The organism is Lysobacter sp. A421, from assembly GCF_054052145.1.
This window is the reverse complement of sequence record NZ_JBSVRL010000002.1, coordinates 115344-576716: the sequence shown is the minus strand read 5'-3', so window position 1 is coordinate 576716 and position 461373 is coordinate 115344. Positions and strand designations below refer to the sequence as shown.

The following is a 461373-nucleotide window of genomic DNA, read 5'->3' as shown; positions in this document are numbered from 1 at the left end:
AGTTGTAGAAGTGCCCGCGGTAGCGCGGTATCGATTCCAGCGTGCCCAGGGTGTTGGCACTGCGATCCATCACCACCCCGACCGGCACATAACCAAGATCAAAGGCTCCCAGGTTGGCCAGCAGCGACAGGCCGATGTTGGTCGGCGAGGTCCGTCGCGCCACCAGCAACGAAGGATGCTCTTGCACGTTGTCCGGTGGCAGCCAGTGGTCGTCGGCGGTGACATGGGTGGAGAAGAACGCCCAGGTCCGCCGTGCCAGGCGGCGCAGGAAGCGCGTCTGCTCCTGCGACAACACGGCCACCTCGTCGCGTCGCGGCCGCCCCAGCCACCACATCAGCATCGGCGACAGCAACCACAAGCCCAGTACCAGCGATGCCACCGGCAAAGCCGCCGGTTGCAGCACCAGCACCGCCAGCGCAACGGCGACCGCGAACACCGGGGCGAACCACATCATGCGCACGGTGGTTACCCAGCCATCGCCCAGCGAGCGATCCACCTCGGCGGACGGACTCCATTGCAACAACCGGCGTCGCGACAACCCGGTGCGCCATAGCGTGCGGGCAATCGCATCCAGGCTGAAGAATGCCTCGTAGGGCAAGCAGGCCACTGTCAGTGGCGCATGGGCGAAGTTGCGCAAGCCATTGCCGGCCACGTGACGCAAGTGCGCAAACCACGGCAGGTCGGGCGCCCGGCTGGCCAGCTCGATAAGCGAGGCCAGCAGCGGCGGCACCACGACGATCAGCAACACCCACAATGTCCACGCCACCGCGTTGGGTCCCAACAGCCAACCCAGTACCAGCAACGCCGTCATCGCCGCTGGCACCAGGCTGCGTCGCAGGTTGTCGACCAGTTTTCCGCGCGACAGCATCGACAGCGGATTGCGCCCGATGCGCCCGTCACCCCGACGCATCCAGGGACAGATCCAGGGCAGCAGCTGCCAGTCGCCGCGGATCCAGCGATGCCGCCGCTTCACATCGGCCGCATAGCGCGCGGGATAGTCCTCGTAAAGCTGCACATCGCTGACCAGGCCGGCACGCGAGTAACAGCCCTCCAGCAGGTCATGACTCAGGACCCGGTTGTCCGGGATCCGGCCGGCCAGCGCCGTATCGAACGCGTCGATGTCGTAGATGCCCTTGCCGACAAACGAGCCTTCACTGAAAAGATCCTGGTAGACGTCCGACACCGCCCGCGTATACGGATCGATGCCCGGCTCGCTGCCAAACAATCGCGCGTACCAGGACCGCGCCTGCCCACTCATGCTGATGCCCACGCGTGGCTGCAGGATGCCGTAGCCGCGGGTCACCACGCCGCGCTTGCCGTCGAACTGGGCGCGGTTGAGCGGGTGGGCCAGGGTCCCGACCAGCTTGCGCGCGGCGTCACGCGGCAAGCCGGTGTCGGTGTCCAGGGTAATCACGTAGCGCACGTTGCCCAACGCCGCGGTGTTGCCCACCACGCTGATGAAGCACTCGCGCGCGCCGCCGCGCAGGTAGGCATTCAGGGCCGCCAGCTTGCCGCGCTTGCGCTCATGGCCCATCCACCGACGTTCGCGCGGATTCCACTGCCGCGGCCGGTGGAACAGGAAGAAGATGTCGTCGTCACCATCGGCGTAACGCTCATTGAGCGATGCGATTTCATCGCGCGCGGCCTGCAGCAAGGCGGCGTCCTGTGGCAGCGTCTGCTGGTCGGCGTCGAAGAAGTCGGTCAACAACGCAAAGTGCAAATTGGGGTCGCGATTGGCGAGGAAACGCACTTCCAGTGCCTCGGCAAGATCCGCCAGCTGGGCCAGGTTGCCAAACATCGTCGGCACCGCCACCAGGGTTCGTGCCGAAGTCGGAATGCCCCGCGAGTAATCCAGCCGCGGCAGCATGGTCGGGGTCGCCAGCAAGGTGGAGGCCCAGTTGACCAGGGCGACGCCCAGCTCGCTGAAGGCAATCACGCACAACACACCGACCAGCCACGCAAAGCCGATGCCCGGCAATGCCGACTGCGCCTCCAGCACCAGCCCGTTGGTGAAGAATGCAACGATCAGAGCAATCGGCAAGGTGTACGCCAACAGCGGTACCCGGCGGGCCGTCTTGCGCATCGAACCGCGCACGCCGTAGCGAGCAGACAGCGCCGCCTCCAGTGACGGACGCCCGTCATCGACCAGGTAATAGCCGACATGGGCCTGGATGTCGTCGGCATCGGTTTGTGCCGCCTGGGCGCGGGCAAGTTGCAACGCTTTTTGGGCCACGTCGATCTCATCCAGCCCGCCGCGTCGCGCGATCTGCTCGGTGATGTGCCGATAGCGGTCGCGGGTGGCAAAGTCCATCAGCCCATAGGTGCCGTTGGGATCCTTGCGCAAGGTGCGCTCCACCACGCTCATCGTCTCGACGAACTCCTGCCAGTCCAGTCGTGACAGGAATCGCAGGCTGCCAATGGCGTTGCTCACCGACACCTGGTCGGCGGCCTGGTTCTGGTTCTCCACCTGCACCATCTGCTCGATGGTCTGGTCACTGTCGGCCGCCCACTGCTCCACCCAGGTCAGTGCGAGTGCCAACGCGGAGCTGCGCCCCTGCAGACGACGGGCGAGCTCGGCCACGAAGGGCGTGGCCAGCGGCGGGTCGGAGCGCGCCATGTCGGCGATCACCAGCATCAGGCTCTTGGGATCGGACGCGGCGATCTCGGTCAGCCGGTCCGCCCACAGATCGGCGAGGTTACGGTCGCTACGGTCGGCCATGATGCCGGCGCTGACCCGCCGCAGGCTTTCAATCAGCGCCAGGCGCAGCATGATGGGGACTGCCCACAACTCGCCCAGCGTGAGCGGGGTTACCGACTGATAGGCCGCCACGAAACGGCTCAGGCTCTCCGCGTCGATCAGGCCGTCGCTGTGCGAGACCGCATTGAGCGCGATGTCGTACACGCGAGGCAGGCCGGCCGAGGCGCCACTGCCCAGTCGCGGCAATTCACGGCTGTAGCCCCGGGGCAGATGCCGTCGCGCCAACGCGATCTGTTCCTGGATCAGGTAGATGTTGTCGAGCAACCAGTCGCCGGCGGGCGTCAGCCGGCGGCTTGCCTGGGCCGCCTCGGTAAGCGTGTCGCAGGTACGCTCGAGTATCTGCTGGTTGGCGGTCAGCCGCTCCAGCAGCAAGTCGGCGTGGTGCTGCTCACTGAGCTGGTGGCTGGCCGCCAATTCGCGGCCATGACGCTCCATACGTTCGGCACTGAACAACTGCCCGCGCAGCGGTGGCTCGCCAGACGCAACCGGCGCGGCTCGGAAACGGCGCGTGATGACATCCAGCACGCCTCGTCCCTTGCTCGCCAACGGGCGTTGATCCGTCATTGACCTGCATGTCCCGGCAACCCGCGCCAATCACGCGTCCGGTCATGCTGGCACCAGCGGCACCAAGGCTTCGTGAAACGGGCAAGCCGTCATCCCTGTCTCCCGTCTTCCCCTGTCTCCCGTCTTCCCCTGTCTCCCGTCTTCCCCTCTCTCCCGTCATCCCCTCTCCCGTCATCCCCGCGAAAGCGGGGATCCAGCGACCTTGCTGTTCACGCGCCTGACGTCCTTGGGTTCCCGCCTTCGCGGGAACGACGACAGTTGCCTAGACATCCCCCTTCAGGGGCGCAGGGCTTCGCTCAGGATCGCCTTGAGCTGATCACACAAGCGGCCCTTTTTCATCGCGTCGGCTATTGGCTCAGCCGCACTTGGAGTAGCCGCAATTCAAGCAGGTCGCGCAGCCATCCATGATCACCACGGCCTTGGCGCTGCACTTGTGGCACATCGATGCGGTGGGCGGGAATGACACCCCGCCATCGCCGGTGACAGAGACGTCTTCGGCACGCGCCGGGGCGCTGATGCGCGGTTCGGGAAACAGCTCGCCGCTGTGGTCATCGCGTGCCGGGACGTCGTTGAGCGCGTCTGGTCCCGCGTTTGCGCTCAGGTCAGAGTTTTTTTTTGAGTCGAGCGCGGCGTAGGCGGCGCGCTTCTCGGCGATCATCGCGCGTTGCTCGTCACTCATTTCCGGGTCGTGCAGCAGGCCGATCGATTTCAGGTGTTCCTCGACGATGCAACCCAACTCGGCGACCAGTGATGGCATGTAGACGCCGCCGGCCTTGAAGTAGCCGCCCTTGGGATCGAACACCGCCTTCATCTCGTCGACCAGGAAGGTCACGTCGCCGCCCTTGCGGAACACCGCGGACATGATCCGGGTCAGCGCCACGATCCACTGGAAGTGGTCCATGTTCTTGGAGTTGATGAAGATCTCGAACGGGCGGCGTTGCTCGTGCTCGCTGCCGGCGTTGAGGACGATGTCGTTGATGGTCACGTACAACGCGTGCTCGAACAGCGGCGTCTTGAGCTTGTAGGTCGAGCCGATGAGGGTCTCGGGACGCTCGATCTTCTCGTGCATCTGGATGACATTGGTGCCTGGCTTTGCGGCGCTGGCCGCCTCGCGAGCGGCGGCATCGGACTTCACCACCTCCTGCGCCTTCTCATCGGCGGTGACGACGCTGTAACCGGTGATTTTATGTTCGATCTTCATGGCCATCGGCCAACTCCTGGTGCGTTGCTGCCTGATTCGGGTACATCCGGCCCGGCCTCCCGCGAGGAGAGACCGGGCGCGGCTTATCGTTTCTTTGCTGTGGTTCTGGGTGCTGCGGTCTTCTTGCTCGCGACGGCTTTGGTGGCTGGCGCTTTGCTGGCGACGACTTTCCTGGTTGTGGCTTTCTTCGCAGGCGCCTTCTTGGCGACGGACTTCTTGACGACAGCCTTCCTGGTCGCCGACTTCTTTGCGACCGGCTTGCTGGCCGACGATTTCTTTGCGACTGCCTTCTTGACGGTCGCCTTCTTGACGGCGGACTTCTTGACGACAGCCTTCTTGGCCACGGCCTTTTTTGCGACCGGTTTGCTGGTCGTCTTCGCGGTCGCCTTCTTCGCGGTTACCTTCCTGGCTGGCGCCTTTTTTGACGCTGCCTTCTTCGGGGCCGCTTTTTTACCCGCGGTGGACCTGCGTGCCAGCGCCTCCTTCTTTGCCTCGGCGCTGGCCTTGGCCAACTTCTTCTTGGTGTTGTCCACGCCACTGCTGGCGGCCTTGCGTACGCGGCTGGCGCTGCTACGGACCTTCGCCACGGCCGCCTCGGCCGTAGTGGCTACCGTGGCGGCAAGATTGCCGGCGGTTTCCCTTGCGGTGTCGGCTGCCTGGGAAAGGGTTTTCGTCACTCCATTACCGTTGCTCATGTGCCCTCCTGACGGGCGTCTTGCTGGCTTGTCGGGTAACCCAGTGGAACCTCGTGTTGCCACGCGATCGTATACCCGGGACGGGTGCAAGACACCATGAATTCGTGTCGCGTCCCGTCAACCAGCCAGCATCCCTAACAACCCGCTAGAACTTGCCGTAATACCCTTCCTTCAAGGCATCGAACAGGTTGGCGGCGGAGTGCATTTCGCCGTCGTATTCAATTTCCTGGTTGCCCTTGGCCTCCACCACGGTTCCGTCTTCCAGCTCGAAACGGTAGGTCGTGCTCTCCAGGTCGGCCTCCTTGACCAGCACACCCTGGAAGGCGGCCGGGTTGAAGCGGAACGTGGTGCAGCCCTTCAGGCCCTGCGCGTGGGCGTAGGTGTAGATCTCCTTGAAGTCCTCGTACGGATAATCGGTCGGGACGTTGGCGGTCTTGGAGATCGAGCTGTCGACCCACTTCTGCGCGGCGGCCTGGACGTCGACGTGCTGCTTGGGAGTGACGTCGTCGGCAGCGATGAAGTAGTCCGGCAGCCGCGTTTCCGGCTCGTCGGAGAACGGCATCGCGGCCGGGTTCACCAACGCGCGGTAGGCCAGCAGTTCGAACGAGAACACGTCGACCTTCTCCTTGGACTTCTTGCCCTCGCGGATCACGTTGCGGCTGTAGTGATGGGCGAAGCTGGGCTCGATGCCGTTGGAGGCGTTGTTGGCCAGCGACAGCGAGATGGTGCCGGTCGGGGCAATCGAGCTGTGATGGGTGAACCGCGAACCGACCTCGGCCAGCTCGGCCACCAGCTCCGGGGCGACTTCGGCGACGCGCTGCATGTAGCGGCTGTACTTGGCGTGCAGGACCTTGCCGGTGACTTGCTGGCCGATTTTCCAGCCGTCGCCCACCATTTCCGGACGCTTGCGCAACATCTCCGCGTCGACCTTGAAGGTCTCATCCATGATTGGCGCCGGACCCTTCTCCTTCGCCAGCTCCAGGCCCATCTCCCAACCAGCCACCGCCATCTCGCGGGCGATCTGCTCGGTGAATTCGCACGACTGCTGCGAGCCGTATTTCATCTGCAGCATGGTCACCGTCGAGCCCAGGCCAAGGAAGCCCATGCCGTGGCGGCGCTTGCGCAGGATCTCGTTGCGCTGCTGCTCCAGCGGCAGGCCATTGATCTCGACCACGTTGTCGAGCATGCGGGTGAACACGCGCACGACCTCCTTGTACTCGTCCCAGTCGAACACCGCCTGGTCGGTGAACGCGTTGCGCACGAACTTGGTCAGGTTGACCGAGCCCAGCAGGCAGGCACCGTAGGCGGGAAGTGGCTGCTCGCCGCAAGGATTGGTCGCGCGGATGTCCTCGCACCACCAGTTGTTGTTCATCTCGTTGACGCGGTCGATCAGGATGAAGCCCGGCTCGGCGTAGTCATAGGTGGACACCATGATCATGTCCCACAGATGGCGGGCCTTGATGTGGCCGTAGATCTTGCAGGCCACCAGACCGTCGTCGCGGACGACATAGTTGCGGTGGGTCGGCCACTCGCGCCACACCACCTGCGCGGCGTCGTCCAGGTCGACTTCGGTCTTTTCCTTGACATGGACGGGGAACACCAGCGGCCAGTCGGCGTCATCGGCCACCGCTTCCATGAAGCCATCTGTGATCAGCAGCGACAGATTGAACTGGCGCAGCCGACCGTCCTCGCGCTTGGCACGGATGAAGTCCTTCACGTCCGGGTGGGACACGTCGAAGGTGCCCATCTGCGCGCCGCGGCGACCGCCGGCGGACGAAACCGTGAAGCACATCTTGTCGTAGATATCCATGAACGACATCGGCCCCGACGTGTACGCACCGGCACCGGCAACGAACGCGCCACGCGGCCGCAGGGTCGAGAACTCGTATCCGATGCCGCAACCGGCTTTCAGGGTCAGTCCGGCCTCGTGGACCTTCTCCAGGATGCCGTCCATCGAGTCTTCGATCGTACCCGACACGGTGCAGTTGATCGTGCTGGTCGCCGGCTTGTGCTCAAGCGCGCCGGCATTGGAGGTGATGCGGCCAGCCGGGATCGCCCCGCGGCGCAGCGCCCAGGTGAACCGCTCGTTCCAGTAGTGCTGCAACTCGGCGGTCGGCTCGGTCCCGGCCAGGGCCTTGGCCACGCGCCGGTAGGTGGCGTCGATGTCGGCATCGACCGCCACGCCATCCTTGGTCATCAGCCGGTATTTCTTGTCCCAGATATCCAGGGACGCCGGCTGCATCGGAATGTCCTTTCTGGCCACGTCCCTGCCTGCCTGGTCGTTGTTGGGGGTATCGATATTCACTGCCTCGAGGCGCACCGTACTCATGCTTGCCTTGTCTCCTGGTGATGGTCGCCGTTGCGGGCGCTCGCACTTGCGATCGTGGGCCCGACAGGCAACGCCACCGAGCCCGCGGCAACCCTGCCAGCGGTGCATATTGATGGAATTTCCTGTCGGGTGCTGAACATGGCTAACCCCTAATGCTTGGGTTGCTGGCGCTGGGTAAACCACAACATGTTGTGTCCCAGGCGGAGGTTCAAGCTACCTCTGGACTGGCGCCAAGTCAACGCTTCTCCTGCGCCGCCGAACCCTGTAATGGGCCACTGGCAAGCCGGGCCTGTCACCCCCGGGAGCCGGACTTTATCGAAGATTCAATGCGATTGCGTCACACTTGTCCGCTTGCTGCCGATATCGTGTTTGAGGGAACCTGCATGCGGACCATGGCGACTTCGACAAAGACCCTGCTCGCGCTCGCCCTGGCGGCGTGTTTCGGCGGGTTTGTGGCCACCGCGGTCATGCTTGGCGCGCGTGCCCCGGCGCTTGCGTCACCCGTGGCGCCGGCGCCGATGGCAACGCCAACGGTCGCAGCGTTGCCAACCGCGGTCGCCGGCCAGCCCCTGCCTTCGCTGGCACCGATGCTGGCACAGGTGACCCCGGCCGTGGTCAGCGTGCAGACCAAACACCGGGTTCGCATCCGCAGTCCGTTTGCGAACGACCCGCTGTTCCAGCGGATGTTCCCGCATGTCCCGCGTGAGCGGATCGAGCGGTCGCTGGGTTCCGGGGTCATCGTCGATGCGGCGCGCGGACTGGTGCTGACCAATCACCATGTGATCGAGGGTGCCGAACAGGTCACCGTAACGCTCGCCGACGGCCGCACCTTGGAGGCGGAGTTCGTCGGCTCCGACCCGGATACCGACGTGGCGGTGATGAAGATCCCCGCACAAGACCTGCAGCAGGTCGCGCTGGCCGATTCGGCCGACTTGCGGGTCGGCGATTTCGTGGTCGCGGTTGGCAACCCGTTTGGTATCGGCCAGACCGTCACCTCCGGGATCGTCTCCGCGGTCGGGCGCAGTGGCTTGCGGGGCCTGGGCTACCAGAACTTCATCCAGACCGATGCCTCCATCAATCCGGGCAACTCCGGCGGCGCACTGGTCAACCTGCGCGGCGAGCTGGTCGGCATCAACACCGCCAGTTTCAACCCGCGCGGCAGCATGGCCGGCAACATCGGCCTCGGGTTTGCGATCCCGGCCAACCTGGCCCGCAACGTGATGAACCAGCTGGTCACCACCGGTGAGGTGCGCCGCGGCACTTTCGGCGTGGACGCGCAGGACGTCGACGCGCGGCTGGCCAAGGCGCTGCACCTGGAGGACGCGCGTGGCGCGCTGGTGACGCGGGTGTTCGAGGACTCGGCGGCGGCGACGGCAGGGCTGCAACCCGGCGACGTGATCGTGTCCGCCAACGACGAGCGAATCGACAGCCGCGATGCGCTGCGCAATTTCGAGGGCTTGCAGGCAATCGGCAGCCAGGTGGTGCTGGGCATCCATCGCGACGGCAAGCCGTTGCAGGTGACCGCGACCCTGCGTGAACAGCCGACCACGTTGACCGGACTGGACCTGGACCCGCGCTTGGGCGGCGCGGTATTCAGCGAACTGCCCGAGCGACTGCGTCAGTCGGGCATATCCGGAGTGCGGGTCGAGTCGGTGGCCGGTGGCAGTCGGGCGGCAAGCAACGGCCTGCGCGTGGGCGACGTCGTGGTCGCCAGCGGCGGCGGAGAATTCGACAACCTGTCCGGCTTCCGCGCGGGCTTCACACCGACTCCGGCACAGTTGGTGCTGCAGATCGTGCGCGGCAATCGACGCGGCGTCCTGCCGATGCAGTGACCCGACACCACCCCAACCCTGGAGCACCCGAATGAGCACCACCGACACCACACCGAACCCCGGCCTGTCATCGCAGAACCTCAAGAGCCATCTGGGCGAAGCCGGAAGCCACCTGAAGCAGGCAGCGCGCGACAGCGGCGAAGCCATCAAGGGTGCCGCGAGTGCTGCGGGCGACGAGCTCAAGCTCGGCCGGGCCCAGATCAAGTCGGAAATGGCCGATAGCGCCCTGGCGGGTATCGCCGCCGCGGAACAGGCGGGCGACGCGATGCGCGAGCAGGCCGACGTGCTGATGGACAAGGGACGTGACCTGATCGACAGCGCCGCGGAGTTGATCCGCGAACGCCCGATCGCCTCATTTGGTGCTGCCTTTGCCGCCGGCTGGATTATCTCCAAGCTTGGCCGCAGCAACGACAGGTAGCCCCGGGGCATGTCCGGAACCGCCGCGCCAGACGACCAGCAATCGTCCATTGACGCCGCTACCCGCGAATCGATGCGGGAGCGGCTTCACACGCGCGCCGCCAAGGACGAGGCACGCGCGGACGATGCCGGATCGGACCAGAGCAAGTCGGATCATGTCGACTCCGATCAGGTCGACCCCGACCTGCTGGAGGCGATCCGCCAGCTCGGCCTCACCGGGCGGGCCAGCCTCGACGCTGCCGGCGCTACTGCCAAGTCGCTCCGCTCGCTGGTGGCCGCAGACGTCTCGCTGGCACGCAGCGCGTTGGGCCGGGCGCTGGCATTTACCGGCGTCGCCATCGCCTTTGGCGGCTCGGCGTGGCTGCTGCTGATGACTACGCTGGTGGTCGTGCTCAAGGGGCCGGTGGGCATGTCGTGGGCGGTGGCGCTGTTGATTTCGGCACTATTCAGCGTGGCAGTCACCGCGATCGCCGCGTGGATGGCCATGCGCTATTTCGAACATACCCGGCTGCAGGCGACACGACGGCAGTTGGCACGGCTGGGGATCGGTGAACTGGCCGATTTCGCCCCCGGTCCCGAATCACCAGACTCGGCGCGCGAGGTCGCCCGACAGCGGCTCCACGAGCAACCCGACGGTAAACCGGCAAAAGACGAACAAGGCGTGTCTGTGACGCCGCCATGACCCCGTCGATGGCACCACACTGACGGGATAACCATGCAGGGGATTGCAGCGTCATGAGCTTCAACAAACTCATCACCAAGGTCGCCCAGGCCGAGAACGCCCTGGAGGCGAACGAGCGCCGCGTCGGCGCCGACTTGCGCCAGCTGAGGGACAGCTGGAAGTCGGCGTGGACACCCGGACGGATCGTGATTGCCGGACTGGCCGGCGGGTTCCTGGTGGGTCGCGGCGAACCATTTCGCAGTGCCGCCCGCAATGGTGGCGTGGTGCGGATCGTGTCGTTGTTGACCGGCCTGTTCGCCAGCACCACCGCGAGCGCTGCCAGCCAGACGGCCGAGGAAGCCGAACAGACGGCGCAGCGGGCAGTCGGTGTCGCGGCCGGAACCACCCCGGGTCCGGACCCTGCCGCTGCCGCAAGCGAGCGGCTCGCCCACGACTTCCTGGAGCGCGCCGCGGCGGCGGCGCGACAGGCCGGCGGCGCGACCGGGCCATGACCACCCCGACACCGGCGCCAGGTTCGCCGGAGCCAGCCACCGGCTCGACGGTGGTCGGCGCCCAGCCCGATCCGGCCGAACCCTCACTGTCGTCCGTGCGGCCACGCGCATCGGCCGCCCTGATGATCCTGGCCATCCTCGCGGTCGGCTTCACCTTGTGGGCGGCGCAAACGGTGATATTGCCGATCCTGCTGGCGGTATTTTTCGCACTGATCGGCAACCCGATCATTCGCGGCTTGCGCAGGCTCTACATCCCGCGCGCGCTGGGGGCGCTGCTGGTCCTGGTGGGCGGCATGGCCGGCACCGCCGCGCTGGGCGTCCAGTTGGTCGAGCCGGCGTCCGAATGGGCCCGGCAGGTCCCGCGCGAGCTGCGCCAACTGGCACCCAAGCTGCGCGAGATGACCAAGCCGATGCAGGCCGCCAACGAGGCTGCCGCCGATATCGCCCGGGCCGCCGACACCGGTGAGCCGGTGCGCGTGGTCCGCACCGAAGTCAACAATCCCTACAAGGCCCTGACGACGACGCCGTTGATGCTGGCATCGGGGCTGGCGGTGGTGCTGCTGACATTCTTCTTTATGGTCTACGGCGAGAACCTGCAACGCAATGCGATGTCATTGCTGCCCACGCGCCAGCAAAAGCGGGTCAGCGTGGAGATCATGCAATCCATCGAACGGGAAATCTCGCGCTATGTGCTGACCATCAGCTTGATCAACATCGCCGTTGGGCTGGCGCTGGCTGGCGTGTTGTACCTGCTGCAGGTGCCGCTGGCCGAAGCGCTGCTGTGGGGGACAATGGCCACCGTGCTCAACTTCGCCCCCTACGTCGGTCCGCTGATCGGCATCATCATCATGCTGATGATGGGGTTCGTCGCCTTTGACGAGTTGTGGATGTCGTTGCTGCCGGCCGGCATCTACCTGTTCCTGCATACCCTGGAAGGCCAGATCCTGACGCCGGTCGTGCTCGGCCGGCAGATGCGGCTGTCGCCCCTGGTATTGATCCTTGCGCTGATGGTCTTTGGTTCGCTGTGGGGGATCATCGGCTTGCTGCTGGCGGTACCGCTGCTGGTATGCGTGAAGATCGTGCTGGCGCGGATCGATGGCCTGGAAGGCTGGGCGAAGTTGCTTGAATAGCTTCCCGGTCCACGCCATTACCCTTGATCTCGACGACACGATCTGGCCGGTCATGCCGGCAATCGTCGGTGCCGAACTCGCGCTCGACGCGTGGCTGGTGGAGCACGCACCACGCGCCGCCCGCATGTGGCCGCTGGACGAGCGCCAACGACTGCGCCAGGTCGCCAACACCGAACGGCCGCACCTGACCCATGACATGACTGCCCAGCGCCAGTGGATGCTGGAAAGAATGCTGGTGCTGGCAGGCGAGGATGTCGACCTGGCCACCGATGCGTATACCGCCTACTTTGCCGCGCGTTGCGACGTCGACCACTATGCCGACAGCGTGCCGGCGCTGGAGCGACTGGCGGCCAAACTGCCCCTGGCCGCGCTCAGCAACGGCAATGCCTGTTTGCACACGATCGGGCTGATGCACCTGTTCGCGTTCCAGCTGGGCGCAAGCGAGCACGGCGCGGCCAAGCCGGCAGCGAGCATCTTCCACGCCGCCTGCGACCAGCTTGGCGTCGCGGCACAATACGTATTGCATGTCGGTGACGATCCCCGGATGGACGTCGTTGGCGCCCACCGCGCCGGTCTGCGTACCTGCTGGATCAATCGCCCCGATGCCTCCGGCAAGACCCGGTCCTGGCAGCGCAGCGACATCCGGCCCGACCTCGAATTTTCCACCCTTGCCGCATTGGCCGACTGGCTCGACGCGACGCACCACCAGGACCCCATTTCCCCATGAGCACAACCACCGGTTTCATCAACGCCGACACGGCCATCGACACCCTCCCGCTGCATGTCATCGACCGCAGTCAGCTGACCGGTTGGCTGTCGACGCAATCGGCGCCGACCGGTAGCTGGGTGGCGGCCAAGGGTTTCGACGCAGCACCCGGCACGGTGCTGGTGTTGCCGGGGACCGATGGCACGATCGTCGGGGCGGTGGCGGGCATCGGCGACCCACTGGATCCGGCCAGCTATGGCCACCTGCCACTCGGGTTGCCGATACGCACGTTCCACCTTGCCGGGGAGCATGAGCCCGCCGTGCTGGCCGCATTGCAGCTGGGCTGGGGGCTGGGCGCCTACCGTTTCAACCGCTACAAGCAGCCCCTGCGCCAACCGGCGCTGTTGCAGGTCGACGGCGATGCCCAGGTGCATGACGCACTGGCCGCCTGCGTGCGGGTGCGCGACCTGGTCAACACGCCGTCCGAGCACATGGGCCCGGACCAGCTGGAGCAGGTCGCCTGCGAGATCGCCGAGCGCCACGGCGCGGCCATCGAGGTGGTCAGCGGCGAGGATTTGCTGGAGCAGAACTTCCCCGCGATCCACGCCGTCGGCCGCGCCAGCCACCGCGCGCCACGGTTGATCGCGCTGCGCTGGGGCGACCAGTCGCATCCGCACGTGGCCCTGGTCGGCAAGGGCGTGTGCTTCGACACCGGCGGGCTGGACCTGAAGGCTTCCGCCGGCATGCGCAACATGAAGAAAGACATGGGCGGCGCGGCGCATGCCATTGCACTGGCCGAATGGATCATGGTGCGCAAGCTGCCCCTGCGGATCACCCTGCTGGTGGCGGCGGTGGAAAACGCCATTGGCCCCGATGCCTTCCGCCCCGGCGAGGTGATCAGCACCCGCACCGGCATCAACGTGGAAATCGACAACACCGATGCCGAAGGCCGGCTGATCCTCGGCGACGCGCTCGCTTACGCCGGCGAGCAATCGCCGGAGTTGCTGATCGACTTCGCGACCCTCACCGGTGCCGCCCGCGTGGCGCTTGGGCCCGACCTGCCGGCGCTGTACAGCAACGATGACGAGCTCGCCAACGCCTGGCTGCAGGCCGGCCAGCAGCAACGTGACCCGCTGTGGCGGATGCCGTTGTGGCGCCCGTACTGGCGCTACCTGACCAGTGACATCGCCGACATCGCCAACGCCGGCCCGTCCAGAATGGCCGGCAGCGTGACCGCCGCGCTGTACCTGGAGCGCTTCGTCCCCGCCGGGCAGAAGTGGGCCCACCTGGACGTCTACAGCTGGAACGACGCCGACCGTCCCGGCCACCCGCCGGGTGGTGAGGCCCAGGGTCTGCGTGCCGCGTTCGCGATGTTGCAGGCGCGCGCCGGGCACTGATCGGCCGGGCGTTATAGCCAGCCCTTCTGCCGCGCCGACCGGTATGCCTCGATGCGGTTGCCGGCGCCGAGTTTGCCGATCGCCTCGGACAGATAGTTGCGCACGGTGCCGTGCGAGAGCTGCAGTTGCGCGGCGATGTCGGTGGCCGGCATGCCCTCGCCGGCCAACCGCAGCACCTGGCGCTCACGATCGTTGAGCGGGTCGGCGTCGGTCCACGCATCCAGCGCCAGTTGCGGGTCGATCGCGCGGCCGCCGCGATGCACCGTGCGCAGCGCCTGGGCCAGGTCCTCGGCCGGCGCGTCCTTCAGCAGATATCCCGCCACGCCGGCGTCCAGCGCCCGACGCAGGAATCCGGCACGGCCAAACGTGGTCACGATCACCACCCTCACCGGCAGCCCGTGGCGCTGGATGCGCTGGGCCAGCTCCAGCCCGGTCAGGCCCGGCATCTCGATATCGGTGACCAGCACGTCCGGCTGCAGTCGCTGCAACTCGCGCCAGGCGCTCTCGCCATCGGCGGCCGCACCGAGCACCTCGATGTCGGGCTCCAGCCCGAGCAGGGCCGACAACGCGCCGCGCACCATCGCCTGGTCCTCGGCCAGCAGAATGCGGATCATGGGTTGGGCCCGCGGTGGGGCATCGTGGCTTTCATGGCCGTGGCATCTCCTTTCCTGTCGCGGCCAGTCATGTCGTGCCTGGTCATGTTGCGCCCAGACCCACCGCCGCGCGGAACGTATCGGCCGTATCGGACGGGGCGATGCCGTCGTCGCCGTGCGGTCCCGCAACGCTGGTATGCACCGGCTTCATCGGAACGCGGATCCGCAGGCGCGTGCCGTGGCCCTTGGATGATTCCACGTCCAGCGTGCCACCCAGCGCCGAGGCCCGCTCGCGCATGCCGCTCAATCCGTTGCCTTCACGCACGACGCCACCGCGGCCGTTGTCGGTGATGTCCAGCTGCACACTGCCATCGACCAGCGCAAACCGGACCTGCGCCTGGCTGGCATGGGCGTGGCGGGCAATGTTGGTGACCGCCTCGCGCAGCACCAGCGACAGCCCGCGCTCGATCTCCAGCGGCAGGCCGGGCGGCGCGTCGTAGTCCAGATGCACCGCCGAGGATTCCAGCAGCAGGCGCGCCGAAGCCAGCTCCGCGGCCAGGTCGGTGGCGCGGATGCCGGTGACCGCGCTGCGCACTTCGGCCAGCGCATGGCGGGCAATGCGTTCGGCTTCCTCCACCTCACGCCGCGAGGCCGCGCTGTCGCGGTCGGCCAGCTTGCGCGACAGCTCCAGCTTCAGGGTGATCAGCGACAAAGTGTGGCCGAGCAGGTCGTGCAGATCGCGGCCGATGCGCTCGCGCTCGGCGGTCGCGGCCAGCCGGCGCACCTCGTCGTGCGACAGCTTCAGTGCGGCGTCCTTCTCCTGGCTGATGTGTTCAACGTTGACGATGACACCGATGATGACGGTCAGTACCGGGATCCAGACCATCACCCCCAGCGGATAACCGATCCACCACGCCAGCGCCCAGAACGCGGCATTCAGCAGCAGCAACTGACCCAGGTAGCCCAGCATCGTCCGGGTGCTGCCGTGCAGCATCACGCAGCCGAAGATGAAGTAGCTCAGCCCCGACGGATACACCGGTAACAACACCATGCTCAGCGCGATCATGCCCAGCGCCGGGCGGTACGCGGTGCGCCGTGGCATCAGCAGAGCCAGCGCGAACAGCAGCAGGAACAGCGGGTACGAGGCCAGCGTCAGCGCCGCCCACTGCCAGCTGAAACCGCCACCAAAAAGCGGCGTCAGGAACACCCACACCGACCACAGCAGGTGGACCGCATGCAGCCACGGCGATCTGCAGCGCCGCAACGCGGTTGCCACCTGCGAATCCGGCGCGGGCGACAGCCAGTTGGGCAGAGCTTTCCACATCACGAAGGCTTCCGGTTGATCACGGCCCATGATCCCGCATCAGCCGATCCGCCGCAGCCGGCGCTGTGCAAGCCCGAAGAACACCGTGGTCACGCCCGCCAGTACCGCCACATGCAGCAGCAATCCGCTACCTGAGTCCATGCCAATCACCTTCAGCGCGACCTGGGCCAGATGCCAGGACGGCCACACCGGCGCGATGACGCCCATCACCGGCGGCAGCATCGACAGCGGCATCCATAATCCGGACATGAACGCCATGGGCAGGTAGATCAGATTGAGCACGGCCGGCGAACCCTGCCCGCCCACCGTGCCTATGTACAGGCCCAGCGCGCAGAACGGCAGCACGCCGATCACGTTGACGATAAACAACAACAACCACTGTGACGCCGCCAGCGACACCTTGCCCAGCGTCGCCGCGAGTACGGCCAGCAGCAGCGAAACCATCACCGAGAACAGCATCGCCATCACCATCTTGGCGAACAGGTACGCGCCCGGCGGCATCGGCAACGCGCGTTTGTAGGCGATGAAACCTCGATCGCGCTCCATCGCCACCGTCACCCCGAAGCCGAACAGTCCGGTGCCCATGACACCGAACACGCCGTAGGTAGCGAGTAGATACCGCGTCGCCTGTCCGCCGTCGCTGCGGTTGAGCACCACCCCGAACAGCAGGTAGAACAGCGCCGGGAACAGCAGCAGCGGCAGCACGAACGACGGCGTGCGCAGCATGCGGCGGAACTCGCAGTGCGCTTCCAGCAGGTAGCTGCGCCAGGGTGGATGCGGGAGCTCGGCGAACGGCGTGGTGGATGCAGGGGGGTTCATCATGCGGCCTCGGCAGTGGATAACGACGCGGCGTGACCCGCGTCGCGGGTGAGATGGATGAAGGCTTCGGCAAGTCCGGCGCGCTGGACTTCCAGCCCGCCCAGCGCCGGGTCATCGGCCAGCAGCCGGCGCACCACGGCCTCGGCGTCATCGGTGACAATCTCGATGTGCGCGTCCCGGCGTTGCGCGCTGCGTACCTGCGGCCAGCCGGCAATGCGCGCGGCGTCCAGCGCCGACAGGCAGCGGATGCGCCGTTGCGCGACATGCGTGCGGATCTCGTCCATGCCGCCGGTGGCGATCACCCTGCCGCGATGCAGCACCGCCACGCGATCGGCCAGGGCCTCGGCTTCTTCCAGATAGTGGGTGGTCAGCAATACGGCGCAGCCACTTTCGACCATCGTGCGGATCGCCTGCCACAGCATCTGCCTCGCCTCGATGTCCAGCCCGGTGGTGGGTTCGTCGAGAAACAGCAACTGCGGATTGCCGCACACCGCCAGCGCAAACTGGACCCGGCGTTGCTGGCCGCCGGACAAGCGCCCGTAACGTCGCTTCAGCAGGCCATCCAGTCCAGCCAGCGCCACGCACTCGGCGACGCTGCGCGGCTGCGGGTAATAGCTGCGGGTGAGGTCAAGCAGTTCACGGACCGTGCTGGTGTCGGGAATGCCGGCCGACTGCAGCATCACCCCGATGTGCCGGCGCGCGGCGAGCCGGTGCGGCGACTGCCCGAACAGCGCGACCTCGCCGGCATCGGCCGACAACAACCCCAGCAGCAGGGCGATCGCGGTGGTCTTGCCGGCGCCGTTCGCCCCCAGCAGGGCCAGCACCTGGCCGCCGTGCAAGGTCAGGTCGACACCATCGAGTGCGAGCACCTTGCCGTAGTGCTTGCGCACGCCACGCAGGCTGGCGAGTTCCATCCGGGGATCATCCATCGTGTGCATCTCGGTTGCGGAATGCAGCCACGATAGGCAGCGCGCGGCGGCACCGGCAGTCCCGACCATCACCGGTTTCACATGACAACCGTCACGTGACGCTGTGCCGGTGGGCGTTTAGGCTGTTCCTGATGAATACCAACGCCGAACTGCTGAAGGAACTCCGCATCGACCGCCAAGCCGCACCGCCGCCATCACGGCGCGGCTTGTGGGTGGCGCTGGCGATCATTGCGCTGGCGGCATTGGCCATCGGCGCATGGCTGCTGAGCCGCGACAGCGGGATCGAAGTACAGACTGCGCCGGTGGTGGCGATAGGCAGCGGCGGTGCCTCCAGCTCGGTGCTCGATGCCAGCGGCTACGTGGTCGCCCGGCGCATGGCGACGGTATCGTCCAAGATCACCGGCAAAGTGCGTGAGGTGTTGATCGAGGAAGGCCAGCATGTCGAGGCCGGTGAGGTGCTGGCGACGCTGGATCCGGTCGATGCCGCTGCCCAGCGCGAGCTCGCCACCGCCCAGCTTGGCGCGGCGCGCAGCCAGATTGCTGGCGCCCGGGCCCGTCTGCGCGAAGCCGAAGCCAGTGCAACGCGCCTGGGTCCGCTGGTCAAACAGCAGTTGGTATCGCAAGCGCAGTACGACCAGGCGGTGGCCGAGCGCGATGCCTTGCGCGCGCAACTGCTGACCGCCCAGCGCCAGGCGCAGGTTGCCGTCGACCAGCTCGCCATCGCCGACAACGGCGTCGACAACACCGTGGTGCGCGCGCCGTTTGCCGGGGTGGTGATCGCCAAGGCGGCCCAGCCCGGCGAGATGATCTCTCCGCTGTCAGCCGGTGGCGGCTTCACCCGTACCGGCATCGGCACGATCGTGGACATGGATTCGCTGGAGGTCGAGGTCGACGTCGGCGAGGCCTACATCGGCCGGGTCAAGCCGGGGATGCCGGTCGAGGCGACGCTGAATGCGTACTCGGACTGGAAGATTCCCGGCGAGGTGATCGCAATCGTGCCCACCGCCGACCGCGGCAAGGCTACGGTGAAAGTGCGGGTCGCCCTGCACGAGCAGGACGAACGGATCGTGCCGGAGATGGGCGTGCGGGTGAGCTTCCTGGAGGCGCCCGACCCCGCTTCGGAGCAACCGGAAGGCGTACGCGTGCCGGCGGCGGCGATTGTGGAACGCGACGGCCAGGACGTGGCGTTCGTGCTCGACCCCGACGACACGGTTGTGCAGCGCAGATTGGAAACCGGGCGGGCGATGGGCGACGACCGCCAGGTGATATCGGGCCTGAGTGCCGGAGAGACCGTCGTGCTTGACCCGCCGGAGGCGTTGCAGGACGGCGCGAAAGTACGCATGGCCGAACAAGACAACTAGAACCAAGACAGCTACATCGGCGATACCCGCCGACAACCCATCGAGGAAAACGCAATGTCACCCCTGGTCAGCATTCGCAACCTCACCAAGACCTACCAGCGTGGTCCCGAGAAGATCCAGGTGCTGCACGGCCTCGACCTGGACATCCCGAAAGGCGATTTCGTCGCCTTGATGGGTCCATCGGGATCGGGCAAGACCACCTTGCTCAACCTGATCGGCGGGCTCGACAACCCCAGTTCGGGCGAGATCGAGATCGAAGGCGAGCGCATCGACCGGATGAGCGCCGGGCAGCTGTCCAACTGGCGCAGCCGCCACGTCGGTTTCGTGTTCCAGTTCTACAACCTGATGCCGATGCTGACCGCGCAGAAGAACGTCGAGCTGCCACTGTTGCTGACCCACCTGGGCAGCGCTCAACGCAAGCGCAACGCCGATATCGCGCTGCAGCTGGTCGGTCTGGCCGATCGCAAGACGCACAAGCCAAACGAGTTGTCCGGCGGCCAGCAGCAGCGCGTGGCGATTGCACGGGCCATTGTCTCCGACCCGACCTTCCTGATCTGCGACGAGCCGACCGGCGACCTGGACCGCCATTCAGCCGAGGAGATCCTGCAGCTGCTGCAGATGCTCAACCGCGAGCACGGCAAGACCATCATCATGGTCACCCACGACCCCAAGGCCGCCGAGTACGCCAGCCACACGATCCACCTGGACAAGGGTGAGCTGGTCGACGCACCGGCGATGGCGCACTGAGGCGGCCATGAAATACCTCTCGCTGATCTGGGCCCAGTTGTTCCGCAGCAAGACCCGCACCTTGTTGACGCTGCTATCGGTGATCGCCGCCTTCATGCTGTTCGGGATGCTCGATTCGGTGCGCGTGGCATTCAACTCCGGCGGCAGCGTGGACGGTGCCAACCGGCTGATCGTCGCCTCGCGCCTGTCGATCACCCAGACCCTGCCGACCCGCCTGCTGCCGCAGATCGAGGCGGTGCCGGGCGTGCAGGAGGTGACCTACGCGATGTGGTTTGGAGGCATCTACCGCGACCCGAAGAACTTCTTCCCGAACTTCTCGGTGGCCGACAACTACTTCGATGTCTACAGCGACTTCGAGGTGCCGCCGGAGCAGCTGAAGGCGTTCCGCGCCAACCGCACCGGGGCCGCCGTGGGCGAGGCGCTGGCCAACAGGTTCGACTGGAAGCTGGGCGATACCATCCCGTTGCAGGCGACGATCTTTCCGCGTGATGGCAGCAATGACTGGCCATTGCAGGTCAGCGCGATCTACCGCGCCAGGGACCGCGAGAACACGGGGGCCGAAAACCAGTTGATGATGCACTGGAAGTATTTCGACGAGGCCAACGACTACATCAAGAGCCAGGTGAGTTTTTTCACCGTGCAGATCGGCAACCCCGCGCAGTCCTCGCGGATCGCACAGGCGATCGATGCGCTGTCGGCCAACTCCGACCATGAGACCAAGAGCCAGACCGAGTCCGCGTTCCAGCAGGCGTTCGCGAAACAGTTCGCCGACATCGGCCTGATCGTCAGCGCGATCATGGGCGCGGTGTTCTTCACCTTGTTGCTGCTGACCGGCAACACCATGGCCCAGGCGGTACGCGAGCGCGTACCGGAGCTGGCCACGCTGAAAACCCTGGGCTTCACCGATGGCACCGTGCTGACCCTGGTGATGGTGGAGTCGGTGCTGCTGGTGGTATTGGGCGGCTTGATCGGGCTGGGGCTGGCGTCGGCAATCATGCCCGGTCTCGCCGCCGCCAGCGGCGGCATGATCTCGCTGCCGCAGGTACCCGCGCAGACCTGGTTGGTCGGCTTGGGATTGATGGTCGCGATCGGCATCGTCGTCGGCCTGTTGCCGGCATTGCGGGCGAAGCGGCTGAAGATCGTCGACGCGCTCGCGGGACGCTGACATGGCTCGGACCGGCCTGCCCACTCCAATGAACAACGCCTCGGGGATCGGACCATGAACAAGCAATGGCTGTGGAATCTGTTGTCGATCCTGTTGCTGCTGGTCGGGCTGGCCGTGTGGACCATGCTGCCCTGGTACGCCGTGCTCGCGGTAGCGGTGCTGCTGGGGCTGTGGCTGTCGTTCACCCATGCCGGCCGGCTCGCACTGGCGGCGGCGCGGATCGGCATCGCCAGCCTGCCGCAGCGCTGGGGGGCCTCCTCGGTGATCATCATCGGCATCGCCGGCGTGGTCGGCGTGCTGGTCGCGATGCTGGCGATGGGCGAGGGCTTCAAGGCCACTCTGGATGCGACCGGCAGCGACAACACCGCGATCATCCTGCGCGGCGGCTCGCAAGCGGAAACCAACTCGATTATCCTGCGCGAGCAGGTGCCACTGGTCGCCAACCTGCCCGGCATCCAGCAGGGCGCCGACGGCAAGCCGCTGTTGTCGGCGGAACTGTCACAGGTGGTGGCGTTGCCGTCACGCGCCGATGGCAGCGATGCCAACGCGCAGTTCCGCGGAGTCGGCGAAGAGGCCTGGGAGGTGCGCGACGGCATCCGCATCATCGAGGGCCGCAAGTTCGGCGCCGGCCTGCATGAGCTGATGGTCGGCCAGGGCGCGCAGTCGCAGTTCGCCGGCCTGGAGGTCGGCAACACGCTGGATTTCGCCAACCAGGAGTGGACCATCGTCGGCACGTTCGCCTCCGGCGATGCCCACGACTCGGAGCTGTGGGGCGATGCGGAAACCATCGCCACGGCCTACCGGCGCAACGCGTTCCAGTCGATCACCGTGCGCACCGAAGGCAAGGCCGGTTTCGAGCAGCTCAAGGCCGCAATGGATGCCGACCCACGGCTGAAGCTGGACGTCGAAACCACCCACGATTACTACGCCAAGCAATCCGGACAGCTGACCAAGCTGATCAGCATCCTGGGCACCGCGATCGGCGCGATCATGGCCATTGGCGCGGTCTTCGGCGCCCTCAACACCATGTACGCGGCCGTCGCCGGACGCGCGCGCGAGATCGCGACCATGCGCGCGATCGGCTTCCGCAGCCTGCCGGTGGTGATGGCGGTGATGCTGGAGACCATGCTGCTCGCCCTGCTGGGCGGGGTGTTGGGCGGCCTGATCGCCTGGCTGGTGTTCAACGGCTACACGGTGTCAACGCTGGGCAACAACTTCAGCCAGGTGGTGTTCCAGTTCAAGGTCTCTCCGGAACTGCTGTGGACCGGCTTGAAGTGGGCGCTGGGCATCGGCCTGGTGGGCGGGCTGTTCCCGGCATTGCGGGCGGCGCGGTTGCCGGTGACGGAGGCTCTGCGGGGAGCCTGAAGCAAACGCACTGTCGAAGCCCACTTGACCCAAAACAACACGGGCACCCGACGGCGCCCGTGTTGTCTGGTGACTTGCGCTATCACGTCGGCTCGTTTTCAGTCGGCCCAGCTGCCAACAACGGTCGACTGCGGCAGCACCACGCTGGACAGCTGCGCGTCGTTGCCCAGCAGGTAGATCGCGTCGGCAAGGATCGCCGCGGACTCCTGCAGCAGCGGGTCGGGACGATCTTCGGCCGCCTTCTCGCGCGCGGTGTCCTTGATGATGTCGCGCTCGTTGGCGGTCAGGCCGTCGTCAGCGGAAGCCAGCGCCAGCGGATCCAGCGCCAGGCCCAGCTCCTTGCGGGTGTCCTGGCGTTGCTGTCGTCGCGCCTCGTTGGCATCACGCTCGGTCCGACGCTCCTGCTCGTTCAAGGAGATCGAGGTCTTGTCGGCTTCCTTGCGGAACCTGGCGACATCCTCGTTCCACCACGTGAACTCCAGGCTCTCGACAATCCGTTCGGCATGCAGGGTCTCAAGCTTCGGCAACAAGGGCTGGAAGTTGCCGTAGCTGACGTGCGGCACGCCGGCGATCCGGGTCCAGGGCAACGCGTTGTCGTAGGTGCTCTCGCCGTATTCGCTGGCATCGACCGAGGCGGGGAAGTTGATGTCCGGCACCACGCCCTTGTTCTGGGTCGAGCTGCCATCGGGCAGGAAGAACTGGGCGACGGTCAGCTTGACCTGGCCGAAGCGCTCTTCCTCGGTCGCCGGCCAGCGGTCCAGGTCGACCAGGTTCTGCACGGTGCCCTTGCCGAAGGTGGTCTCACCGATCACCAGGCCGCGGCCGTAGTCCTGGATCGCACCGGCGAAGATCTCCGAGGCCGATGCGGAACCCCGATTGACCAGCACCGCAAACGGGCCATCCCACGCCACGCCGCGATCCTCGTCACCATTGACACTGACCCGACCGCCGGACTCGCGCACCTGCACCACCGGTCCTTGATCGATGAACAAACCGGTCAACTCGATCGCCTCGTTCAATGACCCGCCACCGTTGTTGCGCAGGTCCAGAACCACACCATCCACGCCATCGGCCTCCAGTTCGGCCAGCAGCTTGGCAACGTCGCGCGTGGCGGAGGCATAGTCGTCCTTGTTCAGCCGGCGACCTTCAAAGTCCTGGTAGAAACCGGGCAGCTCGATGACGCCGATCCGCTGGTCCGGGACGTCGCCCTCGCCTTCGATTTCCAACACTTTCGACTTCGCCGCCTGGTCCTCCAGCCGCACCTTGTCGCGGGTGATCAGCACCCGTACCGGCTTGCTGTCCAGCCCGGCCTCGGCCGGGATGATGTCCAGGCGCACCTGGGAGTCCTTGGGCCCACGAATCAGCTCGACCACGTTGTCGATGCGCCAGCCGATCACGTCTTCCATCGGACCCTCTTCGTCCTGGCCGACACCAACCACGCGGTCACCAGGCGCCAGGATGGCGGATTTGTCGGCCGGCCCACCGGGCACGATCTCGCGGATTGCAACGATGTCGTCCTGCTTTTGCAGCACCGCGCCGATGCCTTCCAGCGACAGTGACATCGACAGGTTGAAGTTCTCCGCCGAGCGCGGCGTGAAGTAACTGGTGTGCGGGTCAATCGCACTGGTATAGCTGTTGAGGAAGGTCTGGAACACGTCCTGACCCTCCAACTGGGTGATGTTCTCGGCCAGGTTGCCGTAACGCTTGTCCAGCGTCTCGCGGATCTTGTCGGCCTCCTTTCCTGCCAGCTTCAAGCGCAGCCAGTCGTTGCGAACCGATTGCTTCCACAGTTGATCCAGCTCGGCCGCGTCGGCCGCCCAAGGCGCATCCTCACGGTCGTAATGGAAACGGTCATCGCCGGAGAAATCGAACATGTCCTGCTTCAACAATGCGCGGGCATAGGCGACCCGTTCCATCACGCGCTTGCCATAGAGATCAAAGATCTCGTATGCCGGCTGCATCTGGCCACTCTTGATGGCGTCGTCAAGCTCGGTGCGGTACTGGTCAAAACTGGAAATATCGGCCTGGGTGAAAAACTGCTTGCCGCCGTCGAGCGCTTCCAGGTAGCGCGTGTACATGTCGGCCGACAACGCATCGTCAAGCGGCTGTGGCCGATAGGCGTAACGGCTGTCGGACAACAAGCCGTAGACCAGCTTGGCCGCCGTGGCCTGGTCGGGGGTCACGTTGTCTGGCAGGTCCATGCTCAGGCTGGGTTTTTCCGCGGCGACCTGGGTCACTGGCGGCGCTACCGGCATGGGCGCGACGGATGGGGAAGTGGTGTCGGCATGCCCCAACATCGCCAGGGGCGCGGTCAGCAGCAACGCAAGCAGGGGAGTGTTGATCATGGAATAGGGCTGGGCGGCCAATAGTGAAGGGGGGATAGGCCTGGCGCGGGGCCATGGAACTCAGGTTGCAAATATCTTGGACAAGTCGACAGTGCCTAAAGTTGCTGCCGCTGTCACGACATCGGCCCGGGAAAACCCCGAAACAGGCGCAATCAACCCCTTCAATGATGGTTTTGGTTCAGTTTGATCGCGTTTGGCTGCCCGGCAGGTGCGCCGGGTGGGAACCCGATACCGCCATCAGGCCACACCGGCCTCCGCCGCCGAACGGTCCGCATGGTAGGACGAGCGCACCAGCGGGCCGGAGGCGACGTGACTGAAGCCCAGTTCCATGCCGAATACTTCCAGTTGCTTGAATTCATCCGGCGTCCAGTAGCGCATCACCGGGTGGTGATGGGCGCTGGGCTGCAGGTACTGGCCGATGGTGATCATGTCGACGTCGTGCGCACGCAGATCACGCAAGGTCTCCTGCACCTGCTCCATGGTCTCGCCCAGGCCGAGCATGATCCCGGACTTGGTCGCGACGTCGGGATGTTGTGCCTTGAACTTCTTCAGCAGTGTCAACGACCACTGGTAGTCGGCGCCCGGACGGACGTTGCGATACAGATGCGGCACCGTTTCCAGATTGTGGTTGAACACATCGGGCGGGTGACTGGCCAGGATCTCCAAAGCACGGTCCATCCGGCCCTTGCCGCGGAAGTCCGGGGTCAGGATCTCGATCTTGGTGCGCGGACTGAACTCGCGGATGGCCACGATGCAGTCAACAAAATGGCTGGCGCCACCGTCACGCAGGTCGTCGCGGTCGACCGAAGTCACCACGACGTATTTCAGGCCCATGTCCTTGACCGTCTGCGCCAGGTGCAGCGGCTCGGCCGGGTCCGGGGGCTGGGGGCGGCCGTGGGCGACGTCGCAGAAGCTGCAGCGACGGGTGCAGACCTCGCCCAGGATCATGAAGGTTGCGGTGCCATGGCTGAAGCACTCGTGGATATTGGGGCAGCTGGCTTCCTCGCAGACCGTGATCAAGCGGTTCTCGCGCAACTTCTCCTTGAGCTTGGCGACCGCATTTCCGGACGGAATCCGGACCCTGATCCAGGATGGCTTGCGCAATACCGGCGCGTCGGCAAACTGCACCGGTGAGCGGCCGATCTTGTCGCCGGCCACTTGCTTCACGCCGGGTTGCAGCGGTGTGAGCTGCGGCGGCGCCGGGGCGTCATTGGCAACAACGGCCAGCGGAATGGATTTTGCGGCGCCTGTGCTGGCGGAGTCGGTCATGGCGATACAGTGCTCTTGATGTTGGCCGCCGGCGCCATCTCCACCGGGGGACTGGATGAAGGCGGGAGAAACTCATTCGCGGCGGCTTCGACCGCCAGTCCAAACTGGCTCGCCAGGTGTCCGACCAGCGCCGGCTTGACCGCTTCAAGTCCCGAAGGACCGCCAAAGTCTACCATCGAGGCCACCTGCAACCCCGCGTAACCACAGGGGTTTATGCGCTGGAATGGCGACAGGTCCATGTCGACATTGAGCGCCAGCCCGTGGAAGGTGCAGCCGCGTCGCACCCGGATACCCAGTGCGGCGATCTTGGCGCCGGCCACATAGACCCCGGGCGCGCCTGCGCGGCGAACCGCGGTGATGTTCCAATCGGCCAGGGTGTCGATGACCGACTGCTCGATCCGGCACACGTACTCGCGCACCCCGATCTTCAGCCGGCGCAGGTCCAGCAGCGGATACAACACCAACTGCCCGGGACCGTGGTAGGTCACCTGGCCGCCGCGGTCGACATGGATCACCGGGATGTCGCCCGCGGCCAGCACGTGCTCGGGCTTGCCGGCCTGGCCGAGGGTGAATACCGGCTCATGTTCGACCAGCCACAGCTCATCGGCGGTGTCGCCATCGCGCGCGTCGGTAAAGGCCTGCATCGCGCGCCAGACCGGCTCGTAGGGTTGGCGGCCCGCCAGGTCACGCAGCTTGGCGGCAGGCCGCAGGAGCGGCGGATCCTGCGTGGCAACTACAGCGTCCACTTTACTTCCGGGTGGTCGCGCAGCACCTGATGGGCGAGATCGTATTGCGCGCGGCTGTCCGCCAGAAACACGATCCGCACCGAGACGTACTTGCCGTTGGACGAGTGTTTCCAGTCGATGCGTTCGCTGCGCACTTCGATACCGGCATCGAGCAAGCGTTGCGGCAGTTCCTGCTCCAGTCCGATATCGGCCGCGCCCATGGCGCTGAGCTGGAATTCACCGGGAAACTGGAACCCGTGTTCGGGATTGTCAGAGGTTATGTCCATCGGTCAATTATGGGTACGGCCCGCCGCCAACCCAAGCTGTCAGCGGGAACGCTGTGTCATGAGCGCCTACTCAGACCGATTCCCACCACATCAGCAGCTCGTGCCACAGGCGCTTGAAGAAGCCGCCTTCTTCGATCGCGGCCAGCGCGACCAGCGGCCGCTCGGCAATGACCTTCCCGTCCAGCGTGACCTTCACGCTGCCGATCGCCTGGCCCTTGGCAATCGGCGCGACCAGGGTCTTGGGTACATCCATGGTCGGCTTGAGCTGCTCGTACTTGCCCCGCGGCAAGGTGACCAGCAACGGCTCGGCCACCCCAAGCTGGACCTCGTCGGCGGTGCCCTTCCAGACCTTCTGGGTCGCAATCGAGGTGTCCGCGTCATACAGCTTGTGCGTCTCGTAGAAGCGGAATCCCCAGTTGAGCAGGGCCTGGCTGTCATCGGCGCGCTGCTTTTCCGAGCTTGAGCCAAGCACCACCGAAACCAGCCGCTGGTCACCGCGCTTGGCCGAGGCCATCAGGCAGTAGCCGGCGGCCGAGGTGTGCCCGGTCTTGATGCCATCCACGCTCTTGTCGCGCCACAACAGCACGTTGCGGTTGGGCTGGGTGATCGGACCGACAGTGAATTCCTTGATCTTGTTGTAGGCGTAGGTCTCCGGGAAATTCAACGCCAGCGCCCGGCCCAGCAACGCCAGGTCGCGGGCCGTGGACACGTGGCCTTCGTCGGTCAGACCGGTGGCATTGACGAAACGGGTGTTTTTCATGCCGATGCGCTCGGCGTACTGGTTCATCAGCGCGGCAAACGCATCTTCACTGCCGGCGACATGCTCGGCCAGCGCAATCGCGGCATCGTTGCCCGACTGCACCACCATGCCCTTCTCCATCTCCAGCAGCGGCGCCGACTGGTTGACCTGGAAACCCGAGTAACTGCCATCGGTGCCCGCACCACCCTTGCGCCAGGCGTTCTCGGTCATCCTCACCTGATCGTCGGCCTTGACCTTGCCGCCGGCCATTTCGGCGGCGATCACATAGCTGGTCATGACCTTGGTGATGCTGGCCGGCGGCAACGGGACGTCGATATTTTCTCCCGCCAACACATTGCCGCTGGCCGCGTCCATCACGATCCATGCCTCTCCCACCACCTCGGGCGGCGGCGGCACCGGCAGCGATTCGCTGGCCGGCGCGAGCGCCGCCGGCTTTGGCAGCGCGGGCGTCTGGGCAAAGGCCAGACCGACGGCAAAGGTGGCCAGTGCGGCAAGACTGATCGATCGAAAGACGGTTGGGGACTTCATCGTTGAACTGCTCCGGGTCGACGCGCGGCCGATGTGTATCGGGATATCTTTATCGGGACATCTGGAAGGAAGGGGTAATCATTCGATGACGCGTTGCGGTGCGCCAAAGCCCAGGCCGGCAATGCGGCTGGCCAACGCCGGTGCGGCATCGGCGTGCAGCGGGCCGACGCGCAGGCGCCAGACACGCTGACCATTGGCCTTGGCGTCCTGAAGGCTGGCATCGGCGATACCGGCCCCGCGCAACATTGCCAACGCGCGATCGGCATTGTCACGCCCGGCAAAACTTGCGACCTGCAAGGTCACGCTCTCGTCAGACACGCGCGCATCGGACGCGGTAGCGCCAGCGGCCACGGCATTGGCCACCTCCGCGGCGGCCTGGGCCGGACTGGCAGGGTGGTCGGTCACCGGGCTGGCTGTGGTGGCGGCGCGATCGGGCTTTCCCGGCCGTCCGGTGGCGACGCGTACCCGGCGCTGCTGCATCCAGGTATCGAATTCCTCGGCCGTCATGGTCCTGCCGTCCTGGTTCATGTCGAAACGCCATTGCTGCGCCGTCGAACCAGGCGCCGCGACGGTGCCGGCGGTAGAGGCAGCGGCCACCGCCGGAGCTGTCGCCGGGCTTTCCGCCGCACCGGCAGCGGGGCTCGGTTTACCGGTGGCAATCCTCACCCCCGGTGGCAGCTTGACCGCACCGGCGGCCGCAACCGGCAACGACGCCACCAGCTTGTCCATCGAACTGGCCGGCGCCGCTGGCGTGGCCGCGGCAACGGCGGCTGTGTCATTGGTGGCGGGGGCGTCGCCGGCGTAGGTCGAGCCACCCTCGCCGGGCTGCAGCGCGCGCACTTCCACTCGCCCGGTGCCGGCCTGGGTGATGCCCAGCTTGAGCGCGGCGGCATAGCTCAGGTCGATCACCCGGCCTTCGTGGAACGGTCCGCGGTCATTGACCCGCACCACCACCGTCTTGCCGTTGTCCAGGTTGGTGACCTGGGCAAAGCTGGGCAGCGGCAGGGTCTTGTGGGCAGCGGTGAAGGCGTACATGTCGTACACCTCCATGTTGGAAGTGCGCCGGCCATGGAACTTGTTGCCGTAGTAGGAGGCCTTGCCACGCTCGACATAGCCCTCGCTGTCGTCCATGACGTGGTATTTCTTGCCCAGCACGCTGTAGGTCGACCGGTTGCCGTAACGCGACCGGTCCACGGCCACCACTGTGGGCTCGGGGATCAACGAGACGTCGATATCCACATCGGGTGCGGAATCGGCGATGTGCGGCGCGTAAAGGCCGCCGGCGGTGTAATCGCCGCGCTTGCTCAGGTCCTCCTTGGCAGCAGGGTAGGGAGACTTTCGCTTGCTGCTGGTGCCGCGGTCCTGGTCGGCGGCCGCACCGGGCGCGGTGGCCGGCTTTTCAGGGGCACTGGCGCAGGACGCCAGACCGATGACCAGGATCGCGACCAGCAGCCGCTTCATGCGCCCGGCTGGCCCGTGCCGGCGACCGGGATCTCACGTCCGGCAATGGCCTCCGACAGCTGATAAACGGCCATCGCGTAATGCTTGGAGATGTTGTAGCGGGTGATCGCGTAGAAGTTCTGGAACCCGAACCAGTACTCCCTGCCATCCACGCCATCCAGGTTCAGCAGGGTCGCAGTGTCCGCCCCCGCCCCGGTCACCGGAACCGCCGGCGTGTACCCGCGCGCGGCCAGCTGGTCCAGCGTATAGCGCGGCTCCAGCCCTTCGGGTTCGAAGTCCTGCGCATCGCCGGCACGGATCGCACGCACGGTGATCGGCTCCCCGCGCTGCCAGCCGCCCTTTTCCACGAAGTAATTGGCGACCGATGCAAACACGTCGTCCAGGTCATTGAACAGGTCGATCTTGCCATCGCCGTTGCCATCAACGGCGTAGTCGCGGTAGCTGGACGGCATGAACTGGCCCCAGCCCATCGCCCCGGCATAGCTGCCTTTCTTGGTGGTGATGTCGAAACCCGCCTCCTTGCCCAGCGCGAACAGCTGCGCCAGCTCGTCGCGGAAGAACGCCTCGCGGGTATTCTCACGCTCGATCTTGCCGGGCAGGTTGGTGCGGGGGTAGGCGAATCCCAGCGTGTACAGCGCATCGATCACCGGGTAGCTGCCGGCATTGCCGCCATAGCTGGTTTCCACGCCCAGGATGGCCACGATGATCTCGGGCGGGACGCCGTACTCGGCCTCGACCTTTGCCAGCGCATCACGGTGCTTGGCCAGGAACGCCCGACCCTGGTCGATCCGGCCCTGGGTGATGAAGATCGGCCGATAGCCGCTCCATGGCTTGGCCTCTGCCGGGCGCGTCATCGCGGTGATGATGCTGTCGCGGATCTCCGCCTGGCCCAGCACCGTGGTGATGTAATCGGCATCAACGTCGTACTTGGCCGCTGCGGTGCGCACGAAGACCGGCACCGCCTGTTCGATCGGCTGCGCATTGGACACCACCGGCGTCGATGTCGGTGGCGTCGGCGCCACCGGCTCGGCCATCTGGGGCGGCTCAGATTGAGGAGTCGGCGGCGGCGTCTGCGTGGCGCAGGCCACCAGCACGAGCGGGAGCGCACATAGCAGGGCGCGACTGGCGAGTTGGCGTGTCATCGCGGCGAGATTACCACGCACGCGAAAGTCCCAGAACCGTTGAAGACGTATCACGACGCCATGAGTCAGGTGGGGTTGTCTCAACGCCCGTGCACCGGTCGATGCGCGCGCACTGCCATCACCACGCCCATGCCCGCCAGCAAGGACACCGCCGAGGTGCCGCCGTAACTCAGCAGCGGCATCGGCACCCCCACCACCGGCATCAACCCGGCCACCATGCCGCCGTTGACCACCACATAGACGCAGAATGCCAGGCCAAGCGATCCGGCCAGCAGTCGCGAATACCCATCGCGCGCCTGGGCGGCAATCCACAGGCAGCGCCCCACCACGAACATGTACAACGTCAACGTCACTGCCACGCCGATCCAGCCGAATTCCTCGCTGAGCACGGCGAAAATGAAGTCGGTGGTGTGCTCGGGAATATAGTTGAGGTGGGCCTGGGTACCCTCACCCCAGCCCTTTCCGGTGAAGCCACCGCCGCCGATCGCGATCTTGCTCTGGATGATGTTCCAGCCGGCGCCCAGCGGGTCGCTCTCGGGATCGAGAAACACCAGGATGCGGTCTTTCTGGTAAGGCTTGAGCAACCAGAACCACGCCGCCGGCGCGCTGGCGGCAACCGCACCAAAGCCGGCACCGAACCACCACCACGACAGTCCTGCCAGGTACAGCACGAACGCACCGCTGATGCCCACCAGCATGGCGGTGCCGAAGTCCGGCTGCAGCAGTATCAGTCCGGTCGGCACGATGATGATCGCGGCCGCGACCAGCACCACGGAGAACCGCGGCGGCAGCGGCTGACGGTTGAGATACCACGCCACCATCATCGGCAATGCCAGCTTCAGCAGCTCGGCGGGCTGGAAGTAGAACAGCCCCAGGTTGATCCAGTGAGCCCCGTGGCGGCCCTGACCGATAAACAGCACCACTAGCAGCGGCACCAATGCGATGCCATAGGCCAACGGGGTCCAGTTGCGCAGCTGGATGGGCGGCAACCGGGAAAGCAGCCACAGCGCACCCAGCCCCACCGCAAACCGTGAACCCTGCGCCACCACCAGAGCAGTCGACTGGCCACCGGCGCTGTAGAGCACCGCCAGACCAATCGCCATCAGCGCCAGCAACGCCCCCAGCAATAGCCAGTCGAGCGTGCGCACGCCGCGCCGCAGCAGGTCGAACAACCAGCGCAGGATCACGCTCATGGCGTAGCTGGCTCCTCGGCGGTGGCGGTCGCTGATGGATCCAGCGGCGCATCGGTTGCCGGCTCGGTCGCGCTGTCGTCCAGCGGCGCCAGGCCATCCGGCATCTTGCCCAACAACCAGGCATCAAAGCCGGCACGCGCGATCGGCGCAGCGGCGCTGCCACCGTAGCCGCCGTGCTCGACCACCACCGCGATCGCGATCGTCGGCTCTTCCGCCGGTGCGTATCCAATGAACAACGCGGTATGACGCAGGTGGTAAGGCAGCGAGTGCGGATCACGGCTGATGTTGCCCTTGCGGCTGGAGCGCTGGGCGGTGCCGGTCTTGCCGGCGATGGTGTACGGCGCGCCGCGGCCGGTCGCGCGGGCCGTGCCGCGGGGTCCGTTGACGGTGGCCACCATCCCTTCCTGTACCGCACGCAGATGCCCGGGGTTGTCGGTGATCGGTGAGCTGGGTGTCTCCGCCAGCGGCTGCCAGGGGGCGCCGTAGCGGTCGCGCCGGGCCTGCAGCAGTCGCAGCTCGTGCAGGTCGCCGCCGTTCGCAATCGCCGCGGTGGCACGCACCAGTTGCAGCGCACTGGCAATCCAGTAGCCCTGGCCGATGCCGGAGATCACCGTCTCGCCGGGGTACCACGGCTCGGTACTGATTGATCGCTTGTAATCGCGCGACGGCACCACCCCGTCGGTCTCTCCCGCCAGGTCGATACCGGTCTTCTCGCCGAACCCGTAGCGATGCATGTATTGGGCGAACATATCGATGCCCATGTCCAGGGCAAGCTTGTAGTAGTAGGTGTTGACCGATTGCGAGATCGAATCGCGCAGATCGACCCAACCGTGGCCGCCGCGGTGCGAATCGCGATAACCACGGCTCTGTCCCGGAATGTGGAACTCGCCGCTGGAAAAGGTCTTGTCGTCGGGGGTGCGAAGACCGCTGTCGACCCCGGCCAGCGCCACCATCGGCTTGACCGTCGATCCCGGCGGGCCACCACCCAGCACGTTGCGGTTGAACAGTGGCCGCGACGGATTGTTGATCAGCCCGTTGTAGTCGGTATGGGAGATGCCGTTGACAAACAGATTGCTGTCGTACGACGGCAGGCTGACCATTGCCAGCACCTGGCCGGTCCTGGGATCGATCGCCACCGCCGAGCCGTCGGCATCGCCAAATGCCGCCACGATGGCCCGTTGCAGGTCCACGTCGATCGACAGCTGCAAGTCCGCCCCAGGGGTCGCCGCCACCCGCCCGACCACCCGCATCGGTCGACCATCGACATTGGTCTCGACCTTCTCGTACCCCACCTTGCCGCGCAACGCCTGCTCGTAGAAACGCTCCACCCCGGTCTTGCCGGTATGGCTGAACAACATGCCCGCCTCGCCCATGGTCTGCCGGTCCTCGACATCGACCCGGCCGACATAACCGATCACGTGGGCCAGCAACTCGCCGTACAGGTAACGGCGATTGAGGTATGACACCACCTCGATTCCCGGATAACGCCAGCGGTCGACCGCGAACCGGGCGACCTCTTCCGGCGTGACGCGCAGTTTCAGGGGGATCGCCTTGAACCCACGGGTGACCTTGCGCGCCTGCAGGAACTCCTCGATGTCCTGCGGCGACAGCTCGACGATGCCCGCCAACTCCGGTAGCCACTTGTCGGGGTCGCCGGCCTCGCCGGGAGTGACCTCCAGGCGGAATGCCGGCACGTTGTCGGCCAGGATCCGGCCGTCGCGGTCGTAGATCAGGCCACGCCCGGGCACCACCGGCTGCAGCTTGATCCGGTTCTGCTCCGAGCGTGTCGCGTAGTCTTCGTACTGCCAGACCTGCAGGCTGAAATACCCCAGTGCCAACCCGCCCAGCGCCAGCACCACGCCGGCGAACGCAACCCCGGCGCGCCGGCGGAACTGCCCGGATTCCGCCGCCGGATTCTTGACCACCTTGCGCAAACGGCGCATGCCCTAGCTCCTGCGCCAGCTGCCCAGGCGCAGCGCGTCCAGCAGCAGGAACACCGGGCCCCACAACAACATCCCGGTCAACGAGGCGAGCCAGAACATCATCGGCAATGGCTGGATGCCGAGTGCTACGTGGATGCCGGCGGCAACCACGCGGTCGTTCAGCAACAACCCGCCGATCGCCAACGCCTGCTGCCACAACGGGAAGAACCGTATCCGGGCGCGGAAGCGTTGCAGGATGAACGCAATCACCACCAGACGCAGGGCGTGCTCGCCCAGCAGGCTGCCAAAACTGATATCGGCCAGCAGCCCTACGACAAAGGCAAAGCCCAGTCCCAGCCGCTCGGGGTCTTCGATGACCCAGTAAGCGACCACCAGCGCCAGCCAGAAGGGTCGTAGCGGCAGCAGCGAAGGCGGCAACGGAAGCAGGCCCGCCAGCAAGCCGGCCACCACGCTGAGCGGCAGCAACCAGGCCGGACGCGAGCGCCTCACGGCAGCACCTGCGCAGGTGTTTCAGACGGCTCGGGTGCGTCGGCCGCGTCCGTCGCGTCGGTCGAATCGCCGTTGCCAGTCACCGGGATGTCAGTCGTCGGGATGTCAGTCACCGGTGCCGGTACCAGGCGCAACAGCAGCACGTCGCGCCCGCGATCAAGCTGGGCCGCCGGGCGTATCTCACCCAGCAGGAATGCCCGGCTGTGATCCGGGTGCAGCGACAGGATGGTCCCCACCGGGAAGCCCGGAGGAAACCGTCCGCCCAGTCCGGAGGTCACCAACTGGTCGCCGACCCGGATATCGCTGGACAGGGGAATGCTCGGCACCCGCAGCAGGTCGCTGCGGCCATCGCCGTAGGCCACCAGCCGCACGCCGTTACGCGCCACCGCCACCGGCACCGCATGGGACGGATCGGTCAGCAGCAACACGGTCGAATGGATCGGCGTGACCGCGATGACCTGTCCCACCAGGCCGCCGGCATCGATCACGCTCTGGCCAACGTGGATGCCGTCGTTGCTGCCGGCATCCAGTACCAGCCGCTGCCGGGTCGGATCCAGGTCGACATCCAGGATCGGCGCCAGCTGCACATCCAGGCTCCCACTATCGGCCGCATCCAGCAGGCCACGCAGGCGATGGTTGTCGGATGCGAGCGTCTGCAGGCGCGCGATCCGGGCGCTGTTGACCAGCAGTTGATTGCGCAGACGCTGATTCTCGGAGCCCAACTGGGCCAGCGTGCCGGCGTCATCGTAGAGCTTCCTCACCATCCGTCCCGGCCAGCCGGCCACGGCCCACAAGGGCTGCGCCAACGCCGACGCCTGGTAGCGCGCCTGGTGCAGCCAGCCGCCACGGTGGTCCAGCACGATCAACGCCACCGCCAGGGTCAGATACGCCAGCAACCACAGCGTGCCGGCGACTTCACCAGGACGGTTGGGGGTGGTGGGGCTGGCGTAGGAAGGCACTGATGCTTAATCGGGAACCGTCTTGCTCGTGAAGGGGTCAGTCGGGTGCGAAGAACTCGTTGCCGTGCATGTCGACCAACTCCAGGGCCCGTCCACCACCGCGGGCGACACAGGTCAGTGGATCATCGGCGACCTGCACGTGCAGGCCGGTTTCCTCGCTGACCATGCGGTCGAAGCCGGCCAGCAACGCGCCACCGCCGGTCAGCACGATGCCGCGTTCGGCGACATCCGCGCCCAACTCCGGCGGGGTCTGCTCCAGCGCCAGCTTGATCGCGGTGACGATGCCGGCCAGCGGCTCGCGCAGCGCATCGAGCACCTCGTTGGAGGTGATGGTGATCATCTTCGGCACGCCCTCGGCCAGGTTGCGGCCGGTGATCTCCATGCTGGCGTTCTCTTCCTGCGGGTACGCGCAACCCAGGGTTTCCTTGACCCGCTCGGCGGTCGCCTCACCGATCAAGGTGCCGTAGGTGCGGCGCACGTAGGCGATGATCGACTCGTCGAAACGGTCACCACCAATGCGCACCGACGCCGCGTAGACGACGCCGTTGAGTGCGATCACCGCGACCTCGGTGGTACCGCCGCCGATGTCCACCACCATCGAGCCGCGCGCCTCGGTCACCGGCATGCCGGCGCCGATCGCCGCCGCCATCGGCTCTTCGATCAGGTACACCTCGCGTGCACCGGCCTCCTCGGCCGATTCCTTGATCGCGCGGCGCTCGACCTGGGTCGAGCCGCACGGCACGCACACCAGCACCCGCGGGCTGGGCCGCAGGAAGCGCGACTTGTGCACCTTGCGGATGAAATGCTTGAGCATTTCCTCGGTATAGGTGAAGTCGGCGATGACGCCGTCCTTCATCGGCCGGATTGTGGTGATGTGCCCGGGCGTCCGGCCCAGCATCATCTTGGCCTCGGTACCCACGGCCACCACGGTGCGGTTACCGCCAACAATCCGGTCCTGGCGCACCGCGACCACCGATGGTTCGTTGAGGACGATGCCCTGCCCACGTACGTAGATCAGGGTGTTGGCCGTGCCCAGATCGATGGACAGGTCGTTGGAGAACATGCCGCGAAACTTCTTGAACATCGTCGATTGGGCCGTGAAATGGGGTGCCGGGGCGGTCGGCTAGCGTAGCAACCGCCCCCTTGCCGGGCAAGGAGAAATGGCGCTCTCCGGCGCTTTGTACCTGTTTTGGTCATTCCGCCCGAAGCCACCCCGGCCACCGCCGATGGCTCGTTTGACTGGTCGACGGCCGTAGCAGCCGCTACGCTATCGGGCGGCGTGGCCTCCGTCGGGCCCGCCAACCCCCATTTTCATCCTGCCTGGCCACGACGGCCGGCAATTGCGGAGTGTGATTATCGATGTCTGCCCTGATCTGCGGCTCGCTGGCCTACGACACCATCATGGTGTTCCCCGATCAGTTCAAGAACCACATCCTGCCGGACAAGGTGCACATCCTGAACGTCTCGTTCCTGGTGCCGCGGATGCGCCGCGAGTTCGGTGGTTGCGCCGGCAACATCGCCTACAACCTCAAGCTGCTCGGTGGCGACCCGATCCCGATGGCCACCGTCGGCCAGGATTTCGGGCCCTATCGCGGCTGGTTCGAGCAGCAGCAGATCCGGCTTGACCAGGTCAAGGTGATCGACGAGCTGTTCACCCCGCAGGCGTTCATCACCACCGATCTGGACAACAACCAGATCACCGCATTCCACCCCGGCGCGATGATGCGCTCGCACGAGAACCACGTGCGCGACGTGGCCGGCGTGACCATCGGCATCGTCAGTCCCGATGGCTACGACGGCATGATCCAGAACGCGCGGGAATTCGCCGAGGGCGGCATTCCCTTCATCTTCGATCCCGGCCAGGCGATGCCGCTGTTCAATGGCGAGGAGTTGCGCAACTTCATCGAGCTGGCCGACTACGTCACCGTCAACGACTACGAATCCAACCTGCTGCAGGAGCGCACCGGATGGAGCGAGCAGCAGATCGCCGGCAAGGTGAAGGCCTACATCGCCACCCGTGGGCCGAAGGGCGCGGTGATCCACGCCGACGGCGCCAGCATGGATATCCCACCCGCGCATGAGCGCCGCATCACCGACCCGACCGGCTGTGGCGACGCGTTCCGCGCCGGGCTGATCTTCGGTATCGAGAAGGGTTATGACTGGGAGACCATCGGCCGGATCGGCAACCTGATGGGCGCACTCAAGGTCGAGCACCCCGGCACCCAGAACCAGCGCTTCGACGCGGCCGGATTCGCCGGGCAGTTCCGCCAGCAATTTGGCTACGCGTTCTGATCGATTACGTTCTGATCGAGCACGCTCTGATCGAGCACGTTCTGATCGAGCGCGTGCCGGTCAGTTCCAGTCCGGCAGCCGGGCCGGATCCAGGCCGCCGACTTCGAACACGGCAGTCCGCGTCCCGCCGGCCTTGACCGGGAACTCGATCGAGATCACTTCGGCGGTTTTCGCCAGCTTCCACAGTGCGGCCTCGTCCTCGATGAACATCGCAATCGCGTCATCGGTGTCGGGCCGGCTGGCGGCCATGCGTCGCGGTTCGTCATCATCGACCGTGACCGTGACCCGGCAACCCCCGTAGCAATCGAAATCACCCGCCTCCAGCACCATATAGCTGCTGTCGCCCCACTCGGGGTGATCGCGGAAGATCAGTCGCACCGGCCGTGCCGTCGCCCCATCGGTCTCGACGTTGTCCTTGGCATAGATCGCCGCTGACAGTTGCTGCTTGGCGCCGACCAGTTGGCTCTGGTATGCCCACAGCGCCTCGGTGCGTCGTGCCTCGCGTGCCGCATGCGCCTTCTCCGCCGCCTCGGCATGCTGGGCCTTGATCCGCGCCGCCGCCGCGCTATCGGGATACTCGGCAAACAGCACGTCGCCATGGGCCTTGGCCAGATCCCAATTGCCGGCGACGAACTGCTCGTCGAACTGCGCCGCCATGGCTTCGGCCTGCTGCTCTGCCGCGGCGGCTTGCTGGGCGCGCACGGCTTCCGGATCAGGCGCGGGCTGGCACGCCGACAGCGCGATGGTCGCTGCCAGCAACAACGCCGATGTGATCTTGCTCATTGCGCGACTCCTTGGTGTTCATTGGGACCAGATTGCCGTAAGCCGCCGCCACCTGGCCAGTGGTCCGGACGGCCCAGACAACACGACCGCCTCGGAGGCGGTCGTGTTGTTCTTGATGGACTATGCCGCGCGCATCAATCGACCGGCGTCTCCACCGTGTCATCGCCCTTGGCTTCGGCAATCACCGCATCCACCGAGCCGGTGGTGATCGGGTGGTAGCCCGGCCGCGCCTCGGCCAGAATCTGTTCAGCCATCGCCAGGCCTTCGGGCGTTTTCACCAGCGCCGCGTAGGTCGGCATGATCAGCTTGCGGCGGCCGACCCGGGCCAGGAACTCGGCAATCGCCTCATTGGCTTCCGGATAGCCGCTACGCACGGTCAACGGATACCAGCGCATCGCGATCTCGCCGTTGGCGGTGCCGGTGAACTCGTAGGCCTCGTCCAGCGCCACCAGTTGCTCGTGGTCCAGCGTTTCCGGCAGGCCCTCGATGAAGTGCAGCCATTCCTGGGTGCTCCACTTTGCGGTCGCGTCGGTGGCCGGCAGCTCGCCGCTGTCCAGCCAGGCCTTGCGTGCCTCGTCCACGGCGTCGAACTGCGGTGACTCGGTCACCGGCGCCGACTCGGGAATGCCCTGACCGTAGATCCACTCGTCCAGCTCGGCCTCGGTGACCTTGCCGGGGTGCTTGGCCAGCAGGTTGTCCTTGGCGTACTGGATGAAGGTGGTGGTCGGGATCGACTGGAACGCGAAGTGGTCGAAGTACCCGCGCAGGAACGGATCGAAATCCTCGCGGCCGAAGCGGTGCTCCAGGAACATCATGAACCACGCGCCCTTGTCGTACGCCACGGCGGTCAGCGTATCGCCGGCCTTGACGTGCACGTCGGGACGGATCGCCAGCGACTGCGCCTGCGGTTCCATGTGGCCGATGGTCTTGCGCAACTCGTTCTGCGCGATCGCCGCTTCCATGTTGGCGAAGTCCTTGCCGTACAACGACTCGATGATGCGGTTCTCGACGTAACTGGTGATGCCCTCGTTCATCCACTGGTCTTTCGGGCTGGAGAAGGTGACCAGGTTGCCCGCCCAGCTGTGGGCCAGCTCATGCGCGATCAGCGACACCAGCGACTTGTCGCCGACGATCACGGTCGGGGTGGCGAAGGTCAGGCGCGGGTTCTCCATGCCGCCATACGGGAATGACGGCGGCAGCACGAGGATGTCGTAGCGGCCCCAGCGGTACGGGCCATACAGCGCCTCGGTCGCCTCGATCATCTTCTCGGTATCGGCGAACTCGGCCGAGGCCTTGTCGACCATTGCCGGCTCGGCCCACACGCCGCTGCGCTCGGAGATCGGCTTGAACACCAGGTCACCTGCGGCGATCGCGAGCAGGTAGGACGGGATCGCTTGCGGCATCGCGAACGTGTAGTCGCCGTCACGCTCGGCGTCGGGATCGTTGTCGGCGCTCATCAGCACCATCACGTCCTCCGGGCTGGTCACGTGCGCGGTATAGGTGAAGCGCACCCGCGGGGTGTCCTGCAGCGGCACCCAGGAGCGCGCGTGGATCTGCTGCGACTGGCTGAACATGAACGGCTGCTCGCCGCCCTCGGTCATCGCCGGGGTCAGCCACTGCAGGCCCGAAGCCTGCGGCGCGGTGTGATAGGTGACGCGGATGCGCTCGCTGCGATCCGGGGCCTGGATGGTCAACTTGCTGCCCAGGCGCTTGTCGGCGTCGGCCAGCTCGAACTTCAGGTCGACCCATTTGTCGTCACTGCGCTCGCCGACCACTTTCTCGATGGTCAGGTCGCGGGTATCGAGCACCAGCTCGGTCGCGTCCGGATCCACCCAGTCCAACTGATAGGTCGCGCTGCCACTGATCTGCTTGTCGTTGAAGTCGACATCCAGGGCCAGCGCGAGGTCCTTGATCCGGACCTTGTCAGGCTCGGCATAGGACAGCGAGTCGTACTCGGCACCCGGCGCGGTCACCGCGTCGGCATCGGGTTGGGCGGCGGTATCGGCGCCCGGCGCGGCGTCGCGCGAGCAACCAGCCATTACCACGGCGGCAGCAAAACACAGGGTCAGGATCGAGGAACGCATTGGCGGGCCCACGGTTACAAATAAGTCCCCGAGTGTAGCGTCGACCGATAGCCGGTGCGAAGTGCCGGTTTGGCTAGACCTTGTAGCCGGTATGCACCGCGACGATGCCCGCCGACAGGTTGCGGTAGTCGCATCGCGCAAAACCGGCTGCGGCCATCATCGCCTTCAACTCGTCCTGCGGCGGGTGCTTGCGGATGCTCTCGGCCAGGTACCGGTAACTGTCCGCATCGTTGGCAAACAACTTGCCCAGCCGCGGCAATACCTTGAACGAGTGGAAGTCGTAGATCGGCTTGAACCAGTCGAACTTCACTTCAGAGAACTCCAGCACCCGCGCCTGCCCGCCGACCTTCAGCACCCGGTGCATCTCGGCCAGCGCCGCATCCTTGTTGGTGACGTTGCGCAGGCCGAACGCGATCGTGACCAGATCGAAACTGGCATCGGGAAACGGCAGCTTCTCGGCGTTCATCTGCACGTATTCGAAACCGGCGACCTTGCCCTTGTCGGTCATGCGGTCGCGGCCGACGCGCAGCATCTCGCCGTTGATGTCGCCCAGCACGATCGAACCGGCATCGCCGACGCGATCCTTCAACAGCAACGCGATATCGCCGGTGCCGCCGGCCAGGTCAAGCACCCGGTCGCCACGGCGAACCTGCGCGGTGGCAACGAAGTAGCGCTTCCAGACCCGGTGGATACCCATCGACATCAGGTCGTTCATCAGGTCGTAGTTGCCGGCGACCGAGGAAAACACCTCCCCGACCAGCTTCTGCTTGTCCCCGGTGGGGACGTCGCGGAAACCAAAGTGGGTGGTGCCGGGAGCGCTGTCTGGCGGCGTTGCGGAGCCTGGGTCGTGCCGGGTCGGATCGTTCATGCGCCGATTATCGCACCGCCCACCGGCAGTGTCGCCGGCCACCCAATACCGGCGCCACGACGCCCTCACCCCTGCACGGACGCGCACTCACTTCAGCCGACCGTCCTCGACATCCGGCGCCACCACGACGACGATCAACCCGTCCACTCCTTACGGCCCATCCGAATGATCGCCACCCCCGACTACCACGCCCTGCTCGCCACCGCCGTCGCCGAAGCCCGCCAGGGACTGGCCGAAGGCGGCATCCCGATCGGCGCCGCGCTGTACCACGCCGACGGCCGCCTGCTCGGCTGCGGCCACAACCGCCGCGTCCAGGAAAACGACCCCTCGATCCACGGCGAGACCGACGCCTTCCGCAAGGCCGGCCGCCAGCGCAGCTACCGCGACACCATCATGGTCACCACCCTCGCCCCGTGCTGGTACTGCAGCGGCCTGGTGCGGCAATTCAACATTGGCACCGTGGTAGTCGGCGAATCGGAGACGTTCAGCGGCGGCATCGACTGGCTGCGCGAAGCCGGCGTCAAGGTCATCGACCTCGCCGACCGGGAATGCATCGAGATGATGCAGGGGTATATCGCGGAAAATCCGGAGGTGTGGAACGAGGATATTGGGGAGGGGTGATTGTTGAATGGCTGCTTCCGACCAGAAAAGGGCCTTGGAGAACGGCGAGATGAGCGCATGGCCTCTCCAGCCGTGTTGAATCACAGGCATTGGGTAGTGATCTGTGGCGAGGCAGCTATTCAGGCGCACGGGAAGCGATTCGGATGTTGGCACAAGGCTGACGGCGCTATATAGGGAACCCTAAAGCGTCGGGCGGTCTCGAAGCAGCGAATCGTTGCTGGTTCTGCGCGTTATGTAATCGAGCACGCCGAGCCACGGTCTCGACGCCGCGGGGTCCGACCAACCCCTCGAGTTGCGTGCGGCCGACCTCGGTCAGCGCAATCGCCGCACCCTCGCCATACAGGCAGTCACCGTGCGTTTGCCCATCCGGACCACCGTCTCTCCAGCAATACGCAGTCGCCACCAACTGCCCATTGGCATCGAACCATCGCGATGTACCGTCCGTTACAGCCTGCCACCCTAATCGATTGGCTAGGCCCGGATCGAGCGTCAGCTCAAAGCGCGGCAGTGACGCAAGGCCTGGCCGAGTAACAGCACGGACCGGAAAACCAGAGTGGGGCAGGCGCTCGAACAGCGACACCGGGTCCGCATCGGGAGGGAGCCTAGTCCCAAGAAGGCGCATTCGACTCCACTCGTAGGCCGTGAAACTGGATCGCCCCTGGAAGTAGGTCAGCTCCGCCAGGATGGTTTCGGTACCTCCTGCAGCAGTAATATCTTCCTCCACCTGAGCTAACCAAGGCTCTTCCTCCGCGGTGAAGCCGCGCGGCAGTGCTGGTCGGACCACAAAATTCGGCCTTCGATCGATAGCACTCCGCATCCACTCCAGAGAAATCGCGAAGTCGCCGAGCAGCGAATCGACTTCCTCGGTGTCAATTCGGCCGGCGCCGTCCAATTCACCGGCCACACGTCGCAACGCGCGCAATCCAACAACGAAATGTGGGGTGAAGTATTGCAGCTGCAAACCAAGGTTCTGAAGGGTTCCCCGGAGCTCAGCAGCGCCTGCCGAACCAAATGCCTGGACACCACCCCAGCCATCTATCAATTGCTGAACTCGATGGCGAATGTGATCCTCGGTTACCTCGGCGATTGACGCGATCTTCTCGATCAGGTCGGTGAAAGGTGCGCACCACGCCGCAGCGTCCGATACGAGAGGCGCACCGAAAGGTTGTTCGCGAAGCGTTTCAACGCGTTCGGTCACCTCTAGCGGAGGAAGAGCAAGTCCATAAAACGCCGGCACTGCGCTGCGTCTAACGCGGAGTTCCAACCTCCAATGCTCGGCTAGCTTACTCGCGAGAATGCGCACTCCGAAGTCGTCATGATTTGCCAGGTCGCCAATTCGCGAGGCAAATTCTTCCTGAAGCCTAGGGCTGTCTGTAGACCGAAGCAGTTGAAGCCCTTTGATGATCGAATCGCCAGAACCGCTCAGCAAAGAATTGATCAGGATCCCAAAGGCGGCCGGGTCAGAAGCCGAGAGAGATAGCGCCCCGCGCCCCGCTTGCCACTGAAGTTCCGAAACGGGCAGCGAGATGACCTTATGAAAAAGCTTGGCGATCAGTGCCGCATCCGACAATCCATCTTCATGATCGACATCCCGGCCTAGAGCGTAATCACGAGTGTGTGGCAGCTGGTCTTGTACTGACGCCCACATGGCAGACCAATTTGGAGCAGGCTCGAGAAGTGGCCAGATGTCATCGAGGTCCCAAAGTAGCGAGTTGGTCGCCTCGTCTCCGGCGGCCAGGCTCGAGGCCAGATTTGCATAAGCCAACTCGTAGACGCTCTCCCCCTCTAATTGCAGACGGGCATGGAAGTAGCGTTGTCGTCCGCCACCCATCATCCACGACCAACTGAAACTGCGGTCGGCATCGGGCTGGTATTCATTCGTCAAACGAATGGCGACCTCTCGCTGCCCTTCCGCCAAGGCTCGGTCGACGAGAGCGAATCTGGCTCGATTGTCCTCCTGAACCTTTGGATGGCGATCAAATACTTCCAGTGCAAGGTTGAAATCTGAGCCAGGCACCAGTCGTCGAAACGCCGATCCGGCTTCGAAGCTGACGGCGCCCGAAGCTGCATCAGCGTCCACCTTATCCGCCAGTCCCCGCATGTCTAGCGCGTCGTCGTATGGCATGGGGGAGTTGCCGTCACTTCTGGGCAACGGCGTGTCGCCGGCAGTACGGACTCTCGCGGCTTCGACGATGGTCAGGTCTGCGCCGCGCAGGGAAAGCGCGGACTTCAACGAATCAACGAGCGTCGGCCGAACATCAACCTGAGCGTGAACCGCGATACTGTCGAGCAGCAATCTCCCGGTATCGTCCAGAATCTTAGGGCCCGCGGTCTGAATTGCCTCGTGAATGAAGTTGCCCTCCTCGGATGCCCGGTAGAAGGCAGCCCGGTGGAATGGCATGCAAAGCGAAAGCCATGTCTCAACGCACGGAATGACGAGCCGTGGATCGCGCCGGATCATGCCCGTCATCAACGCGTCCACGATTTCAGGCATTTCGATCAGATCTGCGCCGAGCAACGCGTCGGCGACACTCGAGCCGAGTTGCGCGCTGTCCATGGCAGCCTCGAGAATCAGGCCATGCGCGATCCGGCCCGCCGCATCGCGTCCCTCCGTCGAGGCCATGCCAATCGCCTGTCGCGCAAGCACGCGGACTCGCTCAGAGCGTCGACCTGGGTCCGCCTGGTTGGCCTTCCCCAGTAAACTCATCCAGAACGCGTACTGCGGGTCTTTTTTTGCACGCAGCGCATATCCCAAGGTATGCGCTCGCTGCTCCGCCAGAAGGGCTTGGCCGCGTGCCTGACGGCCTACGCATGCAAAGGCCTCGGCGAGACGCGCGGTGCTCTCCAAGAATTGACCGGGCGTCCCTTGGTCGCGGCGCTCGAGCAAACCATCCAGTCGCCGCTCCGCGTCATCCGCGTTCTGGCCCAGATTCGCGACGGCCTTAGCGATCATCATCTCGAGAGAGAAAGTTCGATCCCGGACCATCGGGCGATCCTCGAGAATCCGGTCTACTGCTTCTATGGCTCGCGCGAATTCGTCGCGGTTGATACGTGCTGCAGTCTTCAGAAGTGAGTTCAGTACTTCGGGTGCCGCCCTGTCCAGTTGGCCGATCACGAAATACTCGCCACCCCCGCCCGGAACTGTGCGACAAACGTAGCGCATGAAAGCTGCACATTCCTGCGCAACTTCACCAGCCTGCATGCCTTGCGGATCGCGCCTGCTTCGGGCGGCCAGGATGCCCGCGTGCTCCGCAAATTGCTGAAGCGGAACGAGCTGAGGCTTGCTCGATGGGGAAGATGTGGGTACAGCCTCATTGAGTAGGGTTACCAGTTCCGCATGCTCAATGACCGCCCGGGGGATGTCCCTGGAAAGTCCATAGTCTGTTGAGTCGTCCATTTCGGCGATGGCTGGAACCGCCAACCCGGCCGCCAAGGATTGCGCACTCCCCACGGCACCGCTGCGCGCAGCCATTAGTGACACGCCGCGTCTCAATCCGCGAGGTAACTCGGCCAACTCAGCAGCATCTGTTGCGACGTCATCAATCTCGGCAATCGCAGAAGTCGCACGCTCTTGCGCGCACCTGACCGCTAGCAGCCGCATAGTCGGGCGAACAGATGGATCCAACTCATAGGCTTCGATCACCACGTCAATATCCGCCGAGGGATCTACGGTGACCGTTGCAAGCGCTGCCTCCCAACGGATCGACCAGCCCAAGTCGTCTGGACCATTGAACTGATCGCGTTCGCGCCGAACCATCTCAACAATTCGGTTGATACCAGCCATGATCTCGCTGGGGCTGCGAAAATCGACAGCCCGTGCAGCCCACCTCTGCAGCTCAGGCTGCCGGTTCATCGGACTGCTCATCGAAGAATCCGAGCCTAGATCGTGCAATGGCTCGATGCGCTCGAACAACGTCCTTGCGCGCTCAATGTTTCCTTGGTCCTGCCAAGCATCCACGACATCGTAGCCGTCGCCCCCGGTCTCGTCTAAGAGCTCTTCTGCCTCATCGACCTGACCCAACGCGATTAGGGCTTTGATGGTCTCGTGGTCGTCTTCGAACGCAAAAGCCCTCCGAGAGATTTCGTCGGACGCAAGAATCAGGTTGAAGGCAGCCGTTGCGTCCCTTACGTCCTTGAGGGAACTGAAGGCCAACCTGATATCGTCTCGAATGTCGGACGCCGACCGACCAGCCAGATACTGCTCGCGAAAGAATGCGGGGGTCGCAGCCGCGAGCACTTCCGCGTGTTCGCCTACCCTCATCAGATAGCGCAATCTCAGGAAGCGTTGCGGCGAATCAGGACCCGCTCGCTCGACAACCTCGACAAGCCGACGGTAGAGGCGCGAAGAAGATCCGGTATCCGGCTCGCCGAACCTGAATCGAGGGACGCGAGCGACATACAACCGAAAGCTGTTATGGAAAATCGACCAGTCACCTTGAGAACGCTTCAGAAGGTGGCGCGCGGCGCGCCATACCCTTTCAAGCGCCGCCCGTGAGTAGAGGTGCTCGAGGAGGCTCAAGTCCAGCGGCGCCTCGGAAAGTGCAACGAGACCCAAGATGTCCATGACCTCATCATCGTCAGTGAGCCCGCGCAGAGCAGACGCGTAGTACGCTTCGATATCCCCCGCATACTCGAACCCATCCCTCAGGATGGAGTTTCTGGCTTGCTCGCTTTCCGCCGAAAGCAAAGCCTGAATCAGGTAGTGCGTGGCGAGCGGATGACCGTGGGCGAGCTCGCGAAGGCGCGATCTCGGCATCGACTCCGGCAATCCCATGGCGTCTGCCATTGACGAAATCGCGGCCTGCGAAAGCTGGGCCATGTCCACGCGTCTTGCCGCCGTATCGGCCTGGTCCCGGACCGCAGGCAGGATCCCGGGAAGATCTAGACGCTGGGTGCCGAGCAGAAAGATGACCCCCTGCGGAACCGAGGCTGGCAGCGGGAGTTCGGAAAGAAACGATCGCTCAGGACGCTCTTCGCGCGGGACGTGATCCAGGCCGTCTACCACGACGAGGGTTCGAACACCCGTCTCCTGAAATCGCTGACCGGCCGCCGCCAGCAGGGCTTCGAATTCCTCCCGACGGTCCTGCGGCGACTCTCGCCGAAACCGCACGCCCGGTAAGCCAGTCCGCCTCAATCCAACGATCAGATCCTCATGAAAGTCGGCCGCTTCGGCGCGTCCGATTCCTTGAGCAGCTCCGGGCACGAATGCGAGGTAGCGGACAACAGTCAGTTGCGGCTCGGATTCCAGCGCGATCTGGAGCAGAGTCGATTTTCCCGAACCCGGGGGACCGACGAGCGACAGGTAGCCCGAGGGGCTTGCGGCCAGCGCTTGTCTCAATTGGATTTCCGAGGCCGGATTGCGCTGCACGGCAATGCCGATCGGGAACTGATGGCGATGACGCGTCTCAGTGTCGCGCCAGCCTATCTCCCTGAGGAATTCCTCCCGCGTCCATCGGTCCTGCTCGGGAACGCGTGCGACCAGCTTCGGCAATCGTTGCGCGATCAAGTCTACCTGTGGTCGCGACTGGGCCGTAATGCCGTAGCGCGTTGCAAAGTCTGCCTGATTGCCGTGAATCAGCTCCAATCGGCGAAAGAATTCTTCGAATTCGGGCTCTGCAAGACTGGATGCCGTCCAGAGGTGTTCGACAATCGGCCACCATGGCGAGGTCCGCCACTCGGCCATGCTCCAAGACGGATTCAACTGCCAGTGCGAGACAAACTGCCGCGTTGATCCAGCCCCACCTCCTACGTCGTCATTGTCCGCTGCCACATCTGACACCACCACCCTGATGCGAACGTTCTGTCCCGGGCAACTGCCTCTGAGTTCGTCCCATGCGACCACCAAACCGGGGAGCAGTCCGCTCGCACCCGTAAGTAGGGTGCGGATGCGAAAGGTTCGAGGGTCTCGTGAGGTCTTGAACTGATGACCCACAACGTCACCGTCATACCCCAACACAACGTCATCAGCGATTCCCGCACAACGATCTGCAAGGCCAACCCAGCGTAGGTCTCCGCGGTCCAGTCCGTGATAGATGGCGGCGGCCGCGGCGTCGTACTGCCGCGTATAGCCACGCTGTGCGCGTCTTTCGCCTTCCCCCGGCGGTGTCGGCGAACGTTGGGGCCCCGGATAAGCGCCGGGCAGGTCAGGGTCCGTCGGGTTGAGCGTACTCATGGCCATGATAGTAATCGAGGTTCCGGGCCGCACTCGAGGCCTCGGTTGTGTGCCCGCATCTTGACCCCATCAACGGCTACCATTTGGGGATGCGAGAACAGAAGCCGTTTGCTTGCCTCCAGGCTGTGATTGACGACTCGGGTAGCGACAAGGGCGACCGGAGGTTGTTCATGGCCGGCTTTGTTTCTACCGCCGAGAACTGGGCATTGTTTTCCGACGCATGGGCGGCCGAGCTGCGGGCCGGGAAGCCCATTAGCTACTTTAAGATGCGTGAGGCAAACAGCAGGAATGGGGAGTTCGATGGTTGGACACACGCTGAGGTCAGCGAAAAGCTAGCTAGCCTGAAGGCGGTCATCGACTACTTTGAGCCCATGTCGTTTCATAATTCAATGAGTCGTTCGACTGATTGGGAAGCATTCAGGGCGATCGCTCCGCGCGGCTTAGGAAATGCACATTTTTCCTGCACTTTCGGCATTGTTTCCTCCGTATCCCGCTTCTTCGCTACCCAGATGCATCCGAACAAGATTGAGTTCATCTTCGACACTCAGGCAGAAATCGAAGATGAGGTTGATCTGTTTTTTGAGTACATGGCGGAGAGCATTCCCAACAAAGCACGCGCACTGATCGCGCGCAAACCGAGATACGAGGACGACAAAACATTCGCTCCGCTTCAAGCTGCTGACATGCTCGCCTGGCACCTCCGCAGAAGCCATGAGGATCACGGCTCTTGGATGAAAGAGTCTGACGATCTCACTCCCATTAGCAGTAGTGCTCACCTCGACTGCGGTGATCTCGACATGGTTCTCCCGAGTACTCACAAAGGAGTGGCAGAGCAGATGGACGGAGTAGATGGCCTGAAATCGAAAGGGGAGTGGCAGCGGATGAAGAAGGACGTGCGGAGATTGCAGGCGACGGGCTACGTACCGCCGGCGAACTCGTCTCGCGACGTTCACTTCCGCGCTTTTATGCGTTGGCAGCGAGCTCGTGCGTTCAAGAACTGGTTGCGCCGATTCTTTGGACGCTAGGTCGAGGTTTGGTCTTCTCCTCAAGCCGAGCCAAGCCCGTGACCGAACTTCGTCGAGCGTCCGCCTGGGGTCGGGAGCAGCCACTTAACCAACGTCGGCTCCCGGCAAGAAGCCGTCACCAGCCACGCGCGGTGTCCTCTCGCTCACGACATCGGTTCGGGTTCACGCAACTCGCCGATCTTCGGCGGCAGCGGGATGAACTCATCGTTGTCGAGGTCGGGCAGCTTCATGCGCCCGGCTTTCCAGTCCTCACGCGCCTGGTCGATACGCTCCTTCGACGAGGACACGAAATTCCAGTCGATGTAGCGCGGCCCCACCGGCTCGCCGCCCAGGGCCATGACCACGGCGTCGTCGAGGGCGGCAATGGTGACGGCCTTGCCGGGGGTGAGCACTGCCATGGCGCCGGGCTCGATCCGCTGGCCGTCCACTTCAACCTCGCCTCTGGCGACGTAGACCGCTCGCTCGGGATATTCGGCGGGCAGCGACACGCGCGAGCCCGCACGCAGCTGCCAGTGCACGTAAAACTGCGGTGAGTCGATCCGAACCGGCGACACCACGCCGGCAAGTTGGCCCGCGATCAGGCGCCCGACCACGCCCTCGCCGTCGAACACCGGCAGCGCGTCACTGGCGTAGTGCCAGAAGCCCGGGTCCATCTCCTCGCGTTCGTCCGGCAGCGCCACCCACGCCTGGATGCCATCGATCGGCCCGCCCTCGCGGCGCAGCCGCTCGAAGCGTTCGGAGTGGGTGATGCCGCTGCCGGCGGTCATCCAGTTGACCTCGCCCGGGCGCACCGCCTGCTCCGAGCCGACGCTGTCGCGGTGCATGATCTCGCCGTCGAACAGATAGGTGATGGTCGACAGGCCGATGTGCGGATGCGGGCGCACGTCGGCCTCGCGCGGCAGGCCCGGCGGCAGGTCCTTCGGGCCCATGCGGTCGAAGAAGATGTAGGGGCCGACCATGCGGCGTTTGGCGAACGGCAGTACGCGGCCGACCTCGAAGCTGCCGAGGTCGCGGCGGCGCTGCTGGATGACGAGTTCGATCATCGAAAGACTCCGGTCTGGGACCGCACGGGTCCACGATGGCCCAACTATCGCACCGACTGCACGCAGGCGGCCTCAGGCACCGCGCGGCAACACCGTCAGGACATGCGCGACGAACTCGTGGAACGCCTTGAGGTAGTTGCCCAGGAACTCCGCCGTCGACGCGTCGGCAATCTCGCCGGCATCGTTGATCATCCCGTCCCTGAACTGGATGTAGGCCTCGGGCGAGTTCATCTGCGGCGAGTTGAGGAAGCCAAGGATGCTGCGCAGATGTTGCTGGCCCACCGCGGTGCCGATCGCGCCTGGCGAGGTGCCGATCACACCCGACGGGATATTGGCAAAGGAGTTGGTGCCCCACGGCCGGCTGGCCCAGTCGATGGCGTTCTTGAGTCCGCCGGGGATGGAGCGGTTGTACTCCGGCGTCACGATCAGGATCGCGTCGGAGCCCTCGATCGCCTGCTTGAACTTGCGGCCGGGCTCGGGATAGTCGGCGTCGTAGTCGTAACTGTAGATCGGCAGATCCCTGTAGGAGATCTCCTCAAACCTGAGTTGCTCCGGCGCCAGCTTGATCAACGCGTTGGCGAGCTTCCGGTTGATCGACTCTGTGGCGATGCTGCCAATCAGGTATCCCACCTTGTAGGTTTTCATCATCTGCTCCCGGGTCAAAGGTCAACGTCGCGAGGATGACCCTGTGCGGTTAAGGGAGCATGAAACCGACAGGCAAGTCGTCAATCGGCATCGAGCGCATTCTGCAAGGCTTGCAGGCGCTGTAGTCGCTTCCTGCCGCGACCGCACCACCACCATGCAAACGTGGCGAAGCCCAGCGTGACCGGGGCGTTGACCAGCAACGACGCCATCGCCTGTCGCAGTGACATGCCGGAACCGCCGTCGTCGGCAGGGACCACTAAACCCTGCATCAACACGCCGAACAGCACGCACCAGAGCGCGACCGCCAGCCAGACGTTGACTCGCCAGTAGAGCCGCGAGGTCCGGATGCGGTCGCGCTCCAGCGCAAGCAACGCGCGCACGTTCAGGCCGCTGTCACGGACCTGGCGCCGACGAATCCACAGCGACCAGCCTTGGACACCGAGCACACATGCGATCACCACCAACGATCCGGTCGGCGAGAACAGCGGTCGTTCCACCAACAACGTCGCCCAGACACACATGCCGATTACAACGGTCGTCAGCAGCACTTCCGCGCCCATCATCCAGCGCAGGCGGCGCCCTCGCCGCACGACCTCCCGGCGCAGTCCCTCGACATCGATCTTCGCCGTCGCCTGCGCGCGCCAATCGGCAGCCAGGACGTTCCATCCGTCGCTCACCGGCGCGGTCACGCCGGATCCGTCGCGGCTGTCGGCACCGGTACTCATGCACTGTCTCCCAGCCACTCGGCCAGTTGTTTGCGGGCGCGACCGAGGCGCTGGGCCACGGTGTTTTCCTCCAGTCCAAGCGACTGGCCGATCTCACGTTGCGAGAAGCCCTCCAATGCCAACACGACGACCTGCCGCTGGCCCAGCGCAAGTCGTCGCACTGCGGCCAGCAAGGCGTCGCGGCGTTGCTGCACTTCAGTGTGTTGCTGGGGGTTGGCGGCGGGGTCGGGATGGTGTTCGTCGAGCTCGTTCTCGTTCAACCGGCAATACTTGCCCAGGTGATCCACCGCGCGGTTGTGCGCGACCCTGGCCGCGAACGTGCGCAGTGATGCTTCGCCGCGCCAGCGTGGCAGTGCCCGCCACAATGCCAGGCTGATTTCCTGCAGCAGGTCCTCACGGCGCGCGGGTTCGAACTCGTAGCTGGCGGCGATGCGCGACAGCATGGGACCGTGCTGACGGAGCACCTCGTCGATATCGGTCGCCGCCGGCGCGGAGTCAATCAAGTTGGGGACGGTCGAATACATCGCGATAGCTCGTGTAGCCGACCAACGTGGCAAAGGGCAGCAGGACCAGCAGCAACAGTGGTAGCCACAGAACTGCACCAATCAGCGCAGCCACCAGCAAGGTCAGCAGCGCCACCGGTCGCCAGTAACGCGCCACGCAGCGCAGACTTTCACCCAACGCCCGGCCGACCCCAATGCCATCGAGCAACACCCGCGGCATCAGGAACATCAGCAGCGCGGACGGGAGCGTTCCCGACGCAAAGATGCAACCGAGTTCAGCGCGGTCGAAGTGCAGGTTGGCGATGTCGCCCGCGGCCAGCGCGAGTGACTGATCGACGCCACCCAATGTTGCTGCGACCAGCAACTGGAAGGCGAACACTGCCGCCGACAGCAGCGCCACCCACAGCATCGGCGCCAACCGCGACAGCCACACCCCGCTTGCCGCCACGGGCGCAAAGTGTCCGCCCCGCGCCTTGTGATGTATCAACGCGAACACCCAGGCGCTGGCCAACGGCGTCAGCAGCTTGGACGCCACGATGCCGACGCCCGGCGCCAACTGGATCAGCCCTTCCACCGCAATGGGCAGCAACGACAGCAGGAACATCCGGACCGGCGCCCGACGGAACAGACGCCAGGCGTCGGCAAGCCAAGTCATCAGGATCCGAAATGCGGGGCGGGTGCGGGCAGCTGCGAACGGGACAGTGGCATCCATGTGGCGTTTCCGTTTGGGTCTGGATGGTTAGTCGCCCACCGCTCGGAAAACCTGACAGCTAAAGAATGTACCGACTCAAATCCGGATCCTGCACCAGCTCGCCCAGGTGCTCGTCAACATACGCACTATCGATGGTGACGGCCTGTCCATCGCGGTCGGGGGCTTCGTAGCTGAGGGTGTCGAGCAGGCGTTCGAGCACGGTGTGCAGGCGGCGGGCGCCGATGTTTTCCTGGCGGTCGTTGACGGTCGCGGCGATCTCGGCGATGCGCTCCACCGCATCGTCGGTGAACACGACGCTGACGCCTTCGGTCTTCATCAGCTCGACGTACTGGACGGTCAGCGCAGCCTTGGGTTCGGTCAGGATGCGGATGAAGTCGGCCTTGGTCAGCGCCGACAGTTCGACCCGGATCGGGAACCGGCCCTGCAGCTCGGGGATCAGGTCGGACGGCTTGGCCATGTGGAACGCGCCCGACGCGATGAACAAGATGTGGTCGGTCTTCACCGAGCCGTACTTGGTGCTGACCGTGGAGCCTTCCACCAGCGGCAGCAGGTCGCGCTGCACGCCTTCGCGGGAGACGTCACCGCCACCGACGTTCTCGCCGCGCTTGGCGACCTTGTCGATCTCGTCGATGAACACGATGCCGTGCTGCTCGCAGGCCTCGATCGCGGCCTCGCGGACTTCGTCCTCATTGACCAGCTTGCCGGCCTCTTCCTCGATCAGCTGCGGACGGGCGGCCTTGATGGTCAGGGTTTTCTTGTTGGTCTTGCCGCCCGACACCTGCGAAAACATCTGCCGCAGTTGCTGACCCATCTCCTCCATGCCCGGCGGGGCGAGGATGTCGACGCCGACATTCATCGCGGTCTCGATGTCGATCTCGCGCTCGTCCAATTCACCGGCACGCAGCTGGCGACGCAGCTTGATCCGGGTCTCCGATTCCTGCGCCGACGGTTCGGCGGCGGCGACCTGCGGATCGAAACCGATGCCACCACCCAGACCCTTGGTGCGCTTGGGCAGCAAGGCATCCAGGATGCGATCCTCGGCGCGTTCTTCGGCCTTGGTGCGGACCTTGTGCTTGGCCTGCTCGCGGTACAGCTTGACCGCGGTGTCGGCGAGGTCGCGGATGATCTGTTCGACGTCCTTGCCGACGTAACCGACCTCGGTGAAGCGGGTCGCCTCGACCTTCACGAACGGCGCGTTGGCGAGCGTCGCCAGCCGCCGCGCGATCTCGGTCTTGCCGACGCCGGTGGGGCCGATCATCAGGATGTTCTTGGGCATGACCTCGTTGCGCAGCTCCTCGTCGAGCTGGCTGCGGCGCCAGCGGTTGCGCAGCGCGATGGCAACCGCACGCTTGGCGTCCTGCTGACCGACGATGTGGGTGTCCAGCGCCTGCACGATCTCGCGCGGGGTCATGGTGGCGTTGGTATTGTCCAGTTTCATGCTCACAGTTCCTCCACCACGACGTTGCGGTTGGTGTAGATGCACACGCCGCCGGCGATGTTGATCGCCTCGACCGCGATTGTCCTGGCATCCATTTCGGTATGCGCCATCAACGCGCGCGCGGCCGACAACGCGTACATGCCACCGGAGCCGATGGCGACGATGCCGTCGTCCGGCTCGATGACGTCACCGGTGCCGCTGATGACCAGCGAGGCCTCCTTGTCGGCGACCGTCAGCAGCGCTTCGAGCTTGCCGAAGCGGCGTTCGGTGCGCCAATCCTTGGCCATCTCGACCGCGGCGCGGGTCAGCTGGCCGTGCTTTTCGAGTTTCGCCTCGAAGACTTCGAACAATGTGAACGCGTCGGCAGCGGCGCCGGCAAAACCGGCAATGACCTGGCCGTCGCGGCCGAGCCGTCGGACCTTGCGGGCGTTGGATTTCATCACCGTGTTGCCAAGCGTCACCTGGCCGTCGCCGGCAATCGCGACGCGGCCGTTGCGGCGCACCGAGATGATGGTGGTGGCGTGGAACACATTGGGGTTCTGGCTGGGGTCCATACAGGCCTCCGTGGGTGTCAACCAGAGGTGGGGATGGGTCCGGCGGGAGGCAAGGGTGAAGGCGACGAGAGCGGCGGTTCCGGTTGCGGTTGGCGCAATCACGGCTTTCGTTTTGCGCGGGGGTGGGCGGAATCGTAGACCTTGGCCAGGTGCTGGAAATCCAGGTGGGTGTAGATCTGGGTGGTGGCTATGTCGGCGTGGCCGAGCAGTTCCTGCACGCCACGCAGGTCCCCGGATGACTCCAGGATGTGGCTGGCGAAGCTGTGCCGCAGCATGTGCGGGTGGACACGCTTGAACACACCCTGGCGCTGGGCCAGTTGCCGCAGCCGGTATTGCACCGCGCGCGGGGTGATCGGGCCATTGCGTCCGGGAAACACCGGGCTGTCGCTGCCGGCGCCGGTGGAGCCGTGCCATTCGGCCAGCGCCGCACGGGCGTAGGAGCCCAACGGCACGCTGCGCTGCTTGCTGCCCTTGCCCAGCACGGTGACCAGTCCGTCGTCCAGGTCGAGGTCACGCCAGCGCAACGCGCACAACTCGCTCAGACGCAGGCCGGACGAATAGAACAACTCCAGCATGGCCCGGTCGCGCAGTCCCAGCGGCACATCGGTCGGCACTTCGACCAGAACTTTTACCTCGTCGGCATCGAGCACTTCGGGCAGCTTCCGTGGGGCCTTCGGTGCGCGGATTGCGGCGGCGGGGTTGGCCTCGACACGGCCATGCTTGAGCAACCAGGCATAGAAGCTCCGACACGCCGACAAGCGACGCTGCAGGCTTTTGGGCGACAGCCCACGGCGATGCTCGGCGGCGATGAAGCCGCGCAACGGCTCGGTGCGCACATCCAACACCGCCAGCCCCTGCGCGTCCGCCCATTGCGTCAATGCGGTCAAGTCGCGTCGGTAGGCATCCAGGGTGTGCGGCGACATCCGCCGTTCAACCGCCAGATGGGACAGGAAGTCGTCGATTGGAGAGGTTATGGGCATGGAGCGAACGTCACTGGATCCCCGCCTTCGCGGGGATGACGGTGGGTGGTGGGCGGCGGGCGAATGGAAGGGTTATGACCACGGCGCGAACGTCCATGGATCCCCGCCTTCGCGGGGATGACGGTTGGGAGCGGGGATGACGGTGGGTAGAGGAATGGCGGTGGGTAGAGGAATGACAGTGGGTAGAGGAATGACGGTGGGCGACGGAGGGGGCAGCGCTACGGAGCGAACGTCACTGGGTCCCCGCTTTCGCGGGGATGACGGGAGGGGTGGAGGGGATGACGGTGGACGGTGGGCAGCCACCCCGTCAATGAAGCAGCGACGCGGCGTCCTGTCGGGGGTTTGCGGAAAGCAGGCCAGGGATGGCCTGCGGCGGCGAGTCAGGCCATGGATGGCCTGACCGAGCCGAGTAGCAAACCCCCGGCAGGGCGCCGCCCCTACCGGAGCCGAGAGACCGCTTTTGCGGCCGCTCTTGCAAGCGCGGATGCGGGCGCAATTACTCTCCCGATCGCAGCCATTGTCCCCGTCCCCGTCCCCGTTGCGGTTGCGGTTGCGGTTGCGGGCAGGGTCGCCGTCACCGGCGTGGTTGACGTTGTAGTGACTACCGCGCATACCTCGCCAGCGCCGTTTCCAGCGCCTCGCCCATCATTCGCAGGAACAAGGTACCCATCCCCGGGAAGAACCGGTTCGGGTCGCGGCTGCCCACGGCGACCAGCCCCAGGTTGGGCAGCGGCAGCAACGCGGTGGAATGCACCTGTTCGGCCTGCGCGCCGTACAACAACGCGTGTTTGTCCGGCTGCAGCCGCCCGCACAACGGCTCGCCGTCGTCCAGGCAATCGCGGAACGCCTGCAGACGGGCATCATCGCGCGGCACCACTTGCAGCCACTCGTCCTCGTCCAGCCCCTCAACGGGCTCGAACAACACCAGCCGCACCAGATCGCCGTTGAAGTCCTCGGCCAGGCTGGCGGCCATCGCGCGCACTGTGTCGGCGGCGCTGTCCTGGCGCATCAGCGCCAACGCCAACTGGTGGGTCCGCACTGCCAGCCGCTCGTTCTCCTGCGCGTTGCCAAACAGCTCACGCAGCCGCTTGGACAACTCCCGGTTCTTGTCGCGCAGCACCTCCAGCTGGTAACTGGCCAACGATGCGGCGGAGCCTTCCTCGCGCGGCACCACCAAGGTCAGCGACAAGTCGGGAAACTGCTGCAGGAAGGTGGGATGACGACGCAGCCAAGCGGCAACATCGTGGGCACCCAGTTTCTCGGTGGTCTCGCTCATGCGGTCCATTCTCCTTCAAATACGAATTTTGCCGGGCCGGCCAGCAGCATCGGCGCGTCATCTTCCGGCCATGCAACGCGCAACTCGCCACCGGGCAGGACCACCCGGACGTCACGGTCGACCCGGCCCCGGCGGACCAGGATCGCCACCGCCGCACAGGCGCCGCTGCCACATGCCAGCGTCTCGCCGACGCCGCGCTCGTACACGCGCAGCCGGATATGGTCACGCGCGACCACCTGGACAAAGCCGACGTTGACCGACTCCGGGAAAGCGGCGCTTTGCTGCAGGTTGCGACCCATGGCCTCAAGCGGCGCGGCGTCGATCTGCTCGACCTCGATCAAGGCATGCGGGTTGCCCAGCGATACCGCGCCTACCTCGATGATCGAGCCGCGCACCGGCAGCACGTAAGCATCGCGCGCCGCGCTGAAGCCATGCAGCGGGATCCGGACCGGATCGAACTGCGGCACTCCCATTGCGACCCGGAAACCGCCGTCGTCCAATCGCTCGGCCACATGCGTGCCGGCCGGGCTGTCCATCGCGAAGTCGGCACCCGCCGACGCCGCGCCGTCACGCACCAGCCAGGCCGCGATGCAGCGCGCACCGTTACCGCATTGCTGCGACGTCGAGCCGTCGGCATTCCAGATCCGGTAGCTGGCCACCGAACCCGGTTCGCGGGCCGGCTCGACGGTCAGGACCTGGTCGCAGCCGACACCCGTGTGGCGGTCGGCCAGTGCGCGACACAACGACGGGCTGGGCGCAGAAACTTCACCACGCAGGTCCAACACGACGAAATCATTGCCGGCGCCGTGCATCTTGCTGAAACGCAAGGCCGGTGCCGCCACCGATGTCGCCGGCTCAGCCATTCCCGTCGTCATTGGCGTCATCGGCGGCGTCCACGTCGGCGGAAGGGGCGTCGGTTGATTCGGTGTCGGTGTCGGTGTCGGTATCGATGTCGGTCGAGGAATCGGGAACCGTGGCCGGGTCGATCGGCACCGGATCGACGGGCATGTCATCCACTGGCGAACCAACGTCCACCGGCGGGGTGTCGGTCTGCAGCGGGTCGGCATCGGTGTCCGCAGGCTCGGCCGGAACCGCATCGGGCATCACCAGCGGGCCCTTGTTGCCACAGCCGCTCAGCACCAACAGCGACACCGTCAGCGCGCCAGCAAGCCACATCATTTTTTGTGTGTTCATCGGCGCAGTGTAGCGGTGGGGGCCGTGGCTGCGAAGCTCATCGGATTGGCGGTTCAGGCCGCAACCACAACCAACCCGCCACCAGCGCCATGACCCCGGTGCCGGTGCCGGCCATCCACCACTGCGGCGCGGTCAGGAACATCACCACCGCACACACCGCCATCGACAGGCTCGCCCACCACTTCGCCCGGCGCGCGACGGTCCCGCCGCGTTGCCAGTCCACGATCATGGGCCCAAACAGGGCATGGGCCAGCAACCAGCGGTACAGGCGGGCAGACCCGCGGGCGGCCGCATAAGCCGACAGCAGCACAAACGGGACCGTGGGCAGACCGGGCACGACCACCCCGACCAGACCCAGGCCCAGGCTGAGGTAGGCGACCAGCCACCAGGCCCAACGCAGCCGGCTGGCTACCGGGGCGGAAGGGGCAAGCGGGAGTGCCGGGGCGGGCGGGTCCGGGATTGGCGCACGGTCAGGCATGGCCCATTGTCGGCGAATCGACGCCCCGGTGCCGATCCTCGACCCGGTCTTCTACCCCGGCCCTCGACCACGCTGGCGCAGCCACGCCAGCAGCGGCTCAGGAAGCCGGCGCGGCAACCTCCAACTGGTCCAGCGCGAACGCGTACATCTCGGCCAGCTCCCGATAGCGCCGGAACCGTCCCGACTTGCCGCCGTGGCCGGCATCCATGTTGGTCCGGAACAGCACCGGAGCGTCACCGGTCGCCAGGTCGCGCAGCCGGGCGACGTACTTCGCCGGCTCCCAATACTGCACCTGCGAGTCCCACAGCCCGGTACCGATGAACATCGCCGGATAGTCCTGGTCGACCAGGTTGTCGTAAGGCGAGTAGGCCAGGATGTAATCGTAAAAAACCTTGTCTTCCGGGTTGCCCCACTGGTCGTACTCGTTGGTGGTCAGCGGGATGCTCGGGTCCAGCATGGTGGTGACGACGTCGACAAACGGTACCTGCGACAGGATCACCTTGTAGCTGTCGGGCGCCTGGTTGGCGATCGCGCCCATCAGCAAGCCGCCGGCGCTGCCGCCGTACGCGGCCACCCGGTCGCTGGCCGCATAGCCCTGCTCGACCAGGTACCGGGTCACGTCGATGAAGTCGTTGAAGGTGTTTTGCTTGTTCAGCAGCTTGCCGTCGTCGTACCACTTGCGGCCCAGCTCCTGACCGCCGCGGACGTGGGCGATCGCGTAGACCATGCCGCGGTCCAGCAGGCTCACCACCGGCAGGTTGAAGGCCGGGTCCATCGAGTAGCCGTAGCTGCCATACGCGTACTGCAGCAGCGCCGCCTCACCGTTTTTCTGGAAGCCCTTTTTGTAGACCAGCGATACCGGTACTTTCACGCCATCGTGGGCCGGTGCCCAGACGCGCTCGGTCACGTACTGGTCCGGGTCGTAGCCGATCACCGGCTGGCGCTTGAGCAGCTTGCGCTCGCCGGTGCGGGTGTTGAGCTCGTAGGTGGTCGCCGGCGTGGTCAGCGAGGTGTAGCTGTAGCGCAACCAGTCGGTGTCGGGTTCGGAATTGACCGCCAGGCCCATCGAGTAGGCCGGTTCATCGGCCTGGACATACTCCGCGTCGGCATTCGACTGGCCGGCCTCGCCGCGCAGCAGCCGGACCCGCTCCAGGCCACCGGAGCGCTCGGCCACCGCAGTGAACCCGTCGAACAGCTCGAAGCCCTCGATGAATACGTCTTCGTCGTGGCCGATCCACTCCTGCCACTGGGCACGCGAGCTGGCATGGCTGGGTGCGGTCATCAGCTTGAAGTTGTCGGCCACCTGCCCGTCCGCATCCGGCGCGTTGGTGCGGATTACCCAGCGCCCACCGTGGTGGTCGGCGTCGTACTCGACATCGCGCTGGCGTGGCGCCAGCACCACGAACTCGCGCGGGTCGCTGGCCGGCGCGCAACGCGACTCGCTGGACACCGTGCTTTCCACGCCGATGCAGATGTACTGATCGTCGCGGGTGCGGCCGATGCCCATGTAGAAGGTGTCATCGGACTCCTCGTACACCAGCACGTCGTCGCTGACCGGGGTGCCGAGCACGTGTTTCCGGACCCGCACCGTGAGCAGGGTGTCCGGGTCGTTCTCGACGTAGAACAGGGTCTGGTTGTCGTCGGCCCAGACAATGTTCGCCGCCACCCCCGCGATGACATCATCGAAGACCTTGCCGGTCTCCAGGTCCTTGATCCGGATCACGTACTGGCGGCGTCCGATGTCGTCCTCGGCCCAGGCCAGCAGGCGGTTGTCCTGGCTGACCTCCCAGTCGCCGACACTGAAATAGTCCTTGCCGGCGGCCATCGCGTTGACGTCCAGCAAGACCTCTTCGGCGGCGTCCATCGAACCGTGGCGGCGCGCATGCACCGGATAGTCCTGTCCGGTCTCGTACCGGGTGTAATACCACCAGCCACGCTCGCGATACGGCACCGAGCTGTCGTCCTGCTTGATGCGCCCGACGATCTCCTCGTACAGGGTGTCCTGGACGCCCTGCAGCGGCGCCATCACCGTGTCGACGTAGCTGTTCTCGGCGTTGAGGTAGGCCAGCATCTCCGGGTTGCTGCGGCTGTCATCACGCAACCAGTAGTACTCGTCCTGGCGCTCGGCACCATGCGGCGCGGTGACGACGTGGGCTTTGGCGGCGACGTCGGGAGGTGTCGGCAGGGTCTGGGCGAGGGTCGGGCTGGAGAGGGTCATCAAGGCGGCAAGCAGCAAAGTGGGATTCATGGGATGGGGGCCGGAGGTGGGAAGTACAACGGGCTACGGGGCGTCGCTCCTGAAAAAAAGGCCGGGCATGCCCGGCCTTTGCGCATTCAGTCCGCCAACTGGTTCCAAAGGAACGTATACGCCAGCGCGCTCATGTGCGCGGCCTGCTTGTTGTTGGCCGAGCCGCCATGACCGCCTTCGATGTTCTCGTAATAGCGCACGTCCTTGTCGGCCTCCAGCATCCTGGCCATCATCTTGCGCGCGTGGCCGGGGTGGACGCGGTCGTCGCGGGTCGAGGTGGTGAACAGGGTTGGCGGGTAGTCCTTGTCGGCATCAAACAAGTGGTATGGCGAGAAGGTCTTGATGAACGCCCACTCCTCCGGCTTGTCCGGATCGCCGTACTCGGCCATCCACGACGCCCCGGCCAGCAGCTTGTGGTAACGCTTCATGTCCAGCAGCGGCACCTGCACCACGATGGCGCCAAACAGCTCCGGATACTGGGTCAGCATGTTGCCCACCAGCAGGCCGCCGTTGCTGCCGCCCTGGGTACCGAGCTTGTCGGGCGAGGTGATCTTGCGTGCGACCAGGTCCTGGGCGACTGCGGCAAAGTCTTCATAGGCCTTGTGCCGGTTGGCCTTGAGCGCGGCCTGGTGCCACTGCGGGCCGTACTCGCCGCCGCCACGGATGTTCGCGACCGCGTACACGCCGCCCTTCTCCAGCCACGCCGTGCCAACGCTGCCCGAATAACCGGGCAGCATCGATATCTCGAAGCCGCCATAGCCATACAGCAGGGTCGGTGTGGTGCCATCGAGCACCAGATCCTTCGGCTTGACGATGAAGTACGGGACCTGTGTGCCGTCCTTGCTGGTGGCAAAGAACTGCTCGACCTGGTGGCTGGAAGCATCGAAGAACGCCGGCATGGTCTTCAGCACCTGCGGCGCCTGGCCGACCTCGGCGATGGCAAGCGTCTCCGGGCTGAGGTAGCCGTCGGCGGTGATCCAGACCTTGTCGTTGTCGTCGGGGTCGACTGCCCACACGTTGACGCTGCCCTCGGGCTGGCCGACGAAGGCGCTGCGGGTCCATTCGCCCTGGCCGTCTTCCGGCGGGGTCAACACGCTGAGCTGGTTGCGCACGTCATCGAGCACGTTCAACACCAGATGGTTGGCGGTCACGGCCGAGCCGGCCAGCGACGTGGTCTCGCTGGGCTCGAACAGCGCGGTGAAGTCGCGTCCACCGGCCATGAAGTCGTCGAAATTGGCCGCAATCAGGCTACCGGCCGGCCAGGTCTTGCCACCGGCCTCGTACGGCTTGCGCAACTCCAGCACCAGCCAGTCCTTGTGGACCGACTTGTTGGCCGAGTTGGGTGCATCAATTTTGGTCAGCTCGCCGTCTTCACGCAGGTACAACTCGTCGTTGTAGAACGCCAGGGTGCGGCTGACGAAATCGCGCTCGAAACCCGGGGTGTCGTCGTGGGCGGCGGCGATGTACATGTCGTCGGCCTTGCCCTCGTAGACCACGACTGCCTCGGACATCGGGGTACCGCGGGCCCACTGCTTGACCACGCGCGGGTAGCCGGACTCGGTCACCGTGGGCGCGCCATCCGCGTCGGGGCCAAAGTCGGTAAACACGTAGACATGGTCGCGGTCGATCCAGCCCAGTCCGCCCTTGGCCTCGTCGCGGAAGAAGCCGTCGGTGACCCAGGACTGGGTGGACAGGTCGAACTCGCGGGTGACATCGGCGTCGGCGCCGCCGCGCGACAGCGCAATCAGGCAGCGCTCATAGGCCGGCTTCAGGCAGTCTGCGCCGTGCCAGACCCAGTTCTCGCCCTCGGCCTTGTTCAGCGCGTCCAGGTCGATGACGGTTTCCCACTGCGGCGCGTCCTTGCGGTATTCGTCCAGCGTGGTGCGACGCCAGATGCCGCGCTCGTGCCCGGCGTCCTTCCAGAAGTTGTAGTAATAGTCGCCAATCTTGCTGACGAACGGGATCTTCGCCTCCGAGTCGAGGATCGCGAGGATCTTCGCCTCCAGTTGCTTGAATTCCGGCGTGCTGGCGAGCTCGGCTTCGGTCACGGCGTTGCGGGCCTTGACCCAATCAAGCGCCTTCTCCCCTTCGACGTTCTCAAGCCAGAGATAGGGATCGGACACGGCGGACTCCTGGGCGTGGGCAGCACCCGCGGCAACGGTCAGGCCGGCAACGAGGATGACGGCCTGGCAGGCCTGCGACAGCGTGGACATGGGCGCTCCATTATCTGGGACGAAAAATGAAAACACGAAGCCCGCACGCTAGCACGGCGGCGCGATGCCGGCCGCGTGCACCAAGTCACCCGTGCCGTACCCTCGCAGCGAGTCGCGGGCGGCGGACCTGGCGCACCAACCACCACCCGCTCAGCGGCATCACCAGCAACCACAACGGCAGCCAGCCGATCATCTCGCTGGAACCGCGCGCCGCCGGCAGCAACACCAGCAAGGTCGCGCCGATCGCGCTGGCGTAGCGCAGCACGTCCTCGATACGTGGATCAATCGGATGGATGGAAACTCGGTCGGAACGGTTCATGGCGCGGCTCCTGATGGGTGGAGCCACAGCATTGCGCCGCACGTTCTCACCGGCTGCGACCGCATGGATGACGTTGCCGCCGCACGCCTGGACAAGGCTCAGTAGCCGGCGGCGTCAAGCACCTTGTCGGCTTCGGCGCGACCGATCTCGATAAGCTCGCGCGCACGCCAGAACTCGTAGAACTCACAGGCATCGCGCGGTATCCGTATCACCAGTTCGGGCGGGTCCAGCGCCATCTGCACACGCGCGATCTGTGCCTGCGTGGTGTCCAGCGAGCGCGCCATCAGCTCGATGAAGCCGTACTGGGATCCGGTGTCCATGGACGCGCCGGCATCGTTGCCGTTGCGGTGGAAACGACGCTCGATCCAGTCGAGCAGGCCCCCGTGCGCAGGGCTCTCATCGCCGATGCGCGGTTCGGGTGCGTCCGGCTCCGCAGGTCTGCCGGGCGGGTTGCTCGGCCAGCTGTTCATGTCAACCGCGATCAATCGGTGCGCACCCGACAGGCGGGTCGCCGCGATCGGCAGTGGTGCCAGCAGGCCACCATCGACCAACTCGCGGCCGTCTACACGGTGCGGGGTGAACACGCCGGGGATCGCGATCGAGGCGCGCACCGCATCCCACAGGTCACCGTCACGCAGCCAGACTTCGCGCTGGCGCGGCAAGTCGACCGCAACCGCGGTGAAGTCGATCGGCAGGTCCTCGATCCGGATGTCGCCGGTGCGTTTCCGCAACGCCGCCATCAAGCGCGTGCCTTCAAACAGCGCCGGCTGGCCAAACACCGGATCGAGCAGGCGCAACATGTCGGTCCGGCTCATCGACAGCACCCATTCGCGGAACACGTCGAGCTGCCCGGCGGCAAACAAACCACCAACCAACGCACCGCTGGATGAGCCGGCCACCGCGACGATGTTGAGACCGCGCTTTTGCAGTGACTCGATCACGCCGATCTGCGCGAACCCGCGCGCGCCACCGGCACCGAGCACCAGGGCGACCGGTTCGTCGCGCCCGATCCGGGGGGCGTCTGCGCCGGCCATCAGCAACCCGCAACCGGATCGAGCGAGAGTCTTGAAGGTCGAATGGCTGGGAGATCTTCGATACAGGCCATGACAAGGGGCGCGGTGGCGGATCGAGGTGACCCTGGGTCAAGGATGCCACGGACCCGACGATGGCCGGCCGCTGCGAACCCGACGCATCGCCAGCCGTTCTCACCCGCGGCCGCTCGCGTATCCGCCGTGCGGCCGGCACACTTGTCACCGGCGAACAGGAGGACACGTCATGAACACGCGGCTGTACATCGGTTACCTGTGTATCGCGCTCGGCTTCGCCTTCATCATGCTGCTCGGCTACGGCGTCATCGATCCGATCGGCATGGATATGGAAGCGGGTACCGGATCGATTGGCGCGCTACTGCGGGGACTACTGCCCAGCGCGCTGGTGGCGGCGGTCGCCGTCGTGCTCGGCCTGTACCTGGTGAGGAGCGCGCGCAAACCGTAACCCGGCACGCAGTGGGTTGGCATGCATTGGCGTGCATGGATAATGCCCGTGCGGCCGGTGATCTCCGGCCGTTTTCCATTGCCAAACCGGAGTTCCAGATGCGTTCCTTGATCCTGACCGCGGCGTTTGCTGCGGTCATTGCCGCCCCCACCGCCGCTGCCGCCGACCAGACCACCGAGGACTACGGCTGGCGTGGCACGGGTGAGTTGGGCCTGGCCCTTTCCAGCGGCAACACCGACACCCAGACCCTGACCGGCAAGCTCGGCCTGACCCGCGAGAATGCCTTGTGGGAGCACGAGATTGGATTGGCGCTGTTGTATGGCGAGCAGGACGACATCGAAAGCGCGTCCCGCTACGAGGCGTTCAGCAAGACCGGCCGCCGCGTTGGCGAGCGCAGCCAGTGGTTTGGCTCGGCGCGTACCGAACGCGACCACTTCGCCGCCTACGAGTACCAATCGGCCGCCGCGATCAGCTACAGCCACGAGGTGATCAAGGAGGAGGGATCGCAACTGAGCTTCGAAGTCGGCCCGGGCTACCGCTGGTCCAAGCTCCAGGGGGTGCGCGTTCACGAGAACGGCGCCATCGTGCGCGGCTATATGGACTTCAAGCACCAGTTCAATCCATCGACCTCGATCTACGACACCCTGTTGATCGAGGCCGGGCAGAACAATACCTTCGCCCGCAACGACGTGGGGGTGTTGGTCAAGATGAACGCTTCGCTGGCCCTGAAGGCCGGGTTGGAAGTACGCCACAACACCGATGTGCTGCCGGGCATCAAGAAAACCGACACCCTGACCACGGTCAATATCGTCTACGGGTTCTGACCGGGCACACGGAAATCAGCGGGGGTCGCGCTCGTAGTTGCCCATCGCGAGCGACAACAAGGCGCGCGCCTGCTCCCGCAACACCGGTGGCTCAATGATCTCGGCGTCGCTGCCGTAATGCAGCACATCCATCAGCAGCTCGCGCCCGGAACTGAAGGGCACCTTCAGTTCATAGCGTCCGTCATTGAGGAACCGGCCCTGCTGCTGCGAGTGCCAATGCTCATCGGCCACCCAGCGCGCGGCCTTGGCGCTGAACACGATCGTCGCCCAGCCTTTCGGGGTGCCGGAGAAAATGCCGTAGCTGGAGGCCAACTGGCGATCGAGCTCCTCGTCCGGAACGTCATGCACCGCGCCGTCGAGCTGGCGGGCGTTGCTGATGCGGTCGACCGCGAAGCTGCGCAATGCATCGCGGTCGTGGTCCCAGGCATCCAGGTACCAGTTGTCGCGATAGTGGGTCATGCGTTGCGGGGACACCGTGCGCCGGGTGGCCTGGTCGGTGGAGCGGGCGCGGTACTCGAAGGCCAGCTGCTTGCGGTCCAGCACCGCAGTGGCGACGTGGCGGAACGCGGTTTCGTCCAGTCGCCGGGTGCGGTGCGGGATCACGCGGATGCGCTCGATCGGCACCCGCCGGCCGCCGGCATGGTCGTCGAGCAACTTCTCGATACGGTGTTGCAACGGCGCCAGTGCGTTCGACAACACCCCGCCGCCGCTGCGCAGCATCAACTGCTGGGCCGCCAACAACGAGTGAAGCTCGTCGGAGTTCAGCCACAGGCCGGGCAACTCGAAACGATCACCCTCGTCGGGGTCGTAACGGAACCCGGCCTCGCCGTTGCCGATCACCGGCGCCATCAACTGGTCGCGCAGGTAGGCGAGGTCGCGATAGACCGTCGCCCGTGAACATTCCAGCTCCTCCTGCAGACGCTGCACCGTCACCGGATAGCGCGCGGAAGTCAGGATCCGGTGCAGGGCGTGAATGCGTTCGATACGTTCCATGGCGCAAGCATCGCACCGGGCCAGAGCGACCGCCACTATTGCCCCCGCGGCAGCGGCACGTAGGTCGGGCTTCAGCCCGACACCGCCAACCCCACATCACCCCCAATGTCGGGTTAAAACCCGACCTACAGGCAAAACAAACGACACACACGGCCGTAGGTCGGGCTTCAGCCCGACACCGCCAACTCCCGCATCACCCCCAATGTCGGGTTAAAACCCGACCTACAGGCAAAAACAAACGACACACACGGCCGTAGGTCGGGCTTCAGCCCGACACCGCCAACTCCCGCATCACCCCCAATGTCGGGTTAAAACCCGACCTACGGGCAAAAACAAACGACACACACGGCCGTAGGTCGGGCTTCAGCCCGACACCGCCAACTCTCGTATCACCGTCGATGTCGGGTTGAAACCCGACCTACGACCACCGCGTAGAAGAAGCCCGCACCCCGCGCGAACCGATCCGCACCGAGCCCATCCCCGACCGCAACGCCTATTGCCAGCTGAACCGACGTAGTTGGGTCGGTAGGTGATCATTGCCATAATGGGCGTTCCTCCCCGATCCATGGCCGACCATGCTTGGCACCTTGGGGCTGGTCCTGCTCACCGGCCCATTCATCACCCTGCCCACAGCGGCGGTTGCCGACCCGGCGCTGATGGCGCTTGGCAGCGACCCGGCGCAGCTGCGGCTGTTCTGCTATTCGACCCGCTGTGGCGATGAAGAATGGCAGCGCGCGGCCGCCCGGCTTGGCGATCACCTGACATTCGACAGCAAGCGCGGCGGGCAGCTGAGCTTGCCCGGCAGTGGCCCGTGGATCGGGCTGAGCGCACCGGCACGCCCGCGTGATGCCAAGGCGAGCTACGCCAATGACTGGCGCATCGGCACCCGCTACCACCTGCAGGCGCTGCGCAACGGCCCGACCCAACTGGGCGTGCAGCTGGGCGCCGCCTACCGGCTTGCGCCGCTCCACGACGATGGCATCAACCTGTCCGGCCCGGTGCTGCGTGGCGAGCTCGACCTCGGCTACCAGATCACCGAGCGCGCGCGATGGAACCAGACCATCCAGTTTGAAACCGGGCAAGGGGTGACGTTCGTCAAGCAGTCGGTTGGCCTGGATGTCGCCTTGTGGCCGTTCTGGACCCTGGAAGGCGACTTCCAGATCCGCCATAACGATGCCGGTGTCACCGGCACCGAATCGGCGGAGTCGTCGCTGCAGTTGCGGCGACGGTTCTAGTCAGCCCCGCGTTTAGTCAACCCCGCTAGTCAGCCACGCTAGTCAGCCCCGCGTCGCGGGCGATGACAAGGCTTGCGCCAGCAATTCGCCGGCGCCCTGATCGAGCAACGCCCTGGCGACCTTCGCCCCCAGCGCCTCGGGCGCATCGGCGCTGCCTTCCGCATCGGCACGCACCGCGCCGCCACTGGCTGCAGAGCCGACCAGCCCGTGCAATCGCAAACGCTCCCCGTCAAGCGTGGCCAGACCGGCGACGGGCACGTGGCAGCTGCCGTCCAGGGCGCGGTTCATCGCCCGCTCGGCCTCCACGCAGGTGCGGGTGTGGGCGTGGTCCAGTGCCGCGCAAAGCGCCGCTGTTGCGGCATCGTCGTCGCGGCATTCGATCGCGATCGCCCCCTGCGCCGGTGCCGGCAGCCAGTCCGGCGCCTGCAACCGCGACCGGATCCGGGCATCGAAGCCGAGCCGTTGCAGGCCGGCGCAAGCGAGCACGATCGCGTCGTAATCACCGCCATCGAGCTTGGCCAGCCGGGTGTTGACGTTGCCGCGCAGGTCGCGCAGCTGCAGGTCCGGGCGCAGCGCGCGCAACTGCGCCTGCCGCCGCAACGACGAGGTGCCAACCACTGCGCCCTCGGGCAGGCCGGCAATGTCGTCGAAACGGTTGCTGATGAAGGCGTCGGCGTAGTCGGCGCGCGGCAGGATCGCCGGCAACGCAAAGCCCGGCTCCAGCGCCATCGGCACATCCTTCAGCGAATGCACCGCGCAGTCGGCTTCGCCGCGCTGCATCGCAATTTCAAGCTCCTTCAGGAACAGCCCCTTGCCACCGATCGCGGCCAGCGAGCGGTCCAGCACCTCGTCGCCGCGGGTACTCATCGGCACCAGTTGGACGCGGATTCCGGGATGCGCCGCGCGCAGGGCGTCGGCGACGTGTTCGCTCTGCCACAGGGCGAGGGGGCTCTTGCGGGTGGCGATACGCAGGGTAGTCATGCGGTCATTATCGCCGTTAAAGCTGCTTCAGCACTTCGCGCACCGCGCTCGCGCAGCGCCGACTGACTTCCAGCGGCTCGGCCACCTTCCCGAGCAGTACCGTTACCTGTCCGTCCGGGCTGCGGCGCAACTCGGTGACCAGGTGACGGGAAACCAGGCAATTGCGATGGATGCGCAGGAAGCGCTCACCGAACTCATCCTCCAGCGACTTCAACGACGCCTCGATCAGGTCTTCGCCACGCGCGTGGTGGACCACGACGTACTTCTCGTCGGCGTACAGGTAACGCACGTCCTCGACCGGGATCAACCGCAGGCTGCCGCGCAGGCGCGCACAAAGATGACTGCGCGGGCCACCGGGATGATCACCGCTACGCTCGCGTCCGGCGGCAAAGGTACGCACCCTCTCCAGCGCGGCGGCCAGGCGCTCGGCGCGGACCGGCTTGACCAGGTAGTCGATCGCCTCGGCCTCGAATGCCGACAGCGCGTGGATGTCGTAGGCGGTACAGAACACGACCGCCGGACGCGGCTCGAAGGCCGCCAGGTGACGCGCCACTTCCAGTCCGTCGATGCCGGGCATGGCGATATCCAGCAACACCAGATCGGGGGAATGCCCGGCGCAGGCGTGCAGGGCCTCGGCGCCGTCACAGGCTACGGCGACCACCTCGATGCCGTCCATGTCCTTCAGCAGTCCGCGCAAGCGATCGCGCGCCAGTGGTTCGTCGTCGACGATGACTACTTTCATCGGCCTGTCCCTGTATCCGTATGGTCGTGTGAGCTTCGCCGCGTCGCCGTTCTAGCTGGCGGCAAAGCGCGCCGCCAGCCAGTCGCCAAGGTCGCGGATCTGCTCGGCGCAAACCTGATGGGCCATCGGGTAGGCGTGCCAATCGACCTTGAACCCCAGCGCGCGCAGCCGTGCGGCACTGGCTTGGCCTGCCGCGAACGGCACCACCGGGTCGAACTGGCCGTGGGCCATGAACAGCGGTTGGGTGGGCGCTGCGGCGGGCACCGACTGTTCCAGGCCGGCCAGCGCCGCAGTCGACAACGGCAGGTAGGTCGACAACGCGACCAGCCCGGCCAGCGGCTCGCTGCGCCGCAGCCCCGCGGCCAGCGCGACCGCGCCGCCCTGCGAGAACCCGGCCAGCACGACCCGGTCGGGCGCGATGCCACGCTCGAGCTCGCGGGCGATCAAGGCCTCGACCTGCGCCACCGACTGGGTGACCCCGGTCTCGTCGGCGCGGTCGGTCATCTTGTCGGCGTCGAGGCTGACGATGTCGTACCAGGCCCGCATCGACATGCCGTTGTTGATCGTGACCGCGCGCACCGGCGCGTGCGGAAACACGAAGCGCAGCCCCGGCCAGTCCTTGCGGACCAGCTCGGGAACGATCGGCGCGAAGTCGTTGCCGTCCGCGCCCAGGCCATGCAGCCAGATGACGGCCCAGCTCGGGTCGGGGGCGGTTTCAAGCTCGACGGTCTCGAGCAGCGTCGCGGTGCCGTTTGCCGGGGGGTTGTTTGTCGCTGTGTCGTTCATCCCGGCATTGTCGCCGTTGTGTACTGGCGGGGCCAGCGGCAGTGAAGAAGGAGGCTCAGGGCGCGTGGGAGAACCGGACGCGGGTGGAAATGGCGACCTCGTCCGGGATGATGCCGGTGTCAGCCCAGTCACCGCCGCCGACCCCGAACGCCAGGCGCTCGACCTTCGCGCTGCCCGACAGCACCGGCGCCTCGCCCGGCGCCCAGGTGAACGTGAGCGTGACCGGTTTGCCCACGCCGCGCAGGCTGAGCGTGCCATCGGCGGCGTACTCGTTGCCACCCAGGCTACGGAAACCCTCGGCGGTGTAGCGCGCCTGCGCAAACTTCGCGACGTTGAAAAAATCCGTGCTCCGCAACGTGTCGTTGCGCTCGGGGTTCTGGGTGTCCGCCCCGGCCAGTGGAATCAGCACGTCGAGCCGTGCGTCCTGTGGCGCGGCCGGGTCGAAGCTGAGGGTGGTACGGAAGCCGGGGAACTGGCCGGTGAAGATCTCGCCCTGGTACTCGCTGGCGAAGGTCAGCGCACCCGAAGACTGGACATAGTCCGCGGCGTTGGCGGAACCGGCAGCGAGGCCGGCAGTGGCGAGGGAAAGGAGCAACAGGGAATGCTTGAAGGTCATGTCAGTGGTCCAGGTCAGTTGTTCAAAACAGAGGTAGAAGCAGGAAGGGTCTGCTTGCCGCCCGGGGTGCGCGGCAACATGCGCAACAACGTGTCATCGCGTTGCACGAAGTGGTGGTACAGGGCCGCGCCGGCGTGCAGGGCCACCAGCAGCACCAGCAGCCAGAATCCCCACTGGTGCACGTTGCCGGCCAACTCGGCCAACCCGGTATCGCGTCCGGCGATCGGGGGCAGATTGAATTGCTTGAACCACTGCAACGGGTAACCGGAGGCGGAGTTGAACAGCCATCCGCTCAGCGGCATCGCGAACAGCAGCACGTAGAGCCCGACATGGGTCAGCGATGCGATCCGCTCCTGCCAGGCCGGCGTGCCAGTCACCGGCCTGGGCGCACGGGCCAACAGGCGCCATGCCAGTCGCACTACCATCAGCGCCAGCAGGGTGAGTCCCAGCGATTTGTGCAGCGCATAGGCGTTGATCTTCGCCGGCGTGTTGGGCATGTCGACCATCGACAGCCCCCGCCACGCCAGCCAGACGATCAGCACCAGCGTGGTCCAGTGCAGCAGTTGGCTCACCGGCGACCAGCGGTGGGGACGGCGCTTGCCGGTACTGTCCTTGAGGCTCATCCCGGCCGGCCTCATTGCAACGGCGGCAGGTCGAAGACGAGGATCTCGGCACCCTCGCCGCGCTCGATCAGCACCTGCGACTCGTCGGCGTACAGCAACGCATCACCGGCGGAGACGTCGTGGCCATTCACCACCGCACTGCCGCGGGCCATGTGCACGTAGCCCAGGCGGCCCGGTGCCAGCTCCAGTACGGCCGCTTCGCCGGCATCGAACAGACCCGAATACATCCGCGCGTCCTGGTGGATCAGCACCGAACCGTCGGCGCTGTCCGGGCTGGCCAACAGCCGCAGGCGGCCGCGCTTCTCGGCCTCCGGGAACGTCTTCTGCTCATAGCCGGGCTGAATGCCGCGCACGGAGGGGATGATCCAGATCTGCAGGAAGTGCGTGGTCTTGCCCTGCTCGTGGTTGTACTCGGAGTGGGTGACGCCGGTGCCGGCGCTCATCCGCTGCACCTCGCCCGGCACGATGGTGGCGCCGGTGCCCATGGAGTCACGGTGGGCCAGCGTGCCATCAAGGACGTAACTGATGATCTCCATGTCCTGGTGCGGATGGGTGCCGAAGCCCTTGCCACCCTGCACCCGGTCTTCGTTGATGACCCGCAGCGGGCCCCAGTGCATGTGGTTCGGGTCGTGGTAACCGGCGAACGAGAAGCTGTGGTGGGAGTCAAGCCAGCCGTGGTTGGCGTGGCCGCGTTCCGAAGCGGGGCGCAAGGTGATCATGTCGGCGGTCTCCGTGTTCAAGGGGCGACGATGCGTCGCCGGATGGAAACAGCTTGATTGATATCAAGATCAGGATAAATTACAAGTTTCATATCTGTACGTTCTATATTTGGCACAATTCCAGAACGACCGCCGCCCCGCGAGTTGCACTGACGGGTATCGTTGCGGGCTCGCCAATCGCAGCCCGCCCACCGAATGTCTCTTCCTCCGCAGCTATCCGCCAACACCTCCGCCGACGCTCCCACCGCCGGCGAGCCGCGGCTTCAACATGCCTTGAAGCCCCGCCAGCTGATCATGATGGGCCTGGGCACCGCGATCGGCGCGGGCCTGTTCCTCGGGTCGGGCGTGGGTGTGCAGGCAGCAGGGCCGGCGGTGCTGGTCTCCTATCTGATCGCCGGCGCGCTGGTGATCATCGTGATGCACGCGCTGGGCGAGATGGCCGCCGCGCGTCCGTCCAGCGGCGCGTTCTCGGTCTATGCCGCCGACGCGATGGGGCCGACCGCGGGAGCCACCGTCGGCTGGTTGTGGTGGCTGCAGATCGTGGTCGTGGTCGCGGCCGAATCGGTCGGCGCCGCCGGACTGCTGGCCACGGTCTGGCCGTCGTTGCCGGTGCCGTGGCTGTCGCTGTTGTTCATGGCGATATTCACCGCGATCAACCTGCTGGGCGTGCGCAACTTCGGCGAGTTCGAGTTCTGGTTCGCGATCATCAAGGTGATCGCGATCCTCGCCTTCATCGCCATCGGCGCGGCACTGCTGCTCGGACTCCTGCCAGCGGCACCCTCGCCGGGGCTATCCAACTTCACCGCTCACGGCGGCTTCGCGCCCAAGGGTCTGGCCGGGATTGGCGCGGCCTTGCTGGTCGTGGTGTTCGCGTTCGGCGGCACCGAGATCGTCGCCATCGCGGCGGCGGAATCCGAGCAGCCAGGACGCAGCCTCGCCCGCGCAATCCGCACCGTCGCATGGCGCATCCTGGTGTTCTACATCGGCTCAATCGCGGTGATCATCGCGGTGGTGCCGTGGACCAGCGACGCATTGAAGTCGCCGTTCGCGGCGGTGCTGCAGGTCGCCGCGATCCCGGGCGCCGCCACCGCGATCACCCTGGTCGCGGTGATCGCGCTGCTGTCGGCGCTCAACGCCAACCTCTATGGCGCCTCGCGGATGATCTTCTCGCTGGCCGAGCGCGGCGAGGCGCCTCGCGGCCTGGCCCGGGTGAACCGGCGCATGGTGCCGCTGATCGCGGTGCTGGCGAGCGTCACATTCGGGTTCTTCGCCACCCTGCTGGAGCTGTGGTTTCCCGAGCGGGTGCTGCCTGCGCTGCTCAACCTGGTCGGTTCGACCTGCCTGATGGTGTGGACGATCACCCTGGTCTCGCAGCTGATCCTGCGCCGTCGCGCGGACCGGGCCGGCGCACCGTTGCCGTTCCGCATGCGCGGCTTCCCGTACGTGACCTGGCTGGGTCTGGCGATCCTTGCATTGATCTTCGCGCTGACGCTGCTGTCGCCCGACTCGCGGCTGCAACTGCTATCCACGATCGTGCTGACGCTGGCCATCGCCGCGGCCTGCAAGGTCGCGCGGCGGGCGCGAAGAATCAGAACGCGTTGATACCGGTCAGCTCGCGGCCGATCACCAGCTGGTGGATGGTCTCGGTGCCCTCGTAGGTGATCACCGATTCCAGGTTCAGCGCGTGCCGGATTGCCGCGTGCTCGGTGGTGATCCCCGCCGCACCCAGCAGGTCACGGCACTCGCGGGCGATGTCGATCGCCATCCGGCAGTTGTTCCATTTGGCCAGGCTCACCTGCGCCGGCGCCATGCTGCCGGCATCCTTCAACCGACCCAGCTGCACCACCATCAATTGCGCCATGGTGATCCGGCGCGCCATGTCAGCCAGCTTCAGCTGGGCCGATTGCGTCGCCGCCACCGGGCGGTCGAACAGGATGCGTTCCCTGGAGTAGTTCAGCGCCTCGTCCAGGCACGCGATCGCCGCGCCGATCGGACCCCAGGTGATCCCGTAACGGGCCTGGGTCAGGCAGCCCAGCGGACCGCGCAGGCCTTTCACGTTCGGCAATCGATTGGCCTCGGGCACACGCACGTTGTCGAAGAACAGCGAGCTGGTCACCGACGCGCGCAGGCTCATCTTGTGCTTGATCTCCTGGGCGGCAAAACCGGCCATGCCCTTCTCGACCACGAAGCCCTGGATGCCGTCGTCGGTCTGCGCCCAGACGATTGCGATGTCGGCCAGGTTGCCGTTGGTGATCCACATCTTGGCGCCGTTGAGCACCCAGTCGCCGCCGTCTTTTCTGGCGTGGGTCTTCATGCTGGCCGGGTCGGAGCCGCCGTGCGGCTCGGTCAGGCCGAAGCAGCCGATGACCTTGCCGGCGGCCATGTCGGGCAGCCAGCGCAGGCGCTGCTCCTCGCTGCCGTAAGCGTAGATCGGGTACATGCACAGCGAGCTCTGCACCGACACGAAACTGCGGATGCCGCTGTCGCCGCGCTCCAGCTCCTGGCAGATCAGGCCGTAACTGACCGCGTTCAGGCCACCGCCGCCGTATTGTTCCGGCAACGTCGCGCCCAGCAGGCCGAGTTCGGCGATCTCCGGCAGCAGCTCTTTCGGGAAACGGCCTTCATCGAACGCATCGCCGATGATCGGCAGCACCCGCTCATCGGTGAACCGCGCCACCGTGTCCTGCACGGCACGCTCCTCATCGGTCAACAGCGAGCGGACGTCGTACAGGTCGTAGGGATGCAATGCCATGGTTGGTCTGGTCTCTTGGAAGATCGGAAGGAATTTCAGGCAAGCAGGGCCGCTGCGGCACGCTCGCCCGAGGTGATTGCAGCTTCCATGCCGGGCTGGTCGAGCACGGTCTGCTCGCCGGCGAAATGGATGCGGCCAATCGGCTGTGCATGCCAGCGCATCGTGTCGGCAAACCGCCCCGGCGCGATCTCGGCAAACGCGCCCATCGCCAGCGGATCATTACCCCAGCTGCGGCTCGCCAGCGGTTCGAGCGCACCGGCACTGGCCGGTCGCAACCGCTCTATGCCGGCAATGGCCCAAGCCATCCGCGCCTGCGGGTCGAGCAGGTCGGCCTGTTCGGCGGCGCCGCCGTTGAGCCAGACGATCAGGCGTTCGATGCCGCCCGCGCCGGCACCGCCGGGACCAGGAACCGCGAACATCCGCTGCAACGGGCCGTCGCCCCACATCGTCAGCGGAAATCCGTCGTCGTCCCAGAACGCGCGCGTAGGTTGCAAATGGATGGTGGTGACCGCGTTGCTGCGGCGCGCGGCCCAGACTGCCGATTGCGCTTCGGGCGGCGCGGGGTTGATACGGATCCCGCCGAGCGTCCCGCTGGGCAGTGCCAGCACGACCCCTCCGGCCTGGAAGCGTCGCCCATCGGACGCGGTCACCTCCACTGCGCCACGCGCGGAATCGATTGCCACCACCCGGGTGCGGAGCCTCACCTCCCTGCCCAGCGCCGCCGCCATCGCTTCGGGCAGCGCCTGGCTGCCGCCCGCTATCCAACCGGTGCCGCGCTGGCCATGCCGGCGCAGCGCGTCACGACGCAACGCATCCAGCGCGCTGATGGTGGCCAGCGAGCTGTAACTGTCGCCCACTTCCATCCATTCAATCGCCTGGGCGGACCAGCCCTGGGCGGCGAGGTATGCCGACAAGGGCACGTCCAGGGACAGCCGGGCCGGGTCACGCCATGCGTCGACAGCGGGCAATGCCGCGCCGCCCATCGCCGCGCCCAGCAATGCCGGCGGCGCAAGCTCCCGCTCACGCCCCCGAAGCGTATTGAAGCGGCTGTCGGCCCATCCGGACACGTCCAGCACGTCGTCACCGAACGCCAGCGCGACCCCGCCCGCACCGGGCGGACCCATCGACGGCGGCACGATTTCGACCCCGACCCGCCGCGCATGTGCACGCACGCGCCCATAACCGGTCCCGACCTCGACGCCACCGACTTCAAACCTCAGCCCATTGCGCGTCACCGTGTGCAGCCGGCCACCGATGCGGTCGCCGGCCTCCAGCACGGTGACGGTGGCACCGCCGCGTTCCAGCGCGTGCGCGGCCGCCAGCCCGGCAAGGCCGGCGCCGACCACGATCACGTCGGTGCGACGCGCCAACCTCACTCCAGCGCCACCGCACCCGGACAGGCCGAGCGCGGCGGCCCCGGCCAGGCCCTTTATGAAGTCCCGCCTGATCATCCGGTCAGAACCGATAGCTCACTTCCACGCCATACATGCGTGGCAGCGACGGGGTGATACCGAAGTCGACCGCGTGGTTGAAACCGGTTCCCGTCAATGGCGCCACGTTCGGTGTGTACCAGATCACCTCCTGGTCGATAGTCCGCTGGACGTCTTCCGGCGCGCGGTCGTTGAAGGCGTTGGTCACGTAGGCGGCGACCTGCAGCTTCTCGCTCAGGTCCAGGGCAAAGCGCATGTTGGTGCGCACCGACGGCGCGATGCTGGCCAGGTTGTCCACCTGCACGTAGCGGCGGCCCTCGTAGGTACTGTCGATGTTGGCGGTCCAGCCCCAGCCATTGGCCAGCGCACCTTCGTACAGGAAGCCGAGCGTTGCCTTGTGCTTGGGCACGCGCGGCAACTGGTTGCCGGCGGCGTTGGCGGCAGGATCGTCCAGGGTTGGGGCCGGGCTGTCACTGAACAGGTCGGCCTGGTTCTGGCTGATGAAGTTGATGATCTCGGCGTCGGTATAGGAGTAGTTGAACGAGGCCAGCCAACCGGGGGCGAACGCCCACTGGCCTTCCAGCTCCAGCCCGCGGATGCGGGATTCCCCGATGTTGGTGGTGAAGCTGGTGGCGAGCATGCTGTCATTGAGGCGCGGCACCACCTGGGTTTCGGTCAACTGCTGGTTGGTCCAGTCAATCCAGTAGACGTTCGCGTTCAGGCGCAGGGTATTGTCGAGCCAGTCGCTTTTCAGCCCCAGCTCGTAGTTCCAGGCCTCTTCCTCGTCGAAGGTTTCCAGCCCGCGGGCGATCAGGGTGTCGCGACCCGCTTCGGCCAGGTCGGCGCGCTGCACGTCGACGTTGAACCCGCCTGGTTTGGTGCCCTTGGACACCAGACCGTAGACGTTGACGTTGTCTGCTGCCTGGTAGCCCAGCGTGGCGCGTGGGGTGAAGCTCTCGAAGGTCTCGCTCAATGCATAGGGCCGGGAGTACACGATGTCGACCGGGGTGTAGCTCGGCGGCGGATAGCCGGTGAGCACGCGGGTGTCCACGCCGCCCTGGCTGATCTCGTCCGACGCATAGCGGCCTTCCAGCGACGCGGTCCAGCGCTCGTCGATGCGCCAGTTGAGCATGCCGTAGACGGCCTTGTTGATCGTCTCGTCGCTGGGGTTGGTAGAGACCGGGGATACCGACACCGGGCCTCCGATGGTGAATCCGGTCAGGTCGCCCAACCAGCCCGGCCGGCCCTGCTGGGCGTAGTAGTACACGCCGAACAGGCCCGACACCGGCAGGCTCTCGTCGCTGCTGAGGCGGAAGTCCTGGGACCAGTCGGAGTTGCGGGTGTTGGTGAAGCTCTCGAATGCACCGCCGTAGCCACGGTCCGCGCTGTAGTCCTGGTCGAAGCCTTCGTAGATATCGGACTCGTTGTAGGCGCTGGTGGAGGTGAATTTCCACCCGTTGTCGAAGTGGTAATCGGCGACCAGGCTGGTGCGCAGCAGGTCGCCCTTGCGGCCGGCGAAGTACCCGGCGGCCTGCAGCTCCGGCGTGTTGATCCCGTAGCTGTCCGGCGCCGGCATGTCGCCGCAGTAGTAGCCGCGGCGGCGGCTTTCCAGGACCGGGTAGACCCCGAACATCAGGTCGCCGCTGAACTCGGGAAGGAAGCAGTTGAGGTTCTCGCTGCCGATGCGGGCGATCGCGAAATGCTGGTCACGCGTCTCCTGCTTGCTGACGCGCGCGGTGATGTCCAGCTTGTCGGTTGGCGACCAGGCGATGGCACCCATCACGCTCAGCGATTCGGTGCCGCCCAGGTCCTTGTCGCCGGACACCTCGTTGAAATAGATACCGTCGTTGCCGCGCTTGTTGACGCTGATGTCATAGCCGAAAGAGCCGTCGTCGTTGCCGCCCGAATAGAACAGGCCCATCTTCTCCTGGCCGTGGTTTCCGGCGCCCAGGGTGACCTTTCCGCCGCGCACGGTGCCGGGCCGGGCGGTGATGAAGTTGACCGCGCCGGAGAAGGTCCGGCGCCCGAAGGCGGCGGACTGCGGCCCGCGGATCACCTCCACACGCTGGATGTTCTCCAGCCCGTAGCTGGAGATATCGCCCTCGACGTAGACACCGTCGATGAAGAACGACGCGTTGGGCTCACCCTGGATGTTCGACATGCCACGGATCACCGGGCGGTCGAACCCGCGCCCGTAGCCGGAGCGGAAGGAAAAGCTGGGGGTCAGTGCGGCGATGTCGGTGACGTCGTCCAGGCCTTTCTTCTCGATGGTGTCGCTGGAGATCGCGGTGATTGGCAGCGGCATTTTCTGCAACGGTTCGGCGATCCCCCGGGCGGTGACGGTCACCGACTCCAGGGTCATCGGAGCATCCTGCTCCTCTGCCGCGGGGACGGCGACATCCTGCGCCGACGCGTAGGAAGTGGCCATCATCAGCAACACCGAGGCGATGCAGGAGCTGAGCAGATGCGTGGTGGGTCTAATCATCGGAATACCTTGTGGTGTCGGGGCCGTGTCGTACGGCGAAAGTAGTGGCGTGCCTGCGTTGGGGGAGGCTTGCTTTACTCGCCGACCCGGGAATCCGGGCCGCCGTCCTTCGTTTGGTGCAGTTGCCGGGCGCCACCTTCGGCACTTCCCAGGTCAAGCCCGCGCACCCCAATCTGGGCTGGCCAGCAGCGAACACATTTTCGAAGCATCGGATCACCTGCTGATTGTTTCCCGGGGTGTCGAACATCTCGTTCCCGCCATGCATTGCTTGACCCTCACAGCTGGATGACATATAGCTATATCATTAGTTCATGATTGTCCAGTCATTTGCATCGTATCCCATATCCGGTGGAGCTTTGCGAATCGGAATAGTCGTCCTGGCCCCGGAGTTTTCCGGCGGTTCTGATGCCGATTGATCGGCTACCGTTGAACCCTCACGTGATCGTGGAGAGCAGCACTGATGAGCCAACAACCGCCCCCGAGCTGGCACCACGTCGGCCGCCACGCGGTATTCCCGCAGGCCGGCCACGACGACACCGCCCGCTTTGACTTCCTGGCCAACATGAACGGCTATCTCGCCACCCGGCTGAGCCCGAAAGTGCGGGTCGCCTACGACAAACGGGTCAAGCCAGCTTTCGAGAAAAGCCACGACCGCCCACCCGCCACCCGGCATGAAGTGCGCAAGGCGATGTCGAGCGACAGCACCTACCAGACCTGGAGCGCGCTGCGCCGCAACACCATGGAGATGCGTCAGCAGGCCGGCCGTGGCCTGGTGTTGCGCCAACTCCGCCCGCTGGTCGAGAAGGCACGCGAACTCAACCAGGGCTCGGCCAACCTGCAACTGGACCCGACCGTCAAAGTGCCCCGCTACGCCAGCGCGGTGGACATCCACTGCATGCCCGGCGGTTATCACACCGAGGTGGTCGCCGACGACATCTCGGCCGGCGCGAACTACGACGCCGGCATCTTCGCCACCACCGGCGGCATGCTCGGGCGATACAACGACGGCGGCGGCCAGGCATTGGCGCAATGGCTGAAGGAAGAACACCCGGACTTCAAGCCGCGTCGGATCCTCGACCTGGGATGCACCGTCGGCCACAACGTCGTGCCGTTGGCGCAGGCGTTTCCCGAGGCCGAGGTGATCGCCGTCGACGTGGCCGCGCCGATGCTGCGTTACGCCCACGCCCGCGCACGCTCGATGGGCGTGGACAACCTCGTATTCCGCCAGGCCGACGCCGAATCGCTGGACTACCCGGACGGCCACTTCGACCTGATCAGCACCGCCATGTTCTTCCACGAGAGCTCGGCCAAGGCGATGCCGCGCAAGCTGCGCGAGATCCACCGCCTGCTTGCCGACGGCGGCCTCACCGCCAACCTCGAGCAGCCGCAGTACCACGGCATGGATCCCTACGAGCAGTTCGTCCGCGACTGGGACACCTACAACAACAACGAGCCGTTCTGGGGCGTCATGCACGAATACGACCTGCGCGCGATGATGGCTGCCGCCGGCTTCGATGACAGCCGTTATCTCGAGACCAGCGTGCGCGGCGTGGTCGACCACAGCATCTTTCCGGAAGCCGCCAGCGACGGCGAGGACTACGGGCGCGCCGCGTTGTGGACGATGTTCGGAGCGTGGAAATGAGCGACATCGACGCCATCGACCCGATCGCCCTGGCCGGCTCCCGCGCCAGGGGCAAACGGCCGTACTTCTTCAAGGATCCCGACGTGGAGCGTGTGCTGTCGATCGCGATGGTGATCGCGATGGAGCACGCGGTGACCCATCAGCGGCTGGACGCGCTGGAGCGGCTGATAGAAGCCAAGGGCCTGCTGACCCGCGCGGAGATCGACGCCTTCGTCCCCGACGCGAAGGCCGAGGATGAGCGCGGCACATGGATGCAGGAATATATCGCCCGGGTACTGCGGATCGTGCAGCAGGAGACCGAGGCGCTGGAAAGCGGTGCTATGGACGTGCCGATGGAAGAAGTAATGGACGAGCTCCGCTAGAGGCGGCACCGACTGGCGCCTTCAATACACCACGCTCAAAGGAAAGCACCCCATGCCCGACATGCAACGTCACATGCCCTCCCTCGCACGCCACGAAGGCGTCTGGGACGGTGTTTACCGCTACTACGACGCCGAAGGCAACAAGTACGACGAGCACCGCTCGCGCCTGATCTGCCGTTTCACCGGCGATGAAAAGATCCCCTACCACCAGACCAACCAGTACAGCTGGGCCGACGGCAAGACCGAGGTCCGCGATTTCCCGACCCGCTACCAGTTCGGCCGCATCATCTTTGACAACGAGCTGATCTACGGCTGGTGCGCGGAACTGCCCGAGGACGACCACCACCGCAGCCTGATGCTGTATTGGGAGCGCGTGAGCGATCCGGGCGTGTGGCTGTACGAGATGATCCAGCTCTCCGACTGCGGCCGCTACCGCAACCGCGTTTGGCACTGGTTCCGCGATGGAAAGCTGTTCCAGCGCACCCTGATCGACGAGGAATTCGTCACCCGGGACTGGCGCAAGATTACCGGCCACTCTTTCGCCGGCGAGGCCGTGGACGCCTGACCGATACGTAGCGGCACCACCCTGTCCCTGGCACCACGACGATGGCGTGGTGCCCCTGAGTAGAGATCAAACATGACACCTGGAATGATCAAGTTGAAATCCCTGGCCCCTGCGCCGTTGAAACTCCTGACGCTGGCCCTTCTCTTTTCCACCGCGGGTACGCATGCCGCAACGCTGGTCGAAAAAGATGGCAGCTACGATCAAGTGCCATTGGAAAAAGACAAGGTTGTGATCAAGGTTGTGCAGAACCTGACGCGCAACCTGCAGGACTTCCCCACTGTAAGTGAAGGCCTTGCAAACAACCTGGAGCAGATGACGGCTCTGACGCAGCGGGCTTGTACCGTGGGCAAGAAACCGGATTTCATCCTGTTCAATGAATTTCCGTTGACCGGTTATTCAGATGGGATACGGGAAGAGAAACTAAAATTCACCATCAAGATCCCGGGCCCGGAAACCGCCGCATTGGGCAAGCTCGCCAAGGAATGCGACACCTACATCATCTTCGGCAGTTACGCCCGGGACGATGCGTGGCCGGGTCATATCCTGAGCTTGAATACGGTGATTGGCCGCGACGGCGAGGTGGCGGAAAAGTTCTGGAAAACACGCAACGTCAAGAACTTCATGCCGGACATAGAGATCCCCACCACCACCATTGAGAACGTCTACGACAGGTATGTCGCGATGTACGGTGAAGAAGCACTGTTTCCGGTGCTGCGGACCGAATACGGCAACATTGCCGTGAGCACGGTACAGCGGGACACGATGGTGTACTCGGCTTTTGCCATGCGTGGGGTCGAGATCATGTTTCGGACATCCACGCTGTTCTCCAAGCTGGATGTCATGGCCACCGCGAATTTCAACAACTTCTATTCCGCCATGTCGAACATCACTTTCCCGGCAGACAGCGAATGGGCAAAACACGGTGGTGGCTCTGTCATCGTGAGCCCGGCTGGCGAAGTACTGGCGGAAGATCCGAGCAATGATGAAGCAATCATTGAAGCTGAGATTGATATCGCCGCGCTGCGCAAAGGCCGCAGGATTCCTCACTATCCGATGGATGTGACGCGGCCGGTATTGGAGCAGTACCAGCAGGCATACCCGCTGAACCATCTGGACGTGCCGGTTGATCAACTGCCTGACGACGGCCCGGCAATGAAAGTCCTCCTGGACAAGGTAAGTCGCTGGAAGGCGGAATAACGGGATCCCGGTGGCCTACGTGGGGTTCCCCGACGTAGGCCACGGTTTCGCACCGCCGGAAGACCGCAAGGCGTTCAACGCCGTGACGACTTCATCGGCTGCTCCAGCGAGCGTGGAGCCCCAGCTCGGCCAACACCTCGGCAGTCGATCCGCCCAGCTCGTCCAGACGCGGATCGATCCGGCCCGGCTCGTTGGCAAAGCGGATCGGGATGCCCAGGTGCTTGCCGCCGTCGGGTGCGGTCCAGATCATTTCGCGCGCCTGGGTGTGCGGGTCGTTGAAGGCTTCGGTGAGGGTTTTCGCCGGGGCCCAGCAAACGTCCAGCGGCTCCAGGAATTCGCTCCACTGCGCCAGCGTGCGGGTGGCGAAAATTTCGCCAAGGAACGCCTTGACCGGGTCCTGGCCCGGTCCGGGTGGCAGGCGGCACAGCGGGGCGAGATCGGGCCGACCGAGCGCACCCAGCAGGTTGTCGGCAAACTTGTGCTCCGCGCCGCCCAGCGCCAGCCAGCGGTCGTCGCTGCAGCGGTACAGCCGGTACATCGCGTTGCCGCCCCAGCTGCGTTCGTCCTTGACCACCGGGTCGCGATCCTCGGCGAACGGAGGACCGAGCACGTTCGGCAGCCACGCCATCAGCGCGTCCTGCATCGACAGGTCGATGTGGTCGCCCTCACCGGTTTTCTCGCGGCGGTACAGGGCCATCAGAATGCCGCTCAGCGCCATCAACGAGCCGGCCATGTCGGCCACCGGCATGTGTGGCGAGGCGGGCTGGCCGTCCTGGCCGAGGTTGAGGCTGACCACGCCGCTGTCGGCCTGCATCGCCAGGTCGTGCGCCGGGCGCTGTACCTTGGGCCCGGTCTGGCCATAAGCGCTGATCGAGCAATAGACGATGCGCGGATTGAGCGCGTGGCAGCGCTGGTAATCGATCCCCAGCCGCTTGGCGACGCCGGGGCGGAACGCCTCGACCACGACGTCGGCGCGTTCGACCAGCTTCGCAAATGCCTGTTGGCCGGCCTCGCTCTTGAGGTCGAGCACGATGCAGCGCTTGCCGCGATGGGTGTTGCGGAACCAGGTCGATGCGCCGGCCTGTTTCAGCCCCACTTCGCGCACCGGTTCGCCACTGGGCGGCTCGACCTTGATCACGTCCGCGCCATGGTCCGCCATCATCATGGTCAGATGCGGGCCGGGCAGGAACAGCGACAGGTCGAGCACGCGCACGCCTTCGAGTTTCATCTTGCGACTCCGGTGGAAACGGTAGATCACGCGGCTCGGGGGGCTCTGGGAAACTTGGATTTTTCCCCGTCATTCCCGCGAAAGCGGGAACCCAGCGTGGTTGCTTTCAATTACTTGAAGTCGCTGGATCTTACGATCCCCGGCCCGCGCGCATAGCGCTTGGGCGTTCGATCGGACGCGAGCCAGTGGCTCGCAAACGTCCGACCTCACCCCCGCTTTCGCGGGGACGACGGCAGTTATTCAGACCTTCCCTTGCGGGCCCATCAAACCACGCCTTGCGCTGCCAGCCGCGCACGCTGGCCGGCGCTGTAGCCCAACTCGGTCAGCAGCTCGGACGCGTCGGCGCTCAGTGGCGGGCAGGCGGCGCCTTCCAGCCTCTGGCCGTTCAACTTGATCGGACTGCGGAGCATGCGTTGCGCGCCCTGCGGGTGATCGACGGACTGCAGCATGCCGATGCGTTCGACGTAGGGATTGTCGAGCGCCTTGGCGACGTCGAGCACCGGCGCGATCGGAATCTGGCCGGCAAAACGCCTGACCCAGTACGCGGTGTCGTGCTGCATCAACGCCTCGTCCACCAGCGACGTCAGCGCCTCGCGGTGCTCGCGCCGCGCCGGGAAACCGGCAAAACGCGGATCGATGCCCAGTTGCGGACGCTCGATGCCGGCGATGAAGGTCTGCCAGAACTTCTCCAGCATGCACATCACCATCACCCAGCCGTCGGCAGTCCGGTACACCTGACACGGCACGGTGGACGGGTGCGCGCTGCGCTCCAGCCGGGTCGTCTCGTGGCCCTCGTTGAGGTACCAGGTGGCCGGGTAGCTGAGCTGGTGCAGGGCGACATCGAACAGGCTGACATCGACATCCCGACCTTCGCCGGTGCGCATCGCGCCGACCAGCGCGGCCAGCAGACCCATCGCCATCGTGGTGCCGGTCATGAAGTCGACCATCGATAAACCGAACCGCGACGGCGGCTGGCCGGGCTCGCCGGTCAGCGCCATGAAGCCGGCCTCGGCCTGCATCAGGTAGTCGTAACCCGGCCACGCCGCGCGCTCGTTGTCACGCCCGTAAGCCGACAGGTGGGCACAGACGATCTTCGGGTTGAGCTTGCCCAGGGTGGCGTAGTCCAGGCCGAGCTTGGCCGGCTGGTCGCCACGCAGGTTGTTGAGCACGGCGTCGGCGGTGCCGACCAGCTTCCCGAACACTTCGCGGCCTTCAGCGCTTTTCAGGTCCAGCCGCAACGAACGCTTGTTGAGGTTGAAGGTCTGGAAAAACTGGCTGTCACCGTCGCCGAGGAAGTAAGGCCCGGTCGCCCGCGACACGTCGCCACCCGGCGGCGACTCGATCTTGATCACTTCCGCGCCCAGATCGGCCAGGTGCATCGAACCATACGGTCCGGCGCCGTACTGCTCCACGGCGAGGATGCGAACGCCCTTCAGGGGAAGCTCACTCATGCTGCTGACTCCGGACTAGATGGCGTTGCGTGCGACAAGCTGTTTGGAAATGATGATCTTCTGCATCTCGTTGGTGCCCTCGCCGATGCACATCAACATCGCATCGCGGTGGAAGCGCTCGATCTCGTACTCGGTGGAGTAGCTGTAGCCGCCGAAGATGCGCATGCCTTCCTGCGCGCAGTACGCGCCGGTCTCGGTGGCGAACAGCTTCGCCATGCCGGCTTCCATGTCGCAGCGCTGGCCGCTGTCGTAGGCACGCGCGGCGCTTTGGATCAACAGCTTGGAGGCTTCCACGCGCGTGGCCATCTCGCCCAGCTTGAGCTGGATCGCCTGGTGCTCGCAGATTGGCTTGCCAAAGGTCTTCCGTTCCTGGGCGTAACGCACCGACAGGCGCAGTGCGCCCTCGGCGATGCCGGCACCGCGCGCGGCAATATTGATGCGGCCCAGCTCCAGCCCGCCGACGGTCTGCTTGAAGCCGTGACCTTCCTCGCCACCGAGCAGGCGATCGACCGGCACCTTGTAGTCCTCGAACACCAGCTCGCAGGTGTCGATGGCGCGGTAGCCGGACTTCTTCATCTTGTTGGCGACGATGAAGCCATCGCCCTTCTCGGCGATCAGCATGCTCATGCCGCGATGGCGCGGCTGCGCGTCCGGGTCGGTCTTGACCAGCAGCAGGATCATGTCGCCGTGCAGCGAGTTGGTGATCCAGGTCTTCGCGCCGTTGACGACGTAATGGTCGCCGTCACGCTTGGCGACGGTGCGGATCGCCTGCAGATCGGTACCGGCGTTGGGCTCGGTCAGACCGAGGCCGCCGCGCAGCTCACCGGTCGCCATCAGCGGCAGGTAGTGGCGCTTCTGCGCCTCTGTGCCGCAACGCTCGATCGCCGAGGCCATGATCAGGTGCGAGTTGAAGATGCCGGTCGGCGCCATCCACACCGAGGCGATTCGGGTGACGATCTTGGCGTAGATGCCCGCCGGCAGGCCGAGGCCGCCATACTCCTGGGAGATGGTCGCGCCGAACAGGCCGAGATCCTTCATCTCTTCCACGAGCGCATGCGGGTACTTGTCTTCCTGGTCGTATTCCATCGCGATCGGGGCGACGGACTTCTCCACCCAGGTATCGATGGTGTCGAGCAGGGTGCGCTCATCCTCGGCGCTCCACTCGGGCACATCGGCGACGGTATTGGCTTCTGCATTCATGGCATGGGACTCAGTAGTTGACCTTGTCTTCGACCGAATGGCCTTCGCGCGCGATCAGCATCGTGCGGCTGAAGGTGCAGACCAGAACGCCGTCCTGGTTCAGCCCATCGGTCTTGCAAGTGACGATGCCGGCGCCGGGCCGCGACTTGGACTCGCGTTTCTCCAGCACGGTCGATTCGGCGTACAGGGTGTCGCCGACGAACAGCGGGTGGGTCAGCTTGATCTCCGACCAGCCCAGGTTGGCCACCGCCTTCTGGCTGACGTCGGTGACACTCATGCCGACCATCAAGGCGACGGTGAACGGCGAGCAGACGATGATCTTTCCGAACTCCGACGCCTTCGCATACTCCTTGTCGAAGTGCATCGGATGGGTGTTCATCGTCAGCAGCGTGAACCAGGTGTTGTCGGTCTCGGTGATCGTGCGACCCGGACGGTGCTCGTAGGTATCACCGATCCGGAACTCCTCGAAGAAGCGTCCGAAGGTTTCGCGGTAGCGGTTTTCACCGACTTTCTTGGCTGTCTGGACCATGGGGGTGTTCCTTGTTTTTGGAATTGTTGAAGTGGTGATGACGGCATGCCGGTCGGCGGCGCTCGTCCATGAAGGTGGAGCGCGGTGATGCCCCGGGCGCAATAACGGGTCAGCCCGGGCGCGCGCCGTGCACACCCAGCGCGATTGCACGCTCGGCGGCGATCTCGATCGGGCGATCGACCAGCTTGCCGTCGAGCTGGATCGCCTCGCCGCGGTTGGCCTGCAGGGCGGCCACCACGCGCCTGGCACGTTCCAGTTCAGCGACGGTCGGCAGGTAGCGCTGCTGGATCGGGTCTACCTGGGCGGGGTGGATCGCGGCCTTGGCGGTGAAGCCCAGCGCGATCACGCGATCGGTCTCGGCCACCAGCGCGGGCTCGTCCTTGATGTCCAGGAACGGCACGTCGATGCAGCCGATGCCGGCCTCGGCGGCGATCACCGCGAGCTGCACGCGGGGGTGGAAGAAGCTCTCCCAGCTCGCGCGGCCGCGCAGGGCGACGATGAAATCAAAGCCGCCGAACATCAGTGACTGCAGGCGCGGCGTGGCGGCGGCGATCTCGCGTGCATCCAGCAGCCCGCGCGGGGTTTCGATCTGCGCGATCAACGCGGTGGCGCGACCGGCCAGCGCGGCATCGGCCTGCAGCAGTTCGGCGGCGCTTTCGACCTTGGGCAACATCACGAACGCCGGCGTGAGGCCCGAGGCCTGCAGCGCGCCCAGATCCTTCTGCCCCAGTTCGGTGGATAGCGGATTCAGGCGCAGGCCGATTTCGCTGTACGACGCCGGGACATCAGCAAGGAACGCAAACGCCGAGGCACGCGCTCTGTCCTTGTCGCCCGGTGCGACCGCGTCCTCCAGATCGATACAGACCTGATCGGCACCGGTGGCAATCGCCTTGGCATAGCGCTCCGGGCGCGAACCAGGAACGAACATCAGGCAACGGCGCGGATTGGCGGCCAGGGTCGCGACCTCGCTCATTTCGCGGCGACCTCGCTGACAAAATGCTCGGCGATACCGCGCCGGGTCGCGTACCAGACGCCCTGTTTCTCGCCGACGTACTTGAAGAATTTCTGCAACGCGCCGATCCGTCCCGGTCGGCCGATGATCCGCAGGTGCAGGCCCAGCGACATCATCCGCGGCGCATCACCGCCCTCTTCGTACAGGGTGTCGAAGCTGTCGATCGCGTAGTCCAGCCAGTGCTTGGGCAGGTAGGACGGCGCCAGCCACATCTTCATGTCGTTGGTGTCCAACTGGTAGGGCACGATCACCATCGGCGTGTCGGAGCCGTCCACCGGCGCCCAGAACGGCGCGTCGGCCGAGTAGTCGTCCATGTGGTAGAGGAAGCCTTCCTCCTGCAGCAGCCGGCGGGTATCGGCGGTGTGCAGGTAGCGCGACAGCCAGCCGACCGGACGGGTGCCGGTGGTCTTCTCGATGCTGTCGGCGGCCTTGCGGATGAACTCGCGCTCGGCGGCCTCGTCAAGGCGGAACTGGTGGATCCAGCGCCAGCCGTGCGAGCAGGTCTCGTGGCGGCTGCCGTGCAGGTAGGCGGCGATCTCCGGCGCTCGCTCCAACGACAGCGCGGCGGCGGTGTAGGTCGCGGTGACGTCGTACTTGTCCAGCAGCGCGGCGATGCGCGCATGGCCCTCTTTCACGCCGTAGCGATAGTTGGACTCGTTGCCGTAGTTGCGGATCGGCTTGGTCAGCGAGACCGACAGCTCGTCCACCGGTTCGGTGATCTTGTCGCCTTCACCGACGTTGTACTCGGAGCCTTCCTCGACGTTGACCACCACCGACAGCGCCAGTCGCGCATCGTTGGGCCAGGCATAAGTTGTTGCGGACATCGAACCCTCCGGTTCTGCGGTGCGGGAATCTCGGCCCGCACGAAATGAAAATGCGTTTCCGGTGAAACTTTGTGGTCAGTGGGTCTCTTCACCGCCGGAGACGTTCATCGCCTCGCCGGTGACGTAGGCGCCGTCGTCGGAGCACAGGAACGCGCAGGCCGCCGCGGTATCGCCCGGCAGCCCTGGACGCCCCAGCGGGATGCGCGCGCGCATCTGGGCCAGGTACTCATCGACACTTTGGCCGCGCAGCTTGGCGAAGTACTCGTTCTGCCACGCGCCCAGGCCGGTGGTGACGTGGTTGGGGCAGATCGCGTTGGCGGTGATGCCGTGCTCGCCCAGTTCGATCGCGCTGACCCGGGTCAGCCCGACCACGCCGTGCTTGGATGCGCAGTACGCGCCGGCATGCGGAACGCCGGACTTGGCGGCCTGTGAGGCAATGTTGACGATCCGGCCGCCGCGGCCCTTGGCGATCATCGCGCGCGCCGCGTGCTTGGTGCACAGGAAAGTACCGCGCAGGTTGACCCCGAGTACCGCGTCCCATTCGTCCGCCTCGACATCGACCAGCGACTTCATCAGGTAGCCGATGCCCGCGTTGTTGACCAGGATATCGATGCCGCCGAAACGCTCGACGGTCCTGGCGATTACCGCCTCGACCTGGCTCTCCTCCAGCACGTCCAGCGCCATCGCGACGCAATCGCCGCCGGCCTCCCGGATCGCCGCCGCGGTGCGCGCCATCTCTTCGTCGGTGCCGACCGCATCGACCGGCATCTGCTCGCCGCGGCCCTTGCCGATATCGGTGATCACCACCGTGCAACCCTCCGCGGCGAGGCGTCGGGCGATGCCCTCGCCGAGGCCGCCGGCACGGCCGGCACCGGTGATCAGGGCGACCTTGCCCTTGAGTTCGCTGTAGCGCGGTGGCGCCAACGGGGAGGATTCAACGGTCATGACGGCCTCAGATCGATTCGGTGAGGATGAACATCGGGTTGTCGGCAAACTGCTGGAACCGCGCCGCGCCCGCCTGCACCGCCGGCGCGGACAGATCGGCGGCGAACGCCGCCATGTCGGGTACCCGCATGACCTCAATGTATTCGTACGGCGGCTTGCCGTCGCCGATCAGCAGACCCTTGGCCCGCAACGTCTCGAAGCTGTCCACCGACGCCAGGGCGTTGACCGTTGGCAGGTCGTGCTCGCGCGCCCACTGCTCGAAGTCCGCGGCGCTGGCGCCGGGCTTGAGGTTGAAAAGAACGATCACGGTATTCATGGCTTCCTCCAAGGCAATCGACTGTGGCACACTTTGTCCGGACAAAGTGTAGGCATGCCCTCCGTCGGCGGTCAACGCCAACGATCGACATTCGTCCCACCGGGCATCCCTGTTCCCCATGAACCAACCTGCAGAGGTACACCAATGAAGCGCTACTACCCGTGGCTGATGGCGGTAATGGGGATGCTGGTCCTGCTGACGTCCAACGGCCTGGTCGTGACCGGCCTGACCGCATTCGACGAGTCGCTGCTGGACGAGTTCGGCTGGTCCCGCAGCCAGTTGAAGTTGCGCGACGTGATCACCCTGGTGATGGCTGGCTGGCTGGGGCCGTTCATCGGCGCGATCATCGACAAGGCCGGGCCGCGCCGCCTGATCCTGGCCGGCATCGCGTTGCTGGGTGCCATGTACCTCGCCTACAGCTTCGTGCAGTCGCTGACCCACCTGTACATGATCCACGTGGGCATGGGCGTGGTGCTGGTGGCCGCCGGGTTGAACGTAGCGGTGATCTATGTGTCGCAGTGGTTCAGCGTCCAGCGGGGCACCGCCATCGGCATTGCATTGGTCGGCACCAGCCTGGGCGGGATGATCTTCCCGCCGCTGGCCGTGCAACTGCTGAAGACCATGGACTGGCGTACCGCCTTCATGTGGGAAATGGCGATCCCGGCCACCTTCCTGGTCATCGCCTACTTCCTGGTGCACAGCCCGAAAGAGCTCGACATCAAGCCCTGGGGCGCCGACAAGGTGGCCGCAAAAGCCGCCTCGGACGCCGCCGCAAACATCGTCACCCTGCCTGACCTGACCTACGGGCAGGCGTTGCGCACGCGTACGTTCTGGGCGTTGGCGACCGTCGCGATGACCACGTTCTTCTCGATCATGGCCGTGTCACAGAACCTGTTCCTGCACATGCGCGATCTCGAGTTCACGCCGGTCCAGGCGGGCTCGGCGCTGAGCCTGATGTTCGGCCTGGCGATGGTCGGCAAGTTCCTGTTCGGCATGTTGGCTGACATCCTGTCGGCCAAAGTCGTTTTCATGGTGAACCTGGTGATCATGGCCGCGGGCGCGGCATTGCTTGCCACCATGCGGCCCGATCTGATCTGGTACTCGCTGATGCTGTTCGGACTCGGCTGGGGCGGCCTGTACACCATGATCCAGCTGCTGGCGGTCAATGCTTTCGGGCTGACCGCGGCCGGCAAGATCCTCGGCACCGTGACCCTGCTGGATGCCTCCACCGCGGGACTGGGTATCTGGATGGCCGCCAAGATCTTCGACGTTACCGGCAGCTACAAGCCGGCCTTCCAACTGGTGTTTATCCTCATCGCCGTGGCCCTGGTCATGTCCACTCTGGTGCGCGACGAGCGCGCCCGCCTGGCTCGCCTCGCCTCGTGACCCGTTGATCCAGGGAGAACTCCGATGCCTGTAATGGAAACCTCCGACCTCACCGCGCGCCAATACTGGGCGCAGGTCAAGGCCAACCGCAACCGCGCCAGGTTCGGCTTCGGCCAGCGTCCGGCGATCGTCAACATCGACGTGCAGCGTGCCTACACCGACATGGACGCGTTCAAGACCGCGTACCAGACCGATCCACGCCAGATCGAACACATCAACACGTTGTCGTCCCTGTGTCGCGAGCGCGGCCTGCCGGTCATCTGGACCTATGTCGCCTATGCCGGGAACGGCGAGGACGCCGGGGTCTGGGGCACGCGCACCAACACGCCGGACTCGCTGCAGAACATCAAGCACGGCTCCGAGCGCGCCCAGCTCGATCCGCGCGCCGACGTGCAGCCAGGCGACATCGTCATGCACAAGCTGATGGCCAGCCCATTCTTCGAGACCAACCTGTGGTCGCTGCTGACCTTCCACCGCATCGACACCCTGATCATCACCGGCGGCTCGACGTCGGGCTGCGTGCGCGCCTGCTCGGTGGACAGCCTCTCGCGCGGTTTCCGCACCATCGTGGTCGAGGAGTGCGTGGCCGACAAGCACGAGATCCCGCACTTCGCCAACCTTGCCGACATCATGCTCAAGTACGCCGATGTGGAGCCGGTGGCCGAGGTGGAGGCCCAGCTGCGCAAGGTCGCGCCATGAGTACCCGCGATCCGGCCCACAAGGCCGACCCCGGTCTGTACGACTACTGGCCCTACGACAGCCGGCCGAAGATCCAGTGGCCGGGTGACGCGAAGGTCGCACTGTGGATCGCGCCCAACATCGAGTTCTACGAGCTGGCGCCGCCGCCCAATCCGCAGCGCAAGCCATGGCCGCGGCCGCAGCCGGACGTGCTGGGCTACGCGACGCGCGACTACGGCAACCGGGTCGGCCACCAGCGCATGATGCGGGTGATGGACAAGTACGGCCTGCGCGGCTCGGTGTCGCTGTCGGCGGCAACCCTGATCCATCACCCCGAGGTGATCGAGCTGGCCGCCGAGCGCGACTGGGAGTTCTTCAGCCACGGCATCTACAACACCCGCTACACCTACGGCCTGGACGAGGCGCAGGAGCGGGCGATGATCGAGGAGTCGATGGCGCTGATCGCCAAACACACCGGCCAGCACTGCGACGGTTACCTGGCCCCGGCGCTGTCGCACTCCAACGCCACCATCGACCTGTTCGCCGAGGCCGGCGGCCAGTACACCTGCGATCTGTTCCATGACGACCAGCCGACCCCGGTACGCACCCGCAGCGGCAAGCGGTTTGTCTCGGTGCCGTACTCGCTGGAGCTCAACGACACCATCACTTACGTGGTCAACAAGATCGAGCCACGCCGCTACGGGCAAATGATCAAGGACGCCTTCGACCGCCTGTATGAAGAGGGCGCGCAGAGTGGCACCGTGATGTGCGTACCGCTGCACGCCTACCAGGTCAGCCACCCGCACCGGCTGCGCGCCTTCGAGGAGGCGATGGACTACATCAGCAAGCACACCGGGGTATGGAAGGCGACCGGCCGCGAGATCGCCGCACACTATCTCGAGCATCACTACGACGAGGCGCTGGCATCGATCGACGCGGTGGCGCAGGAGCAGACGGAATGAGCCTTGGCCCGGAATACCTGGAGTACCCGCGCCGCCGTCACGGCATGGACCACGACCGCTACGCATGGTCGATGCTGGCCCAGCGCGCGCCGGTCGCGTGGCCGGACGGGAAGCCGCTGGCGCTGTGGGTGAACCTGAGCCTGGAGCACTTTCCGCTGAACCCGACCGGCGAAGGCTTCAAGGCGCCCGGCAGCATGACCATGCCCTACCCGGACCTGCGCCATTACACCCTGCGCGACTACGGCAACCGGGTCGGCGTGTTCCGGGTACTGCACGCGCTGAAGTCCCATGGCCTGGCCGCCAGTGTCGCGGTCAATGGCGAGTTGGCCGAGCGCTACCCGGCGCTGCTGCGCCGCGTACAGGCGACCGGAGCCGAGCTGCTCGGCCACGGCTGGAACATGGACTGCGTGCATTACGGCGGCCTGGATGAGGCGCGCGAGCGCGAGTGGATCCAGCGCAGCCTGGCCGCACTGACGCCCTACGCCGCCGGGCCGATCCGCGGCTGGCTGTCGCCGGCCCGCTCGCAATCCGGACGCACACCGGAGCTGCTGCGCGCAGCCGGCATCGAGTGGTGCGCGGACTGGGTCAACGACGAGCTGCCCTATGCCTTCAACACCGATCACGGCCCGCTGTCGATCCTGCCGCTGTCGCTGGAGCTTGAGGACCGCTTCATCGTCGGCGACAACCTGCATGCCGAGTCCGGGTACGCCGACCAGATCATCGACGCCTGCGAGTTCCTGCTGGCCGAAGCCCGCGAGACCGGCCACGGCCGGATGCTGGCGCTCAACATCCATCCGTGGGTGATGGGCCAGCCGCACCGGATCAAGCACCTGGAGCGCGTGTTTGCACACCTGGCAGCGCAGGCCGGATCAATCTGGAACGCGCCGCCCTCGGCCATCCTCGCAGCGGCGTCACCACAAGCAATGGAACCGTCATGACCCCGGAAGACCTGCTCGCCGCCTACGGCCCCCGCGAATCGATGGAGTACGACATCGTCGTGGTCGGCGCCGGCCCGGCCGGGCTGGCCACTGCGATCCACCTGCGCCAGCTCGCCGCCAGCAAGGGCAGTGAGGTGTCGGTGTGCGTTCTGGAGAAAGGCTCCGAACCCGGCGCGCACATCCTGTCGGGCGCGATCATGGATACCCGCGCGCTGGATGAATTGTTCCCGGACTGGAAGCAGCGCGGCGCGCCGCTGCGCCAGCCGGTGACCCGCGATGAGTTCCTGTTCCTGAGCGAGACCGGAGCGCAGGCGACGCCCGGCTTCCTGCTGCCGGATTGCTTCGACAACCACGGCAACTACATCATCAGCCTCGGTGAGTTCACCCGCTGGCTGGCCGCCCAGGCCGAGGCGCTCGGGGTGGAGATCTTCCCCGGCTTCGCCGCCGCCGAAGTGCTCTACAACGACGCCGGCGCGGTGCTCGGCGTGGCCACCGGCGACATGGGCCTGGACAAGGACCGCGAGCCCGGCCCCCAGTTCCAGCGCGGCATGGAGCTGCACGCCAGGTACACGATCTTCGCCGAGGGATCGCGCGGCCATCTGGGGCGCGAGCTGATCGCCCGTTTCAAGCTGGACAAGGACTGCGACCCGCAGAGCTTCGGCCTGGGCATCAAGGAGCTGTGGCAGGTCGATCCGTCCCGGCACGAGCCCGGTCTGGTGGTACACACCGCCGGCTGGCCACTGGACTCGGATACCTACGGCGGCTCGTTCGTGTACCACGCGGACGACAACAAGGTCGTGGTCGGCTTCGTGGTCGGGCTGGACTACACCAACCCGTGGTTGAGCCCGTTCCAGGAGTTCCAGCGCTTCAAGACCCATCCCTCGATCCGCAAGCACCTGGAAGGCGGCAAGCGCATTTCCTACGGCGCACGCACCATCACCGCGGGCGGCCTGATGTCGCTGCCCAAAACCATATTCCCCGGTGGCGCGCTGGTCGGTTGCGAGGCCGGCTACCTCAACGCCAGCCGGATCAAGGGCAGCCACGCCGCGCTCAAGACCGGCATGCTCGTCGCCCAGGCCGCGTTCGACGCGCTCGCTGCAGGCCGCGCGCAGGACGAACTGGTCGCCTACCCGGCCGCGTTCGAAGCCAGCTGGCTGCACGACGAACTCAAGCAATCGAAAAACTTCAAACAGTGGTTCAAGAAGGGCCGCCTGATCGCCACCCTGATGACCGGCATCGAGCAGTGGTTGCTACCCAGGCTGGGCGTCCGCAACCCGCCGTGGACCCTGCGCCATTCCAGGGCCGACCACGACTGCCTGGACCCGGCCGACCAGCGCGGGAAGATCGATTATCCCAAGCCCGACGGCGTGCTGACTTTCGACCGCCTCAGCTCGGTGTTCCTGAGCAGCACCCACCACGACGAGAGCCAGCCGGCGCACCTGACGCTGAAGGATCCGGCCGTGCCGGTGACCGTCAACCTGGCCAAGTACGCCGGCCCGGAAGCGCGCTACTGCCCGGCGGGCGTGTATGAGTTCGTTGGCGAGCCCGGCGAGGAACGCCTGCAGATCAACTTCGCCAACTGTGTGCACTGCAAGACCTGCGACATCAAGGACCCGAGCCAGAACATCGTCTGGGTTGCGCCGCTCGGCGGCGACGGTCCCAACTACGCCCAGATGTGACCGACGCGGCCGTCACCGGCTCGCGCGATCGTCCCCTTCACCCCACACCGAGAGCCCCATGACCTCAATCACCAGCCCCGGCGCGCGTTTCCGCCGCGCCCTGACCGAAGAGAAGCCGCTGCAGATCGTCGGCACCATCAACGCCAACCACGCCCTGCTGGCCCAACGTGCCGGTTACCGCGCGATCTACCTGTCCGGTGGTGGTGTCGCCGCCGGCTCGCTGGGCATGCCGGACCTGGGCATCAACACCCTGGACGACGTGCTCACCGACGTGCGCCGGATCACCGACGTGTGCGAGCTGCCGTTGCTGGTCGACATCGACACCGGCTTTGGCTCCAGCGCGTTCAACATCGCGCGCACCATCAAGTCTCTGATCAAGGCAGGCGGCGCCGCCTGCCATATCGAAGACCAGGTCGGCGCGAAACGTTGCGGCCACCGTCCGGGCAAGGAGATCGTCTCCAAGGGCGAGATGGTTGACCGCGTCAAGGCCGCGGTCGATGCGAAAACCGACCCGGATTTCTTCCTGATCGCACGCACCGACGCCATCGCGTCGCACGGCGTGGATGACGCGATCGAGCGCGCGATTGCTTTCGTGGAAGCCGGCGCCGACGGCATCTTCGCCGAGGCGGCCTACGACCTGCCGACCTACCAGCGATTCGTCGATGCGGTGAAGGTGCCGGTGCTGGCCAACCTGACCGAGTTCGGCCAGACCCCGCTGTTCACCCGCGACGAGCTGGCCTCGGTCGGCGTGGCGATGCAGCTGTACCCGCTGTCCGCGTTCCGCGCCATGAACAAGGCCGCCGAAGCGGTGTACACCGCAATCCGCCGCGACGGCCACCAGAAGAACGTGGTCGAGCTCATGCAGACCCGCGAGGAGTTGTACGAGCGCATCGGTTACCACGAGTTCGAGCGCCGCCTGGACAAGGTGTTCAGCGACGCCAGGTAACCCCGTCAGGGGTCGATGACAGACAGCAAGGCCGTGCTCCCGCGAGCACGGCCTTTTTTTGTTGCCCGATGCCAGCCGCGGCCTAGGGGTTGAACCACCATGGCGAGCTGTCGCCGTCGTGGATCAGCAATGCGCGGGCACGCACGAACCGGCGGATGGATGCCGTACCCATGCGCGAGCCGCCCATCCCCGACAGCTTGAAACTCTGCTTCTCGGCGGTCTGCACCATCCCGGTCAGGCAGGCGTCGTTGATGCTGACGCCGCCGGCCTGGAGCCGCCTGGCCACCCGTTCGGCCCGCTCCAGGTCGCCGCTGAACACGGCCGCGGAAAGCCCGAACTCGGTCGCGTTTGCACGGGCAATCGCCTCTTCCTCGTCAGCCACCACCATCACCGGCAGGATCGCGGCGAAGGATTCCTCACGCAGCACCTTCATCTCGTCGGTGACGTCCGTCAGCACCGTTGGCGGGCACCACATGCCGCCGTGGTCGACGAGCTCGCCCCCGGTCAGTGCCCGTGCGCCCCTTTCCTTCGCGTCGGCCAGTTGCTCACGCACGATCGCCACCTGGCTCTCGGAGATGATCGGGCCGATCTCGCCGTCCCTGGGGTCCGGGTACGCCAGCCGCAAGCGACCGGCCTGCTCGACCAGTGCCGCGATGAACGCCTCGGCCACCGGCTGCTCGACGTAGACCCGCTCGATCGACATGCAGCTCTGGCCGCCGTTGACGAAGCTGCCCCACGCCAGCGAACGGGCCGCGCGTACCGGGTCCGCGTCCGACAGCACCAGTGCCGCATCCTTGCCGCCCAGTTCCAGCGAGGCCGGGATGAAGCGGCGCGCGCACGCTTCGCCAACTTTGCGTCCGGTGGCCACGCTGCCGGTAAAGCAAATCTGGTCGACCGCGTCGATCACCGCCTGGCCGACGTGCCCCGGCCCGGTCACCAGGCCGAACACGCCGGCGAGCTCGGGCACGTCGTCCAGCGCCGCCTGCAACACCGGCACGAAGCGCGAGGTGACTTCGCTGGGCTTGGCCAGGATCGCGCAGCCGGCGACCAGCGCAGGCACCGCATCGATCAGGGTCAGCATCAGCGGGAAGTTCCACGGGCTGATCACGCCGGCCAGCTCGAAAGGTACCCACGTCTGGCGCGAGCGGATAAACCCGATCGCCTCGCGTACCGGCTCCGGCTCGGCCAGGCACGACGGTCCCTGCACGCTCCAGCGGCGCATCGCCGCCACGGTGCCGTCGACCTCGATCAGCGATTCGTGCCAGCGGCCGGTGTCGGCCAGCAAGGCCTCGATCATCGGCTCGCGGCGTCGCTCGATCGCATCGGCCAGGCGGGCCAGCGCGTCGCAGCGCGATTGCACGGATCGTGCGGCCCAGTCCTGCTGCGCCCGGCGCAGAGCGACGGCGAGCGCGGCAACGGCGGCGACCGGAGTTACCGGCAAGTGCGCGTCGATCTGGCCCGTACGCGGGTTGCGCAGCGGCAACAGGGTGGTCGAATCAATCATCCCCGAGCACTCCGGCGTCTTTAAGGTGGTCGATGACCGCAACCTGCCGACGGGCGAAGTCGGCGCGCTCCGGGATCACCGGCTGGCCGGCATCGAGCAATGCGTTGGGCGCCAGCGGTGCCAGGGCCAGCCCTTGGGCGATCACCTCGCGCGGCAATCGCGACAGGGTGTGACCCATGCCGGGGCGCTGCCTGCGCCGGCGCAACGCGGTGATGTCCAGTTCCGTATTGGCGGCCATCGACTCGCCGGGGCCGGCCGCGGCCAGCACCCGGCCCTGGTCGTCGACGATCTTGGACATCCCGTCCGCACTGCCCATCGGTATGTCCACGCCGCTGATGCCGGCGGTGTTGGCCGAGACCACATAGGCCAGGTTCTCCACCGCCCGTGCGCGCTTGGCAATGTCCTTGGGAGTGAGCTCCGGGCTGCCGACCTCGCTGGTGGAATGCAGGAATACTTCGGCTCCGCGCAGCGCCAGTGCCCGCGCAATCTCCGGATAGAGAATCTCCTCCGAGGCCACGCAGGCCAGCCGGCCGATCGCGGTGCGCGCGACCGGGAACACACCGTCGATGCCGTAGATGTCCAGGTACCTGTCCCACACGTCGTACGGCGATGGCGCGTACAGCGAGACCAGCCGACGGTAGCGCAGCACCTGGTTGCCCGCGTCGTCGATCACCACGCTGGACTGGAAGTACAGGCCGGGGAAGTTGGGATCCTGCTCGTAGGCGTTACCGGCCAGGTAGACGCCGTTGTCCTGCGCGATCCTGGCCAGTTGCCCGTACTCGGCGCCGTGCATCTCGAAACCGGCCTTGGCCACCCAGCCGGGAATGGTGTCCCCGAGCGGGTAGCTGGTGGCGAAGTACTCCGGCAGGACCACCAGCTTCAGGTCGGGACCGATGAAGGCCTTGCTGGCGCGGACCTGGCGGCCGATGCGCTCGATGTTGGCGGCGATCAGGCCGCGTGCATCGTCGACCGACGCGGCGGCATTGATCGCATGGCAGGTGCTCTGCAGGGCCAGCGCGCGATAGGCGATGTTGGCGGCGGTACTCATCGTGTTCCTCCTTCGAATCGGGGTGCCCGCCGGTCCAGGAAGGCGCGGGCGCCTTCCACGAAATCCTCGCTGGCGAACGCCGCCTGGAATGCATCCTCGGCGTGGTCGGCGGTGATGCTGGCGTCGCCGCCCAGATGACCCAGCACCTGTTTGATGCCGCGACGGGCCTGGCCGGACGTGGCCCGCAGCGCCTCAAGGCACGACGCCACCACGGCGTCCAACTCGCTGTCGGCGACGGTTTCGTTCAGCAACCCCCACTGCAGCGCGGTCGCTGCGTCCAGCAGCCGCCCGGTCAGGAGCAGCGCGCGCGCGCGCGCCATCCCGACCGCGTTGACCAGCCGCCGCGTGTCATCGGCGCTGTAGACCAGGCCGAGCTTGGCGGGGGTGATCGCGAAACGGCTCCGGTCGCTGGCCAGCCGCAGGTCGCAGGCCAGCGCAAGCCCGAGTCCGCCGCCGATGCAGACGCCATCGATCACGGCAATGGTGGTCTGCGGCAGGCGCTGCAATTTCAGCTGGGTGCGCTGGACCTGGGCATTGTTGGCGGCAAACGCGGCCGGCTCGGCGAGCAGGCGTCCGAGCTCTTCGATGTCCGCGCCGGCACTGAACGCGCCAGGCACCCCCGAAAGCACCAACAGGTGCGCCGGGCTTTCGGCGACCCGGTCGAGAGCGGCTTCAAGTGAAGCCCAGTGCCGGGTCGCCAGCGCGTTGCGCTTGTCCGCACGGTGGATCCCGATCCGGGCGACGCCTGCTTCGATCCTGACAGCGACCGCATCATCCATCTCCGCATCCCCGTGCGGGGTCGTTGTATCGTCGCCAGTATTGTTCATCGCACCACCCATTTTGATCTATTGTTATAGCATTCCTACCTGGACCGGTGAAGCCACATGCCGAGCGACGCGTTAGCGCAACTGCTGGATGCAAGTGCGCGCAAGTTGTTGCGCAGCGACATCCCTGCCCCGCTGTACCACCAGATCTTCGTGCTGTTGCGCGACCGGATCCTCAACGGCGAAGTGCCGACCGGGGCGCGGATCCCGACCGAATTCGAGTTGGCCGAAGCGTTCGGGGTGTCCCGGATCACGGTCAAACGGGCGCTGGACGAACTGGCGTCCGACGGTCTGGTCGAACGCCGGCGCGGCCGTGGTACCCACGTCGTCCACCGTTCCCAGCCCAAGCCATTGCACAGCCCGCTCAATGGCCTGCTGGAAAGCCTGGAAGACCTGGTGGAGCAGACCCGGGTGAAGGTCCTGCAATTCAGGCGCACGGTTCCATCGGCGCCGATCCGCAGCGAGTTCGGGCTGGCATCCGATGACCTGCTCGCCTACGCCATTCGCCTGCGGTTGCGCGGCGACACCCCGTTCGGCCACTACACCAGCTGGACCCGCACCGACCACCCCGATTACAACGCCGCCAGCCTGGCCAACACCTCGCGCCTGAAGCTGTACGGCCAGATCGGCATCCGGATCCGGCGCGTCGACCAGGTGTTGTCGGCCGTCAATGCCGATGCGGTCACCGCGATGCACCTGAAGGTCGCACCCGCCACCGCCCTGTTGTCGCTGGATCGCCGGTCCTATGACGGTGACGGACAGCTTATCGACCTGCTCAACATCCTGTACCGCCCCGACCAGTTCTCCTACCAGATGACCCTCGACGTGGACGGGGAAAAACCGGCGTACTGAACAGGGCTTTGCCGTACTTACCTCCCATATTGTCCGGACAAATATTGACTCCCATCTCCTATTGATATATCGATAGAGCTAATCGAGATGTTCAACGTCAATTAGCGGTATGGAGGTGTTGGTGAACGATCAAATCTACCTGCGTGCACTGGTGGTGGCAGTCGCGGCGGCCCTGAGCATGCCCGTCCAGGCCCAGCAGGCAGCGGAGGAGGCGGCGAGCCAGGCCGTCCAGCTCGACAACGTCACCGTCACCGCCCAGCGCCGCGAAGAACAGGTCCAGGACACCCCGGTGGTGATCAGCGTGTTCAACGCCGAAGACCTGAAGCGCAAGCAGGTCTCCCGGGTGGACGACCTGAAGTTCCACGTTCCCAACATCACCATTGACCAGAACACCTCGACCAGCTCGGGCGCGAAGATCTTCCTGCGCGGCGTCGGTCAGGACGAGTCGATGTTCACCGCCGACCCCGCGGTGGCGATCTACATCGACGACGTCTACATCCCGCGCCAGAACGGTTCGATGTTCGACCTCTACGACGTGGAACGCATCGAGGTCCTGCGCGGGCCGCAAGGGACCCTGTACGGCCGCAACGCCACCGGCGGCGCGATCCGCTACATCACCCGCAAGCCCAAGGGCGATGAGCGGCTCGAGGTGGACGGCACGCTCGGCAATTTCGGCCGGGCCGACATGCGGTTCATGTACAACACCCGCCTCGGCGAGACCATCGACTTCTCCGCTGCGGCCCTGACCCGCAATCGCGACGGCTTCATCCACGAGCAGGTCAGCGGCAAGGACGTCAACGACAGCAAGGTCACCGCCGGACGCGTCGGCTTCTCGATGCCGGTGGCGGAAAACTCCTACGCATCGCTCAACATCGATCGCCTGCGCGAGCGCTCCTCACCCACCTACGCGGTGCCGGTGGCCTTGGTGGATGGCCAGACCGTGCCCCGGCTGGAGAACCTGTACACCACCCGCAGCGACCTGGTGGGCGGCATCAACGATCTGGACCAGTTCGGGGCCGCCTTTACCTTCGAGACCTACTACGACAAGTTCCTGTGGCGCCATATCGCCCACTACCGGAGCATGGACAGCACCATCCATGTCGACGTCGACGGCACCGACCAGCTGCTTTACCACCTGTTCCAGGACCAGGAACAGAGCCAGTACGGCTATGAAAGCCAGCTGATCTCCCAAGGCGACGGTCCGCTCACCTGGGTGGCTGGCGTGTTCGGTTTCCGGGAGCAGAACGAGCAGCCGACCCGCAACGACATCTTCGGCATCGGCGGCGTCTATGACATCGCCCAGGACACCACGGCGCTGGCGGCCTACGCCCAGGCGACCTACGCGGTCAGCGACCGCTTGAACCTGACTGCCGGCGGCCGCTTCAGCAACGAGAAGAAGGACCTCTCGGTACTGGCACGCGACCCCGCAGGCAACGAGACCTTCCGCGTGACCCGCAACGGCCGCTGGTCCAAGCCGGACTGGAAGCTGATGGCCGACTACGACCTCGGCGCCAACGTCATGGCCTTTGCCACGGTATCCACCGGCTTCAAGAGCGGCGGCTTCAATGGACGCGGCACCACGCCGGAGACGATCACCCCGTTCGACGAGGAGACCGTCCGCTCCTACGAAACGGGTATCAAGAGCACCCTGCTCGACAACCGGGTGCGCCTGAACGCCACCTACTACCGCAACGACTACGGCGGCCTGCAGTTGTCGGCAATCGATCCCAACGGCATCTACGTCACCACCAACGCCACCGGCGCGCTCATCCAGGGTGTCGAAGTGGAGGTGCAGGCCCAGCTGACCGACAACTGGAACGTCAACGCCAACATCGGCACGATCGACGCCGAGTACCGGGACTACGCCGAGATCAACCGGGAGACCTTCGAGGGCCGCGACCTGAAGCAGGCGCCGGAGATGCAGTGGCAGATCGGCACCACGTACGTCCAGCCGATCGCCGATGCGCAGCTGATATTCAACGTTCAGGTCGTGCGCACCGACATGTTCTACCAGAACCAGGATTTGTCGGAGCTGGTGAAGACCCCGGCCAATACCCAGGCAAACGCGCGCATCGCCTACGAGCCGGACCATGGAAACTGGTCGGTCGCCGCGTGGGGCCGCAACCTCACCGACCAGCAGATTTCGGCCGGCGGCTTCGATATCCCCGGACTGGGCGTGGCGGTGATCTATCCCACCCTTCCCCGCACCTATGGCGTCGATTTCAAGTACCGCTTCTGGTAACTCGCGCGCGTCTTCCACCAAGGGGCCTGCCAATGCAGGCCTTTTTGGTATATAGATATATCATTAGGGCCTAATCAACGGAGTGGATACGCGTGTCAGCAACTTTGGCCGAAAAGATCATCGCCCGCGCCTGTCATCGCGACAGCGTGCATCCCGGGGAAATCGTCACCGCGTCGATCGACCTGTTGATGATGCATGACTCCGGCGGGCCCCGCCGGGTCGCCTCGCGGCTGGAGTCGCTGGGGGCGAAGGTCTGGGACGCCGACAAAGTGGTGGTGGTCAGCGACCACTTCGTGCCCGCCACCGACCTGGAAAGCGCGGAGATCCTGGCCCTGACCCGGCGTTGGGCGCAGCAGCAGGGCGTGCGCCACTACGACATGGTCGGCATCTGCCACGTGGTGCTGCAGGAAGGCGGCCACGTGCAGCCGGGCATGTTCTGCGTCGGCGGCGATTCGCACTCGCCCAGCGGCGGCGCCTACGGCGCGTTCATGGTGGGCGTCGGCGCGACCGACATCACCGGCGCGCTGGTCACCGGCGAGTTATGGGTGAAGGTCCCGCAGACCGTGCGGGTGAACTGGGATGGCGCCCTGTCCAGCGGCGTCAGCGCCAAGGACATCATGCTGTTCCTGTGCGCCACGCTGGGCATGGGCAACGAGAACCAGGTGTTCGAATACGGCGGCGCGGCGGTGCGGGCGATGTCGATGTCCGAGCGCATGGTGTTGTGCAACATGTCCGCCGAGCTGGGCGCGGAGACCGGCATCATCGCTGCCGATGCGACCACGATGGCCGCGCTCGTCGAAGCCGGCCAGCCGTTTGATGGCGACATCACACAATGGCAGGGCGACGCCGACGCCACCTGTCTGGCCGAGCATCACTATGACGCCGCCTCGCTCGCGCCGCAGATTGCCGCCCCGCACAGCCCGGCCAACAGCCGTGCAGTCACCGAGTACGACACCACCCGCATCGACCAGGCCTATATTGGCGCCTGCACCGGCGCGAAACTGTCCGACCTGCGGATGGCCGCCGAAGTGCTGAAAGGCCGCAAGGTTGCCCGCGGCACCCGTCTGCTGATCGCGCCCGCCTCGGTCGCGATGACCGCCCAGGCCGCCGCCGACGGCACCCTGGCTACCCTGACCGAAGCCGGCGCGATCCTGCTGCCGACCGGCTGCGGCGCGTGCGCCGGCATGGGCGCGGGGATGCTTGCCGCCGGCGAGGTCTGCCTGTCCACCACCGCGCGCAACTTCAAGGGCCGCATGGGCTCGGCGCAGGCGCAGGTCTACCTGGGCTCGCCCTACAGCGTCGCCGCCGGCGCGGTGAAGGGTGTGATCTGCGACCCGCGTGAACTGCTGATGGAGCCCGCATGATCAACCACCCTACTCGCGGCGCCGGCGGCACCCCGACCAGCAACATGGTCCGGCGTGGCCGCACGTTCGTGTTCGGCGACAACATCGACACCGACCTGCTCGCGCCCGGCCCGTACATGCGCGAATCGGTCGCCGTGCTCGCCCGCCACTGCCTGGAAGCGATCGACCCGGATTTCGCCCGCGAGGTGCAGCCCGGCGACATCGTGGTTGGCGGCGACTCCTTCGGCATCGGCTCCTCGCGCGAGCAGGCCGTGCAATCGCTGGTCCACCTGGGCGTAGGCGCGATCATCGCCAAGTCCTTCGCGCGAATCTTCTACCGCAATGCACTCAACCTCGGCCTGCCCGCGCTGGCGTGTCCCGACCTGCAGGCCGGACGCGGCGACGAGCTGGAAGTGCGGCCGGTCGAAGGGCTGGTGATCAACCACACCAGCGGCCAGCAGTACGCTTGCGAGAAGATCCCGCCGGAGCTGATGGACATCGTCAGCGTGGGCGGCCTGATGCCGTGGCTGCAACGCAAGCTCGCAGCCGAAGCCAGACCTGTGGATGACACCGCGGCACCAACGCGAGCCCCCCGCGCATGACCAACAACCACCTGCGCCAAGGCATCCTGCACGCGACCCTGATCACCCCCGACCTGCATGCCACCTGCGCCGCCTACGCCGAGCAGCTCGGCCTGGCGGTCGGCAAGCGCGACACGCTGGACGCCGCCACCGCCGACGTCCTCGGCCTGCCCGACCTGCGCGACCAACCACTCACATGGCTGGCCAACGATGCCGGCGAAGCGATCCTGCGCGTGATCGAAGACACGACATCAATCGTCGGCGAACCGATGTTCCGCCACGGCTGGCTGTCGCTGGAAGTGCTGGTCGGCGACATCGACGCCCTCGCCGGCGGCCTGCGCGCACCGTTCCGCGTGCTCGGCGCCCCGGCCGACCTGGAACTGAGCCCCGCTATCCGCGCCAGCCAGGTCATCGGCCCCTGCGGCGAGATGCTCTACCTCACCCAGATCAAGGCCCCGGTGCCACCGTTCGACCTGCCGATGACCGACGACCGTATCGCCCGTCCCTTCATCGGCGTCATGTCCACCCCGGACCGCACCGCCTCCCAGGCCGCCTGGGCCGCATTGGCGGGAGCAAACGGCTGGGCATTCGACACCAGGATCACCGTCCTCAACCGCGCCTTCGGCCGCGAGCTGGAAGGCCGCTACCCCGTCGCCGTCGTCCCGCTGACCGGGCAATGCCTGGTCGAGATCGACCAGGTCGATCTGCCGCAAGCGCCCACCCGGTCAACGAACGAACGCAGCGCCGGGTTGCACAGCGTCGCGTTGCGGTTGCCGGGGTTGGGCGGCGACAACGTGCCAGCGGGTTGGGAGCTGGTGGGCGAAATCCAAAACTCCACTGGCAACCGCCACCTCGGCCTGCGCGGCCCGGCGGGCGAGCATATCGAGCTGACAGAATTCTCTGGATCCTGAATTCAACGGGTCCGCAAACCAACTTCGGTCAAATTAATTATCAGACACTGCCTTCAGTCTCGATGACGAGAATGCGGGCTTGGCCGATCGGATGTGCAACGTGCTCGGTACCCACCGACGCATAGAAAATATCGCCTGTTTCGAGGACCGTTGACTGCTCGATGCCATTCTCGCGGTAATGCATTTCAACACGGCCATCCAGAACAGCAAAAACCTCTTGCCCGTCATTGATGTGCCATTTGTAGGGTTGGTCGGTCCAATGAAGGCGTGTCGTGACCCCATTCATATTGGCGATATCAAGAGAACCCCAAGGCCGACTGGCGATGAACTCCCTGCTGCGGATGATCTTCATGTTCTATTGCTAGAGGCCAGCGGCCAATTCACGGGTGAGTTGCGCGGCTGGTATCTCCCTGCATCCACTCGCATTCTGACCAGACCACAGAGGTGAGAAATCACCGGAGCCTCGGCTTTCGGCCTTGGCGCGCAAAGGAGCAATGGCGGCGGTAGCCAAAGGGAAATCGGGTGTAGTGACACTGTTAGGACCAAGCTCGTTTATGACGCGGTTCACGATGCCTCGGGCGGGTCGACCGGAGAAAAGGTTGGTGACCGCCGTATTCCATATTCCTTGTAATAAAGCGAAAGCGTAGCTCGCCACGCTGCTTCGCGCTCGGCACTGGGTCTGGGCGGCGTGTGGCAGAAAAAATTCACGTTAAAAGGCTTGTCTGTTTGGATCTTGATTGCTGCCAGCTCATCGCGCATGGCATCAAGACTGAGCATGGCACAGGGCAGCGAGCCCAGCCCACCAGCGTTAGACACGGCCACTGCCAGTGCACTACCTTGCACGCCCGCCATAGGTGCTTGAATGATCGGTAGCTCTATACCCAGGAGTTGTTGAAGGGTCATTGTTGGAACTCCAGTTTCTGAACAGCGTCCCTTGGAGTGCTAATTCACCCGACAATGCGCTGTGAGTTACAAATCACGACAAACCGCCTCGATGTTGTTGCCATCCGGGTCCAGTACGAAAGCTGCGTAGTAACCGGGCGGGTAGCCTTGGTTGGTTTCTCGAAGCGCCGGAGGCCCGTTGTCTTTGCCGCCGGCGCTGAGCGCCGCCGTATAAAAGGCATCGACGGCGTCACGGCTTTCCCCAATGAACGCCGTGTGCTGTTTGGTACTGTGAGGATGGAATCGGTCGATCCAGAACACCGGGTACTCAACACCGTAACCTACAGCGTCGGCACCTGTTGCTTGGGGAAGCTGCACGACTCTGCGAAGGCCGAGAGCGGCAAGAGCAGCATCATAGAAGACAGCGGAGCGACTGACCTCAGCAACTCCAATTCCGGTGTGGTCAATCATGCCAAAAACCTCCTTTGCAGCCTGACGTCTGAACTAAGCCGTAGGAACTATCGGTTCGGCTTGAACGACTTGAGCCGCAGATATTCCCGGTCACGCCCAATCACCCGGATTTCGGGTCAGCGGTACTGCGTCCGGGGCAGGTGTGCGAAAACCGTATCATCTATCGCTTCTCGACGGACAAGGGCGGGAAGGATCACTGATCGGACCTGGGCTTTTCATGTCAGCTGTTCGTCTTGATGAAGTCGATGAACGCACGAAGCGGCGCCGGCACCAGCCGCCGCCCGGGGTAATAGAGGAAGGGCCCAGGGAAGGCCAGCCACCACGGCTCCAGCACGGGTTCCAGCGCGCCGCTGTCCAGGTGCGGGCGGATCCAGTCCTCGAACAGCGCGACGATGCCGGTGCCGGCGATCGCGGCGTCGACGGCCAGGTCGGATGCGCCGCCCATGCGCACCACCAGCGGTCCGGTGGGTTCCACCCGCACGGTTTCGCCATCCTTCTCGAACTCCCACGCGGGCATGTTGCCGCTGGCGAAACGGCCACGCAGGCAGGCGTGGGCCAGCAGGTCGCGCGGATGTGTCGGGCGCCCACGGCGATCGAGATACGCCGGCGCGGCCGCAGCGGCGAAGCGCTGTACGCGCGGCCCGATCGGCACCGCGATCATGTCCTGCTCCAGCCGCTCGTCGTAGCGGATGCCCGCGTCGCAACCGGCCGCCAGCACATCGACGAAGCTCTCGTCGGTAAGCACTTCCAGGCGGATGTCGGGATAAGCGGCGAGAAACGGCGGCACGATCGCGGGCAGCACCAGGCGCGAGGCGCTCATCGGCACGTTGAGGCGCAGCGTGCCGGCCGGGCGTTCGCGAAAGTTGTTGACCACGTCCAGTGCGTCCGCCACCTCGGCCAAGGCGGGCCGCAGCCGTTCCAGCAAATTTTTGCCGGCTTCGGTGGGTGCCACGCTGCGCGTGGTGCGATGGAGCAGGCGCACGCCGAGCTGCGCTTCGAGCCGGCGCACCGCCTCGCTCAGGGCGGAGGCGCTGCCGCCGCTCAGTCGCGCGCCCTCGCGAAAGCCGCCAGCGCTTGCCACGGTCACGAACGCGTTCAGGTCGGCCAGCTCCGCTTTCACAACTTTCTCTGCTGCAGCTTTTGGTTGTGCGGAAATCAGCACAAGTCGTGCGGATTGTGCCCTCTTATCGGACGATCCGACAGGTCCTACGCTGGAACTCCACCTCGACAGGAGTTTCCCCATGTCCGCCATCCAGCAATCCGGCACGTTCACGCTTGGCGATCGTCGCGTCCACCGAATGGGCTACGGCACCATGCAACTGGCGGGCCCCGGCGTGTTCGGCCCGCCGCGGGATCGTGATGCGGCGCTCGCCGTGCTGCGCGCCGCCGTCGAAAGCGGCGTGAACCACATCGACACCAGCGACTTCTACGGTCCGCACATTACCAATCAGCTGATCCGCGAAGCCTTGCACCCGTATCGCGACGACGCGGTCATCGTCACCAAGATCGGGGCACGCCGCGACGACGGGGGCGGCTGGTTACCTGCCTTTTCGCGCGAGGAGTTGACCGCGGCGGTACACGAGAATCTGCGCAACCTGGGGCTGGATGTGCTCGATGTGGTCAACCTGCGCATCATGTTCGATACGCACGGGCCAGCGGAGGGCTCGATCGCGCCGATGCTCGAGATTCTGGCGGATCTGCAGCGCCAGGGACTGGTGCGTCACATCGGCCTGAGCAATGTAACGCCGACGCAGATCGCCGAAGGCCGCGGCATATGCCGCATAGCCTGTGTGCAGAACCAGTACAACCTGGTGCACCGCGACGACGACACGCTGATCGACGATCTCGCGGGCGATGGCGTGGCGTACGTGCCGTTTTTCCCGCTCGGCGGGTTCAGCCCACTGCAGTCGACCACGCTGTCGGAGATCGCCGCGCGCCTGGGCGCCACACCAATGCAGGTGGCGCTGGCGTGGTTGCTGCGGCGCTCGCCGAACATCCTGCTGATTCCCGGCACGTCGTCGGTGGCGCATCTGCACGAAAACATCGCCGCGGCAGACATCGTGTTGTTCGATGATGTACTGCGTGAGCTGGATGGCGTGGCAACGGCCGTCTGATCCCGCCGAAACAGTACCAGATGCGATGCTTTTGGATGCCGCCGAAGGACGAGAGTGAAGACGCCAGGAACTGGAAGCGAGGCAACCCACCGAAGCCGCGCCAACCGGGCGAACGCACCCGAAACCGCCCCACCGCAGAACTATCAACAGCAACCGCCTAACGTTTGAGATGAGAGGCATGACCCGGCTTGCCGGGGCATGTCCTCTCGATTGAAGGGTTAGGCATCAGGTGCTTCGTGGCCTGATTTGGAGTACGCGCGCTCGACCCTGGCAATTCGAAGCGCATAGTGCGCATACCAATCTCGTTTGCCTGTTTCTTGTGCGATCTTGTGTTCCGCGTGAGCCTTCCACCTCGATATTGATTCGAGAGTCTGCCAGTAAGAGACTGTGATACCGAACCCTGAGCTCGCGCGCGCACTCTCAGCACCGAGGAAGCCGGACTGTTGTGCGGCCAGTTCAACCATTCGATCAGCCATTGCATCGTAGCCTCTGTCGCCCATGGTTCTGAGCGACGAAAAGATTACGGAATAATAAGGTGGTTTCGGTAACTTCGCAAAGTCTTGATACACGAGGACCCCTATTGAATGAGGATGTATTCTGGAGGAGGTGATACGCGGAGGAAACGCCTGAATTAAGCCGCCCCGCAACGCGCTGGCCGTGAGCTGACAGTGCAACACAGCAACAGAAGAAGTTGGTCGCCCGCAGCGGCGTCTTCCAGGCTGAATCGGCGACGAAACTCCGAGTCACTGTTGGCAATGCACCTGGCGATGCTTTAATTTGCTGATTCCGCATCAGGCAGCTCAAAGAGCGGCTCAGATTGTTCATGATCAATACCTACCAGTTGGAACATGGTCATTGGCCATTTCTCAGCGAAGGTGGACGATCACTCTCACACGATCAGTCAGCAATTACTCGCCAGATTCGGACATTGCAACTCCGGGCGCTAACGCCTGAGTCAAGCCCAACACCCAAGTTAAGCCGACCCGCGTAGTGGAGCGGAACAAATGACCGGGGAAACGCTATGGCTTCCAGACCCCCGCCGACCGCATGCACAAACTCTCAGGGGTGTTGCATTTGGAGTGTTAATTCACCCCTCAGCCAACGGTGGAAACTCCGCATGACGGGGCAAGGTGTCCGCGAACTCCGCCCAAGCAAGATGCTCGGCATGCCAATAGTGAAACTGCGGGGTGAGTGAGGCCGGATCGTCAAGGCTGCCGATGGTGATGTCCACCAGGCCTGGGATGTAAGTTGCGGCAAAAGAGATCTGCGTACCGCAGGTCTCGCAGAAGCCCCGCTTCCCTTCTTGCGAGGAGGCATAGAGCTTGGGCTGGCCTTGAGCGAAGACTACTTGCGGCTCCTCAAACATGGCCCACGCGACGGCGGGCGCTGCATTGGCCCGCCTGCACATGGAGCAATGACAGATTGCCGTCATAACGGGCTCACCGGTGATCCGGTACCGGATGGTGCCGCACTGACAGCCACCTTCAAACTTTGTGTCCGACATGTTGATTGCTCCGTATGAGGGCTAACGCTCAAGTTAAGCCGAATTGCAGCGCGTAGCCAACGACATGGCAAGCTCTATCGGGCATGTTGTTGGCGTAGCGATGCAATTGCGGCTTGAACGCATTGTCAGGCGGCATTTGCTGCAGTCTTTGGCCAGGTCCACGCGTACCAGACTACAAGAGCTGTCAGAAGCGCCTCTAGTGCGGCGAAGAACTTGTAAAAGTACCAGTCTGCCTGGAGTGCAAGTAGAGCCATCATTAGCGTGTAGATAACTCCAAATGTGACGTTCAAAACTTGACTAGTTCTTGGGTTGAGCACGGAAGACAAGAACACAAGCAGGCACGGGATGGCTAAAAGCACCGAAGTGGCTACTAAGGCGCCCTGAGTGACGGTGCCGAAGAGTCCATTTCCTTGCAGCATTCCCTCGAGTTTTCCGGGAACGTAGAGTTCGAAGTAGTCGCAGTAGAGATAGCAAAAGACAGTCGACGCCCATAGCAGGCTCAGCTTAAGCTTCGTGTGGAGCTTGAAATCGGTGAGCTGTGACAAGGCGGTCTCCGAGTAAAAGGTCTGTGAGGTGCCTATCGGCTTCACGACTCTCGCCACTGCAATAGACAACAACGAGTGTCTCGCGTCCCCGTGACGATTGGGATGACGCCTAACGCCTATTCGACCCCTAAACGGGGCGTTGCAAGCAGTATGCCCGAATATTCCTGGGGGTCTACAGGACACAATCAGCGTCAGATCAACGAGTTACGCCCCACCCCACCACCTCCCTCATATCGCCGGACATTGTGCTATCCGTCATAGCGCCGACCTTTACCCTGTTACACCAAAGACAACACGGTGTGACCGTTGCGCTCGCTACAGGGAAATATCCCGATCCCTCGTTGCCGGCATCGGCCACCACGCGAACATTCCGCACAGCACGGCCATCACGGTGGGGTAATACAGGCCCGCGGGAATGACGAATGAAAGCGGGGGGAAGACGAACGAAAGCGGGGAAGACGACAAGCGTTCAGACATTCCTCACGAGGACGGTTTCGGTGGCAATGCCACCACGCCAGCCGCCGCCAGTGCGGTCAACTCGGCGGCATCCAGGCCGAGCAGGTCGCCAAGCACGTCGTTGGTGTGTTCGCCCAGTCCGGGCGCGGCGTGACCGTATTGCACCGGGGTGGCCGAAAACCGCACCGGATTGGCGACGCCGGGAACGTGGCCGGCGGTCGGGTGCGGCAGGTCGATGCGCAGGCCGCGCGCGCGCACTTGCGGGTCGTCGAACACCTGGTCAATGCGGTTGACCGGCGCGCACGGCACGGTGGCGCGTTCCAGTTCCGCCAGCCATTGCGCACTGGGCCGGGTGGCGAGGCGTTGTTCGAGGTACGGCACCAGCCGGTCGCGGTTGGCGACGCGGGCGGCGTTGGTGGCGTAGCGCGGGTCGGCCGCCAGTTCGGGGTCGCCGAGCACCGCGCAGAAGCGCGCGAACTGGCCGTCGTTGCCGACCGCGAGCATGAAGTAGCCGTCCGCGCTGGGCATGACCTGGTACGGGACGATGTTCGGGTGCGCGCTGCCCTGCCGCTGCGGCACCTCGCCGCCGACCAGGTAGTTCATGGCCTGGTTGGCCAGCCACGCGACCTGGGTGTCGAGCAGCGCGAGGTCGATGTGCTGGCCTGCGCCGTGACGCTCGGCGTGGCGCAACGCGGCGAGGATCGCCGACACCGCGTACATGCCGGTCATCAGGTCGGTAGCGGCGACGCCGACTTTCTGCGGTACGCCGCCGGGCTTGCCTTCGGGTTCGCCGGTGATGCTCATCAGGCCGCCGATCGCCTGGATCGCGGCGTCGTAGCCGGCCCGTTGCGCGTAGGGGCCGGTCTGGCCGAAGCCGGTGATCGAGCAGTACACCAGCTTCGGATTGATCGCCTTCAGGCTGGCGTAGTCCAGCCCGTATTTGGCCAGCCCGCCAACTTTGTAGTTCTCCACCAGCACGTCGCAGTGGCGGGCGAGTTCGCGGATCAGCGCCTGCCCGCGCTCGCCGGTGAAGTCGATCGCGACCGAGCGCTTGCCGCGGTTCGCACACAGGTAGTACGCGGATTCGGCGGTCGCCGCGCCGTCGACATCGTGCAACCACGGCGGGCCCCAGCCTCTGGTGTCGTCACCGCCCTGGGGACGCTCGACCTTGATCACCTCGGCACCGAAATCGGCCAGCACCTGGGTCGCCCACGGGCCGGCGAGGATGCGCGACAGGTCCAGTACCCGCACGCCATCCAGCGGCCTCATCGCGGCCACCAGTCACGGCAGGCCGTCGGCAACGAGGGCTGCCAGCCAATCGCCTGCTGGAACTGTTCGGCCAGCGCGATCAGGCGGAACTCGTCGCCGATGTTGCCGACCAGCTGCAAGCCCAACGGCAGTTCTCCGTCGGCCACGGCCAGCGGCACCGACAGGGCCGGGTTGCCGGCGAAGTTGGCGTAGGCAGTCAGGTCGGCCTGGTTCGCCGGAGCCGGCGTGCCGAACGCGAACGCGCGCTGCAGCGTGGTCGGCATCACCAGCACGTCGCACTGCGCCAGCCATTGCTGCAATTGCACCTGGGCCTGGTCGAGCACGAGCGACGCGGCGACCAGATCGCTGGCGGACTTGCCTTCGGCGTAGGCCATCAGCTTTTGCAGCAGGGGGGAGAACCGCTCGCGGTGATGCTGCCAGTCGTGTTCATGTTCGATCAGCATTTCCGCCTCACAGACCAGCAGGCCGGCGCGGCGCGAGTGGCCGGGTGCGAGGGTCGGCGCGGGCAGCTCGATGTGCTGGTGACCCAGTGCAAGCAGGGTGTCGAGGCCGGCGGCGAAGGCCTCGGCGATGCCGGCCTCGCACTCGATGGTGTCGCCGAAATCGATCACGCCCAGCCGCAGCGGGCCGGTCGATGCGGGCGCGAACGCAATCGCCCGCGACTGCGCGCTGGCCGGATCAAACCCGGCCAGCACCGGCAGCAGCCGGCGCAGGTCGCGGGCCGAGCGGGCCAGCGGGCCGACGTGGTCGAGCCGACGGCTAAGGGCCACGCTGCCACGGGTGCTGACCGCGCCCCAGCTCGGCTTCAGGCCGACCACGCCGCAGTAGCTGGCAGGGATTCGCACCGAGCCCATGCTGTCGGTGCCCAACGCCGCGCTGCACAGCCCGGCCGCCACCGCCGCGCCGCTGCCGCCGCTGGAACCGCCCGGGGTGAAGCCGGGACGGTGGGGGTTGTGGCAGGCGCCGTAGTGCGGGTTGTCGTTGTCCGCGCCCAGCGCCGCTTCGTGCATGTTGAGCTTGCCGACGATCACCGCGCCGGCCGCGCGCAGGCGGGCGACGGCGGGGCTGTCTTCGCTGGCGGGCGCGTTGTCGCGGCGCGTGGCCATGCCGGCGGTGGTGGTGAACCCGGCCACGTCGAGGTTGTCCTTGATCGCGATCGGCACGCCTTCCAGCGCGCGCGCGGTGCCGGCCTTGCGGCGCGCGTCCGACGCCGCTGCCGCTGCCCGCGCCGCTTCGGCATCGACGGCGAGGTAGCTGTTCAACACCGCCTGGCTGGCGGCAATCGCATCCAACTGCTGCTCCAGCAGGTCGGTGCAGGACAGCTCGCCACGATCCAGTCGCGCCAGCTGCGAACTCATGTCTTCGCCCAGCAGGCCCGGGTCGGCGTGGCTCATGTCGGCTGGCTCATGCGGGAGGATTTCATCGGGGCTCCGATGATCTCAAAGTCACTGGATTCCCGCCTTCGCGGGAATGACGAGCGAGGGCGCGGGAATGACGAACGAGGGTGCGGGAATGACTAACCGGGATATTCATGGGCGGGTTACGCGAAACGCTTGTCGATCAGACGCACCGGCTTCTGGCGGGTTTCCATGCCGGTCAACGGTGCCAGCGCGCCCGGCTCGGCCAGCACGATGCTGACGTCCACGCCCAGCCGCATGCGCAGCAACGCGGCAAACGCGGCGGCCAGTTTGGCATCGTTGCAGTCGCCCTTGACCTCGACATGCACGGCCAGGTCGTCGCGGCCGGTCGCGTCGCGGGTGGTGACGCAGATGAACTCGCCGGCGAACCCGGCGTGCTCTTCCAGGATCGGCGCCATCGCCTGCGGGAACACGTTGATGCCGCGGATCTTGACCATGTTGTCACTGCGCCCGAGGAAGCCCTCGATCCGGCGCAGGTTGATGCCCAGCGACGACGGCGTGGTCAGCACGCGGGTCACGTCGTGGGTGTTGAAGCGGATGATCGGGTAGATGTCGTCCTTGTACAGGCAGGTAACCACCATGTCGCCGGGCTCGCCATCGGCGACCACCGCGCCGTCGTCGACGCCGAGGATCTCGACGTACTGCGCGTCCTCCATCAGGTACAGGCCGTCCTGGTCCGGGCCCTGGCCGGCGATCGCACCGGTGTCGCCAACGCCGTACCAGTCGTACAGCTGCGCGCCGCCCCAGGCCGCCGACAGCGACTCGCGCGACTCGCGGCCCAGATGGCCGCAAATCATCCGCACCGGGATATCGCGGCCTGGCTCCAGGCCCTGCTCGCGGGCGACGTCGGCGAGCTTCTTGATGTAGTCGGCAAAGCCGACGATGACGGTCGCGCCCATGTCGCGCATCAGGTTGACCTGCTGGGCGGAGCGCATCTCGATACCGGTACCGGCCGAGCAGAACAGCGCCTGGGTGAAGTGGTTGACCGCCTCGCGCACGTAATGACCACCGTTGATCATGCCGTGGCCGTACACCGAGTGGACGACGTCGCCGGCCTTCATGCCCTGCCAGCGGTACAGACGCGCCAGCAGCAGGTTCTGGATCTCCCGGCTTTTCGGGCTGAACATCAGCGGCTGCGGCCGGCCGGTGGTGCCGCTGGTGGTGTGGAACACCATCGGCGTGTCACCGGCGGCGGTGCCGTCACGCCAGCCGTGGAAGTCGCCCAGCGGCGGGCAGGCTTCCACCGACGCCATGATCTCGTGCTTGCCGAATACCGGCAGCTTGCCGATGTCGGCCAGTCCCTTGATGTCGCCGGCCTGGATGCCCTGCGCGCCCCACAGGCGCTGGTAGAACGGGATCTGCCAGGCACGCGCGACGCAGCGCTGGAACATCGTGTCCTGCTGCGCGAACAGCTCGTCGCGGCTGAGGCTCTGGAAGCGTTCGGCAAACGCCTGGTCCAGCGGGAACTGCGAGAGCAGTTCGCGGACGTCAAAGGTCTCGAAATAGGTCGGGGTCGTGGTCATGGCATCTCAACAATCGGAAAAGGGGCGATCAGTGCGGTGGCGGCCGGACAGCGGTCAACCGGGCGCGATCAGGCAATCGACCAGACGGCGCACGTCGTCGAGCGCCTCCAACCGGTCGAGCAGGGACAGCAGCTCGGCGCGACGTGCGGCGTCGAACGGCCGCGCGGCGTGGTCGAGGCAATGGTGGAACTTGGCCAGTTGCTGCTCGCGCGACAACGGCCGCTGCGGCGAGCCAAGCGCGGCATCGCGGTGGTTGTGCAACTGCGCGCCGGTGCGGAGTGTGACGACCAGGCTCTGTGGTACCAGCGCGTTGGGGTCGTCGCAGGCGTTGGGCACCACCTGCAGCTTGCCGGCAAATGCGGCGCGACGCGGATCGCCCAGCTTGGCGGCGGCGTAGGTGTCCAGACCAACCCGCCCATCGATCATCAGGCTCGCCACGAGGTAAGGCAGGCACAGGCGTGCATAGCTCGGCGTCAGCCCGTCCACGTAAGGGCGGGCGACCAGTCGCCGGACCAGCGGTGGCGCTTGCAGCTGGATACTTTCGATGTCGTCGAGTTCAAGACCTTCGCGCTCGCGCAGTTCGCCCAGCATGTCCAGGCAGGCATGCGCGGCGCCGCCGGTCGGGAACACCTTGTGGCTGATCTGCTCGACCTGCGATTGTCCGGCGGCCAATGCCGCCAGCGCGGGCGCGGTGTCGTAGGCGCCTTCGATCAAGGGCAGGTAGCCGAACGGGCCTTCGAGCCAGTCGCGCGGCGCGGGGAAGCCGTGGCTCGCCAGCGCCCATGCGGTGCTCGCGGCACGCCCGTTGAGGCCGATCTGCAGGGCCAACGTCGGCGAGCCTTCGACATGCGCCTGCATGGTGCCCGACAGGTGGCTGTAGGTCAGTCCCAGCGCCCGCTGCAACGTTTCCGCATCGGCCTGGTGGAGGTGGGCGATGCCGGCCGCCGCGCCCAACGCACCGCACATCGCGGGACGGAAGAAGCGCATCGGCGCGCGGCCGCTGATGCCGATCAGGGTGGCGACATCGACCGCAATCGCGACCGCGGTGATCAGGCGCTTGCCGTCGATCCCGCCGTGCTGTTCGGCGGCCGCCACCAGGGTCGACAGGATCACCGCCATCGGATGCACGACTGCGGGCATGTGCACGCAGTCGAACTCCTGGTTGTGGATCTGGAAGCCGTTGACCAGCGCGGCGCTGGCGGTGGGCAGTGGCTCACCGGTCACCCAGACCCGCGCTTCGTTGCCGCTGCCCAACGCGGCGGCAGCCGCACGCACGTCGGTGGTCAGCGGCACCTGCGGACCGGAGCCGGCAATGCCGACGGCGACCGAGTCCATGATGAACTTCTTCGTCGCGGCGATCGCGGCAGGCGACAGGTCCTTATAACGCAGCGTGGCGGCGTGGGCAATCAGCGGTTCGGTCAGCCGTGGCATCGGGTTAGGTGCTGTCGTGGTCATCGTTTCACTCCGGCCAGCGCGACGCGCAGGGGCTCCAGCGACGCGGCGGTTGGCAGCGCGCGCACGGCATCAAACAACGCAGCCGCCACCTCAGGCGATACCCCACCCCATTCGGCCAACGCCAGCGCCTTGGCGCCGATCGCGGCGTCCTTCATCGGGCACTCCGGGTCGCCCCAGGCATCGGTGCGGGCTGCATGCAGGCGTCGGCCATCGGTCAGCAACACGGTTGCGGTAGCGCCGTAATGATCGGGGAAGCGGGCACTGCAGGCGGGGTCCTCGCTTACCGATACGCGCTCGCGCATGGCGCCGATGGCCGGGTCGTTGAAGGTATGCGGAAGGTAATGCGACAACTGCGGCCGGCCCAGGCAGGCGATGGCGGCGACCGCATGCTGCAGGCTGAACTTGGCCTCCAGCTCGGTGGCCGGATGCGGCCGATCGCAGAACCGCAAGGCCTCGGCGTAGGTGGTGATCTGGATGCTCGCAAACGCCTCCACGGGCAAATCGCCGGCCTGGCGCAGGGCATCGAGCATCGCATCGACGGCGGGGTGCGCGTGCCGGCAGGCGGGCCAGGGTTTCAGGCTGGTGGTGTGGATCAGCCAGTCCGGCTCGGCGGCCAGCACCAGTTCCGGCCGTGCGTCGGGTGCGGTGGCGGCGAACAGGCCCTGCTCGCCTTCGAGGATCGCGCGCGGTCCACGCAAGCCGGCTGCCGCAAGTTGCGCAGCCAGCCAACCGCTGCGCGCGGCCTCGGCGTTGTGGATCGATTTGGTCGGCACCGGTTCGTGGCGCATCTGCCACAACCCGCCGGTGCGGCTGCCGGCAGTGCCCAGTGCGTCGGCGGTCGCTTCTGCGTCCAGGCCCAGCACCGATGCCGCCGCCGCGGCCGCGCCGAACGCGCCAGCAGTGGAGGTCGGATGCCAGTAGCGGTAATGCCCGCGCCCCAGTGCGCGGCCTATGCGGATGGTGGCCTCGTAGCCGCGTACCACTGCGTCGAGGAACTGTTGCGGCGAAGCGTCGCTGGCCTGGCTGGCCGCCAACGCGACCGGGATCACCACCGGGCCGGGGTGCAGGATCGCGCCTCGGTGCACGTCGTCCATTTCCAGCACGTTGCCCAGTGCGGCATTGATCAGCAGCGCGGAGGCCGGATCATGCTGGCCGGCCGAGATCGCGGTCGCATCGCCCATAGGCAAGGTGTCGACCAGCCCGGCCAGTTGCCCTGCCAGTGGCGAGCGCAGCGCGCCCAGGCTGCAGCCCAGCCAATCGAGCACCAGCGCGGCGGCACGATGGCGCGCGGCGGGGTCGACCGGCCGCAGCAGGTGCACGGCCAGTGCGGCGGTCAAGCTGGAAGCCTGCCGGGTCATCGCGCGTCAACCAACACGGGCACCTCACTGCATGGGATGGGGCTGGATGGGCTTGCACCGCAGCAACGCCGGTTTTGGTCGTCGCTGCATGGCAGGCCGTTATCAGCAGGGTATCGGACTTTGTCCGGACATATCATATGATCACGATTCCGCAGACCGCAAACGCCATGTGGCTGTCTCGCAACCCACCCCCACGATAAAGCTTGAACAACCCCGTGCCCGAACTGCTCAATGCCAGCACCATCTTCGACTATCTGCGCCCCGGCGCGGAGGTGTACACGCCCGGTTGCGCTGGCCATTCGCTGTTGTTCGAGTCCTGGTTGCGGCAGGCCCCGGAGCGCTGTGCGCAATTGCGCTTCACCGGCGTGCACATCCCCACCGTCAACCGGTTCGACTTCGCCGGACTGCACCCGCAGGCACGCCAGCGCACGATCTTCCTGAGCAGCGAACTGCGCGAATCCTGGCTGGCGGGCCGGGTCGATTACCTGCCGATGAGCTATTCGGCCACCTGGCAATGGCTGGCCGAGGACGCGCGCTTCGATGTCGCCCTGATCCAGGTCGCGCCGCCGGACGACGACGGTCAGTGCTCGCTCGGGATCGCCTGCGACTTCACTCCCGCCGCCTGGCCGCGCGCGACGAAGGTGTTGGCCCATATCAATCCGCGCATGCCGCGCACGCACGGGCCATCGATTCCATGGTCGCGCATCGATGCGGCGATCGAGCACGACAGCCCGTTGCTGGAAGTCCCCGACTCGCCGGCCGACCCGGTGATGGACGCGGTGGCCGAGCGGGTTGCGGAACGGGTGCCGGACCGCGCGTGCCTGCAGCTCGGCCTGGGCCGCCTGCAGTCGGCGGTACTGCGCGCGCTGCGCGGCCGTCGGGGCCTGCGACTGCATACCGGGATGGTCTCTGATGGACTGCTCGGATTGATCGAGGCCGATGCACTAGCACCCGCGCCCGACGCGGTGGTCGCCGGCGTCGCGCTGGGCAGCCAGGCGTTGTATGACGCGGTGGCCGGACGGGTTCAGTTCCGCGACGTCGGCCACACCCATGACCACGGCGTGTTGCGCGCCATCCCGCGGATGACGGCGATCAACGGCGCGCTGTCGGTCGACCTGCTGGGACAGGTCAACGGCGACTGCCTCAACGGCCGCCAGATCAGCGGTGTCGGCGGCCTGCCGGACTTCCTGCGCGGCGCGCGGCAGGCACCCGACGGACGCGGCATCATCGCGCTGCCGGCAGCCACGCCCAAGGGCCAAAGCCGGATTGTGTCAATGTTGCCTGCGGGTCCGGCCAGCGTGGCGCGGATCGACGCCGACTGCATCGTGACCGAGCATGGGGTAGCGGACGTGCGGCACCTGGACATGCACGCCCGCGCCCGCGCCATCATCGCGATCGCGGATCCTGCTCACCGCGAATCGCTGGAACGCGACTGGCACGACATCGCACAACGACTTTGACACGTACCTCTGCAGCCCGAACACCTGAAGGACTTTCCGGAATGACCGCAAACGCGAAGCAACGCAGCAAGCCCCGTTATGCCGAACTCGGTGATCTGCTGCAGGCGGGCATCGAACGTGGCGACTACCCGGTGGGCAGCCTGCTGCCTACCGAGCTGGAGTTGTGCGAGCGCTTCCAGGTCAGCCGGCATACCGCACGCGCCGCATTGACGCAGTTGATCACCGCCAAGCTGGTGCAGCGTCGACCGGGTTCGGGCACCCGCGTCATCGCTCAACGCGAGGCGATGCGTTACGAGCACGAGATCGACACCGTCGACTTGCTGATGCAGTACGGCAACACGACCCGGCTCAAGGTACTCACCGGCATCCGCGAGATTGCCGACGCGGCGATGGCGGCGCGGCTGGAGATCAGCAAGGGCAAGGAGTATCTGCACCTGGTGGGCCTGCGACTGGAGGAACCCAACCGCGAGCCGATTGCCGTCACCGAAATGCTCGTCCCCGTGCGCACCGGGGTGCCGGCCGACAAGCTGCTCGACCCGGCCACCGCAGCGCGCGCCGTGGCCAGCTTCCTGGACCCCGCGCGTCTGTCGCGGGTGGAGCAGGTGTTCGATGCGGCCTCATTCAGTGCCGACGAGGCCAAGTTGCTCGGGGTCAAACGCAGCGAGCCGGCGATGCGCGTGCAACGCCATTACCGCGACCCCACCGGACGACTGCTGATGCTGGCCATCAGCAAACATCCGCCGGGTCGCTTCGCCTACTCGATGGTGCTGTCGCGCAACCACCGCTGAGCGATTACCGCAGTTGTCTACTTGCGGAACAACAGCTTCAACACCGCCGGGCGCAATGCCATGCGCATCAGCTGGCGAAACTCGGCCGGGCTCAGACTGGTCGTGCACGGCAGCATTCCGGCGACGCCCTTCATCACCAGCAGGCCGTCCTGTGCATCGACCTCGTTGATGCGCACGTCCAGCTTCATCGCCGGGGTGACCACCTTCATGCCGGCACCTGCGCGCTTTGGTTTGCCGCCTCGCTCGCAGCCTGCCAGGACGTAAGCGCGACGATGCCGCGCCCCGCCGCGCGACCGGAGATCATCGCCTCGGTCAGGTAGGAGCCGTTCTGGTACAGGTCGGAGAACATCGAGCCCAGCTCGCCGGCCTCGTACAAACGCGGGATCGGTTTGCGGTCGTGGCCGAGCACCTCGGAATGGATATTGCGACGTGCGCCACCGCCGGTGCAGACGATCACCGGATCGACCTTGACCGCGTAGAACGGGCCTTGCGCGATCGGGTACAGCGTGTCCGGATTGCGGCTGAAATCGTTATCGCGTTGCTGCTCACAGGCGGCGTTGTAGCGCTCCACTGTCTGCTTCAACTTGGCCGGGTCGCGACCGATCTTCGCTGCCAGTTCCTCGATGGTGTCGGCCTGCTCGATCCAGCCCTTGGCGATCTCGGCGCTGTTGTCGTCGCTCCAACGGTAACCGCCGACCACCGGGTTCCAGCTCATCACCTCGACCACCAGCTTGTTGTGCTGGCAGGTCACGGCGTCAAAAATCATGTGCACCGGCTGGGCGCGGTAATGCGGGGTATCAACCCAGTGACCGTGCTTCTTTTCCTTGTAGTGGGTGAGCTGCAGTTCGGCGGTCTCGTTGTAGAACCGCACGGTCTCCGCGTCGATCTCGATCCAGCTGAAGCTCTGCCAGAAGAACGTGCGCAGGAACGCGCTGTCGAAACCCGGCGGCTTGAAGCCCGGCCAGATGCCACCGGACTGGCCCTGGTTGCGCAGGTGCCACAGGTCGGCGCCGGCCTTCTGCAGGATCTTGATGCCGTCGCCAGTGTTGTGCGGCGTGCCCAGCGGATGCGCCTCGGCCAGGCCGAAATAATTGCGTTGCATGTCCGCGTTGGCCTCGAAACCGCCGACCGCCATCACCACGCCGCGGTTGGCGCGGATCGCCTGGCGCTGGCCGTCAATCTCGACGATGACGCCGAAGACTTCCAGCGTGTCGGGATCCTGCACCAGGTCCTTGAGCGGGGTTTCGTAGGCGATCTGGATGCGCGGACGCAAACGGACGTTCTCGCGGAACGCCAGATACACGCCCGAAGGGATCGGCAGGATGGTGGCGGTGCAGTGCACGGCCTCGCGCGCGCCGAACTCGGGGAACTCCAGCACCGCATCGCGCTCGCTGAAACCGGTGCCGTGGATGTACTGGGCACCGGCCTGGGCGGCCCGCTCCTGGATCCACGGTTCCAGCGCGACCATCGCTTCCGACCACGGCACCAGCATGTCCTCCGGGATCGGGTTGGCGGTGCTCATCTTGCGCTGGTATTCGGCCAGCACCTCGGCGTTTTTCGAGATCAGCAGCGACTGGCCGGCCACCCGGCTGTTGCCGCCGGACTCGGCTTCCGGCGCCTTTTCAATGATCAGGATGCTCAGCGCCGGGTCGAGGTCATGCGCCTCGATCGCCGCGCACATCCCGGCCAGGCCGGAGCCGGCGATCACCAGATCGAATGTCTGGTCCCACTGCGTAACGGAAGACAGGCTGGCCATGGGATTCCTCATTGAATGGAGGGTCCGACTATCGCCAGCCGCCACCGCGAGCGCCAACCAATTCGCGGGCCATCCACAACCATGAGTTGTAATGTATTAGCCTTGGGCGATGGACCTTCGCCAGCTTCGTTACTTCCTCGCCGTCGTCGAACACGGCAGCTTCACCCGCGCCGCGGCGATGACCGGACGTACCCAGCAGGCCCTCAGCAAGGGCATCCAGGCGCTGGAGCAGCAACTCGGCGCGCGCCTGTTCGAGCGCGGCGCGCGCGAGGCGCGGCCAACCTCGGTAGGCCGCCTGTTGCTGGACCACGCGCGCGCTGCGGATGAAGCCGTGCGCAGTTTCGAGGACCGCCTGCAGGAGCTGCAGACCGGTGCCGAGGGCGAAGTCCGGATCGGCACCGGGCCGACCGCGGCGGGTTCGCTGGTGGCACCGGCAGTGCTGGCGCTACGCCAGCAGTGGCCGAAGATCGGCGTGCGGGTCAGCGGCGGGGTGCTGCCCGAACTGCTGCCGGCCCTGCTGGCACGCGAGATCGACGTGGTGATCGCGCTGGACACCATGAACCAGACCGACCCGCGCCTGCACCGCGACCTGCTGGTCCAGGACGAGTACCGGATCATGGCCAGCGCGCGGCATCCGCTCGCCGGCCGCACCGGCATCGTTGCCGCGGAACTGCTCGAACACCCGTGGGTGATGGGCCGACGGCTGGGCGCGGTGGAAGTCGAATTCCGCCAGCGTTTCGCCGATGCCGGCCTCGCCCCGCCGCCGCAGCCGGTGGAGTCCGCGTCGCTGGATTTTCTGCGTGGGCTGGTGCGCGAAGGCGGCTATCTCACCCTGCTGCCCGCACGCCTGGTCCACGCCGAGCTGGTATCGGGCGAATGGGTCTGCTTGAAAGCCCCCGGATTCCGCTGGCAGCGCCCGCTGATGATCTACACCCGCGACGGAGAACCGCAGTCAGCACCCCTCGCGCGACTGCTGCAGGCACTGCGCAACGCCGCCACGGACGTGCGCGCGTTGGACGAATAGGCCGCCTACCCCAGCACACCCGGATTCATCAGGCCCTTCGGATCGAGCTGGGCCTTGATCGCGTCCAGCATCGCCAGTGCGGCCGGGTCGCGGCCTTCGCGGTAGGTGTAGAACTTGCCGATCTGGAAGTTCGCGGCACCATGCGCGCGCATGGTGTCGGCGATCTTGCGCTTGAGCGCGTCGGCCGCGGCGCGGGCTTCCAGGTGCTCGCCGGGGCAGCCGATCTTGGCGCGATGGTCGGCATCGACGGTGCGCACGTGGAAGGCGTTGTGCGAGTCGGGCCAGTAAATGCACGGCTCGATCAAGGTGGCCTGCGCGCCGACGGTGGTCATCAGCGTGCCGATGAACAGCCCGTGCTTGTCCATCCCGGCCTTCTCGGCGGCGAACAGGTCCTGCAGCGCATCAAACAGTTCGGTGCTGCGCGAGTGCGGGACGATGGCGTGGATCGGTGCCCAGCGCTCGCCGGCGGAACCGAGCATCGAGTTCTTCGCCGCGAACGGGTTGGCCGCCATCACCTTCGGCACGCTGTTCTCCACCTCGTGGCCGAACGCCGCCACCGCCTTGCGGGCGGCCTCCACGCGCGCGGCGATCTCACCGGCCGAGTCGGCTTCCAACGTGATGTGCAACGTAAACAGTTCCGGATCGAGGAAGTCGCGGCCCTTGGTGACCAGCTTCAGGCCCTGCATCAGCCCGCCCTTGCGGATCACGTTGCCCAGCGTCTTGACGTCGGAGCCGAGGCTGGCCCGGCGCATGCGGATCTGCGACAGGCTGGGATCGAACGCGGCGACTTCCGACGCCAGGCCGGCGCGGGCCAGCGCGCCCATCGCACCCATCAGGCCGGCGGCGTCCTGGAACTGCCAGGACAGGTAGTCGATGTGTTTGTGCTTTGGCAGCAGCCGCAGGCTCGCGCGCACCTTGATGCCGAGCAGGCCGCAGTCACCGAGGAACACGCCGGTCAGGTCCGGGCCGTGCCAGCGGAAGAACGGCGCGGCATTGCCGGACGCGGCCGAGCCGGTGCGCAGGAGGTCGCCGTTGGCTGTGACCACCTCCACACCCAGCACCGCGTCGGCCGATGAGCCATAACGGCCCGAGCCATGGAACACGCTGCCCTGCGACAACGCCCCGCCGACGGTGGCGTGCGAGCCGGACATCGGGCCGAAGTACGGCGTGCGCACGCCCTTCGCATCCAGCGCCTGCCGCAGCGCTTCCCAGGTGACGCCGGCCTCGACCACCACATAGGCGTCCTCGACGTTGATCTCCACCACCTGGTTCAGGCCGGTGGTGTCAACCAGCACCGTCGGTTGCCGGGTGGCCAGATAGCCGCCGGTGTAGCTCATGCCGCCACCGCGGGCGATCAGCGTAACCCCGGCCGCTGTCAGCTCCGCCACCGCGACGGCAAGTTGCTGCGCGTCGGTGGGGCGCAGTACGGCCAACAGGGGCTCGCCCTGCGAATAGACATCGGTGCCGAAGTATTCCAGCTCGACCGGGTCGGTGATGACACCGTCACCCCAGCGGGATTGCAACTGGGCGATGACGTTTTCGGGGGAGAGTGTGGTGCTCATGGGGGTGCCCTCGGATGTGAAGCCGGCCAACGCACTGTGCGCTCGCGGCGGCAGTGGTCAGGAATTAATCAGGGCAGCTGCACGGCCCATATAGTCGTCAGAGGCTGCGGAAGTCCCCGCTCCCAGCGGGACTCCCAGCGCGGCCAGTCTGGTCGCCAGTCCGGGCCAGGTGGCCTCGCGGAACATCGGCTCGCAACGCGCCCCCAACCGCAACAACTCGACCACGTTGTCGTTGACCTGGCTCGAGACCGGCGCGGCGACCAGGCGCCGGGCAGCCGCCGACGGGACCAGCCACGGCCACAGCAGATGCCGTTCGCGCTCCCACTGCCAGGCTTCATCCAGATGGCCGCCCGCACGCAGCACCCGCGGATCGGGCAGCTGCGCCAACAGGGTCACGGCTTCGTCCGCCTCCAGCAGCCACGGCCGGTGCAGCACGATCCGCTGCAGGCGCGCACCCAACTTGACCGCCAATGCCGGCACGTAGCCGGCCGCCGCGCCGTGGCTTTCGATCGTGATCGGCAATCCGCCATCCGCAGCTTCCAGCGCCACCAGGATCGCGGTGACCATGGTCTCCACGCCAAGGTGCGCATCCACCTCCGATGAGGCGCCGTGGCCGGGCAGTTCCGGCGCCACCACGGCCGCCGTGCCCGCGTCCAGCGCACGCGGCGACAACGGCCGCTCGCCCGGCGAGTGCAGCACCAGCCTCAACGATTCAACCCCGGTGCGCGACCACACGGCGACGTCGCCCACCGCGCAGGTAACGATGCGGCGCGACCAGTCGGTGCCGCCAGGTACGCCGACGTCGCTGCGCGTCAGGTCGGCCGCCGCTTCACCGGCCAGAACGCCGGCAAACAGCGTGTCCATGCGCGTATGCATGCCTGCGATGCCATTCTCCTCGACCTCCACCTGCACGTTGTCCGGCAGCACCGGCAGGCGCGGCAGGTGGGCGAGCAGTGGATCGCCGTGGCGGAACACCAGCAAGGAGGGCGGCTGCAGCTTGGACAGAAAGCCGTGCTCGACATGCCGGAACGCCGCGCCGTAACCGGCGCGGTACGCATCGCCGACCTCGAGCACATCCATCACCGCCTCGTGGGTACTGGCAGTGGTGTGCGGATCGATCGCCATCCCCGCCTGGGCGCTGCCGTCGTACCAGGGGAAAAAGTACTTCTGCTCACGCATCCGCGACCACAGCCAGCGCAGGTGCGAGCCGTCCCACGCCGGCTCGAACGGCGGCAGGTAGCGGTCACCATAGATCGCGCCTTCCTCCTGCGTGAAGGCCGCATAGCCATCCACCACCAGCGCGCTGACCCGGTCCGGATATGCCGCCGCAACCTGGGCGGCTACCAGGCCGCCGGTGTGCATGCCGAACACGGCGAAACGCGCGATCCCCAGCGCGTCCAGCACCTCCACCGTGGCCTGTCCGAGATCGGCGATGGACGGTTTCGCAACCGCGAGCGGATCAGAGTAGCCAAACCCCGGGGTGTCCGGCGCGATCACCGTGTAGCGGCCGGCGAAGCGCACGATCATGTCCAGCCACATCCGCGAGTTCTGCGGTGATTGGTGCAGCAGCACCAGCGCCGGGCCGCTGCCGGCATGGCGCAGGTGTACGTGGCGCTCGCCGATGCGGACGAAGCGGCGCTGTACTGGCGTACTCATGGCGCCACCCGCACCAGCGCCACAACCTGCCGTATCTGCTCATGATCTGGGGGGGTAGCCATGCACCACTTCCTGGTCGTTACGGGACGATCACGCAATCGCGTCCGTTCCCGCAGCGCGCTCCCTACCGCTGCCGAAAGAGGAATCAGTGCGGTAAAAAGCCGGCGTTAATTGTCCGGACATTTGTCAATGTACCCGGATTATCTTCGCTCGCCAACGGTGACGTCTCGATGGCCCAGCAGTCTGGCTGATCGGTGGGATCCGGACGCCAATCCTTTCCAGCAGGTCGGTGGACACGGGCAAGGGCGCGAGCAACCAAGACATTTCCGAACGGCACCAAGCCGCGTTGGATCAATCACACGGGCTTGGCAGTTCAGTTGGTGGGCCCACCAGGACTCGAACCTGGAACCAACGAATTATGAGTTCGCTGCTCTAACCATTGAGCTATAGGCCCGCATCGCGGAGTGCAATTGTAGCCTGCGGAAAAGCGAAGCCCCGCACTTGGCGGGGCTTCGGGTAGCACGGGGACCGAGTTACGTTTTGGCGCGGCTTACTCGATGTCGAGGAAGCTGCGCAGTTGCTCGGAGCGGGTCGGATGACGCAACTTGCGCAACGCCTTCGCCTCGATCTGGCGGATCCGCTCGCGGGTGACATCGAACTGCTTGCCGACTTCCTCGAGGGTGTGGTCGGTGTTCATGTCGATGCCGAAGCGCATGCGCAGCACCTTGGCCTCACGCGGGGTCAGGCCGGACAGCACGTCGCGGACGGTTTCGGTCAAGTTGATGTTGACCGTCGCCTCCACCGGGGACTCCACGTTGGTGTCCTCGATGAAATCGCCCAGATGGGAGTCCTCGTCGTCGCCGATCGGGGTTTCCATGGAGATCGGTTCCTTGGCGATCTTCATCACCTTGCGAACCTTGTCCTCGGGCATCTCCATTTCTGCGGCCAACTCTTCCGGCGTCGCCTCGCGGCCGTACTGCTGGAGCATCTGGCGCGAGATCCGGTTGAGCTTGTTGATCGTCTCGATCATGTGCACCGGGATGCGGATGGTGCGTGCCTGGTCGGCAATCGAGCGCGTGATCGCCTGGCGGATCCACCAGGTGGCGTAGGTCGAGAACTTGAAGCCGCGACGATGCTCGAACTTGTCCACTGCCTTCATCAGGCCGATGTTGCCTTCCTGGATCAGGTCAAGGAACTGCAGGCCGCGGTTGGTGTACTTCTTGGCGATCGAGATCACCAGGCGCAGGTTGGCCTCGACCATCTCGCGCTTGGCCTTGCGGGCCCGGGTCTCGCCATAGGCCATGGTGCGGCTGATGTCGCGCAGGTCGCCCAGGGTCATGCGCATCGCCAGCTCGGTGGCAATGGTGGCCTCCTGCTCGGCGATGATCTGGTCCTTGACGTCACGCAGGCCGGAGGCCCACTTCTGCTTGCGCTTGAGCAGCTCGTCGACCCACTCCAGGTTGGTCTGGTTGCCATCCCAGGAGCGGATGAAGTCCTTGCGCGGCATCTTGGCGACGCGGGTCGACAAGTCCAGGATCCGGCGCTCGTGGCGCTTGATCTCGGCCTGGGTGTCGCGCATGTTCTGCACCAGCGCATCGATCAGCGGCAACGGCAGCTTGAGGGTGACGAACACTTCGGCCATGTCCTCGCGCAGCTTGGTCACGGACTTGTGGCTCGGGCCGTGCTTGGCGTAGGCCTTCTCGAACTTGGCGTACAGCCCGCTCAGGTACTCGAAGCGACTGGTGACCTCGGCCGGATTCGGGCCGGTCGGGCCGTCATCGGCGACGTCCTCGTCATCCTCGTCCTCGTCGTCATCTTCGTCGGCATCGTCATCACTGCCCTTTTCGGCCTGCCTGGCCGCTTCCCTTGCTTCCTTGGCGGCCTGCTTTGCGGCCCGCGCCTCTTCCCTTGCGGCCCTGGCGTCCAGCTCCTCTTGCCGTTCTTCCGGGCTGATCGACATCGCCTCACGCGGCGGCGGGGCCACGGTCGGGTCGTTGAGCTGATCCAGGAAGCCAACCAGCAGCTCGGCCAGGCGCTTCTTGCCCGCCTTGTGCAGCTCGTAATCCTGCAGGATCAACTCGATCGTGCCCGGGAACAGGCCGGCCGAAGCCTGGACCTGGTTCAGGCCATCTTCGATGCGTTTGGCGATCTCGATCTCGCCCTCGCGGGTCAGCAGGTCGACCGTGCCCATCTCGCGCATGTACATGCGCACCGGGTCGGTGGTGCGACCACCTTCGGCGTCGAGACTGGTCAATGCGGCCGCAGCTTCCTCGGCGGTGCTTTCGTCCACCTCGCGGGCACTGGCGCTGCTGTCGCCAATCGACAGCGTGTCGGCATCGGGTGCAACTTCGTGCACTTCGATGCCCATACCGTTGATCATCGCGATGACGTCTTCGATCTGCTCTGCATCGACGATATCGTCGGGCAGGTGGTCGTTGACCTCCGCGTAGGTCAGGTAGCCTTGTTCCAGGCCCTTGCTGATCAGCGATTTGATATCGGACTGGGGAGCCTGACGTTCGTTTGCCATACGGCTGCGCCACCATGTAATGGGGAGGAAGGAACCTTCTATTATACCAGTGTCTGCCGCCACCGCCTGAAAGCAAGCTGTGGCAGGGGATGGCGCCGGGGATCAGGCCCGAAGGAGGAAGCTGACCGGGCCATCATTGACCAGACCTATCACCATATGGGCACCGAAGCGGCCGGTTTCCACCCCTGCAGGGTGCCCGGCCCGGCAGGTTTGCAGCAATTGGTTGAACACCGGTTCAGCCAGATCGGGCGCTGCGGCGGTGCTGAAGCCCGGCCGCATGCCACTGGAGGTATCCGCGGCCAGGGTGAACTGGCTGACCAGCAACAATCCACCCCCGGTATTGCCCAGGCTCAGGTTCATGCGGCCCTGCTGGTCGGCAAACACCCGGTAGCCAAGCAGCCGCTCCGCCATCCGCGCGACCTGCGCGCCGCCGTCCCCGGGTTCAATGCCGACCAGCGCCAGCAAGCCCGGGCCGATGGCCCCGATCAACTCACCGTCGACGTGGACGCTGGCCTGGGTGACGCGCTGGATGAGGGCAAGCATCGGCACACGATACCGACCGTGACGTGGCCGGGGTAGCTACACTGCCGCCGATGACGACTTTTGTTGCCCACTTGCTTTACCTGATGGCCGCCGCGCTGACCCGGCTGCCATGGCGGTGGCTGTATCGGCTGGGTGACGCGTTGGCGGCGCGAAGCCTGCGCGCCAACAGCTGCGCAGCGCGGGTGACCGCATGCAACCTGGCCTTGGCCTACCCCGAGTTGCTACCCGCTCAGCGCGACCAGCTGCGTCAATCGATCCTGCGCAATACGGCACGGCAACTGGTCGAGACGCTGCGGCTGTGGACCCGCCCGCATGCGGAGAACCTCGCCCTGATCAGAGAGATACACGGGGCGGAACACCTGGATGCCGCACTCGCGACCGGCAAGGGCGTCATCATCGCCGCGCCGCATCACGGCAACTGGGAGCTGTTGAACCAGTGGCTCGCCTCGCGCACGCCGTTGGCGATCCTGTACGCGCCGCCGGACTCGGCGATTGGCGAGGCGTTCCTGCAACGGGTGCGCGCCGATGACGGGGCTGCCGCGCGGGTTACCCAGGTCCGCGCCGAAGGGGCGGGGGTGCGCCAGTTGTTCAAGCGGCTGGCCCGTGGCGGCGTGGTCGGCATCCTGCCCGACCAGCAGCCCAAGCTGGGCGACGGTGAGTTCGGCCCGTTCTTCGGCGTCGAGGCCCTGACCATGACCCTGCTCGGCCGGCTCGCCGCACGCAGCGGCGCCACGGTGGTGGTCGCCTGGTGCGAACGGATCGACGGTGGCACCGGCAACGAGGGGCCCCGGTTCGCCCTGCATATCGTGCCGGCGCCCGCCGCAGTGGCCGACCCCGACCCCAAAGTCAGTGTCACTGCGCTCAACGCCGCCATCGAGCGCGTTGCACGGCGCGACCCGGCGCAGTACCAATGGACCTACAAACGTTTCTCGCGGCAGCCATCCGGTAGCGGCGAGGAGAATCCGTACTGGCCGGAGTGCTACCGGCGCTAGCGTAGGCCGGCGCCACCACGGCCAACCAGGGGAATCCCGATGCACAGGCACTCACGATGAGCCACGACCCGGCGACCGGACCGGTCGAACCCGTTGATTCTCCTGATCGGCCCGGGCGACCGGACGTGTCCGCGTGGCAGCCATTACCGCCGCGCTCGCGGGCGTTGTTCCTGCTCGGCACGGTGCCCGCGCTCGCGCTGGCGGGATTGGCCCCCTTCGCGGTGATCGCCGCCGTTATCGAGTTGTCCTTGGCTGCGACGATCGCCACCGCGGCGCTGGGGGCCGCCCTGGGCGGCGGATTCGGCCTGTGGCTGGGCTTGAAGCAGTACCGCCACACGTTCTGGCGACTCGATGAAAACGGCTTGGCGCTGCGCCGTGGAAGACTGTGGCAACACGAGACCCGGGTGCCGGCGAGCCGGGTCCAGCACCTGGACATCAAGCGCGGTCCGCTGCAACGCCGCCGCCAGCTGGCGACACTGGTCGTCCACACCGCCGGGACCCGCCACAGCGCGATGACCGTGCCCAACCTGGACGCGGACGATGCCGAACGGCTGCGTGACCGTCTCGGCCATCAGATCGACGACGGCGACGATGACTGACGCCGAGCCAGGCCACGCCCCGGCGGAGACCTCGCTGGACAACGCCAGCGACGTCGAGCACCGGCTGCACCCGATGTCGTGGTTGTTCGTGCTGCTGGCACAGCTCAGGCAATTCATCGTGCCGCTGCTGGCCCTGCTGGTATTCGGCGGTGGCGGCTCCAGCGGCTACGGCGACAGCGCGTGGTGGCCATTGATCGGCGTCGGCGCGCTGGCGCTGGTGTCGCTGTGGCACTACTTCACCTACCGCTACCGCGTCGGCGAGGATGCGTTGGTGGTGCGCAGTGGCCTGCTCGAGCGCAGCCTGCGGGTGATCCCGTTTTCCCGCATCCACAATGTCGCCTTGCAGCAATCACTGCTGCATCGGTTTTTCGGCGTCGCCGAGGTACGGCTTGAATCGGCCGGCGGCACCAAGCCCGAGGCCGAGATGCGTGTGCTCAAGCTCGACGATGCGTTGGCGCTTGAGGCACTGGTGCGCCGCCGTGCCCGCTCCGGCGCCGGCACAATCGCGCCCACAGCTACAACGGCCCGCGCCACGTTGCTGGAGCTGCCAATGGGTGAGGTGTTGCGGCTGGGACTGGTGTCCAACCGCGGGCTGATCCTGCTGGCGGCGGCATTCGGCGGTATCACCCAGTTCAACGGTGAGCTGGTGCCACGCGTGTTCGAGCAATGGGGCGAGACGTTGTTTGGCTGGGCCGGCGAGCGCCATTTTGGCGCGGCCGAGTTTGCACTCGCCGCGGTCAGTCTGGTGCTGCTGGTGGTGCTGCTGTTGCGGCTGCTGTCGGTCGCCCTGGCGTTGCTGCAGTACTACGGCTTCCGGCTCAGCGAGCAGGATCGCCGGCTGACCGTCGAACGCGGCCTGCTGGGCCGCTGGCGCACCAGCGCATCACGCCGCCGGATCCAGGCGGGAATCCTGCACGAGGGGTTGATGCACCGCTGGCTGGGGCGGCAATCGTTGAAGGTCGACACCGCCGTGGCCGAGCAGCAAAACCGGTCGCGTGCGTTGCGCGATATCGCGCCCATTGCCACACCGCGACAATGCGCCGACCTGATCCACAACCTGCTGCCGCGCGGGCAGTGGGACCAGCTCGACTGGCAGCCGGTGCCGGTGATCAGCTGGCTGCGTCGATGGCTGCCGTCATTGCCGCTGACATTGCTGGCCGCTGCGCTGCTGGGATGGGAATTTGGCCTCTGGGGCCTGCTCGCGCTGGCGTGGCTGCCGTGGGCCGCCTTCAAGGCACGAAGGCGTGCGGCGTGGGCCGCCTGGGCGCTGGGCGACGAGCTGGTCGCGGTGCGCGAGGGTTGGCTGGACCGGCATTGGCGGTTTGCCGAGATCGACAAACTGCAGGCGCTGCTGTTGTCGCGCAATCCGCTGGACCGCTATTGCGGTACCGCTTCGGTGTGGCTGGACACCGCCGGTGCCGGCGCGACGTCGCTGCCATTGCGGATCCGGTTCGTGCCCGAAGCGCAGGCGGTGGCGATTTACCAGCGACTGTCCGGCGAGTTGGCGCATCGACGACTGCGCTGGTGACACTGAGGTTGTGACTCAGCCGCCACGCAAACGCGCCAGCCCTCACCAACTGCGGTTGTGATTCAGCCGCCGCGCAAGCGCGCCAGCCCATCACGGTAGAACGCTTCAACCTGCGCCAGCTTGGCCTCGATCCGGAACTTATCCATCGGGTAATCGATCCGCTGCTGGCCCTGCGCGCACATTCGTTGCAGGCTGCCGGCCAATGCGCCTGCATCGTCAATCGGCACCAGCGCGGACCGCAGTTGCGCGGACAGGTGCTGGGCACCCTGGCTGGCCGTCGCGACGATCGGCAGGCCCGCTTCCATCGCTTCCAGCAACACCAGTCCGAAGGGTTCACGCCGGGCGGCACTGACGAAACCGTCAAACGCGGACAGCCAGTCTTCCGGCCGCTCCGCGAAGCCGGGCATCAACACCTCGGCGCCCGCCTGTTTGCGCACCGCATCCCAGGCGCTGCCCTGGCCGACGATGGCCAGGCGCGCGTTCGGCAAACCAGCGCACTGGAACGCCTCCACCAGCACATCCAACCCCTTGCCCGGCTCGACCCGACCCAAGGCGCCAATCAGGAAAGTGTCGTCGCTGATGCCGTGCTCGGCGCGCAACCGGGCGCGTGCGCCGGCGGCAGGCGGGCGCGGCAGGGTCCAGTTGTCGACCTGGACCGTGCGCTCCCGCAGCCCATCGGGGATATCGGCCAGTTGCCACGGCGCGATCGCAATCAGGCCATCCAGCGGCGCGTGTTGGCGCGTTTTGTAGCGGATGTGCAGGGTCGCGACGCGCAGGCAGCCGCCGACGTCCAGGCCATGCAGCGCGCGCGATCCCGCGCTCAGGTGGGCGTGGGCGACGTCGGGCCGCAAGCGCCGCAGCAGCCGCCGCGCCTGCAGTGACGGCAACAGGTTCCCGACCACTTCGACCTTGACCCGCGGGTCCACCCGATGGGCGATGGCATCGGCGCGCCCGTCGGCACCATCGCGACGCAGGACCAGCGTCACCTCGTGCTGCGCGGACTGCGCGGCGGCCAGCTCCAGCGCGTGGCGCTCGCTGCCGGCAAAGCGGCTGGTCAGCAGCAGGTGGACGATGCGCATTATTGCGGCCCCCAGTACTTCAGGCGACGACGGATCTTGGTCTTTCGCCACAGGTTCAGCGGCTTGCGGCGCAGGCGGGCAACGCCGCCCTGGGCCAGGAAGTCGTCGACCGCGTCCAGTGTGCGTTCGCTGGAGCACCCATCCGGGTAAGGATGGAGGCGCTCGGCAAAGGCGCGGATCGCCGCCAGCAGCTCCGGCGGTCGTGACAATGCCCGTTCGATCGCCGGCTCGAACTGCGCCGGGTCGTTGATATCGATCAGCTGCGGCCCCGGCCGACGGTTGCGGAAGGTCACCACCGGCTTGCCGGTCAGCAGGAACTCGCTGAGCGCCGAGGAGGTGTCCGAGCACATCATGTCGACCTGCGGAAACAGCTCGAGGATGTTGTCGTTGTCGGCGAAACGCAGGTTCTCGTTCTCCAGCGCCCGGTACTTCGCGATGACCTGCGGGTCGGTCTTGGGATGCAGGCTGACAATCCAGCGCCAACGCCCGTCGCGCGACAGCCGCCGGACCTGGTCGTAAAGGATCGGCGCTGCACTCCAGGACGGCGAAAAGGTGGAGTGGTAGAGGATCACCGGAGGCTCGCGCACGGGTGGCAGCGGTCCCTCGATGGCCTTCAGGAACGGGTCGAGCTTCGGCCAGCCGGTCTCGGTGACCTTGAAGTAGCCCAGCTTGTCGGCGAGCGCCTGGAACGCCCGCGTGTCATCCGGGCCGGTCGTGCAGTACAGGTCGAAGAACGCGCGGATGTAGATGTGTCGCGGCTTGCCGGCATCGAAGCCGTGGAAGGTCTGGACCTTCACCCCGGGGAAGAAGTGCGGCAGGGCGTTGCTCGAAGTGAATATGGCGATCGGGTTCCAGTCGCGCACCTCGGCAACGCTGCTGAGCAGGCGCTCGCCTTCCACCAGCTCGTCGGCGCCGGTGCCGTCACTGTCGAAGAACCACGCCGCCTCGCCGCCACGGGCACGGATGGCGTCCTGCAAGGGGCGCAGGATGGCCAGGGCGTAGCGGACGGACCCGTACAGCAGATAGCGTTTCGACATCAGGACTCCCTTGCCTCTTCCACCAGACGCTGCCGGAACGCCAGATCCATCGCTTGGAATCGAGAACGCGCGCGTGCGCCCATCGCCTCGCGCTCACTGGCGGGCAGCGCCAACAGACGGTCTACCGCCGTGTCCACGCCCTCGACGTCCACGTAGTAGCGCTTCGCCAAGCCCAGTTGACCGACCCGGGCCGGCGCGATCAACAGGCCATGGCCGGGCTCGATCAGCTCGTTCATCGGCTCGCCGTCAACCGTCAACGTCACCGCACCCACGCTCATCGCCTCGGCCAGGCAGTGCCCGAACCCTTCGGCCTCCGACGGAGAGATATGGAATGGATAGGTATTTTGCAGGCGCCGCAGCTCGCCGTCTTCGATGTGGCCGATGCGGTGCTCGATATTGTCGGCAGCCGGGCCGGGGCGGGCGGTTTTCCTGCCTTGCACCACGACCAGTTTCGGCCAGTCCGGACGCCGCCTCCATGCCTCGAGGAGCACCTCGGTGCCTTTGACCGGGCTGCGACCGGCCAGATGGAAGAACCCGGGTTGGCGCTGCACCGTGGCGTCCATGCGGTCATCGCAGGTGAAGCCGATGAAGGCGGTCTGGCTGCCGAGGTCCGCGAAGATCCGTTGGGCGTGGCGGGTCTTGCACAGGACCTGGTCAAAGCGCGGCAACACCGGCAACCACCGGTCCCGGAACCATTCCGGATTGGGAATCAGCCAGTTGCGTTTCGCCAACCCCAGCGACAACGGATAGACATGCTCCAGCGAGATCTGCAGGTCGGCGCGACCTTGCCAGCTGCGTGCGACCCACATACCCGCCTGGCGCAGGGTGCGGATGCCTTTTTCATTGCCAAAACCCACCACCTCGACGGTATTGCCGGCCCGGGCGAGCAAGCCGGCGACCAAGGTCAAGTCGCGACTTAGACCGGCGCCGTTGTCACGGCCGAGGATGCGTACCAATGGCATGACGGGCTGTCCTCAGGCCTTGCGCAAACGCGCGTAAAAGAACCCATCCATGCCGCCCTCGCCCGGCAGGCGTTGGCGGCCCGGTCCGCTGGTATGGCCGAAACGATCGTCAAGCGGCTCGTCGCTGGCGTCCGGGGTGCGGGCGAGGAATGCCGCCACCTGCGCCTCGTTCTCACTTTTGAGGATCGAGCAGGTGGCATACAACAGCACGCCGCCGGGCGCGAGCGTTCGCCACAGTGCGTCGAGCAATGTCGCCTGAAGGGCCGTCAATGCCACCAGGTCGGATTCGCGCCGGTGTATCAGCACGTCGGGCTGGCGCCGGACGATGCCGGTCGCCGAACACGGCGCATCCAGCAGCACCGCATCGAACGGCACGCCATCCCACCAGGTCGACAACGCCGTGGCATCGGCGGCGACCAGGCGTCCGCGTCCGGCAAGGCCGAGCCGCGCGAAACCGGTACGCATGCGGCGCAGGCGCGCCGCGTTGATCTCGACCGCCACCAGTGACAACGCCGGGTCGCGTTCGAGCAGGTGCGCGGCCTTGCCGCCCGGCGCCGCACAGGCGTCCAGCACCCGCGCACCCGATGCCAGCGCGAGTGCATCGGCCACCTGTTGCGCCGACCCGTCCTGCACCGAGACCGCCCCAAGGTCGAAGTCCGGCAATGCCGCCACCGGCACGCCGACCTCCAGTCGCAGCGCATCGGGCAATGACGGATCGATGGCCACGTCCACCCCGGTTGCCCGCAAGCGCTCGGCGTAGGCGTCACGACTACCGCGCAGCGCGTTGACCCGCAGCCACATCGGCGCCGGCTTGGCGCTGGCTTCCAGTATTGCCGGGGTCTTGTCACCCCAGTCCTGCTGCAACCGGTCGCGCAACCACGGCGGCCAATGCGCGCCGGGATCGACGGCCGGCAAACCCTCACGCTGGGCGCGGCGCAACAGCGCATTGACCAGCCCGGCGTGATGCTCGTGTCCCAGCATCCGTGCCGCCTCGACCGTGGCGGCAACCGCCGCATGGGCGGGCAAGCCGAGCGGATCGAGCTGGGCGAAACCGGCGTACAACAAGGTGCGTACCTTGGCATCGCGCTTGGGCAGCGGACGCGAGAGGAACCTCGCCAACGCGGTCTCATACCGTTGCGGTTGGCGCAGCACGGCGAAACAGATGGCCTCGACCAGGGCACGGTCACGCGGATCCACCAGCGGTGGCAGGGCGACCGCCAGCTCGGCCTTCAGCGAGCGCCCGCGATGGAGCACCGCATCAAGCACGGTGGCGGCGATGGCGCGGGGTGCGGCGCCGTGACTCACGCCGGCTGCGCCACGGCGGCGGTCGCGGGGATCATCCGGTTCTCAGCTCGGCGCGGCCGTTGAGGTAATCGGCCGCGGTCATCGCCTTGCCGCCGTCGCGTTGCAACACCCGGATGCGCAGGGCGCCTTCACCGCAAGCGATATCCAGGCCATCGCGGCCGGCGGCCAGCAACGTGCCCGGCACCGCGTCGTGCGCCAACGGCAACGCGATCGCACCATGCAGGCGCAATCGTTCGCCGGCCACCTGCGCCTCGGCCATCGGCCACGGATTGAAGGCGCGCACCTTGTGGGCCAGCTCGACGGCCGGGCGCGACCAGTCCAGCCGGGCCTCGGCCTTGTCCAGCTTGTGCGCGTAGGTCACGCCGGTATCGGCCTGCGGCTGCGGTATCGGACGGATGCCGGCACGCAACAGGCCAAGGCCGTCAGCCAACACCTGCGCGCCCAGCTCCGCCAGGCGGTCGTGCAGCTGGCCACCGGTTTCGTCGCTACCGATATCCAGCGTCAGCGACAGCACCACCGGACCGGTGTCCAGGCCTTTGTCCATCTTCATCAGGCACACGCCGGTGCGCGTGTCATCGGCCTGGATGGCGCGCTGGATCGGTGCCGCCCCGCGCCAACGCGGCAACAGGGACGCATGCACGTTCCAGCAACCCTGGGTGGGGATGTCCAGCACCGCCTGCGGCAGGATCAGGCCGTAGGCCACCACCACCAGCAAGTCGGGCTTGAACGCGGCCAGCGCCTCGCGCGAGGCCGGCGACTTGAAGTTTTCCGGCTGCACCACCTCGATCCCGCTTGCCAACGCCTCGCGCTTGACCGGCGACGGCGCCAACCCGCGGCCACGTCCGGCAGGGCGGTCGGGCTGGGTATACACGGCGACCACTTCATTGCGCTGCGCGGCGGCGCGCAAGCTGGGCACAGCAAAATCCGGGGTACCGGCGAAGACGATTCTCATCGGGTCATCTTATCAGCCGACACGTTATCAGCCGGCACGGGAACGCCAGACGGTTTGGGCCTGGAACCATGCACTCCACCGGATCGTTCCATCGAGCGGCCTGCAATACCTACGCGGCGTTGCGGCGGGCCTTGGCGAGCTTCTTGCGCACCATCTCACGCTTGAGCGGTGACAGATAATCGACGAACAACTTGCCCAGCAGGTGATCCATCTCATGCTGCACGCAAACCGCCAGCAGGCCGTCGGTCTGCAACTCGAACGGCACTCCGTCGCGACCGATCGCCTCGACCGTGATCGCTTCGGCCCGGGTGACGTCGGCAAAGATGCCCGGCACCGACAGGCACCCTTCCTGATGGACCTGTTCCCCGTCGCGCGCGGTGATCTTCGGATTGATGAACACCATCGGCGTGTCACCTTCGTCGGACACGTCAATCACCATGAACCGCTGGTGGACGTCGACCTGACTGGCGGCCAGGCCGATGCCGGGGGCGTCATACATGGTCTCGAACATGTCATCGAGCAATTGCTGGAATTGCGCGGAGACGATGCGGGCAGGATCGACATCGACAGCGACGGTGCGCAGTCGGGAATCGGGAAACTCCAGGATGGGTAGCTGGGCCATGGCTCTGAAAATGGGGGCGTGGGTCACATCCACAAGGTGTGGACCCATTATAACGTCTCAAATACACGCCGGACGCTTGCATTGGCGCGGTTCTTCTAGGCTATAGTGCCCCGTCCGCGTCGCTTTGTGACGTCAGGACGCACCTGCACGGGGAATCAGGTAAACCAATTATGTTGAAACCAATCCGCACGGCAATGGCCGTGGCGTTGCTGACGATTGCCACCTTTGCGATGGCCGCCGAAATTCGTGGCGACCACCCAGACACGTATGTCGTGCAAAAGGGTGACACCTTGTGGGATATCGCCGGGACTTTCCTGGACAAGCCATGGCTGTGGCCGGAGATCTGGCAGGCCAATCCACAGGTTGCCAATCCGCATCTGATTTATCCGGGCGATGTGCTGTCGCTGGCATATCTGAACCGCGTCACCGTCGCCGAGCCGGGGCCGCGCGCCGCCGCGCCGGTAACCGGGGTACCGCTGGCGCAGGTCGAGCCGTTCCTGAAAAACCTGCGCGTGGTCGATGAGATCGACAGCCTGCCCTATGTGGTCGGACTGGAAGAAGACCGGCTGCGCAGCGCGAAGGGCCAGGTCATCTACGTCAAGGGCCTTGCCCAGGCAACACCGGGCCAGCGTTATGCGGTCGTGCGGCCGACCCAGCGTTATACGCATCTGGACCGCGTCGCCTGCTGCGACCTGTTTGACGGCCAGGAGCTGGATAGCCGCGGTCGCCGCTCCGCCGATTTCGAGGGCTACTGGACCAATGCAGTGGTCCCCGACCAAGGTCAGGAAGTGCTCGGTTTCGAGCTGATGCAGCAGGCCACCGGCACGGTCACTCGCGGCGAAGTTGGCGGCATCGAGGCATCGACCGTGTTGCTGGACACCAGCGCCCGCGAGGTTCGCATCGGCGACCGGTTGATTCCGGTGGAAGCGCAGCCGTACGACCTGCAGTTCTTCCCGCATCCGCCGCGCCAGCAACTTGACTATGGGCGCGCGCAGGTGATGGCCGTGGCTGACCAGTTGCGTACCGGCGGCCCGCAGAGCGTGGTAGCGCTATCTGTCGGCGCCCGTGAAGGCATCGACAACGGCACCGTGTTCTCCAGTTGGCGGGTTGGCACCGAAGTGGCCGACCGGGTCACCACCAATGGCGATTGGGATCGCAGCGAGGACACCTTCGGTCGTAACGACCGGGTCCGGCTGCCCGATGAATTCGCCGGCCACCTGATGGTGTTCCGGACCTTCGACAAGGTCAGCTATGCACTGGTGATGGACGGTATCCGCCCGATCAAGGTCGGCTACGAGCTCAAGCATCCGGATGCACCATACTGACCAACGCGCTGACCCCACGCGCTGATCCATCGCGCGGGGTTTTCCTACAGCGATACACGACGGCGCCCGAGGGCGCCGTCGTTGTTTGGGCCGGATGCTGGACCGATGCATGCCAGCCAACCCGACCCCTTCAGCATCAGTCGCGCCGATCCAGGCAGCGCCAATCCAACCAGTCCAGCACGTAGCGAAGCCCTGCTGCGGCTGGTCGCCTGCGGCGGGCCGTGCGAGCCGCGCCGGCGCCTGGTTGAACAAGTCCCGCCTGCCCGTGCGCTGGACGCAGGCGCGCCGCTGTGGCGGGCCTGCGGGCTGAACACCGCCCAAGTCACCGCGCTACGTGGCCCCGCACCGGCAACCCTCGAGCGCGCCCGCGCCTGGCTTGCCGAGCCCGGGCATCACCTGCTGGGCTGGGATGACCCCGACTATCCGCCCTTGCTGCGAAACATTCCGAGCCCGCCTTTGGTGCTGTTCATCGATGGCGACCCCAGCCTGCTGTGGCGGCCGGGGATCGCGCTGGTCGGCAGCCGCTCACCCACGCCGGGCGGACGCGACAATGCCGCCGAGTTTGGTCGCCGCTTCGCCGCTGCGGGCCTGGCGGTGGCCAGTGGCATGGCGGCTGGGATCGACACCGCCGCCCACCATGCCGTGTTGGCGGTCGGAGGGGTCACGTTGGCGGTGCTGGGCACGGGTGCCGACGTTGCCTACCCGCGCAGCAACGTCGCTCTTCGTGCCCGTATCGCCACCGATGGCGCTGTCATCAGCGAGCATCTTCCCGGAACCGGTCCGCGCAAGGAGCACTTCCCCAGCCGCAACCGGATCCTCGCCGGACTGAGCCTCGGCACCCTGGTGATTGAAGCCGCCCATCGCTCCGGGGCGCTGATCACCGCGCGCCTGGCCGGTGAGTACGGCCGCGAGGTGATGGCGTTGCCCGGCTCGATCCACAATCCGCTGGCCCGTGGCTGCCATCGCCTGATCCGCGACGGCGCCTGCCTGGTGGAACGCCCACAAGAGGTCATCGACCTGGTGGCAGTGGCGGCCGGTGATCTGGCCGACGACTTGCGCCAGCGGTTGTCCGCCCCCACGTCAGGGAGTCAAGCCACCACCGAGACCGATCCCATCCTCGCCGCCCCTGCCATTGGCGCCGAACAGCAAGAACTGTGGCAAGCGCTGGGCCACGATCCCTGTGACATGGACCAACTGGTAGAGCGCACCGGTTTGACGGCTGCGCAGCTGTCATCCATGCTCCTGCCGATGGAGCTAGAGGGTCGCGTGGTCACGCAGCACGGCCGGTACTACCGCAGCCGCTGAAACCGTCCTCCGGACGCGCCCGGCGGTCCCAACAACTCCTGACCCACCGCGCCAACAGCGGCGCAGGCCGAGGGGAAATGAAAGAAAGCATCCTGGACGTCCTGCTGTACCTGTTTGAACACTACTTCACCGAAGACGCGGATCTGGTTCGCGACCGTGAAAACCTGCAAAGCGGCCCTCTGTTCGAAGAGTTGGGCCAGGCCGGCTTCAGTCCTGCCGAGATCAACAAGGCGTTCGAGTGGCTTGATGCGCTGGCCAGCCAACGACCCGCAGCCAGCCCGCTGCGCGCCGACGGCCCCACCCGCGTCTACGCCGGCCCCGAGCTGGACCGCCTGGATACCGACTGCCGCGGGTTCCTGTTGTTCCTGGAGCAGCACCGGATCCTCGACGCCGGCCAGCGAGAGCTGGTGGTCGACCGGGCGATGGCGCTGGACCAGCACGAGATCGACCTGGACGACCTCAAATGGGTGGTGCTGATGGTGCTGTTCAACCAGCCCGGCAGCGAAGCGGCTTACGCCTGGATGGAAACCCAGATGTTCGAGGAAGAGCCCGAGCCCGTGCACTGAAATACTTGACAGCGGCGTCCGCGGCATGATTCCACTGGAAAGCGATTTTCTCGTGTCCGCGGCCAGTTCACGGGCGTTGTTGTAGTACGTCTTTCTTCCGCGTCAGCTCCACGACGCGTCTCCGCCACTGACCACAAGGCTGTGCCGCAATGGCCAAGAACCTCCTTATCGTCGAGTCGCCCGCCAAGGCCAAGACGATCAACAAGTACCTCGGCAAGGACTTCATCGTCCTGGCCTCTTATGGCCACGTGCGCGATCTGGTGCCGAAGGAAGGCGCGGTCGATCCCGCCGCCGGCTTCGCGATGCGCTATGACCTGATCGAGCGCAACGAGAAGCACGTCGAGGCGATTGCCAAGGCGGCCAAAAAAGCCGAAGCGGTTTATCTGGCAACCGATCCGGATCGCGAGGGTGAGGCGATCAGCTGGCATATCGCCGAGATCCTGCGCGAGCGCGGTTTGCTGGAGGACAAGCTGCTCAAGCGGGTGGTATTCACCGAGATCACGCCGCGCGCGATCAGCGAGGCGATGGCACACCCGCGCGATATCGCCGCCGACCTGGTCGATGCGCAGCAGGCGCGCCGGGCGCTGGACTATCTGGTCGGTTTCAACCTGTCGCCGGTGTTGTGGCGCAAGGTCCAGCGCGGCCTGTCTGCCGGTCGCGTGCAGTCACCCGCGTTGCGGATGATCGTGGAGCGCGAGCTGGAGATCGAGGCCTTCAAGGCCCGGGAATACTGGTCGATCCAGGCCGATTGCCAACACCCCAGCCAGGCTTTCAGCGCCCGGCTGACCAAGCTGGACGGCAAGAAGTTCGAGCAATTCACCATCACCGATGGCGACACCGCCGAAGCCGCCCGCCAGCGCATCACCAGCGCCGCCGGCAGCGCGCTGCAGGTCACCGATGTCACCAGCAAGGAGCGCAAGCGCCGCCCGACCGCACCGTTCACCACCTCCACCCTGCAGCAGGAGGCCGCGCGCAAGCTGGGCTTCACCACCAAGCGCACCATGCAGGTCGCCCAGAAGCTCTACGAGGGCGTGGCGCTGGGTGGCGAGGAAGGCACCGTCGGGCTGATCAGCTACATGCGTACCGACTCGGTCAACCTGTCGATCGAGGCGGTCGCGGAGATCCGCGACGTGATCGCGCGCGACTACGGCACCGGCGCGGTGCCCGACCAGCCCAACGTCTACAAGTCCAAGGCCAAGAACGCACAGGAAGCCCATGAGGCGATACGGCCGACGTCCGCGCTGCGCACACCGGCGCAGATGGCCAGCTTCCTGGAAGACGACGCACGCCGTTTGTACGAGCTGATCTGGAAACGCGCAGTGTCCAGCCAGATGATCCCGGCGATCCTCAATACGGTCTCGGTCGACCTGGCTGCCGGCAGCGAGCACAGCTTCCGGGTCTCGGGCACTACCGTGGTCAACCCGGGGTTCCTGGCCGTCTACGAGGAAGGCAAGGACGCCAAGGCCACCGATGCCGACGATGAGGGCCGCAAGTTGCCGGCCATGAAGACCGGCGACCGGATTCCGGTCCAGGCCATCCAGGCCAACCAGCATTTCACCGAGCCACCGCCGCGGTTCTCCGAAGCCTCGCTGGTCAAGACCCTGGAGGAATACGGGATCGGCCGGCCGTCGACGTACGCCTCGATCATCGCCACCTTGCTGTATCGCAAGTACGTCGAGCTGGAAAGCCGCCGCTTCCGGCCGACCGATGTTGGCCGTGCGGTCAGCAACTTCCTGTCCGGCCATTTCACCCAGTACGTCGACTACGACTTCACCGCCAAGCTCGAGGACGAACTCGATGCGGTGTCGCGCGGCGAGGAGGAGTGGGTGCCGTTGATGGAGCGGTTCTGGACGCCGTTCAAGGAAATGGTCGACGAGAAGATGGAATCGGTCGACCGCAACCAGGCCACCGGCGCGCGCGAATTGGGCACCGATCCCAAGACCGGCAAGCCGGTCAGCGTCCGGCTGGGTCGCTACGGGCCTTATGCGGCGATCGGCAGCACCGCCGAGGACGCCGAGGACAAACCGAAGTTCGCCTCGCTGCGACCTGGCCAGAGCATGCATACGATCGGCCTTGAAGACGCGCTGGAGCTGTTCAAGATGCCGCGCCTGCTGGGTGAGTCCAACGGCGAGGAAGTCAGTGTCGGTATCGGCCGCTTCGGCCCGTTTGCCAAGCGCGGCAGCGTCTATGCCTCGCTGCCCAAGGAGGACGACCCGTACAAGGTCGAGCTGGCTCGGGCGATCTTCCTGATCGAGGAGAAGGAAGAGATCGCGCGCAACCGGATCATCAAGCAGTTCGACGGCAGCGACATCCAGGTCCTGAACGGCCGCTACGGCCCGTACCTGAGCGACGGCAAGCTCAACGGCAAGATCCCCAAGGATCGCGAGCCGGCTTCACTGACGCTGGAAGAAGTGATCAAGCTGATGGAGGAGACCGGAAAGCCGATGCGAAAGGGCTTCGGCAAGAAGGCGCCGGCCAAAAAAGTCGCGAAGAAGGCGGCGGCGAAAAAAGTCGTGAAAAAGGCCCCGGCCAAGAAAGCCGTGAAAAAAGTCGCAAAGAAGGCCGCAAAGAAGACGGTGAAAAAGGCAAGCAAGAAAACCGTCGCCAAGAAGGTCGTGAAGAAGGCGGTCAGCGCAGCCAGCTGACCCCATCGGCAACACCCGGGTGCAGCAGCGACGTGAGTCGCGCTGCCCGGGAACTGCCGGCCGCCGACGCGTTCGCGCCTTGCTTCACCGCGCGTAGCGCTATGCTTCCCGCATGTCTCCGTCCCCCGACGTTTCCACCGCGGTCGCCGCCCTGCGCCGGGGCGGCATCATCATCTACCCGACCGAGGCGGTCTGGGGCCTGGGTTGCGATCCCTTCGATGGCGACGCGGTCACTCGGCTGCTCCGTATCAAGCAACGCGCCGTCGACAAGGGCCTGATCCTGATCGCCGGATCCACGGAGCAGCTGGACGGGCTGCTCGACTGGAAAGCCCTGCCGGCCGGCTGCCGCGAGCCGGTATTGCGCAGCTGGCCGGGCCCCGATACCTGGATCGTGCCGGCAACCTCGCAGGTGCCCGGCTGGATCACCGGCAGTCACGCCGGTGTCGCCGTCCGGGTCAGCGCGCACCCCACCGTGGTTGCGCTGTGTGCCGCGTTCGGCGGTCCGCTGGTATCGACCAGCGCCAACCTCGCGGGTCGGCCACCGGCGCTCCAGCGCGACACCCTGGACCCGGCGCTGCTGGACGAGGTCGATGCACTCGTGCAAGGCACCACCGGCGGTCGCAACGCACCGACCACGATCCGCGACGCACGCAGCGGCACCACCTTGCGCGATTGACGCCCCGGCGTCGCTTTCGCGTTCATCGCGGAGCGGGCAAGATGGCGCCATGCATCGACCCATCTGGCCCTCGTTGTTCGGCATTGTCGCCCTGACGCTTGCAAGTGCGGCCCCGGCTTCGGGCAACGACGGGATCACCATCTACCGCTGCACCGATGGGCAAGGACGACTGAGCCTGCGCGACACCCCGTGCGCGAACGGACAACAACAGCAACGCGTCGACATGGTGCGACCCCGGGACCCACCGCCCCGGCCGGCTGCCGACGCAGCGACGACGACCATCCCGACGCCCGCCACCTCAACCGCCGTGCAGGCATCGCCGCAGGTGATCGTGATCCAGCCGCCGCAGCCGGTTTACCAATGCGTCACGCACGAAGGCGAGCGCTACACCAGCGACAACCCCGCCGGCAATCCGCGCTGGGTACCGCTGTGGACATTGGGCTACCCGGTCTATCCACGGTCCGGTCGGGTCGGACGACCTGGCTACCCTCCTGCCGTCCCAGCGCACCGGCCGGCTCCCAGCGAACGTCAGGTCAGTCGCTTCAAGTTCGACAGCGTCGGCAGGCCAACGCCAGAACCCTCGCGGAGTGCCCCCGGCTTGCCAGTGCGCCCGCCGATGGCCGGACTTGGCCTATCGCCGGGCAGCTGGATCAGCGACCAGTGTCACCGGCTGCCACAAGATCAGGTGTGCAACCACTTGCGGGACCGGCGCTGGGAGCTCGGCCGACGCTACAACAGCGCAATGCAGAGTGAGCGCCGCCAGATCGATGCCGAGCAGCGCCAGATCGATGCGCGCCTGGTCAACGACTGCAGGTCCGGCTGATGCGCGCGGCGCTGTTATTGCTGCTGGGCCTGCTGGCCGGTGCCGCCGCCGCACAGGATTCGGTGGTCATCTACCGCTGTACCGACGCCACTGGCGCCGTCAGCGTGCAAAACGACATCCCGTGCGCCAAGGGCAGCCAGCAGCAACGCCGGGTGATTGAAACCGAGCGGCCGACACCGGCACCACCAGTCGCGGTGGGTCCGGTGGGTCCGTTGGTGCCGTTACTGCCGATCACTGATCCGGCCGCTGGCCAGATCGCTACGGCGGACGCGGCCACTGCGGCCGGCGAACCCGGCAATCCCGATGAGCCCGCCCTGGACACCGGTTCCAACCCGTCGCCGGCCGACTTGCTGCCACCGCCACCGCTGTTTTCCTGCCGCAGTTGGGACCGCCAGATCCTGCTGACCGACAACGCCGTCCCGGCCGAGCGTTGCGCGCCGCTGGAAACCACCGGACTGGGCGGGGATCCGGCGGCCGGCGCCGGGGTCGCGTGCGAGATCAAGCGTGACCACTGCGAGCCGGTCGCCGAGGACCAGCTGTGCGAGCAATGGCGCAAGTACCTCAATGACACCGAGGCGATGTTGCAGTTCGGTCGCGCACCGGACCCGGCGGGCACGCGCGCGGAAGTCGAGCGGATCGGCGCGATCGTGGATGCCAGCACCTGCCGCCGATAAGCGCGCTCGCCGGAGTGCCTGACCATCGCCGTCACTCCCACTCGCCAGGAAGTGCCGGAACCATTGCCGTCACTCCCGCGAAGGCGGGAGTCCAGGGACGTTAAGCGCGTGAACATCAAAGTCCATGGATCCCCGCCTTCGCGGGGATGACGAGCAAAAAACGGATCCCTGCCGTCGCGGGGATGGCGAGCAAAAATGGATCTCTGCCTTCACTGGAATGGCGAGTAAAAGCCGGATTGTTCGGGCAGTTGGAGCGCCTTTCAGTCGCCTAGGTAACGACGTGGCACCCGTTTCAACCCACACAGCAACTGATAGGCGCTGGTGCTGCAATGGCGCGCCAGGTCGGCCGCACGCACCTGCTTGCCCCACAGCTCGACCTGGCTGCCCAGGCCTGCCGCCGGATGGTCGGTGAGGTCCACTGTCAGCATGTCCATCGATACCCGCCCGATCACCTCACCGGGTTGACCATCGATCGCCACCGGGGTGCCATTGGGTGCGAACTGCGGATAACCATCGGCATAGCCCATGGCCACCACACCCACGCGGCTCGGCCGCCGGGTGACGAACTTCGCGCCGTAGCCGACCGGCTCGCCCGCCGCCAGTTCGCGCACCCCGATCACCTGCGACTGGACCGTCATCACCGGCTGCAGGCGCTCCGCGACCGGATGCGGCTGATCGAACGGACTGGCCCCGTACAACATCAATCCCGGACGGCCCCACTCGCCGTCCACGCCGGGCCAGCCCAGCAGCGCCGCCGAATTTTCCACACTGGTGGCCAAGGCCCGAGGAAGATCGAGCCGGGTTCCGTTGCCCTCGTCCGCCATCAATGACGCATCGACCGGCGCGGCCCCGGGACCGACACCGGTTCGCGCCTGCTCAAGGACTTGTTCAAACAGCGCCACCTGCTCGGCAGTACGCACATTGCCGAGTTCATCGGCGCGCGCAAAATGGGTCATGGCGACGACCTCAGCCACCTGCGGCAATGCTTGCAACCGCCGCAGGCAGTCCAGGTACGCCGACGCTGAAAGGCCGAGCCGGTGCATGCCCGAATCCAGCTTCAGCCAGACCTTGAATGGCCGCGCCGGCCGCGCACGCTCGATCGCCTCGACCTGCCATTCGGACTGCACTACGCACCACAGCTGGTGACGGTCGATCAGCACCAACTCATCGGCTTCAAAGAAACCTTCCAGCAACAGGATTGGGGCGCGGATGCCGGCCTCGCGCAGCTCCAGTGCTTCCTCGATGCAGGCCACCGCGAAGCCATCGGCCTCGGCCTCCAATGCGCGGGCGCAGCGAACCGCGCCATGACCGTAAGCATCGGCCTTGACCACCGCCAATGCCTTGTGCCCGCCCAGCTCCCGCGCCAGCCGATAGTTGTGGCGTAATGCGTCCAGGTCGATGAGCGCTTGAGCGGGGCGCATCAGGCGCGGCCTGCCAGCGACGACGAACCGCGCGCACGGCCGCCGTAGCGCGAAATATCCAGCCCTTCGCCACTGATCAGGGGCGTCTGGCCGCCCATCAGGTCCGCCAGGTAGCGGCCCGAACCACACGCCATCGTCCAGCCCAGCGTGCCGTGGCCGGTGTTGAGATAGAGGTTGTCCAGACCGGTCGCGCCAATCACCGGGGTGCCATCCGGCGTGGCCGGACGTAGGCCGGTCCAGAACTCCGCCCGGGCAAGGTCGCCGCCGTGCGGGTAGAGGTCGTTGACCACCTTTTCCAGGGTCGCCTGGCGGCGCGGATTCAGCGACAGGTCGAAACCGGCGACCTCGGCCATGCCGCCGACCCGGATGCGCTGGTCGAAACGGGTGACCGCGACCTTGTAGCTCTCGTCGAGGATGGTCGAGGTCGGCGCCATCGCCGCATCGGTGATTGGCAAGGTCAGCGAGTACCCCTTCAACGGATACACCGGCAGCTTGATCCCCAGCGGCGCCAGCAACTGCGGACTGTAGCTGCCCAGCGCGAGCACATAGCGGTCGGCGCGCTCGATCTGGCCGTCGATGCTCACCCCGGTGACGCGACCGCCATCGGCCAGCAGCCGGTCGACGGTCGCCCCGAAACGGAACTCGACCCCGGCCGCCTGCGCACGCTGCGCCAGCAGCCGGGTGAACAATTCACAGTCGCCGGTCTCGTCATGCGGCAGCCGCAACGCACCGGTGAGCTTGTCGGTCACGCCCGCCAACGCCGGCTCCACCGCGACGATCCCGTCACGGTCCAGCAACTCGTACGGCACCCCATATTGCTTCAGCACCGCGATGTCCTTGGCGGCGTCATCCAACTGCCGCTGGGTCCGGAACAGCTGCACGGTGCCCAGTTGCCGCCCCTCGTAATCCATGCCGGTCTCGTGACGCAACTCGTCCAGGCAGTCGCGGCTGTACTCCGACAAGCGCACCATCCGCGACTTGTTGACCCCATAGCGATCGATCGTGCAGTTGCGCAGCATCTGCAGCAGCCACAGGTACTGGTTCGGGTCCAGGCCGGGCTTGATCGCCAGCGGCGCGTGACGCGAGAACAACCACTTCAACGCCTTCAACGGCACCCCGGGTGCCGCCCACGGCGCGGCGTACCCCGGCGACACCTGACCGGCATTGGCGAAGCTGGTCTCCTGAGCCGGCGCCGGCTGACGGTCGACCACGGTCACCTCGAAGCCGGCCTGCGCGAGATACCACGCGCTGCACACGCCGATCACACCACTGCCCAATACCAATACCCGCATCGCACGCGCCTTCCGGTGGTTTCCCGGCGAATGATTCGCCGGACATCAGTGACAGCGAGTATAGGAATGATCGCCAAATCTTTCCCCCTGTATTTCCCGCCATTCTCAGGCAAAATCACTGCAATACAGGCGATTTTTGGAACTTTCATGGCCGGTAAAAACCGCGGCATAGATAAAATCGACCGCAATATCCTGCGCATCCTGCAGCAGGAGGGGCGGATCTCGTTCACCGAGCTGGGGGAGCGCGTCGGCCTGTCCACCACTCCGTGCACCGAGCGGGTGCGCCGACTGGAGCGCGACGGCGTCATCACCGGCTACCACGCCCGCCTGGACCCACACCAGCTGGGCGCCGGGCTGCTGGTCTACGTCGAGATCAGCCTGGCCTACAAGTCCGGCGACATCTTCGAGGAGTTCCGCGCCGCCGCCCTGCGCCTGCCCCATGTGCTGGAGTGCCACCTGGTCTCGGGCGACTTCGACTACCTGATCAAGGCGCGCATCTCGGAGATGGCGTCGTACCGCAAGCTGCTCGGCAACACCCTGCTGACGATGCCCAACGTGCGCGACTCAAAGAGCTACATCGTGATGGAGGAGGTCAAGGAGACGCTGAGTTTGCCGTTGGGGAACTGATCACCAAAACGTGATTGAAATCGCCCCGCACGCCAGCTCAAAACCCGTAACGCAGGAACCCGCCGTCCACGGCGATGCATTCGCCGGTGACGTAACTGGCCGCTGGCAGGCACAGGAAGGCGACTGCCGCGGCGACTTCTTCGGGCTCGCCGATGCGGCCGATCGGGGTGCGCAGCAGGACTTCGTCCAGGTAGTCCGGATCGGCCAGTGCGCCGGAGGTGCGACGGGTGCGGATGTACCACGGGGCGACGGCGTTGACGCGGATGCCGTCCTCGGCCCACTCGACGGCCAGGTTGCGGGTCATCTGGTGCATCGCCGCCTTGCTCATGCCGTACGGTGCGCCGGTGCGTACGTGGGTCAGGCCGGACACGCTGCCGACATTGACGATGCTCGATGCGGCGTGGTGGGTCAGCAACGGGTGCAGGTAGCGGGACAGCTCGAAGGCGGCGAATACGTTCACCTCGAAGATCTCGCGCCACTCGTCCTCGGCGTACTCGCCGGCCGGTTTGCTGACGTTGGCGCCCGCGTTGTTGACCAGGATATGCAGGCCGCCATCACCCTGGTCCTCGACCCAGTCGAGCAGGGCGCGACGTTCTTCTTCGATGCCGACATCGGCGGCAAATACCTGGATATCGCGCTCCGGGAAGTCCTCCAGCAATTCGGCCCGGGCATCTTCCAGGCCGGCGCTGTTGCGCGCGGCGAGCAGCACGTCGGCACCAAATCCCAGCAACTCGCGCGCGATTGCGCGGCCGATGCCGGCGCTGCCGCCAGTGACCAGTGCCAGCTGCCCGTCCAGTCGCCAACGCTTGGGGTCCATGCCTGCTCCTGTGTTCGTCATCGTGTGTCGCCGGGCGCATGCCACCCGGCACGTGCCATTGCGGCGACAGGTCGCGCCTGCGCGACCGCGTTAGCATAGCGTCGGTCACCATCAGGATGCCTGCTCATGTCACCGACACCGGTTCTGAAACCTGCTTTCAACCTTGTTTCCTGCGTGGCGTTGTTCACGCTCGTGCTGGCAATGGCGGCATGCAACCGGCCCGACGTCCCGGACACCGAGCGCCCGCCGGAGCCGCAGGCCGAGCACACCCAACTGCATGACGCCATCCACGCGCCTCTGGACAAGGCGCGCGCGGTGGAGGAGGCCACCCAGAAGGCGGCCGACGCGCAGCGAGCCGCGATCGAGAAGGCCGGCGGTTAGCCGGACTTACCCAGCTAGTCCAGGCGGCAGAAGCAATACGCCAGCGACTTCACCGGCACGCCGGCGGTCGGTGTCATGGCATCGCCAAGCAACTCCAGGTCGGCCTGGCTATTGGGCAACGCCATGGCCATCATCCCTCGGACCAGGTCCGACTCGCTCAGCCAGTACGCACCGACCCGGCTGCCGGCAAATCCGCTGAACCACTGCTCGAACGGAGTGGCGGCCTTTTCGACGTAGTGCACCGCGTAATCGCCCTCGCCCAGTTTGGCGCGGGTGGCGGCATCGACGATCGCCGGCTGCAGGCCGCCCAACTCATCCACCAGTCCGCGCGCCTTGGCCTGCGCGCCGCTCCAGACCCGGCCGCGGGCAATCTCGTCGACCTGGTCGACCGACTTGCCGCGGGCCTTGGCGACCTTGCCGATGAAGTCGCGGTAGCCCTTCTCGATCACGGACTGGATCACCCCGCCGACTGCCGGATCCAGCGTGCGGGTGATGTCGAATGCACCGGCAAACGCGGTGGTGCCGACACCGTCGGTGTGCACGCCGATCTTGTCGAGCGCGCGCGGGATGGTCGGGATCATGCCGAAGATCCCGATCGAGCCGCTGATGGTGGAGGCATCGGCATAGATCCGATCGGCATTCATGGATATCCAGTAACCGCCCGATGCCGCCAGGTCGCCCATCGACACCACCACCGGCTTGCCGGACGCCTGCAGGGCGACCACTTCACGACGGATCTGCTCGGAGGCGAACACCTCGCCGCCGGGTGAGTTCACCCGCAGTACCACCGCCTTGACGTTCTCGTCGTCGCGAGCATGGTGCAACAGTGCGGAGGTGGACTCGCCACCAATCTTGCCCGGCGGTTGTTCGCCACCGGTGATCGACCCCGCAGCCACCACCACCGCGACCTGCGGCCGCACATCGGCAACCGCCTTCAAGGAGGTGTCCAGATGGGCCAGGTAACCGTCCATCGAGACCTGGCGGAAGCCGCCGCTGGCGTCCTCATCGGCCACGCCCCGCTCGACCAGCAAGTCGGCCACCTGCTCGCGGGTTTTCAAGCCGTCAACCAGCTTGTGCTGCAACGCGTACTGGGCCAGGTCACCGTGCACTGCGGCAATGCCGGCCGGGAGCTGGGCGATGTCGGTCGCCATCTGCGCCGGCGCGATCCCGCGGGCGGTGCCGATGTCGGCCAGGTAGCGCTGCCACAGGTCGTTCATCCAGTACAGGTCGGCTTCCTTGGACTCCGGCGATGCGGCATCCAGCACAAAGGGTTCGGCGGCCGACTTGTACTCGCCCACCTTGAACAGGTGCACGTCCACGCCGAGCTTGTCTTCCAGACCTTCGCGGTAGTACTGGCGATAGCGGCCCAGGCCTTCCAGGATCAGCCCACCCATCGGGTCCAGGTAGACCTCGTCGGCCTGCGCGGCGATCAGGTACTGCTGCTGGCTCATCGAATCGGAAAAAGCGACCACTTGTTTGCCGCTGTCGCGGACCCGGGCCACCGCATCGGCAACTGCGCGGCGCGACGCCATGCCGCCACCCGCCAGTTGATCCAGCCGCAGCGCCACGCGCTCGATGCGTTTGTCGTCGCGGGCTTCATCCAGCGCACGCACCACATCGCGCAGCTGCACCTCACCGCCTTTCGCCCCCAGCGCCTTGGTAAAGGCACGGGTTGCGGGGTCGACACTGTACTGCTCGACCAGGGTGCCCTCGGGCGCAATTACCAACGTGGTGCGCTCAAGCAATGGCTCGGTACGGTCGCCGGCGCTGATCGCGGCCAGTATCAGGAACAACAGGGCGAAGAACACCAGGTTGAAGATCAGCCGGCGGGTGAAGTTCATCGCATCCCACAGACCGACAAAAAAACGGGCGATGGGGCCGCGACGGGAAACCTGGTTCATTGCAGACACTCCAAGATGATGCGCGCAGCGTACCTGTACGGCGGCATCGATTCATCCATCATTGGTCATTTCCGCGGCGATGCCAGCAGTTGGCGCAGCCGCGCCGGCCGGCTCGAATACAGCAATCGCAGCCCCAGCAACACCGAGGCGACCAGCAAGCCGGCGATCAGGCCGACCCACATGCCACGGGGCCCCCACGCCGGGGTGAGACCGCCCCAGCCCAGCCCCAACACCCCGCCCAGCGGCATGCCCACCGCCCAGTACGAGAACGCCACCATCAGCATCGGCACCCGGGTGTCACGCAGGCCACGCAACGCGCCTGCGGAGATGACCTGGATGCCGTCGGGCAACTGGAACGCGGCGGCATACAACAACAAGACCGCCGCCGCCGAGGCGACCGCCGCATCGGCGGTGTAGAAGCCAACCACGAGGTCATGGCCCAGCAGCAGCGTCAACCCGGACATCGCCTGGGTCCCCATCACGATCGCGTAGCCGGCCCACGCCGCCCGACGTACCCCGTCGAGGTCGCCGCGACCCAGTGCATGCCCGACCCGCACCGTGGTCGCCTCCGCCAGCCCCAGCGGAATCATGAAGCACAGGCTGGCGACGTTGATCGCGATCTGGTGCGCGGCCGCGGGCACCTCGCCCAACCGTCCGATCAACAGCGCGGTGACGACGAACAGGCCGCCCTCCATCGCCACCGTCACCCCAATCGGCAGGCCGGTGCCCAGCAACCCGCGGATCGCCGGCCATTGCGGCGCGTCGAAGCGCGCGAACAGGCGCAACCCGGCAAACCGCCTGGACCGGCGCAGATACAGCAAGAAGGAAATCGCCTGGATCCACATCATGATTGCCGACGCGATTCCCAGCCCCGCCGCACCCCGCTCGGGCAAGCCGAACATGCCGTAGGCCAGCACATACCCCAACGGCACCAGCACCAGCAGCCCGCCGAAGCCGAACAGCATGGTCGGCAGGGTCCAGTGCAGCCCGTCGCACAGATAACGCATGCACAGATAGAAGGTCAGCGCCGGCACCCCCCAGCGGATCCCGCCTAGGAACTCACGCGCGCCTTCGCGAATGCCCGGGGCGATCCCCATCGGCTCCAACGCCATGCCGACCACGCTGAGGAAACCGAGCAACACCAGACCCAGGCCCAGCGACAGCCACAGCGCCTGCCGGAACAACGCACCGATCTCATCCCGACGTCCGCGACCATCCAGCTGCGAGATCGATGGCGGCAGCGACATCAAGGTGCCCATCGGCACCATCATCGGCAGCCAGAACAACGCGGTGCCCACCGATACCGCCGCCAACGTGTCAGTGCCATGGTGACCGGCGATGACGGCGTCGACAAAGCCGATCAGGCCGGTGGCCAGATGGCCGAGCACCAGCGGGGCGGCCAGAATCCCGGTGCGGCGGATCTCTGCGGATAGTCGCGGCGACGGCGAAGCGGCGACCGGGGTCGCAACGCTGGGATGTGGGGAGGACGACATGGGAAAGCCGGGGCGCAACTGCAGCCGCGCCCCGAACCGGTGTCGGGCGCTGGCGCCGGGTCGCGACGGGACGCTATCTTACCGGCTCACCTATGACGACCCGTGAACAACGCCCGCCATGAGCAAATCCGCGACCCATCACGACGCCAGTCACTGTGAAAACTGCAGCGCGACACTGCAGGGCGAGTTCTGCCATCAGTGCGGGCAGTCGTCGCACAACCCGATCCGCCACGCCGGACACGCCGTGGAAGAATTCTTCGAGGCGTTCTGGCACCTCGACGGCCGGGTGTTCCGCACCTTGCGCGACCTGATGTCGCCGGGCCGGGTGGCCATCAACTACCTCGCCGGGCACCGCCAGCGCTACATCGCGCCGCTGCGGCTGTTCGTGGTCCTCAGTGTGCTGGCCTTCTTCATCGGCGCGGCGACGGTGCATATCGACGAAAGCACGACAACGACGGAGGGCGTCGCGGCAATCGACGCGGCAACCAGCGCCGCGGCGGTCGAGCGCATCCGCGACCAACTGGTCGCCGACATCGAGCAGGCCCGTGAGCAGGCCGGCCAGGCTATCGGCGTGGACACCCTGCTGGTGACCGCCGAAGTGCGGGTGCGCGCGGCGGCGGCAAACCGGGTGGTCGAACTGACCGGTGCGCCCGTGGACGATGCTGCGCAGGCGTTGGTCGGCATACCCGAAACCGCGGAATCCAAACCCAAGCGTGTGCAGATCAATCTGTTCGGCCACAGCGGTGAATGGGACGCGCAGACCAATCCGTTCGTGATCGGCTGGTGGCCGGACTTCGCCAACCGTTGGCTCAACGGCAAGATCGGCAACATCGAAACCAACATGCAATCGATGGACGGAGCCACCCTGGACGTGTGGTTGCAAGTACTGATGTCGGCAGCACCGTCCGCGCTGTTCCTGCTGGTGCCGGTGTTCGCGTTGATGTTGAAGCTGGCTTATCTGTTCAAGCGGCGGCTGTACATGGAGCACCTGGTGGTCGCGCTGTACAGCCATGTGTTCTTGTTGATCGCGCTGACGCTGACCTTCGTCCTGTCGTCGCTGAACTCCTGGCTGGCGCCACTGGCGAGTTGGCTGGGGGTCGCGCTGGGCGTGCTGTTCGCCGCCGTGGTGGTATGGATGCCGATCTACCTGTTGCTCATGCAGAAGCGGGTTTACCAGCAAGGCTGGTGGATGACGCTGGTCAAATACGTCGTCATCGGCCTGATCTATTTCGTGCTGTTGATGGCCGCGACGATGCTGATGTTTCTCGCCCAATTGGCGCACGCATGAGCGACGCGTCGGCGGCCGCTCAGCGGTGCAGCCGGTCCCACAACCAGTCGTCGCGATTGCTCGCGGCGGTGGATACCAGCTCGCTTCGCACGCGGGCGCGCTCCTGCGGCGGCGTACGCTGGACCAGTACCGCCAGGTCGCGGCGCTGGACCGGCGTCAACTGCCGCAGTACCGCCAACAATGCCTTGTGTTCGGCCTCGGGCACCTGTGCCAGCAGCGGCTGCAACGCGGAATAGTCGGCGCCCAGGGCCGGGCCCAGCATCCAGCCGCGGCGTTCACTGCGGTCAAGCGCGTCGAACTCGCTCCGCAACGCCTGCTGCTGGTCCGCCGGCAGCGTCGCATACGCCGCAGCGGCGGCCGCTACCTGCCGGCGTTCACTGGCCGGCATCGCCTGCCAGGCCGCATGACGCTCGCGGCGCGCGTCACGTTCGGCCGGGGACAACGCCTCCCATTGCGCCGCACTCTGCCGGAATTGTTCTCGCCGTGCTTCGCTCCAACCGGCCCATTGCCCGGCATGGCGCTGCAGCCGGGCGCGTGCCTCGGGCTGTAGCTGCGGCAAGACGTTTGCAAAGTCGTCCAGTACTGGCGGACGGTCCTGCGCGGTGCCGCTGGCAGTCGCAGTCGCGAGCAGTGCCAGCAGTCCTGCAGCCAAGCGCGACCAGCGGCCACTACGGTTCATCAGCGGTCTCCCCTGTGCTGTCGATGTCGGGCGGCGAGACATTACCGTTGGCCGATGTTTTCCGGCTGAGGCCGGCCTCGGCGCCCGGCAACGACGTGCTGACACCGCGCGCGGCCAGCCACGAATGGAAGCCGAGTCGCTGTGCCTGGACCTCGCCGTCGGGATCGGCCAACAACTCGAAATCGCGGTGAGCCACCAGGCCCGCATCGGCATCGTAGCGAGAGGCCGGCGACTGTGCCGGCAACGTCCGTTTCCACACCGAGCCTGCGGGTGGCCCTTCCAGCGCGGTGCGGGCTGGTTCCCAGAACGTGACCGCCAACGCCAGCGCGCACAGCGCCAGTGCGCTCCACAACACCGGCATCAACCACCGCGGTCGAGCTGTCGGCGCCCCAACGCTACCCCACACCGGTCCGCCGGCGGTGTCCGGTCCGGCCGCGGCATCGCCGCGCAATGCTGATTCACGCATCTGGCCCAGCCTCGCCAGTCGCTCCGGCGGAAGGGTCTTGATCCGGCGGTGGGTCTGCTCCCGCAGGCGCTGCCAGGCCCGCGGGTCGGCACGGCCGTCGGCGTGATGCGGCAGTGCCCGCTGCAAGGCGAGGCGATAGGTCGCTTCGCTGATCGCAAACACCGCGGCGGCATCGGCTTCCCCCAGCCCGGCGGCCAGCCGCAACAGCAGCGCCGCGCGGGGACCACTGCCCATCGCCGCCAGACGGTCGGTCGCTTCCAGCTCGATCGCCGCCGGAACCTGGTCCCGTGTGTGTAACCCCGGCTCCGCCAACAGCAGCGCCCAGAAGCGCCACGGCCACTCGCCCATGGCCCATTCACCGGCCTGGAGCCGAAACTTTGCCATCGTCGCGCCGAGTGCAATGTCGCCAGTATCCGCATCGCCACATTGCAGTTCCGCCAGTACCGCCCCCCGCCGCTCCACGCCACGCAGGAACGCCGCCAACGCGGGCGACGCTGGGGTGCGCCCGGTGAGTCGCGGATTGTCGGGTTGGGGGTTGGTCATCGGGACAACTTCGGCATGGCGTCATCATAACCAGCCGCTGGCGGCACGGGACGGCTTGACAAACCCCCCAAAGCGCCACGAACGAAGCGGGATGCGGGCTGCAACCGAAAACGGTTGTGCACAGCGGTCATCGTTTTGACATAAACGCTCTGTTCAGTTTTATCGATGCCATATTTCAGCGATGTTTCACGGACAACCTTATGATTTCCATGGGTTTATCTGGTTTGGCGCTTTTTTCATCAACTCAGCTGAAGGGCTTGTGCCGTCGCGATCACGCAATATTGCCGAGGTCCCATCCACAGAGTTATCCACAGCTAATGTGGATAAAGACAAACCCCTTCAAAAACGGGAGCTTGCGCACACTTCGTCACGGTTCAGGCAACAATGGCCTGCAACTTCACCCACCCTTGACTCCGGTGAATTGGGGCCGACCGCTAGACTGGGGTGATGCCTGCCCACCCGCCCGTTCCGCACGTCGTACGCGTCGCACTGCCGCTGCCATTGCCGCGACTGTTCGACTATCTGGCGCCCGATTCAGGCACGCCTGCCAGTGTCGGCAGCCGCGTGCGGGTGCCCTTTGGCCCACGCGAACGGATCGGCGTGGTGGCGGCGCTGGGCACCGACGCCGAGCCCGGCGCACCGGCCCTGAAGCCGGTGCTGGCAGTTCTCGATCCCGCGCCGCTATTCAGCGGTGAATTGCTGGCCTCGCTACGCTGGCTGGCCCGCTATGCGCACGCGCCGCTGGGCGAGGTATTCGCCACGGCGCTGCCGGGGCCACTGCGCCATGGCGAGCCGCTGCCCGACACCCATGCGTGGGCGTGGCAACTGACCCCGGCCGGCCAGACTGCGCTGGACGGGATGCGCGCCGGACGACCCCGACAACTGGCCGAGCGGCTGCAAGCGGGTGCGGTGCCCGAGGATGCACTCGACCTGCCAATCACGGACTGGCGCAGCGCCGCGCGCTCGCTGGCCAAACGCGGGCTGGCCGAGCGGATCGCCATCGCGCCATCGCAACAACTGGCCCATCCAGCCGCCGGGCCGACCTTGAACGCCGAGCAACAGCTCGCAGTGGACGCGCTGCTGGCCGGTCGTGACGAGTTCGCACCCTTCCTGCTGGACGGGGTCACCGGTAGCGGCAAGACCGAGGTCTACCTGCACGCGATCGCCGACTGCCTCGCGCGCGGCCGTCAGGCACTGGTGCTGGTACCCGAGATCGGACTGACCCCGCAGCTGCTCGGCCGCTTTCGCACCCGCCTCGGGGTACCGGTGCACCTGTTGCACTCGGGTTTGTCCGATGGCGAGCGCGCGCGCACCTGGACCGCCTGTCTGCGCGGCGAGGCGCGGGTCATCCTCGGCACGCGCTCGGCGGTGTTCCTGCCGCTGCCCGAGGCCGGCATCATCATCCTCGACGAGGAGCACGACAGCAGCTTCAAGCAGCTTGACGGGATCCGCTACCACGCGCGCGACTTCGCGCTGGTGCGGGCCAAGGCGCTGGGCGTGCCGATCGTACTGGGCAGTGCCACCCCGTCGCTGGAATCGCTGCACAACGCGCAAACCGGCCGCCACACCCACCTGCGGCTGCACCAGCGCGCCGGCAATGCCCGGCCGCCCCGGGTGCGGGTGCTGGACGTGCGAAAGCGGCCGCTGCAGGCGGGACTGTCGCCGGAACTGCTGGAATCGGTCGCGCAGGCACTGGCCGCCGACGGCCAGGTACTGGTGTTCAAAAACCGCCGCGGTTACGCACCGGTGCTGCTGTGCCACGACTGCGGCTGGAGCGCGCAATGCCAGCGCTGCAGCACGCCGACCCAGGGCACGCCGATGACCGTGCATGCTTCCGGCAGGCGACTGCAATGCCACCACTGCGGCGCGCGTCGGCCGGCCCCCAATGCCTGCCCGGACTGCGGCGGGCTGGCGCTGCAATCGCAAGGCGCGGGCACCGAACGGATTGAAGAGGCGCTACGCGAGCGGTTCAGCGACCTGCCGGTGCTGCGAATCGACCGCGGTACCACCCGCCGCCGGGACGCCCTGGAACAACATCTGGCGCAGTTCGGCAACCATCCCGGCATCCTGATCGGCACCCAGATGCTGGCCAAGGGCCACGACCTGCCGAACCTGACGTTGGTGGCCGTGGTCGGCATCGACGAGGGGTTGTTCAGTGCGGATTTCCGCGCGCCGGAGAAACTCGCGCAGTTGCTGATCCAGGTCGCCGGTCGCGCCGGACGTGCCGACAAGCCCGGCCAGGTCGTACTGCAGACCCACCATCCCGAGCACCCCTTGCTGGCCACGCTACTGAGCGGCGGCTATGGCGCGTTCGCCTGCGCAGAACTGGGACAGCGTGAAGCCGCAGGCTTGCCGCCGTTCACCCATCTGGCCATGTTGCGGGCGGAAGCCAAGCGGGTCGAGTTGGCCGATAAGTTTCTGCAATCGGCGCGCTTGGCCATTGAAGCCCAAGCGGACGCAACCCTGGAACTCAGCGGCCCGTTGCCGGCCCCGATGCCGCGTCGCGCCGGCTACCAGCGCAGCCAGCTGTTGCTGTCGTCACCCGGACGCCGGAGCCTGCACGCCGCCCTTGATGCCGCATTGCCGGCCATCCACGCGATGCCGGAAGCGCGCAAGGTGCGCTGGTCGCTGGACGTCGACCCGGTCGATCTTTACTGATCAGCCCGTGTTGCCGGCGCCGCCTTCTTTCGCGCCGAGGCCTTCTTGGCGGCGGTACGCGCCGGCTTCTCCCGCACCAGCACGGTCTGCTCGTCACGCCGCACCTCGAAAACGCCGGTCGCCTCGATCAGGTCGCTGAGCTTGCGATAGCCGTAGTTGCGCGAGTCGAACGAGGCCTGGTTACCGATCTGCTGGCCGACCGCACCCAGTCGTGACCAGCCATCGTCGCTGCTGGCCGAGTCGACCGCGCCACGCAACATCTGCAGCAGGCGCGCATCGCCGCGCAGCGCCGAACCGCTGCTGGCCTGGGTAGCGGTGGTCGCGCCGACCTGCTCGCGCTGGCCCAGCGCTTCGACGTAGGTGAACTTGGAGCACGCGTTGACGAACGGGTCGGGCGTCTTCTTCTCGCCGAAGCCATACACCTTGACCCCGTCGGTCAGCAGCCGCATCACCAGCGGGGTAAAGTCGGCGTCGCTGGACACAATCGCAAAACCATCCAGGTTGCGCGCGTACAGCAGGTCCATCGCGTCGATCACCATCGCCATGTCCGAGGCGTTCTTGCCGCGACTGTAGGCGAACTGCTGGACCGGCCGGATCGCATACTCGTGCAGGCAGGCCTCCCAGCTTTTCAGATGCGGATTCTTCCAGTCGCCATAGGCGCGCCGCACGTTGGCCACGCCGTAGCGGGCGACCTCGGCCAGAATGACGTCGATCTTGGCGGCCGGCGCGTTGTCGGCGTCGATCAGCAGGGCAATGCGCTTGTCGGTATCGGCCATCGGTAAGGCTCCATGCGGTTTGCGACGAGCCTAGCGCATCACCACCGTCATCATTGCCAGCCCGTGCTTCCGACCAGGAGCTTCGAACAGTCCGCCCGATATCCGGTCCTTACCGGGAATTCTCAATATCGAAGTGCAACACCATGAGCATTGAGTGCTTGAATATCAAAGTCCATGGATCCCCGCCTTCGCGGGGATGACGAGTCCTTCGCGGGGATGACAGGCAAAAACGCGGACGAGCCCCGGCTTTTTTTAAACTTGCCACCCAGACGCAAACGGCCCGGTTTCCCGGGCCGTTGTGAATCACTGCGATGTCGTGGTCATTCCTACGCGGCGAACAAGGCGCGCATCTTCTTCATCGCGTTGGCCTCGATCTGGCGGATCCGTTCGGCGGATACGCCGTACTCGTCGGCCAGCTCCTGCAAGGTCACCTTGTTCTCGTTGCCAAGCCAGCGCCGGGCGACGATATCGCGGGAGCGCTCGTCGAGTTTTGCCAGACCTTCATGGAGCAGGCCCACCTGGTGGTCTTCCTGGTCCTCGCGCTCGTAGATCTGCGACGGGTCCTCGTCGTGGGTACGCAGGTAGGCGGCAGGCGATGGCGGGGCGCGTTCTTCGTCGTCCGCGGCCGGCGCGTCAAAGCCGATGTCCCGGCCGGACAGGCGCGACTCCATCTCCAGCACTTCACGCTCGGACACGTTGAGGTCGCGTGCAACCACCCGCACCTCCTCGGCGTTCATCCAGCCCAGGCGCTTCTTGCTGCGTCGCAGGTTGAAGAACAGCTTGCGCTGCGCCTTGGTGGTGGCGACCTTGACGATGCGCCAGTTCTTGAGGATGAACTCGTGCATCTCGGCGCGGATCCAGTGCACCGCAAAGCTGACCAGGCGCACGCCCTGGTCGGGATCAAAACGCTTGACTGCCTTCATCAGGCCGATGTTGCCTTCCTGGATCAGGTCGCCCAGCGCCAACCCGTAACCGTTGTAGCCGCGAGCCACATGGACCACGAAGCGCAGATGCGAATGGACCAGCTCCTGCGCGGCGCCGAGGTCTTCCTCACCGAGGAAGCGGCGTGCGAGCGCCTGCTCGTTCTCGACGGTGAGCACGGGGATGCGGTGGACCGCACCGATGTACGCATCCAGCGATCCCAGCGCACTGGGAACCGGCAAGCTGTTGGATACAAGAGGATTGGCAATGGCGATATCAGTCATGGGGCGCATTTTAGCAGGCTATATGGGTGTGTGCTAATGGATCGATTGGGCGGCAGTGTTCCGTTCATGGGACAGTCGCCAAGATTCTCGTAGCTACAGACTGCCAGCGGCGGCGTGAGTTCCCGATCAAACCGCACTGGCCGAATCGGGGTCATCAGCAGCGGTCCCGGCAAGTGCCGCGGTGCTTGGCAGCGACCAGTCGACCGGTGCCTGGCCGCGTCGAGACAGGTACTGGTTGGTGGCGGAAAAATGCCCGCAGCCGGTAAACCCGCGATGGGCCGACAGCGGCGACGGGTGTGGCGCCTTCAGGACCTTGTGCCGCTGGCGATCAATGATCTGGCCCTTCTTCTGCGCGTAGCTGCCCCACAACAGGAATACCAGACCCTCACGTTCACGGTTGAGCGTGTCCACGACGTGATCGGTGAATCCTTCCCAGCCCTTGCCCTGATGCGAACCCGCACGGCCGGCTTCCACCGTCAGCACCGCATTGAGCAACAACACCCCACGATGGGCCCATGGCAGCAGGCAGCCGTGGTCGGGACGGGCGACACCGACGTCACGTTCGATCTCCTTGTAGATGTTCAGCAACGACGGCGGAACCGGAACCCCCGGTCGCACCGAGAAGCACAAGCCGTGCGCCTGACCGGGCCCGTGGTACGGATCCTGACCGAGGATCACGACCTTGACGGCATCGAACGGCGTGGCATCGAAGGCGGCAAAGATGTCCCGGCCGGGCGGATAGATCCGGGCACCTCCGGCATGGCGCTGACGAAGAAACGCGGACAACGCCTGCATCTCATCGCGCAACAGGTAGTCGCCGACGCGGGAGCGCCAGGAAGGTTCGAGCTTGATGCGTGCGTCGTCTGCCATCGGAATCACGTGCGGGGCCGGAGCACGATCAGACCCGATGGCCGCGTGGAATGCAAAGTGGCGGACTCGACAAAGCCGGGCGCGTTTACATCCGGGCGATCACATCATCGCCAGCTCGGTGTTGCTCAAGGTGCGCTTGTACTGGTCGCGGAGCCGGACCTTGCGCTCCAGGTCGCCGATGATGTGGCTGCTGAAGTCGACGCCGGTCAACTCCTCGGCCATGTTGATGCCGCCGGGCGTATCGACGTTGATCTCCATCATCTTGTCACCAACGATATCCAGCCCGGCCAGGTACATGCCATCGCGCATCAGCTTGGGCCCGACGATCTCGGCCAGGCGCAGCGCATCGGCATCGGGCACGGCCATCTCGATCTTGCCGCCGGCGGTGATGTTGCTGCGCGCATCGCCGCTGTCGTTGTAGCGGCGGAAGCAGGCGTAATGGCCGTCGACCATCAACGGCCGTCCGTTCAGGGTCAACAGGCGCAGGTCACCATCGACCGCCTTGGGCAGGTATTCCTGCACGATGGCATAGCCGTCGCGGGTCACCGCGTCGATCATCTGGTTGAGGTTGGCGTCGCTGTCGGGGGTCACCACGAACACGCTCTGCCCGCCCGAGCCCTGCAGCGGCTTGATGACGCCGTAGCCGTCGTGGGATTTGATGAACGACTTGATCTCGTCGGCGTCCAGGGTGATGCAGGTAACCGGCCGCACCTCCTCCGGGAAATGCTGGAAATAGGTCTTGTTGGACGCATCGGTCAGATGGGTCGGGTCGTTGAGCACGATCACGTGGCGCAGCGCGGCCAGCTGGGCGAACAACAAGCCGCTGTTCGGCGCCCATGGCCGGTCGACCACCTCGTCCGCCGGGTCGCTGCGCAGCAGCAGCACGTCGAGTTCTTCCACCGAGATGCGCTGGGTTTCCGCGCCCTCGTCCTGCAGGTCGGCGAGCAGCTCGTCGTCGTCCTTGTACTGCGTATGGCGCGGTATGTGGGCAATCGCGCGAATGGTGCCATTGGCATCGTAGATGAAGTCGCCCAGCCCGATCAGCGCCACCGAATGGCCGCGATTGATCGCCGTGCGCGCGAGCCGGATGGTGGTGTAATTGTTCTTTTCGGTCGCCATGTCGTTGATGACGAAGCCGAGTTTGATCGGATCGGGCCGGACGGGCTCCGGCGATGCCGCCGCGCTGGCGGCCGGCTCGGCCACGGTGGGGGTCTTGTCGCCTGGATCGGCCTTGGAGGTGCTGCTCATGTGGCGGGTTCCTTGTGGAATAACTGGGTAACGGGAAGGGTCCGGCATCGGGCCAGACGCGCTTCGGTTTCCGGGAAACTGCAATAGCGCGGCAGCAGGTCGGGTGCGCTCGCCCAGCCCTCTTCCAGCAACTGGTCCAGCACCACCCGGTGCGACAGGGCGAACTTGCCGATGAACAACGGCTCGAACGCACCGCCGGCGTGCAGGTAATCAATCAGGTCGCGCAGACCGCTGAGGTACACCGCGTCCTTGGTCAGGCCGCCGCCGCGGCGCGCGCGAACGGCGACATCGAAGGCATCCTCGGTGGGAAACCCGTGGGTCCGGTGCAACAGGTCGAAAATGGCCGGCACGTCCTCGCCGTGGATCGCCATCTCGGTCGCGACCACGCGCGCGGCCAGCGAGCGCAGCCGCTCGGCGGGCAGGTAGCCGGCGAGGTACTCGGCCAATACGCCCAGACCCTCCTGCAGCGGATCGTAATGCGCCAGCCCGACCTCGAGTTGCTGCAGCGGTTGCCGGTGGCCGTTGTGCCGGGTCACCACGTGGGTGCCGATCTCGTGCTGGATCAACGGCTGCACGCGCGCGTGCGGGATGCGGATATCGCCGTCAACGTAGAACGTGCCGTGCGAGACCATCATCAGCGAGTTCAGATCGGTATCGACCACCACCTGGAAATGGAAATCCGGCGACTGCTGGCGGTACCAGTCCACTTCCGCTTCCACCGCGGTCATTATCTCGTCGATGCCGGCGTCCGCCGGTTGACCGGTGCCCGGCTGGACCTGGGCCAGGATCTCATTGGCCAGTTGCAGCAGCGGCGGATCCACGCCACCAAACAAATCCAGGCTGGCGTTGATGAAGCCATCGGTACCGCGCAGCCGCACCAACTCGATTTGCCGCTCCAGTTCACGTTGTTTCTCCGACAGCAGGCCGGACAACAACGGCGACTCGATGTCGTCCACCGGCAACCCGCGCAAACGCTCCCGGACGGCGTGCAGGTCGACCTCCAGGTCGATGTACTGCAACGGCTCGATCGCGGTGTATCCGCTGGCTTCGAAACTGCTCCATAGCTGGTCGTTGCAGATGGGCGACAGCGCCAACAGCCAGTCGACTTCGCCGTCCATGCGCGCCAGTTCAACGTCGACCCGTGCGGCGATCGGCGGCAGCGGGCGCATCGGCCGCGGCGTCGGTGGTGTCGGGAGCGAGGGCGAATTCACGTGCATGCGGTGAACTGCCCGCGCACTGCGTCGACGGCGTTGTGCAGGCCGCGGCGAAAGCCCTCCAGCGCCGCGATATCGACCTGCCCGGTCCACTCGTCCATGTAGATTTTCTTGTATTCCGGCGAGATCGTGCAGACCCGTTCGCCCCAGGTGGCATACACCCATTCCGGGAAATACCCGCCGGTCGGGAAGCGCACGTTCTCGCGCACGTCGGGATGGCACCCCGCAACCGGGGTATCGCGCAAGGCCTGCGCAAAACGCAGCGCGACCTCGCCCCAGCGGTCCGGGTCAAGCGTGGTCACGCCCAGCTCGATATCGGGATTGTCCTGCTGCGGGGCCGGCGCGGCATCGGCCCCGTCGCGCCGGTGGTTGTAGCTGTGGATATCGATCAACAGCACGCAGCCCCAGCGCTCGATCAACCGTTCGATCAACTCACCCGCCATGGCGTAGAAGGCGTCGTAGTCGGCCAATGACTGGTCGCGCTCGGTGGCGGGCAGCTCGCCACGCCAGACGCGCAAACCCCAGGTATCCGCCGGATCGGTCGAGATGGCCTTCTCGCGCGGGCGGTTGAGGTCGGCCTGGAAGCGCGATGCATCGACCCGAATACGCACGTCGCCGACGGCGGTCAACAAACCGGTCAGCGGATCCTCCTCGCGGCGTCGCTCGTCATCGGTGACGGCCAGGTGCGGGCGCAACGAGGGTCGTATCGCGTGGCCGTCGTGGATGGCGGTGGCGACTACCGGGCCGTGGCCCAGCACGACGTCCCAGTCCGGGTTGGGCTGGGCTGGGCAAGGAGCAGCTTTTTGTCTTCGCTGAAGTCGATTTCGCTGAACTGATCTTCAGTGAAGCGGGTCGGTGCGGCATCGGCTTTGTGCATGCAGTCATGCTCACATCGCCGGCATGACCTGCTCGTGAGAACGCTGAACGGAGCTCGAACTGAAACGCAAAAGCCGGCCGCGAAACGCCCGTGCTCAGGCCAGTTTTGCCAACCGCAGCTGGAACAGGGTCTTGGTCACCAGCAACCGCTCCTCGATGGGCTTGAGCACCAGATCGTTGGCGCCCGCACGCAGCAGCGCGCTCTGGTTGTCGAGGTTGGCATCGCCGGTCATCACCAGCACCGGCAGGCGGCGTTTGCCGTAACCGAAATCATTGCGCAGCCGGTCGAGCAGGTCGCTGCCCTCCAGCTCACCTTTCAGGTACACATCGGTCAGTACCAGGTCGGTACCCGGATCGGCTTGGCCACGATGGCCTTCCAGGTACTCCAGCGCTTCCTCCACGCCGACGAAATGCAGCACTTCCAGTTGCTGCCGCTCCAGCATCCGCTTGGTCGCCAACGCCACCACCCGGCTGTCCTCGACATACAGCACGCGGGCGCCGGGAATCGTCTGCGGTTGCACGTAGCCGCAAATGAACGTGGCCAGCGCGGCATGGCCGAGCGATTTGTCGAAATAGTCGGTGACGTCCTCGGTGAACTGGCGCGACTCCAGGTGCGTCTGGGCGTCGGCGGAGACCACGATGACCGGGACGTAGGCCTGGCCCGCCGCCTCGCGCACGGTCCGCGCCAACGCGATGCCGTCACCGTCGGACAGCGCCAGCGCGGTGGTCACCAGGTCCACCGGGCCGGCGGCAAGCGCCTCGCCGGCCTCGGCGATGCTGGCACACGGCACCACCTCGACATTCTCCAACTCGCGCACCAGCACATCGCCAATCAGGCGCCGCACCAGTCGCGAACCATCAACCACCATCACCCGGGGAACGGCATTGGCGACGTGCCGCAGCTTGTCGGCCATCGCGTTTTCGGCCATCGCGGTCATGTGTCGGTCGGCCGGGTCTGGCGCAGGTAATGTCCGGTGACCAGCCAAGCACCGATCCAGCCCAGCACGCCGGCACCGGCCACGACCGCGATCGCGGCACGGACGCTGAATCCCTGCAGGGCGAAATTGCTGCCGTAACTGCTGGCAAGCTCGGCCAACGGAGCGCGCAGCGACAGGTCGGCCCCGGTCAACAGCGCCAGCGCCAGCGCCCCGGCAACCAGGCCATAGCCGAGGCCCAGATACAGGAATGGACGACGGATGAAGCCGTCGGCAGCGCCCAGAAGTTGCAGCACATTGATCTCATCGGTGCGTTGCTGGATGTCCAGGCGCACGGTATTGCCGACCACCAGCAACGCGCCCAGGCCGAGCATCGCCGCCAGCACCCAGGCCAGGCGCCCGCCGAACCGCAACCAGCCGTCCAGGCGCACGCGCCAGGCCGCGTCGTGCTGGACGATGTCAGTCTCCGGCAACTGTTCCAGCGACGCGGCCAACAAGGCTTCATCACCGCTGGGCCGGACCACCAGCAAGCTCGGCAACGGATTGCCGTCGAGGCTGGAAATCGTTTCACCCAGGCCGCTGGTCTCGCGTAATTCGGCCAGCCCCTGCTCCGGCGTGCGCCATTCCACCGCCGCCACGTCGGGACGCTCGCGCAGTTCGTCGGCAAGCACGCGGGCACGATCCAGGCTGATCTCCGGCTTCAGGAAAACGCTGATCTGGCGGGCCTCCTGGACGTCGCCGGCGAAGCGCTCGACATTGGCCAGCGCCGACCACAACCCCAGCGGCAGCGCCAACGCCAACGCCATCACCCCGATCGTCAATGCCGTCGACCACGGTTTTTGCAGCATGCGTCCCACGCTGGCGACCAGACTGTAGACGTGGTGGTCGAACCACGTCCCCAGTCCGCCACGATGGGTGCGCGAACGCGCCTTGGCCTGAGTCTCGGCGCGGGTACCGGGCCCGGTCATTCGGCCAGGTCCTCGGGCGATATGTCATCCACCAGCTGGCCCTGGTTGAGCACCAGCACACGCTTCTTCATCCGCTTGACCAGGGCCAGGTCATGGCTGGCGATCAGCACGCTGGTACCGCGCTCGGGCAGCGACTCGAACAGGGTCATGATCTCCGCCGACAAGGTCGGGTCCAGGTTGCCGGTGGGTTCGTCGGCAACCAGCAACGACGGCTCGCCCACGATCGCCCGGGCGATCCCGACGCGCTGCTGCTCGCCGGCCGACAGCTGGGACGGCAATGCCTGTGCCCGCGCGCCCAGGCTGACCCGATCAAGCACGGCACGTACCCGCTTGATGATCTCGGCCCGACGCAGGCCCTGCAGCAACAGCGGCAGCGCGACGTTGTCGGCAACGCTGCGGTCGGCCAGCAGGCGATGGTCCTGGAACACCACACCGACCTGGCGCCGATGCATCGCAATCCTGCGGCCACGCACCCGCATCAGGTTCTTGTCGCCAAACAGCACCGCGCCGCGACTGGGCCGCTCGGACAGGTGGATCAGCTTCAGCAAGGTGCTCTTGCCGGCACCGGAATGCCCGGTGACGAACAGCATCTCGCCCGACGCGACCTCAAAGCTGACCTCGGCCAGCGCCTGACGACCACCGCTGTATTGCTTGCTGACGTTGTCGAAGCGCAAGACGCTCATCGCGCACCTGTCGAAGACGATGGCACCAAGTATCGACGGCGGCGGCGGCAATGGCTAGCGCCACTGTCCGACGTGGCGCCAATCACCGGGAGATGTCCAAGCGACGGGACCGGTATCGGCCCCGTCGACGGGATCAGTGGTTGGAACGTGGCCCGCGGGTCACCAGTGACTTCAATCCGCGTCCGATGCGACCGAGGAGTCCGGATTTCTCGTCGCTGGACGACGGCGGCGTCCTGGGCTGCGAAACCACCTTGTTGGCAGTGACCTGTCGGGTCGAGCCGGAGCTGTTGCCCGTGCTCCGCGCTGGCTGAGCGTTTGCATTTCCGGTCTTGCCGGACGGGGTCTTGCCGGCTGCGGGCGGGGTTGGCGCCTGCGCTGTCTGGTCCCCGGCCTGTCCGCTGGTCTGGCCTTCCTCGAGCTTGCGCCCACGGCGTCGCCGGCGACGCTTGCGTGGCGGACGAGCGGCTTCATCGCCCTCGACCGTCGCGCTCCCGGCGCCGGGAGCTGCCGACTGCGGAGCCGGCTTCGGCGCACCGTGCAACGGGGTGCTTTGCGCGGGAGCGGTGACTGCGGTATCCGCACTCGCGCTGGCATCGATACCGGGCTGGCTGTTCACGTCGGCAGCACCGGCTGCGGCCGCGCGGCGTGGACCCGGTGATCCGGAAGCGCCATCACGGCGGCTACCAGCGCCGGTTCGAGCTGCACCACTACCACTACCACTACCACTGCCACCAGTACGGCTACGACCCCCGCGGCGCTCCTCCTCGACGGCACGCTGCTCGCGCGCTTCCTTGAAGATCGCGCCAACGCTTTCCTGCTCTTCGCCTTCGACCTTTTCACGCACCGGGCGCGGCAGCGGCACCAGCAACTCCGGCTCGACCCGCGCTGTCGGAATCTTCTGCTCGATGTAGGCCTCGATGTCCGGCAGGCCTATGGCATAGCGTTCGCAGGCGAAGCTGATCGCGTCACCTTCCTCGCCCAGCCGCGCGGTGCGGCCGATGCGATGGACGTAGTCCTCGGCGTCGAACGGCAGGTCGTAGTTGTAGACGTACTTGACCCCGTCGATATGCAGGCCGCGCGCGGCGACGTCGGTCGCCACCAGCACTTCCAACTGGCCCTTCTGGAACTTGGCCAACAACGACTCACGCTTCTTCTGCGGCACGTCGCCACTGAGCACACCGACCCGGTAACCGCCCTTTTCCAGCGCGCGGGCAACCCGCTCGACCCAGACCTTGGTGTTGACGAACACCATGGTGCGCGCGCCTTCGCTGCGCGACAGCAGGCCCAGCAACAGCGGGATCTTCTCTTCGTCGGCGGGGAAGTACAGCAACTGCCGCACCGTCGAGGTGGTGATGAACTCCGACTCGACGACCAGTTTCTGCGGCTCGTTCATGTGCTCATAGGCCAACTCGAGCACGCGATGGCTCAACGTCGCCGAGAACAACAGGGTCTGGCGGATCGTGCACGCCGGCATCCGCCGCAAAAGGAAGCGGATGTCCTTGATGAAACCAAGATCGAACATCCGGTCGGCCTCATCCAGCACGCAGACCTCGCAGGCGTGCAGGCTGACCACCTTGTGTTGCTTGACGTAGTCGATCAGCCGGCCGGGGGTGGCGATGATCACGTCCACGCCCTGCTGCAGCAGCTCGCGCTGTTTGTCGTAATCCACGCCGCCGTACACCAGCGCGAATGTCAGGCCCACTTCCGGCCCGAGCTTGACCGCGTCCTTGTGGATCTGGATCGCCAGCTCGCGGGTGGGCGCCAGGATCAGCGCACGCGGATCGCCGGGCTTGCGCTCGGCCAGCGCCGGCTGGGTCAGCAGGCGGTTGATCGTGGCGACCAGGAACGCCAACGTCTTGCCGGTGCCGGTCTGGGCCTGGCCGGCGACATCGCCGCCCTTCAGCGCGACCGGCAGGCTCATCGCCTGGATCGGGGTACAACGGGTGAAACCAGCGGACTCCAGCCCGGCCAGCAGCCGCGGGTGGAGCTCAAAGGAATCAAAGGTAATGTCGGTTAAAGGCTTGTCACTCATATGTTTCAGGGATCCGCGCGCAGGACTGCGCTTGCGTGGGTGGCGTCCGCCAAGCAGACTGCCAAGGTCGGTCAGCATGTCCTGACCACAGCGTGCGGAGGCCTTGAAGCCGCCGCGAAACGCCCCAGCTTAGCGCAAAGCCCGGCAAAACCTGCCATCGGCGCCCGCCCCACCCCAGGAGAACCACGTGAGCGATAAAACCATCCAGGTCAGCGATGCCGATTTCGACGCTGTCGTACTGCAATCCTCCGAGCCGGTACTGGTCGACTTCTGGGCCGAATGGTGTGGCCCGTGCAAGATGATCGCCCCGGCGCTGGACCAGCTCGCCGACGACTATGCCGGCAAGGTCAAGATCGCCAAGCTGAACGTCGACCACAACCGCGCCACCGCGATGAAGTACCACGTACGCTCGATCCCGATGCTGCTGCTGTTCAAGGACGGTGAAGTCCAGCAGACCCAGATCGGCGCGGTCGGCAAGGTGCAACTGGCGCAGATGATCGACAAGGTGCTCTGAGTTTTTTGCACCCCAGCTGAACTGTTCAGTCAGCAACCCCTGCCGCACCACTTGCGGCAGGGCCAGTGGCAATGCTAGTTTCGCAGTACCCGGCGCTTGAACGACCCAGCGGCCCACTTGTAACTGACGGTCCGCGAAAGCACGTTCCCCGCCGCACCCTTCTGAAATCCAACGTCCCTGACGCTTCGTCCGCCCAATGCGGACGCTCGCCGCTTAGCGAGGAATACCCGTTTGTCCGACAACATCCCCGACGCCGGCGATACTGCCGAAAAGCGCGTGCGCAAGCCGCGCGCCAGCAAGGCTGCCGTCACCACCGGCAAGACCGAAGCCCCTAAAGCCAGCGCCACCAAGGTGGAGGCGCCACAGAGCGATGCGCCACAGGCCACCGCCCCGAAGCCCGCTGCGCCGCCCAAGGCCGACGCAGCCAAGGCCGAGCCGCGGCCTGCCGCGAAGCCGGCACCGGATGCCGCTTCGGCAAGTCCGGCAACGGCCGCGCCGGCAGCTGGAAGCCCGGCGCCTTCGAGCCAACCGTCCGCGAACCCGGCACCGATAGCCACATCCGGTGACTCGGCAGCCGCCAATCCGCCGAAGAAAAATCCTGCGCCCGCGAGTGAACAACCCGCGTCTGGCAATGGCAACGGCAACGGCGGCGATAACAACCCGCAGCGCGAAAGCCAACGCGACGGCCAACATCGTGACCAGGAAGGCGGCCGCGGCAATCGTCGCGAGCGCTTCCGCGGTCGTCGTGACCGTGGCGATCGCAAGGGTGCCGGCGGTGGCGGTGGTGGCGGCGGCAACCGCGATGGCCTGCCCAGCGATGACGGCGGCAACGAGCCCTTCGTCCCGCGCACCAATCCGCAGGTCCCCGAGGACTTCCCGAAGTACTCGCTGGGCGACCTGAAGCGGATGCAGGCGCAGAAGCTGCTCGACATCGCCGAAGTACTGAACATCTCCGAAGGCGTCGCCCGCGCACGCAAGCAGGATGTCATCTTCGCGGTACTGAAGGTGCTGACCCGCCACGGCGAAGGCGTCGCCGCCGACGGCGTGCTGGAAATCCTGCCGGACGGCTTCGGCTTCCTGCGCGCGGCCGAGGCCAGCTACTTGGCCGGCCCGGACGATACCTACATCTCGCCCAGCCAGATCCGCCGCTTCAACCTGCGTACCGGCGACCATTTGTCGGGCCGGATCCGCTTCCCGAAGGATGGCGAGCGCTATTTCGCCCTGTCGATCGTCGACACGATCAACGGCGAGCCGCTGGAAGCGTCCAAGAACAAGGTGCTGTTCGAGAACCTGACCGCGCTGTTCCCGCGCCGCAAGTTCCAGTTGGAGCGCGGTGACGGCTCCACCGAGGACATCACCGGCCGCATCCTCGATCTGATGGCGCCGCAGGGCAAAGGCCAGCGCGCGCTGATCGTCAGCCCGCCCAAGGCCGGCAAGACGATGATGATGCAGCAGATCGCCACCGCGATCAGCCACAACCATCCCGACGTGCACATGATCGTGCTGCTGATCGACGAGCGGCCCGAGGAAGTCACCGAGATGCAGCGCACCGTGCGCGGCGAGGTCATCTCCTCGACCTTCGACGAGCCGGCCGGCCGCCACGTGCAGGTCGCCGAGATGGTGATCGAGCGCGCCAAGCGCCTGGTCGAACACAAGAAGGACGTCGTCATCCTGCTGGACTCGATCACCCGCCTGGCACGCGCCTACAACAACGTCCTGCCCAGCTCGGGCAAGGTACTGTCCGGCGGCGTCGACGCCAACGCCCTGCACCGCCCGAAGCGGTTCTTCGGCGCTGCACGCAACGTCGAGGAAGGCGGCTCGCTGACGATCATCGCCACCGCGCTGGTCGACACCGGCAGCAAGATGGACGAGGTGATCTACGAGGAGTTCAAGGGCACCGGCAACTCCGAGGTCCACCTCAACCGCCGCATCGCCGAGAAGCGCGTGTACCCGGCGATCGACATCAACCGCTCCGGCACCCGCCGCGAGGACTACCTGATCGAGCCCGAGCTGCTGCAGAAGATCTGGATCCTGCGCAAGCTGCTGCACGGCATGGACGAGATCGGCGCGATGGAGTTCCTGCTCGACAAGATGAAGAGCACCAAGTCCAACGACGAGTTCTTCAGCTCGATGAAGCGATAAGCGCCGCGCCCGGCAGTACGCGCTGGCCATGATAAAACGCCCCGTATTCCGGGGCGTTTTTTTTAATGTGTGGCGGCAGGCGGGCCACCCCAACCATCATTCAACATCGTCACCGCGCATAATCAGACACCGACATAGAGGTGCGCATGAGCAGTGGCGGTCTTGAACTTGCGGTGGTGTTCCTGCTTGCGGCGGTGATCGCGGTGCCGGTGTTCCGGCGCTTCGGCCTGGGCGCGGTATTGGGTTATCTGGCCGCGGGAGTCGCGCTGGGCCCGTACGGACTGCGGGTGATCCGCAACGCGGAGCCGGTGATGGCGGCGTCCGAGATCGGCGTGGTGATGATGCTGTTCGTGATCGGCCTGGAGCTTTCGCCGGCGCGCTTGAAGGTGATGCGGCGGCCGGTGTTTGGCGCCGGCGGGGCGCAGATGCTCGTCACCGGCCTGGCGCTGGGCCTGCTGGCGACGCTGGCCGGATTCGGTTGGAAAGCGGCGCTGGTGATTGGATTGGGGCTGGCGCTGTCCTCGACCGCGGTCGGGCTGCAGCTTCTGTCGGAGCGCAAGGCATTGAGCAGCGAACACGGCCGGCTGGCATTCGCGATCCTGCTGTTCCAGGACCTGACCGCGATCCCGTTGCTGGCCGCGATCCCGTTGCTCGGACAAGCCGCTCATGCCGAAGGGGGACTGGGATGGGACGCGGTATTGAAAGCGGTGTTCGCGATCGTCGCGCTGGTATTTGGCGGGCGGGTGCTGCTGCGCCACGTGTTCCGCTTCGTCGCCCGCTCGATGATGCCCGAGGTGTTCACCAGCGCGGCGTTGCTGGCGGTACTGGGTTCGGCGTGGATCATGCAGAGCGCGGGGCTGTCGGCGGGCCTGGGCGCGTTCCTGGCCGGCGTGCTGCTGGCAGACTCGGAGTTCCGCCACGAGCTGGAATCGCAGATCGAGCCGTTCAAGGGCTTGCTGCTGGGGCTGTTCTTCATGGCGGTCGGCATGAGTGTCGACCTCAAGCTGGTGTTCGCCGAACCACTGCTGATCGAGCTGATGGTGCTGGTGTTGATCGTGGTGAAGTTCGCCATCCTGGTCGGCATCGGCGTGCGCCCCGGCCGGCTGTCGCGACGTGATGCGCTGCATTTGGGCAGCGTGCTGGCGGTCGGCGGCGAGTTCGCTTTCGTGGTGTTCTCCGAAGCGGTCAAGGCCGGCTTGATCGAGGACGTGATGCGCGACCGCCTGGTCGCCGCGGTCGGTATCTCGATGGCGCTGACGCCGCTGTTGATGATGGCGGTCGCCCGGCTGTTGCGCGGCCATCCGGTGGTCAGGCCGCCACGCGATTTCGATCCGCTACCCGACGACGGCCACCCGCAGGTGCTGATTGCCGGCTTCGGTCGCTTCGGACAGATCGTGGCGCGATTGCTGGTGGCGCAAAAAGTCCCGTTCATCGCGATCGAGCACAGCGCCGACCAGGTCGACTTCATGCGTCGCTTCGGCAACCCGTTGTTCTATGGCGACCCGGCGCGACCGGAGCTGCTGCGCTCGGCCGGCGCCGCGCACGTGAAGGTGTTCGTGATCGCGATCGACGACCCGGTCAGCAGCCTGCGTACGGTGCGGGTGATCCGCCACCTGTATCCGCAAGCGACGGTGTTCGCACGGGCGCGTGACCGGCGCCATGCCTGGCAGCTGATGGACCTGGGCGCGCGCGGCGTGCGCGAGATGCTGCACTCCAGCCTGAAGCTCGGCGAGGACGTGCTGGTCGCGCTGGGCCTGCCGGCCGAGCTCGCCCATGACCACGCCCAGCGCTTCCTGGCGCTCGACGAACGCTTGCTGGAGGCGCAGTACCGGGTGCATGACGATGACGACGCGATATTGCAGGTGTCGACCCTGGCCCGTCGCGAGCTGGAGCAGTTGTTCGATGCCGACCGCGGGGAAGGCGTGCTGGGCGGCATCACCAGCAAACGCGAGGCGCCGCCGTAAACCACGGCGGGCAAGACGCTGCCGCCCGGCTCGCAAGTCCGGCAGGAGTCGGGACTGGTCGCGCAGCTAGGACTGGTCGCGCAACAGACGCGCCATCGACACGTCGCCACCCGGCATGCCCGGGCTGAGCTGGGCGGCAATATCGACGAAGCCACGCATCACCGCGATTTCGCGCGCCGTGCGGTTGAGGGTGTCACGCAGGTCCGGATCGGCACCGGCGCGCAACAGCCACGTGACCACCGCGGGCAGCCCGTGCAGCGCCGCCAGGTGCAGTGGCCCGAAACCGCGCGGATCCTGTACGTCCAGGCGCGCGTCGTGATCCACCAGTTGCTCCAGGCCGGCAATCAGCACCTCTTCCACGGCCGCGCTGCCGGGCTCGGCGCGCGCACCCAGCAGTAGCAGCAATGGCGTGGCGTGGCCCGCTTCCGCGTCCAGGTCGGCCTCGGCTCCGGCCAACAGCAGGATGTCGAACAAGGCCATCAGGTGGGTGCGGTCCTGCGCGGCAAAGCCGAACATGGCCGCGCAATGCAGCGCGCCTCGATGCTGGGCGTCCAGTGCCCGCACATCGGCACCCGCTCCCACCAGGCGTGCGGCCAGGTCCGGCAGCCCCAATGCGCAGGCCACCATCAATGCGGTCAACCCACCCGGCAACCGCTGCTCGATATCGGCGCCGGCGCCCAACAGGCGCTCGACAATATCGGTATGGCGCATGCTGACCGCCGCCGACAACGGCGTGGCGCCGGTACCGGCCGCGAGTCGCGGGTCCGCGCCATGGGCGAGCAGCAGGTCGACCACGGCGCGATGCCCGCCGCCCGATGCCCGCAGCAAGGCGCTGCAACCCTGGCTGTCGGTGGCATCCACCGGCAAACCCAGCTCAAGCAGGCGGCGCACCGCATCGGCATCGCCCACGATCGCCGCCGCCGGCACGTCAGCGGGCTGCAGCCGCCGCCGCGGCAGTGGCCAACCGCGCCAGTCGAGCCAGTCGGCCAGGTCGCGCCGACCAATCGCCAGCGCGACGCCCAGCGGCGTCTGGCCATCGGCGGCCAGCAGATCGGGCGCCGCGCCGTGGGCGACCAGCGGTTTCAGCATGTCCTGGCGGCCCAGTGCGGCGGCCAGATGCAATGCGCTCATGCCACGGCTGTCGCGGGCGTCCAGGTCCACCCCGGTCGCCAGCAGCCGGTCGAGCAACTGTCGCCAGCCCAACCGCACTACCAGTGTCAATGGCGGATCATTGGCCCCGCCGCTGCCAAACGGGTCGGCGCCGCGCTCCAACAGTTCCAGCGCCAGTCGCTCCAGTCCATCGGTAGCGCGATCGCTGCCGACACACGCGCCCAGGAAGCCCGCCAGACCGCCCATCCCGGCCGGGGAAACGGCGTGATCGACCAGGGTCTGCAGCGAATCCACCGCTGCAGGACCCCGATTGAGCATGGCGAACATCGGCGTGATGCCGCGGCCGTCACGGACTTCCGGGTCAGCGCCGTGCGCGAGCAGCCACGCGATCTGTCGCGGCGGCAGCGCCGTATCCCCATCGTGCAACAACGCGCCCAACTGGCGCGGGTCCAACAAGGCGGCAACTTCCTCGAGCGCATCTTCGCGGCCTTCGGCCAGTCCGTCGCGCAGCAAGGTTGCGGGCGCCCGGTCGGCCAACAGATCCTGGTCGTCGTGGCCAACCCTGGACGGGAACGCATAGTCCGGGTCGAGCACCGCCACCAGCGGCCAGCGGCCGGATTGGGCGGCGTAATCGATTGCACGCTTGCCGACGTTGTCGTGCAGCTGCGGATCAATTCCCAGCGCGAGCAGCTTGCGCAGCAGTTCCGGATCCGTGCTCTCACCCTGGCATGCCAGGGTGAGGATATTGGCGCCCTGATCATCGGTGGCGGCGGGGTCAGCACCGGCGGCCAACAGGGCGTCGATGATCTCCGCATGACCGGCACGGACGGCTTGGTGCAGCGCGCTGCGACCCTGGCCATCGCGGGTATCGGCGCGCGCTTTCATCTTCAGCAACAGCGCGACGCCGGCGGTGTCGTCGTCTTCCCCGCCAGCGGCGGCCAACAGTGCAGGCTGGCCATCGACGGGTTCGGGTTTGGCGCCGCGCTCGAGCAGGAACTTGGCCAACCGCCAGTTGCCGGCCGCGCAGGCCACCCCGAGCGGCGACAATGCCTCGCTGTTGAGTGCTTCCAGATCGGCGGCGGCATCGAGCAGCAGCGCCGCCACGCCCGGGTCGGAACTGCGGGCGGCCAGGTGCAGCGGCGTATTGCCATCGCCATCGGTGGCACGCGGATCGGCCCCGTTGGCCAGCAAGGTGGTGACCGCATCGGGCCGGCCGTGCCAACTGTCACGGGTCGCCGCCAGCAAGGGCGTGATCCCGGCGTGCAGACCGTTGAGGTCGACACCGTGCGCAATCAGCCCGCGCAACAAGCGCAGGTCGGGCAGCACCGCCGCCAGTACCGCGAGGCTGCGTTGGTCGCGATCGTCGGCCGGTGGCGGCGCATGCGGGTCCGCGCCGGCGTCCATCAACTCCAGCGCGCGCTCGACGCGGCCACCACGGGCAGCCTCGTACAACGCCGGCTCCAGAGGCTCCGTCGGCTCGGCCGGCGCCGGTACGGCAATGACGGCCTCATCCCCCACCACCGTGGTGTCGACGACGGTATTGGCGACAGCCGGGACGCTATCGGACTCTCCATCAGGTTCATCCGCAACCATGGCGGACGTGTCCAGGGCCGCTTGCGGCAGATCGTCGTCGAGGTCTTCGTCACCGAGATATTCCAGTGCGTCGGCCGGGGTGACACGCTGCAGATACCCGTGCAACCCGACCGATGCCGCGGCCAGCGCCACCACCATCGCCCAACGCATGGCGCCCACCGCCAAGCCGGACCAGGCCAGGCACAGGATCAACCCACTGATTACAGCCACTGCCACGGCCACGACCAGGCCGCGCCAGGCGCCCGGTTCCAGTCCGTCGCGGGCGCGCCAGTGGTCACTCAGTGAACCACCGTCATGCTCCAGCCCTTGCCACAACGGCCACCAGCGCCACAACGCCAGCAGCGCGATACCGATCACCGCGCTCAATGCCAAGGTCGAAAGCAGGGACCCGCTGGCCAGTACCAGCGACAACGGCCACGCCACCAATATGGACAGCGCGGAGAAGGCGAGCGCCCACAGCGCAAGCAGCGGCGCCAGCTCGGCGCGCGACCCGGCCAGGCTCAGCGGCGCCTGGAGCTGCCAATGGCGGGCGGCCAGTGCGAACAGGGGCTGCGCCAGGGTTCCGGCAACGGCCACGACCCAGCCATTCAGGCCACTCGCGCCGGTCAATGCGGTCAACACCAACGCGGTGATTGCCAGAGCGGCCACGGGCTTGGTCAATCTGCGCGACTCAAGCATCGGTGCCCCAATCGGATGTCAATGGGTCAATGTCGATGGCCGGCGGCAGTTGCACGTGAAAGCCACGCAGGGCCAGGCTCTCGCGCACCTCCGCGGCATTGCCCCGGGCCAGCTCGCGCGGTGGCGTCAGGTCGACCTCCAGCACCAGCTGGAAGGGCTCCAATGGCCCGCGAACAGACGCGGCCACCCGTTCGAAGTCGTCGCGTGCGGCGAGAAACAGGTAGGCGCCGTCCTTGCGGAGGCTCTTGTATACATGGGCTTTCATGGCGTCGGCCGGGGGAGACTTGCGCTACGACGGATGGTCGTCCAAGCATACCCGGCAACCCGGGCGGACGCGCACCGCCGCGTTCAGCCTCGCGACCGGCTGCGGCGTGACCCCGCCCTTGTTACCGATGGCCCGTGCGCGGGTTTTTTACGCTGATAAGCTGGATCGGTTTTCCCACCATTCAGCAACCATACGGTCCCGCCCATGCGTCTTTCCCTGCTCGCCCTAGCGTTGTCTCTTGGAGCGTTGCCGCTCGCCGCCGTTGCCCAGGAGCCCATCACCCTCACCCAGACGATGGCCAACCCGGACTGGATCGGGCCACCGGTGGAGCAGGCATGGTGGGCGTGGGATGGCCAACACGTCCAGTACCAGCTGAAGCGCAGCGGCGAATCCATCCGCGACACCTGGCAGACCGGCCTTGCCGGCGGTACACCCATCAAGGTGGACGACACCGCGCGCGCGCAACTGGATGCCGCCAACCCGGCCTATGATGCGGGCCGCACCCGCGCCGCATTTGCCCGCAACGGCGACATCTTCGTGCGCGACCTGCGTAGCGGTGCGCTGACCCAGGTCACTCGCAGCGACCAGTCCGAGTCGCGACCGCAATGGAGCCAAAACGGCAACCTGGTGTTCCGTGCCGGCAACGACTGGTACCAATGGCGCGCCGGACAGGGCAGCAGCCAGGCCGCGCTGGTCAAGGCGGAGAAGGATCCGTCGACCGAGCCCAAAGCCGACGACCTGCGCGACCGCCAGTTACGCGTGATCCGCACCCTCGCCGACGACCGCGCCAAGCGCGAGGCCGCCCGCGAGCAATCCGAAGCCTGGCGCAGCGTCGACCCGACCCGCGCACCGGTCGCGGCCTACCTGGGCGACAAGGTCGAAATCATCGACAGCGCGTTGTCGCCTGACGCGCAATGGCTGCTGGTGGTCACCCAGGAAAAGGATGCCAAGGAGGGCCAGGCCGGCAAGATGCCCAAGTACGTGACCGAGTCCGGGTACGAAGAGTTTGAAGAGGTCCGCACCCGGGTCGGCCACAACGCGCCCGTCCCGCAGCAGCTGTGGCTGGTCGAGGTTGCGAGCGGCGCGGTGGACGAGCTGACCTTCGATGCCCTGCCCGGCGTTGGTACTGACCCATTGGCAGCCCTGCGCGAGGCGGCCGAGCTGGAACCGCTGAAGGGCGACCGCGCCGTGCGGGTGGAGACCGATGGCTACGGCAGCACGCCCGCCATCCATTGGCGCGCCGACGGCAGCAGCGCGGCGGTACTGCTGCGCGCAGTGGACAACAAGGACCGCTGGATTGCGACGGTGACCCCGCGCGCCGGCCAGGTGACGGATGCGGAGCTGAAAACGCGCCACCGCCTGCACGATGACGCCTGGATCAACTGGAGCTTCAACGACTTCGGCTGGACCGACGATGGCGCCCTGTGGCTGCTGTCCGAGCAGAGCGGTTACTCGCACTTGTACCTGGCCGATGGCAACGGCACCCCGCGTGCACTGACCTCGGGCCAATGGGAGGCATCCGCGCCGGTGCCGGGCGTCGACGGCCGCAGCTTCTACTTCGTGTGCAACCGCGACTGGCCGGGCGATTACGAAGTCTGCGCTGTCGACCGCGATGGCCAGCAGGTCCGGGAGGTCACCGCACTGGACGGCGTGGAGAGCTTCGAGCTGTCCCCGGATGGCTCGAAGCTGCTGGTCCGCCATTCCGGCAGCTACCTGCCGACCCAGATTGCGGTAGTCGATACCACTGGTGAGCACACCGTTGCGCTCACCGATACCCGCACCCCGGAGTACAAGGCACGCCAGTGGATCCAGCCGGAGATGGTGCAGATCCCGTCCAGCGACGGCGCCGGTCCGATCTGGGGCAAGTTCTATGGCCCGGATGTGCTCGAGCCGGGCAAGCACTATCCGGTGGTGATGTTCGTCCACGGCGCCGGTTACCTGCAGAACGTGCATGACCGCTACCCGGTGTATTTCCGCGAGCAGATGTTCCACAACCTGCTGGTCGACCACGGCTACATCGTGCTCGATCTGGATTACCGTGCATCGGCGGGCCATGGCCGCGACTGGCGCACCGCGATCTACCGCCAGATGGGCACCCCGGAATTGCAGGACTACCTCGACGGATTGGCCTGGCTGGGTGCCAACAAGCAGGGTGACGTCGACCGCGCCGGCATCTATGGCGGCAGCTACGGCGGCTTCATGACCTTCATGGCGCTGTTCAAGGAGCCGGGCAAGTTCAAGGCTGGCGCCGCGCTGCGCCCGGTGGCGGACTGGTCGCAGTACAACCACGAGTACACCTCCAACATCCTCAACACCCCGGAGGTCGATCCGGAGGCGTACCTGAAGTCCTCACCGATCGAGTACGCGGAAGGCCTGCAGGACAATCTGCTGATCGCCCACGGGATGATGGACAACAACGTGTTCTACAAGGACTCGGTGATGATCGCCCAGCGCCTGATCGAGCTGCGCAAGGATGACTGGGAACTGGCGTCGTACCCGCTGGAGCGCCACGGCTTCGTCCATTCCGACAGCTGGTATGACGAATACCGGCGGATCTTCGAGCTGTTCGAGCGGGCACTGAAGTAGAGCAGCAACCCTGAGGCGTCGATGTAGGGCGGCCGGGCCTTCGCCGCTCAACTAGAATGGCCGGATGAAACCGAACCCTGCCGAATCCGACACCGATTTCGACCGCGTCCGCGGCTACCTCACCAACCTGCAGGACCGCATCTGCACCGCCATTGAACAAGCCGATGGCGGTGCCAGCTTCGTCCAGGACACCTGGACCCGCGACGAGGGCGGCGGTGGACGCACCCGGATACTTCGCGATGGCGCGGTCTTCGAGCAGGCCGGCATCGGCTTCTCCGATGTGGCCGGCACCCGGCTGCCGCCGTCCGCCAGCGCCTCGCGGCCCGAGTTGGCCGGGGCCTCCTGGCGCGCCATCGGGGTATCGCTGGTATTCCATCCGCGCAACCCGTATCTGCCAACCACCCACGCCAACGTCCGCCACTTCCGTGCCATGCGCGATGGCGAAACCGTCGCTTCGTGGTTCGGGGGCGGCTTCGACCTGACCCCGTTTTATCCCTTTGACGAAGATGTCCTGCATTGGCACCGCACCGCCCGCGAGCTGTCCGAACCCTTCGGCGGCCAGTCCCGGTATGACGCCCACAAGCAATGGTGCGACGAGTACTTCTTCATCAAGCACCGCAACGAGACGCGCGGCATCGGCGGGCTGTTTTTCGATGACCTCAGCGAGGACTTTGAAACCGACTTCGCCTACATGCAGGCCGTGGGTGATGGCTTCCTGGACGCCTACCTGCCGATCGTCGAGCGCCGCAAGCATTGCCAGTACGGCGAGCGCGAACGCCAGTTCCAGCTATACCGGCGTGGCCGCTACGTCGAGTTCAACCTGGTGCTCGACCGCGGCACCCTGTTTGGCCTGCAATCGGGCGGACGCAGCGAGTCGATCCTGATGAGCCTGCCGCCACTGGTGCGCTGGGAGTACGGCTACACCCCCGAGCCGGGCAGCCCCGAGGCGCGGCTGGTCGAGTACCTGAAACCGCGCGACTGGCTGACCGAGCTGGCATAGATCGCCTCAACTTCTTTTCTGCAAACGTGGTGGGGATCTGCCGTCCGCGGCGCAGTGCGGTCGTCCTGTCTACCGTCACTCCTGACTTCGTTCGCACCGAAATCGATTCTGGACATGAAAATCATAGCTGCCGCCATGAAGACAATGCCGCACAAAAACCCACAACAAAACATTGCGTTTGAATGCTGCCACTCTGGCTTGCGTTTATGGATATATAGGGCGACACCGGCCCCGACTAAAAACATGAGCGGCGAAAGAAGTAAAATAAATTGGAGACGCGTCATTGGCAGTGTGCCGGCGCAGTATATTCGGCCAAACATTTATTATCGTAGTGGACCGCCGATACCAAGGAAACAACATAAACAATGACTGCACCTCCACAGCCAGCTAGGGTGACGCCTCCTCCACCCAGCGTTCCCCCCGCTAATAGACATGCATCACCAGCGATGAACATTAATCCGATCGTCGTAGCAGCTGTGACATTTGCAGTGAAACAAGAGTCGGCGCGATTACTTTTGAAATCGTCGTAATCCTCTGCCCAACAACGCTGGAACTGCTCGGCCTCGGCTGAACCCCCGCTGTGGGGATTTCCATAGACAATGCCACCAGGCCGGTAACCCCACCCGCTCCCGGCTCCACCAGTCATTATATTTGGTCGGCGTGCAGTGACCGACACTTTGTCCAAGTCGTGGGTTTCTTCGTCCTCGTCGTCTTCAGGGGGGTCCGCGAAAGCGGACTGATTGGGGGTGGGCGCGGCAAAAGGCTGAATCTCACAAAAGATCTTGCCTGGGGGTGGCTGACATGGCCCCAGTTCCCGCCGGTAGGCATACGAATAATTCGCCAGTTTTGCATCGGCCAATGCGGCTTCAAAATCTGCCTTCAGCCTGATGCGCTCAGACGGGTTCGACTCCGCCGCGGCCAATGCTTGGTCGAAAGTGAACTCGAACGATGCACCACCCGGAGTTTCAATAAAAAAACGCCTAGTCTCGCCGTCGGCCGCAACGATGGTCCCATCAGGTGCGACCATCCTGAACAGCTTGTTCGCTGGATCTGCCTGAGATCGAGTCATTGAAATTTGTGCGTGGGCAGCATTCATTGCGCCCAATGCCCCGAACAGAAAAACCGCGGTCACCACTCCCCTTTTGAACATCATGTTCCCCCCAAGCCTTGCCTTGCGCATCACGCGAAAGTTGGAGCGCAAACTAACTGCAGCACATCATGTGCGGCGACATACTTAGCACAAAATTAACGGGCGGGTCAAGGGGTAGTTTCCCTTAAATGCCGAAAGTTACTTGGCCACAATCTGGCCTCGATCGCGGCGAGGCACGCGGCGTCGGCGGTCTGTTCTTCGATAACCTGCGCGAGGAGTTCGAAGTGACTTCGCCTATCAGCTCACGCCGGAAACGGTTTCCTCAACACCTACCTGCCAATCGTCGAGCGCCGCCGCGACATCCAAAGCACGGCGCATGCGAACGCCAGCTCCAACTGTACCGATGAGACCGCTAAGTCGAGTCCAACCTGGTGTTCGACCCGACGTCCTGAGCGCATGCTGCGCACAGCGGGCATGGACGTCCGCAGTCGGCAAAGTCAGAGCCTCACCACACCGCCATCCGTCAAATGCCAAGCAAAAAAAAGCCCCACCGGCAGGGGGGCCGGTGAGGCTGGTGGAGCGGGACCTGGGGAGGGGTCTTCGCTCCGAGATCACTCCAGGGGAGGGAGAGATCAGCGACAGGCGTTGCACCTGTCGCGAGCATATGACCACTAATCACATGGATGGTTCGTGAAGATGGGACCCGGGGCGATGGAATAGTTCAGGAGTGATTCAGACGAACAACGTCGGCAAACGTGCTGTTAAAATCACGTTAATTCACAAATTTGAATTCCAGTTTGCCGAAGTTGGCATTCGGCGGAGTTAACCCTCTCTATTCGCGGTTAACTCCGATTTCGGCGTCGTCTCATCGATCGCCGCGACAGCAACCGGCCGGTTGGAACCGCCATCAATGCGCTTCGTCCCAGTTCATGCCGATCCCGCTGTCGACCACCAGCGGCACCCGCAATTCCGCCGCGGCGGTCATTCGCGCAGGAACTTCGGCCAGCAACGTGTCCACGAAGTCGGCATCGACCTCGAACACCAGCTCATCGTGGACCTGCAGGATCATCAACGCCCGGTCCGCGTAGGCGGCCAGCCACTGGTGGATGTCGATCATCGCCCGCTTGATCACGTCCGCCGCGGTGCCCTGCATAGGCGCGTTGATTGCCGCGCGTTCGGCGCCGGCCCGCAGGCCCTGGTTGCGCGCGTCGATGTTGTCCAGGTACAGCCGGCGTCCAAACACGGTCTCGACAAAGCCCTGCTCGCGCGCCTGTTGCCGGGTGCGGTCCATGTACTCGCGCACCCCCGGATAACGGCTGAAGTACAGGCCGATGTAGTCCTGCGCCTCCCCGCGTGAGACATCCAGCTGCTTGGCCAGGCCGAACGCGCTCATGCCGTACATCAGGCCGAAGTTGATCGCCTTGGCGGCGCGGCGCTCGTTGCCACTGACCTCCTCGATGGTCTTGCCGAACACTTCCGCGGCGGTTGCCCGGTGGATGTCGACCCCGGCGTCGAAGGCGCGCAGCAGGCCCTCATCCCCCGACAGGTGGGCCATGATCCGCAGTTCGATCTGCGAGTAGTCGCAGGCGACGATGCGGCGGCCTTCCGGGGCGATGAAGGCGGTGCGGATGTGGCGGCCGTCGACGGTGCGGATCGGGATGTTCTGCAGGTTCGGATCACTGGACGCCAGCCGGCCGGTCGCGGCGCCGGCCTGGTGGTAGCTGGTGTGCACGCGGCCGGTGTCGGGGTTGACCATCAGTGGCAGCTTGTCGGTGTAGGTGCTGCGCAGCTTGGCCAGGCTGCGGTAGTCCAGGATCACCCGCGGCAGCTCGTGCAGGTCGGCAATCGCCTCCAGCGCCTCCTCGTTGGCCGAGGGCTGGCCCTTGGGCGTCTTCACCAGCGCGGGCAGCTTGAGCTCCTCGAACAACAACGCGCAGACCTGCTTGGGCGAGTCCAGGTTGAAGGTGCGTCCGGCCAGCTCGGTCGCCTTCTGCTGGGCGGCGAGCATGCGCTTGCCCAGATCGGCCGACTGCCGGCGCAGTTCGTCGGCGTCGACCAGCACGCCGTTGGCCTCGATGCGCTCCAGCACCGGCACCAGCGGGATCTCGATCTCGCGGTAGACCTTCTCCAGCGCGGGCACCTCGCCCAGCCTGGCCGACAACACGCGGTGCAGCCGCAGGGTGATGTCGGCGTCCTCGGCGGCATAGTCGCTGGCATCGTCGATCGCGACCTGGTTGAAGGTGATCTGCTTGGCACCCTTGCCGGCGACGTCGGCGTACTTGGTGGTCTGGTAGCCCAGATAGCGCAGGGCAAGCGAGTCCATGTCGTGACGGCTGGCGGTGGCGTTGAAGACGAAACTTTCCAGCATGGTGTCGTCGGCGTAGCCACGCACCTCGACCCCGTGCCGCCGCAGCACATGCAGGTCGTACTTGCCGTGCTGGCCAAGCTTGCGCTTGCCGGCATCGCCCAGCACGGGCCGCAGGGCGTCCAGCACTTCCTCACGCGGCAACTGCGCCGGCGCGCCGGGGTAGTCGTGGCCAACCGGGATATAGCAGGCGCGTCCGGGTTCGACCGCGAAGCTCAGCCCGACCAGGTTGGCGCGCATCGCGTCCAGCGCGTCGGTCTCGGTATCGAAGGCGAACTCGTCGGCGGCTTGCAGCTTCGCCACCCACGTATCCAGCTGCGCGCGGGTCAGCACGCACTCGTACTCGCCGGGCGCTGCCAACGCCGGGTCTGGCACGTCAGTCGCTGCGTTGCTGCTGCGCGCGTAACCGGCGGCGGTGTTGCGCACGCTGCCGGTGTCGCTCGCGGCGTCTCCCGGGCCGCCTTCCAGATCACGCAGCGCCTGCTTGAAGCCATAACGCGCGTACAAGCCGCGCAGGTCATCCACGTGCTGATCGCGCAGGACCAGATCGTCCGGCGCACGCCCCACGTCGACATCCAGCTTGATCGTGGTCAGGGTGCGGTTGAGCGGCAGCCGCGGCAGCGCCGCGCGCAGATTCTCGCCGATCTTGCCCTTGATACCATCGGCATGGGCGATCACGCCGTCGAGCGTCCCGTACTCGGCCAGCCACTTGGCCGCGGTCTTCGGCCCGCACTTGTCGACGCCGGGAATGTTGTCGACCTTGTCGCCCATCAGCGCCAGGTAATCGATGATCTGGTCGGCCCGCACTCCGAACTTGCCGATCACGCCGGCATCGCTGTCCAGCCGGCTACCGCTCATGGTGTTGACCAGCGCGATACCGGCGCGCGGCGCACCGTCGTCGTCATGGCTCGCTCGCACCAGTTGGGCGAAATCCTTGTCGCTGGTGGAGATGGTCACGTCGATGCCGGCATCGGCGGCCTGCACTGCCAGAGTGCCGATCACATCGTCGGCCTCGACCCCATCGATGCGGATGATGTCCATCCCCAACGCATGCACGATGTCGCACATCGGCTGCACCTGCGGGCGCAGGTCGTCGGGCATCGGCGGACGGTTGGCCTTGTACTGCTCGTCCAGGTCATCGCGGAAGGTCTTGCCGGGCGCATCGATCACGAACGCCACGTAATCGGGCTTCTCTTTCAGCGTCGCGCGCAGCATGTTGACCACCCCGAACAGCGCACCAGTCGGCTCGCCATCGGCGTTGGTGAGCGGCGGCAGCGCGTGGAAGGCGCGGTAGAGGTAGCTGGAACCATCGATCAGGACGAGTCTTTTCATGCCCCTGATTCTACGTGTCCCGGTCCGGGGCCGGCCTGGCCGCAAACCGCTGGCTCGATCACCACACCAATACCCGCCGGCAGGTACCCTGTGGGCTCCCAGCCAAGAGGCACCTCCGATGAAAATCCTGTCGCCGCTGCTTCTCGCGCTGTTGTTGCTCCCAGCCGCCTGCGCCACTACCGCCATCAACGACGACCCCACCGCGATGCTGGAGAACCCGGTCGTTACCCAACGGGTGGAGACCAACGGCGACGTAATCGAGGAATACCGGGTGGCCGGCCAGCTCAAGGTGATCAAGGTCACACCCGCGCGCGGCCCGACCTATTACCTGCGGGACGAGAACGACGATGGCAAGCCCGACGACGGTTCGCCGGTGTCGCCGGTGTACTGGGAGTTGTTTGAATGGGACTGAGCGCGTTCAGATGACCCCTTGTCCAGGCTGCTCTCCCAACGCGATAACCGGACTGCATTGACAGATCCAGCATGAGACGTGAACGCCTGCTGCCGCTGATTGTCGCGACCGCGCTGTTCATCGAGAACATGGACTCCACCGCGATCACCACCTCGCTGCCGATGATTGCGGCGGACCTGGGGGTGGAGGCGGTGAGCCTGCGGCTGGCGTTGACCACCTACATGCTGGCACTGGCGGTGTTCATCCCCATCAGCGGCTGGATCGCGGACCGTTTTGGCGCGCGGCCTACTTTCATGGTCGCCATCGGGGTGTTCCTGCTCGGCTCGCTTGCCTGCGCCATCGCCGGCTCATTGGGCCAGTTGGTGGCCGCGCGGTTCCTGCAAGGCGCCGGCGGCGCGATGATGGTGCCGGTAGGACGGTTGGTGCTGTTGCGTTCAATCCCCAAGGACCGGCTGCTGCAGGCACTGAGCTGGCTGACCATCCCTGCGCTCCTTGGGCCGATGCTTGGCCCTCCGCTGGGCGGGCTGATCACAACGTACGGCCACTGGCGCTTCATCTTCCTGATCAACCTGCCGATCGGCCTGCTCGGCATCTACATGGCCTGGCGTCACATCCCGATGTTGAAACAACCGGTGCGCCCGCTGGACTGGTTGGGCTTTGCGCTCTCGTCGAGCGGGCTGGCGCTGACGATCTTCGGCTTTTCCATCCTGGGCCGGCACCTGGTCAACCTGTCAACCGCGCTGGGCTGCCTGCTGGTCGGGCTGATCGCGCTGACTCTGTATGTATTCCACGCCCGCAAGCACCCGCACCCGTTGATCCAGTTGGACTTGCTGCGGTTGCCGACATTCCGCATCGGCGTGCTGGGCGGGTCGATCTTCAGGATCGGTGTCGGTGCGATGCCGTTCCTGCTGCCGCTGATGTTCCAGCTCAGCTTCGGCCTGAACCCGCTTCAATCCGGATTGCTGACCTTCGTGTCCGCGGTCGGCTCGATGTTCATGAAGTCGATGGCGCCACGGATCATCAAGTGGTTCGGGTTCCGGCGAGTGCTGGTGGTGAACGCGCTGATCGCCTCGTTCCTGCTGTGCGGCTTCGGCCTGTTCCGCGCCGATACGCCCTACCCGCTGGTGATCAGCGTGTTGCTGATCGGCGGGTGCTTCCGCTCACTGCAGTTCACCAGCCTCAACGCGATCATCTATGCCGACGTCGACTCCGCCCGCATGGCACCGGCCAGCAGTTTCGCCGCCATGGCCCAGCAGGTCTCGCTGGCGATCGGCGTCACCATCGGTGGCTATGCACTGGCGGTGTCCAGCGCCGCCACCGGGCAGCCGATGGACGCGGCGATCAACTTCGGCTTCGCCTTCCTCACCGTCGGGCTGATCTCCGCCAGCTCGGTATGGATGATGACGCGCCTGGCCCGCGATGCCGGCGCAGAGATGGCCGGCCGCGCCCAGGGTGGCCGCGAGGTCTCCGAGCCCCGGCCGGCGCAGCGCCCGGGGACTTGAGCGATCCGGTGTCGTCATCCCCGTCCGCAGTCAAACAAAAATATGAAAAAGGCGACGACGACAAGTGGCATCCGAAGTAGTCGCCGTCAGTATTTCTTCTCGACCTGCAGCGTCACCGCCTGGTCATCGGCGCCGCTGTTACCGAGCATGCTGCGGTACTCCAGCCTCAAGCCAAAGTTGTTCACCGTGCTCCACCCCGCACCGAGCCCGATCACCAGCCGGTCGCGATCGAAGCCGTCGATGCCGGCGCGGTAGATCGGCCCCATCGGCAAGTCGGCGTAGCGTATCGCCGCCAGGCTGTCGGCCTCGATGTCATGCTGGTATTCCAGCCGCAATTGCGGGGCGAATGTGCCCCACTCCCGTTCGTGCAGGTAATCCACGCGCACGCCGAGGCCGGTGGTGGTGGTGTCGATGTCCTGCTCGGCAAAGGCCAGCGCGTACACCGGATCGCCATGCTCGACGTAGTCATCCAGCGTCGCCTGTGCCACGTCCAGGCGCGCATAGGGCGTGACGCCCCATTGCGCGCGTTGCCACTGATAGCCGGCAGCCAGCGATGCGAACCATTGCTGGCCATCGCGGTCGCCGCGCACCTGGGCACCATTGGCGGTGACATGGCGGCGCAGTTGGAACGACAACCATTGGTGGCCGATCAAGCCGTCCAGATAGAAGTGGTCGCCGGGGTGATAGCTGGCGTAAACCACGGCGCTCCAGGCATCGGCCTCGCTGCGGCTGTCGTGCTCGCCGATGTCGCTGACATCGCGGCCATAGCCGAGGCCGCCGCCCAGCGCGAAGTCCGGGGCGAGGTGGTAGTCGGCACCGAGGCTGACGCCGCTGGTCTCGAACTCGAAGCCGCTGGCGCCGCGTCGCGGATCGTAGTCGCCGAATCGCATCGCGCCGCTGGTCCATATCCCGAACAAGCGGGATGTCGCGTTGGGCGAAGCACCCACGGCCTTCGGATTCCGCACCGGTGCCTGCTCGTCGCCAAGCGGACGTGGGCAAACGCTGCCAACGCCCTGCCAGTCGCGATCGCCACACGGCTGGTCGATTGCCACCGACAAACCGCTGTCAAAACCGGCGGCGCCGCCACGACTGCTGTGTAGATGTTCCAGTCGCTGCTGGAAGTTGCCGATCTGGCCGGTGGCGAAACGGCGGGCGGCCTGGACCTGCGCGCCCAGCACGCCGAGCACCTCGGCGTCCTTCGAGGGATCCGGCCGCGCAGTCACGTTCACCGTGACGATGCCCACTGACGAGGTCGCATAGGCATTGCTGAGCGTGAAGCTGACCCGTGCCGCGCCCACATACGTCGCGGCGGCGGCGAAATCGAGTCGATAGCCATCGGCGCCCTTCACGATGGCGCCGGTGCCGGCCGAGGTCGGCGAGATCGAGAGCAGTTCGGCGCCGGTGAACGGGCCGCCTGTTGCCTGCCTGGTGAGCTCCACCTGCACCATGGTGCCGGCGATGGCGTCTACCGTCTGCGCCACGACCTGTGGCACCGGGTGGACCTGCACCGTGACCGTGGCCGGCGGCGACGCGCCGAACGCATTGCTCAGCGTGTAGGTGAAGCTGATCGGACCTGCGGCATCGATGGTCGGGGTATAGACGATGTCCTCCCCGGAAACGATGGCGGTGCCGCGGGCCGGCGCGCTGGCCAGGGTCACGGCGGTGAACGGACCGCCGGTCGCCCCTTCGGTGGCATGGATCGTCACCGCCGTACCGGCCAGCGTGGTCGCGGTGTGCGCCACGGCCGTGGGCACGGCCAGCGGCGTCACCGTGATGGTGACGGTCGCCGGCGCGGAGGTGCCGCCTGCTCCGGTGGCGGTGTAGGTCAACGTGTCGCTGCCGAAAAAGCTGGTGGCCGGGGTGTAGACCACGTCGAGCCCGTTCACCGTCGCGGTGCCGTGGGCCGGTGCGCTGGCGAAGGCGATGCTGGCGATCGGTCCGCCGTCGTTGCCGGTCACCGCGATGGTGACCGGCTGGTTGGCGGACGTGCTGGCGCTGTCGTCCACGGCCACCGGCGCGGCGATGGCGACCGCCAGCGTGTAACCCTGCGTGCCGGTGAAGTTCAGGCCGTCGCTGGCGGTTACCGTGAAGCCGAAGCTACCCGATACGCTCGGCGTGCCGGCCAGCAAGCCATTGCCTGCCAGGCTCAGGCCCGCCGGTAGCGCGCCGGCGGTCACCGTGAAGCTGTAGCTGCCATCGCCACCGCTGGCGGTGAGCGCCTGGCTGTAGGCCGCAGCCTGTTGGGCGGCCGGCAGGCTGGCCGGAGTGATCGAGATGACTGGCGCCGCGACAGCCAGGGAATACGTCCTCATGACGGATGCCGGCGCACCGGCGCCGGTGCTCGCGTCGGTGACCCTGACGCCAACACTGAAGCTGCCGCTGACAGTCGGCGTGCCGGCGATCAGGCCAGTACTGACATCGAGACTCAGGCCGGCCGGCAAGGCGCCGCTGGTAATGGCGTAGCTGTAAGGCGCCACGCCGCCGCTGGTGGTCAGCGTCTGGCTGTAAGCGGTCTCGGCGGTGGCGTTCGCCAGCGTGGCCGGGCTCAGGGTGAGCGTGGGCACGTCGATGCCAAGGACATAGGCCCGGGCGCCGATCTGGCCGTAGGCATCGGTGACCGTGACAGTGAACGAGAAGCTGCCCGCCGCTGTCGGCACACCGGACAACTGCCCCGCCGAGGATAGCGCCAGGCCCGCCGGCAGGGCGCCGACCGTGACGGCGTAGCTGTACGCCGCCACCCCACCACTGGCACTAAAGCTGGTGGCCGGATAAGCGGTGCCGGCCGAACCGGCGGGCAGCGATGCAGGCGTCAGCACGATGCTGGGCGCGGCAACCTCCACGGTGTAGCTCTGCGTGATCGAGAACGGGGCGCCGCTGCCGGTGCTGTCGTCGGTGGCCGTGACCACGACAGGATAGCTGCCGGTCTGGGTCGCCGCGCCCGCGAGCACACCCGTAAGGGTATTGAAGCTGAGGCCTTCGGGCAGGGTTCCGTTCAGCACGTAGCTGTAGGGACTGGTGCCGCCACTGGCGGTGAACGTCTGCGAATCGGGGGCGGCATACGTCAGTGGCAGCGTGCCACTGGCGGGTGTCAGCCCCAGCGTTGGATCACTCACGGTGATGCTGACGGTGCCCGGGGCCGAAGTGCCGCTCGCATTTGTGGCTGTGTAGGTGAAGCTGTCCGGGCCGACGTAGCCAGCATCGGGTTGGTAGGTGATCGTGGTACCGCTGGCGACCGCAGTGCCGTGGCTCGCGGCGGTGCCGATGGCCACTGAAGTGGGCGTGCCGCCGGTGATGTTCAGGGTGATCGGATTGGCGCCGCTGCCATGGGCGACGGTGGCGCTGACCGGGTTGGCCACCGGGGCTCCGATATAGGTGAACTCGGACTGCGCGCCTGTGGCGCTGGTGCCGCCGGCGGTGGTGACCGTGACATCCACGCTGCCGGCGCTGCCCGAAGGCGCGGTGGCGATGATCGAGGTTGCGCTGGCGACGGTGAAGCCGATCGCATTGGCCGCGCCGAAGCGGACCGCCGTGGCGCCGGCGAAGTCGCTGCCGGTGATCGTCACCGTCGTGCCGCCGGCAGTGCTGCCGGTGTCGGGGGCAATCGACGTCACCTCAGGTACCGGGATGGGTGCCATCGGCGTGACGCTGTTGGAGGGCGCCGACGCGGCACCGGTACCGGCATTGTTGGTGGCGGTGACAGCGAAGGTATAGGCGGTGCCGTTGGTCAGGCCGGTCACGGTGATCGGGCTGGCCGGGCCGTTGGCCGTGATGCTGCCGGGACTTGAAGTGACGGTATAGCCGGTGATCGCGGAGCCGCCGTCATCGGCTGGCGCGGTGAAGGTGATGCTTGCCTGGGCATCTCCGGCGGTGGCGGTGCCGATGGTCGGTGCATCCGGGGGTGAGGCGTTGTCGATCGTGATCGAGACCATCTGCGCGCGGAAATGGTCGCCGCCGGTGGAGCTGCTGGTGCTGTCGTCGTGGCGCAGCGAGAACGTATAGGTGCCCGCGGCGGTCGGCGTGCCGCTGACCAGGCCGGAGGACGACAGGCTCAGGCCGGGCGGCAAGGTGCCCAGGCCGCCCTCGACCTGATAGGTGTAGGGGGCGGTGCCGCCGGAGCTGGCGAACTGCAGGTTGTACGCCACGCCGACGACGCCGGCGTCCGGCGCATCCGGGGTCAGGTCGAGCACCGGGGCGGCGATGGTGACCGAGTAGCTCTTGCTCGTCGTAATCGGCGTGGGCGTTGTCGAATCGGACACGTTGACGGTGAACGTGTGCGGGCCGGAGGCCGTGCTGGTGCCGGAAATCACTCCCGTCGACGACACCGAGATTCCCGGCGGAATCGTCCCCGACCCCAGCGAGTAGGTGTAGGGCGCGGTGCCGCCGGAGGCGCTCAGGGGTTGGCTGTAGGCGACCCCGACCGCCGGGGCCGGCAGGCTTGCCGGACTGATGGTTATCGGGCTGGTGGCGGGTCCGATCGTGACGTTGAAGGTGACCTGGGCCGAGAGTTCATAGTCGTAGAGCACGAACGTGTCGGACAGATCGCCGCCGCCGTCGTTGGTATAGATGACCGCGTAAACGTTGGTGGGGACTCCTCCAAACGCCAGCGAGCCGTGACTGGGGGCCACGACGGGCGTGTGATCGAAACCAACCGAGTCGTTGCAGCCGAAGGTGGCGCTGGCTCCGGAGGCGATCGACTGGACCTCCGGCGAGGTGCAGGTGGCCCAGGCAGGCCCGGCCATGCCGAAGGCCAGGCACAACACTGCCAGCCAACGCTTCCAGCGACCCAAGCTGCCCAGCCACCGTGATGTCACCATCCATGGTGATCTGCGGGCGCGCGAAATCGTCGACGTGCCGGCGTACTGCGCTGCCTGCTGCTGCATGAGTTGTTCCCCTGAGTACGGGTGACGTCGATCGACGGACCCGCCACCGAACGCATCGGTGTTGTCGAGATTCCATTGCGCAGACATCGGCACTCGGCCGGCTGCTCCCCAATTCGGGCCATTAAAACAGGAACGGGTCACGGTTTATAGTGCTGATTTCAGGTTTATGATCGACTGTCAATACCGCTTCGACGCAAATTCCCTGTTGCCATTTACAAACCTGAAGGGGAAAGTGCGCCGACGGCCCATGACGGACCGTATCAACCAGGGGGATGGAGATGAGTGAAGTCTTTCTCGGGCAGATCATGACCACGGCGTTCAATTTCGCGCCGCGCGGTTTTGCCCTGTGCAATGGACAGCTGATGCCGATCAGCCAGAACACCGCGTTGTTTTCCTTGCTTGGCACGCAGTACGGCGGCGATGGGCGGACCACCTTTGCGCTGCCCAACCTGCAGGGACGGGTGCCCGTGGGTGCCTTGCCATCGGCGGACCCGTCGTGGCAACCGGCGCCACATCCGATCGGCGAGGCGGGCGGCGTGGAATCGGTCACCCTGATCCCCACCAATCTGCCTTCGCACAGCCACCAGTTGCAGGGCACCAGTGCCGCCGGCACCTCGCGCTTTCCGCTCGAAAACCTCTATGGAGCCAACTCGAGCGCGTTGTATGCGCCCGCAAGCGCCGCCCGGGTGCCACTGGCTGGTGGCAGCCTGGCCGGGGCCGGTAACAGCCAGCCGCATCAGAACATGCAGCCGTACCAGGTGATCAATTTCTGCATCGCGCTGCAGGGCATCTTCCCCTCGCGCAGCTGACGCGTCCCGGCCATCCAGGCCCCGCGCCACACGTCCACAATGGAGTACGGACCATGAGCACACCTTTCGTCGGAGAGATCCGGCTGTTCAGCTTCTCCCGCGTCCCCAGCGGCTGGTTTTCCTGCGACGGCAGCCTGCAGTCGATCGCCGAGAGCGAGGTCCTGTTCGCCTTGCTCGGCACCACCTACGGCGGCGATGGCCAGAGCACGTTCGGGCTGCCCGACCTGCGCGGCCGGGTGCCGCTGCACAACGGCAGGGGACCCGGCCTCACGCCGCGGGTCATCGGCGAGTCCGGTGGCAGTGAGAGCGTCACTCTGGTAGCCAGCCAGTTGCCTGCGCACACGCACCTGCTCGGCGCCACCGGTACGGCCGCAAGCGCGACCATGCCGGCAGCGACGCTTTGCCTGGGCGGAATCAGTCCCGACACCATGTACGTGTCCGACCTCAGCGGAGCGACGCCACTGGCGATGGCGATGGCGGCGGCTTCGGTCACGTCGACCGGCGGCAGCCAGCCACACGACAACCTGATGCCAACGCTGACCGTGCAGTACTGCATTGCGTGGGCAGGCATATTCCCGTCGAAAAACTGACCCACTTCGGCTCAAGCGCCGTGAAGGCGCACACCGCGCATGTCGCGGTCCATCAATCAGGGGATTTTCCATGACCCAACCATTCGTTGGCGAGATTCAGGTCTTTGGCTTCAACTTCGTGCCACCCGGCTGGGCGCAATGCAACGGTGCGCTGCTGCGCATCCAGCAGAACAGCTCGCTGTTCGCGCTGATTGGCACCACCTACGGGGGTGACGGCCAGACCACGTTCGCCCTGCCCAACCTGACCGGCCGCGGGGCCTGCAACCAGGGCCAGGCGCCCGGCCTGTCCCATCGCGTCGCGGGCGAGACATTCGGCGCGCCGTCGGTGACGCTGACGTCAAGCGAGATGCCGGCGCATCAGCATGGCCTCACCGCGTACACGCAAGCCGACACGAGCAAGCGCACCAGCGGCCCGTCCAGCGGCAGCGCGCTATCCAACCCCACGGCCAGCGCGCCGTTTGCCGAGACCGGTCCGGCAGTGGGATTTGCGCCGGACTTGATCAGCCCGAGCGGCGGCGGCCAGCCGCACGAAAACCGGCAGCCCTACCTCGCGGTGAGTTTCTGCATCGCGTTGGAGGGCGCATTCCCCCAGTTCGACTGATGCGTCGCTGGTGAGCCGGCCGCCACCGTTCCCGAGCGGAGCGGCCGGCATCGAACCGACCGTGCCGAGCGTGCTGCACCAACGCGGCATCGCGCTACGCCCGGCGTGCGATGCCGACCTGCCGTTCCTGCGGCAGCTGTACCAGTCCCTGCGCGCCGAAGAACTGGCGCCTCTGCAATGGCCGCCCTCGGCGGTGCAGGCATTTGCCGACAGCCAGTTCGCGGTGCAACACGCGCATTACCTCGACCATTACCACGGCGCCGATTTCCTGCTGGTCGAACAGCACGGCGAACCGGTTGGACGCTACTACCTGTTCCGCGGAGCGCCGGACTATGTCGTCGTTGATATCAGCCTGTGCGCGGGCACGCGACGGCAAGGCGTCGGCGGCGCACTGATCGCGCATACCCAGCGCGAGGCCAGCGAGCGCGGGTGTGGCGTGCATCTGCACGTGCGCTGCGACAACGCCGGTGCCAAGCGCTTGTACCGGCGCCTTGGCTTCACCGAAGGCGCCGATCACGGCGGGCATCTGTCGATGTCCTGGCGCCCGACCATTGCCCCTGCCAGTTGAAAACTACCTGGCACAAGACCCCCTCGCGCTCACGCGCCAAAAGCTCCATGTCTGTCCGCTGTTCCCGTCCCCTGTCCCCGATGGCAATCATCGCTCGCGTCGCCGCAAACGAGTTGCAAGCGCTCAACCCGGCTGCAGGTTCGCGTACGCCAGCACCAGCCACTTGCTACCCACGTCATCAAAGTTCACCTGCACCCGCGCATGTGCCCCGCCGCCTTCGAAGTCGGTAACCACGCCGGCACCGAACTTGGCGTGGCGCACATTCGCGCCCAATGGCAACGCGGGCGTCTCCATCGCGGCGTGGCCGTAGTCCCGGCGCGGCGCGCTGTTGAACATCGGCCGTGAGACGTGCAGCTTCGGGCGCACCTCGTGCAGCAATGCGGCGGGGATCTCGCGCAGGAAACGTGATGGCACCCCGTACATTTCCTGACCGTGGATGCGCCGCGCCTCGGCGTAGCTGAGCACCAGTTTCTCGCGGGCGCGGGTGATGCCGACATACGCGAGGCGGCGCTCCTCCTCCAGCCGGCCGGCTTCCTCGATCGACTTGTTGTTCGGGAACAGGCCCTCTTCCAATCCAGCCAGGAACACCAGCGGAAACTCCAGCCCCTTCGCGCTGTGCAGGGTCATCAACTGCACGCCGTCCTCACCGGCCTGGGCCTGGCCTTCGCCGGCCTCCAGCGAGGCGTAACTGAGAAACGCGACCAGCTCCGGCATCGCCGCCACGTCGTCCTCGTCGTTGCGGACAAAACGCGCGGCGACCGAGACCAGCTCGTCGAGGTTGTCGGTGCGCGAATCCAGCGAGCCCTTCGACTCGCGCGCGTAGTGCTCGCGTAGCCCGGAGCGTTCGAGCACGTGGTCGATCTTCTCCTGCAACGGCATCTCGACGATGTCGGTATCCAGACCGTCGACCAGGGCGATGAAACCGGCCAGCGCGTTGCGCGCACGCGCGGCCAGCAGGGTCTCGGTAGTCAGCCAGCCCGCGGCGACCCACAGTGGCGCACCGTCGGCCCGCGCGCGGCGTCGCACTTCATCCAGCGTGCGCTCGCCGATGCCGCGCGTGGGCGTGTTGACCGCGCGCTCAAACGCGGCGTCGTCGTTGCGGTTGGCGACCAGTCGCAGGTAAGCGAGTGTGTCCTTGATCTCGGCGCGCTCGAAGAAGCGCTGACCACCGTAGACGCGGTACGGCACCTGCTCGCCGAGCAGGGTTTCCTCGAACGCCCGCGACTGCGCGTTGCTGCGATACAGGATCGCGACATCGCCGTGGCTGCCGCCGTCGCGCACCCACTGGCGCAGGCGCTCGACCACGAAGCGCGCCTCGTCGATCTCGTTGTAGGCCTGGTACAGGTCAATCGGCTCGCCGCGGTCGCTATCGGTCCACAGCTGCTTGCCGAGGCGGTCCGGGTTGTGCGCGATCACCGCGTTGGCGGCGTCCAGGATGTTCGCGCTGGAGCGGTAGTTCTGCTCCAGCCGGATCGTCTGCGCGCCCACGCCGCTCGCGCCGAAGTCCTTGAGGAACTTCTGCATGTTCTCGACTTTCGCGCCGCGCCACCCGTAGATCGACTGGTCGTCGTCGCCGACCGCGAACACCTTGCCGCTGTCGCCGGCGAGCAGGCGGATGAAGCCGTACTGGATCGCGTTGGTGTCCTGGAACTCGTCGACCAGGATCTCGCGGAAACGGTGGCGGTAATGCGCCAGCAACGCCGGGTTGTCGCGCAACAGCTCGTGCGCACGCAGCAACAGCTCGGCGAAATCGACCAGCCCGGCGCGCTCGCAACGCTCCTGGTACGCCTCGTAGCAACGGCGCATGACGTCGGTCCACTGGTCACCCGGCTCGGGTTGTAGATGCTGCGGCCGACGTCCTTCGTCCTTCTGCGCGTTGATCCACCACGCGATCTGGCGCGGCGGGAACCGGGTGTCGTCCAGCTCCAACCCCTGCACCACGCGCTTGACCAGCCGCAGCTGATCGTCCGAGTCGAGCACCTGAAAGGCCTCCGGCAGCTTCGCCTCCTGCCAGTGCAGCCTCAACAGCCGGTGCGCCAGACCGTGGAACGTGCCGATCCACATCCCGCGCGCGCCGTTGCGCAACTGCGCATCGACCCGGTGGCGCATCTCGGCCGCCGCCTTGTTGGTAAACGTCACCGCCAGGATGCCGTGGGTCGGCACCCCGAAGACCTCGTTGAGCCAGGCGATGCGGTGGGTCAGTACGCGGGTCTTGCCCGAGCCGGCGCCGGCCAATACCAGATAGTGACCGGGCGGCGCGCTGACAGCCTCGCGCTGCGCCGGGTTGAGCGCGTCAAGCAGGTGGGAAACATCCATCGGGTCATTCTACCGGGCGCCGCGCACCGCGTACCTGCCGACACGCGTTGCTACGACGTCGCCACGCTCGCGCCGACGCTGGCGGCATGGGAGTATCGGAGCATGCGTAATTCCATTCGATCCAGCACCGCCTTCCTGGTACTTGTAACGGTCATCTCTGGCTACGCCAATGCCGGCAGCACCATCATTCCGTTCACGGCCAACGAACACAACAACATCGTTGTCAGGGCAGCCTTGAATGGCGCCGACTCAGTCAACCTGATGCTCCACACGGCGAGCTCCGATGTCACATTGACGGAAGAAGCAGTCGCCGCTTCGTCCGGGATTGTCTTTACAGACACCCATTCCGTTAAAAGCTGGGGTGGCGAATCCGATTCCCGGGTAAGCGTGGGCAACGACATCACGATCGGATCGTTCCATCGCGACGACATCACCATTTGGGAAGACAAGAATTCCGGCGTCGCCACCGACGGCAAGTTCGGATGGGATTTTTTTCAGGGCCGCATGATTGAAATCGACTTTGCCCGAAACATCATCCTCACCCATGACAGTTTGCCCGCAAAAGCACAGCAGTGGCATCGGCTGGATCTGGACACATCGAATGGCGACCTCCTGTTTGTCGAAGCCGAGCTGACCCTCGCGGGACAGCCATACAAGCACCGGTTTCTGGTCCACTCCGGCTATTCCGGGGGCCTTCTTCTCGACGATGAATTTTCCGCGAGAACGGGCCTGAAGGAGAAAATAGATGTTACGGAAACCAGCAGCCTGAAAGACTCTTTCGGGAACAACATTGAAGTCCACAAAGGAACCTTGCCCGTGCTTGCCCTTGGCACCACTTCGCTTCAGGACGTTCCGGTCGGATTCTTCGCCGGCTCTGTTGGAACGCAGAAAATGAGCGTCATGGGGATGGACGTCCTGAGGCACTTCAACTTGATCTTCGACCTACAGGGCAGTGCCCTCTACATCAGTCATCGCGCCCATCCCTATTCCTGAGCGGAACAGGCAGGCCCGCGGGGCAAGTACGAGCGACATCAGGTTCCCATGAGTCAAGTTTCAAAAACATTGGCGACTGGCGCGGTACTGATCGGCTTGATCTACTTGGCCATCTGCGGGCTGCTCTACCTGTCCCAGCGCTCCTACATCTACTACCCCACCAACCGCAGCGTCGACACGCCCACGATCACCCTGCACCGGGCCGATGCGCAGGTTCTGGTATCCACCAACGGCATCGACAGCGACCGGGCCGCACTGTATTTCGGTGGCAACGCGGAAGATGTATCCCAAACGATCGGGCTATTGAGCCAGGCGTTCCCGGATGTCGCCATCTATGCGATGCATTACCGCAGCTATGGAGGAAGCACGGGAACTCCGGCGGAACACGCGCTGGTCTCGGATGCGATGGTCTTGTTTGATCAGGTGGCCAAACAGCATCCACGGGTCTCCATTATCGGACGCAGCCTGGGAAGCGGAATCGCGGTCCAGGTTGCCGCGTCAAGATCCATCGAGCGGCTGGTCCTGGTCACCCCTTACAACAGCCTGCTGGAGCTGGCGGCCGAACGCTTCAAATGGTTTCCGACACGACTTCTGCTGCAGGATAAATATGAATCCTGGCGGTATGTCAGCCACCTGCAGATGCCAACCACGATCATCATTGCGGGCCATGACCGGATCCTCCCCAATGAGAGCTCGCAGCGTCTGGCCGATGCATTTCCTGCGGGCGTGGCGACGGTGGTCAGGATTGCCGAAGCGGATCACAACAACCTGTCGAGTTCGCCGGAGTACGTTGCGGCACTCGCCGGTCATGACGAGCCCGGAAGCAATCGGGAGGTGTTGGGTCACGGGCGATTGCGTTGATCCGGAGGTGTGTGGGGGTCAGGGCGGCGCAATGCGCTTCGCTTATTGCGCCCTAGATCCGCGGGCCCGGAACGTAGGGTGTGCCGGAACGTAGGGTGTATTAGCCGAAGGCGTAATACACCACCGCCATCGCGGGTGAACACACTCACCGCTCAACGCAACAGCAGCACCGCGATCTGGCAGTTGCGCACTACCTGGGTGGTGGTGCTGCCGACGATGAGGTTGCGGATGCGGGAGTGGCCGTAGGCGCCCATCACCAGCAGGTCGATGGAGCGCGCGGCGACTTGTTCGGCAATCACGTTCTCCGGTGCGCCGGGCACGGCATGCATCCGGGGTGAGAAGCCGGCGGCCTGCAGTTGTGCCTGCGCCCATTGCATCGGTTCGGCCTGCACTTCGGCCGCATCGCCGACCGTCAGCACGTCACACGGCAGTCCGCGCAGCAGCGGGCTGGCAGATACCAGTTCGACGCAACGGCGGGTGGTGGCGCTGCCGTCGAACGCGATCATGAATCGCTGGATCGGCCGCCATGCACGCGGGGCCACCAGAACCGGGCGACTCACGGCGCGGATGACACGCTCCAGGTTGCTGCCAATATGGCCGCGCGCGAAGTCGGCGTTCTCGCCGCGCTTGCCCAGTACGAACAGCCGGATCTCGTCCTCCAGCTCAAGCAGGGTGTCCGCCAGTGGGCCATGGCGTTGACGGACGGTCGCCGCGGCGCCGTGCGTTTCGGCGATCCCGCGTGCCTGCTCCAGCATGACCCGCCCGCGCTGCTGGGCGAGTTTGCCGCGCTGCTCGTCCAGCAGCGTCATCTCTTCCAGCAGGTCTTCCTGGGTGCCCAGGTACAGGTTGCCGGCGAGGTCGATGGTGACCGGCGCGGCCTCGCGATCGATCGCGTGCATCAGTTCCAGCGGCGCTCCGAGCCGGGATGCCGCCCAACCACCATGCGCGGCGACGCTGGCGGCATAACCGGACACGTCGACCGCGGCTAGCACGCGGCGCTCGGCAAACGTCGGTGTCTGGCTCATCACGGCGTTCTCCTCAGTGGCCGCCCATCAGGCGCTCGGCGTCGGGCTTGTCATGCACGCCCAGCCGGTCGACAAGGGTGGCGCTGGCCTGGTCCAGGCCGATGACCTCCACCGTAGTCCCCTCGCGGCGGAAACGCATCACCACCTTGTCCAGCGCGCCGACGGCACTGAGGTCCCAGAAGCGCGCGTTGGAGACGTCGATGCTGACCCGCTGCAACACCTCGCGGAAATCGAAGCCGGCGGTGAATGCGCTGGCCGAGGCGAAGAACACCTGGCCGGTCACGACGTAGCTGCGCGCGTCGCCATCGTCATTGGCGACCGATGCCACGTGCAGCACGCGGCCGACCTTGCGGGCGAAGAACAGCGCCGACAGCAGCACGCCGGTCAGCACCCCGCGCGCCAGGTCGTGGGTGAACACCGTGACCACCACCGTGCCGAGCATGACGATGCTGGACGTGGTCGGGTAATGGCGCAGGTTCTTGATCGACGACCAGCTGAAGGTGCCGATGGAGACCATGATCATCACCGCCACCAGCACCGCCATCGGGATCTGTTTCACCCACGGTCCGGCAAACACCACCATCATCAGCAACACCGAACCGGCGACCAGCGTCGACAGGCGACCGCGGCCACCGGATTTCACGTTGATCACCGACTGGCCGATCATCGCGCAGCCGGCCATCCCGCCGATGAATCCGGTGGCGACGTTGGCCACGCCCTGGCCCACGCATTCGCGGTTCTTGTCGCTGGGGGTGTCGGTCAGCTCGTCGACGATCTGCGCGGTCAGCAGCGACTCCAGCAGGCCGACGACCGCCAAGGTGGCCGAGACCGGCAGGATGATCCACAGCGTTTCCAGGTTGAGCGGCACGTCCGGCAACAGGAAGATCGGCAGGCTGTCGGGCAGCTCGCCCATGTCGCCGACGGTGCGGATGTCCAGTTTCAGCACGACCGCGACGACGGTCAGCACCACGATCGCGACCAGCGGCGACGGAATCGCACGGGTCAGGTACGGGAACAGGTAGATGATCGCCAGCCCGGCGGCGGTCATCGCGTACACCGTCCATGGCACGCCGGTCAGCTCGGGCAACTGGGCCATGAAGATCAGGATCGCCAGCGCGTTGACGAAACCGGTGACCACCGATCGCGACACAAACCGCATCAGGCTGCCAAGCTTGAACGCCCCGGCGGCCATCTGCAGCACGCCGGTCAACACGGTTGCGGCGAGCAGGTATTGCAGCCCGTGCTCCTTGACCAGGGTGACCATGACCAGCGCCATCGCCCCGGTGGCGGCGGAAATCATGCCCGGCCGGCCACCGGTGAAGGCGATCACCACGGCGATGGAGAACGAGGCGTACAGGCCGACCTTGGGATCGACGCCGGCGATGATCGAGAACGCGATCGCCTCGGGGATCAGCGCCAGTGCGACGACCAGACCGGCGAGCACATCGCCACGGATATTGCCGAACCACTCGCGGCGAAGAGGGGAGGTGATGGTCAACGGAATGGCGTCAGGTCACGGGTTGGCGGCTTGCATCTGGTACTGCACCGGCGGGGTCGCGCCCATCAGGTGCTGGACGAAGTAATCCCAGCGCCGGCGGGTCATGTAGTTGGTGTCCTCGCCGAAGCCGTGGCGGGCATTCGGGAACAGCAGCAGGTCGAAGTCCTTGTTCGCCTTGATCAGCGCGTCCACCACCAGCAGCGTGTTTTGCGGCGGCACGTTGTCATCCATCATTCCGTGGGCGAGCAACAGCTTGCCCTGCAGGTTGGCGGCGCGGTTCTGGTTGGCCTGGGCATCGTAGTTGCTGCTGCCGTCGGGGTTGGTGACCTCCAGCCCCTGCCATTTCTCGGCCCAGTCGTCCTCGTAGGTGCGGTTGTCGTGGTTGCCGCTCTCGGAGATGCCGACCTTGTAGAAGTCCGGGTAGGTGAACATCGCGTCCACGGTCGCGTAGCCGCCACCGGAGTGGCCCCAGACGCCGACGCGGTCGAGGTCGATCCACGGGTGGCGCGCGGCCAACTCGCGCAGACCGGCAACCTGGTCGGGCAGGGTGTTGTCGCCGATGTCGCCGCCGAAGGCATCGTGGAACGACTTGGAGCGCCACGGCGTACCCATGCCGTCGATGGCGATCACGATGAAGCCCAGTTCCGCCAGCGCCTGGTGGTCGCTGCGCGCGGTGCTGAAGGTACGGCCACGCACCGAGCCGGTCTGCGGGCCGGGGTAGATGTAGTTCACGACGGGATACTTGCGCGACTCATCAAGATCGGTCGGGGTAAACATCAGCCCGTACAGGGTGGTCTTGCCGTCGCGAGCGGTGACCGTGATCGGGGTCGGCGGCACCCAGCCGATGGCGCGCAGGCGGCTGTCGTCGGCGCGGGCGATCTCGGCGATGGTGCTGCCGTCGTCCGCGCGGCGCAGCAGCGTCACCGGAGGTGCGGTCGGGGTCGAGTACGAATCGGCAAAGTAGCTGCCGTCAGGCGACAGGGTCACGGTGTGGTTGGCGTCTTCGGGGGTCAGCAGTACCGGCTCGCCGCCGTCGAATCCGACCTTGTAGAAGTGCTGGTAATACGGGTTGCGGCCATCTTCCATGCCGACGCCGCGGAACCAGATGGTGCGGGTTTCGGGATCGACCCTGAGTACCTGGGTGACGTTGCCTTCTCCGGTGGTGATCGGGTGCTTGAGCTTGCCGGTGGCGAGATCGTGGAGATACAGGTCGCCCCAGTTGGCGCGCTCGGAGAACCAGATGAACTCGTTGGTGTCCGGGTCGGCGCTGGGCAAGTAGTGCCAATTGACCTTGCCGTTGCCGCTCTCGAAATAGGTCGGTGCGTGCTCGTGGTAGACCTCGCGCACAGAGCCGGTGGTGGCATCGGCGACGCGCAGCCAGGTGTCCTTGTGGTCGCGTGAGGTGGAGGCAAAGGCGAGCGTCTTGCCGTCCGGCGCCCACTGCACGTCTTCCCAGCCGCCGTCGCAGCTGACGTCATCGCACAGGGTCGAGCGGTGCTGGTCAGGTGGCATCTGCAGGCGGGTGACGGTGGGTGTGCCTGAAGCGGTCGCGCCCACGTCGATGATCACCCGCTCGATCATGGTGACGTGCTCGTCGCCGGCGAACGGGTACTTCCAGCGCTCGACCTTCGGCGCGCCGACGTTGGTGCCGACCAGCACCATCTCGCTGGTCCTGCGCTGGTCCTGCTGGAAGGTCGCGATCTTGCTCGAGTCCGGCGACCACACCAGGATCGCGCGGTCGCTGTGGGTCCAGCCGGCGTTGTCGGTGGCGTAGCCGTAATCGGTCACGCCATCGGTGGTCAATTGGGTCTCGACGCCGGTGTCGATGTCGCGCACCCACAGGTTCCAGTCGCGGATGAACGCAGCCCGCTTGCCATCGGGCGACTCGACCACCGGCTCATTGCCGGGCGTGCCGGCCGCCTCGCTGCCTGGCTTGCGGGTATCGGTACCGCGCGCCGCCACGCAGGCCGGGGCGGCTTGCAGGTCGCACAGATAGTGCTGTTTGTTGCGCAAGCTGATGTCGAGGCGACCATCGGCGGCGATCTGGACGTCGGCAATGGCCAGTTTGGTGGCGTCCACATCCTCGGCGCCCGCGTCGGTCAGCGCGGCAGCCAGCAGGTCGCGATCGAATGCGGACGTGGCCTTGCCGGTGGCGGCCTCGACCCGCCAGAAATGGTCGCCTTCGGCGTCGTGGTCGCGGAACCAGAATTGGTCGTCGTCCTGCCACACCACCGTGTTGACCGCGTGGTCGAGCAGCGGCGTGGTGTTGTAGCCCAGGAACGCTTCCGCGCGTGCGTAGTCGTCGGCCGTCAGTACCCGCGGAGCGTCCTGTGCTGCCGCGGGCAGCATCGTCGTCGCCAGCAATCCACTCACCAACGCACCGTAGAACCGAGATTTGCCATTCATCGCACCCATTGATTTACCCCTGCCGGTCGACTGGAACGCCACCAGCGGTAGGCTGGCGCGACGTAGACCATAAACCGGAACCATCATGCCGCGCTCGGCGGGTGCCGCTTATACTCGCGCGCTGTACGACGCGAGCGATCGACCACCCAACCCGCTTACAGGATCTCCGAGTGTCGCCAGCCTCCATCTCGCCCCGCTCCCCTGCCCCGATGACTCCGCTTGCGCTGCGGGCCTGGACCGCGACCACCGCACTGGGTTGCGGCATTCAGGCCCAGCGCTCGGCCCTGCTTGAACGCCGCAGCGGCTTGCGCCAAAACGATTTCGGCCCGCTGACCGACGGCCAGCCATTGCCGTGCTGGATCGGTCGGGTCGATGGGCTGGAAGATGCGCCGTTGCCGCCGGCATTCGCCAACTGGGAGTGCCGCAACAACCGCCTGGCCTGGCTCGCGTTGCAGCAAGACGGCCTGCCGGACGCGCTGGCAGAGACAATCGCAAAGCATGGCGCCGACCGCATCGCGTTGGTGCTGGGCACGTCGACCTCCAGCATCGGCGCCAGCGAGGAGGCCTATCGGCGACTGGAAGCCGGGACCGACGGCAATCCGCACTTCCCCGCCGACATGCATCGCCCCATCGTCCACACCGTGCATTCGTTGAGTGACTTCGTCCGCCACGCCACTGGCCTGCGCGGACCGTGCGTCACCGTTGCCACCGCCTGCTCGTCCAGCGCCAAGGTGTTTGCCCAGGCCGCGCGACTGATCCAGGCAGGGCTGGTCGATGCGGCCCTGGTCGGCGGCGTGGATACCCTGTGCGGCAGCGTGTTGTATGGCTTCGGTTCGCTGCAGGTGGTGTCGCCGGATCCGTGCAAGCCGTTCGATGCGAATCGCCGCGGCCTGTCACTCGGGGAAGCGGGTGGTTTCGCACTGCTGGAGCGCGCGCAACCCGGCGAGACCGGCTTGCAGCTGCGCGGCTATGGCGAATCCAGCGATGCCCACCACATGTCCAGTCCGCACCCCGAAGGTCTGGGGGCGCAGTACGCGATGCGCGATGCACTGGCCCGCGCCGGGATCGATGCCGTGCAGGTCGGCTACCTCAACCTGCACGGCACGGCGACGCCGGCCAACGACGGCATCGAAGCGGCGGCGGTGGATGCGATCTTCCCGGCCACCCTGCATGCCAGCTCGACCAAGGGCTGGACCGGCCATACCCTGGGCGCGGCCGGCATCGTCGAGTCGGTGTTCGCCCTGCTCGCACTGGAGCACGGATTGCTGCCGGGCACGCTGAACAGCGACACGCCCGATCCGGCCTGCGGTGCCCAGATCCGCTTCGACAATGCCCACGCCGGGGCCGCGTCTTCGCTTTCCCACGCGATGAACAATTCGTTCGGCTTCGGCGGCAACAACTGCTCGCTGGTATTCGGCCGGTCATGACCCGCCCGCTCACCGCTACCATCGAGGGCATCGGGTTCTGGGCCGATGGATTGCCGTCCTGGGACGCCGCGTGCGCGTTCGTTGCCGACGGAACGCGGCCGGCCACGGCCCCCAAACGTCCATCACCACAGTTGCTCGCGCCCAACGAGCGCCGGCGCGCGCCAGGCACCGTCGCGGTGGCACTGGAGGTGGCATTGGCCGCCTGCCAGGCCGCCGGGCGTGATCCGGCCGAGCTGCCGTCGGTGTTTGCCTCCACCCACGGCGAGCTGGCAATCACCGACTACATGTGCGCGACCCTCGCCAACCAGCCCGAGACGATTTCGCCGACCCGTTTCCACAACTCGGTGCACAACGCGGCCGCCGGCTACTGGACCATCGGTACCGGCGCGATGCAGCCGACTACCGCGATCAGCGCCTTCGATGCCACCTTCGCCCAGGGCCTGCTGGAGGCGCTGGTGCAACTGGCCACTGGCGAGGAGGCGGTGTTGCTGGTCGGCTATGACAGCGCCACGACCGGCCCACTGGCCGAGGTCTCGCGCAGCGAAGGGGTGTTGGGTGGTGCGCTGTTGCTGTCACGCGATCCGCAGCCGGGTGCGCCGCGGATCCAGGTCGCATTCATCGATGGCGACGCGCCCGTCGCAACCGGTGCGCTCGCACGTCATTCGGCCGCCAACGCGATGGCGCCGGCGCTGCCGCTGTTTGATGCGCTTGCCACCGGTCAGCCCGTCGTCACGCTGAATGCCGGGCCGGGACGGATACTGCAGGTCACGATCGTCCCACCGGAGGCTGCGCATGGCTGAACGCCTGGATCGCAACAACATCGCCGTGGTGATCCCAGCGCTCAACGAGGCCTTGCGCATCCGCGGGGTGGTTGAGGGAGCATTGGCCGAGTGCCGCAACGTGATCCTGGTCGACGATGGTTCCGACGACGAGACCCTGGCCCGGGTCGCCGGGTTGCCCATCACGGTACTGCGCCACCCGTCTCGCCTCGGCAAGGGCGCCAGCTTGCGCGACGGGTTCCAGGAGGCGCTGCGACTGGGCGCCAAGGCGATCGTGACGATGGACGGCGACGGCCAGCACAGCGCCAGCGACATCCCGCGACTGATCGATGCCGCCAACCGCTACCCCGACCACATCGTGATCGCTGCGCGGATGCGCAAACGCGCCCGACAACCCCGTTACCGGCGGCTGGCGAATGCGTTCGGCGACTGGGGCATTGCCTGGGGCACCGGCTACCAGGTCGCCGACAGCCAGAGCGGCCAGCGCCTGTATCCGGCGGCGGTGGCCGCGTTGGACGACGTGCCCGGTGACGACTTCGTGTTCGAAGCCCAGATCCTGATCTCGGCGGCACGCGAGCTGGGTGCACGTTGCGTGTCGGTGCCGATCGAATCACGCTACCAGTGCGCGGCGCCGGGAGCCGGAGCCGATCATCTTCCGCCGACCGAATCGTTCCGCCGCAGCCATTTCCGGCCGCTGCGCGACTTCACCCGGATCACCGTGCACATCGTGCGCCAGTCGCTGCACCCACTGCAGATGCCAGCGACCTACCGCCGTATCCGCGCCAACCCGCCGCTGATCCACGACCCGACTGGCGAGTTCGTCAGCGCACCAGCGCCGCAGACAGCCAGCTCATGAGCCAACCCGCCATCACCGACGTGGTGATCCTGGGCGGAGGACTTGCAGGCTTGTGCCTGGCGATACAACTCAAGCAGCGTGACCCCGATATCCAGGTGACGGTGCTGGAGCGCAACACCCATCCGGTGCGCGAGGCGGCGTTCAAGGTCGGCGAATCCACCGTCGAAATTGCCGCGCATTATTTTGCCGAAGTGCTCGGCTTGCACGACTACCTGGATCGCGAGCACATCCGGAAGTTCGGATTCCGGTTCTTCTTCAGCGAGGGCCGCCAGGAAGTGGACCGCTGCACCGAGCTGGGAATCAGCGAGTTCCTGCCGGCACCGTCCTGGCAGCTCGACCGCGGCCGGTTCGAAAACTATCTGGGCCTGCACGCGCGCAGCCTCGGGGTGGATTTTCGCGATGGCACGGTGGTGCGTGGAATCGAAATGGGCGGGAGTGACCAACCGCATGCCGTGCGCTTCGAGCATGCTGGCAGCAGCGACTCGTTGCAGGCGCGCTGGCTGGTCGACGCCAGCGGGCGCGCCGGGCTGCTCAAGCACAAACTTGGCCTGGCCGAGCCCAACGACCACGACGTCAACGCGGCCTGGTGGCGCGTGGACGGCCATGTCGATCCCGCCGACTGGTCCAGCAACGAGGCGTGGTTGCAACGCTGCAAGCCGCCACTGCGCTGGCAGTCGACCAACCACATGTGTGGCCCGGGCTATTGGTTCTGGCTGATTCCGCTGTCGTCCGACTCGCACTCGCTGGGCATCGTGTGCGATGCGCGGATGCATCCACTGGCGACCATGAATACCCACGACAAGGCGATGGCCTGGCTGGCCGAGCACCAGCCGCGGATGGCCCAGGCGCTGGGGCAGGACAAGCATCGCGTACAGGACTTCAAGTTCCTGCGTCACTTCTCGCACGGCTGCACACAGGTGTTCAGTGCCGACCGCTGGGCGATCACCGGCGTCGCCGGGGTGTTCCTGGACCCGTTCTATTCGCCCGGCAGCGACTTCATCGCGATCAGCAACAGCTACGTCTGCGACCTGATCGGCAAGGATCGCGCTGGCCAGCCATTCGCCGCTCACGCGGAGATCTACCAGCAGCTGTACTTCTCGTTCTACCGCAGCACCCTGACTTTGTACCAGGACCAGTACCCGTTGTTCGGCGATGCCCGGGTGATGCCGCTGAAGGTGATCTGGGACTACACCTATTACTGGTCGGTACTGGCGCCGCTGTTCATCAGCGCGCGACTCACGGCGCTACCGATACTGGGCCGGCTGCGCGGAACGCTGGAGCGCGCCAGCTCGCTCAACGCGGCCATGCAACCGCTGCTGCGTGGGTGGGGCGAGCGCAACGCCGGGCAATCCAGCAGCATCAACGGCCCGCTGGATGGCCGCGACCTGGACCAGTACCCGATCGACTGGTTCCGCCGCATCAACGCCGCGATCAGCGACGAGCTGGACGACGACCCCTTCGTCGCCCGCGTGGGCGAAAACGTCGCGTTGATGACGCGGTTGGCGACCCAGTTGCTGGCGCGGGCGCGCAGCGAGTACCCGCACATTGACGACCACGGACTGACTGCGCTGCTGGGCGGCGCGATCAACAAAGGCAGGATCGACGATGACAGCGCGCCGATGCTGGAGCCGTTCTGGTACGGAACAGCGCCAGCAATCAATCCGCAGGAACGATCGGGCGCGACTGCACCGGCGGTGGATTGAACACGTAGACCGCTATCCCGGCCGCGTGCTTCTGGGTCGGGCTGATATCCACCCCGATGCCGCCAGTGACGTGGCTGCGACCGCCAAAGCGGCCACTGCCGACCCCGATGCCGACGTTGCTGCCGCCGTAGCCTTCCGCCGCGCCTTGAAACAGCACGCCGTTGGCGCCCAGGGCGGCCGCGGCCACCCGCAGCTTGCCGATCACCGCGTTCATCTTGTTCTGCTCGCCATAGGTGAAGCCACCGCTGGAGGTCTCCAGGATCGCAATCTCCTCATAACGCCCCGGCGGCGGGGAGAAATAGACCCGGACCTGGGCCGGCGCGATGGCCGGGCGGGCCGGACCAAGCATGACCTTGGAGGTGCTGGCGCAGCCACTGGCAGCCAGCGCAAGGCACACAACGAGCGCAGTCTTCATTCGCATGGCGAAACTCCTCGGGGTCGCCCGAGTGGACACAGTTGATTTGAGTATCGCCCTGATCAGCCCATCCCGCCATTAACGCCGATGACCTGGCCATTGATGTAGCCGGCATCCCGCGAGCACAGGAAGCCGACCAGGGCGGCGACCTCGGCGGGTTGCCCGGCGCGGCCGGCGGGGACCATCTGCTTGATCATCTCCGGTGCAAACGCCTGGTCAGCCATACGACCTTCGATCACTCCCGGCGCGACCACGTTGACGGTGATCCCGCGGCTGGCCATCTCCCGGGCCAGGGATTTGCTGGCGCCATGCAGTGCCGACTTGGCGGCGGCATAGTTGCACTGGCCGCGGTTTCCCAATACCGCGGCGACCGAGGACACGCTGACGACCCGGCCCCAACGCGTGCGTGCCATCGGCAGCAGCAGCGGTTGGGTGACGTTGAAGAAACCATGCACGGATACGTCGATCACCCGTCGCCACTGCTCCTCGTCCATCCCGGCCATCGGCGCGTCGTCATGGATACCCGCATTGTTGATCACCACCTGGATCGGGCCATCGAGCAGCAAGGTATCGATCGCCGTGCGCGTCGCGGCACCGTCGGTGACATCGAAGCCGACCGCCTGCGCGCTGCCGCCTTCGTGGTGGATCGCCGCGACCACCTGGGCCGCGCGCTCGAGGTTGGCATTGGCATGGACGATGACATGCAGGCCATCGGCCGCCAGCCGCGCGCAGATCGCGCTGCCGATATCGCCACTGCCGCCAGTGACCAGTGCACGACGCGGAATGTATGGTTCAGTGATGAGGAGTCTCCTTATCCGTCTCGTACGGCGAATGACTTGCCGACCACAGATTGTCCACCAAAAAAGGGCTTCCACGAGGAGACGGCAGAGAACATGCGCAGAAGCCACGTTAGCTCTTGTGACCCACTTGGGAACAGGCCGACCGGGACTGGCAGGCCGCTGGAAACGCACAAAAGGCGTGTCGCGCCTAGAGGCGGAAAGACCGCAACATTAAGCCTCTAGCGTCGTAGCACCGCGTCGAACGCGCGGTTCCGGACGATGCGGATGGCAACGGACGGTGATTGCACGGCAATGCTCGTTTTACAATTGAGCGCGTTGAACAAGTCTCTCGGGAGGCTTTTTTCTCCAGGGAGGTCGTGGATAGGGGGAAAGACGTCACAGGACCTTGAAACCGCCCTCGTAATGCAAATTGCATGTGAAGATATTCAATGAATAACGCATATTTAACAGGTTTTTAATCTCGCTCATGATAGCCGTACAGAGTGGCACTCAAGTCACGTATAGAGCAGGAGGATAAGGATGCTTCTGAAATCGCTCAAATCACTCTCATTGGCACTTGTTATCACGTTATGCGCCAGCTTTACCTTCACACCCTCCGCTTTGGCTGCCGGCTCCCCGCAGGCGCAAAGTATCAGCATTGACTCGCTAACCCAGGAGCTGCAGAGAGAGGCTTCGAAATACAACGCCACCGTATCGAATGTCGAAATAAAACAGACAAGTAGGACTGTTGGCGCTCGCACTGGAACGCAATTTGGTGCTCAAGGTGCAACCAGCTGCACTATGACTGCGACGGTAAGCATTCCGGGTGGGACCGGGATCACCATATCCGTGACTGCGGATACTTGCGAGGAGGCAGCTTCAATGCTCGCTTCCGCCATCGCACGAGCATATGCAGTCATCGCGCCATGATGGTTAATAGCTGCCGCCGCGCGTAGATGTAAACAGAGCCGACCTTTGCCAGGTCGGCTCTTCTCGCAGTAGATGCAGTGCCACGCTTGCTAGCCTCCGACTCGGAAAAAAGCTTGCAAGTGGTGCTTCAGCAAAACTACGGCAAGTCTTAGCCACTAGCGCGAAGTTCGCGACTGTGGCATCACCGCCGCACGTCCTTCGGCCAGCAGAACACTAGCGTGGCTGATCCGAAAGCTGTACTGCCAGCCGTTGTCGCCGCCGATCAGCAGTCGCGCCTCGGCTTCCAGATCGCCTTCAAGCCGGTCGATCCGGGCAACCTGCAATTCCACCGCACGCAGGGCCACCAGCATGCCCGGGCGAGCAATTGCGCCGGCGAGTTGCGCCAGCAGCCCGCCATGCACCGCCATCGCCTGCGCGCCGTATTCGCACAGATGGATCGCACGCAGGCAGTCGTGGCTGCGCAGCGGGTGGGCGGGATCGCGATGGCGCGCGGTGCGCAGATGGATGACGTCCGCGTCCCAGTCCAGCACCTCGTCCCACAGGCACATCTGGCCCTGGTGCGGGATCAGGCGGGCAATCTGGTCGCGCTCGACGGGCCGGCTCACAGGCGGCTCACAGGCGACTCCGCGCCAGGTCCCGTGACGTTGCCACCGACGGTTTGCCGGTTGCGTCCTGGCGCACTATCAACAACGCCAGCACGAAATTGAACAACACGCCCATCGCCACGGTACTGCCGATCGCACGCAACACCGGGATGCTGGAGCTGGCCAACAGCGCAAACACCAGCAGCGTCGCCAGGCTGCACACCACGATCGCATGCAGCGCGCGCAGCTGGCTGTCGCGATCGTCCCCGGCGTGATCGAAGAACAATCCGTAGTCCAGGCCCAGCCCGGCGGCGAGGATCAGCGCGACCAGGTGGAACAGGTTCAGCTCCACGCCCAGCCCGCGCAACACCGCCAGCAGCAGCAACGTGGCCAGGGCCATCGGCGCGACCACGCGCAACGCCCGGCGCCAGTCACGCAGCGCCGCCCACACGGTGGCAATCAACAGCACCGCGGCCAACGCCAACGCCCACAACAGACGCTCGCGGTACTCGGCCACCAGTGACTCGGACGCCTGCTTGAGGTCCAGCAACGTCGCGCCATGCGGTTCGATCGCGCGGGCGACGGCAACCGGATCGGTCAGCCCGCTGAGGGCGACCAGGGCCGTGACATGCCCATCGCCGCGCACCAGCAAGCCCTCGACGCTCGCCGCCAGCGGCGTCCCGGCCAGATCATCGACCGTCAACGGTGGCGCAACGCGTGCCGCCGCCACATCCGCCAGGAACGGCGCAAAGACGTCGCTTCGGAAGGGACTGGCCGCCACCGCCTCTTCCAGCGTTGCCTCCAGGACGGTGGCGTCGGGCAGCCGCGCCTGGCGCGCGCGTTGGGTAGCGGCGCTGGGCAGGTAGCGTGCGGCCAGCTCGAACCCCTGCACCAGCCCGTCGTCGCGCAACTGCCGCAGTACCGGTTGCAGGCGCTCGGAAGCCTGCAGGACCGATTCGGTGTCATCGGCCTGCAGGGTCACCAGGTAGCGCACGTCGGGAGCACCCAGCTCGCCGCGCAGCTCGCCATCCAGGGCCAGCAGGTGCTCCGGCACCGGGGTCAACCTGGACAGGTCGTTCTGCCAGAACGACCCCGGAGCGAATCCGGCGACGGCAGCGGCCACGAGCGCCAGCAAGACGCATGACACCACCCCCATCCGCGGCCAGCCCGAGAACCGTCGCCATAACAGCGCCATGGTCGGTGAAGCCGCGGCATCGTATGGATTTCCGCCGTTCTCGGCGGTATCGATCAGGCCCGGCAGCAGGAAACGCGTCGCCAGCGCGGCAACGCCGAGACCGGCAATGGTGAACACCGCCAGCTGCTTCAGGCCTTCCACGCCCGATACCAGGAAGGTCAGGTAGGCGATGCAGGTCGCAACCACGCCGGTGCCCAGGGTTGGCCACAGCTCACGCGCGTTGTCCCACGGCGACAAACCGGGCCGCTGGTGGCTGATCAGGTGGATGGGATAGTCCTGGGCGACCCCGATCAGGGTGAAGCCGAATGCCACGGTGATCCCGTGCACGCCATCAAACCCCAACGCGACCGCAGCCAGACCGGCCAGTCCACCGCTGGCCAGCGGCAATGCACCCAGCAGTGGTGCCTTCCAGCTGCGGTAGGCGAGCAGCAGCAGCAGCGCGAACACCAGCCCGTCCAGGGTGCCGATCAAGCTGGCTTCACGCTGGGTGCGTCCGCCAATCTCCACCGAAAATGCGCCGGGCCCGGTCATCAACAGTTGCGCCGGACTGTCACCACGAACCTGTGCAAACGCGTGTTCGATCGCGGTCACCGCCATCTGCTGGCCGCTTGGGTCGAACCCCGCCGCCTGCGTTTGCACCGCGAGCAAGGCGCGTTCGCCGGCTTGATCGAACCACACTCCGTGCAGGCGCCGCGGTGCGCTTTCGGGTTGCCAGTCCTCCGCCAGTGCGAGGATTTCCAGGGTCGGATCGGCCGGCAGCAGCGGCTCGATCAGCGCGGCTGCCGGCGAGCCCAGATCCTGCACCCTCGCCTGCAGCTGCTCGGCCAGGTAGTCCTCATCCAGCGGCTGCGAGTCGAGGGTGTCGGACAGCAGGTATCGATAAGGTCGCAACCGCTCCGGGATCGCCTCCAACCCGGCCACGCCGCCATTGGCAACCAGGCTGAACTGCTCATCGCCGGCCAGCACCTGCCGCAACGCGGTGGACTGTCGCGCCAGTGCCTGTGGGTCATCGTCGGACAGTGCCAGCAACAACAAACGCGAACCTGGACCTTCGCCAAGCTCATCAATCAACATCTTCTGCTCGGGCGTGCGCGCCTCGGGCATGAACTTGCGCAGGTCGCCGCTGAGCTGCAGGTGCTGGCCGACCCACCAGCCCGCCGCCAGCAACAGCGCCAGCCACGCCAGCGCCCACCCCAACCGCCACGCAGCGCTCATCGTTGCGGACTCATTGCGCCGCCGCGCTGCTGTGGTGGCATAGCCTGGTCAGACCGGCGGCATCGTCGACACCCACCGCGTCGCGTGCGGCGCCCGCCAACAAGGTGCGTTGCGGCGCCGGGTCGGCGGTGGTCCGGGTCTCGATGCAGCGCAGCTCCGCGCCTTGGCCATACAGGGTGATATCGCGCAGCTTCCCGGCCAATTGCGGGTCCTTCGGCACCATGGTCATCGTCCATTGCTGGCGGCTGCCGTCACTGGTGACGGCATAGAGTTGCTGCAGCGTGGTGTGATCACCGGACAACAGCGCACCAAAACTTGCCTGCAGGCTGGCCAGCTCCGGGGCCCGGCTCAACGAGAACGTACGTGGCGATTTCCCGGCGCGCTCGAGAGTCGCCTCGCCCGCGGTAATGGTGGTGGTTTCCGCGTAGGGCGTGCGCACCTCACGTACCAACACGCCGTCCGCCGGCCGGCGGTACTCGCCGCTGAGCCGCAATGGGCTCTTCAGCAAAGACGACTCGCGCAGCTCGACGAAGGCGGTACGCATCGGTGCCGGTCGCGCCAGCCGCGCCAGGATCCAGTCGCTGTCCACCTGGTTGGCGGCCGTTGCCGGACTGGCGGCCGCCGTCTGCGGCGCGGCCGGCTCAGCCGTCGCGATGGCCGGCAGCAACGCGCCGGTCAGTGTCAGTGCCAGGGCGGTGGAGATCGATCGCATCATCATCGGCTTGCCAGAAGTCATAGAAGTTGAACCAGTTGTACGGGGCAATGCCTGCATGGTGCTGCAAGCGGCTGGCGTAACCCTGAACGAGGGCGGCCAGCTTGGCAGGGCGCTCCCTGCGCGGTATCGAGAGCCCTTCACTGATCACCTCGAACACCAGGTCGTAGCGGTTGCCGCCGCGATACAGCCCGAAACCCAGCACCAGCGGCACATCGAGCACACTGGCCAACTGCCAGGGCGCCAGCGGGAAGCGGGCGACATCGCCCAGAAACTCGACCGGGTGCGAGGATTGTCCCGGCTGGACGCGGTCGACCAGCAGCGCGACCAGCGCACCGGCATCGGTGGCTTCCTTGATGGCCAGCAACACCGAAGGCCCGCCCTGGCCTGCATCGATCACGGTACGTGCAACGGCGGGGTTGAGCGTATCCAGCAAGGCGGTCAGGGTCGGGTTGTGGCCAACATCCAACACCACCCGCAACTGGACCTCGGGATGGGTGGTGGCGAGCACGCGCAGCACCTCGAAGCTGCCAAGGTGGGAGCCAAACATCAGCGCACCACGGCCGCGCGCGAGCTGGCCCAGCAACGCCGGCGCGCCCTGCACACGCACATCGAAACGGTTCAGCTCGCCGCCCAACAGGAACACCCGATCCAGGATGGTGGCGGCAAACGCGTGGATATGACGGGCGACCTCGATCAGTGGGGCGCGCCGGCCCAGCACCCGGGTCAGGTAGGCGCGTGACGCGCGCCGCTCCGGGCCACGCATGAGCAGAAAGTAGCCGGTGATTGGAACCAGCAGCAGCCGCGCCGGCCAGCGTCCCGCACCACGAGCGATAGCGGCGATCATCCGCAACGCAGTGCGGTTGCCACCCTCGGGGCGCCGCTGCCAGAGCCCGTTCACCCTGCTGCTCCGCCCATGAGGTCGCCCCGGGCCAATACGGTGTCTCCACGCAATACCAGGAAACGCCAGCCGGCAGGCTCCAACCGGGTCAGCTCCACCCGGGCGGGCTGGCCAGGCAACAACGGCTGCAGGAACTTCACCTGTGGCAGGCGCAGGCCCCCCAGCTCCAACCCGGGCTGCATCAGCTCAACCGCATCCAGGACCCGGTCCAGCAGGACCACGCCGGGGACCAGCGCATTGCCGGGGAAATGTCCCGGCAGGCTGGGGTGGTCGGGCGGGATCACGAATGGCATCGACGGCACGGCAATCCTGGATTGCAATGGGGCCGACAAGGATAAGCCAGCACCGCTGCGGCGGTCAGTGGGGTCAGTCGCGCCAGAAGCGCGGGCCGAGCGCGGCCATGCGGCGCAGGAAATCAATAAAACCCCGATACGGGGCATCCGGGAACAGGCGCTTGCGCAGCAGGTACTCGCCAGCGAAGAAGGCGCCGATGATGCCGTAGTCGAGCAGGTTGGCGAACCACGACCAGACCTGCTGCGACACGCTGACCAGCGGCGGCTGGCCGAGGCGGACCAGCAGGCCGTCGGGCACGGCGATCATCGCCAGCACGCCATCGGCCAGCGCCAGGGTACCGAGCAACAGCGCCCAGGCCAGCGTAAGCCGACGGGTGTAACGCTGCAGCCGGGGTTCCAGCGCAGCGGGCTCGCAGGCTTCCATCGCTGCGGCGATCCGGCTGATCAATGGCACCCGGCCCGGCCGCAGGCTGCGGCCAAACCACCACGACACCAGCGCGGTGAACAGCATTGGTGGTGCCAGCAGCAACAACACCGGGATGTCGCCGTCATGAAGCGACCACAGCCCGGCCACGGCCAGCAACATCACCGCCCAGGCCCAGCCCCGCAGGCGCACCAATGGCACCAGCAGCACGACCAGCACCAGATCGGCCAGCGCCACCGACGCCAGCAGGTTGTCGCCATCGACGCTGGCGCGATGGGCCAGCAACGGATAGGCGACGGCCAGCACCAACCGCGCGACCACCAGGGCCGTCATTGACAGGTCGTCAGCATGGTTTCGGGGTCAGGCGGTTTTGTGTTGTTCGACATGCGCCGACAACGCGGCCAGGGAGGCAAACACGCGACGGTTTTCCTCATTGTCCGAACGCAGCTGGAACCCGTGCACCTTGCTGATCGCCAAGGCCAGTTCCAGCGCATCGATCGAGTCCAGACCCAGCCCGTCACCAAACAGCGGCGCCTGCGGGTCGATCTGCGCCGGCTCGACATCCTCCAGATTCAGGCTTTCAACCAGCAATTGCGCCAAGGCGGCCTCGGCAGGAGTTTGTACGGGCATTGACAGGTTCCAGGACAATTCAAAGAGGTAACGATCCGGCATGCCGCGCCCCGGCGCAACCACACGGGCGTGCACGGGCCACCGGCTATCATGGGCGCCATGATCCAGCCCGACCCTGAACCCTTGATCCACGGCTCCCACCCGCATCCGACGCCGGCCTGCCTGGCGGTCGATTACGTCCACCAGGACCTGGCCGAACTGCTCGCCGCGGACGACACCCTGGCGGTGTTTGGTTTTGGCGACGCCGCACCCTGCCATGACGATCCCCGCTACCTGCGGGTGGGCCTGCAACCTCTCGGCAAGGCACCGCTGGAAGCCTGGCGCGCCAGCCCTGGCGTGCAACGCGGCCGTGAGGGCGATGTGGCCTGGGCCGAGGATGGCGCGCTGCAATTTGGTGCCATCGAGATCGACGAGCCTGCGGGTGAGGATATCGGTGCCGCCGCCGAGAGCGCCTATCGCGAACTGCTCGCGTTCACGGCCAGGCGCGGCTACCCGCACCTGCTGCGAATCTGGAACTACCTGGACGCGATCACCGACGGTGACGGCGATGGCGAGCGTTATCGCCGCTTCTGCGTCGGCCGCGCCATCGGGCTGGGTGAGTTCGATGCCGCGCAACTGCCCGCCGCGACCGCCATCGGCCGCGTCGATGGCCAGCGTCGCCTGCAGGTCTACTGGCTGGCGGCGAAGACGCCCGGAACCGCGGTGGAGAACCCGCGCCAAATCAGCGCCTGGCAGTACCCGCGCCGCTATGGCCCGCGTTCGCCCAGCTTCGCTCGCGCAATGCTGCCGTCGCCCGGCAGCACCATGCCGCTGCTGCTGTCGGGCACTGCGGCCATCGTCGGCCACGAGTCGCGGCATGCCGACGCGATCGAGACCCAGCTCGACGAGACCTTGGCCAATTTCGACAGCCTGATTGGCGCCGCCCGCCGCCTTCGACCCGGAGTGCCGACCAGTTTCGGTGCCGGCTCGCACTTGAAGGTCTACGTGCGCGACCCTGCCGAACTGGACAACATGGCCGCGATGCTGGAGCAACGGCTGGCACCGGACGTGCCGCGGATCATCCTGCATGCCACGATCTGCCGACGCGAATTGCGAATGGAAATCGACGGCACGCATGACCTTTGATCCTCGCCCGCCGGCGACCAGTGCGCGACAATGGGCACCTTGAACCAGCGACGGCATCACGGAGAAACCAGCATGGGATTGATCAGCCTGTTATGGGGCATTGTCGCGATGATCTGGATGGTGATTGCACTCATACCGATCATCGGCATCACCAACTGGCTACTGATTCCGTTCGCCGCGGTCGGCGCGGTCATCGCCGCCATCGGCATTGCGTTCACCCGTAGCCAGAACCGTGGCCGGGCGAAGGCCGGGCTGGTGATGAACGGTATCGTGATCATCGTCGCCATCGTTCGCCTGAGCCTGGGTGGCGGGCTCTTCTGACTGGCGGGCGCTGACCCGGCGCTTGCCGGCACGCTGGCGTAAAATGCCGGCCATGAGCAGTTATCCCTATGTACGCCCGCGGCGGATGCGTCGCGACGATTTCTCGCGCCGGTTGATGCGCGAGACGGTCCTGACCTGCAACGACCTGATCTACCCGGTCTTCGTCCACGAGCTCACCGGCCGCGAGGCGGTCGCCTCGATGCCGGGTGTGGAGCGGCTGTCGATCGATGAGCTGCTGAAGGTCGCCGAGCAGGCCAGCGAACTGAAGATCCCCGCGCTGGCGCTGTTCCCGGTCACCGCACCGGACGCCAAGTCGCTGGATGCCGCGGCGGCATGGGATGACGATGGCCTGTGCCAGCGAGCGGTACGCGCACTCAAGCAACGTTTCCCGCAGCTCGGGGTAATCACCGATGTTGCCCTGGACCCGTACACCAGCCATGGCCAGGACGGGCTGCTGGATGACAGCGGCTACGTGGTGAACGAAACCACCGTGGACGCGTTGGTCAAACAGGCGCTGTCGCATGCTGCCGCCGGCGTCGATATCGTCGCACCCAGCGACATGATGGATGGCCGGATCGGCCGGATCCGCGAGGCGCTGGAGGCAGAAGGCCACATCCACACCCGCATCATGGCTTACAGCGCCAAGTACGCCAGCGCGTTCTACGGTCCGTTCCGCGACGCCGTCGGCTCGGCGTCCGCGCTCGGCAAGGCCGACAAGCAGACCTACCAGATGGACCCGGCCAACTCGGACGAGGCCTTGCGTGAAGTCGCGCTGGACCTGGACGAGGGTGCCGACATGGTGATGGTCAAACCCGGTCTTCCCTACCTGGACATCGTTCGCCGGGTGAAGGATGCGTTCGGCGTGCCGACCTTCGTTTACCAGGTCAGCGGCGAATACGCGATGCTGAAGGCCGCTGCGAACAACGGCTGGATCGACGAACGCGGCTGTGTGATGGAAGCACTCACCAGCATCAGGCGCGCCGGCGCCGATGGCGTGCTGACCTACTTTGCGCTCGATGCAGCCCGGTGGATCCACGAGTCCGCCTGAAGCGCGGTAGCGTCATGAAGACTTTTGGTGCCACTCGCCGCCGGCGGCGTTGGCACCGCGGCGAGTAGACTGCTTGCAAGGCCGTGCGATGTCGTTTTGCGCGTCTGCCTGTAATGCATCCTCCATTATCAAGCGAGGCCACCATGACCATTCCCCGCTTCGCCGTGATCGGCCACCCGATCGCACATTCCCTGTCACCGCTGATCCATGCCGCCTACGGCCGGCAAACCGGGATCGCGCTTGAGTACGGCAGGATCGATGCCGATGCCGGGCATTTCGACGCTGCACTGGTCGAGTTTGCCGCCCATGGCGGCGTCGGCGCCAACGTCACCTTGCCGAACAAGGCCCGCGCGGCCGCAATCTGCGGCAGCCTGACCGATCGCGCCCGACGCTGTGGGGTGGTCAATACGTTGATCCGCACCAAGTCCGGCTGGGAGGGTGACAACACCGACGGACTCGGCCTGGTGCGCGACCTCACCGATCGGCACCGCCAGGATTTGCGCGGACGCCGGGTGTTACTGATCGGCGCGGGCGGCGTGGCGCACGGCGTGGCTCCGGCCCTGCTCGACGCCGGCATTGCCGGGTTGTTCATCGTCAACCGCACCGACACCCGCACCGATCGACTCTCCGACCTGCTGGGCGAACCCAGCCGGGTGCACCCGCGCAACTTCTCCGATTTGGGCACGGTGGGTGCATTCGACCTGATCATCAATGCCACCTCGATCGGCCGGAACATGGATGGTGGCGAGCTACCGCTACCCAACTCCCTGATTGCCCCGCGTTGCGACGTGGTCGACCTGGGCTATGGCGAGGCGGCGATCGGATTCCTGAGCTGGGCGCGCGCCGCGGGCGCCGACCAGACGATCGATGGCTTGGGAATGCTGGTGGAGCAGGCCGCCGAGAGCTTCAAGTGCTGGCACGGCGTGCGTCCGGACGGCGATGCGATCTACGCCGAGCTGCGCGCTGGAAGCAACGTGCCGGTTACCCCCGCCTGACGCGAGCGACCGGGGCGCCTGAGTGCGCCCCCCGGACGGTGAAACTTCCGGTCAGGCTTTGGCCTGCTGCAGGTATTGGTCCTTCAAGGCCATGTAGTGGCGCGCGCTGTACTGCAGTTGCTCGATCTCGCGGTCGCTCAGCGTGCGCACGTAACGCGCCGGATTGCCGAGCCACAACTCCGCTTCGCCAACGGTCTTTCCCGGCGGCACCACGGCGCCGGCACCGACGAACCCGTACCGCGACACCGTCGCACCGTCGAGCACGATCGCGCCCATCCCGACCAGGCAGAACTCATCCAGCTGGCAGGCATGGATGATCGCGCCATGGCCGATGGTGATGTCGTTGGCAATCACGGTGGGAAAGCCGCCGGGACGGGTGAACGGTCCTTCGTGGGTGACATGGACGATGGTGCCGTCCTGGATGTTGGTGCGCGCGCCAACCTGGATCGAATTGACGTCACCACGCAGCACGCAGCCGGGCCAGATGGAAACGTCGTCGGCGAGACTGACGGCACCAATGACGGTGGCGGCCGGGTCAACGTAGACTCGCTCGCCAAGGGTTGGGGTGTGGCCGGAAAACGTTCGGATAGTCATCACCACAGTTTAGTGGGATGGGCTGGCCAGCGTCAGCCGATGCGGGTCACAACACCCGGAACTCGATCCGGCGATTGCGCGAGCGGCCCTCATCGGTCGCGTTTTCGGCGATCGGTCGATCCGGCCCGAAGCCTTGTACCCCGAGGTTGTCGGCACTGATTCCGTGGTGCTCCAGGTAGGCCTTGACCACGATCGCCCGCTGCAGGCTCAGGGCAATGTTGGCCTGACGCGGGCCGACGCTGTCGGTATGGCCGATCACCTGGACCTGCTGGTTGCCCAATTGCGCCAGTGCGGCGGCCATCTCATCCAGGATGTCGCGGCCGCCGGCGGTCAGGGTCGCGCTGCCACTGTCGAACTCGACGATGCGATCGGCCAGCGCCCCGTCCAGGAGTGCCTGCGGGTTGGCGCCGTTGTCGTCACCGCCGTCGCTCAACGCATTTTTCAGCACATAGTCCGGGCCGGCGGCATTGGCGATGGCGCTGGCCACCTGCTGGCGCGCGGCCTCGTTACCGACCTGGCCACTGACGCGGATACGGGTGCCATCGATGGCCAGCTGCCCGGCCGATACTTGCTGCAGCTGCGGCCCGAGCATGCCAAGTACGCGGTCCCGCCAGTTGGGCGGGGCGATCACGGCATCCACCTCGATCCGGTCGACGACGCGCTGCGGACCGTACAGCTCACCCAGCCGCGTCAGTATCGCCGCGCGGGTCGCCTCATCGGGGACGGTACCGGCGGCGATGACCTGCTTGCCGGCATCGGCGGCGGACGCCACCGGAGCAACCGGCGTCGGCGTCGACCGCTGCTGCACGGTGGCGGCCAGGCTTGCGCACGCAAGGGTCGCGCCGGCAAGTCCCAGCAGGAAGGAGGCAAGTCGTGAACGGGGATGTGGGCGCATATCAGGTTCCCAGGAAGGTCTCATTGAATATCGTGCGGGCCGCGCGCAACGACAGATCGTCGCGATCGAGGTAGCTGACCAGCTTGTTGAGGGCATAGTCGCCGGCGATCTGGTCGTCGACCCATTCCGCATCGTCGACGCGGATGATCTGCTCGCGTGCCAGCTGGGGGTCCAGCGCCGCCTGCAAGGTGCGGCCGTCGGCACCATTGAAGGCGACCAGCAGTCGCGGCCCCGGCTCCATCGCGCCACCCTCGATCATCAGCAGCGCCAGTTCAACGTCGACCCGCGTCAGGAAGCCGGCCACAAGGTCGAGCCAGAACGCGGCGACCAGTGGCCGATACAGCGCATCACGTGGCAACGGCAGCGCCAGTGCCTTGTCGATCTGCGCAGATCCGCCGGCAACCACGGGCTGCAACAGCAACCCCAGTGCCGGCAACAACCAGCGCAGACGCAGCTCGGGATGACCCGATTGGCGCAGCAAATCCTGCAATGAGTCGATGTCCTGCAACTCGATGAAGTCGTTGAATGGCGCTTCGTAGATCTGCGGATCGGGATGGATGGTGGCCCGACTTTCGGCCAGCGCGCGCAACGGTCCGCTGGCATCGTCGGCCGCCACCGCCTCAGCGGAGTGACGTGCCAGGCTGGCCCAAAGCCGCGACAGCGCCATCGGGCTGCGGCCGATGAATGCCAGTGGTTGGGCGACCTCGATCCGGGTCGCGGCCAGGAACGGGAAACGGCGTTGGGAGCTATCGCGACTGGGCAGGAAGTGGCCGCCAATCGCCAATCGGCTGCGCGAGCCCAGGAACGCGAAATGCATCGCTGGCGCATCGTCGTAGAGCTGTTTCCAGCCCGGGTCGCGCGCCAGCAACTCCAGTCCCTGTCCGGCCCATCGGTCGAGCATCACCATCAATGGATGGCTGTCGGGCGTACGCACGAAGTCGCCGCGACTGGGCAACTTGCCAAAATAGCTGACCGGGAGTGCGGTCTCCACGGTAACCATTACTGGGCTCCGGACGGAGCGGCAACGGCGCTCGTGGCACCGGTGCTGACCGCCGACGCGGCTCCGGCCACCAAGGCCGGCAGCTGCAAACCAACCGAATCCGCGGAACCGGCATTGGACTGCACCGAACTGACAATGCGCAGCTCGACGGCAACCTTGGCACCATTGCGTTCCCAGCTCAGCCGGTAATGCTGCTTGCCCAGGCTCGTCTTGCTCGCCGCATCGAACATCGCCGAGGTGGCGGCATCGCCGGCCGCATCGAATACCTGCACGCTGCGACCGTCACCGGTCACTGCGCTGATCTGGACCCCGGGAACCCCCTGGCCAGGCAACTGGAAGGTATGCCATTGCGGCGGCGTGTTGCGATAGCGCAGTTGCTGGCCATCGACGGCAAGGGTGTACTCGCGTCCGTTGGCCGCCAGCGGCAACACCTGGAACACCATCGTCGGGCCCTCGCCGGCCGCACTGGCCCCCACCCATTGCCCATAGCCGGCAATCAGCTCGGGCCGCAGGTTGATGCCGATATCGGCCCAACGCCGCGTGGCCAGGGTGTTGCCACGACGGATTACCAGCGACCCCAGTCCGGTCTGGCCAAACTTCGCGATTGCACCTTGCGCGCCGAAGATCTGCTCGATGTCGGCGCGCGAGGCCTCCACCGGCGCTTCCGGGGCGTAGGGATAGCGTTGGCCGATCCCGTCCTGGAACGGCTGGTAGACCTGCGCGTTCCAGATCCGGTTGAGCTCGACTTCGGTCGGCTGCACCAACGCCGTGAAGCTCTGCATCAGCAATCGCAGCAGCAACGGACGCAAGGTCTCGCGCTGTTGCTCGGCCAGCCCATTGAGCATTTTTTCATCGACCAGCGTGAGCACGGCCGCCAGTTCGGAGCCTTCGCCCACCAGGGTCTGCTGCATCAACTGGCGTGCTCCCGGGCCGGGATCGCCCTGGGCCTTGATCGCGTTGAAACGGCTACGGACCTTGCCCAGCGCTTCGAAGTACTGGTTCAGTAGCGCCGGATTGCCGTCGCGCTCCACCAGCAGTCGCGCCAGTGCGTCGAATTGCTGGCCGATCGGACCGGCGGTGGCCGCAACCTCCTGGCCGGTGTCCGGGTCGATGGCCACCGGTATCGAGGTCGGGTTGCGGCGCATGATCACCCGGTTGAACCAACCGGCGATGCCGCTGCGGGCGGCGCCGGCCGCCGCACTGGCTGCGGCCGGGTTGTCCCACACGGTCTCCCGGTGGACGGCTTCCAGCAATGTGCGCAACGGCGAGTTGCGCGGGTCGCCAAGCCGGTTCAGCTGCGCCACGGCGTCGTCGAAATCATCGAAGCGGGCCACGCTGACACCCTGCAGGAACCTGCGCCACTCGCGCGCGTACTCGTCCTTGTACATCGCGGTCAATTCCTTGGCGATGTGCTGCGGACTGCCCGCCAGCGTCAGATCATTGCGGACGGTAGTCTCCAACACCCAGTCGGTGCCGCTGAGCTCGGTATTGGCCGCTTCGCTGATGGCGTCTTCGACATAGTCCTGCCACGCCTTGTGGGTGAATGTCCCCGGGATCTGGTGACTGCCGGTGATGGCACCGTCGGCCGCTTTGTCCCCCAACAGTGCCGCCACGGTGACGGGACTGAAGCGGGTCGCCGCGCGCGCCTTGATCTGCGCGTACACGCGGTCGCGCGCCGGGGTGCCATGCATGACCTGCTTCAATGCCTGCCGGCTGTCGTCGACAAGGCTGTACTTCAGCTCCAGCTGCGGCCAGTCGGCGCGGCCGGATTGCTGCACGTAGAACGTCATCAGGCGAGCGGCCGCGCGCCGCATGTCTTCGCGGCTCATGGCCCCGCGATTGGCCTCCAGCCAGCCGCGCCAGAAGCGCGTCACCTGGTCGCTGAAGTGCGTGCTCTCCACCCGCGCGTGATCACCCAGCATCAGGTAGGTCTTGAGCGCGTTGTAGGCATCCTGCGAATCGGTCGGGGAGGCGTCCTGGTACAGCTGCGCGTCGGTTGACTCACCGGCCACGACCGCTCCAGCCTCCACGTCGACGTTGGTCGCTGCCGCTGACGGACCCAGTTCGCTGCGATGGGCAATGACCTGGCCCAGGTAGGCCTCCAGCTTGCTGGCGACCGGCACCAGCATCAGCTGACGCATGCCGTCGAAGTACTCGGTGCGCAACTTGGCTTCGATCGCCTGCCCCTGGTACAGGCCCAAACCCAGGCTCAGAGGGTGGTCATCGCGATAGCGCTCAAGCTGCTCCAGCCGGTCCTGCAGGACCAGCAGCGCCTGCACGCGCGACTCCAGATCGATCTTGTCGACCTGCAGTGCGACCGCCTTGTCCAGGTCGGCGGTGACATCGGCGACCAGCTGCTGGTTGCCGGTGTACGACCAGGCCCACCCGGCCAGCCCGGCGGCCAACAACACCAGTGCGCCCAGGAATGCAGCGTGGCGCAAGCGGGTGCGGCTTCGACTGGCGTACTGCCGCACCAGTTGCCTGTCGGCGAATATCACCTTGCGGAACAAGCCCAGCAGGAAATGGCTGCTGTCGGTGGGGGCGATCGATTCGCCGGCATGGGCACCGGCTTGCAGGCCAAACTGGCGGCTCACCCGGTCCGACGCCGGCTGCACCGCGACCCCTTCCTGCAGGGCACTGGTGAAGTAGAAACCGCGGAATACCGGCTTGAACTGATACGGGTTGTCCTCGAACAAGGTGGCGATGAAGGTGCGCAGCGCCGGCTTGATGCCGGCGAACTCCATTGGCATCGTCAACAGCCCCGGCGGAATCTCGCGGCCACGCGCCATGGCCATCTGCGACAGGCTCATCTCGCGCAGCCCGTCGGACAACTGGTCGAAGTGATTGTCGAAGGCGCTCAATGCGTCGGTCTGTCCGGTCGGGTCGAACGGCAGGGTTGCACCCCAGGCGTTTTCCCGTTCCGACGGGTCAAGGCCGTGGAAGAAGTCGCTGAACCCACTGATCAGGTCGGCCTTGGTGAACACGACGTAGACCGGCGCATGCACCTCCAGCCGCTCGGTCAACTCCTGCACGCGCTGGCGCAGGTTCTTGGCCAGGTCGATCGCAAACTCGGGCTTGCTGCCCGACAGCTCGGCGATCGAGGCGGCGATGATGACGCCGTTGATCGGCGCGCGCGGGCGGTTTTTCTTCAACAGGTCCAGGAAGGTCAGCCACTCCAGCCGGTCCTCGGCGCTGACCGAGTAGCGGCCCGCGGTATCGAGCACGATCCCTTCGGTGGTGAAGTACCAGTCGCAGTTGCGGGTGCCACCGAGGCCGTGGATGACGTTGCTGCGGTTGTCCTCGAACGGAAAGCGCAGGCCAGAATTGAGGATCGCGGTGCTCTTGCCGGCGGCAGGATTGCCGATGATCACGTACCACGGCAACTCGTACAGCGCGGCGCGGCCCTTCATCTGGCCGAGCCTGGACGACTTGATCGCATTGACCGCCTCGCCCATGCGCTCGCGCAGGATCTCGGCATCGGCGCGCGCGGCCGGCTGCGCGGCGGTCACGGCCTGGTCGGCTTGCTCGGACACCATGCCGTCGATGCCTTTGGCTGCGCGCACCGCCAGCAGCTTGCGCACGACCACCACCAGCAGCCACAGCGCCAACGCGGCGATCACCGCGACCAGCAGCCAGCCACCTGTCGCCATCAGGCCATCGATGCCGAAATAGGCGATCGCAGCGGCACCGGCGATGCCCAACACGGCGAGCACGCGGTAATCCATCAGCCAATAACGAAGGTTCATCCAGAAGCTGCTCATCTACAACACACCCATCGTCGTCACGCGTTGGCCGCGACCGCGGGTGCGGCCTCGGTGGAACCGGGGGGAGCCGGGGAGTTGGCGCCGGTATCGGCGGCGGCGAACGGCAAGGGCGACAGCACCAGCGCAACCCGCGCCTGCGCGTCGGCCAAACCGAACACCAGCACCGGCGTCTGGTCCTTGGCCGCCTGCGCCGCCGCAACGGCAAGCAGGGCCAGCGGCGCGACCGCACCCAGGTCGCCGCAAGCCAGGCCGAGGTGGCGCGCATCATCGACCGGGTCGAGCGCGGGCAGGGTTGCCGAGATCGCGCCGGCGATCTCGATCGCGCGGCTGGGGCGGTGGTCGGCATCGCTGAGCACCACTCCAATCGCCTCGGCCGGCTGAGCGGCGGTGGTCAGCGCGTGCTGCAGCAGCTCACCCGCCTGCCGGCTGGCGCCACGGCCAGTGCCGGCGCGGCCGTGCAGCGTCCGGTGCAGGCGCAATGGCGGTGGCGCATCCGGGTCGGGCGGCAGTGCCGCATTGCCGAGCAGCACACCGGCTGCGCCCTCACCCGGGATCAGGCCCTCGGGATGGCCGCTTACCAGCAACTCGTGGCGCGCGTCGAGCCGCTCGATGCTGGTCTCGGCGATTGCCGAATGTGCGGCCAGCAACAACAGGCGGTCGTCACCGCGCGTCTGGGCCTGGGCGAATTGATCAAGCAGACGCCAGCCATCGCCGGCGGCGCTGACCGCAACCACGTCGACATCGAATTGATCGTCATTGAACCCGATCGCGCGGGCCTTGGCCTGCAACCAGTCGCCACTGGCTTGGCGCGCCGCCGTTGGCCACGTCGCAGGCAGCAGCAGACGCACCCGCAGCATTGCCGCGGCAGGTGCCGGCGCGGCCGCGCGCGAGGAGCGTGAATGGTGCATCGCATGCGGATGCAAGCCTCCGCCTGCGGGCAGCAGATCGGACACCGTTGGCGCCGGCGGCAACCCCGCGGCCAACAGTTCCTCGGCCACCGGATCAAGCAGCGCCAGCGCGCGCAGGCTCTCTTCGCCGAACACCCGGTCCCGCGTGTCAGGGTCGGCCAGCACCGCCGCCAGCGCCGTGTCGACCGCACCGGGGTCGAGTCCATCGACTTCGGCGGCAAACACCGGCAAGCCGAGCGCGTCCTTCAAGCGTGGGTGCAATGGTGGGCGCTCGGGATTGGCCAGTGCCGCGGCGACGCCGGCCGCATCACTGCCGGCGCGCAGCCACACCGAAGCCGCCAGCAGATGCACGATGCGGTCAGGCTGCGGCCCGCTGTCGATGACGGGCTCGATGCCGACCTCCGCAGCCGCCTCCGGTGGCGCGGCGCGTTTCTGCGTCGCCCGTCGGATGACCCAGCGCAGCAGCCAGAAGCCGCCGAGCAAGACCAGCGGCAAGCCAATCAGCCATACCGTCAGGTCGCCCGCGGTCGGGTTGATTTCGCCGGCCTGCCAATACAGCACAGCCGCGAACCAGACCGCCGCGAACAGCAGCAGCACCAGCGCACCGGTACGCAGCACGCGAGCGATCTTCAAGCCGGTCTCCCCACGTCCATGCTGGCATTGCTCCGTGTCGTGTCCATTCGAATTCGCACCCGCGCCTCTTGCGCCGACGCCTCGCTCCCTGGGGTCCGGTCAGCCGATAAAGGTCTGGGTCTGGCTCGCAATCAACGTCGCCCCGCAGGCGGTCTTGTCGCCATGGCGGGCGACCGGCTGGCCGTCGATGATCGTGGTTGGGTCGCCGGTCACGATCACGGTGTCACCGTGCTGGCTGCAGGTGACCTTGTCGTTGATGCGGGCGACCGGCAGGCCGTTGATATCGGTGGTCGCGGTGCTGCTGGCGACGGTGCCGCCATGGTCGATCTTGTCGCCCACGACGATGAAAGGCTTGGACATTGGCCGTGCTCCCTGCTGGCGGCCCCGTGGGGCGATTGGCATCCAGTTGCCAGCGCCAACAATAGCAGGAGTCACCCGGGGTTGGCACCCGCGGCCGGCGAGGATCAGTAACCGGCCGCGCGACGCGCGTGACGGCACGCCGTCTTCTGTTCGAGATGGACGTAGTCCTTGATGCTGCGCCAGTTGCCGCCCCACTCCAACCCGGCATCCGTCGCCAGCTCGCCGTACAGGAAGTAGCCGCGTCGGGTCCACGGATCGTCCATGTCCCATTGCAGTTTGCCGTCGCGGTAGAGCGCGCTGTCCACCGCAAGTCCGTACTGGTGGCAGCTCTGGCCAGCCTTCGCCCCCGTCACGGCGCCCCCCCTGCGTGCCAGTGCCGCTTGTCGCTGGGGGCTGCGGTAGCCCTCGACCAACACCATCTGGTAGCCATACTGCTCACGCATCACCTGGTAGATCGCCAGCACCCGTTGCTGGAATGACGGCTCGATCCGGGCCCACTTGCGGTCGGCACTGGAAATGGCCACCGGCGCCCCGGTATCCGCCACGCGGCGCGCAACGTCGGCTTGCAACGCGGCCTCGGCCGCGAGGAAGAACGCCGGTGGCAACTCTGGAGGTGGCGCCAGGCGCTCGCCGCGCAGCAGTTCGAGCACGTGGTGATCGGAGGCGACTACGGCTGCACCATCGAATCCTTCCAACGTGACCTGTTGGCGCAGCTGCAGGATCAGCACCGGCGGCACCGACACCACCAGCACAGTGCCGATCAGCAACCACCGGTGGCGCCGAAAACCGCCCACCAGTCGGCCAGTTGCTTCGCGCAGCGCGCGCGACGAATCAGCCCCGCGGCCGCTGGCCCGCAACTGCCAGCGCGCGATCGCGCCGGCCACCCGCGACCGCCACCGGCCCACCCCCGCCAACACGTCGTCACGCGCGGCCGGGAACAGCATCAGCCACGCCACCGCAGCGGTCACTGCGAAGAACATCGCCATCCATAGCGTCATCATCACTTCCCAGGTTGTGGTCCGGCCGCTGCCGGCCGTCGAATTGACGCGGCCCCGGCCCCGCCGCAGAATGCCGACGCACCCGGCCCGGTTCACACCGTATCGGGACATACTGGATCAAGGATCAAAGCTTGCCGGATTGGACCGGCTCGGAAAGGAGTCCACGTGGATCGGCAAGAAGCCAAGTCCCGCCGCCCCAGCTTGCTGGCCGGCACACCTGAACATACCGCGCCGGCCCCGTCGTCGGCGCGAATCCTAGCAGACATGGCGGGCGGCAAGCCCGCGTCGCCCACGGTCGCAGGCAGGCCGCGCCGCTGGTGGTTACGGCTGTCGCTAGCCGCGCTGGTGATGCTTGTCGGCGGGGGGTTGTGGCAGGGCGCGTTGTGGCGCGCTGACTCTGGCGCGACCGACGGTATGCCTGCGGAGCCGGCGGCCCAGCCAACGCCGCACGCGGCGAGCGATGCCAGCATGATCGGACCGGCCATGCGGTTCGCAGCGACGATTATCGACGACGCCTCCGACCCATCCGCCGTCACGCCCGGAACTGCCGACAGCGGAAATGACTCACGAACTCAAGACGGCTCGGCGAGCCGCTCGACCCCATCGGTTAGCGGGCCATCACCGTTTGCGGGCATTGCCGTCGCCGCCCGGGGCCGGCGAGATGCATCCGTCAGTCCCGTCCGCTCAGCCACCTCCCTGCCAACCGGCCCTGTGAGCTCCGGCCGCACACCGCGCGTCCCACAGCCAGCGGGAACGGGTGGCATCCAGGCCGACCTGCTTGCCACGCTGTTGCGCAACATCCAGGCGCCCGCCAGCCTGCAACCCAGCGGGTTGGACGCCCTGATCCAGAGGATGGAAGCGACCGACAAGGTCGGCGTCGGTCTGGTGCGCCGCGTGAGTCGTGCTGACGCGACGCCGAGTCGCTCGCAGCAGATCCAGGCGAACTTGCGCGAATGCCCGGCGCCCAACAGCGCCAAGGGCCTCAAGTGTCGGCAGGAAATATGTGCCGTCTACGCCGGACGCGACCCGGCGTGCCCGGCGATGTAAGCAACGCGGGCGGTACAAGGCACCGCGTTACGGGCTGGCGGTTACCAGACCACCTCGGCCATCGAACAGTTCAGACCCGAACCGATGCCCAGCAGTGCCACCCGGTCACCTTTTTTCAATCGACCCATCTCCCGCAACTTGCTGAGTACGATCGGCACCGATGCCGGTCCGATGTTGCCGTGCTCGCCGAATATCGTCAGGACTTTCTTCGGATCGATACCCATCGCCTTGGTGAAGGCAGCGGTGTGGACCTTGCTGACCTGGTGGATCACGAACTCATCCAGCTCCTCGGCGACCCAGCCGAGCTTCTGCTTGGCCACCGCGAAGGTTTTCTCAGCCAGCTTGATGCCCTCGCTGAGCAGCAGGCGGGTATCGGTGACCATGCCGTCGAGATTGCCCCGGCACAATTTGTTCCATTCGGTCGCCGCACGACTCACCCCGCCCTTGTAGCGCGGTGCACCCGGCGCCAGCTCGGCGCGCGCCATCACCATCGCCGCGGCACCCGAGCCCAGGGTCAGGGTGGCCAACTCGCTACGGAAATCCGCCTCGGTGGAGTCGGCGCGGGTCATGCGCTCCAGGGTTTTCTCGTAAGCCAGGTCGGCGGTCTCGCCATCCACGACCAGTGCGTAGTCGATCTCGCCGCACTCGATCATGCGGCTGGCGATATCCATGCCATTGATGAACGCCAGGCAGGCATTGGCGACGTCGAAATTCTGGCAGGTGTCGGGCAGGCGGAGATTACCGCTGACGATCGAGGCGGTGGATGGCTCCAGGTAATCGCGGCTGACCGAAGTGTTGACCAGCAGGCCAATCCGGTTGGGATCGATGCCCGCATCCGCCAGCGCCTTGACTGCGGCCAGGGTGGCCGCATCGGACGCGAGCATGTCGCCGTCCCAAAGACGTCGCGCATGGATACCGGCGATATCACCCAACACGTCGGTGCGGATACCCAGACGGTCCAGTGTCGGCTTGAGCCGGAGGTTGATCTCGTCCGAGCTCAGCCGGCGCGGCGCGTCGATGTGGGCCAGGCCGGCAATGGCGACATGTTGGAACTGCATGAATGGTAGACCAGAAAGACAGGTATCCAGACAGATTAACGCTTTGCAGGCAAGCCTGCATTAACCAATCCGCCGTTGCCCGGGTCAGCCACCGACCGGATAGGTCTGCACCTCGCCCCTGGGCGCGACTGGGGCCACCGGATTGGCAACCGACGGGTTACCGCCGCAGTCGTAGGCCGCGAAGCGCTGTTCACCTTTCAATGGCGGCCCCAGCGGCTGGATGGTATCGGCCTGGATACCCGGTGCCTCATTGCGGGCCAGGGTCTCCAGTTCCTCGCGCACCCGCAGGTCATTGCGCTCGTAGAACACCACGCTGTCCTTGACTGACACGGCAACGTCGCCGCGCTTGGTGCAACCGGTGGGCGCCGGACCGGCGGAAATCACCTGCACCGCGCTGGCACCGGGAGCCATGGGCACCCAGGTACAGCCACTGGTGAAGGCAAGCGTGGCGCAGCCGAGGATAAGCAGGCGAATCATGGGAACTCCTGGGATCGGTGGGCGGGACTCAATTGTGGCCTCGTTTCGCAACGCTTTTGCACCCGGCCCTGAACAAGCCAAGTGTGAACCAGGCAGGCCTGAACTGGGCAAGGGCGAACCGGGCGGACACGCGGTGCGCGCCCACCCGGTTGGTTGCGATGAGATACGTCGACTTCAGTCGGCGTTGCCGTCGGTTTCCGTGGCGTCAACGGCTTCGATCGCGTCCGGCGCCGCTTCCGGCGTCGCCTTCGCCGTGGCGGCAACCGGGTTGCCATCGGCATCCAGCACCTGGACCGTGCCCAGCTCGAGCGCCCGCACCGGCGCGCCGATCTGGTCCAGGTCGCCCACCACCACCCAGGTCAGCGCATCCGGCGCGATGGTGCCGGCGGCCTCGGCCACCTGCGCCGGAGTCAATGCCTTGATCTCGGCCTGGTGCGCGAACACGTAATCATCCGGACGGTCGTAGCGCACGATCCCGGCGAGCGTCCCAAGCACGGCGCGGCCGGTTTCATAGGCGCCTGGCAAGCTGCGGATTTCGTTGGAACGCACCTTCGCGACTTCTTCGGCCGTCGCCGGCGCCGAGCCATCCGAGTATTCGGTGATCTCGCGTTTCATCTCGGCCATCGACTCGGCCGTCTTGTCGATTTGAACCGGCGCGAACGCCAGCCACGGCCGCTGTCCCAGCGCGTCCGGCGAGAAGCTGTAGGCGCCATAGGCCCAATGCTTGTCCTCGCGCAGGTTCATGTTGAGGCGGGAGCTGAACTGGCCGCCGAGCACGGTGTTGGCGAAATCGAACTCGGTAGCGTCATCCGACATCGTCGAGGGAACCAGCTGGCCGACGTAGATATTGGCCTGGACCGCACCAGGCTGGTCGATCAGGAACACGCGCGACGCATCCGGCAGCGCCACCTGGGCCACCGACGCGGTGACGGCCGGCTTGCCTTCGCCGTTCCAGTCGCCCAAGTGCTTTTGCAGCAATGGCACGATCTGCTCCAGGGTGGTGTCACCCACCACGACCAGCGTTGCGTTCTCCGGCCGTACCCAGGTGTCGTGGTACGCGACCAGGTCGGCACGGGTCAGCGAGGCAATCGATTTTTCGGTACCCGAGCCACTGAATGGCATCGCGTAGGCGTGACCCTCGCCGTACAACAACGGCGGCATTACCCGCAGCGCGGCCGCGTTCGGACGCGCCTTCTCCTGCTTGATACCGGCAATCCAGCTGGCCTTGATGCGGTCGATCTCGGCCTGGTCGAAGGTCGGCTCGCGCAGCATGTCGGCGAACAGGGCCAACGACGGGTCGAGCTTCTCCTTCAACGCCGACAGCGAGGCACTGCCGCCGTCGAGCGAAGCATCGGCACCCAGGTTCGCGCCCAGCGACTCGGCCGCGGCAGCGAACTCCAACGCGCTGTAACCCGCAGCCCCGTCATCGAGCATGCTCATGGTGAAGCTCGAGGTGCCGAGCTTGCCGTCACTCAGCACGTCGGCCTTGTAGCCGCCGTCCAGCAGCAGGCTCATCTGCACCACCGGCACGGCGTGACGCTCGGCGAGGATCACCTTGGTGCCGTTGTCGAGTGTCGCGCGCTGCAGCTGCGGGAACTTGAGTTCGGGGAACTGTTCGGGCATCGGCACGCCCTTGCTGCGATCGACCGTGGCCGGCAGCACGCTGTATTCGGGATCGACCGGCGGCAGCGTGAGCGGCGCGGGCTCGACGGCCGGCTCCTCGGCCAGCGCGGTGCGCTCGCCGGGCAGCACCACCAAAGTGTGGTCGCCATCGCCCAACCATTGCTTGCCGACGGCCTGCAACTGGGCCGGGGTCACCGCGGCGATCGTCTCCATACTTTCACGGAAACAGCCGGCATCGCCGGTAAAGATCTCGCAACTGGCCAGCGCGTCGGCCTTGCCGCCGAAGCCGCCGATGCGCTCAACCCCGCGAATGAAGCCGGCACGGATGACCGTCTTGGCCTGCTCCAGCTCTTGGGCGGTCGGGCCCTTGGTCAGCAGCTTGGCCAGCTCCTCGTCGATGATCGCTTCGACCTTTTTCGGGTCGACGCCTTCCTTGACGCTGGCGGTCACCAGGAAATTGGAGCCCAACTGCGACTCGCTGACGCCGGCGCTGACACTGTCGACCAGTTTATCCCCGTGGACCAGCCGCTTCTCCAGCCGCGAGGTGTCGCTGCCGCCGAGGATCTGCCCCAGTACGTGCAATTGATCGACGTCGGTGGTGCCGGTTTGCGCGACGTTCCAGGCCCGGTAGATGCGCGCCTGCGGAACGGCGTCGTGCATGGTCTCGCGGGTGTCGGCGGGACGCACGGCGACATCGACCGGCGGCTGCGCCATGTCCGGACCGGCCGGGATCGCGCCAAAGTACTTGGCGACCTTTTTCTTCGCCGTTTCCAGGTCGATGTCACCGGCCAGCACCAGTACCGCATTGTTGGGGCCATACCAGGCGCGGAACCAGTTCTTGACGTCCTCCAGCGAGGCCGCGTTGAGGTCGGCCATCGAGCCGATCACGCTGTGGTGATACGGGTGGTCTTCCGGGTACAGCGCCAAGTTGAGCTTGGTCCAGACCTGGCCGTAGGGCTGGTTCTCGCCCTGGCGCTTCTCGTTCTGGACGACGCCGCGCTGCTCGTCCAGGGTCTTCTGGTCGATCGCGCCCAGCAGGTGGCCCATGCGGTCGGACTCCATCCACAACGCGGTGTCGAGCGCGGTGGTCGGCACGTTCTGGAAGTAGTTGGTGCGGTCGGTATTGGTGGTGCCGTTCATGTCGGTCGCACCGATCAGTTCGAACGGGTCGAAATACTCGCCCGGATTGTTCTCCGAGCCGTTGAACATCAGGTGCTCGAACAGGTGGGCGAAGCCGGTGCGGCCGCGTGGCTCGTCCTTGCTGCCGACGTGGTACCAGATGTTGACCGCGACGATCGGCGCCTTGTGGTCTTCGTGCACGATCACCCGCAGCCCGTTGGGCAGTGTGAACTCCTGGTACGCGATATCCACGCTCTCGGTGCCGGCATTGGCCGCGACCGGGTTGTCGGTGGCGCCAACAACGTCTGCGCGAACGTCCGCGCGCGCCAGCGTCGGGGCCAGGGCAAGACCCGCCACGACGGCTGCCAGCGCCAGTGCGAGCACGCTGCGTCGGACGGCCGTCGGGTGCGGGGTTGCCGGAAAGCTGGACGATACGGACATGAAATACTCCTTTTGCATGTGGATCGCCCGGCTTGGGCGGAAGCACCAATCTTAACGGCACTTGCGGTTATGAGTACCGGGTCACAAGTCCCCCCCACCGATGGTCACCGGATCAGTACGACGCCACCACGCTGGGCCCCATGAAGGATTCCCGCGGGTGGCTACGCCTTCTAGACTGTGCCGATGTTCAACGTCATCCTGTTTCAGCCCGAAATCCCACCCAATACCGGCAATGCGATCCGGCTGTGCGCCAACACCGGTGCACGGCTGCACCTGGTCCGGCCGCTGGGCTTCGAGCTGGACGACAAGCGCCTGCGCCGCGCCGGCCTGGACTACCACGAGTACGCCCGGGTGCAGGTCCACGATGACCTCGCCGCCACGCTGGCCGCGATCACCGAAACCCAGCGCGCCACGCCGCGACTGTTTGCGGTGACCACCCGCGGGGCAACCCGCTTTGACGCCCCGGGCTATCAACCGGGCGACGCGTTCCTGTTTGGACGCGAGACCAGCGGGCTGCCGCCGGAGGTACTGGAACAGGTCCCGGTGGAGCAGCGGATCCGGCTGCCGATGCAGCCCGACAACCGCAGCGTGAACCTGTCCAATGCGGTCGCGGTAGTAATGTTCGAAGCTTGGCGCCAGCACGGGTTTGCCGGCAGCGTGTAGCCGTCCACGCCACCCGGACCAGGACGGCACGCCACTTGGCGCGCCGTCACGATAGCGACCGGGCCGGGCGACTTACTCGGTCATCAACTCCACGATCGCTGGCACCGGCGCATTGCCGTAGCTCAGGAACCGGTTGTGGAATGTCTTCAAGTCGAAGTCATCGCCCAACGTCGCCTTCTGCTGTTCGCGGAAGTCGTAGATCTCGGTGTAGCCGGTGAAATACGAGGTCAGCTGCACCTGTGACAGGCGCACCCGACGCCACTTGTTGACGGCCTCGGTTTTTTCCTGGAATGCCTCGCGCTGCAGCAACGCCATAGCCTCCGCTTCGGTCATGCCCTTCACATGGACCGCGTAGTCGAGGATCGCGTTGGTGACCACGCGCAGGTTCCACTTGTCGTACATCAGCCACATCTCGGGCGCCTGGTCGCCCCAGCCGGACTCCAGCATCATCCGCTCGGCATACACCCCCCAGCCTTCGATCATCGCGCCGTTGCCGAGCATGGCCTTGATCAGGCTGGGGCTCTTGTTGGCGTGCATCAGCTGGGTGTAATGGCCCGGGATCGCCTCATGGATGTTGAGCACCTGCAGCACCCAGTGGTTGTACTCGCGCAGGAAGCTTTCGGCCTGCGCATCGGTGTACCCATCCAGCGGGCTGACGTTGTAGTAGGTGTTGGCGGTCGGATTGAACGGGCCCGGCGCGCTGACCGAGGCTCCCGCGCCGCCGCCACGCATGTACTCGGGCGTCTCGCGCACCACCAGTGGACGGCTCAGGTCCTGATCCAGCAGGTCATGCTCGCGCACGAAGTCGGCCAACAACGGGATCTGGCGATTGATCTCGTCGAAGAACTCGTCGCGGGCGACATGGCGGGCGGATAGCTTGTCGATCATCTGCTCGATCCGGACCAGGCGATCGTCCGGCATCGGGGTGTCGGGAAAGTACTTGGGCCACAACTCGCGGGTGAGGCCATCCATGTGCTCGTGCAGTGTGTTCTTTGCTTCCACCGCACGCTGGTAGAGCTGCGCAGCGGTGAAATGCGACTGCACGTCGAAAGCGAACTTGGTTTCGTACAACTCCTCGCCGATGCGGAACGAGCGCGCGTCACCCGAATCGGCCAGCTGCGACTGCTCGGCTTTCAACCAGTCGGCCCAGTGCTCGACGGCCGTGCGCGCGGCATCGATACGGGTAGAAAACAGCGCCTTCTCGGCCACGTCCAGACCCGACTCGGCCACCTGCTTGCGCAGGCCATCGCCCAATACGCTCAACGTGCCATCGCTTTGGACGATGGCCAGCTCCACGTGCTCGGCGGTGGGGTTGTCGATGTTCGCCTGCGCGGCGGTGTAGTACTCCGGCACGTGCTCCAGGCGCGCCAGCACGGTACGCAGACGCGTGTCCTGCTCGGCATAGGGGGTGTTGAGCAACAGCGCGATCGGCCCGGCGACGTTGTAGCTGGCCGGATTCCAGGTCCAGCTGCGGAACGTGGTCTGGTACCAGATACGCGATTCAAACTGGTTCTTCAGCAGCTCGTAGTCGATGCGCTCGCTGGGTGCCAGGCGCGCCGGGTCGAACCCGGCCAGCTCGGCGAGGCCGGCGCGGGCGAAGGCAAGATCGTCCGCGCGCCGGGCGGCGTCGGGGATGGTCAGGGTCGCCGCGTTGTCGTAACGGCCGGCGTAGATCGACCGCTCGGGGCTGCGTTCCAGCCCGCGCATCAGCAACGATTCGGCGACCTTGTCAAAGCGTGCCGACAGCGCGGTCGACTCGGCCGACACGGCGGTACCCGTCGCATCCGCCGGTGGTGGTGTCGACTGGCAGCCGACAAGGCTGCCCAGCGCCACGGCGATAATCAGGGAAAGACTGGACTGGCGCATCGTCACGCTCCGGCTCGAAACGCGCGGCCGGGCCGGCCACGGCAAGTCCTTGATGGTAACCAACCCGCCGGACCGGTCCCCGTGCCGATGGTCAGGCACTGCGCGCCGGCCGGTAGCGCCGCGCCGGGCGGCAAATGCCGGGCGCGCGGCGGGCTCACGCGAACGGGCTCGGCTCCGGCAGCTCGCCTTCGTCCTGCATGAAGTAGTCCTGCAGGTACTTCTCGCCCTTGTCGCAGAACAGGGTCACCACGGTTTTCAGCTCCGGGTGCCGCTCGCGCACGCGCTTGGCCGCCAGCAGGTGGGCGCCGGAACTGGGACCGCAGAACAAGCCGTGCCTGCTGGCGAGGTCGCGCATGGCCTGTACCGCCTCGGCGCTGGCAACGCTGGTCACCTCGTCGACCAGTGCGCCGTGGCGCTGGAAGATCCCCGGCACGAAGCCATCGGAGATGCCCTCGATCTGGTGCAGCGCCACTTCACCGCAAAGCAGGGTGCGCGATTCCGACGGCTCCATCGCAAACAGGCGCACGTTGGGGTTGACCGCACGGAACGCCTGGCCGACGCCAATCAGGGTGCCGCCGGTGCCGACCCCGACCACCAGCGCGTCGGGCACCACGCCGTCGGGCAACTGGGCGAGGATCTCGGGACCGAGGATCACCCGGTTTTCCTCGACGTTCCATTCCGACTCGAACTGGCTGGGGCAGAAATGACCCGGCCTGGCACCCAGTTCACGCGCCATCTCCAACGCGGCATTGACGTGGAAGTCGCCACAGAACCTCACCTGCGCGCCATAGGCGCGTGAAATCGCCACCCGCTCACTGGACAGCCCTTGCGGCATCACCACCAGCATCCGGTAGCCCTTCACCGCGGCCACCATCGCCAGCGCGTTGCCGGTGTTGCCGCTGGTGGCTTCCACGATGGTGTCACCGGGCTTGAGCGCACCCGATTGCTCGGCCTGTTCGATCATGTACTTGGCGATACGCGCCTTGATCGATCCCGACGGGTTGAGGAACTCCAGCTTGGCGTAGATGCCCTCCACTTCAAGCAGCGGGGTATCACCGACGGCGTCGAGGATGCTGGTCGAGATCGATGTGAAGCGGGTGGTCATGACGAAACTCCTTGCAGGCGCTGCAACAGTGGCGGGCTGGCGAGCCGCGGGCCGATGTACGCAGTCTCGCGACGGTGTCCGCGTATGGCACTGATCTGGATCAGGCCGGACGACCGCCTTGAGCGGGTTCAGGCGCCGGCGGTGCGCAGTGCGACCGCGGCTCCCAGCAAACCCGGGTTGGGATGGGTCACCACGTGCACCGGCACCGACTCCAGGCGAGCGGTCAAACGTCCCTTGTCCAGGAACCGTTCGCGAAACGGGCTGTCGCGCAGGAAAGGAATGAAGCGCGGTGCAATACCGCCGCCGATCGCCACGCTGTGCGCACCGTGGATCAACGCCATGTCGCCGGCGACACTGCCCAGGATCGCGCAGAAGCAGTTCAGCGTACGCACCGCCGCCGGCTCTTGGCGTTCCAGCGCCGCCCGGGTGATCTCGGCCGGCGCGCGCAACACGACACCCTCGTCGGCGCCCGACGGACCTGCGCCACGCAGCACCGCGTCGATATACGCCAGCCCGCTGCCACTGAGCAGGCGCTCATTGGAAACGCGTCCGAACTTTCGCCCCAACCAGGCCGCGATGGTGCGCTCGGGCTCATCGACCGGGGCGAATGTGGCGTGACCGCCTTCAGTGGCCACCACGTGCCACCCGCCGGACGGGCAGCCGACCAGTTGCGCGACGCCGAGTCCGGTTCCGGGTCCAAGCACGCTGACCGGCCCCCGCAACCCGTTTGCATCCGGACCTGGCAAGGCAGTCCAGTCATCCGCTTGCAGCGCGGTCAGCGACCACGCCACCGCCGCAAAGTCATTGATCAGCCGCAACTCCTGCAGCCCCAGCACCTGTCGCAGGCTGGCGCGGCTGAACGACCACGCCCGGTTGGTCAGCTGGATCACGTCGGCGGCCAACGGGGAGGCCACTGCGATTGCCGCGCGGGCCGGACGCACGTCAACCTCTTGCAGATAGTGTTCCGCGGCGCGTTGCAGGCTGGGAAAACCGGCGTTGGCCAACTTGCGCGGCTGCAGCAGCCCGGGTCGCGGATCGGCGGTATCGGTCAACGCGAAACGGGAATTGGTGCCACCGACATCGGCGACAAGCGCGAGGGTGGCTGGCGATGGCGTCATGGGCACGGTCTCCGTGGTTGTTCCCGCGCATGCAGTCTAGGCCGCGCGCATGCATGCCGGCGTCAATGTCTCGGTTCCGATGATGACTGGACCGTAGCTCGTCGTTAAGGCCTCATGCCATGACGCGTTCAAGTCGTGCTTTTCGGTGTTTCCAGTCCGGAAGAACGCGATCCAGCAGCGCGTGGAATGCGGATCCGTGGTGAGGTTCGGCGACGTGGCAAAGCTCGTGCGTGATGACGTAGTCGATAGCGTCGACCGGGGCCAGGATGAGGCGTCGGTTGAGCAGCAGGTTCCCAGCTGGCGACATTGAGCCCCAGCGCTTGCGGAGCAGGCGGATGGTCAGCTCGCGCGGGCGGAACGCTTCGGGATCCGGGAACCTGCCGAGGTTGATCTCCACCCGCTCGGCAAACTTGATGCGTGCGCGATCCCGATACCAATCTTCTACCGATTCACGAATAAACTCGTGGCGATGCGGCTGTCGCGCCGGCACCATGATGAAGCCGCGAACCAGTTTGACGCGCTCGCCAGTCTCTGGAACCACCTTCAGTCGGTACTGCCGTCCCAGGTACAGATGGGTTTCGCCAGCCATGAAGCGACGCTCCGTCGTACGCGGCAGGAACTGCGAGAAATAGCGCTGTTGACGCATGATCCAGCCGGCGCGCTTGCGCAACCGCGCTTCGATGGCATCGATTTCGGTGCCTGGCGGTGCCGCCACGACAACCGTCGCGTCCGGTTCGACCGCGATCTCCAGCGTCTTGCGCTGCCTTCGCAGCAGTCGGTAGTCGATCACTTGACTCCCGACGCACAGACGGCGATGCCCAGCGCTCATACCCGGAACCTGGCACGGGCCAGGTCCATGACTCGCTGCTCCAGCTCGTCCAGTTTCTCCGTCGGCAGGTCGATCTGCATCGAATCGCGTAGCACGTCGAAGCAGTAATCGTCGATCGCGTTGCGCAGATCGTTCTGCGCCACCTCGTTGGACCAGATGCCGACGATCAGGTGGTCACGAATGATCGCGGTCACAGCCAGGGCGATGGCAGCCGTTTCGTCCGCCCCGACGGTGCCCGCACCCTCGCGCGCCAGCTGGCCGTCGAGCAGGCCGAACACCGCCTGCGCGTCGTCATCGTCCTGGACCGCCTCCGGCAGGATGCGGTCGCGCTGCTTCCGGGCCACCTTGCCCGCCAGCTCCACCACGTGGTCCAGATACTCGCGCTCCGACAGCCGCCGCTCACGGTAGGCGCGAATGGTCTCTTCCAGCAGCTCCGAGAACGGCCGGTAGAACGCGGGGTCCTCCTCCATTTTCTCGGTGATCGCACGACGCGTAGCGCTGGCGATGCGGTCGGCCTTGGACGCTTCCGTGACGCCGGACTCCTCAACCACCTTGTACAGCGCCCTGGGCTCGTTGATGTTGACCGGCCGGATGATGGTCTCGGCCGGCAGCGCCACCACATGGTCGTCCAGCAACTTCTGCAGCTTGGGCTCGAACTCGCGGATGTCCACCGTTTCCTGGTAGCGCAGTTGCACCGAGCGCTTGAGCTCCGAGAACTGCTTCCAGTCCCGCTTCATCCGGTCGACCCGCGTCTCGTCGTACACGTCGAAGAGCTTGTCCGACGACAAAGCAACATGCAGGCAGCGGCTGAAGGCCCGGAAGCGGCCGTAGAAGTCCTGACGCAGCGCCTCGTCGGCAAGAAACTGCTCGACTGCCTCCATGTCCTTCTTGTTGCGCACCGGATTGAACAGACTCCAGAGCTGGTCATGCAGCTGCGCCAGCTTGCGGATCTCTTCGCGCACGTCATGCACGCTGCCGACCAGGTCGGCGGCATCGAAGCCGTCGAAGGCGCTGTAAGTGGACAACGCCTGATCCAGTTCGCCCAGCAGACCCTCGTAGTCGAGGATGAAACCGAACTGCTTCTCGGCGCCGTCTTCCTCATACAGCCGGTTAACCCGTGCGATCGCCTGCAGCAGGTTGTGCTCCTTCAGCGGCTTGCACACGTACAGCACGGTGTTGCGCGGCGCGTCGAAGCCGGTGAGAAGCTTGGACACCACGATCAGGATCTCGGGATCGCCCGAACCCTTGAACGCCTCGATGACCTGCCGGTTGTACTCGTCCTCCGATCCGTACTGCGCCATCACCTTCGCCCAGAACCGGCGCACCAGGTCCTTCGATTCCTGATCGAATTCCTCGTTACCCTCGTTGTCGTCCGGTGCCGAAATCACGATCGCGCTCGAGACATGGCCAATCTCGTCGAGCACGTCCTTGAAGCGCACTGCTGCAGCCTTCGACGGCGCCACCAGCTGCGCCTTGAAGCCGGTGCCCTGCCAGTGCTGGCGGTAGTGCTCGGAAATGTCGAATGCCTTGGCGCGGATCGCCTGCAGGGTTTTGGACAGCGCATCCATTCGCGAGAACTTGCGCTTCAGGTCGGCCTTCTGCGCATCGGTCAGCCCCTCGCTGATCTTGTCGAACCAGCGGTCGATTACGGTTCCGGCGATTTGCTGCTCGACCAGACGGCCCTCATAGAGCAGCGGCACCACGGCGCCGTCGGCCACCGCCTCGTCGATCCCATAGCGATGGATCAGTCGGCCGAAGGTGGACAGCGTGTTCTTGTCCTTCTTCAGCAACGGCGTGCCGGTGAAGCCGAGATAGCACGCCTTGGGCAGCAGCCTGCGCATCTTGCCGGCGAACTGGCTGTGACCGCCGTAACGCCCGGTCTGGGTGCGGTGACTCTCGTCCACCAGCACGAACAGGTTGGGGTCCGGATCGGGCTCATTCGCGTGGCGCAGAGCTGTGTCGAACTTGTTGATGATGGTAGTGACCAACGGCGTCTTGTCGCGGATCAGCTCCAGCAGGTGGGCGCCCGTGGTGGCCCGCACCGGCTCCAGGTCACAGGACTTGAAGGTGTCCTTGATCTGCTTGTCGAGGTCGTCACGGTCGGTGACGATCAGCAGGCGCGGGTTGGCGATGTCCCGGTCCAGGACCAGTGCGCGGCCCAGCATGACCATGGTCAGCGACTTGCCCGAGCCCTGCGTATGCCAGATCACGCCGCCCTTGCGTGTGCCATCGGCGTCGAACTGTTTGACCGACTCGACGGCGCGCCGGATGCCGAAGAACTGCTGGTGACGCGCTACCTTGCGCACGCCGCCATCGAACACGGTGAAGCGGCGGACGAGATCCAACAGGCGTTCCGGGCGGCACAGCGCATGCAGGGTGCGGTCCTGCGCGCTCACCGTGCGCGGGCCTTCCGCAGCCAGTGCGTCGAAGTACCCGCGCGCGCGGGCAAAGCTGCCCGAGAACAGCGCGTCCGCCTCTGCCGGCGTCAGCATCCGGTTGGCCAGCGCCTCGATGACCTCGTCCCGGTCCTCGTCGTCGCGCCAGGTGGACCAGAACTTCCGCGCCGTACCGACCGTGGCATAGCGCGCTTCGATCCGGTTCATCACCAGCAGCAGCTGGGCGAAGTGGAACAGCTGCGGAATGTTGTCTTCGCTCTGGTAGCCGAGCAGCTGGCTGTTGGCCTTCTTCAGACTTTCGGTGGGGCGCTTGTTCTCGATCACCACGAACGGGATGCCGTTCACCCAGGCCACGATGTCGCAGCGCCGGGTCTGAGTGCTGGCGGTGCGTTCGACCGCGACCTCGGCGGTGACGTGGAAGACGTTGTTGACCGGGGTCCCCCAGTCGATGTAGCGGAACGAGTAAGACTTGGAGTCACCCTGCAGGGTCTTGGTGATGGTGGTGCCCAGCACCAGCGTGTCGTAGATGTCCTGGTTGGTGCCGCGCAGCCCCTTCTGCCGGTCCGGCGTGGGCTTGAGCCGGCGGATGGCCTCGTGCGCATCCTCCAGGTCAAAGGCGTACTCGCGACCGCGATGGGTGAAACGGTTGAGCTTCAGCAGCTGGTCCGCCAACACCTCGTCGAGCACAACGTTGCGCAAGCGGCCGCCGCGCAGGCGCGTCGCCTCGACTTGCGATAGCGGCTTGAAGCCGAGCGCGACCAGCAGCTGCAGGGCGGGGATCTGGGACTGGATGGCTTCGGTGGCGTCGAAGGTCACTCCTCTCCTCCTTCGCCGCCAGCATTGTCTGACGCTGGCTTCTCGATCAGCTCGACCTCAACAGGGATCCCAAACTGCTGGATGCGCTCTACAGCTGCCTGCAAGCTCACCTTGCTGAAAAACGGAAGCCCAAGCGTTCCATCGACGTAGGGCTTGCGCATGATTCCATAGACAACCCGATAGTCCTCGCGCACGACACGCTCGGTGCTCTTGGGAAGCAACCTCTCAAAGCCGCGTCCCATCGAACGAACTTTGGCTCGCAACTTCTTTCGAAAATCCGCATCGCTCACAAACGCCTCAGCACTCACAACGCCTTGGGACCACAGGTGACTGATGGGGCCTGAAGAATGCCCATCTTTAAGGTGGATGAACTCCTTCTTGTCGGAGAAAAAGTCACAGGGTTCTAGGTTTGCGTACCTGACCCCTTCCGGGTTGATCTTTGTTTGGTCGAGTTTCAGAAGGTCGGTCCGAGTGGCCTCGATGTCGGCGATTAGCTTTTGCTCGTTGATACAGGTGGTTTTCCCAATGATGGTTACCTTGGGGATGGCATCGAAGAATTTTTCAACTCGAGCCTTGAACTTCTTGTCTACCCGATACCACTCTCCGGCAAAGAGCACGTAATCAGTTTTACTCGAGCCTGACCCAAGGTTTGCTTCAAAGACAAAGCAATCATAGACGCGCCACTTCTCCGCGAACTCATCTTGTCCCTCGCTCTTCGCCTTGATGCGGTGCTTCTCTTTGATGTCGACAATGCCCTTGTCGAATCCACACCGCTCCAGCTCGGAAACGTAGTCTTCGATCGAAAGACTGTGGAAGACTGTGCCATGGCTTCCGAACCCGTTGTAGTGAAGCTCACTGCCCTCGGTGTAGCTCACAATCTCCGGAGGTGCCATGTGAAGTTCGACGGTTCCCCCGTCACGAAGATCATTGATAGCTTGGAAGAGCTTGCCGTCCAGTTCGTTGACCGTGTCCTTCTCTGAAACACCCCGCATGTTGTCGACCCATGCAAACTCTTTCTGATAGGCCTTTTCTTTGTAGGCGGTCAGGATCTCAGCGCACTTCGCTTGAAGCGTGTTCGCATCCACATCACAGGTAATGGCGAGACTGTCTTTGCCCGCAACAAGCTTGGCGAAGGATGATTTCCTTGGCCTTCCTCCTGCGACACGCGCGAGATCTCGCAACATATCCACGCCAAAGGCTTGGAGATCACTTTCTTTGCTAGCCTGAACGCGCTTCTGGAACGTCACGGCATCCGGGGTCGCAAGATCGAGTGTCCTCAGGTTCCCGCGAGGCACGGTATTCAACGTGACCTTGAGGCCGAACTGCCGTTCGAACGCTTCGTCGTCAAGTGCAAGGTGCACATGCCCAAAGCAAACAGCCATCTTCCGCGTGCCGACAGGGACAAAGATGACAGCGCCTGCTCCGCCGGTGAAGATTTCTTCGGGGACATCTCCGGCACCTTCGGCAATGAAGCTTCGCCAGCCCGGCGGGTTGGAGTAAATCTGACCGATGAATACCTGCGATCCTTCAATACTTTGCCATGGACGTTGTTGCAGCGCCCTTTCCGACTCCGGTGCAAACGCATCACCAAATGCACCGTCGACCGAATGGCCCTTTCGAAGCAGCCGTACGTTCAATGTTCGCGTTGCCACCTTGCCACCCCCGTGTTCAGTTTTTGTCGGTCACTCGCCATTCGCCCGTCAATAGCTTCTGCATCAGGCCCCGCTTTTGCCTCTTCACGTGTTCGATTTGCGCGTCGACCAACTCCAGTTCGGCTCGGGACGTCGAGATCACTTCTGCGATTTCGCCCTGCTCTTCCAGCGGTGGAACAGGGAACGGCAACCGGGAGAACTCGCTCCAGCGCAGGCTACCGCGACGGTCTACTGAGGAACTGGTGCTGACCTTGAAGATGTGGCGGTACAACTCCGTCTTGAGCACGGCGAACGCATAGTCGACGTTCACTTCTTCCGGATCGAAGCGAAAGACGGTGTAGATCGGACTGACCAGCCCGACGTCGGTCAGGTTCTGCAGCCCGATCGAGCCTTCTTCGACATGGTTGCTAGGGAAACCGAAATCGTCGCGCCAGATTTTTTTGTATCCGGAGAGGTCAGCGCTGAACACCTGCTTCTTGAAGTACTCCAGCGAGCGAACGAAACCATCGTGCTTCGAGCATGACAGGACTTCGTGCTGATCGTCCCCTCCGTTGCGCTCGGAAATCTCCTCGGACAGAGCGCCAATGGGTCGGTACTTCCAGCGAGCGGGGAGGGCAAACCAGCGATAGGCTGTCTTCTTACCATCCGCATTCCGGAAGTCGTGGAGCTGGCGCGTCCCGAACACCAGTGAATGGATAAGCGCACGATGCCTAGCCTCCTTGGAGGTACGCAGCGAGGAGAGCTTGTCCAGCGCCTCGTCCCAGGTTCGCAGAATCGCGCCGATCGCCTTTTGGTCGCCTGACGGCGGGACGGGGATCTCGAAGGGTTCGATCTTTTCGAGACTAAGGTTTGCTTGGGCATTCTGCGTGGAAAGCGCGGCGAGACCACTCTGGGTGAATTTGAGTGTCTGGAACAGCCACTCCGGATCGACGTCCGACAGCGGATTAATGGCTACCACGCTGTCTGGACATGCTGCATCGAACGTTGAGATAGCTGTATCGCCAACATTCGCGGCGATGGACATCAAAATGGTTCCGCATGGAAACAATTTACTGACGCCCAGCCCCTTCTCATTGAGTGTTTGTGTCCATTGCGTGATGCGCCGACCGGCCCGTGCGATATCGCCTGTCTGAAGGAACGGGATATTCCCGCCGTAGTACTGGGGGTCGTTGCGCGGACGCGCAGAAAACTTCCCACGAACTACCATCGCAACCAAGGAAATAGGCTGTTTCGCGTATTCACCCATTTCCATCACCCTTTCTTCCTTCTGTTGCGCGCCTCGCTAGAGCCTCCAGCTCTGCAACATCTGCAGAATCCGCAGCCAGCGCCTCGGCAGCACGACGGTTGGCATCAAACACCTCGAACCGCTCCACCGCCAACTTCTGCACCACATCCATCCGCAACTTCCCGGCATGCGTAAGCACGTCGCGCTCGTTGAATGAAAGGAAGGCATCGAGCTTGTCGGCCCACTCGGCCATGGCCACCGGCTGGCGCCGCTTGGCCTGGTCTTCGGCGTAATCCAGGTACATCACCACGATGCGGTTGAGCTCCTCGACTTCCTCGGCCTTGAGGTAGTTCTTGGCGGTGCCGACATCGCCCTTGCGCACCACCGAGCCCTTCCAAGTCGTCAGGCCCATATTAGGTGCGCCCGCGTCGCTTCGGCTTCCGATCAGTTCGGCGGCGGTCTTGCCGGTCACCGCCCAGAGCATCTTGTTCTGCACCTTCTTGAAGAAGGCCTGCGCCTGCCCCGAGGTCTTGTCGTAGTCGACGGCGGTGGTGAACAGGTCGCGCACCTTCTGGTAGAAGCGCTTTTCCGAGGCGCGGATGTCGCGGATGCGCGCCAGCCACTCGTCGAAGTAATCCCACTGCTCGACCTGCTTGAGCCGGGCGTCGTCCATGGCGAAGCCCTTGACCAGGTACTCGCGCAGGACGGTGGTGGCCCAGCGGCGGAACTGCACACCGCGCGGGGAGCGGACGCGGTAGCCAACCGAGAGGATGACGTCGAGGTTGTAGGCATCCACCTCGCGCTCGACCCTCCTTGCCCCCTCGGTTTGAACTATCCGGAATTTCCGGATAGTTGGGCCCGGGTCGCATTCGCCCTCAGCGAAGATGTTCTGGATGTGCTCGTTGACCGTCCGCACATCCTTGTCGAATAGCTCAGCGATCTCGCGCTGGCTAAGCCAGGCGGTGCCGTCGACGGCGCGCAGCCCGATGCTCGCCGTGCCATCCTCGGTGCTGTACAGGATCAGTTCGCCCTCAGACATCGACGCCGAGCTCCTTCAGGTAGCCGGCCATCTTCGCCCGCACTTCGACCAGCTCGGCCTCGATCCGGTCGATGTCCTTCTGCACGGCGGCCACGTCGATCTCTTCCTCCGGCTCGAAGGTGTCGACGTAACGGGGGATATTGAGGTTGAAGCCGTTCTCGGCGATTTCTTCCGGCGTGGCGCAGTGGGAGTACTTGTCCACTTCGGTGCGGGCCTCGTAGGTGTCGACGATTTTCGCCACCTGCGCATCGCCGAGCAGGTTCATCGTCTTGCCCGGGCTGAACTCGCGCGATGCATCGATGAACAGCACGTCGCGGCGGTCGGCATTGGCACCGCCCTCTTCGCGGGAGCGGTCGAAGATCAGGATCGCCACCGGAATGCCGGTTGTGGTGAACATGTTGGCCGGCAGGCCGACCACCGCGTCGAGCAGGTTCTCCTCGATCAGTGCCTGGCGGATGCGTCCTTCCGCACCACTGCGAAACAGCACGCCGTGCGGCACGATGACCGCCACCCGGCCGGTCTCGCGCTTTGCAATCTCGATCATGTGGGTGATGAAGGCGTAATCGCCCTTGGACTTGGGTGGAATGCCGCGCCAGTAGCGGCTGAACGGATCGGCGGCGGCGTTCTCCGCGCCCCACTTGTCCAGGCTGAAGGGTGGATTGGCGACGACCACATCGAACTTCATCAGGTGATCGCCCTCGACCAGCGCCGGACTGTTGAGGGTGTCGCACCATTCGATGCGGGCAGCATCGCGGGCGTGCAGGAACATGTTCATCCGCGCCAACGCCCAGGTGGCGCCATTCACTTCCTGACCGAACAGGGCGAAGTTATCCGATCCAACTTGCTGCGAGGCCTGGATCAGCAGCGAGCCGGAGCCGCAGGCGGGGTCGCAAATGGTTTCGCCAGACTTCGGTGCGGCCAGCCGGGTCAGCAGGCGCGAGACCTGGGCGGGGGTATAGAACTCGCCGGCCTTCTTGCCCGCGTCGGAGGCAAAACGCGAAATCAGGTAGATGTAGCACTCGCCGATGATGTCCTCGGTAACGCGGCTTGGTCGCAGATCCAACGCCGGCTTGGCGAAGTCCTCCAGTACGTTCTTGAGGCGGCGGTTGCGGTCCTTGGGGCGGCCGAGGTTGGCCTCGGAATTGAAGTCGATGTTGCGGAACACGCCCTCCAGCTTGGTCCGGTTGGCATCTTCGATCTGCTCCAGGGCGATGTTGATCAGCTCGCCGATGTTCGCTTCGCTGCGCTGTTCATACAGGTCGTAGAAGCTGGCGCCCTTCGGCAGCACAAACCTCTCGCGCTCGAGGCGGCGGCGGATGCGGGCGTCGTCGCCGCCGAACTGCTTTTTGTAAGTGACGAGGTGGTCGTTCCACAGGTCGCTGATGTACTTCAGGAACAGCATCACCAGGATGTAGTCCTTGTACTGCCCGGCATCGACGGCGCCACGGAATGAGTCGCACGCGGCCCAGGCTGCCTGGTTAACCTGGTGTTGGGTGATCTGGTCGGTCATGGCTTGCTCTTGTGCTGGTCGGCGAGCCGTGCGGCTTCGCCAAGGATGTGGGTGTGGAGCCGTTCGCGGCGGGCGGCAAGATCGTGCAGGAGGCTCGTCTCTCTGGCTGCGAGGATATGCAGGTCGACGATCCGGCGTTGGGTGGTGAGGTCGGGGAGCGGGATGTCGAGCCGCTCGAGCGCCGCCATCGGGACCATGCGAAGACTGGTGCCCTGTGCTTTGGTGCCAAGTCGGCGCTGCGCATCGGGTTGGTTGATCGCCCAGGCCAGGTATTCGGGCAGGACGCGGGCGCGGTCCGGACGCATGATGATGAGGGGAACGATGACGGCTGCCGGTTCTGCCAGTGCTTCGCTGACAACCGTCGCAGTATTGGGCTCTCCGCGGGAGCGGAAGATCACCTCACCGCCCGACACCAGATAGCGGGCCGTCAGATCGCCCAGCTCGTATCTGGGCAGGGGGTCTTCCAGGATCCCGCCTTCTTTTCCCAGGTCCCGGAGCTGGATGGCGGGCAGGCCGCCAGTCGTCACCGGCTCGAGCTTGCCCCGAGCGGTGTGCCCCGAATGGATTTGGCATAGTTCACGCAAATGCATCTTCTGAGTCTCTGTAGGTCGCCTACAGACTACTCTACGTTTTATCGCTGTCAACTCTGTAGCTCCGTTACAGATATTTATCGCCGGCGCACGCCTGATCCTGAATGCCGCCTGTAGTTCCTGTACCGGCACGTACATAATTCAGTTGGGATTTTGTTGCATCCGCGATACTGCCGGCGTCGGGTCGCGATGTCGCCTTGGTTTGAGGGGGCCGCACCCGAATGAACCACCAAATTCGAGAGGCCAAGCCCGATGAAGAAGTCACTGCTCGCCCTGACCCTGATTGCTGCCCTGCCGTTCGCGGCGTCCGCGGCCGATGGCGTTTCCTACAACTACGTCGAAGGCGGTTACATCAACACCGATACCGACGCCACGGGCGCCGATGGCTGGGCCATCGCCGGTTCTGGCGCGATCGCGCCGAACTTCCACGTGTTCGGCGGCTATTCGGGCCAGAAGACGGACGATTTCCGCGTCCTCGGGGTTCCGTACGAAGGCGTCGACATCGACCAGATGCGCGTGGGTATCGGTTACAACCACGAAATCTCGCCGCGTGCGGACCTGCTGACCCGGGTTGCCTACGAGCGCTCCGAAGACGAGTTCAACAACAGCCTCAACGGTTACAGCGTCGAAGCCGGCGTGCGTGGCGCGATGACCCCCAACCTGGAAGGCTACGCGCTGGCCGGGTATGAGGATGGCAGCGACTACGACGGCGATTTCTACGGCCGCCTTGGCGCCCAGTTCAAGTTCAACCCGACCTGGGGCCTGAGCGGCGATGTCAAGTTCGTCGACGGCGACACCCAGTACTTCATCGGTCCGCGCATCACGTTCTAGGCAGCACCCTGCAACAGATTGCGATCTCTCTCTCCCCGATCGTCGCGATCAGAAAACCCGGCCTCGGCCGGGTTTTTTTTAGCTGCCAATCAAGCGATCTCAGCCAAACAGGGCGCCCGGATACTCGGCTTTTTGTTCGCGTCCCATCAACTGGCGCAGGCCCTCGCCCGGTGATATCTCGCCATGCAACACGGCATATACCGCCTCGGCAATCGGCAACTCGACGTCGTGTCGACGCGCCAACCGCATGACCTCATCGGCGGTCTGCACCGATTCGACCACCTGGCCGATCTCGCGCACCGCGTCCTCGATCGACTGGCCCCGGCCCAGCGCCAATCCGAGCCGGCGGTTGCGTGACAGGTCACCAGTACTGGTCAACACCAGGTCGCCCAGACCGGCCAACCCCATCAGGGTCTCGGGGCGGCCACCCAGGGCGCGGTTGAGGCGAAGCATCTCGTTCAATCCGCGGGTGATCAACCCGGCACGTGCGTTCAGGCCCAACTCCATGCCATCGGCAACCCCGGTGGCCACCGCGAGCACGTTCTTCATCGCACCACCCAGCTCGGCGCCGAGCATGTCGTCACCGGTGTAGGCGCGGAAACTCGGTCCGTGCAGGATCTCGGCGACCTGCTGTGCAAACGCAGGTGTGTCGGAGTGCACGGTCAATGCGGTCGGCAGGCCGCGGGCGACCTCCTTGGCAAACGACGGGCCGGTCACCACCGCCAGTGGCACCGGCACGCCTGGTGGGTCGGTCGCCAGGATCTGCGCGGCCACCTCATGCAGGAAGCGGCCGCTGCCGGGCTCAAAGCCCTTGGTCGCCCACGCTACGCCGGCATGCGCCGGGCGGTACGGCGCCAACGCACGCAAGGTGTCCGCGAACGCGTGCGAAGGCACTGCGACCAATACCAGATCGACACCCGCCATCGCCACGGCCAGATCGGTGGTCGCGCGCAAGGTATCGGGCAACGGCACACCGGGCAGGTAACGCGTGTTCTGCTGGCCCTGGTCGATCGTCGCGATGACCGAAGCGTCGCGCCCCCACAGCACCGCCTGGTGTCCGTGGCGGGCGATCAGTGCGGCCAGGGCGGTGCCCCAGGAACCGGCACCCAGCACGGCGATGCGCAACGCGTCGGTCTCGGTCAAGCGGGTCGGCATCGCGGAGACTCAGGCGTTGCCGGCGGTCTCGGCGTTGCTCAGGCTTTCCGCCTGCTTCTCCGAGCGCTGGCGCAGGCCTTCGGCATACAGCGCATCGAAGTTGATCGGCTGCAGGAAGAACGGCGGGAAGCCACCGGACTGGACCAGGTTGCTGATCAGCGCGCGGGCGTACGGGTACAGCACGGTCGGGCAGTGGGTACCCAGCAGGTTGTCGAGCTGGGCGGCGTCGAAGCCACTCAGGGTGAACACACCCGCCTGCTTCACTTCCACCAGATACAGCGGTTTGTCATCCGCGTTGCAGGTCAGGGTAATCCCGAGCACGACTTCGTAGTTGGTCTCGTTCAGGCGCTGCACGGCCTGGTTGAGATTCAGCTGCAGCTGCGGCTGCGCCTGCTCGCTGAACACGGCCGGGCCGCCGGGAACCTCGAACGAGACGTCCTTGGCATAGATCTTCTCGATCGTGAAAGAGGGGCCAGTGGCGGCGGCATCGGCAGGCGCCGCGGCACCATTGAGGGTTTCTTCGGACATCAGGTGACTCCAGTAAAACGCAAGGAAAGATTATGGCACGCACGTTCGCGCACCTCGGAAACTCAGGCGATCAACGGCGTCCCTTGACCAGCGGCATGTCCGCCTGCACCCAGGACTGGACGCCGCCATCGAGCCAGTACACCTTCTCGAAACCGGCTTTCTTCAATCGCTTGGCGGCGCTGGCCGAGGCCTGGCCGCTACGGCAGGTCACCACTACCGGCAGCGCCTTGACCGGCGCCAGCAGTTTGCTTTCCGGATCGAACTGGCTGGGTTGCACCGACTTGCTGCCGGCGATGTGGCCTTTTTCGAAATCATTGGCAGCCGACAGGTCGATCACCAGCGCGTTCTCGCGGTTGATCAACCCGGTCAGTTCGGCCGGCCGCAACGCGGTATAGCCACGGAACAGGCGGGAGATCTCGACATAGACCAGCGCGACGGTGATACCCACCAACGCCAGGGACAGATAGAGGTTGCGCTCGGCGAAGGCCAGCAGGGTTTCGACAGTCACGGGGTCACGGGCAGGGCAATGGGGCGGGGATTGTCGCCCAGTGCCGCCGGGCGTGCAAAAAAACCGTCACTCCCCCGCCCACAGGTCGGGCAGGTCACTGGTCAGCCACCAGCCTTTCACTGCCTCGTCGTAACGCCATTGTTCGCGGTAATTCACCGTTCGCTGGGTCATGGTGTGGCGGTTGATCACGCCGATCTGGATGTTGCGCATCGCCGTACCCGCCTCGAGATTGCGGGTGGAGCCGACGTCACGGTACGAAGAGACCTGGATTTGCTCATAGCGCTTCATCTCCAGCTCGGTCATTGCATTTTCGGCCCGGACCTCGGGATCGACCAGGTTGCGCGCACCGCCGAAATCACCCCAGCGGATCGCACCGGACCAGGCATATTGCGCGGAATCAAGCGCACTGGCGGCCGGACTGCCGCTCGCACAGCCGCCAAGGGTGAGCAGTCCCAGTAGCGCGCCCAGCACCAACAGGCGCGAGATACGACGACGAAACCGGGACGTGGACTCGAATGGGCGAAGGAGCATGCAGGTTCCAGTGCGGTGGCAAGAGCCGCCATCCTAGCGGGCTACGTGACGGGCTGCCGGTCAGCGGGCGATGGCGACGTAGCGGGCGGTGAAATCTGTCGCGATGCGGCCATCGGGCAACGGCACCCGCGCCACCAGATGCGCCCGCGCCCGACCGCGTTGGCGCAAGGTGGCGATGAAGTGGTCCCAGCTCGACCGCGGCGCCAGCTCCGCGCTCACCTGCAGGTCATTGAACAACGGCAACAGATAGCGGACCTGGCTGTCGGCGACATAGACATCGGCCTGGATGCCTGCTGCCTCGACCTGCAACGACATCAGGCCCCAGCACGCCAGGGTCATGACCGACGCCAGGCTGCCGCCGAACGCGCAGCCCTTGTCGTTGAGATGGCGAGCCAGCGGCGCATGCAGCTGCAGCCGCCGGCCGTCGTAACCGTCGATCCGGAGTTCCATGGCCGCCACCGGCGGCATCGAGTGATAGTGATGAGTGAGGCGTTGCAGCGCGTCGCTATACGGCATGGGAACTCTGTCGAGCCGGCGTTACCGGCGGGGAGGAGGAAATGGCGGGCCTGGGCTTTGGGCATGGCGAATGCAACCTTCCAACACGCATGCCAAGCTGTCGCGATGTCATCGCGCTCATCGCCCGCCGTATGGTACGTGATCTCGCTGCGGCCACGCGGCGGGCATGCGACGTTGCGGCGGGCCGCTGCGCGTCATGACGGCGGCTTGCTTGCGTTGTCACCGTGGACGCTACAGGCCATTGATGACCCCGACAACCGCGACGCCCTGCAGGCCGCCCTGGCCGCACCGCGGGTGCTGTTCACCAGTCCTGCCGCGGCCCGCGCCGCGGCGGCGCTGCAACCGTTGCGAGTGGCGCCCGGCCAAGGCTGGTTTGCGGTTGGCGCCGGTACCGCGTTGGCCTTGCGTCGGGCCGGCATCACTGCGGTGGTCACTCCCGAGCGAATGGACAGTGAAGGCTTGTTGGCACTGCCCGGTCTGCAGGAACTCCAAGGCAGCACCTTGGGACTGGTGACCGCACCCGGTGGACGCGGTGTCCTCGCACCGGCCCTGCAGGCACGCGGCGCACAGGTAATCCGCGCCAACGTCTACCAGCGGGTGCCGGTAACCCCTTCGCCACGGGCGTTGGCCGCGATCCGTCGCCTCGCGGCGCCCGCGGTGCTGGCGGTGTCCAGTGCAGAAGCCCTGCAACTGGTGGTGGCCAGCGTCCCCGACGACGTCGTCGCGCGGTTGCGGGCGATGCCGGTCGCCGTCGCCAGTGAGCGATTGGGTGATCTTGCCCGCGAACTTGGGTTCTCCCGTTGCCACCGCGCCCACAGCGCCCGACCGACCGATCTCGTCGCCGCGTCACTGGCCGCCTTGTCCCGGGACCCGGCCGCACCGGGTTCGGACAGCAGTTCCGGTAACATTGCCTGACCCCAACCTGACTGCGTCTGCCGTGTCCACGACCTCGTCCGATTCGACTCCGCGCCGCCGCCGTACATGGCCGTGGTTGACAGTACTGCTGTTGATCGCGGCAGCCGGGTGGGTTGGCTGGCAACAGTGGCAACGGGGCTTGGCCATCGAGCAGGCGACCAGCAATGCCGCTGGTTTGCAGCTGGATGCGCTGGACCAGCGCGTCGACCTGCTGCGCCGCAATCAGAAAGCCCAGACCCAACGCCTGCAACAGTCCGTGGCCACCAATCAGATCCTGCGCAGCGAGCTGCTCGGGCTGGCCGAGCGCTCGGCCTTGATTGAAAGCAGCTTCGCACGCTATTCCGACCCCAGCCTTCGTGGCGTGCAGGCGTTACGGCTGGACGAAGCCGCACTGCTGCTGGGCATCGCTCAGCAACGATTGATGATTGCCGGCGATCTGGATGGCGCCCGGCGCGCGTACGCACTGGCTGCCAGCGTGCTGGAGCGCGTCGATGACCCCGCTTATCTGAGCCTGCGCCAGACCCTGGGCCAGGAACGTGCCGCGCTGGACCAGGCCGGCACCGAGCCCCGCGCGGCGGCACTGGCGCGGCTGGATGGTTTCGCCCAGCACATCGAAGCGACACCCCCGCTGCAAACGCCACCAAGCGCTGCCGCAGCGCCATGGTGGAAGCGTGCGTTTGGCGGCATCGTGGAAGTGCGCCGGAACGACGAACCCGTAACCGTGGACCCGGCCGGCCGCGCCGCGACCGAGACAGGGCTGCAACTGGAGATCACGCTGGCCAGGGCGGCCGCAGAGCGTCGCGACGTTGAGGGTTACCGGTCCGCGCTCGCCCGGGCCCGGCTCTGGCTGGACCGCCTGCCCGCTGCCGCCGACGAGACACGCGCGCGGCGTATCGAGCTGGATGAGATCGCGGCAATGCCACTTTCACTTTCGCTTCCAACCCTGGGCACCACACTGAACCAACTGAACCAATTGCGTCAGTCTCGCGCCATGCATCGGGAGCCTATTGAATGAACCTGTTCCGAAACCTGTTGTTCTGGATCGTGCTGATACTGGTCGGCGCGCTGGTCGCGCAATTGCTGGTGCAAGACCCCGGCTCGCTGATCCTGGATTATCGCGGCACCCGCTATACCACCACCCTGGCTGCGGCGGTCCTGATCGGGCTGGGGTCGTTGCTGGTGTTGTGGCTGATCTGGAAGATGATCAGCTTGCCTATCGTCGCGCTGCGGCGGCGGCGCAAAAAAGCCGCACGCGCCAAGCTGATCGATGGGCTGGACGCCCTTGAGCTGGGTCGCTGGAACCGTGCGGAGAAGCTTCTTGAAGAGGCGGCGCGCAACCCCGGCGCAGAAGACGATGGCGTCGCCCATATTGCCCGCATTGGCGCGGCCCGCGCCGCTGCCGCCCGCGGCGACACGGCGCAGGCGAACCAGTACCTGGATGGTTTGGCGGTCCCGCACCCGGTGACGCGTGCGCTGACGGTAGCTGACCTGGCGTTGGCGGACGGCCGCCCGGGCGACGCCCTGCTGGCGTTGGAGACTCCCAACCTGCAGCCGCTGCCGCCGCGCGGGTTGTACCTGCGTGCGCAGGCGCTGGCTGCGACCGGCGATGTCGGCGAGGCCTACGGCCTGCTGGGCGCGATGCGGCAGCAGAAGGTCCTGCCCGTTGATCGCCTGGACCGACTGGAAACCGAGTGGTCCGAAACCGCGCTGCGCCAGGCTCCAGACGCGAATGTACTGGCCGATCGCTGGGAAGCGCTGCCCAAGCCGTTCCGTACCGACCCCGGCACGGTGAGCGCCTATGCCGAGCGTGCCGCGGCGTTGCGCTGGGAGGAGGCCGCCGCCAAGAGTGTCGAACAGGCGCTGGACAAGCAGTGGGACGACTCATTGGCCGGGTTGTATGGCCGCCTGCCGATCGGTCAGCTGGACCGCCGGCACAAGAATGCCGAGCGCTGGTTGCAAGCCCACCCTGCCAGTCCGGGCCTGCTGCTGACGCTGGCCCGGCTGAATCGTGCCCAGGGGCAGTGGCCACAAGCCGAGGACTATCTGCATCGCGCGCTGGCGCAAGGTGCCAGCGGCGACGCGTGGGAAGAGCTCGGCCATGGGTTCGCCCAGGCCGGCGATGAATCGCGTGCGCGGCTGAGCTACGGCAATGCATTGCGATTGCATCGGGGCGAAGCGGTCACCGAACTGCCGGGCCGTGACATGCGCCAGCAGATCCACGATCGCGCGGTGACCGAGGAACGCGACGAGCACGGAATGCCCCGATTGCGCGAATAGCTGGTTGAATCAGCGCTCCAGGATGGCGGTCACGCCCATGCCGCCGGCGGTGCAGATCGAGACCAGACAGCGGCCCCCGCCGCGCTGCTGCAGCTCCTTGGCCGCGCTGGCGACGATCCGCGCGCCGGTCGCCGCAAACGGGTGGCCGGTCGCCAACGACGAGCCGTTGATATTGATCTTTGCCGGGTCGATGCGACCCAGCGGTGCGTCCAGCCCAAGCCGGGTCTTGCAGTAGTCCTCACTCTCCCACGCCCGCAAGGTGCACAGCACCTGGGCGGCAAACGCCTCGTGGATCTCGTAGAAGTCGAAATCCTGCAAGCTCAGGCCATTGCGCGCGAGCATCTCGGGCACCGCGATGGTCGGGGCCATCAGCAACCCTTCCCCGTGGGCAAAATCGACCGCCGCCACCTGCGCATCACGCAGGTAACACAGCGGCTCGTGGCCATGCGCCTGCGCCCACTCCTCGGAGGCCAGCAGACAGGCGGCCGCGCCATCGGTCAGCGGGGTCGAGTTGGCCGCAGTCAAGGTGCCGCGGCCAGAGGTCCGGTCGAAGGCCGGCTTCAACGTTGCCAGCTTCTCCAGCGTGCTGTCCGGGCGCAGGTTGTTGTCACGCGAGACGCCGCGGAAGCTGACCACCAGGTCATCGAAGAACCCGCGTTCGTAGGCGGCCGCCAGCTTCAAGTGCGACGACAGCGCCCACTCGTCCTGCGAATCGCGCGCGATGTTCCACTGCTTGGCCATGTCCTCGCAGTGCTCACCCATCGATTTGCCGGTACGCGGCTCGGCCACGCCGGGGAAGTCAGGTTTCAATTCCCGCAGCGAAAACCCCTTGAACGCCGCCAGTTTGCCCTTCAAGTCCTTCGCTGCGGCCGCTGCAAGCAGACGCCGGCGCAACTCCTTGCCGTAGACGATCGGCACATCGGAGGTGGTGTCCGAACCCCCGCCGATCCCGGCCTCGATCTGGCCAATCGCAATCTTGTTGGCGACCGTGATGATCGTGTCCAGCGAGGTGCCACAGGCACGCTGCATGGTCAAGCCCGGGGTCAGCGGCGACAGCCCGGACGACAACGCCGCCTCGCGACCCAGGTTCCAGTCGCTGGAGTGCTTGATCACCGCACCCATCGCCACCTCGCCCAACTGTTGCCCGTGCAACCCGTATTTTTCTACCAGCGCGCCCAGCGTGCGCACCGACATTCCCAGGTTGCCAACATCCGCATACGCGGTGTTCTGGCGGCAGAACGGAATTCGCACACCGCCAAGCACGGCGACAGGACGGGTTTGGCGCATTGATCACCTCGGACGATGGGCGTTGCAGTCGTGCCAACGCGGCTTGCGTGAGTCCCACGATGGCTTGCGGGCATAATGACCGCAGTGTAGCGCCGCACCTGCGGGCGTCCAAACGCCTGCGTATCCAATTACTCCAGACCGTGTGTCCAACCCGCGAATTTGCCAGGGATCCAATGAGTCCAGCCGCCGATACTGTCCACCCCACACCCGAGCTGCACGTGCTGGGCGCCTTCGCCATCGAAGTGGTCGGCGCCGCGCCGGTGGGCCGCGACCGGCTCTCGCAGCCGGAGGTCGGCGCACTGGCACACCTGGTGGCGCGCGATCTGGCCTCCTTCGCGCCCGAAGCCAGCGCACTGGAACTGGTGACCGTGGGCGCCCACTACGACCCGGTGGAGCTGTTGCGCCCCGGCTGGCCATTGCATCGGGAGTTGTCCGAACTCGCCGCCCGTGCGCCGCGCGGGAGCCACGACCTCGACGCCGGCCGCATCATTGCCTTCGGCGCCAGCGACTCGCAAATGCCCGGCGCGCTAGCCCCTTCGCCCGACTACCTTGGTGGGCCGTTGCGGTTGATGCCGTTCGTGCTGACCGGCGCAAGCGATGCCGTCGCGCGGGTTGGCGATGCGTTCGAGAAAGACCTGATCGAAGTCGGGATGGCCGCGGCCGATACCGCGCTGGCCGCGCAGGATGCGTTCGGCCTGCAAGTCGAACACGCCCGCTACCTGACCGTGAACGACCTCGCCGCGATGACCTCGATCCAGTACGACCATGCCGGGCTGGGGCCGCTGTGGCCCTTGCTGGAAACCGCTTTGCTGCGCCCGGAACAATCCGCCTGGCTGGACCAGCCGCCCGAGCCGCTGCTGCACTACACCGAGGGCGAAGTACGGATCGCGCTCTTCTCACCGGCGGGCTGGCAACAACGCTATGCCGTCGATGAAGCGGTTGCCGAGAACGCGGCCGACAGCGACGCGCTGCGTGATCGCCGTCACCGGCAATTCCAGCACTTCCAGGCGCGGCAACGGCAGATCGCCGCCGTGCTGGGAGCACACGGGGTCGCAGTGCAGTTCGTGCACTGCGATCGCGACACCGATTGCCGCGCCGCCCTGATCTGACGCCGCTCCGGCCTGGGTCAACCGGCTTGCATCAACCGGCCTGGATCACACCGCAGGCAATGCGTGGGCCGGCGGCACCGGACGGCTGGCTGGTGTAGTCGTCTGCCCCGCCGTGCACGATCACCGCCTTGCCGATGGCGTCGTTGGCCGCACCACCCCCCAGCACCGGGCCACTGGCATGCACGTCGACCGTGGCCACACCATCGGCGTTGGCGACGAGGTTGTTCATGTCACCGGCGTGATGGGCAGCGGTGTCAACCTTGCCGTGCGGCATGGCGGTCGGATTGAAGTGCCCGCCGGCGCTGCTGGCGTCGGCCGCGCTGCAATCGCCCTTCTCGTGGATGTGGATGGCGTGGGTGCTGCCGGGCGTCAGGCCGCCGATTTCACCGGTCAAATGCACGCCATCGCCCATCGGAACCACGCTGAGCTTGCCGCTGACCAGGCTGCCCGACGCGGCAGCGAGATTGACGTGCGCGCTGGCAACGGTGGACTGGGTCGGCAAACTGGCGCCGCTGGAGGCTGCAGCGTCAGTAGTGGCGGGCGTGGTGGCGTCAGTGGTGGCGGGTGTGGTGCTGGGCGCAGTGCTGCACGCGGCCAGGGCGAGGCTCAGCAGGCTGGCGCTGGTAATCAGGGCGATCTTCATGGATGGCTCCTTCAGTGGGTCGATGGCAATGGTGATGAATCCGAGGACCGCTGCACCGTAGCGCCGCGGCGGTTCAGCGCAGGTGAATCTTGGGCTGGTCACAGAGTACCAGCGGTACAATCAGCCAACCGCCTTTGGAGGCTCCCGCCGTTGGACGTCCCTCATCCCGGGTTACCGCTACCACCACCGGTCTACCCGCAAGCCGTCACCGTCGACGACTTCGCACGCAACCTCGCGGCGATTCGCGCACGCATTGCCGCGGCGTGCCAGCGGGCGGGACGCAATCCCGATGAGGTCCGGCTGTTGCCGGTCAGCAAGACCATCGACGAGGCACACATCCGCCTGTCCTATGCCGCCGGCTGCCGGATGCTGGGCGAGAACAAGGTCCAGGAGGCTTACCGCAAATGGGAGGCCATGGCGGATCTGGCCGACCTGCAGTGGTCGGTGATCGGCCATTTGCAGACCAACAAGGCGAATTTGGTGGCCCGTTTTGCCACCGAATTCCAGGCCCTCGACAGCCTGCGACTGGCCAGAGCACTGGACCGCCGCCTGCAGACCGAAGGTCGCCGGCTGGACGTGTACATCCAGGTCAACACATCGGGCGAAGCCAGCAAATATGGCCTGTCTCCGGATGACGTGACGGCATTCGTGAAACAGCTGCCTGCGTTTGCCTCGCTGCGCGTACGCGGGTTGATGACGCTGGCCGCCCTGACCTCCGACGCCGCCCGGGTACGCAGTTGCTTCGTCCTGCTGCGCAACCTGCGCGATCAGTTGCGCCAGGATGCACCGGACGGAATGGACTTCGACGGGTTGTCGATGGGCATGTCGGGGGACTTCGAGCTGGCGGTGGAGGAAGGCTCCACCGTGGTCCGCGTCGGCCAGGCGATCTACGGTGCCCGCGCACTGCCGGACAGCCACTATTGGCCGACTGATCCGGCATGACGTCCGCAGATCCCACGGACCCATCGACCCGCTTGCAGCCGCTGCACATCGATGTCGTGTCGGTGCAGTCGCAGGTGGTCTATGGAAGCGTTGGCAACGGCGTTGCCGTACCCACCCTGCAGAAGCTCGGCCTGCGGGTTGCCGCAGTGCCGACGGTGATCCTGAGCAACACACCGCACTACCCGACGATGCACGGCGGCGCGCTGCCGACCGCGTGGTTTTCCGGCTACCTGGACGACTTGCAGGCGCGCAATGCACTGACCCGGCTGCGCGCGGTGCTGGTCGGCTACCTCGGCGGCCCGGATCAGGCATTCGCGCTGGCCAGCTGGATCCGCGGGCTGGAAGCCTCTCACCCGCAGCTGCATGTCCAGATCGATCCGGTGATCGGCGATCACGATACCGGCGTGTATGTCGACCCCGGCATGGTGGCGGCCTACCGCCAGCACCTGCTGCCCCTGGCCCACGGGCTGACCCCCAATGGCTTCGAGTTGCAGCGCCTCAGCGACCACCCGGTCGACACTGTCGAGCAGGTCATCGCCGCCGCGCGGACGCTGCTGGTCGGCCGTACCCGGTGGGTCGTGGTCACCAGCGCCGCCCCCGACTCCTGGGCGCACGGACGGATGCGGGTGGCGATCGTCAGCCACGACGACGCGCAAGTGCTCGAACACGCTCGTATTGACGCCGCACCCAAGGGTACTGGCGACCTGTTCAGCGCGGCGCTCAATGGCCGACTGCTGGCCGGCAGCCCGCTATTTGAGGCGGTCGGGCACGCATGCGACGAGGTGGTGGCGGCCATGCAGCTCACCTACCGCGAACACTCAGCGGAGCTGTTGCTGGCCCCTCGTCAGCCCAGTTGAGAGCAAAGTCCATGGATCCCCGCCTGCGCGGGGATGACGGGTTCCCATGAGGCGGGTGGCCTGAGATGGCGCCTGGATCCCCGCCTGCGCGGGGATAACGGTATCGGCTCTTGGCGCCGTCGGAAGCCGTCGACCAACTGGTGGCGTATTTCGTCGCGGCTAGATCGCGTAGTACATCTGGTATTCCAGCGGGTGGGTCGCGGCGCGGAATGCGGTGACTTCCTTCATCTTCAGAGTGATGTAGGCGTCGATGAAGTCGTCGCTGTAGACACCACCGGCCTTGAGGAAGTCGCGGTCCTGGTCCAGCGCCTCCAGCGCCTGGTCAAGGCTGTGGCAGACGGTCGGGATATTCTTCTCTTCTTCCGGCGGCAGGTCGTAGAGGTCCTTGTCGGACGGCGGGCCCGGGTCGATCTGGTGCTTGATCCCGTCCAGGCCGGCCATCATCAACGCCGAGAAAATCAGGTAGCCGGAGTTCATCGGGTCCGGGAAGCGCATCTCGATCCGGCGCGCCTTCGGGTTGGCGACATACGGGATCCGGCACGAGGCCGACCGGTTGCTGGCCGAGTACGCGAGCATCACCGGTGCCTCGAAGCCCGGCACCAGCCGCTTGTAGGAGTTGGTGGTGGCATTGGCGAAGGCGTTGATCGCGCGCGCGTGCTTGAAGATGCCACCGATGTACCACAGCGCCATCTGGCTCAGCCCGCCGTAGCCGTCCCCCGAGAACAGGTTGTTGCCGCCCTTGGCCAGGCTCTGGTGCACGTGCATGCCGCTGCCGTTGTCACCCACGATCGGCTTGGGCATGAAGGTCGCGGTCTTGCCATTGCGGTGGGCGACGTTCTTGACGATGTACTTCATCGTCAGCAGTTCGTCGGCCTTCTTCGTAAGCGAGTTGAAGCGGGTGCCGATCTCGCACTGCCCGGCGTTGGCCACCTCGTGGTGGTGGACTTCGACCTCGATGCCCACCGCCTCCAGCGCCTTGCACATCTCGGCGCGGATGTCGTGCAGCGAGTCCAGCGGCGCGACCGGGAAGTAACCGCCCTTCACGCCCGGGCGGTAGCCGGTGTTGCCTGAGGCGTAGTCCTTGCCGGAGTTCCAGGCCGCCTCTTCCGAGTCGACATGAAAGAACGTGTGGCCCATGTCATTGGCGTAGCGGACGCTGTCGAAGATGAAGAACTCCGGCTCCGGGCCGAAGAACGCCTGCTCGGCGATACCGCTGGACTTGAGATAGGCCTCGGCGCGCTTGGCGATGCCGCGCGGGTCGCGGTTGTAGGCCTGCATCGTCGCCGGGTCGAGGATGTCGCAGGTCAGCACCAGGGTCGGATCAGCGGTGAACGGGTCCAGGAAGGCGGTGGACGGGTCCGGCATCAAGACCATGTCCGAGTCGTGGATACCCTTCCAGCCGCCAATCGACGAGCCGTCGAACATCTTGCCTTCCTCGAACAACGTCTCATCGACAATCGACTTGGGGAAGGTGACGTGATGCTGCACGCCGCGCATGTCGGCGAAGCGCAGGTCGACGAACTCGACCTTGTGATCCTGGATGAGCTTTTCGATGTTCTCGATGGACATGGGAATTCCTGGCGGAAGAAGTGAGAGGCAGGCGTGCGCTGCCGACAGATAGACCTTTACGCAGGTGGCGTGCCTGCCATTCCATCGGTTCGTACGCGCTAGTCGATAATAGCGTGGGGAACAAACCGCGAGGTGTCCTGGGTGATCGCCGTCGCATCCTCGCGCAAGCCCATGCCGGCAGCCTGGTCGGCAATCACCCAACTGCCGACCAATGGAAACTGGCCGTCAAAATCCGGCAACGGGTGGTGCGCCTGCAGGATCGCCGGGCCGTCATCGTAGGGACCGTCGGACGTCAGGCGGGTGCCGTCGATGGCCACCAACTCGATATTGGCGCCCTCGCGCGAATGCAGCGGCTTGCGCACCCAACCGCGGGGCACCTCGCCGCCGGCGTCGTCGAAGCGGGACTCAAGCAGGTTGGGGTGGCCGCGATGGCGCTCCCACAGCAGCGGCAGGATGCCCTTGTTGCTGAGCACCGCCTTCCAGGCCGGCTCGACCAGCTGGATCCGCCCGGCGTCCAGGTTCGGACCGAAGGTCTCCGCCATCATGAATTCCAGTGGGTAGAGCTTGAACAGCGTGCGGATCACGTAGTCCTGCGAGTCGGTGAACCAGCCTTCGGCACTGATGCCAATGTCCTCGATCGCGACGAAACGGGTGTCGATGCCGACCTGCTCGGCGCAGTCCTGCAGGTAGCGCACGGTACCGCGATCCTCGATCGATTCGCGCACCGAGGAGAAGTGCATCGGCGAGGCCAGTCGCTGCTCCCGCGCGAGCGTCGCCAACGCCTCGCACAGGTATTCCTGGATGCGGTTGTACTGGTCGGCCCCGCCCGGCAGCTGGCCGGCGGCGATCTGCTGCTCCAGCCACACCCACTGGAAGTACGCCGCCTCATACAACGAGGTCGGCGTGTCGTAATTGAGCTCGTACAGCTTGGCCGGGCCGAGGCCGTCGTAGGCAAAGTCCAGCCGGCCGTACAGATGCGGATCGTGACCCTGCCAGGAGGTGCGGATCCAGTCCCAATGGCTGGCCGGAATCGCGAGCCGGGCCAGCAGCGCTTCGGACTCGACCACCTCATCGACCAACGCCATCGCCATGGCATGCACGGCTTCGGTCGCGGCCTCGATGTCGTCCTCGACCTGACGCAGGGTGAACGCGTAATACGCGGACTCGTCCCAGTACGGCTCGCCGTCGATGGTGTGGAAGTGGAAGCCCAGCCGCTCGGCCTCGGCCTGCCAGTCCGGGCGTGGGGCGATCGTGATCCGACGCATCAGCTGCCGCGGCCGAACGCGCTGCGCGCGGCGGCGGAGGAACCAAAGCCATGGCGAGAGACCGTGATCGCGCGGGTGGGCGCCGGCACGACGCCGCGCCTGCCGGTGACCGGGCCGGCACCACGGGCAACCCGATCGGCGCGGGTGTTGAGGTACTCGCCGCTCCGGTTGCGGTACAGCGGCCCCGCACTGCCGTACTGACCGGGGCCACTGAGTGCGTTGCCGACCAGGTAGCCGATCAGAAAGCCCGACATCGGTGGCATGTACATCGTCCGGCCCTGTTCCTGCACCGGGGTGCAGGCCTGGAACTCGGCGTTGCAGTCGGCCTGGCTCTGGAAGCGCGGGGCAGCGGTGGCATGACCGGCGAGCGCGCTCCGGTAGGCCTGTTCGCATTGCTCGACGCTGAGGGTGCTGCTCGCGCTGCACTGCTCAACCGATTGCACCACGGTGCCGGTCGGCTCCGAATCGCAGGCGGTCAGCGCCACCGGGATCGAGGCCGCCATCAACACCAGCTTGAGATTGCGGGAGCGCTTCATGGGGTCATCGCGGCGGCATTCATCAGCCCGATCGCGACCGCGCTGCCGCCCAGGAACACGCCGGCGGCCAGATCGCCATCATCGACGCGCTGGGAGATGTTGGCCACGAACAAGTGCGCAACGCCGTAGGCGAGCAGCTGGAACACCACCGCCAACGCGCCCCAGACCACCGAGTCCAGCAGGCTGACCGAGTGGGTGATCGCGCTGCTGATCGGCAGGGCGACACCGATCGCGGCGCCGACGAAGGCAATCGCCGCGGCAACATTGCCCTTGCGGATCTGGGCAAACTCGCTGTGGCGGGTGACCAGTGCATATACCGCCAGGGCAAGCACCCACACCAACAGGCCAGTACCCAGGTAGGCGGCGAAAGCAGTGAATCCAGGCAGGGTGACAACAGTGGGCATGGGCGGCTCCGGTAGCGGCGTGGTGGTCGCGGCGATCAGGCCGGACCGGGGTTTTCAGGTGATGTCGAGGTCGGCGATGGTCAGCTCGATACCGACGGCATAGGTAACGCAAAAATCATTCGGGCCGGAGTCCTCGGCGGTGACCAGCAGGTACTCGTCGCGGCCCAGCTCGGGCACCGGTCGGTGATAGAGCATGGCGTAATGGGTGAGGTCGTCGTCGCGACGTGGCGGGCGGCCCCTGTACAACACCTCGTCGTAGGCGATGGGCGGGATGCGCGCCTCGTCACCCGCAGTCGAGGCGGTGACGCGGTCCCAGCGGTGCCCGGCGTACTCGACCTGCGGATCGCCCAACTGCGCGTCGGCGGCGACAAAGCGCTGGAACGCCGCCTTGTCGGGTGGGTGCACGGTGTCATGGAAGACGAACGCCTTGATCGCCTCGACGTCGCCGCCGACGGTACTGACCTGCAGGTAGGCGTCGTCGTCAAGATAGAACCGGTGCAAGGCGTAACCATCACCCAGATCGATATGGCCGTAGCAAGGCACGCCTTGGTGGCCGCCCGGCAACTCCGCGGTCATCGCGCCCGGGGCGACCCGGTACAAGGTGGTGTCGATCGACACCTGGGCGCCCACCCGCAACCCCAATGGCAATGCGTGGGAGATATCACCGTTGCCGTCGGTCGGCGGCTGGTCCTTGCCACTCCGGCCGCGCAGTGTGTCCAACCAGCTCATGTGCAGGCCTGCATCCGGTTACGCGCGACCGTCGTCGTCAGGCCCGCGCAGCTGCCGTACCGGGGCGGCCGTGATCGGCTGACCGATCAAGGTCTGCTGCGGTTGTTTGAAGCGGGCCAGGATCGCGCTGGCGTCGGGGTCGGCAGTCAACAGGCCAGCCTGCGCCAGACGCTTGTTGAGATCGCCGTCGCCGGTCTCGCTTTCCAGCTCTTCGGCGGCCTCGATGCGTGCTGCGGTCTCCAGGTGACGTGCCTGGATGCGCTCGAGCGAATCCAGCGCAGTGCGCATCTTGCTGTTGGCGCCGGAATGACGTGCCGAGATCGTGGCCTGGGCGCGATGCACCGCTTCGGTCGCCTTGACCGTATCGATCTGCTGGCGCATGCCACGCAGCTGGCCTTCGGCCTTGATGATGCTGGCCTTCAGGGTCGTCACCGAGCTTTCCATCTGGGTCTTGGCCTGCAGGTCACTGCGGTCCTCGGCCTCCAATGGCGCCAACCGCGCGGCAACGTCCAGCGCGAGGCTTTCATCGCCCTTGGCTAGCGCGCCCTGGATGAACCCCTCGTATTCGTGGCGCTTGCCTTCGCGGGCGGTGATCTTCTGCTGCAGCAGCTTGCCCTGCGCCATCAGCTTGGTGAGTTCGTCGCGCGAGCGGGCCAGCTCGTTGCCGGCATCGCGCATCTCCTGGTCGAGGATGCGGATCGCGTTGGCGTCAACGGTTTTCTGCGCGGCATCGGTCGTGGTGCCACGGAACAGGGTGATCAGCTTCTGGAACAGACTCATGGCGTTACCTGCGCAAGGTAGGGCTGGAGGGCTTGGGCGGCGGTAATGGTGTTCTCGGCCAGCGTCAGGATCTCCTCGACGATGGTCTCCTGGCTGGACGCGGAGGACAGCTCGCCGAACACGATATAGGTGTCGCGGCCATCCACGCTGTCCAGGCCCAGATTGGACAACGGGTTGATTGGGTTCATCCGCATGCACGCGTCGTTGAGTCCGGCGCGGTCGCCAACCATGGTGGCTTCAAACAGCACCGTGGACACGAAGATCTGCTCGCCCGAGGCAGCCAGCTGCAGTTCCATGTCGCCGTATTCGTGCAACACGATGTTGAGCGCCGGATCGGCGCCATCGACCAGTTCAACGGTGGCCTGCTCGCCGTCGGCGAAATGCCGCGCCAGGTATTCGTGGATTTCGTGGGTGGTCAAACGGTTCATGGGGGGGATTCGTGAGGCCCTGCGGGCGGCACCGCACAGGATAACAGCGCCCGGCGGACCACCGACTGATCGACCCCCGAAATCAGCCGGAATCCCGAAACCCCACGTTCCGCTATCCTTCCACGTCACTTGCGCGCATACATCCCTGTTTTCTTCGGCCCCTTTGTCCATGTCCGACCTGTTCGCCGCGCTGCTGCTCGGCATCCTTGAAGGCCTCACCGAGTTCCTGCCCATTTCCAGCACCGGGCATTTGCTGATCGCCCAGCACTGGCTGGGTGCGCGCTCGGACCTGTTCAACATCGTGATCCAGGCCGGCGCGATCCTGGCGATCACCGCGGTGTTCCGTGAGCGGCTGTGGTCGTTGGCCACCGGCCTGGGCGATCGTGAGAACCGCTTGTACCTGGGCAAGATCGCGGTCGCCTTCCTGGTAACGGCGCTGGTCGGGTTGCCGGTGCGACTGCTGGGCTGGGAGCTGCCCGACACCGTCTCGCCGATCGCGATCGCGTTGATCCTGGGCGGGATCTGGATCCTGTTTGCCGAAAAGATCGCAAGCGGCCGGCCACCCTCGGCGAAGGTCACCTGGACGGTCGCGATCCTGGTCGGCCTGGCCCAGGTCCTGGCCGGCGTGTTCCCCGGCACCTCGCGCTCCGGCGCGGCGATCTTCATGGCGATGCTGGCCGGCACCGGGCAGCGTTCGGCGGCCACCGAGTTCGTGTTCCTGGTCGGCATCCCGACCATGTTTGCCGCCAGCGCCTACACGATCCTGGAGTACTTCCTTGAAGGTGGCGCTGCCGCCGGCGGTGGCGAGGCCTGGGGTGAGCTGGGGCTGGCATTCGTGGCCGCCAGCACCACCGGCTTCATTGCGGTGCGCTGGCTGCTGGGCTATATCAAGCAACACAGCTACACCCCGTTTGCGATCTACCGGATCGCGCTGGGCGCCGCGTTGCTGCTGTGGTTGCCCGCCGGCGGCTGAGCCGTGCGGCGGCTTGCTTGCTGCCGGGCTATTGGTGCAACGAATACGTCGCGTGGACCGCTGCCTCGGCCAGGACGTGGCCGTGCATCGCGGAGAACACATCCGCCGCGGTGAACTTCACCGGGACCGGCAGGGTGTCGACATCCAGCGCGAATACACGGAAGAAGTAACGGTGTACCCGCAGGTCGTTGGGCGGCGGGAACGGGCCGTCGTAGCCGTGCCAGTCGCCGGCCATGTCCGGGTCGCCGGCAAACCAGCCGGTGTAGTCATTCAGCCCCTGGCGTGACCCGGCAGGACCTGCCGGCTCGCGCTTGCCGTGGGGAACCATTCCGTCACTGCACGCGCCGGCGGCGATCTCACGCAGGTCGGCGGGCAGGTCGATCATCACCCAATGGATGAAGTCGCCGCGCGGTTGCCCGATCGGGATCTGCACCCCTTCCTTGCCCGCCATCCCGGCCACCGTGGGCACGTCCGGATCAATGCACAGCAGCGCAAACGAGCGCGTGCCGGCGGGGACGTCCTCCCAGGCCAGGTGCGGGTTGCGGTTGCCGGCAAAGCCGAATCCGTCAGCAACCGGCTGCCCGGCGGCAAACTCCGCCGGCAGTGGTTGACGGGCTTGGAAGCTGTTGCTGTGGATGTGCATGCAGGACTCCTCGATAGGACTCGGGGCTCGGGGGCTCAAGCTTCCGGGTAGCCCAGGCGGACGGCGACCGGTGTCAGCACCGCAAAGGCATCAGCGAGCGACGGCCCGAAATCGCGCCAGTGGCCGGCGGGGAACCGGTCCTCGCCCAGGCGGCCCGGCGGCGCCGGAGCGACCGCGACCTGGATCGCCTCGGCAATCGCGGCGGCAACCCCGGCCGGGTCGTTCTCAATGCCGTCCAAGCGAAGCAAGCGGTGCCTGAGCAGGTCTTGTTCATGCAGATCGGCGACCTGGGTGAGCACCTGGGCCAACCAGCGCGCAGCGACCAGCGGCGACTCGAGCGCGAACGGCGCTGGCGAGCCGAATGCCAGCCAGTCCAGCAGCATGTCGCGCGGATCGCGCAACGCGATCACCAGCAACGCCTCGGGCAGATGCGGGCGCAGTGCAAGCACGGCGGCGTTGTCCCACCACAGCAGCCAGTCAAATACCTCGGCAGGCTTGATCCCGCGCGCGGGCAGCGCCGCCTTCCACTCGGCGATCAGGTTTGCCGGCTCGGCCGTGCCGGTACTGAGCGCATCGATGGTGAGGTAGCGCTGGAAAAGGTCGTTGGGCGGATTGGGACCGAAGCGGTCGCCATACAGCGTCGCGCCACCCAGATGCAGGGTGCCGGTGACGCGTTCGATCAATGAACCGGGCGCACCCCACAGCAGGAACGCCGGCTGTTCGACTTGTTGAGCCAGCGTCAGCTCGACCGCCTCCGTCCACGGCCCATCCAGGGTGCTGGGCGTGGGCAAAGGCAGGCGCTTGGAAACGACCTCGGCGTGCAGCTCGGCCCAGGTCGCGACGGCGGCGTCGGGTTGTCCAGCAGTGTCAAACGTGCGGCCCAGGAGCCTTCGAAGGTTGCCATTGACCGTCTCGTTGGTAGCGCGCGCCAGCAAGCCCTCAACGCGCTCGATGGCCGCCTCCGGGTCGCGCTGCTGGAGCCCGTTGATGATCCGCATCTCGGCCTTGGCGTGCCCGGGTTCAATCTCGGTAATGCGTTGGGCCAGGGCGTCGCCCTGCTCCGGATGGCCGGCCAGATCGTGGACGGTGATCTGCGCTTCCATGGCCGGGATGCAGTCGGGCATCGCCTGCTGCCAGCGGCGGATCACTTCGACCGCGTCATCGCTGGCGAACTGCTCGAACAACAGGCGCGCACGCCACAGATCCACCAGTTGCGGGTGTTCCGCCAGCAGGGCATCCAGCGTGCTGCGCGCCTCGTCCGCGGCATCCAGCCGACGCCATGCCTCGCTGATCGCCAACAGGGTACGGCGGTCACCCGGCTGCGCTTGCAGCGCGCCGCGCAACCGGTCACGGGCGGCTTCATTGCGATTGGCTTCCAACTCCAGCTCGGCCATCATCCGTTGCAGCGACGGGCTGGTGTGCTCGCCTTCCAGCAAAGGTGCGATCTCGTCGGCGGCGGCCTCGGGCCGGCCCTGGCGGCGCAGCAGGTCGGCGACCAGCGCGCGCAACGGCATCGAGTCGGGGTTCGCCTCGCGCAAACTGGCGAACGCCTGCTCGGCGAACGCGTAGTGGCCCTTGGCCATGTAGGCAAAACCCAGCGAGTGACGCAGGGTCGGCTCCTCGGGCCACCGTTGGGCGGCCGTGTTCAAGATCGCCAGCGCGCGGTCGGGATCCCCGCCGCGCAGCGCCAGGGTGCCTTCCAGCGCAGCGATCTGCGGGTGTTCCGGCGCAATCCTCGCCGCCGTGCGGGTCAGTCGCGCGGCTTCCACCAGGTCGCCGCGGCCGATGGCCAGCTGTGCCTGCACGATGTAGGCCGGGAACTGGTTGGGGTCCAGGCCGGTGCTGCGGGCCAGGGCGACTTGCGCCTCATCGAGCTTTCGCTCATGCAACAGCAGCCCGGCACGCTCCAGGTGCAAATTGGCGTCATCGGGGGCAAGGCTGATGGCGCGGTCGATCGACTCGATCGCGGCCTCCCGATCGCCCGCCAGTCGCAACGCTGAGGCCAGCAACCGATGGGCGGCGGAGTCCTGGGGTTGCCCGGAGACGGCAGCGCGCGCGGCCTCAAGCGCTTGCGTGGCATCGCCGCGACGCAGGGCGTCGATGATCGGTTCGTACATGGATTACTGCTCGCAATTCGGGCGGATCGCCCATTGTAACGGCGCTGTGTGCCGCCCGCCGCGACGTGGGCCTTACGGTGCGGCGTCCGGATTCATTGCGCTGACCCGGACAGGCGCTGCGAGATCCAGCGTTCGCCAAATCCATCCAGTCGCGCATTTTCCAGGAACCCGCAATGGCCGCCCCACGGCGAGATCTCCAACTGCACGGTGTGCGGCAATCGCTGCGACTGCCAGCCGTCCACCGGGATCACCGGGTCGTCGGCCGCCATCAGCACGCTCGCCGGCACTTGCAAGCCGGCCAGCCGGTCGCCGGCAATCGAATAGCCATCAAAGTACCGCTCCAACGTGCCGAAGTCGGTATTGCGCTCGACCAGCCATTGGGTCAGTGGCCGCATCCGCAGGCCCAGTACCCGGTCGTCGAAGTCATGCTGTTTCGGGAACAATGCGCGTTTGCGTTGCAGGGACTGCCGCCATTTGCGCTCGAAATGCTGCATGTAGAGCGGAAAGCCCCGCTCCATTGCGTCCATCGTGCGCGCCGGATCGATAAGCGGACACACGACCGCGACGCGCGCGATCGACAATCCGGCCGCCGGCGCACGCAAGGCCAGCCGGAGGGCAAAGTTCCCGCCCAACGAGTACCCCGCCACCACCAACGGACGCAACGGGAACCGCCGGGCGACGTCGCCGGCGGCCTGCACGACCTCGTCGATCCGGTTGGAGTGGAAGATGCCTTCGTTGAGGTGATGGGTCCCGCCGTGGTCGCGGAAGTTGAGCCGGAATACCTCGAAGCCCGACTCCAGCAGACACGCCGCGGTCAAACACATGTAGCTGGAATCGACGCTGCCCTCCCAGCCATGCAGCAGCAGCGCCAGCCCACGCGGCGCGACCCCGGGCACGGCGCTGTGCAGGCCTTGCAGGCGCACGCCGTGACCGCCGTCGATCAGATGTGAAGTGGTGACCGCAGCGGTGGCCTCCAACGCCCGCCGGCCCATCCGCTGGCGCATCACGCTGCCCCCCAGCAGTGTCTGCAGGTGGGCATTGCGTAGCCAGCGCGGTGGCTGGTAGTCGGCTGCGGTCAACATCGAGGAATCCGTCAGCTCGCCATTGCCTGCAGGATGCGCGAGCGCGCCAACTCGGCGATCCTTCGTCGCCCGTCGGCTTCGCCGGACGTGATGGGGGCCAGGAAATGAATCTCCGCGACCCGCGCCGGCTCGCCCAGCAGACGCCAGAAGTTGCCGACAAAGGATTCCCGTTTGGCGAACGCCACCGTGTGCTGGGCGGATCCGCCTTCGCCGTACCGCAGCGCGACCGGTTGCACCGGCATCCCCGACTCCACGGCGGCCAGGAATATCCGCGCATGGAAGGGCCCGACTTCACCGCCGCCGCGGGTACCGCCCTCGGGAAACACCCCCACCGAACGGCCATTGCGCAGGCGGGTCAACATCTCATGCAGCACGCCGCCCAGCGACTCGGTGCTGCCGCGGGAGTGGAAGATGGTCTCCGCACGCCCGGCCAACCAGCCGACCATCGGCCAGCCCTGGATCTCGCGCTTGGCCACCAGCCCCATCATCCGCTGGCTGTGCAGCGCAACGATGTCGATCCAGCTGACATGGTTGGCGACAAACATCGTCGGCCCCGGCGATGGCGTGCCCACCCGGCGCAGGCGGAAGCCGAACACCCGCATCAACCCGGCCGACCACGCGCGGATCATCCGGTGGTCCAGCCGCTCGCCGCCGACCTGAAGTCCGCCCAGCAATGGGCTGATCATCACCAGCACCAGTGGCAGGTCGACCAACAGATGCCATAACAGCATCGGCATCCGATAACAGTAGCGGAACAGGCGCGCCAGCGGTGCGCCAGGCGCCGCGGCGCCGGTCGGAGACGGCGCATTCATGCGGTGAAAGATACCAGTGGAAGGCTCGGGTAACGACGATCGCCGTTCAACCCATCACGCGTTCTGACTACTCGCCGCGGCTGGCCACGACCGCCAAAGTCAGCCTGGAGATGCAGACCAGCCGGTCGCGGTCATCGGCGATGCGGATTTCCCAGACCTGGGTCCGGCCACCCACGTGCAGCGCTCGCGCGGTGCCCGTGACAACGCCGTCGCGAACGGCTCGCAAGTGGTTTGCGTTGATCTCGATACCGACGCAGACGCGATCCTCTGCTACACACAGGTTTCCGGCGCTGCTCCCCAGGGTTTCTGCCAGCAGCACTGACGCACCGCCGTGCAGCAGGCCATAGGGCTGCCGGGTCTTCGCGCCGACCGGCATCGTGGCACGCAGGTAGTCGGCCCCGATCTCGGTGAAGACGATACCCAGCGTGTCTATCGCCGTGTCACGCGATAGCTCATTGAGACGCTCAACGGTGGTCGCGCGCCTGAACGGGCTGGTCACCGGGCCGCCGGGAGGCGGGACGTTACCCTCGGAAGACGTTGCATTCATCGGGTCACGATAGCCGACGATCAGCCAATCCGGAACCGTACCTGGCGCGAGCCAAACCTGCTGCGGGCTGGACGGGTCAGATAGCTGCTGGCGCTGCTGTAACCGTGCGGCGCAGCGCTGTGCCGGCGGCGCGGCTGGTGATCCACGGGTACTGGTTGGGCGCTGGTGTCGCTTGCCGCGGAAACGCGTGCGGACGGTGCGCTACCGCCATTGCGGTGGATGGACGGGGCCATGCTGTTGAAAATAGACTTGAGTTTGACTTTTTTTCTCCTGAAAACAAGGTGTTACGTTGATTTTGAATGCAACATTATAACACACCTGCTCTCGTTTATGAATAGGGGTCAGCCAACCCTGAACAGGTGGTTCCCTGGGTTGCCGGCGTAGCGCGGGGTGCGCAGATAGTCCGGATTGCTGGCATAGCCGCGGTTGCCGTAACCGATGCCGAAATCACGCTCTGCACCGCTGCGGCGGGCCTGGGAGGTGTCGATGATGTGCTGCTGGCGATCAAAGGAGTAGTTGGCGTTGGTGGACGGGTTGCTGGACGCGACGTTCATGGCCTTGCCTCTGTGGTGTAGTGATTGGGTGTGTTGGTAATGTACAACACCGTTTATCACGTACACGTGCCAGAAGTCACCCAACTAACGACAGGGGTGCGTTTGCGGGATGAAGGTGAGCCGGGGGAACGCGCGCTACAGGATGGGTGCCAAGCCCGCGCCGAAGGCGGTAAACAGTCGCGTCGGCAACCCTTTCCCCACCATGTTTACTTCGGGGAAGTCACCCACCGGCCGATAGCAGGCACGAAAGCGCGGGTCGTCGGGCGGCAGCGGAGCCGGACATTCCGGGCTGGGCACGTACTCGTAGCTGGTCGCGTAACGCGTCGGCCACAGATCGAAAATGGGCAGGTACTCGGAAATCTTACCCAGCGAGTACTCCAGCCCGGAGAACACCGGCGGCTTGTCGCGCGGAGCGATCACCCAGGAATTGGCCGGACTGATGTCGCGCCGGATGCTGGCCGCCAATACTCGCGCAAACGCGATGTCATCGATGATCACCGCACTCTCGGTGTTGTAGACGTCCCCGCGCGGATCGAAGTTGTGCGTCCCCACCACACCGATCCGGCGATCGATCACGAGCGACTTGGCATGCATCCCCATGCGCACCCCCGCGCGCTTCAATGGCACCGGCTCGTTGGCGCGGCGGTTGAGGTAGCGGGTAGCGCCATATTCCGACTGCAATGGCCGCCGATAGCGCGCAGAACGCAGCACGCTGTTGCGGTCGAGCCGGGTCGGCGGCGCGGTCGGCTGACTCGACTCGGGCACGTAGTCGGGCAACACGGCACCGGTGGTCGACAAGTCGATCGGCGCGTCTTGCGGGAACGGCTTGTATTCGTATATGTGGAAGCCGAAATCGCGCAGGTAGCGACGCTTGTACTTGTAGGACAGCGCATAGGCGAAGAATGCATCGGTCGCGGCCAGGCTGTTGGTCGAGACCACCACCCGCGGCGGGTCGGGGCGGTCGTGCAGGCGTTCGAACAAGTCCTGTGCCGACTTGGACAGCACCAGGTACGGCGTCTGCAGCAGCACTTCTTCCTGTGCCGACGCGATCAGCCGGCCCAGTGAGTGGGATGCCGCGGCAAAATCCGTCGGTACCTCGGCATGGTGTTTGTCCGGGCCATCGGAGACGTAGTGGACCTTACCCACCGCGAGCGCGCGATCCACCAGGCACGCCTGCACGACCGCGCGATCGCTGGCATCGTCGCGCATCGCCTGGGCACGTTGCGGGCGTTCGAACTGATAAGCCGGCAGGGGCGGCACTCCGCGCTGGAGCAGGACCTCGCCGACATCCACCAGCCGTGCCGGAGGAACGCTTCGCGAGTCATCCCAGAATCTGCCGAAATCGACCGCCATCGCCCGCGCCACCGGACCGGCGACAAGCACATCGCGATCACGGAAGTTGTACTGGTCGTCCCAGTCGTAATACGTGTCCTGGTAGTTGCGTCCGCCGGTGATCCCGATCGCCCCGTCCACCAGCAGCAGCTTGGTGTGCATGCGCTGGTTGAGCTGGCGCCAGCAACAGGCGGCGGCAAGCAGGTACTGCGGGTAGCTGATCCTGGCCCGGTGCAGCACCGGGTTGTACAGCTTGACCTGGAAATTCTGGTGGACGCCCGCGAATGCGGCCAGGGTTTCCACATTCTGCAGCGCCGCCAACTGGTCCATCAACAACCGCACCCGGACCCCGCGGCGGGCGGCAAGCACCAACTCGTCCAGCACCAGGCGCCCGGCATCGTCCGCTTCGTAGATGTAGGTCTGCAGGTCGATGGCGGTGGTGGCGCTGCGGATCAGGTTGATTCGCGCCAGCATCGCGTTGGTGCCGCCATCCAGCAGCAATGCGTAATGCCGCGGCTGCTCCGCCGTGGACTCGCTGAAGGCCTTTCCGGCCAGCGCACGCAGCGGTGACGGCTGGGCGCATGCGTCGATGGCATCGCAGCTCAACTGGGTCGAACGCGCGGCCTGGGCAATCGCGCTGGCGCGAGTGGCCTGTTGCGGTGTCAAACTTGCGCAGGCCCCCAGGGCCAGCGCCAGTAGCGCGATGGCCGGCCGCAACAGCCAGGCCGCACGGCCTTGCGTGGCAGCGCTCATGGCGTCGGTTGGCGCAAGCGCACACGCATGGTGAACTGCACCTGGTCGGTCAACATCAGCCGCCAGCCATCAAGTCCGTAATCACGCCGGCTGACGCTGCCCACGGCCACCGCATCACAGTCCAGCGCCGGCCGCATGCAGGTGGACGGCGCCAGCGTGAATGTCTCCATCCGGCTGACCCCGTGCATGCTGAGCCGACCCCGGAACTTGCCACCGTCGTGGCCAAGCGCGACACCAAGCGGCTCGGACACGAACTCGATCACCGGATAGCGCTGCGCATCAAAAAAACCTTCTCCGCGGGCCAACTCGCTATAGCGAGGGGAATCGGTCACCTCCACGGCATTGGTCGCCAAGCGGATGTAAATCTGGCTGCGACCGCCAGGCAAGGTCACCATGGCGCCGTCATGGACCGGAAACCGGCCTTGCACACGCTGTCCCCAACGGGTGCGCAGTTCGAAGCTGAATTGGGTGTGGAGTGGATCAAACCCCATCTCGCCGGCGGTATCGCCGCCAGTGGCCACCGGTCCGGGTGCCGCGCCGGCGTGCGCAGGCAACGCCGACGCCATTGCCCACAGCACTGTCGCAATCCACCCTAGCCATACGTAACTCGGGCTCACGGCCACCAGAAAGCGCTGAGCTGGGCCACGCCCGGCTCGAGCCTATGGTCATCGGGAATGGTCAACACCGCGATCCCACCCGAGGCCATGCCGCGATAGTCGCCGGACTGGCCGCTGTGCAGCAACGCCGCCAACTGCTCCAGGCCCGGGTTGTGGCCCACCAGCAGCAGGCGCCCAACATCACGGTGGGCGTCGGCCAACGCGATCAATGCGCCGGGATCGGCGCCGTAGATGGTGTCATCGACACGCTGCTCGACGTACCCGATCACCCCCAGTACGGCTTCCAGCGTCTCCCGGGTGCGGCGCGCAGGAGAACACAACACGCAATCGGGGACCAGCTTCTGCGCCGCGAGCCAGTGTCCGGCGGCCTCGGCCTCGGCCCAACCCTCCGAGGACAATGCGCGGTCCATGTCGGCGTGGCCGGTGGCGCCGTGATCGGCATGGGCATGACGGAGCAGGATCAATTCACGCATGGCAGGACCTCATCGAAGCGGAAGGTTCAAGCGGAAAGTCGGCGCAGGTAGCCACGCCCTGGAGTCGAGTGCGGAGCAAAACGGCGGCGCGTCATTTCTTCAGCCATTTCAGCAGCGGCTTCCAGTCGGCCTGGTGCTCGCGCACATGCATGGAGTGGTAGTCGAACAGGCTCTTTCCCAGGCCGCTCAAGACTACATAAGCCTGGCTGTCGCGCAGCTGTGCGACCAGCGGGTACGGCCATTGCTTCAGCAGCTCCAGGGTTTCCCGGGAGACGGTGGTCCAGGGGCGCAAGCGGTTGGCGACCAGGCCGACCCGCAACTCACCGCTGCGCACGCGCGGGTGTTGGGCAAGCGAATCCAGGAACGGCACGCTGGCCTCGATATCAAACGTGGAAGGCTGTACCGGGACGACGACCGCAGCGGCGACGTCGAGGAAGGTCTCCAGCTCGCGCGCCATCGCACCGGCGGCGGCGTCCACGATGACCAGGTCGGTATCGGATGGCAGCTGCGCGCGCCACTTGCCGCGACGGGTGCCATCGACCGGCAACACCGCGCTGTCCAGCACCGAGCGACGCTCCGCCCAGCGACGAGCCGAGCCCTGCGGATCGGCGTCAACCAACGCCGTGTTTGCGCCGGCCAGCGCGGCCTGCGCGGCAAGATGGGTGGCGATGGTGGTCTTGCCTACCCCGCCCTTGGAACTGGCCACCAGCACGGTCTTCATAGCGTCTCCCAGGTTCACGGCCACCGCAGCGTCACAGGCTGCTGCCTGCAGCGTACACCGGGCCGGGAGGGAGCGGCGCCATGACCCGCGCTATGGCCCGGTTGTCAGCGCCATTCGGGCGGATTCGCCGCCCAAGCCTGTTGCACCTGGGACAACACGGCCACCTCATCGGCACTCCAATCGGGCAGTGCCGACGCGAGGGTGTCGGACGAGCGCCACTTGGCCGGATGGGTGCGCACACCGGCCGCGTACCACTGCACCGCCTCGTCGCGGCGATCGAGCTGCCACAATGCCAAGGCAAACGTCATCGGCATCCAGTCGGCCGTGATGTTGCGCGACTTCAACAAGTTTTCCCATTGGGTCAACGCGCCGGCATGATCGTCGCTGCGGTACAGATCCCAGCCGTAATTCCACATCACCGTCCGGTACAGACCGTCATTGGTGTCAATCTGGCCAAGCAGGCGCTGGTACAACTCCACGCCCAGTCCGGAGCGGCCACCTGCCAACGCAATGTGGGCCAGCTGGGCGGTCTCTTTCTTCGCCCGCGGATTGCGCGCAAGCGCCTTGACCAGCTTCTGGGTGACCGCTTCACCTTCGCCCCGGACGGCCACCACGGGCTGGGTGGTACGCGCGTCTTCGGCGAAATAAAACTCCGAGATTGGCGTCAGCGGTATCGTGGCGGTTTGTGCCGAGACCGCTCCAGCAAATGCCAGACACGCCGTGAACAGCGCGCTCGCGAAGGGCCGGCTGTTGATTTTCATACGTACTCCCCCTGATTCCACCCCATGATAACTGGTTGCGATGGCCGGGCTCACAACGGCGAGAGGATCCGGCTCAAGCGGTCCTTGCTGCCCGCGACCCGCTCCAGGTGCGGATACTTCAGCCCGTCGCGGTAGTCCAGCGTGAGCGTACGCACGACCTCGCCATGCTTGACCACCAGCTCGATCGGCGTGCCGTCCGCGTGGGCGGCCTTGATCGCGTCGTCCAGCAAGTCGGTCTCGAACGCGTAGCCGTTCACTGCCAACAAGGTGCTGCCAGTGGCGATGCCGGCGTTGAATGCCGGCCCGTCCCAGCGCACCGCGTTGACCTTGCCGTCGCTGCTGGCCAGCATCATTCCCAGCGACGCCGTGTAGTCGGCGGCCTTGCGCGAGGCCAGCAGACTCTTGTGGTAGTCCGATGGCTTGTCGGTGTAGACCAGCTTCCAACCTGCCGCGGCGAGCCCGTCCAGCGGCGCTGAGTGGGCATCCAGGCGGCTGCGCAGAAAACCGGCCCAATCGTGTGCAGCCACACCATCCAGTGCTTCCACCACGTCCTGGAATTCGTAGGGCACCACCTCCCAACTGCCATCCTGGATGCCGAAGAACGCACTGGCGAAATCATCCAGCGACTTGCGTCCGCCACTCAGCTCGCGCAGCTTGCTGTCGACCGCAAGCCAGATCAGCGCGCCGGCGTTGTAGTAGTCCTCGCTCATCTGGTAACTGCGATACGGCTGCGGCTGGCGCTCGGCAATCACCGGGTCGTACGTGGTGTCCTGGACGGTGCGCCATTGCAGGCCGGGGCGGTCGGTGGCGTAGGTGGCGGCCACCAGCGCCAGTGCCCCCAGCGCGGCGTCCTTGTCCCACAGCCCCGAGCGCGCCGCCAGCACCATGCCCCAATACTGGGTCTGGCCTTCGTAGACCCAGAGCAGGCTGCCGTCCATCGGCACGTGGAAGTTCGGCGTCGCCAATCCGGCGGGACGACGGAACTTGCCATTCCAGGAATGCACAAACTCGTGCGGCAGCAGGTCGCGGCTGGCGACGTGTTTGTCCCACTCGGTGAAGTAGCCTGGCTTCACCCCGTTCTCGCTCGAGCGCTGGTGCTCCAGCCCCTGCCCGCCCATCCGGTCCGACAGCGAGAACAACAGGTCGTAGTGATCGTAATGCTGCGAATCAAACAGCTTGTAGAGCTGCTCGACCAGCGCGCGATGCTTGTCCAGCTGCTCCTCGGTAGCCTCCAGGTACTTGGCCGAGTCGGCAATGATGTCGAAGCGCACCGGACGGTCCGCGCCCGGGTCCAGGTCGACCTGGCGGAAGTGGCGCCCGGCGTAGACCGGCGAATCCTGCAGCACCTCGAAGCTGACCGTGCCGTAGTGCAAGGTGTCGCCTGCGCGCGATTGCAGCTCCAATGCGGTACCGGCCTGCCACCCGGCGGGCAGCACCAGGGTCGGGCTGATCTGGATCTGGCGGCTGTAGTAACCGTCCGGGTACAACGCCACCGAACCCCACTGCACGTTGAGCATGTCCTGCGTCATCACCACCCGGCCCTGGTTGCCGGCGGTCGGGGTGAGCAGGTCGAACTCGATCTCCAGCGTGGCCACGCCGGCGGGGACGTCGAGCTGGAACGCGTATACGTCGGTCGGGTCGCGCTGCCACTGGATCGCCTGGCCATTGCCGCGGATCGTCAGTCCCGCCAACTTGCGGATCGGCCCGGCCGGCCGGTGCTTGCCCGGGATCCATTTCGGGAACAGCAGTCGCATGGCCCCGGCCTGCACCGGAATGCTCTGGCGCACATGGAACACGCGCCGCGCCAGATCGGTGGCATCAACGGTGACCGACAGCGTGCCCGGGTATGGCTGGTCGAGCGGTGCCGGAGCCGGCGTCGATGGTGCGGACATAACGGTCAGCGCGGTGGCAGGCGGTGACTGCTGGGCCACGGCGAAGGAGCATGGCAACAACGCGGCGACCAGCACCGGCGACAGGACAGACAGGCAACGTAACCGCGACATCGGCAAACCCCCGGGAAAGCAACCGCCCCATCCTACTAGCCGACCACCCGCGCGCGCCTGCCAAATGGCATGGCCGATGATTGCGTGCTACAGCGTGCCGACCACCTCGTCCGATGCCGCTTCCAGCATCGCAGTGATGCGGTCACGCTGCTCGTGGTTGTCGGGATGGGCCACGACCGCGAAGCGGCCGTTTTCGATCGCTTCGCGGACCTGGTTGATCAGCACGTCCTGGTCCGGACGCAGGGTCACGAAGCCGCCGCCAAACAGGCCGAACACGGCGCCGAAGAACACCAGCGCGCCGCCCGTCGCCCATGGCGAGCTCCGCACCGCGCCGATCCCCACTCCCCACAGCACCATGAACAACGCCAACCCCACCACGATGCCAAGCAGGCCGAAGGTGATGTGCGCCTTGATCGCGGTGTGCCAGATACCGCGGCTGTCGGGTTCGATCTTGCGACCGGGCCGCGGGTCGCTGGGCGTCACCACCTGGACCTGCTGCTCGCCCAGCTCGAGCTCGCTACGCAAGCGCGCCGCCACCTGCCGCGCCGCGGCTTCATCGGAAAACAACGCCGCCACCTTGCTGAAGGACCGCTCGCCGAATACCGGGCCGTTGGTTTTCATCCCACTCTCCGTCCACGCCGATGCCATGACGATGCGTCAGGGGGGGTCTAGGCGTGGTGAATCGGGCAGGTAGCTTGCCGGGTCCAGACCAGGCACCGGTTGTTGGCCGGCATCGCCACGTCCTCCACCAACCGCAGGCCGATCCCACGCGCCAACACATCGACCGCCTCGAAGTCGCGGATACCCGAGCGCGGGTCGCGGGCCTTCAACCAGCCATCAAACTCGCGGTTGCTGTGGCTGCTGTACTCACCGTCGTAGTTGAACGGCCCGTACACCACCAACGTCGCGTCGTCGGCCAACGCGGCATCGAGCCCGTCGAAGAACGCCTGCACCTCGGTCCAGCCCATGATGTGCAAGGTATTGGCGGTGAACGCCGCATCCACCGCGTGGACCGGCCAAGGCCCGGCACTTACGCCCAGGGCCAGCGGCGCCGGCGTGTTCGCCAACGCCGCCTCATCCAGCCATTGCCCGATCCCCGGCAGATACCCGGCCCGGTCCGAGCACTGCCACACCAGCCACGGCATCGCTGCAGCAAAATGCACGGCATGCTGGCCGGTGCCCGAGCCGATCTCCAGCACTTGGCGCCGGTCGGAAAAATGGCGCCGCAGCACCGCGAGGATCGGCTCACGGTTGCGCTCGCAAGAAGGGGAAAACGGCTTGTCGGACATGCGCCCAGCATGCCGCATCGGGGTCAACCGAGGGAATCGCCAGCGCCGACGATGCTCAGTGCCACCGCTTCGGCCACCCGGATGCCATCCACGCCCGCCGAAAGAATGCCACCCGCATAGCCCGCGCCTTCGCCGGCGGGAAACAGGCCACGGGTATTGAGGCTGTGACCCTCCGCGTTGCGCGCCATGCGCACCGGCGAGGACGTGCGCGTCTCGACCCCGGTCAGCACCGCATCGCCCATCGCAAAACCGCGCAACTGTTTGTGGAACGCCGGCAGCGCCTCGCGGATCGCAGCGATCGCGTAGTCGGGCAATGACTGGCTCAAATCACCCAGCCGTACCCCCGGGGTGTAGGACGGCAGCACCGTGCCGAATTCCTGCGAGGCGCGATCCTGGAGGAAGTCGCCGACCAGTTGCGCCGGCGCCTCATACTCGCCGCCGCCCAGCTCGAATGCGCGCGCCTCCCAGTGGCGTTGCAATGCGATGCCGGCCAGCGGGTCGGCGGTACCGTCCTGGCGCCGGCCGTAAGGCGCGAAGTCCGCCGGTGTGATCCCGCACACGATCGCCGCATTCGCGTTGCGCTCGTTGCGCGAGTACTGGCTCATGCCGTTGGTCACCACGCAGCCGGGCTCGCTCGCAGCCGCAACCACGGTGCCGCCCGGACACATGCAGAAGCTGTACACCGAACGTCCGTTGCTGCAGTGGTGCACCAGCTTGTAATCCGCTGCGCCCAGCACCGGATGCCCGGCCTGCGGGCCAAACCGCGCGGTATCGATCACCGATTGCGGATGCTCGATGCGGAACCCGATCGAGAACGGCTTGGCCTCCAGCCACACACCGCGCCGGTGCAGCATCTCGAACGTATCGCGCGCGCTGTGGCCGACCGCAAACACCACATGGTCGGTGCGCAGCTCCTCGCCGCTTGCCAGCATCACGCCGCGTACCTGCCGGGTACCGCCCGCATCGATCTCCACCAACACGTCATCGACGCGTTGCGAAAAGCGGATTTCCCCACCCAGCGACTCGATGGTCGCGCGCATGTGCTCCACCATCGATACCAGCTTGAATGTACCGATATGCGGCTTGGCGACGTACAGGATTTCCGGCGGCGCACCGGCAGCGACGAACTCGGTCAGCACCTTGCGTCCGTGGTGGTGGCGATCGGCGATCTGGCTGTACAACTTGCCGTCCGAAAACGTACCCGCCCCGCCTTCGCCGTACTGCACGTTGGACTCAGGGTTGAGGACTTTCTTGCGCCACAGCCCGAAGGTATCCACCGTGCGCTCGCGCACCGCCTTGCCGCGCTCCAGGATGATCGGCCGGAAGCCCATCTGCGCCAGCACCAACCCGGCAAACAAACCACATGGGCCCGTGCCGATCACCACCGGCCGCAGCGGCAGTTCCGCCGGCGCCCGGGCGACGTACTTGTAGGTTGTGTCCGGCGTCGGCCCGACCTTCGGCAATCCCGGCGCGGGCACCTGCTGCGCCAGCCGTTGCAGGATGTCCGCCTCGCGCGGGGTGTCCACGTCGACCGAATAGATCAGCACGATCCCGCCACGCCGACGCGCATCGTGGCTGCGCTTGGCGAGGGTGTAAGCGGTCAGTTCGTCGGTCGTGATGCCGAGGCGGGCCACGATGGCATCGACCAGGGCCGATTCGGCGTGGTCGAGCGGAAGCCTGATATCGGTGATTCTGATCATGGTGGATTATCGCGCATTCGCGCCGCGTGCACCGTGTCCCGTTACGCTGGCCGCCTGCCTGGAGCGCCGATGATCCAACAACGCACCCTTACCGAAGGCCCGATTGGGCGCACCCTGTTCGTGTTTGCCCTGCCGATCCTTGGCGGCAACGTGCTGCAGTCCCTCAACGGTTCGGTCAACGCGGTCTGGGTCGGTCGCTTCCTCGGCGAGGAGGCGCTGACGGCGATCGCCAACGCCAACAACATCATGTTCCTGCTGCTGGGCGGGGTGTTCGGCTTCGGCATGGCCTCGACCATCCTGGTCGGGCAGGCGATGGGCCGGAAGAATCTGCCCGAAGCACGCCGGGTGATCGGCTCGGCGGCGACGTTCTTCCTCGGCGTCTCGGTCGCGCTGGCGGCGATCGGGCTGCCGCTGTCGCGCCATGTGCTGGTCTGGATGTCGACCCCCGAGGCGGCGCTGCCATTGGCCGACGCCTACCTGAAGATCATCTTCCTGGCGCTGCCGTTCCTGTACGCGTTCGCGTTCCTGTCGGCGATCCTGCGCGGCGCCGGCGACACCCGCACGCCGTTCCTGTTCCTGTTCATCGCGGTGCTGCTGGACATCGTGCTGGTGCCGCTGTTGATGTTCGGGGTCGGCCCGCTGCCCGAGATGGGCATGGCCGGCAGCGCGATGGCCACCCTGATTGCCAACGTGATCGCGCTGGCGGCGATGCTGGCGTGGCTGCGGCACAAGCGCCATCCGCTGTGGATCGGCCGCGATGAGCGCCACCTGTTCAAGCCCGACTGGATCATCGTGCGCACGCTGGTGGTCAAGGGCGTGCCGATGGGCCTGCAGATGGTGATGATCTCGTTGGCGATGATCGCAATGATCACCATGGTCAACCAGTACGGCACCCTCACCACCGCTGCTTACGGCGCCGCCCTGCAGCTGTGGACCTATGTGCAGATGCCGGCGATGGCCATCGGAGCGGCCTGCTCGTCGATGGCCGCGCAGAACGTCGGTGCCGGCCGCTGGGACCGCGTGGAAGCAACGACCCGCCACGGCATCGGCTTCAACTTCCTGCTGACCGGCGCACTGATCGCTCCGCTGATCCTGCTCGATCAGTACACCCTGGCGATGTTCATGCCCACCGGCAGCGAAGCGCTGGAGATCGCCCGTCACCTCAACCACATCGCGGTGTGGTCGTTCCTGTTTTTCGGGGTGACCTTCGTGGTTGCCGGCGTGGTCCGCTCCACCGGCGCGGTGATCCCGCCGCTGGTGATCCTCGGCCTGGCCCTGTGGGGCGTGCGCGTGCCCTTCGCCAACTGGCTGCAGCCGGAACTGGGCGTGGACGCGATCTGGTGGAGCTTCCCGGTCAGCGCGTTCGTGTCGATGGTGCTTTCGCTGGCCTATTACAAGTGGGGTCGCTGGCGCGCGGCGACAATGCTGCCGGTAGGTCCGGATGCGATTGCCGTGCCATCGGAAGTGCCCGGGCAGGTGCCATCGCCGGTGGCGGATACGGGGGCGCGGTGCGAGGAGGATGAAGGCGAGGCGGTAGTGGTACTGCCGCGTTGAACATCGCCATTGGACGGGATATGGCCAATAAGGGTATATTGGCCTTATTACCCACTACCGGTTGCTCGCCATGGCGCTCCCTCGCCCGCTCACTATGATTGAAGACCTGCCGCACACGCCCGCATCGGATGTGAAGAAGCTCGGTTGGCGCGGTGTCATGAAGTCGGTGGGCCGCGTCGGCAGAGTCGTTGTCACCAATCACAACCAGCCCGAGGCGGTAATCCTGTCGGTCGCGGAATACGACCTCATCTTGCACGCCCTGCGCGATGCGGCAGCAAAAGACCAGGACGCCTTGGACACATTGCGGCGCCGGTTCGACGAGCGACTCGCCGCGCTGCAAGCCCCCGACGCCGGTGATCGCCTGCGCGGAGTGATGGGCCGTCCGGCCAAGCTGGGCGGCAAGGTCAAGGTTGGCGCCAGCCATTGATGGCGCGCCGATGAATACGCCGCGGCCGGTGCTTTACGTTCTTGCCGGCGTCAACGGTGCCGGCAAGAGTTCCATCGGCGGGTACCTGCTGCAACAGGCAGGGCTGACCTGGTTCAATCCCGACACGCATGCGCGCGAGTTGGTTGCAGCGACGGGCTGCGGCCAGGGCGAAGCCAACGCGGCGGCATGGCAGGAAGGTATGCGGCGGCTGGAAGACGCGCTCACGCGAGGCACCCACTACGCTTTCGAGACCACGCTGGGTGGCCGCACCGTGCCCGCCCGCATCATGGCAGCAACCCGATCACACGACGTGTTGATCTGGTTCTGCGGCCTGCCGTCGCCGGAACACCATATCGCCCGCGTCCAGGCCCGCGTCACCGCAGGCGGCCACGCCATTGCCGAAGCGAAGATCCGCGAGCGCTACCCGGCGGCGCTGGAAAACCTGATCGCACTGATGCCGCACTTGGCCCACCTGCAGGTGTACGACAACAGCGTCGACGCTGAAATGGGCGATGCGATTCCCGACCCGCTGCTGGTCGCCGAAGTCGTCGCCGGAAAGCTCATTTTCCCCACCGACCTGGAGTCGTTGGCGGCCACGCCAGAATGGGTAAAACCTGTCGTGGAGGCGGGGTTTTCGTTGGGCGGGTAGCGAGTTGAGTACGATCTTGGTCGAAGCTCAGTGCCCAGTCGATATTCAACTGCTTAGTCAAGTGGAGCTTTGCTATCGAGGAACACGCTGTTCCTATGAAAATCAAGGAACTGCCGCTGACCGGAACTGAAGCTCCCGACGTTGACGCGGGTCGCCATCTCGATCCCCATCCGCTCGAGTGAGTCTCGGTGGGCAACCGGAGAAACGAGCAAGTCGCCGTTCGATTCAAAGCTGATGAAGCCACGATCGAACAAGTGATCAATGGTCGGCGTCAGCAATAATCCATTCTCACCATCCAGCCGCTCTTCGTTACTGGAGTCACGCCACGGCTTGCAATGACTTGCCCTCAAGTGTTCCGGCTTCTCAACGTGCGTAATTCGACACCATTTCTCGATAGCCGCGACCTTCTGTCGGAACTTGCCTTGCCCTCTTCGTGCAAGAACCAACGCTTCCCGCTCGGTCGGAGCGATGTGGTGGTCCTGCTTGAGCTGCTCAATTTGATGCGCTTCCCATTGGATCAATCCAACGGCATCAGTAGCTGTCGCCTCGTCCGCAATGCGTGCCGCTCTTGCGATGTTCCGGGCTTCCACACCAATGAGGCTCAACAACGTCTCGGCGAGGTCTGCGGGAACGCGGGTCAGATACACGTTCTGGAGTCCAAAGCCGTTGGGCCGCAGCGGTGAGTACTTGCCGGGCAATACCTTGGCGATCTGCTCGGCGTAATCCGCCGGCCGCACCTGATGGGTCATCTCCCGAAATCCGACGTCCACCCGCCAGCCGATCTTTTCCCAGTAAGCGCCCGTGTTGCCGAACTCCAGCGGTTTCGGCGCTTCATACGCGTGTGTCTTGATCAAACCAATGGCCTTGATCAAGGTATCGGCGTACGAGAACACGAGATCGCCCGGCGAGACCACGCGCATGAAGTCGTAGTAGGGGTTCCTGGCGCCGTTTGCGTTGCGTTTCGGCGACCACAGATAGCCGCCAGCGACTTCATGGCGATAGGTCTGATTCTGGTTTACCCACCAATAGCGCACGTGCTTCCCCAAAGCGACGCAAGCATCCAAGCCGGGCGACTGCTGCAATCCTGCTGCTTGCCCAGGCTACGTCATCCGGAGGTGTCCTGTTCGAGTGTCGTTACGTCACCACTCCGGCGGTGGCGCGTGGGGATCGGGACCCGTGCGTTGTTGCAACACCAGTTCAAGGCCGAGGATCAGGCACAGCCGGTGGATACGATCGAAGCCGGCACGACCGGCGTTGTTCTCAAGCTTGGACATCGCTTGCACGCTGACGCCCAGCCGCTTGGCGACATCGGCCTGGGTGTAGCCCTGCTGCAACCGGGCGGTACGCAGCAGACCGCCGAGCTGACCGGGAATGCGAACGGGCGTAGCCATGATTCAACCTGCAAGCTGATAAATCGAATATCAACCTATCAGTTGATTTACTAGATATCAACTTAGACGTTGATCTTTACGCTGTCACGCGCTTACGCCGCATCCAACGCGCTCAACCGCCGCTCATCCCACCGCGCCCACGCATAGATCAGCAATCCGCCGAGCGCCGTCGCGGCACCCACGTAGCCGGTCGAGGTCCAGCCGAATCCGGCGCTGATCGCCATGCCGCCCAGCCACGGGCCCAGGGCGTTGGCGGCGTTGAAGGCGGCGTGGTTGGAGGCGGCGGCCAGGGTCTGCGCTTCGCCGGCCACGTCCATCAACCGCGTCTGCAGCACCGGGGCCAATGCGCCCATCGTGCCCAGGGCGACCACCACCGGCAGGATGCTCCACAGCGAGTGCGCGGCGAACGGGTAGATCAGCAGCACCAGCGCCGACCAGCCCAGGATCAGCGCAGTGGCGCGGAACTGCATGCGGTCGACCAGCCAGCCGCCAGCGAGGTTGCCGATGACCGAGCCGACACCAAACACCGCCATCGCGATCGGGATCCATCCGTCGCTGACCCCGGTCACTTCGGTCAGGGTGGGCGCGAGGTAGCTGAAGGCGCAGAACATGCCGGCAAACCCGACCGCGCCGATCAGCAGCGTCAACCACACTTGCGACTGGTGAAACGCGCGTATTTCCCGCAACGGGCTTTGGCGTGGCTCGGAGGGATCAGCGCTCAGGAAACGCGCGATCATCACGACTGTCAGCACCGCGACCACCGCCACCAGGGCAAACGTGTAACGCCAGCTCAGGGCCTGTCCCAGCCAGGTCGCGAGCGGGTTGCCGACCAGGATCGCGATCGACAGGCCCAGCATGACCTTGCTGATCGCCGCGCCGCGCTGGTCGGGGCGGCTGATGGACGCGGCAACCAGCATCGCGACACCGAAGAAGGCGCCGTGCGGCAGGCCGGCGATGAAGCGGAACGCCAGCATCGCGTGGTAGTTCGGGGCGAATGCGGTCGCCAGGTTGCCGAGCGCGTAGAAGCCCATCAGCGCCAGCAGCAACGAGCGCCGCGGCAACCGCGCACCGAGGATCGCCAGCACCGGCGCGCCGACCACGACCCCGAGCGCGTACGCACTGATCAGATGACCGACTTGGGGTTCGGTGATGTCCAGGCCCAGCACCAGGCTCGGCATCAAGCCCATCATCGCGAACTCACTGGTGCCGATCGCAAAGCCGCCGGTCGCCAACGCGAACAGTATCAGGGCGATGCGACGACGGTCGAGCACCGGGATGGTCGAGGTTGGGGTATCCGCCACGGGCCGGATCCTTGCAAATACAACGGCATATTGTGCGCCGCAACACGTCGGCATTACAGAACGGCGGATGAAACACTGTGATGCGCGCGACGGCCGGGGCGCGTCCGCGTTACCGCCAAGTCCGGACCTCGCCCATGATGGGGCCATGATGCTCTCCGGCAACACCCTCATCCTGCCGATTCCCCCGGAGCGCTGGCCGCCGCCACGTGCCGATGTCGCCATCGACGGATTGGTACTGGAGCCGAAGCCCGAGCTCCATGTCACTTTGATCGGCAACACCCTGGGCTGCGAACTGCGCGAGGTGTTCGCCGAGGCTTGTCTCACCGGCGCGCTTGACGACGCGTTCTCGTCCCAGCGTTGGGATTTCAGTCGCACCGGTCGGCATCTGCTACTGCGCAAGCCGTTGAATGAAGAAGGCCAACCTGGCATCGCCCACTCGATCATCGAGTTGGTCGAGCTGCCGGCAATGGCCCCGTTCCATCACGCGCTGGGCCGTCTGCTCGGCCGCCAGCTACCGGTCCCGCCGCCGCACGTGACGCTGCACACCGCCGGACGCGACAGCGGTATCGGCGTTGCCAATTGCCGGCGCCTGCGTGCGCTCACGCTGCGGCCGGTGTCGGCGACGGAGCTAGAAACCACCCAAGCTCCGGCCGCCTGATAGAACCGCAGCGTCGTTACACCCGCCCCGCCGTCCGCAGCGCCGTCCATACGGTTTTCCTGCGCGGCGTGTCGATGCGCCGCGGCAAATCCGGAGGCACCGCGACGGATTTTTCCGATTGACTCGGGCCCGATCACGGCCGGAAGGCGAAGGCCGTCACGCATCCGCAACTTCCTGAATCCCAGCTGGCCGGGTGGTGTAGAAGCTGACGCTCCAGGGGGAGCACATCCAAAAACGGAGTTTGACCAAGATGAAGCGATATTCGCGCATGTTGTTATCCGTGGTAATCGGCGGACTGCTCGCCACCACCGCACTGGCAGAAGAATCCGCGGTACCGATGCAGGACGCCACACTGGGGGCGCATTTGAATGCCGAGGAGGCCGCGCTGCTGCCGCAACGCCAGGCATTCCAGGGGTATTTCCAACAGGCCTATGCCCGCTATCCCGCGATTCCGGCCGGTACGCTGGAATCCATCGCCTACGTCCAGAGCCGCTGGATGCACATCCAGCCCGAGCGCAACGAGACCCAGGCCGAGGCGCACCACCACATGCCCGCCGCGCACGGTGTGATGGGTCTGTACGCCGGCCAGGGCTTTGCCGACCAGGTCACCGAGGGCGCGCGTCTGCTGGGCGTGTCGCCGAGCCTGGTCCGCAGCGATGCACGCACCAACGTGCTGGCCGCAGCGGCGCTGCTGGATGCGGAGATCCGCAAGGACCCGCCCGCAGCCGACGCCCGCACGCGCCTGGACAAGCGCGGCGCGGTGGCCCGGTCACCGGAGGACATCCGCCCGGCGTTGATGCGGTACGCGGGCTTCTCGCCATCGCCGGTCGAGGCCGCCCGGGCCAGCGCCGTCGGTGATTACGCGCGCACCAGCTTCGCGTATGACGTCCTGCTGGCCCAGGACCGCGGCGTCAACGACCGCGGCATCGTGGTGCCCGAGCACGCGATCGAGTGGGAGCGGGCGTTCGATATCGACCAGTTGATCAAGCTGCGCGCGCCGATGGTGCGGCTGGACGTCGAGAACGACCGCATCGAGACCGCCGACTACGAGCTCGATCCGATCAGCGAAACCCTGCGGGCCAAGTCGCCGCGCACGTCGCTGTCGGCCGCCGGCGACGCGGCACCGGCCACCGATGTCGGCATCCAGAGCACCGATTACGGCCCGGCGATCTGGAACGCGGCGCACTCGACCAACTACACCGCCTCGCGCTCCTCGGCGATCAGCGCGGTCACCATCCACACCGCGCAGGGCAGCTACGCTGGCACGATTTCGTGGTTCAAGAACCCGGCCGCCAACGTCAGCGCGCATTACGTGATCCGCAGCTCCGACGGCCAGGTGACGCAGATGGTGCGCAACGCCCACACCGGCTGGCACGTGGGGAACCAGAACAGCTACACCCTGGGCATCGAGCACGAGGGGTACGTCAACAACAGCTCCTGGTACACCACCTCGATGTACAACGCATCCGCGGCCCTGGTGCGCAACTTCTGCTCCAAGTACAGCGCGATCTCCTGCGCCAGCGCATACAAGGGTGCCGCCAGCAGCGGCATCAAAGTCCTGCCCACCAGCGTCAAAATCAAGGGCCACCAGCACTTCAGCGGACAGACCCACACCGATCCGGGCATCAACTGGAACTGGAGCAAGTACTACTCGCTGCTGAATCCGACGAGCGGCGGCACCACCAGGTACCTCGACCGCTTCGAAAGCAGCGTCGGCCACTTCAACACCAGCCCCACCTACTCCGGCAGCACGACCGGGATCTCCACCGCCTCGACCGCGACCCGCGACTGCGGCACGCGCAAGTACGGCTCGTGCTCGCTGCGGGTGCTGCTCAAGGACAACACCGCCACCACCGCAGCCTGGAACGTGCGGCTGCTGTCCGGCGGCGGCAGCCCGGGCAGCAACACCGCCCTGACCCGCTCCAACGGCAAGATCGGCTTTTGGGTGTGGACCGGCGGCAGCGGCATGCGCGTGGGCATGGGCATTGACGACAGCGACGGTACCGAACGCTCCACCAGCAAGTCGATTGCGACCAATACCTGGACCTATGTGTCCTGGTCGATGACCGACGCCGCCCAGTGGAGCGCCTGGGTCGGCGGCAACGGCGCGATTACCGCCAGCACCGTCAAACTCGACGCGATCTGGCTGTACCACGCCAACACCGCCTACAACGTCAACGTCTACATCGACGACGTCAAGATCACGAACTGATCGCCAAACGCTGATAAACGTGCAGTACGGGCGCCCGCCGGTCTCTCTCCCCGGCGGGCGTTTTTGTTGAAAAAGCCCGTCTCACACCCTGAGACACCCCCGTGGTCCGATGGCGCTCTTTCCCCGGATCTTGCGCCATGGCCTTTGCCCTCGCTCCCCGCACCGAGAGCGCCGAACGTTCGCTGGCCACCACCGATGGCCAGCCGTCGCGTGACAGTGCGCTGCTGACTCAGCGGCTGTCGCGACGCTACGCGGACCGTATCACCGGCAGTTTCATGGTCCCGGGGCAGGAGGGATCGTATGAGCCGATCCCGGACGACGTGCCGGCGGCGTTGGCGGCGGCGTTGCGAGCGCGTGGGGTCGACCGGCTGTACAGCCATCAGGCGGAGGCCTGGGAGGCAGCCCAACGTGGCGAAAATATCGCCATCGTGACGCCGACCGCGTCGGGCAAATCACTGTGTTACACCCTGCCGGTGGTGGCGGCGGCGATGGGCGATTCGAAGGCCAAGGCTTTGTACCTGTTCCCGACCAAGGCGCTGGCCCAGGACCAGGTAGCCGAGTTGCTGGAGCTCAACCGCGCGGGCAATCTCGGAGTGAAAGCGTTCACCTTCGACGGCGACACGCCCGGCGATGCGCGCCAGGCGATCCGGCTGCACGGCGACATCGTGGTGAGCAATCCGGACATGCTGCATCAGGCGATCCTGCCGCATCACACCAAGTGGGCGCAGTTCTTCGAGAACCTGCGTTACGTGGTGATCGACGAGATCCATACCTACCGCGGCGTGTTCGGTTCGCACGTGACCAACGTGCTGCGCCGGCTGAAACGGATCTGCGCGTTCTACGGGGTGACGCCGCAGTTCATCCTGTGCTCGGCGACGATCGGCAATCCGGGCAAGCATGCGCGCGCACTCATCGAGGCAGACGTGCACACGATCACCCAATCCGGCGCGCCGACCGGCGACAAACACGTGCTGCTGTGGAATCCGCCGGTGGTCAACAAGGATCTGGGGCTGCGTGCCTCGGCGCGGTCGCAGAGCAACCGGATTGCGCGGATCGCGATCAAGTCCGGGCTGAAGACGCTGGTGTTCGCACAGTCGCGGCTGATGGTCGAGGTGCTGACCAAGTATCTGAAAGACGTGTTCGATTCCGACCCGCGCAAGCCGCCGCGGATCCGCGCCTACCGGGGCGGCTATTTGCCGACCGAGCGCCGCTTGGCGGAGCGCGACATGCGCGACGGGCGGATCGACGGGATCATCTCGACCTCGGCGCTGGAGCTGGGCGTGGACATCGGTTCGCTCGACGTGGTGGTGCTCAACGGCTATCCCGGCACGGTCGCGGCGACGTGGCAACGCTTCGGCCGTGCCGGCCGGCGGCAGCGACCATCGCTGGGCGTGCTGGTGGCCAATTCGCAGCCGCTCGACCAGTACGTGGTGCGGCACCCGGACTTCTTCGCCGATGCACCACCGGAGCACGCCCGCATTGCCCCGGACCAGCCGCTGATCCTGTTCGACCACATCCGCTGCGCGGCGTTCGAGCTGGCGTTCGTTACCGACGGCAACGGCCGCGATGAGCCGTTCGGGCCGATCGAGCCCGGGGTCTACCTGCAAGCCCTGGCCGAGACCGAGGTCGTGCACAAGGAAGGCGACCGCTGGGAATGGATCGCCGACAGTTATCCGGCCGGGTCGGTATCGCTGCGCTCGGTTGCCGACGGCAACTTCGTGGTGGTCGACAAGACCGGTGGCCAGCGGCGGATCATCGCCGAGGTAGATTACTCGGCGGCCGCACTGACCCTGTACGAGGGCGCGATCCACATGGTCCAAAGCACCCCGTACCAGGTCGAGCGGCTCGACTGGGAGGGCCGCAAGGCGTACGTCACGCGGACCCACGTGGACTACTACACCGACTCGATCGACTACACCAGGCTGAAGGTGCTGGAGCGCTTTGACAGTGATCTTGCCGGTCGTGGCAACGCGCATCACGGCGAGGTTCACGTGGTGCGGCGGGTGTCGGGTTACAAGAAGATCCGCTACTACACCCACGAGAACATCGGCTACGGCCCGGTCAACCTGCCCGACCAGGAGCTGCACACCACTGCGGTGTGGTGGCAGCTGCCGCAGTCGGTGCTGCTGGCGTGGTTCGAGTCGCGCCAGGATGCGCTGGATGGCTTCCTCGGCGCGGCCTACGCACTGCACGTGGTGGCGACGGTGGCGGTGATGGCCGATGCGCGCGATTTGCAGAAGTCGGTCGGCAACGACGACGGCGCGTGGTTCGCCGTTGCCGACGCCAGCGGCCGCGGCAGGCTGCGCGGGTGGGAAGGCGACGGGGATCATGGTGGCGGAAGCCATGGCGATACGGGCGACTCACGCTCACCGGTCAGCCAGGCGGCCACCGACCGCGCGCTGATCGAAGTCCGTCAGTTCGTGCCGACCGTCTACCTGTACGACAACTTCCCCGGCGGCGTGGGCTTGAGCGAGCCGTTGTGGGTACGGCAGGCGGAACTGGTGCAACGCGCGATCGAGCTGGTCGAGCGGTGCGATTGCAAGGGCGGTTGCCCGGCGTGCGTCGGACCGATCCTGGCCGCCACCGAAGACGGCGACGGCCTCACCCCGAAGTCGTTGGCACGACGGGTGCTGGGCCTGTTGGTGCCAACCGTGGGTGCGGTGTGAGCATCACGCTTGAACGTCTGCGCGCGCTCAAGCGCGAGGCTGGCAAGCCGGACACCCGACCAGACCCCGGAAGCGCGAAGACCTCGATCGAATCGTTGCGTCGCCTGCTCGGCGTGCGCGAGCGCTTGCCCATCTATGCGACACCGCCGCGCGGTCCGGTTGACCGTTCACTGCCCGGCGAGGAGATCGCCCCGGGGCTGCGGCTGATCGAGGATTGGCTGCCGTTCGCGGCGCCTGTCGACGCGCTGCCGCTGACCTTTGCCAAACGCGACGACACGGTCAACCCACGCGACCTGCTGTTCTTCGATACCGAGACCACCGGCCTGGCCGGCGGCACCGGCACGCGCGCGTTCCAGATCGGCGCGGCGGACTGGCATCGTCATCCGGTTCATGGCGATGGCTTGCGTGTGCGCCAATTACTGATCACTACCCTGGCGGCCGAACCACTGATGCTGCGCACGTTCGCCGACTGGCTGGCGCCGACCACGGTGCTGTCGAGCTACAACGGCCGCTGCTACGACTCGCCGCTGCTGAAGACGCGCTACCGGCTCGCGCGGATGGACGACCCGATCACGCCGCTGGACCATGTCGACCTGCTGTTCCCGACGCGGCGCCGCTACCGCGGGACGTGGGAGAATTGTCGGCTGGCGACGATCGAGCGCGAGTTGCTGAAGATCATGCGCGAGGACGACTTGCCCGGCTCGCAAGCACCCGCGGCGTGGCGATCATATCTGCGCGGCGGCTCGTCCGCGCTGCTGCGGCGCGTGTGCGCGCACAACCATCAGGACGTGGTGACCCTGGCGCGGCTGATACTGCGACTGGCTTTTACATGATCCTAACGGTTTCGACGGCACGCTCACGACAATGACTTCACGGCAATCACTATCAGGAGCAACACCATGGTTCGAATCGCCTTACCTGCCGCCATCATCATGTTCGCGGCCGCCGGCTGCACCACGATGGCAACACCTCCGCCGCAGGTAATCGTGGGCCCGTGCACGACCGACACGATCTCGTGGGCGATCGGCAACGCCGCCACCGCCGAAGTCGTCGAGCGCGCGCGCATCGAGAGCAACAGCAGCCACGTACGGGTGATCGAGCCGAACCAGGCCGTGACCCAGGATTACCGGGAGGACCGGCTGAACATGCACGTCAACGAGTTGGGCGCGATCAACAGCCTGACCTGCGGCTAGGACACAGCGCCATGCATCGCAACCGATCGGCTTGGCTGGTTGCCGGCGTTGTCCTGGTCGGGTTGCTGGCATGGACGCAGCGGCCCGATAACGGCGCGTTGCTCCCTCCGGGTAGCGCGCCCAGCGTCCACGCACCGGCCACGGCGCCCGGTGAATTGCCCGGCGACGTCACCGGTTCCGCGTCGGCTGCCGGCCCGGGCTATCCGGCGTTCCTGCCGTCCCAGGCGCACCCGGTGCTTGACGACATCGCCCGTGGTGGGCCGTACGACTACCGGCAGGACGGCGGCGTGTTCCAGAATCGCGAACGCGAGTTGCCGACGCAGCCGCGCGGCTATTACCGCGAGTTCACCGTGCCTACGCCCGGCTCCCGCGATCGCGGCGCACGGCGCATCGTGACCGGCGGCGACCCGCCGGTGGAGTATTTCTACACCGACGACCATTACCGCAGCTTTCGTCGTTTCCAACTGCCGGCGGCGTCGCGATGAACGCCACCAACCCCACCGAGCTGCTTCCAATGCTGGTTGACCCGCTGCGCGCCGGGGCGTACTTCATCGATGACCGCGACACCCCGGCGATGACGGCCGCTGCCGCATCGCTGGATTTCACCGTGGCGCGCATCGACCTGGCCAACTGCGCTGACAAGGCCGGCGCGCTGGCCAGGATCGGCGAGACGTTGCAGTTCCCGGACTGGTTCGGCGCCAACTGGGATGCGCTCGCCGACTGCCTCGGCGACCTGTCATGGCTGCCCGCACCCGGCTACCTGCTGGTGCTGGACAACAGCGGCCAATGGCAGGCCACCCGGGATGCCGGCTTCAACACCTTGCTGGCGATCCTCAATGAGGCCGCCACGGATTGGTGCGAGCGCAACGTTCCCTTCTGGGCGATGGTTCCGCTGCCGGCCGAGACGCTGGAAACGCTGGAACCCTGAGTGCCACAGGCGTCCACGGCACCCAGCGTTCAAGCCTTGGGATGAGACCCCGGTTCAGTGGCCGTCGCGTCAGTGCCCGTCGCGATCGGCATCACCCGGCAGCGCGTCCTCGACCCGGTGCCAGGCGGCCTTGACAGCGTGCTTGGCTTTTTCCCAACCAAGCTGGGATTGGCCGCGAGCTTGCTCGTAGTCGCTCTTCAACTCGGGCTCGGCCTGGTCGAAGGTCTTGCCCTGGTATCGCTGCTGGCCCTGATAGCCGGTGCGATAGGCCGGGTCGTACTCGTCGTAGGTGCGGCCGGCCTCGTAATAGCCTTCCTTGCTGTACTGGTTCTTCCAGTAGTCCTGTTGGCTGGTCTCATCCAGCAGACGGGTCGGGTTGTCGCCAGTGCGATTGGTGGTCATGAGGTGCCTCCAGTGATCGCGAAGTCCAACAACTTCGCAGTGCAGACCACGCTAATCGCCACTGTGTAATCCACTGTCAAGAAAACCGGCGACGACCTCCACGCCGATTGAACAATCCGGCTGGAGGAAGGCAGCTAGCGCCGATCGTCGTCTCCGGCGCTGAAGTCGATCCCGGCCGGCTCTGAATCGCTCGACCACACCGCTTCCTGACTGCGCTCGCACCATGCCGGCACGCCTTCTCCGGGGCGGCCCTCATCGGCGCCGCTACATTCGGGGCGCGCGTCGACGGCGGCATTGGTGTCGCGGTACTCGACACCGCTGCAGCCGGCGATCACCAAGGTGGCAAGAAGAGTGACTGGAGAAAGCAGGCGCATGGTGAAACCCCGGCAGGTAGTGGCGTTTGCGGGAAGCCTATCAAACACCGTTTCCCGGCGCGGGCGCCCGTCACCAACTCAGCGCCGGTCGGCGCGACCGGCGGCTTCGGCCGGGTCCGGATGGCCAAAGCGCTGGCCGTCCTCCCAGGCAGCGGGCACGTTGCCGTGGGCGGGTACGCCGCCGGCGTCCTTCAGCAACCGCGCCAGGTGCATCAGGTTCCACGCCATGAAGGTGGTGTTGCGCTGGGTGAAGTCGTTGTCGAAGCCACTGCCGTCGTCGCCATACGACTTGCCGGGACCGGCCTCGCCGATCCAGCCGGCGTCCGCAGCCGGGGGAATGGTGTAGCCGATGTGGTTGAGCGCGTAAAGCAGGCTCGACGCGCAATGCTTGATGCCGTCCTCGTTGCCGGTCACCAGCGCGCCGCCGACACGGCCGTAATACAGGTACTGGCCGTTGTCGCCGGTCTTGTCCGATTCAGCGTACAGCCGCTCAATCACCCGGCGGCAGACCGAGCTTTGCTCGCCGAGCCAGATCGGCGTGCACAACACCAGGATGTCGGCGGCCATCACCTGTTTGCACAACAACGGCCAGTCGTCATGATCGAAGCCGTGCTCCGTCATATCGGGCATCACGCCCGGAGCCAGATCCAGGTCGACCGCGCGCACGATATCGACACTTACCTGCTGCGCGCGCATCACCCCGGCGGCGACTTCGATCAGTCGCGCGGTGTGGGAGTCCTCGCCATCACTGCGCTTGAGCGTGCAGTTGAGAAACAGCGCTCGCAGGTCCTGGTAGCTCGCGGGAGGTTGGCTTGATTCAGGGGGCATGACATTCACCTTGGTTGCAGCAGGCGCAGGCCGAACCAGTCGCGCGGGTCGTTCCAGCGCTCGACCACGCGTAGTCCGGCACGCTCGGCCAGCGCTTCGAAGCTGGCGTCGGTGTACTTGTGGCTGTACTCGACCGGCATCGCCTCGCCTTCGCCGAAATGGAAGGTTTTACCGGCAACGTGGACGTCCTGTGCGCGCCGGCTGACCAGATCGGTCTCGATGCGGCCACGCTCGTGCGAATACACCGCGCGGTGGGTGAATCCATCCAGGTCGAAATCGCTGTCGATCTCGCGATTGAGCCGGGCCAGCAGGTTGAGGGTGAATTGCCTGGTGACCCCGGCGGCATCGTTATAGGCCGCCTCGATCACGGCGCCATCCTTGTCCAGGTCGATCCCGATCAGCGCCTGGCCACGTGCACCCATGGTTGCGCGCATCGAGCACAGCAGACGCAACGCAGCGGCTTCATCGAAGTTTCCCAGGGTCGAGCCGGGGAAAAACACCAGCGTGTGGCCCGCCTCGCGCACCGGCCGTGGCAGCGGTACCGCATCAGTGAAATCGGCGCACACCGGCAACAGTTCGATCTGCGGAAACATCAGTGCCAGCCGCTCGACACTGGCCACCAGCGCGGTGCGCGAGATCTCGATCGGGGTGTAGGCGACCGGGTCATCCAGCCCTTCCAGCAGCAGTTGGGTCTTGCGTCCGCTGCCGCTGCCGTACTCGACCACGTGCGCGTTTGCGGCGACCACCTCGCGGATTTGCGGCATCGAGGCATGCAGCAGTTCCAGCTCGACGCGGGTTAGGTAGTACTCGGGCTGACGGGTGATCTGCTCGAACAGTTGCGAGCCGCGCTCATCGTAGAAGTACTTCGACGACAGCGTCTTCGGCGTGGATGACAAGCCAGCCAGGGTGTCGCCGGTGATGTCGTCGGGGGTGGGTTGCAGGTCGGTGATTTGCGGTAGCACGGCGGTCTCGACAGTTGTCATCAGGCATCCCTGGCCAGGCGCAGACCGGAGAACTGCCAGCGGTCGGGCGGATAGAAGAAATTGCGGTAGCTTGCTCGCAGGTGGTCGGCCGGGCTGACGCAGCTGCCGCCGCGCAACACCTGTTGGCCGCACATGAACTTGCCGTTGTACTCGCCCAGCGCGCCGGGCATCTCGCGGAAGCCGGGGTAGGCGTTGTAGCTGCTGGAAGTCCATTCCCAGACGTCGCCGAACATTTGCCGCGGCGTGCGGCCATCGGCGCGAACGCCAAGCGGCTGCAACCGGTCGTCGTCGACAAAGTTCCCATCAACCGGCAGCGGTTGCGCGGCATGCTCCCACTCAAACTCGGTCGGCAGTCGCGCGCCGGCCCAGCGCGCGAATGCGTCGGCTTCGAAATAGCTCAGGTGGCACGCCGGCGCATGCGGGTCGATCTCCCGCAGCCCGCCAAGGGTGAACTCACGCTCCAGCGCCTGCTCCCAGTACAGCGGCCGGCACCAGCGCTGCTGACTGACCTGCGCCCAGCCGGCGCTGAGCCACAGCGCCGGGTTCCGATAGCCGCCATCGTCGATAAAGGCGCGGTATTCCACGTTGCTGACCGGTCGGCTTGCCAACGCGTGGGACGGCATCAATACCCGGTGCCGCGGCGATTCGTTGTCATAGGCAAAAACGTCGCTGGCGTTCGGCCATGGCGGTGCACCCACGTGGATGATGGCCTCATCCTGGCCGATCCATTCCAGCGGGCTGGGGTGACTGCGTGGCTGCTGCAGATCGGTGCGGTACGCCGGCTTCAGCGGGTTGCACCACAAGGCGTGCTTGATGTCGGTCAGCAACAGCTCCTGGTGCTGTTGCTCATGGTGGAGCCCCAGCTCGATGCGCTGCAGCAATCCGCCGCCACCATCTTCCGCCGACTCGAAATCGCCGCAAAGGAACGCCGCGGCCATCCGCGCATCCACCTGGTCTCGATAGTCCAGCACCTGCGCAAGCGTGGGCCGCGACAACAGCCCGCGCTGTGTGCGCTCGTGCATGGGCCCGATGCTTTGGTAGTAGCTGTTGAACAGGTAGTCCCAGGCCGCATTGAGCGGCTGGTAATCATCGCGGGCGCCAAGCACGAAGCGCTCGAAAAACCAGGTCGTATGCGCGAGATGCCATTTGCTCGGGCTGGCGTCGGCCATCGACTGCACCATCGCATCCTCGGCCGACAACGGTGCCGCCAGCGCGAGGCTGCGTGCGCGCACGTCCCGGTAGCGGGCAGCAAGGTCGCAGGGCGGCACGGTGGCCGCCGCCGACAACGATCTGGAGTCAATGGTCACGGGCATGGTTCAAGCATACAAACCGGCATGGCCGGGCGGGTTAGGGCGACGTGACGGAGCCACTCAACGCGAGCCTGTGGTACCGATGAACTGCAAGAACTCCGAGCGTGTACGGGCGTCGTCCCGGAAGCCGCCAAGCATCTTGGAGGTGATCATCGCCACGCCCCGCTTGTGCACGCCGCGGGTGGTCATGCAGCCATGGGTGGCCTCGATCACCACGCCGACGCCGCGCGGGTTCAGCACCCGCTGGATGCAGTCGGCAATCTGCGCGGTCATTTTTTCCTGCACTTGCAGACGGCGGGCATAGGCATCCACCACGCGCGCCAGCTTGCTGATGCCCACCACCTTGCCGTCGGGCAGGTAGCCGATATGGGCGCGGCCGATAATCGGCGCCATGTGATGCTCGCAATGGCTTTCGAAGCGGATGTCGCGCAGCACGATCAACTCGTCGTAGCCGGCGACCTCCTCGAAGGTGCGCGCCAGGTACTCGTCGGGATCCATCGCATAGCCGCTGAACCAGTCGGCATATGCCTTGGCGACGCGTTTGGGCGTGTCCAGCAAGCCCTCGCGGGTGGGGTCGTCGCCGGCCCAGCTGAGCAAAGTGCGCACAGCGGCTTCGGCCTGCTCACGAGTAGGTTGGTTGGGGTCGGCCATGGGTCGCGCACCTGTTTGCGGGCCGATCATGCTACTCCAGCAAAGAAAAAACGGGGCCGCAAGGCGGCCCCGTTGAAGTACTGATGCGTCGTTTCTTGTTGTGGGTGCGGCTGTGGCCGATCAGCGACCGTCGCGGTCGGCATCGCCCGGCATGGCGCGTTCAATGTGGTGCCAGCCATCACGTACCGCGTGTTTGGCGTCGTTCCACTCCATGCGCGAATTGTCCTGGGCCCGGGTCTGGTCCCACTTGCGCTGCAACTCGGGCTCGACGTCGTCGAACTTCTTGCCGTTGTACTGGCCGTAGGTGTCATAGCCATACTGATAGGCCGGCTCGTAGTCATTCCACTGGCGATCGGCGGAGTAGTACGGAGCGTTCTTGTATTCGCGCTGGAAATGCTCGCGATACTCGGTGGGGTTGACCGCCTCGGCCATGGAATCGCCCGCCTTCGCCCCGACCACGCCGCCGGCCACCGCGCCCACCGCGCTGCCGATCGGCCCGCCTGCCGCGCCAACCGCCGCGCCCGTCACCGCGCCGGCGACCGCGCCGGCACCTGCACCAATACTGTGGTCTTTCTTGACATCGTTCATGGGCTTGCTCCGTTGTGGGGGGGTACCCGGCTTGCGGCACCGGATGCCACGACACTAGGAGCGGCCTGATCGTGCTGGAGTGAAGGAATGAATGAACAGGGGGACCTCGTTCATCCACCGCTTTGCGGTTGGCACAGGCGCCGAGCCAGCCCGGATACCCGCCCGGCATGACGCGCCAATGCGCCGCGCAATACCGCCTCGCTGGCGCACAGATGCAGCTCGTTTCGCGCCCGCGTCAGTGCGGTATAGACCAGCTCGCGCGACACGCCGCGACCGTCCTGGCGGGGCAACTGCAACCACACCTCATCGAATTCCGAGCCTTGTGCCTTGTGCACGGTCATCGCAAAGGCGCTCTCGTGGGCCGGCAGCGCGGCTGGATGAAAGGCCCGCACCCCCTCGTGACGCGTGGAGGGAGCGGGCCCATCGGCTGCCGACGCAACGTTGTGGTCGATGCCGCTATCGGCAAACCAGGCCACCAGCATCCCCCGGTCATCGCGCAGGCAAATGCCGATGTCGCCGTTGAACAGGCGATGGCGGTAACTGTTCTGGGTGACCAGCAACAGCCGCCCTTGGAAGTAGCCCCCGCGCTGGCGACCCACCAGTGCCTCCTCGATGCGCTCGTTCAATCCACGTGCGCCTTGCGCGCCGTCGCGCAGAGCGGTCAGCAGGCGCACCCGTCCGGCCCGCGCCAATGCAGTGGCCGGGTCGGGCGCATCACCGAGCGCGCGCCAATGCGACAGCAGAATGTCGCGGTGGGACTGGCGCCGGTCCAGGGGATCCAGCAGGTTCTCGTGGAAGTGCACACCGGCAAGGGACCCGCTTCTGAGCAGTTCCAGTGCGGTGTCCGCAGCGCCAGCACGCACGGCATCGGCGAGCGCGGCCAGCTCAAACGCGCCGGTCTGACGATAGCCGCGTTGCAGTTGCACACGGTGGCCAGCCAGACCCGTCGTGACGCCGGACGGCAGCCCATCACCGGCGCCGGCGGCTTCGACGATACCGGCCAGCACGTCGCCGGCTTCAACCGATGGCAGCTGGTCCGGGTCGCCCAGCAGGATCAGGCGCGCGCCCTCAGGCACCGCCTCGGCCAGCTTGCACATCAATGGCAGGTCCACCATCGAGGCCTCGTCAACCACGATCACATCGAACGGCAGCGGGTTGTCGATGCCATGGCGGAAAGATGGGCTGTCAGGAACGGTGCCGAGCAGGCGATGCAGGGTGCTCGCTTCGGTCGGCAACGCGTCCAGCAGTGTGGCGTCGGGCGATGCCGGGGCGAACGCGGCCAGCTCGCGCATCGTCCCCGCGGCGGCGCGCAGGCTTTCGGCCATGCGTTCAGCGGCGCGCCCGGTCGGTGCGGCAAGCGCGATGCGTAGCGGTGGCGTGCCCTTCAGCCTGGCCTGCGCGATCAACAGCACCAGCAAGCGGGCGATGGTGGTGGTCTTGCCGGTGCCGGGCCCGCCGGTCACCAGCAACAACGAGCGCACCAAAGCGAGCGTGGCGGCGCGGGCTTGACGATCCTCACCGTCACCCGCCTGCGGGAACAACGCGCTGAAGACCGGCGCCAGTGCCGTCATGTCGCCCGCGGCCGGCGTGTGTGCGGCGATTTCCTGCAGGCGCAGGGCCAGGCGACGTTCGTATTCGCGGTAGCGGCGCAGGTACAACAGGCCACCGTCCAGCACCAATGGCGCATGGGTCGGCGCCACCGCCTGCGCTGCCGGGGTGGTGACCCAGCGCGACGCGGCAAGCACCTCGCGCCAGTCGTCCGCATCGGGCCAGTCGATCGCCGCATCCAGCAGCAAGCCCGGTTGCGCCGGGTCGAAGCCGGCGTGACCGTGTGCCACCGCCAGCGATGCCAGCGCGGCACCGCTGAGCACCCAGTCGTGGGTGGCAACGGGGCTGTCGTCGGTGATGGTTCCCGACGGGTCGCCGCGTTCGAGCCGCCGCAGGCTTTGCGTCAATGCGTGGTCGATGGCGCGCAAGCCGCCGCTGCGTCTCAGCTGGTCGAACAAAGTCATCGGTTGGCCCCGCCTTCAAACAACGCATCCAACCCGTCGACCAGCGTAAACGCTGGCTTGGCGGCGTGGATGCCCGTGCTGGTCCCGATCGCCAAACCGCGACAGAACAGATAGCGCGTGCCGCCGAAATCGCGCTCGTAGTCATAGTCCCCGCCCAGCCGGAACCGCAGCCAGCGGTGCAGGGCGACGGTGTAGACCAGCGCCTGCAGGTCGTACTCGCTGTGCGTCATCGCGCGCGCCACGTTGGCCGCGTCGTAGCCGGGCAACCGGTTGGATTTGTAATCGAGCAGGTACCAACGGGCGTCGCGGGTGTAGGTCAAGTCGATCTTGCCGGTCATCAAGCCTTCCAGCTGTCGCCTGGCGCCAAAGGCCCGGCGCTCACTGACCACCCCGTGTGCGTGCAGGATCGACAGCAACGCTTCGGTTGAGGTGGGTTGCATGGCGAAATGGAACTCCAACTCGGCCCGACGCGCATCGGGCGGCAGCTCGCACAGCCGCCCGCCCTCGGCAAGCGTGACGGTCAGGGTGCGGCCGACCAGCGACGTCAGCTCGACGACGCCCTCGTCGATATCGGCGTCGGGATAGCCGCCGCGCCGCAATGCCGCGGCCAACGGCGCGGCCTGGCCCTCGGGCGCGGCCGCGGCGCGCCAGCCGGACCAGGCATGGAAGTCGACGTGCTCCAGCGCGTCGTGAAGGACGTTGCCGAAGCGGCTGCCACTGAAGCGATGATCAAAATGTTGATCAAGCGGCACCGGCGCGACGGGCTCCGCACCGGAACCTTCGGCGGCATCCTGCACGCCTTCCTCAAGCGTGCCTTCCTCAAACGTGCCTTCATCGAGCATGCCTTCATCGAGCACGGGCTCGTCGCTGGCGCCACGCTCATTGGCAATGCTGGCGGCACTGGTGGACTCGCCCAGACCCGCATCGGCCTTGCTCAACTGGGTGAAGCTGTAGACCCACCAGTCACGCGGCAAGTTGCGTTGCGCGATCCGCGCCGGTGGTACCGCACTGCTGGATTGCGCCGCCAGCGGCGGCAGGCTCGCAGGCAATTCGTCTTCATCCACCACGATGTCGGCATGCTCGCGCAGCCGCTCCGCGTCGGCCAGCATGGGCTGCACCGATGCGTTCGCGGACTGGTACAGGGGACCGCAAGCGAGCCACAGCGCGTGCCGGGTCCGGGTCAGGCCGACGTACAACAGCCGGGCATCCTCGGCCTGCTGTTCGCGCTGCCAGTCTTCTACCGCGCCGACCCACAGCGCCGGGTCTTGTTGATCACCGGCTTTCCAATGCAACACGCCGCCACACTCATCGGGAACCTGGCAGTGGCGCGCGGGTTGGCCGGGTTTCCTGCCGATACCGACAAACGGCAGGAACACCAGCGGGAACTCCAGTCCCTTGCTCTTGTGCAAGGTCAGGATCTGCACCCGGCGCGCGTCGGACTCGAGCCGCAGCAGCTGGGTATCGTCATTGGGGTCGGCGTCGGCGATGCGGGCATGCAACCAGTCGAGCAGGCCATGCATGCCCACGGCCTTCGCGCCCGCCTCCTGCAGCAGTTCGCCCAGTTGCATCAGATTGGTCAGCCGGCGCTCGCCGTCGACCAGTCCAAGCAGGCGCTCGGCATTGGCCGCGCACAGTTCCGACACCAGCGCCATTACGCCGTGTCGCTGCCAGCGCTCGCGCCAACCCAGTGCCTGCATCTGTTGCTGCTGACGCCAGTCGTCGTCGTGGTCGAGGCGGTCGATTCCGGCCGCATCGATGCCGACCAGCACCGTCGCCAATGCGGCCCGCAGGCGCCCTTCGTCGGCCGGCTGCAGCAACGCTTCCAGCACCGCCAGCAATTCATTGGCCTGCTCGCTCTGGAACAGGCTCTGCTTGCCGGCGGCCACCGCCGCAATGCCGGCATTCACCAACGCGGCCTGCATGCGCGATGCCTGGCTGTGATCGCGTACCAGCACAGCAATGTCGCCGGGCTGCACCGGCTGGCCCTTGATGGTGGCCTTGCCGGCGCGGGCATCGCCAAGCACGGCATGGATCTCGGCCACGCAGGCGCGGGTCACCGCCGCGCGCGATTCATCGGCCTTGTACGGTTTGTCATCGCTCGCCACTGGTATCTGCCGCACAGTCAACGCCGGCGCGTTGGCGCCGTTGCGCTGGTAGTCGGCATCGCTGTTGCCCGCGCCCGGCTCAACCTTGCGGAAGCGGATGCCGGAGTCGATGAAAGCGTCCTCGCCGGCCTGCGTATACAGCGCTTCGATCGCGCGCAACACACCCGGCCGGGAGCGGAAATTGTGCGTCAGCGGCGGTGCGATCACCGCATCTCGGCTGGCGGCCAGATAGGTGTGCACGTTGCCGCCGCGGAAGCCGTATATCGCCTGTTTGGGGTCACCGATCAGGAACAGCGCGGGGCCCGCGTCGGTGGCGCCAGTGGCGGCGTCGACGGCACCAGAGTCGGGGCCAAATACCCGTCGGAAGATTCCCCATTGCCGCGCGTCGGTATCCTGGAACTCATCCACCAGCGCGATCGCGTACTGCGCGCGCAGCTGCCTCGCCAGCTCGTCGCCATGCGGGCCTTCGAGGGCGTCGGCAACACCATCGATCAGGTCGTCGTAGCCCTGGACTCGGCGGGTGCGCTTGAGTTGTCGCAGTCGCGCCGCGGCCTCGTCACGGATACGGTGCAGCAGGATCAACGCCTGTGCGGCGAGCCATTCGCCGCGCGCCTCACGGGCGGCAATGAAGCCGGCAACAGCCTCACACAACGGGGACGTCGGCGTACCGGCATGCCGGTCCTTGTTGGTTCTCAGTGCCAGTTGGCCGGGTGTCAGCCGGCTGATCCGGTCATCGATGTCGGCGGTGGCCACGCCCGCCACGCACCAGCCACGCAATTCCGCCCACAGTTGGTCGGGCAGTCCTGCGCGGTAGCTGTTGCCGTTGAGCACCTTGTTGGCGATCGCGTCGTCCAGCTGTTTGCGCAGGTCATCGCCGTGCTCCGCGAAGGCGGTGCGCAAACCGACGGCGGCCCGTTCCAGGTCGGGAAGCGGGTCCGGTGTTCCATTCGGCCTTGGCGGCATCAGTTCCGGCGCACGCAACAAGGCGCCCAGGTCCTGGGCCAAGGCCTCTGGTCCAGCACTCCACAGCACGTGCAGCAGCGGCGCATCGTCGGGCTGGGCGCCATGGCTGCGCCACAGATCGGCGGCCACCTCATCACGCAATTCGCGGTCATTGCCGATCAGCTCCGGCGGCGAGAACGCCTGTCCGGTCAGCAACGCGTGCTCGCTCAGTACCCGCAGGCAGAAGCCGTGAATGGTGAACACCGCCGCGAGGTCGATTTCCAGTTCGGCACGGTGCAGGCGGGCGGCCAGCACGTTGGCATCCTCATGTTGCAACTGGCGCTGGATGATGGTCCGGGTCAGCCGGCTTTCGGGGTCGTCGTGCGCGCAGGCGTCGATGACCGCGCCGTCGCCGGTCAAGCCAGGGTTGCCCGGGTCGGCACCGGCCAGCGGGTCCGTCGAATCTGCAGCCAGCGCGCGTGCGATCCTCGCCGCCTTCGCCAGCCGCTTGCGCAAGCGTGCGCGCAGTTCCTGGGTGGCCGCGTCGGTAAAGGTCACTGCCAGGATCTGGCCCAGCCGCAGGTCGCGCTCGACCACCAGCCGGGTGACCAGGGTCGCCAAGGTGAAGGTCTTGCCGGTGCCGGCGCTGGCCTCGATCAGCTGCACCCCGGACAACGCGATGTCGAGGTAGGGATCGGTGATGGCGATGGCATCGTCCTCGGTGCTGCTCACACTGCTGCTCGCACTGTTGCTCATACGGCCTCCGCATCGATGCCGCGGACCACGGCATCGAACACGATCCGGGCGATGCGGCGGAACTCCTGGGCCAGCTCGTCATCGCCAAATGGATCGCGTCCACGCAGCGCCAGCACCGCGCTGTCGGTTGCGCCTTCGCTGAAGCCGCGCTCGGAATGCCATTGGTTGAGCGCCGCCGCCCAGCCTTTTTCATCGTTGTCGGCGTCATACCAGACCCAGCCGGCACGCGGGCCATACGGCAATGGCTCACGCAGCCCCCAGGCCCGCAGCCGCAACAAGGCGGCCAATGCAGCGCGCGCCGGCTCGGTGGCTGCCGGCTCACGCACTACGGGGCCGGGCCCACGACCGGTCTGGAAAAACTGCGCCAGCGGTTGTGCCATGCCCAGCGCGCCGAGCACCAGCCAGTCCAGTCCGTGGGTGATTTGGGCGGGGCCGTGCAGCTTGACGTAGCGCAAACGTGGCAAGCCGTGGTCATGGACCTGCTCGATCCGGCCATGCAGTTGCACGCCATCGAGCTCCAGTTCGAAATCCTCGTTGTGCGCCGGCTTGTCGCCGCGCCATTCCACGAACGCCTCGGCATACGGTTGCACTTGCCGCAACACCGTCTGCAACTGGTGCTCGCCCAGCGGGCCGGAAGGCAACAGTGCTTGCGCGCGCAGGCGTTCGTGCAAGGCGTTCGGTGGCCGACCACCACGCTCGCCGTCCACGCACGCCTCGAATACCGCTTGTTGCAGATGCCAACGCTGCAGGCCGGCGGGAGGCGGAGCGAGCGGGTCGCCGTCGTCCACGGCGTCGGCGGCCGCCGGCAGTCGCAGCGCAAGGCGCTGACGCAGGAAGGCCGCAGCCGGATCGCGCAGGAAGTTGCGCAGGTCGGCCAGCGATACCCGTTCGACCCGCTCGCCGGCGGGCAGCGGATCGAGCAACCAGCGCGCCACCGGAACGCGGCGATGGTCGCCGACACTGGCTGCTGGATGCCATTCGCCGCGGTAGCTGTAACGGCGCGGCTCCAGGCCGTCTTCGTCGTCGCTGCCAAATGCCGCCGGGGCAAACGGCTGCAAGGGCTCATGCACGACCAGCGCCTTGCGTACCCCATCGCGATCGGGATCGTCCGGCGCGGCCTGGTGGTAGCCGGCCGCGGCATCCAGCAGTTCCGATACCAGTACCGACGGCTCGCGCACGCTGCCGTCGCGCGGGTCGGCGCCCAGGTAGCTGAGATAGAACACGTCCGACGCCGCGGCCAGCAGTTGCAGGAACAGGAAGCGGTCGTCGTCGCGCAACGAGCGGTCGCCATGGCGGCGCCGATCGGTGCCCAGCTCCGCGGTCAACTGGTTCAGGCCGGCGGCCGGGTCGCGACGCGGGTAGTCGCCATCGTTCATGCCCAGCACGCAGATCACCCGGAACGGCAGCAGACGCATCGGCACCATGCGGCCGAAGCTCACCCCGCCGGTCAGCAATGGCGCGCGGGTATCGGCTTCGGCCAGTTGGGCATTGAAGTATGCCCGCACCACTTCCGGCGGCACCGCAGACTCGTACCCTGCCCGCACTGCGGCATCGGCGAAGGCGTCGATCTGGCTGCGCAACCGCTCCAGCGCGCGCTGGTCGGCCGGCTCTTGCGGCGCCAGCGGCAGGACCGCCGCCAGCAGCTCCAGCAAACGGTCCCGCCACTGGTGGGGTGTCATGGCCGCGCCAAGCATGCGCTGGTGGCGTGCAAGCACGCGCAGCAAGCGGATCAACGCGTCCAGCGCATCCAGTGCGCCGCCCTCCAGCCCCGGCCACGGCGCGACCCCGGCGATTTCAGCGTCATCGCCACTGGCATGACCCAACAGCAGGCGATCCAGTGCGAAAGCCCAGGTGTAGGCGTCATCAGGTGGCGCCTGGTGTTGCTGGCGGTGCCTGGCGTCGATGCCCCAGCGTGCACCCGCCGCCTGCAGCCAGCCCTGCAGGCGCTCCAGCGCAGCGGCGTCCAGGCCGGCAGCGGCGGCGATCGGTGGGCTGGACAGCAAGTCGAGGATTTCACTCAACCCGAAACGCGAGATCGGCAGTTCGAGCAGGCGCAGGAACACTTCGGCGAGCGGCTCTGACGCCAGCGGACTGGTGTCGGCCAGGGCGTACGGGATGAACGCCGGCGTGGCCGCCAAGCCGCCAAACACGGCCTGGATATGCGGCGCATAGGGATCGATGTCGGGGGCGAGCACGACGATCTCACGCGGCGCCAACGGTGGATCGAAGCGCGGGTCCTCCAACAGACCACGCAGTTGGTCGTGCAGGACCTGCACCTCGCGCAGCCGGGTGTGGCAGGCGTGGACCTGCAGGCTGGCGTCGTTGCGATTCACCCCCGCGCGCAACGCGCCCGACGGCGTGGCGCGGCGATGGAACAAGTCGCCCTGCAGCCGCTTCAACAGACTGTCGGCGAGCCCGTCCTCGGCCAACGTGCGCGAATTGCCGGCCTGCTCCGGATCGACATACGCCGCGATCTCGCCCGAGGGATGCACCACCTCGTAGTTTCCCAACACCGCCATGAAGTCGCGCCCGGCCGCGCCCCAGGCCTGCAACAGCGGGTTGTCCGCACCGTCATCGGCAAACGGGTCGGCCGCCTGCGCCCGCAATCTCGCGGCGAGGGTCTGCAGGTCGCCCCAGTACGACCGGGTCGGGGTAGGCAGGTAGAAATGCAGCACCCCGACCCGGGCCTGGGTTGCAATGACCCGCAACACGTCCGGCGAGATATTCAGCGTCGCGAACGCGAACAGCCGCAATGGCAGCCCGGCCGGCAACGGCGCGCCGGGCTCGGCAAAGCCGCGCAGATAGTCGTCGATCCGGCGCCCGCGATGGCGTTTACCCGCCGCGATATGACGCCACAGCACCGCTTGCGGATCGAGCGGGGATTTCCCGGCCTCCCAGGCCAGCAGCCAGTCGCGCCGCCAGGCCTGGTACTTCTCGAACACCGAGGCCAGCTCGCCCGCCAACGACCATGGCTTGAGCGCGTCGCCATCGGCGAGGTAGCTGGCCAGCGCCCGCAACGCCGGCTCGCGCAACAGTGCCGGGGTGGTGAGCGCGCCGTACAGCTGCCAGTGCAGCGCGTCGGCAGCCAGATCATCCGCCGCGCCGGGCACGTTGGCATCCAGCGCCCGCTGGACAAACTCGCCCGGGGTCAGGAACTCCAGGTTCGCCGCGATCCCATGCGCCTGCGCCAGCGTCGCCTGCAGCCAACGCCGCATCGCCACCTGCGGGATCAACACGATATCGGGCGTCAGCAGCGACTGCCCCGGCGCCGGCGTGCGCAACTCCGCCGCCAGCAGGTTGGCCAGCAGATCAAGTGCGTTGGAATGGTAGAGGCGGAAATCGGCAGCGTCGGGCATGCTCTCATCTTGCCGCAGCGCCGTCGCAAACGCCGCGACTGGCCCCAATGCCTGCGCGAGCGGCAACACCCTGCGACAATGTCGACAACCCTTGTTCAGGTGCCGCCCACCAAGCTGCGCGATGTCTGCGCCTGCATGCCGGCGCGCCAATCCTTGCCGATGACCGACTCCAACCCCATCGTCCGCGTCAACAACCTTCGCCTCGACCGGGGCGACCAGGTGGTGCTGCGCGATATCAACCTGGAAGTCCCGCGCGGGCAGGTGGTCGCGGTGCTGGGTCCGTCGGGCAGCGGCAAGTCCACCCTGTTGGCGGCGCTGACCGGTGAATTGTGGCCGGCGGCCGGCTCGGTGGAGATCTTCGGCCAGCCGATGCCGCGCGCGTCGCGACCGTTGCTGGAACTGCGTAAGCGCATCGGGGTGATGTTGCAGGGCAACGGGCTGCTGACCGACCTGACCGCCGCCGAGAACGTCGCCCTGCCCTTGCGCACCCATACCCGGCTGCCCAAACCGGTGATTGAGCGACTGGTGCGGATGAAACTGCACGCGGTCGGTTTGCGCGCGGCAGCGGACGCCTTCCCGCGCGAGCTGTCCGGCGGCATGGCGCGCCGGGTCGCCTTGGCGCGGGCGCTGGCGATGGACCCGCCGCTGATGATCTACGACGAGCCGCTGACCGGGCTGGACCCGATTGCCAGCGGAGTGGTGATGGAATTGGTGCGTCGGCTCAACGACAGCCTTGGCCTGACCAGCATCGTAGTCACCCACCACGTCCGCGAGACCTTGCCGATCGCCGACCATGCCATCGTGATCGCCAACGGTACGATCGTGTTCTCCGGCACCCCGGACGCGCTGGAGGCCAGCACCGACCCGTTGGTCCGGCAGTTCCTGGACGGCAACCCGGACGGTCCGATCGGCTTTGACGCGCTGCCTCGCGGCGCCGAACTTCGTGGCACCGAGCCCGGCAACCCCGCCACCGCAACCACCAAGGAAGTCGCCTGATGGCCCTGGCTGCCGCTACCCGCTCCGTTGGCCGCGCCGGCCTGTTTACCTTGTCGGTGCTGCGTGCCTCGGTGCCCAGTGTCGACCTGTTCCGCGAGCTGGTCCGCGAGATCTACAAGATCGGCGCACGTTCGCTGCCAATCATCGCCGTTGGCGGCGCGTTCGTCGGCTTATCGCTGACGTTGCTGGCCTATCGCGCACTCGACACCTACGGCGCCAGCAACCAGGTCAGCATGATCCTGGGGCTGGGCATCTACCGCGAACTGGGCCCGGTACTGACCGCATTGTTGTTCATCGGCCGCGCCGGTTCGTCGATCGCCGCCGAGCTGGGCCTGATGCGCGCCACCGACCAGATCACCGCGCTGGGCCTGATGGGCATCGATCCGGTCGGCAAGGCGGTGGCGCCACGGTTCTGGGCGGCGGTGTTGTGCGTGCCGCTGCTGACCGGGTTCTTCTGCTCGCTGGCGATCAGTGCCAGTTACCTGGAAGCGGTGCACGTGATCGGCGTGGACTCGGGTATTTTCTGGCAGGTATTGCGCGACAGCGTCGATCTGGTCGATGACTTCGGCATGGCGATGGTGAAATCCGCCGTGTTCGGCGCGGTCGCCGCGCTGGTCGCCGCCTACGTCGGTTTCCACGCCGAGCCGACCATCGAAGGCACCTCGGTCGCCACCACCAAGGCGGTGGTCAACGCCTCGCTGCTGGTGCTGATGTTGAACTTCGTGATGTCCGCACTGTTGTTCCAGTAGCACCATGCATCAACAACCCCATGCATCTAATCGATGCGCGCAAGCACCAAGGTAGACACCATGAGCAACCGTAGCCCCCGTATCGAATTCGCCGTTGGCGCGTTCCTGCTGCTCGCGCTGGCATCGCTGCTGGTGCTGGCGATCAGCTCCACCAATGGCAAGCTGGGCTGGTTTGGCGGCAGCGATTACGAAATCACCGCCCGCTTCAGCAACCTGGGCCCGCTGCGCGCCAACGCCCCGGTCAAGATTGGCGGGGTGGCGATTGGTCGCGTGTCGAATATCACCCTGGACCCGGTGAAGCTGGATTCGGTGGTGACGCTGGCCATCGATGAGCGCTACAACGACCTGCCATCGGACACCAGCGCGGCGATCCTGACCTCCGGCCTGCTCGGCGAGAGCTACATCGGGCTGCAACCTGGCGGTGACCTGGAGCCGCTGAAGCCCGGCGACCAGATCTTCCTTACCCAGTCGTCGGTCGACCTGATCCAGATGGTCGGCAAGTACATGTTCAGCGGCGGTCCGGACAATGGCGATACACCCGCCGGCAATGCCGATACACCCGCCCCTGCCGACGTGCCGGCCTACCTGCAGGAAAGCGAACCTGCCCCCGTCAAGGAATAACTGCCATGACTCGCAATCCCATCCCGACCGTACTGGCTGCCCTGGTGGCCGCCGCCGTGCTGACGACGTCGCCTGTCCTCGCGTTCGCCTCCGGTGCGCCCGCTCAGGCCGAGACCGCCGCGCCGGCCACCGCGCCCAGCAAGCTGGTGCTCGACAACGCGACCCGCATCCTGACCACCCTGGAAGCCCGTCGCGACGAGTTCACCACCGATCGCGCCGCGCTGAGCACGTTCATCGCCGGTGAATTCGACCAGATGTTCGACGCCAACTACGCCGCGCGGCTGGTGTTGGGCCGTCATGGCCGTGGCGCTTCCGATGCCGACGTCAAACGCTTTGCCGATGCATTGACCAGCAACCTGATGCAGCGCTACGGCTCATCGCTGCTGGACTTCAACGCCCAGTTGAAGGTCCGGGTGAATTCCGAGAGCCCGTTGCGTGGCGGCTCGATGGTCAAGGTATCCAGCGAGTTCCTGCGCCAGGGCGGCCAACCGATTCCGGTCGATTACCTGATGCACAAGGTCGGCGGGCAATGGAAGGTATTCGACGTGATGGTGGAAGGGGTGAGCTTCATCCAGACCTTCCGCAACCAGTTCGACACCCCGTTGTCGCGCAAGTCGATCGCCGAAGTTGCCGCTGATCTGGAAGCCGGCAAGCTGCAGGCGGACGCCAAGTAGCCATGGCGACCCGGCCCGCAACGGTTTCACGCGATGGCGATGCGCTGGTGTTCAACGGCGCGCTGGAACGCGAAGCCGTGCCCGCCTTGTGGAAATCCGCCCTGCCGCAGTTGCAGTCCGTTATCCGCTTCGAGCTGGGTCAGGTCAGCCGGGTCGATAGCGCCGGCGTGGCGTTGTTGGCCGAGCTGGCCTCGCGCGCTGGCAAAGTCGCCATCGTGGGTGATCCGGTGGGTTTGGCCGAGCTTCGTGCCGCCTACCGGCTTGGCTCGGACCTGGATTTCTCCCATTGAGTGACCGGAACCAGGTAACGGGATTCAACGTCCCGCCCCCGCTGGTCCTGGTTGCCCCGATCGTCCCTTAGAATCCCCCAATGTCTGTGCAAAAATCCATCAGCCCTCGTCGTGACAGGGATGCTGCCGCCTTCTGCGGCCCCGCGCTGGCCTTCGTGCTGGCCATTGGTGCCGTCGGCTGTGCATCGACCCCGGCCGCGGAGCAGGCCATGGCTCCGGCCGCGACAGACACCTCGGCCCAGATCGCGGCCACCGACGGTTCTGACACACCACCGGCCGGGATCGTGGAAACGGCAGGCGGCGGGCCCGGCAGCGCGCAAGCCCCGCCCACCCCGGCGGAGCTCGACTTCAACGCGATTTATGGCCAGCCCTATGACCCGGTCGCCGATCCAACCCTGCCCGAGCCGGCCCGGATACGCGGCGCCTACGACCCGTGGGAAAATTACAACCGCAAGATGCACGTGTTCAACAACTTCATTGACCGCGCCGTTGCACGGCCCCTGGCACGTGCCTACGTGGCTGCGGTGCCACGCCCGATCCGGCTGGGCGTGAGCAATTTCTTCAGCAACCTTGGCCAGCCGGTGACCGCCGTCAATGCACTGCTGCAGGGCAAGCCGGCGGAGGCGGCGCAGTCGCTTGGGCGCTTCGCCCTCAACACCACGCTGGGCATCGGCGGCATCTTCGACCCGGCCAGTGACGCCTCGCTGGACAACCGCAGCGAAGATTTCGGCCAGACCCTGGGGATCTGGGGTTGGGAGCGTTCGCGTTACGTCGAGCTGCCGCTGTTCGGGCCACGCACCATCCGTGACGTGTTCGGCATGGTGGGTGACGCGCCACTGAGCCCGCTGCGCCAGATCGAAGAAGACAAGGTCCGGATACCGCTGCAGGGCCTGCAGCTGGTGAACGTACGTACCCAGCTGCTGGCCACCGACAGCCTGCGTGTCGGCGCCGCCGACGACTATGCGCTGGTTCGCGACGCGTGGATGCAACGCCGCGATTACCAGATCTTTGGTGAGCGCATGCAGGACAAAGGCGAGACCGCGCTGCCCGACTATTTGCTGGAAGACGACAACCCGATCGTGCCGGTGGGTGCAATGCCGGTCATGCCGCCGGGCAACTGAGAGCCAGGCTCAACCCTCGTCTTCATCATCAACCTCGAGCGTGGCACCCAGCAGGCGTTGACTCTGGTCGGCCGGTAGTGTCTCCACGCCCTTGAGCTTGCGCTCGATCGCCCGGGTACGCACGCCGGCAGCGTCGATGCTGTTGCGCACCGTGTCGAGCTGGTTGCGGGTTTTCTCCAACACCCCGGCGAACTTGCCGAACTCGCTCTTGACCGCGCCCAGCAGTTGCCAGACCTCGCTGGAGCGCTGCTCGATCGCCAGGGTGCGAAAGCCCATCTGCAAGCTGTTGAGCAGGGCCAGCAGGGTGGTCGGGCCGACTACGGTGACCCGGTATTCGCGCTGCAGGTTCTCGAACAGGCCGGGGCGACGCAGCACTTCGGCAAACAGGCCCTCGGTGGGCAGGAACATCAACGCGAAATCGGTGGTGTGAGGCGGAGCGACATAGGCTTGCTGGATCTTCTTGGCCTCATCGCGAATACGGCGCTCCAGCGCCAACGACGACACCGCGACGGCCTCCGCGTCCGCCCGGTCCTGCGCATCCAGCAGGCGCTCGTAATCCTCGCGCGGAAACTTGGCATCGATCGGCAACCGCACCGGGGTGTCCGGCCGGGTACCGGGCAAGCGCACCGCGAACTCGACCCGCTGGCTGCTGCCCGGCACCGTGGCGTAGTTGCAGTCGAACTGCTCCACGGTGAGCACCTGCTCCAGCAACGCACCCAACTGCACCTCGCCAAACGTGCCGCGGGTCTTGACGTTGGTCAGCAGGCGCTTGAGGTCACCGACACCGCTGGCCAGCTGCTGCATCTCGCCGAGCCCGCGCTGGACCTGCTCCAGCCGCTCCGACACCAACCGGAACGACTCGCCCAGCCGCGTCTCCAGGGTGGTCTGCAGTTTCTCGTCAACGGTCGCGCGCATCAGCTCCAACTTGGCAGCATTGTCGGTCTGCAGCTCGCGAAGCTTCTGCTCGAGCGTGGTGCGCATCTCGCCGATGCGCAGCTCGTTGCGCTGGGTCAACTCGGTCAACCGCTGGCCGACCGCATCGCTGGAGCGCTGCTGCAGTTCGGCGCCCTCGCTGCGCGCCTTGCGCGCGTCCTCCAGCAGCGCGTCGCGCAACAGGTCCAGCCGCTGGTCGGTACGCACGGTCAGCTCGGTCAGCTTGCCGCCGAAGCCTTCCATGCGCGTGTCCTGCTGCTGGGCGATGCTGTCCAGCTGCTGGCGCAACTCGCCGCGGCCGTCGCGCTGCTCATCGCGCAAGGCCTGCTCCAGCCCGGCCCGGTGGGCCTCCAGCACCGCATCGGGCTTGCGCAGCAACAGCAGGACCAGCAATACGATCGCGACCAGGACCGCGAGCAGCAGGATTATCAGCAGCAATGAGGATTCAGGCATGCCACCAGTGTATCCGGCGCCGTCGCGGCAGTTGAGACGCGGGGGCGGGAGAGTATCGTCACCACACCCCATCGGCCGATGAAGGAGGCCCGCGATGACCCACAAGGGAAGCTGCCACTGCGGCAAGATAACGTTCGAAGCCGACGGCGAGATCGGTACCGCGGTGTCGTGCAACTGCTCGATCTGCCAGCGCAAGGGCTCGCTGCTGTGGTTCGTGCCACGCGACCGCCTGCGCGTCACCGGCGAGGACGCGCTGTCGATCTACACCTTCAACAAGCACCTGATTGAACACCGCTTCTGCGCTACCTGCGGGATCCATCCGTACGGTGAGGGCGTCGACCCCAAGGGCAACGCAGTAGCGGCGATCAACATCCGCTGCCTGGAAGACATCGATCTGGAGGCAATCCCGGTCCACCCTTACGACGGGCGCGCCTTGTAGCTCTACCGGCTTCGGAGCGCCCGTCCTGCGCAGGAGGCGGCCTGCGGGGGGATTGCTCCAGCCCTTCGTCAGGGCATCCTGCCCTGAGGCGGGCCGCGGGCCATCCATGGCCCGCTTTTCCGCAATCCCCCCACAGTCCGCCTCCTGCCCCACCGGCTGCTGTTTCGGTGCCGATCAACGGCCTAAAGTCCATGGATCCCCGCTTTCGCGGGGATGACGGTTTGTTGGGAGATGACGCTCACTCAAAGAACCGCCGGCAGCCAAACGCCGAAGCGGTATCCGGTAACGCCGAAGCGGCGTCCGGTGTGGGTATTGCGGAGAGTGCGCCATGGATGGCGCACGGCGGTGAGTGCGGCCATGGATGGCCGCCCGAACCGAGTAGCAATACCCGCACCGGGCGTCGCCCATCCGGCGCCCGCACCCTCTCGCTCTCGCGGTTGTTCTTGCTGTTGCTGTTGCTGTTGCGGCGGCGCTTAGTCCAACACCCTGCAGAACACCGCTTTCAGGTAACGCGACTCCTGCACCTGCGCCAGCCACGGGTGGTCGGCCCCGGCGCCGGCGACCTTGAGGATCTGCACGGTGCGGTTGGAGTAGAACGCCGCGCGCCGGATCATGTCGAGGAACTGATCCTCCGCCACCAGCCCGGTGCACGAGAACGTCGCCAGCAGCCCGCCGGGCTTGACCACGCTCATCGCCAGCTTGTTCATGTCCAGGTACTTCTTCAGCGCAGGAATCACCTGCTCGCGGTCGCGGGTCATCTTGGCCGGGTCCAGGATCACCACGTCGTATTGCTCGCCCGCGTTGCCCGCATCGCGCAACCACGGAAAAATATCGGCCTGGATAAACTTGACGTGAGCGTTGTTGAGCTTGGCGTTGCCCTTGGCGATCGACAGCACGTCGGCATCGATATCGACCCCGACCACCTCGGCCGCACCACGCGCCGCGGCGTAGATGCCAAAGCCGCCGGTGTTGCAGCACAGGTCCAGCACGCGCTTGCCTTCGACGTGCTGGCTCAACCACTGGCGGTTCTCGCGCTGGTCGGCGAAGAAGCCGGTCTTGTGCGCCCCGCACGGATCGGCGCGGAACTTGATGCCGTGCTCGGTGATCACGCTGGGCTGGACCGGCTCGGTGCCACGGAAGTCGAAGCTCTCCTGCTTCTGCACATGCTCATCGGCAAACATGTAGAAGCGGCAACCGGGGAACTGCTCGCGCAACGCCGCCTGGATCCACTCGCGGTAGCGGAACGCACCGGCGCTGAAGAACTCCAGCACCAGCAAGTCGGCGTAACGGTCGATCACCAGACCGGAGATGCCGTCGCCCTCGCTGTGGAACACGCGCCAGGCATCGCTGACCTCGTCGAGCTTCAGCACGTCCCGGCGCAGCGATACCGCCGCGGCAATCTTGCGTGCGAACCAGTCCGCATCGATCACCGCATTGGGGTTGTGGTCGAGCATGCGCAAGGCGATGCGCGAGTGGCCGTTGTAGAAGCCGCGACCGATCATGTCGCCATCCACCCCGATCACATCGACGATCTCGCCGGACCTGGGCCGCTTTTCGGGCTTGGCGACCAGCCTCTGGAAGATCCACGGGTGCGAGGATTTCCAGGCGTTCTTCAGGTGGACGGTGGGGATGGCAGCAGGGATTGCATTGTTCATCCGGCCATTCTACCGGGGCCGCAAGCCTTGTATTTGCCGCCGCGGTCTCCACAGTTGAGTGATGGCTGCCACTGATGACATTGAAGCCCGCCCGCTGGACGCCAAGACCCAGCGCGCGGTGGACCGAAAGCGCTGGATGGGCGCATTCAACCTCAGCCTGGGGTTCGTGTTGCTGCTGGTGGTGGTGCTTTCCGCCCAGGGCAGCGTGGACCTGCGTAACTGGATGGTGCAGCCATGGTCGGCGATCGGCCTGCTGGGCCTGATCGGCGCGCCGCTGTTGCATAGCTCTTTCGACCATCTGGTCGCCAATGCGATCTCGCTGCTGATGCTGGGCACGCTCGCCGGCGGCATGTACCCGCACGCCACGGTGCGTGCACTGCCGCTGATGTGGCTGGGTTCCGGGCTGGGCGCGTGGTTGCTGGGCGAGGCCGGCTCGCATCACCTCGGCGCGAGTGGCATCACCCACGGCCTGATGTTCCTGGTGTTCGTGCTCGGCCTGCTGCGCCGCGACCGGCCGGCGATTGCAGCGGCGATGATCGCGTTCTTCCTCTATGGCGGCATGTTGCTGACGGTGTTCCCGCGCGAGGTCGGGGTGTCCTGGCAGGCCCACCTCGGCGGCGCCATCGGTGGGGTGCTTGCCGCCTTGCTGTGGCGTCGGCTGGACCCGCAACCCCCACGCAAGAAGTACAGCTGGGATCTGGAAGAGGAGCAAGCGGCGGCAGAAGCGCTACGCGACCAGCGCGACAGCCTGGAGCCACCCTCGCCCGATGACGTGCCGGTGTTGTGGCATCGGCCCGAGGATGACCAACGCGGCGTAGTGTTGCCGTTCCGGCGGCGCGAGTGATGCCTGCCCCGGCGTAACGGTCACTGCCGCGCGGCCAGCCGCAATCCGCGCGGGGTCAGTCCGCGCTCGATCAGCTCGAATCCGCCCTGCACCACCAGCGCCAGCAATGCCGCCGGTACCGCGCCCTCCAGGATCAGACCGATGTCGTCCAGCCGGATGCCGGCCAGGATCGGCTGGCCATAGCCGCCGGCGCCGATCAGCGCGCCCAGGGTGGCGGTGCCGACGTTGATCACCGCCGCAATCTTGATGCCGGCCAGAATCGTGCCCAACGCCAGCGGCAACTCGACCCGCCGCAACCGCGTTCGCGGCGGCAACCCGAGCGCGGCGGCGGTTTCGCGCAACTCGCGCGGGATCCCGGTCAGCCCGGCGTGGGTGTTGCGGACGATCGGCAGCAGGCTGTACAGGAACAGCGCCGCGATCGCGGGCCCGGCACCGATCCCGAACAGCGGGATCATGAACACGAATACCGCCAGCGACGGCAAGGTCTGCAGCAGCCCGGTCGCGGTCAGGATCACCTGCCCCAGCCGCGGCCTGCGAGCGGCCAGTATTCCCAGCGGCAGTGCCACCAGCAACGCCAACCCAAGCGAGATGCCGACCAGCGCGAGATGCTCGCCGGTGCGCTGCCAGACCCGGGATGCGCGAGTGCGCTGCTCAGGTGCGGCGACGCCGAGCCAATCCGCCGCGACCGCCGCTTCGGTCTCACCGTCGATCTTCACCCGTGCGTTGAGCCGCTGCATGGTGGCCGCATCGATTCGTCCGGCCAGGCCCCGCAGCTGCTCCAACCAGTCCGGCGCGCGCTGCGCGAGGTCGGCGCGGTACAGATATACCGCCTGGTATTGCGGGAAATAGCCGCGGTCATCTTCCAGCACCGACAACTGGTAGTAGGGGATCTCGGCATCGGTGTTGTACAGATCGGTAACGTCCAACGCGCCGCTGGCGAGGCCGCGGTAGGCAAGATCGTGGTCCAGGCCATCGGGCTGCTGTGGCAGCCGGTATTCGCGTCGCAGACCGGGCCAGCCATCGGCACGCTGCATGAACTCGTTGCTCAGGCCGATCACCAGCGCCGGGTATGCGCGCAGGTCGGAGATCGTCTTGATCCCGAGTTCCGCCCCCCGTGTCGCCCGCATGCCCAGGGCATAGGTGTTATTGAAGCCCAGCGGCCCGGTCATGGCCAACCCGCGCTCGGCCAGCGCGTCGCGCACCTGGTCGGTGGTCGCGGCGGGCATCAACAACAGCTCCTGCTTCAGTGTCCCGGTGTATTCGGGGTAGGCGTCAACCTCACCTTCGATCAACGCCCGCCACAGGATGCGGGTGCCGCCGAGCTGGCGTCGGTGCTCGACCACGACGCCGTCGTCGCTCGCCAGGCCGGCGCCGATCTCACCCAGGATCACCGATTCGGTGAATGCCTTGGAGCCAATCACCACCGGCCTGGCCTGCGCCGCCGACACGCTGGCCCCGCAGACCGCCAGAATCGCCGCCAGAATCGCCAGCCGCGCCCTCACAGGCATTCCTCCAGGCTGCGCTGGGCGCTCATGAACTCGGTCACGAACGGCTCGACTGGTGCATCGCGCAGCTCACGCGCACGGCCTTGCTGGACGATACGCCCGCCGCGCAGCAACACCAGGGTGTCGGCCAGGTACGCCGCCTCGGCAACATCGTGGGTGACCAGCACCACGGTCTTGCGCAGCTCGGCAAACAACTCGCGCATCTGCGCTTGCAGCTCATGGCGGACGATCGGATCGAGCGCGGCCAGCGGCTCGTCCAGCAACAGCACTTTCGGGTCCAGCATCAACGCCCGGATCAGTCCCACCCGCTGGCGCTGGCCGCCGGACAACTCGGCCGGATAGCGTTGCAGCGCAGCGGCCGGCAGCCGACACAGAGCGGCCAACACCGTAATGCGCGCGTCGATTCGCGCCGTCGACCAGCCCAGCGTGCGCGCCAGCAACGCGGCGTTCGCAGCGGCGCTGAGATGCGGGAACAACCCGCCTTCCTGGATCACGTAACCGATCCGGCGACGCTGTTCCAGCAACTGCCCCGGCTGCAGCGGCTCGCCATCAAAACGAACCTCGCCGTCATCGGGCCAGTCCAGCCCGATCAGCATCCGCAGCACGCTCGACTTGCCGGCGCCGCTGGGACCGATCAGCGCCGTGGTGCGGCCGGCGGAAATGCGCAGGTCGACGCGGTCGAGCGCAATCACCCGACCGTGGGATTTGGTGACGCTTCTGAGTTCGAACACGGGTTGAGCATAGAGCAACCGCGCTGCCGCTCGTGTGCCTACCCGGGTTGAAGTGGCATCCGCAGCGGCGGGTAAACTCGGATTCCCACCCGACCAGAACACAAGGATTCGCCATGGACCGTTGGTACTTCAGCGCCGGCAGCAACAGCCCACGGGTCGGCCCGCTCGACGACAACGCGGCATCCGCGTACGCGCAGCAGCACCCCGAAGACTTCTGTTGGCGCGAAGGGTTTGACCAGTGGCAACCGGTCGGCAATGTCGCCGAGTTGAATCTGGTGACCGCCGGGACTCCGCCGAGCATGCCGGCACTGCCATCAACCGGCTCCGGCCGCGGCCACGATGACCAGATCGACTACCGCATCGTCGGCAGCGACATGCAGTTCGTCGAGGTCGAGCTGGATCCCGGTGAAAGTGCGATCGCGGAGGCCGGCTCGCTCATGTACAAGGACGCTGCGGTGCAGATGGACACCGTGTTTGGCGACGGCAGCCACGGTGGCCAGAGTGGCGGCGGGTTCATGGACAAGTTGCTGTCGGCCGGCAAGCGCGTGGTCACCGGCGAGAGCCTGTTCACCACCGTGTTCACCCACGCCGGCCAGGGCAAGGCCAAGGTGGCATTTGCCGCGCCGTATCCGGGCACGGTGATGGCGATGAAGCTGTCCGACCATGGCGGCCGGCTGATCTGCCAGAAGGACAGCTTCCTGGCCGGCGCGCGCGGGGTCAGGATCGGGATCCAGTTCCAGCGCAAAATCCTGACCGGGCTGTTCGGCGGCGAGGGCTTCATCATGCAGAAGCTCGAGGGCGACGGCTGGGTGTTCGTGCACGCCGGCGGCACCGTGATGGAGATCGACCTCAAGGCCGGCGAACGGCTCGACGTCGACACCGGCTGCGTGATGGCCTATCACTCCAGCGTCGACATGGACGTCAAGGCCGTGGGTGGCATCAAGAGCATGCTGTTCGGCGGTGAAGGCATGTTCCTGGCGACCCTGACCGGGCCGGGCAAGGTCTGGTTGCAGTCGTTGCCATTCTCGCGGATGGCCGGACGGATGCTGGCGGCGGCGCCCGGTGGTGGCGGCCGCGACAAGGGCGAAGGCTCGGTGCTCGGCGGCCTTGGCGGCCTGATCAGCGGCGACCGCGGGTTCTAATCCGTGGTTCAAGCCGTTACCGGTATGCTCCCCGCTCCGCTCACCCGCATCACTGCCTGATCATGTCGACGAACGCGCCCTCGCGGTTGCGCCCGCTGCTGTTGCTGCCCATCGCCGTGCTGTTGAGCGCGTGCCTTGGCCAGACCCGGCCGACGCCACCCGATGCCGTCGCGCCAGAGCCGGTGGTGCCCGACATCCGCATCGGCCTCGCCCTCGGTGGTGGCGCGGCCAAAGGTTTCGCCCATATCGGCGTGATCAAGATGCTCGAAGCCAATGGCCTGGAGCCGGAGGTGGTCGCCGGCACCAGCGCCGGCAGCATGGTGGGCGCGCTCTACGCCAGCGGCATGGATGCATTCGCGTTGCAGCGCCACGCGGTCGCGCTCGACGAGAGCAAGATCCGCGATGTCCGGCTGTTCTCGGGCGGCCTGATCAAGGGCCAGTTGCTGCAGGATTACGTCAACACGCTGGTCGACCAGCGCCCGATCAACGCCTTTGACAAACCTTTCGCCGCGGTCGCGACCCGGCTTGAGGACGGCAAACGCAGCGTGTTCCTGCGTGGTGACACCGGCCAGGCGGTGCGCGCCTCCAGCAGTATCCCCGGCGTGTTCGAACCCGCGGCGATCGGCCAATGGCATTACGTCGACGGCGGCGTGGTCAGCCCGGTCCCGGTCGACGCCGCACGTCAGCTGGGAGCGGAGTTCGTGATCGCGGTCGACATCTCCAGCCAGGCCAGCGGCCACATGCCCGACAGCCTGCTGGGCATCGTCAAACAGTCGGTCACGATCATGGGTCGCCAGCTCGGCACCCAGGAACTGGCGCGCGCCGACGTGGTGATCCGTCCCAAGGTCAACGATATCGGTGCCGCCGATTTCGCGCAGCGTAACCGCGCGATCCTTGCCGGCGAACAGGCCGCACTGGCGGCGATCCCGCAGATCCGCGCGCAGCTGGCGGCGATGAAGCAGGCGCGGGTCGATGCCGCGATCGCGAAGTCGCGAGCCGCGGCGGCGGCGAAGGCCGAGGCGATTGCCCGCTGCAAGGCCACACTAGGCTGGTTCGACGACAAGTCCGACTGCGACGGTGCCGCGGTCATCACCGACAGCGGCAGCTAGTTGCCGCCTGGCACCTAGGGCCAAGCCCTGAATCAGCGGCGTTCAGGATGTGGCACTTGGCAACGGCAACCCCCGGAACGCCTTGACCGTGCGCAGCACGAAACTTGAATTGACGTCATCGACGCCGGCCTGGTTGAGCAGCCGGTCCAGAAGGAAATGGGAGAAGTGCTCCAGGTCGCGCACCACGACTTGCAGCAGGTAGTCCATGTCGCCGGTCAAAGCGTGACAGGCGACCACCTCGTCCCACTGATTGACGAACTCCCCGAAGGCATCGATCGCCTTGGTGTCGTGGCGACTCAACTGGACGCGCACGAAAGCCTGCAGGCCGAGCCCGATATGTTCCGGACCGACCACCGCCCGGTAGCCGGCAATCACCCCCTCGCGCTCCAGTCGCTGGACGCGGCGCAGGCAAGCCGATGGCGACAGGTTGACCTGCTGCGCCAGCTCGGCATTGGTCTGCCGCCCGGCCTGTTGCAGCGCCGCCAGCAATAGGAGATCGGTACGGTCGAGGGTGGCGGTTGGCATATATATGCGCTCATGGTCTATTACACGCAAGTATCGTGCAATACAGCGGGCACCCTCTGCAACAACGCAATCCATTTGCGGCGGTTTGTCGCTACAGTTGTGTGTATCACCGGGTTTCCACCCGTTACAGGAGTGCCATGCATGGAATCGCCCAACCACAACCAACAATCCGGCATGACCGACAAGGGCTACGTGCCGGTGTATACCACCGCCGTCGTCGAACAACCCTGGGATCGCTATACCGAGACCGACCACGCGGTGTGGGCACAATTGTTCCAGCGCCAGAAGCAGGTCCTGCCCGGACTGGCCAGCGACGAGTTCATCGCGGCACTGGCGGCGATGGAAATGACGCCCGACCAGATCCCCCGGTTCACCGACCTCAACCCGACCTTGCGCGCGGCCACCGGCTGGGAATTGATCGGGGTGGAGGGCCTGCTGCCCGAACTGACCTTCTTCGAGCACCTCGCCCATCGCCGCTTCCCGGTCACCTGGTGGATCCGCAAGCCCGAGCAGATGGACTACCTGGCCGAGCCGGACCTGTTCCATGACCTGTTTGGCCATGTGCCGCTGCTGATGAACCCGGTGTTTGCCGACTACATGCAGGCCTACGGCCGTGGCGGCGTGAAGGCACACGGCATAGGCGCAGATGCGCTGGTCAACCTGACCCGGCTGTACTGGTACACGGTCGAGTTCGGACTCATCAAGCAGAAGGACGGGCTGCGGATCTACGGCAGCGGCATCGTCAGTTCCAAGGGTGAGTCGATCCACTGCCTGCAATCGGACGCGCCCAACCGGATCGGTTTCGACCTGGAGCGCATCATGCGCACCCGCTACCGCATCGACACTTTCCAGAAGACCTATTTCGTGATCGACGGCTTCGAGCAGCTGATGGAAGCCACCGGGCCGGACTTTGCACCGATCTACCAGCGACTGGCCGATCAGGATTCAATCCCCGCCGGCGAGGTGCGCGATGGCGACAAGGTCTACCAACGGGGGAGTGGCGAGGGCTGGCTCGACGACGGCGACGTCTGAGCCGATTACCCCGCCTTGGCGTTTGTATCGTTGGCGGCTTCGATGACGGACTCCGGCCGCAGGCAGCCAAAGGTCGCGATCCCGGTCGGCTCCGGGGTCACCTGGACCGGTCCGGTTTGTCGCGCCGTGACATAAAAGATGCGGCCGTCGTCTGCCGTTGCCTGGTACGCCTCCTTGTCACCCGTACCCTGGCCAGCAGGTCCCGGGGCCGGCGGGCGCGGCGGGAGCACCAGGCCCAGCGCCTGTCCGGCGGCGACGGCCAGCTCACCGGCACTGGCGCGCAAGTCGATTTCCAGCCCTTGACCGGGCTGACCCACCGCTGCAACGCGGACCGCCAGTACCGGCAAGCCGAACAGGCGCAGGCTGCCGTTACCGGTGCACCTCGCGCTGGCGGCGTGCAGCGGCTGGCCGTCGTCGGTCGTGTCAGCGGTCGGCATCGCCGGCGGTTCGGGGGCGGTGCCGGGATCGACTTCGCATGACAACGCGACGCCGTGGGCCAGCCACGCCGCCTGGACCCAAGGCGGTTGCTCGAACAGCTCGGCTTCCTGACAGGTAAGCCGGTCATCCAGGCTGAGTTGCTCGTCGCTGCCAACCGACTCGGTCAACTGGCGCGCCGGCGTGGCGCTGGCATCCACTTGCGGTGGGGCCGCAGGCGGCGCGGCCTCGCAGCCTGCCAACAGGCCGGCGGCGAGCAAACATGCAAGTGATAACGCCGAGTAGGTAGGCATGACACTCCAACCAATGGGGTAGTTGATCTAAACACGCCAAGACCGGTGTTGACACCCTGGACTCCTGACCTGAACCGCCGTGCCGCCGGTCGCAACCGGCTGGGCGGCTTACAATGCGGGCCGTTGCCACTGACGCCTCGATGCCATGACCCACGCCGCTGCCAGTTTCTCCTCGCCCCGCTCCCTGACCCGCTTCCTGATCGAGGAAGAACGCGCCGGTCACATCGGTCCGGACCTGCGCCTGCTGATCGAAGTGGTCGCACGGGCCTGCAAACGTATCTCCATCGAGGTTGGAAAAGGGGCGCTGGGCGGCGTGCTGGGAGACGCCGGGACGCCCGGTCAGGCCAGCATGAATATCCAGGGCGAGGCGCAGAAGAAGCTCGACGTGATCGCCAACGACGTGCTGATGGAAGCCAACGCCTGGGGTGGCCACCTGGCCGGGCTGGCGTCGGAGGAAATGGACCACAGCGTGCCGATCGCCGACATCTCGCCGGACGGTCCGCGCGGCAACTACCTGCTGTTGTTCGACCCGCTAGATGGCAGCTCCAACATCGACGTGAACATCTCGGTCGGCACGATCTTCTCGGTGCTGCGCTGTCCCGAGGGCGTGAGCGTGCCGGCCGACGAGCACTACCTGCAACCGGGCACCAGCCAGCTCGCCGCGGGCTATTGCACCTACGGCCCCAACACCACCCTGGTGCTGACCGTCGGCCATGGCACCCACGCCTTCACCCTGGACCGCCAGATCGGCAGCTTCATGCTGACCACCCGTGGGATGCAGATCCCGGCCGACACCCAGGAGTTCGCGGTCAACATGTCCAACCAGCGCCATTGGCAGCCGCCGATGCAGGCCTACGTGGCCGACCTGCTGGCCGGCAAGACCGGTCCGCGTGGCAAGGACTTCAACATGCGCTGGGTCGCCAGCATGGTCGCCGACGTGCACCGCCTGCTGACCCGCGGCGGCATCTTCAGCTACCCGCTGGACGCCAAATGCGCGGCCAAGGGCGGCAAGTTGCGGCTGATGTACGAGGCCAATCCAATGGCGATGCTGGTCGAGCAGGCCGGCGGCGCCGCCAGCACCGGACGGACGCGGATGCTGGAGGTACAGCCCACCGGTCTGCACCAGCGGGTGCCGGTATTCCTGGGTTCCCGCCACGAGGTGGAAGCGGCGGTGCGCTATCACCACGAGCATGACCAGAACCCCGACGACGCGAAGGCGTAAGCCCGCCACGCCGAGGCCCGCAACCCGTCGTCACTGGACTGGCGGTCAGAAAGTGGCCGGATACCCTTGCTGGTACCGTTGATAGCCAACGCCCAGCGCCGTATTTTCTGCCCCGCATCTTGGGATGACCGGCTACTGCCGTAGCCGGTCGTTTTGGCGTCGTCATGCGCCGGACAGGCCCCTCCGACAAGGGTCGAAGTCGTCATATGCCCGATTTCATGACGACGTCACCACCGCGTGGGTACTCATGGGCGCCGCGGGATGACCGATGCCACCGAAAGCCGATTGGTCGCGGCCGGGGCGGGCTGATCCGATTCGACCGGCTTTCGAAGGGGTCTCATGGCTGCGATTCCACACCTGTCCAGGCAATGCGTCATCTGGTTCGGGCGGCCACTGCAACGCGAACGCGATGCGCTAGCGGCAGCGGGTTGGCAAGTCCGCATTGCGAACCTGGCCGATGGCGGCGGGGTCGGCATGCGTGGCGGCGATACGGTGGTCGGACTGGTCGATTTTCGCAGCGCCGGTAACGACGGCTTGGCGCAGATCGAACCATTGACCTCCGACTACACGTACCTGTTGCTGATGGCCATCCGGCCCGCACGCGCGACGACCGCAGACCCCGCGACACAACGCCTGTTGGACCACTGCGTGAAGGTGTTCACGACCCCGGTGGATTTGACCAGTCTGATCCATGCACTGGATATCGCCATCGGCAGCCAGCACGGCGGCGATGCACGCGGGATCGATGCGTTGATCGGCAAAAGCCCGGTCATGCAGGACGCCCATCTGAGCATCCGCAAGTACGCCCAGGTGGACCTTTCAGTCTTGATCACCGGCGCCACCGGTACCGGCAAGGAAGTCGCCGCGCGGGCCATGCACGATCTTTCCAGCCGCCGCACCCAGCCGTTCGCTGCGATCAACTGCGGCGCGTTGCCGGCCAATCTGGTTCAGTCGGAGTTGTTCGGCCATGAACGCGGCGCATTCACCGGCGCTACCACGCGACGGGCCGGGCTGTTCGAATTCGCCGAAGGCGGCACCGTATTCCTGGACGAAATCGGCGACCTGCCACTGGAGGCACAGACCAACTTGTTGCGGGTGTTGCAAGAAGGCCACCTGGAGCGTGTCGGCAGCCACCAGTCGATCGAGATTGATGTACGGGTGCTGGCGGCGACCAATATCGACCTGGACATGGCTGTCTCGCAAGGACGGTTTCGCAGCGATCTGTTCTACCGCCTGAATGTGCTGCGCCTGCACATGCCCGATCTGACCGACCGGGCCGGCGACATCGAGCTGCTGGCCCAGCATTTCCTGGACGATTTCCAGCGCAAATATCCCGGCCGCGCACGCTCGTTCACGCCGCAGGCGCGCCAGGCGATGCGCAGCTTCGGCTGGCCCGGCCATGTACGTGAGTTGCTCAACCGGGTTCAGCGCGCCGCCGTCACCGCCGACACCGAGCTGATAACCGCACAGGACATGGGCTTGGCGGATGCAGGCGTGGCGGACGTGGATGGCGCCTTGCCAGCAGGGCACGGCAAGTGCGCTTCCGCTGCCGGCAACAACCTCCTGGACCGCGCACGCGAGGGCGCCGAACGCGACGCCATCCTGGCCTGCCTGCGTGACAGTGGATACAACGTCAGCGAAGCCGCGCGCCGGTTGAAGGTGTCCCGGGTAACGGTGTACCGGTTGTGCAAGAAGCACGGACTGGTATTGAGCGACCTGCGCTAACAGCGCCGCGCCGCCGGGCACCGGTTACAGCATGTACGGAACCTTGAATGACAGGCTGAAGTCCGGCGCGTCCGGGGTCAAGCCAATACCAAGCTGGCTGACCAGGGTGGTGTGCTCGCTCAACGCGTAGGTCACGCCCAGGTTGAACATCGCCGCATTGGCATCGCTGCCGATGATCTTCAGCCAGTCCTGACCGTCATAACGGGTGCGTGCACGTGCACTGAGCTTGTCGCTCACCGAAATGCTCAGGCTGGTGCGCTCGTTGAAGGCGAACGCAACGCCGGCGCCAAAGTAGAAGCTGCGGCCAAGCTGCACGTCACCGGGGTTGACGGTGTCAGGATTGTTGTCCAGATCGTCGAAACTGTTTTTGAACGAGTGGATATAGCCGAAATTCGCGAACAGGATGGCCGGGTCGGCGGTCTTGACCATCGACATGCCGATATTGGTCTGCCACACGCCGTTGCCGGTGGGCTCGTCTTCCGGCACTGCGAACCGGATGAAGCCGTCGTCATCGCGCTCCAGTACGTTCCAGGAGATCCCGTACGGCTCGCGTCCGGTGGGGGTGGTAACGCCAAGAGTGAGGATGGTTTCCGGCCAGCTCGTGCTCTCCGGATGCACGCGGTAGTTGCCGCTGACGGTGATGTCGCCGATGCCGTGACCCGTGGTGTCTTCCTGCGCGATCGCCGCTGCCGACCCACCTGCACCGCCCTTCTGGTACACCGTCTTGCGGGCAATATAGGGCACGTCCAGATTGAGGGTCACGCGTGGGCTGACGCCATACCGGGCGGCGAAATTGTAGGTCAGCGTGTCGGACTCGACATTCTCGATCGCGATATTGCCCAGGAAGATCGCGTCCAGCGCGAGAAAGCCGGTGAGGGTCAGTTGCTTGCGGTCGTAGCGGTTGTAGGAAACACTGTTCTCCAGCGTCAATCTGCGGTTGAACAACGCCGCTTGTTGTTGCTTGACGTCCTGCACGCTGCGGGTCGGGGCCTGCTGCGCCTGCTTGGCCTCGGCGGCCGTACTGGCGTAGCCTTCCGCCGACGGCGCGGGTGCTTGCACCGGGGTGGCAGCGGCCTGGGCTGCGGTCGCCGGTGCAGCCTGGTTCCGGCTGGCCACTGGCGCGGAGGTCTGCGCGGGCATGGTCTTGCCCTGCACGCGCGATTGCAGGGCCTGGACCTGCATGTCCAACTCGCGCAGGCGACGAACCTCCTGCGCGTAGCTGTTTTTCAGCAACTCCAACTCGGCCAGCAACGCCTGGACATCGGCCTGATCAGCGGCAGTGACGTCTGTGGCAACAGCTGGCGTGTCCTGCGCATCCGGCGCGGTTTGGGCCTGCTGGGCAAGCGCCAGGCCCGGCACGCCCGACATCAAGGCGCCAGCCATGGCGGCGGTGATCATCTTCATCGGCCAGGTTCCCTCGGTGTCCAAGCTGCCATCCGTGCTCATGAATCGGCTCCGCCTACGCCTAGTAACCGCCAGGGATGCCGCGGGTCAGGTTGATCGCCTGGGCCACGTTCTGTGAAAGCTGCACGTTGGCGGCGAGCGACTGCCGTACCAGGTCGATCTGCAACTGGTTGCTGACCTGCTGGTTGTCCGCAGTCAACTGGATGGACTGGCCGAGACCGCCATTGCCGATCCACTGCCGCACCGCGCCCTGGCCGTCGATGGCCAGCAGCACGCTGGCCGAGTTGTCCTGGAAGCTGGCGCTCGCCAACGCATTGCCCTGGTTCTGGGCCGCATTGGCACCGATGCCGGTCGCCGCGCCCGCCGGTGCGGACCCGTCACGGACATTCAGCTGGGTGATGTTGTTGGCGCGGTTGCCATCACCGGCAACCTGCACGCTTTGGGTCATGCCCGACACGTTGGCAAGCCCGGAGGCATCAACGCTACGCACCACCCCACTGGTCTCCGGCATCGCGGCATCCGCCGCGGTGATGCTGACCGTCGGGGTGAAAGAGATCGTCGGAGTTTGTGACTGACTGAAGTCCATACCCAACGCCAACGTACTTTGCAGGGTCTGACCGGACGCGGTCTGCCAGGTGGAGATCATCGACACCCCAAACCACGCCACTGCGTTGTCGCCAACGGTATAGCGACCGCGCATGAGGGCCAGTTCGGGGTCGGGGATGGCTGTCAGTCCAGGCGCAGCGGCCGGCCCAGGGGTTGCCTGCCCGGCGTCCTGCGCAGCGATGACCGGGACCGCTGGCAGGCAGGCCAGGAAGGCGGCGACCAGAAGATGAATTGGGCGAATGCGCATGATTGCGCTCCTTCAGAATAGATCCGCATGGGTGAAACCAAAATCCAGCAACTCCGCATCGGTGACTGGCGCTTGCCGGGCAAGCAATGCGCGTGCGCTGGGCCGGCTGACCGGATCCAGCAGCACGGTGTTTCGATTGAAGTCACTGCCTATAACGACGAATACCGCTCGCGAGGGCCACGACTCCAGGAATTCCTCGATCGGGACACTTCGGTTGCCGAGGATCGGGTCGGCAATCTCGGCATAGCCATCGACCACCTGCTTGAGCACCACGAAATGGCGGAAGCCACGCACATCCATCAACACCAGTCCGGGGACCCGCAACGTGCGCAACCGCGCCTCGGTGACCCGGTAGCCGCGACCGCGCATCCCAAGCGATTCCACGTAGTGCTTGATGTCCAGCAGCGAGAACCCGCGTTGGGCCACCAACTCCGCATCCGATACCCCCAGCATTCCCTGGATCACGGTCTTCTCGTCCGCATCCAGGTTGTAGGCGTAGCGCAGGATGGTCGCCAGCGCGGAGGCACCACAGCTGTAGTCGGTCTGTTGCCGGACCACGTTGCGGAACCGGCCCTCACGCATGCTCTCCACGTTGCCCGTATACACCGCGCCGTTGGGCAGCACGCCGCTGAAGGCGACCTCGCTGGCCTGGGCCGGTGCCGCCACTCCCATGCAGACGCATGACAGCAGGGCGGTGATCAATAGTCCTCGGTACATGGCTCATCCATTGGAAAGAGAAAGCCCCACTCCCGGGGGAAGTGGAGCGGGGCTTCCGGGGAACCCCCGGCCATCAGGGAGTGGCCGGGGTTTTACGCTCCTTGATGAATCTTGTTACTCAACAGGAGGAATTTCGCCGCCACCGCCGGTGGACGGCTGGGCCACGGCCATGGCCAGGCTGTTGGCCTGCATGTTGCCGGTGCCGGCCGACACGTTGACGCCGATGTTGCCCGATGCGGCGCTGAACGCGCTGCCCGACAAGCTGGCCGTGTTGGTGGCGTTGACCGCGATGTCATACCAGTTGGTGACACTGCCACTCAAGGTCGCGTCGAGGATCGCTATGCCCATTTCGGAATAGCCCAGCTCCCCGGACTCGCTGCCTTCGTACGTGCCGGCTTCATCGGTATCGAACGCAAACCCGCCGATTTCCGTGCCGGCATCGTCCACGTCGCGATACGGATTGTTGACCGCACCCTGGGCCTCGCCGTCGAAGTCGGTATGGCCCGAATCGTTACCGCCCGGGTGCGGACCTTCATCCCAGTCATCCGGATAGAAGTTGTGCGCCTGGTAGGCGTTGCCGGTACCGGCGTACTCGCCGGAGGCACTGCCTTCATAGCTGCCCGAGCCTTCGGCGACGGTGAAGCCATCGACAAAGCCGGTGATGTCGATATCGACAGTCTCGCTACGACTCTCATAATGGCCGATGTTGTCGGTCAGGTTGCCCGAGCTGTTCTGGTTGGAGCTGACGCTGGACTGCGCATAGGCACTGGTCGCGACCGAGGCTGCCAGCGCGTTCTTCTGCTGGTTGTTGTTGCCCGAAGTGACGTTGACCCCGATGTTGCCGGAAGCGGCATTGAACGCGTTGCCACCGATACCAGCATCGTTGATCACGCCGACGTTGGTGGTGAGGTTGCCGCTACCGGCCTGGTTGACGAACACCTCGGCGTCGGCCATGCCAAACGCAAAGCTGGCATCGGCAGCCGACAGCGCGGCGGCGTTGTCCTGCACGTTGTTGTCACCGGCGGCGACGTTGAACGCCAGGTTGCCGGACGCTTCCGAGCCGACGTCATCCTCGATCGAAGCGTCGTTGGTCAGCATGTCGTTGAAGCCCTCGTTGTCGCTGGAGGACTGACGGTTGTCGACGACCGCAATGGCGGCCGAATCAATGACGATGTCACCCGAGACGGTGGGGGCGCCGGTGATGGCGATATCGGAGCTCAGCGACAGGTCCTTCTTCAGGGACACCGCGACCTGATGCTCGTTGCCTTCCTTGCGGATATCGGAGTTGACCACTTCGTTGCGCTCGATGTTTTCCGTCACATCGCTGTTCCAGCTGTAGTCGCGGTCATCGTTGATGGACACGTCGCTGGTGTAGTCGCTGGTGTACGAATCGCTTACCGAAGTGCTGTAGCTGCGGTCGTCGTTGATGGACACATCGCTGGAGTACGAATCGCTTTGCGTGTTGGTGGTGTAATTGTTGACGTTGGTGTTGTCGGTGGTGCTGTTGGTGGTGTCGTTGTTGACGGTGGTATTGCGGGTGTCGTCGACGGTGATATCCCAGTCTTCCACGACGACATGGTTATGGAGAATGTCGGCGCTGATGTTGGGGTCGTCGACGGTTTGCGCGAAGGCCAGCGGGCTGGTCACCAATGCGGCGACAGCCATGGCGATGGCGGTTTTCCTTAGGTTGATCATGGTGTAACTCCTCTCTCTCTCTCGTGGTACTGCTTGAAAAACACGTCGCTCACGGGCCTCCATGCACCGACAGACCAAACTGGTTGCTGATGCTGTTACCGGATCCCGCGATCTGGTTGAGTTGCAGGACGCCCTCGAATCCCTGCAGCGCGGTGGACTCCACCGCAACGCTGCGCGTGCCGGTCATGGCCACGTTCGAATCCGGAAGCGGCTGCCCCCCCGCTGTCGCGAACACGGCCGATGACAATCCACCGTCGGTCGTCTCGCGTATGCCCTGGTTGGCCAGCGCGGCGGTAACAACGTTCAGTTCCGCGTTGCCACTGCCGCTGGCCTGGTTGATCGACACCAGTCCGCTCGTCCGATGGAACGCTCCGCCGCCAATGCTTGCCGCGGCGTGCAGGGGCATGTCGTACTGGTTGCCGGTTTGTTTCTGGACGGCCACGACCTGGCTATCGGCGCGCTCACCGCTGGAAAAGCTGCGCAGGTTGGCTTGCTGGTTGAAATCACCCGCCGCCAGGTTGACAGCGATGGCGCCATTGGCCGCGTCGAACGCCTGGCCATCGATCCGGCTGTTGGCCAGATAATCGAGCATGCCGGCGTAGTCATCGGCGGATTGTGCGTTGGCGGGCGCGACGGCCACGGCCAATACCGCGGCGCAGAGCACGGTCGTCAACGCAGTGAGTGAACGAATGTCCATCCTCACCCTCCCGGCGGCGCATTGGCGGGCGGCGATACCAACGGGAACTGCGACAGCGCGCCCTGCACCTGGTCACCGATGCCGCGGGTCACATTGCCGACCGCGCCCATGTGCACGCCCAGCGATTGGGTGATTCCACTTCCAGAAAGCATGCCGTTGCCGGAGGTCACTCCCGCCAGCGAGCCGCCGATGGCGCGGGTGGTCATCCGCTCTACGGTGGTAATCGGCCGCGGGCTCACGGCGCCGGCGCCCATGGACGCGTATTCCGCGTCCGTCAATTCGCCGGTGCCCAGCATCATGCTGATTTCGCTTTTCGGGGACGGGTCCACGATCAGTGCCATGCCCGGTGGCGGTGACCGGTAGGCATGACGGGCGGAGACATCCCGCAGCAGCACGATCTCACCCGGCTCTGCATTGACGCCCTGGTGGGCATCCGCCGCGAATGCCGTCGCTGGCGCCAGCAACACGCCCATGAACAGCGGCGACAGCAAATGACTGAGCTTGAGACGAGCGCCTTGCATGACATTTCCCCGCGGTAGGTGTCTAAGCCTCCACGCAGACACCATGCCAAAGCGGAAAAACCCATTATTTACAATGAGTTAATAGGATATTCCGGTGGTTCTATATCGCCGGTTGTTACACCTGGCTCACAGTCAAATCCGGCCAGGACCCCCCGATTTGGCCCATCGCCCCGCGGTGACTGGCTTTCAGCGGTGTAACGCCGGTGATACACATCCCGGCCGCAGAGTTACAACGCCGGCGTATGGTTCGTGCGCCCGGCTTCGATATCCGCGGGTCGGGTGCGAGAATGGCCGCTGTTGCCATCGCTCCGTGGAGCACCATGCCTGACATGACCGCCTCCCCCATCGAGTCCCGCACCGACCCGGATAGCGGCCACGTCGATGACTTCATCGAGACCCAACACGATGCGCTCGAACGCGACTGGTGCGCCGATGTGGTGGCGCGCTTCGAACGCAGCAACGACACCACGCCGGGTCAGGTCGGTGGCGGCGTACAACCCGACCTGAAGGACAGCCTGGACCTGACCATCACCGGGCGCGAGCCGTGGCGCGATGTGGAGGCTACGCTCAACAATGCGGTCCTCCGGGGCCTGCTGGCTTACCTGCGCCGGTATCCGTATGCGTTGATCGCGCCGTTGATGCTGGAGGTTCCGGACGCGGAAGGTCGGCATCATCGGCTAACCCCCGAGCGCCTGCGGGCGATGGACGATGCGGCCCTTGCGCCGGTGGTGCAGACCGTCCTGCGACCGGGGGCGATCAACCTGCAGCGCTACCGCGGCGACCGCGGCGGCTATCCCTATTGGCATTGCGAGCTTTATCCCCGCGACCAGCACGCGGAAACGCTGCACCGACATCTGTTATGGACGGTGTACCTGAACGATGAGTTTGAACAAGGCGAGACCGAGTTCCTGTACCAGCGGCGCAAGGTGGCACCCCGGACCGGCTCGTTGTTGATCGCGCCGGCGGCGTTCACCCATACCCACCGCGGCAACCGGCCGGTGGGCGGGGACAAGGTCATTGCCACCAGCTGGATACTGTTCCAACGGGCGCAAAAACTCTACGCGCAGGGGTGACGCGCTGGCGACCTGACCCGGTTACGGCGTGCGCGGGTGGTTCAATACCAACCAGTACAAACCCACCTGTTTGACCGCCCAGACAAACTGCTCGAAGTCGACCGGCTTCTGGATATAACTGTTGACGCCCAACGCGTAGCTGGCCTCCACGTCAAACGGTTCGGTGCTGGTGGTCAGCACCACCACGGGCAGGCTGCGGGTCGCCTCGTTGGCGCGCACCGCCTGTAACACCTCGCGGCCATCGACCTTGGGCAAGTTCAGGTCGAGCAGGACGATCGAGGGCAGGTCGGCCGGATCGCGATCACCGTGGGCGCCGCGCGCGAACAGATAATCCAGCGCCTCTGCACCGTCGCCGACCACGACCAGGCGGTTGGCGATCTTGGCCTCGTCGAAGGCAAGCCGGGTCAGCTCGACATCGTCCGGGTTGTCTTCGACCAGCAGGATGACCTTATGTGTCTGCATTGCATTCCCGGGCCCGCGCGGCGGGCAATTCCAGATAGAAGGTGGCGCCGGCGCCCGGCTCGGACTGCGCCTGGATGCGTCCGCCATGGCGATCGATGATGCGGTGGGCAATGGCCAGCCCCAGCCCATGTCCACCGCCGTCATCGGGGCCATGCAGGCGCTGGAAAGGTTCGAACAACTTGTGGGCGTACTGCCCGTCAAAACCGCAGCCGTGGTCGCGCACGTGCAGCTCCAGGGTGGCCCCCTGAACCCGACCGGCTACTTCGATCCACACCGCAGGCCGGTCACGGGAAAATTTCCACGCGTTGTGCAACAACTGGACCAGCAACAATTTGAGCAGATGCTCATCGCCGTGCGCCATCAATCCCGGCTGCACCACGATCTCGGCATTGCGCTGCGGGTCGGCATCCTGCAGTTCCGCTGCCACCCAGTCGGCGAGCAGGCTGATATCGACCGGCGCGTGCTTGAGTTCGACGCGGGTCGCACTCGACAGGTCGCTCAGCGCCGCCAGCAAGCCGCCCATGCCCTTGGCGGCGTTGCGGATCCGCGTCAAGTGCTCCTGGCTGGTCGGGTCAAGCGCGTCGCCAGTGCGATGGGCCAGCAGTGAGGCGAAGCTTTCGATCGACCGCAACGGCGCGCGCAGGTCGTGCGTGGCTGCGTCAACGAACAGTTGCAACTGGCCGCTGGCGACCTCCGCGTCGGCCGCGCGTCCGTGTTCGGCGGATACATCGCGCCATTGCATCAGCAGGTATTGAGGCGCCCCCTCGGGGTCTCGCAGTATCGCGACGTCGGCCTGCAGCCAGGCCGACTCACCGTCACTGCGCAGGTAGCGTAATTGCTGGTCGATGGTCGCGATCTGGCCGGCAACCAGGGCCGCCAGTTGCTCTCGCGCCGATGGCTCATCGTCCGGGTGAAGGCAGTCAAATGCCGTCCGACCGATCAAGGCGGTCGCGTCACGGCCCAGCATGCGTTCAACGGCCGGATTGACCTCACGCCAATGACCTTCCAGGTCGGTGATGCCCATGCCGATGACACAAGCCTCCACCGCCAGTCGGAAGCAATCATCGCCAAGTTGTGGGGGGCTGGGCTGGTTCATCTGCAGTACGTGATTCCGGCAGCCCCATTGTAATGGGATGGCCTGTGATGGTTCGGTGGCCGATCACGGAAGCGGCCACCGTGCGAAGGTCCGGTGTTGTACCGCACAATGGCCCCCATGGACTGGCTTCCGATAACCCTGCAGCAACTGACATTCCTGCTGATCCTGGCAGGCGGCCTGTACCTGTTCATCAGCGAACGGGTGCGCGTCGACGTGGCTGCCATGCTGATCCTGCTGGCGCTGGTGGTCACCGGAATCCTGGACGAGAAGCAGGCGTTGTCCGGCTTCGCCAGTGAGCCGGCCATCATCGTCGCAGCGGTTTTCATCATCTCCGGCGGGCTGGCAGCCACCGGCATCACCGAGCACATAGGCCAGTGGATCGGCCGCGCCTCGGGCAAGAGCGAGGCACGATCGATCGCGGTGACGATGCCGGCCGTTGCGGTGATGGCATCGTTCACCCATCACGTGATGGTGACCGCGATGATGCTGCCGATCCTGAGCCGGCTGGCCAAGGACAAGGGGCTGGCCCCATCACGATTGCTGATGCCGATGTCGCTGGCCGCTTCGCTGGGCACCTGCCTGACCCTGGTCAGCGCGCCGGCGTTCCTGCTCGCCGACAACCTGCTGGAACGTACCGGGGCGGAAGGTCTGGGGATTTTCTCGATCACCCCGATCGGCATTGCGCTGGTATTGATCGGGATGGTCTACATGCTGCTCACGCGCTGGATCCTGCCCAAGCGCGGCGCTGAGCTGGGCGATGAGGGCTACCTGCGGCTGGATCGCTACCGCACCGAGCTGCTGATCGTGGAAGGCTCGCGCTGGAGCACCCGGCCATTGGCCGAATTGCAGAAAGCGCTGGGCGACAAGTTCCGCATGATCGGCTGGATGCGCGACGACAAGTTGCGCCGCGACCTGGGCGATTCCAGTCCCCTCATCAGTGGCGACGTGCTGCTGGTGGAAGCCTCCGCGGACGCGCTGGCCTCGCTGCACGACGATACCGGCATCGACCTGCACGCCATCGCGCGCTTCGGGGCGCGGGCGACCGGCGAGGATGAAGGCAAGGCGCAGTTGGTCCAGGCCGTGGTCGCACCGGGTTCGGAGTTCATTGGTCGCAGCATCCGTGAGCTGGATTTCTCGCGTCAGTTCCGGGCCGTCATCGTCGGGTTGTGGCGGCGCGAAGGCCATGTCGCGCCGCGGTTGGCGGACGCCCGGCTGCGCGAAGGGGATTTGCTGGTGCTGTGGGGCCGGCCGTCGCGATTTGCCGAGCTGGCCACCCATCATGGCTTCCTCATGCTGGTGCCATTCGCCGGGGAGGCCAAGCGGCGGGTGCGCGCGCCTCTGGCACTGGTGATCCTCGGGTTGACCATCCTTGCCGCCGTGACCGAATGGCTTCCGGTGCCGTTGGCGTTCCTGCTGGGTGCCGTGGCCATCGTTGCGACCCGGTGCGTGGAGATCGGCCAGGCCTATCGGGAAATCGACGTCCGGGTGTTCGTGATGATTGCCGGCGTGATTCCGTTGGGCATCGCCATGGAGCAGACCGGCACCGCGCAATTGCTGGCCTCCGGATTGCGCCACGTGGTGGCCGGCTGGCCAGTGTTGGCGATCTTGCTGGTCCTGTTTTCGATGGCCGGCTTGCTGACCCAGATTCTTTCCGACTCCGCGACCACGGTGTTGTTGGGTCCCATTGCCGTCGAGCTTGCCCAGTCGCTGGGCATGGACCCCACTCCGTTCGTGGTCTGCACCGCGTTGGGGGCGGTGGTTGCCTTCCTCACACCGATCGGCCATCACGGCAACTTGCTGATCCTCGGACCAGGCCAATACCGGTTCGGCGACTTCCTGCGGGTGGGAGTCCCATTGACGGTTGTGATTGCATTCGTGTGCGCGTGGATGACCCGCTGGCTGTGGCTGGATGGGCCGCTGCTGCCAGTGTTGTTCTGATGGCACTCGCCGCGTGAGCCGGGGGGTACGCCGTGATCGACGTCTTGACTGAACTGTGGCGCGACCTGCTCGCCATTGAGCACCTCAAACTATGGCTGGCGGTGGGTTGGGCCAGTTATGTGGTGTGGTTGGGACTGTGGATCGTGTTGCAAAAACGCGAGCCGGCGGCAACCCTCAGCTGGTTGATCAGCCTGGCGGCCCTGCCCTACCTCGGGTTCCTGATCTACTACTTCTTCGGGCCGCAGAAGATCCAGCGGCATCGGCTGCGCCGGGTTCGCGCGCATGCCGCGCTGCCACCGCCACCACCCGGCCAGTCGCTGGATCCCGATGCGATCGAGCTGGCCCGGCTGGCCCAGTCAACGACCGGCCTACCCCCCACTACCGCCACCAGCGCCGAGTTGCTGGTCGATGGTGCGCAAACCTATTCGCAACTGCTCGCCGCCATTGCCCAGGCGCGCGAGCACGTCCATCTGGAGTACTACATTTACCTGCCCGACCGCACCGGGACTGCGTTGCGTGACGCGCTGGTCGAGCGGGCGCAGGCCGGGGTCAAGGTGCGCCTGCTGCTGGATGCGGTCGGGTCCGGTCGCGTCTCGCGCAGATTCCTGAAGCCCTTGCTGGACGCCGGCGGCGAGTTTTGCTGGTTTCATCCGATGCGCTTGCGCTGGTTCTGGAAGCGCCCCTGGCTGAACCTGCGGACCCATCGCAAGATCGTGATCATCGATGGTCGCACCGCCTTTACCGGCGGCATCAATATCACCGACGAGCAGGACGAACAGCTCCACCCCAATGCCTACCGCGATCTGCACGTGCGCCTGGAGGGCAACGTCGTGCGTTCCCTTCAACTGGTGTTTGTCGAGGACTGGGCCTACGCCACCGGCGCCGCGCCGTTGACGCTGGACCACCCGCCGCCGCAACCGGGCGGGATATCGGCACAAACCCTCGTGTCGGGGCCGGATTCGTCCTGGGAGGCGATCCATCGGCTGCACGTGGCCGCCATCCATTCCGCCACCACCCGTGTCTGGCTGATGACGCCTTATTTCGTGCCCGGTGAAGCCGCGATGATGGCGCTGACTTCCGCTGCACTGGGCGGGCTGGACGTCCGTCTGGTGCTGCCAAAGATGAGTGACAGCCGGCTGGTTACCCATGCGGCACGCTCGTACTTCGACGACCTGTTGGCCGCTGGGGTACAAATCTACGAGTACGGTCCGCGCCTGCTGCACAGCAAGGCCTTGGTGTGCGACGAGGATCTTGTCATCGTCGGCAGTGCAAACTTCGACCACCGCAGCTTTCGCCTCAACTTCGAAGTCTCGGTGTTGTTTCGCAATCGGCCGTTGGCGCAGCAGCTGGCGCAGCTGGTCGAGCACGAATGCGGAAACTCGGTGCGGGTCAGGGATGACCGGGAACGACCGTTGTGGCGCAGCCGGCTACCCGAAGCTCTGGCCCGGCTGGTATCGCCGCTGCTGTAGGGGTTCGTGTGCGCCCGCCGCGAAATCCCTGCCCGCCGCGTTATGCTTCGGCGATGACTTTCCTCAGTGTCAACGTCAACAAAATCGCGGTGTTGCGCAACTCGCGCGGTGGCAACCAACCTGACGTGGTGGATGCCGCGCGTGCCTGCCTGGATGCCGGAGCCCACGGCATCACCGTGCACCCACGTCCCGACGCCCGTCATATCCGCGCCGATGATGTGCTTGCGTTGGCGGAATTGACCGCCTCACGCGGTGTGGAGTTGAACCTGGAGGGCAATCCTTTCGCTCCCGCCCGCCCCGGTTACCCCGGGTTCCTGGCCCTGTGTGAGCGGGTACGACCCACTCAGGCGACGCTGGTGCCCGACGGGGACGGCCAACTGACCTCGGACCACGGCTTCGATTTCCGACGTGACGCGGAACGCTTGCGCCCGCTGGTGGACCAGTTGCACGGCTCGGGCTGCCGGGTCAGTCTGTTTGCCGATGCGTGGGACCCGGAGCGCGCCGCGAGCATCGAGCTGGCCGCACACACAGGCGCCGACCGGGTCGAGCTGTATACCGGCCCGTATGCCGAATCCGCAGCGGCTGGCAACAGCGGAGCGATGCTGGTCCGATTCCACACCATTGCCGCCCGGGCGCAGGCGGTCGGGCTGGGAATCAACGCCGGCCATGACCTTAGCCAGGACAACCTTCAGGCATTCGTGCGCACGGTGCCAGGCCTGCTGGAGGTATCGATCGGGCACGCCCTGATTGCCGAAGCGCTGTATGCCGGACTGGCGGCGACGGTACGCGGCTACTTGTCGATCCTGCAGGACGGCGATCAAGGCTGATCGATGTGGCAAAAAAAACGCCACCCGAAGGTGGCGTTTCCAAATCCACGGTAGCGCTTGACGATTATTTCTCGACGAAACCGATTTTCTTCATATCCGCATTCCTGGCCAGCGACAGCACCTGTGCCAACGTGCCGTAGTCGGCATCATCGTTGGTGTCGATCTCCAGCTGTGGCTGGTTGGTCGGATCGCGCGCGACTTCCGCTTTCATCATGCTCGCGATCGCGCTCAACGGGTACGGCGAGTTGTTCCAGAACACCTGGCCGGACGCCTCGATCCGCACGCGGATCGGCGGCGGGGGTTCGGACAACGGCGGTGGCTGGTTGGAACGTTGCGGCAGGTTGACTTCGATCGGGTAGGTAGCAATCGGCGCGGTCACCATGAAGATGATCAACAGCACCAATAGAACGTCAACCAGTGGGGTGACGTTGATATCGACCATCGCGCCGCCGGAGCTTGAACTCATGGACATTTCGTGTTCTCCGGGTTTATTGGGTGCGATCCCTGACAGCGATGAAGCCCACCTTGCGCATGCCTTGCGACTGCGCAACGTTCACCACGTCCTTGATGATGCGGTATTTGGTGGTCTTGTCGCCGCGCACGTTGATCTGAGGCTGTGGTGTCTTCTGGGCTTCGACCGACAGACGACTCTCCATCAACGATGGCGTGACCGGCTCGTCATTCCAGAACACCGAGCCGTCGGCCTCGATCGCGATCGTGATCGGCTGCACCTCCGGCGCCTCCTTTTTCGTATCTTCGATCACCACTTCAGGCAGCTTGACCTGGACTTTGTGCGCCATGAGCGGTGCCGTGATCATGAAAATGATCAGCAGCACCAACATCACGTCCACCAACGGTGTCACGTTGATCTCGGCCATCGGGCCACCGCTATTTGAACTGAAGGACATATCCGGACTCCAACCTCATGCCTGGGAACGCTGGTCTATCAGCGCTGGGACGGCAACTCACCCACCCGCGAACCGGTGGCGAAGAAGTCGTGCAAGTCGTGGGCGAAAGTATCGAAGCGGCTGTTCGTCACCTGATTGACGCGGGTGAAGAAGTTGAATGCCACCACTGCCGGGATCGCGACGAACAGACCGAATGCGGTCATGATCAGCGCCTCACCCACCGGACCGGCCACCGCATCGATCGACGCGTTGCCGCTCTGGCCGATACGGATAAGGGCGTGGTAGATGCCCCAAACGGTACCCAGCAGACCGACGAACGGCGAGGTCGCACCGACGGTCGCGAGTACGGTAAGTCCATTTTCAAGCTTCATCGACTCACGGGTCACCGACTGGCGCAAGGCGCGGTCGACGAACTCGGAGCGATTCAGCGATTCGACCAGGCGAGAGCCTTCGTTGCGCTGATGATGGGCCGCAGCCTGGGCCGCATCGAGTGCGATCTTGGAGAACGGCTCCGAGCTGCCCTGTTCTTCCATGTAACGGATGGCATCCTGCGCGTTGGTGGTTTCCCAGAACGTCTCGATGACCCGATCGGCCTTGGAGCGCAGCCGCGCACCCTTGATCAGGTTGACGACGATCCAGTAGATCGACAGCACCGAAAACAGCGTGAGGGTGAGGAATACGATCCAGGCTACCAGATCGAAGTTCTGCACCATGTGGGAGAAGCTCATCTGCTGGAACGCGTCGGCGTTGTTGCCTCCAGCAGCGGCAGCGGTGGTGGTTTCCTGAAGCATGACGCTTACCTTTGGATGTCGTGGAAGAAGGGAACTGCAAAGTCAAAGTACTGCAATGGGTGGTTCTGGGAATCGGTGTTGCCTGCGCAGGATGTTATCTGGACAGTTGTTGCGAAATCATTTGCTGCCAGGTCAATCAAGGGTGAAGTCCACTGGGACGCGAACCCGGCTGGCGACCGGAACCCCGTTACTGATCTCCGGAGCAAACCGCCACTTTCTGGCCGCCTCTATTGCGGCCCGGTCAAGATCGCGGTTACGACTGGACTTCTCTACCTCGATGTCCAACACGTTGCCCTGGGCATCGATACTGATGACCAGTATCACGGTGCCTTCGATTCCGCTTCGGACCGCAGAGGGCGGATACTTCGGCGGGTTCATGGCCCTGGACGACGGGTTGACCGAGCCCAGCGTGTCTTGTGGCGCCGGTGGTGCTGGCGGTGCCGGCGGTGGCGCCGGGACATCCATCGGACTCGGGTCATCGACGATGATGGGCGGTTGTTCCGGCGGCGGCGGCAACGGCGTCTGCTTCGGCGGCGACAACTCCTTGGGCGGAGTAATCGGCTTGGGCTGCTCCGGCGGCGGCGGCGGCGGTGGTGGTGGCGGCGGCGGTGGCTTGATGATGTTCACCATCGTCACCTCCTCCTCTGCCGTATCCACCGGAGGAGCTGCCATCGGCGCCAGCATCAACAACAACGCTGCGGCGTGCACGGCAATCGCGATGGTGATACCGGCGACACGCGCCCAGTTCAACCCTTCGCGGTCGTCTCGTTTCTTGGTTGGGATTTCCAGGTCTTGCGTCATGCGCCATCAGCTCGGGTGGGGGTGCCGGGAGCGTACGTAACGCCTCGGGCCGTCAAATGGTTTCCGCTGCTTTTGGGCGGCGGGAACCTCCTAGGATATATCAAACTCAACCGCTGATTCCAAGCGGCAATGCACGGTTTCGTGATGCGGTCAGCTTCCGGGCAGCGCAATGATCCGGTTGGCGTCTTCTTTCTTCTCGATGCCTTTTTCAAGCGCTTTCCTGGCGGCATCCTTCGCCTGGGAAATATGGTTTTCCTGATGCAGGACCTTGGCAAGGTTCAGGTACGTGCTTCCGTCGCTGTCCAGCGGGGCCGCCTTGTTGTACGCGTCGATCGCAAGATCGGGCTGGTCCGAGAAGTAGTAAGCCTGCGCCAGCGCGAGATAGGCCTGATGGTCGGGCTCCAGTGCGCCTTTTTGCATGCCCTCGTTGATCACGGCGATCACGTCCTTCTCGCGCCCGTCCATGTTGGCATAGGTCGCGTACAACACCTGGTATTCGTTACCCGTGCTGAGCTGACCGCTGGCACGCAGCTGCTCCAGGACGGCAATTGCCTTGTCGGGCATGCCGGCGGTCTGGTAGGTCGCCGCCAGGTTCATCTGGGCGCGCTTGTCGTCCGGTTTGGCGGCGGCCACTTTCTCGGCCATGCCGACCGCTTCGGCGTTGTTGCCGCCTTCTGCATAGACCTGCATGAGCAGCGCCTGCCACTGCGGGTTGGGATCGGCGCTTGCTGCGATCGCCCGCTCCATGGTCGCAGCGGCGTCCTCGTAGCGCTCCATCAGATACAGACCCTGACCCTGCATCATCAACGCGGTCGGATCCTGGCTTCCGGTCTCCTTGAAGAAGCGTTCAAACGTCGCCTGCGACTCCGGATACTGCTCCTGCTGCTGTTGCAGCTGGGCGAGGTTCAACATCACGTTGTAGTGGGCATTGTTGTCCAGCCCGTCCAACTCGATCACCTGCTTGTAGTAACCGATGGCGGCGTCCTGGTCATCCGCGTCGTAGGCGACCTGTCCGGCGAACTGGGCCGAGTAGGCCTTTTCATAGCTATTGCTTTTCGAATCGGTGAGGATTTCATCGGCGATCGCGCGCGCCTGGGCACCCTCGTCCGCCTCATACAGATCCATCATCTTGCTCATCTTGCGTGACGCGCTCGCGCTCGCATTGGTCTCGGGATTCTGCCGGGTTGCCTCGGGGTAGGCCTGCTCGACCTCGGCCCGCGCGTCCTGGCTCCCGCGAGTACTCCGATCCGTGCGTGCTTGCCTGGCGCCGCCGCGGCGACGCTCGGTCGATTGCTGCGCGGACGACGACGAGCCGGCCTGCGCCTCAGCGACTGCCGCTGTCGCACCGGCGTCGGGCGCCTGCTGCGTCTGGGCCGCTGCGACCCCACCTGCCGCAGCGAACATCGCGCCGATGGCAACGGCGAGCAGCCGCTTGGAGGACATGGAACCGTTCATTCAATCACCTTGGCAGCGATCGCTGCCAGAGGCTGCGGATCGGTTGGAGGACAGTGGACGAACAACCTAGCAGAAACTTATTGCGGGTAGAAGGTGCATTTCGTCCTAGCCTGATGCCGCCTTAACCGCATTTGGGAACGTGGCCGGCGGCGCGAGCTTGCTGATAGGTCGCCGCCAACCCGTCCGCCCGCGCATCCAGCTCCGCGATACGGCTCTGCGGATCGGGATGGGTCGACAGCCATTCGGGCGCGCTACCGGAGCTGGCACCGATCATGTTCTGCCACAGGTTCACTGCTTGCCCCGGGTCGAATCCGGCCTGTGCCATCAATCGCTGTCCGACGACGTCCGCCTCGGACTCCTGGGTGCGGTTGTTGGGCAGCAACAGCGCGGTCTGCACCGCCATGCCGCCAAGCTGCTGTGTCGTCTGCGCGGCGCCGCTCCCATATTGCGAACCGATCAACGCGCCCAGGACACCCAGCCCGGCCTGCGCACCCATCTGCCGGGTAATGCGCTCGTCATGGTGGTGGGAGATGACATGCCCGATTTCATGGGCGATCACCGCGGCCAGCTGATCCTGGTTCTTGGCGACCTTGAAGATCCCGGTGTAGACGCCGATTTTTCCGCCCGGTAGCGCGAAGGCGTTCGGTTCATCGTTGGCAAACAGCGCCACCTCCCACTGGGTTTTGTCGCCGCTCGCCAGCTGCTGGGTGACAGCATCAACCACGCAGCGCACATAGCGGGTCTGGGCGGCATTTTTGCTCTGGGGCAGTTTGGCCTTGTACTCGGCAAATGCCTCCGCGCCCATCTGGTCAAGCTGTTGCTGCGAAACTGCGCCAACCGCCTGGGTGCGGCCAGTGGGCGAGGTGGTGGTCGCGCAGGCGGCGACGACGGCCGCCATCGCAACGCTGAGGAGCAGACGCTTCATAAGTGATATTCCTTGTTTGCAATGCCTTCGGTGTAACCGTAGACCGATGAATGCCAGGTCAAGGCCACGCAGCGGGCGTCCGCGCGATGCCTGCACCGCGCGGTCCCACACTCCGGTGCACGACCGGTCAGATATCCAGGTTGCCCGCCTTCAGCGCGTTGTCTTCGATAAACGCGCGGCGCGGTTCCACCACATCGCCCATCAAGGTACTGAAGACCTGGTCGGCAGCCACCGCGTCCTCGATCTTCACTTGCAGCAGGCGCCGGGTTTCCGGATTGACCGTGGTGTCCCACAACTGCTCCGGGTTCATCTCGCCAAGGCCCTTGAAGCGCTGGATCTGGCGGCCTTTCTTGGCCTCTTCCAGCAACCACACCTGGGCCTCGGCAAAGCTGTCGATGGCTTGTTCGCGGTTGCCACGAATGATTTTCGCGCCCTCGCGGATCAACCCATGCAGCTGGGCGGCGGCCTCGCGCAACGGTCGCAACTCGCCGCCGGCAAACGCGGCCAAAGGCAGTACCTGCAGCAACTCCTCGCCCATGTGCGTGCGCTTGGCCACCAGCGCCGCAGGATGCGCATCGGTGGCGGCCTGCAGGCTCAACGCATAACGCGGCTTGCCCAACTGCTTTTGGTTGAGGCGCTGTTCCAGAAGGTCCAGCTCATGGCGTTCGTCGATGTTCTGTGACAGATGCTCGGCGTCCAGCGGCGTGAAATCGATCAACGCCTCGAGCACCTCGGGGTCGTAACGATGCGCATTGCGGGCAATCGCTTCGCGTGCGCTGGCGTAGGCAAGCAACAACTGCTCCAGGGCAACGCCGGTGACCGGTGGCTCACCTTCGGCCGGGATCAGCGCCGCGCCTTCGATTGCATTGCTGGCCAGGTAGGCGTTGAGCGCCGCATCGTCCTTGAGGTACACCTCGGTCTTGCCCTGCTTGATCTTGTACAGCGGCGGCAGGCCGATGTAGACGTAGCCGCGCTCGATCAACTCTGGCATCTGCCGGTAGAAAAAGGTCAACAGCAGGGTACGGATGTGGGCGCCGTCGACGTCGGCGTCGGTCATGATGATGATGCGGTGGTAGCGCAGCTTGTCGGGGTTGTATTCGTCCTTGCCGATGCCGGTGCCCAACGCGGTGATCAGGGTGCCGACCTCGGCGCTGGAAAGCATGCGGTCGAAGCGGGCGCGCTCGACGTTGAGGATCTTGCCGCGCAGCGGCAACACCGCCTGGTTCTTGCGGTTGCGGCCCTGCTTGGCCGAGCCGCCGGCGGAGTCACCCTCGACGATGAACAGTTCGGACAGCGCGGGATCCTTTTCCTGGCAGTCGGCCAGCTTGCCGGGCAGGCCGGCAATATCCAGGGCACCCTTGCGACGGGTCAGGTCGCGCGCCTTGCGGGCGGCCTCGCGGGCACGGGCTGCATCCAGGATCTTGCCGGTGATCGCACGGGCTTCAACCGGGTGCTCTTGCAGGAACTCCTGCAAACGTGCACCGAACGTGTGCTCAACTACCGGTCTCACGTCGGATGAGACCAGCTTTTCCTTGGTCTGCGAGGAGAAGCTCGGATCCGGCACCTTGACCGACAGCACCGCGATCATGCCTTCTCGCATGTCATCGCCCGACAAGGTCACCTTGGCCTGCTTGGCCAGCCCGGACTGCTCGATATAGTTGGTCAGGGTGCGGGTCAGCGCGGCCCGGAAACCAATCAGGTGGGTACCGCCATCCTTTTGCGGGATGTTGTTGGTGTAGCAGAACATCGTTTCCTGATAGGCGTCGGTCCACTGGATCGCCACGTCCACGGTGATGCCATTCTCCTCACCGGTGACCGAGATGACGTTCGGGTGCAGCGGGGTCTTGAGCTGGGCCAGGTGCTCGACGAACGAGCGGATGCCGCCCTCGTACTCGAACACGTCCTTTCGCTGTTCGCCGCGTTCGTCCTGCAGGGTGATGCGAACCCCGGAATTGAGGAAAGACAGCTCACGCAGGCGCTTGGCGAGGATTTCGTAGTGAAACTCCACATCCGAGAAAATCGCGGTGGCCGGCTTGAAGCGCAGGATGGTGCCACGCTGGTCGGAGGCTTCCAGCTTCTTCAGCGGGTACAGCGGCTCGCCCAGCGAATATTCCTGCCGGTGGTGGAAGCCATCGCGCCAGATATCGAGCCAGAGATGCTCGGACAAGGCGTTGACCACAGATACGCCGACGCCGTGCAGGCCACCCGATACCTTGTAGCTGTTGTCGTCGAACTTTCCGCCCGCATGCAGCACGGTCATGATGACCTCGGCCGCAGAGACGTGTTCTTCCTTGTGCAGGTCGACCGGGATGCCGCGCCCGTTATCGGACACCGCAACCGAGCCATCCTCGTGCAGGGTGACCACGATATCGTCGGCGTGGCCGGCCAGGGCTTCGTCGACGGCGTTGTCGACCACCTCGAACACCATGTGGTGCAGCCCGGTACCGTCGTGCACGTCACCGATATACATGCCTGGACGTTTGCGTACGGCCTCCAGTCCACGCAAGACCGTAATCTTGCTGGAATCGTAGGTTTGCGACGGCGAGGTAGCGTCCGGCTGGGTTTCGCTGCGGATCGGGGAAGGATCGTGTTCGATCTGGGTCATGCGGCAACAGGCTCCGACGACGCGGCCGCCAAGTACGCGGCGGCGTCGAAACGCAAGGGAAAACGTAGCTCAGTATAGCAGGCAGGACGAGTGTCCTTGCGCCTTGCCGCGGATTTGACGGCCCGGCGCCCGGATTGGCATTCAGGCAGCCGCATGGGCAGCGTGGAGCGCCTCCTGCGGTGGAACTAGACGGTATCGCCTGCGCTCAGCACACCTTGTTCCACGTGGAACAAGGTGGCATCGATGGACAGGGCAGCCAGCGCTGCGGGCCGCTCGGTTCCAGTGATGAATACCTGCGCGCCACTGTTTGACAGACGCTGAAGCACACGTTGCTGATGGTTACGGTCCAGCTCCGAGGACAGGTCGTCCAACGCAATCACCGGCCATTCCCCACGAGTCGCCGCGTAATGGCCCGCTTGCGCCAGCAAGGCGGACAACGCGGTCAGCTTTCCCTGCCCGCGAGACAACGCGTCCCGACCTGGCAGCGAACCAAACTGGATGCGCCAATCGGCACGGTGCGGCCCCAGCGAAGTGAAGCCCGTCTGCAGGTCCCGGTCACGGGCGAGCAGCAACGCATCGGCAAGAGGAAGGTCATCGCGTCGCCAACCCGGCTGGTAGTCCATCGTGACACCCCCCAATGCCGGCGCCAGATCCGCCGCGACCTCGCTGAACAGAGGCTGCAGAGCGGACAGATAGGCGTGTCTGTACCTGGTGAGCGGCTCACCTGCCTCGGAAAGCTCACGATCCCACGCGTCGATCTGGGAGTGACCAGAGCGGGATTTCAACAACGCATTGCGTTGTTTGAGGGCCCGGGAGTAGCGCCGCCACAAGGGGAGAAAGCCCGGTTCCACGTGGAACAGTCCCCAATCAAGGTAGCGCCGGCGAATGTCGGCGGGCCCTGTTATCAGTGCGTGACTTCCTGGCTCAAACGTAACCACCGCCAAAGCAGCACACAGTTCTCCCAGGTGAGACACGCCGGCCCCATCCAGCCGGCCACTCCAGTCTTGCCCGCTATGGCGCAAACCGGCTTTCCGCATCCGGATATCACCGTCAGGGGCTCCCGTCGGCAGGAAGTGCCCCCCGGAACGGCTTCTGGTCAGTTCCTGCCATTCAACAAAAACCTCCAATGTGTCATCCCCATGCCGGACCAGCCCGTCGCGCACCCGACCGCGGAAGCTGCGCCCGTAAGCCATCAAATGCAGTGCTTCAAGGATGCTGGTCTTGCCTGCGCCGTTATCACCGGTGATCAGGTTCACCGTTGGGCCAGGTTGCAGCAACAGTTCCTGAAATCGCCGCAGGTGCCGGATATCAAGGCGGGTTACACGCATTGACCGCACCTTAAGCCAATCGCCGCGCGGCAGAAACCACTACGCCCGGACAAACCGGGCGTAGTGGCAAGGTAAACGCGTTCCACGTGGAACATGTGGGGTACGGGGTCCGTCAAAGCCTGAGCGGCATCACCACATGGCGGCAACGCTCGTTGTCGGCCTCTCGCACCAGGGCCGAAGAGTTTGCATCACGCAATGCCAGCACCACTTGATCGCCCCTCAGCGCTGACAACGCGTCCAACAGGTAATTGACATTGAAGCCAACCGCCAGGTCGTCGACCTTGGTATCTGCTTCCACTTCTTCCTGCGCTTCTTCCTGCTCAGGGTTGTGCGCACTGATCTTGAGCTGGCCCGGGGAGACCTCGATGCGGACGCCCCGGTACTTCTCGTTCGACAGGATCGCTGCGCGCTGCAGGGAAGCACGCAGCACTTCACGGTCAATCCGGACTTCCTTGTCGGCGCCGATCGGGATCACCGCTTCATAATCGGGGAATCGTCCGTCGATCAACTTGCTGGTGAAGGTAACGTCGTCACGCTTGACCCGGATGTGGCCGCGGCCCATTTCCAGTTCCAGCTCGCGGTCACCGCCTTCCAGCAGACGTTGCAACTCGGTCACGCCTTTGCGAGGAACGATGATCTGGCGCTTGGTCTGGGCGTTACCCTCGTAGGGCGCCTCGCACAGTGCCAGGCGGTGGCCGTCGGTGGCTACACAGCGCAGACTCTCTTCGCGCAGGTCGAACAGCAGCCCGTTGAGGTAGTAGCGGACGTCTTGCTGGGCCATTGCGAAGGCAGTGCGTTCGATCAACTCCTTCAGCGTTGCTTCGGAGACCTGCACCCGTTCGGTGGCCTCGACCTCGTCCAGCGAAGGAAAATCATTGGCCGGCAGGCTGGCCAGGGTGAAACGCGAACGTCCGGCTTGCACGGAAAGCTTGTCCCCGCTTTGGGACACCGTGATCTTGCTGCCATCGGGCAGGGCCCGAACGATATCGAACAGCTTTCGCGCCGGAATTGTGGTTTCCCCATCCTCGGCTTCGTCCACCGCCACTCGCGAGACCATCTCGACTTCCAGGTCGGTGCCCGTCAGAGACAGCTGGCCGTCCTTGACCTGGGCCAGCAAATTGGCCAGGACCGGAAGGGTCTGTCTGCGTTCGACCACGTTGACGACCTGGGCCAACGGTTTGAGAAACACTTCTCGTTGCAGGCTGAAACGCATTCGGTCCTACCCCTATGCCCAATACAAAAGAATGTATAAATCAAAAGCCTGGTGGTGGTGGTGTTCGGGAATATCCGGGATAACCATCCCAACCTATTGATTTAACTAGATTAACCGCCAATCTAAAACCTGGTACAACTGCCGCTTCAATGAAGCTTGAACCTGTGGACAAGTTTTGACCCGTACCCCGACGTGCGAGTTATCCACAACTTGTACCCCAGTGCTGCACACCGTTGCCGGAGGGACTACTCACTGAGTTTACGGATCAATTTTTCCCAGTCTTCATGCATCTTTCCGTCCGTTTCCATCAACGTCCTGATCTGTCGGCAGGCGTGCAGCACGGTGGTGTGATCACGTCCGGCAAACGCGTCGCCGATCTCCGGCAGACTGTGTTCGGTCAGCTCTTTGGTCAACGCCATGGCCATCTGCCGTGGGCGCGCGAGCGAACGTGTCCGTCGCTTCGACAACAGATCCTTCATCTGGAGACCGTAGTAGTCTGCCACGGTCTTCTGGATGTTGGGGATGCCGATGGCCTGTTGCTGTGCGCGCAGCAGGTCACGCAAGGTTTCCTGGGCGAAATCGATGGTGATCGCGCGACCGGTGAAGTTGGCGCGGGCGGTCAGTGTGTTGAGGGCGCCTTCCAGGTCACGGACGTTGGACCGCATCTTCTTGGCCAACAGGAATGCGACATCCTCCGGGATCGCCACGCCGCGTTCCTGCGCCTTGGACAGCACGATCTGGGCGCGGGTCTCGAAGTCAGGCGGATCGATCGCCACGCTGAGGCCCCAGGCCAGACGCGATTTCAATCGGGGTTCCAGCCCCTCGACCTCGCGTGGGAACCGGTCGCAGGTCAGGATGATCTGTTGCTTGCCGTCGAAAAGCGCATTGAAGGTGTGGAAGAACTCTTCCTGGGTACGGTCTTTGCCGGCAAAAAACTGGATGTCGTCGATCAGCAAGGCGTCGACGCGCTGGAAATGCCGCTTGAACCCGTCCATGGCCTTTTCCTGCAAGGCCTTCATCATGGCGCTGAAGAACTGCTCGCTACGCAGGTACATGACTCGCGCGGCGGGGTTGTTGGCACGCATCAGGTTGCCGGCGGCAAACATCAGGTGGGTTTTGCCCAGTCCCGTGCCGCCATACAGCAGCAGCGGGTTATGGCCCCGCTCACCGGGACTGAGTGCCGCCTGCATGGCGGCGGCACGGCCCAACTGGTTGCTGCGCCCCTCGACGAAATTCTCGAACGTGTAGTGGTTGTCCAGGTTGCCGTTGAACGGCTCGATCGCAGCGCTGCTGATCGGGCGTACCGGGGAGGGCACCAGCGCGGCGGGCATGGCTTCGCGCGGCAATGAGCCGACTTCCAGGCTGACATCGCCATCGCCGGAAAAATGCGCGAGTAATTCGCGGATCCGCCCCAGGTAGCGCTCCCGCACGTGCTCGACGACGAACGCGTTGGGCGCAAAAAGCACGGTAGCGCCGTCGCGGCGGCTGGCTTGCAGTGGTTTGAGCCAGGCGTGGACGTCCTCGGCCGGCAATTCGGCCTCGAGTCGTTCCAGGCAGTGGGGCCAAGCGTCCATAGGGTCTTTCATGCAATGGCGAAGATCGGCGTGTGCGAGGATGGGCATCGCGCCGCGCGGATCAAGGTTGTGGCGAGCCAGACTAGCACGCAGCAGAACCGGGCGATGACGCGGCGCAGGTGCCGCAGCTGGCCGGCTGTGCGGCGCGTTGCAGCGGCTGGACGCGCCTGGCGCAGCGGCCCGGATCGCCGCCATTTGACCAGCCCGCTGAATCCTCGTTAGACTTGCCGGTCTTATTCCGCCGTAAATGCAGAACCGCAGCCATGTCCACCAAGCGCACCTACCAACCCAGCAACCTCAAGCGCAAGCGCGACCACGGCTTCCGTGCACGCATGGCGACGGCCGATGGCCGCAAGATCCTGTCGCGTCGCCGCGCCAAGGGTCGCAAGCGTCTCTGCGCCTAAGCGCAGGTGATGTCGCAACGGCAGCCCCTTGCCGCCGTTGACGTCCTGATGCCGAAGACCCGCTTCCCGCGCACTGCGCGGGTTCGCGCGAAATCCGATTTCGACCGCATATTCAAGCACGGCCGGCGCGTGGCGCTGCCCGTGCTCGCATTGCATTGGCAGACCGCCGATGCGGCGCGAGCGAGCTGTGAACTGGCCCGCCGTGAACGTCCCGGCTCCAGTCGACCTTGTTTCCAGCGTCCAGAATCGGGCCCGCGCCTGGGTTTGGCGGTCTCGCGCAAGGTCGATCCGCATGCGGTCGGGCGCAACCGGATCAAGCGCGTGTTGCGCGAGACTTTCCGCGCCTGTCGTGCTGATTTGGCTGACGGTGATTACGTGCTGGTCGCCCGGGTCGGTGCCGCACGCTGTGACCACCAGCAATTGCAAGCGGCCTTTCTCGGGCTGTTGCAGCGAGCGGGTGCACTGCCGATCGACGCCATGGCGGCCCGCGGTTCCGCGTCGGCGCCGTTGCCGCGGCCTGGCGCGGACGGCACAATGCCGCCATCCCGACGTTCCGACGTTCCTTCTTCCACCGACCCCACGCCGCCTTCCGGCGGCGGATGAGCCTGCCTGTTGCCCATGAACCAGACCCGTGTATTCCTGATTTTCGCCTGGCTGATGGTGGCGACCCTGCTGTGGATGGAGTGGAACAAAGAGCAGGACGCGCCTCCTACGACGCCGACGACCAGCACCTCGGCGAGCACGTCGACGATCCCGGCCGCAAACCGTCCCGCCGGCGTTGATGGTGCCGGCAGCACGGGCGCCGGCGTCCCCGGGGTGCCGACCATGGCTGCGCCGGCGGCGGCCGCTGCGCCCGACGCTGTCGCCACCTCGGGCGTTAAATCGGCGACGGTCACCGTCGCCACTGACGTGCTCCAGATCGTGCTTGATGGTGGCGAGGTGCTCCAGGCCGATCTGCTGGCCTATCCGAGCACCGCGGACGAAGACAGCGCGCCGGTCCGGTTGTTCAGCCAGGACCCGGCCGACTATTTTGTCGCCCAGAGTGGCTGGGTCAGCAATAGCGGCTCCACGCCGACCCACCAGTCGGGTTTCGTGCTGGACCGCGACGCGCTGCCGGCAGGGGCGGATTTCCAGCTGGATCCGGGTGAAGACCAGTTGGTGGTGCCTTACACATGGAATGGCCCGAATGGCCTGAGCATCCAGCGCACCTATACCTTCCACCGCGGCAACTACGTGGTCGATGTGCGTGACGAGGTAATCAACCAGGGTACGGATCCGTGGCAGGGCTTTGTCTATCGGCAATTGAGCCGGGTGCCACGCGCGCTGGAAAGCAGCGCACCGATGAGTCCGGAGAAGTACAGCTTCCAGGGCGCGGCGTGGTTCAGTGCCACGGACAAGTACGAGAAGCGCAAGTACGAAGACTTCATCGAGGACGGCCCGCTGAACAAGCAGGTCAACGGCGGCTGGATCTCGTTCCTGCAGCACCACTTCTTCGGTGCCTGGATTCCCGGTGCGGCTGATGACAGCACCTTCTCGCTGACGACCGCCAGTGAAAACGGGGCCACCCGGTACCTGATCCGTGAGGTCGGTCCGGGCGTCAGCGTGGCGCCAGGCGGGACTGCCAGCACCCAGGCGCGCCTGTGGGTGGGTCCCAAGCTGGTCAGCCAGATCCAGGCCCAGCAGGTGCCGGGTCTGGACCGCGCTGTCGACTTCAGCCGGTTTTCACCGATGGCGACCCTGGCCGGATGGCTGTTCTGGGTGCTGCAGTGGTTGCATGGCTTGTTGGGCAACTGGGGCTGGTCGATCGTCGGGCTGGTGTTCCTGCTGAAAGCGGTGATGTTTCCGCTGTCGGCGGCGCAGTACAAGTCGATGGCGAAGATGCGCAAGTTCCAGCCGCGCATGGCCCAGCTCAAGGAGCGCTACGGCGACGACAAGCAGAAGCTGCAAGCGGCCATGATGGAGCTGTACAAGAAGGAAAAGATCAACCCGGTCGGTGGCTGCCTGCCGCTGCTGTTGCAGATGCCGGTGTTCCTGGCCCTGTACTGGATGTTGTCCGAGTCGGTCGAGCTGCGTCATGCACCGTGGATCCTGTGGATCCAGGACCTGACCGCACGCGATCCGTTCTTCGTGCTGCCGGCGATCAACATCGCGCTGATGTGGGCGACCCAGAAGCTCACTCCGATGGCCGGCGTCGATCCGATGCAGAAGAAGATGATGCAGTTCATGCCGCTGGCGTTCGGGGTCATGTTTGCCTTCTTCCCGGCAGGCCTGGTGCTTTACTGGGTGACCAACGCGGGTCTGGGCTTGATCCAGCAGTGGTGGATGATCAAGAAGTACAGCGAAGCGCCGGCGCCAGTGAAGGCTTAGCCACTCGCTGGAATGAAGACAGGAGCCCGCCAACTGGCGGGTTTCTGCTATCGGTCGTCGGCACCTACCAGGCACCTACCACGAGACCATCTGCGATCATGGACACCATGACCGGGCCCGACCGCGACACCATTGCTGCGATAGCGACCGCGCCCGGCGCGGGCGGCGTGGGCATCGTGCGCTTGTCGGGCCCGCGTGCGCGCTCAATCGGCGAGACCGTCTGCCTGCGTCCGCTGGTCCCGCGCCACGCCCACTACGTACGGTTCACCGACGTTGGCGGCGAGACCATCGACGACGGCATCGCGTTGTATTTCGCCGCACCGGCCAGCTACACCGGTGAAGACGTGGTCGAGTTGCAGGGCCATGGTGGGCCGGCCGTGCTGCAGGCGTTGTTGGCTCGCTGCTGGGACCTGGGTGCCAGGCAGGCGAGACCGGGGGAATTCAGCGAGCGTGCCTTCCTGGAAGGTCGTCTCGACCTGGCCCAGGCCGAGGCGGTTGCCGACCTGATCGCGGCGGCTGACGTGCGCGCCGCCCGCGCGGCGCGGCGGGCGTTGGACGGCGAGTTCTCATCGCGGGTCGAGGCGATCGCCAGCGGCCTGATCGGCGTGCGCGTGCATGTGGAGGCGGCGATCGATTTTGCCGACGAGCCGCTCGACACCCTGGGCGGCAATGAGCTGCGCGCCAAATTGGGGCAGCTGCAGCAAGCCCTGGATCAGCTGCTGGCGGCCGCCCACCGCGGCCGTCGCCTGCGCGATGGCCTGCATGCGGTGATCATTGGCCCGCCTAACGCCGGCAAGAGCTCGCTGCTCAACGTGCTGGCGGGCAGCGACCGGGCGATTGTCACCGACATTGCCGGCACCACCCGCGACCTGTTGCAGGAAGTGGTGCGCATCGACGGCGTTGAACTGACCCTGGTCGACACCGCCGGCCTGCGCGAGGGTGGTGACGCGATCGAGCGCGAAGGCATGCGCCGCGCCCACGATGAGCTGGAACGCGCCGACCTGGCCATCGTGGTGCTGGATGCACGCGACCCGCAGGCCGGCACCGCCGCGGTGGCCGAGGCGATTGCCGGCGTGCCGCGGATCCTGTGGCTGCACAACAAGGCCGATTTGCTGGATGGGGCGATCCCCGATTCGATGAAGTCAGGCCGGGCGGCATCGGGCCAGATGGACGCCAATCACGGGTCATCGCACCTGTGGGTATCGGCGCGCACCCGCATCGGCATGGACGACCTGCATGCCCACCTGGGCGCATTGGCCCTGGGCGATGGAGTCGATGCCGGCGACGGTGCATTCACTGCGCGCGCGCGCCATGTGGACGCGTTGCAACGCGCCCGTGTCGAGCTGGTCGAGGCGAGTGCACAGCTTGACCATGACGCGCTGGAACTGGCCGCCGAAGCGCTGCGCGCCAGTCACGATGCCCTGGGTGAAATCACCGGCAGGGTCCGCGCCGATGACCTGCTGGGACACATTTTTTCGAGCTTCTGCGTCGGCAAATAGCGCCACCGCGCGATGTGCTCACTCGTAGCGCAGCGCCTCGATCGGATCCAGCCCGGCCGCCTTCGACGCCGGCATGATTCCGAACACCACCCCGACCATGGCCGAGAAACCGGCCGCCGCCACCACCACCCACAGCGGTACATTGGCCGGTGGAAAGCCGGGGATCAATGCGGCCACGCCCATCCCGACCCCGACCCCGAGCACGATCCCCATCAGCCCGCCCAGCAAGGCCAGCAGGCCGGCCTCCAGCAGGAACTGGGTGAGGATGTCGCGACGGGTAGCGCCCAGCGCCTTGAGGATGCCGATCTCGCGGGTCCGCTCGGTCACCGATACCAGCATGATGTTCATGATCCCGATGCCTCCGACCAGCAGCGAGATGCCGACGATACCGGCCAGCACCGCAGTGGCCATGCCGGCAATCTGGTTGAACTGCTTGAGGAAGGAATCGGCGGCATCGACCTTGAAGTCCGAATCCTTGCCCGGCGCGATGTCGCGCGAGGCCCGGATTGCGCGCTCGACCCGCTCGCGGACCAGTTCGACGTCCTCCAGGTTGGCGACGGTGAAGGTCGCCTGCAGTATCGGCTCGTTGCTGTTGCCCGTCATCGCCCGGCCGACGCCGAACGGAACGTAGGCGAAATTGTCCTGGCTGAAGCCGAGGATCTTGCCTTTCTTCTCCATCATCCCGACGACCTTGAACCACTCGCTGCCGATCTGGAAATACTCGCCGACCGGGTTGTCCGGCATCTCCAGTTCGTCGCGCAACTCGGTGCCGATCACCGCCACTCGCCGCCGCCCCTGGTCATCGCTCTCGACGATGAAGCGCCCGTGCTCCGGGTACTCGTTGCGGACCTGCTGGAACTCGCTGGTGGTGGCGTAGATCTGCGGGCTCGCGCTGTGGTTGGCGTAGCTCGCACCGGCGGCCTGGATCGCCATCAACGGGGCGACCATGTCCACGCCCGGTACCCGGTAGCGCAGCACGTCGATGTCATCGAAAGTGATGTGGTTGAGCTTGCCGGTGCGGAAGTTCTCGCTGTTGTTCTCCGCGGTCAGCGTCAGCGTGCTGCCGCCCATGTCGGCGAGCTGGCTTTTGATCGAGTCCGAGAATCCCTGCACCAGCGAGACCACCGCGATCACCGAGGCGGTCCCGATCAGGATCCCCAGGGTGGTCAGGAAGCTGCGCATCCGGTGCGAAGTCAGGCTGATCAGCGCGGCGCGAAACGACTCCATGAGGGCGCTCACGTCAGTTCACCAAGGTCTTGCCAGGCTGGACGAGATCCTCGACGATGCGCCCGTCGCTGACCCGGATGGAGCGTCGGCAATGGTCCGCGATGCTCGGCTCGTGGGTGACCACCACCACGGTCTGGCCCTGCGCATGCAGCTCGTCGAACAACGCCATGATCTCCGCGGAGGTGCGTGAATCCAGGTTGCCGGTGGGCTCATCGGCCAGCAGGATCGAAGGCTGGCCGACCAGCGCGCGGGCCACGGCCACGCGCTGCCGTTGCCCGCCCGACAGCTGCGTTGGCCGATGCCCAAGCCGATCCGCCAGGCCAACCTTGACCAGCGCGTCGGTCGCCTGCTTGCGCCGTTCCGCGATCGGCATGCCGCGATAGACCAATGGCTGCATCACGTTCTGCAGGACGGTCAGCCGCGGCAGCAGATGGAAGCTCTGGAACACGAACCCGATCTCACGGTTACGCACCTGCGCCAGCTCGTCCTCGTTCATCGAAGACGTGTCGCGCCCGTTCAACGTGTAGGTGCCCTCGCTGGGCGTGTCCAGGCAGCCCAACAGGTTCATCAGGGTCGACTTGCCCGAACCCGACGGACCTACCAGAGCGACATACTCGTTGCGGTCGATGAACAGGTCGATGCCCGCCAGCGCCATCACCGTCTCTTCGCCCATCTGGTAGCGCTTGACGATATTGCTCAGCGAGATCATGCGGCGTCATCGTCGCTGGCATCGTCGTCGTCGTCGTCGTCGTCGTTGCCGTTGCCGTTGCCGTTGCCGTTGCCGTTGCCGTTGCCGTTGCCGTTGCCGTTGCCGTTGCCGCGATCGCCGCCATCGCCGCCATCGCCGCCATCGCCGCTGTCGCGATCGACGTCCTTCTTCTTGTCAGCCTTGACCGCCTCCACGTTGTCACCTTCGTTCAAGGTACGCAGGGTGCGGGCGGGGCCGACGATGACCTTGTCACCCGCCGCCAGGCCCTTCTCGATCGACTCCCAACGGTCATCGGACGGGCCGGTGGTGACGGTCGCCTTGTGCGCCTGTCCATCGCGCGCCACCCATACATGGCGAGTGGTCTGGTCGGCCTCACTGGTGTCGGTGAGCACGGCCTCCACCGGCACCACCAGGTGTTTGCGGCCATCGCTGAGGAACAGGTCGGCGCGCACGCTCATGCCGGAGCGCAATACCAGCCCGTCAGGCCGGTCCAGGTGTACCGTGACCAGGTAGGCGCGGCCCTGGCCTTCGATCGTCGGTACCAGGGCGATCTGGCTGACCGTGCCCTTGATCGCCTGTTCGGGATAGGCCGCCGGGTAGACGTCGGCGTGCTGGCCCAACGCGACCTTGGCGATATCCCCCTCATCGACTTTGAGCTCGGCCTGGACGGTGGTGGTGTCGGCGATCTGCATCAACTTGGCGCCGGCCAACGATGAGGTCGACGGGATCGCGGTCTCGCCGACCTTGATCGGCAGCGACACCACCTGGCCGGACTGCGGCGAGCGGATCTCGGTCTTGGCCCGTTGCTCGCGCGCTTCGTCGAGCACCGCGACGGTGCGTTTCAAGGCTTCCTCGCTGCCGCGGAGGTCCGCCCGCGCCACGTCCAGGCGGTTGCGATCTTCATCAAAGGTATTGCGATCGATGAACTGCCCGGCGACCAGCTGCTTGCTGCGCTCGAACTGCTTTTGTCGCAGCGACAGCTCCGCACGCTGGCGCTCGATGCTGATGCGGTTCTGCCGGAGGCTGGCCTCCTCGCGCTGGATGGCGTTGTTGTAAGTCTCCGGGTCCAGCCGCGCCAACAGCTGTCCCTTCTCGACCGTATCGCCTTCCTCAACCAGGATATCGATCACCTTGCCGACCACCTCGGCGGTCAGGTCGACCTCGGTGCGATAGGCCAGCAGCCCGGACGCCAGGATGGTCGGCCGCACCTCGTGTTGTTCGGCCGGCGCGATCTCGACCTCGATCCCGCGGGCGTCGCGGCTGTTCTTGATCACCAGCGGAACCACGACGACCGCGATCACCAACGCGGCTGCGACCCACTTCCTGTTGAACTTCATTCGGTCGAATCCGTCACTTCAACAGCGCGAAAGCAGCCATGCCGCCATAGATCAGCACGCTTGGCAGCGCTGCCACCACGGTCGCCTGCAACCAGCTGGTCTTGCCCCAGATGCGCCAGCCCAGTGCGGTCAGGAACAGGGACCAGAACACCAGCAAGCTGAAACTGCGAGCCAGTGCAGACCAGGGGCTATCCGCGGGCAGCTGCACCAGCAAGGGATCCACGTTGGCCAGCATCAGCGACTCCAGCGATGTCTGCGGGTCCATCATCAGTGCGCCGATCAGGGCCACCAGGGTGCCCAGCACGGCCGGCATGCTGGCCCAGCTGGCCAGGCTCATGCCGTGCTTGAAGGACACGGCGTTGCCGGTGACCTTGCCGGCCAGCAGGTAGTACAGCGAGGTCAGGGCCATGATCACCACGATGACCAGCGGCGAGCTGATCGCGCCGATGTAACCCATCGTGCGCGCACCCGGCATCATCTCGCGGGCTTGTGCGGCATCGCCGGCGCTCATCGCCAGGGTGGCCTGGTCCAGGTACCAGTCCGGGTCGACGCGCAGGAAGTAGGCCAGGGTCATGGCGGCCGACAGCACGGCGATGACCAGCAATGGCAGCAAGAACGTGGGCTTCTCGCGCAGGTCGGCGAACACCTTGCTGGGCTGCAGGAAAATATCGATCAAGTGGCTCATCTGAAGTCCTTTTTTACTGGGTTGGGTGACAGGTCGCGTTGCATCGGCCGCCGCACCGGGATCGGCAACCATCCGCGCAGTTCAAATATCCAGAGCCGTCCATCCCCAAACCGCCCCAGGATCGGCTTGAAGCGTCGATTCGACCACAAAAACGCCGTGGAGGAAAACCAACGCCCGTATCCGGGATGGCAATGTGGGTCACTGTCGAGTGCCGCGGTGTGGTGTCCGATTGTCCGATTGAGCTTGACAAAGCAGGCGTACTCTCGCGACCTTGTGCAAGTGTGTCCACCAGGATGCGCTTCAGGGGAGCTCGTCATGATCAGCAATTCATCCATCCGGCCATCCTGCCGGATGTCCACGGTTTCAAGATTTTCACTGGTAGTGGCCATGGGCCTGGCGTTGGGCGCTTGCGGCAACGAGCAGCCTGCCGAAGACGTCACCGCACCGGTCGCGACCACAGCCACGCCCGCCGCAGCGCCCGCCGCGACGCCCGAGACAGCGGTGTCCGAGGAGCTGCAGGCCCTCAGCAGCGAGGATTTGCGCGACGCGGCACGCAAGGCATACAGCGACAATCGCCTGTACGCACCCGCCGGGGACAACGCGGTTGAGTACTTCCTTGCCTTGCGCGACAAGTCGCCCGCCGACGCCGGTGTGTCCAGTGCGTTGACCGATCTGTTGCCGATGACGGTGATTGCCACCGAGCAGAGCATCAACCGTGACGACTTCGCCGAAGCCCAGCGTCTGGCAGCATTGCTGGAGAAGGCGGAGCCGGAGCACCCGGCGTTGGCGCGCCTGAAGTCCAGCATCGACACGCGTCAGCAAGAGGTCGCCGCGCGCGCCGCGCGGCAAGAGGTGACGGCCGAGGAACAGCTGGTCAGGCAAGCCGATCTGGAACGCCAGCGCGTGGCGGACCAGAAGCAGCAGCAGGAAGCAGCGGCGAAGGCGCTGCTCGCCAAGCAGGCGGCGGATGACGCTGCCGAGAACACCGCGGCGCAACAAGCCGCCACGGCGGCAGAACAAGCGGCCGAGCGGCGCAAGGCCGAGGAGGCGAAAGCGGCGGCGGCTGCGCAGGCCAAGGCCGCCGCAAAGCCCACCGCGGCTGACTTGCGCCCGCTGTCGACGCCGGCGCCGGAGTATCCGCGTGACGCGTTCCGCGCCGGAACGTCCGGCGAGGTGCAGGTTGAATTCATCGTGGGTGTCAATGGATCGGTCAGCTCGGCCCGGGTCATCCACTCCGAACCCCGGCGTATCTTCGATCGCGCCGCCCTGGAAGCCGTGGAGCGTTGGCGCTTCCAGCCACTGCCCGCGCCGGTGACTACACGGCGCACCATCGGCTTCAGTCCGGCCGGTGGCTGATCCGATCGGCTACTCGCGCAACAACAAACCCGGCTTCGGCCGGGTTTGTTGTTGGTGGGCGTGCGATCGCTGTCAGCCGGAGATCGCCAGCTTCTCCTGGTGGTAGCGACGCACGGCCGCGTACCACAACAAGGCGGCCAGCCCGAAACCGGCGACCATGTATATCAACCAGATGTCCGCGCCAATCGGCTCGGCCCGGATCACCTTCTGGATCAACTGGTTCTGGGCCAGGAATGGCACCGCGTACTGCCACAGTTCGGATTTCAGCGGGTTCACCGCCAGCAACATGATCGGCAGCATCGGCAGCAGCATCAACCAGGTCATGTGGCTCTGCGCCTCCTTCATGCTCTTGGAGGTGGCCGACAGGTAGCTGAGCAAGGTGGTGCCAATGAACAACATCGGCAACAGGATCAGCAGCAGCTTGCCGATCGCGGCGAAACGCACGTCAAGCATCGAGGCCATCTGCCCGGCGACCTGGGCGCTCAGCTTGAACGCCAGCAAGGTCAACAACAGCGACGTGAGCCCCACCAGGCAGGCGGCGGCGATCTTGCCGCTGACGATCGCCCCGCGCGAGGCGGGCGTGGCCAACAGCGGTTCCAGCGATTGGCGCTCACGCTCTCCCGCCGTCGCGTCCATGATCAGGTAGGCGCCGCCCAGGAACGACATCAGGATCAGCAGGTACGGCAGCAGCATCGCCATCATCACGCCGCTCTTGGCCTCCGGGGTGGCCAGGTCGCGGCGGCCCAGCGCGACCGGTTGCATGATCGCGGGGTCGATGCCACGCGCATACAGCCGCAATGCGCCCACCTGCCCACCATAGGCAGCCAATGCCGTCCGCAGCCGGGTCACCGGGATGTCCGCATTGCGGCGGGTACTGTCGAGAATCAGGTCGACGCGCGCCGGCCGGCCCGTCTTCCAGTCCTCGGCAAACTCGGCGTCGATCGCCAGGGCGACATCGACGTCCTGTTGTCGTACCGCGGCGTCGACGTCGGCCGGTGGTGCGATCGCCTTGATGCCATGGGTCGCCAGGAATGCGATCAGGTTGGGCGCGCGTTCGGCGCCCATCACCGGGACTTCCAGTTCCTTGTCCAGCTGGGTCCTGGCCCGGTTCTCGGCCATGGTGCCCATGCCCAGCATGATCAGCGGGTACAACAACGGGCCCATCAGCAAGGTCAATGCCAGGGTGCGGCGGTCACGCGAAAAATCACGCAACTCCTTGCGCATCACCGACCACAAGGTGGCGAAGACGCCGGGCGGTCGCGGGGACGGATCCTGACGGCTCATGCGTGCAATCCCTCGTCGCTGCCGATTGCCTTGACGAAGGCGTCTTCCAGGTTGGGTTCATCGAACCTGGCGCGCAGTTCGTCCGCCGTGCCGGCGGCGACCACCTGTCCCTTGGCGATGATGACGATGCGGTCACACAACGCGGCGACCTCCTGCATGATGTGGCTGGAGAAGATCACGCAGCGGCCCTCGTCGCGCAGGTGCATCAGAAAGCCGCGCATCGCGCGGGTGGTCATCACGTCCAGGCCGTTGGTCGGCTCGTCCAGGATCACGTTGCGCGGGTCGTGCACCAGGGCTCGGGCGATCGCGGTCTTGGTGCGCTGGCCCTGGCTGAAGCCTTCGGTCTGGCGGTCCAGGATCTCGTCCATGTCCAGCGCGGCCGACAAGGCCCGGGTGCGCTCGGCAATGGTGGCCTTCGACAAACCGTGCAACTCGCCGAAGTACGCAATGTTCTCGCGCGCGGTCAGGCGCTTGTACACGCCGCGCGCGTCCGGCAATACACCCAATGCACGGCGCACCGCGGCCGGGTCGATGGCGGTGTCGATGCCGTCGACCAGGATCTTGCCGGCGTCGGGCTTCATCAACGTGTAGAGCATCCGCAAGGTGGTGGTCTTGCCGGCGCCGTTGGGGCCCAGCAACCCGGTGATCTGGCCATCGGGTGCCTGGAAGTCGACACCATCGACCGCCTTGACCACGCCCGGATGGTTCTTGCGCTTCTTGGTCTGGAACGACTTGTGCAGGTTTTCGGCGCTGATCATGGGCGACTCCGTGCGGCGCGGTGACCACCGTTGACCGGTGGTGTGGACAAGGGCGCAGTGGCAAACCGGCTCATGGTGGCCAACCATTGAAGTTCACGAATGGCGGCACGTAGCTCAGGTTGTCCAGGCACGCGACATCCAGTGACGCCGCATCGGCGGTTTCGATGAACTGACCCAGCAACTTGGGCACGCAGCCGACCGCGGACACGTTGTGGCCCTGGCCTTGCAAGACCAGGGAGCGGCCGTTGGGCAGGTTGGCGGCGACCTGCCCGGCATAGCGGGGTGGGGTGACCGGGTCCAGTTCGCCCGACAGCAGCAGTACCGGCAGCTCGGAGGTGAATGGCTGGTGGAAGTCTGCCGGCGCCTTCCCGTGCGGCCAGACCGAACACGGCGCAAAGAAAGTTTCCGCCACATCGCTGCCGATGATGGTGTCGCTCGATGCCGGGTCGGGACGATAGCGGCCGGCGTCCTCGGCGCACAGTACCGACCACTGCATGCCGCGGGTCATCTGGCCCTGCATCTGCTCGGTGCTCATCTGCACCAGCGACATCAACGGCGCGTAGCGGCCCTGCGCGGCCTCGTCGATCATCAGCGGCAACAGCGAGGCGGTCTGCGGGACGTACGAGAACATGAAAGCCAGTCCGCCCACCGCGTCGGCGGTAACGGTGTCGTGGTGCAGCTCGCCGGTACGCGAGTCGCGGTAATCGACCTCGACGGGACTTTCCTGCAGCCGCGTCATCACCGTGCGCAGCTGCTCGCGCATATCGGTGGGGTAGCGTTCGCGGCAGGCCGGGAGCTGCTGGCACTTCGTCGATTGCAGGGTCAGCGCGTCTTCCAGGGTGCGGGCGAACTCGCCGCCCACCACCAGCGAGTTCGGGGCGACCCCATCCAGCACCACGGTCCGGGTGTGCTCCGGGTAGGTTGCCGCGTACTGCTGGGCGACGCGGGTGCCGTAGGACACGCCGACCAGATTGATCTTCTCGACGCCCAATGCCCCGCGTACCCGGTCCAGGTCGCGCACCGCATCGGTGGTGGTGTAGAAGCGCGGGTCGGCGCGGCCCTGCAGGCCCAAGGCGCATTGAGCGGCGAACGTTTGGATCTGCGCGAGGCTTGGCTCGACGGATGCATCCATTTCCATTGGCTCGCCATCGGCGTCACGGCAATCCAGGGGATTGGAATCGCCGGTGCCACGCTGGTCCACCAGGATGATGCCGCGCTGCTTGGCGACGTCGGCGAGCGCCAACATCACCGTTTGGGCATGTTCGGTTGCGGCCTGGCCCGGGCCGCCGGCGAGGAAGAACACCGGGTCCTGGGCCGCGTTACCACCGTCGGTGGGCAACCAGGCGATATTCAGGCCGATCATGCGGCCGTCGGGCTGTTCCGGGTTCTCGGGCACCTGGAAGGTGCCGCACTGGGCTTCGGTGGTCTTGCCGCCGGTCGCACTGGCCAGTGCGCATGCTTCGAACGCGATATCCCCGAAATAGCGGACGCCCTGCGCGTCGTGAGTGGCCCCGGCCGGTGCGGCGCCATCCACGACCCCGCCACCGGCGGTATCGCGATCGGTGGTTTGGCCGCAGCCGGCCAGGAACGGTGTCATCGCGATTGCGACGAGCAAACAACGGATCGTCATGACTTGCCCCTTTGTCTTCGAAAACCTGACGCGCGTGAACCTGGCGCGCATGAACCTGACGCGGATGTTCGGCGCCGTTCAGGATGACAGACGCAGCCGGCGCGCGAAACCTGACACCCGGGCGAGCCTTATTTGGAGGACACGTACTTCTCGCGCCGGATCTGCCTGATCTCCAGGCCGGACTCTTTCAGTGCCTCGAAGCAGGTATCGACCATGTTCGGATTGCCGCACAGATAGGCCACGTCGGTCGCGGTATCGGGGGCGAACTCGGGCAGGAACTGCTGCACATAACCGTGGCGCACGTCGGCGTGCGCATGCGGCGAGTCGGCCGCCGGCAACTCGCGCGAGAAGCACGGGATGAAACGGAAGTTGTCGGGATGGCGATTGGCGAACGCACGGAACTCATCGCCATACAGGAGCTCGTCGGTATTGCGGGCACCAAACAGCAGCACCACGCGCAGGTCGCGCTCGACAATCGCCTGCTCCAGCAATGGCAGCATCGCCCGGTACGGAGTGACCCCGGTGCCGGTGCCGATCAACAGGTAACGCGGGTTGCTGTCGGTGGGCTGCAGGCAAAAACGGCCGAACGGACCAGTGGCATCAATCGCGTCGCCTTCTTCAAGACCCTCGAACAACGCCGTTGCCGCGCCGCCAGGCACGTAGCTGACGGCAATCTCCACCAGGTTGTCCGGTGTTTTGGACGGGTCCGGGATGGTCGCCAGCGAATAGCTGCGCTTGGTCGCAGTGCCATCGGCGTAGTGGAAGTGGACCTGGATGAACTGCCCGGGGATGAAGTCCAGCGGTTGGTCGTCGTCGCGGGCGAACACGTAATGACCGACCTGGGGGGCGATCATGCGGCGGGACACGAGTTTGAGTGAAAAGTGCTGGACTGCCACGAATACAGGGGCCTTGTCTTGGTCGGGGGCAACCGTGTCGGCGGCGCGTGGCAACCGGAACACAGGGTGGCCGGGGCGTGGCCATCAAGCCGCCTATACTACCGTGATCGTCGCCCCGCTTCCCTGCGACGGCCCTGGCAAAGGCTGCAAACCCGATGACTCAAACCCGACCGAGCGCCATGGCTGCGCCCGATGCTCCGGTTCCGACCCTCACCCCGCCGGCCTTGTCGGTGCGAGACCTGCGCAAGACCTACGGCAATACGGTGGAGGCGCTCAAAGGCGTGTCCCTTGATGTCGAGGAGGGCGACTTTTTCGCCTTGCTGGGCCCCAACGGCGCCGGCAAGAGCACCCTGATCGGCATTGTCTCGTCATTGGTCAACCTGACTTCCGGCTCGGTGGAGATCTTCGGGGCCGACCTGGGCCGGCAGCGCGAGCCCGCCATGCGATTGATCGGGCTGGTGCCGCAGGAGATCAACTTCAACCTGTTCGAGCAGCCCCTGGATATCCTGGTGAACTACGCCGGCTTCTATGGCGTGCCGCGCAAGGAGGCGCTGGAGCGCGCCGAGGTCGAACTGCGCCGGGCCCACCTGTGGGGCAAGGCGCAGATGACCAGCCGGACCCTGTCGGGCGGGATGAAGCGCCGGTTGATGATCGCCCGGGCGATGATGACCCGCCCGCGGTTGTTGATCCTGGATGAGCCGACCGCGGGGGTCGATATCGAGATCCGCCGCGGCATGTGGGAGACCTTGCGCGAGATCAACGACGCCGGCACCACCATCATCCTGACCACCCATTACCTGGAGGAGGCCGAAAGCCTGTGCCGCAACCTGGCGATCATCGACCACGGCAGCATCGTCGCCCAGGGCCCGATGCGCAGTCTGTTGGCGCAGCTGGACGTGCAAGGCTTCGTGCTGGATGTCGATGGCGAGTTGCCGTCGTCGCTGCCGGTGATCGACGGCGCAATCATGTTTGCCCGTGACGACCGCACCCTGGACCTGGACATGCCCCGGCAGATGAGCCTCAACCAGGTGTTCTCCGCTTTGGACGGGGCGGGTATCCGGGTACGCTCGATGCGGACCAAGTCCAACCGGCTGGAGGAGCTGTTCGTGCGCCTGGTGGCCCGGCCGGAGCAATCCGCATGAGCCATCCCAACCTGGTCGCCCTGGCCACCATCACCCGTCGTGAGGTCAACCGCATCCTGCGTATCTGGGCCCAGACCCTGGTGCCGCCGGCGATCACCATGACCTTGTACTTCCTGATTTTCGGCGGCCTGATCGGCTCGCGGATCGGGACGATGGACGGCATCGGCTACATGGATTTCATCGTCCCCGGGCTGGTGATGATGAGCGTGATCCAGAACAGCTACGGCAACATCGCCTCCAGCTTTTTCGGCGCCAAGTTCAGTCGCTTCGTCGAGGAGTTGCTGGTCAGTCCGATGCCCAACTGGGTGATCCTGGGCGGCTACGTCATCGGCGCGGTGACCCGTGGCGTGGCGGTCGGGGTGATCGTGCTGCTGATTGCCACCTTCTTTACCGACGTCCACATCCCGCATCCGCTGGTGACCCTGACCACGGTGTTGCTTGGCGCGACGATCTTCTCACTGGCGGGCTTCATCAACGCGGTGTTTGCGACCAAGTTCGACGATGTGGCGATCGTACCGACCTTCATCTTGACGCCGTTGACCTACCTGGGCGGCGTGTTCTATTCGGTCAAGCTGCTGCCCGGCTGGGCCGAGACGATGACCCACGCCAACCCGATCTTCTACATGGTCAACGCATTCCGCTACGGCCTGCTGGGGGTGAGTGACGTGCCGCTGTGGGTCGCCTACGCGTTGATGATCGGCTTCGTGGTGGCGCTGACGGCGTTGGCGTTGTGGTTGCTCAAGCGCGGGGTTGGCCTGCGCAGTTGAGCTGGCGGAAGCCGGATCAGTCCGGCGTCGGCAATCCAAAGAACGCGCGCGCGGTCGCGGTGCTGTTGGCCGCCGTCACCGAGGCCTCCTCATCGCGGTCGCGCGCCAGCTCCTCGACGATATGGGCCAGGTACATCGGCTCGTTGCGGCGGTGGTTGGGCGCGGGTTTGACCGTGCGTGGCAGCAGGTAGGGGGCGTCGGTCTCGATCATCAGGCGGTTGGCCGGGATGTTCTTCACCAGCTCGCGCAGGTGCAGGCCGCGGCGCTCGTCGCACAGCCAGCCGGTGATGCCGATGTGCCAGTCACGGTCCAGGTAATCAAACAGTTCCTGTTTGCTGCCGGTGAAGCAGTGCACCACGGCCGCACCCAGTTGGCCGTCGAACTCGGCCATCACTCCCAGGAAGTCGGCATGGGCATCGCGCTGATGCAGGAACAGCGGTTTGCGCCCGGTCGCGTCGCCGCCGCTGTCGACGGCAATCTGCAACTGCATCTGGAACGCGCGCCGCTGCGCCGGGCGTGGGGAGAAATCGCGGAAGTAGTCCAAGCCGCACTCACCGACCGCGACCACTTCCGGCTGCGCCTGCAGTGCGCGCATTTCGGCATCGCATTCGGTGGTGTATTCGCTGGCGTGATGAGGGTGCACGCCGGCGGTCGCGAACAGCTCACCCGGATGCGCACGGGCCAGCGCCAGCGCCTGCGGCGAATGCTCGCGGCTGGCGCCGGTGACGATCATCTGCACGACGCCGGCATCGCGCGAGCGCTGCATCACCGCGTCGCGGTCATGGTCGAAGGAGTCGTGGGTGAGGTTGGCGCCGATGTCGATCAGGTTCATGGCGACAGTCTAGGTGGCGGGGGTACCGGGCGCGAACGCCCTTGTGTGCGAATGTCCCCCGGCACCGATGAAGCCGGTGCCTCCTCCTTTATTTCGCACACAAGAGCATTCACTCCCGTCATACCAGTAAGTGGTGGCTCCAGAAGTGCAAACCCGTCGTCTGCGTTGTCCGCTTGCGATGCCACTTCACTGGCGTGACCTGCAGGCCTTCGGGGCGAAATAAAGGAGGAGGCCTCCGCCGCAGGCGGAGGCCGGGGGACATTCGCCCGGAAGGACAGCAGGTCGCGCCCCGCGCCGTCACTACACTTCACAATCCCCACACGCACCCCGCCCCATATCCCCATATTCCTGATGAGCCGCACCGAATTCCCCATCGATGTCCTGTTGCCGCAGATCCGCGACAGGCTCGCCCAGCATTCCCGGCTGGTGCTTGAGGCACCGCCGGGCGCGGGCAAGACCACCCAGGTGCCGCCGGCGTTGCTGGATGCGCCATGGCTGGCCGGTCGCCGGATCATCGTGCTGGAACCACGCCGGGTGGCGGCGCGTGCGGCGGCGCGGTTCATGGCCAGCCAGCGGGGCGAGGCGGTGGGCGAGACGGTCGGCTACCGGATCCGCTTCGACAACCAGGTCTCGGCCCGGACCCGGGTCGAGGTGGTTACCGAAGGCATCCTGACCCGGATGATCCAGGACGATCCGACCCTGGACGGGGTCGGCGCGGTGATCTTCGACGAGTTCCACGAGCGCCACCTCGCCGCCGATCTCGGCCTGGCACTGGCGCTGGATGTGCAGTCGGCGCTGCGCGGGGACCTGCGGATCGTGGTGATGTCGGCGACCCTGGACGGCGCGCGACTGGCGCAGTTCCTTGATGCGCCGCGGTTGAGCAGCCAGGGCCGCAGCTACCCGGTGCAGCTCCACCACTTCCCCGCGCGGCGTGACGAAAAGATCGAACACCAGGTCACTCGCGCGGTAACGGATGCTTTGGCGGACCATCCCGGGGATGTGCTGGTGTTCCTGCCCGGGCAGCAGGAGATCAACCGCGTCGAGCGGTTGCTGGGCGGGCGCAATGGTGATGCACAAAGCGCGTCCGGACTCGTGGCAATGCCGCTGCGCGTGGACATTCTGACGCTGCATGGCGCGTTGTCGGTGGAGCAGCAATCGCGGGTACTGCAGCCCGATCCCGACGGTCGCCGCCGGGTCGTGCTGGCCACCAACGTCGCCGAGTCCAGCGTCACCCTGCCCGGGGTGCGCGTGGTGATCGACACCGGCCTGGCCCGCGAGCCGCGCTTCGACCCCAACAGCGGCTTCTCCCGGCTCGACATCGTCCACATCGCCCAGGCCTCGGCGGACCAGCGCGCCGGTCGTGCCGGACGGGTGGCCGATGGCTGGGCCTACCGCCTGTGGCCGCAATCGCAACGACTGGAGCCGCAGCGCCGGGCGGAAATCACCCAGGTCGAACTGGCCGGTCTTGCGCTGGAGTTGGCGGCCTGGGGCGATCCGGAGCTGCGTTTCATCGATCCACCGCCACCGGGCGCGATGGCGTCGGCGCAAGAGCTGTTGCAGCGCTTGGGCGCGCTCGACGGGACGAGCATCACCGCACTGGGCCGTCGCATGCTGGTCCTGGGCACCCACCCACGGCTGGCGGCGATGTTGCTGGCCTGCGAGGATCCGGTCGAGTGCGCGCTGGCGTGTGACCTTGCCGCGCTGATCGAGGCGCGCGACCCGTTGCGAAGCCGCAGCGATGCGCTGGCCGCACGTTGGCAGGCGCTGGCCAGCTTCCGCAACGGTCGCGTCCCGGCCGAGGCGTCGCGCGGCGCGCTGGTGGCAATCGACCAGGCGGCCGCGCAGTGGTGCCGACGCTTGCGGGTTCGCGCGAGGCCTCCGACGGATGTCGCCGCCCACCGTCTCGGCGACCTGCTCGCGCATGCCTTCCCGGACCGGATCGCCCATCAGCACCGCAGTGATCCGTTGCGCTACCAGCTCGCCAATGGCCGCAGTGCCCGGTTGTTTGATGACAGCGCGGTGTTTGGCGAGCCGTGGCTGCTGGTCAGCGAGTTGCGTGATGACCCGCGCGATGCGCGAATCCTGCGCGCCGCACCCCTGGACCCGGTACGGCTTGAACGCGATTGGCCGCAGCGCTTCATCAGCCGGGACCGGGTGTTCTGGGACGCGGATGCGCGGCGCATCGCGGCGGTGCGCGAGCGACACTTCGACCGCATCGTGCTGGACAGCCAGTCGCTGCCGAACCCGGATCGCTCGCGTTATGCCGAGGCCCTGATCGACGCGGTGCGGCAACTCGGCCTGGTGGCGTTGCCGTGGAGCGACGGCCTGCAGCAGTGGCGGGCGCGGGTGCGTTGCCTGGCGGTCTGGCGACCGGATCCATCACTGCCGGAGTTGGCGGACGAGGTGTTACTGCCCAGCCTGGAGAGCTGGTTGAAACCGGCATTGGCGGGCAAGAGCCGGCTGGATGCGGTGAGCGAGGCCGAACTGGCCGAAGCACTGAAGTCGGGCGTGTCCTGGCCGACGCGGCAGGCGATCGACACCTTGGCGCCGACCCGGATCGCGGTGCCCTCAGGGCTGGAACGCAGGATCGAGTATGGCTTCGACGATGCGGCCGATGTCCCCCTTGCGCCGGTACTGGCGGTCAAGTTGCAGGAACTGTTCGGGCTGGCCGACACCCCGCGAATCGCCGACGGACGGGTGCCGCTGACCTTGCACCTGCTGTCGCCGGGTGGTCGCCCGTTGCAGGTCACCAGCGACCTGCGCGGGTTCTGGGAACGCACCTATCCGGAGGTCCGCAAGGAGATGAAGGGCCGTTACCCCAAGCATCCCTGGCCTGAAGACCCGTGGACGGCCACGGCGACCCATCGTGCCAAGCCACGCGGCACCTGAACCGACGCGGGCATTGGTGCACCGGTCTCACGCCGCATCAACGGCGATCTGTCGACACTGGGGTCCGACCTCTATATCGCGGATACCGCAATGAGCAGATTCGACCACCTCCCAGATCGCGCATTGGACTTGGCCAGCCAGGTCGGCGACCGCATCCGGCATGCCATCCCGACCACCGCAAAGCAGCTGCGCAACGGCGGCCTGCTGGAGGCCGGTGTGGCCTTGGGTGCACTCAAGACCGGTGGGCGTGTGGCCACGACTTTCATCCGCCGCAACCCGGCGGTGGCGGTTGCCGCCGCGGCTGGCGCCGGACTGTTGTGGTATGCCGCACGCCGTCGGGCCAGGCGGGCGGAAAACGCAGCGATCGAGGGCAAGGCGACACGGGTGGAGACGCGGCGAGTCAAGCGTCCTGCGCGCAAGACCCCGGTGCGCAAGCGCAGTGCGGTGGCAACCACTGCCCGTTCGGATTAATCGATTCCGTCCCGGCTGAACCGGGCGCACTGGACCAGCGTTCCAAATCAGGCGGGCGCAGGCGCTTCCTCTACATCGCAACCCGTCGTCGACGCCGCCTCCGGCAACTCGATCACGAACAGCGCGCCACCATCCTCGCGATCTTCGTACCACAGCTGCCCACCGGCGTTGATGACGATCTGTTTGGCCAGTGATAGTCCCAGCCCGCTGGAATTCCCGTCATCGGGCTGATCCAGTCGGTTGAACGGCTTGAACAATTCGCGCTGCCGCGACTTGGAGATGCCCGGTCCACGGTCCGCCGCGACCAGCTGCCAGAACCCCGGTGCACCCGCACGCCCCGCCAGCACGAACTCGGTACCGGGTGCGTACTTCATCGCGTTGGTCACCAGGTTCTCGCCAAGCTGGCGTAACACCCGCTCGTCGATGGCAACGTTGGCATCGCCCGCCGGTAGCAACAGCTGCAACTGGCAGCCGTGCGCCTCAAGTTGGACTGCGTAGCGCTGCTCGAGCCATTCCAGGGTTGCGCCCAGACTGGCGCAGGCGTGTGGGTCGGCTTCGCCAGTCGCCCTCGGACCGGTTTCCAGGTAGTGGCGGATATAGCCCAGCGCGTCATTGGCGCTCTCGTGGATCATCTGCAGATAGCGGGGAATGCGTTCCTGCCTGCAGCCGTCCTGAATCAGGATTTCGCTGGCGAACAATACGCTCGACAGCGGGTTCTTCAGGTCATGCGCAACCAGGTTGACCAGCTCCTGGCGCTCCTGGGCGACCCGTTCCAGGCGGTCGCGGGCCAGCTTCAGGCCGACGTGGGCATTGACGCGCGCCAGCAGCTCTTCGGGCAGGAAGGGCTTGGTCACGTAATCGACAACGCCGGCCTCGAATGCGCGCAGCAGCAGGTCGCGGTCGTGGGCGACAGTGACGAACACCACCGGCACCTGAAGTCTCGGCTCCTGCTCACGCAGCGCGGCCAGCACCTCGAAGCCGTCCATGCCGGGCATCATCATGTCCAGCAGGATCAGGTCCGGTGCCGCGGCGGCACAGCACGCCAGCGCGTCCTGGCCATTGGTGGCGGTCACCACGTGATAGCCCTGTCGCGTCAGCAAGACACTGACTATCTTCAAGTTGGCTGGCTGGTCATCAACGACCAGGATGCTGCCAACGGTGGTGACTACAGGCATGTTGAATCCGTCAAGAGGGTTTCATCCCGTTGCGCGGCGTGCGAAGAAGCTGAACGTAGATGAAACGTTAGCAGAAAAGACCTGCGAGGCGGCGCGATATCGCTCCCAGCGGAAGGGCTGCCGGCAGTAACGCTGAACCGTTCAGTCAGCGGCCCCTGGCACTGGCCTCACAACTCGCGCCACTCACCGGGAGCCAACGTATCCAGCCGATAGGCGCCGACGGCCACCCGCACCAGACGCAGCGTGGGAAGCCCGACGGCGGCGGTCATGCGACGGACCTGGCGGTTGCGGCCTTCGCGGATCGCCAGCTCCAGCCACGCGTCGGGAACGCTCTTGCGAAACCGCACCGGGGGATTGCGTGGCCACAATGCCGGCGGTGCGATCATTCGAGCGCGGGCCGGCAATGTCGGGCCATCCTTCAGATCGACACCGGTGCGCAGCGCGGCCAGTTGCGTCGGCTTTGGATCGCCCTCCACCTGCGCCCAGTACGTCTTGTCCTGCTTGTGGCGCGGGTCGGTCAGCCGGTGCGCCAGCTTGCCGTCGTCGGTCAGCAGCAACAGTCCTTCGCTGTCGAAGTCCAGCCGGCCGGCCGCATACACATCGGATGGCAGGCCGAAGCCGGCCAGCGTCGGTCGTGGTGGTTCGACGTTCGCACGTCCGTGTGCGGCATCGGTGAACTGGCACAGCACGCCGTAGGGTTTGTTGAACGCAATCAGCATGGTGTCGGTACCGACGGTGGCACGCGATACGCCGCCTGGCAGCGGCGGGTCGGCGACGTGATCAGTCGGGCTTGCTGAAACGCAGGGTCATACGGTCGCTCTCGCCGATTGCGGCGTACTTGGCGTCGTCGGCATCGTCGTGGTTGTTGCCCGGTGGCAGCGTCCAGACTCCGTTCGGGTGGTCCTTGGTGTCGAGCGGGTTGGCGTTGACCTCGCTGCTGGCGTCGAGCACGAAACCGGCGGCCTCGGCCATCGCGATCACCTGGGCCTGGCCGACATAGCCGGTCTTGTCGTCGTCGGCGACATCCGCGGCGGCGCGATGCTCGGCCACACCGAGGGTGCCACCGGGCTTCAACACCGCGAAGAAACCGTCGAACATGCCCTGGGCCTGACCGCTGGAGCGCCAGTTGTGGACATTGCGGAAGGTGAGCACGAGATCGGCCGAGCCGGCCGGGCCGAACACCGGCGCGGCCGGGTCGTAGGCCACCACCTCGGCGTGGTCGAACTGCGCCGGAGCGCCGGCAAACTTCGCCTCGATTCCATCCCTGGTGCGTTGCTGATAATCGCGACCATTGCCGGCGGGCAGGGCCGCGGGATTGACCACAGCGGCAATGTACTGGCCACCGTCGCGCAGGTAGGGTGCCAGGATCTCGGCATACCAGCCGCCGCCGGGGACGATTTCCACCACGGTCTGGTCCGGTTGTAGGCCGAAGAAGCCGAGCGTCTGGGCGGGGTGCCGGTACTGGTCGCGCGCCGCGTTGGCGGGGTCGCGCCAATCACCGGCAATGACGGCGTCGAGCGTGGTGGCCGCGGTTTCACTGGCCGGAACATCGGCGACGGTGCTATCCGCCGGTGCGACCGCGTCTGTGGAACCGCCAGTGAAATTGGCGTTGCAGGCGGTGAGCAGGGCCGGCAGCAAGGCAGCAAGCAAAAGACGTTTCATGCGGAAATCCTTCTATCCAGCGAAGGCGCCAGCGTAGCGCAAGCGGCTCGCCAGGCCGATAGTCAGGTCGGGCGGATAAACGGCCGGGTTGTCGCGGCCGGACAAAGCAGCAGGCCCGGACTGCCGGGCCTGCTGGTACTGCGCTCCCGCGAGTCGGGATCAATCAGCGGACAGTGACGCCAGCGTGGTGTTGAAGGTCGCGCTCGGCCGCATCACCTGGTCCAGCAGCGCCAGGTCGGGGTGGTAATAGCCACCGATGTCGACCGGCTGGCCCTGGACCCGGTTGAGTTCGCCGATGATTTTTGCCTCGTTGTCGGTCAAGGCTTTGGCCAGCGGGGCGAACTTCGCCTTCAAGCCGGCGTCGACGTCCTGCGCGGCCAGTGCCTGCGCCCAATACATCGCCAGGTAGAAATGGCTGCCACGGTTGTCGATCTCGCCAACCTTGCGCGAGGGTGACTTGTTGTTGTCCAGGAAGGTGCCCGTCGCCGTGTCCAGGGTGTCGGCCAGCACCTGGGCGGAGGCGTTGCCGGTGGTCGTGGCCAGGTGCTCCAGCGACGCCGCCAAGGCCAGGAACTCGCCCAGCGAATCCCAGCGCAGGTGGTTTTCCTGCACCAGCTGTTGCACATGCTTGGGCGCCGATCCACCGGCGCCGGTCTCGAACAGGCCACCGCCGGCCATCAGCGGCACGATCGACAGCATCTTGGCGCTGGTGCCCAGCTCCATGATCGGGAACAGGTCGGTCAGGTAGTCGCGCAACACGTTGCCGGTCACCGAGATGGTGTCCTCGCCCTTGCGGATCCGGTCCAGCGAGAACTGCGTGGCCTCCACCGGCGCCAGGATGCGGATGTCCAGCCCTTCGGTGTCGTGGTCCTTCAGGTACTGCTCGACCTTGGCGATCACCTCGGTGTCGTGGCCGCGTTGCGGGTCCAGCCAGAACACCGCCGGCGTGTGGCTCAGGCGCGCACGGCTGACCGCCAACTTCACCCAGTCCTGGATCGGCGCGTCGCGGGTCTGGCACATGCGCCAGATGTCGCCGGCCTGCACGGCATGCTCCAGCAGGATCTTGCCGGTCTCGTCGACCACGTGCACCGAGCCATCGGCGGGCACCTGGAAGGTCTTGTCGTGCGAGCCGTATTCCTCGGCCTTCTGCGCCATCAGCCCGACATTGGGCACGCTGCCCATCGTCGCCGGGTCGAACGCGCCATGGGCCTTGCAGTCGTCGACCACGGTTTGATAGACGCTCGCGTAGCTGCGGTCGGGGATCACCGCCTTGGTGTCCTGCAGCTCGCCGGCCGCGTTCCACATCTTGCCGGAGTCGCGGATCATCGCCGGCATCGAGGCGTCGACGATCACGTCGCTGGGCACGTGCAGGTTGGTGATGCCCTTGTCCGAGTTGACCATCGCCAGGCCCGGACGCTGAGACAGCGCATCGATGTCGGCCTTGATCGCGGCCTGCTGGTCTTCCGGCAGACCGCCCAGGCGCGCGTACAGGTCGCCGATGCCGTTGTCGGGATTGAAGCCGATGTCCTTCAGCGCGGCGGCATGCTTTTCCAGCACCGGCTGGTAGAACTCGCGGACCACCACGCCGAAGATGATCGGGTCGGAGACCTTCATCATGGTCGCCTTCAGGTGCAGCGAAAACAGCACGTTGTTGGCCTTGGCATCCTTGATCTGGGCATCGGTGAAGCCTGCCAACGCCTGCCGGCTCATGGTTGCCGCATCGATGATTTCGCCGGCCAGGACTGCGGTGCTTTCCTTGAGCACGGTGGTGACGCCGTTGTTGCCAATCAGCTCGATCCGGACCGCACCGTCGTGGCCGATCACCACCGAGCGCTCGCTACCGTAGAAATCGCCACTTTCCATGTGCGCGACATGCGACTTGCTGTCCGCACTCCACGCGCCCATCCGGTGCGGGTGCTTGCGTACGAAGTTCTTCACCGACAGCGGCGCGCGCCGGTCGGAATTGCCCTCGCGCAACACCGGATTGACCGCGCTACCCTTGACCCGGTTGTAGCGGGCCCGGATGTCGCGCTCCTCGTCGTTGGCCGGGGCACTGGGATACTCCGGCAGCGGGTAGCCGCGCTGCTGCAACTCCGCGATCGCGGCCTGCAACTGCGGCTCCGAAGCGCTGATGTTGGGCAGCTTGATGATGTTGGCCTCCGGCGTGGTGGCCATCGCGCCCAACTCACCGAGGTCGTCGGTCACCTTGCGCTCGCCGGGCAGCTCCGGGAACTGGGCCAGGATCCGCGCCGCCAACGAGATGTCGCGGGTCTCCACGCCGATGCCGGCAGTGCCGGTGAACGCCTGGACGATCGGCAGCAGCGACTGCGTGGCCAGCAGCGGCGCTTCGTCGGTAAGGGTGTAGATGATCTTGGGCATGGTGATCTCGCGTGCGGAATAGGGGCGACGGGGTAGGCCGGGTTTCAACCCGACACCGCCGGCGCGGACCCGACGGCGCCCATGGCACCCCCGGGTCGGCCCCTCCATTGTCGCCCCCGACGCCGGCCGGAGCAAAGACGCACACATCCGCCCCCGTAGGTCGGGTTTCAACCCGACACCGCGGATCCGTCGTCACCGCCGATGTCGGGTTGAAACCCGACCTACCCCACAAGGTCTCATCGATCCAAACCCCATCCCCCTCCGTAGGTCGGGCTTCAGCCCGACACCGGGTATCCGTCGTCACCGCCGATGTCGGGTTGAAACCCGACCTACCCGACAAGGTCTCATCGATCCAAACCCCATCCCCCGCCGTAGGTCGGGCTTCAGCCCGACACCGCAAATCCGGCGTCACCGCCGATGTCGGGTTGAAACCCGACCTACCCGACAAGGTCTCACCGATCCAAACCCCATCCCCCGCCGTAGGTCGGGCTTCAGCCCGACACCGCAAATCCGGCGTCACCGCCGATGTCGGGTTGAAACCCGACCTACCCGACAAGGTCTCATCGATCCAAACCCTATCCCCCGCCGTAGGTCGGGCTTCAGCCCGACACCGGGGATCTGTCGTCACCGTCGATGTCGGATTGAAACCCGACCTACCCTGACAGGGTTTCGTCGAGCCAGATCGCGTCCCACAACGGATAGTCGCCGATCCGCTTGACCAAGCCTGCTCGCAGCGGATTTGCCACGATGTAGCGTGCGATTGCGCGCAACTGCTCATCCTTGCGCACCGCATGATCAAAATAATTCGGCTGCCAGACGCCATGGCCAATCGCGCGCGCCGTGCGCCCTTTCAACAAACGCACCGCGTCGGACAACTTGCCCTCGTGTAGCACCATCAACCAATGCAGGTGATCTGGCATCACCACGTAACACAGGGTTTCGGCACGCCCCGCGGCCTGCAATGCCATCAGCTCCTGCACCACCTTGCGTCCGTTATCGAGGGACGAAAAATGCGGGAAGCGATCCCGTGTCACCGTCGTGATGTGATACGGCAAGCCCGTGTGGGAAACGCGTCCCCTGCGCAAATCGGTGTAAGCCATTGTTCCTCCGTGAACCTGGCTGTGTAGTTGTCCATCCCTGCATGTAGGTCGGGTTTTAACCCGACATCGACGGTGACGCCGGGTCCGCGGTGTCGGGTTGAAACCCGACCTACGGCCGTGCGTTTTGTTCGTCCTTGCCTGTAGGTCGGGTTTTAACCCGACATTGGCGGTGATGCGGGGGTTTGCGGTGTCGGGTTGAAACCCGACCTACGTTGTGCCGCAGCACTTTTTGTATTTCTTGCCGCTGCCGCAGGGGCAGGGGGCGTTGCGGTCGGGGGTGGGCTCGGTGCGGATCGGTTCGCGCGGGGTGAGGGCTTCGACGCGGTGGTGGTTGAGGTCGGCGAGCATGCCGGGCAGTCCGGCGACGATCTCCAGACGCTCGCGGTAGCTGATCGGGGTGGCGGGTGCGGTCGGGTCCTCGGCCATCACCTCGCCACTGGCGAGCCGGTCAAACAGGTCGAAGATGTCTTCCATCCACTCGTTGTCGTCCAGCCACTGGTCCCATTGCGCCTCGCGCAGCGCCACCGCGGTGAAGAACCCCAGCGCCCAGTCGCGGCCAACATCCAGGTCGTCTTCCTGCAGGGCTTCGGCCTCGGGTTTGTCGAGGTCTTCGGGCAGCCACAGCAGCGGGGCGAGGTGGTCGGGCAGGTCGCTGTCGCCGTGGCGTACGCGGAAGTTGGCCATGTTGCGGTGGCCCAGCAGCAACTTCTCGACCCCGGCGCGCTCGACCGGGTCGTCCCAACGCGGCACCTTGCCCCACACCGGCGGCTCCCACTCGCTCATCGGGATCTCGCCGGGCGATACCGCCAACGCCGACAGGTAGCCGTCGAGGGCTTCCAGGTTGAAGCCGCGGAACGGTACCGCGCGCCGCTCAAGCAGGTCCGCGAGACGCTCGATCTGCTCGTCGTCGAGATAGGTTGGCGGGTTGGTCATGGTGGTTTCGACACGGGTTGGGGGATTGGGGGGAATGGTAGCCCCAAGGGGTGATGAAGACCCTCCATCCCACCAGCAATAAAAAAAAGGCGCGACTTTCGTCGCGCCCGGAGGGAGAGAGATGCCACTGTTCAGGCGTATTTCTTATTTTGACCGGGATCTATTCGACCGAGAATGGCGTGCTGTTCAACTTGGCACCGTCCACCCAGACTTCCGCGGTGTAGGTACCGGCCGGCCAGCCGTTGGCGTTGTTGAAGGTGATGTTGGTGGTTTCCATGCCCGTGGTGGTGACGGACTGCGACTCATCGCCGGCAGTCTGGCCATCCTCGTAGACCAACTTCGCATTGATGACGGCATTGCTTGCCGCGCCATTGGTGGCGATCGAGACAATGATCGGATCCGCGGTGCCGAAGGTGGTCACTGGAGAAGCGATCGACTTGTCGGCGCCGGCTTCAGACCCCAGGGTGACTGAAGTGACGTCCAGTGCAGCCTCGGTCGGCATCGGCTCGGCGGGCGGCAGCGGGGCGGGTTCACTCGCCACCGGTGGCGGGGCCATGGTGGTGTCGGTGGCCGGTTTGTCCTTGTTGCAACCGGCCAGCGCCAGCGAGGCAACAAGGGCGGCGGCTACGGCGTAGGGGAGTTTGTTGGCAGTCATGGGATTCTCCTGAAAGGCGGTCGGGTGCCGGAATCAAACGGCCGGGTTGTCGTCCTGGACGGGGATGTTGAGGATCTGACCGGGCTGGATCCGGTCCGGATCGTCCAGTTGGTCGCGGTTGGCGTCGTAGATCGCATTCCACGCGCCGGCCTTGCCGTAGAACTGCTTGGCGATGGCCGACAGCGTGTCGCCGCTTTGCACGGTATAGGTCTGCTGTGCGGACGCACCGACCTTCTCGGCGGTGGTATCGACGCTGCTGCTGACGCCGGAGAAATCGGCTTTTTCCTCGACCTTCTTGGCCGTGGTGTCGACATTGCTGGTGACGCCGGAGAAGTCGGCCTTTTTGTCTGGGGTGGTCATCGTGGGTGGGCTCCTGCCTTGTTGGCGGGATAACCTTGCCACGCAGGTTGTTAAGAACGGATCGTGCTGGTGTGAACCTTCCGGTCAGCCGTTCATTGGCGCAGGTCGCGTCCGGCGATGGGGGCCGCAAAGCCTTTTGTTGCCCGCCACGGGTTGATGTCCAGGCCACCGCGGCGCGTGTAGCGGGCCTGCACCGACAACTGCTGCGGCTGCGCATGGTGCATCAGGTCCAGGAAAATCTGTTCCACGCATTGCTCGTGGAAGCCGGCGTGGTCGCGAAACGACACCAGGTAGCGCAGCAGGCCGGCGCGATCCAGTCGTGGGCCGCGATAGTCGATCCGCACCCGTGCCCAGTCCGGCTGGCCGGTCACCGGGCAGTTCGATTTCAGCAGCGCACTGGACAGGCTTTCCTCGACCACCTCGTTGCGCGTGACCTGCAGGAAGTCCGCGCGCGGCGGGCCGTAGTGGTCGACATCGATCTCCAGCGTGTCCAGCGAGTCGCTGCCGTCATCACCGGTCGCGTCATCGGCCTGGTCGATGGGCGGCAAGCCGAAGGTGACCGCAACCGGGCTGCCGGCGACCCGTGACAGGTCGGCAGCGATGCGCGCGAGCATGGCCGCGTCGTCGTCGAAACGGGTCGCGTTGAAGGAATTCAGGTACAGCTTGAGCGACTTGGACTCGATCAGGTTTGGCGAGTCGGCCGGGACCGTCAGGGTGGCGGTGGCGACCCTCGGCTTGCCCCGGCGGTCCAGCCAGCCCAGCTCGTAGGCGTGCCAGCGGTCATGGCCGATGAACGGCAGGTCGGCCTGCGCCAACCCGGCAGCGTCCAGGCCGAGTTCGCCCCGCCCCAGCGCACGCGGGATGGGAAACAGCAACGCGGCGTCGTACACACGCGGGTAGTCAACGTGGCGGCCCAGGGGCAGGTCGATGGCAGTCATGCACGCCAGTTTACTGGTCAGCCCTCGACCCCGTGCAGGTAGTCCAGCGAAACCTGCAGCATCGCGCGCAGGCCCAGGTCGAGCGACGACTCGTCGAGCTTGAACTGGGGTGAGTGGTTGGTCGGCGCGGTCGCCGGGTCGATCCCGGCCGAGGTGGCGCCGACAAAGAAGAACATCGACGGCACTTCCTTCGCGTAATAGGCGAAATCCTCCGCGCCCATCTGCAGCGGTGGCTCGATCACGTGTTCGACGCCGGCGGCGGCGCGCAGGCTTGGCAGCATTTTCGCGGTCAGTTCCGGATCGTTGGCGGTCACCGGGTTGCCGGTGCCGACCGGTATGTCGGTCGTCACTGTGGCGCCATGCGCGGCGGCGACATGCTGGGCGACGCCTTCGAGCTCGGCGTGGATCTTCGAGCGCATGTCCTCGTCGAAGGTGCGGATGGTGCCGACCAGTTCCACCGAGTCGGGAATGATGTTGTAGCGGATGCCGCCGTTGATCACGCCGAAGCTCACCACTGCCGGCAGCTTGGCGATGTTGGTGTTGCGGCTGACGATGGTCTGCGCGGTACCGATCAGGTCGGCGGCAGTGACGATCGGGTCGATCCCGCCCCACGGCGCCGAGCCATGGCTCTGGCGGCCGTTGACAGTGATGGTGAATTTGTCCGACGCGGCCATCAGCGGACCGCCGCGGACGCCGATGGTGCCGGCCGGCAGCGATGAGAACACGTGCAGGCCGAACATCGCGTCGGGCTTGAAGTCGGCGAACAGGCCTTCCTCCAGCATCAACGAGGCGCCGCCTTCCTCGCCCGCCGGCGCGCCTTCCTCGGACGGCTGGAACACCAGCATCACCTGGCCGGGCAACTCGTCCTTCATCGCCACCAGCGCGTCGGCGACGCCGAGCAGGATGGCGGTGTGCGCATCGTGGCCGCAGGCGTGCATCACCCCGGTTTCCTGCCCGTTGAAGGTGGTGGTGATCGTGGAGGCGAACGGCAGTCCGGTCTGCTCGGTCACCGGCAAGGCGTCCATGTCGGCGCGCAGGGCGATCTTCGGGCCGGGCAGGCCACCGTCGATGATCGCGGTGACGCCGTGATGGGCGATCCCGGTGCGCGGCTCCAGGCCGAGCGCGCGCAGGTGCTCGACGACCTTGGCCGCAGTCTGCTCTTCGCGGTTGGACAGCTCGGGATGGGCATGGAACCAGCGCCGCAGTTCGACGACCTCGTCGCCCAGGCGTTCGGCCGCGGCGGTGACGACCGGCCGTTGCTGCGGGTCCGCCTGGGCCAGCGCACAGGGCGACACCAACAAAGAAATCAAGGCGGGCAAGGCAATCGAACGGATGGTTGGCAGCGGCATGGTCGTCTCCCCAGAGGAAAGCCGATGCTAACGCCAATCGACGCACGGGCCGATACGTGACCGCTGCACCTTCGCCGGAGCGGGTCGCGGCGACGTTGTGGCGGCTTTGGACTGCGGGGTGTGCGTTGTCGCTGGCCGCAACCTGGAATAGAATGCGAATCATTATCAACTTGGGCTGGGCCGCGTGGGTTACGCGCGTCGTTCTGTCTCCTTATTCTTTTCCGTCAAGGCTTTATATGTCCCAGGACGCTCGATCCTTCCTGTCGCCCGCACCGCGCGCGGCCCTGCTCAGCTTGTCACTGCTGGCCGCATTACCGGCCGTTGCGCAGGTCACGCCACTGGCCGCCACCGCCGACGTCGCCGCGTCGTCCGACGCCACCACCCTCGACACCGTCCAGGTCCAGGCGCAGATCATCAAGCGCAGCCAGACCGTCACCAAGACCGACACCCTGATCACCGAGGCGCCGCAGTCGGTGTCGGTGGTGAGCGCGCAGCAGTTCGCCGACCGCGGCCTGCATGGCATCGACGAGGCGATGTGGTACCTGGCCGGCACCCAGGGCGGCGGCTACGGCCAGGACACCCGCAGCGACTGGCTGCTGGTGCGCGGCTTCAGCCCCGCGCGCTACCTGGACGGGCTGGCGCTGACCGACGGCGTCTGGACCGGCGCGACCCGCGTCGAGCCGTACGGGCTGGAGCGCATGGACGTGCTGAAGGGGCCGTCATCGGTGTCCTACGGCGCGATGCCGCCGGGCGGGCTGGTCAACCTGGTCAGCAAGCGCCCGACCGCTGTGCCGCTGCGCGAAGTCGAGGTGCAGCTGGGCAACTTCGACCTGCGCCAGGCCGCGTTCGATTTCGGCGGGCCGTTGGACGAGGCCGGCGTGTGGTCGTACCGGCTCACCGGCCTGGCCCGCAACAGCGACAACCTGGTTGATCATGTCGAGGACGACCGCTACTTCTTCGCCCCGGCATTGGCGTGGAAGCCCAGCGAGGCCACCTCGCTGACGTTGCTGGCGCGCTGGCAGAAGGCCGATACCGCCAACGGCAGTGGCTTCCTGCCCGCCGAGGGCACGCTGCTGCCGAGTCCGCACGGCCAGATCTCACCCAGCGTCTTCACCGGCGAGCCGGGCTGGAACGACTACATCCGCACCAGCAAGTCGGCCGGCTACGAGTTCGAGCACGTGTTCGGCAATGGCCTGACGTTCCGCCAGAACCTGCGCTACGGCGAGACCGACGTCGACCATGACGCCGGCATCGGCACGCTGGGGCTGCAGGAAGACGGGCACACGCTCAACCGTTACCTGTTCCCGCTGGAAGAGCATTCCAAGGCGTTCGGCGTCGACAACAACGTGAGCTTCGACTTCGTCACCGGCGCGTGGCAACACACCGTGCTGGCCGGCGTCGATTACCGCCGGCTGCAGAGTGACTACGCGTCGGCATTCGCGTTCGGGATCGATCCGATCGACGTGTTCAACCCGGTCTATGGCGCCGATGTGGTGATACCGGACTACACCTTCCACGAGGACAAGGTGCAGCAGCAGACCGGCATCTACCTGCAGGACCAACTGCGGCTGGACCGTTGGGTGGTCACCGTCGCCGGCCGCCAGGACCAGGTGCGCACGCGCGCAGACAACCTGATCGCCGACCCGGTGACGCGCAGCCGGCAGGAGGACGACGCGTTCTCCGGGCGACTGGGCGTCAACTACGTGTTCGACTCCGGGTTCGCGCCGTACCTGGCGTGGTCGGAATCGTTCCAGCCGACGGTCGGCGTCGACTTCGACGGCAACGCGTTCGCACCGACCACAGGCGAGCAGATCGAGGCCGGCGTGAAATACCTGCCGCCCAGCGGCCGCGGGTTGGCGACGCTGGCGGTGTACGACATCCGCCAGCAGAACACGCTCAGCGTCGATCCCGACCATGTGCTGTTCTCGGTGCAGCAGGGCGAGACCCGCGTGCGCGGCGTCGAGTTGGAAGGCCGCTGGAACCTGACCCCGACGCTGGGCGTGTACGGCGCCGCAACCTGGATGGACACCGAGGTCACCCAGACCACCGACGCCGCCGCGCTCGGCAAGCGCGTCGCGCTGGTGCCGGAGCAGCAGGCTTCGCTCGGCCTCGACTACACGATTGCCTACGGCGCGTTGTCGGGCCTCGGTTTCGGCGGCGGCGTGCGCCATACCGGATCGGTCTACGGCGACATCTACAACGAATGGAAGACGCCGTCGTACACGCTGTTCGACGCCGCGGTGCACTACGACTTCGACCGCTGGCGCCTGCAGCTCAACGCCAGCAACCTGATGGACAAGGAGTACGTGGCGGTCTGCAACAGCGCGATGTGGTGCTACTACGGCCACCCGCGCACGGTCACCGCGACCGTGCGCTACCGCTGGTGATGGCGGGCGGAGCCAGATGATGGACATGGCCTGGGGCATTCTCGCGACCGCCGCCGCGCTGTTGTCGGCGCTGGCCTTGTACCTGGCCTCGCCCAACCGCACGTGGCGGCCCGGCGCCGGTCGCGACGGACTGCGCGTGCTCGGCGGGGTGCTGGCGCTGGCCTCGCTGGGCGCGTGGATTGCCGTGCTCGGCGTCGGCGCAGGGCTGTGCGCGATGCTGGCGACGTGGATGCTCGCCATGGTCGCGCTGCCGTATCTGGCGTGGTGGACGACCGCGCGACGGCCGGCAGATGCACGACCCGGCGCACGAGCGGCGCGCGAAACGTCTTCGCCGGTCAAGCCGCGCGCTGCGCTCGAGACCGACTGATGTGGGGCCGCGCGACCGCCGGCGCACTGCCGGGCTTCCTCCTCGCCGCCGCCCTGGTGAGCCTGCTCGGGCGCTTGCTGCCGGGGCCGTGGCAGTCGACCCTGGTGCCGGGACTGGTGCTGCTGTTCCCGTTGTGGATCGGGATCGCGGCGGCCAGCTTCCGCTTCGCCAGCGGCCTGCGGGCATGGGTCTGGATTGGTGGATCGGCGTTGCTCACGCTTGGCCTGCTGCGGCTCGTGCAGGCGGCCGGATGGGCGGCATGAGGACGCTTCGATGAAATTGCGCGCCAATACCCTGCGGGTGTTCACCGCGGTCCACAGTTGGGTCGGGCTGGTCGCCGGCTTCGCCCTGTTCGTCGCCTTCTATGCCGGCGCGATCACCATGTTCCACCACGAATTGCCGGTCTGGCAGTCGAGCGCGGTGGAGGCCGGGCCCGACTCGATCGCCGATGCCCAACGCCTGTTCGACGAGGTGCTGGCCCGCCACGAAGGCGCGCGCGTTCACCTTGGCCTTGGCTTCCCCGGAGCCGAGTCGGCGCAGGCTTCGGCCTGGTGGCTGGACGGTGAGGGCATATGGCAGTTCGCGACCCTCGACACCCTGCAGGGCAGCCCGACCCCGCCGACCTCGAGCCTGGCCGAGCTGGTCAACCTGCTGCACTTCTCGCTCGGTATCCCGATGGTCGGCACTTGGCTGATGGGCATCGTAAGCCTGTTGTACGGGCTGGCGCTGGTCAGCGGCGTGGTGATCCACCTGCCGCGGCTGACGAAGGACCTGTTTGCGCTGCGCCCGGGACGCAACCTCAAGCGCTTCTGGCAGGACGCGCACAACGTCATCGGCGTGCTCAGCTTGCCGGCGCACGTGATGTTCGCGGTCACCGGTGCGGTGTTGTGCCTGCTGTTCGTGCTGATGCCGCTGCTCAACCCGCTGGTTTATGACGGCAAGCTGTTGTCAGAGGTGCCGGCGGCGATGGACACCGCGCCGGTGGTCGCCGCCTCCGGTGAGCCCGCCGCGATGCAGTCGCTGACGCAGTGGCATGCGCGCTCGGTGGCGACGGCACGTGAGCATGGCATCGACGATTTCGAGCCGGCGTACCTGAAGCTGCAGCATGGCGGCGACGCCAACGCGGTGGTCGAGATCACCGGCGAGACGTCGCGCGCGCTGGGCGCGCTGGGCTCGGTGGCGCTGGATGCCGGCAGCGGTGAGGTGCTGGCGGTGCAGTTGCAAGGTGCGCGCGACGCCAATCACGCCACCCTGCAGGCGACCTACGCGCTGCACTTCGGCGAGTTCGGCAACGCACTGGTGCAGTGGATGTATTTCCTGCTCGGGCTGGCCGGCGCGTTCCTGTTCTATTCGGGCAACCTGTTGTGGATCGAGTCGCGACGCAAGAAGCGCTCGCCGCAGCAGGGACGCGCGCAGGTCAACATGGCGCGCGCCACGGTCGGGGTCTGTATCGGCGTGTGCGTGGCAATCTCGGCCAGCTTCGTGGCCGCGCAACTGGCGCCGATGTTCGGGCTGGATACCGCCGTGGCCGAGCGCTGGGCCTGTTTCGGCACCTGGGCGCTATGCGCGCTGTGGGCGGCTTTGCGGCCGCCATCGCGTGGTGTCCGCGAGCTGCTGTGGCTGGCGGCGCTGGTGACGCTGGCGATTCCCATCGCACACGGTTTCGCCAGTGGCTGGCCGTTATGGAAGGCTGCGGCCGCCAGCCACTGGGTGCTGGTCACGGTCGACGCGATGGCGATTGTGTTGGCGGTCGGCTTCGCCGCGCTGGCCCGCGCCAGTGCGCGGCGCGGGCGCGAAGGTGATCCGCACAGCGTCTGGGCCGACCCCAGGCCGGGCGCCGTCCAACAGGCTTCGTGATTCAGCCAAACGCGGCCGCAATCAGGGCCACGAAGCCGACGACGGCCAGGATCGCATGGCCCAGCAGCAGTCCCAGCGGCAATATCCGCCGCTGCCACTGGTAGACAAGATTCATCAAGGCACCGCCCGCTGCCGCCAATACCAACAGGCCCAACGCGACCCATGCCAGGTTGGGTACCTGCCCGGCAATCGCGGCGTATGCCAGCAAGGTCAGTCCGGCCGCGGCCAGCAGGCCGTGCACCATCGCCAGCCAACTGGGCGGATTACGTTTTCCGAACAGCCGGATCGCGGCCATTACCAACCCACCTGCTGCCGCAATCGCAAACAGGGCTGCCGCAACGCGCAACATACCGATCGAGTCCATGCTGGTTCCCTCGTCAAGGCAGCAATGGCTGCGCATCGAGGATAGGAGCACGCTTGTTAGCGAGACGTGGTCATCGACCCACCGACAGCCGCAAGCCAGATCAGCAGCGGTGCGCCTGGGCCAGGTATTCGGCCGAGCGCATCTCGATCAGGCGCGAGGCGGTGCGCTCGAACGCGCCGACCAGCCGACGACCGCGGTACAGCTCCAGCGGCGCAGCGGCGGCGGTGCAGACCAGGTTGACCTGGCGGTCGTAAAGCTCGTCGATCAGGTGCACGAAACGCCGCCCCGGGTCGTCGTTGTCGCCATCGAACAGTGGTATGTCGCCCACCACGACGGTGTGGAACTCGGTGGCGATCTCGATGTAGTCACCGCTCGCGCGCGGGCCTTCACACAGCGCCGCGAAGTCGAACCAGGCATGGCCTTCGGCAAGTCCGCGCACCGCGATCTCGCGGCCTTCGATCTTAAGTGGGCCAGTCTCGCGCGCGCGGCCGTCGACAATCTCTTCCCAGCGAGCGGCCAACCAGTCTTCCGAGTCGGCGTCCAGCGGCGCCCGGTAAACCGGTGAGCGGGTCAACGCACGCAATCGGTAGTCGTGGTCGCTGTCCAGGTGGAGCACGGCGCAATGTTTTTTCAGCTGGGAGATCGCGGGCAGGAAGCGCTCGCGTTGCAGACCGTCCTTGAACAGGTTGTCCGGGTCGATGTTGGAGGTGGTCACCAGCGCGACGCCGTGGGCGAACAGATGCTCCAGCAGGCGACCCAGCAACATCGCGTCGCCGATATCGGTGACGAAGAACTCGTCCAGCACCAGCACGTCGAGCCTCGCGCCGGTTTGCCTGGCGATGCTTACCAGCGGGTCGCGCTCGCCGGCATGCTCGCGCAGCTGCGCATGGACCTCCCGCATGAAGCGATGAAAGTGGGTGCGGTGCTTGCGGGTTGTCGGCAAGCCTTCATAAAACAGGTCGATCAGGAACGTCTTGCCACGCCCCACGCCGCCCCACAGATACAGCCCGGTGGCCGCCGGCGCGGGTTTGTTGAGCAGCCGGTCCAGCAAGCCGGGCCGCGGCGGGTCCAGCAGCGCCGCATGCAGGCGATCCAGCTCGGCCAGCGCCGCGTGCTGGGTGGGATCGTCACTCCAGCTCCCGGTGGCCACGCCTGCCCGGTAACGCACGCTGGGGAGCGCGCGCCCAGTCATGACCGGGTCACTCATCGGCGGTCGGGGTCGCTGTCGGCAGGAAGGGGCGCACGCCGTTCTTTACCGCGCCGCGCAGGTCCATCAGCTTGCGATGGAAGAAATGGCTGGTATCGGGAATGCGGACCAGCTCGGGCGGCGGATTCAAGCCATCGACCCACGCATAGACCGCGGCGGGATCGACGATCTCATCCGCCTCGCCTTGAACCACCAGCCACGGGCCGTCGAAGGGCGCGATGGCGGCAAAGTCGTAGCCACGACCTCCCGCAGGGGGGGCAATCATGATCAGCATGTCCGGCTGCAGCCGGGCGGCGGCCCTGTAGGCAACGTAGGAGCCGAAACTGAAACCGGCGAGCCAGACTTGTGCATTCGGGCGTTGTTCACGGACCCAGGCAACCACGGCGGCCAGGTCCTCAACCTCACCATTGCCCTCGTCGAAACTGCCTTCGGAGGCACCGACGCCGCGAAAATTGAACCGCACGGTGCTGGCGCCGGACTGGTGCAGCGCCCGCGCGGTCATGGTCACCACCTTGTTGTGCATGGTGCCGCCTTCAGTCGGCAGCGGGTGGCAGACCACCACGACCAGCGGTCGAGCAGGAACGTCGGGCTCGGGTGCCTCGACGATCGTCTCGATATCTCCGGCCGGGCCGGCGAGGGTGAGATTGGCGGCGCTGCCGCCAAGGAAGTCGGCGTCGTCGGGAAATGTGGGGTTGTCCATGCCGCCATGATAAGCCGCCTGTTGGCGGCCGTGCCGGCGGCGACGGCGGCGGCCGCGCAAATGCCGGCCGCAGATACGACAACGCCGCCCGGAGGCGGCGTCGTGCGCGGCAACTGCCGGGTACCGATTACTTCAGGTTGTCCATCATCCAGTCGACGGTGGCGATCACCTGCTCGTCAGTCAGCGCCGGGTTGCCGCCCTTGGCGGGCATCATGCCGGTACTGCCGGTAAAGCCTTCGATCGCGTGCCGGTGCAGGGTATCGATGCCCTGCGGAATCCGCGCGGCCCAATGCGCCTTGTCCATGGTCGGTGAGCCGCCGGCGCCGGTGGTGTGGCAACCGGTGCACAGGTTGTTGAAGATCACCGAGCCGTCCAGCGTGCCGCCGTAGGCCACCTGTGCGCTTGCCGCGGCTGCCGCTGCCGCCGTTGCTGCCGCCTGCGCCGCCGCGCCGGTGCTGCCGGCATAGACGCCGCCAACCGGTGCGATGTGCGCCTGGGTTCGAGCGGCCACGTTGGCGGGCACTTCTTCCGGCAACGACTCGTGGACGTAATAGGCGAGTCCAATGAGGCCCAGGGCGACCACCAGCAGGAAGCCCATCATCACGGAGAATTTCTTCAGGAATTCGAGGTCGTAGTTCTGCACGGTCCACCTGTTGTGCGTCGCCCATGAAGGGTGCACGTCGCCAATTCAACGGAAAGCCGCAATCAGGCGGCCGCGGGGCAGTATAAAGCCAACTCACCCCGACAAGTAGCCGTGCCCCGGGGTTGCACTGGAAACGGGTAGTTCGCGGCTGGATGCCAACAGCTTGTGGATCGAGCTGGCACGGGCCTGGCGCTGGCGCCATTCCAGCCCATCTGGAGTGGACGTTGAATAGGTGCTCTACTGCGATGCAGGTCTCATTTCGGGGCCAGTCGCCGCATCCCTGGAGATCCACATGCTCACCCAGCTGCCCCGCGTCGCAGGCCTCGTCCTCGCCATGTCGATTTCCACCGCACTCGCCCAGACGCCGCCGACAGCTGCCGAGCGCATCGCCGATGTCGAGCTGATCACGCGCGATGCGTTGTTCGGCAATCCCGAGCGCGCGATGGTGATGATCAGCCCCGACGGCAAGACCCTGAGCTGGGTCGCACCGGTCGAGGGCGTGATGAACGTCTGGGTGGCGCCGGCCGACAATCCCGGGGAGGCGCGCGCGATCACCGACGACACCGCGCGCGGCATCCGCAACCACTTCTGGTCCTTCCTGCCCGATACGCTGCTGTACCTGCGAGACACCGGCGGCGACGAGGACTTCCACCTCTATAGCGTCAACATCGCGACCGGCGAAGAAACCGACCTCACGCCGTATCCCAAGACCACCGCGATGGTCGTGGCGGCCAGCCACTCGCAGCCGGGCACGATCCTGGTCGGCATGAACGACCGCGACCCGGCGTGGCACGACCTGTACAAGGTCGACCTCGCGACCGGCGAGCGCACCCTGGTGGAGAAGAACGACGACCAGATCGGCGGCTACCTGGCCGACGACAGCCTCACGGTGCGCTATGCGACGCGCGCGCGGCCCGACGGCGGCAGCGACATCCTGCAGCCCGACGGGCAGGGCGGCTGGAAGGTCTATTCGGACATCCCGTTCGAGGACTCGATGACCACCGCCCCCGCCGGCCTGACCACCGACGGCGACACCCTCTACCTGGTCGACTCGCGCGGGCGCAACACCGCGGCGCTGTTTGCGGTCGACGTGGCCAGCGGCGAGCGCACGCTGGTGCTGGAGGACGCGCGCGCCGACGTCGGCCAATCGCTGACGCACCCGCAGACGGGTGAAGTGCAGGCGGTCGCGGTCAACTACCTGCGCGAGGAGTGGGAGCCGGTCGATCCGGCCATCAGCGCCGACCTGGAGAAGCTGGAGGCAATCGGCCCCGGTGAGATCGGCGTCAATGCGCGCACCCACGATGACAGCGTGTGGATCGTCACCTACTCGGCGGCCGAGGCCCCGGTGGTCTACTACCGTTACGACCGTGGCGCCGGCGGCACGCTGACCAAGTTGTTCTCGGCGCGTCCGGAGCTCGATGGCAAGCCGCTGGTTCCGCAGTGGCCGCAGGAGATCACCTCGCGCGACGGCAAGACGCTGGTCAGCTACCTCACGCTGCCCAAGAGCGCCGACGCCAACAACGACGGCAAGGCCGACGCCCCGGTGCCGATGGTGCTGTTCGTGCACGGCGGCCCGTGGGCGCGCGACAGCTACGGTTACAGCCCGTATGACCAGTGGCTGGCGAACCGAGGCTACGCCACGCTGGCGGTGAACTTCCGCGGCTCCACCGGCTTCGGCAAGACGTTCACCAACGCCGGGAACGGCGAGTGGGCCGGCAAGATGCACGACGACCTGCTCGACGCGGTGCAGTGGGCGGTCGACCAGGGCGTCACCACCGCCGACCAGGTCGCGATCATGGGCGGCAGCTACGGCGGCTACGCCACGCTGGCCGGGCTGACCTTCACCCCGGACACGTTCGCCTGCGGCGTCGACATCGTCGGCCCGTCCAACCTCAACACCCTGCTCAGCACCGTGCCGCCGTACTGGGCCAGCTTCTACGAGCAACTGGCCAAACGCATGGGCGACCCGCGCACCGAGGACGGCAAGCAGTGGCTGGTCGAGCGCTCGCCGTTGACCCGCGCCGACCAGATCACCAAGCCGTTGCTGATCGGCCAGGGCGCGAACGACCCGCGCGTGAAGCAGGACGAGTCCGACCAGATCGTCAAGGCGATGACCGCCAACGACATTCCGGTGACCTACGTGCTGTTCCCGGACGAAGGCCACGGCTTCGCGCGACCGGAGAACAACAAGGCGTTCAATGCCGTGGCCGAGGGCTTCCTGAGCGAGTGCCTGGGTGGCCGCGCCGAGCCGATCGGGGCCGACTTCACCGACTCCAGCATCAGCGTGCCGACGGGTGCCGACGGCGTGCCGGGCCTGGCCGAGGCATTGCAGGACCACGAGCAGGTGATCAGGAAGTAGACAGTGTGGCGAGACAACCCCATACGGCTTATTCCGGTTGCAACGGTCCCGGTGCCGCGCCCACGGCGGGATATTTCGTTGGAGGGCGTTGCGAGTATTACACCGCGTTGCGGCAGTCCTAATAGAACCAACTCGGATTCGAGCGGGCCAAGGTTAGATATGTGTAACCGGTTGATTTGGTGCCGGTTGTGAGCTGTTGGCCCGGAGGAGCTTTCGGGCATACTGTTTGCTACGCCCCGTTTAGGGGCTCGAATCAGCGTTAGGTCGCACAACAATGATCTCCGCATCCATCAAAAGAGCACTGCTTGAGATCCCGTTGCGCAAGGCATCTCCCGATCGCATTCCCCGATCCGGAGATGCTGGCGCGGCTGTCAATTGTTACACCACTCGTGTCATTCGCGGTGACGACGACTCTCTGATCGTTCAATCGGCCAACGACGATACTTGCAACTGTCTTGAGTGGGACGGAGACCGTTACTCAATCAAGTCCGAGATCGCGTTCAAGGAGCTTCTCAAGGATCGCTTTGAGTTCACCCACTATCATGGGCTTTGCACGACTACATATTCAGGCTGGCTTGACCTCGCATTGGGGCGAACATTTCGACTGCCCTACCTCAAAGCAAAGATCCACTTCGCGTACCACAGCCTTACCCAAGACCTGTACAACCGCCGCAAGCTCGTTACGAAGCAGCGGATAGAACTACTTAAAACAATCCTCTCGGCTCAGCTTAATGGTCGAGACAAACTTTCGTCGCTGTCCGTCATGACGCTGATTCACACGGAGAGGTGGTATCTCCATCCGAATCAGGAGGATGAGCACCACCGGGTACACTTCCATCTTGACAAGCTAGTAGAGACAAAGGATCTCATCAAGAACGGAATTGACTACCAGATAACTGGACAAGGTGTCGCAGCAATCGAGCTCTACGAGGAACAGGAAAGAAAGCACGGGGAGAGCATCTCAACCCAGAGGCGGATGTTCTGGCTAACAATTATTATTGCGCTGCTCACCTTGGTACAGGCTGGTCTTGTCAAACTGCCGCCTCTGTTGGATCTCACTAAACCGTGAACATGCGGCCTAACAATTCGTTCAAGCCGAACTTGCTTCGTTACGGCAAAGGTATGGCAGGAAATCTTGCCATACCTTTGCCGTCACTACGCAAGTCGGCTTAACTCAGGCGTTAGATTTCACCTCGGAGGTTTCATGAATCCTGATGTGCCATACATGATGTCGGTCACCAACCTCCACAAGATTCTCGACGCTATTCAGCGAGCCGGAGCCCCAGAGGTGTTTCATCTGGATTTCCTGAAGGATCTAGGGTTCAAGGCATCGAACGACCGCGGCGCGGTCAAGCTTCTGAAGTACCTTGGTATGCTCGATGGCTCAGGTAGGCCGCAGGCAAGCTATCGGGAGTTCATGGACCAAACCAAGGCCAAGCACGTTCTTGCCAATCGCATGCGTGCAACTTTCGACGACTTATTCACCGCTGATCGCAACGCCAACACTAAGTCGGTGGAGCAGCTGAAAGGTTGGTTCAAGACAAAGACGGGGGCCGGAGATGCTGTAGCGCAGAAGATGGCGTCCACCTTTCGTTCACTCGCTACATATGCGAATTGGGATGGCGCACCGCCCGCAGCGTCAGAGGAAGAGAAATCCGAATTCTCAACACCAGAGCGCATCCAGCCTCCCATTGATTTGCCGCAGCCAACCGGACATGGCAAATCGGCAATTGGTCTCGTGTATCGCTTCGAGATTCATCTTCCTGACACCCAGAATGTGGACACGTTTCGCGCAATATTCCGCGCGCTTAGAGAGGAGTTAATGTGAAGTTCGCCCTTTCTGATTTCATGTTCCGTGGCCTTCTCGCCACGCACTCGATTAGAGACATGCAAGCCGCAGGACAGCTGCGGGAAAGGATAGGAGAAGCACAGTCTCAGAGCGACGTTGACCTATTGGCGCCAGTTTCGGACGCGGTTAGGTCCGGATCGTTGTTCATGCAGCGAAGCTATCGCCTCCTATTCGTGCTTGAGAACTTGGTTCGGGAGTTTGTCCGCGAAGTGCTAGAAGAGATCGACAAGGATGATTGGTTTGAAAAGCGCGCTTCCCGCGACATGAAGAAGAAAGTTGAGGATCGGAAAGCAACCGAAGCCAAGAACAACTGGCATACCGGCCGTAATGCTCACCCTATCTATTATTTGGACTTCGGCGACCTCTCGCTCTTGATCCAGAATCACTGGGAAGCGTTTAAGGGCCTAATCCCTACTCAGTCGTGGGCAGTCTCCCGGCTCAACGACGCCGAGCGATCAAGGAATGTGATCGCGCATACCAACCTCTTAAGCGATGAAGAAGTGGTGCGGCTAGAAATGCACGTTAGAGATTGGGTGCTGCAAGTAAGGTGAAATCTAACAATTCCGTAAGGAAGTCCCCGTCAACTCCGCGCACGAAACGCTCTTGCCTTTAGCTTTCGGGCGACAGCTCGTTCTCCATTTTCGTTCTGGTGTCGCGTGGTGCGCGTCGGCTTGAGCGGGTTCAACGATTGCCAGACTGCATTTCCGTGAACGGTCTTGCTGGACGCACTGCCGCTCGTCCGGACCAGGGTATAAACCGCACCCGGAGGCCTCGTTCATTCATCGGCTTTGCCGATGCGGCGGGGATCAGCCGCTGCACCTGATGGCGCCGAACAGTTAGTCAGGCTTTCTCCAGGTCGGTCTGACCCGTTGTTACCTTGCTCGCGCTGACGGTGAAGTTGTTTCTATCATTCGGGTACGCGTCGTCGACGCGCCGGCCGCTGCACCATCGGATGCTTCAGCCATGCGTCGGCGTCGTAGTGCTCGCCGCGTGCCCGCATCGCCCACAGCTGGCGCGCATGTTTGTTGGCGATGGCGACCAGCACTTTTCCAAACGGCAGCCGGCGCTCGAGATCCTGGATCCAGCGTTGCTCCGGCGTGGCCTTCTCCCAAGCCACCGCCTGGGCCCGCTGCAGGCTGCTGCGCGCGCCCTGGATCAGCAGCGTTCGCAGGTAACCATCGCCACGGCAGCTGATATGCCCCAGTCGCGTTCGCCCGCCGCTGGAAGGCTGCATCGGAACCAGACCCAGCCAGGCCGCGAACTGCCGGCCGTTGGTGAATGAGTGTGCCGAGCCGATGGTCGCAACCACGGCGTCCGCGGTGATCGGGCCGACACCGATGATCGCGCGCAGTCGCGTGCAGGCTTCGTCGGCCTTGGCGTGTGCCTGGATCCGTCGGTCGGCATCGGCGATCCGGGCCTGCAGCTGCTGCCAGTGCGCATCGACATCGCGCAGCAGTTCCATCAATGACGACGGCAGGGACAGCGAATCGAGATCAGCCAACATTCGACGCAGCGCCGAATCGCTCTGCGCCACCACGACACCGAACTCCGCCAGCAAGCCACGCAGCCGGTTGCTGGTGGCCAAGGCCTCGGCCTTGTAACCCTCGCGCACGCGATGCCACGACAGTCGAACCTGCTGATCCACGGTCTTGACCGCAATGAAGCGCATGTTGCCCTGACGGGCGGCGGTGGCGATCGCCTCGGCGTCGTTGCGATCGTTCTTGGCGGTACGGCTGTTGCGGAACGGAGCGACGAACTGGGCGGCCATCAGCCGCGGCTCCAAGCCGTAGTCCTGGCAGCGGGGGGGCCAACGGTGCGGGCCACCTCCCCCCCCCCCCTCNTAGTCCTGGCAGCGGCGCGCCCAATGGTGCGCGCCGCTGCACCCCTCCATCGCCACGGTCGTGCCGGCAGGGACGTTCGGCAGCCACTGCCTGAAGGCGTCGCGGCGCAGATCCCGCCGGTCTTCGACGCGTCCGGCGGCGTCCATCGAACATACGGAAAACACCTGTTTTGCCAAGTCCACGCCGATGGTTATAGTGCGCATGGGAAGCTCCTCCTCCAGATCTACCGATGGTGAGAACCATCATGGTCCTTCAAGACCGAGCGGTTATCCGCAGGGATGGGGAGCTTCCTTTTTACTCGTTCAAGCCGAACCCGCTTCGCGGCTTCGGACCATTCTTTGCCGCAGCTTGCATCGTGTTGGGTCTTCACCGTTCACGTGCGGGTCGGCTTAATTCCAGCGTTAGGTGGTGATGGAAGTCTCTCAGGTAATCCAAAAAGAGCTAGAGGCTTTCGGCTTCGTCGAGATTGATGGGGTTCAGTCAATCCAAAGCGCACTAGAGCTCACCTCGCGACTTGGTCCTGTTAGGTCGCTGAATGGAAATTACATCCAAACCCTCAAACCAACGAATCAGAAGAGGGCTACATCTCCCTCGTTCAGTAGAACTTACGGTCATGGCAGGTTTCCTCTTCATACAGACACATCGTTCTGGAAAGTGCCCGCCAGATATGTCGTGTCGTACATGACGGAAGCCTCAAGCACTGCCACGGTGGTACTGCCATCGCTGCTAACTAGAGAATTACTGTTACGGTACAGGCGGTTGAATCCAATTTTCGTGCGGAACACAACCTCGGGCGTCAGCTACTCTCCGCCTTGGTTCGGACCTGACTCAGAATTCATCGTCTTTGATACGTGCTACATGAAGCCGGTAAATAGCGCCGCCGTTCAATTCCGCGAGGCAATTGAGGCGTGCCTTGACAATTCCATCGACACGACTTGGCAGGGCTTGAAAATGCTCATCGTCGACAATTGGCGCGCAGTTCATGGAAGACAGAAAGCTGACGATGGCAATCGCATTCTTCACAGGTTTTACAGGGGATAACACATGAGCTGGGAGAGAGAACATCTCTGGATTAAGGCTGTTCTCTTCATGCAGCGAGCAGCTGCGGAGGATCGGGAAAGCGCTGTGTTCGGTTTGTGGGCGTCACTTGGCCTGGAGTTACTGGCTCGCGCTGCGGTCGCAAAAACTAGTCCAGCGCTGCTAGCTGACCCTGACAAGGAACAGAAGAACTTGCTTCATGCACTCGGCATAACTTCGACCAATGCACCGAAGTCAATATCTATGATTCAAGTTCTTTCCCTGTGTCGAGTTCTGGTTCCTGGATTTACTGAAGATGAGTTCAAGGCATCTTCGGCGCTCGTAAATAGACGAAATGAAGAATTGCATACAGGGTCGGCTGCATTTGAGACCTTCCCAACGCAAACATGGCTTGCAGGCTTTTACCGATCAAGCAAGATCCTTGCGGAGCACCAAGGAGAGTCGCTTGACTCACTGCTCGGTACAGATGAGGCAAAAGTTGCACTTGAAATGCTTGGAAAGGTTGAGGCCAGTGTCCTTGGAAAAGTGAAAGCCTCAATCGCTGCTCATGCCAAAGTATTCGAAGGAAAAGATGCCGAAGAGCGCAAGAAGTTGTCGCACGATGCGCAGGTCGAATCAGATAACTTGTCTCATCGTGGTCACCACCGAGTGGAATGTCCGGCGTGTAAGTCGGTTGCTACGGTACAAGGAACGACCTATGGCGGTGAACGCCTAGAGCATAAGAACGAGCTGATAATCGTCAGAGAGAACGTAATACCCACTAAATTCCATTGCCTTGCGTGCGGCCTACGGTTTGAGGGGTATCAAGAACTTGTGGCTGCGGGAGTCGGCGATCACTTCACCAACCGTGCGGAATACTCACCACCGGACTATTACGAATTAATTGACCCGAACGATCCAGAAGTCATGTCAAGGTACGCCGAAGATCATGGCTTTTACCAATTCAGCAATGACTAGTCCGCGCGTCACCAGGTGAATTAACGCTCCAAGTGCAACACCTCTGACAATTCATTTAAGCCGAACCCGCTTCGCGGGTCGGCTTAACAACACAAGGATGGTTCCATGCAAGTCAAGTTGTTCTGGGTTCAAGCGCCTATGCAAGACAAGGGATTCATTGGTGCTCACAATGCCGGGAAAGCGGAAGACTTTGAGGCGCGCATCAACGAGTGGCTCTCTCAGAATCACGCTGTAGAGTTCCAACACATCCAACAGTCGGCTTGCGGCGGCAGCATGCAGCCAGCGCTTTGGCTCATCTCAGTTTGGTACAACGTAGCCAGCTAATGAACGCAGCGTTGTCTAATATTTCGTTCAAGGTGGGCGGCAGCGCCGCTTAACTCCAGCGTTAGGCGTCCCTTCTCACTGATCGGATACGCGGCCGACGATCCACTCGACGATCGCATCGAATCTATCTTGATCGAGAGCGTGTCCGCGGTCGACGCGGAGCTCGGTGATGAAGTCGCCGGTGACCTTGGCCACGACCTGGTCTGCATCCCGTGAATACTTGTCCTTGGTACCCGACACAACCATTGTCGGCCGAGGTCCGATGGCTGAAAGAACATCGTGCGTGTCGATCTGGCGAGCGAGCCCGGGCACGGCCTCGAAGAGGGTGATCCCGGTGTCTTCCCGGCGGCGGGTCTCGAAGCTACACACGGAACCGCTGATGCATGCGAACCTGCATCGTGCATCAACTGCTGCGTGGTAAAGCGCTGTGTAACCACCGTATGAGTGTCCTGCCACGCCCACGAGCCGCTCGTCTATATCAGCGGCTTGGAGCAGGACGCTCAGGGCCCGTTGGGCGTCATCCAGGCACTTCCTCATCAGCAGGTCGCCATCCAGCAATCGATAGCTCATGGCGTTGTAGTGCTGAAGCCAATCGTAATAATCCGGTTTCACCCCCCGAACCGCTCCTCGTCGATCCTCGAAAGTGATGGAGTCCGGGGCCAAGACTGCGAGGCCTCTACGAGCGAGCGCCGGCCCGAAGGCTTGAAAAGTGTCGCCCACCTCGCCGGCTACCTCGCTCTTGCCGAAGTGGAACTCCCCATTGTGTTGGTGAAAGACAACCACTCCGCCGAGCGTGTCGCGACCCCTCGGCGTGAACAGGAAAGCCGGAATGAGGTCACCTTCGAGACCCCGGTACTCGATCCGTTCTCGATCGAATCCGTCGGCCTCTTCGACGCCGCCTCGTTGGAACCCCACCGGAACAGGGTCCGCAAGCCCTAGGTGCTCTCGAAGCATCGTGGTGAGGTCGGTCATCATCTGCAATGGTAGCCCGCAATCAAGATGGCACGTAAGCCGCCCGGGGGTGGGTGAATTAACACTCCAAGTGCACCACCCCTGAGAGTTTGTGCATGCAGGCCACGAGTGCGACCTTGCCCAGCTTTCCGCGTGCACGCGCGCCCGCCGCGAGGCGAAAGCACCCACAACATTTGGTTATGCCAGGTGCCGCTTTTGTCATAGGAGGCTTCGCTTGCCTGTGACTATGCTCGATCAAGCTCGACCTCAATACGTGAAAGGTGACCGAATGTTCGATCAAGACACGCTGCAATCCCGTGCGAAGCCGGCCTGCGGCGCAATGCCGAACCGTCGCAAGCTGCGCTGGTGCCGATCGGTGTTGGTGGTGGCGATCGCCACGTTCAGCGTGCTGGCGTATGCGCGGGACACCGCGCCGCCGCGCACCACCACGACCACCGCCGCGATCGCCAGCGCGAATGCACTGGCCACCGAAGCCGGTTTCGAAACGCTTGCCCAAGGCGGCAACGCCGTCGATGCCGCGATTGCCGTGGCCACCTCGCTGTCGGTGGTGCAACCGGAAGCCTCGGGTCTGGGCGGCGGTTTTCTCGCGCTGATCCACGATGCCGCCACCGGCAAGGACACCTTCATCGATGCGCGCGAGATGGCGCCACAGGCGGTGAGCGAGGCCGATTATCTCAACGCCGACGGCACCCCCAACCGCGACACTTCGCTCAACGGCCCGCTCGCCGCTGGCATTCCCGGCATGCCTGCAGGCCTGGCCTACATGGCCGACAAGTACGGAAAACTGCCACTGTCGGTGTCGCTGCTTCCGGCGATCCGGCTGGCCGACGAGGGCTTCCACCCCAGCGGTGCGCTGGTCCGTTCGATCACGCGCAAGGCCGACGTGCTGCGCCGTTACCCGGGCTCGACCAGCAAGTTCTTCCCCAACGGCAAGGCGCCGCAGGAAACCGGCATCTTCCGCGACCCGGGCCAGGGCGCGACGCTGAAAGCCATGGCCGAACGCGGCGCCGACGGCTTCTACAAGGGACCGGTGGCGAAGGAGATGGTCAAGGCCGTCAAGGCGGCCGGCGGTACCTGGACGCTCACCGACCTGGCCAGTTACCAGGCGAAGGAGCGCGCGCCGATGGAGCTGGATTACGCCGGCTACAAGATCGTCACCGCGCCGCCGCCGTCCTCCGGTGGCGTGGCGGTCGCCGAAATGCTGAATATCCTCGCCCCGCTCGACCTCAAGAGCATGGATGAAGCCCACCGCATCCATTACCTCGTCGAAGCGATGCGCCGCGCCTTCCGCGACCACAACGAATACCTGGGCGATCCGGATTTCGTGAAGATGCCGCTGGACATGCTGCTGTCCCCCTACTACGCCGACGGCCTGCGCCAGAGCATCCTGCCCGATCGGGCCACCAAGTCCGAGTGGCTGCCGTCGGTGGCCGTGAAAGATCCCGGCATGCACACCACGCATTTCTCGATCATCGACAAGGACGGCAACATGGTCTCGATGACCGCCACCGTCAACACCACGCTGGGCTCCGGCTTCGTCGCCGGCAACAGCGGCGTGCTGCTCAACAACGAGATGGACGACTTCGCCCTGGTTGCCGGCCAGCCCAACGCGTTCGGCCTGATCGGCGGCTCCGCCAACGCGGCGGTCGGCGGCAAGCGGATGTTGTCCTCGATGACGCCGAGCTTCGTGGTCGGCAAGGATCGTCTGGCGGTGATCGGCTCGCCCGGCGGTTCGACCATCATCACCCAGGTCTTCGGCGCTATCCTCGCCTTCATCGACGGCAAGGATGCCGGCCAGATCACCGCGGAGAAGCGCATCCACCATCAGTTCATGCCCGACCGCGTCGACATCGAGAAGGGCAGCGACATTTCCGCCGATGTGCTGGCGAAGCTGAAAGAGATGGGCTACGAAATCAACGACACGGACTCGTGGGGCAACATGAACGTAGTGGTCTGGGACAAGGCCAGCAACGTCAAGACCGCGGCCAGCGATCCACGCAGCCCGAATGGCCTGGGCAAGGTCGAAGCCGTCGATTGAACGGCTAGAACGTCCCACCCTCCGGCACGGATCACCTGTCCGGTGATCCGTGCCGGGTCGGACGCGTTCGCAAAAGTCGGAAAATGGTGGCTCACTTGGCTCATGCCATAGGAGCTACCCATGAAACTGCTGCGCTCACTGTTCGTCGCCCTCCTTGTTTCGTTCGCCTCGCTTGCGTCAGCTGCAGAGGGTCTCGTGGTTGTCGAGAGTCCGCACAGCGCTGCAAACACAATGGACCGCTTCGAAGAGCTGGCAAAACAGCATGGCCTCAAAGTGTTCGCGCGCATTGATCATGCAGCCGGAGCGGCCAAGGTAGGCAAGACACTACGTCCAACGGAGGTGCTCATCTTTGGCAACCCGCAAGGCGGCACACCACTCATGGAATGCGCCCAGTCCATCGGCATAGACCTTCCACTGAAAGCCCTGGTCTGGGAGGACGCGTCGGCTCACATATGGCTGGGTTACAACGATCCTGCATTTCTTGCCCAGCGCCACGACGTCGCGCAGTGTCCGGCCGTCAAGAATCTTCGCGAAGTCTTGTCGGGCCTTGCTGCGGACACTGTCGCGCCCTAGATCCAAAGTAGAGCCGGCCGGCAGCGACTTACTTCGCGTCGTTGAATACCTTGTCCAGGCGACGCTCGAACTCGTGGTAACCGATGCGCTCGTACAACTCCTCGCGGGTCTGCATGAGGTCGACCACGTTCTTCTGGTGGCCGTCGCGGCGGATTGCGGTGTACACGGCTTCGGCGGTCTTGTTCATCGCGCGGAATGCGGACAGCGGGTACAGCTGCATTGCCACGCCGACCGAGGCCAGTTCGTCGCGGGTGAACAGCGGGGTCTGGCCGAACTCGGTGATGTTGGCCAACACCGGCGCCTTCACCGCATCCACGAAACGCTGGTAGGTCGGCAGGTCGTAGGCGGCCTCGGCGAAGATGCCGTCCGCGCCGGCTTCGACACACGCGATCGCGCGCTCGATCGCCGCGTCCACGCCGTCCACCTGGATCGCATCGGTGCGCGCGATCAGGAAGAAGTCCGGGTCGGTTTTGGCATCCACCGCGGCCTTGATCCGGTCGACCATCTCGCCCTGCGAAACGATCTCCTTGCCCGGGCGGTGGCCGCAGCGCTTGGCGCCGACCTGGTCTTCGATATGGCAGGCGGCGCCGCCGGCCTTGATCAGCGACTTGATGGTGCGGGCGATGTTGAACGCGCTGGCGCCAAAGCCGGTGTCGATGTCGACCAGCAACGGCAGCTCGCAGACATCGGTGATGCGGCGCACGTCGACCAGCACGTCCTCCAGCGTGTTGATGCCCAGGTCCGGCATGCCCAACGAGCCGGCTGCGACACCACCACCGGACAGGTAGATCGCGCGGTAGCCGGCGCGTTGGGCCAGCAGGGCGTGGTTGGCATTGATGGTGCCGACGATCTGCAACGGTTTCTCTTCGGTCAGGGCGTGGCGGAAACGGGCGCCGGGGCTGGTCATTGCGGTCATGGGTCTCTCGGGATGCGGAGGAGGGGGAGGCGGTGCGCGCGGGCCGTGTGCCGGCCGGTCGTCACAACGCGGCGTAGTTCGGACCGTCGCCGCCTTGCGGGGTGACCCAGACAATGTTCTGGGTCGGGTCCTTGATGTCGCAGGTCTTGCAATGCACGCAGTTGGCCGCGTTGATCTGCAGCCGCTCGTGGCCTGCCTCGCCGACGAACTCGTACACACCGGCCGGGCAGTAGCGTGCCTCGGGGCCGGCGTACTCGGCCAGGTTCACTTCCACCGGAATACTGGCGTCCTTGAGGGTCAGGTGGCTGGGCTGGTTCTCGTCGTGGTGGGTGCTGCTGAGGAACACCGAGCTGAGCCGGTCGAAGGTCAGCACGCCGTCGGGTTTGGGGTAGACGATTTTTTCGGACTGCGCGGCAGGCGTCAGGCACTCGTGGTCGGCCTTGGCGTGGTGGATCGTCCACGGCGGGTTGCGGATGCCCAGCTTGGGCAGTAGCCATTGCTCGATGCCGGTCATCAGCGTTGCCAGCAGACGGCCCTTCTTGAACCACTGCTTGAAGTTCTTCGACAGCTTCAGCTCCTCGTGCAGCCAGCTGTTCTCGAACGCGGCCGGGTAGGCCAGCAACTCGTCGCGCGAGCGGCCCTGCGACAGTGCCTCGAAGGCCGCCTCGGCGGCGAGCATGCCGGTCTTGAGCGCCGCGTGGCTGCCCTTGATCCGGCTGGCGTTGAGGTAGCCGGCCTCGCAACCGACCAGTGCGCCACCGGGAAACACGGTCTTGGGCAGCGACAGCAGGCCGCCGGCGGTAATCGTGCGCGCGCCATAGGAGACGCGCTTGCCGCCCTCCAGGTATTTCCGGATGGCCGGGTGGGTCTTGAAGCGCTGGAATTCCTCGAACGGACTCAGCCACGGGTTGGCGTAGTCCAGTCCGACGACGAAGCCGATCGCGACCTTGTTGTCCTCGGCGTGGTAGACGAACGAGCCGCCGTAGGTGTCCGAGTCCAGCGGCCAGCCGGAGGTGTGCACCACCAGGCCGGGTTCGTGTTTGGCCGGATCGACCTGCCACAGCTCCTTTACGCCGAGCGCGAAACTTTGCGGGTCGCAGCCCTTGTCCAACTCGAATTTGGCGATCAGCTCCCGGCCCAGGCTGCCGCGCGAGCCCTCGGCGAACACCGTGTACTTGGCATGCAGCTCCATCCCGCGCTGGAACTGCGCGGTCGGCTCGCCATCCTTGCCTACGCCCATGTCGCCGGTGGCCACGCCCATCACCGCGCCGGCCTCGTCGTACAGCACCTCGGCGGCGGCGAAACCGGGGAAGATCTCCACCCCGAGCCCCTCGGCCTGGGTCGCCAACCAGCGGGTGAACTCGCCCAGACTGGCGATGTAATGGCCGTGGTTGTCGAAACAGTCCGGCAGCAGGAAGCCGGGCGTCGCGAGTGATCCGGTCTCGCTCAGGAACAGGAACTCGTCGCGGGTCACCGGCTGCCGCAGGGGCGCGCCGCGCTCCTTCCAGTCCGGCAACAACTCGTCCAGCGCGCGGGTGTCCATGATCGCGCCCGACAGGATGTGCGCGCCGGGCTCGGAGCCCTTCTCCAGCACGCATACCGATACCTCGTGGCCCTTGTCGGCGGCCAGTTGGCGCAGGCGGATCGCGGTGGCCAGTCCGGCCGAACCGGCGCCGACTACGACGATGTCGAACTCCATCGATTCGCGGGGGCCGTAGGTGGCGAGCAGTTGTTCCGGGGTCATGGCGGTTCCGTGTTGCTGGGAGACATTGGGGGCCATTATCCCGCCCGGACGTGAAACGTGCAGGCGGGGACAGAATCATCTGACAGCCTGACGGTGAGTGTCACTGGCGCTTCACGCCCAGGGAGGGAGTGTTTGCTTTACAAAATCCGCTCATCCGCCACGCAATCATCAACTTTCGGAGTCCACCATGGCAGTCGACATCCTGAAGACTCTCAAGCAAGAGCATGACGATCTGCGCGCTCTGTTCGAGAAAATGGAAGACACCACGGATCGCAGCGAGAAGGGCCGGCAGGGCCTGCTTGAGAAAATCAAGCAGGGTCTTCTCCCGCATGCCATCTGGGAGGAGGAATTCTTCTACCCCGCATTCAAGGAGCGCGCCGACCGGGATGGCTTGAAGACGCATGCCGAGGCCATCGCCGAGCACCGCGCCGTGGAGCTGCGGGTGTTGCCCGACCTTGAAGCTGCATCGCCCGTCACGCCGGAATTTGCCGGCCGGGCGAAAGTGCTCGGTGAGTTCGTTGACCATCACGCCAAGGAAGAAGAAAGCACGATGTTCAAGATGGCGCGGAAGATGTTCAGCGGCGAAGAACTGGCGCAGATGGACACCCAGTACAAGCAGTGGAAGTCGTCGCCCAAAGCCGGACAGGCGATTCAGAAAGCGGTGAACGAAGCCGCTCAAGCACGTGAGACCAATCCGCCTCCGGCGAGCTGAACCCGGGATCCGGGGATCAGCGGTGCGTCGCGCTTGCGGGGATCAAGTTGGCTGATCTTCCGGATGTTCATGCGAATGAAGCGCGACTCGGACCGCAGCAGGACAGCTGACCAAGCGTTAAATCGCAACGCTCAAACCGGCTGCTCCGGGGATCAAGATGGTGCGCCTGGAGGGATTCGAACCCCCGACCAATGGCTTCGGAAGCCACTACTCTATCCGGCTGAGCTACAGGCGCATTGTTCTGACCGCGTTACCGTCAACCCGGCGGTACGGGGAAGGCATTCTAGCGGTAAATCGGATCATGCGCCGCGCGTCGGGCTGAATTGTCGACGCCATCGTCCATAATTGGCCCATGAGCTACGAGCGTTTTGAGCCCGAGCACGTTGCGCCCTGGAAGGCCCGTGTGCGGCTGTACTGGAAGCTGACCCGCAACGACCGTCCCATCGGCTGGTTGCTGCTGCTGTGGCCGACCTGGTGGGGCCTGTGGCTGGCCGCCGGGGGCGTGCCGCCGTGGTGGACGTTGTTCGTGTTCACCGCCGGGGTGTGGCTGACCCGGTCGGCCGGCTGCGTGGTCAACGACTATGCCGATCGCTGGCTCGACCCGCATGTGGAGCGCACGCGGCAACGGCCCTTGGCGACTGGCGCAGTACGCGGGCGCGAGGCGCTGGCGTTGTTCGCGGTACTGATGCTGGCCGCCTTTGCGCTGGTGCTGACGATGAACCGGCTCACGGTATGGATGAGCCTGATCGGGCTGTTGCTGGCGGCAACCTACCCCTACCTCAAACGCTACACCTACCTGCCGCAGGTCTACCTGGGCATGGCCTTTGGCTGGGGTATCCCGATGGCGTTCGCCGCGGTGACCGGCGAGGTGCCAGCGCTGGCGTGGCTGCTGTATATCGCCAACATCCTGTGGTCGACCGCCTACGACACCTGGTATGCGATGGTCGACCGCGACGACGACATCAAGGTCGGTGCGAAGTCCACCGCGGTGCTGTTTGGGGATCTGGACCTGGTCGCCCAGGCGCTGCTGTACGTCATGTTCTTCGCGGCGCTGGTGCTGGTGGGTCAGCGCGCGTCGCTGGCGGGTGCCTATTGGGCCGGGCTGGCGGTCGCGGCGGTGCTGGTGGCATGGGAGTTCCGGATCTCGCGCAACCGCGAGCGCGGGCCCCTGTTCCGGGCGTTCCTGCATAACCACTGGGTTGGTCTGGCAATTTTTGCCGGCATCGCGACGGACCTCGCCCTGCGCGGATAACGGCTGCCGGCAGCACCAGCCATGCATTGCCAAAGTGGGATCAAGGCACGCGTGCCGCCACCCAGGCATCGACCCGTGTCACGCCGGCGCGGCGCAGTGCGGTTGCCGCCGCATGCAGCGTCGCGCCGGTGGTCATCACGTCGTCAACCAGTGCCACATGGGCGGGCAGCCGGGTGCCGGGTCGCACGGCGAATGCATCGCGCAGGTTGCGCTGGCGACCGGCGGCGTCCAGGCGGGACTGCGGTGCGGTGGCGCGCTGCCGTATCAAGCCGTCGTCCCATACCGGGATATCCAGCATCCGCCCCAGCGGCCGGGCCAGCTCCAGCGCCTGGTCATAGCCGCGTTGGCGCAGCCGGGCATGGTGAAGTGGTATTGGCACCAGCGCGACCGGGCGCGGCAGGCGGGCAAACGCCTGCGTCATCAGCTGCGCGAGCAGCCGGCCGGCAGCGAGGTCGCGATGAAACTTGAAGCGGGGCAGCAGCCGATCCAGTGGCGCGCGGTAAGTGCAGGCGCTATGGGTCTGGGTCACCGGTGATGGCTGGGTCAGACAGGGGCCGCAGATCGACGGACCGGGCAGTACGCCGGGTGGACCGGACGCGGGTGCCGTCGCCGGCAGCGGCAATGCGCAGCATAGGCAGGCATGGCGGTGCCACGGCAGTTCGGCCAGGCAGGCGACGCACAGGTCCAGGCCACCTGTGCCGCGCGCAGTACAGACCAGGCAGCGGCCCGGCCACAGAAGCTGCGGGACGCCTTCGCACAGCCAGGCCGTGAGTCGGCGGCGGCTGTTGTCAACTTTATGTGAGTGAGTTTGGTTGACAGCATCGGTCATGCTTTCCAGACTGCCACGCTCGCCCTGCCGTCTCTGTCGGAAAAATGCCATGCCTGCTATCAGTGAACAGAACGTCCGTACCTCGGCCGCGCCGCCGCGGATCCGTCATGACTGGACCCGCAAGGAAGTGCGCGCCCTGTTCGACTTGCCGTTTCCCGAGCTGCTGTTCCGCGCGGCCAGCGTGCATCGCGCCCACTTCGACCCCACCGAGGTCCAGGTCAGCACCCTGTTGTCGGTAAAGACCGGCGGCTGCCCCGAGGATTGCTCCTACTGCCCGCAGGCGCAGCGTTATCACACCGGGGTGGACGCGCAGAAGCTGATGTCGACCGACGCGGTGCTGGACAAGGCGCGTGCGGCGAAGGCGGCCGGCGCGTCGCGGTTCTGCATGGGCGCGGCGTGGCGCTCACCGGCCGACCGAGATATCCCGAAGGTCGCCGCAATGATCCGCGAGGTGAAGGCGCTCGGGCTGGAGACCTGCGCGACGTTGGGGATGCTCAGCGGCGGCCAGGCGCAATCGCTGAAGCAAGCCGGGCTGGACTACTACAACCACAACCTGGACACCGCGCCGGAGTTCTACGACCAGGTCATCCACACCCGCGACTACCAGGACCGGCTGGATACGCTGGCCCACGTGCGCGACGTCGGCCTGAAGACCTGCTGCGGTGGCATCGTCGGCATGGGCGAATCGCGCGACCAGCGCGCCGGCCTGCTGCAGACGCTGGCCAACCTGCCGTCGCATCCCGAGTCGGTGCCGATCAACCGCCTGGTCAAGGTCGAGGGCACGCCGCTGGCCGACGACAAGAACCTGGGCGAGCTGGACCCGTTCGAGTTTGCCCGCACGATTGCGGTGGCACGCCTGCTGATGCCGCTGTCGATGGTGCGCCTGTCCGCCGGGCGCCAGCAGATGTCCGACGAGTTGCAGGCGTTGTGCTTCGTGGCCGGTGCCAACTCGATCTTCTATGGCGAGAAGTTGCTGACCACCGACAACCCCGAGACCAACCGCGACCTGGCCTTGTTCGAGCGCCTGGGTCTGCGGCCGATGCCGATCGTCGAGCAGGCGCCGGGCGCGACCGTGCACGCCGACATCGTGGAGACTGGCCGCATCGAGGCGAACCACATCGAGATCGAAACCCGGGATACACTTCACCGCATGGATACCGTCCGCACCGCCGGCGTAGTCTGAATCATGCCGCGGGCGTCCTGGCGCGAACGCATTGAGGCTGCACGTCTGGCGCGGGTCGCCGCGTCGCGTAGCCGGGTCCGGCGCGTGGTCAGCCATCGCGATGGCGCGCGTTGCATCGTCGATGGCCGCCAACTGCTGAATTTCTGCAGCAACGATTACCTTGGGCTGTCCCAGCATTACGCCGTAGTCGGTGCGCTGCAGGATGCGGCGGCGCGCGAGGGCGCCGGTGGCCTGGGGTCGCACCTGGTCTGCGGCCACCATGATTTGCACGACCGGCTGGAGAAAGAGCTGGCCGATTGGCTCGGCGCGCCGCAGGCCCTGCTGTTCGGCAGCGGGTTTCTGGCCAACCTGGCGGTGGTCCAGGCGTTGCTCGGTGATGAGGATATCTGTGTCCAGGACCGCCTCAACCACGCCAGCCTGATCGATGCGGCGCGCCTGGCTGGCTGCCGCCTGAGGCGCTATCCGCACGCCGACGCGGAGGGTGCGATCCGCCAGCTGCGCAGCCTGCCCGAAGGCGTTGCGATACTGGCCACCGATGGCGTGTTCAGCATGGATGGCGATGTCGCGCCGCTGCGCCAGCTGGCGTTGGTTGCGCGCGTCCAAAACGCGCTGCTGTATGTCGACGATGCCCACGGCGTTGGCGTGCTGGGCCCCGAAGGGCAGGGCAGCGTGGCCGAAGCGGGTTTGTCGGTGAAACAGGTCCCGCTGCAACTGGCGACCCTGGGCAAGGCGCTGGGCGGCTACGGCGCCGCGGTAGTGGGTGACCACGCCTTGATCGAGCACTTGGCGGAAACCGCACGACCCTACATCTACACCACCGCGTTGCCGCCGGCCCAGGCCGCTGCCAGCCTGACGGCGGTGCGGCTGGCCCGCAAGGAGCATTGGCGGCGCGAGAAGCTGGTCGAGCTGGCGGCCCATTTCCGCCGTCGCGCGCGCAGCGCCGGGTTGACGCTGCTGCCGTCGGACACGCCGATCCAGCCGGTGCTGGTCGGTGACGATGCGCGTGCGTTGTCGATGGCCGCCGCCCTGGAGCGTGAGGGTTACTGGGTCGCCGCGATCCGGCCGCCCACGGTTCCGGACGGTCGCGCACGGCTGCGGGTAACCTTGTCGGCGTTGCATGCCAGCAGCGATATCGACGGGTTGGTCGAGGCGTTGCTTCGGGCCCGGGACCGCGCAGAGGCGGAAGCGCGGATTGCCTCGATCCACGCCGGGGCGATGGCGTAGCGCGAGCGGCAATGCACTCGACCCTCTACTCACTCCACCCGCAGTAGCCGAAAGAACACCATGCACATTCAAACCCGCGGGCACGGCCCGGCACTCGGCCTGATCCACGGCTGGGCGATGCACGGCGGCCTGTTCGCCCCCCTGGTTGAGCGCCTGGCCGGACGCTATACGCTGCACAGCGTCGACTTGCCCGGCCATGGCCATTCCCGCGACGACGCCGGCAGCCTGGAGCCGGCGGCATTGGCACAGGCGCTGGTGGCGCAGGTGCCCGATGCGGTCTGGCTGGGCTGGTCACTGGGTGGCCAGGTGGCGATGCGTGCCGCGCTGGACCACCCCGACAACGTCCGCGGCCTGGTGATGGTTGCCTCCTCGCCGCGCTTCGTACGCAGTGACGATGACAGCTGGCCGCACGGAGTCGGGCGCGAGCTGTTTGCGGACTTCGGGCAAGCACTGCAGCGTGATTTTCGCGGCACCCTGGAGGGCTTCCTGGCGCTGGAGGCGCTGGGCTCCAGCAGCGCGCAGGAAGAACTGCGTGAGCTGAAGACCCAGGCGTTCGAGCGCGGTGAGCCGGCGCCGCGCGCGTTGTTGGAGGGCTTGCGTCTGTTGGACTCGGTGGATATGCGCGGCGAACTGGCGGATTTGCAGGTGCCCAGTCTGTGGTTGTCCGGCCGACGCGACCGCCTGGTTCCCGCTACCGCGATGCCGGCCGCCGCCGCGTTGGCGCCCAATGCGCGCAGCGTGGTGATTAGCAATGCCGGTCACGCGCCGTTCCTGGGCGCCGCCGATGAAGTCGCGACCGAGATCGACGCGTTCATGCAATCGATCCATGCGGAGCAGCCGGCATGAACGGCTTGTTTGACCATCGCCAGGTGCGCCGCGCGTTCTCGCGCGCCGCAGGTGACTACGATTCCGCCGCCGCGTTGCAGCGCGAAGTGGCGTCGCGGCTGGCCGAGTCGCTGGACTATCTTGACGATCCCGCGCTCGCTCTGGCACCGCCAAAGCTGGTGGTCGACCTGGGCTGCGGGCCGGGGCATATGTCGGCAACGTTGCAGAAACGCTGGCCGAAGGCGCGGGTGATGGCGATCGACGCTGCCCCGGGGATGCTGGCGCAGGTGAGTGCCGCCGGGCGCACGGCCGGCCTGCCACGCCTGAATCCGTTTGCGAACAAGCCGGTAGCGGTCTGCGCCGACGCACACGCGCTGCCGCTGGCCGACCGCAGCGTCGACGTGCTGTTTTCCAACTTGTGCCTGCAATGGGTCGAGGACCTGCCCGGGGTGTTTGCCGGCATCCGGCGGGTACTCAAGCCCGGTGGCCTGATGCTGGTGTCCACGTTCGGCATGGATACCCTGATCGAGTTGCGGCAGGCGTTTGCCGATGCGGACGAGGCGCCGCACGTGAGCCCGTTCACCGCGATCGGCCCCTTCGGCGATGCGCTGATCGCGGCCGGTTTCAAGGACCCGGTACTGGACCGCGACGAGTTTCGCCTCGGCCACCCCGACCTGGCCAGCCTGATGCGCGAACTGCAAGCGCTCGGTGCCACCAACGCGCTGACCACGCGTCGCCGCAGCCTTACCGGCCGTGCCAGGTTTGCCCGGGCCAGCCGGGCCTACGAGGCATTGCGCGGGCCCGATGGCCAGCTGCCGGCCACCTGGGAGGTGATCTACGCCCACGCCTGGGGCCCGCCGCCGGGTGCGCCGATCCGGGTCGATGGCGTCGACGAAGTACAGGTGCCACTGTCGACCATCCGGGTTCGCAAGCGCTCCGGGCCTGAGCGTTGAACCAGCGCAGACTGACGTTGCTTGCTGTCGCGATAGCGTTGCTGTCGGGGCTGTTTTTCACCTGCACCTATGTGCTCAACCGGGCGGCGGCAACCGGTGGTGGACACTGGGCGTGGACGGCCGCGCTGCGTTACCTGATCGCCCTGCCGCTGATGCTGCCGTTGATGCACTGGCAGGGCGGGATCAAGCCGGTGTGGCAGGCGATCCGGGCGCATCCGTGGCCGTGGTTGGGCTGGAGCACGATCGGATTCGTGTTGTTCTACATCGGCCTGAGCTACGCCGCCGCCAGCGGACCGTCATGGCTGGTGGCCGGCACCTTCCAGCTGACCGTGATTGCCGGGATGCTGTGCGCTCCGCTGTTGTACTCCGACGAACGTGCACGCATTCCGTTGCCTGCACTGGGCACCGGACTGGTGGTGGTGTCGGGCGTATTGCTGATGCAGTTTGGCGTCAGCGGAGGGGGTCTGGATCGCGACGGTTGGATTGCCTTGTTCTGCGTCGTGTTCGCCGCGGTGGCCTTTCCGCTGGGCAACCGCGGTTTGTTGCTGCACCTGGAGCGGGTCGCACAGCCCGGCGTCCCGGAGCTCAATGCCACGCAACGCGTGTTTGGACTGACCCTGGCCAGCCAGCCGGCGTGGCTGCTGGTGGCGTTGTATGCCGGTAGCCAGGCCGGACTGCCGCCCGCCGGCCAGGTGTGGTTGGCGGCCGGGGTGGCGGTGGGCGCCGGGATCATCGCCACGGTGCTGTTTTTCCAGGCCACCGGCATGGTTCGCGACACCGCAACGGGCCTGGCGGCGGTCGAGGCGATGCAGGGGGCGGAGATCCTGTTCGCCACCATCGTGGGGGTGTTCTGGCTGGGCGAGACATGGCCGCATGGCCTGGCGTTGTGGGGCGCCGGGATCGTGATCGTCGGCATTATCGGCTCCAGTTGGGTTGCCGCCCGCAACGCCGCCGGTGACCGACGTGCCATCCAGGACTTGCGAAGCGAGCGCGGCGCTTAAAGCGCGCAGCGCAGCGGCTAGAACGCACGTTGCGTTCAGCCGCGGGTCGCTAGATTCGTTCACACGTCACGTCACGCCACGAGTCGAGCATGTTCAGCCCAACCTCCATAGTCTTGGCGACTTCCGTCCTCACCCTGCTGGCCACCAGTCTGCTGCCGGTGCGCGCGCAGGACGCGCCCACCAGCGTCATTGAACAGTGGGGGTTTGATCCGGGTGTGCTGGTAGCCGATGGCCGTGAATTGTTGCGCCGCGCGCCGGACCCGGCCATTGACGGGTTGTTGCAGGCCGCCCACGCAAGCACCCGCAGCGCGGATGAAGCCGCCGCGTTGTGTCAATTGTTCGATCCCGGCGCGGACCGCAGCCTGGCCGGGCTGAACGCGATCGCCAACCGGTTGGGACCGGCCAACCAGGACCGCTTTGCCAACGCGGTGGCCAACGTGTTTGTCGCGGCCATGCAAGCGCCGGTACAGCCTTACGACGAGGCCGTTGCACGGCAGTCACTGAAAGCTGCCGGGGTACGCGCGGCGTTGGTCAATGACGGGTTTGTCGCCGGCTTGAATGGCACTGACGCCGACGCCCGCTGTCGGTCGATTGGCTGGCTGCTGGACGCGCTGCACGACCGGCCGTTGCCGGAACGTGCCTCGGTCGCACGCCTGTTGCTGGGTGAAGGCCTGGAGCAGTTGGCAATCGGTACCAGCGTCGCTGCGCCGGCCGCGGACGTTGTGCCATTGCGATAACGCGGCCCCTCAGGCGGTAGCTTCCAGTGCCAGCAATGCCGGCAGCGCGTCCAGATCGACGTTGCCGCCGGAGAGGATGATGCCGACCCGCCGCCCGGCGAAACGCTCGCGATGGCCCAGCACTACCGCCAGCGGCACGGCGGCAGACGGCTCCACCACCAGCTTCATGCGCTCCCACAACAGCCGCATCGCCGCCACTACCTGTGGGTCGCTGGCCAGCAGGATGGCGCGCACGTGGGCTTGCAAGATCGGGAAGGTCAATGTGCCCAGCTCCGCGCGCAGCCCGTCACAGATGGTGTTGACGGCGCGGCCGGAAATGCGCGTCCCGGTCTGCAACGAATCATGCGCGTCGCGCGCGCCCTCGGGCTCTGCGCCCAACACCTCGATCGCCGGGTCGATGCCGTGCGCGGCCAACGCCGCACCGGACAACAGGCCGCCACCACTGACGGGCGTGATCACGGTGTCCAGGTTGGCGACGCTGTGCAGCAGTTCCAGCGTCGCAGTGCCCTGGCCGGCGATCACCCGGGTGTCGTTGAACGGATGTACCAATATCCCGCCGGTGTCGCGCAGCACCTCGGCGCTGACCTGGTCGCGCGCTGCCTGCGTCGGATCGCACAGGATCACCCTCGCGCCGTAATTGCGCATTGCCGCGAGCTTGACGGCCGATGCCGTGCGAGGCGCCACCACAGTTGCCTCGGCGTGGCGCAACCGGCACGCCAGCGCCACTCCCGCGCCGTGGTTGCCTGAGCTTTGGGTGACGATGCCGCGGGCGAGCTCGGCCTCCGTCAGTGAGAAAATCGTATTGCACGCTCCGCGGAACTTGAACGCTCCGGTGCGCTGCAGGTTCTCGCATTTGAAATGGAGCTCGCAGCCCGCCAAGGTGTCCAGGGTGCGCGACCGCAACACGGGGGTTGCATGGACGTGCGGTGCAATGCGCGCGGCGGCATGGAGGATGGCATCAAAATCCAGCGCAGCGGAGGATGGCTGGCCGGGCGGAGTCTCGGGGAGGATAGTTTGCATGGGATGAGTCCGGCGCGACGCCAGCAACGTGTCATGGCAGAGGAGCTGAATGCGGGAATTGCCGAGTTAAGCGCTAGTTCAACGGCGGAAGCCGACGATGACTACATCATAACGGGGGATCCCGCAATGCTGAGAAAACTGATTTTGCCACTTTCCGCGATGGCGCTGCTGGGCGGTTGCATGACCGGCGGGTATGGCTATCAACAGGCGCGCGGCGACTACTACTACGGTCAGCCGACCACCGACTACCGGTACTACAACCAGTACGACGGCTACTCCAGTCATCGGTACCCGGGGTACTACGGCGGCGCCCATTACGGCAATGGCTATTACGGCAACGGCTATAACCGCAGCTATCCCTACGGCTACTACCGGCCACCGGTGATCGTGGTGCGGCCCGGCCACAACAACAACAACGGCAACAACGGCAACCACACGCCGCGGCCGGATACCGATCGTGATCGCGCGCCGTGGCGGGATTACGAGCGCCTGCAGCGCGAACGGATCCAGCGCTCCGAGCGTCCTACCGGTTCGCCCGCGGCGGTGCAGCGCAGTGTCATCGCCGCGCCGGTTCGCCCGACTGCCGCGCGCCCAGCCTCGTCGGCGCGCCCAGCGTCGACAAGCAGCAATCGGGGCTCACGGACGGAGACAATGATCCGCAAGTCCAAGGCCGGACGCGAAAAATCCAATCCCGTAAGACAGAAATAGTGGCCTCACGGTGCATCCGGTAATTCAACACCGGATGACTACGATGCGCTGGTATTGACAGATAGCGTCGCAATGCGACGTAATCAGGTATCGTCTCTATGTCGACGTCTCACGAGGAATCTCGGATCCCCCCTGTTCCGCCCTCGTTTGACGTCGACGCCTACACTGAAAGCCCCGCTCCGGCGGGGCTTTCGCTTGTTCGGGACGCATCGGGACGCATCGGGGCGCGACAGGAATCCCTGGCTGGAGGCGTGTCGCCGCGGCAGGGAGGCGGTATTTATCCGCGCAAAGTGAGGCGCGCGTCACATTTAATGCATAGAAAAAGGGCCGAATGTCCCCCGACATTCGGCCCCCGTGCTTCCCCAACAGGCACTTGGTCGGCCCTGTTCCAATTCCGACCGGCGCCAGGCGCCTGCCCTGTTGGGTGCATGATTGATAAAGCATGAAGCGTGCCAAGTCCCGCTGCCTGCCGGGATATTCCGCCAGCATGTGCGGACGCGACACACGGGTGAACGGCGTAGAATCCACGCCCTGCGGCGGCTCGGGATGTCACGACGGGTTGCCCAATGACGGCCGACTGGCCAGGTCTTGCGATGAGCAATGATTTCTTTCAATACGACGTGATCGTGGTCGGTGGCGGCCACGCCGGCACCGAGGCCGCACTGGCATCGGCGCGCGCGGGTGCGCGGACCCTGCTGCTGACCCACAACGTCGAGACGGTCGGCGCGATGAGCTGCAACCCGGCGATCGGCGGGATCGGCAAGGGCCATCTGGTGCGGGAGATCGACGCGCTTGGCGGCATCATGGCGCACGCCGCCGATGCGGCCGGAATCCAGTGGCGTCGGCTCAACGCGAGCAAGGGACCGGCGGTGCGCGCGACGCGCTGCCAGGCCGATCGCAGCCTCTACCGCGCCTTCATCCGCCGTGCGGTGGAGAACCAGCCGGGCCTGACCCTGTTCCAGGCCGGGGTCGACGACATCGATTTCGACAACGCCAAGGTCCGCGGCGTCACCACCCAGACCGGTCTGCGCTTCCATGCGCCGGCGGTGATCCTGACCGCCGGCACCTTCCTCGCCGGCAAGGTGCACGTCGGCCTGACCACCTACGCGGCCGGGCGCGCGGGCGATCCGCCGTCGGTCACCCTGGCGCAGCGGTTGCGCGAAGGCCCGTTCGTGGTGGATCGGCTGAAGACCGGCACCCCGCCGCGTATCGACGGACGCAGCCTGGACTACTCGGTGATGGTCGAGCAGCCCGGTGACGACCCGCGTCCGGTGATGTCGTTCATGGGATCGCGTGACGACCACCCGCGCCAGCTGTCGTGCTGGATCGCCGAGACCTGCGAGCGTACCCACGAGATCATCCGCGGCGCACTCGACCGCTCGCCGCTGTACACCGGCCAGATCGAGGGGGTCGGCCCGCGCTACTGCCCGTCGATCGAGGACAAGGTGGTGCGTTTCGCCGAGAAGGCCAGCCACCAGATCTTCGTCGAGCCCGAGGGTCTGGGCGTGGCCGAGATCTACCCCAACGGCATCTCCACTTCGCTGCCGTTCGATGTGCAGCTGGAGCTGGTGCGCTCGATCCGCGGTTTCGAGAATGCCCACATCACCCGCGCCGGTTACGCGATCGAGTACGACTACTTCGATCCGCGCGGGCTCAAGGCGACGTTGGAAACCAAGGCGGTCGAGGGCCTGTTCTTCGCCGGTCAGATCAACGGCACCACCGGTTACGAGGAGGCCGCCGCGCAGGGGCTGCTGGCCGGGGTCAATGCGGCGCGTCAGGTGCGTGGGGAGGCCGGTTGGTGTCCGCGCCGCGACGAGGCGTACATCGGCGTGCTGGTCGATGACCTGATCACCCACGGCACCGTCGAGCCGTACCGGATGTTCACCAGCCGCGCCGAGTACCGCCTGCAGCTGCGCGAGGACAATGCCGACCTGCGGCTGACCGAAACTGGCCGCAACCTGGGTCTGGTCGGCGATGCGCGCTGGGCCGCGTTTGCCGCCAAGCGCGAGGCGATCGAGACCGAGAACGCGCGGCTGGCTGCGATCTGGGCCTCGCCCAACAATCCGCTGGGCCGCGAGATCAATGCCAGCCTGGGGATCGAGCTGAGCCGCGAGAGCAGCGCGCGCGACCTGCTCAAGCGGCCGGAAGTGACCTATGCGCGGCTGGTAACAGTGGCTTCGCTGGGGCCGGCGGTGGCCGACCCGGCGGTGGCCGAGCAGGTCGAGATCGGGGTGAAGTATTCGGGCTACCTCAACCGCCAGAACGAGGAAATTGCCCGCCAGCAACGCCATGAGACCACCGCGATTCCGCCGGGCTTCGATTTCGCCCGGGTCCACGGACTGTCGGCAGAGCTCAGCGGCAAGCTCGAGCGCGTGCGGCCGCAGACCATTGGTCAGGCCCAGCGCATCCCCGGCATGACGCCGGCAGCGATCTCGCTGCTGCTGGTGCACCTGGTGGGCGCGCGACGCCACCAGGTCGCCTGAGAGACCTGGTGCCGGCGTCAACTCCCGGTTGACCGGTTTGCGGGCGGCTGCCTAAACTGCGGCAGCTTGCCGGGGCCCCACTCCCCCGGCCATGACCACACCGTGGACACACCGAGTCGATCTAGAACATTCCCCGACACCATGGCCCGCACGCGCGCGCGGCGATGCGTGGAGCCTGCGACGACCCGGTAAACCGGTGTTGCCAGCTTCCGCGATCGCACGATAGCGACCGGCCGGAGGCATGAAGATGCAACCCAACCCCCAACAGGCCGTGCGGCCGTTTTACCGCGCCGATATCCACGGCAACTTCGATGCCGATCTGGTCGCCGAGGCGATCGCGGCCGAGCTTGGGCACGACCAGCTCCAATACAACAACTCCGAGGCCCTGCAGGCCGCGTTGACCGAAGTGCTGGCCGCCGACCTGGCGGACGTGCTGACCCGCCTTTCGCCGGAGCAACAGGCCGCAGTGCTGCCGTTGATCGCCGCTGACGAGCGCGCGCTGGTGTTTGGCTACCTGCCGCTGGAACTGCAGACCTTGCTGGTGGCCGGCATGCCGCGCCCGGTGGTGCTGGAACTGCTCAAGCTGATGTCCGCTGACGAGCGCGTGGACCTGTTCAACACCTTGCCGTCGGATCGGCGCGAGCGCCTGTTGCCGGCATTGGCGCAAGCCGAGCGCGACGATATCCGGCGTCTGGCCAGTTACCCGCGTGACAGCGTCGGTGCGTTGATGACGTCCGAGTACGCGACCCTGACGCCGCAGTTGACCGCAGACCAGGCAATCGCCGAGCTGCGCCGGGTCGCGCCCGACAAGGAGACCATCTACACCTCCTACGTGATCGACCACGATCGCCGTCTGCTGGGTGTGGTCACGTTGCGGCGCTTGATCCTGGCCGATCCGGCCACCCTGGTGTCGGAGATGATGGCTGCCAATCCCGTCACCGTCCACGTCGATGCCGACCAGAGCGAGGCGGCCAACAAGATCGCGCGATACGACTTCATGGCGTTGCCGGTGGTCGACCATGACGAGCGCATCGTCGGCATCGTCACCGCCGATGACGCGATGGACGTGGCCGAGGCGGAAGCGACCGAGGACTTCCACAAGGCCGGCGGCACCCTGGGCAGCCTGACGATGAGCATGAAAGATGCCACCGTCGGACTGCTGTACCGCCAGCGCGTTTACTGGCTGGTGCTGCTGGTGTTCGCGAACCTGTTTTCCGGGGCCGGCATCGCCCACTTCGAGGACCTGATCGCGGCCAACATGGCGTTGGTGTTCTTCCTGCCGTTGCTGATCGCCAGCGGCGGCAATGCCGGTGCGCAGTCGGCCACGCTGATGGTGCGTGCGCTGGCGACCGGTGACGTGGAGATGCGCGACTGGGGCAAGATGCTGGGGCGCGAGGTGGTGGTCTCGACGTTGCTGGGGCTGACGATGGCGTTTGCCGTGAGCGCGATCGGCCTGTTTCGTGGCGGTCCGGCGATTGCCCTGGTGGTGGCCTTGACGATGCTGCTGATCGTGCTGGTGGGCAGCGTCATGGGCATGTCGCTGCCGTTCCTGCTGAACCGGTTCAAGGCCGATCCCGCCTCGGCCAGCTCGCCACTGATCACGTCACTGGCCGATGGCGTGGGCATCCTGATCTACTTTGCGATCGCCACCGTGCTGCTGTCGTGGCTGGGTCATGCCGTCGCCTGATGTTGGCGGCAACCCGCGCCATCGAGTGACGGCGCCGGGTCGGCGGTTGGCGGACAGCAGCGGTAGACTGTCGCGATGAAGCCGACCCGCCTGGATGTGCTGACAACCGCGGTCCTGGCCACCGCAATCCTTTGCGGCGCTTGCAGCCCGGTACCAGACGCCGACACCGCGGCAGTCGATAGCGCGGCAGTCGGCGACGGTGCGCTCGACGTCCCCCCCTCTGCCATCGCCACCGAGTATCAACGTCATCCATGGCCGTTGCCGGCGCCGGTCGGCGCGGCCCAGCCGGATCTGGTGGCAGCGCTGGATGGCACCTTGTTGTTGTCCTGGATTGAACCCAGGCAGGCCGGCAGCCACGCGCTGGGGTTTTCCATCGCGGAGACGTCGGGTGGAAACGACGTGGCCGGCTGGACGGCGCCGGCGACAATAGCGACCGGGGACGACTGGTTCGTCAACTGGGCCGACACCCCGCATATCGCCATGGGCAATGATGGCGCGTTGTGGGCGCACTGGCTGCAAAAGTCCGCCGCCGCCGGATACGCCTATGACATCGCCCTGGTGCGATCCGACGATGGTGGCGGCACCTGGTCGGCGCCGGTACTGGTCAACGACGATGGCACTGCGACCGAGCATGGGTTTGTCTCATTGTGGCCACAGGGCGAGGCTGGACTCGGCGTGGCGTGGCTGGACGGCCGCCAGACGGCGGGCGGCGGCCACGATGCGGGCGCCGGGCATGACGGCCATTCCAGCCAAGCGGGCGCGATGAGCTTGCGCGCCGCGCAGTTTGACGCCGCGCAGTTTGACGGCATGGCTGCGGACAAGGTCCTGCTGCGCAAGTCGGCCGACACCCGCATCGACGCGATGACGTGCGACTGTTGCCAGACCGCCATCGCGGTGACGTCCAAAGGCCCGCTGCTGGCCTACCGTGACCGCAGCGCCGGGGAGATCCGCGATATCGCAGTCACCCGGTGGCAGGACAACAACTGGACGCCGCCGCATATCGTTCATCCCGACCAGTGGGAAATGCCGGCCTGTCCCGTCAACGGCCCGTCGATTGCGGCCAATGGCGACCAGGTCGTGATCGGCTGGTACACCAGTCAATCCACACCGGCCGGCGAAATTCCGACCGTCAAGCTTGCCTACAGCGACGATGCCGGCGATACCTTCGCCGCCCCGATCACCCTGGACCAGGGTCAAGCGGTACAAGGGCGCATCGCGGTGGCCATGGACGCCGATTCGGCGTGGGTGGTGTGGCTGCGTGAAGACGCGCAAGGCCAGTCGCTGCAGCTGGCTCGCTACTCGGCCGGACTGGCGCGGGAAGAGCAACGCATCGAGCTGGCCAAGGTCGCCGGGCGCGGGCGCGGTACCGGCTTTCCGCAGATCGCCCTTGCCGGTGGCGACGCCCATGTGGTCTGGACCGAGGTCGTGGACGGCACGCCCAGTGTCCGCGGTGCGGTCATGCAATCGCAGGTCGCGCAGAACGGTCCGTTGCACTGATCCGGTCTTTTTTCTTCGTTCATGGCGCCCCCATATCGGTTGGGTCGGGTTGCCGGATTCGTGTTCGTCTGGCGTTTGTCCCCGGCCGTGGGAGCCTTGGCTTCGCCCGACAGGCGGTTTGGAGGAAGATAGTGCCCACGACCTTTGATTCATGCCCCCAGTACAGAGCGTTTGCAGGCCCCCCATGAGTGATGCCAAACCCGCCATCGACACCGCGACCTCGCTGCATGCCGCTACCGGGCCCAAATTGAACGACATGGACGCCGGCCTGGAACCGTCTGCGGAACGTGCGCCCCGCCTCGACTACGTTGACAGCTGCGATCTGCCGATGCCGTGGGCGAACTTCCGCATGCACGGCTTTGCCGATCGTGCCAGCGGCGGTGAACACGTGGTGTTGACCCTCGGTTCTATTTCCGATGGCGAACCTGTGCTGGCGCGGGTGCATTCGGAATGCCTGACCGGCGATGCCATGTTCAGCCGCCGCTGTGACTGCGGCGCGCAACTGGAAGAGGCGCTCAAGCGTATCGCCACCGAAGGTCGCGGCATGCTGCTGTACTTGCGCCAGGAAGGCCGCGGCATCGGTCTGCTCAACAAGATCCGCGCCTATGCGCTGCAGGATGCTGGAGCCGACACGGTGGAGGCCAACGAGGCGTTGGGGTTTGCCCCTGACCTGCGTGACTACGGGATATGCAAGCCGATGCTGGCGCATTTCGACGTGAACGCGCTGCGCCTGATGACCAACAACCCGGCCAAGGTCAAGGCCATGCAGGCGGTGGGCGTTGCGGTCACCGAGCGGGTCGCGATCCTGGTCGGCCACAATCCCAGCAACCGGCGCTACCTGGCGACCAAGCAGGACAAGCTCGGCCACTTGATCGACACCACGGCAGCGGCGAAGGCGCCGGCACACGACTGAAGCCGTCCGGCGCCGGCTTCACGTCGGCTCGACGAGGTGCGTAGCTACTGTGCCCCGACCCATGCGGCAAGAGCCTCGGGGTTCGACGACATGACGTGACCAGCGAGGCGGATGCCGATGGAGATATTCGAACTGTCGATGCCGCTATGGAAGTTGCTGGCGCGCGCCACGTTGATCTATTTCTCGCTGGCGATCGTGCTGCGGTTGCTCCCCAAGCGCGAGATCGGCGGGCTCTCGCCAAGTGACCTGCTGGCGCTGGTCATAATGGGCGGCTTGGTGGCCGATTCGATGTCGACGGGTGCGGAACACCCGCTGGATTTTGTCGTCCTGGCGGGTGTGGTGCTGGCATGGTCCTGGTTGATCAACATGCTGGAGTTCCGGTCACCGCTGTTCGCGCGCTGGACCGTCGAGGCTCCGGTGGTAATCGTGCGCGAAGGCGAGATGCTGCGACGAGCGATGCGCCAGGAGCTGGTCACCGAGCTGGAGCTGCTGAGTCAGTTGCGACTCAACGGCCTGGAGAAAGTTGAGGATGCGGCGCTGGTGACAGTGGAGCCCAATGGCCAGCTCAGCGTGATTGCCAAGTCCACCGGGCATTGACCGCGCGGCGCTATTTTTCCTTGCGCCAGTTGACCGAGCCGCGGTTCTCGATCGAGCTGGATTCGATCTCGATATCAAAGCCGTGGTCGAGCAGGTATTTCAACGTCAACACCTGGCCGGTGCCCAGCAACGACACGCCGTAGCCGACGTACAGCCTTGGCGAGAGCTGCTTGCCAACGCCGAACACGCTGCCGCCGAGCGCTTGGCTCTGCATTACCCCGGCTTCGTCCAGGCCGATTTTCGCGCCCAGCTGGGAAGCCAGCAGGCTGCCGCCGGCGGTGAGGGCGGCGCTGGCGGCGTTGAGCTGGCCGCGCTCGCTGCCGCTCAGGGTCGACAGCGGGCGGCCCAGGGTGAGGTAGGCGAGCGACTCGGCCTGGGAGCTGGCGGGATTGGACCAGACCTCGGCCTGCGGGTCGGAGGCGCGGCCGCTGACGTCGACACCGGCGGTGACATCGCCGATCTTCCGCTCCGCGCGCAGCCGGATCGCGGGGTCGGCAATCGGGTCGTTGGACCAGCTCAACTGGCTGCTGGTGATGCGCAGGTCCTGGCCGTAGGCGGTGTACTCGCCGGCCACGGTGATGATGCCGGTGGCGGTCATCTCCCGTCCGGGGCGCGACACGATACGCATGCCGCCGCCCAGCTTCCCGTCCAGGCCGAAGCCGTTCATCTGCACGTCGTCGCCGAGCCGGATCACCAGCTCCATCTGCAGCGGCGTACCGGGGCCGTCCTCGGGATCGACCGGATCGAGCACCACGACGTCATCGGAGACCGCTACCGTCTGGTCGAGTTGTTCCAGGTTGATGCGGGCCTCCGGCACCTCTACCCGGCCGCTCAGTTGCAGTGGTTGGCCGGCCTGGTACTGCAGCTTCAAGTCCGGGCTGGCGACCAGGCGCAGTTCCAGGCTGTCCGATACCAGCACGTCGGTGCCGCGGACCGTGAGTACCAGCGGCGTCTGATCGCCTTGCCAGCCCAGGCTGCCATCGATGTTGAGCACGCCGCTGCCGGGGTTGCCGGCGGTCGATGCGGAACGCACGCTGCCATGGATCTGCGCCGTCCCGTCGGACAAGGCGTTGAGCTGCAGGTTGCCCTCGCGCAGGGTGATGGCCAGTGCCGGGATCTCGGTGCTGAAGTCGGTCAGTTGCGCCTGTCCGCCCAGTTGCGGCTCCGCGCGGGTACCGCCCAGGCGGATATCGGCGTTCAGCTGGCCGGTCGGCTCGACGATGTCGGCAACAAACAATTCCAGCCAGGTGAGTTCATCGGTGTCCAGCGAGACCTGACCGGCGAGGGGAGAATAGGCATCCCAGCCGGTAATGACGTGCGCGTCGATGCGGCCGTCATCGTTGAAACCGGAGGCGAGCACCGCCTCGATCCCCTGGCGGCGGAAGTCCGCCGTCAGCGACAGGTTGTCGTATTCAATCAGCTCGCTGCGTGCACGTGGACTGGCCTTGATGCCGCCACTGGCCGAGCTGACCCGCATCTTGCCTTCCCAGTAGTCGCCCACGGGACGCAGTTGCGCATCGATGGCGATCTCGCCACGCATCACCCACGGCCGGTCCTCTTCGCGTTGTGGCAGGTAAGGTTGCACCAGTGCCAATGGCAGCCCTTGTCCGGTGATGCTGATGCCCGGTCGCGGCCAGTCAACCGCCACGCACGCCGAGCCGCCGGCGCTGGACGCCAGGCACGCATTGTCGAGGCTCCCGGTGCCGGCGGGGTCCGGGCTCCAGGCGAACGCCGCCGGTTGCAGCAAGTGCCAGTCCGCGCCGCGTTGCAGCTCCAGCCGCAGCGTCTCCAGCACGCCTTGCCAGCGACGGCCTTGCCGGTCGAGCTTGGCGGCCACGGCCAGGCTGCCCAATGCGCCGCTGGTGTTGGCGTCAAGCGCCAGCTGCTCGACGGCCCCACGGGCGTCGATGGCCAGTGTGTCCAGTTCGATGCCCGCGACCAGATCGCTGGCACGCACGCTCAACGAGCCGTTGCCGCGCGACCATGGCAAGTGGCCGTCGATGCGGATCGAGCCGGCCGAGTAGTCACCAAAGACAATCCCGTTGCCGTCCAGGTCGGCGCTGATGTCGGGTGCCGTGGGCGAGCCAACCAGGTGGATCTCGCCGCTCAAGCTGCCGGCGCTGTCGGGCAACAGGTCGGCCAGCCGCAACGGCGAGAACCGCGCGTTGATGTCCAGGGTATCGCCGGCGCGACCCTGGGCTTCTATGCGGCTGCCGCCGAGGGCGAGGGTCAGTTCGCCCTCGTAGCTTGCGTTGCCTCCGGTGGGCGCCGCACCGTGCATCGTGAAGCTGCCCTCGCCATCAAGTGGTCGTCCGCGCAAGCGGCCACCCAGGTCTGCAAGTTCGGCGTTGATGTCCAGGCCGCCGTCGTCGCGGGTGAGCCCGTCACTGGTGATGTGGCCATTCACCGCCCCATCCCAGCCGGCGGCGAAGTAACCCGGATCAAAGCCGGCCAGTTTTGCGTCCAGGTCCCAGGCCAGGCCCGGTGCCCACGCCACCGTGCCGGTGGTGGCCAGCGTGCCGGTCGGCATCTGCACGTCCAGGCGCTGCAGCTGCATCTGCTGGGCATCGCCGCGCCCGTCCAGGGTCAGTGCCGCCTGCTCGCCGGCGCGCGACAGGGTAGCGGTACCGACCAGCGCCCAGGCCTTCATCGTGCCTGCCAGCCCCAGATCCGCATCGGCGTGGATGACGGGATTGTCAGCAACAGTCGCCGACGAAGTGGTCGCACTGTTGGAGCCACCCCATTGCAGGTCGCGCACGTTGGTGGCGAAACGAAACTCGGGATTGTCCGGGTTGTTGAAGTCGGCGCGGCCGCGCGCGGTGACGGCACCCCCGAGCAGTTGCAGCCGCAGCGGGTTCAGCTGTAGCACCTGGTCCTGGACGTGAAGCCGGGAATTGACTACCCGGGCCTGGAAATCCCCTTGCCGCAGCTCGCCGCGCAAGCGGGCGTCGCCGCCAACGCCGTCGGCCTGGAATTGAAACGCCAGTGGTGTCGGTGAAGGTGCGACGTCCGACCCGGTCAACAAGCCGATATCGAGTGCCTCGGCGTTGGCGCGCAATTGCCAGCGGGGTCCCTCGGTGGCGGTCATCGCCGGGCCTGACACGACCTCGCCGGCGCCGGTGACCAGCTGCGGTTCGCTGCCGTCGCCGCGCAGCACCAGTGTCGCCTGGAAGGCTTCCGGTGCGCGGCCGGCCAGTGCCACGTCCATGCGGTCCAGGTCGCCTTTGGCCACAAAACCCAGCCGGGCCGGGGTGCGTCCGGTGGCCGCCGGCAGTATCGCGGTTGCCACCAGGTCGCTGCGGTAGCGGTCCGCGGGCACGTAATCGCCGTGTGCGGTGAACCGGCCACGGTCGCTGTCGACCACCAGATGCTCGATATGCAGCGTGCCCGGGCCGGCATCGAGGCCGCCGCGCAGGCGCTGGATGTCGATGGTGGGAACCCCTTCGCTGCTGACCCGGAACCCGTCGACCTGGATGTCGTCGGCCTGCAGCGCCAGTGGGGGGGCGATCTGTGGCAACGAGTCCGGCCAGCGCGGCAGCTCGAACGGCTCATCGCCTTGCGGCAGGTCCAGCGTCGCGTTCTCGATCTGCATCGCGTCCAGCCGCAGGCGCCGGCCCAGCAGCGGACGCAACGCCGGGTCCACGGTGACACGCTGCGCGGTGAACACGATGGCGTCGTAGGTAAAGCGCACGTCATGCATGGTCAGCGGTCCCGACGCGGGTCCTTCGGCCTTGCTCCAGCTCAAGGTGGCGTTGTCGGGCAGGCGCGAGACCACTTGGCCGAGCAGGAACTCGCGTCCGCCGATGCTGCCCAGCAACCAGTAGCCGAATACACCCAGGGCGACGACCACCAGGGCGGCCGACAGCCCGCCACGGACGGCCAGGTAGCGCGTGCGGGCCTTGCGCCGCGCACGCAGCTCGGCAATCCGCTGCTCGCGCTGTTCCGCCGTGAGGTCGGGATCGATCCGTCGGCGCAGGATGCCGGCCACCGGCTACAGGTCCGCGCCGATGCTGAGGTAGATCTGGAACCCGGCGTCGGGGTCGTCCAGGCCGTGGCCGATATCGACCCGGACCGGGCCGACCGGGGAGCGCCAGCGCACGCCGGCGCCGACGCCGGTGTGCCAGTCCGGCGTGCCGTCGAACGCGCTGCCGCTATCGACGAACGCCGCGGCGCCCCAGTTCTGGGTGAAGTAGTGCTCGTACTCGACGCTGGCAGTCGCCACGTTCTTCGCGCCCAATGCGTACAGCTTGCCGTCGCTGCCCTCCACACGCGGACCGACCTCGCGCCAGGCGTAACCGCGGATGCTGCGGTCGCCACCGGCGAAGAAGCGCAGGCTTGGCGGCATTGCGACCAGGTCGTCGGTGAAGGTATGGCCCAGTTCGCCGCGCACGATCAACCGGTCGCGATCGCCCATCCCGCGATACCAGCGCAGCGTCGCCCTGGCCTGGGAAAAGTTGGCGTCGCTGCCCACGCCTTCCAGGCCGCCGCGCACCAGCAGGGTGCCGGCGAGACCGTTGCGGGGGAAGACCAGACTGTCGGCATCGATGTATTCGGCCCGCAACGACGGATAGGTGAAGGTCGCGTAGCGGTAATCCGGGCCGGTGCTGGCGTCGCCATCGTCATCGGCGAGATAGGACCAGCGCTCGCGCAACGCATGCAGCGACGCGGTGACGTTGAGATGGTTGTTGATGCGCCCACTGCGACTACCGACGAACTCGATCCGGCGACTGTCCATGTAGTCGGTCTGTTCGTCCGCCGCTTGCGCACTGAACGTATACCAGCCATCCACCCACGCGAACGCGGGGATGCGGTACTGCGTGGTCAGGGTCTTGCGGCGCTGCGCGTAGTCGAGCTGGACCAGTGCCTTGTGGCCACGATCGTTGACGTAACGGCGCTCCATCCCCAGCCGCACACCCGGACCACTGTCGGTGCCATAGCTCAGGCCGGCGCTGTAAATGCTGCGTTTGGCGGGGAACAGCAGCACGTCGATGGGAACCTGGCCATCGACGGCCTGGTCGGGGTTGGGATTGATGACGACCGAGGAGAAGTAGTCCAGCCGTGACAGCGACTCGCGCAGCCGGTCCAGCTTGCCCTGGTGGTAATAGCTGCCGGTTTCCCAATAGACCAGATTGTCGAGCAGCGAGGTGCGCAGGATGGCCTCGGGCTTTTGCTCGAACGTGATCACGCCCATGTCGTAGCGCCGGCCGCTGGTCCACACCAGGTCGATGTCGGCCGCGTGCTCCGCGCGGGTGACTTCAACCCGGCGACTGGCAAAGTCCGCGTCGAAATAGCCGCGCTGGCCAAGCCGTCGGCTGATGCGGGTCTTGCTGGCTTCGTACACCGGGTGTTCGAACACCTCGCCAACCTCCGGCTGGAACGCGGCGATGTCTTCGGTCAGGTAACGGTCGCGGCCGCCGTCGCCTTCGATGGCAACGTGCTCGCGTCGCACCCGCACCGGCTCCCCGGGGTCGACCGCGATGGTCACCGTGGAGGTGGCGTCGCCGCGGTCGCGCTCCACGGTAATCGTCGGTGAGTAATAGCCGAACGGTTCCAGTGCTTCACGGGTCTGGTCTTCGGCCTCGCGTACCAGATACGCCAACCGCCGGCCGGACAGGTCCTTGCCGACCACGTCGACCAGCGCCACCGCGCTGCGCACGTTCTCGGTCATCGCCTCGTCCAGGCCGGTGACGATCACCTTGTCCACCTTCGCTGCGTGCACCGGGCCGCTGGCGAACAAGTACAACGCGGCGACGGGCAGAGCGAGGCGGGGAAGGCGCATACGGGCGAGGATACCGGTAGCGCGTCAACAATGGATTAGGACAGGTCTCAGATCGATAAGTCTCAAATCGACCCGCCTCAAATCGATAAGTACTCGATTGCCGCCACGCTGCCCAGCCGGTCACTCAGACGCTTGAGCAGCGCCAGCCGGTTGTTGCGCACCTTCTCATCGTCGGCGTTGACCATCACCTGCTCGAAGAACGCATCGACCTGCGGACGCAGCCGGGCCAGCCGGCCGAGTACGGCCACGTAATCGTCCTGCTCCAGCAGCGGGTCGGTATCGGCGATCGCCGCGTCGACCGCTTCCGCCAATTCGCGTTCGGCCGGCTCGCAAAACAGGCTCGTGTCGACGATGTCCGGCACCGGACCCTCGACCTTCTTGAGGATGTTGCGGCTGCGCTTGTTGGCGGCGGCCAATGCGGCCGCTTCCGGCAGGGCCGCAAACGCGCCGATCGCCTTGAGGCGGCGGTCGAAGTCGAGCAGCGAGTCGTGGGCTACCTGGGCCACCGCCTCGAACTGTTGCACCGAGATGCCCTGGTCGGCGTAATAGCCGCGCAGGCGGTCGTAGACGAAGGCGGTGACATCAAAACTGCCGAGGTCCGGATGTTGCAGCGGCTGGGCGGCGATGGCGCGCTCCAGCAGCTCGTGCAGCAACAGATCGTGGCCGCCTTCGAGCAAGGTGCGTGCCAGGCTCAGGGCATTGCGCCGCAGCGCGAACGGGTCCTTGTTGCCGGTCGGCTTCAGGCCGGCGACAAAACCGCCCGCCAGGGTATCCAGTCGTTCGGCGATGGCCAGTACCTGGCCGAGTTTCGATGGCGCAATGGCATCGCCGGAGAAACGCGGCATGTAGGCTTCGTCGATCGCGTGGGCCACCTCGACCGGTTCGTTCTCGACCGCCGCGTAATAGCGGCCGGCGATGCCCTGAAGTTCCGGGAACTCGCCCACCAGGCGCGACTGCAGGTCGGCCTTGGACAGTTCGGCGGCGCGCCGGGCCAGTGCGGGGTCGATGCCGACTTCGCCGGCGATCGATCCGGCAAGAGCCGTCACGCGTTGCACCTTGTCGGCGAGGCTGCCGAGTTTGGCCTGGTAGGTCACGCTGCCAAGCCCGTCGTTCATCGACGCCAGTCCCTGCTTCATGTCCTCCACGAAGAAAAACTTGGCGTCGCTGAAACGCGGCCGGATCACCCGCTCGTAGCCCTTGCGGACCTCTGCTTCATTCTTGCTCTCGATGTTGGCAATGGCGACGAAGTGCTCGCTGAGCCGGCCCTGCCCATCCAGCACCGGGAAGAACTTCTGGTGGGTTTCCATGGCCGCGATCAATGCCTCGGCCGGGACCGCGAGGAACTCGGACTCGAACCCGCAGGTGATCGCACTGGGCCATTCGACCAGGCCGTTGACCTCTTCCAGGATGCCAGGCTCGATCCGCGCCACGCCGTTGCATGCCTGCGCCGCGGCTTCGACCTGGCGCACGATGCTTTCGCGCCGCTCGTCGGCATCCACCAGCACTTTCGCGCCACGCAGCGACCCCACGTAATCGCCGGGCGTGCTGAACCAGACCGGCTTGTCATGCATGAAACGATGACCGCGACTCATGCGGTCGCTGCGCACGCCCAGCAGTTCGACCTCCACCACGTTGTCGCCCAGCAGTACCACCAGCCAATGCACCGGCCGGGCGAACCGGTAGTCGTGGTCGCCCCAGCGCATCGGCTTGGGGATCGGCATCGCCGCCAGCGCTTCGCTGATGATCGCGCCCAGCAGATCGGCGGTCTTCGCGCCCGGTTTGACCGAGCGGTTTACGAAGCGCTCGCCCTTGTTGTCGGTGGTCTTCTCCAGCGCGGTCCACTCGACGCCGGCCTTGGCGGCAAAGCCCTGCAGCGCGCGCGTTGGCTGGCCCTCGGCGTCCAGCGCGATGTTGAGGTACGGCCCCAGCACTTCGGAGGACTGCTCGGGTTGCTCAACGGCCACGCCGGGCAGCAGTACCGCGAGTCGGCGCGGGGTGTACAGCGGCTTGGCCTCGTCGCGCTCGAAGGCGACGCTGCGCTTGACCAGGCCGTCGAGTACGCCATCGAAGAACGCTTGCGCCAGCCCGGCCAGCGCCTTGACCGGCAGCTCCTCGGTGCCCAGTTCGATCAGCAGCGGTTGCATCCGCACGCCCGTGTTGCCCGAGGTGATGTTGTTCATCACACGCTCTCCTTGCCGGCCTGCTGGGCGGTGGCGTTCTTCGACGAGCCCGGTTTCAACCCGGGAAAGCCCAACTTCTCGCGTTGGGCGTGATAGGCCACGGCCACCGCCTGGGAGATCTTGCGCACGCGCAGGATGTAGCGCTGGCGCTCGGTGACGCTGATCGCGCGGCGCGCATCGAGCATGTTGAAGCTGTGGCTGGCCTTCATCACCTGCTCGTAAGCCGGCAGCGGCAGGTTGAGTTCGACCAGTGCCAGCGCTTCGGCCTCGCACTCGTCGAAGCGCCGGAACAGTACGTCCACGTTGGCATGCTCGAAGTTGTAGGTGCTCTGCTCGACCTCGTTCTGGTGGTAGACATCACGATAGGTCACCGGGTGGCCGTCGGGGCCGTGGGTCCAGACCAGGTCGAACACGTTGTCCACGCCCTGCAGGTACATGCACAGGCGCTCCAGACCGTAGGTGATCTCGCCCAGCACCGGCCGGCATTCCATCCCGCCGGCCTGCTGGAAGTAGGTGAACTGGGTCACCTCCATGCCGTTGAGCCAGACTTCCCAGCCCAGCCCCCAGGCGCCGAGGGTCGGCGATTCCCAGTTGTCCTCGACCAGCCGCAGGTCGTGCACCAGCGGGTCCACGCCGAGTGCTTTCAGCGAGTCGAAGTACAGCTCGACGATGTTGTCGGGCGAGGGCTTCATCGCGACCTGGTACTGGTAGTAGCGCTGCAGCCGGTTGGGATTGTCGCCGTAGCGGCCGTCGGTAGGGCGGCGGCAGGGCTGTACGTAGGCAGCGTTCCACGGCTCCGGCCCCAGCGCGCGCAGGAAGGTGGCCGGATGGAAGGTGCCGGCACCGACCTCCAAGTCCAGCGGCTGGATCAGCACGCAGCCCTGCTCGGCCCAGTACGTATTCAGGCGCTGGATTAATTGCTGGAAGGTCGGAGGCGACATGCTTGAAAGGCCGTGGGGCAAAGCAAGTTAGTATACGGCCCGCTTTGCACGCGTCGTTTTTTCGCCGTTTCACTCTGGGATACCGCTGTCCGTGACCATGCCTTTCCTGATTATCGCGACCGGCCAGCCGGCCGAACCCCTGCGCCGCCACGGCGATTTTGCGCACTGGATCCGGGTCGCCGCGGGCTTGCCACGCGACGGTGCGGTGGTGATCGATGTCCAGGCCGGTGACACATTGCCCCATCGCGAAGGCTTCGCCGGTGTGATCGTGACCGGGTCGGCCTCGATGGTCACCGAGCGCCTGGCGTGGAGCGAGGCCACCGCGGCCTGGTTGCGTGACGCGGCGCACGCGGGCTTGCCGCTGTTTGGCATTTGCTACGGCCACCAACTGCTGGCGCACGCACTGGGCGGAGAAGTTGGCGACAACCCGGCCGGTCGCGAGATGGGCACGGTCGAGATCGAGCTGCTGCCTGCGGCCGCGCAGGATCCGTTGTTCGCGCCGTTGCCTGCGTCGTTCGATGCACAGCTGACCCACCTGCAAGCTGTGTTGCGTGCGCCCGCCGGGGCCGAGGTGCTGGCGCGATCGGCAGCCGACCCCTGCCAGGCATTCCGCTGGGGGGATAACGCCTGGGGGGTTCAATTCCACCCCGAATTCAGTGCCACCCACATGCGTGGCTATATCGAGGCGCGCAAGATTGCATTGCAGCGCGAAGGGCTCGATCCACGTGCGATGCTGGCGGCGGTGGGGGCTTGCCCGCAGGGTCGACGGGTGCTGCGCCGATTCGTCCACCACGCGCGCGGGCTGACACAGGGTGTATCTACAAGGGAGAAAACCGGGTCATGACGGATATTCGCAAGGTGCCTGCCGGTGCAGGCGCGGAATGGTTGCTGGGCGGGTTGGCGTTGTTGCGCAAGGCGCCGCTGACGCTGGGCTTGCTGGGTGTCATCTGGGGTGGCCTGTCGACCTTGGCGTCGGTCGGCGGGCAGGTCTGGCTGAGTCTGGTGTTGGCGGTGCTGGGGCCGGTCCTGTTTGCCGGCGTTGTTTACGCGACGCGTGAAGTCGACCAGGGGCGCCCGGCGTCGCCGGCCGACCTGGTGCAGGGCGTGCGTGATGGCAAGGTGCCGCAGCTGTTGGCGATGCTGCTGCCGCAGATCGCCGCGTTGGTGGTGGTGATGGTGTTGCTGGTGGCGATGGTGGGAAGCCAGGAGCTGGTGCGCCTATCCGAGCTCATGGTCGAGCTGCAGGTCAATCCGGATCCCGCACTGGTCGAGTCGCTGCCGCTGGGTCGGCTGTTTGGCTGGATGATTGCCGCGTTGGTGGTCGGCGTAGTCGCCGGATTCTTTACCTTCGTTGCGATTCCCGAGGTGATGTTCACCGATCGCGGCGCCTTCGCGGCGATGAAGCTGAGCTTCCGCGCCTGCCTGAGCAACCTCGGCGCGGTATTGGTGCTGTTGGTGCTGTTGGTGATCGCGATGGTCGCGCTGAGCCTGGCGTTGCAACTGGTCGGGATGGTGTTGAGCATGGCAATCGGGGCAATGGCGTCGATGTTCGTGGTCCAGCTGCTGCTGATGGCGATCCTGCTGCCGGTGATGGGCGGGGTGGCCTATCTCGCGTGGCGACAGATGATCGGTGACGCACCGACGGCGCCAGTGGTGTCGGCAGGCGGTTTCGAGGCCTGATCGGCGGCAAGGTGTGACGGGCTGACGGGCATGCAGTAACGGAGCATGCAGTGCAGTGGCGGCACAGTCCCCGGGGGAGGACGGCCGGGTTTGACGTGATGTACCACCTGTGGCGTGACGTTTGTGATGGCGGTAGCGATGAAGCCATCCCTGCCGGGGCGCTCACCGCCTGATCGGATCCGCGTCAGAGCAGCGCTTGCTCCAGCGCAGTGCGCATCACCGCCATCGCCGCAATCATGCCCCATAGCGTCAGTGCGATGGCGGCGATAGCGAGTACTCCAAACCAGACCCAGACCCAGGCGGGCAGTTTGCCGCCCGGGTCTCCGGCGGCCACTACCGGGGCTGTCACTACCCGTGTCGCGCTGATGCGGTCGTGCAAGGCCAGGTGGTGCGGCGCCAACGCCGCCATCAGGTGGCCGATGTTCAACGTGGCCCATGACAGGCTGCCCGCAAGGTGGCGGGTGAGGGCGCGATGGGGTGTCAACGCTTGGCCATGCGGGTCGAGCACCTGCAAGCCAAGCAGGCGCTGGCCGGGTGTCGCCCGTCGGCGCGAGCATTCGCAGAGGACGTGGTAAACACCGCCCAACAAGGCGATGGCGAGCAGCAGCGGCCACGTCAGCGACCACAGCGTCGACTGCAAGCTCAGGCTAGCCTCATGCAACGCCGGGTTGTGCAGCAGTGCCGCGGCCAGTTGCGGCAGGGGAACGTAATCAATGATCGCGTCGGCCATGGCTTGGCTTGCCGCCTGCAACAAGCCGGTCACCTGAGACGACACGGCATGCGCCGGAGCCGAGGTGATCGGCCAGGCCAGCAGCAGGGCCAGCGGCGTGATCGATGCCGTGTCGATCGACCACGCCGCGGTACGCTGCCAGAACCCCGCGGGAGTCAGTAGCCGGCGGTCGGGAGGCGGATACGCGACCACGCGACCACGCTCAGTCTTTTGGGGCTGTCGCCGCGGATGGCACCAGCCACCGTGACGCGACGATGCCGACCTCATACAACAGGCACATCGGGATCGCCAGCATCAGTTGCGACACCACGTCCGGCGGGGTGATCACCGCGGCGACGATGAAGATGCCCACCACCGCGTAACCGCGTGATTCGCGCAACTGCTGCGGGGTTACCCAGCCGAGCAGCGTCGCGATTACCAGCGCGACGGGCAGCTCGAAACTGGCGCCGAACGCCAGGAATATCACCAGCACGAAATCCAGGTAGGCGCTGATGTCGGTCATCATGGCCACGCCATCGGGCGCGATGCGGGTCAGGAAGCCGAATACCATCGGCAGCACCAGGAAGAACGCGAACGCGCAGCCGGCGTAGAAAAGCAGGACGGCCGAAGCGAGCAGCGGAATGGCGAGCCGCTTCTCACGCTGGTACAGGCCCGGTGCGACGAACGCCCACGCCTGGTAAAGCAGCCAGGGCATCGACACCATCACGGCGGCAAAGAAGGCCAGTTTCACCGGGGTGAAGAACGGACTGGCGACTTCCACAGCGATCAGCTGGCCACCGGCGGGCAACTTCTCCAGCAGCGGCGCGGCGAGCAGGGCGTAGAGGTCATTGCCGAACGGCAGCATCACCACCAGCACCACGACCAACCCGACCACCGCACGCAACAGCCGTGAGCGCAGCTCGATCAGGTGATCGAGCAGGCGGGGGGCGTTGCCCGACTCGGTATCAGTTGGCTCGTTCGGCGCAGTCATGGGCGCGACGACGACGGGTCGCGGACCGGCTTGTCAGGCGATGGTGGGTCGCGCCGGACAGGGTCAGGCTCGACAGGGTCGGGCTCACGTCGCGCCGGGGCAGCTGGACCGGGCTCCCGGTGCTCGGGCTCGGCCGGCTCATCGCGCGGCGGACCGGGTTCGCCGGGATATGGCTCATCGTGCGTCTGGTCGCCGCCGGGCGCGGGCTGCCCGGAACCATGCGAGTCGTGGTCGGCGCTGGGTTGCGCCTGGGTGGCCTGGGTCCATTCACGTTCGGCAATATCGCGGCCGTGTTGCAGGTCGCGTCGCAGACCCTCGCCGCTGGCCTGCAACTGGTCGCGGGCATCGCGCAATTCGTCCTGGGTCTTGCGCAGGCTGCTCTTGAGTTCCTCGTCCGCCAACTCTCTTTCCAGTTCGGACTTCACCGAGTACCACTGCGCGCGGGCGCGGCGAACCCACAGTCCGGCGAATCGCGCAGCGCGTGGCAGGCGCTCGGGGCCCAGTACCAGCAACGCCACGATCGCCACCACGAAAAGCTCTGAAAAGCCGATGTCGAACATGCCGGTAGCCGGAGGACGCCGATGCCCGCGCTCAGCGCGGGGTGTGCTCGTCGTCGTGCGCGGCTTCCTTGTTGCGCGAAGGCGTCTCGTTGTTGGCGCTGTCGCGACGAGCCGCATCCGACAGCTGCGCCGGCGGCTGGTCCTTGCGTGCGGTGTCGTCATCCGCGTCGTGGATTCCCTGCTTGAAGCCCTTGACCGCCTCACCCACGTCCTTGCCCACGTTTTTCAGGCGCTTGGTTCCAAACACCAGTACCACGATCACCAGCACGACCAGCCAGTGCCAAATACTTAAACTGCCCATCGGATCTCTCGCTGGAAGTGGGGATGCAGGATAGCGCAGCCAGCCTAACCGAATGGCATCGCGATATCGGCCAGTGCCTCAGCCAAAGGCCAATCGCCGGCTGGCAGCCACTACTCGATCGGAGGCAGTGGCTCGGTCTGGATGGGTGGCGCGGTGGGGCTGTCCACGGTCTGGAACGGCTCCGGCTGGCTTGTGGGCTGGTTTGTAGGCGTGTTGAGCGGCGCATTCACGGGGCCATTGACGGGGTTATTGGCCGGCGACGGCGTGTACTGCGGGGCTGCGGTCGTGACGGCCGCCGGTGCGGGCGTATTGCCTTGTCGCGCGCTACGCGCCGCTGCCGTGGCTTCTTCCAGCTGGTCGCGGAAACTCACGATGGTGTCGGATGGACGCGCCTCGGCGCGGCCTTCGAAGATCATCCGTGGCGTAGTGCCCGGGCCGTAGGCGGCAACATTGGCGTCGTCGTCGATGCTCACTACCCCCCCGTCCAGCGCGACGCCCGCAAACAGGCCGCGGGCCCGTGACCACGACCAGATCTCCGCCTTCAACTTGCCGTCGGTGGCCAGGCTGGTGGTTCGCCCGATCGGCCCGGCGGCGATGCTGGCATCCGCACCAAGGGTGATCTTGCCGTTGACGATGGAGTCCACGCCACGCTGGCTGGTGAAGACCATCACCACGTCGGAGGACTGCACGCCGGCCTGGAAGCCGATGCTGCCACCGGTCAGCTTGACGAAGGCGGGATTGGACCAGGTGCCTTGCGGCGTCTTTACCGAGACCAGGCCGTGACCACGGCGACCGCCGATCACCAGGCCGATCTTGAGCGTGTCGGGCACCACCACTATCGCCTTGGCCTCGTCGAACAGGATGTCCGGAATGCTTGACTCGGGAATGGCCTGGATTTCATTGAGTACGCGCAACGCATTGCGTGCACGCTCGTCCTCGGCAACACCCGCCATGGCAGGGGCGGCCAGACCAAACGTGAGCAAGGCGATGGCGAGTCGGGGCAGGATGGGCATGGGCAACTCCGGGGACGTGGATGCAAGCGGTGCGCAACGAATCATAATGGGTGCGCTGCAATTGACCGCGACGCGCGAATGGAGTTCAGGCTAATGAGAAGGCGATGAATAAGGTAGGAACCGACACCGCACTGGTACTGGTCAACCTGGGTACCCCGGCCGCGCCCACCGCCGCGGCGATCCGTCGTTACCTGGGAGAGTTCCTTGGCGATCGGCGGGTGGTTTCGCTGCCACGGTGGTTCTGGCTGCCCTTGTTGCACGGGCTGATCCTGCCGCTGCGTGCACCCAAGGTGGCGCCCAAGTACGCCAGTGTGTGGATGGCCGAGGGCTCGCCGCTTGCCGTGCATACCCGGCGCCTGGCCGAAGCGGTTCAGCGCGAAATGCCCGGGGTGCGCGTGATCGATGCGATGCGCTACGGCGAGCCCTCGCTGGCGCAGGTGTTGCAGCGATTGCGGTCGGAGGGGATCAGGCGCGCGCTGGTGTTGCCGTTGTATCCGCAATATTCGACCACCACCACCGCTTCGGTGGGCGACGTGGTTGCGCGAGCCGGATCGCTGCCGTTGCGCATGGTCCAGGACTATCACCTGGATGCGGGCTGGGTCGATGCCGTGGCCAGCTCGATCCGCGCCCACCGCGACCCGCATGGTGCCAGCGAGTTCCTGCTGTTTTCCTTTCATGGCTTGCCGCAACGCCTGGTCGACGCGGGTGACCCCTACCAGCGTCAATGCGAAGCCGGTGCCCAGGCGATCGCGGCGGCCTTGGGGCTGGATGAGGCGCAATGGGGCGTCAGCTACCAATCGCGGTTCGGCCGTGAGCGCTGGTTGGAGCCGGCCACCGCCAACACGCTGGTCGCGTTGGCCGACCGTGGAGTACGCAAGGTGGACATCGTGGCGCCGGGATTCGCCGCCGACTGCCTGGAAACCCTGGAGGAGATTGCAATCATGCTGGCCGAGGACTTCGCCGCGCGCGGTGGCCGGCTGCGCTACATCCCGTGCCTGAACGACAATCCGGCACACGCCGCAGCATTGGCGGCAATCGCACAACGCGAGTTGCAGGCATGGGATTGAGCAGCGTCAATGCGCACGCCATGCGCGAGATCAACCTCGACACGTCGCTGGGCCGGTTTGCCGGCTTGCGCAGCGGCACAGCAGGCGCGCCGCGAGTACTGGCGCTGCATGGCTGGCTGGATAACGCTGCCAGCTTCGTGCCGTTGCAGCCGTGCCTGGGCGGGATCGACCTGGTCGCACTGGACATGCCCGGCCACGGCGCCAGCGTCCACCTGCCAGCGGCCGCCGAATACACCGTGGTCAATACCGCCCGGGTGGTCTTTGCCGCGGCCGATGCGCTGGGTTGGGAGCGGTTCTCGCTGCTTGGCCATTCGCTGGGCGGCGCCGTGGCCAGCGTGATGGCCGCCGCCGCACCGGAGCGGATCGAGCGGTTGTGCACGATTGAGTCGCTGGGCGCGCTGGCCGAGCAGGACAACGAGGACGAGGAGGCCGTGATTCGCCTGCACCGATCCTTTTCGCAGCGGTCCGCTGAGCGAAAGCCATTACGGGTGTTTGCCGACCCGGCGGCCGCGGTGCGCGCCCGGATGATGGCCGGCGGAATCAGCGAACCCGCGGCTAGCCTGTTGGTGGCCCGCGGCCTGGCGCCCGCCCGTGGCGAGGACCGGGCGCGCGGCTTCAGTTGGCGCAGTGATCCACGCCTGACCCGTCCCACCGCGGTGCGACTGAGCGAGGCGCAAGTGCGTAGCCAGTTGGCGGCAATCACCTGTCCGGTCCGGGTGATCTATGCCGAGCCGGCCCAGGTTTACTTCCCGGAGACACTGCGCCGCGCGCGTTTTGATTGCCTGACAAATGCGGATCTGGTGGTGTTGCAGGGAGGTCACCATGTGCACATGGAAGCGCCTGCGGAGGTCGGCACGGCCATCGGTGACTTTTTCAGTGCTGCCCGCCGAGTAACGCCCGCAAGGTCGCCTTGAGTCGGCGGCCCTCGCTTTTCAGGTAATCCCGGTCCTCCCGCCACGCCGGGCAACGCGCCTCGACCTCACTCCAGAAGGCCGGTGAGTGGTTGGCCTGGAGCAGATGGCACAGCTCGTGGACCAGCACATACTCAAACGCCGAAGGTCGCGCCAGTACCAGTGACAGGTCCAGCGCCACGGTGCCGTCGGGCGCCAACGAACCCCACTGCGACGACATCTGCTTGAACCGGAATTGCCGCGGCGGCCGTGGCAGTCCGGCCTGGTACGCCGGCAGCCAACGACCAATGTCGGCACGCGCCTGACCTTCGTAGAAGTCACGCAGCGCGCGGGCGATCGCGGAGGGACCAGCGCGGTCAGGCAGGCTGATGACCAGGCCGGTGTCACGGTCGTCGGCATCCTCACCGTCATGCTGAAGCTGGGTGTGGCGTCCGGTTTGCCAGCGCAAGGGGAGCATTTGGCCGCGCAGCGGCAAGGCCGTGGTCTGCAGTCGATCCACCGCCGCCGGTACGTCCAAGGCGTGGTGGGCGACCTGTGCCGCCAACCAGTCGGCGTGCTCGCGGCTGAAGCGCTCGCCGCTGGCCAGGCTGGCGCGCAGCGGCAAGGTCAAGCGTGGGCCGCGCTCGTCAACGGACAGCTTGATCCGCCGCGCGCGCGGGTCGCGGAACCGTTGCACCACCAACATCCTGCCGTCCGCCAGCACCAACTCGAACGCGTCGCGCTCCACCGCACGTGGTTTGCGGGCCAGCTGGCGGAACGGGTTGAGGCTCACGGCGGCTCCGGTGACGGACTATTCCGACTTGCTGATCTTGAACGCGGCTTCCAGCACCACGAACAATCGCTTGACCTCCGCGCTCATCAGCACAAAGCGCGCATCCAGCTCGGCGCGCACGTCCTCGCTGTCGGTGGACTCCAACTGGTCGACGGCGCCGTCCAGGAGCTTGAACTTGCGTACCACCAGATCCTCGCCGAGTACGAACGAGACGTGGTCGTCCAGGGTCAGCGCCAACCGGGTGACCTGCTTGCCGGTCTCCAGGTGCTTGGCGATCTCGTCGTTGTCCAGCTCCATGCGCTGCACCTTGACCACCGCACCGTGATCGGCCGGATCGCGCAGTTCGCATTCGTCGCCGATGCTCAAGCCATCGGGCAACGGCTCGCCGGCAACCCAGCCGGTGAGGATCGAGCGCGGCGCGATCTCGGCGCTCAGCGGCAAGGCCGGGAAGCTGCCCAACGCGCGGCGGATCTCGCTGCAGACGTTCTCCGCGCTCTTGCGGCTGGAGGTGTCGATCACCACGATGCCGTGTTCCAGGTCGAGCAGCGCATCGGTGCGGCTGGGCTTGATGAACGCCCGCGGCATCAGCTCGGTGATCAGCTCGTCCTTGATCCGCTTGCGGGTGCGCCCCCCGGGCTTGCGCCCCTCGGTCTGTTCGATCTGGGCCAGTTTGCGCGCCAGCATGTCGTTGACCACCGAGCCGGGCAGCAGTCGATCCTCGCCGCCCATGGTCAGCCACAGCGCATCCCCCAGTCGATGCGAGAGCTCCTCGGCATCACGGCCGAACGGCGAGATGAAGCCGCGCGAGGACAGTTCCAGCGCGCCGACCGGCTTGAGCAGGCATTCCTGCAGGCCGGCATCGAGAGCGTCGAGTTTGGTGCTGGGGGGAAAGCGGAACAGGGTCAGGTTGCGGAAGAACATTCGATATCCGGAAAAGAGGCAACGGTCGTGCGGACCGGCCATTCTACCGGCCGCGGCCCGCGTTGCCCGTGCTTCGGTAGGCAAGAGTCGTGTCGCTTGCGCGGCCGCGCTATTGTGCAGGGATGAACGACAGCGACGATCCAGCTGACATCGAACGACGCCTGGTGCAGCTGCGCCAGGAACACCGTGAGCTCGATGCCGAGATCGCCCGGCTGGTCGCGTCCGGGCCGGACGCAGCCGACGAGCTGGCCTTGAAACGGCTGAAGAAGCACAAGTTGTTGCTGAAGGATTGCATCGCGCGCCTGCAAAGCGCTTTGATCCCCGACTGGCCTGCGTGAGCCTGGAATCCGGCGCTGCGTGAAAGCCGCCCGGCGCTGGATCAGCCAGGTCGCTGGTAACCCCCGGCAACGCCATTCTTTGACAGTACCCACTGCCACAGCTGCAACTCGCGGGCGCGGAATGCACCGGCGCACGAGAGCAGGTAATAACGCCACTTGCGGCGGAACGTCTCGCCCAGCTCGTCGGCAAACTGCGGCCACGCCGCCTCGAAGTTGGCATGCCAGGCCATCAGGGTGGGGTCGTAGTAGGCACCGAAGTTGTGCACGTCCTCGGCAACGAACAGCCCGTCGATGGCATCGCCGATCTGGCCTGTCGATGGCGTCTCGCCGTTGGGGAAGATGTGCTTGTCAATCCACCGGTCGGGCACCGCGTCGCGCTGGTTCTTGCCGATGGTGTGCAGCAGGAACAGGCCATCGTCGGCCAGGCAACGCTCGGCGACTTCCATGTACTCGCGGTGGTTCTTGTGGCCGACGTGCTCGAACATGCCGACACTGACGATGCGGTCGACCGGCCCGCCGAGGGTGTCCTGGTCAAGCTCGCGATAATCCTGCAGGACGAACTCCAGCGGCAACCCTGCGTAACGCTGCTGGCTGTACCGGGCTTGTTCCTTCGACACCGTCACCCCGATGCAGTGGACGCCGTAATGTTCGGCGGCGTATCCCATGAAGCTGCCCCAGCCGCAACCGATGTCGAGCACGCGCATGCCTGGCTTCAGGTCCAGCTTGCGACAGATCAGGTCCAGCTTGGCGACCTGGGCCTGGGCAAGGGTGTCGGCGTCACGCCAGTAGCCGCAGGAGTAGACCATGAGCGGGTCGAGCATCGCTTCATAGAAACGGTTGCCCAGATCGTAATGGGTCTTGCCGACCTGCCATGCGCGGGTGCGGTTCTGGCGGTTGAACATCCGCACCTGCAATGCGTGCCAGGCAATACGTGCCGGTGCTACCTCGCGTTCGAGATGGGCCCGCAACAGACGGTCGAAGAAGCCGTCCAGCTGCTCACAGTCCCAGGCGCCGGCCATGTAGGCCTCGCCGAGGCCGAGGTTGCCCTCTGCCAGGGCGCGCTCCAGCGCGGCCGGGTCGTGCAGTTGCATGTCCCAGGGACGATCGCCGTTGATGCGGATGTCGGCCTTGCCGAGCAGGCCGGCCACCAGTTGTTGCGGAGCGTTGGCAAGTGGCGGTGACGGGTCGGGCGCAGGGTGGGGCGTTTGCGCTTCGGGAGTGTCGCGAGCCGCGGTGGCGGGTGTCGGTTGAGTCATGACGCAATCCTCCGGCGGTGGTCGCGGCGACCGGCACGGAGCCGGTGTACATCGATCACGGCCGGTCCGCGACGGTTCCGGCGGCGCCATTCATCCTACCCTTACCATGAACCGGTCGCAGCACCCTTCTCAGGGGTTGCCGGGAAGTGCATCCGGATCGGGTTTGGCGGCCTCGGGACTGACCTTTTCGATACTGTGGCGCAACTCCCGGCCGAGGATGAACTTGGCATCGCGCGCCCAGGTTTCCAGCAGTTGGTCGAACACCAGCTTGGCGTTCTCGTCGAGCCGGACCAGCTTGATCTCGCGCAGCTTCTGGATGAAGCCGCGGAACAGGGTCTTGTCGAAGAACTCCGGCGCGGCCGGGGCGTAGAGCAGGCTGAGACGTTGCGCGGCAAGCTGGCACAGGCTTTCCAGCTGCCCGGTGGACAGGGTGCCACTGCCGTTCTTCACCAGCACCGAGATGGTGATGTAATAACGCTCGAACGCCTGCTGCAGGGAATGGCCGATTGCGCGCAGCCGGAACACCTCGTCGCTCTGGCCGGCATTGCGGGCCAGGATGCCGCCGTCCTCGTCATTGACGCGCTCCAGCAGCCCTTCGCGCACGAAGATGTCGATGGTGCCGGTGAGGCGCTCCACGAACTCGTCCTCGCTCCATGGCAGGAACAGTTCGGTCTGCAGGAACGGATAAACGCTGCGGCCCAGCCGCAACACGCTGTCCTGGGCCATGCGGCGGTTGTTCTGGAAGCAGCAGGCAATCCACGAGGCCGCGGTAAACAGGTGCAGCACGTTGTTGCGGAAATAGCTCAGCAACACCGACTGGTCGCCCCCGACCTGCAACACGTCGCCCAGCGGGTGGGCGGTGCGGGTCAGTACGCCGATGTCTTCGGCGTGGGCAATGATCTGCGCCGGGCTGTGCGGGGTCACGGTGACCCGGTCCGAGTACGGCAACTCGGCCAGCAGCGTGGTCGACAGCGCAATCTGGGCCAGCAGGTCGGCCTCGCCCATGGCGTGCTTGGGCGTGGACAGCAGCGCCAGTGCGAGCAGGTTGATCGGGTTGACGTCGGCCGCGCGGTTGACGTTGACCTGGATGCGCCGGGCCAGCGACTCGACCGTCCCCGACAGCCAGGCCGGCTTCTCGTCATCGCCCAGCGCCTTGCCTTCCCAATCGGGCGCGTGCTCGGCCAGCACGTCGTCGAGCTTGATCGGCTCGCCGAAGTTGACCACTACCTGGCCATAGTTGGAGCGCAGTACCTTCGGGATGCCGGCCAGCAGCTGCCAGATCGACTCGCCCTTCTTCTGCTTGCCCGACAACTCGTCCAGGTAGCTGTTGCCCTCCATCAGCTTCTCGTAGCCGATGTAGACCGGCTGGAACAATACCGGCCGGGTCGGCTGGCGCAGGAAAGCGCGCACGGTCATCGACACCATGCCGCCCTTGGGTGGCAGCAGCCGGCCGGTCCGCGAACGGCCGCCTTCGACGAAATACTCGATCGAGTAGCCACCGGAGACCAGCTTGGCGACGTACTCGCTGAGCACGGTCGAATACAGCATGCTGCCGCGGATGCTGCGACGGATGAAGAACGCGCCACCCTTGCGCAGCAACGTGCCGATGACCGGCAGGTTGAGGTTGATGCCGGCGACGATGTGCGGCGGCACGATGCCACGGGTGTACAGCAGGTAGCTCAGCAGCAGGTAATCCATGTGGCTGCGATGGCAGGGCACGTAGATGACCTCGTGCCCCGGCGCGGCCTGTTTGAGCTTGTCCAGGTGATGGACCAGCACGCCGCGGTAGATCCGGTTCCAGACCAGGGTCAGCAGGAAGCTGGCTGAGCGCACCACCGGGTGGGAATAGTCGGCGGCGATCTCGTAAGCGTAGCCGTGGGCTTTCTTCCACGCGTCTGCAGCGCTGGAATTGTCGCGCCGCGCCTGGTCGGCGATGGCGTCCTTGACCGAGTCGGTGGCCAGCACCTTGTCGACCAGCAAACGCCGGGTCGACAGATCCGGGCCAATGACCGCGGCCCGGATGCGGCGGAAATGGGTGCGTAGCACGCGTGAGAGCTTGCGCACCGTGCGTTCCGGCGGCAGGTTCTCGGCAATGATTCCGCGCAGGCTGATTGGCGGCGCGAACCGCACCGTGGTGGCGCGGCCATTGAGCAGGATCGCCAGCAGGCGGCGGAAACGGCCGACCAATGCCCAGTTCTCCGAGAACAGCACCGAAAACCAGCCGCTGGTCTTGTCCGGTGCGCGGCCGACGAAGATCGATACCGGCACCAGCAGGACGTCGAGCGTGGGGTCATCGCGGTGGGCTTTCAGCAGCCGTGCCAGCGATTCGGAGTGGCTTTTGGATGATGGCGGTGCGCTACCCAGCGACTGCTGCAGGGGTGCCAGCGTGCTGGCGTTGCGCCGCGACAGCGCGACATACGCGCGCTTGCGTCCCAGCGGGTCACCGGGCAACGGTTGCAGCGGTGAAGGCAGGCCGCTGTCTTGACACGCCCGCTCCAGGATCAGGGCATTGGACAGGCCGTAATGCTCGATCACATAGCAGATGGGATGCTCAACCAGCCCGGCCGCGTGGACCGCCGGCTCGCGCGGTTCAATCGTCAGCGCGATCCATGGCGCCAACAGGCGGCCCAGCAGGCGCGCCCACCAGGGTCGCCACGAGTCTTGTGAGCGCTCCGAGGCGACACCTGCGGCCGTTGTCTTGTCCGTGACCGGCTCGGCTTCATCGCCCAGGGTGGAGCCCGGCTCGAAGCTGGACAGCGACTGGTCGCGCACCGGTTCCGCGGCCGGCGTACTGGCATCGTCGCCAGGAAACTGCAGGGGTGTCTGTTTTGGCATCGGCGCCATTATGCCGGTTCGCTCGCGGTGGATAGACGGCTCAGCGAACGGTGAGATCGGTCGGCGTTTCGAGGGTGGCCGGTGGTGGGCCCGATTCAGCGCCGGTGCTTGCAGCCGGAACCTGGGATCGGGCGTGACGCAACAGGTCGGTCAGGTACCAGTGTCCATCGTGCCGCTCGACCCGAATCTCGGCTTCGATGGCGATGCCGGCAAGAGTGTAAGCCACCGAAACCCGGGCCTGGTCGCCGGTTTGTTCGAGAAGCCGGACCTTGGTGCTATCCAGCGCCTGGTCGAGATCCAGGCCATAGCCGGTCAATACCTGTTTGAAACGTGCGAAGAACGGGGCGAGGCGATCCAGGCTGCGATCCATCCCGGTCGTGGGAAACGCATCGGGAGCGGCCAGACCAGTCAGGCGCGCAGCAGCCACCAGCTGGGGTATGGCTATCCTGGCCTGGGCCACGTCACCCAATGGAGCCTGTTGGGCCCATTCGCTCAACGCCGTGATCAGCTGCACATAATGCTCGCGCTCCGCGGTGCTGTAGTCAGCGCTGCCTTGCACATACTGGGTGGCGAACAAGCCCAAGGTCGCCGCCGCGGTGCGCAATTCCCGGTCTGCGCCGGCAAATTGGTGGTTGTAGGCAGCCAGCAGGGACTTCTCTGCCTCCGGCTCCGCCAACAGGGTGATAAATCCCGGTAGACGGTCGTCCAGCGGCAGTTCGGTCAGTGGCCAGATGGTGTGTCCCTCGCTCCATGCCACGCTCATCTGTCGGTGCAACGACGGTGGCAAGGCGTGGCGCGAGTAGGCGGCCACGTCGTTGGCTCGAAGGTCCTCGACCAGCCGGTTGACCGCCGCGACCGGTCCGGTCGGGCCGGTGCTGGCCGGGGCCTCGGTCGGGGTGCGGTCGCACGCCACGCCCACGGTGGTGATGATCGCCAGCAGCGCGAGGGCCGATAACAGTCTTGTCGATAGCAGCCTGAAAGTGATGCGTCGGATCAATAACATGCAGCGGCTCCCCAGTCGCAGTCCGGCATCTTCGCCGCCACCGGTCCTCGTTACAAGCCGGGTCGATGATCTGGACAACAATGGCCGCCCACCGCGATCAGCGTCCACGGACTTGCAGGCAGAAGGACGCGCGAGCGCACACGATCAATCGCGACCCGGGTCCACGACAGCGCCCGCAGTGTCCAGCGCGGCGCGCTTTGCCTCGCGTTGCGCTGCCGGTGGCAGGCTCCAGTCGTTACCGAACAAGGCCGGCAACCAGTCGCCATAAGTCGGGTTGGACAACATCCACCAACGCTCGCCGAAACGGTCGCCGTATTGCTCCAACAGCGCCTGCCGATGGGCGGTGGTGTTGGGTTCGACCTGGACAAAGTCGCCCAACTGGTCGCCGAACTGCATCAGCACCCGATAGCTGCGGCCAACCAGCTGGCGACGGCATTGCTTGTCGCTGCTGGAGGGTTGCGCGCAGTGCTCGACCTGCAGGCCCTTGCCCAGGTACACCGAGTTGTCGGCGACCGGCAGGCCCACTGCGCGCAGGTTGGCCAGGGTGGCGGCCTGCTGATCATGGTTGCGATTGGAGATGTAGATCATGGTGATGCCGCGGGCACTGGCCGCCTGTGCGAACTCGACCACGCCGGGGACCGGGCGGGCGCTTGCCTCGGCGACCCACGCCGCCCAGGTGGCGGGGTCGTATTGCAGCCCGGTCTGGATCAATCGCGCCTGGTAGGGCGAGTTGTCCAGCACCGTCTCGTCGATGTCGACGATGACCGCCGGCTTCAGCCCTGTTGGGGGGTTGGCGCGCTCATCGGGGACCAGGGCATCCCATTGCGGGTCGGCCAGGGCGGCGTCGAGCTGGTCCGCTGCGGCGCGATAGGTCTGGGCCGCGGTGGCACGAAACTCAACCGATGACTGCATCCACAAAACCGCGTTGAGGTTGTCGTCCGCTGCGGCAACCGAGGCAGACGGCTGGACCTCGGTCTTGGCGGCGCCCGCACCTGGATGAGTGAGGCCGTGCTGGCAACCCGATAGCGCAACAACGCTGGATAACAGTGCGGGAACAAGCAGGCGACGATGCATGACGGGCTCCGGAGGATCAGGTCTGCGAGTGTAGCGGAGGGCCTGCAACCAAAACCCCGGCCGAAGCCGGGGTTCTGGTGGTGCGTCCTTGCCGTGGTTGGGTCAGTCGACGCGGGCCTGGATACTCGCGCGGCTGTAGGCACTTTCACCGACCACCAGGATGAAGTAAGTGGTGGCTTCCGGGTTGCGCACGCGGACGGTCTCGTTGTTGCCCGGACGTGAGGACTCGTGGTCATACGCCGCGGTGGTTGGCGCTTCGCCGGCGCTGACATACACGCTGACGTTGCCGCTGCCGCCGTAGGTCATCACGTTCAGCAGCCGCGAGCCGGCCGGGACTTCGATGCTGTACAGCGTTTCGCTGCCCGACGCGCCGGACAGGTTGCGTACGGCCTCCCTGCTGGTCAGCTCGATCGCATCCGGAGCGCAGTCCTCCACGGCAGGATCGCACGGCACCTCCATCGCCTTGGCCAGTGCATCGGGCGCGTCAAGCAGGCCACTGCCGATGTCCCGGTCGGGGGTAGACGGGAACGGCCGAGCACTGTCGACCAGGATGGCTTCCAGTTCGGCCGGCGTCCTGGGTGCCTGGCCTGCAGCAACCACGGTGCTCTGGACCAGCGCGCCGACTGCTGCAACGTGGGGGGCGGCCATCGACGTGCCGGCCATGCCCATGTAGGTGACCTCACCCAGTTCCGGCGACGTGGCCGAGTCGTTGCCAGCCTGCCAGACGTACCCGTCCGGATTGCCATCGGTAACCCCACCGCCGGGACCCGACAGGTCGACCTTGTCGCCGTAGTTGGAGTAGTAGGCGCGGGTACCGGTGATGCCGACGGCGCCAACCGAGATGACGTTCTCGCAGCTGGCAGGGGAGTGGTTGGCAACATCGCTATTGCTGTTGCCCGCCGCGACCACCACCGTGGTACCCAACCCGACCGCCTGGTTGATCGCCGCCTGGCTGATCGGGTTGCAGCTGCCAGTACCGCCCAGGCTCATGTTGATGATCTCGGCGGGGTTGGTATTGGTGGGCACGCCGGGAACGTCGCCGCCCGCGGCCCAGACGATCGCGTCGGCGATGTCGGAGGTGTAGCCGCCGCATTTGCCGAGCACGCGCACCGGCAGGACCTTGGCATTGTGGGCAACGCCTGCCATGCCGAGGCCGTTGTTGCTCAGTTCGGCAATCGTCCCGGCGACGTGGGTGCCGTGGAACGAACTGCCCGAGGCTTCCACCTCCTGGCATTCGCCGGCGGCGTACCAGTCGCCGTAGTCGTGCGCGCCAGGTACGCGCTCATCGGTCGGACGACGCGATACCTCGGCGTCGGTGATGAAATCGTAGCCGGCCAGCATGTTCGCATCCATGTCCGGATGGTCGATGATGCCGGTGTCCAGCACCGCCACGACCACGCCTTCACCGGTGGAGGTGTCCCAGGCTTCCGGCGCGTTGATGCCGCCAGCCGTGTCTTGAAGGTGCCACTGGTACTGGGCGAAGTACGGGTCGTCGACTACCAGTTGCGGCTGTACCAGGTCGCGGCTGGCGACCTGCCCACTGGTCTTGTCGATCGCATGCATCATCTGGTCGATCTGGACCGACTTCACCGCCGGGTCGGCAGACAGCTCCCGTACCAGTGCCTTCAGCGCAGCCGGGTCGAGATCCCGGTCCAGCCGGACCAGGTCCGCGCCCACCGCAAGCTTGCGCATATAACGGGAGGCGGGTGCCTTGGCGCCGCTCCGAGAGCTGGCCGACAACATTGCACGGCTGCGCGAAGCGGCGGTATCGACGGTCTGCAGCTTGGCTGCGTGGGACAGGTTGCTGTCCTGGTAGCGGATGATCAGGCGGGCGCCGTCCTGGGCTGCGGGGGCAGCTTGGGGGGCACCACGGGTCGGCAGCGGTGCAACGCCGGTGGCCATTGCCGCGGGGGCGGCGATGGTGACTGCCACTGCGGCGGCGAGCAGGCTGATGCGGAACGATGGGTTCTTGCAATTCATCTGGCACTTCCTCGTGGTGATTGACATGCAGGTTGTGAAAAGCGTCGATCTGGAACAGGCTTGATCTGGAACAGGCTTGATGCAGCATTGCGGTGGCGGGGCCAGGACGTTCTGATCCCGACCCCGCCGGGGGAACTACCAGCCAAAGCCGACACCAGCGCCGACAGAGGAGTCGTCGCCGCTGAACGCGCCGCCGAAGGTCACCGTGGCGCGGTCGGACAATGCGCGTTGGTAGCCGACCGACAGCGCCGATGCGCCGTTCTGGAAGCCGACGCCGACACCGACCCGGTTCGGGGTGCGGACGCCTGCTGCACTGGTGGCCATGTTCAGCATCGCCGCGCTCATCGCGCCCATCTGGTCGAACCGGTGGTCGACTTCGTAGAAGCGCTCATTGACCTCGCCGCGCAACGCATTGAAGTCGTCGTTGAGCAGGCCAATGCTCTGGTCGGTGTAGGCCTTGGCCGAATTCAACGCGTTGGTGGTGCTGGTGTCGGTGTAGTTGTAGGCCGAAGTCAGCGTCTGGGTCGCAGTGGTGTCGGTGTAGCCCTGCGCGCTGGCCAGGGTGGCGGCGTTGCCGGCTTGCACCTGCGCCACGTTGGTGGCATCGGTGTCAGCGGAGCCAGCGGCGACGTTGGTTACCCGGCGCTGGTTGCTGGCCGAACCCACGGAGACGGTGTTGGCCTCATCGGCCACCGAACCCTGGCCGAGTGCGACTGCACCCTCGGCCGTGACCGTGGCGCCTTGACCCAACGCGGCACCGCCGGAGGCGGTCACGTTGGTATCGGCACCGATCGCGACCGCGTTGCTTGCCGCCGCATCCACGCTGCTGTTGGTGCCCACGGCGGTGCTGTTGGCCGCATTGACGACGCTATTGTTGCCAATCGCGATGTCGTTGCCGTCCGCAGCGTGGCTGCCATTACCCATCGCAATCCCTCCGGCGGAGCCTGCGGTGGCAGCAGGAGCCGTACTTTGCGGCGCTACGGTTGCGACTGCGGGGGTGGGCGTCGTCGCGGCGGCGGTCTGTGCTACCAGCGTCGTTGCCGACAGCTGACGCGGTCTGGTCAGGCCTGGGGGCAGGTTGTCGATCACCGCGTTGATGATCCCAAGCTCGACATCAATCGCGGTGAAAGCGGCACCGACGTTGGTGTAGTTGCTGCCCTGGATCATGTAGCTGGGCCCGCTGAAAATGCCTCCACTAAAGCCTGCGCCGCCGCCCAGGGCAGTGGCCATGGAGCTCAGCTGGAACAGATTGACGGCGTCGGTGTCGAATGTTCCTGCCGCGACATTGGTGATCTGTCGCTCGCTGCCGACACCACCCATGGAGACGCTGTTGGCGCGATCGGCCTGCGAGCCGACACCCAACGCCACGCTGTTGTCGGCAGTGGCAATGCTGTCGGAACCGACCGCTGTGCTGTCATCGCCTAGTGCCGTGGCGGCGCTGCCGACGGCGGTGCTGTTATAGCCAGCGGCGGTGGACAGCCCGCCCAGTGAAGTAGCGAAGTCGCCGGTGGCTTCGGCGAGGAACCCGGTAGCCACCGAAACATTGCCACTGGCAACGCTTTCCGCCCCCAAAGCCGTGGCGGCTTCGCCACTGGCCAGGCTGAAGAACCCGCTTGCGGTGGATTCGATTCCGGAGGCTTCACTCAGCGAGCCGGTCGCCACGCTGCCATCACCGCTGGCGATCGCGGCGGCACCGGTAGCGGTGGCATACAACCCGCCAGCCTCGCTCTCGGCACCGGTGGCGCTGGCGTACTCACCCGACGCGTTGCTGTTGGCACCGCTGGCGGTGGCGTTGTCGGCCAATGCGACGGCATTGAAGCCGTTGGCGGTCGCCTGGGTACCGACTGCAACTGCGCCGGAGCCGGACGCGCTGGCACCTTCACCGATTGCGCTGCTGCTGGAACCAATGGCGGTGGCGTAATCGCCTTCGGCGTAAGCATTGCTGCCCGCGGCTACGGAGTCCTCGCCCGCAACGATGGCCTCACCGTCGCCCGTTGCCTGGAACAGTCGGCTGGTCTCTCCGGCTGTCTCCGCCACGGAATTGAGCTGGTCCAGGTTCACCGCGTCGGTGCCCTCGGTACCGGCGGCGACATTGCTGATCTGGCGCTCGCCGCCAACTTCGCCGACGGAGACGGTGTCGGCGCGGTCAGCCACCGATCCGGCCCCCAGGGCGACGCTGTTGGGCGCAGAGGCGTATGTCCCGTAACCCAGCGCGGTCGAATCATCCGCTGCGGCCCATGCTGCGCCGCCCACGGTGGTGGAACCGATCCCATCGGCGCTGCTCAACCAACCGACGGAAGTGCTGTAGTCGCCTCCGGCCCAGGCGCCATTGCCGAATGCGGAGGCGCCCTCGCCGGACGCTTCGGTGGCGATGACCCCGAACGCGGTTCCACCGACCGCCGTGCTTTCCAGGCCCGAAGCCGAGCTGGACTCACCTATTGCGGTGCTGCTGGCGCCGCTCGCAGTCGCGGCTGCACCCACCGCCGTGGCGTAATCGTTGGAGGCGACCGAGCCATAACCGATCGCCGAGGACAGGAAACCGTCGGCTTCGGTATAGCTGCCCACGGCGGTGGATCCGTCGCCGGTGGCCGCACTGCGGAAGCCATTGGCGGTGGCTTGGGTAGCCGCTGCCGTGGATTCGGTGCCGGTCGCGGTGCTGTAAGCGCCGGAGGCATTTGAGCCCGCGCCGGTTGCGGTGGCGCCGACTTCGGCGGCGACCGCGCCGGCGCCCAGCGCCGTGCTGTCATTGCCACTGGCGACGGTGTTGACGTAGGTCGGGTTGCCGTCCGCATCCAGGACCGGATTGCCTTCATCGTCCAGGACCGCGCGGCGGCCACCCATGGCGACACTGGAGGTGCCCGTGGCTTCGCTGTTGCTGCCATTGGCCACGCTGTCATCGCCGGTGGCGACCGCGTTGTAGCCGCTGGCCGAGCTGAACTCACCCAGCGCCATCGCACCGCTACCGAACGCCGAGGCGCCTTGCGCTCCCGCGTAACTGCTGGAGCCGACTGCGGTGGTGTAATCGCCGTCGGCCATCGCGTTGGAACCGGCCGCTACCGCATCCGCGCCGACGACCAGGGCATCACCCTCGCCGCTGGCCTTGAAGTACTGGTCGGTGGTCTCGGCGACCGCAGCGACCGCGTCCAACTGGTCCAGGTTCACCGCATCGGTGCCCTCGGTACCGGCGGCGACGTTGGTGATCTGGCGCTCGCTGCCGACATCGCCAACGGAGACGCTGTTGGCGCGGTCGGCGATCGAGTTCGCACCCAAGGCGACGCTGTTGTCCGCATCAGCGGTGCTGTAGTAGCCGATTGCGGTGCTGTCGGCGCCGTAGCTGGTGCTGTAGTAACCAACTGCCGAGCTGTTGGCGCCGCTGGCCCAGGAGTTGGCGCCCAGCGCCGACGAGTTGGCGCCTGGCGCATAGGCGAAGTAGCCCAGCGCGGTGCTCATTTCGCCGGAGGCTTCCGACAGGCTGCCATTGGCCGTACTGAAGTCGCCAGCGGCGATCGCACCGGCACCGAACGCGGCCGAGCTGAGCCCGCTGGCCTGGGTGTAGACGAGGATGCCCCAACCGGGGATCAGGTCCGCCGGACCGCCCACCGCCACGCTGTAATCACCGGTGGCCCCGGCGGCATGGCCGAAGCTGGAGGCGTATTCGCCGTTGGCAATGCTGCCATAGCCAAAGGCCGATGCCGCGTAACCGTTGGCCTCGCTGAGCACGCCAACAGACGAGCTACCGATGCCAGTGGCCAGACTGCCAGAGCCGACCGCCGTCGCGCCCAATCCGGACGCCACCGTGTTGACCTCGATCGGGTTGCCGTCGGCATCAAAGGCGTTGATCTTTCCACCAATGGCGATACTGGAATCGCCGCTCGCCTCGCTATTGCTGCCGCTGGCGACGCTGTCACTGCCGCTGGCGACCGCGTTGTAGCCGCTGGCCGAGCTGAACTTGCCCAACGCCATCGCACCGCTACCGAACGCCGAAGCGCCTTGCGCGCCGGCGAAGCTGGAAGAGCCGACCGCGGTGGTGTAATCGCCGTCGGCCATCGCGTTGGAACCGGCTGCTACCGCGTCCTCGCCTTCGACCAGCGCCTCGCCCTCACCGGTGGCCTTGAAGTACTGGTCGGTGTTCTCGGCAACCGCCGCGACCGCATCCAGCTGGTCCAGGTTCACCGCATCGGTGCCCTCGGTGCCGGCGGCGACGTTGGTGATCTGGCGCTCGCTGCCGACATCGCCAACGGAGACGCTGTTGGCGCGGTTGGTTGCCGAGTTGGCACCCAGCGCCACGGCGTTGTCGTCCAGGGCGAACGCGTTTGCACCCAGCGCCAAGCTTTGCTCGCCGTCGGCGTAGCTGTTATGTCCCACGGCGGTGGCGTACTCGCCGGTGGCCCATGCGCCATTACCGACGGCAGTGCCGCCGGTGCCGCTCGCCTGGGTGCTGATCAAGCCGAAGAAGGTGCTGCCGCCGACCGCGGTGCTCTCATCGCCGCTGGCCTGTGCGGCCTCGCCCAGTGCGGTGCTGCTGGCACCGCTTGCGGTCGCGGATGCGCCCAGCGCCGTGGCGTAATCATTGGAGGCGACCGAGCCGTAACCGATCGCCGAAGACAGGAAGCCATCCGCCTCGGTATAGCTGCCCACAGCGGTGGATCCGTCCCCGGTGGCCGCACTGCGGAAACCATTGGCGGTGGCCTGGGTAGCCGCTGCCGTGGCTTCGGAGCCGGTTGCGGTGCTGTAGGCACCGGCTGCATTGGCGCCGGCGCCGGTTGCGGTGGCGCCGACTTCGGCGGCGACCGCGCCGGCGCCCAGAGCCGTGCTGTCATCGCCGCTGGCCACGGTGTTGACGTAGGTCGGGTTGCCGTCCGCATCCAGGACCGGATTGCCTTCATCGTCCAGGACCGCGCGGCGGCCGCCCATGGCGACACTGGAGGTGCCCGTGGCTTCGCTGTTGCTGCCGCTGGCTACGCTGTCGTCGCCGCTGGCGACCGCGTTGTAGCCGCTGGCCGAGCTGAATTCGCCCATCGCCATCGCGCCGCTGCCATACGCCGAAGCGCCTTGCGCGCCTGCAAAGCTGGAAGAGCCGACCGCAGTGGTGTAATCGCCGTCGGCCATCGCGTTGGAACCGGCCGCAACCGCGTCCTCGCCTTCGACCAGCGCCTCACCCTCACCACTGGCCTTGAAGTACTGGTCGGTGGTCTCGGCGACCGCCGCGACCGCGTCCAACTGGTCCAGGTTCACCGCATCGGTGCCCTCGGTACCGGCGGCGACATTGGTGATCTGGCGCTCGCTGCCGGCACTGCCGACGGATACGCTGTTGTCGCGGTCGCTCATCGAGTTGGCACCGAGAGCCACGCTGTTGGTGGCGGGTGCATAGGCGCTGACGCCTACTGCCACGCTGTCTACGCCGGACGCGTAGCTGTTGTACCCGACTGCGGCGCTGCCGTCGCCGGCGGCAAAGCTGTTGTGGCCAAGCGCCGTGCTATAGCCGCCGGTTGCCCAAGCGCCGTTGCCGAAAGCGGAGCTGGCGGTTCCGCTCGCACGGGTATTGATCAAGCCATAGAGGGTTGTGCCGCCGACTGCGGTGCTCTCGTCGCCGCTGGCCTGTGCGGACTCGCCCAGTGCGGTGCTGCTGGCGCCGCTCGCGGTCGCGGATGCACCCAGCGCCGTGGCGTAATCGTTGGAGGCGACCGAGCCGTAACCGATTGCCGAAGACAGGAAACCGTCGGCTTCTGTGTAGCTGCCCACAGCGGTGGATCCGTCACCGTTGGCCGCACTGCGGAAACCATTGGCGGTGGCCTGGGTAGCCGCTGCCGTGGCTTCGGCGCCGGTTGCGGTGCTGTAGGCGCCGGAGGCATTTGAGCCCGCGCCGGTTGCGGTGGCGCCGACTTCGGCGGCGACCGCGCCGGCGCCCAGCGCCGTGCTGTCATCGCCACTGGCGACGGTGTTGACGTAGGTCGGGTTGCCGTCCGCATCCAGGACCGGATTGCCTTCATCGTCCAGGACCGCGCGGCGGCCACCCATGGCGACACTGGAGGTGCCCGTGGCTTCGCTGTTGCTGCCATTGGCCACGCTGTCATCGCCGGTGGCGACCGCGTTGTAGCCGCTGGCCGAGCTGAACTCGCCCAGCGCCATCGCACCGCTGCCGAACGCCGAGGCACCTTGCGCCCCGGCGAAGCTCGAAGAGCCGACCGCGGTGGTGTAATCACCATCGGCCATCGCGTTGGAACCGGCCGCAACCGCGTCCTCGCCTTCGACGAGGGCCTCACCCTCGCCGCTGGCCTTGAAGTACTGGTCGGTGGCCTCGGCGACTGCCGCGACCGCATCCAACTGGTCCAGGTTCACCGCATCGGTGCCCTCGGTGCCGGCGGCGACGTTGGTGATCTGGCGCTCGCTGCCGACATCGCCAACGGAGACGCTGTTGGCGCGATTGGTTGCCGAGTTGGCCCCCAGCGCCACGGCGTTGTCGTCCAGGGCGAACGCGTTGGCCCCCAGCGCTACGCTTTGCTCGCCATCCGCCCAGCTGTTGTGTCCCACGGTGGTGGCGTACTCGCCGGTGGCCCATGCGCCGTTGCCGACGGCGGTGCCGCCGGTACCGCTTGCCTGGGTGCTGATCAAGCCGAAGAAGGTGC

General features: G+C 65.9%; 401 protein-coding genes, 2 tRNA genes and 4 pseudogenes (2 of these 407 running past the window's edge). 151 read left to right on the top strand and 256 right to left on the bottom strand.

The genetic code is table 11. The features are described 5' to 3' along the window. The 4 genes from ACW7G6_RS08015 to ACW7G6_RS08000 form a co-directional block, all read right to left on the bottom strand. A protein-coding gene (locus ACW7G6_RS08015; protein WP_456997980.1) for a GH36-type glycosyl hydrolase domain-containing protein crosses the window boundary here: on the bottom strand, positions 1–3322 show its 5' portion. It extends 5372 nt beyond the left edge of the window; 3322 of the gene's 8694 nt are visible here — the first part of the coding sequence; it begins with the start codon at positions 3320–3322; the stop codon falls past the left edge of the window. Positions 3323–3677: 355 nt separating this feature from the next. Next, positions 3678–4529, bottom strand: coding sequence for a TSCPD domain-containing protein (locus tag ACW7G6_RS08010; RefSeq protein WP_456997979.1), 852 nt, complete (start codon positions 4527–4529; stop codon positions 3678–3680). A gap of 77 nt (positions 4530–4606) precedes the next feature. Continuing rightward, the gene (locus ACW7G6_RS08005) at positions 4607–5056 is read right to left on the bottom strand and encodes a histone H1-like repetitive region-containing protein (protein ID WP_456997978.1); all 450 of its coding nucleotides are present in this window, start codon (positions 5054–5056) and stop codon (positions 4607–4609) included. Between the two features lie 307 nt (positions 5057–5363). Beyond that, a complete protein-coding gene (locus ACW7G6_RS08000) occupies positions 5364–7547 on the bottom strand; it encodes an adenosylcobalamin-dependent ribonucleoside-diphosphate reductase (protein WP_456978177.1) in 2184 nt (727 codons plus the stop codon). A 392-nt stretch (positions 7548–7939) separates the two neighbouring features. Here ACW7G6_RS08000 and ACW7G6_RS07995 point away from each other — a divergent pair, with 392 nt between their 5' ends. Genes ACW7G6_RS07995 through ACW7G6_RS07965 form a run of 7 tightly spaced genes read left to right on the top strand, consistent with a single transcriptional unit; the run spans position 7940 to position 14202 of the window. Then, the gene (locus ACW7G6_RS07995; protein ID WP_456997977.1) at positions 7940–9379 is read left to right on the top strand and encodes a Do family serine endopeptidase; all 1440 of its coding nucleotides are present in this window, start codon (positions 7940–7942) and stop codon (positions 9377–9379) included. Positions 9380–9410: 31 nt separating this feature from the next. Then, positions 9411–9797 (top strand): hypothetical protein, encoded by a 387-nt coding sequence (locus ACW7G6_RS07990; protein WP_456978175.1) that lies wholly within the window; start codon positions 9411–9413, stop codon positions 9795–9797. A gap of 9 nt (positions 9798–9806) precedes the next feature. Continuing rightward, positions 9807–10478 (top strand): phage holin family protein, encoded by a 672-nt coding sequence (locus ACW7G6_RS07985; protein ID WP_456997976.1) that lies wholly within the window; start codon positions 9807–9809, stop codon positions 10476–10478. A gap of 53 nt (positions 10479–10531) precedes the next feature. Next, positions 10532–10969, top strand: a complete 438-nt coding sequence (locus tag ACW7G6_RS07980; protein WP_456978173.1) for a hypothetical protein — start codon at positions 10532–10534, stop codon at positions 10967–10969. Beyond that, positions 10966–12099 (top strand): AI-2E family transporter, encoded by a 1134-nt coding sequence (locus tag ACW7G6_RS07975; protein ID WP_456978172.1) that lies wholly within the window; start codon positions 10966–10968, stop codon positions 12097–12099. The genes ACW7G6_RS07980 and ACW7G6_RS07975 overlap by 4 nt, the downstream gene beginning before the upstream one ends. Then, the gene (locus ACW7G6_RS07970) at positions 12092–12826 is read left to right on the top strand and encodes an HAD family hydrolase (RefSeq protein ID WP_456978171.1); all 735 of its coding nucleotides are present in this window, start codon (positions 12092–12094) and stop codon (positions 12824–12826) included. Before ACW7G6_RS07975 ends, ACW7G6_RS07970 begins: the two co-directional genes overlap by 8 nt. Continuing rightward, positions 12823–14202 carry a leucyl aminopeptidase family protein gene (locus ACW7G6_RS07965; RefSeq protein WP_456997975.1) on the top strand — a complete coding sequence of 460 codons (1380 nt, stop codon included), beginning with the start codon at positions 12823–12825 and terminating at the stop codon, positions 14200–14202. The genes ACW7G6_RS07970 and ACW7G6_RS07965 overlap by 4 nt, the downstream gene beginning before the upstream one ends. A gap of 11 nt (positions 14203–14213) precedes the next feature. On the opposite strand, the gene ACW7G6_RS07960 is transcribed toward ACW7G6_RS07965, so the two are convergent. The 4 genes from ACW7G6_RS07960 to ACW7G6_RS07945 all read right to left on the bottom strand — a co-directional run bounded on the left by ACW7G6_RS07960 (position 14214) and on the right by ACW7G6_RS07945 (position 17867). Next, a complete protein-coding gene (locus ACW7G6_RS07960) occupies positions 14214–14816 on the bottom strand; it encodes a response regulator (RefSeq protein ID WP_456978169.1) in 603 nt (200 codons plus the stop codon). A gap of 82 nt (positions 14817–14898) precedes the next feature. Next, positions 14899–16149: a sensor histidine kinase gene (locus ACW7G6_RS07955; RefSeq protein WP_456997974.1), complete on the bottom strand. Its 1251-nt coding sequence runs from the start codon at positions 16147–16149 to the stop codon at positions 14899–14901. A gap of 9 nt (positions 16150–16158) precedes the next feature. Next, positions 16159–16941, bottom strand: coding sequence for an ABC transporter permease (locus ACW7G6_RS07950; RefSeq protein ID WP_456997973.1), 783 nt, complete (start codon positions 16939–16941; stop codon positions 16159–16161). Continuing rightward, positions 16938–17867, bottom strand: coding sequence for an ABC transporter ATP-binding protein (locus ACW7G6_RS07945; protein ID WP_456997972.1), 930 nt, complete (start codon positions 17865–17867; stop codon positions 16938–16940). Before ACW7G6_RS07945 ends, ACW7G6_RS07950 begins: the two co-directional genes overlap by 4 nt. A 131-nt stretch (positions 17868–17998) precedes the next feature. On the opposite strand from ACW7G6_RS07945, the gene ACW7G6_RS07940 reads away from it, so the two are divergent. Genes ACW7G6_RS07940 through ACW7G6_RS07925 form a run of 4 tightly spaced genes read left to right on the top strand, consistent with a single transcriptional unit; the run spans position 17999 to position 22505 of the window. Next, positions 17999–19228, top strand: a complete 1230-nt coding sequence (locus ACW7G6_RS07940) for an efflux RND transporter periplasmic adaptor subunit (RefSeq protein ID WP_456997971.1) — start codon at positions 17999–18001, stop codon at positions 19226–19228. 54 nt (positions 19229–19282) lie between these two features. Continuing rightward, entirely contained in the window at positions 19283–19975 is a 693-nt protein-coding gene (locus ACW7G6_RS07935; protein ID WP_456978164.1) for an ABC transporter ATP-binding protein, read from the top strand. Between the two features lie 7 nt (positions 19976–19982). Next, a complete protein-coding gene (locus tag ACW7G6_RS07930; protein ID WP_456997970.1) occupies positions 19983–21140 on the top strand; it encodes an ABC transporter permease in 1158 nt (385 codons plus the stop codon). 54 nt (positions 21141–21194) lie between these two features. After that, on the top strand, positions 21195–22505 hold the full coding sequence (locus tag ACW7G6_RS07925) for an ABC transporter permease (RefSeq protein ID WP_456997969.1): 1311 nt from the start codon (positions 21195–21197) through the stop codon (positions 22503–22505). A gap of 98 nt (positions 22506–22603) precedes the next feature. Here ACW7G6_RS07925 and ACW7G6_RS07920 read toward each other — a convergent pair whose 3' ends face one another. From ACW7G6_RS07920 to ACW7G6_RS07865, 12 genes and pseudogenes are all read right to left on the bottom strand, one after another. Next, the gene (locus ACW7G6_RS07920) at positions 22604–24847 is read right to left on the bottom strand and encodes a carboxy terminal-processing peptidase (RefSeq protein ID WP_456978813.1); all 2244 of its coding nucleotides are present in this window, start codon (positions 24845–24847) and stop codon (positions 22604–22606) included. Between the two features lie 240 nt (positions 24848–25087). Beyond that, entirely contained in the window at positions 25088–26119 is a 1032-nt protein-coding gene (gene lipA, locus ACW7G6_RS07915) for a lipoyl synthase (RefSeq protein ID WP_456978161.1), read from the bottom strand. Continuing rightward, positions 26116–26865 (bottom strand): lipoyl(octanoyl) transferase LipB, encoded by a 750-nt coding sequence (gene lipB, locus ACW7G6_RS07910; RefSeq protein ID WP_456978160.1) that lies wholly within the window; start codon positions 26863–26865, stop codon positions 26116–26118. Before lipB ends, lipA begins: the two co-directional genes overlap by 4 nt. Beyond that, positions 26853–27131: a DUF493 family protein gene (locus ACW7G6_RS07905; protein WP_456978159.1), complete on the bottom strand. Its 279-nt coding sequence runs from the start codon at positions 27129–27131 to the stop codon at positions 26853–26855. The genes lipB and ACW7G6_RS07905 overlap by 13 nt, the downstream gene beginning before the upstream one ends. A gap of 70 nt (positions 27132–27201) precedes the next feature. Beyond that, positions 27202–28419, bottom strand: a complete 1218-nt coding sequence (locus tag ACW7G6_RS07900) for a D-alanyl-D-alanine carboxypeptidase family protein (protein ID WP_456978158.1) — start codon at positions 28417–28419, stop codon at positions 27202–27204. Between the two features lie 78 nt (positions 28420–28497). Next, complete coding sequence (locus tag ACW7G6_RS07895) at positions 28498–29880, bottom strand: septal ring lytic transglycosylase RlpA family protein (protein ID WP_456978157.1); 1383 nt, start codon at positions 29878–29880, stop codon at positions 28498–28500. Further along, positions 29877–31022 (bottom strand): lytic murein transglycosylase B, encoded by a 1146-nt coding sequence (gene mltB, locus ACW7G6_RS07890; protein WP_456978156.1) that lies wholly within the window; start codon positions 31020–31022, stop codon positions 29877–29879. The genes ACW7G6_RS07895 and mltB overlap by 4 nt, the downstream gene beginning before the upstream one ends. An 80-nt stretch (positions 31023–31102) precedes the next feature. Then, positions 31103–32215 carry a rod shape-determining protein RodA gene (gene rodA, locus ACW7G6_RS07885; RefSeq protein ID WP_456978155.1) on the bottom strand — a complete coding sequence of 371 codons (1113 nt, stop codon included), beginning with the start codon at positions 32213–32215 and terminating at the stop codon, positions 31103–31105. Beyond that, positions 32212–34158 (bottom strand): penicillin-binding protein 2, encoded by a 1947-nt coding sequence (gene mrdA, locus ACW7G6_RS07880; protein ID WP_456978154.1) that lies wholly within the window; start codon positions 34156–34158, stop codon positions 32212–32214. Before mrdA ends, rodA begins: the two co-directional genes overlap by 4 nt. Positions 34159–34161: 3 nt before the next feature. Then, positions 34162–34647 (bottom strand): rod shape-determining protein MreD, encoded by a 486-nt coding sequence (mreD, locus tag ACW7G6_RS07875; protein ID WP_456978153.1) that lies wholly within the window; start codon positions 34645–34647, stop codon positions 34162–34164. 14 nt (positions 34648–34661) lie between these two features. After that, positions 34662–35606, bottom strand: a pseudogene (mreC, locus tag ACW7G6_RS07870) (rod shape-determining protein MreC); the annotation flags it as partial. A gap of 37 nt (positions 35607–35643) precedes the next feature. Beyond that, a complete protein-coding gene (locus ACW7G6_RS07865; protein ID WP_456978152.1) occupies positions 35644–36690 on the bottom strand; it encodes a rod shape-determining protein in 1047 nt (348 codons plus the stop codon). Positions 36691–36965: 275 nt separating this feature from the next. Between ACW7G6_RS07865 and ACW7G6_RS07860 the strand changes: the two genes are divergently transcribed. Further along, positions 36966–37898 (top strand): carbohydrate kinase family protein, encoded by a 933-nt coding sequence (locus ACW7G6_RS07860; RefSeq protein ID WP_456997968.1) that lies wholly within the window; start codon positions 36966–36968, stop codon positions 37896–37898. Positions 37899–37958: 60 nt separating this feature from the next. Here the strand turns inward: ACW7G6_RS07860 and ACW7G6_RS07855 are convergent, their stop codons facing one another. From ACW7G6_RS07855 to ubiE, 3 genes are all read right to left on the bottom strand, one after another. After that, complete coding sequence (locus ACW7G6_RS07855; protein WP_456978150.1) at positions 37959–38681, bottom strand: hypothetical protein; 723 nt, start codon at positions 38679–38681, stop codon at positions 37959–37961. A 134-nt stretch (positions 38682–38815) separates the two neighbouring features. Next, positions 38816–40765 (bottom strand): M1 family metallopeptidase, encoded by a 1950-nt coding sequence (locus ACW7G6_RS07850; RefSeq protein ID WP_456997967.1) that lies wholly within the window; start codon positions 40763–40765, stop codon positions 38816–38818. Between the two features lie 73 nt (positions 40766–40838). Next, complete coding sequence (ubiE, locus tag ACW7G6_RS07845) at positions 40839–41633, bottom strand: bifunctional demethylmenaquinone methyltransferase/2-methoxy-6-polyprenyl-1,4-benzoquinol methylase UbiE (RefSeq protein WP_456978148.1); 795 nt, start codon at positions 41631–41633, stop codon at positions 40839–40841. 165 nt (positions 41634–41798) lie between these two features. On the opposite strand from ubiE, the gene ACW7G6_RS07840 reads away from it, so the two are divergent. Continuing rightward, the gene (locus tag ACW7G6_RS07840; protein ID WP_456997966.1) at positions 41799–42254 is read left to right on the top strand and encodes a nucleoside deaminase; all 456 of its coding nucleotides are present in this window, start codon (positions 41799–41801) and stop codon (positions 42252–42254) included. Positions 42255–42420: 166 nt separating this feature from the next. On the opposite strand, the gene ACW7G6_RS07835 is transcribed toward ACW7G6_RS07840, so the two are convergent. Further along, positions 42421–48426, bottom strand: coding sequence for an AAA family ATPase (locus ACW7G6_RS07835; protein WP_456997965.1), 6006 nt, complete (start codon positions 48424–48426; stop codon positions 42421–42423). A gap of 89 nt (positions 48427–48515) precedes the next feature. On the opposite strand from ACW7G6_RS07835, the gene ACW7G6_RS07830 reads away from it, so the two are divergent. Next, a complete protein-coding gene (locus tag ACW7G6_RS07830) occupies positions 48516–49451 on the top strand; it encodes a DUF3800 domain-containing protein (RefSeq protein ID WP_456997964.1) in 936 nt (311 codons plus the stop codon). 143 nt (positions 49452–49594) lie between these two features. Here ACW7G6_RS07830 and ACW7G6_RS07825 read toward each other — a convergent pair whose 3' ends face one another. From ACW7G6_RS07825 to ACW7G6_RS07750, 16 genes are all read right to left on the bottom strand, one after another. After that, a complete protein-coding gene (locus tag ACW7G6_RS07825) occupies positions 49595–50494 on the bottom strand; it encodes a pirin family protein (RefSeq protein ID WP_456997963.1) in 900 nt (299 codons plus the stop codon). A 72-nt stretch (positions 50495–50566) separates the two neighbouring features. Next, on the bottom strand, positions 50567–51139 hold the full coding sequence (locus tag ACW7G6_RS07820) for an NADPH-dependent FMN reductase (protein WP_456978137.1): 573 nt from the start codon (positions 51137–51139) through the stop codon (positions 50567–50569). Between the two features lie 80 nt (positions 51140–51219). Then, positions 51220–51864 carry a hypothetical protein gene (locus ACW7G6_RS07815; protein WP_456997962.1) on the bottom strand — a complete coding sequence of 215 codons (645 nt, stop codon included), beginning with the start codon at positions 51862–51864 and terminating at the stop codon, positions 51220–51222. After that, on the bottom strand, positions 51861–52388 hold the full coding sequence (locus ACW7G6_RS07810) for an RNA polymerase sigma factor (RefSeq protein WP_456997961.1): 528 nt from the start codon (positions 52386–52388) through the stop codon (positions 51861–51863). Before ACW7G6_RS07810 ends, ACW7G6_RS07815 begins: the two co-directional genes overlap by 4 nt. Then, a complete protein-coding gene (locus tag ACW7G6_RS07805) occupies positions 52360–53022 on the bottom strand; it encodes a hypothetical protein (RefSeq protein WP_456997960.1) in 663 nt (220 codons plus the stop codon). Before ACW7G6_RS07805 ends, ACW7G6_RS07810 begins: the two co-directional genes overlap by 29 nt. A gap of 115 nt (positions 53023–53137) precedes the next feature. Further along, the gene (gene hslU / locus ACW7G6_RS07800) at positions 53138–54517 is read right to left on the bottom strand and encodes an ATP-dependent protease ATPase subunit HslU (protein WP_456978133.1); all 1380 of its coding nucleotides are present in this window, start codon (positions 54515–54517) and stop codon (positions 53138–53140) included. 2 nt (positions 54518–54519) lie between these two features. Then, a complete protein-coding gene (gene hslV, locus ACW7G6_RS07795; RefSeq protein WP_456978132.1) occupies positions 54520–55071 on the bottom strand; it encodes an ATP-dependent protease subunit HslV in 552 nt (183 codons plus the stop codon). A 98-nt stretch (positions 55072–55169) separates the two neighbouring features. After that, complete coding sequence (gene xerC / locus ACW7G6_RS07790) at positions 55170–56051, bottom strand: tyrosine recombinase XerC (protein WP_456978131.1); 882 nt, start codon at positions 56049–56051, stop codon at positions 55170–55172. Between the two features lie 601 nt (positions 56052–56652). Further along, complete coding sequence (locus ACW7G6_RS07785; RefSeq protein WP_456997959.1) at positions 56653–57327, bottom strand: DUF484 family protein; 675 nt, start codon at positions 57325–57327, stop codon at positions 56653–56655. Further along, a complete protein-coding gene (dapF, locus tag ACW7G6_RS07780; protein WP_456997958.1) occupies positions 57324–58190 on the bottom strand; it encodes a diaminopimelate epimerase in 867 nt (288 codons plus the stop codon). Before dapF ends, ACW7G6_RS07785 begins: the two co-directional genes overlap by 4 nt. Beyond that, the gene (lptM, locus tag ACW7G6_RS07775; protein WP_456997957.1) at positions 58183–58506 is read right to left on the bottom strand and encodes an LPS translocon maturation chaperone LptM; all 324 of its coding nucleotides are present in this window, start codon (positions 58504–58506) and stop codon (positions 58183–58185) included. The genes dapF and lptM overlap by 8 nt, the downstream gene beginning before the upstream one ends. 52 nt (positions 58507–58558) lie before the next feature. Next, entirely contained in the window at positions 58559–58999 is a 441-nt protein-coding gene (locus tag ACW7G6_RS07770; protein ID WP_456997956.1) for a YbaN family protein, read from the bottom strand. 97 nt (positions 59000–59096) lie between these two features. Then, positions 59097–61217: a S9 family peptidase gene (locus tag ACW7G6_RS07765; RefSeq protein WP_456998138.1), complete on the bottom strand. Its 2121-nt coding sequence runs from the start codon at positions 61215–61217 to the stop codon at positions 59097–59099. A gap of 116 nt (positions 61218–61333) precedes the next feature. Further along, positions 61334–63460, bottom strand: coding sequence for a prolyl oligopeptidase family serine peptidase (locus ACW7G6_RS07760; protein ID WP_456997955.1), 2127 nt, complete (start codon positions 63458–63460; stop codon positions 61334–61336). Between the two features lie 85 nt (positions 63461–63545). Beyond that, on the bottom strand, positions 63546–63779 hold the full coding sequence (locus ACW7G6_RS07755; protein ID WP_456997954.1) for a hypothetical protein: 234 nt from the start codon (positions 63777–63779) through the stop codon (positions 63546–63548). Positions 63780–63877: 98 nt separating this feature from the next. Next, complete coding sequence (locus tag ACW7G6_RS07750) at positions 63878–64813, bottom strand: patatin-like phospholipase family protein (protein ID WP_456997953.1); 936 nt, start codon at positions 64811–64813, stop codon at positions 63878–63880. A 241-nt stretch (positions 64814–65054) separates the two neighbouring features. Here ACW7G6_RS07750 and ACW7G6_RS07745 point away from each other — a divergent pair, with 241 nt between their 5' ends. Next, positions 65055–65273 carry a hypothetical protein gene (locus ACW7G6_RS07745; RefSeq protein WP_456978123.1) on the top strand — a complete coding sequence of 73 codons (219 nt, stop codon included), beginning with the start codon at positions 65055–65057 and terminating at the stop codon, positions 65271–65273. Between the two features lie 98 nt (positions 65274–65371). Next, entirely contained in the window at positions 65372–66097 is a 726-nt protein-coding gene (locus ACW7G6_RS07740) for a DUF481 domain-containing protein (protein ID WP_456997952.1), read from the top strand. Between the two features lie 15 nt (positions 66098–66112). On the opposite strand, the gene ACW7G6_RS07735 is transcribed toward ACW7G6_RS07740, so the two are convergent. Then, entirely contained in the window at positions 66113–67090 is a 978-nt protein-coding gene (locus ACW7G6_RS07735; protein ID WP_456978121.1) for a helix-turn-helix transcriptional regulator, read from the bottom strand. A gap of 575 nt (positions 67091–67665) precedes the next feature. On the opposite strand from ACW7G6_RS07735, the gene ACW7G6_RS07730 reads away from it, so the two are divergent. Next, positions 67666–68325, top strand: coding sequence for a DUF481 domain-containing protein (locus ACW7G6_RS07730; protein WP_456978120.1), 660 nt, complete (start codon positions 67666–67668; stop codon positions 68323–68325). Between the two features lie 42 nt (positions 68326–68367). Here ACW7G6_RS07730 and hemC read toward each other — a convergent pair whose 3' ends face one another. Genes hemC through ACW7G6_RS07700 form a run of 6 tightly spaced genes read right to left on the bottom strand, consistent with a single transcriptional unit; the run spans position 68368 to position 72792 of the window. Then, on the bottom strand, positions 68368–69306 hold the full coding sequence (gene hemC / locus ACW7G6_RS07725) for a hydroxymethylbilane synthase (protein WP_456978119.1): 939 nt from the start codon (positions 69304–69306) through the stop codon (positions 68368–68370). Between the two features lie 16 nt (positions 69307–69322). Beyond that, positions 69323–70048 (bottom strand): LytR/AlgR family response regulator transcription factor, encoded by a 726-nt coding sequence (locus tag ACW7G6_RS07720; protein ID WP_456978118.1) that lies wholly within the window; start codon positions 70046–70048, stop codon positions 69323–69325. A 51-nt stretch (positions 70049–70099) separates the two neighbouring features. Then, complete coding sequence (locus tag ACW7G6_RS07715) at positions 70100–70834, bottom strand: alpha/beta hydrolase (RefSeq protein WP_456978117.1); 735 nt, start codon at positions 70832–70834, stop codon at positions 70100–70102. A 55-nt stretch (positions 70835–70889) separates the two neighbouring features. Then, the gene (locus ACW7G6_RS07710) at positions 70890–71450 is read right to left on the bottom strand and encodes a YceI family protein (protein WP_456978116.1); all 561 of its coding nucleotides are present in this window, start codon (positions 71448–71450) and stop codon (positions 70890–70892) included. 14 nt (positions 71451–71464) lie between these two features. Beyond that, entirely contained in the window at positions 71465–72073 is a 609-nt protein-coding gene (locus ACW7G6_RS07705; RefSeq protein WP_456997951.1) for a cytochrome b, read from the bottom strand. A gap of 11 nt (positions 72074–72084) precedes the next feature. Beyond that, entirely contained in the window at positions 72085–72792 is a 708-nt protein-coding gene (locus tag ACW7G6_RS07700) for a pirin family protein (RefSeq protein ID WP_456978114.1), read from the bottom strand. Positions 72793–72987: 195 nt separating this feature from the next. Here ACW7G6_RS07700 and ACW7G6_RS07695 point away from each other — a divergent pair, with 195 nt between their 5' ends. Next, positions 72988–74394, top strand: coding sequence for an amino acid permease (locus tag ACW7G6_RS07695; RefSeq protein WP_456997950.1), 1407 nt, complete (start codon positions 72988–72990; stop codon positions 74392–74394). Here ACW7G6_RS07695 and ACW7G6_RS07690 read toward each other — a convergent pair. The 3 genes from ACW7G6_RS07690 to ACW7G6_RS07680 all read right to left on the bottom strand — a co-directional run bounded on the left by ACW7G6_RS07690 (position 74381) and on the right by ACW7G6_RS07680 (position 79459). After that, the gene (locus tag ACW7G6_RS07690; RefSeq protein WP_456997949.1) at positions 74381–75544 is read right to left on the bottom strand and encodes an acyl-CoA dehydrogenase family protein; all 1164 of its coding nucleotides are present in this window, start codon (positions 75542–75544) and stop codon (positions 74381–74383) included. The genes ACW7G6_RS07695 and ACW7G6_RS07690 overlap by 14 nt on opposite strands. 35 nt (positions 75545–75579) lie before the next feature. After that, complete coding sequence (locus tag ACW7G6_RS07685) at positions 75580–76914, bottom strand: flavin monoamine oxidase family protein (protein ID WP_456997948.1); 1335 nt, start codon at positions 76912–76914, stop codon at positions 75580–75582. Positions 76915–76999: 85 nt separating this feature from the next. Then, positions 77000–79459 (bottom strand): TonB-dependent receptor, encoded by a 2460-nt coding sequence (locus ACW7G6_RS07680; protein ID WP_456997947.1) that lies wholly within the window; start codon positions 79457–79459, stop codon positions 77000–77002. Positions 79460–79919: 460 nt separating this feature from the next. Here ACW7G6_RS07680 and ACW7G6_RS07675 point away from each other — a divergent pair, with 460 nt between their 5' ends. The 4 genes from ACW7G6_RS07675 (at position 79920) to ACW7G6_RS07660 (ending at position 83225) form a co-directional block, all read left to right on the top strand. After that, positions 79920–81101, top strand: a complete 1182-nt coding sequence (locus ACW7G6_RS07675; protein WP_456997946.1) for a class I SAM-dependent methyltransferase — start codon at positions 79920–79922, stop codon at positions 81099–81101. Then, a complete protein-coding gene (locus ACW7G6_RS07670; RefSeq protein ID WP_456978107.1) occupies positions 81098–81463 on the top strand; it encodes a hypothetical protein in 366 nt (121 codons plus the stop codon). The genes ACW7G6_RS07675 and ACW7G6_RS07670 overlap by 4 nt, the downstream gene beginning before the upstream one ends. 52 nt (positions 81464–81515) lie before the next feature. Continuing rightward, positions 81516–82028: a hypothetical protein gene (locus tag ACW7G6_RS07665; RefSeq protein ID WP_456978106.1), complete on the top strand. Its 513-nt coding sequence runs from the start codon at positions 81516–81518 to the stop codon at positions 82026–82028. 84 nt (positions 82029–82112) lie between these two features. Continuing rightward, positions 82113–83225, top strand: a complete 1113-nt coding sequence (locus ACW7G6_RS07660) for a nitrilase-related carbon-nitrogen hydrolase (RefSeq protein WP_456997945.1) — start codon at positions 82113–82115, stop codon at positions 83223–83225. A gap of 91 nt (positions 83226–83316) precedes the next feature. On the opposite strand, the gene ACW7G6_RS07655 is transcribed toward ACW7G6_RS07660, so the two are convergent. The 8 genes from ACW7G6_RS07655 to ACW7G6_RS07620 form a co-directional block, all read right to left on the bottom strand. Further along, the gene (locus ACW7G6_RS07655; RefSeq protein ID WP_456997944.1) at positions 83317–84453 is read right to left on the bottom strand and encodes a CaiB/BaiF CoA transferase family protein; all 1137 of its coding nucleotides are present in this window, start codon (positions 84451–84453) and stop codon (positions 83317–83319) included. Positions 84454–84716: 263 nt separating this feature from the next. Beyond that, on the bottom strand, positions 84717–85904 hold the full coding sequence (locus tag ACW7G6_RS07650; protein WP_456997943.1) for a CaiB/BaiF CoA transferase family protein: 1188 nt from the start codon (positions 85902–85904) through the stop codon (positions 84717–84719). 15 nt (positions 85905–85919) lie between these two features. Continuing rightward, complete coding sequence (locus tag ACW7G6_RS07645; RefSeq protein WP_456997942.1) at positions 85920–87104, bottom strand: acyl-CoA dehydrogenase family protein; 1185 nt, start codon at positions 87102–87104, stop codon at positions 85920–85922. Between the two features lie 10 nt (positions 87105–87114). After that, positions 87115–87633 (bottom strand): MaoC family dehydratase, encoded by a 519-nt coding sequence (locus ACW7G6_RS07640; protein WP_456997941.1) that lies wholly within the window; start codon positions 87631–87633, stop codon positions 87115–87117. A gap of 109 nt (positions 87634–87742) precedes the next feature. Further along, positions 87743–88606, bottom strand: coding sequence for an HpcH/HpaI aldolase/citrate lyase family protein (locus tag ACW7G6_RS07635; protein ID WP_456978099.1), 864 nt, complete (start codon positions 88604–88606; stop codon positions 87743–87745). Then, entirely contained in the window at positions 88603–89469 is an 867-nt protein-coding gene (locus ACW7G6_RS07630; protein WP_456997940.1) for a polysaccharide deacetylase family protein, read from the bottom strand. The genes ACW7G6_RS07635 and ACW7G6_RS07630 overlap by 4 nt, the downstream gene beginning before the upstream one ends. 75 nt (positions 89470–89544) lie before the next feature. Next, positions 89545–90414, bottom strand: a complete 870-nt coding sequence (locus tag ACW7G6_RS07625; RefSeq protein WP_456997939.1) for an SDR family NAD(P)-dependent oxidoreductase — start codon at positions 90412–90414, stop codon at positions 89545–89547. Between the two features lie 7 nt (positions 90415–90421). Further along, positions 90422–90730, bottom strand: a complete 309-nt coding sequence (locus tag ACW7G6_RS07620) for a hypothetical protein (RefSeq protein WP_456997938.1) — start codon at positions 90728–90730, stop codon at positions 90422–90424. Positions 90731–90874: 144 nt separating this feature from the next. On the opposite strand from ACW7G6_RS07620, the gene ACW7G6_RS07615 reads away from it, so the two are divergent. The 6 genes from ACW7G6_RS07615 to prpB (ACW7G6_RS07590) are packed head-to-tail and all read left to right on the top strand — an operon-like array spanning position 90875 to position 97319. Further along, positions 90875–92116 (top strand): MFS transporter, encoded by a 1242-nt coding sequence (locus ACW7G6_RS07615; RefSeq protein ID WP_456997937.1) that lies wholly within the window; start codon positions 90875–90877, stop codon positions 92114–92116. 24 nt (positions 92117–92140) lie between these two features. Next, positions 92141–92815, top strand: coding sequence for an isochorismatase family protein (locus ACW7G6_RS07610; RefSeq protein ID WP_456997936.1), 675 nt, complete (start codon positions 92141–92143; stop codon positions 92813–92815). Further along, the gene (locus tag ACW7G6_RS07605) at positions 92812–93756 is read left to right on the top strand and encodes a polysaccharide deacetylase family protein (RefSeq protein ID WP_456997935.1); all 945 of its coding nucleotides are present in this window, start codon (positions 92812–92814) and stop codon (positions 93754–93756) included. Before ACW7G6_RS07610 ends, ACW7G6_RS07605 begins: the two co-directional genes overlap by 4 nt. Then, positions 93753–94694 carry a polysaccharide deacetylase family protein gene (locus tag ACW7G6_RS07600; RefSeq protein ID WP_456997934.1) on the top strand — a complete coding sequence of 314 codons (942 nt, stop codon included), beginning with the start codon at positions 93753–93755 and terminating at the stop codon, positions 94692–94694. Before ACW7G6_RS07605 ends, ACW7G6_RS07600 begins: the two co-directional genes overlap by 4 nt. After that, the gene (locus ACW7G6_RS07595; protein WP_456997933.1) at positions 94691–96373 is read left to right on the top strand and encodes a 4Fe-4S dicluster domain-containing protein; all 1683 of its coding nucleotides are present in this window, start codon (positions 94691–94693) and stop codon (positions 96371–96373) included. Before ACW7G6_RS07600 ends, ACW7G6_RS07595 begins: the two co-directional genes overlap by 4 nt. Before the next feature lie 58 nt (positions 96374–96431). After that, complete coding sequence (gene prpB / locus ACW7G6_RS07590; RefSeq protein ID WP_456997932.1) at positions 96432–97319, top strand: methylisocitrate lyase; 888 nt, start codon at positions 96432–96434, stop codon at positions 97317–97319. An 82-nt stretch (positions 97320–97401) separates the two neighbouring features. Here the strand turns inward: prpB (ACW7G6_RS07590) and ACW7G6_RS07585 are convergent, their stop codons facing one another. Genes ACW7G6_RS07585 through ACW7G6_RS07575 form a run of 3 tightly spaced genes read right to left on the bottom strand, consistent with a single transcriptional unit; the run spans position 97402 to position 100698 of the window. Continuing rightward, complete coding sequence (locus ACW7G6_RS07585; protein WP_456997931.1) at positions 97402–98823, bottom strand: aldehyde dehydrogenase family protein; 1422 nt, start codon at positions 98821–98823, stop codon at positions 97402–97404. Continuing rightward, complete coding sequence (locus ACW7G6_RS07580) at positions 98816–99871, bottom strand: nitrilase-related carbon-nitrogen hydrolase (RefSeq protein ID WP_456997930.1); 1056 nt, start codon at positions 99869–99871, stop codon at positions 98816–98818. Before ACW7G6_RS07580 ends, ACW7G6_RS07585 begins: the two co-directional genes overlap by 8 nt. Further along, complete coding sequence (locus ACW7G6_RS07575) at positions 99868–100698, bottom strand: enoyl-CoA hydratase/isomerase family protein (RefSeq protein WP_456997929.1); 831 nt, start codon at positions 100696–100698, stop codon at positions 99868–99870. Before ACW7G6_RS07575 ends, ACW7G6_RS07580 begins: the two co-directional genes overlap by 4 nt. A gap of 57 nt (positions 100699–100755) precedes the next feature. On the opposite strand from ACW7G6_RS07575, the gene ACW7G6_RS07570 reads away from it, so the two are divergent. The 5 genes from ACW7G6_RS07570 to ACW7G6_RS07550 all read left to right on the top strand — a co-directional run bounded on the left by ACW7G6_RS07570 (position 100756) and on the right by ACW7G6_RS07550 (position 106624). Next, a complete protein-coding gene (locus ACW7G6_RS07570; RefSeq protein WP_456997928.1) occupies positions 100756–101547 on the top strand; it encodes a GntR family transcriptional regulator in 792 nt (263 codons plus the stop codon). Between the two features lie 121 nt (positions 101548–101668). Continuing rightward, positions 101669–103789, top strand: coding sequence for a TonB-dependent receptor (locus ACW7G6_RS07565; protein ID WP_456997927.1), 2121 nt, complete (start codon positions 101669–101671; stop codon positions 103787–103789). Positions 103790–103881: 92 nt separating this feature from the next. Then, the gene (locus tag ACW7G6_RS07560) at positions 103882–105153 is read left to right on the top strand and encodes a 3-isopropylmalate dehydratase large subunit (protein ID WP_456997926.1); all 1272 of its coding nucleotides are present in this window, start codon (positions 103882–103884) and stop codon (positions 105151–105153) included. Further along, positions 105150–105734: a LeuD/DmdB family oxidoreductase small subunit gene (locus ACW7G6_RS07555; protein WP_456997925.1), complete on the top strand. Its 585-nt coding sequence runs from the start codon at positions 105150–105152 to the stop codon at positions 105732–105734. Before ACW7G6_RS07560 ends, ACW7G6_RS07555 begins: the two co-directional genes overlap by 4 nt. Beyond that, a complete protein-coding gene (locus ACW7G6_RS07550; protein WP_456997924.1) occupies positions 105731–106624 on the top strand; it encodes a hypothetical protein in 894 nt (297 codons plus the stop codon). The genes ACW7G6_RS07555 and ACW7G6_RS07550 overlap by 4 nt, the downstream gene beginning before the upstream one ends. Positions 106625–106664: 40 nt before the next feature. On the opposite strand, the gene ACW7G6_RS07545 is transcribed toward ACW7G6_RS07550, so the two are convergent. The 5 genes from ACW7G6_RS07545 to ACW7G6_RS07525 form a co-directional block, all read right to left on the bottom strand. Continuing rightward, positions 106665–106976, bottom strand: coding sequence for a cupin domain-containing protein (locus ACW7G6_RS07545; RefSeq protein WP_456978077.1), 312 nt, complete (start codon positions 106974–106976; stop codon positions 106665–106667). Between the two features lie 9 nt (positions 106977–106985). Continuing rightward, positions 106986–107279 (bottom strand): nitronate monooxygenase, encoded by a 294-nt coding sequence (locus ACW7G6_RS07540; RefSeq protein WP_456978076.1) that lies wholly within the window; start codon positions 107277–107279, stop codon positions 106986–106988. Then, positions 107189–107527 (bottom strand): NAD(P)H-dependent flavin oxidoreductase, encoded by a 339-nt coding sequence (locus ACW7G6_RS07535; protein ID WP_456978075.1) that lies wholly within the window; start codon positions 107525–107527, stop codon positions 107189–107191. The genes ACW7G6_RS07540 and ACW7G6_RS07535 overlap by 91 nt, the downstream gene beginning before the upstream one ends. A gap of 66 nt (positions 107528–107593) precedes the next feature. Further along, complete coding sequence (locus ACW7G6_RS07530) at positions 107594–107977, bottom strand: VOC family protein (protein WP_456978074.1); 384 nt, start codon at positions 107975–107977, stop codon at positions 107594–107596. Positions 107978–108197: 220 nt separating this feature from the next. Next, positions 108198–109076: a LysR family transcriptional regulator gene (locus ACW7G6_RS07525; protein ID WP_456978810.1), complete on the bottom strand. Its 879-nt coding sequence runs from the start codon at positions 109074–109076 to the stop codon at positions 108198–108200. 142 nt (positions 109077–109218) lie between these two features. Here ACW7G6_RS07525 and ACW7G6_RS07520 point away from each other — a divergent pair, with 142 nt between their 5' ends. Further along, a complete protein-coding gene (locus ACW7G6_RS07520) occupies positions 109219–110091 on the top strand; it encodes an aldo/keto reductase family oxidoreductase (RefSeq protein WP_456978073.1) in 873 nt (290 codons plus the stop codon). A 1087-nt stretch (positions 110092–111178) separates the two neighbouring features. Here the strand turns inward: ACW7G6_RS07520 and ACW7G6_RS07515 are convergent. The 7 genes from ACW7G6_RS07515 to ACW7G6_RS07485 form a co-directional block, all read right to left on the bottom strand. Further along, positions 111179–111595: a GFA family protein gene (locus ACW7G6_RS07515; protein WP_456978072.1), complete on the bottom strand. Its 417-nt coding sequence runs from the start codon at positions 111593–111595 to the stop codon at positions 111179–111181. 125 nt (positions 111596–111720) lie between these two features. Beyond that, a complete protein-coding gene (locus tag ACW7G6_RS07510; RefSeq protein ID WP_456978071.1) occupies positions 111721–112140 on the bottom strand; it encodes a DUF6326 family protein in 420 nt (139 codons plus the stop codon). Positions 112141–112620: 480 nt separating this feature from the next. Further along, on the bottom strand, positions 112621–113865 hold the full coding sequence (locus ACW7G6_RS07505) for a CaiB/BaiF CoA transferase family protein (protein ID WP_456978070.1): 1245 nt from the start codon (positions 113863–113865) through the stop codon (positions 112621–112623). After that, on the bottom strand, positions 113862–115259 hold the full coding sequence (locus tag ACW7G6_RS07500; RefSeq protein WP_456997923.1) for an amidase: 1398 nt from the start codon (positions 115257–115259) through the stop codon (positions 113862–113864). Before ACW7G6_RS07500 ends, ACW7G6_RS07505 begins: the two co-directional genes overlap by 4 nt. A 146-nt stretch (positions 115260–115405) precedes the next feature. Further along, positions 115406–116806 (bottom strand): phenylacetate--CoA ligase family protein, encoded by a 1401-nt coding sequence (locus ACW7G6_RS07495; protein WP_456978068.1) that lies wholly within the window; start codon positions 116804–116806, stop codon positions 115406–115408. A 54-nt stretch (positions 116807–116860) separates the two neighbouring features. After that, complete coding sequence (locus tag ACW7G6_RS07490; RefSeq protein WP_456997922.1) at positions 116861–118261, bottom strand: MmgE/PrpD family protein; 1401 nt, start codon at positions 118259–118261, stop codon at positions 116861–116863. After that, positions 118258–119598, bottom strand: coding sequence for an MmgE/PrpD family protein (locus tag ACW7G6_RS07485; protein WP_456997921.1), 1341 nt, complete (start codon positions 119596–119598; stop codon positions 118258–118260). Before ACW7G6_RS07485 ends, ACW7G6_RS07490 begins: the two co-directional genes overlap by 4 nt. 224 nt (positions 119599–119822) lie before the next feature. Between ACW7G6_RS07485 and ACW7G6_RS07480 the strand changes: the two genes are divergently transcribed. Further along, complete coding sequence (locus ACW7G6_RS07480) at positions 119823–121079, top strand: acetyl-CoA hydrolase/transferase family protein (protein ID WP_456997920.1); 1257 nt, start codon at positions 119823–119825, stop codon at positions 121077–121079. 41 nt (positions 121080–121120) lie between these two features. Next, entirely contained in the window at positions 121121–121867 is a 747-nt protein-coding gene (locus tag ACW7G6_RS07475) for a GntR family transcriptional regulator (protein ID WP_456978064.1), read from the top strand. Between the two features lie 17 nt (positions 121868–121884). Here the strand turns inward: ACW7G6_RS07475 and ACW7G6_RS07470 are convergent, their stop codons facing one another. Next, the gene (locus tag ACW7G6_RS07470) at positions 121885–122076 is read right to left on the bottom strand and encodes a hypothetical protein (protein ID WP_456978063.1); all 192 of its coding nucleotides are present in this window, start codon (positions 122074–122076) and stop codon (positions 121885–121887) included. Next, positions 122073–123623: an FAD-dependent oxidoreductase gene (locus ACW7G6_RS07465; RefSeq protein ID WP_456978062.1), complete on the bottom strand. Its 1551-nt coding sequence runs from the start codon at positions 123621–123623 to the stop codon at positions 122073–122075. Before ACW7G6_RS07465 ends, ACW7G6_RS07470 begins: the two co-directional genes overlap by 4 nt. Positions 123624–123732: 109 nt before the next feature. Between ACW7G6_RS07465 and ACW7G6_RS07460 the strand changes: the two genes are divergently transcribed. After that, positions 123733–124647: a LysR family transcriptional regulator gene (locus ACW7G6_RS07460; RefSeq protein ID WP_456978061.1), complete on the top strand. Its 915-nt coding sequence runs from the start codon at positions 123733–123735 to the stop codon at positions 124645–124647. Positions 124648–124652: 5 nt separating this feature from the next. On the opposite strand, the gene ACW7G6_RS07455 is transcribed toward ACW7G6_RS07460, so the two are convergent. The 5 genes from ACW7G6_RS07455 to dtd form a co-directional block, all read right to left on the bottom strand. Beyond that, positions 124653–126209: an FAD-binding oxidoreductase gene (locus ACW7G6_RS07455; RefSeq protein ID WP_456997919.1), complete on the bottom strand. Its 1557-nt coding sequence runs from the start codon at positions 126207–126209 to the stop codon at positions 124653–124655. Between the two features lie 57 nt (positions 126210–126266). Continuing rightward, positions 126267–127865 carry an alpha/beta hydrolase gene (locus ACW7G6_RS07450; RefSeq protein WP_456997918.1) on the bottom strand — a complete coding sequence of 533 codons (1599 nt, stop codon included), beginning with the start codon at positions 127863–127865 and terminating at the stop codon, positions 126267–126269. Positions 127866–128243: 378 nt separating this feature from the next. Beyond that, positions 128244–128319 (bottom strand) — tRNA-Ile (locus ACW7G6_RS07445). Positions 128320–128415: 96 nt separating this feature from the next. Beyond that, on the bottom strand, positions 128416–130392 hold the full coding sequence (gene rpoD / locus ACW7G6_RS07440) for an RNA polymerase sigma factor RpoD (RefSeq protein WP_456978058.1): 1977 nt from the start codon (positions 130390–130392) through the stop codon (positions 128416–128418). Between the two features lie 102 nt (positions 130393–130494). Next, complete coding sequence (gene dtd, locus ACW7G6_RS07435; RefSeq protein ID WP_456997917.1) at positions 130495–130935, bottom strand: D-aminoacyl-tRNA deacylase; 441 nt, start codon at positions 130933–130935, stop codon at positions 130495–130497. Between the two features lie 50 nt (positions 130936–130985). Between dtd and ACW7G6_RS07430 the strand changes: the two genes are divergently transcribed. From ACW7G6_RS07430 to ACW7G6_RS07420, 3 genes are all read left to right on the top strand, one after another. Further along, positions 130986–131927 carry a lauroyl acyltransferase gene (locus ACW7G6_RS07430; RefSeq protein WP_456997916.1) on the top strand — a complete coding sequence of 314 codons (942 nt, stop codon included), beginning with the start codon at positions 130986–130988 and terminating at the stop codon, positions 131925–131927. A gap of 56 nt (positions 131928–131983) precedes the next feature. Then, on the top strand, positions 131984–132526 hold the full coding sequence (locus ACW7G6_RS07425) for a PH domain-containing protein (RefSeq protein WP_456997915.1): 543 nt from the start codon (positions 131984–131986) through the stop codon (positions 132524–132526). 73 nt (positions 132527–132599) lie between these two features. Next, the gene (locus ACW7G6_RS07420; RefSeq protein ID WP_456998137.1) at positions 132600–134054 is read left to right on the top strand and encodes a PH domain-containing protein; all 1455 of its coding nucleotides are present in this window, start codon (positions 132600–132602) and stop codon (positions 134052–134054) included. 62 nt (positions 134055–134116) lie between these two features. Here the strand turns inward: ACW7G6_RS07420 and ACW7G6_RS07415 are convergent, their stop codons facing one another. From ACW7G6_RS07415 to def, 6 genes are all read right to left on the bottom strand, one after another. Continuing rightward, positions 134117–135133, bottom strand: a complete 1017-nt coding sequence (locus ACW7G6_RS07415; protein WP_456997914.1) for a glycosyltransferase — start codon at positions 135131–135133, stop codon at positions 134117–134119. Further along, positions 135133–136170 carry a CDP-glycerol glycerophosphotransferase family protein gene (locus ACW7G6_RS07410; protein ID WP_456978053.1) on the bottom strand — a complete coding sequence of 346 codons (1038 nt, stop codon included), beginning with the start codon at positions 136168–136170 and terminating at the stop codon, positions 135133–135135. The genes ACW7G6_RS07415 and ACW7G6_RS07410 overlap by 1 nt, the downstream gene beginning before the upstream one ends. Next, the gene (locus ACW7G6_RS07405; protein ID WP_456997913.1) at positions 136170–137132 is read right to left on the bottom strand and encodes a glycosyltransferase; all 963 of its coding nucleotides are present in this window, start codon (positions 137130–137132) and stop codon (positions 136170–136172) included. The genes ACW7G6_RS07410 and ACW7G6_RS07405 overlap by 1 nt, the downstream gene beginning before the upstream one ends. A gap of 12 nt (positions 137133–137144) precedes the next feature. After that, a complete protein-coding gene (rsmB, locus tag ACW7G6_RS07400) occupies positions 137145–138437 on the bottom strand; it encodes a 16S rRNA (cytosine(967)-C(5))-methyltransferase RsmB (RefSeq protein ID WP_456997912.1) in 1293 nt (430 codons plus the stop codon). A 31-nt stretch (positions 138438–138468) separates the two neighbouring features. Further along, positions 138469–139389, bottom strand: coding sequence for a methionyl-tRNA formyltransferase (gene fmt / locus ACW7G6_RS07395; protein WP_456978050.1), 921 nt, complete (start codon positions 139387–139389; stop codon positions 138469–138471). Between the two features lie 109 nt (positions 139390–139498). Then, the gene (def, locus tag ACW7G6_RS07390; RefSeq protein WP_456978049.1) at positions 139499–140011 is read right to left on the bottom strand and encodes a peptide deformylase; all 513 of its coding nucleotides are present in this window, start codon (positions 140009–140011) and stop codon (positions 139499–139501) included. Between the two features lie 170 nt (positions 140012–140181). Here def and ACW7G6_RS07385 point away from each other — a divergent pair, with 170 nt between their 5' ends. The 7 genes from ACW7G6_RS07385 (at position 140182) to ACW7G6_RS07355 (ending at position 148025) form a co-directional block, all read left to right on the top strand. After that, positions 140182–141336 carry a LysM peptidoglycan-binding domain-containing protein gene (locus tag ACW7G6_RS07385; RefSeq protein ID WP_456978048.1) on the top strand — a complete coding sequence of 385 codons (1155 nt, stop codon included), beginning with the start codon at positions 140182–140184 and terminating at the stop codon, positions 141334–141336. A 105-nt stretch (positions 141337–141441) separates the two neighbouring features. Continuing rightward, positions 141442–142641 (top strand): DNA-processing protein DprA, encoded by a 1200-nt coding sequence (gene dprA / locus ACW7G6_RS07380; RefSeq protein ID WP_456997911.1) that lies wholly within the window; start codon positions 141442–141444, stop codon positions 142639–142641. A gap of 77 nt (positions 142642–142718) precedes the next feature. Then, positions 142719–143207, top strand: a complete 489-nt coding sequence (locus ACW7G6_RS07375; RefSeq protein ID WP_456962598.1) for a DUF494 family protein — start codon at positions 142719–142721, stop codon at positions 143205–143207. A 149-nt stretch (positions 143208–143356) separates the two neighbouring features. Next, entirely contained in the window at positions 143357–145852 is a 2496-nt protein-coding gene (locus tag ACW7G6_RS07370; protein ID WP_456997910.1) for a DNA topoisomerase I, read from the top strand. A 112-nt stretch (positions 145853–145964) separates the two neighbouring features. Next, positions 145965–146528, top strand: coding sequence for a Sua5/YciO/YrdC/YwlC family protein (locus ACW7G6_RS07365; protein WP_456978045.1), 564 nt, complete (start codon positions 145965–145967; stop codon positions 146526–146528). A gap of 49 nt (positions 146529–146577) precedes the next feature. Then, positions 146578–147351: a DUF4124 domain-containing protein gene (locus ACW7G6_RS07360; protein WP_456978043.1), complete on the top strand. Its 774-nt coding sequence runs from the start codon at positions 146578–146580 to the stop codon at positions 147349–147351. Further along, positions 147351–148025, top strand: a complete 675-nt coding sequence (locus ACW7G6_RS07355) for a DUF4124 domain-containing protein (RefSeq protein WP_456978042.1) — start codon at positions 147351–147353, stop codon at positions 148023–148025. The genes ACW7G6_RS07360 and ACW7G6_RS07355 overlap by 1 nt, the downstream gene beginning before the upstream one ends. Before the next feature lie 260 nt (positions 148026–148285). On the opposite strand, the gene alr is transcribed toward ACW7G6_RS07355, so the two are convergent. Both alr and ACW7G6_RS07345 read right to left on the bottom strand, forming a co-directional pair. Then, entirely contained in the window at positions 148286–149446 is a 1161-nt protein-coding gene (gene alr, locus ACW7G6_RS07350) for an alanine racemase (RefSeq protein WP_456997909.1), read from the bottom strand. Beyond that, positions 149446–150738 carry a D-amino acid dehydrogenase gene (locus tag ACW7G6_RS07345; protein WP_456978040.1) on the bottom strand — a complete coding sequence of 431 codons (1293 nt, stop codon included), beginning with the start codon at positions 150736–150738 and terminating at the stop codon, positions 149446–149448. Before ACW7G6_RS07345 ends, alr begins: the two co-directional genes overlap by 1 nt. Positions 150739–150885: 147 nt before the next feature. On the opposite strand from ACW7G6_RS07345, the gene ACW7G6_RS07340 reads away from it, so the two are divergent. Continuing rightward, positions 150886–151365 (top strand): winged helix-turn-helix transcriptional regulator, encoded by a 480-nt coding sequence (locus ACW7G6_RS07340; protein ID WP_456978039.1) that lies wholly within the window; start codon positions 150886–150888, stop codon positions 151363–151365. A 37-nt stretch (positions 151366–151402) separates the two neighbouring features. On the opposite strand, the gene ACW7G6_RS07335 is transcribed toward ACW7G6_RS07340, so the two are convergent. Next, complete coding sequence (locus ACW7G6_RS07335) at positions 151403–152182, bottom strand: SDR family oxidoreductase (RefSeq protein ID WP_456962606.1); 780 nt, start codon at positions 152180–152182, stop codon at positions 151403–151405. Positions 152183–152308: 126 nt separating this feature from the next. Between ACW7G6_RS07335 and ACW7G6_RS07330 the strand changes: the two genes are divergently transcribed. Next, the gene (locus ACW7G6_RS07330) at positions 152309–152563 is read left to right on the top strand and encodes a hypothetical protein (RefSeq protein WP_456978038.1); all 255 of its coding nucleotides are present in this window, start codon (positions 152309–152311) and stop codon (positions 152561–152563) included. Between the two features lie 14 nt (positions 152564–152577). On the opposite strand, the gene sppA is transcribed toward ACW7G6_RS07330, so the two are convergent. Continuing rightward, positions 152578–154464 carry a signal peptide peptidase SppA gene (gene sppA, locus ACW7G6_RS07325; protein ID WP_456997908.1) on the bottom strand — a complete coding sequence of 629 codons (1887 nt, stop codon included), beginning with the start codon at positions 154462–154464 and terminating at the stop codon, positions 152578–152580. A gap of 65 nt (positions 154465–154529) precedes the next feature. Continuing rightward, complete coding sequence (locus tag ACW7G6_RS07320; RefSeq protein WP_456997907.1) at positions 154530–155957, bottom strand: MATE family efflux transporter; 1428 nt, start codon at positions 155955–155957, stop codon at positions 154530–154532. A 118-nt stretch (positions 155958–156075) separates the two neighbouring features. Between ACW7G6_RS07320 and ACW7G6_RS07315 the strand changes: the two genes are divergently transcribed. Continuing rightward, positions 156076–157245 (top strand): DUF3667 domain-containing protein, encoded by a 1170-nt coding sequence (locus tag ACW7G6_RS07315; protein WP_456997906.1) that lies wholly within the window; start codon positions 156076–156078, stop codon positions 157243–157245. A 19-nt stretch (positions 157246–157264) separates the two neighbouring features. Here the strand turns inward: ACW7G6_RS07315 and ACW7G6_RS07310 are convergent, their stop codons facing one another. Further along, complete coding sequence (locus ACW7G6_RS07310; RefSeq protein ID WP_456978034.1) at positions 157265–157924, bottom strand: DUF3106 domain-containing protein; 660 nt, start codon at positions 157922–157924, stop codon at positions 157265–157267. Continuing rightward, on the bottom strand, positions 157914–158933 hold the full coding sequence (locus ACW7G6_RS07305; protein ID WP_456978033.1) for a hypothetical protein: 1020 nt from the start codon (positions 158931–158933) through the stop codon (positions 157914–157916). The genes ACW7G6_RS07310 and ACW7G6_RS07305 overlap by 11 nt, the downstream gene beginning before the upstream one ends. Positions 158934–159380: 447 nt before the next feature. On the opposite strand from ACW7G6_RS07305, the gene ACW7G6_RS07300 reads away from it, so the two are divergent. Continuing rightward, a complete protein-coding gene (locus ACW7G6_RS07300; RefSeq protein ID WP_456978032.1) occupies positions 159381–161591 on the top strand; it encodes a primosomal protein N' in 2211 nt (736 codons plus the stop codon). On the opposite strand, the gene ACW7G6_RS07295 is transcribed toward ACW7G6_RS07300, so the two are convergent. The 10 genes from ACW7G6_RS07295 to rhlB form a co-directional block, all read right to left on the bottom strand. Continuing rightward, the gene (locus ACW7G6_RS07295) at positions 161585–162367 is read right to left on the bottom strand and encodes an NYN domain-containing protein (protein ID WP_456997905.1); all 783 of its coding nucleotides are present in this window, start codon (positions 162365–162367) and stop codon (positions 161585–161587) included. The genes ACW7G6_RS07300 and ACW7G6_RS07295 overlap by 7 nt on opposite strands. A gap of 326 nt (positions 162368–162693) precedes the next feature. After that, complete coding sequence (rpoH, locus tag ACW7G6_RS07290; RefSeq protein WP_456978030.1) at positions 162694–163572, bottom strand: RNA polymerase sigma factor RpoH; 879 nt, start codon at positions 163570–163572, stop codon at positions 162694–162696. Between the two features lie 126 nt (positions 163573–163698). Then, a complete protein-coding gene (gene ung / locus ACW7G6_RS07285) occupies positions 163699–164442 on the bottom strand; it encodes a uracil-DNA glycosylase (protein WP_456978029.1) in 744 nt (247 codons plus the stop codon). A 99-nt stretch (positions 164443–164541) separates the two neighbouring features. Then, positions 164542–165690 carry an ATP-grasp domain-containing protein gene (locus ACW7G6_RS07280; protein ID WP_456978028.1) on the bottom strand — a complete coding sequence of 383 codons (1149 nt, stop codon included), beginning with the start codon at positions 165688–165690 and terminating at the stop codon, positions 164542–164544. Then, positions 165687–166859: a flavohemoglobin expression-modulating QEGLA motif protein gene (locus tag ACW7G6_RS07275; RefSeq protein WP_456978027.1), complete on the bottom strand. Its 1173-nt coding sequence runs from the start codon at positions 166857–166859 to the stop codon at positions 165687–165689. Before ACW7G6_RS07275 ends, ACW7G6_RS07280 begins: the two co-directional genes overlap by 4 nt. A 38-nt stretch (positions 166860–166897) precedes the next feature. Further along, the gene (locus ACW7G6_RS07270; protein WP_456997904.1) at positions 166898–167662 is read right to left on the bottom strand and encodes an N-formylglutamate amidohydrolase; all 765 of its coding nucleotides are present in this window, start codon (positions 167660–167662) and stop codon (positions 166898–166900) included. A 213-nt stretch (positions 167663–167875) separates the two neighbouring features. Beyond that, a complete protein-coding gene (locus tag ACW7G6_RS07265) occupies positions 167876–168709 on the bottom strand; it encodes a response regulator (RefSeq protein WP_456978808.1) in 834 nt (277 codons plus the stop codon). 5 nt (positions 168710–168714) lie between these two features. Then, positions 168715–169683 carry a permease-like cell division protein FtsX gene (gene ftsX, locus ACW7G6_RS07260; RefSeq protein ID WP_456978025.1) on the bottom strand — a complete coding sequence of 323 codons (969 nt, stop codon included), beginning with the start codon at positions 169681–169683 and terminating at the stop codon, positions 168715–168717. Further along, complete coding sequence (gene ftsE, locus ACW7G6_RS07255; RefSeq protein WP_456962621.1) at positions 169680–170366, bottom strand: cell division ATP-binding protein FtsE; 687 nt, start codon at positions 170364–170366, stop codon at positions 169680–169682. The genes ftsX and ftsE overlap by 4 nt, the downstream gene beginning before the upstream one ends. Before the next feature lie 133 nt (positions 170367–170499). Continuing rightward, the gene (gene rhlB / locus ACW7G6_RS07250) at positions 170500–172398 is read right to left on the bottom strand and encodes an ATP-dependent RNA helicase RhlB (protein WP_456997903.1); all 1899 of its coding nucleotides are present in this window, start codon (positions 172396–172398) and stop codon (positions 170500–170502) included. A 187-nt stretch (positions 172399–172585) separates the two neighbouring features. Between rhlB and trxA the strand changes: the two genes are divergently transcribed. The 3 genes from trxA to ACW7G6_RS07235 all read left to right on the top strand — a co-directional run bounded on the left by trxA (position 172586) and on the right by ACW7G6_RS07235 (position 177018). Further along, positions 172586–172912 carry a thioredoxin TrxA gene (trxA, locus tag ACW7G6_RS07245; RefSeq protein ID WP_456962622.1) on the top strand — a complete coding sequence of 109 codons (327 nt, stop codon included), beginning with the start codon at positions 172586–172588 and terminating at the stop codon, positions 172910–172912. 276 nt (positions 172913–173188) lie between these two features. Then, positions 173189–175054 carry a transcription termination factor Rho gene (gene rho / locus ACW7G6_RS07240; RefSeq protein ID WP_456998136.1) on the top strand — a complete coding sequence of 622 codons (1866 nt, stop codon included), beginning with the start codon at positions 173189–173191 and terminating at the stop codon, positions 175052–175054. 146 nt (positions 175055–175200) lie between these two features. Beyond that, entirely contained in the window at positions 175201–177018 is a 1818-nt protein-coding gene (locus ACW7G6_RS07235) for a monovalent cation:proton antiporter-2 (CPA2) family protein (protein ID WP_456978023.1), read from the top strand. Between the two features lie 66 nt (positions 177019–177084). Here the strand turns inward: ACW7G6_RS07235 and ACW7G6_RS07230 are convergent, their stop codons facing one another. Both ACW7G6_RS07230 and ACW7G6_RS07225 read right to left on the bottom strand, forming a co-directional pair. Continuing rightward, positions 177085–180219, bottom strand: coding sequence for an ankyrin repeat domain-containing protein (locus ACW7G6_RS07230; RefSeq protein ID WP_456998135.1), 3135 nt, complete (start codon positions 180217–180219; stop codon positions 177085–177087). 172 nt (positions 180220–180391) lie between these two features. Continuing rightward, positions 180392–180664: a YcgL domain-containing protein gene (locus ACW7G6_RS07225; RefSeq protein WP_456962625.1), complete on the bottom strand. Its 273-nt coding sequence runs from the start codon at positions 180662–180664 to the stop codon at positions 180392–180394. 204 nt (positions 180665–180868) lie between these two features. Here ACW7G6_RS07225 and ACW7G6_RS07220 point away from each other — a divergent pair, with 204 nt between their 5' ends. Further along, positions 180869–183250 carry a prolyl oligopeptidase family serine peptidase gene (locus tag ACW7G6_RS07220; protein WP_456997902.1) on the top strand — a complete coding sequence of 794 codons (2382 nt, stop codon included), beginning with the start codon at positions 180869–180871 and terminating at the stop codon, positions 183248–183250. A 64-nt stretch (positions 183251–183314) separates the two neighbouring features. Then, entirely contained in the window at positions 183315–184250 is a 936-nt protein-coding gene (hemF, locus tag ACW7G6_RS07215; RefSeq protein ID WP_456978021.1) for an oxygen-dependent coproporphyrinogen oxidase, read from the top strand. Positions 184251–184530: 280 nt separating this feature from the next. Here the strand turns inward: hemF and ACW7G6_RS07210 are convergent, their stop codons facing one another. Beyond that, entirely contained in the window at positions 184531–185451 is a 921-nt protein-coding gene (locus ACW7G6_RS07210; RefSeq protein ID WP_456997901.1) for a hypothetical protein, read from the bottom strand. 113 nt (positions 185452–185564) lie between these two features. On the opposite strand from ACW7G6_RS07210, the pseudogene ACW7G6_RS07205 reads away from it, so the two are divergent. Continuing rightward, positions 185565–185744 (top strand): annotated as a pseudogene (locus ACW7G6_RS07205) (coproporphyrinogen III oxidase); the annotation flags it as partial. 503 nt (positions 185745–186247) lie between these two features. Here ACW7G6_RS07205 and polA read toward each other — a convergent pair. After that, positions 186248–189037, bottom strand: coding sequence for a DNA polymerase I (gene polA, locus ACW7G6_RS07200; RefSeq protein ID WP_456978019.1), 2790 nt, complete (start codon positions 189035–189037; stop codon positions 186248–186250). A gap of 118 nt (positions 189038–189155) precedes the next feature. Here polA and ACW7G6_RS07195 point away from each other — a divergent pair, with 118 nt between their 5' ends. Together ACW7G6_RS07195 and ACW7G6_RS07190 are read left to right on the top strand one after the other, a co-directional pair. Next, a complete protein-coding gene (locus ACW7G6_RS07195) occupies positions 189156–189449 on the top strand; it encodes a DUF2782 domain-containing protein (RefSeq protein WP_456978018.1) in 294 nt (97 codons plus the stop codon). Between the two features lie 71 nt (positions 189450–189520). Beyond that, positions 189521–190951 carry an MFS transporter gene (locus tag ACW7G6_RS07190; protein ID WP_456978017.1) on the top strand — a complete coding sequence of 477 codons (1431 nt, stop codon included), beginning with the start codon at positions 189521–189523 and terminating at the stop codon, positions 190949–190951. Between the two features lie 86 nt (positions 190952–191037). Here the strand turns inward: ACW7G6_RS07190 and ACW7G6_RS07185 are convergent, their stop codons facing one another. Next, entirely contained in the window at positions 191038–195918 is a 4881-nt protein-coding gene (locus ACW7G6_RS07185) for a putative Ig domain-containing protein (protein ID WP_456997900.1), read from the bottom strand. Between the two features lie 191 nt (positions 195919–196109). Here ACW7G6_RS07185 and ACW7G6_RS07180 point away from each other — a divergent pair, with 191 nt between their 5' ends. From ACW7G6_RS07180 to ACW7G6_RS07165, 4 genes are all read left to right on the top strand, one after another. After that, on the top strand, positions 196110–196640 hold the full coding sequence (locus ACW7G6_RS07180) for a phage tail protein (RefSeq protein WP_456978015.1): 531 nt from the start codon (positions 196110–196112) through the stop codon (positions 196638–196640). 53 nt (positions 196641–196693) lie between these two features. After that, a complete protein-coding gene (locus ACW7G6_RS07175) occupies positions 196694–197230 on the top strand; it encodes a phage tail protein (RefSeq protein WP_456997899.1) in 537 nt (178 codons plus the stop codon). 70 nt (positions 197231–197300) lie between these two features. Next, positions 197301–197831, top strand: coding sequence for a phage tail protein (locus tag ACW7G6_RS07170; RefSeq protein WP_456978013.1), 531 nt, complete (start codon positions 197301–197303; stop codon positions 197829–197831). Between the two features lie 10 nt (positions 197832–197841). Continuing rightward, complete coding sequence (locus tag ACW7G6_RS07165) at positions 197842–198399, top strand: N-acetyltransferase family protein (RefSeq protein ID WP_456997898.1); 558 nt, start codon at positions 197842–197844, stop codon at positions 198397–198399. A 123-nt stretch (positions 198400–198522) separates the two neighbouring features. Here ACW7G6_RS07165 and uvrD read toward each other — a convergent pair whose 3' ends face one another. Then, complete coding sequence (uvrD, locus tag ACW7G6_RS07160; RefSeq protein ID WP_456997897.1) at positions 198523–200715, bottom strand: DNA helicase II; 2193 nt, start codon at positions 200713–200715, stop codon at positions 198523–198525. A 102-nt stretch (positions 200716–200817) separates the two neighbouring features. Here uvrD and ACW7G6_RS07155 point away from each other — a divergent pair, with 102 nt between their 5' ends. Continuing rightward, positions 200818–201708 carry a hypothetical protein gene (locus tag ACW7G6_RS07155; protein WP_456997896.1) on the top strand — a complete coding sequence of 297 codons (891 nt, stop codon included), beginning with the start codon at positions 200818–200820 and terminating at the stop codon, positions 201706–201708. Between the two features lie 48 nt (positions 201709–201756). Continuing rightward, positions 201757–202569: an alpha/beta hydrolase gene (locus ACW7G6_RS07150; RefSeq protein WP_456978009.1), complete on the top strand. Its 813-nt coding sequence runs from the start codon at positions 201757–201759 to the stop codon at positions 202567–202569. A gap of 152 nt (positions 202570–202721) precedes the next feature. Here ACW7G6_RS07150 and ACW7G6_RS07145 read toward each other — a convergent pair whose 3' ends face one another. From ACW7G6_RS07145 to ACW7G6_RS07135, 3 genes are read right to left on the bottom strand one after another with little or no spacing between them, the layout of a single operon-like run. Then, positions 202722–203594 carry a universal stress protein gene (locus tag ACW7G6_RS07145; RefSeq protein WP_456997895.1) on the bottom strand — a complete coding sequence of 291 codons (873 nt, stop codon included), beginning with the start codon at positions 203592–203594 and terminating at the stop codon, positions 202722–202724. A 13-nt stretch (positions 203595–203607) separates the two neighbouring features. Continuing rightward, on the bottom strand, positions 203608–205092 hold the full coding sequence (locus ACW7G6_RS07140; RefSeq protein ID WP_456978007.1) for a SulP family inorganic anion transporter: 1485 nt from the start codon (positions 205090–205092) through the stop codon (positions 203608–203610). A 15-nt stretch (positions 205093–205107) separates the two neighbouring features. Continuing rightward, entirely contained in the window at positions 205108–207507 is a 2400-nt protein-coding gene (locus tag ACW7G6_RS07135; RefSeq protein ID WP_456997894.1) for a DPP IV N-terminal domain-containing protein, read from the bottom strand. A gap of 200 nt (positions 207508–207707) precedes the next feature. Here ACW7G6_RS07135 and ACW7G6_RS07130 point away from each other — a divergent pair, with 200 nt between their 5' ends. Genes ACW7G6_RS07130 through ACW7G6_RS07115 form a run of 4 tightly spaced genes read left to right on the top strand, consistent with a single transcriptional unit; the run spans position 207708 to position 212263 of the window. Beyond that, on the top strand, positions 207708–208925 hold the full coding sequence (locus ACW7G6_RS07130) for a beta-ketoacyl-[acyl-carrier-protein] synthase family protein (protein ID WP_456997893.1): 1218 nt from the start codon (positions 207708–207710) through the stop codon (positions 208923–208925). After that, positions 208922–209725, top strand: a complete 804-nt coding sequence (locus ACW7G6_RS07125) for a beta-ketoacyl synthase chain length factor (protein ID WP_456978004.1) — start codon at positions 208922–208924, stop codon at positions 209723–209725. The genes ACW7G6_RS07130 and ACW7G6_RS07125 overlap by 4 nt, the downstream gene beginning before the upstream one ends. Next, positions 209718–210560, top strand: a complete 843-nt coding sequence (locus ACW7G6_RS07120; RefSeq protein WP_456978003.1) for a glycosyltransferase family 2 protein — start codon at positions 209718–209720, stop codon at positions 210558–210560. Before ACW7G6_RS07125 ends, ACW7G6_RS07120 begins: the two co-directional genes overlap by 8 nt. After that, positions 210557–212263, top strand: coding sequence for an NAD(P)/FAD-dependent oxidoreductase (locus ACW7G6_RS07115; RefSeq protein ID WP_456978002.1), 1707 nt, complete (start codon positions 210557–210559; stop codon positions 212261–212263). Before ACW7G6_RS07120 ends, ACW7G6_RS07115 begins: the two co-directional genes overlap by 4 nt. On the opposite strand, the gene ACW7G6_RS07110 is transcribed toward ACW7G6_RS07115, so the two are convergent. Next, the gene (locus ACW7G6_RS07110; protein ID WP_456978001.1) at positions 212217–212684 is read right to left on the bottom strand and encodes a hypothetical protein; all 468 of its coding nucleotides are present in this window, start codon (positions 212682–212684) and stop codon (positions 212217–212219) included. The genes ACW7G6_RS07115 and ACW7G6_RS07110 overlap by 47 nt on opposite strands. Before the next feature lie 56 nt (positions 212685–212740). Further along, entirely contained in the window at positions 212741–213478 is a 738-nt protein-coding gene (fabG, locus tag ACW7G6_RS07105; RefSeq protein WP_456978805.1) for a 3-oxoacyl-ACP reductase FabG, read from the bottom strand. Positions 213479–213997: 519 nt separating this feature from the next. Between fabG and ACW7G6_RS07100 the strand changes: the two genes are divergently transcribed. After that, positions 213998–214387 carry a hypothetical protein gene (locus tag ACW7G6_RS07100; RefSeq protein WP_456978000.1) on the top strand — a complete coding sequence of 130 codons (390 nt, stop codon included), beginning with the start codon at positions 213998–214000 and terminating at the stop codon, positions 214385–214387. 155 nt (positions 214388–214542) lie between these two features. On the opposite strand, the gene ACW7G6_RS07095 is transcribed toward ACW7G6_RS07100, so the two are convergent. The 7 genes from ACW7G6_RS07095 to ACW7G6_RS07065 form a co-directional block, all read right to left on the bottom strand. Further along, entirely contained in the window at positions 214543–214935 is a 393-nt protein-coding gene (locus ACW7G6_RS07095; protein WP_456998134.1) for a phosphotransferase, read from the bottom strand. 64 nt (positions 214936–214999) lie between these two features. Then, a complete protein-coding gene (locus ACW7G6_RS07090) occupies positions 215000–217381 on the bottom strand; it encodes an MMPL family transporter (RefSeq protein WP_456997892.1) in 2382 nt (793 codons plus the stop codon). 10 nt (positions 217382–217391) lie between these two features. Beyond that, positions 217392–218096, bottom strand: a complete 705-nt coding sequence (locus ACW7G6_RS07085; protein WP_456997891.1) for a LolA-related protein — start codon at positions 218094–218096, stop codon at positions 217392–217394. Further along, positions 218023–218994 carry an acyltransferase gene (locus tag ACW7G6_RS07080; protein WP_456997890.1) on the bottom strand — a complete coding sequence of 324 codons (972 nt, stop codon included), beginning with the start codon at positions 218992–218994 and terminating at the stop codon, positions 218023–218025. Before ACW7G6_RS07080 ends, ACW7G6_RS07085 begins: the two co-directional genes overlap by 74 nt. Beyond that, the gene (locus tag ACW7G6_RS07075) at positions 218991–219287 is read right to left on the bottom strand and encodes a hypothetical protein (RefSeq protein ID WP_456997889.1); all 297 of its coding nucleotides are present in this window, start codon (positions 219285–219287) and stop codon (positions 218991–218993) included. The genes ACW7G6_RS07080 and ACW7G6_RS07075 overlap by 4 nt, the downstream gene beginning before the upstream one ends. 73 nt (positions 219288–219360) lie before the next feature. After that, positions 219361–220044, bottom strand: coding sequence for a ketosynthase (locus tag ACW7G6_RS07070; RefSeq protein WP_456997888.1), 684 nt, complete (start codon positions 220042–220044; stop codon positions 219361–219363). 27 nt (positions 220045–220071) lie between these two features. Beyond that, positions 220072–220341, bottom strand: coding sequence for a phosphopantetheine-binding protein (locus ACW7G6_RS07065; RefSeq protein WP_456977994.1), 270 nt, complete (start codon positions 220339–220341; stop codon positions 220072–220074). Between the two features lie 99 nt (positions 220342–220440). Between ACW7G6_RS07065 and ACW7G6_RS07060 the strand changes: the two genes are divergently transcribed. The 4 genes from ACW7G6_RS07060 to aroE all read left to right on the top strand — a co-directional run bounded on the left by ACW7G6_RS07060 (position 220441) and on the right by aroE (position 223830). Beyond that, complete coding sequence (locus ACW7G6_RS07060; protein WP_456997887.1) at positions 220441–221466, top strand: chorismate transformation enzyme, FkbO/Hyg5 family; 1026 nt, start codon at positions 220441–220443, stop codon at positions 221464–221466. Positions 221467–221538: 72 nt separating this feature from the next. Continuing rightward, positions 221539–221787, top strand: a complete 249-nt coding sequence (locus ACW7G6_RS07055) for a hypothetical protein (RefSeq protein ID WP_456977992.1) — start codon at positions 221539–221541, stop codon at positions 221785–221787. Positions 221788–221839: 52 nt separating this feature from the next. Next, positions 221840–222835 carry a porphobilinogen synthase gene (gene hemB / locus ACW7G6_RS07050; RefSeq protein WP_456977991.1) on the top strand — a complete coding sequence of 332 codons (996 nt, stop codon included), beginning with the start codon at positions 221840–221842 and terminating at the stop codon, positions 222833–222835. A gap of 143 nt (positions 222836–222978) precedes the next feature. After that, a complete protein-coding gene (gene aroE, locus ACW7G6_RS07045) occupies positions 222979–223830 on the top strand; it encodes a shikimate dehydrogenase (RefSeq protein ID WP_456977990.1) in 852 nt (283 codons plus the stop codon). Between the two features lie 51 nt (positions 223831–223881). On the opposite strand, the gene ACW7G6_RS07040 is transcribed toward aroE, so the two are convergent. The 7 genes from ACW7G6_RS07040 to ACW7G6_RS07010 form a co-directional block, all read right to left on the bottom strand. Further along, positions 223882–224427 carry a gamma carbonic anhydrase family protein gene (locus ACW7G6_RS07040; RefSeq protein ID WP_456977989.1) on the bottom strand — a complete coding sequence of 182 codons (546 nt, stop codon included), beginning with the start codon at positions 224425–224427 and terminating at the stop codon, positions 223882–223884. A gap of 43 nt (positions 224428–224470) precedes the next feature. After that, the gene (locus tag ACW7G6_RS07035; protein ID WP_456997886.1) at positions 224471–225319 is read right to left on the bottom strand and encodes an OmpA family protein; all 849 of its coding nucleotides are present in this window, start codon (positions 225317–225319) and stop codon (positions 224471–224473) included. A 1-nt stretch (position 225320) separates the two neighbouring features. Then, positions 225321–226319, bottom strand: coding sequence for a type VI secretion system-associated protein TagF (gene tagF / locus ACW7G6_RS07030; RefSeq protein ID WP_456997885.1), 999 nt, complete (start codon positions 226317–226319; stop codon positions 225321–225323). Further along, positions 226319–230065, bottom strand: a complete 3747-nt coding sequence (gene tssM / locus ACW7G6_RS07025) for a type VI secretion system membrane subunit TssM (protein ID WP_456997884.1) — start codon at positions 230063–230065, stop codon at positions 226319–226321. The genes tagF and tssM overlap by 1 nt, the downstream gene beginning before the upstream one ends. A gap of 35 nt (positions 230066–230100) precedes the next feature. Beyond that, a complete protein-coding gene (locus ACW7G6_RS07020; RefSeq protein WP_456997883.1) occupies positions 230101–231624 on the bottom strand; it encodes a hypothetical protein in 1524 nt (507 codons plus the stop codon). Positions 231625–231723: 99 nt separating this feature from the next. Continuing rightward, positions 231724–231984, bottom strand: coding sequence for a PAAR domain-containing protein (locus ACW7G6_RS07015; protein ID WP_456977984.1), 261 nt, complete (start codon positions 231982–231984; stop codon positions 231724–231726). 104 nt (positions 231985–232088) lie between these two features. Then, complete coding sequence (locus ACW7G6_RS07010) at positions 232089–232982, bottom strand: M15 family metallopeptidase (RefSeq protein ID WP_456997882.1); 894 nt, start codon at positions 232980–232982, stop codon at positions 232089–232091. 711 nt (positions 232983–233693) lie between these two features. Between ACW7G6_RS07010 and ACW7G6_RS07005 the strand changes: the two genes are divergently transcribed. Next, complete coding sequence (locus ACW7G6_RS07005) at positions 233694–234029, top strand: hypothetical protein (RefSeq protein ID WP_456977982.1); 336 nt, start codon at positions 233694–233696, stop codon at positions 234027–234029. A 41-nt stretch (positions 234030–234070) separates the two neighbouring features. On the opposite strand, the gene ACW7G6_RS07000 is transcribed toward ACW7G6_RS07005, so the two are convergent. The 3 genes and pseudogenes from ACW7G6_RS07000 to ACW7G6_RS06990 all read right to left on the bottom strand — a co-directional run bounded on the left by ACW7G6_RS07000 (position 234071) and on the right by ACW7G6_RS06990 (position 238747). Then, positions 234071–235087: a 3-oxoacyl-ACP synthase III gene (locus ACW7G6_RS07000; protein WP_456977981.1), complete on the bottom strand. Its 1017-nt coding sequence runs from the start codon at positions 235085–235087 to the stop codon at positions 234071–234073. A gap of 165 nt (positions 235088–235252) precedes the next feature. Then, positions 235253–235561: pseudogene (locus ACW7G6_RS06995) on the bottom strand (DUF4156 domain-containing protein); the annotation flags it as partial. A gap of 177 nt (positions 235562–235738) precedes the next feature. Next, positions 235739–238747, bottom strand: coding sequence for a M16 family metallopeptidase (locus ACW7G6_RS06990; RefSeq protein ID WP_456997881.1), 3009 nt, complete (start codon positions 238745–238747; stop codon positions 235739–235741). Positions 238748–238930: 183 nt separating this feature from the next. On the opposite strand from ACW7G6_RS06990, the gene ACW7G6_RS06985 reads away from it, so the two are divergent. Next, a complete protein-coding gene (locus tag ACW7G6_RS06985) occupies positions 238931–239410 on the top strand; it encodes a tRNA (cytidine(34)-2'-O)-methyltransferase (protein WP_456977979.1) in 480 nt (159 codons plus the stop codon). Positions 239411–239482: 72 nt separating this feature from the next. On the opposite strand, the gene ACW7G6_RS06980 is transcribed toward ACW7G6_RS06985, so the two are convergent. From ACW7G6_RS06980 to ACW7G6_RS06935, 10 genes are all read right to left on the bottom strand, one after another. Beyond that, positions 239483–241276 (bottom strand): DUF885 domain-containing protein, encoded by a 1794-nt coding sequence (locus tag ACW7G6_RS06980; RefSeq protein WP_456997880.1) that lies wholly within the window; start codon positions 241274–241276, stop codon positions 239483–239485. 154 nt (positions 241277–241430) lie between these two features. Then, positions 241431–242381, bottom strand: a complete 951-nt coding sequence (locus tag ACW7G6_RS06975) for a PLP-dependent cysteine synthase family protein (protein ID WP_456997879.1) — start codon at positions 242379–242381, stop codon at positions 241431–241433. A 128-nt stretch (positions 242382–242509) separates the two neighbouring features. Further along, complete coding sequence (gene glk / locus ACW7G6_RS06970) at positions 242510–243499, bottom strand: glucokinase (protein WP_456997878.1); 990 nt, start codon at positions 243497–243499, stop codon at positions 242510–242512. Between the two features lie 112 nt (positions 243500–243611). After that, positions 243612–244289, bottom strand: a complete 678-nt coding sequence (locus ACW7G6_RS06965; RefSeq protein ID WP_456997877.1) for a M48 family metallopeptidase — start codon at positions 244287–244289, stop codon at positions 243612–243614. Between the two features lie 35 nt (positions 244290–244324). Continuing rightward, entirely contained in the window at positions 244325–247540 is a 3216-nt protein-coding gene (locus tag ACW7G6_RS06960; protein ID WP_456997876.1) for a type I restriction endonuclease subunit R, read from the bottom strand. Then, on the bottom strand, positions 247537–249177 hold the full coding sequence (locus ACW7G6_RS06955) for a DUF6119 family protein (RefSeq protein WP_456997875.1): 1641 nt from the start codon (positions 249175–249177) through the stop codon (positions 247537–247539). The genes ACW7G6_RS06960 and ACW7G6_RS06955 overlap by 4 nt, the downstream gene beginning before the upstream one ends. Positions 249178–249208: 31 nt before the next feature. After that, complete coding sequence (locus ACW7G6_RS06950; RefSeq protein ID WP_456997874.1) at positions 249209–250444, bottom strand: restriction endonuclease subunit S; 1236 nt, start codon at positions 250442–250444, stop codon at positions 249209–249211. Beyond that, a complete protein-coding gene (locus ACW7G6_RS06945) occupies positions 250431–251456 on the bottom strand; it encodes a virulence RhuM family protein (RefSeq protein WP_456997873.1) in 1026 nt (341 codons plus the stop codon). The genes ACW7G6_RS06950 and ACW7G6_RS06945 overlap by 14 nt, the downstream gene beginning before the upstream one ends. Then, positions 251449–252966, bottom strand: coding sequence for a type I restriction-modification system subunit M (locus ACW7G6_RS06940; RefSeq protein ID WP_456997872.1), 1518 nt, complete (start codon positions 252964–252966; stop codon positions 251449–251451). The genes ACW7G6_RS06945 and ACW7G6_RS06940 overlap by 8 nt, the downstream gene beginning before the upstream one ends. After that, on the bottom strand, positions 252963–253556 hold the full coding sequence (locus ACW7G6_RS06935) for a restriction endonuclease subunit S (RefSeq protein ID WP_456997871.1): 594 nt from the start codon (positions 253554–253556) through the stop codon (positions 252963–252965). Before ACW7G6_RS06935 ends, ACW7G6_RS06940 begins: the two co-directional genes overlap by 4 nt. 252 nt (positions 253557–253808) lie before the next feature. On the opposite strand from ACW7G6_RS06935, the gene ACW7G6_RS06930 reads away from it, so the two are divergent. Continuing rightward, positions 253809–254387: an outer membrane beta-barrel protein gene (locus tag ACW7G6_RS06930; RefSeq protein ID WP_456997870.1), complete on the top strand. Its 579-nt coding sequence runs from the start codon at positions 253809–253811 to the stop codon at positions 254385–254387. A gap of 99 nt (positions 254388–254486) precedes the next feature. Here ACW7G6_RS06930 and ACW7G6_RS06925 read toward each other — a convergent pair whose 3' ends face one another. The 5 genes from ACW7G6_RS06925 to ACW7G6_RS06905 form a co-directional block, all read right to left on the bottom strand. Further along, positions 254487–255542 carry an NAD(P)H-dependent glycerol-3-phosphate dehydrogenase gene (locus tag ACW7G6_RS06925; RefSeq protein WP_456977974.1) on the bottom strand — a complete coding sequence of 352 codons (1056 nt, stop codon included), beginning with the start codon at positions 255540–255542 and terminating at the stop codon, positions 254487–254489. A 9-nt stretch (positions 255543–255551) separates the two neighbouring features. After that, entirely contained in the window at positions 255552–256070 is a 519-nt protein-coding gene (gene secB, locus ACW7G6_RS06920; RefSeq protein WP_456977973.1) for a protein-export chaperone SecB, read from the bottom strand. Between the two features lie 70 nt (positions 256071–256140). Then, positions 256141–256578, bottom strand: coding sequence for a rhodanese-like domain-containing protein (locus tag ACW7G6_RS06915; RefSeq protein WP_456977972.1), 438 nt, complete (start codon positions 256576–256578; stop codon positions 256141–256143). A 66-nt stretch (positions 256579–256644) separates the two neighbouring features. After that, complete coding sequence (locus ACW7G6_RS06910) at positions 256645–257109, bottom strand: hypothetical protein (protein WP_456977971.1); 465 nt, start codon at positions 257107–257109, stop codon at positions 256645–256647. Positions 257110–257169: 60 nt separating this feature from the next. Continuing rightward, entirely contained in the window at positions 257170–257625 is a 456-nt protein-coding gene (locus ACW7G6_RS06905) for a YiiD C-terminal domain-containing protein (RefSeq protein ID WP_456977970.1), read from the bottom strand. 105 nt (positions 257626–257730) lie between these two features. On the opposite strand from ACW7G6_RS06905, the gene ACW7G6_RS06900 reads away from it, so the two are divergent. The 3 genes from ACW7G6_RS06900 to ACW7G6_RS06890 all read left to right on the top strand — a co-directional run bounded on the left by ACW7G6_RS06900 (position 257731) and on the right by ACW7G6_RS06890 (position 260817). Then, positions 257731–258540, top strand: coding sequence for a uroporphyrinogen-III synthase (locus tag ACW7G6_RS06900; protein WP_456977969.1), 810 nt, complete (start codon positions 257731–257733; stop codon positions 258538–258540). A 139-nt stretch (positions 258541–258679) separates the two neighbouring features. Then, positions 258680–259555, top strand: a complete 876-nt coding sequence (locus ACW7G6_RS06895; protein ID WP_456997869.1) for a uroporphyrinogen-III C-methyltransferase — start codon at positions 258680–258682, stop codon at positions 259553–259555. Further along, the gene (locus tag ACW7G6_RS06890; protein WP_456977967.1) at positions 259552–260817 is read left to right on the top strand and encodes a heme biosynthesis HemY N-terminal domain-containing protein; all 1266 of its coding nucleotides are present in this window, start codon (positions 259552–259554) and stop codon (positions 260815–260817) included. Before ACW7G6_RS06895 ends, ACW7G6_RS06890 begins: the two co-directional genes overlap by 4 nt. 9 nt (positions 260818–260826) lie before the next feature. Here the strand turns inward: ACW7G6_RS06890 and ACW7G6_RS06885 are convergent, their stop codons facing one another. Further along, positions 260827–262104 carry an acetyl-CoA C-acetyltransferase gene (locus ACW7G6_RS06885; protein ID WP_456977966.1) on the bottom strand — a complete coding sequence of 426 codons (1278 nt, stop codon included), beginning with the start codon at positions 262102–262104 and terminating at the stop codon, positions 260827–260829. Positions 262105–262277: 173 nt separating this feature from the next. Here ACW7G6_RS06885 and ACW7G6_RS06880 point away from each other — a divergent pair, with 173 nt between their 5' ends. Beyond that, positions 262278–263213, top strand: a complete 936-nt coding sequence (locus tag ACW7G6_RS06880; RefSeq protein ID WP_456997868.1) for a hypothetical protein — start codon at positions 262278–262280, stop codon at positions 263211–263213. 31 nt (positions 263214–263244) lie between these two features. Here the strand turns inward: ACW7G6_RS06880 and ACW7G6_RS06875 are convergent, their stop codons facing one another. After that, positions 263245–263856, bottom strand: coding sequence for a superoxide dismutase family protein (locus ACW7G6_RS06875; RefSeq protein ID WP_456977964.1), 612 nt, complete (start codon positions 263854–263856; stop codon positions 263245–263247). Between the two features lie 150 nt (positions 263857–264006). Here ACW7G6_RS06875 and ACW7G6_RS06870 point away from each other — a divergent pair, with 150 nt between their 5' ends. Both ACW7G6_RS06870 and pdxK read left to right on the top strand, forming a co-directional pair. After that, a complete protein-coding gene (locus ACW7G6_RS06870) occupies positions 264007–264798 on the top strand; it encodes a YggS family pyridoxal phosphate-dependent enzyme (protein ID WP_456977963.1) in 792 nt (263 codons plus the stop codon). Further along, positions 264795–265655: a pyridoxine/pyridoxal/pyridoxamine kinase gene (pdxK, locus tag ACW7G6_RS06865; RefSeq protein ID WP_456977962.1), complete on the top strand. Its 861-nt coding sequence runs from the start codon at positions 264795–264797 to the stop codon at positions 265653–265655. The genes ACW7G6_RS06870 and pdxK overlap by 4 nt, the downstream gene beginning before the upstream one ends. A gap of 159 nt (positions 265656–265814) precedes the next feature. Here pdxK and glnA read toward each other — a convergent pair whose 3' ends face one another. The 7 genes from glnA to ACW7G6_RS06830 all read right to left on the bottom strand — a co-directional run bounded on the left by glnA (position 265815) and on the right by ACW7G6_RS06830 (position 271366). Further along, positions 265815–267224 (bottom strand): type I glutamate--ammonia ligase, encoded by a 1410-nt coding sequence (gene glnA, locus ACW7G6_RS06860; protein WP_456977961.1) that lies wholly within the window; start codon positions 267222–267224, stop codon positions 265815–265817. Positions 267225–267322: 98 nt separating this feature from the next. After that, positions 267323–268489, bottom strand: a complete 1167-nt coding sequence (locus ACW7G6_RS06855; protein WP_456977960.1) for a glutathionylspermidine synthase family protein — start codon at positions 268487–268489, stop codon at positions 267323–267325. Further along, a complete protein-coding gene (locus ACW7G6_RS06850; RefSeq protein WP_456977959.1) occupies positions 268489–269025 on the bottom strand; it encodes a DUF1190 domain-containing protein in 537 nt (178 codons plus the stop codon). Before ACW7G6_RS06850 ends, ACW7G6_RS06855 begins: the two co-directional genes overlap by 1 nt. After that, positions 269022–269429 (bottom strand): DUF350 domain-containing protein, encoded by a 408-nt coding sequence (locus ACW7G6_RS06845; RefSeq protein ID WP_456977958.1) that lies wholly within the window; start codon positions 269427–269429, stop codon positions 269022–269024. The genes ACW7G6_RS06850 and ACW7G6_RS06845 overlap by 4 nt, the downstream gene beginning before the upstream one ends. 54 nt (positions 269430–269483) lie before the next feature. After that, positions 269484–270158: a YjfK family protein gene (locus ACW7G6_RS06840; RefSeq protein ID WP_456977957.1), complete on the bottom strand. Its 675-nt coding sequence runs from the start codon at positions 270156–270158 to the stop codon at positions 269484–269486. A gap of 18 nt (positions 270159–270176) precedes the next feature. Then, entirely contained in the window at positions 270177–270938 is a 762-nt protein-coding gene (locus ACW7G6_RS06835) for a PspA/IM30 family protein (RefSeq protein ID WP_456997867.1), read from the bottom strand. Further along, positions 270935–271366 carry a YjfI family protein gene (locus tag ACW7G6_RS06830; RefSeq protein WP_456977955.1) on the bottom strand — a complete coding sequence of 144 codons (432 nt, stop codon included), beginning with the start codon at positions 271364–271366 and terminating at the stop codon, positions 270935–270937. Before ACW7G6_RS06830 ends, ACW7G6_RS06835 begins: the two co-directional genes overlap by 4 nt. A 169-nt stretch (positions 271367–271535) precedes the next feature. Here ACW7G6_RS06830 and ACW7G6_RS06825 point away from each other — a divergent pair, with 169 nt between their 5' ends. After that, positions 271536–272339 carry an undecaprenyl-diphosphate phosphatase gene (locus ACW7G6_RS06825; protein ID WP_456997866.1) on the top strand — a complete coding sequence of 268 codons (804 nt, stop codon included), beginning with the start codon at positions 271536–271538 and terminating at the stop codon, positions 272337–272339. A 28-nt stretch (positions 272340–272367) separates the two neighbouring features. Here ACW7G6_RS06825 and ACW7G6_RS06820 read toward each other — a convergent pair whose 3' ends face one another. The 15 genes from ACW7G6_RS06820 to ACW7G6_RS06750 form a co-directional block, all read right to left on the bottom strand. Continuing rightward, positions 272368–272982, bottom strand: coding sequence for a YbhB/YbcL family Raf kinase inhibitor-like protein (locus ACW7G6_RS06820; RefSeq protein WP_456997865.1), 615 nt, complete (start codon positions 272980–272982; stop codon positions 272368–272370). Positions 272983–273017: 35 nt separating this feature from the next. Continuing rightward, on the bottom strand, positions 273018–275099 hold the full coding sequence (locus ACW7G6_RS06815; protein WP_456997864.1) for a tetratricopeptide repeat protein: 2082 nt from the start codon (positions 275097–275099) through the stop codon (positions 273018–273020). Between the two features lie 92 nt (positions 275100–275191). Further along, positions 275192–276181 (bottom strand): YheT family hydrolase, encoded by a 990-nt coding sequence (locus ACW7G6_RS06810; protein WP_456997863.1) that lies wholly within the window; start codon positions 276179–276181, stop codon positions 275192–275194. Positions 276182–276192: 11 nt separating this feature from the next. Next, positions 276193–276993 (bottom strand): lysophospholipid acyltransferase family protein, encoded by an 801-nt coding sequence (locus ACW7G6_RS06805; RefSeq protein WP_456977950.1) that lies wholly within the window; start codon positions 276991–276993, stop codon positions 276193–276195. Positions 276994–277060: 67 nt separating this feature from the next. Then, positions 277061–277492: a hotdog fold thioesterase gene (locus ACW7G6_RS06800; RefSeq protein ID WP_456978803.1), complete on the bottom strand. Its 432-nt coding sequence runs from the start codon at positions 277490–277492 to the stop codon at positions 277061–277063. A gap of 389 nt (positions 277493–277881) precedes the next feature. Then, entirely contained in the window at positions 277882–278094 is a 213-nt protein-coding gene (locus ACW7G6_RS06795) for a hypothetical protein (RefSeq protein WP_456997862.1), read from the bottom strand. Between the two features lie 135 nt (positions 278095–278229). Continuing rightward, a complete protein-coding gene (locus ACW7G6_RS06790; RefSeq protein ID WP_456997861.1) occupies positions 278230–280179 on the bottom strand; it encodes a phospholipase D family protein in 1950 nt (649 codons plus the stop codon). Beyond that, a complete protein-coding gene (locus ACW7G6_RS06785) occupies positions 280176–280757 on the bottom strand; it encodes a YceI family protein (protein ID WP_456997860.1) in 582 nt (193 codons plus the stop codon). Before ACW7G6_RS06785 ends, ACW7G6_RS06790 begins: the two co-directional genes overlap by 4 nt. A gap of 35 nt (positions 280758–280792) precedes the next feature. Beyond that, on the bottom strand, positions 280793–281269 hold the full coding sequence (locus ACW7G6_RS06780) for a SixA phosphatase family protein (protein ID WP_456977945.1): 477 nt from the start codon (positions 281267–281269) through the stop codon (positions 280793–280795). 91 nt (positions 281270–281360) lie between these two features. Next, the gene (locus tag ACW7G6_RS06775) at positions 281361–281990 is read right to left on the bottom strand and encodes a nucleotide-binding protein (protein ID WP_456977944.1); all 630 of its coding nucleotides are present in this window, start codon (positions 281988–281990) and stop codon (positions 281361–281363) included. Between the two features lie 104 nt (positions 281991–282094). Then, complete coding sequence (locus tag ACW7G6_RS06770) at positions 282095–282751, bottom strand: tetratricopeptide repeat protein (protein WP_456977943.1); 657 nt, start codon at positions 282749–282751, stop codon at positions 282095–282097. 50 nt (positions 282752–282801) lie between these two features. Continuing rightward, a complete protein-coding gene (locus ACW7G6_RS06765; RefSeq protein WP_456998133.1) occupies positions 282802–284643 on the bottom strand; it encodes a M61 family metallopeptidase in 1842 nt (613 codons plus the stop codon). A 198-nt stretch (positions 284644–284841) separates the two neighbouring features. Continuing rightward, positions 284842–285375 (bottom strand): hypothetical protein, encoded by a 534-nt coding sequence (locus tag ACW7G6_RS06760; RefSeq protein ID WP_456997859.1) that lies wholly within the window; start codon positions 285373–285375, stop codon positions 284842–284844. Between the two features lie 47 nt (positions 285376–285422). Beyond that, positions 285423–286043 carry a DUF938 domain-containing protein gene (locus ACW7G6_RS06755; RefSeq protein WP_456997858.1) on the bottom strand — a complete coding sequence of 207 codons (621 nt, stop codon included), beginning with the start codon at positions 286041–286043 and terminating at the stop codon, positions 285423–285425. Positions 286044–286066: 23 nt separating this feature from the next. Continuing rightward, positions 286067–287743 carry an NAD(P)/FAD-dependent oxidoreductase gene (locus ACW7G6_RS06750; RefSeq protein WP_456997857.1) on the bottom strand — a complete coding sequence of 559 codons (1677 nt, stop codon included), beginning with the start codon at positions 287741–287743 and terminating at the stop codon, positions 286067–286069. A 69-nt stretch (positions 287744–287812) separates the two neighbouring features. On the opposite strand from ACW7G6_RS06750, the gene ACW7G6_RS06745 reads away from it, so the two are divergent. The 3 genes from ACW7G6_RS06745 to ACW7G6_RS06735 all read left to right on the top strand — a co-directional run bounded on the left by ACW7G6_RS06745 (position 287813) and on the right by ACW7G6_RS06735 (position 290373). Beyond that, complete coding sequence (locus ACW7G6_RS06745) at positions 287813–289297, top strand: MATE family efflux transporter (protein WP_456977939.1); 1485 nt, start codon at positions 287813–287815, stop codon at positions 289295–289297. Positions 289298–289454: 157 nt separating this feature from the next. Then, entirely contained in the window at positions 289455–289724 is a 270-nt protein-coding gene (locus ACW7G6_RS06740; protein WP_456997856.1) for a type II toxin-antitoxin system prevent-host-death family antitoxin, read from the top strand. 10 nt (positions 289725–289734) lie between these two features. Further along, positions 289735–290373, top strand: a complete 639-nt coding sequence (locus ACW7G6_RS06735; RefSeq protein WP_456977937.1) for an AAA family ATPase — start codon at positions 289735–289737, stop codon at positions 290371–290373. A 53-nt stretch (positions 290374–290426) separates the two neighbouring features. Here ACW7G6_RS06735 and ACW7G6_RS06730 read toward each other — a convergent pair whose 3' ends face one another. From ACW7G6_RS06730 to ACW7G6_RS06720, 3 genes are all read right to left on the bottom strand, one after another. Further along, positions 290427–291455 (bottom strand): HNH endonuclease, encoded by a 1029-nt coding sequence (locus tag ACW7G6_RS06730; RefSeq protein WP_456977936.1) that lies wholly within the window; start codon positions 291453–291455, stop codon positions 290427–290429. A gap of 57 nt (positions 291456–291512) precedes the next feature. Beyond that, a complete protein-coding gene (locus ACW7G6_RS06725) occupies positions 291513–291764 on the bottom strand; it encodes a helix-turn-helix domain-containing protein (RefSeq protein ID WP_456997855.1) in 252 nt (83 codons plus the stop codon). A gap of 92 nt (positions 291765–291856) precedes the next feature. Then, positions 291857–293065 (bottom strand): MFS transporter, encoded by a 1209-nt coding sequence (locus tag ACW7G6_RS06720; RefSeq protein WP_456997854.1) that lies wholly within the window; start codon positions 293063–293065, stop codon positions 291857–291859. 145 nt (positions 293066–293210) lie between these two features. Here ACW7G6_RS06720 and ACW7G6_RS06715 point away from each other — a divergent pair, with 145 nt between their 5' ends. The 7 genes and pseudogenes from ACW7G6_RS06715 (at position 293211) to ACW7G6_RS06685 (ending at position 300722) form a co-directional block, all read left to right on the top strand. Continuing rightward, a complete protein-coding gene (locus ACW7G6_RS06715; protein WP_456977931.1) occupies positions 293211–293723 on the top strand; it encodes a hypothetical protein in 513 nt (170 codons plus the stop codon). Positions 293724–293973: 250 nt separating this feature from the next. Then, entirely contained in the window at positions 293974–295935 is a 1962-nt protein-coding gene (locus tag ACW7G6_RS06710; protein ID WP_456997853.1) for an N-acetylmuramoyl-L-alanine amidase, read from the top strand. 137 nt (positions 295936–296072) lie between these two features. Continuing rightward, on the top strand, positions 296073–298601 hold the full coding sequence (locus ACW7G6_RS06705; RefSeq protein WP_456997852.1) for a DEAD/DEAH box helicase: 2529 nt from the start codon (positions 296073–296075) through the stop codon (positions 298599–298601). A 65-nt stretch (positions 298602–298666) separates the two neighbouring features. After that, positions 298667–299434 (top strand): annotated as a pseudogene (locus ACW7G6_RS06700) (ribonuclease H-like domain-containing protein); the annotation flags it as partial. 66 nt (positions 299435–299500) lie between these two features. Continuing rightward, the gene (locus ACW7G6_RS06695; RefSeq protein WP_456997851.1) at positions 299501–299794 is read left to right on the top strand and encodes an I78 family peptidase inhibitor; all 294 of its coding nucleotides are present in this window, start codon (positions 299501–299503) and stop codon (positions 299792–299794) included. 11 nt (positions 299795–299805) lie between these two features. Then, positions 299806–300279 carry a ribonuclease domain-containing protein gene (locus tag ACW7G6_RS06690; RefSeq protein WP_456997850.1) on the top strand — a complete coding sequence of 158 codons (474 nt, stop codon included), beginning with the start codon at positions 299806–299808 and terminating at the stop codon, positions 300277–300279. Continuing rightward, the gene (locus ACW7G6_RS06685; protein ID WP_456997849.1) at positions 300276–300722 is read left to right on the top strand and encodes a barstar family protein; all 447 of its coding nucleotides are present in this window, start codon (positions 300276–300278) and stop codon (positions 300720–300722) included. Before ACW7G6_RS06690 ends, ACW7G6_RS06685 begins: the two co-directional genes overlap by 4 nt. A 69-nt stretch (positions 300723–300791) precedes the next feature. Here the strand turns inward: ACW7G6_RS06685 and ACW7G6_RS06680 are convergent, their stop codons facing one another. The 10 genes from ACW7G6_RS06680 to recC all read right to left on the bottom strand — a co-directional run bounded on the left by ACW7G6_RS06680 (position 300792) and on the right by recC (position 315029). Next, positions 300792–301124, bottom strand: a complete 333-nt coding sequence (locus ACW7G6_RS06680; RefSeq protein ID WP_456997848.1) for a hypothetical protein — start codon at positions 301122–301124, stop codon at positions 300792–300794. Between the two features lie 134 nt (positions 301125–301258). Further along, entirely contained in the window at positions 301259–301498 is a 240-nt protein-coding gene (locus ACW7G6_RS06675; protein ID WP_456997847.1) for a hypothetical protein, read from the bottom strand. A gap of 78 nt (positions 301499–301576) precedes the next feature. Further along, complete coding sequence (locus ACW7G6_RS06670) at positions 301577–302326, bottom strand: flavodoxin family protein (protein WP_456977923.1); 750 nt, start codon at positions 302324–302326, stop codon at positions 301577–301579. A 5-nt stretch (positions 302327–302331) separates the two neighbouring features. Continuing rightward, positions 302332–303309 (bottom strand): L-histidine N(alpha)-methyltransferase, encoded by a 978-nt coding sequence (gene egtD, locus ACW7G6_RS06665; protein WP_456997846.1) that lies wholly within the window; start codon positions 303307–303309, stop codon positions 302332–302334. Further along, positions 303309–304622 carry an ergothioneine biosynthesis protein EgtB gene (egtB, locus tag ACW7G6_RS06660; protein ID WP_456997845.1) on the bottom strand — a complete coding sequence of 438 codons (1314 nt, stop codon included), beginning with the start codon at positions 304620–304622 and terminating at the stop codon, positions 303309–303311. Before egtB ends, egtD begins: the two co-directional genes overlap by 1 nt. A gap of 57 nt (positions 304623–304679) precedes the next feature. Beyond that, positions 304680–305270 carry a GTP cyclohydrolase I FolE gene (gene folE / locus ACW7G6_RS06655; RefSeq protein WP_456977920.1) on the bottom strand — a complete coding sequence of 197 codons (591 nt, stop codon included), beginning with the start codon at positions 305268–305270 and terminating at the stop codon, positions 304680–304682. A gap of 120 nt (positions 305271–305390) precedes the next feature. Beyond that, positions 305391–305858: a hypothetical protein gene (locus ACW7G6_RS06650; protein ID WP_456977919.1), complete on the bottom strand. Its 468-nt coding sequence runs from the start codon at positions 305856–305858 to the stop codon at positions 305391–305393. Positions 305859–305968: 110 nt separating this feature from the next. Then, on the bottom strand, positions 305969–307870 hold the full coding sequence (gene recD / locus ACW7G6_RS06645; protein WP_456997844.1) for an exodeoxyribonuclease V subunit alpha: 1902 nt from the start codon (positions 307868–307870) through the stop codon (positions 305969–305971). Next, the gene (locus ACW7G6_RS06640) at positions 307867–311673 is read right to left on the bottom strand and encodes a UvrD-helicase domain-containing protein (RefSeq protein ID WP_456977917.1); all 3807 of its coding nucleotides are present in this window, start codon (positions 311671–311673) and stop codon (positions 307867–307869) included. Before ACW7G6_RS06640 ends, recD begins: the two co-directional genes overlap by 4 nt. Then, complete coding sequence (gene recC, locus ACW7G6_RS06635) at positions 311670–315029, bottom strand: exodeoxyribonuclease V subunit gamma (protein WP_456997843.1); 3360 nt, start codon at positions 315027–315029, stop codon at positions 311670–311672. Before recC ends, ACW7G6_RS06640 begins: the two co-directional genes overlap by 4 nt. Positions 315030–315188: 159 nt before the next feature. Between recC and ACW7G6_RS06630 the strand changes: the two genes are divergently transcribed. The 6 genes from ACW7G6_RS06630 (at position 315189) to ACW7G6_RS06605 (ending at position 319480) form a co-directional block, all read left to right on the top strand. Next, the gene (locus ACW7G6_RS06630) at positions 315189–316025 is read left to right on the top strand and encodes an ABC transporter ATP-binding protein (protein ID WP_456978801.1); all 837 of its coding nucleotides are present in this window, start codon (positions 315189–315191) and stop codon (positions 316023–316025) included. Continuing rightward, positions 316025–316774: an MlaE family lipid ABC transporter permease subunit gene (locus ACW7G6_RS06625; protein ID WP_456962709.1), complete on the top strand. Its 750-nt coding sequence runs from the start codon at positions 316025–316027 to the stop codon at positions 316772–316774. Before ACW7G6_RS06630 ends, ACW7G6_RS06625 begins: the two co-directional genes overlap by 1 nt. A 60-nt stretch (positions 316775–316834) precedes the next feature. Beyond that, positions 316835–317395: an outer membrane lipid asymmetry maintenance protein MlaD gene (mlaD, locus tag ACW7G6_RS06620; RefSeq protein ID WP_456977915.1), complete on the top strand. Its 561-nt coding sequence runs from the start codon at positions 316835–316837 to the stop codon at positions 317393–317395. A gap of 5 nt (positions 317396–317400) precedes the next feature. After that, the gene (locus ACW7G6_RS06615) at positions 317401–318069 is read left to right on the top strand and encodes an MlaC/ttg2D family ABC transporter substrate-binding protein (protein ID WP_456977914.1); all 669 of its coding nucleotides are present in this window, start codon (positions 317401–317403) and stop codon (positions 318067–318069) included. A 2-nt stretch (positions 318070–318071) separates the two neighbouring features. Next, positions 318072–318359 (top strand): STAS domain-containing protein, encoded by a 288-nt coding sequence (locus ACW7G6_RS06610; protein ID WP_456977913.1) that lies wholly within the window; start codon positions 318072–318074, stop codon positions 318357–318359. 80 nt (positions 318360–318439) lie between these two features. Further along, entirely contained in the window at positions 318440–319480 is a 1041-nt protein-coding gene (locus tag ACW7G6_RS06605; RefSeq protein WP_456977912.1) for an MlaA family lipoprotein, read from the top strand. Between the two features lie 9 nt (positions 319481–319489). Here the strand turns inward: ACW7G6_RS06605 and ACW7G6_RS06600 are convergent, their stop codons facing one another. Further along, positions 319490–320866 (bottom strand): DNA recombination protein RmuC, encoded by a 1377-nt coding sequence (locus ACW7G6_RS06600; RefSeq protein WP_456997842.1) that lies wholly within the window; start codon positions 320864–320866, stop codon positions 319490–319492. 94 nt (positions 320867–320960) lie between these two features. Between ACW7G6_RS06600 and ACW7G6_RS06595 the strand changes: the two genes are divergently transcribed. Then, positions 320961–321305 (top strand): GFA family protein, encoded by a 345-nt coding sequence (locus tag ACW7G6_RS06595; RefSeq protein WP_456977910.1) that lies wholly within the window; start codon positions 320961–320963, stop codon positions 321303–321305. A 473-nt stretch (positions 321306–321778) separates the two neighbouring features. Here the strand turns inward: ACW7G6_RS06595 and ACW7G6_RS06590 are convergent, their stop codons facing one another. Further along, the gene (locus tag ACW7G6_RS06590; RefSeq protein ID WP_456997841.1) at positions 321779–322960 is read right to left on the bottom strand and encodes a class I SAM-dependent rRNA methyltransferase; all 1182 of its coding nucleotides are present in this window, start codon (positions 322958–322960) and stop codon (positions 321779–321781) included. A gap of 61 nt (positions 322961–323021) precedes the next feature. Here ACW7G6_RS06590 and ACW7G6_RS06585 point away from each other — a divergent pair, with 61 nt between their 5' ends. After that, positions 323022–323804 carry a rhomboid family intramembrane serine protease gene (locus ACW7G6_RS06585; RefSeq protein WP_456997840.1) on the top strand — a complete coding sequence of 261 codons (783 nt, stop codon included), beginning with the start codon at positions 323022–323024 and terminating at the stop codon, positions 323802–323804. Positions 323805–323824: 20 nt separating this feature from the next. On the opposite strand, the gene ACW7G6_RS06580 is transcribed toward ACW7G6_RS06585, so the two are convergent. Beyond that, positions 323825–325312, bottom strand: coding sequence for an ABC transporter permease/substrate-binding protein (locus ACW7G6_RS06580; protein WP_456997839.1), 1488 nt, complete (start codon positions 325310–325312; stop codon positions 323825–323827). Continuing rightward, positions 325303–326040: an ATP-binding cassette domain-containing protein gene (locus ACW7G6_RS06575; protein ID WP_456997838.1), complete on the bottom strand. Its 738-nt coding sequence runs from the start codon at positions 326038–326040 to the stop codon at positions 325303–325305. Before ACW7G6_RS06575 ends, ACW7G6_RS06580 begins: the two co-directional genes overlap by 10 nt. Before the next feature lie 113 nt (positions 326041–326153). On the opposite strand from ACW7G6_RS06575, the gene ACW7G6_RS06570 reads away from it, so the two are divergent. Then, on the top strand, positions 326154–327182 hold the full coding sequence (locus ACW7G6_RS06570; RefSeq protein WP_456997837.1) for a TIGR00266 family protein: 1029 nt from the start codon (positions 326154–326156) through the stop codon (positions 327180–327182). A gap of 62 nt (positions 327183–327244) precedes the next feature. Beyond that, positions 327245–328291, top strand: coding sequence for a patatin-like phospholipase family protein (locus ACW7G6_RS06565; protein ID WP_456997836.1), 1047 nt, complete (start codon positions 327245–327247; stop codon positions 328289–328291). Positions 328292–328333: 42 nt separating this feature from the next. Here ACW7G6_RS06565 and ACW7G6_RS06560 read toward each other — a convergent pair whose 3' ends face one another. Continuing rightward, positions 328334–328816 carry an Lrp/AsnC family transcriptional regulator gene (locus ACW7G6_RS06560; protein ID WP_456962721.1) on the bottom strand — a complete coding sequence of 161 codons (483 nt, stop codon included), beginning with the start codon at positions 328814–328816 and terminating at the stop codon, positions 328334–328336. 141 nt (positions 328817–328957) lie between these two features. Between ACW7G6_RS06560 and phhA the strand changes: the two genes are divergently transcribed. Next, a complete protein-coding gene (gene phhA / locus ACW7G6_RS06555; protein WP_456997835.1) occupies positions 328958–329848 on the top strand; it encodes a phenylalanine 4-monooxygenase in 891 nt (296 codons plus the stop codon). 5 nt (positions 329849–329853) lie between these two features. Here the strand turns inward: phhA and ACW7G6_RS06550 are convergent, their stop codons facing one another. Further along, the gene (locus ACW7G6_RS06550; RefSeq protein ID WP_456997834.1) at positions 329854–330576 is read right to left on the bottom strand and encodes a hypothetical protein; all 723 of its coding nucleotides are present in this window, start codon (positions 330574–330576) and stop codon (positions 329854–329856) included. Between the two features lie 145 nt (positions 330577–330721). Between ACW7G6_RS06550 and ACW7G6_RS06545 the strand changes: the two genes are divergently transcribed. Both ACW7G6_RS06545 and ACW7G6_RS06540 read left to right on the top strand, forming a co-directional pair. Beyond that, on the top strand, positions 330722–331798 hold the full coding sequence (locus tag ACW7G6_RS06545) for a class 1 fructose-bisphosphatase (RefSeq protein WP_456977899.1): 1077 nt from the start codon (positions 330722–330724) through the stop codon (positions 331796–331798). Between the two features lie 339 nt (positions 331799–332137). Continuing rightward, positions 332138–333523, top strand: coding sequence for a sigma-54 interaction domain-containing protein (locus ACW7G6_RS06540; protein WP_456997833.1), 1386 nt, complete (start codon positions 332138–332140; stop codon positions 333521–333523). 24 nt (positions 333524–333547) lie between these two features. Here the strand turns inward: ACW7G6_RS06540 and ACW7G6_RS06535 are convergent, their stop codons facing one another. The 6 genes from ACW7G6_RS06535 to ACW7G6_RS06510 all read right to left on the bottom strand — a co-directional run bounded on the left by ACW7G6_RS06535 (position 333548) and on the right by ACW7G6_RS06510 (position 339410). Next, complete coding sequence (locus ACW7G6_RS06535; RefSeq protein WP_456998132.1) at positions 333548–334891, bottom strand: transporter; 1344 nt, start codon at positions 334889–334891, stop codon at positions 333548–333550. Positions 334892–334988: 97 nt separating this feature from the next. After that, complete coding sequence (locus ACW7G6_RS06530) at positions 334989–335780, bottom strand: hypothetical protein (RefSeq protein WP_456977897.1); 792 nt, start codon at positions 335778–335780, stop codon at positions 334989–334991. Between the two features lie 12 nt (positions 335781–335792). Beyond that, positions 335793–336452: a C39 family peptidase gene (locus ACW7G6_RS06525; RefSeq protein WP_456963052.1), complete on the bottom strand. Its 660-nt coding sequence runs from the start codon at positions 336450–336452 to the stop codon at positions 335793–335795. A gap of 159 nt (positions 336453–336611) precedes the next feature. Next, a complete protein-coding gene (locus ACW7G6_RS06520) occupies positions 336612–338192 on the bottom strand; it encodes an adhesin (protein WP_456977896.1) in 1581 nt (526 codons plus the stop codon). Positions 338193–338241: 49 nt separating this feature from the next. After that, positions 338242–338889: a hypothetical protein gene (locus ACW7G6_RS06515; protein ID WP_456977895.1), complete on the bottom strand. Its 648-nt coding sequence runs from the start codon at positions 338887–338889 to the stop codon at positions 338242–338244. A gap of 2 nt (positions 338890–338891) precedes the next feature. Then, positions 338892–339410, bottom strand: a complete 519-nt coding sequence (locus ACW7G6_RS06510; RefSeq protein WP_456977894.1) for a hypothetical protein — start codon at positions 339408–339410, stop codon at positions 338892–338894. A gap of 329 nt (positions 339411–339739) precedes the next feature. Here ACW7G6_RS06510 and ACW7G6_RS06505 point away from each other — a divergent pair, with 329 nt between their 5' ends. Continuing rightward, positions 339740–340483, top strand: a complete 744-nt coding sequence (locus ACW7G6_RS06505) for a 2OG-Fe(II) oxygenase (RefSeq protein ID WP_456977892.1) — start codon at positions 339740–339742, stop codon at positions 340481–340483. Between the two features lie 21 nt (positions 340484–340504). Here the strand turns inward: ACW7G6_RS06505 and ACW7G6_RS06500 are convergent, their stop codons facing one another. Together ACW7G6_RS06500 and ACW7G6_RS06495 are read right to left on the bottom strand one after the other, a co-directional pair. Further along, positions 340505–340945, bottom strand: coding sequence for a response regulator (locus ACW7G6_RS06500; protein WP_456977891.1), 441 nt, complete (start codon positions 340943–340945; stop codon positions 340505–340507). Next, a complete protein-coding gene (locus ACW7G6_RS06495; RefSeq protein ID WP_456997832.1) occupies positions 340932–342041 on the bottom strand; it encodes an ATP-binding protein in 1110 nt (369 codons plus the stop codon). Before ACW7G6_RS06495 ends, ACW7G6_RS06500 begins: the two co-directional genes overlap by 14 nt. A 117-nt stretch (positions 342042–342158) precedes the next feature. Here ACW7G6_RS06495 and ACW7G6_RS06490 point away from each other — a divergent pair, with 117 nt between their 5' ends. From ACW7G6_RS06490 to ACW7G6_RS06480, 3 genes are read left to right on the top strand one after another with little or no spacing between them, the layout of a single operon-like run. Further along, a complete protein-coding gene (locus ACW7G6_RS06490; RefSeq protein WP_456977889.1) occupies positions 342159–343979 on the top strand; it encodes an SLC13 family permease in 1821 nt (606 codons plus the stop codon). A gap of 32 nt (positions 343980–344011) precedes the next feature. Continuing rightward, on the top strand, positions 344012–345448 hold the full coding sequence (gene cls, locus ACW7G6_RS06485; RefSeq protein WP_456997831.1) for a cardiolipin synthase: 1437 nt from the start codon (positions 344012–344014) through the stop codon (positions 345446–345448). Between the two features lie 53 nt (positions 345449–345501). Next, the gene (locus ACW7G6_RS06480) at positions 345502–346275 is read left to right on the top strand and encodes a pyridoxine 5'-phosphate synthase (RefSeq protein WP_456997830.1); all 774 of its coding nucleotides are present in this window, start codon (positions 345502–345504) and stop codon (positions 346273–346275) included. A gap of 64 nt (positions 346276–346339) precedes the next feature. Here ACW7G6_RS06480 and ACW7G6_RS06475 read toward each other — a convergent pair whose 3' ends face one another. The 10 genes from ACW7G6_RS06475 to dnaA all read right to left on the bottom strand — a co-directional run bounded on the left by ACW7G6_RS06475 (position 346340) and on the right by dnaA (position 357875). Further along, the gene (locus ACW7G6_RS06475; RefSeq protein WP_456977886.1) at positions 346340–346741 is read right to left on the bottom strand and encodes an ExbD/TolR family protein; all 402 of its coding nucleotides are present in this window, start codon (positions 346739–346741) and stop codon (positions 346340–346342) included. Between the two features lie 22 nt (positions 346742–346763). Beyond that, the gene (locus ACW7G6_RS06470) at positions 346764–347183 is read right to left on the bottom strand and encodes an ExbD/TolR family protein (RefSeq protein WP_456977885.1); all 420 of its coding nucleotides are present in this window, start codon (positions 347181–347183) and stop codon (positions 346764–346766) included. 38 nt (positions 347184–347221) lie between these two features. Continuing rightward, entirely contained in the window at positions 347222–347974 is a 753-nt protein-coding gene (locus ACW7G6_RS06465; protein WP_456977884.1) for a MotA/TolQ/ExbB proton channel family protein, read from the bottom strand. Between the two features lie 132 nt (positions 347975–348106). Further along, positions 348107–348775, bottom strand: coding sequence for an energy transducer TonB (locus ACW7G6_RS06460; protein ID WP_456977883.1), 669 nt, complete (start codon positions 348773–348775; stop codon positions 348107–348109). A 150-nt stretch (positions 348776–348925) separates the two neighbouring features. Further along, positions 348926–350230: a tetratricopeptide repeat protein gene (locus tag ACW7G6_RS06455; RefSeq protein WP_456997829.1), complete on the bottom strand. Its 1305-nt coding sequence runs from the start codon at positions 350228–350230 to the stop codon at positions 348926–348928. Between the two features lie 121 nt (positions 350231–350351). Further along, positions 350352–351155 (bottom strand): M48 family metallopeptidase, encoded by an 804-nt coding sequence (locus ACW7G6_RS06450; RefSeq protein WP_456997828.1) that lies wholly within the window; start codon positions 351153–351155, stop codon positions 350352–350354. A 127-nt stretch (positions 351156–351282) separates the two neighbouring features. Then, a complete protein-coding gene (gene gyrB, locus ACW7G6_RS06445; RefSeq protein ID WP_456997827.1) occupies positions 351283–353760 on the bottom strand; it encodes a DNA topoisomerase (ATP-hydrolyzing) subunit B in 2478 nt (825 codons plus the stop codon). Between the two features lie 185 nt (positions 353761–353945). Continuing rightward, positions 353946–355088: a DNA replication/repair protein RecF gene (gene recF / locus ACW7G6_RS06440; protein ID WP_456977879.1), complete on the bottom strand. Its 1143-nt coding sequence runs from the start codon at positions 355086–355088 to the stop codon at positions 353946–353948. 112 nt (positions 355089–355200) lie between these two features. Continuing rightward, positions 355201–356301 (bottom strand): DNA polymerase III subunit beta, encoded by a 1101-nt coding sequence (gene dnaN / locus ACW7G6_RS06435; protein WP_456962742.1) that lies wholly within the window; start codon positions 356299–356301, stop codon positions 355201–355203. A 245-nt stretch (positions 356302–356546) separates the two neighbouring features. Next, a complete protein-coding gene (dnaA, locus tag ACW7G6_RS06430) occupies positions 356547–357875 on the bottom strand; it encodes a chromosomal replication initiator protein DnaA (RefSeq protein WP_456977878.1) in 1329 nt (442 codons plus the stop codon). 263 nt (positions 357876–358138) lie between these two features. Between dnaA and rpmH the strand changes: the two genes are divergently transcribed. The 4 genes from rpmH to mnmE all read left to right on the top strand — a co-directional run bounded on the left by rpmH (position 358139) and on the right by mnmE (position 362145). After that, positions 358139–358279, top strand: coding sequence for a 50S ribosomal protein L34 (gene rpmH / locus ACW7G6_RS06425; RefSeq protein WP_456962744.1), 141 nt, complete (start codon positions 358139–358141; stop codon positions 358277–358279). A 48-nt stretch (positions 358280–358327) separates the two neighbouring features. Continuing rightward, the gene (rnpA, locus tag ACW7G6_RS06420; protein ID WP_456977877.1) at positions 358328–358882 is read left to right on the top strand and encodes a ribonuclease P protein component; all 555 of its coding nucleotides are present in this window, start codon (positions 358328–358330) and stop codon (positions 358880–358882) included. A gap of 15 nt (positions 358883–358897) precedes the next feature. Continuing rightward, complete coding sequence (yidC, locus tag ACW7G6_RS06415) at positions 358898–360646, top strand: membrane protein insertase YidC (RefSeq protein WP_456997826.1); 1749 nt, start codon at positions 358898–358900, stop codon at positions 360644–360646. Positions 360647–360753: 107 nt separating this feature from the next. Then, positions 360754–362145 carry a tRNA uridine-5-carboxymethylaminomethyl(34) synthesis GTPase MnmE gene (mnmE, locus tag ACW7G6_RS06410; RefSeq protein WP_456998131.1) on the top strand — a complete coding sequence of 464 codons (1392 nt, stop codon included), beginning with the start codon at positions 360754–360756 and terminating at the stop codon, positions 362143–362145. An 18-nt stretch (positions 362146–362163) separates the two neighbouring features. On the opposite strand, the gene ACW7G6_RS06405 is transcribed toward mnmE, so the two are convergent. From ACW7G6_RS06405 to ACW7G6_RS06385, 5 genes are read right to left on the bottom strand one after another with little or no spacing between them, the layout of a single operon-like run. After that, positions 362164–363384 (bottom strand): ABC transporter permease, encoded by a 1221-nt coding sequence (locus tag ACW7G6_RS06405; protein WP_456977874.1) that lies wholly within the window; start codon positions 363382–363384, stop codon positions 362164–362166. 1 nt (position 363385) lies between these two features. Further along, complete coding sequence (locus tag ACW7G6_RS06400; protein WP_456977873.1) at positions 363386–364081, bottom strand: ABC transporter ATP-binding protein; 696 nt, start codon at positions 364079–364081, stop codon at positions 363386–363388. Then, entirely contained in the window at positions 364078–365418 is a 1341-nt protein-coding gene (locus ACW7G6_RS06395; protein WP_456997825.1) for an efflux RND transporter periplasmic adaptor subunit, read from the bottom strand. The genes ACW7G6_RS06400 and ACW7G6_RS06395 overlap by 4 nt, the downstream gene beginning before the upstream one ends. Positions 365419–365431: 13 nt before the next feature. Further along, positions 365432–366103 (bottom strand): YIP1 family protein, encoded by a 672-nt coding sequence (locus ACW7G6_RS06390; RefSeq protein ID WP_456997824.1) that lies wholly within the window; start codon positions 366101–366103, stop codon positions 365432–365434. Next, positions 366100–366492: a hypothetical protein gene (locus tag ACW7G6_RS06385; RefSeq protein ID WP_456998163.1), complete on the bottom strand. Its 393-nt coding sequence runs from the start codon at positions 366490–366492 to the stop codon at positions 366100–366102. Before ACW7G6_RS06385 ends, ACW7G6_RS06390 begins: the two co-directional genes overlap by 4 nt. Here ACW7G6_RS06385 and ACW7G6_RS06380 point away from each other — a divergent pair. Next, positions 366455–367459, top strand: coding sequence for an energy transducer TonB (locus ACW7G6_RS06380; RefSeq protein WP_456997823.1), 1005 nt, complete (start codon positions 366455–366457; stop codon positions 367457–367459). The genes ACW7G6_RS06385 and ACW7G6_RS06380 overlap by 38 nt on opposite strands. Before the next feature lie 72 nt (positions 367460–367531). On the opposite strand, the gene ACW7G6_RS06375 is transcribed toward ACW7G6_RS06380, so the two are convergent. From ACW7G6_RS06375 to ACW7G6_RS06360, 4 genes are all read right to left on the bottom strand, one after another. After that, complete coding sequence (locus ACW7G6_RS06375) at positions 367532–368743, bottom strand: ABC transporter permease (RefSeq protein WP_456997822.1); 1212 nt, start codon at positions 368741–368743, stop codon at positions 367532–367534. After that, positions 368740–369501, bottom strand: a complete 762-nt coding sequence (locus ACW7G6_RS06370) for an ABC transporter ATP-binding protein (RefSeq protein ID WP_456977869.1) — start codon at positions 369499–369501, stop codon at positions 368740–368742. The genes ACW7G6_RS06375 and ACW7G6_RS06370 overlap by 4 nt, the downstream gene beginning before the upstream one ends. A gap of 70 nt (positions 369502–369571) precedes the next feature. Then, on the bottom strand, positions 369572–371131 hold the full coding sequence (locus ACW7G6_RS06365; protein ID WP_456977868.1) for an alpha/beta hydrolase: 1560 nt from the start codon (positions 371129–371131) through the stop codon (positions 369572–369574). A 128-nt stretch (positions 371132–371259) separates the two neighbouring features. Continuing rightward, positions 371260–371985: a ferredoxin--NADP reductase gene (locus ACW7G6_RS06360; RefSeq protein ID WP_456997821.1), complete on the bottom strand. Its 726-nt coding sequence runs from the start codon at positions 371983–371985 to the stop codon at positions 371260–371262. 221 nt (positions 371986–372206) lie between these two features. On the opposite strand from ACW7G6_RS06360, the gene ACW7G6_RS06355 reads away from it, so the two are divergent. Together ACW7G6_RS06355 and ACW7G6_RS06350 are read left to right on the top strand one after the other, a co-directional pair. Next, positions 372207–373169 carry an ABC transporter ATP-binding protein gene (locus ACW7G6_RS06355; RefSeq protein WP_456977867.1) on the top strand — a complete coding sequence of 321 codons (963 nt, stop codon included), beginning with the start codon at positions 372207–372209 and terminating at the stop codon, positions 373167–373169. Continuing rightward, positions 373166–373936: an ABC transporter permease gene (locus ACW7G6_RS06350; RefSeq protein ID WP_456977866.1), complete on the top strand. Its 771-nt coding sequence runs from the start codon at positions 373166–373168 to the stop codon at positions 373934–373936. Before ACW7G6_RS06355 ends, ACW7G6_RS06350 begins: the two co-directional genes overlap by 4 nt. A 16-nt stretch (positions 373937–373952) precedes the next feature. Here ACW7G6_RS06350 and ACW7G6_RS06345 read toward each other — a convergent pair whose 3' ends face one another. Next, on the bottom strand, positions 373953–374768 hold the full coding sequence (locus tag ACW7G6_RS06345) for a TatD family hydrolase (RefSeq protein ID WP_456997820.1): 816 nt from the start codon (positions 374766–374768) through the stop codon (positions 373953–373955). A gap of 351 nt (positions 374769–375119) precedes the next feature. On the opposite strand from ACW7G6_RS06345, the gene hrpB reads away from it, so the two are divergent. Continuing rightward, entirely contained in the window at positions 375120–377657 is a 2538-nt protein-coding gene (gene hrpB / locus ACW7G6_RS06340; RefSeq protein ID WP_456997819.1) for an ATP-dependent helicase HrpB, read from the top strand. A gap of 90 nt (positions 377658–377747) precedes the next feature. Then, complete coding sequence (locus tag ACW7G6_RS06335) at positions 377748–378128, top strand: hypothetical protein (protein WP_456977862.1); 381 nt, start codon at positions 377748–377750, stop codon at positions 378126–378128. A gap of 47 nt (positions 378129–378175) precedes the next feature. On the opposite strand, the gene ACW7G6_RS06330 is transcribed toward ACW7G6_RS06335, so the two are convergent. The 10 genes from ACW7G6_RS06330 to ACW7G6_RS06285 all read right to left on the bottom strand — a co-directional run bounded on the left by ACW7G6_RS06330 (position 378176) and on the right by ACW7G6_RS06285 (position 388679). Beyond that, a complete protein-coding gene (locus ACW7G6_RS06330; RefSeq protein WP_456997818.1) occupies positions 378176–379303 on the bottom strand; it encodes a hybrid sensor histidine kinase/response regulator in 1128 nt (375 codons plus the stop codon). 167 nt (positions 379304–379470) lie between these two features. Further along, positions 379471–380022, bottom strand: a complete 552-nt coding sequence (locus ACW7G6_RS06325; RefSeq protein ID WP_456997817.1) for a pseudouridine synthase — start codon at positions 380020–380022, stop codon at positions 379471–379473. 61 nt (positions 380023–380083) lie between these two features. Continuing rightward, positions 380084–380965, bottom strand: a complete 882-nt coding sequence (locus tag ACW7G6_RS06320; RefSeq protein ID WP_456997816.1) for a class I SAM-dependent methyltransferase — start codon at positions 380963–380965, stop codon at positions 380084–380086. A gap of 159 nt (positions 380966–381124) precedes the next feature. Beyond that, complete coding sequence (locus ACW7G6_RS06315; protein ID WP_456997815.1) at positions 381125–383344, bottom strand: NADP-dependent isocitrate dehydrogenase; 2220 nt, start codon at positions 383342–383344, stop codon at positions 381125–381127. A 653-nt stretch (positions 383345–383997) separates the two neighbouring features. Further along, positions 383998–384444 carry an REP-associated tyrosine transposase gene (locus ACW7G6_RS06310; protein WP_456977857.1) on the bottom strand — a complete coding sequence of 149 codons (447 nt, stop codon included), beginning with the start codon at positions 384442–384444 and terminating at the stop codon, positions 383998–384000. A 207-nt stretch (positions 384445–384651) separates the two neighbouring features. Continuing rightward, positions 384652–385377 carry a UPF0149 family protein gene (locus ACW7G6_RS06305; RefSeq protein WP_456977856.1) on the bottom strand — a complete coding sequence of 242 codons (726 nt, stop codon included), beginning with the start codon at positions 385375–385377 and terminating at the stop codon, positions 384652–384654. Between the two features lie 160 nt (positions 385378–385537). Further along, complete coding sequence (locus ACW7G6_RS06300; protein ID WP_456977855.1) at positions 385538–386032, bottom strand: hypothetical protein; 495 nt, start codon at positions 386030–386032, stop codon at positions 385538–385540. A 33-nt stretch (positions 386033–386065) separates the two neighbouring features. Then, positions 386066–386392 carry a LysM peptidoglycan-binding domain-containing protein gene (locus ACW7G6_RS06295; protein ID WP_456977854.1) on the bottom strand — a complete coding sequence of 109 codons (327 nt, stop codon included), beginning with the start codon at positions 386390–386392 and terminating at the stop codon, positions 386066–386068. Between the two features lie 92 nt (positions 386393–386484). Continuing rightward, positions 386485–387330: an NADPH-dependent 7-cyano-7-deazaguanine reductase QueF gene (gene queF / locus ACW7G6_RS06290; protein ID WP_456997814.1), complete on the bottom strand. Its 846-nt coding sequence runs from the start codon at positions 387328–387330 to the stop codon at positions 386485–386487. A 17-nt stretch (positions 387331–387347) separates the two neighbouring features. Continuing rightward, a complete protein-coding gene (locus ACW7G6_RS06285) occupies positions 387348–388679 on the bottom strand; it encodes an amidohydrolase (protein ID WP_456977852.1) in 1332 nt (443 codons plus the stop codon). Between the two features lie 236 nt (positions 388680–388915). On the opposite strand from ACW7G6_RS06285, the gene ACW7G6_RS06280 reads away from it, so the two are divergent. From ACW7G6_RS06280 to ACW7G6_RS06265, 4 genes are read left to right on the top strand one after another with little or no spacing between them, the layout of a single operon-like run. Continuing rightward, on the top strand, positions 388916–391066 hold the full coding sequence (locus ACW7G6_RS06280) for a TonB-dependent siderophore receptor (RefSeq protein WP_456997813.1): 2151 nt from the start codon (positions 388916–388918) through the stop codon (positions 391064–391066). A 25-nt stretch (positions 391067–391091) separates the two neighbouring features. Next, complete coding sequence (locus ACW7G6_RS06275) at positions 391092–391433, top strand: hypothetical protein (protein WP_456997812.1); 342 nt, start codon at positions 391092–391094, stop codon at positions 391431–391433. Continuing rightward, complete coding sequence (locus ACW7G6_RS06270; RefSeq protein ID WP_456997811.1) at positions 391433–391696, top strand: hypothetical protein; 264 nt, start codon at positions 391433–391435, stop codon at positions 391694–391696. Before ACW7G6_RS06275 ends, ACW7G6_RS06270 begins: the two co-directional genes overlap by 1 nt. A gap of 10 nt (positions 391697–391706) precedes the next feature. Further along, positions 391707–393290: a PepSY-associated TM helix domain-containing protein gene (locus tag ACW7G6_RS06265; protein ID WP_456997810.1), complete on the top strand. Its 1584-nt coding sequence runs from the start codon at positions 391707–391709 to the stop codon at positions 393288–393290. 1 nt (position 393291) lies between these two features. Here the strand turns inward: ACW7G6_RS06265 and ACW7G6_RS06260 are convergent, their stop codons facing one another. From ACW7G6_RS06260 to ACW7G6_RS06245, 4 genes are all read right to left on the bottom strand, one after another. Then, positions 393292–393654 carry a hypothetical protein gene (locus tag ACW7G6_RS06260; RefSeq protein WP_456997809.1) on the bottom strand — a complete coding sequence of 121 codons (363 nt, stop codon included), beginning with the start codon at positions 393652–393654 and terminating at the stop codon, positions 393292–393294. A gap of 100 nt (positions 393655–393754) precedes the next feature. After that, positions 393755–394846, bottom strand: a complete 1092-nt coding sequence (zapE, locus tag ACW7G6_RS06255; protein ID WP_456997808.1) for a cell division protein ZapE — start codon at positions 394844–394846, stop codon at positions 393755–393757. A gap of 7 nt (positions 394847–394853) precedes the next feature. After that, positions 394854–395561: an alpha/beta hydrolase gene (locus ACW7G6_RS06250; RefSeq protein WP_456997807.1), complete on the bottom strand. Its 708-nt coding sequence runs from the start codon at positions 395559–395561 to the stop codon at positions 394854–394856. 127 nt (positions 395562–395688) lie between these two features. Continuing rightward, positions 395689–396204, bottom strand: a complete 516-nt coding sequence (locus tag ACW7G6_RS06245; RefSeq protein ID WP_456997806.1) for a c-type cytochrome — start codon at positions 396202–396204, stop codon at positions 395689–395691. 334 nt (positions 396205–396538) lie between these two features. Between ACW7G6_RS06245 and ACW7G6_RS06240 the strand changes: the two genes are divergently transcribed. The 4 genes from ACW7G6_RS06240 (at position 396539) to ACW7G6_RS06225 (ending at position 400963) form a co-directional block, all read left to right on the top strand. Then, positions 396539–398563 carry a S9 family peptidase gene (locus ACW7G6_RS06240; RefSeq protein ID WP_456998130.1) on the top strand — a complete coding sequence of 675 codons (2025 nt, stop codon included), beginning with the start codon at positions 396539–396541 and terminating at the stop codon, positions 398561–398563. A gap of 274 nt (positions 398564–398837) precedes the next feature. Further along, positions 398838–399632, top strand: coding sequence for a hypothetical protein (locus tag ACW7G6_RS06235; RefSeq protein ID WP_456997805.1), 795 nt, complete (start codon positions 398838–398840; stop codon positions 399630–399632). Positions 399633–399767: 135 nt separating this feature from the next. Then, complete coding sequence (locus tag ACW7G6_RS06230; RefSeq protein WP_456997804.1) at positions 399768–400391, top strand: DUF5343 domain-containing protein; 624 nt, start codon at positions 399768–399770, stop codon at positions 400389–400391. Then, positions 400388–400963: a Swt1 family HEPN domain-containing protein gene (locus ACW7G6_RS06225; RefSeq protein ID WP_456997803.1), complete on the top strand. Its 576-nt coding sequence runs from the start codon at positions 400388–400390 to the stop codon at positions 400961–400963. Before ACW7G6_RS06230 ends, ACW7G6_RS06225 begins: the two co-directional genes overlap by 4 nt. A 356-nt stretch (positions 400964–401319) precedes the next feature. On the opposite strand, the gene ACW7G6_RS06220 is transcribed toward ACW7G6_RS06225, so the two are convergent. Both ACW7G6_RS06220 and ACW7G6_RS06215 read right to left on the bottom strand, forming a co-directional pair. Beyond that, positions 401320–402456, bottom strand: a complete 1137-nt coding sequence (locus ACW7G6_RS06220) for an IS110 family RNA-guided transposase (RefSeq protein WP_456997802.1) — start codon at positions 402454–402456, stop codon at positions 401320–401322. Positions 402457–403081: 625 nt separating this feature from the next. Next, complete coding sequence (locus ACW7G6_RS06215; RefSeq protein ID WP_456997801.1) at positions 403082–403276, bottom strand: hypothetical protein; 195 nt, start codon at positions 403274–403276, stop codon at positions 403082–403084. A 21-nt stretch (positions 403277–403297) separates the two neighbouring features. Here ACW7G6_RS06215 and ACW7G6_RS06210 point away from each other — a divergent pair, with 21 nt between their 5' ends. Both ACW7G6_RS06210 and ACW7G6_RS06205 read left to right on the top strand, forming a co-directional pair. Continuing rightward, positions 403298–404248 carry a hypothetical protein gene (locus tag ACW7G6_RS06210; RefSeq protein WP_456997800.1) on the top strand — a complete coding sequence of 317 codons (951 nt, stop codon included), beginning with the start codon at positions 403298–403300 and terminating at the stop codon, positions 404246–404248. Between the two features lie 105 nt (positions 404249–404353). After that, the gene (locus ACW7G6_RS06205) at positions 404354–404572 is read left to right on the top strand and encodes a hypothetical protein (RefSeq protein ID WP_456997799.1); all 219 of its coding nucleotides are present in this window, start codon (positions 404354–404356) and stop codon (positions 404570–404572) included. A 75-nt stretch (positions 404573–404647) separates the two neighbouring features. Here the strand turns inward: ACW7G6_RS06205 and ACW7G6_RS06200 are convergent, their stop codons facing one another. Further along, positions 404648–405544 (bottom strand): prolyl oligopeptidase family serine peptidase, encoded by an 897-nt coding sequence (locus tag ACW7G6_RS06200; protein WP_456997798.1) that lies wholly within the window; start codon positions 405542–405544, stop codon positions 404648–404650. A 268-nt stretch (positions 405545–405812) separates the two neighbouring features. On the opposite strand from ACW7G6_RS06200, the gene ggt reads away from it, so the two are divergent. Continuing rightward, on the top strand, positions 405813–407582 hold the full coding sequence (gene ggt / locus ACW7G6_RS06195; protein WP_456997797.1) for a gamma-glutamyltransferase: 1770 nt from the start codon (positions 405813–405815) through the stop codon (positions 407580–407582). A 120-nt stretch (positions 407583–407702) separates the two neighbouring features. Further along, entirely contained in the window at positions 407703–408155 is a 453-nt protein-coding gene (locus ACW7G6_RS06190) for a DUF302 domain-containing protein (protein WP_456997796.1), read from the top strand. A gap of 28 nt (positions 408156–408183) precedes the next feature. Here the strand turns inward: ACW7G6_RS06190 and prpB (ACW7G6_RS06185) are convergent, their stop codons facing one another. Together prpB (ACW7G6_RS06185) and ACW7G6_RS06180 are read right to left on the bottom strand one after the other, a co-directional pair. Continuing rightward, the gene (gene prpB / locus ACW7G6_RS06185) at positions 408184–409071 is read right to left on the bottom strand and encodes a methylisocitrate lyase (protein WP_456997795.1); all 888 of its coding nucleotides are present in this window, start codon (positions 409069–409071) and stop codon (positions 408184–408186) included. 61 nt (positions 409072–409132) lie between these two features. Beyond that, entirely contained in the window at positions 409133–410815 is a 1683-nt protein-coding gene (locus ACW7G6_RS06180; protein WP_456997794.1) for an electron transfer flavoprotein-ubiquinone oxidoreductase, read from the bottom strand. A 187-nt stretch (positions 410816–411002) separates the two neighbouring features. Between ACW7G6_RS06180 and ACW7G6_RS06175 the strand changes: the two genes are divergently transcribed. After that, a complete protein-coding gene (locus ACW7G6_RS06175; protein WP_456997793.1) occupies positions 411003–411527 on the top strand; it encodes a hemerythrin domain-containing protein in 525 nt (174 codons plus the stop codon). Between the two features lie 158 nt (positions 411528–411685). On the opposite strand, the gene ACW7G6_RS06170 is transcribed toward ACW7G6_RS06175, so the two are convergent. Next, positions 411686–411762 (bottom strand) — tRNA-Arg (locus ACW7G6_RS06170). Positions 411763–411879: 117 nt separating this feature from the next. Between ACW7G6_RS06170 and ubiA the strand changes: the two genes are divergently transcribed. Next, a complete protein-coding gene (gene ubiA, locus ACW7G6_RS06165; RefSeq protein ID WP_456997792.1) occupies positions 411880–412779 on the top strand; it encodes a 4-hydroxybenzoate octaprenyltransferase in 900 nt (299 codons plus the stop codon). Between the two features lie 40 nt (positions 412780–412819). Here the strand turns inward: ubiA and ACW7G6_RS06160 are convergent, their stop codons facing one another. Then, positions 412820–413608 carry a double zinc ribbon domain-containing protein gene (locus ACW7G6_RS06160; RefSeq protein ID WP_456998129.1) on the bottom strand — a complete coding sequence of 263 codons (789 nt, stop codon included), beginning with the start codon at positions 413606–413608 and terminating at the stop codon, positions 412820–412822. 49 nt (positions 413609–413657) lie between these two features. Here ACW7G6_RS06160 and bioB point away from each other — a divergent pair, with 49 nt between their 5' ends. The 6 genes from bioB to ACW7G6_RS06130 all read left to right on the top strand — a co-directional run bounded on the left by bioB (position 413658) and on the right by ACW7G6_RS06130 (position 419531). Beyond that, positions 413658–414791: a biotin synthase BioB gene (gene bioB, locus ACW7G6_RS06155; RefSeq protein ID WP_456997791.1), complete on the top strand. Its 1134-nt coding sequence runs from the start codon at positions 413658–413660 to the stop codon at positions 414789–414791. Between the two features lie 3 nt (positions 414792–414794). Continuing rightward, entirely contained in the window at positions 414795–416015 is a 1221-nt protein-coding gene (gene bioF, locus ACW7G6_RS06150) for an 8-amino-7-oxononanoate synthase (RefSeq protein ID WP_456997790.1), read from the top strand. Between the two features lie 60 nt (positions 416016–416075). Next, the gene (gene bioH / locus ACW7G6_RS06145; protein ID WP_456997789.1) at positions 416076–416861 is read left to right on the top strand and encodes a pimeloyl-ACP methyl ester esterase BioH; all 786 of its coding nucleotides are present in this window, start codon (positions 416076–416078) and stop codon (positions 416859–416861) included. Further along, on the top strand, positions 416858–417793 hold the full coding sequence (gene bioC / locus ACW7G6_RS06140) for a malonyl-ACP O-methyltransferase BioC (RefSeq protein ID WP_456997788.1): 936 nt from the start codon (positions 416858–416860) through the stop codon (positions 417791–417793). The genes bioH and bioC overlap by 4 nt, the downstream gene beginning before the upstream one ends. After that, the gene (locus tag ACW7G6_RS06135; protein ID WP_456977823.1) at positions 417790–418794 is read left to right on the top strand and encodes a multidrug resistance efflux transporter family protein; all 1005 of its coding nucleotides are present in this window, start codon (positions 417790–417792) and stop codon (positions 418792–418794) included. The genes bioC and ACW7G6_RS06135 overlap by 4 nt, the downstream gene beginning before the upstream one ends. An 89-nt stretch (positions 418795–418883) precedes the next feature. After that, positions 418884–419531, top strand: a complete 648-nt coding sequence (locus ACW7G6_RS06130) for a hypothetical protein (RefSeq protein ID WP_456997787.1) — start codon at positions 418884–418886, stop codon at positions 419529–419531. Positions 419532–419540: 9 nt separating this feature from the next. On the opposite strand, the gene ACW7G6_RS06125 is transcribed toward ACW7G6_RS06130, so the two are convergent. Continuing rightward, positions 419541–420551, bottom strand: a complete 1011-nt coding sequence (locus ACW7G6_RS06125) for a threonine ammonia-lyase (protein WP_456997786.1) — start codon at positions 420549–420551, stop codon at positions 419541–419543. 126 nt (positions 420552–420677) lie between these two features. Between ACW7G6_RS06125 and ACW7G6_RS06120 the strand changes: the two genes are divergently transcribed. The 6 genes from ACW7G6_RS06120 to ACW7G6_RS06095 all read left to right on the top strand — a co-directional run bounded on the left by ACW7G6_RS06120 (position 420678) and on the right by ACW7G6_RS06095 (position 428436). Next, positions 420678–421259 carry a hypothetical protein gene (locus ACW7G6_RS06120; RefSeq protein WP_456997785.1) on the top strand — a complete coding sequence of 194 codons (582 nt, stop codon included), beginning with the start codon at positions 420678–420680 and terminating at the stop codon, positions 421257–421259. A gap of 593 nt (positions 421260–421852) precedes the next feature. After that, the gene (mnmG, locus tag ACW7G6_RS06115; protein WP_456997784.1) at positions 421853–423742 is read left to right on the top strand and encodes a tRNA uridine-5-carboxymethylaminomethyl(34) synthesis enzyme MnmG; all 1890 of its coding nucleotides are present in this window, start codon (positions 421853–421855) and stop codon (positions 423740–423742) included. A 247-nt stretch (positions 423743–423989) separates the two neighbouring features. Beyond that, positions 423990–425429, top strand: coding sequence for a magnesium transporter (gene mgtE, locus ACW7G6_RS06110; RefSeq protein ID WP_456997783.1), 1440 nt, complete (start codon positions 423990–423992; stop codon positions 425427–425429). Between the two features lie 75 nt (positions 425430–425504). Beyond that, complete coding sequence (locus tag ACW7G6_RS06105; protein WP_456997782.1) at positions 425505–426926, top strand: sialidase family protein; 1422 nt, start codon at positions 425505–425507, stop codon at positions 426924–426926. A 184-nt stretch (positions 426927–427110) separates the two neighbouring features. After that, positions 427111–427839: a GTP cyclohydrolase II gene (gene ribA / locus ACW7G6_RS06100; RefSeq protein WP_456977816.1), complete on the top strand. Its 729-nt coding sequence runs from the start codon at positions 427111–427113 to the stop codon at positions 427837–427839. A 117-nt stretch (positions 427840–427956) separates the two neighbouring features. Then, positions 427957–428436 (top strand): DUF421 domain-containing protein, encoded by a 480-nt coding sequence (locus tag ACW7G6_RS06095; RefSeq protein WP_456977815.1) that lies wholly within the window; start codon positions 427957–427959, stop codon positions 428434–428436. Positions 428437–428446: 10 nt separating this feature from the next. On the opposite strand, the gene ACW7G6_RS06090 is transcribed toward ACW7G6_RS06095, so the two are convergent. The 4 genes from ACW7G6_RS06090 to glyQ all read right to left on the bottom strand — a co-directional run bounded on the left by ACW7G6_RS06090 (position 428447) and on the right by glyQ (position 437336). Continuing rightward, complete coding sequence (locus tag ACW7G6_RS06090; RefSeq protein WP_456997781.1) at positions 428447–432424, bottom strand: translocation/assembly module TamB domain-containing protein; 3978 nt, start codon at positions 432422–432424, stop codon at positions 428447–428449. Between the two features lie 3 nt (positions 432425–432427). Beyond that, positions 432428–434215, bottom strand: coding sequence for an autotransporter assembly complex protein TamA (locus ACW7G6_RS06085; RefSeq protein WP_456997780.1), 1788 nt, complete (start codon positions 434213–434215; stop codon positions 432428–432430). 77 nt (positions 434216–434292) lie between these two features. Further along, positions 434293–436359 carry a glycine--tRNA ligase subunit beta gene (glyS, locus tag ACW7G6_RS06080; RefSeq protein WP_456998128.1) on the bottom strand — a complete coding sequence of 689 codons (2067 nt, stop codon included), beginning with the start codon at positions 436357–436359 and terminating at the stop codon, positions 434293–434295. Positions 436360–436394: 35 nt separating this feature from the next. Continuing rightward, on the bottom strand, positions 436395–437336 hold the full coding sequence (gene glyQ / locus ACW7G6_RS06075) for a glycine--tRNA ligase subunit alpha (RefSeq protein ID WP_456997779.1): 942 nt from the start codon (positions 437334–437336) through the stop codon (positions 436395–436397). 97 nt (positions 437337–437433) lie between these two features. Between glyQ and ACW7G6_RS06070 the strand changes: the two genes are divergently transcribed. Then, positions 437434–438180, top strand: a complete 747-nt coding sequence (locus ACW7G6_RS06070; protein ID WP_456998127.1) for a glutamine amidotransferase — start codon at positions 437434–437436, stop codon at positions 438178–438180. Beyond that, complete coding sequence (locus ACW7G6_RS06065) at positions 438177–439016, top strand: BPSS1780 family membrane protein (protein WP_456997778.1); 840 nt, start codon at positions 438177–438179, stop codon at positions 439014–439016. Before ACW7G6_RS06070 ends, ACW7G6_RS06065 begins: the two co-directional genes overlap by 4 nt. A 184-nt stretch (positions 439017–439200) precedes the next feature. Here ACW7G6_RS06065 and ACW7G6_RS06060 read toward each other — a convergent pair whose 3' ends face one another. The 5 genes from ACW7G6_RS06060 to ACW7G6_RS06040 all read right to left on the bottom strand — a co-directional run bounded on the left by ACW7G6_RS06060 (position 439201) and on the right by ACW7G6_RS06040 (position 442590). Next, positions 439201–439938, bottom strand: coding sequence for an RDD family protein (locus ACW7G6_RS06060; RefSeq protein WP_456997777.1), 738 nt, complete (start codon positions 439936–439938; stop codon positions 439201–439203). A 10-nt stretch (positions 439939–439948) separates the two neighbouring features. Next, on the bottom strand, positions 439949–440716 hold the full coding sequence (tatC, locus tag ACW7G6_RS06055) for a twin-arginine translocase subunit TatC (RefSeq protein WP_456997776.1): 768 nt from the start codon (positions 440714–440716) through the stop codon (positions 439949–439951). Continuing rightward, complete coding sequence (gene tatB / locus ACW7G6_RS06050) at positions 440713–441276, bottom strand: Sec-independent protein translocase protein TatB (protein WP_456977808.1); 564 nt, start codon at positions 441274–441276, stop codon at positions 440713–440715. The genes tatC and tatB overlap by 4 nt, the downstream gene beginning before the upstream one ends. Before the next feature lie 31 nt (positions 441277–441307). Next, positions 441308–441577, bottom strand: coding sequence for a Sec-independent protein translocase subunit TatA (gene tatA, locus ACW7G6_RS06045; protein WP_456977807.1), 270 nt, complete (start codon positions 441575–441577; stop codon positions 441308–441310). A 110-nt stretch (positions 441578–441687) separates the two neighbouring features. After that, entirely contained in the window at positions 441688–442590 is a 903-nt protein-coding gene (locus ACW7G6_RS06040; protein WP_456977806.1) for a YSC84-related protein, read from the bottom strand. Positions 442591–442694: 104 nt separating this feature from the next. Between ACW7G6_RS06040 and hemH the strand changes: the two genes are divergently transcribed. Further along, positions 442695–443657 carry a ferrochelatase gene (gene hemH / locus ACW7G6_RS06035; protein WP_456997775.1) on the top strand — a complete coding sequence of 321 codons (963 nt, stop codon included), beginning with the start codon at positions 442695–442697 and terminating at the stop codon, positions 443655–443657. Positions 443658–443677: 20 nt separating this feature from the next. Beyond that, the gene (locus ACW7G6_RS06030) at positions 443678–444571 is read left to right on the top strand and encodes an alpha/beta fold hydrolase (protein ID WP_456978793.1); all 894 of its coding nucleotides are present in this window, start codon (positions 443678–443680) and stop codon (positions 444569–444571) included. Here ACW7G6_RS06030 and ACW7G6_RS06025 read toward each other — a convergent pair. Continuing rightward, positions 444531–445340 carry a YgjP family zinc-dependent metalloprotease gene (locus tag ACW7G6_RS06025; protein WP_456997774.1) on the bottom strand — a complete coding sequence of 270 codons (810 nt, stop codon included), beginning with the start codon at positions 445338–445340 and terminating at the stop codon, positions 444531–444533. The two genes, ACW7G6_RS06030 and ACW7G6_RS06025, sit on opposite strands and share 41 nt — an antisense overlap. Positions 445341–445358: 18 nt before the next feature. Next, positions 445359–446261 (bottom strand): recombination-associated protein RdgC, encoded by a 903-nt coding sequence (locus ACW7G6_RS06020; protein WP_456997773.1) that lies wholly within the window; start codon positions 446259–446261, stop codon positions 445359–445361. A 122-nt stretch (positions 446262–446383) separates the two neighbouring features. Between ACW7G6_RS06020 and ACW7G6_RS06015 the strand changes: the two genes are divergently transcribed. Further along, a complete protein-coding gene (locus ACW7G6_RS06015; RefSeq protein ID WP_456997772.1) occupies positions 446384–446599 on the top strand; it encodes a YdcH family protein in 216 nt (71 codons plus the stop codon). A gap of 41 nt (positions 446600–446640) precedes the next feature. Here the strand turns inward: ACW7G6_RS06015 and cfa are convergent, their stop codons facing one another. The 6 genes from cfa to ACW7G6_RS05985 form a co-directional block, all read right to left on the bottom strand. After that, entirely contained in the window at positions 446641–447855 is a 1215-nt protein-coding gene (cfa, locus tag ACW7G6_RS06010; RefSeq protein ID WP_456977801.1) for a cyclopropane fatty acyl phospholipid synthase, read from the bottom strand. Between the two features lie 129 nt (positions 447856–447984). Next, a complete protein-coding gene (gene plsB / locus ACW7G6_RS06005) occupies positions 447985–450690 on the bottom strand; it encodes a glycerol-3-phosphate 1-O-acyltransferase PlsB (protein WP_456997771.1) in 2706 nt (901 codons plus the stop codon). Between the two features lie 40 nt (positions 450691–450730). Further along, on the bottom strand, positions 450731–451693 hold the full coding sequence (locus tag ACW7G6_RS06000; RefSeq protein WP_456977799.1) for a hypothetical protein: 963 nt from the start codon (positions 451691–451693) through the stop codon (positions 450731–450733). Positions 451694–451837: 144 nt separating this feature from the next. Further along, the gene (locus ACW7G6_RS05995) at positions 451838–452767 is read right to left on the bottom strand and encodes a 5'-nucleotidase, lipoprotein e(P4) family (protein ID WP_456997770.1); all 930 of its coding nucleotides are present in this window, start codon (positions 452765–452767) and stop codon (positions 451838–451840) included. A gap of 102 nt (positions 452768–452869) precedes the next feature. Further along, positions 452870–454747, bottom strand: a complete 1878-nt coding sequence (locus ACW7G6_RS05990; RefSeq protein ID WP_456997769.1) for a S8 family peptidase — start codon at positions 454745–454747, stop codon at positions 452870–452872. 135 nt (positions 454748–454882) lie between these two features. After that, positions 454883–461373 carry the 3' portion of an ESPR-type extended signal peptide-containing protein gene (locus ACW7G6_RS05985; RefSeq protein WP_456997768.1) on the bottom strand. Its footprint extends 1369 nt past the window's final position, so the window shows 6491 of its 7860 coding nt (coding positions 1370–7860); its start codon lies off the right edge, out of view — the gene reads right to left on this strand; its stop codon occupies positions 454883–454885.

What these genes read in the sequence shown, in the direction of transcription:
- ACW7G6_RS08010 (WP_456997979.1), bottom strand. Translation starts at nt 4,529, where the DNA reads ATGGCCATGAAGATCGAACATAAAATCACCGGTTACAGCGTCGTCACC.
- ACW7G6_RS08000 (WP_456978177.1), bottom strand. Translation starts at nt 7,547, where the DNA reads ATGAGTACGGTGCGCCTCGAGGCAGTGAATATCGATACCCCCAACAAC.
- ACW7G6_RS07995 (WP_456997977.1), top strand. Translation starts at nt 7,940, where the DNA reads ATGGCGACTTCGACAAAGACCCTGCTCGCGCTCGCCCTGGCGGCGTGT.
- ACW7G6_RS07990 (WP_456978175.1), top strand. Translation starts at nt 9,411, where the DNA reads ATGAGCACCACCGACACCACACCGAACCCCGGCCTGTCATCGCAGAAC.
- ACW7G6_RS07985 (WP_456997976.1), top strand. Translation starts at nt 9,807, where the DNA reads ATGTCCGGAACCGCCGCGCCAGACGACCAGCAATCGTCCATTGACGCC.
- ACW7G6_RS07980 (WP_456978173.1), top strand. Translation starts at nt 10,532, where the DNA reads ATGAGCTTCAACAAACTCATCACCAAGGTCGCCCAGGCCGAGAACGCC.
- ACW7G6_RS07975 (WP_456978172.1), top strand. Translation starts at nt 10,966, where the DNA reads ATGACCACCCCGACACCGGCGCCAGGTTCGCCGGAGCCAGCCACCGGC.
- ACW7G6_RS07965 (WP_456997975.1), top strand. Translation starts at nt 12,823, where the DNA reads ATGAGCACAACCACCGGTTTCATCAACGCCGACACGGCCATCGACACC.
- ACW7G6_RS07960 (WP_456978169.1), bottom strand. Translation starts at nt 14,816, where the DNA reads ATGATCCGCATTCTGCTGGCCGAGGACCAGGCGATGGTGCGCGGCGCG.
- ACW7G6_RS07955 (WP_456997974.1), bottom strand. Translation starts at nt 16,149, where the DNA reads ATGGGCCGTGATCAACCGGAAGCCTTCGTGATGTGGAAAGCTCTGCCC.
- ACW7G6_RS07950 (WP_456997973.1), bottom strand. Translation starts at nt 16,941, where the DNA reads ATGATGAACCCCCCTGCATCCACCACGCCGTTCGCCGAGCTCCCGCAT.
- ACW7G6_RS07945 (WP_456997972.1), bottom strand. Translation starts at nt 17,867, where the DNA reads ATGGATGATCCCCGGATGGAACTCGCCAGCCTGCGTGGCGTGCGCAAG.
- ACW7G6_RS07940 (WP_456997971.1), top strand. Translation starts at nt 17,999, where the DNA reads ATGAATACCAACGCCGAACTGCTGAAGGAACTCCGCATCGACCGCCAA.
- ACW7G6_RS07935 (WP_456978164.1), top strand. Translation starts at nt 19,283, where the DNA reads ATGTCACCCCTGGTCAGCATTCGCAACCTCACCAAGACCTACCAGCGT.
- ACW7G6_RS07930 (WP_456997970.1), top strand. Translation starts at nt 19,983, where the DNA reads ATGAAATACCTCTCGCTGATCTGGGCCCAGTTGTTCCGCAGCAAGACC.
- ACW7G6_RS07925 (WP_456997969.1), top strand. Translation starts at nt 21,195, where the DNA reads ATGAACAAGCAATGGCTGTGGAATCTGTTGTCGATCCTGTTGCTGCTG.
- lipA (WP_456978161.1), bottom strand. Translation starts at nt 26,119, where the DNA reads ATGACCGACTCCGCCAGCACAGGCGCCGCAAAATCCATTCCGCTGGCC.
- ACW7G6_RS07905 (WP_456978159.1), bottom strand. Translation starts at nt 27,131, where the DNA reads ATGGACATAACCTCTGACAATCCCGAACACGGGTTCCAGTTTCCCGGT.
- ACW7G6_RS07900 (WP_456978158.1), bottom strand. Translation starts at nt 28,419, where the DNA reads ATGAAGTCCCCAACCGTCTTTCGATCGATCAGTCTTGCCGCACTGGCC.
- ACW7G6_RS07895 (WP_456978157.1), bottom strand. Translation starts at nt 29,880, where the DNA reads ATGAAGCGGCTGCTGGTCGCGATCCTGGTCATCGGTCTGGCGTCCTGC.
- mltB (WP_456978156.1), bottom strand. Translation starts at nt 31,022, where the DNA reads ATGACACGCCAACTCGCCAGTCGCGCCCTGCTATGTGCGCTCCCGCTC.
- rodA (WP_456978155.1), bottom strand. Translation starts at nt 32,215, where the DNA reads ATGAGCGTGATCCTGCGCTGGTTGTTCGACCTGCTGCGGCGCGGCGTG.
- mrdA (WP_456978154.1), bottom strand. Translation starts at nt 34,158, where the DNA reads ATGCGCCGTTTGCGCAAGGTGGTCAAGAATCCGGCGGCGGAATCCGGG.
- ACW7G6_RS07865 (WP_456978152.1), bottom strand. Translation starts at nt 36,690, where the DNA reads ATGTTCAAGAAGTTTCGCGGCATGTTCTCCAACGACCTGTCCATCGAT.
- ACW7G6_RS07860 (WP_456997968.1), top strand. Translation starts at nt 36,966, where the DNA reads ATGTCTGCCCTGATCTGCGGCTCGCTGGCCTACGACACCATCATGGTG.
- ACW7G6_RS07855 (WP_456978150.1), bottom strand. Translation starts at nt 38,681, where the DNA reads ATGAGCAAGATCACATCGGCGTTGTTGCTGGCAGCGACCATCGCGCTG.
- ACW7G6_RS07850 (WP_456997967.1), bottom strand. Translation starts at nt 40,765, where the DNA reads ATGCGTTCCTCGATCCTGACCCTGTGTTTTGCTGCCGCCGTGGTAATG.
- ubiE (WP_456978148.1), bottom strand. Translation starts at nt 41,633, where the DNA reads ATGAACGATCCGACCCGGCACGACCCAGGCTCCGCAACGCCGCCAGAC.
- ACW7G6_RS07840 (WP_456997966.1), top strand. Translation starts at nt 41,799, where the DNA reads ATGATCGCCACCCCCGACTACCACGCCCTGCTCGCCACCGCCGTCGCC.
- ACW7G6_RS07835 (WP_456997965.1), bottom strand. Translation starts at nt 48,426, where the DNA reads ATGAGTACGCTCAACCCGACGGACCCTGACCTGCCCGGCGCTTATCCG.
- ACW7G6_RS07830 (WP_456997964.1), top strand. Translation starts at nt 48,516, where the DNA reads ATGCGAGAACAGAAGCCGTTTGCTTGCCTCCAGGCTGTGATTGACGAC.
- ACW7G6_RS07825 (WP_456997963.1), bottom strand. Translation starts at nt 50,494, where the DNA reads ATGATCGAACTCGTCATCCAGCAGCGCCGCCGCGACCTCGGCAGCTTC.
- ACW7G6_RS07820 (WP_456978137.1), bottom strand. Translation starts at nt 51,139, where the DNA reads ATGAAAACCTACAAGGTGGGATACCTGATTGGCAGCATCGCCACAGAG.
- ACW7G6_RS07815 (WP_456997962.1), bottom strand. Translation starts at nt 51,864, where the DNA reads ATGAGTACCGGTGCCGACAGCCGCGACGGATCCGGCGTGACCGCGCCG.
- ACW7G6_RS07810 (WP_456997961.1), bottom strand. Translation starts at nt 52,388, where the DNA reads ATGTATTCGACCGTCCCCAACTTGATTGACTCCGCGCCGGCGGCGACC.
- ACW7G6_RS07805 (WP_456997960.1), bottom strand. Translation starts at nt 53,022, where the DNA reads ATGACTTGGCTTGCCGACGCCTGGCGTCTGTTCCGTCGGGCGCCGGTC.
- hslU (WP_456978133.1), bottom strand. Translation starts at nt 54,517, where the DNA reads ATGAAACTGGACAATACCAACGCCACCATGACCCCGCGCGAGATCGTG.
- hslV (WP_456978132.1), bottom strand. Translation starts at nt 55,071, where the DNA reads ATGGACCCCAGCCAGAACCCCAATGTGTTCCACGCCACCACCATCATC.
- xerC (WP_456978131.1), bottom strand. Translation starts at nt 56,051, where the DNA reads ATGCCCATAACCTCTCCAATCGACGACTTCCTGTCCCATCTGGCGGTT.
- ACW7G6_RS07785 (WP_456997959.1), bottom strand. Translation starts at nt 57,327, where the DNA reads ATGAGCGAGACCACCGAGAAACTGGGTGCCCACGATGTTGCCGCTTGG.
- dapF (WP_456997958.1), bottom strand. Translation starts at nt 58,190, where the DNA reads ATGGCTGAGCCGGCGACATCGGTGGCGGCACCGGCCTTGCGTTTCAGC.
- lptM (WP_456997957.1), bottom strand. Translation starts at nt 58,506, where the DNA reads ATGATGTGGCTTGCTGGCGCGCTGACGGTGTCGCTGTTGGTGCTGAGC.
- ACW7G6_RS07770 (WP_456997956.1), bottom strand. Translation starts at nt 58,999, where the DNA reads ATGCCTGACCGTGCGCCAATCCCGGACCCGCCCGCCCCGGCACTCCCG.
- ACW7G6_RS07765 (WP_456998138.1), bottom strand. Translation starts at nt 61,217, where the DNA reads ATGACCCTCTCCAGCCCGACCCTCGCCCAGACCCTGCCGACACCTCCC.
- ACW7G6_RS07760 (WP_456997955.1), bottom strand. Translation starts at nt 63,460, where the DNA reads ATGTCCACGCTGTCGCAGGCCTGCCAGGCCGTCATCCTCGTTGCCGGC.
- ACW7G6_RS07755 (WP_456997954.1), bottom strand. Translation starts at nt 63,779, where the DNA reads ATGAACCGTTCCGACCGAGTTTCCATCCATCCGATTGATCCACGTATC.
- ACW7G6_RS07750 (WP_456997953.1), bottom strand. Translation starts at nt 64,813, where the DNA reads ATGGCCGGCGCAGACGCCCCCCGGATCGGGCGCGACGAACCGGTCGCC.
- ACW7G6_RS07745 (WP_456978123.1), top strand. Translation starts at nt 65,055, where the DNA reads ATGAACACGCGGCTGTACATCGGTTACCTGTGTATCGCGCTCGGCTTC.
- ACW7G6_RS07740 (WP_456997952.1), top strand. Translation starts at nt 65,372, where the DNA reads ATGCGTTCCTTGATCCTGACCGCGGCGTTTGCTGCGGTCATTGCCGCC.
- ACW7G6_RS07735 (WP_456978121.1), bottom strand. Translation starts at nt 67,090, where the DNA reads ATGGAACGTATCGAACGCATTCACGCCCTGCACCGGATCCTGACTTCC.
- ACW7G6_RS07730 (WP_456978120.1), top strand. Translation starts at nt 67,666, where the DNA reads ATGCTTGGCACCTTGGGGCTGGTCCTGCTCACCGGCCCATTCATCACC.
- hemC (WP_456978119.1), bottom strand. Translation starts at nt 69,306, where the DNA reads ATGACTACCCTGCGTATCGCCACCCGCAAGAGCCCCCTCGCCCTGTGG.
- ACW7G6_RS07720 (WP_456978118.1), bottom strand. Translation starts at nt 70,048, where the DNA reads ATGAAAGTAGTCATCGTCGACGACGAACCACTGGCGCGCGATCGCTTG.
- ACW7G6_RS07715 (WP_456978117.1), bottom strand. Translation starts at nt 70,834, where the DNA reads ATGAACGACACAGCGACAAACAACCCCCCGGCAAACGGCACCGCGACG.
- ACW7G6_RS07710 (WP_456978116.1), bottom strand. Translation starts at nt 71,450, where the DNA reads ATGACCTTCAAGCATTCCCTGTTGCTCCTTTCCCTCGCCACTGCCGGC.
- ACW7G6_RS07705 (WP_456997951.1), bottom strand. Translation starts at nt 72,073, where the DNA reads ATGAGCCTCAAGGACAGTACCGGCAAGCGCCGTCCCCACCGCTGGTCG.
- ACW7G6_RS07700 (WP_456978114.1), bottom strand. Translation starts at nt 72,792, where the DNA reads ATGATCACCTTGCGCCCCGCTTCGGAACGCGGCCACGCCAACCACGGC.
- ACW7G6_RS07695 (WP_456997950.1), top strand. Translation starts at nt 72,988, where the DNA reads ATGTCTCTTCCTCCGCAGCTATCCGCCAACACCTCCGCCGACGCTCCC.
- ACW7G6_RS07690 (WP_456997949.1), bottom strand. Translation starts at nt 75,544, where the DNA reads ATGGCATTGCATCCCTACGACCTGTACGACGTCCGCTCGCTGTTGACC.
- ACW7G6_RS07680 (WP_456997947.1), bottom strand. Translation starts at nt 79,459, where the DNA reads ATGATTAGACCCACCACGCATCTGCTCAGCTCCTGCATCGCCTCGGTG.
- ACW7G6_RS07675 (WP_456997946.1), top strand. Translation starts at nt 79,920, where the DNA reads ATGAGCCAACAACCGCCCCCGAGCTGGCACCACGTCGGCCGCCACGCG.
- ACW7G6_RS07670 (WP_456978107.1), top strand. Translation starts at nt 81,098, where the DNA reads ATGAGCGACATCGACGCCATCGACCCGATCGCCCTGGCCGGCTCCCGC.
- ACW7G6_RS07665 (WP_456978106.1), top strand. Translation starts at nt 81,516, where the DNA reads ATGCCCGACATGCAACGTCACATGCCCTCCCTCGCACGCCACGAAGGC.
- ACW7G6_RS07660 (WP_456997945.1), top strand. Translation starts at nt 82,113, where the DNA reads ATGATCAAGTTGAAATCCCTGGCCCCTGCGCCGTTGAAACTCCTGACG.
- ACW7G6_RS07655 (WP_456997944.1), bottom strand. Translation starts at nt 84,453, where the DNA reads ATGAAACTCGAAGGCGTGCGCGTGCTCGACCTGTCGCTGTTCCTGCCC.
- ACW7G6_RS07650 (WP_456997943.1), bottom strand. Translation starts at nt 85,904, where the DNA reads ATGAGTGAGCTTCCCCTGAAGGGCGTTCGCATCCTCGCCGTGGAGCAG.
- ACW7G6_RS07645 (WP_456997942.1), bottom strand. Translation starts at nt 87,104, where the DNA reads ATGAATGCAGAAGCCAATACCGTCGCCGATGTGCCCGAGTGGAGCGCC.
- ACW7G6_RS07640 (WP_456997941.1), bottom strand. Translation starts at nt 87,633, where the DNA reads ATGGTCCAGACAGCCAAGAAAGTCGGTGAAAACCGCTACCGCGAAACC.
- ACW7G6_RS07635 (WP_456978099.1), bottom strand. Translation starts at nt 88,606, where the DNA reads ATGAGCGAGGTCGCGACCCTGGCCGCCAATCCGCGCCGTTGCCTGATG.
- ACW7G6_RS07630 (WP_456997940.1), bottom strand. Translation starts at nt 89,469, where the DNA reads ATGTCCGCAACAACTTATGCCTGGCCCAACGATGCGCGACTGGCGCTG.
- ACW7G6_RS07625 (WP_456997939.1), bottom strand. Translation starts at nt 90,414, where the DNA reads ATGACCGTTGAATCCTCCCCGTTGGCGCCACCGCGCTACAGCGAACTC.
- ACW7G6_RS07620 (WP_456997938.1), bottom strand. Translation starts at nt 90,730, where the DNA reads ATGAATACCGTGATCGTTCTTTTCAACCTCAAGCCCGGCGCCAGCGCC.
- ACW7G6_RS07615 (WP_456997937.1), top strand. Translation starts at nt 90,875, where the DNA reads ATGAAGCGCTACTACCCGTGGCTGATGGCGGTAATGGGGATGCTGGTC.
- ACW7G6_RS07610 (WP_456997936.1), top strand. Translation starts at nt 92,141, where the DNA reads ATGCCTGTAATGGAAACCTCCGACCTCACCGCGCGCCAATACTGGGCG.
- ACW7G6_RS07605 (WP_456997935.1), top strand. Translation starts at nt 92,812, where the DNA reads ATGAGTACCCGCGATCCGGCCCACAAGGCCGACCCCGGTCTGTACGAC.
- ACW7G6_RS07600 (WP_456997934.1), top strand. Translation starts at nt 93,753, where the DNA reads ATGAGCCTTGGCCCGGAATACCTGGAGTACCCGCGCCGCCGTCACGGC.
- ACW7G6_RS07595 (WP_456997933.1), top strand. Translation starts at nt 94,691, where the DNA reads ATGACCCCGGAAGACCTGCTCGCCGCCTACGGCCCCCGCGAATCGATG.
- prpB (WP_456997932.1), top strand. Translation starts at nt 96,432, where the DNA reads ATGACCTCAATCACCAGCCCCGGCGCGCGTTTCCGCCGCGCCCTGACC.
- ACW7G6_RS07585 (WP_456997931.1), bottom strand. Translation starts at nt 98,823, where the DNA reads ATGATTGATTCGACCACCCTGTTGCCGCTGCGCAACCCGCGTACGGGC.
- ACW7G6_RS07580 (WP_456997930.1), bottom strand. Translation starts at nt 99,871, where the DNA reads ATGAGTACCGCCGCCAACATCGCCTATCGCGCGCTGGCCCTGCAGAGC.
- ACW7G6_RS07575 (WP_456997929.1), bottom strand. Translation starts at nt 100,698, where the DNA reads ATGAACAATACTGGCGACGATACAACGACCCCGCACGGGGATGCGGAG.
- ACW7G6_RS07570 (WP_456997928.1), top strand. Translation starts at nt 100,756, where the DNA reads ATGCCGAGCGACGCGTTAGCGCAACTGCTGGATGCAAGTGCGCGCAAG.
- ACW7G6_RS07555 (WP_456997925.1), top strand. Translation starts at nt 105,150, where the DNA reads ATGATCAACCACCCTACTCGCGGCGCCGGCGGCACCCCGACCAGCAAC.
- ACW7G6_RS07550 (WP_456997924.1), top strand. Translation starts at nt 105,731, where the DNA reads ATGACCAACAACCACCTGCGCCAAGGCATCCTGCACGCGACCCTGATC.
- ACW7G6_RS07545 (WP_456978077.1), bottom strand. Translation starts at nt 106,976, where the DNA reads ATGAAGATCATCCGCAGCAGGGAGTTCATCGCCAGTCGGCCTTGGGGT.
- ACW7G6_RS07535 (WP_456978075.1), bottom strand. Translation starts at nt 107,527, where the DNA reads ATGACCCTTCAACAACTCCTGGGTATAGAGCTACCGATCATTCAAGCA.
- ACW7G6_RS07530 (WP_456978074.1), bottom strand. Translation starts at nt 107,977, where the DNA reads ATGATTGACCACACCGGAATTGGAGTTGCTGAGGTCAGTCGCTCCGCT.
- ACW7G6_RS07520 (WP_456978073.1), top strand. Translation starts at nt 109,219, where the DNA reads ATGTCCGCCATCCAGCAATCCGGCACGTTCACGCTTGGCGATCGTCGC.
- ACW7G6_RS07515 (WP_456978072.1), bottom strand. Translation starts at nt 111,595, where the DNA reads ATGTCGGACACAAAGTTTGAAGGTGGCTGTCAGTGCGGCACCATCCGG.
- ACW7G6_RS07505 (WP_456978070.1), bottom strand. Translation starts at nt 113,865, where the DNA reads ATGAGGCCGCTGGATGGCGTGCGGGTACTGGACCTGTCGCGCATCCTC.
- ACW7G6_RS07500 (WP_456997923.1), bottom strand. Translation starts at nt 115,259, where the DNA reads ATGAGCCACGCCGACCCGGGCCTGCTGGGCGAAGACATGAGTTCGCAG.
- ACW7G6_RS07495 (WP_456978068.1), bottom strand. Translation starts at nt 116,806, where the DNA reads ATGACCACGACCCCGACCTATTTCGAGACCTTTGACGTCCGCGAACTG.
- ACW7G6_RS07490 (WP_456997922.1), bottom strand. Translation starts at nt 118,261, where the DNA reads ATGACCACGACAGCACCTAACCCGATGCCACGGCTGACCGAACCGCTG.
- ACW7G6_RS07475 (WP_456978064.1), top strand. Translation starts at nt 121,121, where the DNA reads ATGACCGCAAACGCGAAGCAACGCAGCAAGCCCCGTTATGCCGAACTC.
- ACW7G6_RS07470 (WP_456978063.1), bottom strand. Translation starts at nt 122,076, where the DNA reads ATGAAGGTGGTCACCCCGGCGATGAAGCTGGACGTGCGCATCAACGAG.
- ACW7G6_RS07465 (WP_456978062.1), bottom strand. Translation starts at nt 123,623, where the DNA reads ATGGCCAGCCTGTCTTCCGTTACGCAGTGGGACCAGACATTCGATCTG.
- ACW7G6_RS07460 (WP_456978061.1), top strand. Translation starts at nt 123,733, where the DNA reads ATGGACCTTCGCCAGCTTCGTTACTTCCTCGCCGTCGTCGAACACGGC.
- ACW7G6_RS07455 (WP_456997919.1), bottom strand. Translation starts at nt 126,209, where the DNA reads ATGAGCACCACACTCTCCCCCGAAAACGTCATCGCCCAGTTGCAATCC.
- ACW7G6_RS07450 (WP_456997918.1), bottom strand. Translation starts at nt 127,865, where the DNA reads ATGAGTACGCCAGTACAGCGCCGCTTCGTCCGCATCGGCGAGCGCCAC.
- rpoD (WP_456978058.1), bottom strand. Translation starts at nt 130,392, where the DNA reads ATGGCAAACGAACGTCAGGCTCCCCAGTCCGATATCAAATCGCTGATC.
- dtd (WP_456997917.1), bottom strand. Translation starts at nt 130,935, where the DNA reads ATGCTTGCCCTCATCCAGCGCGTCACCCAGGCCAGCGTCCACGTCGAC.
- ACW7G6_RS07430 (WP_456997916.1), top strand. Translation starts at nt 130,986, where the DNA reads ATGACGACTTTTGTTGCCCACTTGCTTTACCTGATGGCCGCCGCGCTG.
- ACW7G6_RS07425 (WP_456997915.1), top strand. Translation starts at nt 131,984, where the DNA reads ATGAGCCACGACCCGGCGACCGGACCGGTCGAACCCGTTGATTCTCCT.
- ACW7G6_RS07420 (WP_456998137.1), top strand. Translation starts at nt 132,600, where the DNA reads ATGTCGTGGTTGTTCGTGCTGCTGGCACAGCTCAGGCAATTCATCGTG.
- ACW7G6_RS07415 (WP_456997914.1), bottom strand. Translation starts at nt 135,133, where the DNA reads ATGCGCATCGTCCACCTGCTGCTGACCAGCCGCTTTGCCGGCAGCGAG.
- ACW7G6_RS07410 (WP_456978053.1), bottom strand. Translation starts at nt 136,170, where the DNA reads ATGTCGAAACGCTATCTGCTGTACGGGTCCGTCCGCTACGCCCTGGCC.
- ACW7G6_RS07405 (WP_456997913.1), bottom strand. Translation starts at nt 137,132, where the DNA reads ATGCCATTGGTACGCATCCTCGGCCGTGACAACGGCGCCGGTCTAAGT.
- fmt (WP_456978050.1), bottom strand. Translation starts at nt 139,389, where the DNA reads ATGAGAATCGTCTTCGCCGGTACCCCGGATTTTGCTGTGCCCAGCTTG.
- def (WP_456978049.1), bottom strand. Translation starts at nt 140,011, where the DNA reads ATGGCCCAGCTACCCATCCTGGAGTTTCCCGATTCCCGACTGCGCACC.
- ACW7G6_RS07385 (WP_456978048.1), top strand. Translation starts at nt 140,182, where the DNA reads ATGTTGAAACCAATCCGCACGGCAATGGCCGTGGCGTTGCTGACGATT.
- dprA (WP_456997911.1), top strand. Translation starts at nt 141,442, where the DNA reads ATGCATGCCAGCCAACCCGACCCCTTCAGCATCAGTCGCGCCGATCCA.
- ACW7G6_RS07375 (WP_456962598.1), top strand. Translation starts at nt 142,719, where the DNA reads ATGAAAGAAAGCATCCTGGACGTCCTGCTGTACCTGTTTGAACACTAC.
- ACW7G6_RS07370 (WP_456997910.1), top strand. Translation starts at nt 143,357, where the DNA reads ATGGCCAAGAACCTCCTTATCGTCGAGTCGCCCGCCAAGGCCAAGACG.
- ACW7G6_RS07365 (WP_456978045.1), top strand. Translation starts at nt 145,965, where the DNA reads ATGTCTCCGTCCCCCGACGTTTCCACCGCGGTCGCCGCCCTGCGCCGG.
- ACW7G6_RS07360 (WP_456978043.1), top strand. Translation starts at nt 146,578, where the DNA reads ATGCATCGACCCATCTGGCCCTCGTTGTTCGGCATTGTCGCCCTGACG.
- ACW7G6_RS07355 (WP_456978042.1), top strand. Translation starts at nt 147,351, where the DNA reads ATGCGCGCGGCGCTGTTATTGCTGCTGGGCCTGCTGGCCGGTGCCGCC.
- alr (WP_456997909.1), bottom strand. Translation starts at nt 149,446, where the DNA reads ATGCGCCCCGCTCAAGCGCTCATCGACCTGGACGCATTACGCCACAAC.
- ACW7G6_RS07345 (WP_456978040.1), bottom strand. Translation starts at nt 150,738, where the DNA reads ATGCGGGTATTGGTATTGGGCAGTGGTGTGATCGGCGTGTGCAGCGCG.
- ACW7G6_RS07340 (WP_456978039.1), top strand. Translation starts at nt 150,886, where the DNA reads ATGGCCGGTAAAAACCGCGGCATAGATAAAATCGACCGCAATATCCTG.
- ACW7G6_RS07335 (WP_456962606.1), bottom strand. Translation starts at nt 152,182, where the DNA reads ATGGACCCCAAGCGTTGGCGACTGGACGGGCAGCTGGCACTGGTCACT.
- ACW7G6_RS07330 (WP_456978038.1), top strand. Translation starts at nt 152,309, where the DNA reads ATGTCACCGACACCGGTTCTGAAACCTGCTTTCAACCTTGTTTCCTGC.
- sppA (WP_456997908.1), bottom strand. Translation starts at nt 154,464, where the DNA reads ATGAACCAGGTTTCCCGTCGCGGCCCCATCGCCCGTTTTTTTGTCGGT.
- ACW7G6_RS07320 (WP_456997907.1), bottom strand. Translation starts at nt 155,957, where the DNA reads ATGTCGTCCTCCCCACATCCCAGCGTTGCGACCCCGGTCGCCGCTTCG.
- ACW7G6_RS07315 (WP_456997906.1), top strand. Translation starts at nt 156,076, where the DNA reads ATGAGCAAATCCGCGACCCATCACGACGCCAGTCACTGTGAAAACTGC.
- ACW7G6_RS07310 (WP_456978034.1), bottom strand. Translation starts at nt 157,924, where the DNA reads ATGAACCGTAGTGGCCGCTGGTCGCGCTTGGCTGCAGGACTGCTGGCA.
- ACW7G6_RS07305 (WP_456978033.1), bottom strand. Translation starts at nt 158,933, where the DNA reads ATGACCAACCCCCAACCCGACAATCCGCGACTCACCGGGCGCACCCCA.
- ACW7G6_RS07300 (WP_456978032.1), top strand. Translation starts at nt 159,381, where the DNA reads ATGCCTGCCCACCCGCCCGTTCCGCACGTCGTACGCGTCGCACTGCCG.
- ACW7G6_RS07295 (WP_456997905.1), bottom strand. Translation starts at nt 162,367, where the DNA reads ATGGCCGATACCGACAAGCGCATTGCCCTGCTGATCGACGCCGACAAC.
- rpoH (WP_456978030.1), bottom strand. Translation starts at nt 163,572, where the DNA reads ATGACTGATATCGCCATTGCCAATCCTCTTGTATCCAACAGCTTGCCG.
- ung (WP_456978029.1), bottom strand. Translation starts at nt 164,442, where the DNA reads ATGGCAGACGACGCACGCATCAAGCTCGAACCTTCCTGGCGCTCCCGC.
- ACW7G6_RS07280 (WP_456978028.1), bottom strand. Translation starts at nt 165,690, where the DNA reads ATGAGCAGCACCTCCAAGGCCGATCCAGGCGACAAGACCCCCACCGTG.
- ACW7G6_RS07275 (WP_456978027.1), bottom strand. Translation starts at nt 166,859, where the DNA reads ATGCGCCCGCTGCCGCCGATCGCCGCACGGGTCGACGTTGAACTGGCG.
- ACW7G6_RS07265 (WP_456978808.1), bottom strand. Translation starts at nt 168,709, where the DNA reads ATGGCCGAAAACGCGATGGCCGACAAGCTGCGGCACGTCGCCAATGCC.
- ftsX (WP_456978025.1), bottom strand. Translation starts at nt 169,683, where the DNA reads ATGACCGGGCCCGGTACCCGCGCCGAGACTCAGGCCAAGGCGCGTTCG.
- ftsE (WP_456962621.1), bottom strand. Translation starts at nt 170,366, where the DNA reads ATGAGCGTCTTGCGCTTCGACAACGTCAGCAAGCAATACAGCGGTGGT.
- rhlB (WP_456997903.1), bottom strand. Translation starts at nt 172,398, where the DNA reads ATGAGTGACAAGCCTTTAACCGACATTACCTTTGATTCCTTTGAGCTC.
- ACW7G6_RS07235 (WP_456978023.1), top strand. Translation starts at nt 175,201, where the DNA reads ATGAGCAGTGGCGGTCTTGAACTTGCGGTGGTGTTCCTGCTTGCGGCG.
- ACW7G6_RS07225 (WP_456962625.1), bottom strand. Translation starts at nt 180,664, where the DNA reads ATGAAAGCCCATGTATACAAGAGCCTCCGCAAGGACGGCGCCTACCTG.
- ACW7G6_RS07220 (WP_456997902.1), top strand. Translation starts at nt 180,869, where the DNA reads ATGCGTCTTTCCCTGCTCGCCCTAGCGTTGTCTCTTGGAGCGTTGCCG.
- hemF (WP_456978021.1), top strand. Translation starts at nt 183,315, where the DNA reads ATGAAACCGAACCCTGCCGAATCCGACACCGATTTCGACCGCGTCCGC.
- polA (WP_456978019.1), bottom strand. Translation starts at nt 189,037, where the DNA reads ATGAAAAGACTCGTCCTGATCGATGGTTCCAGCTACCTCTACCGCGCC.
- ACW7G6_RS07195 (WP_456978018.1), top strand. Translation starts at nt 189,156, where the DNA reads ATGAAAATCCTGTCGCCGCTGCTTCTCGCGCTGTTGTTGCTCCCAGCC.
- ACW7G6_RS07190 (WP_456978017.1), top strand. Translation starts at nt 189,521, where the DNA reads ATGAGACGTGAACGCCTGCTGCCGCTGATTGTCGCGACCGCGCTGTTC.
- ACW7G6_RS07185 (WP_456997900.1), bottom strand. Translation starts at nt 195,918, where the DNA reads ATGTCTGCGCAATGGAATCTCGACAACACCGATGCGTTCGGTGGCGGG.
- ACW7G6_RS07180 (WP_456978015.1), top strand. Translation starts at nt 196,110, where the DNA reads ATGAGTGAAGTCTTTCTCGGGCAGATCATGACCACGGCGTTCAATTTC.
- ACW7G6_RS07175 (WP_456997899.1), top strand. Translation starts at nt 196,694, where the DNA reads ATGAGCACACCTTTCGTCGGAGAGATCCGGCTGTTCAGCTTCTCCCGC.
- ACW7G6_RS07170 (WP_456978013.1), top strand. Translation starts at nt 197,301, where the DNA reads ATGACCCAACCATTCGTTGGCGAGATTCAGGTCTTTGGCTTCAACTTC.
- uvrD (WP_456997897.1), bottom strand. Translation starts at nt 200,715, where the DNA reads ATGGATGTTTCCCACCTGCTTGACGCGCTCAACCCGGCGCAGCGCGAG.
- ACW7G6_RS07155 (WP_456997896.1), top strand. Translation starts at nt 200,818, where the DNA reads ATGCGTAATTCCATTCGATCCAGCACCGCCTTCCTGGTACTTGTAACG.
- ACW7G6_RS07150 (WP_456978009.1), top strand. Translation starts at nt 201,757, where the DNA reads ATGAGTCAAGTTTCAAAAACATTGGCGACTGGCGCGGTACTGATCGGC.
- ACW7G6_RS07145 (WP_456997895.1), bottom strand. Translation starts at nt 203,594, where the DNA reads ATGAGCCAGACACCGACGTTTGCCGAGCGCCGCGTGCTAGCCGCGGTC.
- ACW7G6_RS07135 (WP_456997894.1), bottom strand. Translation starts at nt 207,507, where the DNA reads ATGGGTGCGATGAATGGCAAATCTCGGTTCTACGGTGCGTTGGTGAGT.
- ACW7G6_RS07130 (WP_456997893.1), top strand. Translation starts at nt 207,708, where the DNA reads ATGACTCCGCTTGCGCTGCGGGCCTGGACCGCGACCACCGCACTGGGT.
- ACW7G6_RS07125 (WP_456978004.1), top strand. Translation starts at nt 208,922, where the DNA reads ATGACCCGCCCGCTCACCGCTACCATCGAGGGCATCGGGTTCTGGGCC.
- ACW7G6_RS07120 (WP_456978003.1), top strand. Translation starts at nt 209,718, where the DNA reads ATGGCTGAACGCCTGGATCGCAACAACATCGCCGTGGTGATCCCAGCG.
- ACW7G6_RS07115 (WP_456978002.1), top strand. Translation starts at nt 210,557, where the DNA reads ATGAGCCAACCCGCCATCACCGACGTGGTGATCCTGGGCGGAGGACTT.
- ACW7G6_RS07110 (WP_456978001.1), bottom strand. Translation starts at nt 212,684, where the DNA reads ATGCGAATGAAGACTGCGCTCGTTGTGTGCCTTGCGCTGGCTGCCAGT.
- ACW7G6_RS07100 (WP_456978000.1), top strand. Translation starts at nt 213,998, where the DNA reads ATGCTTCTGAAATCGCTCAAATCACTCTCATTGGCACTTGTTATCACG.
- ACW7G6_RS07095 (WP_456998134.1), bottom strand. Translation starts at nt 214,935, where the DNA reads ATGTGCCTGTGGGACGAGGTGCTGGACTGGGACGCGGACGTCATCCAT.
- ACW7G6_RS07090 (WP_456997892.1), bottom strand. Translation starts at nt 217,381, where the DNA reads ATGAGCGCTGCGTGGCGGTTGGGGTGGGCGCTGGCGTGGCTGGCGCTG.
- ACW7G6_RS07085 (WP_456997891.1), bottom strand. Translation starts at nt 218,096, where the DNA reads ATGATGCGATCGATCTCCACCGCCCTGGCACTGACACTGACCGGCGCG.
- ACW7G6_RS07075 (WP_456997889.1), bottom strand. Translation starts at nt 219,287, where the DNA reads ATGCCATTCGTGATCCCGCCCGACCACCCCAGCCTGCCGGGACATTTC.
- ACW7G6_RS07070 (WP_456997888.1), bottom strand. Translation starts at nt 220,044, where the DNA reads ATGACGGCCCTGGTGGTCGCGCGGTTGGTGCTGGCCGTCGCCTATCCG.
- ACW7G6_RS07065 (WP_456977994.1), bottom strand. Translation starts at nt 220,341, where the DNA reads ATGCCCGTACAAACTCCTGCCGAGGCCGCCTTGGCGCAATTGCTGGTT.
- ACW7G6_RS07060 (WP_456997887.1), top strand. Translation starts at nt 220,441, where the DNA reads ATGATCCAGCCCGACCCTGAACCCTTGATCCACGGCTCCCACCCGCAT.
- ACW7G6_RS07055 (WP_456977992.1), top strand. Translation starts at nt 221,539, where the DNA reads ATGGGATTGATCAGCCTGTTATGGGGCATTGTCGCGATGATCTGGATG.
- hemB (WP_456977991.1), top strand. Translation starts at nt 221,840, where the DNA reads ATGAGCAGTTATCCCTATGTACGCCCGCGGCGGATGCGTCGCGACGAT.
- aroE (WP_456977990.1), top strand. Translation starts at nt 222,979, where the DNA reads ATGACCATTCCCCGCTTCGCCGTGATCGGCCACCCGATCGCACATTCC.
- ACW7G6_RS07035 (WP_456997886.1), bottom strand. Translation starts at nt 225,319, where the DNA reads ATGCGCCCACATCCCCGTTCACGACTTGCCTCCTTCCTGCTGGGACTT.
- tagF (WP_456997885.1), bottom strand. Translation starts at nt 226,319, where the DNA reads ATGGTTACCGTGGAGACCGCACTCCCGGTCAGCTATTTTGGCAAGTTG.
- tssM (WP_456997884.1), bottom strand. Translation starts at nt 230,065, where the DNA reads ATGAACCTTCGTTATTGGCTGATGGATTACCGCGTGCTCGCCGTGTTG.
- ACW7G6_RS07015 (WP_456977984.1), bottom strand. Translation starts at nt 231,984, where the DNA reads ATGTCCAAGCCTTTCATCGTCGTGGGCGACAAGATCGACCATGGCGGC.
- ACW7G6_RS07010 (WP_456997882.1), bottom strand. Translation starts at nt 232,982, where the DNA reads ATGACGCTATGGATGGCGATGTTCTTCGCAGTGACCGCTGCGGTGGCG.
- ACW7G6_RS07000 (WP_456977981.1), bottom strand. Translation starts at nt 235,087, where the DNA reads ATGCAGTTCCAACATGTCGCCATTGCCGGCCTGGCCCACATCGACGCG.
- ACW7G6_RS06990 (WP_456997881.1), bottom strand. Translation starts at nt 238,747, where the DNA reads ATGTCCGTATCGTCCAGCTTTCCGGCAACCCCGCACCCGACGGCCGTC.
- ACW7G6_RS06985 (WP_456977979.1), top strand. Translation starts at nt 238,931, where the DNA reads ATGTTCAACGTCATCCTGTTTCAGCCCGAAATCCCACCCAATACCGGC.
- ACW7G6_RS06980 (WP_456997880.1), bottom strand. Translation starts at nt 241,276, where the DNA reads ATGCGCCAGTCCAGTCTTTCCCTGATTATCGCCGTGGCGCTGGGCAGC.
- ACW7G6_RS06975 (WP_456997879.1), bottom strand. Translation starts at nt 242,381, where the DNA reads ATGACCACCCGCTTCACATCGATCTCGACCAGCATCCTCGACGCCGTC.
- glk (WP_456997878.1), bottom strand. Translation starts at nt 243,499, where the DNA reads ATGACGCCATCGCCAGCCACCCTCGCGCTTGTCGCCGATGTCGGTGGC.
- ACW7G6_RS06950 (WP_456997874.1), bottom strand. Translation starts at nt 250,444, where the DNA reads ATGGAAATGGGTGAATACGCGAAACAGCCTATTTCCTTGGTTGCGATG.
- ACW7G6_RS06945 (WP_456997873.1), bottom strand. Translation starts at nt 251,456, where the DNA reads ATGTCTGAGGGCGAACTGATCCTGTACAGCACCGAGGATGGCACGGCG.
- ACW7G6_RS06940 (WP_456997872.1), bottom strand. Translation starts at nt 252,966, where the DNA reads ATGACCGACCAGATCACCCAACACCAGGTTAACCAGGCAGCCTGGGCC.
- ACW7G6_RS06935 (WP_456997871.1), bottom strand. Translation starts at nt 253,556, where the DNA reads ATGCATTTGCGTGAACTATGCCAAATCCATTCGGGGCACACCGCTCGG.
- ACW7G6_RS06930 (WP_456997870.1), top strand. Translation starts at nt 253,809, where the DNA reads ATGAAGAAGTCACTGCTCGCCCTGACCCTGATTGCTGCCCTGCCGTTC.
- ACW7G6_RS06925 (WP_456977974.1), bottom strand. Translation starts at nt 255,542, where the DNA reads ATGCCGACCCGCTTGACCGAGACCGACGCGTTGCGCATCGCCGTGCTG.
- secB (WP_456977973.1), bottom strand. Translation starts at nt 256,070, where the DNA reads ATGTCCGAAGAAACCCTCAATGGTGCCGCGGCGCCTGCCGATGCCGCC.
- ACW7G6_RS06910 (WP_456977971.1), bottom strand. Translation starts at nt 257,109, where the DNA reads ATGCTCCTTCGCCCATTCGAGTCCACGTCCCGGTTTCGTCGTCGTATC.
- ACW7G6_RS06905 (WP_456977970.1), bottom strand. Translation starts at nt 257,625, where the DNA reads ATGCCGTATAGCGACGCGCTGCAACGCCTCACTCATCACTATCACTCG.
- ACW7G6_RS06900 (WP_456977969.1), top strand. Translation starts at nt 257,731, where the DNA reads ATGTCATCGCGCTCATCGCCCGCCGTATGGTACGTGATCTCGCTGCGG.
- ACW7G6_RS06890 (WP_456977967.1), top strand. Translation starts at nt 259,552, where the DNA reads ATGAACCTGTTCCGAAACCTGTTGTTCTGGATCGTGCTGATACTGGTC.
- ACW7G6_RS06885 (WP_456977966.1), bottom strand. Translation starts at nt 262,104, where the DNA reads ATGCGCCAAACCCGTCCTGTCGCCGTGCTTGGCGGTGTGCGAATTCCG.
- ACW7G6_RS06880 (WP_456997868.1), top strand. Translation starts at nt 262,278, where the DNA reads ATGAGTCCAGCCGCCGATACTGTCCACCCCACACCCGAGCTGCACGTG.
- ACW7G6_RS06875 (WP_456977964.1), bottom strand. Translation starts at nt 263,856, where the DNA reads ATGAAGATCGCCCTGATTACCAGCGCCAGCCTGCTGAGCCTCGCCCTG.
- pdxK (WP_456977962.1), top strand. Translation starts at nt 264,795, where the DNA reads ATGACGTCCGCAGATCCCACGGACCCATCGACCCGCTTGCAGCCGCTG.
- glnA (WP_456977961.1), bottom strand. Translation starts at nt 267,224, where the DNA reads ATGTCCATCGAGAACATCGAAAAGCTCATCCAGGATCACAAGGTCGAG.
- ACW7G6_RS06855 (WP_456977960.1), bottom strand. Translation starts at nt 268,489, where the DNA reads ATGCGTCGGATCACGATCGCCCCACGCCCGGACTGGCAGGCCGAGGCC.
- ACW7G6_RS06850 (WP_456977959.1), bottom strand. Translation starts at nt 269,025, where the DNA reads ATGAAGCGCTCCCGCAATCTCAAGCTGGTGTTGATGGCGGCCTCGATC.
- ACW7G6_RS06845 (WP_456977958.1), bottom strand. Translation starts at nt 269,429, where the DNA reads ATGCCCACTGTTGTCACCCTGCCTGGATTCACTGCTTTCGCCGCCTAC.
- ACW7G6_RS06840 (WP_456977957.1), bottom strand. Translation starts at nt 270,158, where the DNA reads ATGAGCTGGTTGGACACACTGCGCGGCCGGAGTGGCAAGGACCAGCCG.
- ACW7G6_RS06835 (WP_456997867.1), bottom strand. Translation starts at nt 270,938, where the DNA reads ATGAGTCTGTTCCAGAAGCTGATCACCCTGTTCCGTGGCACCACGACC.
- ACW7G6_RS06830 (WP_456977955.1), bottom strand. Translation starts at nt 271,366, where the DNA reads ATGAACCGTTTGACCACCCACGAAATCCACGAATACCTGGCGCGGCAT.
- ACW7G6_RS06825 (WP_456997866.1), top strand. Translation starts at nt 271,536, where the DNA reads ATGTCCGACCTGTTCGCCGCGCTGCTGCTCGGCATCCTTGAAGGCCTC.
- ACW7G6_RS06820 (WP_456997865.1), bottom strand. Translation starts at nt 272,982, where the DNA reads ATGCACATCCACAGCAACAGCTTCCAAGCCCGTCAACCACTGCCGGCG.
- ACW7G6_RS06815 (WP_456997864.1), bottom strand. Translation starts at nt 275,099, where the DNA reads ATGTACGAACCGATCATCGACGCCCTGCGTCGCGGCGATGCCACGCAA.
- ACW7G6_RS06810 (WP_456997863.1), bottom strand. Translation starts at nt 276,181, where the DNA reads ATGTTGACCGCAGCCGACTACCAGCCACCGCGCTGGCTACGCAATGCC.
- ACW7G6_RS06805 (WP_456977950.1), bottom strand. Translation starts at nt 276,993, where the DNA reads ATGAATGCGCCGTCTCCGACCGGCGCCGCGGCGCCTGGCGCACCGCTG.
- ACW7G6_RS06795 (WP_456997862.1), bottom strand. Translation starts at nt 278,094, where the DNA reads ATGAACGTCGCGTCCAGCAACCCGTCCACCAACGCCAACTACTCCTTT.
- ACW7G6_RS06790 (WP_456997861.1), bottom strand. Translation starts at nt 280,179, where the DNA reads ATGAGCGCTGCCACGCAAGGCCGTGCGGCCTGGCTGTTGCGGCCGGCC.
- ACW7G6_RS06780 (WP_456977945.1), bottom strand. Translation starts at nt 281,269, where the DNA reads ATGCGTGAATTGATCCTGCTCCGTCATGCCCATGCCGATCACGGCGCC.
- ACW7G6_RS06775 (WP_456977944.1), bottom strand. Translation starts at nt 281,990, where the DNA reads ATGAAGACCGTGCTGGTGGCCAGTTCCAAGGGCGGGGTAGGCAAGACC.
- ACW7G6_RS06770 (WP_456977943.1), bottom strand. Translation starts at nt 282,751, where the DNA reads ATGAAAATCAACAGCCGGCCCTTCGCGAGCGCGCTGTTCACGGCGTGT.
- ACW7G6_RS06765 (WP_456998133.1), bottom strand. Translation starts at nt 284,643, where the DNA reads ATGTCCGCACCATCGACGCCGGCTCCGGCACCGCTCGACCAGCCATAC.
- ACW7G6_RS06760 (WP_456997859.1), bottom strand. Translation starts at nt 285,375, where the DNA reads ATGAAAACCAACGGCCCGGTATTCGGCGAGCGGTCCTTCAGCAAGGTG.
- ACW7G6_RS06755 (WP_456997858.1), bottom strand. Translation starts at nt 286,043, where the DNA reads ATGTCCGACAAGCCGTTTTCCCCTTCTTGCGAGCGCAACCGTGAGCCG.
- ACW7G6_RS06750 (WP_456997857.1), bottom strand. Translation starts at nt 287,743, where the DNA reads ATGATCAGAATCACCGATATCAGGCTTCCGCTCGACCACGCCGAATCG.
- ACW7G6_RS06745 (WP_456977939.1), top strand. Translation starts at nt 287,813, where the DNA reads ATGATCCAACAACGCACCCTTACCGAAGGCCCGATTGGGCGCACCCTG.
- ACW7G6_RS06740 (WP_456997856.1), top strand. Translation starts at nt 289,455, where the DNA reads ATGAAGTCGGTGGGCCGCGTCGGCAGAGTCGTTGTCACCAATCACAAC.
- ACW7G6_RS06735 (WP_456977937.1), top strand. Translation starts at nt 289,735, where the DNA reads ATGAATACGCCGCGGCCGGTGCTTTACGTTCTTGCCGGCGTCAACGGT.
- ACW7G6_RS06725 (WP_456997855.1), bottom strand. Translation starts at nt 291,764, where the DNA reads ATGGCTACGCCCGTTCGCATTCCCGGTCAGCTCGGCGGTCTGCTGCGT.
- ACW7G6_RS06715 (WP_456977931.1), top strand. Translation starts at nt 293,211, where the DNA reads ATGATGCTCTCCGGCAACACCCTCATCCTGCCGATTCCCCCGGAGCGC.
- ACW7G6_RS06710 (WP_456997853.1), top strand. Translation starts at nt 293,974, where the DNA reads ATGAAGCGATATTCGCGCATGTTGTTATCCGTGGTAATCGGCGGACTG.
- ACW7G6_RS06705 (WP_456997852.1), top strand. Translation starts at nt 296,073, where the DNA reads ATGGCCTTTGCCCTCGCTCCCCGCACCGAGAGCGCCGAACGTTCGCTG.
- ACW7G6_RS06695 (WP_456997851.1), top strand. Translation starts at nt 299,501, where the DNA reads ATGGTTCGAATCGCCTTACCTGCCGCCATCATCATGTTCGCGGCCGCC.
- ACW7G6_RS06690 (WP_456997850.1), top strand. Translation starts at nt 299,806, where the DNA reads ATGCATCGCAACCGATCGGCTTGGCTGGTTGCCGGCGTTGTCCTGGTC.
- ACW7G6_RS06685 (WP_456997849.1), top strand. Translation starts at nt 300,276, where the DNA reads ATGAACGCCACCAACCCCACCGAGCTGCTTCCAATGCTGGTTGACCCG.
- ACW7G6_RS06680 (WP_456997848.1), bottom strand. Translation starts at nt 301,124, where the DNA reads ATGACCACCAATCGCACTGGCGACAACCCGACCCGTCTGCTGGATGAG.
- ACW7G6_RS06675 (WP_456997847.1), bottom strand. Translation starts at nt 301,498, where the DNA reads ATGCGCCTGCTTTCTCCAGTCACTCTTCTTGCCACCTTGGTGATCGCC.
- ACW7G6_RS06670 (WP_456977923.1), bottom strand. Translation starts at nt 302,326, where the DNA reads ATGCCCCCTGAATCAAGCCAACCTCCCGCGAGCTACCAGGACCTGCGA.
- egtD (WP_456997846.1), bottom strand. Translation starts at nt 303,309, where the DNA reads ATGACAACTGTCGAGACCGCCGTGCTACCGCAAATCACCGACCTGCAA.
- egtB (WP_456997845.1), bottom strand. Translation starts at nt 304,622, where the DNA reads ATGCCCGTGACCATTGACTCCAGATCGTTGTCGGCGGCGGCCACCGTG.
- folE (WP_456977920.1), bottom strand. Translation starts at nt 305,270, where the DNA reads ATGGCCGACCCCAACCAACCTACTCGTGAGCAGGCCGAAGCCGCTGTG.
- ACW7G6_RS06650 (WP_456977919.1), bottom strand. Translation starts at nt 305,858, where the DNA reads ATGAACGATGTCAAGAAAGACCACAGTATTGGTGCAGGTGCCGGCGCG.
- recD (WP_456997844.1), bottom strand. Translation starts at nt 307,870, where the DNA reads ATGACTTTGTTCGACCAGCTGAGACGCAGCGGCGGCTTGCGCGCCATC.
- ACW7G6_RS06640 (WP_456977917.1), bottom strand. Translation starts at nt 311,673, where the DNA reads ATGAGCAACAGTGCGAGCAGCAGTGTGAGCAGCACCGAGGACGATGCC.
- recC (WP_456997843.1), bottom strand. Translation starts at nt 315,029, where the DNA reads ATGCCCGACGCTGCCGATTTCCGCCTCTACCATTCCAACGCACTTGAT.
- ACW7G6_RS06630 (WP_456978801.1), top strand. Translation starts at nt 315,189, where the DNA reads ATGACCGACTCCAACCCCATCGTCCGCGTCAACAACCTTCGCCTCGAC.
- ACW7G6_RS06625 (WP_456962709.1), top strand. Translation starts at nt 316,025, where the DNA reads ATGGCCCTGGCTGCCGCTACCCGCTCCGTTGGCCGCGCCGGCCTGTTT.
- mlaD (WP_456977915.1), top strand. Translation starts at nt 316,835, where the DNA reads ATGAGCAACCGTAGCCCCCGTATCGAATTCGCCGTTGGCGCGTTCCTG.
- ACW7G6_RS06615 (WP_456977914.1), top strand. Translation starts at nt 317,401, where the DNA reads ATGACTCGCAATCCCATCCCGACCGTACTGGCTGCCCTGGTGGCCGCC.
- ACW7G6_RS06610 (WP_456977913.1), top strand. Translation starts at nt 318,072, where the DNA reads ATGGCGACCCGGCCCGCAACGGTTTCACGCGATGGCGATGCGCTGGTG.
- ACW7G6_RS06605 (WP_456977912.1), top strand. Translation starts at nt 318,440, where the DNA reads ATGTCTGTGCAAAAATCCATCAGCCCTCGTCGTGACAGGGATGCTGCC.
- ACW7G6_RS06600 (WP_456997842.1), bottom strand. Translation starts at nt 320,866, where the DNA reads ATGCCTGAATCCTCATTGCTGCTGATAATCCTGCTGCTCGCGGTCCTG.
- ACW7G6_RS06595 (WP_456977910.1), top strand. Translation starts at nt 320,961, where the DNA reads ATGACCCACAAGGGAAGCTGCCACTGCGGCAAGATAACGTTCGAAGCC.
- ACW7G6_RS06590 (WP_456997841.1), bottom strand. Translation starts at nt 322,960, where the DNA reads ATGAACAATGCAATCCCTGCTGCCATCCCCACCGTCCACCTGAAGAAC.
- ACW7G6_RS06585 (WP_456997840.1), top strand. Translation starts at nt 323,022, where the DNA reads ATGGCTGCCACTGATGACATTGAAGCCCGCCCGCTGGACGCCAAGACC.
- ACW7G6_RS06580 (WP_456997839.1), bottom strand. Translation starts at nt 325,312, where the DNA reads ATGCCTGTGAGGGCGCGGCTGGCGATTCTGGCGGCGATTCTGGCGGTC.
- ACW7G6_RS06570 (WP_456997837.1), top strand. Translation starts at nt 326,154, where the DNA reads ATGGACCGTTGGTACTTCAGCGCCGGCAGCAACAGCCCACGGGTCGGC.
- ACW7G6_RS06565 (WP_456997836.1), top strand. Translation starts at nt 327,245, where the DNA reads ATGTCGACGAACGCGCCCTCGCGGTTGCGCCCGCTGCTGTTGCTGCCC.
- ACW7G6_RS06560 (WP_456962721.1), bottom strand. Translation starts at nt 328,816, where the DNA reads ATGCCAACCGCCACCCTCGACCGTACCGATCTCCTATTGCTGGCGGCG.
- phhA (WP_456997835.1), top strand. Translation starts at nt 328,958, where the DNA reads ATGGAATCGCCCAACCACAACCAACAATCCGGCATGACCGACAAGGGC.
- ACW7G6_RS06550 (WP_456997834.1), bottom strand. Translation starts at nt 330,576, where the DNA reads ATGCCTACCTACTCGGCGTTATCACTTGCATGTTTGCTCGCCGCCGGC.
- ACW7G6_RS06545 (WP_456977899.1), top strand. Translation starts at nt 330,722, where the DNA reads ATGACCCACGCCGCTGCCAGTTTCTCCTCGCCCCGCTCCCTGACCCGC.
- ACW7G6_RS06540 (WP_456997833.1), top strand. Translation starts at nt 332,138, where the DNA reads ATGGCTGCGATTCCACACCTGTCCAGGCAATGCGTCATCTGGTTCGGG.
- ACW7G6_RS06535 (WP_456998132.1), bottom strand. Translation starts at nt 334,891, where the DNA reads ATGTCGGGCGTGCCGGGCCTGGCGCTTGCCCAGCAGGCCCAAACCGCG.
- ACW7G6_RS06530 (WP_456977897.1), bottom strand. Translation starts at nt 335,780, where the DNA reads ATGCGCATTCGCCCAATTCATCTTCTGGTCGCCGCCTTCCTGGCCTGC.
- ACW7G6_RS06525 (WP_456963052.1), bottom strand. Translation starts at nt 336,452, where the DNA reads ATGGGAGTGGCGGCACCGGCCCAGGCCAGCGAGGTCGCCTTCAGCGGC.
- ACW7G6_RS06520 (WP_456977896.1), bottom strand. Translation starts at nt 338,192, where the DNA reads ATGATCAACCTAAGGAAAACCGCCATCGCCATGGCTGTCGCCGCATTG.
- ACW7G6_RS06515 (WP_456977895.1), bottom strand. Translation starts at nt 338,889, where the DNA reads ATGGACATTCGTTCACTCACTGCGTTGACGACCGTGCTCTGCGCCGCG.
- ACW7G6_RS06510 (WP_456977894.1), bottom strand. Translation starts at nt 339,410, where the DNA reads ATGCAAGGCGCTCGTCTCAAGCTCAGTCATTTGCTGTCGCCGCTGTTC.
- ACW7G6_RS06505 (WP_456977892.1), top strand. Translation starts at nt 339,740, where the DNA reads ATGACCGCCTCCCCCATCGAGTCCCGCACCGACCCGGATAGCGGCCAC.
- ACW7G6_RS06500 (WP_456977891.1), bottom strand. Translation starts at nt 340,945, where the DNA reads ATGCAGACACATAAGGTCATCCTGCTGGTCGAAGACAACCCGGACGAT.
- ACW7G6_RS06495 (WP_456997832.1), bottom strand. Translation starts at nt 342,041, where the DNA reads ATGAACCAGCCCAGCCCCCCACAACTTGGCGATGATTGCTTCCGACTG.
- ACW7G6_RS06490 (WP_456977889.1), top strand. Translation starts at nt 342,159, where the DNA reads ATGGACTGGCTTCCGATAACCCTGCAGCAACTGACATTCCTGCTGATC.
- ACW7G6_RS06480 (WP_456997830.1), top strand. Translation starts at nt 345,502, where the DNA reads ATGACTTTCCTCAGTGTCAACGTCAACAAAATCGCGGTGTTGCGCAAC.
- ACW7G6_RS06475 (WP_456977886.1), bottom strand. Translation starts at nt 346,741, where the DNA reads ATGAGTTCAAGCTCCGGCGGCGCGATGGTCGATATCAACGTCACCCCA.
- ACW7G6_RS06470 (WP_456977885.1), bottom strand. Translation starts at nt 347,183, where the DNA reads ATGTCCTTCAGTTCAAATAGCGGTGGCCCGATGGCCGAGATCAACGTG.
- ACW7G6_RS06465 (WP_456977884.1), bottom strand. Translation starts at nt 347,974, where the DNA reads ATGCTTCAGGAAACCACCACCGCTGCCGCTGCTGGAGGCAACAACGCC.
- ACW7G6_RS06460 (WP_456977883.1), bottom strand. Translation starts at nt 348,775, where the DNA reads ATGACGCAAGACCTGGAAATCCCAACCAAGAAACGAGACGACCGCGAA.
- ACW7G6_RS06455 (WP_456997829.1), bottom strand. Translation starts at nt 350,230, where the DNA reads ATGAACGGTTCCATGTCCTCCAAGCGGCTGCTCGCCGTTGCCATCGGC.
- ACW7G6_RS06450 (WP_456997828.1), bottom strand. Translation starts at nt 351,155, where the DNA reads ATGAAGCGTCTGCTCCTCAGCGTTGCGATGGCGGCCGTCGTCGCCGCC.
- gyrB (WP_456997827.1), bottom strand. Translation starts at nt 353,760, where the DNA reads ATGACCCAGATCGAACACGATCCTTCCCCGATCCGCAGCGAAACCCAG.
- recF (WP_456977879.1), bottom strand. Translation starts at nt 355,088, where the DNA reads ATGCGTGTAACCCGCCTTGATATCCGGCACCTGCGGCGATTTCAGGAA.
- dnaN (WP_456962742.1), bottom strand. Translation starts at nt 356,301, where the DNA reads ATGCGTTTCAGCCTGCAACGAGAAGTGTTTCTCAAACCGTTGGCCCAG.
- dnaA (WP_456977878.1), bottom strand. Translation starts at nt 357,875, where the DNA reads ATGGACGCTTGGCCCCACTGCCTGGAACGACTCGAGGCCGAATTGCCG.
- rpmH (WP_456962744.1), top strand. Translation starts at nt 358,139, where the DNA reads ATGTCCACCAAGCGCACCTACCAACCCAGCAACCTCAAGCGCAAGCGC.
- rnpA (WP_456977877.1), top strand. Translation starts at nt 358,328, where the DNA reads ATGCCGAAGACCCGCTTCCCGCGCACTGCGCGGGTTCGCGCGAAATCC.
- yidC (WP_456997826.1), top strand. Translation starts at nt 358,898, where the DNA reads ATGAACCAGACCCGTGTATTCCTGATTTTCGCCTGGCTGATGGTGGCG.
- mnmE (WP_456998131.1), top strand. Translation starts at nt 360,754, where the DNA reads ATGACCGGGCCCGACCGCGACACCATTGCTGCGATAGCGACCGCGCCC.
- ACW7G6_RS06400 (WP_456977873.1), bottom strand. Translation starts at nt 364,081, where the DNA reads ATGATCTCGCTGAGCAATATCGTCAAGCGCTACCAGATGGGCGAAGAG.
- ACW7G6_RS06395 (WP_456997825.1), bottom strand. Translation starts at nt 365,418, where the DNA reads ATGAAGTTCAACAGGAAGTGGGTCGCAGCCGCGTTGGTGATCGCGGTC.
- ACW7G6_RS06390 (WP_456997824.1), bottom strand. Translation starts at nt 366,103, where the DNA reads ATGAGCCACTTGATCGATATTTTCCTGCAGCCCAGCAAGGTGTTCGCC.
- ACW7G6_RS06380 (WP_456997823.1), top strand. Translation starts at nt 366,455, where the DNA reads ATGTCCACGGTTTCAAGATTTTCACTGGTAGTGGCCATGGGCCTGGCG.
- ACW7G6_RS06385 (WP_456998163.1), bottom strand. Translation starts at nt 366,492, where the DNA reads ATGGCCACTACCAGTGAAAATCTTGAAACCGTGGACATCCGGCAGGAT.
- ACW7G6_RS06375 (WP_456997822.1), bottom strand. Translation starts at nt 368,743, where the DNA reads ATGAGCCGTCAGGATCCGTCCCCGCGACCGCCCGGCGTCTTCGCCACC.
- ACW7G6_RS06370 (WP_456977869.1), bottom strand. Translation starts at nt 369,501, where the DNA reads ATGATCAGCGCCGAAAACCTGCACAAGTCGTTCCAGACCAAGAAGCGC.
- ACW7G6_RS06365 (WP_456977868.1), bottom strand. Translation starts at nt 371,131, where the DNA reads ATGACGATCCGTTGTTTGCTCGTCGCAATCGCGATGACACCGTTCCTG.
- ACW7G6_RS06360 (WP_456997821.1), bottom strand. Translation starts at nt 371,985, where the DNA reads ATGATCGCCCCCCAGGTCGGTCATTACGTGTTCGCCCGCGACGACGAC.
- ACW7G6_RS06355 (WP_456977867.1), top strand. Translation starts at nt 372,207, where the DNA reads ATGGCTGCGCCCGATGCTCCGGTTCCGACCCTCACCCCGCCGGCCTTG.
- ACW7G6_RS06350 (WP_456977866.1), top strand. Translation starts at nt 373,166, where the DNA reads ATGAGCCATCCCAACCTGGTCGCCCTGGCCACCATCACCCGTCGTGAG.
- ACW7G6_RS06345 (WP_456997820.1), bottom strand. Translation starts at nt 374,768, where the DNA reads ATGAACCTGATCGACATCGGCGCCAACCTCACCCACGACTCCTTCGAC.
- hrpB (WP_456997819.1), top strand. Translation starts at nt 375,120, where the DNA reads ATGAGCCGCACCGAATTCCCCATCGATGTCCTGTTGCCGCAGATCCGC.
- ACW7G6_RS06335 (WP_456977862.1), top strand. Translation starts at nt 377,748, where the DNA reads ATGAGCAGATTCGACCACCTCCCAGATCGCGCATTGGACTTGGCCAGC.
- ACW7G6_RS06330 (WP_456997818.1), bottom strand. Translation starts at nt 379,303, where the DNA reads ATGCCTGTAGTCACCACCGTTGGCAGCATCCTGGTCGTTGATGACCAG.
- ACW7G6_RS06325 (WP_456997817.1), bottom strand. Translation starts at nt 380,022, where the DNA reads ATGCTGATTGCGTTCAACAAACCCTACGGCGTGCTGTGCCAGTTCACC.
- ACW7G6_RS06320 (WP_456997816.1), bottom strand. Translation starts at nt 380,965, where the DNA reads ATGAAACGTCTTTTGCTTGCTGCCTTGCTGCCGGCCCTGCTCACCGCC.
- ACW7G6_RS06315 (WP_456997815.1), bottom strand. Translation starts at nt 383,344, where the DNA reads ATGCCCAAGATCATCTACACCCTTACCGACGAAGCGCCGCTGCTGGCC.
- ACW7G6_RS06310 (WP_456977857.1), bottom strand. Translation starts at nt 384,444, where the DNA reads ATGGCTTACACCGATTTGCGCAGGGGACGCGTTTCCCACACGGGCTTG.
- ACW7G6_RS06305 (WP_456977856.1), bottom strand. Translation starts at nt 385,377, where the DNA reads ATGACCAACCCGCCAACCTATCTCGACGACGAGCAGATCGAGCGTCTC.
- ACW7G6_RS06300 (WP_456977855.1), bottom strand. Translation starts at nt 386,032, where the DNA reads ATGACTGCCAACAAACTCCCCTACGCCGTAGCCGCCGCCCTTGTTGCC.
- ACW7G6_RS06295 (WP_456977854.1), bottom strand. Translation starts at nt 386,392, where the DNA reads ATGACCACCCCAGACAAAAAGGCCGACTTCTCCGGCGTCACCAGCAAT.
- queF (WP_456997814.1), bottom strand. Translation starts at nt 387,330, where the DNA reads ATGACTGCCATCGACCTGCCCCTGGGCCGCCACGTTGACTACCCGCGT.
- ACW7G6_RS06285 (WP_456977852.1), bottom strand. Translation starts at nt 388,679, where the DNA reads ATGCCGCTGCCAACCATCCGTTCGATTGCCTTGCCCGCCTTGATTTCT.
- ACW7G6_RS06280 (WP_456997813.1), top strand. Translation starts at nt 388,916, where the DNA reads ATGTCCCAGGACGCTCGATCCTTCCTGTCGCCCGCACCGCGCGCGGCC.
- ACW7G6_RS06275 (WP_456997812.1), top strand. Translation starts at nt 391,092, where the DNA reads ATGGCCTGGGGCATTCTCGCGACCGCCGCCGCGCTGTTGTCGGCGCTG.
- ACW7G6_RS06270 (WP_456997811.1), top strand. Translation starts at nt 391,433, where the DNA reads ATGTGGGGCCGCGCGACCGCCGGCGCACTGCCGGGCTTCCTCCTCGCC.
- ACW7G6_RS06265 (WP_456997810.1), top strand. Translation starts at nt 391,707, where the DNA reads ATGAAATTGCGCGCCAATACCCTGCGGGTGTTCACCGCGGTCCACAGT.
- ACW7G6_RS06260 (WP_456997809.1), bottom strand. Translation starts at nt 393,654, where the DNA reads ATGGACTCGATCGGTATGTTGCGCGTTGCGGCAGCCCTGTTTGCGATT.
- zapE (WP_456997808.1), bottom strand. Translation starts at nt 394,846, where the DNA reads ATGACTGGGCGCGCGCTCCCCAGCGTGCGTTACCGGGCAGGCGTGGCC.
- ACW7G6_RS06250 (WP_456997807.1), bottom strand. Translation starts at nt 395,561, where the DNA reads ATGGACAACCCCACATTTCCCGACGACGCCGACTTCCTTGGCGGCAGC.
- ACW7G6_RS06240 (WP_456998130.1), top strand. Translation starts at nt 396,539, where the DNA reads ATGTCGATTTCCACCGCACTCGCCCAGACGCCGCCGACAGCTGCCGAG.
- ACW7G6_RS06235 (WP_456997805.1), top strand. Translation starts at nt 398,838, where the DNA reads ATGATCTCCGCATCCATCAAAAGAGCACTGCTTGAGATCCCGTTGCGC.
- ACW7G6_RS06230 (WP_456997804.1), top strand. Translation starts at nt 399,768, where the DNA reads ATGAATCCTGATGTGCCATACATGATGTCGGTCACCAACCTCCACAAG.
- ACW7G6_RS06210 (WP_456997800.1), top strand. Translation starts at nt 403,298, where the DNA reads ATGAGCTGGGAGAGAGAACATCTCTGGATTAAGGCTGTTCTCTTCATG.
- ACW7G6_RS06205 (WP_456997799.1), top strand. Translation starts at nt 404,354, where the DNA reads ATGCAAGTCAAGTTGTTCTGGGTTCAAGCGCCTATGCAAGACAAGGGA.
- ACW7G6_RS06200 (WP_456997798.1), bottom strand. Translation starts at nt 405,544, where the DNA reads ATGACCGACCTCACCACGATGCTTCGAGAGCACCTAGGGCTTGCGGAC.
- ggt (WP_456997797.1), top strand. Translation starts at nt 405,813, where the DNA reads ATGTTCGATCAAGACACGCTGCAATCCCGTGCGAAGCCGGCCTGCGGC.
- ACW7G6_RS06190 (WP_456997796.1), top strand. Translation starts at nt 407,703, where the DNA reads ATGAAACTGCTGCGCTCACTGTTCGTCGCCCTCCTTGTTTCGTTCGCC.
- prpB (WP_456997795.1), bottom strand. Translation starts at nt 409,071, where the DNA reads ATGACCGCAATGACCAGCCCCGGCGCCCGTTTCCGCCACGCCCTGACC.
- ACW7G6_RS06180 (WP_456997794.1), bottom strand. Translation starts at nt 410,815, where the DNA reads ATGACCCCGGAACAACTGCTCGCCACCTACGGCCCCCGCGAATCGATG.
- ACW7G6_RS06175 (WP_456997793.1), top strand. Translation starts at nt 411,003, where the DNA reads ATGGCAGTCGACATCCTGAAGACTCTCAAGCAAGAGCATGACGATCTG.
- ubiA (WP_456997792.1), top strand. Translation starts at nt 411,880, where the DNA reads ATGAGCTACGAGCGTTTTGAGCCCGAGCACGTTGCGCCCTGGAAGGCC.
- ACW7G6_RS06160 (WP_456998129.1), bottom strand. Translation starts at nt 413,608, where the DNA reads ATGACCGATGCTGTCAACCAAACTCACTCACATAAAGTTGACAACAGC.
- bioB (WP_456997791.1), top strand. Translation starts at nt 413,658, where the DNA reads ATGCCTGCTATCAGTGAACAGAACGTCCGTACCTCGGCCGCGCCGCCG.
- bioF (WP_456997790.1), top strand. Translation starts at nt 414,795, where the DNA reads ATGCCGCGGGCGTCCTGGCGCGAACGCATTGAGGCTGCACGTCTGGCG.
- bioH (WP_456997789.1), top strand. Translation starts at nt 416,076, where the DNA reads ATGCACATTCAAACCCGCGGGCACGGCCCGGCACTCGGCCTGATCCAC.
- bioC (WP_456997788.1), top strand. Translation starts at nt 416,858, where the DNA reads ATGAACGGCTTGTTTGACCATCGCCAGGTGCGCCGCGCGTTCTCGCGC.
- ACW7G6_RS06130 (WP_456997787.1), top strand. Translation starts at nt 418,884, where the DNA reads ATGTTCAGCCCAACCTCCATAGTCTTGGCGACTTCCGTCCTCACCCTG.
- ACW7G6_RS06125 (WP_456997786.1), bottom strand. Translation starts at nt 420,551, where the DNA reads ATGCAAACTATCCTCCCCGAGACTCCGCCCGGCCAGCCATCCTCCGCT.
- ACW7G6_RS06120 (WP_456997785.1), top strand. Translation starts at nt 420,678, where the DNA reads ATGCTGAGAAAACTGATTTTGCCACTTTCCGCGATGGCGCTGCTGGGC.
- mnmG (WP_456997784.1), top strand. Translation starts at nt 421,853, where the DNA reads ATGAGCAATGATTTCTTTCAATACGACGTGATCGTGGTCGGTGGCGGC.
- mgtE (WP_456997783.1), top strand. Translation starts at nt 423,990, where the DNA reads ATGCAACCCAACCCCCAACAGGCCGTGCGGCCGTTTTACCGCGCCGAT.
- ACW7G6_RS06105 (WP_456997782.1), top strand. Translation starts at nt 425,505, where the DNA reads ATGAAGCCGACCCGCCTGGATGTGCTGACAACCGCGGTCCTGGCCACC.
- ribA (WP_456977816.1), top strand. Translation starts at nt 427,111, where the DNA reads ATGAGTGATGCCAAACCCGCCATCGACACCGCGACCTCGCTGCATGCC.
- ACW7G6_RS06095 (WP_456977815.1), top strand. Translation starts at nt 427,957, where the DNA reads ATGGAGATATTCGAACTGTCGATGCCGCTATGGAAGTTGCTGGCGCGC.
- ACW7G6_RS06085 (WP_456997780.1), bottom strand. Translation starts at nt 434,215, where the DNA reads ATGCGCCTTCCCCGCCTCGCTCTGCCCGTCGCCGCGTTGTACTTGTTC.
- glyS (WP_456998128.1), bottom strand. Translation starts at nt 436,359, where the DNA reads ATGCAACCGCTGCTGATCGAACTGGGCACCGAGGAGCTGCCGGTCAAG.
- glyQ (WP_456997779.1), bottom strand. Translation starts at nt 437,336, where the DNA reads ATGTCGCCTCCGACCTTCCAGCAATTAATCCAGCGCCTGAATACGTAC.
- ACW7G6_RS06070 (WP_456998127.1), top strand. Translation starts at nt 437,434, where the DNA reads ATGCCTTTCCTGATTATCGCGACCGGCCAGCCGGCCGAACCCCTGCGC.
- ACW7G6_RS06065 (WP_456997778.1), top strand. Translation starts at nt 438,177, where the DNA reads ATGACGGATATTCGCAAGGTGCCTGCCGGTGCAGGCGCGGAATGGTTG.
- tatC (WP_456997776.1), bottom strand. Translation starts at nt 440,716, where the DNA reads ATGACTGCGCCGAACGAGCCAACTGATACCGAGTCGGGCAACGCCCCC.
- tatB (WP_456977808.1), bottom strand. Translation starts at nt 441,276, where the DNA reads ATGTTCGACATCGGCTTTTCAGAGCTTTTCGTGGTGGCGATCGTGGCG.
- tatA (WP_456977807.1), bottom strand. Translation starts at nt 441,577, where the DNA reads ATGGGCAGTTTAAGTATTTGGCACTGGCTGGTCGTGCTGGTGATCGTG.
- ACW7G6_RS06040 (WP_456977806.1), bottom strand. Translation starts at nt 442,590, where the DNA reads ATGCCCATCCTGCCCCGACTCGCCATCGCCTTGCTCACGTTTGGTCTG.
- hemH (WP_456997775.1), top strand. Translation starts at nt 442,695, where the DNA reads ATGAATAAGGTAGGAACCGACACCGCACTGGTACTGGTCAACCTGGGT.
- ACW7G6_RS06030 (WP_456978793.1), top strand. Translation starts at nt 443,678, where the DNA reads ATGCGCGAGATCAACCTCGACACGTCGCTGGGCCGGTTTGCCGGCTTG.
- ACW7G6_RS06020 (WP_456997773.1), bottom strand. Translation starts at nt 446,261, where the DNA reads ATGTTCTTCCGCAACCTGACCCTGTTCCGCTTTCCCCCCAGCACCAAA.
- ACW7G6_RS06015 (WP_456997772.1), top strand. Translation starts at nt 446,384, where the DNA reads ATGAACGACAGCGACGATCCAGCTGACATCGAACGACGCCTGGTGCAG.
- cfa (WP_456977801.1), bottom strand. Translation starts at nt 447,855, where the DNA reads ATGACTCAACCGACACCCGCCACCGCGGCTCGCGACACTCCCGAAGCG.
- plsB (WP_456997771.1), bottom strand. Translation starts at nt 450,690, where the DNA reads ATGCCAAAACAGACACCCCTGCAGTTTCCTGGCGACGATGCCAGTACG.
- ACW7G6_RS06000 (WP_456977799.1), bottom strand. Translation starts at nt 451,693, where the DNA reads ATGTTATTGATCCGACGCATCACTTTCAGGCTGCTATCGACAAGACTG.
- ACW7G6_RS05995 (WP_456997770.1), bottom strand. Translation starts at nt 452,767, where the DNA reads ATGCATCGTCGCCTGCTTGTTCCCGCACTGTTATCCAGCGTTGTTGCG.
- ACW7G6_RS05990 (WP_456997769.1), bottom strand. Translation starts at nt 454,747, where the DNA reads ATGAATTGCAAGAACCCATCGTTCCGCATCAGCCTGCTCGCCGCCGCA.